Genomic DNA, 461,373 nt, shown 5'->3' on the forward strand with positions numbered 1-461,373 from the left:
GAACATGACCCCCTCCGCCTTCGGCACCTCCCCCTAAAAGGGTGAGGATCATTCCGCCTTCGGAAGGATGTCTCTTGTGGAAATAAAAGGAGTTGAACCTTTTCTCTGTTACCCGTCCCGGGATTCCTTTTCAGTATATTTTAATGAACATTCGCTCTCGTTCTAAGCGGCTGCAAATATACAACCGATTTTAAAACCTGCAAGAAAAAAATTTTATTTTTTTTCAGGGAACTCCCCGAACTTGTTTTGTCACAAAAGCGGATGCAAACTTACAACCTTTTCCCGTTACAACACAAACAAAATTTCAATCTTTTTTCAGAGAACTTGCCAACCAATCAAGGTGGGCTTTTTCGCCTTGAGACTCCTGCCCTATTGGGCTCGCAACTCCCGGTCTAAAGACCCTTTGTTGTTTCTCAAAGCGGCTGCAAATATACGCCTGTTTCTTTCTCCCACAAGTTCCTGTCCCATCTTTTTTAAGGTTTTTTTAAGCCTTTGAAATAAGGGGCTGAAAATGTGGTTTTTGGAGGGGATTTTTTTAGATTTCTTTGAAACCCTGTCAGGGATCAAAACCGCTGACAGGGTGGATAACGAACGGGCGAGAACCGGTAATTTGGTCGTATTGCGTTAGCGGGTGGAGCGGCATCTTTTAAAGCGCTTCCACATAAGGCGCTTTAAAAATACAGCGGAACACGAGACTTCTCCCGCCGGGAGGAGGGAGAAGGAACGCCCAAAATGAATTACATAAAGAAATTCCACAACATCCCGAAACGTACCGCGAAATCGCGGGCAGGATGCAATGGTGCCGCGAAATTGTTATTTCCGTTGAGAAGGGTTTCAATACGCTCCAGTTTAAAAAATATTCGCGCCGTCCTGATCTTTCCGTTAAAAAAGAAGTCTACCGCAGGAAAACCTTCCACCTCCTGCTCGTTCTGAACATAAAATTCGGCCAGAACGGGATCATAGGCGTCCATATTATAATTTGTGAAGTATTTTAAGGTAAAACCAGTTTGTAAATAGAGGGCTCTTTTAAACCAATGATCGCTGTAATAAAGTGTATTTCGCGTAAGCAGATCCGGAACGTTCAAAACCCCGTCCCCGTCCAGAACCTTTTGGTACAATACCGTGTTGTTCAACGCAAACTTTCCAAATGCGATCTCATTGCGGGCAGTGACCTTTACATAATTCACTTCCCCGCCGTGCTGCATAGGTTTTACAGATTCTTCTTCATCCAGCCCAAAATAGGTATAGTTGCCTTTGTGGGTATACTCTGCCTCCAGGTTGAGTAACTTAAGGAGCCCTAATTCAAAACCAAAGGATTGCATATTTTCATTGGAAAAAGTATTTCGCCAGTTATAGTTAATATAATCACTCTGGTACAGCAAAAAATTATAATTAGGAGCACTTTCATTGAAATGCGCCCTAAAAGCCCCGAAAATATCATTGGCCACATTATAAACCAACCTTCCTTTAAGATCATAGCCGGTAAAATCACCGGCCACGTTCAACATACCATCAGCGTCAAGTCTAAATCCGCCAATATTAGTAGCATATGATCCCCCTGCAGAAATGATATCCCCCACCAACCTGTTTGGGATCAAACCTGACTCCAGGTCCAGAACCGCATTGTACCCATAATTATAATGAGTAAAACCTCCCTTTACCCTAAGCCGCCCAAGACTGGGATTTGCGAATTCAACAAATCCTTCATTATAGGTTGATTCCAAACGGGTTTCATCGTTGATCTGTATTTGTTCAAAAGAAGGGCCGAACAAAGGATTGGCTGCTGCCTGTTGAAACTGAAATTTCTTATAGGAATAATTGAGCCTGTGCCCTATTGCCAAACGAGAAGATGTAAGGGTATCACGGGATTTGAGTAGTGCATATGAATGATCCAGGAAAAAGCGTTTTCCATATAAGGTGTTTTGCGCATTATCAAAGTTCATATCAAGGCGGGAACGATCTTCGAATTCCGGATCTTTTGAGACGTAATTTTCCAGCGACTGCGGATCGAGGCCGCCGTTCTCTTCGTTCATAAGGTCCTGAGAGACGAAATGAGCCCTGGCACGGTAGCGGTCATTGGTAGTATGGTAGTTAATCGTAGTTCTAAAATTACCATTGCTTACCAGCGCGTGCTGATATCTACCCAGGGAACGCAATCCTCTGTAGGCGATCGAAAAATTGAGGTTTTCAGAAGTATTAATGGTAAAAAAGGCATCAAGGGTCTGGCCTTGTTCGTAGACTGTTTTAAAATATAGTTCGGTAAACGGGGTGGGCACATGGTAGTAAGAAATGTCTTCTGCCTCCATGAAATTATAATGTTTTGCCCTTGCCCCAAAATGCGGCATCACCTGTTCTTCTTCGGAAAAATTATAGGCGAGACGGTTGTAGGTTTGGCCCACATTGGGAAAGGGAAGGAGCTCAAAACGATCACGTCTCAGGTAATTGAACCGGTACTCATTATATATGGTAAGACTGGTGTCTACGGAAGTGGTATCATTGTCTATGGAAATGATCTTGTACTTAGAGATGGGGGCGGGTTCAGGTTGATTTGTTGTCTTAGAATCCCGATCTCTGTCTATATTGGGATTTCTGGAACCACGAATCTGGGCAAAGGTCTCTATAGGGAGGTATATCAAAAAAAGAAAAAGGATAATTTGCTTCATACTGTTGGCTTCCTGAACAAAAGTATGATAAAAGCAGAAAACAGAATAAAAAAAAACCTGTGAGTTGCCTCACAGGTTTTAAGTAACCATTTAATTTCAAAAGAAATTATAGTGGGTTCTGATCTCCGGGACCAATTTCTTCGTTGTTGTTGATCTCAGAAATTGGAATCTGAAAGATGAATTTTGGTGATCCTGCAGCGAAGTTATGTTGACCTGCCCATCCAGCATGGTTGGTCCCATCATAATTTCTCTCCAGGGCCATATCCCATCGCTTCATATCAAAGAAGGCGAATCCTTCTCCCCAAAGCTCTATTCTTCTTTGAAGTCTTATTTCCTCTAAAAGAGCCTCACCAGTTTTTGTTGACAAAGTGTAAGAAGGATCTCTCTTAGAAATAACCTCAAATAACGCCTGAGCAGCTCCTTCATAATCACCAGACAACGCACGGGCCTCAGCCTCGATCAAAAGCATTTCCTCAACCCTCATATATAAAAGATCTCCTTCAAAGAAAGTGTCATCTACAAATTTAACGTTGGCATACTGCGGAAGACCATAAGCCTCAACCTGATCTGCACCTACGAACCAGTCTTTACGGGCATCTGAAGCAGGAATTGCTTCATACAATCTTTTGTCAATGCTTTTGTAAACACCTAGTAAACCTGCATAACCATTATTTAAGTTAGCCATGTGAGAAAAGAAAGATGCATAGATAGAAGAAGTTTCTGGAGTAATATCTGCACCCCAGATCCAGCTAGGATTGCTAATTTCATCAAAACCGTCAAATATCTGCTCTTCATTCATGACTGTACCGGCAGCTTGTGCTTGTTCAGCCATAGCGATAGCCTGAGTATAATCACCATATTCCAGATAATATCTCGCCAGTAAACCAGCAACTACATCCTGATTGATCTCTCCTTTACTAGCTCTGCTGTACCCATCTAAAGCATCGTATGCTCTTTCAAGATCACTTCCTATCTGATCTACAACCTGACTTGTTGCAGCTCTGGAAGCAATGAAAGTATCTTCTGTGTACAATGGAATACCTCTTTCCCCATCAGCATATAGTCTGATAAGATCAAAATAAGCCATACCTCTTAAAGCCAAGGCTTTACCTAAGCTACCTAATAGACCAGGATCCTGAGTATCTGCCGGGATCAATTCAATGATTCCGTTAGTATCCCTGATCACTGTATAATAGAAGTTCCATACAGTTGCAGTTCCACGAGTGTTTTGCTGCTCTCTGCCTGTGTAGTTGTGATATTCACTGAACCAGTGACTAACTCTCATTACTACATCATTAGTCATTAGGTCTGTACCTAAATGTATGGCTTTAAGACCAAAATCACTATGAGCTCCGGCTCCATAAGTACTAAAAGACCTAAGGAATGCGTTGGCACCATCATTTATCCCTTCAGTAACAACCAGAAGGGCTTCAGGAGAACTCTCCGCCAGGGCGTTAATTTGTTCCCTGGATACAAGCTCCTTGTTATCCATATCCAGATCACTAGAACATGATCCAAGAGCCAGAGAACCAAGGGCTGCTATTAATAAATACTTTTTCATAAAATGTTATGTTATAAATTAAAATTGAACATTCACTCCAACAGACACTGTTCTCAAAATAGAGTATTCATTTGCAGACACTCCCGTTAAGCTCAATCTAGGATCGTAACCTTGTCTCTCTGACCAAAGTGCTACGTTGTTAGCAAGGGCGTAAATTCTTAGGGAATTAACTCCAACTGTGTTAGTTACGTTATCTCCAAAGGTATATCCTAAACTTACATTTTGCAAACTTAAATAGCTCGCATCTGTTAAATAAAGTGTTGAAAGACCTCCATACTGGTAAATGCTTTGAGTATCGATTCTTGGAAGTGGTGCATTAGGATTTTCTACGGTCCAGGTTTGAGTAAGTGCATCTCTATGAAGGTTGTTACCCACATCTCCTGCAGCATCAAATAGTCCCCAGTAAATTTGATCATATCCATCTCCTCCAATTTGGTAAGCGAAGTCTAAACCAAGATCAAAACCATGGAATCTGAAGTCCATTCCAAATCCACCATAAACATCAGGAATAGGAGATTTGTCCAGTTTATATCGAGTAGCTTGTGCAAATTCTTCAGTCACTTCTCTTTCACCCGTTGGGTCTCCATTGTCATCAAGCACATCCATAAACCACTGAGCATTTCCGTTCTCAGGATTTACTCCAACATATTCCCTAAGGTAATAATCGTAAACCGAACCACCTACATTGTAACGGAACTGTGACGTGATAATGTCTTCTTTAGGTAATCTTGTGATTTCATTTTTATAGTGCGTTGCATTCAGGTGGAAAGTAAGACCAACGTCCTTTTTTCTGATAGCATCTGCAGTTAAAGTAACCTCTACCCCTTTATTGATCATATCTCCAACGTTCTCAGGAAGATCAGGGTTACCAGAAGATGGAGGTTGAGGCGTATTGAACAACATGTCCTGTACTTCACGAGAGAAGTATTCAGCGTTCAAAGTGAACCTGTTTTCCCATAATCCAATCTCGAAACCTGCGTTGAAGTTAGCGTTTGTTTCCCAGGTTAAATCAGGGTTACCGAGGTAAGCCAATTGAATAGCTAATTCTCCGTCATTAGGAACCACCTCAAACTGATCTCTGTAGGCATAGTAGTTTCTTCCACCATCAGGATAAAGGATAGCGTCGTTTCCTTGCTCCCCGTAACTAGCTTTCAGCTTAAGTTCAGTTAACCAAGTAGCATCAGCCAGAAAATCCTCTTGTGAGATCCTCCAGGCACCACCAACTCCAAAGAAGTTACCCCATCTGTTATCAGGGTGGAAAACAGAAGATCCATCCCTTCTAAAGCTGGCATTTACGTAATATTTGTTATCAAAGTCATAATTAATTCTTGAGAAATAACCTTCTACACCGTATTCACGCTCAAAGTTACGTGATGACTGATAAGAAGCCGCGAAATCAAGAACAGGAACATCTGGCAACAAAAAGTTGATCTTATGCAGGTTCATGAACTTTAAGGTATAATTTGAAGTTTCATGACCAACAAGGAATGCGAATTCGTGACGTCCTATTTCCTTGTTATAGTTCAACAGCTGTTGTTGGGTTAGGTTCAATGCATTAGAGAAGGAATTGGTAGCACGTCCATTCACTCCTTTAGCATCACCATATTTAGGAGTGTCGAAATTGGTTAAAGCTCTGTTTCTCACATCTACGGCAACATTATAAGTAAAATCTAAACCTTCAAGAATATTCCAGGTAGCGAAAGCTGTTCCAAAGACGTTATCGTTAACGTTATTAATAATGTCAAGCTGTGCAGTAGCCACTGGGTTCTGAAGACCACCATACGGACGTACAGGAAGACCAAAAGCCCCCGTACCATCATCGTAGATAGGGTTACCTTGACCATCAAACATTCTTTGTCCATCTGCATCATATGCAAATACAGGATAGATAGGAGCGATGTTTCTTGCCCAGGATAACGGGTTACTATAAGCAGTTGTACCGTCTCCTCCTACTGTCTTCTGAATAGTGTGGGCGTAGTTCATAGAACCCCCAATTTTCAAAAAGTCTTTAATTTTGGTCTCAGCAGATAGCCTTGCAGTATATCTTTCGAATCCGGAGTTAATCACATACCCGTCATTCTTTTCATGACCTAAAGAGAAATAAACGGAAGAATTCTCTCCACCCCCACTAACAGAAAGGTTAGACTGGGTTAACAGTTGATCTTCGAAAAGATAATCATCCCAATCTTCGGAATATCTAAGAGTTGCGTCGGAAGAAATTCTTCCGGTAGAAGGGTCAATAACCTGTCCATCTCCTACATTATAAGGATTATAATTCAAACCTAAGTCACCTAATCCGAATCCCATATCGTCAGTTTCCGTGATAAGATTAGCAGCAGCATACTGACTTGCTTCTTGCGGGGAAAGTTCTTCATGATAAATTAAACTATTCCTGTAGGCCTGGAACATCCCCTCGTAGTATTCTCCTGGATTCTCCATGATATCATACTCCTTTACAGATCTCGTGTTGATTCCCGTTCTAACGTCAAGGGTAACATTCATAGGCCTGTTAGCACCTTTCTTTGTAGTAATGATAATTACCCCGTTAGCACCTCTACTTCCGTAAAGAGCGGCTGCAGAAGCATCCTTTAGAAAAGTCACAGAGGCAATATCCTGGTTGTTTATGGTATTGATGTCTCCCTGGAAAGGAATTCCATCTACAACATAAAGAGGTGCACTGGATGCATTAATAGATCCAATACCCCTGAAACGTACGGTAGGAGCAGATCCAGGTTGTCCTGTTTCATTAATAACCTGCACCCCGGCAACTTTACCGGTCATACCTTGTACTACGTTACTGGTTTGAACCTCAGCAATCTCTTCAGCTTTAAGTTCAGAAATAGAACCGGTGATGGATTCCCTTTTCTGCACCCCATAAGCAGTTACCACTACTTCTTCCAGCTCAGCCGCATCCTCTGATAGGGTTACGTCTATTCTGGCATTTTGTGTTACCTCCATTCTGGCGGTCTCAAAACCAATATAGGAAAACACGATAGTTTCCCCTTCAGATGCAAGGATGGAATAATTACCATCAAAATCTGTTTGAACCCCCCGGTTGGTATTCTCAATGAGGACATTCACACCCGGCAAAGGAAGACCTTCCGAATCGGTGACCGTTCCGGTGACCGTTTTTTGTTGCGCAAATGCGATCTGCGCCACTAACACCAGTAAGAGTGTTAGAATTCCACTTAATCTTTGTTTCATTTTATAAATTATTTGAATTAGCCAACGTCAAAAATGCTAATAAATCCTTAATAAAACAAGCATTAAAATCCAAGCCATTTGTTAACTTTTTAACAAAAAATTAAATTTAAGATAACTTATCATTCTTTTCAAGCCTTTTGAGACCAGTACTTAGCCAAATTATATATGAGTTTGTGAGAAATATCAAAAATTGAACAAAATGTGAAAAAGTGTAAAAAACGCATTGCCCGATATAAGAACTTCTCTCCATATATAATCAATAAAAAAGGCTGTCCTTTTACAGACAGCCTTTTTCCAGCTAATTGCAGGGAATAATATAATTTATCTCCAGCCTCCTGTTGAGTAATCCTCACCAGGAACACCTGTAGTACCTCCAAAAGTATAGATTGGAATTCCTGCAGCATCAAGAGCAGACCCGGGAACAGGGAAATGTAGCGGAGTTCCTTCCTGAAGAAGATCGTTACCTCTCATTTCAAAGAATCCAAGTCCCATTCCTGTATTGATCAATTCTATCATTCTTTCGTAATGTATAGCTTCAGCAATGGCATCTTCATCTACGGCTACCGGTGGTAAACCTCCACGTTCTACACGACTACCTGCATTGATAATTGCAGCGGCTTCTGCGAGATTCCCTAACTGAAGGTGTGCCTCAGCTTTGTACAATTCATTCTCTGCTTCAAGCATCTCATAAAGATCTGTAGTGAAACCAGAAGTTAACCAATCATCATATCTTGAATGTCTGTAAGTACTCCAGTGGTAAGTACCACGGTCTGCAGGGAAATCCTGGGAGGTCTTGTATTCAAAGTCAGACTCTAACCTGTCGTCTTCACTGGAAGCAGGAGGTAATGTTGTCTCTCCGGCAGGCCAGTAACTTGGATAAGATTCATCCATTAAGCCAATGATACGCATATCGATCCTACCCCATCCCGGGTAGATTGAATACCCAATCCAGTCTGGCCACCAGTCGATCCATCCGTCCTGACCTACAGCAAAATCATAGGTAAGTCCATTCTGAGTATAGTCAAGCACCCGCTGCCAGTCAAGGTTTTCTCTTTGCTGTTTATTTCTCGCACTGTTTACCAGTATCCTTGCAGCAAGAGTATTCAAGAACTCACTCCATTCTTCACTATTAAAACTTTGTCCATGTACAAAACCATCGTTGGCATCAAATGCAAAATCTCCCCGATCTGCCGCAGCAATAGCTTCGTCCAATCTGGCAAGTGCAAACTCTACAGCCTCCATGTATCCCACAGGTTCTCCATCATTTAGAACTCCCGTTTCATCTGATATCCATACCTGATCAAAAACAAGAGCAAGGTACCCTATGGAAGCCCCCTGACCAAATCTGGCCACAGACTCATATTTATCACGATCTGAAAACTCCATTTCTCCCAGTACTCCTGTTGTGATGGCATTCGCATCTGCAAGGATGGCATAAAAAGAGTTGAAGTAGGCCTCTGTTACTACAGAGTATGAATAAGTAGAGGAATTGTTCCAGGCAATCCTTGGTTCGCTGGACATATCCCGCATACCCTGGTTACCCCAGGACATGGTTCCCTGGTCTGCCATTGTTGCCAAAACAAGTCCGGGTCCGTTATAATTATTAATAGTGTTATACCAGTTTTGGAATAACCTGTCGGCCGTCGATTCTGTCCCAAGTTGTTCCCTGGTAGGATTCTCAGCATACGGAACATCAAGATCTGTATTGAAATCGCTACAGGAAGCAAACATCAGGGCGAAGGCAGCCATGAATGTTAATTTAATTTTTTTCATGATAATTTTTTTTAGAATTTAAGTTGAACCGAAAAATTATAAGCTCTAGAGACAGGATACACTCCATAATCAACCGCATAGTAATTCTGAGTATTTGGGTCATATCTCTGGATCTCCGGATCCCATCCTGAGTAATCTGTGAAAGTTAATAAATTTCTTCCGGTAACACCTAAACGAAGAGAGTTAAAAAATCCATTGGCAATACCTGAAAGTTGTTCACTTTCAAACGTATAGAACAAAGAAGCCTCTCTTAGTTTTACGAAAGAACCGTCTTCTACCCAGTACTCAAGATCTCCGTTAGTACCATAAAGACTCTGGTAATATGCCTGAGTTTTTTTATCAGCGTCTGGTACCCCGGCCATATCCATCATTGCATGACGGTTATCCCTGGTCAACCACTGCCCCTGGCGGTTATAGATGTCTCCACCTTCTTTCCAGTCCCAAAGCATGTAGAAGTTAAATCCTTTATAACGAATGTTATTGGTAAGACCCATGTTGAAGTCAGCGTTCTGAGATCCAATTTTCCCATACCAGGTATTCCCATTTTCATCAAGACGTTTGATCGCTTTTTCATCCATAGTCCCAATTGCATCTGCACGAACAACTACTCCGTCACGGTTCACCACGAAATCATTAATTGTGGTACCTTCAGGTAATTGATCTGCCATTTGGTCAAGAGAAGTCACAAAAGCATTCCCATACATAGCTCCAAACTCTTCACCTTCCTTAATACGGAAAATAACCCCAGGAGTGTTAGTTCCTCCAGGACCCACTGTAATTGGGTCTACGTTAAGACTGGTAATTTCGTTATCTGTAGTACTGAAACGTAATCCAAGATCCCATCCAAAATCCTGCTTGTTGAAGATCTCAGTATTAAGACTTAGTTCAAGGGTGTTGAACTCTACTGTTCCAACATTTTGCCATTGTCTGTTATCACCCGCATTTGCCGGAGGGAAAATATCAACCAACATGAATTGGTCTTCTGTCTTCGCTTTTGCATAAACTCCTTCAAAGGTAAACCTGTCAAGGAATTCAATGTTAGTACCAAATTCAAGTTCGGTTGTAGTAGAAGGTTTCAAGTTCGGGTTGTCCTTGATCCTGTCTGTCGCCACATTTCCTGTGGTTAATCCTACATAATCATATTGCCAGCTGAAACCTGGACGCTGTCCTGCAGTTCCAAGAGCTGCATGAACCTTGAATTCTGAAATTCCGGGAATTTGAACATCCTGTGAGATACGGTAAGCACCGGAAACCCTGTAGTAGTCATTCCATCTCTCATTTTCTCCAAACAGGGAAGAACCATCAATACGATACATAGCATCAAGGATATACCTGTCCATGTAATCAAGACCTACGATAAAAAAGGCATTCTGCGCTCTTTCATCTGCAGCTGTTGAACTTGTTCTTGTATTGGCTGTGGTAAAGTTATCCAGAGAAATTACCCCGGGATATATGAAATCATTTCCAGAGCCATAGTAGTATTCGTAGCTGTTATCTTCTAATAAATAACTAAGCTTGGCAGCAACATTCAGTTCGCCGAAAGAATTTGCGAAGTTTAAGGTAGCCTGCGCCTTTTGAGAAAGTGTATAACTTGTTTCTTTGGAAAGGCTACCCTTGGAATATCCAAAGCCATAGTCCTCTCCCCCTAATTCTCCACCTAACTGGAAAGAAGTATAAGGATCATAATCATTATTGATCCAGGTAGTACTTTCTACCGCATATTCAGTATCAAGGTTCAACCAGTCAGTAAATTTAAAGTTAAGGTTATAGGAACCAAGGAAACGATTTCTAGTTGCCATTTCCCTGTTGGTATGAAGATCATAAATAGGGTTAATGGTAGTCGCTGCCCATGGGTCTGGTACATAATAGTATGGCTGACCGTCAGGGTTAACCGCATTCAGGTTAACATCAGGTGAAGTAAGTGCCAAATCAAATAAAACTCCGTCTGTTGTTCCACCGGGAGTTTCGTTGTTGGAACGTATGTAGTTGTTGTTGGTAGAAAGCTTCAACCAGTCGTTGATCTGGAAATCTCCGTTAAGACGAACACCATAGCGCTCATAACCTCCGGTTTCAACAAAGATCCCTTCATTTTCAGTTCTTTCAGCAGAGAAAAACAAGTTAGAGTTTTCAGATCCATTTGAGACAGAAGCATAGGTAGTGTTATCTATACCTGTTCCAAAGAAAAGATCCTGGTTATCGTAATAAACTCCGTAAGGATTATCTGCAATGTTATCTGCAGACTCAACACGGGCGCCCTCAATACCAACACTTCCTACACCAGGATAATCTGATGGATAAGTTACACCGGCAAAACGGGTGTATTGCCCCTGGTACTGTTGCCAGTCATCTGCAAGTTCAAAGTGGTGAGACTGGCTCACGTCAATCTTATTTGACAGGTCAGAAAAACCTATATCATTTCTAATGGTTACCTGCGGACCTGCATCGTTGTACCTACCTCTTTTGGTAGTGATCACGATCACCCCGTTACCGGCACGTGAACCATAAAGAGCAGATGCCGAAGCACCTTTAACAATTTCGAAAGAAGCAATATCATCTGTATTGATATCATTGATCCCTCCTTCAACCTGAACCCCGTCCACGAGGATCAAAGGCTCCTGACCACCAAAAAGGTTGGTCGCACCACGAAGCTGGATAGTTGAACCAGAACCTGGTTGCCCAAAATTGGTCACATTAACCCCGGCAACTTTACCTTGTAATGCACTGGCGGCAGAAGTAGAAGGAATAATTTCAAGATCTGCAGCATCTACTTTTGCAACCGTAACAGAAAGTTTTTTTCTGCTTGTTGCACCTGCAACCCCTGTTACAACAACTTCTTCAAGTTGTGCAGCATCCAATGTCATAGTGACATTGATCACGTCATTGCTTTCAACAACCCTTTCAACGGTTTCAAAACCAATGTAACTAAATGCCAGTACAGCACCGGTTGATGCCTGGATAGAATACTCTCCCTCAAAACCGGTTTGAGTACCGCTTGTTGATCCCTTTACCAGTACGTTCACACCTGGTAAGGGCATCCCATCACCGTCGGTAACCGTACCGGTAATGGTTCTGTCTTGTGCAAAGGTCATTTGCACTACTAACGCCAATAATAACGTTAGAAATCCTTGTAATCTTTTTTTCATTTTGGAATTTGTTTGAATTAGCCGCCGCTAAAATGTGAATATTATCTTATATCGCCAAATCATTTTGCATTTTAAATGTTAAATTATTAACTTACTAACATTTCCTATGTTTATACCGGATCATACATCAAGCCAATGACTTCAAGGCTTTAGAACATTTTTTACTCCGATTTAAGCAGGTGTCGTAGTTGATAAAAAAAAGTAAAATTCTTGTTCCTTATCTCCAATTTTTTTGTCCTGATCTTTTTACAACAAATTAAGGTTGTGTAAGTTTGCAATACCCAGGAATAATAATCTTCTCCCAAAAGGAGTTGTTAACTACAACCATGATCCCGTGTTAAAAAGACAACATTCTACTTTTCAACTGGAATGCGGCACAGATGAAGCCGGGAGAGGATGCCTGGCCGGTCCTGTCACTGCAGCGGCGGTGATTCTTCCCAAATACTTCAGGAAGGGAATGATCAATGATTCCAAGCAACTTACTGCGGAGAAACGTTGGGAACTGCGCAAGATGATCGAAAAAAAAGCCCTCTGCTTTTCTGTGCACCATATATATATGGAGGAGATCGACAGGATCAATATCCTTAATGCCTCCATTAGTGCCATGCATCACTGCATCGATAGATTAGAGAGCACTCCGCAATTCATACTGGTTGATGGTAACAGATTCCATAATTATAAGAGCATTCCGCATGAATGTATCATTGAAGGGGATGGGAAATACCTCAGTATCGCTGCCGCTTCTATCCTCGCAAAGACCTACAGGGATGAACTCATGATTCGGCTTCATGAAGAGTTCCCCATGTACAACTGGAAGCAGAACAAGGGATACGGAACTCTGGAGCACAGGGAAGCCATCAGGAAATACGGGATCACCAGGTATCACAGAAAAAGCTTTAAACTACTGCCCGAGCAGTTGGAACTTAGCCTGTAAATGCTACTTTTGTGAAAAAAGCAGGTATGCGAAATATTCTGATGGTCCTTGTCGCCTTTCTTTTGTTGGGGTGTGCAGAGGAAAGATCAGCTTCAGGGGATCTCACAGGGTTCATTCCTGAAAATTCAGTAGTCATTATTGATCTTGAAGACCCGGACCTGTTTTTCAGCAATTTAAGGAACAGTGAATTCCTGAGAGAGAACAAGTCACACTCCCTTTATAGGGAAATGGAAGAAAAACTGGCCATCCTGGATCTTATTCCCCACACTAACCCGGCCCTGCTCACTCTTTCATTTACAGGGGAAGATTCTTTTGATTTCACATTTATCAGCAGGGGAGCCGCAGAGATCCCGAACCTCGATTCAATCCCCAATAAGATGATTGAATCCTTTTCTACCGAAGATCATATTATTAAGAAATATACGATAGAAGACCAGGTAGCTTTTTCCACAGAAAAAGACAGCATCTATATCTTCAGCAACTCCAGAAGCCTGCTTGAAACAACACTTTTTGAAGAAAAGACTCTTTACGACGATCCCGATTTTCAAAAGGCGATGAAGGCAGCTTCAGGAAAGCATCCTTCGGTCTACATAAACCACAAGAAGCTCCAACCCCTCCTGAAAAAATGGTTTCCGAAGAAAGATCTTTCGTTTATACCCGGGTTCAGCAACTGGACATCTGTAGACGCAGAGATAACTCAAAACTCAATTAAGCTGAACGGGATCTCAACAGCTACAGATACGCTGCCCAACCTTATTAATGTTTTCAAAGGCACCTCCCCCTCCTCCAATCTCCTGGCGACGGTCACGCCGGTTGATGCAACAGGGTTCTACTCGGTTACCTACAATGATTTTAACAGGTTCCTGCAAAACCTTACACCCCTCCAAAAAGGTGGAACAGATAAAAACTTTCCTGATACCAAAGAACTGCTGGAGATAACTACGGAAGCAGGAACGGTCTTCCTGGAAGGCGAATCTGTTTTTATCCTCAGGACTTTTGATCCTGAAGGCGCTGATCTTCTTCTTTCTTCGGAAAGTGAAGTTCCTGAAGATTTCCGCGGAAACAGCATTTACAAGTATTCAGATAACGGAAGCTTTCGGGAGCTGCTTTATCCCCTTTTCTCTCCGGAAGGATTGCAACATTATACACGGGTGGAAGATTTCCTGATGTTTTCTTCATCTTCCGAAGCATTAAAAGATATCATTACAGCTTATCAGAATGAAAAGGTACTGGCAAAAAATGAAGCTTATATTTCAACTTTTGGAAGCCTCAGCACAGACGCCTCTGTTTTAGTGGTGTCAAATAACAGTGGTTTCAAAAATGTACTTTCAGGTATGGTTTCCGAAGCCTTTAAAAGCTCCACCAATGACCTTGATTTTGAAAATTATCCAATTACGGCCCTGCAATTCATTTACCAGGACAATTACGCCCATGTTCATGGTGTAATGATGAAAAATTCGGCACCCAAAACAAAAAATTCCACTGCCCAGATCGCCTCGGTAAAACTGGATGCCGCCCCGGCCACGAATCCCGTCTTCTTCAGAAACCACCGCAGCAAAGGAATGGACGTCGCCGTGCAGGATATTGAAAATACACTGTACCTGATCTCCCCAAGCGGAAAGATCTACTGGAAAAAGAAAATGGATTCCCGCATATTGGGAGAGATCCACTCCATTGACATCTTAAAGAACGGCAGATATCAACTGGCTTTTGCCACCCAGAACCAACTTCACGTGATTGACCGTAACGGCAATCCTGTGAAGCCTTTTCCTCATAAATTCAGGGATGCGATCACCCAGCCTCTGGCCGTTTTTGATTACGATAACAACCGGGATTACCGCTTTGTGATCGTACAGGGGAAAGAGGTTTTAATGTATGACAATAAAGGACGAAGAGTGAAAGGTTTTAAGTATAGTAAGGCTACAGACGAAGTGGTACATGCTCCCAAACATATTCGCCTGGGCCGCAAGGATTATATCCTTATCCCAGAAGCATCTGGAAAGCTCAATATTCTCAGCAGGACAGGTCAAATACGGGTGCCTGTAAAAGAGAAGATCAGTTTTTCTGAAAATAACTGGTATGAGTATAAGGGTAATTTCACCACTACCAATCAACAGGGGGAGCTGGTGCAGGTAACCGAACAGGGAAAAGTAAACGTGACTAATTATAGCCTTTCTGATACCCATCACATGACCGCCACGTCCAAAACCCTTGTTACCTTAAATGAAAATACCCTCACCATAAGGGATAAGACAATCACGCTCGATTTCGGATTATATACAGAACCGCGGATCTTCTATCTCAACAACAAGATCTACGTGAGCCTTACCGACACTCAAACTCAAAAAGTGTATCTCTTTGACAGCAACGGGGAGTTGTTATCCGGTTTCCCGGTTTATGGAAATTCTGTGGCAGATCTTGCCAACGCAACCGGCAACAGCGCCCCCGAACTGGTAGTACTGGACGAGAATGACGGGATATTGATCTATGAGGTCAAATAGCCCCTAAATCCCCTTAAGGGGATTTTTAACGGACTTAAAATATAAGGCAGGAGATAAAATCAATCTCTTATTCAGCAAGGATGGCGGTCAGATGGCTTATAAATTTTTCTTATTTTAGGTTAGGGGGGTTAGAAAGTATGAGTGATAATCTGCATAATATGTTTTATGGTGCCTCTCCCTATATCCATCAAAGGGCGAAAGAGTTACGTAAAACAGAAACCAGGGCTGAAAAAATACTTTGGAGTTTTCTTTCCAATAATAAATTGGAGGTCAAGTTTCGAAGGCAACATCCGGTGAGCCAGTTCATAGTCGATTTTTACTGTCACAAAATAAAACTTGTAATTGAGGTAGATGGAGAGATACATCTCAAAAAAGAAAAGAGGGATAAGGATCAAATGCGCACTGAACATCTACAGAATTTCAACCTGCATTTCGAAATGAAGAGATAATGCAAAATCCGGAGGCAGTAATTAAGGAAATTAAGAGAAAAATTGAGGATTTAAAAACAGATCTTGAGTGATTAATCTACTCCCCTTCAGGGGGTTGGGGGTAATCCTGAATCAGTTCCGCTTCAAAAAGATCTGAAAAATGCTTCTTTATCTTCTCCTTCACTTGAGTCACAGGAACTTCTTTTACCCCAAGCTCCACATTTAAGGAAGTAACCGCCTTTCCTTTAATTCCGCAGGGAATAATGTAATCAAAGTAGCCAAGGTCGGCATTCACGTTGAAGGCGAAACCATGCATGGTTACCCAGCGACTTGCCCTTACCCCCATGGCACATATCTTACGGGCGAAAGGTGTATTCACATCAAGCCAAACCCCTGTTTCCCCTTTACTGCGTTCAGCTTTTATTCCGTACTCGGCAAGGGTGAGAATAATGGTTTCTTCCAGTAGCCGAAGATATTTATGTATATCTGAAAAGAAATTTTCCAGGTCGAGTATAGGGTATCCCACAATTTGTCCCGGGCCGTGGTAGGTAATATCCCCACCCCTGTTTATCTTGTAATAAGACGCATTCTTCTGAATCAACTGCTCCTCATTGATAAGCAGGTTGGATTTATCTCCGCTTTTTCCCAGAGTATAGACATGCGGATGCTCCACAAAAAGCAGGTGGTTATTGGTTTCTTCGGAAGTATTCTCCCTCCGGTTCCTGATTTTCTGATCCAGAATATCCTGAAACAGCTTTTCCTGGTATTCCCACGTCTCTTTGTAATCTTTTGATCCCAATTCCCGGAATCTGACTTTCTTGTTCAACTCCTTCTGCATTTAAAACTATTTCCTGTTGTTCAAAATTATAAGTGCAGCCAACACCCCGGGGATCCATCCCAGCAGGGTAAGGATCAGGACGATGAGGATCGAACCGCAGCCGCGGTCGATCACCGCAAGGGGTGGAAACAAAACAGATAATATTACTCTCCAGACACTCATAATGGATTACAAAGATACTATTTTCTACCGCACTTAACTGACGCACTTCCTACCCTAAAAAACAATTGATTGGTTGCCCTATAGTCTGTATCTTTGCGAGTCGAAAATTCAAATACTAATCATGCATTTATCTGAACAGGAAATAATTCGCAGGGAAAAACTGGAATCACTGCGAAAATTGAATATAAATCCTTATCCCGCAGCACTTTTCCCGGTGGACCATACCTCAACCGATATCAGGGAAAACTTCGAGGAAGGAAAAAAGGTGGTGATCGCAGGAAGACTAATGTCCAGAAGGATACAGGGAAAAGCCTCTTTTGCCGAGATCCAGGATTCGAAAGGAAAAATTCAGGTCTATTTTAACCGGGATGAGATCTGCCACGGGGAAGATAAGAGCAAGTATAATGACATCTACAAGAAACTTCTGGATATAGGAGATTTCATTGGTATAGAAGGAGACCTTTTTAAAACACAGGTAGGGGAAATGACCGTTATGGTGAAGGATTTCCAGCTGCTGAGTAAATCCCTGAAGCCGCTTCCGCTGCCAAAGACCGATAAAGAGGGAAAAACTTTTGACGAATTCAATGATCCCGAACTAAGATATCGCCAGCGGTATGCAGACCTGGTTGTGAACCCCAAGGTGAAGGAGATCTTTGTGAAACGCACGAAACTTTTCAGTGCCATGCGAAACTTCTTTAATGACAAGGGTTATTTTGAGGTGGAGACCCCTATCCTGCAATCCATTCCGGGAGGTGCGGCCGCAAGGCCTTTCATTACCCATCACAATGCGCTGGATATTCCATTGTATTTGAGGATCGCCAATGAACTTTATTTGAAAAGACTGATTGTAGGTGGATTTGACGGGGTGTATGAATTCTCCAAGAATTTCAGGAATGAAGGAATGGACAGGACGCATAATCCTGAATTCACTGCTATGGAAATTTATGTGGCGTATAAGGATTATAACTGGATGATGAAGTTTACCGAAAACCTGCTGGAGCATTGTGCCATTGCTGTAAACGGTACTACCAAAGCTACTTTCGGCAAGGATGAAATCGACTTCAAGGCCCCCTATGCGAGGGTTACCATGACAGATGCTATAAAAAAATTCACCGGTTTCGACATTACAGGGAAATCTGAAAAAGAGCTTTTTGAGGCAGCAAAGAACATGGGTATTGATGTTGATGACACTATGGGTAAAGGCAAGCTTATCGATGAGATCTTTGGCGAAAAATGCGAAGGGAAGTTCATTCAACCCACTTTTATCACAGACTATCCCAAAGAGATGAGCCCCCTATGTAAGGAACACAGGGAACATCCTGAATTGACAGAACGTTTTGAGTTGATGGTCTGCGGAAAAGAGATCGCTAATGCCTATTCTGAACTTAATGATCCTATTGATCAAAGAGAACGTTTTGAAGAACAGCTTCAGCTTTCTGAAAAAGGGGATGATGAAGCCATGTTCATCGATCATGACTTCCTTAGGGCTCTTGAATACGGAATGCCTCCTACCTCAGGATTGGGAATTGGAATGGACCGTTTGATCATGTTTCTCACCAACAAACAATCTATTCAGGAAGTATTGTTCTTCCCGCAAATGAAACCGGAGAAAAAAGCCGCAGTTCCCAAGCCGGAAGATTTTATTAAAATGGGAGTACCACAGGAATGGGTAGATACTGTTATGCATGAATTTGGAAGTGTTGCCAAATTAAAAGAACAGAAACCCACCCAGGTACACCAGAAACTTAACGGACTGAGAAAAAAGAACAAATTGCCCGTGGCTGCCTTGCAGCTGGACGAAGTTGAAAAATGGTTTTAAAAATCTCTTATAGAATACTCTTTTTGTGAGGTATAGAAAACGCCGTTTCAGATGAACTGAAACGGCGTTTTTATTTTGATCTATTGGTGATCTGAAAATTAATTAAGATTACTTTTTACCGAACATACCACCCAATTTCCCTGCTGCTCCGGCAATACCGCCGCCATCGCCTTCTCCTTTAAGGTAATTATCTACCTGAGAAGCCATTGCTGGTGGCATTCTATCTTTTAAAAATTCAGCTACTGTGCTAACAGCAGTTTCGGCTTGTGCTGTTGAGATTCCTGCCTTTTCGGCTACTAAATTCACGATCTTTTCCATATCTCTTAATTTAAATTTTATCTTTCCTTAAGATAAGGACATTAGAGCCTTCCGAAGAAAAATCGATCCACTTTAACTGAAGTTTAAAGTACCAGAAGAATCCCAGGCACTCTCTTTTATTCCAAACGTTTTTTTCACTTTTTTTTATTAATTTTTAAACCTTTTGCTGTTTCGACTGTCTTATACGAAGCATATGCAACCCCTTGTTATTTAACATCTTTCTGTTAGGTACCAGATCATTGTTTTTTACATTGGGCTTTTCTTTAACTTAAATTTCACATTAATGAACAACCGATTATTGTTACGGCTTGTTGTTGTTTCCCTCCTGTCTTTTTCCTTTACCAGCTGCGCTGTATTCCAGCCAGAAAATGGGAAGAAAACTGCAGCTACAGCCAAACCCTCTGAAAAAGACAAGAACGGGATCAAACCTTATAATAAGGTTATCACCAAAGATGCAAAAACAGACAAGGGTCTGTTCACGGTGCATCAAATTGAAGATGATTATTACTATGAAATCCCCGACAGCCTTTTCAACCGGGAAATGCTAATGGTCACCCGAATCGCACAAACCGCATCGGGAATTGGGTTTGGTGGGGGAAAACAAAACGAACAGGTGCTTCGCTGGGAAAAGAGGAACAAAAATGTACTTCTAAGGGTGGTATCCCATGACGTATTTGCAGCAGATTCTCTTCCTATTCATGAAGCCGTTAGAAACTCGAATTTCGAACCCATCCTGTTTTCCTTTGATATTGCAGCTTTTCACAAAGATTCTGTGAATAACGCTACTGTGATCAAGGTGACAGATCTTTTCAAAAAGGATGTGCAGGCCATAGGTTTTCCTGAAAGGAGCCGGAAAGAATACAAGATCACCCGCCTCGATGACAGCAGATCTTATATTGATACCATAAGAAGTTATCCTGAGAATATTGAAGTACGTCACGTAAAGACATATAACGCAGGCGAACCACCATCAAATTCCAGTACCGCGTCTGTTTCGGTTAAGATGAGTAATTCCATGATCCTGCTTCCAAAAGTACCTATGGAAAGAAGATACTATGATGAGCGGGTGGGCTGGTTTACTACAGGACAGACGGATTATGGTCTTGATGTGCAAAAAAGTAAAACTGTGCGTTACCTTGACCGATGGAGACTTGAGGTGAAGGACGAAGACCTGGAAAAATTCAAGCGCGGGGAACTGGTAGAACCTAAGGAACAAATCGTTTATTATATTGATCCTGCCACTCCTAAAAAGTGGATCCCATACATTAAACAGGGAATTGAAGACTGGCAGGTAGCCTTTGAGGCTGCCGGCTTCAAAAACGCCATTATTGCAAAGGATCCTCCTTCAAAAGAAGAAGATCCTGACTGGAGTCCGGAAGATGTACGTTATTCTGTTGTTAGATACCTGGCTTCCCCGATCCCAAATGCGAATGGACCACATGTTAGTGATCCGCGTTCAGGGGAAATACTGGAATCAGACATCAACTGGTACCACAATGTGATGACTTTACTGCGTAACTGGTTCTTTGTACAGACCGCAGCCATTAACGAAGGGGCCCGCGGGGTAGAGTTCAAAGATGAGATAATGGGCCGACTCATTCGGTTCGTTTCTTCTCATGAGGTAGGTCACACCCTTGGGCTACCACACAATATGGGAAGCAGTGTTGCTTATTCTGTAGAATCTTTAAGAGATCCTGAATTCACTCAAAAATATGGAACGGCACCCTCAATAATGGATTATGCACGTTTCAATTACATAGCACAGCCTGAAGACGGAGATGTTGCACTTATGCCGAATATTGGGCCTTATGACAAGTACTCCATTATGTGGGGATATAAACCCATTCCGGAGAAATTTGGCAAAGAGGAAAAGCCTGTCCTTGATTCCTGGATCCTGGAGAAAGCGGGAGACCCTGTTTACAGGTTCGGTGGACAGCAAAGTGGCGTGATCGACCCTACTTCTCAAACAGAAGATCTTGGAGACGATGCGGTACTTGCCAGCCAATATGGAATCAAGAACCTTAAAAGGATCGTTCCAAACCTTATCGAGTGGACTTCTGAAGCAGGAAAAGACTACGAAGATCTTGAAACTATGTACGAACAGGTGCTGGGGCAATACAATCGTTATATGGGTCATGTAACTGCCAATATTGGCGGGGTGATCAAAGAAACGAAAACCTATGACCAGGAAGGAGCTGTATATTTTCATGTAACTGCTGAAAAGCAGAAAATTGCCATGAACTTTTTGCAGGATGAACTTTTCTCAACCCCGGAATGGTTGATCGATCAGGACATTTTCAATAAGATCGAATTTGACGGAAATATTGAACGCATAAGAAACACCCAGGAACGAACGCTGAACAACCTTCTTGACTTCGGAAGAATGGCGAGGCTCATTGAGAACCATGAGACAAACGGAACCGAAGCATACGGACTTCTGAATATGATGCAGGACTTAAGAACCGGGATCTGGAGCGAATTGAGAAGAGGCAGCAGCATAGACACTTACCGAAGAAATCTTCAGCGAGCGTATATTGACAGAATGGAACACCTTATGACACAGGAGCAGGAACCTATCCCTGCCAGGTACAGATCGTGGGTAACCCGTTCCAATGTAGACGTAGCTCAAAGTGATATTCGCCCTGTTGTTCGTGGAGAATTGACGAAACTTCAGAGAGATCTTAGGAACAGTATTGGCAGAAGCAGGGATACCATGACCAAGTATCACCTTCAGGACGCCCTGGAACGTGTAAACCTTATTCTTGACCCTAACAGTTAGGAAAATTCAATAGGATATTAGAGAAGACAGAAGCCGGTGGAAATTTTCCATCGGCTTTTTATTTTGATGCTGATTAGAGTGAAAAACACGTCTGTTCATTTGACATCCTTTGGAAAGGCTTAACATCAACGTTAAAGTAGATGTAAATTTTCATTTACTTCCTACAAAAAATTTCTCCTAAACATTTTATTTTCAGACTTTTAGGACACCTTGTTTTAACCAACAGGTATTTATAACTAAAAAAAAATGAATTATGGAAAGAGTAAAAGACCTTAAGAAACTAATGCTTTATGCAGGAATGTTATTTCTTGTTTTTGGATTCAACAGTTGTAGCGACGATGACGATGGAGAAGTTGTGGATCCAGATCCAACAGGAATAATAACTGTTGCTGATGACGACCAGGTAATTTCTCAAAATACTCTAGTCGTTGACCAGGTAACCGCCAATACAGATGTGTGGTTAGTTGCCCATCACAACACTGCTGCCGGGGAAATTATAGGACAGAAATTATTAACCTCTGCCACTAATACAGATGTGGAATTAAACCTGGATGGCACCAGTTTAGACGATGGAGATACTGTCGTACTTATGCTTCATGTTGACAATGGTTATAATATGGGTGATGGAACATTCAATGAAACCAACGACACCCCTATCCCCGGAGCCACAGAAACTGTGATGGTAAACACTCCTGATTTTACTATTTCTGATGCTACGGTGACAGATAACACCATCACCTTTGACAATGTGAATCTAAGCGGAACAGGTTATATTGTTCTATATGACGGAGATCCCAATAACGATGAATCTGAAATCGTAGGATATGAACTGGTCACCAATAGTCAGGATGACGTGGTCATCACCTTTGATGACGATTTCGTCTACACAGAAGGCGATCCTTTATTTGTTCGCTTACACGTAGATGATCCTGCAGATGAGGAATTTACGTTTGAAGATGATCCAACACAGGACCTTCCTGAATTCTTTGGATTTGATGTGGATAACACTATATGGGACGAGATCATTTTTGATTAATTGAAGCATAAATGAAAGTAAAGAGCCGGAAAAATTTTCCGGCTTTTTTTGTCCGGATGTTTCATTCAAATAGTTCCCCCTCCTTAAAATTTTGACATTTTATATCAGTTAATCATTTCTTCTTTGGCAGGTGCTTAACCAAATGAGTTAATCTCCTTCTAAATTCACAGTAGGCCCTACAAAAAATTATTGTGTAATCAATTTATTTTCAGAGATTTAACCACAATTTCTTGATAAACATAGGTCTACCTCTCAGTCTTTTTGACGAACAGTTCTTTCAAAATGGCATTCCCCAACATAAAAAACTGAGAAATTGAACCCCGTTAATTATATCCCCTGGCTTTAAGATCTGAACTTTTAAAAATGTGTGATATGAAAACAGTGCCAAACCTCAGGCTTTTTGCCGTACTGTACATCCTGGTAGTGGGATTTACCGGCTGTAGTGATGATGATGAGAATGAAAATCCTCTTGGAACCATTCAGGTTGCCGCAGAGCAAATTATTTCGGAGAATACATTAATTATTCCCGTGGTATCAGTAGGACAGGACAGTTGGTTGACGGCTGTTCAGGTTGGGGATGAGAATACGAACGATTTTATTGCACAACCTGTACTAGTTAAAAAAGGGACAACTGCCGATGTAAAGCTCATAATTGATGAAAGCATTTTCCCTCTCCCTGTAGAAGGCCATCAGATTGTACTAAAACTTTATGCCGATAATCTTAATGGGGGTACACCGGGCCAATGGGATCCCTCAGATGAACCTATAAAAAACAATAATGTAATGGTGACAAAAACAATTACAGTTTTTGCTGCAGGACCTGATGCTTATACCTTCGCATGGTATGACACGAACGACGACGGGGTTTTGGATAAAGAGGAAGCTTTGGAAAGCTATAACTTCGGGAACTACTTCCACAACTATTGGGACACCAACCAGGATGATTTTCTAAATAAGGACGAATTCTACCATACCTTTTTTACAAATGCTGATAATGAACATTCCAATAGTTTGTCTCAGGAAGAATGGAACACAAATTATCCTAAATTACTTAATCATTGGACAGATACTAATTTTTCTTCTGCAGATATTAATAAAGATAATGTACTGAGCAAAGAAGAATGGCTTACCATTTTTGAAGAATCGGGATGGTTTGAGTCCTACGATTCGAATGACAATTCCCTTGTTTCGTTAGAGGAATGGCATAACGGTTTATTCAAAGAATGGGATATCAATTTAACCAATTTTATAGAACAAGAGGAATTTGAAGGATATTTCCCTGTTGTTGTAAGTTGGTGGCGATGGTGATCGCCAGAGAGTCATATAATCTAAAAAATGAAGGTTCTCCCGCAGGAGAACCTTTTAGTTTCGTTTAGAAAGACTTTCTAAAATGCCATTTTTAACTAGTCAATTTTGGCGGTCCTCAACCTTAGGGCATTCGCGATCACCGAAACAGAACTAAAGCTCATGGCTAAAGCTGCAATCATGGGAGAAAGTAAGATTCCGAAGAAAGGGAATAAGACCCCTGCTGCGATAGGTACTCCCAACGTGTTATAAATAAGGGCAAAGAACAGATTTTGTTTGATGTTCTTCATCACCTTTTTACTCAGATTCTTTGCTTTTACCACCCCGTGAAGATCTCCTTTTACGAGGGTAATTTCTGCGCTTTCGATAGCCACATCGGTTCCTGTACCCATCGCGATCCCAATATCGGCTTTGGCAAGTGCCGGCGCATCGTTGATCCCGTCCCCTGCCATGGCAACCTTTTTCCCTTGTTGCTGAAGTTTTGTGACCTCTTCCATTTTATCCTGCGGCAACATTCCGGCTTTAAAACCGGACAAATGCAGTTCTTTCGCCACCGCAGAAGCGGTCACCTCATTATCCCCGGTCAACATCACTACTTCAACTCCGGAATCTATCAGATCTGATATTGCTTGTCGGCTTGTCTTTTTGATAGGATCGGTAATAGTTACATATCCCACAACTTGTGAATCGACTGCGACATAAGAAACCGTTTTCCCTTGTTGCTGCTCTTCTTTTACCTGCTGCTGAAGGTCTGAACTCACCTCAGCATTGATCTCCTGCATTAATTTATCATTCCCAATGGCTATCTTTTTCCCTTCGGAAATACCTCTAACTCCTTTTCCGGTTACCGCATCGAAGTCCTCCGCTTCTGAAAATTCCAGGTTTCTTTCCTTTGCGTAATTCACGGTAGCCGATGCCAGCGGATGCTCACTCCTGGAATTAATGGAAGCTACATATCGCAACACCTCATCTTCAGAAAGGGTTCCTGTAACCACCACTTTCTCCACCGAAGGTTTTCCTTCTGTAATGGTTCCGGTTTTGTCTATGATCAGCACATCGATCTTATCCATTTGCTCAAGGGACTGCGCATTTTTGATAAGCACTCCGTTCTGCGCCCCTTTCCCCACTCCTACCATGACGGACATGGGTGTTGCCAGTCCCAAAGCACAGGGGCACGCAATGATCAACACGGCGATAGCATTGATAAGCGCGTAGACGTAACTGGGTTCAGGGCCCCAAATAGCCCAGACGATGAACGTAATAATGGAGATCAGGACCACAATAGGCACGAAGTAAGCCGAGATCCTGTCTGCCAGCTTTTGAATGGGGGCCTGTGAACGGCTGGCATCATTGACCATCTTGATGATCTGGGCCAGGAGCGTTTCATTCCCAACTTTTTCGGCTTTCATAGTGAAACTTCGGTTTCCATTAATGGTCCCTGATGTCACTTTATCGCCCTCGGCTTTTTCCACGGGAACCGGCTCCCCGGTGATCATGGACTCGTCGATATTGGTTTGTCCCTTCTCGATAATTCCGTCTACAGGGATCTTATCTCCCGGTTTGACCCTAAGGATATCTCCTACCTGGATCTCATCTGTATGGATCTCGCGCTCTTCTCCATTTACCACAATAGTGGCAGTATTGGGTGCGAGCTTCAACAACTCTTTAATGGCGGAATTGGTTCGGCTGTGAGCCCTGGCCTCCAGCAATTGCCCCAGCAACACCAGGGTAAGGATCACGGTCGCGGCTTCAAAGTACACGTGCACCGTTCCATGTTCGGTAAGGAACTGCTGTGGAAACCAGCCAGGCACCAGCATTCCAAATACGCTGAACAGCCACGCCACCCCGGCCCCAATTCCTATGAGGGTGAACATGTTCAGGTTCCAGGTCTTTATCGACCTGTACGCTCTTTCGAAGAACATCCAGGTAGCATAGAATACCACAGGTATGGACAGACCAAACTGCACCCAGTTCCAGGCTTCCATACTCATCCAGTCATAAATGGGATTTCCCGGGATCATTTCTCCCATCGCGATAAGGAAAATGGGAACGGTAAAGGCCACGGCAATTTTGAACTTTTTGAGCAGCTTTTGATACGACTTCTCTTCCGCAGAAGCTTCGGGTGCCATAGGCACAAGATCCATCCCACATATGGGGCAATCCCCCGGCTCATCTTTTACCACTTCAGGGTGCATGGGGCAGGTGTATTTTTGCCGTTCAGCTTTGAGGCTTACCTCTTCTACCAGGTCCATACCACAGACGGGACAATCGCCGGGTTTATCATAGGTTTTATCTCCCTCGCAGTGCATAGGGCAGTAAAAAGTTCCCGTGCCTTTACCTTTTGGTTTTTCGGGTTTGGGAGGAGCGGTTATGTCCTGCCCGGGAAGGTAAATATTGTAAGTATTCCCATCTTTTCTCAGTGCTTCCTGAAGAGTGGTTACCGGAATGGGTTTTTCTGCAAAAATTACCGCCTCGGCTTTCTCCAGGTCAACAGCAACCTCCTTTACCCCTTCTATTTTCTTCAGGGTTTCCTCAACATGAGAACGACACCCGTTGCAGGTCATGCCGGTCACCTGGTACTTTTCCTTTGACCCTTCCGAATGAATGTGGTACTTACTACCATCCTTTTGCAATGCATCTTCAAAAACGCCAATCGGGATATGCTTTTCCATCCCGATCACCGCTTCAGATTTTTCCAGATCAACGGAAGCATTTTTCACCCCGTTAACCTTTTGAAGTGTTTCTTCAACATGGGAGCGGCACCCGTTACAGGTCATGCCCGAAATTTGATATCGATGCTCCATTCCGGCTCCGGGTTTTTCCGGAGATTTATCTACAGCAGCAGGTGTTTCTTCAGCTTCTTTCGTGTGACCCTTAGCTTCAGAAATATGGTAATTCCCGCCGCTCTTCTGCAGTTCTGCCTCCAGAACTTCAGTCGGGATATGTTTTGGCATTTTGATGACTGCCTCGCCTCTTTCAAGGTCTACGGAGGCATCCTTCACCCCGTCGATCTTCCGAAGTGTTTCTTCAACATGGGAGCGGCACCCGTTACAGGTCATGCCGGTAACCTTGTACGTATGGCTCATGAGGTGCTGAGGGTCTTCAGAAGAAGAACCCTGTAAAACATCATTTTTGGATGCTTTTTCAGGGTTACTATCCGGCTTTGAAATATGATATTTTCCGCCGTCTTTCTGAAGTGCAGCTTCAAATACCTCAACAGGGATATGCTGCTCCATCTCGATTTGTGCTTCAGATTGTTCAAGATCTACAGCAGCTGTTTTCACCCCGTCGACCTTGCGAAGGGTTTCTTCCACATGCGAGCGGCACCCGTTACAGGTCATGCCGGTGATCTTATAGGTGTGTTTCATAGCTTCGGAAGAAGAAGGCTCAGAAATGGCATTTTCGGATGGCTTTTCAGCAGTACTTTCGGGTACAGAAATATGATATTTCCCGCCGTCTTTCTGTAGAGCTGCTTCAAAGACCTCAACCGGGATATGCTGCTCCATCTCGATTTGTGCTTCAGCTTGTTCAAGATCTACAGCAGCTGTTTTCACCCCGTCGACCTTCCGAAGGCTGTCTTCCACATGCGAGCGGCACCCGTTACAGGTCATGCCGGTGATTTTATAGGTATGTTTCATTTCTTACACTTTTATATCCCAAAGTTCGCAGGATTTAAAGCGGAAATGTTATACAATTCTGGAAATTTGTGGTAAGATTTAAAGCTTGTCCAGAGGAATGCGTTTGTTTTCCTTTACCTGCTTAAAATGGGTGGGCGTTAAACCCGTTACTTTCTTGAACTGTTTGCTCAAATGGGAGACGCTGGAATAATTGAGTTGGTGCGCAATTTCGCTGAGGGAAAGCTCATCATACACCAGCAATTCTTTTACTTTTTCGATCTTTTGGGTGATCACGTATTGTTCAATGGTCATTCCCTGCACTTCAGAAAAGAGTTTGCTCAAAGAAGAATAATCCTGGTGGAATTTTTCTGAAAGATATTCTGAAAAGGTAATTTTTAATGGTTCTTCGGTATAATGTATCCGCTCCACGATACAGGTTTTGATGCTCTCTATAAGACGGGTTTTCCTGTCATCTATGATCTCAAAACCCAGTTCCCGGAAACGTTTGTCCAGTTGCTCTTTTTCATCTGCGGAAAGAGCCCGTGGAAGATCAACTTCCCCGAGCTGTACCGCATCAGGCTGAAGCCCGAACTTTTCCAGTTCAGACTTCACCATCATGATGCAGCGGTTACAAACCATATTTTTTATATAGAGTTTCATCTATTTAACCGTAAATGGCAGATCCAACTTCTTTTTTTCCCAGGAGAAAACGATCTCTCCAGATTTATCTCCTGTTTTGTTCACTTCATAAGTTAATACTTCCTGAACTTCTTTAAGATCCACAGGTTTCACAGTCAGCCGTAGTACATCTTCAGTTTCATTGTACTCGTCTTTACCATGCTGGTCCCACCGGAAGTTGAAAATTACCGTCCATTCCTGTTTTCCCGGAATAAGGAAAAAACCATATTTCCCTGCCGGAAGAACTTTTCCTGAGAAGACCAGATCCTTATCTGTTTGCAACCAGGTAGCATTGTGTGCCCCTGCCTGCCATACCCTGTCAAAACCCACCAAACCTCCAAAGATCACGCGATCTCTTACACCTGGTGCAGAATAGTCTATATGAACATGTGCCCCGTCTATCATCGCCATTGTCATAGTATGAGGGCTCAGGCTCTTTTTTGAAGTTTTAGCCTTCATGGTATGACTGGCATGGCCATTCGTATGTTCTACCTGACCGTTTACCGTGGTTGCCGTGATCCCAAAAAAGATCATTAGCAAAATAATTTTTTGTTTCATCGTGTGAATTTTGATCTACCGGCCCCTGGAGACCGGCAGATCTTTTTTATTTATTTAATGGTGTCCCTAACGCTACCACACTTAAGCATCTTATCGCCATAGTAGGGATTGCGGATCTCTTCAGAAGATGATAACCAATAAGCTCCTTTTCCTTCAAAAGCCATTGGGCAAAATTGTTTGTACACTTCTCCCGAAGATAATTGCCCCGAAAGCATGTTTTCCATCGCAGCAGAAAGGTCCTGGAAAGTAGTTCTTTGCACGTTGATGTCATCTGTCTGGGCGATCTTTTGAGCTGCATTCAATACCTTCTCATTTCCACCCGCACTCTGAAGTGCTTCGGTCATCATTTTGGCTCCGTTCTGAGCTTCTTCAGCATTGGTGTTTACCAAGGCAGTTTTGATGTGCACGTAATGGTTGTAAACCGCTTCCATATTCTGGTTGTTGAAGGCGATATCTCCCTGTGCACCATCGTCAAGGTTTCCTTCTTGCATGTCACCCATTTCCTGCATTTCATCTCCTTCCATATGCATTTCATTCTGCATTGGCATACTTGCCTCTTCGGTTTCATTCTCTTTTTTGGTCTCTCCACAGGAGTTCAAAGTGATCGCTCCTAAAAAGGCCATTAATAATAATCTTGCGTTTTTCATTTTTAGATACATTTATAGTTATTAATTATTTGATTTGTTCTACAATTTCGCCACACTTAAGCATGGCATCTCCGTAATAAGGATTTCTGATTTCGCTGGTTTCACTCAACCAGTACGCCCCTTTGTCAGAGTTTGCCATGGGGCAGTAGTCAACGTATACAGGGTTGCCTTTTATTCCAAATGCTGAAACGGTTTTGATAAGGGCTTCAGAAAGATATATAAAATTATTCCTGTGCTCTTCAATACCCTTTGCCTTCAAACCTACTTCTGTGTGCTGCAACAAAAATTTCTGCTTTTCTTCCCAGAAAGCTTTCGCCTCTCCTGTTAACTCTGAAGCCTGTGTATTCTGAACAGCCTCCTGGAAATTTCTTGTCAAATTTAAGCTTTCTTTCTCTTTTTCCTCTACCAGCGCGTCTTTAAGCTGAAGGTACACCGATACCACCTTTCCCAGTTGCTCCTGAAATTTTTCTGAAGCCTCCTGGCTAAAGTCATACCCGCTATTCTTAAGATACTGCCTTACATCTTCCTGCGCAGGGGCCGTAGCCGCCACGGCCGGATTCATCATGCTGGGTTTACCGGCCAACTGTGCCGCGGCATCTACAGTAAACGTACCGTTTACCACGATCTCATCTCCGTCAGAAAGTCCTTCCTGCACTACATAAGAATCCCCGAGGGATTGCCCCAATAATACTTCCCGCATTACAAAAGAAGGACTGGCAGCGGTACCTTCATTAACATAGACTACGCTGCGCTTACCTGTCCACAATACTGCCGACTTCGGCACAGTAAGGTCCTGTGCTTTTTCGGCTCCCGAAGTGGTAATAACCCCCGTCACGAACATCCCCGGTTTTAATTTGTTACCACTGTTCGATATTTCCACCCTGGCAGTTGATACCCGGGTTTGACTGTCCAGTAAAGGATCAATGAAGTCAATGGTGCCTTCAAATTTCTCTCCGGGAAGTGAAGCCACAGTAAATTCCACCTTGTCACCTTTTTCTACCAGTCCTATTGTCCTTTCATAAAGATCGAACAACACCCACATTTTTGTGAGGTCGGCGATTTGATATAATGACATTCCACGATCTACATAATCCCCCAGTTCCACGAGTTTCTCAGTCACCACACCACCTACATCGGCTGTTATGGTAAACCGGTCTGTAGCCTTTCCGCTTTCGAGGATTCGATTGATCTGGTTCTCGCCAATACGCCAGTTACGCAGCTTTTGTTTAGCGGCTTCAAAAAGTTCTGGTTGGGAATTGCGAATGGCATAAGCCTGCAACAGTTCTTCCTGGGCAGTGATGAGTTCGGGAGAATAGACCACGGCAAGGGCCTGTCCACGGCGGACTTCCTCTCCCGTAAAATTCACCTGCAATTGTTCGATCCTTCCCGGCACATGGGTAGACTGAGTGTAGGCATTGCGTTCATCTACCGTGACCTTTCCGTTTAACCTCAGCTCTCTATCGCCTGTTCCGGCACCTACCTTCTGTGTGTGCACATTAGCCAGTTTCATGGCATATTCGCTCATTTGTATCGCATCGGGATTTTCACCGGCATCACTACTTTCCAAGGGAATGAGATCCATGCCGCAGATTGGGCATTGTCCCGGTTCTGAAGAACGTATCTGAGGGTGCATGGAACAGGTCCATATTGTTTCCTGTGCAGCTTCGGCAGCACTGTGATCATGAGTTTCGGCTTCGTCGCTGCCTCCAAAAAACAGCCAGCCCATTAGCATTCCCACTACCAGGGTGCCGGCAATGATGAGTATATTTTTAGTTTTTGTTGTCATAGTCAAATGATTTTCCCGATAAATAATCGATCCTTGCCAGGGCAGTGAGATAGGCAGCTTCTGCCTCTGCTACCGCCAGCTGATATTTTAAAAGTTCCTGCCGTACGCGTAATACCTCTTCAAAACTGGAGGAAGCATTACGATAAGACGATAATAATAAATTAAGCACTTGTTCTGAGCTTTCAACCTGTCTTTCATATAATTTCAACATGGCCTGCGCTTCTCTTACCTGAAAAACTGCGGCTTCCATTTCGGCGGAAAGTTGGTTCTCCAGGCCAATTCTTCGCTGTTCATAGCTTTCTGCCATGAAAGCCGCCTGTTTCTTTGCTGCTTTATACTTTCCGCGGAAAATTGGCAGGCTTACAGAAAGCATAGGCATTATGGCATCCCGGCCACTGTCTTCTACGTCCATATCCATTCGTTCTCCAATGATCGCATAATCAATTCCCAGTCCTACGTTGGGAAGACCTTCCTTTTGTGCCAGTTTTTCCTGTGCTTTGGCTGATTCCTCCATTGTTTTCAGCTCAGCCAGACGGGGATTCCCCGACACAGGTGTGTCAAAAATGGCATTTTCGGGACCTGTTTCAATTTCCTGCGGAAGGATCACTATTTCTGTTCTGGGCCTGTTCAATAGCGCATTGAATTGTACCACCAGGGATTCCTTTTTTAGTCTAAGGATGTCCAGGCCGGTGACAGATTCGTTCCGCATCAAATCGGTCTGCAACACGTCAGAAAGGGCTCCGCTCCCGGCACGTACACGCGAAAGTGCGAGATCCTTATAATTCTGAAGGATCTCGAGATCATCCTGTTGATAGCTAAGCTGTTGCTCAAGGGCATAGAGTTCATAAAACTGCCGGCTCACTTCCAGGAACAGTTCATTCCGTTTGTTAAGGAATGCCTGGAATTTTGCTTCGGCCATTAAATTTGCCACATTTCCCCTGGTCTCCAGGGTACCCATCCACGGGAACATCTGCATCAGGGAAAAACGCGCTTCCTGCGGCCCTAGCCTGGTCTCTACCATACTCCCAAAAGCTGTCATGGTAAGAGTAGGATCAGGCAGGCTTTTTACCTGCGGCGCCTCCTGCATGGCCGCTTCAAATTCAGCGTAGGCAGCCTTTACATCGGGATTATTATCTGCAGCGATCTGCAGATAATCCTCCAGGGTTTGTGCTTTCAGGCTTCCGAAGAAGAGAAAAAGCACAGCCGCCAAAAATGATATTTTTAAAGAGTTTTTCATCCTTCAGTTATTTTATTTTCATTTCTGGTCACCACGGTTTCTCTCCAAATAGCCTGTAGCACCGGAACTACAAAAATGGTCATGATCTGTATAACCATTCCCCCTACAATAGGGATAGCCATAGGTACCATAATATCTGCTCCCTTTCCTGTGGAGGTAAGCACCGGATATAGAGCTATAATAGTTACTGCTGTGGTCATCATTGCCGGTCTCACACGTTTCTTTCCGGCCTCGAGTACGGCCGCGCGTACTGCGGGCACTGTTTGAGGATCACGTTTTTCAAAAACCTGATGTATGTAAGTTCCCATAAGCACACCGTCATCTGTTGCTATTCCGAAGAGGGCTATAAAACCAACCCATACTGCCACACTGAGATTTATGGTTCCCATTTGGAACAGGTCGCGCATATTCGTACCTGAAATATCGAAATCCATGAACCAGGGCTGCCCGTATAACCAGATCATGATGAATCCGCCGGCAAATGCCACAAAAACTCCTGAGAAGTGGATCGTAGAAGCGATCACTGTCTTGAACTGGAAGTACAGTAAAAGGAAGATAATGATCAGGGAAATTGGTATAACAATAGCCAGCCTTTTGACCGCCCGTACCTGGTTCTCATAATTCCCTGAAAATTCAAAACTCACTCCCTGGGGCACCTGCAGTTCTCCTGTATCAATCTTTTCGGCAATCAGGGCCTGGGCATCGTTCACTACATTCACCTCGGCATAATCCTGTTTCCTGTCAAATAGCACATAACCCACCAGGAAGGTGTCCTCACTCTTGATCATCTGAGGTCCCTGCACATAATTGACATCTACCAATTGTCCCAACGGAATTTGCACCCCGGTGGGTGTTGGCACCAGTATTTGCTTTATTTCCTCGGGCGAGTTACGAAGCTCCCGCGGATACCTCACCCGCACAGGATAACGCTCCCTACCTTCAACTGTGGTTGTAATTTCCATTCCGCCAATAGCGGTTTCAATGGTTTGTTGTACCTGCTCAATGCTAAGACCGTAGCGGGCGATATTCTGCCTGTTGATATCCAGCTCCAGGTAAGGTTTCCCTACGATCCTGTCGGCAAACACGGCCTCATGTTTTACCGAAGGAACCTGCTTAAGGATCTCCTCCAGCTTAAAACCAAAATTCTGGATGGTTTCAAGGTCAGGGCCGTAAACTTTAATTCCCATAGGGGCCCTCATTCCTGTTTGCAGCATCACCAGCCTGGTTTCAATTGGCTGCAGTTTTGGAGCAGAGGTGACACCAGGCAACCTGGTGGCATTAACGATCTCGTTCCATATATCATCTGGACTGTTGATGTGCTCTCTCCAGTTCCTGAAGAATTCCCCATCCTTATCGGGCACCAGGTCTTTGGCTGTAAGATTCCTTAAAATAGCTTCTTCATGAGCTAATGCTTCACCCGACTTCAGGATGAAATTTCCATCATCATCTACTCTAAAGCGCTGCATTTTGCCTTTTTCATTCAGCATATATTCAGGCTTGTAGTTGATCACATTCTCGTACATGGAAATTGGTGCAGGATCAATAGCAGTCTCTGCCCTTCCCAGTTTTCCTACGGAAACTTCCACTTCAGGAATGTTGGTCACAGCCATATCCAGCTTTTGCAGCACTTCCTTACTTCCTTCAATCCCCATGTGCGGCATAGCCGTAGGCATCAAAAGAAAACTTCCTTCATTAAGAGTAGGCATAAATTCTTTCCCCACTCCGGGAAAAGTTTCTGAAGCTGCCTTCCAGCCAGAGGAGTCCCTTATTTCCCAACCGATCTTCTCTGCACCGTCCCCTACAAATCCGAAGATCTTAGGGAATCCCTGCCAGATCAAAAAGCCAAAAAGAATAGTCACTATAGGTAGTGCCAGGAAGGTTCTTTTGTTCTCCAGGCACCAGGTCAATATGTTTTCGTAGTACTTAACTATAGCTAACAACGCCACAAGCGTGATCACCAGCAGGATGATCACGAACAGGTAGTTTTCAATAATTGAATTCCTTACGCCGAGGGGCATCCAGTGGGTAGTGAGGAAAAAGATCGTCACTGCCAGGATAATGAAAAGTGAAATTTCCCGGGAATATTTTCCAAGAAAACCCCGGCTTTTCGGTTCCAGCAATCGTAAAATACCGATCATGGTAAGAGCAAGGGGTAACCACATTCCGAAGAGAAGGGAGAGAACAATTCCCCCGGCAATGAGACCGTAATTCCAGATGCGATTCACGCTCTCCTTTTTAAGCCTGAAGGAAAAGAAATAGTACGAAAGCATAGGCAACACGATCACCCCCAGCAAAAATGCAGCTACCAGGGCAAAAGTCTTTGTGAAAGCCAGTGGTCTGAAAAGCTTTCCTTCGGCATGTTCCATAAAAAATACGGGCAGGAAACTAACTACCGTCGTTGCCAAAGCAGTGGTCACTGCAGGCCCTACTTCTATAGTGGCATTTCGTATTACCTGAAGCAGTTTTTCACCCCGGGCATTCCTGTTTTCATCAAGCTCCAGGTGCCGCAGTGTATTTTCCACAAACACGATTCCCACATCTACCATTACCCCAATAGCGATCGCAATTCCCGAAAGTGCTACTACATTGGCATCAACCCCAAAATAACGCATCGCAATAAAGGTCATAAGCACCGCAATGGGCAGCAAACTGGAAATTAAGATTGAAGCCCTCAGGTTAAGCACCAGGATGATCACCACGATGATACTGATAAGGATTTCATCGGAAAGTGCATTTTCCAAAGTTCCGAGCGTCTCCTGGATCAACTGGGTACGATCATAAAAGGGAACTATAGTGAGTTTGCTCAAAGTTCCATCCTGCAGTTCTTTAGAAGGCATCCCCGGCGCGATCTCTTTGATCTTCTCCTTTACATTGTTGATCACTGCCAGCGGATTCGATCCATAACGGGCAACCACAACCCCCCCGGCAACCTCGGCACCGGCTTTGTCGAGTACGCCACGTCTCTCGGCAGGACCCAGGGTGACAACCCCAATATCTGAAATGAGCACCGGAGTATTGTCTTTAACAGCGACTACCGTATTTTCGATATCCTCCAGAGATTCTATATAGCCTAATCCGCGAACCAGATACTCAGCCTTGTTGATCTCAATGGTCTTCGCCCCAATATCGCGGTTGGAATTTCGCACGGCCATCATCACGTCGTTTATACCAACGTTATAAGCCCGCAGGGCGTCTGGATCGACATCCACCTGGTATTCGCGCACATAACCACCTACAGAGGCAACTTCGGAAACTCCCTCTACCCCACTTAGTCCCAGTTTAACATAGTAGTCCTGCACAGATCTTATCTCATGCAGGTCCCATCCACCGGTTACATTTCCTTCGGGATCAAGTCCCTCCAGAGTGTACCAGAATACCTGGCCCAGAGCAGTTGCATCGGGACCTAAGGTAGGTTGAGCATCTTCAGGTAAAAGCCCGGAAGGAAGGGAGTTGATCTTTTCCAGGATACGGGTACGGGACCAGTAGAATTCTATATCTTCCTTGAAGATGATATTGATACTGGAAAAACCAAACATGGATGTACTTCGTATGGATTCCACGCCGGGTATTCCCAGCAGCGAAGTAGTAAGGGGATAGGTGATCTGGTCTTCAATGTCCTGTGGCGAACGTCCTGGCCATTCGGTAAAAACGATCTGCTGGTTTTCGCCAAGATCAGGGATGGCATCTACCGGCACGGGATCACGTGGCAATAAATCGAAATCCCAGTCAAAGGGTGATGTCACCACGCCCCAACCTATCATGAAGACAAGAAGCAGCATGGTAACCAACCGGTTATAAAGAAAGTAATGAATTATTTTAGAAAGCATTCTATGACTTTAAATTGATAAAAGAGTGAACAAACACAGCAACCCCGCATGCAGGGCCGAATAAAATCAATTTAAACTCAAATAAGGAAAGTCTCGTGAAGGACCTGAAAATCGATGACGAGCAAAGGCGGAGAGTAATCTGAAAAAGGAATAAATTGCGGTGGCAATTCAATAAACAACTCCACATAAGAATAGGTGAAAGAAGCAAGGAATACCTGTTGAGGAAGATCAAGATCATGAAAGGAGATCTTGAGGTCTTTCTGACCTTCCACAGAAACTTTTTGGTCCCGGCAGCCGTCTTCTTCAGTCATTCCACCTTCAACCGGATGTTCCATTCCGCAATCTTCGGCTTCAGAGAAAACAGCCTGATCTACCAGGTAACTTCCGCAGAAATGCTTGTCTACGGTAAAGGACATGGTAGAGAACAGCACTAAAAGTGCCATTAAAAAAGATCCGGATTTTTGGAAAACCTTCTTCACGCGATCAAAGATACATGTTTTTTTTAATTTACTTTAAAATTTTCATTTTCCTGCTCAATAACTATGACATTTATCATTTCTGAAAACATACCAATTTCCTATCTTAAAATGCGTGTAATATTGCCCCTCAACCAGCAAAGTACAGGTGTCTAATCTTATATAAAAACAAATATTATGCACGATGGGAACTTTTGGGGAATGCATTTCATCTGGTGGATTATTTGGCTGGTCATTTTAATCTGGCTTTTTTTTCTGCCTTATCGGTTTCCCTTCCGGAAAAATTCCAAAAACAGAGCTTTGGACATCCTAAATGAACGATTTGCCAAAGGAGAAATAACAAAGGAAGAATATGAAGAGAGACGTCGAATCTTAGAATCCTGAGACCTGATTAAGCCTCCTATGATCGTAATCATTTCATAAAGAAAATTTCTTGTTTATTTTTCTAAAAAACAGTTCGCCATGAAAAATTTCACAAACTTTCTTGCATTTTTTTCCCTGATCCTTTTTCTGTTTTCCTGTGAAACGGATGAACCAGCTCCATACCAGATCGAGGGAACCTATTACGGAACCCTTAGTACCGTGGACGGGCCTTCAAAAATATCTGCAAAAACCGAAGATGCGGTCGCAGTGATAAGAAAAACAGGGAACCAGGAGGTAGAGGTTCATTGCTACAGCAGTGAATTCGACACAATATTCAGGTTAAATTACTTTCAGCATGAAGAAGCTTTTAAAGTGTGCTTAACAGGCTCTGACTTTACTGCAATGTATCACATGCCTTATTCACAACCAATGGGAATGGGGATGGGCAGGATGCATTCCGGTTCTGAATGGATGAATCATCTTAGCACCATGCATCAGGAAGGTGACCCCCACTTCGGGGAATTCAATCCCGGTAACCACTCTTTTGAATACCATTTTCTTATGGAGCAAAGCAATTCTTCATCCAACTTAAAGTTCAGGGGATACAGAGATAAAAATTAACCTATCTCCTTTTGTTTTAATCTGTAATAATAGAACGCCGGCAACAGGATAAGCACCAGAACCGGGTGTGCAAGGAATCGCCTAACATGAAAAGCCGCCAGGTAATCATCTGGCTGTACCCTGTGCATGAGGAATATGAATATTGGGAAAAAAGCAAGAAAGAAGGCAAGGTAGATCCCTGTTGCAAATTTGATGATCCCCCTGTTGTGAAAAGCCACCTGCAGTATAAGAAGGGAAATTCCCGTGTTTAACAGGAAACGCACAAACAGGTTGAAATACATATATGACGGCACATTCAGGTCCTTTCCCGTAACAGCTATTTCAAAAAAGTACATAAAAGGATCATAAAAAAGATCATATTCATACAGTCTTATGAGTGCCAGGACACCCACCAGGAATAAAATGATCGCGACCCTGACCAGAGGTTTCATGTTTTAATTTGTTTAGAGTAAATAATGATCCATACCACCCACAATAGAAATACAGCCCCGTAAATCACCAGGGGGAAGGCTATGGTATGTAAAAAATGAGCGTATTCAGGATATTCATAGATCCCTACGGCCATTAATCCTATCCGGAAGATGTTGGTTACATAAATAATAACTGAGCCGGCAAAGGTATACAACAGGGTTGCCTTCCATTTTCCCAAAAAGGCCAGCATGAAGGAGATAAAGAGAATAATAATACTCGCAGCATTGCAACCTTCAATGATCCTGGCCACGAATTCTCCGTTCACCATTAAGTGCATGGTCGCTTCGGGAAAACCTGACCTTATCTCTACATTATATCCCATTGCAGAGACCATAGCTTCACTTTGCAGGGCGACCAGATGCGTAAGGTAATCTGGGTAATATTCATCGGAAGTAAAGTTCTGCAAGTACAAATTGTACAGCAAAGCCAGGAGCAGGTAAGTTCCTAAAAAGGTAAAAATAAATCGTATTACCGAGGAATATTTTTGGACAAGTTGCAGCAATTCAGGCAGAAGGTTTTTTCAAAAGTATTGAAATTAACAAGTACGAGCTCGAAGAATTTTTAAATACTTTTGCACAAAACAAAAATGGTATGTCTTTTAACAAGCTTAGAACAGAAGTTGAAAAAATAGTACAGGCGCAGGAAGCACCGGTAGAATTGCGTCTTAAGGAAATATGTGAACTATTAAAAGCAGAGATCCCCTATTATACCTGGGTTGGTTTCTATTTCAAGAACGGGGACAGGAACGAGCTTAAACTGGGGCCTTTTGCAGGGGAACCTACAGATCATACCATCATTCCCTTCGGAAAAGGGATCTGCGGACAGGTAGCTGTCTCCAATAAAAACTTTGTAGTGCCCGATGTTAAAGCACAGGACAATTACATAGCCTGCAGCATTCACGTAAAAGCCGAAATTGTAGTGCCATTGTTCAAGAACGGAGAAAATATTGGCCAGATAGACATCGATTCTGATACTCCCGATCCTTTTACTGAAGAAGATGAACGCTTCCTGGAATTTGTGAATGAAAGAGTAGCGGAGATTCTTTAATCCCTCTATCTCAAAACGAGTTGAGATTCAGAAATACAAAAACAAAGGGTGCCGAAAATGATATTTTTGGCGCCCTTTGTTTTACATAGAGTTGGGATATTTAATACCCGGTCCTGATCGCTTCTACAGGATCAAGTTTTGAAGCCGAGATTGCAGGAACGATACCAGCTATCAATCCAATAACAGCCGAGACAGCGGTCCCTATGAACATATTCCAGGGAGAGAGTATGAATTGAAAATCTCCTGTAAAACTTGTAGCTATAAGGGAAGCTATCCACACCAGAAATAGACCTATAAGCCCTCCTATTACTGCAAGGATCACAGCTTCAAAAAGGAACTGGAACAATATGAACCTGTTCTTGGCACCCAGGGATTTCTGTATTCCTATAAGATTGGTACGTTCTTTTACACTCACGAACATGATATTCGCTATTCCAAAACCTCCTACCAGCAGGGAAAAACCGCTTATTATAAGGCCTATCATATTCATTTGTCCGGTCATATTGTCAATGAAATCTGTAAGTCCCTGCAATTGGTTGACAAAAAAGTTATCGATATCCTCTCTTTTCAATCCACGGTAATTACGTAGCTGTTGGGTGAGCATAGCGACGAATTCGGCATTATCAACATCAGATTCGGGTTTGATCACGATCTGCGGGAAGGTTGCCCGGCTGCTGCTTCCATAAATACGGCGCACCAGGTTCACGGGAACGAAGGCGTTGCTGTCATGGCTTCCGCCGAAGATGCCTGCCCCCATTTTTTCGATGACCCCTATCACCGTAAATTTACGACCGTACAATCTAACCTCTTTCCCCAGCGGTTCACCACCCTGAAAAAGATTCTCGGCTACATCATGCCCAAGCACAATGACCGGTGCCCCTCTAACTGACTCTGCCTGGTTATAGAACCGTCCCTTAGCGATCTGCAGGGCTTCAATATCATAATATTCTGCCGAGACAGCGGCAATACCGACATTGGAAGCCGTTTTATCTGTATATTTTATGGATTCTGAGGGAACATTAAGCACATAGGAAACGGCCTCGGCATCAGCAATATTTCGGCTCAGCAATTCATACTCTTCGTAAGTAACATCTGGAAACTGTTGTCTTTTCCACTGCGGAACTTCCGTAGGGCCAAAAGAGAACCTGGTCACGATAATGGTACTGTTATCCAGGGAGCTTAAACTCCCTTTTATTTCTTTTTCCAAAGAGTCTACAGCAGCCAGAACGGCGATTATGGAAAAGATACCAATGGTCACCCCCAGCAGGGATAGCATGGTGCGCAATTTATTATTCCTCAGTGCATTGACCGCGAAATAAAAACTCTCCTTAAGCACCCTCAGGTATATCAACATAGCACAAAAAGACCTTCTTTTACCGGCCTTACCCCATAAGACGAGAAGTAGCCGATTTCGTTACAAAATTTATTTACAAATAAAGACCACAGGATTCTTATTTTATAGCTAAATAGTTACTTTTGCAACCTTACCAAAACCAACACAATGAGCAACTTAAAATCGGCAAAATCCGCATTAATTTCTGTTTTTGACAAAGAGGGCCTTGCGCCGGTCGTCAAAAAGATGGATGAACTGGGAATTACGATCTATTCAACAGGAGGAACTGAGAAATTCATAAAAGACCTTGGCATTAATGTGGTGCCCGTTGAAGATGTTACCTCATACCCTTCCATTCTTGGAGGCAGGGTGAAGACTCTTCATCCAAAGGTTTTTGGAGGGATCCTCAACCGCTCAGAAAATGAACAGGACCGGGCTGAGCTCGAACAATATGAGATCCCGCAGATTGATATTGTAATTGTTGACCTTTACCCTTTTGAAAAGACAGTAGCCTCTGGTGCTCCTGATGAGGAAATTATTGAAAAAATAGATATTGGTGGTATTTCCCTTATCAGGGCTGCAGCCAAGAATTTCAGGGATGTACTTTGTGTTTCTTCAGTTGAGGATTATTCAGAAGTTTTGGACCTGCTTAAACAAGGAAATGGGGCTACTACCCTTGCCGACCGCAAGAGGTTTGCGGCCAAGGCTTTTAATGTCTCTTCTCATTATGACACGGCCATCTTCAATTATTTTAATGAAGAGGAAACGGTATTCAAACAGAGTTTTACCACCGGCCAGGAATTGCGTTACGGGGAAAACCCGCATCAAAAAGGTTATTTCTTCGGAAATTTTGAAGCCATGTTTGATAAGCTTCATGGAAAGGAATTATCCTATAACAACCTGCTCGATGTAGATGCCGCAGTAAACCTGATGAACGAATTCAGGAATGAAGCGCCCACCTTTGCCATCCTGAAACACAATAATGCCTGCGGACTTTCCCAGAGGGAAACCATTCTTGAGGCCTACAATGATGCTTTGGCCGGAGACCCGGTTTCAGCTTTTGGTGGAATTTTGATCAGTAATTCAGAAATAGACAAACCAACAGCAGAAGAGATCCATAAATTGTTCTGTGAGGTGGTCATTGCCCCGGCTTATACCGAAGAAGCTTTGGAGCTCCTGATGGGTAAAAAGAACAGGGTATTATTGGTGCAAAAAGAATCTGCCCTGCCCAATAAACTGGTGCGCACCTGCTTGAACGGAATTTTGGTTCAGGACAAGGATTTTAAAACAGACACAAAAGAGGATTTAACCTTTGCGACCAACAATAAACCCTCTGAGAAGGAGTTAAGTGATTTGTTGTTTGCATCTAAAATTTGCAAGCACACCAAATCAAACACCATTGTCCTGGTAAAAGACCATCAATTACTTGCAAGCGGCACTGGGCAAACTTCAAGAGTAGATGCCCTACGACAAAGTATTGACAAGGCCAGATCCTTTGATTTTGACCTTAAAGGTGCGGCCATGGCCAGTGATGCTTTTTTCCCTTTTCCAGATTGTGTGGAGATCGCAGATAATGCAGGAATTACTACGGTAATTCAACCAGGTGGCTCGATCAAGGACCAGCTGAGCATTGATTATTGTAACGAGCATAATCTTGCCATGGTGATGACAGGTACAAGGCATTTTAAACATTAATTTTATTACATTTACCGAACCTCAATTTTAATTGACTTAACATGGGATTTTTCGATTTTCTCACTGAAGAAATAGCTATAGATTTAGGAACTGCAAACACGCTCATCATACATAATGACAAAGTAGTTGTTGATAGCCCTTCCATTGTTGCGAGACACCGTACAACGGGAAAGATCATCGCAGTAGGGAAGGAAGCAGCCATGATGCAGGGAAAGACCCATGAGAACATAAAGACCATTCGCCCTCTTAAAGACGGGGTTATCGCAGATTTTGATGCGAGTGAAAAAATGCTCACCATGTTCATCAAAGAGATTCCTGCACTTAAAAAGAAAATGTTCACTCCTGCTCTTCGTATGGTGATCTGCATACCTTCGGGGATTACAGAAGTGGAGATGCGGGCTGTAAAAGAGAGTGCAGAAAGGGTGAACGGTAAGGAAGTTTACCTAATCCATGAACCAATGGCCGCGGCTATTGGTATCGGCGTCGATATCATGCAACCAAAAGGTAACATGATCGTAGATATAGGTGGTGGTACTACAGAGATCGCGGTGATCGCTCTTGGAGGGATCGTTTGTGACAAATCTGTGAAAATTGCGGGGGACGTATTCACCAATGATATAGTTTATTACATGCGTACGCAGCACAACCTCTATGTAGGGGAACGCACTGCGGAAAAAATTAAAATACAGATAGGTGCGGCCACCGAAGATCTGGAGGTGCCGCCGGAAGAGATGAACGTACAGGGAAGGGATCTTTTGACCGGGAAACCAAAACAGGTCAATATCTCATACCGTGAGATCGCGAAAGCTCTTGACAAATCAATCCTTAGGATAGAAGATGCGGTGATGGAAACCCTTTCCCAAACTCCACCTGAATTGGCTGCCGACATATACAATACAGGGATTTACCTGGCCGGTGGTGGTTCAATGCTGAGAGGACTTGACAAAAGATTGTCTCAAAAGACAGATCTGCCTGTATACATTGCAGAAGATCCTTTGCGGGCTGTAGTAAGAGGAACGGGAATTTGCCTCAAGACTCTTCATCGTTACAAGAGTATCTTGATAAAGTAGGAGGAGTAACTTATGCAGCAAATAATTAATTTTCTTATTCGGAATAAGAACAATATTCTATTCCTGTTGCTGCTCTGTGTTTCCCTGTTCCTAACCATTCAGTCCCATTCTTATCAAAAAAGTAAATTCATTAGTTCAGCCAATTTCTTGAGCGGCGGCATCTACAGCTGGACCAGTAATATAAACACCTATTTCAACCTGGAACAGTATAATCTACGTTTGCTGGAAGAGAACCAGCGGCTGCGAACCCGTTTAGCTACTTTTGAAGATACTCTTGAAATAAAGGATTATACAGATTCAATTGGTAGCGGAAATTACATTTTCAGAGCTTCAGAAGTTATCAATAACAATTACGCAAAGGTTGATAATTACCTTACCATCAAAAGCGGCTCCAGGGATGGAATAGAAAGAGATATGGGGGTTATAACCAGCAAGGGAATAGTAGGGATCGTAGAGAATGTATCTCCTAATTATTCAACTGTTATCTCTATTCTGAATTCCAATTCCAAAATCAATGCGCAGTTGAAGAAATCCAACCATTTTGGGACTCTTGTGTGGAATGGGGAAGATCCTAATATGGTACAGCTCACAGATGTCCCTGCCATTGCAAAGGTATCTGAAGGGGATACGATCATCACCGGAGGCCGCTCCTTAATCTTCCCTAAAGGAATTGACATTGGAAGGGTTTCCCATTTTGAACTGGATCCCAGTGAGAGCTACTACACCATTAATATTTCCCTCTTCAATGATATGACCAATATTGGATATGTGTATATTATTGAAAATACCCAACAAGGAGAGATAAGGGAACTGCAAAATCTTACCAGGGATGAATAATGAAGTGATCTCAAATACCTTCAGGTTCATATTCCTGCTTTTACTGCAGGTTCTGCTCCTAAACAATATTAATTTTATGGGGTATATCAATCCTTACCTCTACATTTTATTTATAATCCTGTACCCTTTTAATTCAAATCAGACTCTCTTTTTATTCCTCAGCTTTCTTTTGGGGCTGGGGGTCGATATTTTTGAAGACAGCGGGGGGATCAATGCGGCAGCCTGTTTGGTGGCAGCATACATAAGGCCCGTGCTCTTAAGGTTCTCTTTTGGGGTAAGCTATGATTATCAAACGATAAAATTTTCAAGCACTCCTCCGGGATCCAGGATAAGTTATGTGACCATCCTGGTGCTGGTGCATCACTTTATTTTATTTTTGCTTGAATTTTTCAATTTTGAACATTTGTTGTTACTTCTCAAAAAAACTTTTTTTTCAGGTTTGTTCACAATAATTCTGGTGTTTCTTACGCTGGCATTATTTAACAGAAGATCGAAATGAGAAGGATATTACTGTACATAATAATTATTATCTCGGGGCTCATTTTTGTCGCACGCTTATTCTACCTGCAAATTCTGGATGATTCTTTTACCGGACTGTCAGAAAACAATGCGATCAAGGTGGTTTATGATTATCCGCAGCGAGGATTCATTTTTGATCGTAACGGAGATCTGATGGTATCCAACCAGCCTTCTTATGACGTTATGGTCATTCCACGAAATGTTAAGCCGTTTGACACTACCGAGTTTTGCAAAATACTTAGCCTTACCCCAGATCAGCTCGTAAATCGCCTGGACAAGGCAAAAATCTATTCTCCCCGCCTTCCCTCGGTAGTGGTACCTCAACTTACAAAAAGTGAGTATGCCTACCTGCAGGAAAAAATGAGGAAATATGAGGGTTTTTATATTCAAAAACGCTCCCTCAGAGATTATTACACCGAACACGGTGCCAGTTTGTTGGGTTTTATTTCTGAAGTAAATCAACGCAAGGTTAAAGAAGATCCTTATTACCTTTCCGGAGACCTTATAGGCAATACCGGCATCGAAGGATTTTACGAGGAAGAATTGCGTGGAGTTAAGGGGGTGAAATACATTCAAAAAGACCGTTTCAACAGGGATATAGGACCTTATAAAGGGGGTGTCTTTGATACTCTTCCTAGAAAAGGAAAAGACCTTACCATCACCATCGATGCAGAGTTGCAGGCTTACGGAGAAATCCTTATGAAGAACAAAAGGGGTGGTATTGTGGCCATTGAACCGGCTACAGGAGAGATCCTGGCATTGGTGACTGCACCTTTTTATGATCCTGCAGAACTGGTAGGAAGAAAAAGGTCAGCGAATTACACTGAATTATACTACGACTCTATAGCCAACCCGTTATATAACCGAAGCCTTTTGGCCGAATATCCTCCGGGATCGCCTTTTAAGACCATCAATGCCCTCATTGCCCTGCAGGAAGGGGTCGTTGACACAGAAGACCGGTTTTCCTGTCAGTTAGGTTACTTCTACGGGCGTGGGCGGAAAATGGGGTGTCACGCTCACCCAAGTCCGTTAAACATGATTCCTGGGATAGCGCAATCCTGTAACGCCTATTTCGCAAATGTTTACCGCAGAGTGATCGAAAAATATCCTACTCCTCAAAAAGGCGTGGATGCATGGGCCAATCATTTGGCCAGTTTTGGCCTGGGAAATTATTTAGGGTCTGATCTTTCCACCGGCAGACCGGGTAAGATTCCCACTTCAGAATATTATAACAAGATTTATAAGTATCCAACCTATAAGTGGTTCTCAACGGCTACACTTTCCAATGCTATTGGCCAGGGAGAGGTTTTAATGACCCCTATCCAGCTGGCTAATATGACAGCAGCCATAGCCAACAAAGGCTGGTTCTACACCCCTCACATTCTTAAGGAAATTGACGGGATGCCTATAAAAGACGAAGAATTCACCGTAAAGAAGCAAACCACCATCGACGCAAGGCATTTTGACCCTGTAATAGAAGGCATGCATCAGGTTTATAAAAGCGGTACGGCTTCGGCATTGAGGATCCCCGGGATTGAAATAGCGGGAAAAACAGGTACTGCAGAGAACTTCACGAAGATAGACGGGAAGCGGGTACAGTTGACCGACCATTCCATATTTATAGCCTTTGCCCCTGTTGAAAATCCAAAGATCGCTATGGCCGTTTTTGTGGAGAATGGATACTGGGGAGGAAGGTATGCAGGGAGAATAGCCGGTCTTATGATAGAAAAATATCTGAAAGGCGAGATCACCAGAACAGATATGGAAGACTGGATCATGAGCCACAGTCTGGAAGACGAATATGCCAAACCGCTAAGCGGAGAACCTTTTAAAATTAACCAATAGGAATGTCCAAAACCATTTCCCAATTTGATTGGCTAAGTATCCTTATCTATTTTTTATTGGTTATGATTGGCTGGGTAAATATATATTCAGCTTCTCTGGACGATACTGCCACCTCCTTCTTTGATCTGGACCAGATCTACGGGAAACAGATGCTATGGATCATGTTGAGCGTTTTTCTTATAGTCATTCTGCTTTCCATTGAAGCAAAATTCTATGAACGTTTTTCCAGTGTGATTTACCTCTTTGCCCTTATAAGTATCCTGGGCCTGTTTTTCTTCGGAAAGACCATCAACGGGGCCACCTCCTGGTATGCAATTGGGGGGTTCACCATTCAGCCTGCTGAATTTGCCAAAGTTGCCACAGCACTGGCGCTGGCCAAATTTGTGAGCGATATTCAAACCAATATTAAAAAATTGAGCGATCAGTTTAAGGCTTTTGTGATCATCGCCCTTCCAGCCCTTATTATTTTACCCCAGCCCGATGCCGGAAGCGCCATGGTCTATGCTGCCTTTTTCTTTCCGCTTTACAGGGAAGGCCTCTCCGGGGTTTATTTAATAGCCGGAACTCTGGGTATCCTTGTCTTTGTGCTTACGCTTGTATTTGGTCCATACTGGGTTTCAGGTGGTGCATTACTGGTGGTACTTCTCTTCTATTTCTTCAGGAAGAAGAAAAGACCTGGAATTATAGCATATCTGAGCATACTCCTGGTGGCCGTTGCCATTTCCTTTTCTGTGGACTATATCTTTGAGAACATTTTTGAACAGCGTCACCGTGACCGGTTCAATATTGTTTTGGGAAAAGAGGTTGACAACCGGGGTATTGGGTATAATACCAACCAAAGTGAGATAGCCGTAGGCAGTGGAAACTGGTTTGGAAAAGGCTGGACAGAAGGGACCCAGACCAAAGGAAATTTTGTTCCAGAGCAACATACAGATTACATCTTCAGTACGGTGGGTGAAGAATGGGGCTTTGTGGGAAGCACCGTAGTGCTCTTGCTTTTCATTTTTTTGATGCTGCGCATAGTTCACCTTGCCGAACGGCAGAAATCCCAGTTTAACCGGGTGTATGGTTATAGTGTTGCAGGGATCCTTTTTGTACATTTCTTTGTGAACATCGGGATGGTAATAGGGATTTTTCCCACGGTGGGAATTCCGTTGCCCTTCTTCAGCTATGGAGGTTCAGGTCTTTGGGGATTCACTATCCTGCTCTTCATATTCATCAAACTGGATGCTGAAAGACTTTCTCTCTGGTAGCGTGATATCTTAATTATATCTTTGGACAGCGCATAAAAAACCTTCCGGTTAAACAGAAGGTTTTTATTGGTTAAGTAAGGATTATTTTTTCAATGCAACCCCGCTCTTTTTAATATTGTTCATTTTCATATCTTCAAGGACATTTACTGCTTCCTCCATGTAAACATCACTGCTGAGGTTTTCATGCCATCTCATCCTCTTCTCAGCCAGCACGGTGTCTGTTTCGAATAACTCTTCTTCATAAGGAAGAGAAAGATAAGAAAGGTTTGATTCGTATTCTGAGATCTTGTTGAATCTCTTTGCCTGCTCCTCATTCCTGGACATTTCAGCCTCATATTCAACATAGCTTAACGGGAAAGAAGTGTCATTCCTTTGATCCCTTATCCATTCTGCATTTTCCTGGATGAGCTTCAAATGGTCATTTTGAGCCATTCTTTCCTTGCTACTGGAAAGAGTTTCTTCAAAATCTATATAACCATCCCAAACGGTATAACTGGCTGCTTCTATCTGATCCCATGGAAGTGGGTTCTCCTGATCTTTTTCTCCTATATCAATATAACTATATCTGTCCGGCACCACCACATCACTTTTCACTCCTTCCAATTGGGTAGAACCTCCATTCACACGGTAAAACTTCTGCGTGGTGATCTTAAGAGCTCCAAGGTCTCCAAGATCGTTATTTCTTACCCACCGGTTAAGGTCAAGTACATTCTGTACGGTCCCTTTTCCATAGGTTTGTTTACTACCAATAATAATAGCTCGTTTATAATCCTGCATTGCTGCTGCCAGTATTTCTGAAGCCGAAGCTGAAAGTTCATTTACCAGGATCACTAAAGGCCCGTCCCATAACACAGAAGGATCTGTATCCTTTAATATTTCCTGTCCCTCCAGTTTGGATTTTACCTGAACTATTGGCCCTTCTTTTATGAACAGTCCTGCAATATCAACCACTGTTTTTAAAGATCCACCACCGTTATTTCTAAGGTCGATCACCAGGCCTTCCATCCCTTGTTCTTTTAATCTAACGATTTCATTTTTAACATCTGAAGCGGCATTTCTTTCAGAATAATTTTCCATGTCGAAATAGAACTTGGGAAGGTTTATCACACCGTAGGTTCTGTCATTTTTATTTACCACGGCAGTTTTGGCGTAGGTTTCCTCAATCTCAACTACATCACGAACGATCTGGACATCCTTCAGGGTGCCGTCAACTTTTCTGAGGGTGAGGGTAACTTTCGTTCCTTTTGGCCCTTTAATAAGGCTTACTGCATCATCAAGACGCATTCCAACTACGCTTACTGCCTCTTTCTCATCTTCCTGCTTCACTTTCAGGATCTCGTCACCAACTTCTACTTCTTCACCTCTCCATGCAGGACCTCCCGAGATGATCTCCACGATCTTTACGTTATCGTTCTTTTTCTGAAGCCTTGCTCCTATACCTTCGAGCTTTCCGCTCATAGCCATATCAAAGCGATCTTTGTCCTGGGGAGCGAAATAAAAAGTATGGGGATCGAATTCTTCTACTATGGCATTCACATAAAGTGAGAACCAGTCCCTTCTTTCCAGGTCGTCATTGAAATCGAAATATTCTTCCATAGATGACTTAGTTAGTTCCCTGGCCTCTTCTTCAAGTTCGGCATCGGTCTTAATTTCGTGATCTGGATCATTCTCGAGAGCTAATTTTTGTTCTTTCTTCTTGTCGTAGAAATTTGCAATCGCAGAAAATTTAAGCTGTTTTCTCCATCGCTCCTTCATTTCTTCTTTTGACGAAGCATATGGATGCTCGTCGTAATTGGTATCAAAAGTTTCCTTTTTGGAGAAATCAAAAGGCTGAGAAAGGATCTCCTTATACAAATCCTGTGCTTCGGTCATTCTCTGGACCATTCGCTCATGGGTGATATCAAAAAAGCTGATGTCGCTGTTTTTGATCTGGTCATCTAACTTATCTTCATATTGAGAGAATTCTTCAATATCACTGGCATAAAAATATCTTTTCAAAGGATCTATCCCTTCCAGGTAATCTTTATAAACTTCTTTGGAAAAAGAGTCATTCAGGTCTTTGGCATCATAATGCCCGTTTTCAAGAACGTATGTTATCAATTCAATTAAGGTCTTATCCTTATTTGGATCATCGAATGTTTTAGTGGTAAAGCTGCATGAGGCTGCAGCAAAGAGCAAGACCAGCACCAGTAATTTATAATTCCTTCTCATTATGCTTTGTATTTTCATCATTTGTATTAAAATACATTAAAAACTATGCCAAGTTGTAACAGGGAAGAGCTAATTTGTTAAACTACGAATATAACGCTTTCCTCAGGAAATTACTTTATTTTAGCGTCCATAAAATTTTCACAAATGTCTCAGGAAAAACCTCTTATTTTAGTTACAAATGATGACGGGATCACCGCTCCCGGAATAAGAGCCCTTATAGAAGTAATGAAACAGTTAGGAGATGTGATCGTTGTGGCTCCCGACAGTCCGCAGAGCGGAATGGGACATGCCATCACCATAAGTGACACCCTTTTCTGCGACCAGATCACCGTCAAGGAAACTTATAAACATAAAGAATACAGCTGCTCAGGGACCCCTGCAGATTGTGTAAAGATCGCCACCCAGGAGATCCTGCACCGCAAACCAGATCTTTGTGTTAGCGGTATCAACCACGGCTCTAACTCCTCCATCAATGTGATCTACTCAGGTACCATGAGTGCTGCAGTAGAGGCAGGAATAGAAGGAATTCCGGCAATAGGATTTTCCCTGCTGGATTATTCTCTTAATGCCGATTTTGAACCCACGAAAAAATACGTAAAAAGGATCACTAAAAATGTTTTAAAACATGGATTGCCTAAAGGCGTGGTGCTGAACGTAAACCTTCCGAAGTTAAAAGAATCGGAGATCAAAGGGATCAGGATATGCAGACAAGCCAATGCCCGCTGGGAGGAGGAATTTGACAAAAGAACCAATCCGCAGGGCAGGGACTACTACTGGCTTTCGGGTAGATTTGTGAATGAAGATGAAGGGGAAGACAGCGACGAACATGCACTTTCCCAGGGATATGTGTCTGTGGTTCCTGTTCAGTTCGATCTTACGGCACACCAGTTCCTGCAGGAATTAAATACCTGGGAGTTCAATGATTAAAAAAGAGGTACTCTTAGGATTTATTACGGGGATAGGCACAAATTTGATTGGTATGCTCTTTTACATCCTGATCTTTTCTGAACTTTCCATAAGGGATACCCTGGTAGAGTCTGCAGAAAAAGATTTTTTGGGCACGCTGATCACAGCCGGAGCCATTCTAAATTTCCTGCCGTTCTTTATATTTCTGAAAAAGGAAAAAACATACAGGGCACGGGGAGTTTTACTGGCTTCCATACTGGCAGCCCTTGTAATTGCCATTTTAAAGATCCTGTAATATGAAATATTACATTATAGCCGGAGAAGCTTCAGGCGATCTTCACGCCTCCAATCTTATGAGATCGCTCAAGGAGATTGATCCCAATTCCTCTTTCAGGTTCTGGGGTGGTGATCTCATGCAAAAGGTGGGGGGAAAACCCGTTAAACATTACCGGGACCTGGCTTTTATGGGATTCTTTGAGGTAATCATGAACCTTAGAACCATACTGAGTAATATTTCCTTTTGTAAAGAAGATATCAAAAAATATGAACCAGATGTGATCATCTTTGTTGATTATCCCGGCTTCAACCTGCGTATTGCCAAATGGGCCCGAAAAGAGGGTTACAAGACCCATTTTTATGTTTCTCCCCAAATCTGGGCCTGGAAGGAGAACAGGATCAAGGATATTAGAAGGGATATTGATGAACTCTATGTGATCCTGCCGTTTGAAAAGGAGTTCTACGAAAAAAAGCACGACTATAAGGTGCATTTTGTGGGCCACCCATTGATCGATGCCATTGCAAACCGGCCAACGGTAGATGTCAGAAAATTCAAAAAAGATCACAACCTTGATGAACGACCGGTAATCGCCCTGTTGCCGGGTAGCCGAAAACAGGAGATCGAAAAAATGCTGGAGATCATGCTTAGCGTCACCGATGATTTCCCCGATTATCAGTTCGTGATCGCAGGAGCACCCAGCCAGGAGCCTGAATTTTACCAGCCCTTTATCAAAAAGAAGAACGTGAATTTGGTGATGAACAAGACCTATGATGTCCTGGGAATTTCTACAGCCGCACTGGTTACTTCAGGAACAGCTACGCTGGAAACCGCTCTTTTTAAAGTACCGGAAGTTGTATGCTATAAAGGCAATTTCATCTCCTATGAAATTGCGAAAAGGGTGATCAAGCTGGACCATATTTCCCTTGTAAACCTCATCATGGATCGTGAAGTGGTAAAAGAACTTATCCAGTCTGAATTTAACCGAAAGAACCTGAAAAAAGAACTGGAAAAAATACTTTCTGAAGAACACAGAAAAAAGGTGTTTTCAGATTATCACGAACTGGAGCAAAAACTGGGTGGAACCGGCGCCAGTGATAATACGGCCCGGTTGATCTATGAAAAAATATCTGCTGAGAAATAAATGCGCCCCTATAAACTTGTCATATTAGTTCTTCTAGGTGTTTCACTGGCTTCCTGTGGAGCTAAAAAGAACCTTCCGCAGGCACCGCAGTATCCCACTAATGAAATCGAGGAACGGAACTCTGAAAACCTGGAAGAAATTATCCCGGCGGAAGAAGAAATTGCTCCGGTCACAAAGATCGCAGAACACGCCATGGAATACCTGGGCACCGGTTATAAATACGGGGGAACTACTCGCGAAGGCATGGACTGCTCAGGACTGGTCTTTACTGCATTTTTAAAGGAAAATATTAACCTGCCCCGCACTTCCCGCGACATGTCTTTGCTTGGTGACAGGTTGAACCTGGAAGAAGTTATCGTTGGTGACCTTATCTTTTTCGAAACCAACAAAAAACGGCCTGTCATCAATCATGTGGGACTGGTGGTGGAGATCAAAGATGGCGGGATCTACTTCATACATTCTTCCACCTCTCGCGGAGTCATCATTTCTTCTCTTGAAGAAAAATACTGGCAGGATCATTTTGTAATGGCCCGCCGCATTTTATAATTTATTATCTTGGTGTTACCACCTTGATAATGAAACTACTAAATACCCTTTTAATAAAGTTTACCCTGGTCCTGCTTTTAGGGATCATCGCGGGATTCTATCTTGATCTTTCGGTCACCAAAGCTTTCATTCTTCTGGGGATAAGCTTATTAATTTTTAGCTTAAGTTTCCTCAGAGCGCGAAAACTCATTTTTGGTGACCCGGTTTTGGGCATAAGCACTTACCTCCTTTTCCTTATAATAGGTTTCACCACCACTACCATACATTTACCCCAAAATCAAGCTTCCCATTACATCCATTTTATTGCTTCTGAAAGCTCTTATGAGGAAAGCCAGCAACTGCGGCTGGAAGTGAGGGAGATCCTCAAACCAGATCTTTTCAGGGAGAAATATGTGGCCGAAGTAAGTCAGGTGAATGGTATCCCTGCCCACGGAAAGATCCTTTTATTGCAACCAAAAGACAGTACCGGAAAAAAAATTAAGGTTGGTGATGAATTACTACTGTCGTCAAACACCACCGCAATTCCCTCTCCCCTTAACCCGCATCAGTTCAATTATGCCCGATTTATGGAAAATCGTGGAATCTTAAGACAGGTTAATCTGGAAGCCGGGAACCATATTATGATCTCCGGAAAAAGATCAGGTATCCCGGCAATGGCAGAATTGTGGCGGAACAGGATCGTAGAAAATTTGAGAACAAACAGGATAGGCCATGAGGAACTTGCGATCGTACAGGCACTGTTACTTGGCCAGAAACAGGATATCTCAGCCGAAACCTACAATAACTATGCTTCGGCCGGTGCGATCCATATCCTGGCCGTATCGGGGCTGCACGTAGGAATACTGCTGCTCATCCTCAACAGGGTGCTCTCTCCGCTACTACGATTCAAAAAAGGGAAGATCCTTCGAACTTTCCTGGTAATACTACTCCTGTGGGGTTTCGCGATCCTGGCAGGATTATCACCTTCAGTCATTCGGGCAGTAACTATGTTCAGCTTTCTGGCTATAGGAATAGAAATGAAAAGACGCAGCAGCAGCGTAAATTCACTGTTCCTTTCCCTGTTATTTCTGATACTTATAAGACCGCAATGGATCTTTGAGGTGGGTTTCCAGTTAAGTTATGCTGCGGTACTGGCCATTCTTTTGCTTCAGCCTCTGCTCTACAATCTGTTCCCGACAAAAGGGAAATTTCAGAAATATTTTTGGGGCCTTCTCACAACCACCATTGCAGCCCAGGTAGGGGTTTTACCACTGGGCCTGTTCTATTTTCACCAATTTCCGGGACTGTTCTTTCTTTCCAACCTGGTGATCCTTCCTGTTCTGGGGTTCATTTTGAGCCTTGGTATCCTGGTAACGATACTGGCCTTACTTGGACAACTTCCCGCGTTTTTGGGTGAGGCCTTCGGCCACACCATTGCCTTACTTAATAAGTTCGTAGCAATGGTTGCAGGTCAGGAACGGTTCCTGTTTGAAGATGTTCCTTTCGGTATATCACAGGTGTGGTCATTTTATTTTTTGATCCTGACCTTGATTTTCTTCGGATATTCTCCCGGTTTTAAAAAAATGATCTTTGTACTGGCAGGAGTGATCGGGGTGCAGAGCGTTTTTCTCTTCAAAACGGTAACAGCTTCCGAGGAAAGCCTGCTAGTTTTCCATAAACACAGAAGCACTGTTCTGGCTTTACTAAAAAATGAAAAACTACTGGTGTACAATAATAACGATACAAACGTGGCTTCCTTACGACTTGTAAGGAACTATAAAGTGGGGCAGGCAGCAGAAGAGATAAGCTCAAAAGACCTTCAAAATTTCTATGCCGTGAACGATAAGCTGCTCTTCCTCCTCGATAGTACGGGAATATATTCAGGAGAAATGAAAAGACCTGATTATTTACTTCTTACGGGCTCCCCAAGGATAAATCTTGAGAGAATGATCGAAGAACTGCAACCTCAAATTGTTCTGGCAGATGGAAATAATTTTCGATCCTTCATATACCGCTGGAAACGCACCTGTATTAAAAAAGGAATCCCTTTTCATCATACGGGTGAAAAGGGAGCTTTTTATATAGAATGATCTTAGGTGTTATTCTATAAATTCGTTCTTGAAATTTTTAGAATATTCCTGAAAGGCTTCGGGGGTAGTGATTTCTTTATAATCTTCCTCCAAAAATAATTTAAGGAACAACTCGAGTTGGTGAGGGCTGCGATACCCGGCAATGGGACCAATTAGATTAGCTTCTTCATCAAAGAAAACCAGACTTGGATATCCGGTGATCTTCATTGCCCTGGCAAAATCATGTTGACTATTGCGACCCTTCCTGTTTGGATCATGGTTTGGATTTTCAAAGCTTCGGTCCTTATAGGTGATCTTTTCTGTACCCTCTGCATTGAATTTTACCGGATAATAGTTCTCATTAAGGAAACTGGCTACATCCTTATTGGAAAAAGTGTTCCTGTCAAGCAATTTACAAGGCCCGCACCACTCTGTATAGGCATCCATAAAGATCTTACGGGGTTCCTTTTTTTGAGCCTCAAGAGCTTCATTCATCGTCATCCACTTGATTTCCTGAGCATTTATACTCCCGGAAAAAACCGCCACCAATAACAAGAAAATAATTCTGTGCATATTTTTTCTTTTCCTTTCCTTTTTCCAACAACCGTTCCGAAATTAAAAAATGCGCCCTCCAAAGAAGGGCGCAACTAATTTTAAAGATACGAAAATTTTATTTTATTCCATGCATCAATCTCTTTAGTAAAGGGTTGAGGAGAGCCACTAATACCCCTGCGCCAACTGGTATAAAAGTAAAAATCAGGAAGAAAGTGGAAAGATCATATTTCTCGGTGATCTCTGTGATCATTCCTCCAAAGGAACCTGCAAGTTTGTTACCAATTGCAATGGCCAAATACCACATCCCGAACATGAAAGCGATCATTCGCGCCGGCACCAGCTTACTCACATAAGAAAGTCCAAGTGGCGACAGGCACAATTCTCCCAGTGTGTGGAAAAGATAAGCCAGGATCAACCAGATCATGCTCACTTTCGCCCCTTCGGCCAGGCCGCTTGAGCCAAACGCCAGCAATCCAAATCCGAAACCAAGCAGGATAAGGCCAAAGCTGTATTTCCATGCTGCGGAAGGATTGTATTTACTTTCCCACCATTTGGAAAAGAATGAAGCGAATACGATAATAAAGAACGAATTAAGTATACTGAACCAGGAAACGGTGATCTCGGTAACATCGGCTGAAAATTCCCTGTAAAGCATCCAAAGGACAATTCCCCAAACCCCGGAAAAACAAATGGCCAAAACCATATTTGAGCCCGGGATCTGTTTAAAGGTCTTTTTCCAAAGCAGGTATAAAACCCAGGTGATGATCATTAAAGGGACCACGGTGAGCAAGGCATTGACCGTATTGAAAACAGTTGCGCCAGTACCTATAAGTTCCCTGTCCACCGAGTCACGGGCAAAAACGATCAAAGAAGAAGCTCCCTGTTCAAAAGACATCCAGAAGAAGACGGTGAAAAAGGCAAAAATAACTACCGCTATCAGACGATCCCTTACTACTTTGGCATATCTCCGCAATCTGGAAATCACCAGGATCAGGAACAAAACCAAACCTACTATTGCCATCCCCAAGGGCCCTGAAAACGGCTCTCCCTGGAAGTCGAAAGGCATAACAACAGGCAAAAGGTTAAGATCGGCAATTCTTGACAGTGGGTCATTTATAAGATACAGAAACCCAATGGTAGAAGCTGCTACCACCAAAATTTTATCCATCAAAGTGAATGGATTGTGCTTGTGGTCTTTTACTCCTTTTCTTTCCTCTTCTTCAATTTCATGAGCCTCTTTGGCTTTATCGGGCACTCCGCCAATCTTTCCGAAGAGTGGTTTCGCCAGCCAGAACTGCAAAGTTCCTAAAAGCATGAAAATTCCCGCCAAACCAAAGCCCCAGCTCCAGCCTATTTTTTCGGCCAGGTAACCGCAGAGCATCATTCCGAAGAAAGCTCCGGCATTTACCCCCATATAAAAAATGGTGTACGCACCATCTTTTTTATCGGGTTTACCCTCATACATTTCAGAAATAATAGAGGTGATGCTTGGTTTAAAGAACCCAGTACCAATTACCAGAAGTCCAAGTCCGAAGTAAAGGGAAAATTCGGTTTCTACGGCCATGAAAGCGTGTCCCAGGGTCATAATAATAGAACCAATAATAACAGCCCATCTGTAACCGGTAAGTTTATCGGCTACAAGACCTCCAAGAATCGGAGTGAGATATAGCAGACCCGCGTATGTTCCAAAAAGAGCCCCTGCGTTTTCCATTGACCATCCCCAGCCGGGATTATCCACCCCAACGATGGCCATGGTTAAAAAGTTGACCAAAAGCACTCTCATTCCGTAGAATGAAAAGCGCTCCCACATTTCTGTGAAAAAGAGAACAAAGAGGCCGGCAGGGTGGCCTAAAACTTTGGATTTGAAAAAGTCATTCTCTGCCGTAGGAACCGTAGCTGCCATTATTTTTTCCTTTTAAGCTCCTCTCTTTCAATGATATCTTCATCACCTAATTCAAAATTCTCCTGCTGCGGAAGTTCTCTTTCCTCATCTTCCACTCCGTGAGTAAGACGTTTAAGGGGTTTCAGCATTAACAATACCAGAGTAGCAAAGGCTACGGTGAAAATGGTTATACCCATGAATATAGATTGATCTCCGGCTTCCGAAGATAATTCTCCCACGATCCCGGCAACTTTATTGCCAAGACCGGTCGCTGCAAAATAAACACCCATCATAAGAGAAGCGTATTTAACCGGTGCCAGTTTGGTGATGAATGAAAGTGCCACAGGTGAAGAACTCAGCTCCCCAATAGTGTGGAAGAGATAGGCCAATACTAACCAGTACATGGCTGAAGCTCCGTTTGTTTCAAACTGCATAGAAGCGAACACCATGAAAACGAATCCCAGTCCCATGATAATTACCCCTATAGCCATTTTAAAGATAGAAGAAGCTTCTTTGCTTTTCAGTTTTCTTTTGGCCCAGAAGTTTGCTACTATCACCCCAAAGATGATAATGAAAAGTGCATTTAAAGACTGAAACCAGGAAGCAGGCACTTCATTACCTATTAACGGCAGGCTAAAAGGCAAAGACCTGTTGGTTTTCTCAAGTGCATAAATATTCATTAATCCCCCGGCCTGTTCAAAAGCACCCCAGAATACGATCACCAGAATAAATGATAAAAGCATAACCACATACCTGTCTTTCATGACCTGGGTAGTAAGATCTTTATATACCATCAACATCATTGCGGTAACAAGGGTGAGGAAAATGAACAGGAACCCGTACGCTAAATCCTGCATAACAATCCAGTATAACGAAAATGCCATTAAAATCCCTGTAATAGTCAACTGCAGAGGAGATTTGAAAAGTTCTTTGAACATTCCCCCAAAAGAAGCTCCTTCATCACGTTCAGCTTTAGACAGTAGGTTTCCTACATTGGCAAGGTATTTTTGTCCCCATAGATAAACCAGAAGTCCAAAGGCCATGGCAATACCTGCAAGCCCAAAGCCCCAGTGCCATCCAATGTTCTCACCTACATAACCTACGATCAAACTGGAAAGGAAAGCTCCAAGGTTGATCCCGATATAAAATATAGTAAACCCTTTATCTCTCCTGATATCACCCTCTTTATAAAGGCCTCCTACCATGGTAGATATATTCGGCTTCAAAAGGCCAACCCCGGCGATGATCAATCCAAGACCGGTGTAGAATGCCCACATCTCCTCTACTGCCAGGATCCCGTGCCCGGCTACCAGGACAATACCCCCAATAAGGACTGCTTTCTTTTGTCCAAACACCTTATCTGCAAGGATACCCCCCGGAATGGAGGCTACGTAAACCAGCATGGTATACCAACCGTACAATGCAAGTGCTTCGGCATTAGTCCAACCCAGACCTGCGTTACCACCTGTAGTGGCACTTACAAGGTAAAGTACAAGGATGGCGCGCATTCCATAATATGAAAAGCGCTCCCACATTTCAGTGAAAAATAATACGTATAATCCTACCGGATGTCCAAATAGTTCTTTGTTTTTTGGAGCTACTGCCGCGTTTGCCATTACAGGGTTGATTTTGTGTTAGAATTAATTTTCAAAGTTTCTTCAATAAAATTGGTCATAAGTGTATATAGATGAAGACGGGTATTGCCTCCATAGATGCCGTGATTCTTATCTGGATAAATCGCCCAGTCAAACTGCTTATTTGCCTGCACAAGGGCTTCTATCATTCTCATGGTGTTTTGTACGTGCACATTATCGTCACCGGTACCATGTACCAGCAGATAATCCCCTTTCAGTTTTTCAACATGATTGATGGGAGAATTCTCATCATAGCCTGAGGGATTCTCCTGCGGAGTAGTCATATAACGTTCGGTATAAACCGTATCATAGAACCTCCAGCTGGTCACAGGGGCAACGGCAATAGCCATTGAAAAAGTATCATTACCCTGCAATAACGCATTAGATGACATGAAGCCTCCATAACTCCAGCCCCATATTCCGATGTTCTCTTCATCGATGTATTCTTTCTCTCCCAGCTTTCTTGCTACGGAAATTATATCCTCAACCTCAAATTTCCCAAGTTCCTTTTGGGTCACCTTTTTGAAATCTGCACCTTTGAATCCGGTACCGCGAGGATCAACTGCCACAATGATATAACCTTTACTTGCCAGAAGTTGATACCAGTAATCGTTGGTCCCGTTAAAGGTGTTGGATACGGTCTGCGATCCGGGTCCGGAATACTGCGTCATGAAAAGGGGATATTCAAGAGATGGATCGAAATGAGATGGTTTGATCATCCACATGTTAAGTTCTGCCCCATTCACTTCAATGGTGGAAAATTCTTTAGGTGAAAAACCATAATCGGCAATCTTTGCCAGCAGCTTTTTATTGTCTTTGATCTCCCTAACCAGCTTACCATTTTTGGCCAGGTGTAAGCTAAACTCATACGGAGTTTCAGCATTAGTATGGGTATTGATAAAATATGTGTAGTCTGCACTAAAATCAGCGCTGTTTTGTCCGGTTTTTTCTGTCAGCTGCTTCTTGTTCTTACCATTAATGCCAATTGAAAAAATATCGCGGTTGATACTTCCGTTTTCGGTACTTTGAAAAAATATTCTTTTTGATGAAGGATCGAATCCGTAGTAATTGGTCACCTCCCACAGTCCTTTAGTCACCTGGTTCAACAACTTCCCATTCTCATTGTAGTGGTAAATATGGTTCCAGCCGTCCTTTTCACTGGTCCAGAGAAAACTGTTATCATTTAAGAAAGTCAGGTTGTCTGTGATATCAACATAAGCAGCATCTGTCTCATTCAAAACTACCTCTGCGGAAAGATCATGGGTATCAATAAAAAGAAGGTCCAGTACATTTTGGTGACGGTTCAATACCTGTGCACTCAAAACAGCAGGATCATTGGTCCACTCAATACGAGGAATGTAGAAGTCATTATATTTCTCAAGATTTACTTCGGAAGTACTTTTTCCTGCCACATCATAAACCTGAAGTGTCACTTCAGAATTCCTCTCTCCTGCTTTTGGATATTTAAAAGTAGTTTTCGTCGGGTAGAGGTCCTGCCCGTATACGTCCATAGAAAATTCAGGAACTTCGGTCTCATCAAATCTTAAAAAAGCGATCTTATCGCCGGTCTTATTCCATTCATAGGCCTGCACAAAAGAGAATTCTTCTTCATATACCCAGTCTGCAATACCATTGATTATGCTATTGATCTCCCCGTCTGTAGTCACGGGAACAACTTCTTCTGAAGAAAGATCTTTTATATAAATATTATTTTCCTTTACAAAAGCCACTTTTGAACCGTCCGGGGACAAAGTCGGCTCCTGAATTTGGTCATCGCTTATCTTCTGAAGGGTTTTATCGGCCACGTCGTACACGTAAAAAATTCCGCGGAAAGAATGCCTGTAAATTGGCTCCCCTTCAGTCACAAGAATGATCTTACTTTCATCCTCATTGAATTCAAAGGCTCTGAAAGATTGAATTTCGTTAAGATCCGCACTGTTCAACAGTGTTCTTGTTTTCTCTCCGGTTTTATAAGAAAAAACTTCAATGGAAGAGGTCCCGGCTTTCCTGTCAAAATCCAGCACCACGTATTCCTGTCCGTTCTTAAGGGATTGCAGCGATTCCAGTCGCTCCTGGCTGAAGGTGCCATTCCAGATTTCCTCAAGTGTTATTTTTTTTTCCTGAGAAAACACCCAGGTAGCCGACATTAAGAAGAGGGCTAAAAGCCCGTTTTTCAAGTTCATTGTAGAGAATAAAAAATTTTGCTTGCCAAGTTTAGTAAAAAATCGGCTAAAAAACAGGTTTTTCAGTGTTAAATCCTAAGAAGATGTTAAAGAAATTACCCGGCTTTACTTTAGAAAAAGCCCTTACAGAACACTCCTTACAACCCAACCTACAGAAAACGCCGTATTTTATGTTAGAATTGACAGTAGTTGTATCTTTGGCAGCTCAAAATGACACTGATGACCAATCCAATTTCCGGATTTTCCAAACTCAAAAAAGAAGAGAAGATCAAATGGCTTAGCGGCACCTATTTAAAGGATTCTGAGAACGCTTCACACATACTGCAGCAGTACTGGAATCCAGATCCTGCCTTACAGCAGCTTCATGAAGAATTCACTGAAAACACCCTTTCTAATTACTATCTTCCATTTGGGGTAGCCCCTAACTTTCTCATCAATGAGTCTCTCTATGCCATCCCTATGGCGATAGAGGAAAGTTCTGTGATAGCAGCTGCCAGTAAAGCTGCCAAATTCTGGGGGAAACGTGGTGGGTTTAAGGCAGAGGTCCTGGGAACCAAAAAGATCGGTCAGGTACATTTTATGTATACGGGCGACAAAGTAAAATTGCAGGAGTTCTTTCTGCAGGTTAAGCCGGTGCTTCTGGAGGCAGTAGAGCCACTCGTAAAGAACATGAAGAAACGAGGCGGAGGTGTCCTGGATATTGAACTCAGGGATAAGACCGATCTTCTTCCCGATTATTACCAGCTTCACTGCACCTTTGAAACCAAAGATTCAATGGGAGCGAATTTCATTAATTCCTGCCTGGAACGATTTGCGGAAACTTTAAAACTTGCTGCCACTAATTATGATGATTTCAATTCAGCTGAAAAGGAGATGGAGATCGTAATGAGCATTCTCTCCAACTTCGTACCCGAATGCTTAGTAAGAGCCGAGGTTTCCTGCCCGGTGGAAGAACTTTCAGACCATGGGATGAGCGGAGAAGCTTTCGCGGCAAAATTCGTCAGGGCATTAAAAATAGCTGAAGTTGAGCCTTACAGAGCAGTGACCCACAACAAGGGTATCATGAATGGGATTGATGCGGTTGTTTTGGCTACAGGAAACGATTTTAGGGCGGTAGAAGCAGGTATCCATGCCTACGCTTCCCGGGAAGGACAATATACCAGCCTTACCCATGCCGAAGTATCAAACGATCAGTTCAGGTTCTGGATGGAGATCCCACTCGCTTTGGGAACGGTGGGCGGCCTTACAGGGCTGCATCCCCTTTCGAAGATCGCCCTGGAGATCCTTCAAAAACCTTCAGCCGAAAACTTAATGAAGATCGTTGCCGTTGCCGGACTCGCACAGAATTTTGCAGCCGTAAAATCACTTATCACCACAGGAATTCAGCAGGGACACATGAAAATGCACCTCATGAATATCCTGAACCAGCTGGAGGCGTCCCCCGAAGAAAAGGAGAGCCTGGTAAAGCATTTTAAAAAACATAACGTTTCCCATAGTGCGGTGGAAGAGGCGTTACAAAATATACGTTCTTAATGCATAAATTCTACAGTCACGGGAAACTGCTTATCACAGGGGAATATGTGGTACTTGACGGGGCCACAGCCCTGGCATTGCCTGCCAGGTTAGGACAAAGCCTCGAGGTGAAGAAGATCGAAAAGCAGGGAATCGAATGGACCAGCTACAACCATGAAGGAGAGATCTGGTTTGAGGCCAGAATATCTTCCGAAGAGATCCTGGGAAGTGAACAGCATGAGGTTAAGAATGAGGTAAGGAAAAGACTGGTTTCCCTGCTCAGGGAAGCAGCAAAGAAAAATCCGGAGAAACTTTCCTCAAAACATGGTTTTGAGATCATCACCAGAACGGAGTTTCCGTTGGACTGGGGTCTCGGGTCTTCCTCTTCCCTGGTGGCCAATATCGCTGCGTGGTTTGAAATAGATGCCTATGAGCTACAGGAAAAAATCTTTGGCGGCAGCGGATATGACATCGCCGTGGCACTGGAAAATAGTCCTGTAACTTATGAGCTTACCAAAAGTGGAAGGAGCGTTTTAACCACTTCCTTTGATCCTCCTTTTAGTGACCAACTCTTTTTTGTTCACCTTAACAGAAAACAGAACAGCCGGGAATCTATAGATCACTACAGGAAACAGCCGGGTGAGGACATCTCTGCCGCTGTAGAAAAAATAAGCATGCTTACTCACCAGGTGATCACCTGCACCAGTCTTACTGAATTTGAACTCTTAATAGAGATCCACGAGACCATAATTTCCAAACTGGTCAACTTGCCTAAAATAAAATCTGCGCTTTTTCCTGATTTTAAAGGAGCCATAAAAAGCCTTGGTGGCTGGGGAGGGGATTTCATTCTTGCTACAGGGGGAGAGGATGAAAAGAATTACTTCAGGGAAAAAGGGTACAAAACCATCCTTTCGTATTCTGAAATGATATTTTAAAATACTTTCCCCAGGTCAAAAACCAAAAAACCCTTCCGGTTATGGAAGGGTTTTTTTATAGTACTCTTTTATTTCTTAGTAGAACCTGGCTCTGTTGTCCTCTATTTCCGCAGCACTTTTCAAAGCTGAGAAAACATCTGTATTAATAGTGGTCCTTCTGGCAGCCGCTTCTCTTGAGGCATATGGACGGTAGGAGTCAAGTTTAGGAGCTTCAGTCTTCTTAAGTACTTTCACCACATAAACTCCTTTATCACCGGTCAAAGGCTTGCTTACTGCGCCTTCTTCCATGGCAAAAGCAGCACCAACAACAATTGGTTCGCTACCTACCCCGGGTAAAGTAGGGCTGTTACGGTTCACAGAACTGGCAGTGTTCACTTCCACTCCCTCTTTTTGAGCGATTGCTGATAGGTCATTACCTGAGATCCTCTTTTTGATGATCTCGGCCTTTTTCTGTTTTTGAAGGATAGGGATAACGGTTGAAGATGCAGCTTCAACAGATTTGGTTCCTTTAGGGTTAACCGCAGTAACCTGCGCCACTACGTAACCGTTGCTCACTTCAAATCTTCTAATATCACCTACCTCAGTGTCATCTTCAAATGCCCACTGGACTATGCGGCGCTGTGATCCAACCCCCGGGATGTTCTCATCCAGCTGTTGGATATCTTTTACAGGCCTTACTTCCTTATTGTTTTCTTTTGCCAACTGGACAAAGTCACCATCTCTGGCAGCAAGTTCAAATCTTGTTACCTCTGTAAAGAGATCGTTCATAGATTTTTCTGAAGCCTCAATTGGCCGGGTAATGGTGGCTAGTTTCACAGCCTTTTCTTTACCTGTTTGCTCCTGAATATCGATCACATGATAACCAAACTGGGTTTCTACCACCCCGATAGTACCTGTATTGTTTGTGAATACGAAGTCATTGAAAGCTGGCACCATGGTTCCAGGAACGAACCAGTCAAGTTCCCCAGCCTGTTCTTTGTTGGATGCATCTGCAGAAAACTCTGAAGCAAGTTCAGCGAATTTATCTTTATTGTTCCTGGCTACTGAAGCAATACTGTCTGCAAGAGCTTTAGCCTCTGTTTTTGACCTTGTTGTGCCGGCACCAACAGGAGATCCCTGCCAGGCAACCAGAATGTGACGTGCCTTTGCAGAATCAGGGATTTGGGTAACCTCAATTACTTTGGAGATCTTCCAGGAGTTGTCTTCTTTATAAGGACCGTAAGTTTCCCCTTCGGCTAAGTTGAATAATTTTTCAGCATGGTCTCCCCTAAGATCGTTACGGAACACAAATCTGTCCTGAAATTTCACATCAGAATTATTATTAACAAAATCTTCATTTTCGGTGGTGGAAGAGAATCCGGCGATGGTATCATTGGATTGGGTGACCGAATTGTATTCTACTCTGTTTTCCAGAAGGCTTTCAATCTCTGCTTTCACCTCAGCCTCATCTTCTGCCGAAGCAGTCTCGGTGTATTGAACGTACTGAATATCTCTCGCTTCTTCAGTTTTGAAAATTTCAGAATTCTTTTTTATGTAATCTTTGATCTCAGCTTTAGACACTTCAACTTCAGAATCTGGTACTGAAGTGAAAGGGATCTGTACGAACTCAAGATCAACATTGTCATTGGCATATTTATAAGCCAGTTCTCCCTCAGTCAGGGTAGCTCCCACACCTGCTTTGATCATATTGAAATAGATCTCCTCACGTGCAGATTCCCCCACTGAATTCTCATAATCCAACCATTGCTGGTATGCTTCAGGAGAAGTAGATTTTAAAGTGGCAATATATTCACGAAGTTTGTTCTCGTCAAAAACCCCGGCTTCATTAGTGAAATTAGGGTTATTCCCCATTTCCCTTCTAAGGATCTCCTTGACCTGTGCTTCTTCAACACGAATTCCAAGTTCTTCAAATTCCTGTTCAAGAACTGCACGACGCACATTTAGATCCCAAACCATATTCATGGCCTGAGCGGAAGAGGCATTAGGCCCCAGGTTGCGCTGATAGGCTTCAACCTGTCTAGCAAATTGCTCTCTTTCAATGTCTTCCCCGTTTATGGTCGCGATGGTGTTCTGCGATTTCTGGGAAACCATTCCCCCGTTTCTGATAACATCAGCCAAAACAAAAGAGAAAAGTGCCAAAGCGATAATTACGATCAGGAAAACCGAACGTTGCCTTATTTTATTTAATACTGCCATTTTATAATTGTGTTAATTCTAGAATATAGGGGGCGAAAATAACGTTTTTAAGATTATTAAAAAATTATAAATCCGCAAAATATAAGGAAAATTATTCCCGTGGAGTTATCTGTAGTTCAACCAGCTCTATCTTGGTTTTTGAGACCTCTTTTATATGGAAGGTATAATCGTCTATTTGAACAATACCATCCTTGGGCGGGATCTCCTCAGTATGATTAACGATGTAGCCGCCAAGAGTTTCATAATTTTCTCCAATAGGAATGTTGAGCCTGTAAGCTTCATTGAGGTAATCTACTTCAAGCCTTGCCGAAAACAGGAAATGACCCTCTTCCAGCTCTTCTTCTATAAGCACCACAGGATCGTGCTCATCTTCAATTTCCCCAAAAAGTTCTTCCACAATATCTTCCACGGTCATCATACCACTCGTGCCACCATATTCATCGATAACCACTGCAATACTCTTTCGTTTCTTGATAAGTATGTTGAGTACGTCTTTTACCAGCATGGTTTCAGGAACGAAGACCACCGGTAGCAAAATAGATTTTAAGGTTGGTGGTTTCTTGAATAGTTCAAAGGAATGGATGTATCCAATTATGTCATCTATATTTTCCCTGTACACCAGGATCTTTGATAAGCCTGTCTCGGTAAAGGTTTGTACGAGATCTTTAGGTTCGGTGGTCATTTCAACTGCCACGATCTCGGTACGGGGGATCATGACCTCTCTTGATTTTACTTCGGAAAATTCAAGTGCATTCTGAAAGATCTGTATTTCTGTGTCGATCTCCTGGTCACTTTCAACTTTTTCCATCTGCTCATTAATGTAGTTTCCCAGTTCTACTTTTGTAAAAGCAAGTTGTACTTCGTCGCCTTCGGTCTTGAAGAACCTCTTCAGCACGATATCTGAAATCCAGATAATAAAAGAAGAGATAAAACTGAAGAGGACGTAAAACAAATAGGCCGGAAGGGCGAAGAACTTCAGCAGAGAGTTAGCATAGATCTGGAAGAACACTTTGGGTAAAAATTCCGCAGTCAACAAGATAATAAGTGTAGAAATCACCGTTTGGGTCACCAGGCTAAGATCCATAACAATATATCTCCAGAATTCGCTCTGCAGATCCATATTTCCCAACCATGCCATTAAAAGATCACCCATAAAGAATCCATAGATCACCAGGGCTATATTATTGCCCACGAGCATGGAAGCAATGAACTTTGAAGGTTTACGGGTTAGGCGGGTGAGGATCTTGGCAAGAAAATCGTTCTGCTTCTTCTCTATTTCAACGTGGATCTTATTGGCAGATACATAGGCGATCTCCATTCCCGAGAAAAAAGCAGAAAGAATAAGGGAACAAATAATTATGACTATTTCATAGGTCATCCCGCTTAGTTCTTACGGTTACCGTACTTTTTCCTGAAATGTCTTCTAAAGAAGAACATGAAGATTCCTATGATCACAAATAGAAGAAAAAGATATGCTTTTGTCCTGTCTTCATCCCAAAAATTGATCGCTTCATAAAGAAAAAAGGCCGCAGCGGCCAGGTAGGCAAATTCAAAAAATTTGGAAAATTTCATCATTTCTTTTCTTCTTCTATAATTTGGACCCCAACGTTGGTCCTGGAGCGAAAATTACTGAATTCCTGATTACTATCAAAGCCCTGACCTTCATTAACGGCACCATTCTTAAACCTAATCGTATTCTCCCGGTCAGTAAAGACCCAATTATTGTTTTGGTCCCAGTAAAGCTGGTCTGCGGTTAACTCAGTACTGTCACTGGTGATCACCACGACATTTCCCTGCAGGTCGATCAATCCTGTTTGATCATAGATCACCCCATAATTTGCCGTAACGGTATTACTTTTCTTATTCTCGTCAAAAAATTCAACCTCCAGACCTTCCGGAAACTCCCGGTATGGGAAGCGTTTATTGGAAAAGTCTCTCATTCTGGCACTTTTCAGGGTGGCAACCACTTTTCCAGAGTCAGTGTATTTAAGATTGATACCGATTCCTATTGCCTGCGGAGCATCTTCGGGCATCTCCATCTCCCTCACTCCTTTCAGATTGCCTTCACATGAAAAAAGCATTGCCACAACAAACGTTGTGACAATGCTTCCAATTATTTTCCGGTATGTGAAATTCATATTACAAGTTAGGTACCCGTACGCTCTCACCTATCCAACATCCAATGTTGATAGTTTTACCCTGCATATCTTCCTGGAAGATATCAGCTCTCTGCGGTGCTCTACCTCTATATGCAGCTGCAGTTTCATTTGCAGTGCTGCTTATTGAAGGGTCTACCCTACCTGCTCTTGAAGCATAGTCGGCAGCCAACCAGTATACAGCTCTTTTTTCAAAAGCGGTGTTACCACAGTTGTTGGCACTTTGTGCAATCATATTCGCTATCTGAAGGTAAGCTCTACCATAAGATGGTCTTGACTGCAAAGCTTTACGGTACATAGTCCTGGCCTGAGAGAACTGACCTTTATCTTTCATGTTATTGGCGAGTCTGTAATAGATAGTCGCTCTAACAGAAGGGTCTTTTTGAAGTTCGGCAGCCTGGTTGTAATATTCCATGGCTTTAGACTGGTTACCTTTAGATTCAGCAAGCTGACCAAGGGAATAAGCTGAGCTGGCAGAAGGTTCAAGTTTGTGTAAAGCTTCAGATACTTTTACAAACAAAGGATCTTCAGTACAATCTTTAGCAGATAACCTGCTGTTTACACGCTTCAACCAATCAGTATCACCCTTTTTAGCATCAAAGTCTTTACTGTATAAAGGAATAAGGTTATCACAATCTGCACGCTGGCCTAACTTAGCATTAATACTACCTTTTACGGCACTATAGGCTTTCAGGTTGACCTCATAGGCATTCAGCCTCTTTTCTTCCTTACTTGTCAATTTCTCCCCGGCTTCCTGCTTCTCGATCAATTTTGCAAGACCCTCTGCAGTTTCGTTTTCCTGTTCCTCAAGCTTGGCAGTTACAGTATCGTAATTGTCAAAAACATCCTGAAGGGTTTTTTCCCCTGCATCCTGAAGTTCTACCAGAAGATAGAAATAGGTGTATAATGATTTCGGATTAAAAGCATCTTTATCTTCCTTAAAGGCTTTGTCAAAAGCTTCAAACTGCTCCTGAGTAGTTCCCAGTTTGTAATCATATTTGGTTTGCGCAATATCTGCCTTCACCTCACCGGCTTTGGTCTTTTCAGGAAAATGCTGAAGACGTTCCTGATATAATTTTACAAGGTCTTGAGCAAGAGCCTTTTTCTCTCCCTCAGGAGCTTTATCAAGTTTGTCTTTAAGTATTCTTTCACCATATTGATAGGTGACTACGCTATATGTTGGACAATCTTTCCTCAGGGTCTGAATTCTTGGGAAGGCAGCATCATAGTTCTTAGCCTTGGCATCACTGTATGCAAGTGATGCAGTTGTAGCACACTCTTGATTGTCCTGCGCCTGCAGGGCTCCCGTACCCAAAAGTACCCCGGAAAGAAATAATATTATTTTAGTTTTCATAGTATAGGGTTTTAAATCAATTAGTTGTGATTATTCAAATTTTCTTTTCATAAACCATCTATCGTTAAGAGAGAGGCTTATTTTGGCATTAAAAAAGTTTTCCTGAACTAGTCCAGAATCGGTCGTACCGCGCTGTCCATACTCAAATCCCAGATTCACGTTCGAGAAAAACCTTCCTGCTGGTAGTCCTACTCCAAAAGACATGCCAAACTCATCGATAGGCTCCCCCTGCAGGCTGAGTCCTGTTTCTTCCATGCGTACCCCTGCGCGATATACAATTCTGCTGAAGTAACTGGTCAAAGAATTATAATTTGGAATGAAAAAGCCACCTGCCCGATAGCTTGAGGAGCTTTCATAAGAAGCACCTTCAAGTTCAAAAGAACGGTTACTGAATGCACTTGCCTCACTTCCGGTATATTCAACACCCACAAACCATTTTCTGGGTTCCCCTATACCTGCACCAACAGAATAACTGGAAGGTAAGCTCAGGTCTGAATCAGGTATCTCTATATCGCGCTTTTCTACTCCCACATCGCGTCCTTCGGAATCAAAAATAATAGTAGCCAGCTCCCGTTGGTTTTCAGAGTTAAGATTTGTTTGAGGAGTGTAATGCGCTCCCAGCATAAACTGAAGGCTCTCGTTTAGCATACGCTCATAGGCCAGACCTATTTTATAGGTAAAGCCACTCAGGTCTGAGCGGTTAATTTCACGACTTCCATACTCCAGGCCTTCCCTTAAGAAAAGATTCCTGTTCTGAATATTTCCAAAGTTATAGTTCAGATCAACACCCACAGAAATATTGTCGGTAATGGCATACCCTCCGGAAAGAAAAACCTTGTTCAACCCACCTTTTCCCGAGAACCGGCTTGCAGCACCCGACTCATCGGCTCTTTCGATGACATTATAACCAACAGCCGTATAAGGAATAAGCCCAAAGGCAACCCCCAATTTACCTGCCGGGATACCTATTGCCAAATAATCAAATGATGTGGTATTGGTATTTCCTGTTTCCGAATCTGTTTTTAAGCTTACTGCCGAATGGCTTGCACCCAGGGTATAAGTCGTAAGGGCAAGTTTTCCATACGCAGCCGGATTTCTGAGGTTCAAGTGAATACTGTCTGAAAATATGCTAAGACCACCCATAGACTGGTTCTCTACGGTACCTTTAAATGTGTTCAACCCCACCCCATAAAAAGAATAAGGGGAAGAAGTTCGCTCCTGAGCGGTCGTAATCACTGTAAATAAGATGAATACGATTAGAATTAATCGTTTTGTCATTGACTGATATTAAATTCGAGAATGTAATTTAAGCCCTCCAACAAGAAATTGGAGTTGGCAAATATGCTATTTTTTAAGTTTATAGACAAAAAATGTGCGTCTCCACCTGTAATAATTGTCACCATTTTATCATATTGAGCGGCATATTCTTCTATTACCCCGTCAATTTCTTTTAGAATGCCGTAAACCACTCCCGAATTAATTGAGGTAATGGTACTATTTCCCGTCAATTTAAGATCTTTTTGCAGTTCAACCAAAGGGAGGTTCGCTGTGAATGCATTCAGTGCCCTGAACCTCATATGCAAACCGGGGGAAATTGCCCCTCCCAGGTACTGGTTTTCTTTGTTCTTAAAGTCATAAGTGATACAGGTACCGGCATCAATCACCAGTACGTTCCGGTCCCGGTACATTTTAGAAGCGGCCGCAGCCAGGGCAATGCGATCGTTTCCAAGGGTTTGGGGGGTTGCATACAGGTTTTCAAACGGAAGTACAATTCCAGGGGAAAGCTCAAGTATCTTTGCGTTACGCTGCAGGTGGGAAGGCCAAAGGAAATTCGCCGGTGAAACTCTGGAAACGATCACCCCGGATATCCCGGGATGGGTTTGAGAAATCTCGCTCAGTTTTTTTTCGAGGTCCCTTTTCTCCACTATTATTTTCCCGATAAGTTCAGCACCCTGAAAAACAGCAAGTTTAACAAGAGTATTTCCTACATCGATGATCAGGTTCATAGGCACGGGCTTGAAAAAGCTAAAATACGAAAGCATTTTTTTTAAAATTCCCTTGGGAGATATTAAATTTGAATCTATATTTGCACCCGCTTACTGTAACAAGGTAAGCTTGCTTTAAGTACTGGTGCCTTAGCTCAGTTGGTAGAGCAAAGGACTGAAAATCCTTGTGTCCCTGGTTCGATTCCTGGAGGCACCACCATCAAAGCAGAAGCCCCTTCTTGAAAAAGAGGGGGCTTTTTTATTTAACCACATCAGAAACAGAATTTCAGAAGAGAGTTTTTGGTGTCCCCTGGTTCCCCCGATGCTTCGGGGCTGGAGGCACCACCATCAAAGCAGAAGCCCCTTCTTGAAAAAGAGGGGGCTTTTTTATTTAACCACATCAGGAATAGAATTTCAGAAGAGAGTTTTTTGGGATCATGACCAAATGTTTTGGATTAGGCAAATATTGTTGTTAATCTAAACAGGAAGAATTCAATGTTTTTACTCCTCTAACCTGACTCCTAAAAGCCTTTATTTTTCATTACCTTTCTAGTATGCATTTCCTTTACATCATGTATAGTCCAACTGCCGATAAATATTTTGCGGGTGAAACGAATAATGTCCCTGAGAGAATTGAATCGCATAATAGCAATAAAAACTTAAAAGCCTTTACGGGAGCTGCTTCCGACTGGGAACTTAAGTTGATCTTTAACTGTAATTCCAGGGAAGAAGCAGTGTACCTACAGAAGTCTATTAATACCAAGAAAAGCAGGAAATTTGTTGAAAAGGTAATAGATCATCCTGAATTGCTCAAAGACCTACTCAGGGGTTTTAAATAACCTTCCTGCATCCCGTTTAATACCTCAAGATACACGATTTACAGGTCGAACATCACTCCAAAAGAGAACCTAAGGCCTTCCCCCCCGGTGAAAAAGTTGAATTTTCCGCTCACCGTTTCCGCACTGCTCACCCAAAATCCGCCTCCATAGCTGTCATGCCATTTATCGCTGTTCTCATTTTCTATCCACACCCGGCCTACATCATATCCTCCAAAGATCCCAATCTGGAAGGGAAGAAATCCTGTAGTGAACTTTTCAAAACTGTACCTGAGATCTGCACCGGCAGCAAAGGCTTCCTTTCCTGCAAATCGCTGGTGGCGGAATCCTCTTAATCCATTATCCCCACCCAGGGTTGCTGCGTGGTAAAACCGGAAATCATCCTGAAGATTGATCTCTGCCAGGGCACGGGAATTCAAAACCCATTTTCTGTTCCTGGTAAGGGCATGGTAAAATTCCACCGAAGGTTTTATATAAATAAAGGCGTTATGAGTATCCTGTACATCCATTTTTCCTCCAAGAGCAACCTCGAAATCCATCCCTTTAGTGGGGTTTAATACATCATCAAAACTCTCATAACCATAATTTCCCTCAAGGCCGATGTAGTATTTTCTTTCGAAAAATTCATCTTCTACAGCAAATTCCTCAGACAGATATCTGCCTTCGGTATCCTCAACCTCTACACCTTCAAAATTCACCGCATATTTAAAAAAACTTCCGTAAGGACTGTCTTTTATGATGCCTAACTCTACCCCAAGCCTGCTTATCCTTATGCGGTTATAATCTTTTGTTAGATCATCATCATAATTGACTGTCTCATTACCCAAACCAAAAAAATTGAGGGTATTTTTAGGACTGGAATAATAAGCCCCTACTCCAAGATTATACCTGCTAAAAGAATTCGCAAATTCCCCTTCATATGCCACCTCAAATCCCTGGGTTGCAAAAAAATATCCCGCACTAAATTTATGTCTTGCGGTAAATGGGTTTGTAATTAGTTTATTGATTGTATAGGCAGAGTGGACTCCCAGGATAACACCATCATCTGGATTATAACCTATTGAAGGTAAAATGCTGTTACTGTTAGATTTCTTACGGTCTTTATCAAACAGGTTCACTTCATAATTATCTGTAAAGGTGATCCTGGCCCCTTTATTCTTTTCTATCGTATTAGGTTTAGACTTGTGATCATATACCTTGATCTTTTTTCCGTTTTCAATATGGTATACATCATTGTTCTGACCTCCTATGATCCTAACCAGAATTTCATCATTCCCTTTTCCATCGACAAAGAATTGATCGTCATCATCTAGACCATATATCCAGATCTCCTCGGTCTCATCGGCGTAATAAATCTTTTCGCTTATTACATCATCCCGTTCCCCGTCTTTATTACGGGATAATGTCACCTTTGTCTTCCCCTCCCCCATACGGGTGACATCGATAAAATCATCCTTATCTGTACCGGTTATAATTGCCAGTTTTGCAAGAACCTCATAATACCTCATGGAGATATCCACCATTTTTGCACGTCTTGCCCTAACTTTTTCTTTCAACTCTTCTGTCTCCTGCCCCTGTACTTCTTCGGGTAAGCGCGCGAAAGCTTCATCAATCACCTCATCTGTAATTCTTGACTGAAGAAATTCTGCCTGTTCTTTCCATGTCTCTTTACCTGAATTTTGCAACAAAGCCCTGTCTTGTGCCGTAGCCGATTTATTGAACCATTCTATATCATCAATGTCTTCATCATATTGACCAAACTGGTTGGTGAAGCCAACCAACTTCCGAAGGGTATTGAAAAGGCTACCATCAAAATTTGAAAATACCTGATCCCGGTCCCGCGGAATTGGTAAAAAAGTGCGATTGTCATCCTCATCTTCTATTTCTGCCCAGCGCCACTGGTCACTATGCCTGTCCCAATCCCCGATTAACATATCAAAGAGCCTGGATCTAACATAGGCGGCTTCATCTAAACTGTATTTCTCATCCCTTCGAAGTCGCTCGAACATGCCTTCTGTACTCTCGAGATCATGATTGGGATTACCAAAACTGTCATACCCCAGCCAGTTTTCCTCTGGTCGCTCTTCCACCATATAAAGTGCCCCTCCATGATTGAAATTATAATCTCCCAGTTTGGGTTGTTTGGGCAGATAAAAGAGTTGAGGATTGGTATAAAGAACGTCTGCAGCCTCTGCAAGAACAGGAACCGCCAGAAAACCGTACGGATGGGAACCGGTGTAGAAATCCTCCAGCAGTTTTTCTGCAAGGGTATTCTTGAAATCTTCTGAGATTGGTTCATCCTTAAAACCTACTGCCTGGATGAACTGTACCGCATCCTTCCTCAGCATCCTGAAATTATATTCCCTGTCCAGACTGTCTTTTACTCTTAAAGAAGTGGTTTGGTGCCCTCCACCCTCGCGCATTGGTTCAAGACCTCCGTACAAAGTGTCGAGCAGGGCCACCCGTGCTTCGATTTTCCGGCTGTATAGCTCCCTGTACTTGTCTCCCCAAATAGACTTGTAAAGATCACTCTTTTGAGTCTCCTCGGGCTTATATACCGAAGCCTCTACTGTTTCAGGAAATTCCTGCGGAAGTGACTCCACATCAAATTTATCAGGCTGCCCAAAAACCTCTTTTTGGTACAGCAACTCCGGCTTACTGCCTTTACTTCCATAGAAACTAACCCGCGATGAGCCGTCTTTAAAGACATCAAATACAGCAAATCCTTGTCCTGTATAGGCAAAAAGTCCGTCAGTACCTTTTTCTGCATAGGCAGTGGTGGAACCTGCACCCGAAATTATTTGTTTTATATGTTCATTTTCCACGTACTGCAGAGAGTGATCGTGGCCCGAAGCAAATACGACGTTACCCCACTTATCGGCGATAGTCCTCAACCTGCTCACCATTTCACTGTAGCGCTCGTTTTGAAGGTCTTGTTTAGAAATGCCGCCACTGGCTCTAACGAAATTTACCACAGAACCAATTACCGGAGCCGGGATCCTCTTATGCGCCGGATCGAGGTACATGCTAAGACCTGATTTTCCTCCAAAGATCCCGTTGGAATTGAGTGGATGATGCATGGCAAACACCGTTGTCTTGTTCTGGTTCTTTTTAAGTTCGGTCTCAACCTCCAGGAACATTGCTTCCCGGGTCTTTATTTCAGGACAGTCATCATTGACAGTGGGATGGTCATCCCAGTGTTCCAGGTACCACTGCGAGTCGAGGATAATCAGGTGAGTGTCATCTGAAATATCCACGAATTGCAGGGGACATCCCGGTTTAGGAAAATATACTTCCTCACTGCCCAACATTTGTTCCAGGTATTCCTGTTGCCTTTGCAGGCCGTCAATTCCTTCCTTTTGCCAATCATGATTTCCGGGAAGAAAAACAACCTGTCCCTTAAAATTCTCAACAGCATCCAGCTGTGCATCGAGGAGATATTCCCTGCTTTCTCTTTTATCATCCTCTTTGGAAACCATGCCTCCGGGATAAAGGTTATCCCCCAGAAAGACCACAAAATCTTCAGAAGTATTTACAGAACCAAGATAAGTTTTCAAGGCCTGTAGTGCGTCAGAACTACCGCCGGGTTGGGAATATCCCGCGTCTCCGATCAGGTAAAAAGAGGTGATTTTTTCTTTATTTCCCGTGTAATTTTCAGCTGGTTCATTTTGCGATTTTTCGAAGGTGGGTTCTCCTGTTGCGCAACCCATTAGCAGGGTAAGAAACATCCAGAATAGAAGAGGGCTTTTTTTTGTCATTACTTTTCAAAAAACGGTGATAGAAAATAAAAATATCAAACAAATTTTCTAATATTCTCAATTTCCTGTTAAACCACCATCTGCCAATGACCATGGATACGGGGCTTTTACCTAAGTTTCTCTCCCATTTTTAAAGACAACTTGTTTCAAGTAATTAAAAACCAGCTACATAAAAACATTGATGAATATTCTTTCATACTATGGAAAATAGGTTCAAAAGAGTTACTACTTTAAAGACAGGAGCCTTTTTTTAAATAAATGACTAAATTTATTTTCCAGAATCCTCATTAAAAAAGGGAGTTTAAATTAAATTCAGAACTGCCTAAAGGATGAATTTAAGCTGTTATTTATCTTCGGTCCCGTGAAAGAAAAATACCACTCCTGCCATTGCTGCTGCTGCAGCCGTCTTAAGCACAAAATTTTTGCAGTTGTACTTCCATTCTGATCTAAGGCCTTTTTCAGCAAATATATTAGGAATGTGACCTTTCTTAAGGTCATCTATTATTCCTTCAACTACGCCATGCGATCGGCCAATATTAGTGGCAGCCAGTGTGCATAAGTACTTCCACTGTATTTAAAGGCTTCCCTTCTTATCATTCCACTAAGTCCCGAAGGTGGAACCGAAGTGCCAAAAACTGCAGTAATGTTTGGCCTTTCTATTAAATACAGTACTTCTATATTTACAGGTTGCTGTTCAGTACGCTCCCAGGAATAACCTTCGACCTCCTCATCTGTTCTTTTCTTTATAGGGAAAAGATCCCGGAATAAATCCGGGATCTCAAGTGATGGTTGTATCGGAAGAATTGTTTTATCCACCCGCCCTGTTCAATTCTTCCAGGTTTGTTGAGCGGGCATTCGCTTTAGATTTTGATCTGCTCAACCTGTACCGCAGGTTCACATTTATAGATCTTTCATCAAAATATTGATCGATATAAATAGTATTGCCTAGAAAAGCAGCGTTAATATCCATTCGCTTACCTTCAAAAATATCTGTAGCACTTACAGTGACGTTCAACCGGTCATTTAAAAATGATTTTTTGAGTCCGGCATCAATCCACCACTGCTGGTCTATATTATACACTCCATACGCCACCGGTCCTCTAAGAGTTCCGTTAAGCTCTAAGCTGATATCCCATGGCAGGTTTATCTGGTGGTTGGTCTGGAAAAGGTAAAAGAAGTTGTCGTTGCTTACCTTTTGATCGTCAAGCGTCAGATCAAAATACTGCTGATTCAGCACAAGGTTGTTATTTGTATTCCAAAAAGAAGCCAGTTCAACAGGTGCAACCAATGTCGCGGTAAAGCTTCTCGAGTTATCCAGGTTTCTGGTCGTGAAATTTGTTTCACCGGTTTCACTGTTGGTTGTTGGCACCTCTGCACTAAAATCCTTGACATGATCATAGCTCAACAAAAGATTATATTTTTTAAAGAAGGTTTGAGAGACTTTATAGCTGCTTGTGATCTCCGCTCTAAGGTCTGGGTTCCCCACCACATAACTATAAGGATCAAGATAGAATGCGACAGGATTGAAATAGCTGTAGTTGGGCCTGCTGATCCTTTTGCTGTAGGAGTAATTGAGTTTATAATTATCACTTACATTTTGTTCCAGCATGATGTTTGGAAAGAACTCCAGATAATCTCTACTACCAACCTCGTCAAGCCGGGCGGAATTACCTTCACCGACCGTCTGTTCTGCCCTAAGCCCCACCTGTAAATTCCAGGTATCGCTTAACCTGTTACTGTAGTTCACATAAGCCGCATAGATCTCCTCTGTATATTTGAAGCTATCACTTTTCCCGGGATCATACACATTGTCCCCTTCCTGCAACTCATAAAAATCCAGTTTGCTTTTGGAAACCACTTTACTTGTTTTCACTCCCACTTCAAAGCCGGAACTTTCTGAAAGAGGTTTTGCAAAATCGATGTTCGCGGCGTAGATATCAAAATCTGAAAAACTTTGGCTATTAAGGAATTCTGTATCCTGTTCTCCAATTTGAGAATAATCATACCTATTGGTAAAATCTGAATATTCTTCCCTGTTCAGTCTCGCAAAATCAACATTTGCAGAGATCTTTGTTCCCAATGTATCCAGTTTCCCGGTGTAGTGAACATTGAACTGTGCATTTCTATAGGTCTGGTCCAGGCCATTCTCTGCGACTATATTCAAATATTCTTCGGAAGGATTTCCAAGAACACTTTTTGTGTTCCAGTCCATTCTCCTGTCACGGTACATGATGTTAGCCATAGCACCTATGCTGTTCATTTCATCAATCTCATAATCTGTCCCCAGCTGGATCGAAGGGATAAAATCCTTTCTTTCCTGAAGGCCGGTTTGCTCATACCGGGTATATTCCACAGTTCCCGGAAAGGTCCTTATTGTATATTGATCTCTGTATACTCCACGCTCTGAAAGGTCAACGTTGACAAAAGAATTCCAGTCTCCGCTTTTATAACCAAGGTTAAGACCTCCGTTGAACAAGGTTTGATTTCTCATTTCCACTCCAGAGTAGATAGTGGCAGTGAATCCGCTCATGCTGTTCTTTTTCAGCTTAATGTTCAAAATTCCCGCAGCTCCTTCGGCATCATATTTTGCAGAAGGATTATTGATCACTTCGATCTCCTCAATATTTTCTGCCGGCATTCCGTCAAGCATGGCCTGCAGCTCTGATGGGGAAAGATAGCTCATTCTTCCATCGATCATAACCGCCACACCTTTTCTCCCGTTGATAGAAAAATTCCCACTCTGGTCAACAGACACGCCCGGAGCACGGCTAAGCATCTCGTAAGCCGTACTTCCTGCAGCAACAGCAGTTCCCTGCACCCTCATGACCATTTTACCGTTTTCGACTTTGACCCGGGGCCTCCAGGTTTTTATCATTACCTCATCCAGGGAAGTAACAGCTGTCTCCATGATCACAGTTCCGAAATTCTTTTTGAAATCGGGTGCAGAGATCCTGAAGGGGTCGGTAAAAGTAGATTGAAAACCTATGGCACTAAATCTTAGCAAATATTCCCCTTTTTGAGGAGTTTTCATTTCAAATCTTCCGTCTAACTCTGTAGTGGTTCCGGTCACCACGGTTGAATCGGGCAATTTGATGACCGCCACCGTGGCAAAAGGAATGGTCTCTTCCTTTTGATCCTGAAGGCTGCCGCTAAGGCTGCCTTCCTGGGACCAAAGAAAGGGACTTACTAAAAAGGCTAATCCAAATAAAAATTTTTGATACAACATCGCTTTTGTTTTTTAATTGATTTCTGAAGCAAATATGCTGTCAATCTGTGCCTTATAAAATCATATAATGAATCAAACCGGACAAAAGCACTATGAAATGGGATATAGACAGAATGAAACGGAAAAGAATTCTGTCCTTTTTAAAGATCTTGGACTGAAGTCATGAACCATCAATTGATAGACAATGAGAAGCAGGCAACTCAAAATTTTATATTTTTACCTTCAAGTAAAATTCAGGCAGATCAAAAAACAGATTTCAGAAAAAGATTCAGCTGAGGGAATCCAGGAACGGTCCCAGCTATCGGTAATTCTTGAAAAGATCAAGATTGCGGCTTTTTCGACTATTATCCTCTACACGATTTTCGGCTATCTCAATTTTGGGTTGAAGTTATTCACAAGAGAAGGGCTATCCGTCTTTAGCTTTTACAACCTGGTCGAAGTGGTTTTCGCTTTCTTCTTTTTTTTAACCATCTTTTGGTCGCATACCAGGATTTCTGATTTTGTTCATTCCACTGCTTTCACCAAAGCTTTCAGACATGTTAATCCCCTATGGAAACCGGTCGCAGAAGCTGTGCTGGTTTTATTCACAGCATTTATCGCTTTAAGCCTGGTAAATTTTCTCCCTTTATTTCTTTTGTACCCGGAAGTACATCCCAAACCTGAAAATCTGCGGGTAGGGTATATTTTAAGCGGAGTGATCTCTCTTTTTTTCTATTTCTATGTAGAAAAGAATCGCAATCAGAAGAAATTACAGGCAGAAATGTTACGCTCTGCCCAACTTCAAAAAGAGAATTTTGAAGCTGAATTACAGAACCTGAAGAACCAGGTAAGTCCGCATTTTCTCTTTAACAGCCTCAATGTCCTTGCCTCCCTGATACCCCTGAATCAGAAAAAAGCAGCTGAATTCACCCGTCGATTATCTGACCTTTACCGCTCACTCCTTGAAAACTCTTCACAGCAGCTAATTTCACTGCGGAAGGAGTTGGAGGTAATGAATGCCTATATATACCTATTGGAAACCAGGTTTGGCGAAGCCGTAAAATTTCATGTAGACATCCCTTCAGAAATGAAGGACCTGCACCTTCCTCCGGGCGCCATACAATTACTGCTGGAAAATGCCATTAAGCATAACGGCTCCACCCGAAAGAACCCGCTGAAAATATGGGTGTATACTGAAGAAGAAAAATTGATCGTTAGAAACAATCTGCAACCCCGAATGGATGAAATCTCTTCGACTAAAAAAGGATTGAAAAACATTAAGAGCAGATACAAATACTTTTCAGATGAAGAAATTGAGGTTATAGAAAGTGAGAGTGAATTTATAGTCAAACTGCCTTTACTTAAAAAAGCTGCACATGAAGACCTTGATTATTGAAGATGAAGCCTTGGCGGCCGATTCATTAGAAGCACAGATCAAAGACCTCAGGCCCGGTACAGAGGTATTGGGCAAAATTGGATCTGTGGAGGAAGCTGTGGAATGGTTTGGGGAAAATCTGCCCCCAGACCTGCTTTTTTGTGATATTCATCTTTCTGACGGGAGCTGTTTCGAAATCTTTAAACAGGTAGATGTAAAATGTCCCGTGATCTTCACAACTGCTTATAATGAATACGCAATCGAGGCCTTCAAGGTCAATAGTGTAGATTATCTGCTTAAACCTGTAAAGAAAGATGAGCTTGCTTTTGCGATAATGAAATATGAAGATCACAAAAGCGGAAGTCTCGATGGGGAAATGGAAAACCTGAAAGAACTCCTCAGACATTTCCCTGCTTCAACAGGGAATAAAAAGAAATCCCGGTTTATGGTCAAAAGTGGTCAGACCATAAAGGCCATAAATGGAGAGGCCGTCGCATATTTCTTAGCAGAAGAAGGGGTTGTGCTACTGGTAACTTTTGAAGGAAAAAGATATATTATTAATTACACTCTTGACCAATTGGAAGAACTGGTGGACGAGGAAATGTTCTTCAGGGTAAACCGCCAGTTAATTGCGAATATTGGTTCAATAAAAGAAGTACATCCCTATTTTAAAGGACGGCTGCACCTAACACTCGAACCCGGGGTAGCCGGGGAGCAGATCATTAGCAGCAGTAAGGCTTCTTCGTTCAAAGCGTGGCTCGACCTCTAACAAAAAAAAGCAGCTTTTTCAGCTGCTTTTTTTAATAAGTTTCATCCAGATTATCCTTGAAGTACGGCCTGCAATCTTTGTTGCAATTCAGGATCGTTCTGCAGTCCCATAGCAATCTGCTCATATCTTTCCAGGCTAAGACCTGCATCGGTAATAACTTTCTCCATTTGTTCCTGTAAAGATGCCTGCATCACTTCAAGTTTTGAAATGATCTCTTTATGCTGCGTCTTTTCTTCAGTGGTAGCCTCAACTTCTAAATTAGGGTTTAAGGTTGCTTCATGGATCTTGTTGAAACGTTCTATTTTCATTCCTCCATTTTGAACCACCTGTACCATTTCCTGCTGGCTTTGCTGACCAATTACACGAATACCCTGAAAAGCTTTTGCAAACTTATTCATTTCAGCATCTGTAACTTCCACTTTTTGCTGCTCCTGCTGTTGCGGCAACTGCGGAGTTTGAGCAAATACAGCAGTAGTACCCATCAAGGTAAGGGTTAAAAGAAAACCGGCTAATTTTTTTGATCTAAACATAATTTGAATTTTTTATTGAGTTCTTTCTCCTTTATGCAAGTAGTATGCCGCAAAACTATCTTGGGTATTGAGTCTCTTTATTCAAAGGATTAAAAGGTATCATAGACAACAATATCACAATAAAAGGTCAAGCAATCTTATCATTATTATTATGTGGTCTGTGGCAACTTATGCCCTGGATCCCCAAGGATAAGAGATAAATCTTTGTAAAATTGTATCTTCGGTTTCAAAAATCAAGCATGTCAAAAACATATTATGATCCCGCAGATCTTCGGAAATTTGGGGATATCACAGAATGGAGCGAAGAACTGGGGAATAAATTCTTTAATTACTATAATCAGGTCTTTGAAGAGGGAGCGCTTTCAGCTCGTGAAAAATCTCTTATTGCACTGGCAGTTTCTCACGTAGTACAATGTCCATATTGCATTGATGCGTACACCAAAGACGGACTGGAAAGAGGGATCGAAAAAGAGGAAATGATGGAAGCCGTACATGTGGGCGCCGCCATAAAAAGTGGAGCTACACTTGTTCACGGAGTACAGATGATGAATAAGTACAAAAAGTTATCTATGTAAGCAGATCCAGGGAAGGACGCAGTCCTGACCTAGGAGTCGCTTATCCCGAATAAAATGAGGGATCTCAGATCCAGGGAAGGACGCAGTCCTGACGTAGGAATCGCTTATCCCATAGGTAAGGACGGTCTAATAGAGCTCCCTTACTGTCTTCTATTAGCCCTCCATTAGAATCAAAAAAATGAAAAGGAAATCACTCTCGGCTCGAAAAAATGAGCTGGCCGACCCAACCAAACAACTGGAATTCCTGAGTAACGGAATCTTCGGAGATGGCGAGCTGCCACTTTTCAAGGAAAAGATAGGGCAAAGCGGAAATTTTCCGCTGAAACCAATAAAACTGGAGATCCTGCAGCTCAACCTGGGATACATGTGTAACCAGACTTGTTCCCACTGTCATGTAGATGCCGGCCCAGACCGGAAAGAGATCATGAGCCGGGAAACCATGCATCAGTGTCTGGAAGTGATAAAGACTTCCGGAGCAAAAACCCTTGACTTAACGGGAGGTGCGCCCGAAATGAACCCAAATTTCAGATGGTTCGTAGAACAGGCCTCACAGGCAGGAATAGAGGATTTCATTGTGCGGTCAAACCTCACTATAATCCTGGCCAATAAAAAGTATCACGACCTTCCGGAATTCTTTAAAAAACACAACATTCATGTGGTTTCCTCCCTGCCTTTTTACAAAAGGGAAAAAACCGACAGACAGCGTGGAAAAGGGGTTTTCACTAAATCTATCGAAGCCCTAAAAATGCTCAATGCTGTAGGGTACGGGAAAGAAGGTTCCCATCTGAAACTTGACCTGGTCTACAATCCTTCCGGAGCATTTTTGCCCACGAACCAGGAAGCCCTGGAAAAGGACTTCAAAAAGGCCCTTTTAGAAGATTTCGGCATAACTTTTAACCAACTTTTCAGTATTACTAACCTACCTATAAGTCGGTTTTTGGAATACCTTATAGCTTCAGAGAATTATGAAGATTATATGCACGAACTGGTTGGAGCTTACAATCCTTCCGCAGTGAAAAATGTGATGTGCACCAACACGCTTTCTGTTAGCTGGGACGGCTGGCTCTATGACTGTGATTTTAACCAGATGCTAAACCTGAAAGTAGCTTCAGAAGTAAAGCATATTAAAGATTTTAATGAAGAAAAGCTTGCCAATCGCGAGATCTGTATCTCCCAGCATTGCTACGGTTGTACTGCCGGAGCGGGAAGTAGCTGCCAGGGTAGCGTGGTCTAACTGAAAGAAATAGTAATGAAGAATCAAAAGGGCCTCCTAATCATTTTCACAAGAAATCCTGAACCTGGAAAAGTAAAAAAACGCCTCGCAGCAAGAATTGGGGACTCTGCAGCGCTGGAACTGTATAAATTTCTACTGAAGCACACTTTTGAAGTGACAAAGGATATGTCCTGTGACAAGGTGATATACTATTCTGAATCAATTGAAAAAGAGGATATTTGGGACCACAATATTTTTCAGAAGAAAAAACAAAGCGGTAAAGATCTCGGGGAACGAATGAAAAATGCTTTTACAGAAGGTTTTGAAGCAGGATATTCCAACATTGTGATCATTGGCAGTGATCTGTATGACCTCCAAAAAGAGGATCTTGAAAAAGCATTTTCAAGCCTTTATAATTATGACTATGCGGTGGGACCTGCACAAGACGGGGGGTACTATTTATTAGGAATGAAATCCTTAAATTCGAAGTTATTCAGAAATAAGAAATGGGGAACCGATACAGTGTTGCAGGAAACGCTACAGGACCTTAAAAATGAACAACTAAAACTGCTTGAAGAACGGAATGATATTGACACTTATGAAGATTTAATTGAGCACCCCGAACTTCATCGAATAATAAAATATCCATGATAAAGGCATTAAAGGAAACAACAGAATTTTTACAAGCCAGAGGGTTTGAGGATCCGGAAATTGGGATCATCCTGGGTACAGGCCTGGGAAAACTGGTAGATGAACTCGAAATAATCTCTGAAGTTAGTTACAACCACATTCCCGGCTTTCCAACCGCTACGGTAGAATTTCATAAAGGAAAGCTCATTTATGGGAAACTGGACGATAAAAAGGTAGTGGTTATGGAAGGTCGATTCCATATTTATGAGGGATATACGCTTTGGGATGTCACCTTCCCGGTACGGGTAATGAAAAGGCTCGGCATCAAAAAACTACTGGTATCGAACGCTGCCGGCGCCATCAATCCGGATTTTAAAACAGGAGAGATCATGCTCATTGATGACCATATAAATTTGCAGGGAGGATCTCCTTTGGCGTTCCGGGGGGTTGAGCACCTGGGAACAAGGTTCACAGATATGAGTGCTCCTTACGACCAGGAGAGCGGAAGGATAATGCAGGAGATCGCTAAGGAAAATGATATCATCCTGCGAAAAGGCGTATATGCTTCTGTTGTAGGGCCCCAACTGGAAACCCGTGCAGAATACCGCTATCTTAGGATCATTGGTGCAGATGCTGTAGGAATGAGTACAGTTCCAGAAGTGATCGTGGCCAATCACCTGGGAATTCCGGTTGCTGCTGTTTCTGTTTTGACCGATGAATGCGATCCTGATGATCTGCAGCCGGTAAATATCCAGGATATTATTGAGGCGGCCGGTAAGGCAGAGCCCCAAATGATCACCCTCTTCAGGGAATTAATTAAAAGAATTGAGCTAAAACCGGTTTCGTAATGCAGGAGCATGTGGTCATTGTTGGAAATGGAATTGCCGGCATCACTGCTGCAAGGCATATTCGTCGCCTTTCTGATAAAAAGATAACCGTTATCTCTGGGGAGAATAAATATTTCTTTTCCCGCACAGCCCTGATGTATGTCTATATGGGTCACATGAAGTGGGAACATCTTGAACCTTATGAAGACTGGTTCTGGGAAAAGAACAGGATTGAATTAAAGGAAGCTTTTGTCGAAAAAATAGAAATCCATTCCAAAACCCTGATCCTTGATGGCGGGGAGAAAATGGCTTTTGATAAATTGATCCTGGCTACAGGATCTGTTCCCCGGAAGCTGGGCTGGGAAGGTCAGGATCTTAATGGAGTGCAGGGACTGGTATCCAAACAGGACCTGGAACTGCTGGAAGAGAATACGAGAAATTGCCGGCATGCTACGATCGTGGGCGGTGGACTCATTGGGATAGAACTCGCTGAAATGCTCCACACCCGAAATATTCCCGTGACTATGTTGATCAGGGAAGATTCCTTTTGGCGCAATGTCCTTCCAAAACAGGATGCCGAATTCATTTCCAGACACATTGAGAGCCATGGAATAGAATTGCAATACAATACAGAACTGGAATCCATTTCCGGAAAGAAAAAAGTGGAGGCCGTCAAAACCAAAAATGAGGAGCAAATAAAGACCGATATTGTTGGTTTAACTATGGGAGTGCAGCCAAATATTTCAATTTTAAAGGATTCAGAAATTGAAACTGATGTGGGAATTCTGGTCGATCCTTTGTTGAAAACCAATATTCAGGATATTTTTGCCATTGGCGACTGCGCCCAGCACCGGGAACCTGCAGTCGGAAGACAACCCATTGAAGCCGTGTGGTACACCGCCAGGATGATGGGAGAAACCGTGGCCCAGACCATCTGCGGAAATCCCTTTAAATACAATCCAGGAAACTGGTTTAACAGTGCAAAATTCTTTGAGATCGAATACCAGACTTACGGCCGGGTGTCGGCAAACCCTCTTGAAAACGAACAGCATCTTCATTGGGAACACCGGGATGGAAAAAAAGCAGTTACTATTGCATTTGAAAAAGACTCAGGTAGATTTCTGGGAATTAACACCTATGGCATTCGCATGAAACACGAGGTATTTGACAGGTGGCTCACTGAAGACCGACCTATAGAATATGTTCTGAAACATTTCAGGGAAGCTAATTTTGATCCCGAATTTTACGACAGGTATCACAAGGAAATTTTAAGTAGTTTCAGGAACGAACTTTTAAAAACACAGAATTAAAAAATATGGCCGGCGTTCAACACAACATGTCCCTAACCGGGGAACCTCCCAAAGGTCTTTCTGCTATCCAAAAAATAGCTACCGGACTGGGTTGGACGGGGATTTTCTTTTTATTTCTGAGCATCCTCAATGTTCCCCTGCCTTCTTTTTTTCTCTGGCTTTCTCTTGGTTTGATCGCCGCCGGAGTGGTAATCTTTGCCAATGACCAGTACCGCGGAAAACCTGCCGGGATAAAAAATGACGGGGTTTGGTTCAAATCCATGACCTCCCGTGGCGTAATCGCCTGGGGAGCCGGGATCCTTCTCACCCTTTTTTATATTGTTCTTTACTGGTATCCTGAATATCTGGGTTATAACTCAGACGGGGAAAATACCGGAATCGTCACCCTTTTTGACCCTTTGAGTAAAATGATCAGTGGAAATCCCGCTAATCAGTGGTTCGTTTACGGGACCCTGTACACGCTGGCCATTCTGGCTTTTGGATACAAATTCCTGCTGAAGTACCGCCACAATAAGTACGAAAGATTACGGACTTTCTCGGTCATGTTCTTTCAACTAGGTTTTGCTTTTCTGATCCCCGAGATCCTGGTACGCCTTAATCAGCCTTATTACAATCCCAATGTGATCTGGCCTCTTAATTATGACCTTTTCGCCGGGTACAAGCTTAACGAATTCTTCTCGGCGGGGAATGTAGGGATGATCATGCTGGGCTTCGGGCTCGCCTCTATTTTCCTGATCACTCCCGTGCTTACCTATTTCTACGGAAAGCGATGGTACTGTTCCTGGGTTTGCGGGTGTGGCGGTCTTGCCGAAACTGCCGGGGACCCTTACCGACATCTTTCTGATAAAACCCGGAAGAGCTGGATGCTCGAAAGATGGTTGATCCACACGATCCTCGTCCTTGTTGTGATCATGACCATTGCAGTGGTCTACAGCTTCCTCAATGAGAACCCGGGTCGTTACTGGCTTACTAAAGATGTTTTTTTGATAGGGTCGGCAGGATTTCTAACGCTGCTCTTTTCAGGGATCATGATCTTTAAAAGAGAACAACTGGCCAAAGACGCGAAGTATGGTGCAGTTGGTTTTTTTGTGATCGTGCTGGCGATCATAGGGTTATATTACTCCAGTGGCTACACTTATGGAAATCTACTGCGCGAGTGGTACGGTTTCTTAATTGGCGCAGCATTTTCGGGGGTGATAGGAGTAGGTTTTTATCCCATTTTCGGGAACCGGGTCTGGTGCCGGTTCGGCTGCCCCATGGCTGCGGTTTTAGGAATGCAACAGCGGTTGTTTTCCCGGTTCAGGATAACGACCAACGGTGGCCAGTGTATCTCCTGCGGAAATTGCTCTACCTATTGTGAAATGGGAATTGACGTAAGGGCTTACGCCCAAAAAGGGGAAAATATCGTACGCTCAAGCTGCGTAGGCTGCGGAATTTGTTCTGCAGTATGCCCACGTGGAGTGCTGAAACTGGAAAACGGACCTCTGGACGGAAGGATCAATGGCGATGCAGTCCTCCTTGGAAACGATGTGGACCTGCTCGATCTCATTCAGCAGCAGAAGCGGGACGCCCGGAGAGATGCCTAATTTTAGTTGAAAATAAAACGGTGCAATAAGCACCAAATTACAAGTACTAAATTCCAATTCTTGAATTCATGGCTGGAATCTTTTCCCGCTGATTGCACAGATTTCCGCGGAAATCTTCAATTTTAAATTTTAAATCCCGATTTTTCGAACTGCTTTATTTTTCTTTGTTGAATGCCGCTTATTAAAGTAATTATTCCGGCCCATAACGAGGCCGATTCCATTGGTAAGGTCATCAAAGACATCCCACAAATCGTGAATGAGGTGATCGTTGTGAGCAATAATTCTTCCGACGAAACTGAAGAAAATGCCCGTCTAGCCGGCGCAACAGTACTTTCTGAAAGGAGAAAAGGTTATGGTTTTGCCTGCCTTAAAGGAATGGAGTACATCGCTGCACAGCAGAAAACCCCCGGAATTATCGTATTTTTAGATGGCGATTACAGCGATTATCCCGAAGAACTTGAAAAAATTGTGGAACCCATTCTAACGCGTGACATCGACATGGTAATAGGTGCCCGCGTAAAAAGGTGGCGGGAGAAAGGAGCAATGACCTTTCCGCAGATATTCGGGAATTGGCTGGCAACGACTTTAATGAAATTATTTTTTAACGCCCGTTTTACCGATCTGGGACCCTTCAGGACGATCAAATATGAAAAACTGCTGGCCCTGGAAATGGAAGACAAGACCTATGGCTGGACGGTGGAGATGCAACTAAAAGCTTTAAAGAAAAACTATTCCTATGAGGAAGTCCCGGTTCATTACCGAAACCGGATTGGGGTTTCAAAGGTTTCTGGGACAGTAAAAGGTGCTTTTATGGCCGGGGTAAAGATCCTGGGGTGGATCTTTAAATACAGTTTTAAATGATGGATACTGCGATCCTTGTCTTGTTCACCCTTCTGCTGTTCTTTATCTTTCTGTACAGCCTGGTACAGCTACAGCTGCTTTTTAACTACCGGAAAAGCCGAAAAAAACATAAGACCCCGGAAAATTTTGATTTTTCCGATCCTTCCCGGGTCCCGTTTGTCACCATTCAGTTACCTCTTTATAATGAAAAACCGGTGGTGGAACGGCTACTTAAAAATATTGCTGAAATAGATTACCCTCCGGAAAGACTCGAAATTCAGGTGCTCGATGACTCCACAGATGATTCATTAAAACTCACCGCCGGACTGGTGGCTGAAATAGAGAATCGTGGTATCGACATAATCCATCTCTGCCGTTCTAACCGTGAAGGTTTCAAGGCCGGCGCGTTAAAGGAAGGATTAAAGTCCGCAAAAGGGGAGTTTATTGCCATTTTTGATTCCGATTTTCTTCCGAAGCAAGATTGGTTGAGAAAGACAATTCAGTGGTTTCAGGATGAAAAGATCGGCGTGGTACAAACTCGGTGGGGTCACCTCAACCGAAATTATTCCCTACTCACTAAACTGCAGGCTTTTTTACTGGATTTCCATTTTATTTTGGAACAAACGGGCAGAAATTCCGGCAAACATTTTATCAACTTTAACGGAACGGCGGGTATCTGGCGTAAGACATGCATACTGGATGCAGGCAACTGGACAGGGGATACCCTCACCGAGGATCTTGACCTGAGTTACCGCGCACAGCTCAAAGGCTGGAAATTCAAATATCTGGAAGAGGTGGAAACCCCGGCAGAACTTCCCATCACCATTTCTGCTGCTCGTTCCCAGCAATTCAGATGGAACAAAGGAGCTGCAGAGAATTTTCAGAAGAACTACCGGAAGTTACTTTTTGATAACAGATTTTCTGTTAGCACAAAGATCCACAGTTTTTTTCACCTGTTGAACAGCAGTTTATTCCTCCTGGTACTGCTGCTATCGGTACTGAGCGTTCCTGTGCTTTTTATTACTACAGGGGCAGAATATGAATTTTTTACCGGGATCATGTTGTTCTTCAGCATTAGTACCGTGATCTTTTTTCTTTCCTACTGGGTGACTTTCGCAAAGATTAATGGAAGTAGTTTCAGATCATTTCTTGAATTTTCCCTCCTCTTTTTCACCTTTTTCTCTATCGCCATGGGGTTTTCTGTGCATAACTCGGGAGCGGTGCTTGAAGGACATTTTGGAAGAAGAAGTGAATTCATCAGGACCCCGAAATTCAATCTGAGCGAAAAAGAAAGATTCTTAAAAAAAGAGCCTTCGAAGATTACATTTCAGTTGCTGCTGGAGTTCTCTTTAATGTTACTGTTTGCCTTCGCGATCTTTTCAGCATTTACATTAGAAAATTACCGACTGCTCCTTTTTCACCTGATGTTATTTTTTGGGTTTTCTTACGTGGTTTTGACTTCTTTAAATATTGCGTTCTGGAGACTTGACAGGTTTTCAAAACCCGTTAGGTCTGGGGGAAAATGAAACAATTACTTACCCTTCATAAGATCCCGCTTCTTCTTTTCCTGGCGTCCTGCGCCTTTTACTGGGCATTCGCCTTCGATCTGGACCGCACAGACCTTATTAAACTCTTCGGTCTCTATGGTGCTCTTTTCTTTCTGAGCTGGAAGCTGTTGCAGCTTGAAAAGGACAATTTTAAGCTATTGTTTGGAGCAGCCATCGTTTTCCGGCTGATCTTTCTTTTTGCGATGCCCAACTTGTCGCAGGATTTCTATCGCTTCATCTGGGATGGGAAACTCATGCTGCAGGGCATCAACCCTTACCTGGTCACGCCTGATGAATTCATAACGAATCCTCCCATAGAAGGCGCGAAGACTTTGTACAATAGCATGGGAGAACTCAGTGCCGGCAACCCGACGAATTACCCACCATTGAATCAGCTCTTCTTTGCCCTGGCTGCTCTTCTGGGCGGCAACAGCATCATTGGAGCGGTGGTGAGTTTGCGCCTCTTCATCATTGCAGCAGATGTGGGTATCTATTACTTCGGAAGGAATCTGCTTAAAAAACTAAACCTGCCTGAAAACCGTATTTTCTGGTATCTTTTAAATCCCTTCATCATTATTGAACTGACCGGAAACCTGCACTTTGAAGGAGTGATGGTGTTATTCCTGCTGGCTTCCCTCTATTTCCTGCAAATGAAAAAATGGGTTTTAAGCTCAATTCTTTTTGCCTGTTCTGTTTCGGTCAAGCTGATCCCGCTTCTTTTTCTTCCGCTACTGTTCAGGTATCTGAAACTAAAAAAAGCCCTCGCGTTTTACGGACTCACTTCCTTTTTTGTTCTGCTCTTTTTTCTGCCGTTCCTTTCCGAAGCATTTTTTACAAATTACACAGCCAGTGTTGGGTTATGGTTTCAAAAATTTGAATTCAATGCAAGTATTTATTACCTCATCAGGTGGATTGGCTTCCGGCTTCAGGGTTATAACATAATACATTTAGCCGGACCTGTCCTGGGTATCATCGTATTCCTGTTTGTGATCCTTCTGTCCTTCCATCGAAGGAATAAAAGCCTTCCCGGCCTGCTAACCTCCATGTTATTCAGCATAAGTGTTTACCTTTTCCTGGCCACCACGGTGCATCCATGGTACCTGGTCACTCCCCTGCTCATTTCGATCTTTACCGGGTACAGGTTTGTGCCGGTTTGGAGCCTTCTCATCGTACTGAGTTATTCCGCCTACGCCCATCCGGCTTTTGAGGAGAACCTATGGCTGGTCGCGCTGGAATATCTTGTGGTTTTTGGATTCATGGGATATGAGGTGTTTAAAAGAACGAAAAATCCAATTTTTCAAGCACCAAATTCCAGGAAGATCTAATCTGAACCTGCGGGAAATTATTCAATCATTTATGAAAATAAAAACTCCGGAAACTTTGCAGCTTCCGGAGTCTTCAAAAAATGTTTTTATGCCTTTGCTCTACATTTCGAGCAGGTAAGCAAAAACAAGCGGCGCGACAATTGTTGCGTCACTTTCAATAATGAATTTCGGGGTTTTGATGTCCAGTTTACCCCAGGTGATCTTTTCATTAGGTACTGCCCCGGAATAACTTCCGTAGCTGGTTGTGGAATCTGAGATCTGGCAGAAATAGCTCCAGAAAGGCGTATCTGTTCTTTCCATATCCTGGTAAAGCATCGGCACTACGCAGATAGGAAAATCTCCCGCAATACCTCCTCCAATCTGGAAGAAGCCAATTCCGTTCTTGGAATTCTCAGTATACCAGTCAGCCAGGTAGGTCATGTATTCGATACCCGATTTCATGGTGCTCGCCTTTAGCTCTCCTTTCATCACATAGGACGCAAAGATATTCCCCATAGTGCTGTCTTCCCAACCGGGAACCACCATTGGCAAATTCTTTTCGGCTGCGGCATACATCCAGGAATCTTTCAGATCGATCTCATAATATTCTTCCAAAGCGCCCGAGAGAAGTAATTTATACATGAATTCATGGGGGAAATAACGTTCTCCACTGGCTTCAGCATCTTTCCAGATCTTTACGATGTGCTGCTGAATTCTTCGGAAAGCTTCTTCCTCGGGAATACAGGTATCGGTAACCCGGTTTAGTCCCTGTTCCAGAAGGTCCCATTCATCCTGAGGAGTAAGGTCTCTGTATTCAGGGATCCTTTTATAGTGAGTATGGGCTACAAGGTTCATTACATCTTCCTCCAGGTTGGCCCCGGTACAGGAAATGATATGTACTTTATCCTGCCGTATCATTTCAGCAAAGATCTTCCCAAGTTCTGCAGTACTCATGGCGCCTGCCAGAGAAACCAGCATTTTAGAACCCTTCTCTAACTGTTCCTGATATCCCTTTGAAGCATCTACAAGAGCCGCTGCATTAAAATGTTTGTAATATTTTTCAAGAAATTCTGTAATCGCTCCTTTACTCATCTTCTTCGTCTTCGTGGTTATGGTTAAGATATTTAAATTTGTAGCTCAACATCTTGTAATATAATTTTGCGGCTAAAAAGTCTGAGGACTTTTCATTCTTATTTGGATTCAATTCAACAATATCAAAACCAACCACATTCTTTTTCTTAAACATCAGCTTAAGGAATTCCAGGGTTTCATACCAGAACATTCCTCCCGGTTCGGGTGTTCCCGTTGAAGGTAAAATGGAAGGATCAAAAGCATCCAGGTCGATGGTGATAAATACATTCGGCGTCATTTGCCCTATGGCGTCATCCATCCAGTCTTCGTAAAGATCATGAGCCCAGTATACCCGGTTCTCATCCATATGATCAAGTTCAGAAACATCCATTGAGCGAATCCCTACCTGGATCAGGTTGGTCTTCTTACTGGCTTCATGAACGGCACAGGCGTGATTACAGGAAGTACCTTCATACTCCGGGCGAAGATCTGCATGAGCATCGATCTGCACTACGGTAAGGTCTTGAAAACTTTCATTGAAAGCCCTTATCGTTCCAATGGAAACAGAATGTTCTCCCCCAAAAATGGTCACGAACTTTTCCTGCTTGATGTAATTTTTAACGGTCTTATGAACCGCTTCCACCATTTTCTCGGGTGAAGAATTCTCGGACACCGGAGGAGCAAGGTAAATCCCTTTTTTATAAACTTCAGTACGGGTCTCGATATCGAAAAGTTCCATATTCTCTGAAGCTTCCAGGAAGGCTTCGGGACCTTTATCGGCACCTTTACCCCAGGTACTTGTTCCATCATAAGGTACCGGGATCAAAACTACTTTAGCATCATCTATGCGTGCATACTTATCCGGGATACCGGCGTAATTCTTTTTGTTCATGACTAACCGTAATAATTACTTATTCTTTAAAAAATGTTGATTCAGATATTTAAAAATAACAAAAATTATCTCCTATTTACTTATAGCCCAGGATCTTTAAAAAATCTTTGGGTTCCTGCTGCTCACTGAACAGACTGGTTTTGATCTCCCCCTTCTTATTTTTTGTAATAAGGATCTGCTTGGGTTGGGGGATCAAACAATGCTGTAATCCGCCAAACCCGCCAATGGTATCCTGGTAAGCTCCTGTGTTGAAAAAGCCTATATACAGAGGTTTTTCTTTTTTGTACTTAGGAAGGTAGATCGCATTGGTATTCTGCTCACTGTTGTAATAATCATCACTATCACAGGTCAAACCGCCCAAAAGCACCCTCTCATATTCATCGTTCCAGCGGTTCACGGCGAGCATTACGAATTTTTTGCTGATCGCCCAGGTATCCGGAAGAGTGGTTATAAAAGAAGAGTTGATCATATTCCACTTCTCGCGGTCATTCTGCTGCTTTTGATACAGGATCTCATAGATAGCACCTCCGCTCTCTCCTACAGTGAAAGACCCAAATTCAGTAAAGATATTTGGAACATCAACTTCAGCATCCTCGCATGCCAGCTTTATCTGGTTCACGATCTCATCAACCATATATTCATAATCATACTCAAAGTGCAGGGAATTCTTTACGGGAAACCCTCCTCCAATGTTCAGGCTGTCTAAAGTTGGACAGATCTTTTTCAGGCTGATGTATACCTTCAAACATTTTAAGAGTTCGTTCCAGTAATATGCAGTATCACGAATTCCGGTATTGATGAAAAAGTGAAGCATTTTCAGCTCTACCTGATCATTATCCTTGATCTGTTTATTGAAGAAAGGGACAATGTTCTTATACCCTATCCCCAGCCTGGAAGTGTAAAATTCAAATTTCGGTTCTTCTTCTGAAGCTATTCTTATCCCAATCTGGAATTTATCATCTATAGCCTCTGAAAGCAGGTCGATCTCTTCATAATTATCAATGATAGGAATGCAGTTCTTGTGACCGTTATTGATAAGACGGGCTATATTAGATATATATAGATCCCTTTTGAATCCGTTACAGATCACATAAGTATCATCTGTAATCTTGCCACTCTTTTTAAGGCTCTCCACAATATTGATATCTACTGCAGCCGAAGTCTCTATATGAATATCATTCTTTAATGCTTCGTTCAATACATGTTCAAAATGTGAGCTTTTAGTACAATAGCAGTAGTTGTATGATCCCTGGTAGTTGTGCTTTTCTATCGCCTCTGCAAACCACTTTTTGGCTCTATTGATATTCTCAGAGATTTTTGGCAGGTAGGTGAATTTGAGCGGCGCTCCATATTCCCTTACCAACTCCATTAGATCTATTCCGTGGAACTGCAGATCACCGTCTTCAACTTGAAATTCCTCCTGGGGAAAATAGTAGGTTTGGTCTATTAAATTGATGTACTTAGTATTCAATTTCTTTTGAATCAAATTTAAAGGTTAAAAAGTAGAAATTATCGTGCAATGCCAAAAGAATTAGGTGATAAAACTTTGTTAAGGCTACCGAAGGACCCGGGGCTGTTAAGTTTAGCAGAATATAACCGAACTATGACCGCCGGTTTAGTATTTATCATTGTTTTAGCTTAGCTAAAGCAAATGTATTAAAAAGCCGGAAAGTTGCCGCTTTTTTTTGAGCAAAGCAGCAACTTTCCGGCTTATAAAAGTCTCCGTTGTAAAAACTTATTCCTCAGCAGGTTGAACCCTTCAAAAGAGAAGGGAGTTGATCACATATTCCCAAGATTAATGAGCTCCTGTTTGGTAAGGACTCTCCAGTGACCTCTGGGCAGATCTTTTTTGGTCAATCCGCCGTATATTACACGGTCAAGTTTGACAATTTCATAGTTAAGGCTCTTAAAAATACGCTGCACAATATGACTTTTTGTACTGCGGATTTCCAGTCCTACTTCCCGCTTCGGTTTATTCTCAACATAACTGATATCAGTAACCTTGGCAGTCCCATCCTCCAGGTTTACCCCTTCTTTGATCTTTTGCAGGTCATCATAGGCAAGGTCCTTATCCAGCTCCAGATGATAGATCTGGCGGATACCATTCTTGGGATTAGCCAGCTTCTTGGCCATGGTCCCGTCATTGGTGAACAAGATTAGACCTGTAGCCTGAGTGTCGAGTTTTCCAACGGGATCCAATTTTGATTTTGAAGCATTCGCTATTAAGTCCATCACCGTACGGTTCTTTTTCTCCAGACTTCCGGTCACGAAATAACCTTTAGGTTTATTCAAAAGCACATATTCAGGTTTTTCGGGAAGGATCTTACGGCCATCAAATTTCACCTCATCAGTTAGTTTAACCTTATAACCCATTTCAGTGATCACTTTTCCGTTTACCGTCACACTTCCGGCAGATATATAAATATCGGCATCTCTTCGGGAGCAGATCCCGGAGTTGGCAATATATTTATTAAGACGCATGCCATCAGATTTTTTTTCGCTCTGCTTCGCCTTAGCAGGCGCATTCCCTTTTGACATCTCTTTAGGATCCTTTTCATTTCGGTTCACCGGGGCATTTCCGCGGGCATGGGATTTCTTACGATCTCCTCCACCTTGCCTTCCGCTGCTCGTCCTGCCGGAAGACTTGTCGCCTCTGCTCCCAGATGACCTGTCATTTCTACTCATAATACTATTTTATTTTGTGCAAAGATAAGAGTTTGTTCAACAATAAAGATTTTAAATGAATTATGCTGAAGGGCTGAAGAATAAAATGGAATTTTTCCGAAGAAAAATTTTAATACACCCTGCTAAGAAGAGCTTCAATATCGATCAAGAGAATACTGAAAACTCCGCCAACAATGATAAATTTCAACAGGTTGTGCAGTAGCAGGTATTGCCACTTCGCTTTGCTGAAGTAAAGAATTAGCAGAAAGATAAAAAGCAAAAAGAACACGCCGTAAAAGAAAATGTCCATCTTTCCAATTTCAAAGTATCTAATTAGCAGGTAAACCGGCACGAAAGATATCACAGAAAGTCCCGTAAGTAACCTCTTGCTCAGCTTTTCACCGTAAACTATTGGAATGGTGCGGTACCCCTGCACGAGATCTCCTTTCATATTTTCAAGATCTTTCACCAGTTCCCGCATCACGATAATGAGATAAAGAAAAGTAGCATGTACAAAGATTACGGTCTCAAAATTCTTGTAATAAACGAAAACGGCGAAAAAAGGAGTAATGGTAAGAACTGAGGCGACCAGATTATTGACGAAAAGTATCTTTTTAAGCCGGTGGGAATAGAACCAGATCACGAAGATATAGATCGAAAAAAACACAACGGCCCTAAAGGAAACGTAGCTGGCAAAAAAAATACCTGCCAGATTCAGGATAAAATAGACTGAAAGTTTGGTGCGCTGACTTACAAACCGGTCCAGCATAGTCTTCTGCGGACGGTTGATCAGATCTTTTTCGCTGTCGTAAAAATTATTGATAATGTACCCCGCTGCCACTACAGAGGCTGTGGATAGTACCAGGAAGAAAAGATTAGGATCGAACAAAACCTGTCCCAAAGGGTATTCGGGTGCAAGTATGAACATTGAGGTAAGATACTGGGCAATAACAAGCACAAGGATGTTATAGCCTCTTACAACCGATATAAAACTTAAGATCTTGAGTAGAAGTCGTTTTTTTGAAAGGGTGGCCATCGCTTTTTTAGAAGTTGTAGACCACTTCCAGACGATAATCCTTCAACGTTTTTCTTGCTTTATCAATGTCTTCGGTAAACCCCAATATATAACCGCCCCCGCCCGAGCCGCAAAGCTTGAGATAGTATTCATTGGTTTCGATTCCCTTCTGCCAAAGTTTGTGGAACTGGGCAGGTATCATAGGCTTAAAGTTATCGAGTACAACGTGAGACAGTTTCTTAATGTTCCCAAAAAGGGATTTCACGTCTCCTTTAAGGAAGTCATCCACACACGCATCTGTATGTTTTACGAACTGGTCTTTCAGCATTTTCCTGAAAGGCTCCTGTTTCATATTCTCCATAAAGATATTCACCATAGGTGCCGTCTCACCGACAGATCCGCTGTCAAGTAAAAATACAGCTCCCTTTCCGTTTCGGGTTTGTGAAGGGATCCCGGCAGGCTCAATATTGTCTTTCGAATTAATAAGTATCGGAATGCTTAAATAAGAGTTCAATGGGTCCAAACCAGAGGATTTTCCGTGGAAGAAAGATTCCATTTCCCCGAAAATCTCTTTGAGTTTAAGAAGTTTTTCACGGGTAAGGTTTTCAAGAACTGTGATCTTTTCCAGGGCGTACTCATCATAAATGGCCGCTACCAGGGCACCGCTGCTTCCCACTCCATATCCCTGCGGAATGCTGGAATCAAAATACATCCCTTTTTCAATATCCCTGTTAAGCTCTTCCATATTGAACTTTACAAGGGAAGGATTCCCTTCCTGCAAAGTTTGAAGGTAAGTGGCAAAACGCCTCAGACTGCTGTTGGATCTCCTGGCTTCTTCGGAAGGATCTTCGTCCACCTTCAAAGCACCGTTATAGAAGTTATAAGGTATAGATAAACCTTTGGAATCCTTGATGATTCCGTATTCTCCGAAAAGAAGGATTTTAGAATAAAATAAAGGTCCTTTCATAGCGATCTGCATTAGGCACAGTAAAGATAACAATTTTTCCTCACCAGGGGTTTCAATTAAGAATGCAAATATACAACTTCCTAATTACCAGAGATTATCAAATCAAATTTTAAGCCAATTGTTTGGCTCCTTTCCCAACCTTATCGGTAATATATTGCCCATTCTGGCAATACTGAAGCAATTCTGTTTGGATAAAATCCAGACTCTCTTTTTTCTCCTTTTCAGGGTACAATAAATGAACATTTGCTCCCGCATCAAGTGTGAAACAAAGATGCAGTCCTGTTCTCTCCCTGAAATCGAAAACTTTATTTATTATTTCAAGCGTATTTGGTTTCATTAGCAGGAAATACGGCTGACTCGTCATCATCATGGCGTGGAGGGTGAGGGCCTCACTTTCCACGGTTTTAATGAATGCGGAAAGATCCCCGGTCTCAAAGACCTCTTTCAGAAGATCAAGATTTTCATGAGCCTGTTGAAAACGTTTTTCAGCAAAGGGATGACCGTTCATAAGGTCGTGTCCCAGTGTACTGCTTACCTGTTTCTCTCCCTTGTCTACCATTAAAATGGTGTCCTGGTAATTTTTGAAGTTCTCATGGACCTGATGTGTATATTTCACACCATACAAATCACTGCTGCCCAAAATACCATTGTGTTCACCCCACGCTACCAGCTCACCTTCTATACTCCGACAGGCACTCCCCGATCCCAGTCGGGCCAGAAATGAGGCTTTTCGGGTGAAATATTCTTCAGGCATCGTTGGATCAAGTTTTTTTTCAAGGCTCATGAGGCACAGGGCCAAAGCACTCATCCCGCTAGCCGAAGACGCGATCCCGCTACTATGCGGAAAGGAATTGGAAGTTTCTATTTTGAAAGAGTAGTCTTTCAGAAAAGGCATATATTCTTCAATCCTTTCAAAGAACTTCTGGATCTTGGGCCTGAAGGATTCCTTCCTTTCCCCTTCAAAGAATAATTCGAATTCAAAACTATCTGATTTTTCCCTTTTTTGAAAGTGCAGGGTGGTGGTGGTCTGGCAGGAATCGAGTGTAAAACTGATAGAAGGATTTGCAGGTATCTGGTTTTCCTTTTTCCCCCAGTATTTTACCAGCGCAATATTACTTGGGCTCTGCCAGGTAACTTTTCCTTCCTCTACCACTGCGGAATACTCCTTCGGAATAAAATCTTTTTCGGTCATCCTTAAAGTTTGAGCAAAGATAGATTTTCTGTCTTATTCTGTCATCGCTCTGGCGGCAAGAAATCCTCCGGTCCAGGCATTCTGAAAATTGAAGCCGCCGGTAATGGCATCGATGTTCAGCACTTCTCCTGCCAGGAACAGGTTTTTACAGAGTTTGCTTTCAAAGGTTTTAAAGTTCACCTCCTTGAGCTCTACGCCCCCTGCGGTGACAAATTCTTCCTTAAAAGTACTTTTGCCGTGCACCTGAAAAATTCCGGAAGTGAGTTGTGAAGCCAGATTTTCCAGCTGTTGTTTGTTGAGATCGGCCCACTTTTCTTCTTCTGAAATGCCCGAAGCGGTCACCAGGCTCTGCCATAATCGTTTGGGAAGTCCGAATTGCGGATTTTTAAAAGGCTGCTGTTTCCTTTGTTCTTTTTTATTCTCCTGAAGGGTTTGGAAAACTTCTTCTGAAGCAAAATCCGGAATCCAGTTCACTTCGATCTCAAAATTCTTCCGGTTGCTCAATTCTCTGGCGCCCCATGCAGATAGTTTGAGAATGGCAGGCCCGCTCATTCCCCAATGAGTGATGAGAAGAGGTCCTTCAGTGGTCAGTTTTTCTTTCCTGATGTTGACACGAGCATGAGTCGCCACTCCCGGAAGGTCTTTGATCCTTTTATCGGTTATATTGAAGGTGAACAGCGAAGGAACCCCGGGAATTATGGTATGACCCAGATCTTCGAGTATCTTCCACATTTTTGGATTGCTGCCTGTGGCCACCAGCAATTTTTCTGCAGTGAATTTTTCCTGCGAAGTATTGATCTCCCAGCGACCACCTTTTCTTGTGATCTCCTGCACTGCCCGCTTGGTCAGGACTTTTATCCCCAGTCTTTGGGTTTCTTCCATAAAGAGATCGATGATGGTTTGGGAAGAGTTGGACTCGGGGAACATTCGTCCGTCCTCCTCGATCTTCAGCGGTACTCCCCTTTTTTCAAACCATTCTATGGTATCCCCGGTCATAAAGGAGTGGAAGGGTCCTCTGAGTTCTTTTTCACCCCGGGGATAGTTGCGGGTAAGTTCCTTCGGAAGGAATTCGGCATGGGTCACGTTGCACCGACCACCACCGGAGATGCGAACCTTAGTAAGCACCTCTTTTCCCCTTTCCAGAATAGTAATTCTTGCTGAAGTGTTCATTTCCGCAGCATTGATGGCCGTGAAGAATCCGGCGGCACCACCTCCTACAATAATAATATCCTGATCTATTCTCTTCTGCCCCTCCAAAAATGATGTTTTTTAATTCGGCTTCAAAGGTATTCAAAAATAGGAAAGCAGGCGCCCCCCTTAATCTTTGTAAAGACGACGCTAAATTCTTCTTAAACAGGGATTTCAAAAAGGATCACTTCAATAACTTTAAGTTTTAAAAAAGTGAATTATGGGCAAACCTAAGAACCTCCCGAAGCAGGAGCAGAAGAAACAACCGGGCAAGGAGCGAAAAATGCATCCTGAGCCTGAGGTAATACGAAAGAACTATAAGGGAAGTGGAAAATTAAAAGGTAAAATCGCCCTGATAACCGGCGGTGATAGCGGAATAGGCCGCAGTGTAGCCGTTCATTTCGCAAAAGAAGGCGCTAAAGTGGCGATCGTTTACCTCAACGAGGACGAAGATGCACTGGAGACGAAAAAGATGGTGGAAAAAGCAGGTTCAGAATGCCTCATTATTGAAGGCGACCTCAAGGAAGAGAAATTCTGCAGGAAGATCGTAAAAGATACCATTAAGAAGCTTGGAGGATTAAATATTCTTGTCAATAATGCCGCCATGCAATTCCCTAAGGAGAAACCGGAAGAGGTAACTTCCAGCCAGGTGAGAAAGACGTTCGAGACCAATATTTATCCTTATTTCTTTACGGTGAACGAAGCACTGAAACATTTGAAGGAGGAAGATACAATCATTAATACCACATCTGTAACCGCCTACCGTGGTAGTGAGCATCTACTGGATTATTCCAGCACCAAAGGGGCTATCACTTCTTTTACCCGTTCCCTTTCAAAAATGCTGGCCGAAAGGAACATCAGGGTAAATGGGGTGGCTCCGGGCCCAATCTGGACTCCGCTGATCCCCGCCTCTTTTGATGACCAACAGGTGGCCGAATTCGGGAAGAAAGTGCCCATGGGCCGGGCAGGACAACCCAGTGAAGTTGCACCGGCTTATGTTTTCCTTGCTTGTGAAGACAGCAGCTATATTACAGGACAGATCATCCACGTCAACGGTGGGGAAATAGTAGGAGCATAGATGCTGGGCTGGACAGAGATCCTGGGGCTGGTGGCCGGTATCTTTACCACGGCTGCGGTCACTCCGCAAATATGGAAAGCCTGGAAAACCAAAGAAGTGGAAGATGTTTCCATAGGAATGTATTTGGTGCTGATCACCGGACTGGCCTTGTGGCTGGTTTACGGGATCATCACCAGCGATATTCCCATCATCGCTACCAACGGAACAGCTTTCGCCCTCAATACCTTCATGTTGTACCTCATCTTCAGGTACCAAGAGAAAGATTAGCCTGAATTTTGGCGGGGTGTTAATCTTACCTAAATTTCAACTAAGGGAATCTTAAACTAATTGTTTTCAGAAGGTTCAGCCTTTATTTTTACCAAAAAGCAACAAATGCCACAAGTTAAAACCGCTGCAGATGCAGTCTCCTCCAAAGCTGATTTCAATGAATTCATACTGGGAAAAGACCATCCATGTATAATGGCCCAGACCGTCTTTAGTATGGATAAGGTGGATTTTCATGAGTACGAAGATTTCGGTTCAAGGGAAACCGCGAAGTTCATCCTGGAGGACCTCAAAAAATATATTTCCGGTTACGATTTTGAATCCAACGATTTCCTCACCTTTCTGGTTGCCTTCAAAGGTAGAAAAGATTATTCCGAAGAGGAATTTGAAAAACTTCTTTGGCAACAGCTTCAATATTTGCACGAGGAAGATGACTCCCCCTGGGATGAAGCGGTAGGCTCTGATCCCGAAAGCGGAAATTTCAGCTTTAGCCTTGGCGGACGGGCCTTCTATATGGTAGGGCTGCACCCCAACAGTTCGAGGAAGGCGAGGCAGGCACCCTACCCTGCGCTCGCTTTCAACCTGCACTGGCAATTCGAAAAGCTTCGGGAAATGGGAAGTTATGACACGGTAAGGAGCAAGATAAGGGAACGGGATATTGAACTGCAGGGAGAGATCAATCCTATGCTGGCCGATTTTGGAGAGAAATCTGAAGCCCGACAATACAGCGGCCGAAAAGTTGGAGAAGATTGGAAATGTCCTTTTCACAATAAGAAATAGTACATGTTCCAACCCGATAAATATCAGAAAAAAGACCGGCAGTATATTTTCGACTTTATCAAAGCTCATCCTTTTGCCACTTTTGTCATAAAAGGCAAGGAATTGCTCGCTACGCACATTCCCATTTTGCTTAAAGGCAATGCGGAAAATTTTATACTTTACGGACATATTGCCGAAGCCAACGAACAATACAGGCACCTCAAAAATGAGCTGGAAGGATTACTTATCTTTCACGGCGCACAGGGATATGTTTCTTCGTCCTGGTATAAAAACGTTGATATTAGTACCTGGGATTATTCGGCAGTACATGTGAATGTGAACCTGAAAATTCAGTCGCGGGAGGAACTGGTGGAATCTTTAAAGAACCTGGTACACCGGTTTGAAAAAGATCAGGACGATCCTGTTTATTATGAAGACCTTCCGGAGGAAATGATCGAAGATCACCTTCCTATGATCACGGGCTTTTGGTGTGAACCCACCAAAATTCAGGCTATTGCCAAATGGCACCAGGGGTATGACAAAGATGATATACATTCGGTTACCCGGCATCTCGAAATGCGCGGGGATCCCTTATCTTCGGAATTAAGTAAAAATATTAAAAAAGAACATGGAACAGGTAATTGAGAAGCAGACAGGCCGGGCTTTCAGGCTTCAAAAAGGACAAAAACTGAAGATTATTGATCCGCAGGGGGAACAGGTAAGCGATATGGTGCTTTTTAATGCTGAAGATCCCCGCGAGAAGATCTCCTCAGGAAAAACACTCGACTTTGAGGAATCCATCCTTATCACCAAAGGCAATTTTTTGTGGAGCAACCGCAGCCGTAGAATGATGGAGATCCTGGAGGACACGAATGGCCGAAATGATTTCTTACTGGCCCCTTGCAGTCCTGAGACCTTCCAGATCATGTACGACAATCCTGACTATCATCCCAGCTGCTTTGAAAATCTGTACACCAACCTAAAACCTTTTGGAATCGAACCAGATGACGTGCCCACGGCCTTCAATATTTTTATGAATGTGCAGTTTGATGAGAAAGGAAAATTAAGTGTGGATCCACCCCTGAGTAAAGCCGGGGACCATGTATTGTTTGAAGCGAAAATGGACCTTATTGTTGCCCTTACCGCCTGCTCTGCAGAAGACAGCAATAATGGCAGTTTTAAGCCCATTCACTATGAAATTATTGAATAGGCGAGGAAGATCAGATCTGAGAAAAAAGATATTGAAAGTATACCACGAACAGTACACAAAGGATTAAGACTGCCAAAATAACAATCTTGTTTGTTCTTGATTTCATGAACCATGGATTAATGAAATAAATGTATTGATTAAGCTATACCCTACAAGGAAATTAACAAAGGTTATAGATTTATTCCGGGAGCAAATCGATTAAATTCACTTTTTAACGACAAACAGCATCCAGGGATTCTAATTAAAGCTTTCTTCCTTAGATTTGGATCGCTTACTTCTAAACCTGATATTCAGCATTTCAATGATCAGGGAAAAGAATACAGCAAAGTAGATATAACCTTTAGGAACGTGATACTGCAAGCCTTCCATGACCAGCATGAACCCTATAAGAATAAGGAATGAAAGGGCAAGGATCTGTATGGTGGGATACCTGTTCACGAAATCGCCTATGGCTTTGGCAAAGATCATCATAACGATTATGGAAACGATAACCGCAATTACCATTAATATGATCTCATCTGTCAAACCTACTGCCGTTAGAATTGAATCAAAAGAAAAGATAAGATCGAGCATCACAATTTGCAGTATGGCATAACCAAAGGTGGTGACCTTTTTTATCTCCTGCTCATGTTCTGTTCCTTCTACTTTTGAATGTATCTCCAGAATAGATTTCACCAGCAGGAATATTCCTCCTGCGGCCAGAATGATATCCCTCCAGCTAAAATCGTAATTAAAAAGAGACATTACCGGCTGGGTCAGGCCAATGAGCCAGGTGATACTAAGGAGTAACAGAATACGCATCACCAAAGCCAGCGAAAGGCCTCCAATTCTTGCTTTTTTCTGCTGTTCTTCCGGTAGCTTTCCAGCGACAATAGAAATAAAAATGATGTTATCAATACCCAGAACGATCTCCATGAAAGTAAGGGTAAGAAGTGCGACCCAGGTGTCGACCTGCAGAAATATTTCCATATTACCGGTTGGTTTGGTAACCTGAAGGTAATATTTTAAATAAAAATCAAATTCCTTTCTTAGAAAAAATTAAGAGTAAGCTATTTTTTTAGGTCGTAGGTTCCGGCCGTTGTTCAACTTCTGCAAGCATGGGTTCGTTAACTTTCATCTGGCGAAGCTTTTTGATCTCTCTGATCATGAGAATCGAGATGAGCAGAGCCACCAACAGTAGTCCGGCAAAAAAATACAGGGTTCCGTTATAGTTGCTGGTCACCGTTCGGGCCCATGCTGCAAACAAAGGCCCTGCCATACCGGCGGCGGCCCAGGCTGTAAGGATATAACCGTGAATAGCCCCCAGTTGTTTGGTGCCGAAAACATCCCCAATATATGCCGGTACAGTGGCGAATCCTCCGCCGTAACAGGACATGATCACGAAAATAAGGACCTGGAAAAGGATTGCATTGGTTACTCCGGGAAGTAAAAAGAACGCGACGATCTGGATGGCAAAAAAGATGCTGTAAATAGCCGGCCGGCCAATCCTGTCTGATAATGATGCCCAACCTATGCGGCCTACGCCATTGAACAACCCCATTATTCCCACCATAGTGGCGGCGGCAACTACCGTAAGCCCGGCATATTCCTGGGCCATTGGGGAAGCTACAGAGATGATCGCTATTCCGCAGGAAATATTAATGAAAAGCATTAACCACAGGTACCAAAACCTCCGGGTCCTTACTGCCTCATTGGCCGTCAACTGTGACAGGTCCTGCCTAAACTTTCTCTTTCCGGAATCAATAGTAGCTTTAAAACCTTCCGGCAACCAATCCGCCAGAGGGGGAGCCAGATAAAGGGAAGAAAGAAGCATAATAATAAAATAAGCGCCTCCCATGATAAAAAACGTATTTGCTATACCTACAGTACCTATTAAATAAACGATAATCGGGCTGCTTAGCAGGGCGGCGAATCCAAAACCCATAATAGCCAGTCCGGTAGCTAACCCCCTCCTATCCGGAAACCATTTTACCAGGGTGGAGACCGGAGTAATGTAACCGAGCCCCAGGCCAATTCCTCCAAATACGCCATAAAAGAGATATAAGAGGTAAAGAGATTCCAGGTAGATGGCCAGGCCCGAGCCGGCGATCCCTATTCCGAAAAAGGTAGCTGCCAGTAATCCTGATCTTCGGGGGCCTTTTCTTTCAAGATAATGCCCTAAAAAGGCAGCCGAGATCCCGAGGAAAAAAATGGCAAGGCTAAAGGTGAACTGAGTGTCTTTAAGGTCCCAGCCAAACTGGTTAATGAGAGGTTTTGTGTATACACTCCAGGCGTAGACAGATCCTATAGAAAGGTGGATACCAACTGCAGAAGCGGCAATAAGCCAACGATTTTTTACTTTCTCCATGCCTTCAGATTTTGGCCTGTAAAGGAATGGTAAAAAGTACTATTAAAATATGACCGCAGTCACCTGTGAAAAATCAATGTGTTTTGGCAGGAGCCTTAAAAAGGTTCTTTTCCTTGATCATCGCTGTAGTCTTTGGCGGCAGCATATCTTCCCAGCCACTACGGCCCTCGGAGATCATTTCGTATACTTCCCGGGATTGAATATCAAGGATCGCGGGATCATAGTCTGTAATGTCTACCACGCGCCCGTTTTGTTTAAAGAACTTGTACAACTCTTTCATTCGTGGATGTACCTTAAGGTTCTCACTGGTAATTATTTCCCCGGTGTCAGGATCTTTAAGAGGCTGAAGATAGATCTTGAGGTCCTTAAAGAACAATTTCCCGAAGGCTTCTAGGATACCTCCGCTTAAATGCCTGTAATATTTTTCATCAAAAATATCCAGGAAGGTATTCACTCCCATGGTGAGGCCCATCCTTTCACTGGTATGTTGGGCAAAATATTCAACCACTTTATAGTATTCCTGAAAATTGGAGATCATTACCGTTTGTCCCAGGGAACCTAACAAGTCTGCACGGTCAAGGAAATCTTTTTCATCGATCTCTCCCTCTGCCCTTAAATTGGAAAGAGTGATCTCAAAGATCACCACTGCTCTCTCCTTTTCCACCTTCTTCTCTTTAAGGAACAGCTCAAGGGATTTTTCATACATGTTCATATGGACTTTGGTAACCGGCCTGAAGCTTCCCCGTAGGGTAAGGATGTTCTTTTTATAAAGTAAACTTGCCGGTAAAATATTATTCCCGTCCGGTGCGAACATTATGGCATCGGTCATGTCGTTCTTCACCAGCTGCAGACTCATTAGCCTGTTATCAACCTGCTCAAAAAGTGGCCCTTTGAAATTGATGGTATCTATTTCCAGCCTGTCTGTACTTATATGATCATAAAGACTTTTCAGAAGAAGTTTTGGATCATCATAAAAATAAAAGGCACCATAAATAAGGTTGACTCCCAAAACCCCAAGGGTCAACTGCTGATGCACTGCCGTGTTCTCGTGAAACTGAATATGGATCAGGATCTCACTGTATTCCTGCCTCGGCTCCACCTGAAACCTGATCCCTAGCCAGCCATGCCCCTTGTATTTCTTGGCAAAATCTATGGTAGCTACCGTATTGGCATAGGTAAAAAAAAGTTTATCGGGATGTTTCTCCCGGGAGATCCGTTCTTCAATAAGCTTGCTTTCAATATCAAGCATGCTCATCAATCGGGCCTCGGTTACATATCTTCCCTGGGGTTCGGGTCCATAGATCGCATCGCTAAAATCCTTGTCATAGGCACTAAGGGTTTTCGCGACCGTAGCCGAAGCATCTCCCGAACGAAAAAAATGCCGCACCGTCTCCTGTCCCGCTCCTATTTCAGCGAAGGTGCCGTAAATATTCTTGTTCAGGTTTAGTCTTAAAGCTTTGTTCTTTACCGAAGGAGGTCCTCCTTCAAACTCCTGCTCTTTTATAACCATACCAGCTGCAGATTTAAAACGATGAACTATAAAGATATACGTTTAATTACAAAGACAACGTTATGAGAATATTAAACTCCATTACGAAGCAATAAAACAATATTAGTTCAGCCTAGAGAGCATTCCGGGCACTTCAGATCAAAAGATAAATCAGCCGTAATTTCTACTTAAGCAGGCACCGCTTCGGGATAATATTTTTTCCGAAGCCAGAACGCGACTCTAACCAGTAAAATTAATGCAGGTACCTCTACCAACGGACCAATCACCCCGGCAAAAGCCTGCCCCGAATTTAACCCGAAAACAGCAATAGCTACCGCAATGGCCAGCTCGAAATTATTTCCGGCGGCAGTGAAAGCTACCGCCGCATTTTTGTCATAATCAGCCCCCATCATCTTTGTTACAAAAAATCCTATAAGGAACATAAGAGCGAAGTAAATGAGGAGTGGAATGGCTATGAGTACCACATCCATTGGTATTTCTACGATCATTTCTCCCTTTAGAGAAAACATCACGACTATTGTGAAAAGGAGCGCAATAAGCGTAAGCGGGGAAATAGCCGGAATAAAGGTTTCAGAATACCATTTTTCACCTTTGTATTTAACTACGAGCCAGCGGGTAAGGATCCCCATGAGGAAAGGGAGACCAAGATAAATGGCGACGCTTTCAGCAATTGTTGCTATAGAAATATCCACAATGGCACCTTCAAATCCGAAGTACGGGGGAAGGACGGTGATGAATAACCATGCATAGAAACTATAGGCGAAAACCTGGAAAATACTGTTAAGGGCGACAAGTCCTGCGCCGTATTCGCTGCTTCCTTCTGCCAGGTCATTCCACACCAGTACCATGGCGATACAGCGTGCAAGTCCTATAAGAATAAGACCTACCATATATTCCGGGTGATCCTGAAGGAAAGTTATGGCAAGAATGAACATCAGAACAGGACCAATGATCCAGTTTAGCACCAGGGAGATACTTAATATTTTCACATTTCTGAACACCTTTGGTAAAAGCGAATAATTCACTTTAGCCAGTGGAGGATACATCATTAGGATCAAACCGATAGCAATGGGAATATTTGTTGAGCCACTGCTCATCTCATTCAGCCTTACAGGAAAAGAAGGAACAAAGAAACCAATAGCGACTCCAACGGCCATCGCTATAAAGATCCAAAGGGTAAGATAACTGTCGAGAAAATTTAATTTTTTTTGTTTCAGTGTGCTCATTACTAATATCCGTTTCTTAGGTGTTCTGCGTAAGCATTGGGTAGTCTGCTTTCTTCCACGGCTTTTGCCGCTTTCTCTATGTCATATTCAAACCTGATAAATTGAGGTTTTATGCTGTCTTTGTCCAGTATCGAAGCGTTTTCGTTTATCTCCAGCAATACATAGCAGCCGCGGTTATCGCTGTCCTTTGGCTTTCCGATTGAACCCAGGTTGATCGCGTGCCTGTAATGCGGGTTTTCCTCTTCTCCGGAATTTAAAATTCGGTGATAAGGTTTATGCGTGTGACCAAAGCACATGATATCGGCATCAGCCTTTTCTAATATTCTTAAAAGGCATTTTTCATCCCTGTCTTCAAACAGGTATTCATTGATCTTGCGCGGACTTCCATGTACCAACAGCAGATTAAGCTTTTCCTCATTCAGCTTAAATTCTATCCTGATGTGTGCCGGAAGACTTCTGAGGTAGGCCCGGTTTTTTTCTGAGATCAAATCGTTGGTAAGGGAAATGGATATAGCCCCATTAGCTTTTTCCACATCGGTTTTGTAGGCGCAGCCACAGTCGTCGCTGTTTCTGCCAATTCCGAAATCGTAATTCCCTGCGATAGTAGGTATGTTTCTTTTTCTTATTTCTTCGCTAACTTCGTTTGGCCAGATATTATAACCCACGAGATCTCCCAGGCAATAAATTGAATCTACATCCCGCTTTTCCACATCAGTGAAAAATGCTTCCAAGGCAGGGAGGTTAGCGTGTACATCGCTGAATAGCGCAATTTTCATAAGGAAATACAAAATTGGTTAACAGCAATCCTTTGAAGAAGGATCCCTGAACTGGTTAAAGATCTTATTGAATTTTTCCTGAATTTCTGACCAACGCTTCGCATTGATACAGTAACTCACCCTCGTTCCTTCGATGGTCCCCTGTATGATCCCGATATCCTTAAGTTCCCGAAGATGCTGACTTATAGTCGCCTGGGCAAGCCCAAGTTCATTTACCAGGTCTCCATTGATACAGCTGTCAGATTTCAGCAGGAATTCAATTATCGCTACCCGTGCCGGGTGGGCCAGGGCTTTTGCGGCCAATGCCATGTCATTTTGAGAATCTGTGAAGAGGTCAGTTTTTGTTACTCCCATTTTAATTTGTTGTTACAGGTTTCTTATTATCATAAAATTCCAGCAGTGCCGGAAGTAAATTTTCTTCGGCCAGGAACGGAATGCCAAAAGTTTTCGCAGCATGTTTTTCTTTAATTATTTTTATGACGTCTCCTTCTGCCAGCGCCCGATTTTTCAAAAGCGGATCTTTAAGGTCCTTCTGCATGGATAGGCTTTGGTTCACTACCCAGGCATAGGTCCCAATCCCTGCGCGTTTCAGGTCTTCCTGTAAGGCCGCAGCTTCCCGCATGGGAGTCGTTTCAGGTAAAGAAACCAGGATCACTTTGGAAAGCGCCGAATCCTGCAGAGCCATATAGGGCGTCCTGATCTTCTCTGGGTCCATCCCGGTGGTTCGCAGCAGCTCGCGGTGATAACTGCCCGCGGTGTCCAGCAACAGGAGAGTATGTCCTGTAGGCGCAGTATCGATTACCACAAATTTTCGTTTAGCTTGTTGTATGGCCTTCGAAAAAGCGTGAAAAACCGCAACTTCTTCAGTACAGGGGGATTTGAGATCCTCCAGCAGCAACTGTTTCCCGGACTCATCGAGATCTTTTCCTTTTTGAGATAATACTTTCCTTGTATACCTCTGGGTTTCAAGTTTGGGATCAATTCGGTCTACGGTAAGATTCTTCGGAAGATCTTTAAGCTGATCCATAAAATCCTGTACATGGGCGGCAGGATCTGTAGTGGTCAAATGTACCTCAAAACCCTTTTTCGCGATCATTACAGCCAGGGCAGATGCGGTAAAGGTCTTTCCAACACCACCTTTTCCCATGGTCATGATGAGACCATTGGTTTTATCTGCGATAAGTTCCTCAACCAGTTTATCCATCCCGGCGAGAAGTTGTTCGGGTTCTTTTACATTTTGAACTTTTGCGCCCACCAGTTCCTTCTGAAGCTCGGTATTCAAAAGGGAACGTAGCTTTTCCACCCCAAGAATATTATAGGGCAGTAAAGGATAAGTTTGGAGGGGTAGCTCCTGAAGGTTTTTGGGAATTGACTTCAATTCTTTTTCCGTGAGGCTCTGCATCTTTCCCGCGAATTCATCCTGCGTGTCCAGAGCTTTAAAAAGTCCGTTTATCAGCAGTTTTTGGTTCTTCATTTCCAGTTCAGCCAGTTCATCGCTGGTCCTGGAAGCTTCTTTTAGGGAAGCTTTGTCTGCCCGGGCAACGAGGTAAAAAGTTCCCATTTCTGGATCCCGCAGACGATTTACTACCGTAGTATAGCGCTCCTGACTGCTTTTTAAGGCCGAAGTGGGGCCAAGACAGGAGGCGCCGTCGGGGTTTTCTTGAGTGAAAGAAGCCCAGGCGGCAGGTAATTCCAGTAACCGTAAGGTATGTCCCGTAGGGGCCGTGTCGAAAACCACTACATCAAATTTCCCACCTTCAGTTTCTCCCGAAATAAACCTGGAAAATTCGTCAAAAGCAGCGATCTCAGTTGTACAGGCACCCGAGAGTTCCTCATTCATTTTTTTAATGTCGGCTTCGCTTAAGATCTGCTTAAGCGGTTCTGTGACCCTGGAGCGGTATTCTTCCGCAGAAATTTCAGGATCAATATTGATCGCCCACAGCCTGTCAACCCCGTTAACAGGATTGATCTTATCATAGACCTCGCTCTGCAGGACATCCTGCAGGTTGGATGCGGGATCTGTACTTACCAGCAATACCTTTTTACCTTCGTCGGCAAGTTTTATAGCCGTAGCGCAGGAGAGGGATGTTTTCCCAACCCCGCCTTTCCCGGTGAAGAAAATGTATGGAGTTTCAGTATTTTTCATGGCCACAACGAATTAGATAATTTAGTTTGCTAACAGCAGCTGGTCCCGCCACAGCAGGAATTGTCTTGCGACTGTGCCACAGGAGCAGGATCTGTGGTCAACAAAGATTCCCATTCTGATTTTTCGGGATAGCGACCGCTCATAACAATTTTCCCGTCTTTCAGGATATAGGGAAGGGAATTAAGACCGTCCATTTTCAGTTTTTCAATGGCTTCGGGATACTGCTGAAAAGCTTCCCCGTCATTGGAAACGTTGTGCCTGGCGACCTCGACTCCCAAAGATTTCAGCCATTTCACATTGGCAGCGGTATGCACGAGACTGTCATCTACATCAGGCCCGCAGAGCCCGGTGCTGCAACATAATGCCGGATCAAGAATTGTGATTTTCATAGCTACAATGTTTTTTAATTATATATATTGCAATATTACGATAATTAAGAACATAAAAAAATGATGACTATCCTTTTAATGTAAAAAATTACTCTGGTCGTCGGAATACCAGGATTTGAGGGAGAAAAAAGGAATAAAACCAGATGAGCCCCACATGACGTGAGGCTTATCCATTTAGACCGATTTTGAGCTAGGTTCTTTCTGCAGCTTTCAAAAAATACAGCTATGGTCTATTTTTTAAACAGGAATTCCGCTTTTTTCAAATCCCGGGAATTAGGCCCTATATAGATTTCGAATTTCCCTTCTTCAGATTCCCATTTTCTGTTCGCGTTGTAAAATCTCAGCATCTTTTCAGTAATAGTAAATATTACCTCTTTTTCTTCACCGACTTCCAGCTGAATGGTCTCGAAACCTTTCAGTTCCTTCACCGGTCTGGTAGTACTGGCTACCATATCCCTTAGATAAAGCTGAACGATCTCGCTTCCCTTAAGGTCTCCGGTGTTCTTTACTTTAATTTTCACCTCCAAAGGTGCATTAGCGGTCATTTCTTCGGAAGAAATTTCTATCTCCCCAAATTCGAATGAAGTATAACTTAAACCGAAACCAAAAGGATACAAGGCATCCCTTCTTTCATCTGTATAGGCAGAATAGGTGACATGCTCTGCACTGAAAGGACGACCGGTGTTCTTCTGATTGTAATACAGAGGTTCCTGCCCGACTGCACGTGGGAAAGACACCGGAAGTTTTCCTGAAGGATTGTATTTTCCGAACAGAACATCGGCTATGGCATTCCCACTTTCGGTACCAAGCTGCCATGCTTCCACTATTGCGGGAATAGTTTCTGAAGCCCAGGATATTTCAAGAGGTCTCCCGTTTATGAGCACCAGGACAATATTTTGATTCACCTCATAGATCTTTTCAAGTAATTCCTGTTGTACCCCGGCAAGGCCAATATTGACCTGACTTCTTCCTTCTCCCGATTGAAAGGCATCTTCCCCCAGCACCATTACTACAAGGTCTGCAGAGGCTGCAGTTGAGATCGCCTTTTCAAACCCTGAAGTATCGGTTTTATTGATCTCAAGTGGCAGAAGGAAATTCCTTTCCCCCACTCCAAGGTCTGCACCTTTCGCGTAACTAATTTCTACGTTTTTCCCTACTGCATTGCGAATTCCTTCCAGGACTGAAACGGCTGAATTTGTTTCCCCCTGGGCTCTCCAGTTCCCAATGGGACTGTCCTTGTCGTCAGCAAGGGGACCAATAACAGCAATCTTTTTTCGCTCTTTATTCAGGGGAAGGGTATTATTTTCATTTTTAAGGAGAACGATAGATTTACGGGCAATATCCCTGGCAACCTCTCTATGGGCATCAAAATCTACGGTTACAGGTTTAGAGTAACGGTATGGATCTTCAAATAGCCCCAACTTGAACTTCACCCGAAGTATCCTTCTCACGGCATCATCAATGAACTCTTCTTTCACTTTCCCATCACCCACGAGTTTAACCAGACCTGCTTCGTAAGCACCACCTTCCATATCCATATCGCTACCTGCATTCATAGCGATCTGGGCTGCATGGATCTTGTCTTCGGCAAAACCATGTTCGATCATTTCAGCTATTGAACCCCAATCTGAAACAATAAATCCGTCCCAATTCCAGTCTCCTTTAAGGACATCCCTTTGAAGTACTTTATGACCTGTCGCAGGTGTCCCGTCAATATCATTAAAGGAATTCATGAAAGTCGCTACTCCGGCTTCAGCTGCGGCCTTGAAAGGCGGCAGGATGGTATTGTGCAACTCGTTCTCACCAATATGTACGGTATTGTAATCACGTCCCGCCTCCCCGAATCCGTAGCCGGCAAAGTGCTTGGCAGTAGCTGCAATGGTTTGAGCCCCTGAAAGATCATCTCCCTGGTACCCTTTTACTTTTGCCACGGCAACTTTGGAAGTCAGGTATGGATCTTCGCCTGAACCTTCCATTATTCGACCCCAACGTGCATCCCTGGAAATATCGATCATAGGGGAAAAGGTCCAGTTTATCCCTTCTGCTGAAGCCTCCACTGCGGAAATCCTTGCAGATTTTTCCATTGCCTCCAGATCCCAGCTTGCAGTTTCTGCCAAGGGTACCGGAAATATTGTTTTATAGCCGTGAATTACATCGTACCCGAACATCAAGGGTATCTTTAACCGGGAATTCTCCATTACCAGTCGCTGGGCTTCTGCAGTGGCTTCAGGAGAAAGCACATTCAGCATTGCCCCTACTCTTCCGTTCTTGAGGTTATCTTCCTTCTGTTTATTATCCATGCCCGAAGCAGGACCGGTTAGATCCCAGCTTCCGTTATACTGTACCAGCTGTCCAACTTTTTCCTCCAGGGTCATTAAACCCAGAACAGAATCAACTTTTGTCTCTACTTGCTGAACAGAGCTTTTTATTTCTGTCTTCTGTGCTGAAGCCGTAAGGCTTAAAGCAAGAAGCGCTATTATAGCGTGTATTTTTTTCATCTTTTTTATTTAAAGTTTTTCAAGTACCCTTTCAGGATAATCTGTAATTATACCATCCACCTCCAGTTTGATCATTCTTTCAATATCTTCAGGTTCATTCACCGTCCAGGGAATAAGTTTTATGTCCATATCCTGAATAGAATCCACGAATTCCCTTGATTTCACTAATCCGAGGTAAGGATTATAATAATCTGGCTTAAAATTCAGTTTATCGAGATTCTTTTTGATCCCGGTGGTGGTAACCAGGTACCCCGCTTCCACACCGGGATACGCAAGGTGAAGGTAATTAAGAACATTTACATCAAAAGACTGGATTTTGGTGTGGTCTTTTATCCTCTTTTCCTTAACCACATTCATTACAAGATCGAGAAATTCCTCAGGGTGCGGCTGGAAGGTCCCATATAACTTTTTTCCAGATTTAAGTTCGATATTATACCTGATCCTTCCCAGGTTGTATTTCTTTATAAAATTCTCGACGCTGTCGATCATTTCTCCTAATAATGGCTTATAGGTCTTTATCTTATGCTGATCGGGAAACATTTTATTGCCTTTTGAACCTGCATCAAATTTCCTGATACTGTCGTATGACATTTCATAAAAATTATATTTCCTCTGGTCTGCTTCAGCGATCGTATCTCCTTTAGGATCCAGCATGTAGAGAGAAAGCATAAAAGGTTCATGAGAAACCACAACCTTCCTGTCTCTGGATATCACTACATCTAACTCTAAAACCGACACCCCTTTTTCCAGGGCGCTGTAAAAAGAAGGCAGGGTATTTTCGGGGTAACTTCCCCGGTCCCCACGGTGACCCTGAACTTCTAATTTTTCTGGTCCAGGAGTAATTTCCTTTTTATCCATCTTTTCCCCGCAAGAAAACATTACTGTACAGGCCAGGAAAAGAATTACTACATTTTTCATTTTTTAATTATTATTTTTTTGGGAGCAGAGTATTCCGGCCTGAGGAGGTTAACAACAATGACTTCCTTCTTATTCGCTCAACACATCAAGTGGTTTGCCCGCTTTGCCATTACCGGTATACTCGAAACCAAGAATTCGGGCTACGGTTGCTGCGATTTGATTGGTATAGTATTGTCTCTCTTTTGACTGTTCTCCCTCTTTACTTATACCTTTTCCAAAAGCAACGATCCAGGTTTGACCAGAATTCTCAATCGAAGGTCCGTGATGTTTCCAGGTGCTTTTTTCGGTGGCCGACTCACCTCTCCCATGATCTGTGGTAATAATGAAAGTGGTCTGATCCTTATAAAAGGGGTCCCGTTGCACATATTCCCAAAGTTCCCTGATCATGTCATCGTTCTTTCGGGCAGATTTCAGGTAGTGGTCATAACGGCCTTCATGGGCAAAATCGTCTGTTTCCCCATAGCCTATATAAAGCAGCCGGGGTTTTTCAGTTTTAAGATATTCAAGAGCAAAATTGTGGGTGAATGTATCAAATCGTACAGTTTCCCATCTTCGGGGAGTTTCCTGCTGAATTTTCCCAAGGAGTATTTCCGCAGAGGAGGGTTCAGTTCTCAAACTATTCCGGTAACCCGCATTAATAAAAAGGGCGCTTCGTTGTTCGCTGAAGATGTAGGGAAAAATATCCCAGCTCCCGAAGAGCCCTATTTTATCTTTAAATTCCGGATCCCGGTTCAAAACCTCAGGGAGGGTTTGGTTAGGATTGTAGATCTTACTGTTATCAATAATACGCTCATCATCTGCATAACCGGTAAGGATCTCACTGTAACCTGCGTATGACATCACGACCGTATTGGTAAGGTCAACCTTACTTTTATTCCAGCGATTGCCCAGCATGATTCCCTCTTTTACTGCGACATCCCAAAAAAAGGGAAACAGGGTTTCCCTTCGTTCTTTTTTTGTGTCTTTCCAGAATTCCGCTGCAAGGCCACCAGGATTACTCACAAATTCCTTGTTCCCGATCAATAAACTGTCCGCACCCCCAAAAAGTTCCTGCCAACGCAATCCATCAATCGTTATCCATATCAATTTGCCATTCTCCTGTGAGAATCCCTGCAAAGAGAAAAATAGAAAAAGGATCAGCCATTTTAACTTCATAGGTATCGCCATTAATTCTTCTGATAAACCCTTACATAATCAATCTCGAAAGTATGGGGAAAGGCATCATTATCAATACCCTGTTGTCCTCCAAGGCCACCTCCAACCGCTAAATTCAGAAGCAGGAAAAATGGTTTATCAAAGGGCCAGGCTCCTGAGCCGCTATCCTCATTTTTATAGTTGAAGTATTCTTTCCCGTTTACATAAGAACGGATCTCATTTTCTTCCCATTCCATGGTATACACATGAAAATCTGAGGTAGCGGTGGGCAGGTGTATTTTCTCTCCTACCTGGGTACCCAGAATGTGATTGTAATCTTTTGTGTGCACGGTAGAAAATACAGTATCGGGTTCGAAACCTACATGTTCCATGATATCAATTTCCCCTCTGTCCGGCCACTTTATGGAAGCATCAGATGACAGCATCCATATCGCAGGCCAGGTGCCCCTTCCTTCCGGAAGTTTAGCCCTTACTTCAACCTTTCCGTATTTCCAGTCTCCTTTACCATTTGTAATAAGCCTGGCCGAAGTGTATTCCTTTCCTTCTTTTTCTTCTCTGACTGCGCGTATTTTAAGCGTTCCGTCATTTACATAGCTGTTAAGGCTATCTCTCTCAGTATAAAACTGGGCTTCGTTATTCCCCCAACCCCAGTCATTACCTGCGGTATCATAGCTCCATTTGCCTTCATCGGGTAAACCTTCATAGTCAAATTCATCACTCCAGACCAATTCCCACGGCTCCTTATCCTGCTCACAGGCAACCAGGCCTGTGAGCAATAAAAGAACAAGGGTTTTTCCAACTATCTTTTTGATTGTCATCTACAAAATCATTTTAGCAACCACATTTTTTTGTTGATCTCATCAAAACCGTCAAATTGGCGATCCAGAGCTGCTTCAAGGTTCTCCCTGTTATAAGTCGCCTCAGAACCCGGATATAACCATCTCAACGGAAGACCATTACGGTTGTTCTCGTTAAGACTTGTCTCAGGATTGATGGGAAATTCAGGATAATTCGTCCTGCGATACTCAAAGAAACTGGTCTGCCCGTCTACAAGGAAATTCAGAATATAACGCTGCATCCAGATCTGCTTAAGCTGCTCTTCCTCATTATCTGCAAAGGCTGCTTCACCTGTAAAATAATTATTGATATAATCCTGGTCGATAGGGTTACCATGAGCAAAATCTGCAGGAACATTCAGCATATAGCTTAAGGCCGCTTTCACTCCTTCTTCGTAATAATCTTCTGCAGTACCCTGGGTGATCCACCCTCTGATATTGGCTTCAGCAAGGATCAATTGTTGTTCAGCATAACTCAGTAATCTTCTGGGTTCACTGTTCTCAATAGTAAGGTATCTCAGATTGATCAGGGAAAACTCATCATTGCTATGCATCGCGTTCATCTGCGCATATTCCATAGAAACATCAACACCTACATAAGCAGCTTCATCAGATTCTGATTCTCCTTCTAGTAACTTAGCTCCTGCAGGTTCTGCAAAGTAAAATAACCTGTTATCATTAAGCCTCTTAAGATTATCTACAAGATGAGAGCTTAAAATAGTTTTACTCGTAAAGAGATCATTGGTGCTATACAGAGGATGTGGATTTTGAGTAGAATATTCAAGGCCCCAGTAATCGCCGGGATTTTCAAAAAGATATCCTTCATTTACTATTTCCTGAATTCTGGAGGGCACATTCAAAGCTTCAGCTTTAGGACTTAAGCTCATTAAAACTTTCACCCTTAAGGAATTGGTTGCCCTTCTCCACATATCAGGATCCCCATTGAAGGGTGTTGGATCACCCGCAAAGCTTTCACCAACGGCAAAATATTGATCTGCTTCTTCAAGCTCCTCAAGAATTCCTAAGAAGACATCCTCTTGTCGGTCATAAGCAGGTGTGTATTCTCCACTGGCTCCCTTTCCCGTTTCGCTATAAGGAATGTCTCCCATTTCCATGGTAAGATGGTAGAACATATAGGCCCTGGCAAACTTTGCCAATCCTTTATATGAATCTTCTGCCTGGCCACCTTCTGCATATTCTACCATCTTTTCAACATCGGGAAGAATGTTCATTCCTCCAAAACTTGAGCTCCCAATAGAATTATACTGGGTTCCCATCTGGCCTTCATTAGCATATCCTACATATTTGGGCAGGGCGCTGTTTGAGATAAAAGCCTTGGCATCTCCCTGAAAACGGGCAACACTAAGAATTATCTGGGTAGACAATAATGAGGCACTGGCTTGGGTGGTGGTATCGGGATTTGTATTTATCTCATCGAAATCATCGTCACATCCTGTGGCAAAAAGCAGCGAAAAAACCGCTATTCCACTGAAAAATATTTTAAATTTTTTCATCTTTTTAAAATTTTAAATTCTCTTCCTCTGTTATTTAGGTGTCCTTAAAAAGTAAGGTTCACATTCAATCCTATATAGCGTTGAGACGGATCACTGAAATTCTCAGAACCTCCATCGGGATCAGAATATTCAAAGTCCTTTGCCCAAAGCGCCAGGTTTTGTCCTATGGCTGAAACTGAGCCGGAGGAAGTGCCAATCACATTATTAAAAGAGTCTGGGAAATTGTAGGATAAGCTCATTTCCCGAAGCTTTACGAATGTAGTGCTGTAAGTCTCCAACGGTGAAGGTGGCCCCCACCATGCATTTCCTTTATGAGCTCTTTTTACCCAGTTCTCATAGGTTACCGCAACATCGTTTGGTGCAAATTCCCTCGTATCACTGGTCACGTTGCCATAGGTGTCATAAGTAACTTCTCCCGAGATCACCTTAACCCCGTCTCCAACATAATTGGCTGTACCGGTAGTTGCGTCAAGGTAACGTTCCTCTGTAACAGAATCTGGGTGGTTACCAGATTGCCACATATACATCTCTGTAGTCGTTTGAGCCAGACCGCCTACACGACCATCAACAGAAACATTCAGGGTGAAATCTTTATATCTCAAAGATGTGCCCAGCCCCCAGATCCAGTCAGGATCTGAATATCCATACAAGGAGTGGAACGGTTCATACTGCGGCAGCCCGTTCAAATGGATTATATTTCCTTCCTGATCTCTCTGGAAATCGTTCAAAGTGAAGTGATCAACACGTTCACCTTCTGCTACCCATTTTAGGTCAGGTGAAAATTCTTCATCTAACTGGGTATAGTAGCGAGCATATTTAGACCAGTTCACTGAAATGTCCCATCGCCAGTCATCTGTGCGGACCGGATTGAAACTGGCTGCAATTTCCAAACCTCTCCTGGTGATTTCCTCGTCTGTGTTCACGTAGTTCGCACTGTAACCTGATGCAGGACTTATGCTTGCAGACCTTAGAAAGTCATACATTTTTTTGGAATAGTAGGTAACATCAAATTTTGCACGATTATTAAGTACATTGAAAACGGTACCCACCTCAATTGTTGAGGAGGATTCCGGTCTTACGTCTGTACCACGTATCACGTTTGGAAAAGTGGCAGAACTCAGGTTACCCCATGCGTTGGTCGTAATGTTGTAAATGTTGTTAATCTCATAGATATTCGCAGGGGTCTTCGAAGTGGTCCAGGATCCGCGAAGTTTCCAGAAAGACAACCAGTTCATTTCCGGCAAAAGTTCAGAAACAATTAAACTGGAGGCTACAGAAGGATAAAGGTAAGATCGGGTAGACTCCGGCAAAGTAGAGCTCCAGTCGTTACGAAGGGTTCCTTCAACAAAAGCAAGATCCCTCCAGGAAGCAGAAAGTCTTCCGTAGACACTATTTACCTGTCTCTTATACAGACGGGAACTTACAGCCGGTGGATTAACAGAGGCTTTAAGGGAATAAAAGGCCGGAATGGATAGTCCCGCCTGAGTCCTTGATTCGATACCTTCATCCTGGGTATAAAAAATAGTTCCCCCGGCCAAACCATCAATGGTAAAGTCTCCAAAATCATGTTCAGCAGAAAGGATCAAATCATTATTTATACTGTATCCACGGCCAATACCCACATTGTAGGAACCTTTTTGAGATTCTCCCCAAATCTGGGTTCCGTTTTCAATTACAGTAGCAGTTCCTCCACCCTGGAAAGAACCTTTTGATATCCTTACCATCTGGCGGTTTGTATAGGTGTCATAACCAGAACGTAACGTGGCGCTTAGCCAGGGAGTAAATTCATATTGCGCAGAGATGAATCCGTTAAAGATATCTTTGTCAAGCTCATGGATTCTTTCGTACCTGTCAAAATACGGGTTATTATTAATAGAGGTGTAACTACTGTTCTGCACCTCATTTTCTACTAACCAGTAATCTTTATAATCTCTCACATCATAATCTGGTGAGGCCCAGACGAGTATGTTGTACATGGGGTCATACCCGGTATATCCACTGAAACCAATATTAGGGGAATTCTGTTTGTTGTAGGAAACCGAAGAAGAAAGGTTGAATTTATCAACTTTCATTTCCCCAGCCAGGGTATAGGTTAACTTATCGAATTGAGAGTTGGGATACTGCCCTTTATTATTAATCCAGGAGGCAGAAGATCGTAAATTTCCATTTTCTCCCTGTTGCACTACGCTAATATTGTTGTTAAGAATATGTCCCTGTTCCAGGTAGTTGCTGAAGTTATCTTTCCCCCTTGGAAGAAAAGGCATGGGCTGCATTGATTTAGTCACAGGATCCCACTGTATAACCTCCTGACCCTCCAAAGGAGGTCCCCACGACCCGTTCCCAGATCTCACATAAGTATTAGTACTGGTATTGATCTTTCTCCCGTAGGTAGACTGTGTCTCAGGAATAGCAAGGTAACCGGCAGTAAACATAGTACTACTGTTAAGGGAAACACTTAATCCTTCTCTGGAACTGCCTTTTTTGGTAGTGATCATGATCGCTCCGCTTTGCCCCCTGTAACCGTATAAGGCAGAAGCTGTAGCACCTTTAAGCACATCAATGGTCTCAATGTCATCTGAAGGGATATCCCTCAAACTCATATTCCCATAAGGAACTCCATCAATAACAAGGAGTGGTTTTTCTCCCCGTAACTGTATCTCGGGTTCTGCAGTGAACTCGGTACTGTTTTTTACTAATAAACCCGCGACCTTACCGGTTAGGGAAGTACCTACATCTACACCTTTCACGGTACTTAGTTCTTCCCCCTGTACTTTTTGAGTGGCATAACCCAAAGCTTTTTCTTCCCTTTTTATACCCAGGGCAGTGATAACCACCTCGTTAAGGGTGCTGGCGCTTTCCTGCAGGGTAATCGTTTGTGGGGTCACAGTATTGAAAACCACTTCTTGTGTCTCAAAACCTATATATGAGATGATAAGAGCAGCCTGAGACCCGGAAACTTCAATGGAGAAATTCCCATCAAAATCTGTAGTTACCCCATTTGAGGTGCCCTTTTCTATAACTGTTGCACCGGGAAGAGGCTTTCCATTCTGGTCAAGTATTGTTCCTCTAAGGGTTCCCTGCTCGTTTTGCTGAACAGGGTCCAGGGAGATGGTAATATTGTTTCCGACTCTGGAAAAAGTGTAAGCTGTTGCCGCAGAAAGTTGTTTTAAGACACCGGCCAGTTCCTCATTTTCAAACCTGAAAGAGCCCGGAAGCTGGGTTTTGGTGTCTATATTATTGGCAAAGGCAAATTTATAATCGGTTTTGTTTTCTATTTCAGCAATTATCTGGCTGAGGGTAGGATTTTGGAAAGAAACAGAGATTTCTTGCGAAATTCCCGTTAATGACCAACAAAAAAACAAGATAAAAATTAGTTTCTTCATTTCTAAATTCTTTAAATTTGGGATATAGAAAGCCCGTCGACTTTTAAGAAGTCGTTAGCTTTTTTACATTTTTTTAAAAAAGAGTTCTCTATTTGATCGTGGCGGACTCTTTTTTCTTTTTAAATAATTTTACTTTTTTCTCAGTAGGGTTCATTTCATAGTTGGTGTTGTTTATAATTGACAATACATTTAATATTTGTTCCAGAGAATCAGATTCATTGATCCTTAAGGTCACCCGTTTATTTACAGGAATGGTTTCCATATCGAATTCATACCCGTAGCGCTCTTCCAAAAAGTCAAGCACCTTATCAAGTTTCACATAATTCACGTCAATGAACTTATTGCCTGCTTCAAAGGAAAGTATGGTTTCAAACCGCTCTACAGAAGCTCGTCCTTTTTTATAAACGAAGCTTTCCCCAGGGATCAATGCCCAGGATTCTGCCCTGTCTTTTACTGATACAAGCACCCTTCCTGTAAAAAGGGTAACCTGGGTATCATCAAATCCTTCTTCTGCCTTTACATTAAATGATGTTCCCAGTACTGTAGTGGTGGTTGCTTCCGTTTTAACCTGAAATCTCCTTAGGGTGTCCCTCACCACATCAAAAAAGGCTTCCCCTGTAAGTTTCACGTCCCTGTTCCTAAAATTCTCGGGATAGGAAATGGAGGATTTATGTTTAAGAAGTACCAAAGTTCCGTCTGGCAGAATGATTTCTTTATCGGCTAATGCTTCATTATAAATGTGTGCCGTAGGATTGTACAGACTAAAGAAAAGGTACCCCGCTACTAAAGCGACGAAAACAGCGGCTGCACCATAAAATTTGTAGAGCTTTATTCTATCCTTCTTTCTGCGTTCTTGTGGCAGCTTACTTCGGAAGGTCGCCCAGGAGTCATCTATAGCTTTTTCTGAAACTTCCTTGTATTCGGAATCCCAGGCTTCTTCAATCGTTTTCGTGATTTCTTGATCAGAATTTCTCAACCTCTTAATGTAGTTATCTACTACTATAACAATTGAGAAATGGAAAGTTCCTAATGGAAAACGAAAAAAAATATTTAAACTCTTTCTTTTATAAAAACAGAGGCCAGATAAATATGGTTGGCAATAGTTTTCTTGGAGATCCCCAGGCTTTCCGAAATTTCTTCGTAGCTGAGATTATTTAGTTTGTGAAGTAGATAGACCTCTTTTCTTTTTTCCGGCAGTTGATCGATAAGGGAGGCTAATTTGTTCTTTTTCCAGTTATCTTCTTCGTTTGATCCTTCTAATGTGGATTGATCTTCCCCGGGGTAAGGCAGCACATCATCCAGATTGGAATAAGATTGCATTTTTTGCTCCCTTTTTATATGATTCAGGATGATATTTTTACATATCACATAGATCTGTTTCTCAAGAAGTATATTCTCATCCAGCAATTCTTTTTTCTCCCAGATGTTCATAAATGTTTGCTGCACAAAATCATCAGGCTCAGAAGAAGTAGATTGGAATTTACGGGCAAAGTTGAAAAGGCGGGAATAATAGGCTTTATATATTTTCTCATAAGCTGAAAGATCCCCATTCTTGAGAGCCTTGACAATAAAATATGTTGCCAGCTTATCCAATCCCGGATTCAATTAATAACCAGATTATTCACGGGGATAAACTTAAAATTTTGTTAAGCAAAAAGAAAGAAAAAGAAGTTATATTTTTTTCACCAAAGCACATTAATTTCTTAAAGTTCAGATCAAGAAGTCTATCATTTTTAAAGAGCTTCGCTGGGTGGCCTTCTCTATTATTCTGAGTGAACTGCCGGACTCAACATAAAGAAGAAGTTCACTATACCTTAAAAATTAGAACTGAAACCTAAAGGCATTAAAAAAGCCCCTCATTTCTGAAGAGCTTTTCTGTGCGGGCGAGAGGACTCGAACCTCCACACCTTGCGGCACTAGATCCTAAGTCTAGCGTGTCTACCAATTCCACCACGCCCGCCTGCGTTGGCATTTCAATATGTTTGCTTGTTGTAAGCGGATGCAAATATAAGTATAAGTTTGAATCTGCAAATGGAAAAATAAAATTTTTTCACCCAGACCGGAATAATTTTATTTTCAGAATTGAGATCTGATTGATGAGTATTGAGAAAAGTTTTCATCGGGTTCAGTCTCCATGGCCATCTTCACATTTATCCTCTGAATAGAATTACATTCTGGTCAGGTTTTCCCCTGTTACTCAATACACATTGCTCACTACTCAATAGTACATTCTAATTTTCTTACCTTTATGCAACTTCAAAAAGACCATTATGAAAGACACTAAAACATATGTAGAAGAAAATAAACAACGTTTCATTGACGAACTTATTGATCTTCTGAAGATACCTTCCATCAGCGCAAATTCCAAATACAAAAATGACATGCTGAAAACTGCTGAAGCTGTCAAAAAAAGTTTGCTCGAAGCCGGGTGTGACATGGCCGAGATCAACGAAACCCCAGGCCACCCTGTGGTTTATGGCGAAAAGATCATAGATCCTAATCTCCCTACTGTACTGGTGTACGGGCACTACGACGTGCAACCTCCAGATCCTGTCAATCTTTGGGACAGTCCGCCGTTTGAGCCGGTGATCAAGGAAACCAAAACACATCCCGATGGGGCCATTTTTGCAAGAGGGGCATGCGATGACAAAGGGCAAATGTATATGCATGTAAAGGCCCTGGAATATATGACCAAAAATGATTCCCTGCCCTGTAACGTCAAATTCATGATCGAAGGGGAAGAAGAAGTGGGAAGTGAAAATCTGGGCTGGTTCATTGAAAATAACAGGGATAAACTGAAAAATGATGTGATCCTCATCAGTGATACCGGTATGATCGCCAAGGATACCCCTTCCATTACCACCGGTCTTCGCGGACTCAGTTATATGGAAGTGGAAGTGACCGGACCAAACCGCGATCTTCACAGCGGACTCTACGGGGGTGCGGTGGCAAACCCAATAAACATCCTTTGTAAGATGATCTCTTCCCTGCAGGATGAGGATAACCGTATTACTATTCCCGGGTTTTATGATAAAGTAAAAGAATACAATGAAGACGAAAGAGCAAAAATGGCCGAGGCTCCTTTTGATCTTAAGGAATATAAAGAAAAACTGAATATTGAGGAGGTGCATGGGGAAGAAGGTTTTTCCACTTTAGAACGTGCTTCCATTCGGCCCACCCTTGATGTTAACGGGATATGGGGTGGTTATACCGGTGAAGGCGCCAAAACCGTACTTCCTTCCAAGGCCTACGCGAAGATATCGATGAGGCTGGTGTCAGATCAGGACTGGAAAGAGATCAGCGCCCTGTTCAAAGATTACTTCGAAAAGATCGCCCCAAAGAGCGTTAAGGTTAATGTGAGCACCCATCACGGCGGTCAGGCATATGTTACCCCAATAGATACCCTTGAATACCAGGCAGCCAATGATGCGTATACCGAAGCCTTTGGAAAGGCTCCAATTCCCCAGCACAGTGGGGGAAGCATTCCAATTGTTGCCCTTTTTGAGCAGGAACTAAAGAGTAAGACCATCCTGATGGGCTTCGGGTTGGATACAGATGCCATCCACTCCCCCAACGAGCACTTCGGAATATGGAACTATTTAAAAGGGATAGAGACTATACCATTGTTCTATAAGCATTTTACAAAGCTGAAGCTAGCGGAAAAAAGTGATCAGTGATCAGTAAAATTTGACTCAACCCTGTCAGCGGCTTAACCCCCTGACAGAGGCTGTCGAAAGTCAAACCTAACAGGTCTCTGAGACCTGTTAGGTTTTTTTATTTCAGCCGCCCGTGACAAATGGCAGATTCTCCCCATTTTGCATCGCACGTCATGTGCTGCCAAACCTGCAAGGTCTTTTTTGGTCCTTGCAGGTTTTTCAATTTTAGACCTACAAGGCTTTGAAAACCTTGCAGAAAAAAACATTTTTATCTTCTATGTTTGTAGAATTAAATATTTATTCTACATTTGTAGAGAACCAACTAAAGTTGTAGAACAATGCAGTTATCCAAAGCCGAAGAACAACTCATGCAGATCCTCTGGAAAAAGGATAAAGCCTTTATGAAGGACCTCATTGAGGCCTATCCAGATCCAAAGCCGGCACAAACTACGGTCGCCACGCTGCTCAAACGCATGCAGGACAAGAATTTTGTCGATTATAAACAATATGGAAGGTCACGGGAATATTTTCCGCTCGTAAGGAAGAAAGACTATTTTTCAAAACAGGTGAACGGACTCATAAAGAACTTTTTTAACGACTCAGCTTCACAGTTCGCTTCCTTTTTCACCAAGGAAGCCGACCTGAGCAAAGAGGAACTGGAGGACCTGAGGAATCTTATAGACAAGGAAATTAAAAACAAATAACCATGGAAATGTATCTCCTTAAATCGGCTGCCTGCCTTGCTTTTTTGCTGCTATTTTACAAGCTACTGCTTGAAAGGGAAAGCTTTCATGTCTTCAAAAGATACTATTTGTTAACTGCAGTAATAGTTTCAGGGTTCATTCCTTTGATCACGTTCCAGACCTATATCCAGAGTCCCATAGTTCCCATGGAAGAAAATTGGTTGATGATTTCTGAAGCTTCTTCTGAAAGTACCACGAATTGGATTTATTTGTTCCTTTTGAGCCTATATTTTTCCGGGGTAGTGCTCTTCGGGGGAAAATTCTTATGGAACCTCTCCAAAATCATCAATCGCATCAGGGAAAATAAAAAGTTCAGGACAGAGAAAGTTTCCGCAGTACTGCTTCCTGAAGATCTGCCCCCACACACGTTCTGGAACTATATATTTCTGAACAAACAGAAGTTCGAAAAAGGCCAGATTCCGAAGGAGGTTTTTGACCATGAAAAAGCACATGCAGTCCAAAAACATACCCTGGATATTCTCTTTTTGGAACTACTGCAAGTCTTCCTTTGGTTCAATCCGCTGATCTATTTACTGAAAAAATCGGTTAAACTCAACCATGAATTCCTGGCAGATCGTGCCGTTTTATCACGCGGAATCAATACTGCCTCTTACCAGGAACTCCTGCTTAGTTTTTCTTCCGGAAATCTACAAAGCAGCCTGGTCAACCCTATCAATTATTCATTAATCAAAAAAAGATTTACCGTTATGAAAACAAGAACAAGCAAGACAACCTCCGTTTTAAAGGGGTTTCTCCTTCTTCCGTTACTGGCTGGTTTACTCTATGGTTTCAGCAGTAAAGAAGTCCTGCTATTAGAAAATAATTCCGAAGAAACCAAAGACCTTCAGGAAAAAGCCACTCCAAAAATGCTTGCAGAATACAACAGGCTCGTTAAACATTATAATTCCATTCCCAGGGAAAAGCTCAGGATCAAAAAGGATGAGATAAACAGGATCATGTATATCCTCAGTCTCATGACTCCGGAACAAAAGGAAAAAGCTGAAAAAATAAAATTTGATGTACCTCCGCCGCCACCGCCTCTACCCACGATCAATAAAAACGAAAATGTACCGGCACCGCCTCCCCCACCACCGGCACCTCCAGTGACCAAAGACGGGAATATTCCGTCACCACCCCCGGCTCCACCGGTAGAAAAAGCAGGTGAAATGCAGGCTCCGCCGCCACCACCGCCACCTTCACCGGTAGAAGCCGTTCAAGGTTGGATAGAAGAAGGCGCAGAATTCTTCTATAATGGAAAGAAAATATCGGAGGAAGAAGCACTGAAGATTGTAAAGCAAAACAATGGTAAAAATCTGCGTGTGCAGGTGGAGGAAAATGAATCCGGAAAGACCGTAAGACTGTCAGAAAATAAAAGATGATTTACAAAACCTAACAGGTCTCAGAGACCTGTTAGGTTTTTGGCTTGAACCCATAGATCATCATCCTAACCAGCAAGATAGTTTTTCATCCTTGCAAACAAATTGTATAATGTCAAACCTGCAAGGTTCTTGAAAACCTTGCAGGTCATGTAAGGAGCAAAGGCGTGGATCTTCCCCGCCTTTTTTTTTATACCTTCTTCACAAACTTAGTCAGGATCACGATCTGCTGGCCATCCACCTTGCCTTCAATTTGCTCGGGGTTATCGTGAACCAGCGAAACTCTCCTTACCGAGGTTCCTCGCTTCGCCACCATGCTGGAACCCCGCACAGGAAGATCTTTAATTAGAACTACCGTGTCACCTGCCTCTATGGTTACACCATTGCTGTCTTTATGAATCACGCCACCGGCACTTTCTCCGGTAGATTGTCCGGCTTTTGCCCATGCGAGCTGGTCTTCCTCCATATACATCATATCCAGCAGATCTTGCGGCCAGCCTTCGCCACGCAGGCGGTTGAGCATTCTCCAGGCCATTACCTGCACGGCAGGCACCGGGCTCCACATACTGTCGTTTAATGAACGCCAGTGATTGGGCTCTGTTTTTTCAGGATCTTCGATCTGCTCCTTACAGGTTCCACATATGAGGATATGATGTTCTGCATCTGCAGGGGAATCTGGTACTGCATAAACCTGTAGGTCATCTTTGGATCCGCAAAGTTCACACTGGGATCCGCTTCTTTGAAATAATTCTTGCTCGAGGCTCATGGGGAGATTTTATTTGAGGGCAAATTTAACCTTTAATATCGTATTTATCCGCAGACATGTTCCACTCACCAAACCTGCAAGGTCTTTTTTTTGACCTTGTAGGTTTATTACTTATATCGAAGACCTACAAGGTTATGAAAACCTTGCAGGTCGGTCAGGTCTTAAATTATTTCCTGCTCCTTTCAATATAAGCCTCCACCCTCTTTTCCATAATGGGCAGGGTGACAGTTCCCTGTTCCAGGATGACCTCATGAAAGTCCCGAATATTAAAGTCGGCGCCAAGCGCCTCTTCCGCTTTTTTGCGAAATTCCCTGATCTTCATTTCCCCTATTTTATACGAAACAGCCTGTCCCGGCCAGGAAATATAGCGATCAACTTCAGTATTGATATTATGCAAAGACAAAGCTGTGTTGGAGCGAAGGAATTCCACCGCCTGCTCCCGGGTCCATCCCAGGGCATGGATCCCAGTATCTACCACTAATCTCCCGGCGCGCCATTGCTCATAAGTAAGCTTCCCGAAGCGTTCATAAGGAGTGGTATAAATTCCCATTTCCTCTGCTAAGGTCTCAGAATATAAACCCCAGCCTTCACCAAAAGCGGACAAATAGAATTTCCGGCGGAACTTAGGTATACTATCTCCCAGTTCCCCGTTAAGGGATATCTGCAGGTGATGACCAGGCACCGCTTCATGAGCGGTGAGCGCAGGGAGAACATATAATGGCCGGTTTGAGAGGTTGTAGGTATTCACCCAGTAATACCCGGGCTGGGTATCGTCTGAGGAGCCCACGTATCTTCCCGTGGTATATTTTGGAGCGATAGCATCGGGGACTGCCGCTACTCCATAAGGCTTTCGGGGCAGGGTCTTGAAGAATCCGGGGAGCTGCGCATCTATGCGTTTTGAAATATCCCTGGCTTCCTTCAGCAGCTCCTCTGCAGACTTTGCATAGAACTGCTCATCTGTACGAAGAAAATGGATGAAATCCTCAAAACTTCCCTCAAATTCCACTTCCTTAATGATCTTTTTCATTTCGGCATTTATCCTTGCTACCTCTTCAACGCCCATTTCGTGGATCTCTTCTGCGGAAAGGTTGAGTGTTGTATAGTAATTAAGCCGATTTTGATAGTATTCCCTTCCTCCCGGGATCTCTGAAACTCCAATGGTTTCACGTGCAACAGGAAGATATTCTTTTTCAAAAAACTGTTTAATACGTTTGAACTGTGGGATCACCTTTTCAGAAACTGCAATTTCTGCAGCTTTCAAAACTGAATCTTTTTGAGCGGCGGTCAGAGTAGCCGGCAAATCATTAAAAGGGGAATAGTAGAAACTTTCTTTCGGCTCCTCCAGGATCTGGTCATCATAGGTAGCTTCATAACCTTCAAAAATGATCTTTGGCTGCACAATCCCTTCGGAAATTCCTTTCCTCAGCAGGTCCAGGTGTTGGTCCACATAGAGTGGAACAGCGTTAAGTTTCTTCAGGTAATCTTTCACCTGTTGGTAGGTATTCAGGTCCCGCACATGATAAGGCAGACTCACATGGAAGCCGGCATCACTCAAAAGCGGATTCAAATAAGCTTTATAATCATAAAAATCTACCGTTTCCTGTAGCTTATACCTCAACAGCTCGTGGGAGATCTGGGCAGTTTCCGTAAGTTCCCTGGTATCGATCTTTTCCAGTTCCTTTAGCCGCTCCCGTGCAAATTCGGCTTCGTCATAATAATTTGCTTCGGTGAACAATCCCAGCGGAAATTCTTTGCTGTCAAAGTCCTCATGCTCATCCACTTTATGAATAACCTTCTTCAGGGCTTCGGAAGGATTCTGCGCTGAAACAACAGTCGATAAAAGGAAAAGCAACATCGGAATCAAGGAAAGGAAAGGTTTCATAAAATTTATTTTTAAGGTATAGTAAATATAAAAAAGGCCTTATCGGGTTGCACTGATGTTAATTCCCTTTGATCCTGTTCCAGAGATCTATCACGATCTTTCTGCCTTCATCAGGTACTTTCTCCACTTCTTCCGCTTTGACCGTACCATTTTCCGGAATTAGTTTATAGCTGAAAACAAAATCAGAATCCTGATCTGAAGGATTTAATTTTCCGAAGCGAAGATCATTGAAATACAGGTCGCCCTCCTTTTCAGATATGGTATACCAGCCTTTAGAGATCTTGATAAGACGCTGCACGTTTTGGTCATTTTTTAGATTCCCGAGATAATGATGGTTCTTGGGAACAGCTTCAAACCTGATCATGTCATCATCAAATAACGAATAATAACCTATAAGGTAAGCGTCCTCTGCCTCTACATTCGCCGTCCACAAAATGGTATTGAAAGGCGTAGGCCTGGTATCTATCCTTTCATAAAAGATCCCTTGCCGTTCAAGACTGTCAACGAATTTTTCGTAGGTTACAGCCTTGAGTACCAGGCTCAGGGCGAGGTAGCCGGTACTGATTATCAACCCCAGGTTATTGTAGTTACGTCGTTTCAGGGTACCCCGTTTTTGCCGCATAGCGAGGATAAGTAAGATAAGGAAGGGTAGTGTGTATAACGGGTCAATAACAAAGATGTTCTTAAAGGCCAGCCGGTTCTCCAGCGGCCAGAAAAGTTGCGTCCCCCAAGTGGTGAACGAATCAAGGATAGGATGGGTGAACAGCCCCCAGAACATGAGCAGTGACCATTCCTTCCAGGTCGCGGGTGACTTACTCTCCAGCAGGGAGATCAAATAGCCCAGAATGGGTGCGGCAAGAACAGAAAAAACAATAGAATGACTGAAGCCCCTGTGAACCTCAATAGCAGTGATGGTGTCTGTAAAATATCCGGCAAAAGCATCAAGGTCAGGAATGGTACCGGCGATGGCGCCATACATCATTGCTTTGTTGCCCACTTTCCGGCCAAGAACTGCCTCTCCTACTGCGGCGCCAAGTACTATTTGAGTTAAACTATCCATGTTGGGGGAAATTCCAATTTTTCAAATTCAAAATTCCAATTTTTTACTTCAGACCTAACAGGTTTTAAAAACCTGTTAGGTCTCTTTCGATCCTTTCCGCTGAATCAATCCACAATTTCCATCTTTTTAAGAAGGAAAGAGGCATTCATATTTTGACAGATACCGGTCTTGAAGCGGTAATCAAAGTTAAGTTCGTCGTTGATGATCTCGGCATCAAAATAATAGTTCTTTACCTGTGGAAGCTCTTTGGTTACCTCACAAAGACTGAGATCATGCGTGGCGATGATGCCGGTTGAACGGGACCCTACGAGCTTTTCGATGAACTTGCGGGAACCAATGGCTTTGTCTGTACTGTTCGTTCCTTTCAGGATCTCATCCAGGATAATGAAATATTTATCATTTTTGATCTCGTCGACTATATATTTTAAACGCTTGAGTTCTGAAAAGAAATAGGATTCATCATCTGTAAGGGAATCTGTAGTACGCATACTGGTAATGAGTTTAATGGGGGTGTACTCACAGGAAGCCGCGCAAACAGGAAGCCCTGTATTAGACATAAGGATCTGCAGACTAACCGTTCTCAAAAAGGTACTTTTTCCCGCCATGTTTGCGCCCGTTATAATAAAGAACTGCTCCTTTTCAATGGAAAAGTCGTTGGCTATCCTTTTTTCAGGATCCAGTAACGGGTGTGCCAGCTGCCTGGCTTCAGTAATGTGGGAATCATGATGCAACCCGGGAAAAACGTAGGCCGGGTGGTTAAAACTAAAATTTCCAAGGGAATTATAGGCATCCAGAAATTCAATTACTTCAAACCATTTCTCCACATTTTGACCGTTCTCTTTTATCCATTTTTCAAGTTTGTATGACTGGCGCAGGTCCCATAGCAGGAACCCATTTCCCAGTACTCCAAAGATCATGTTATTGCGCTGGTCAAGGGAATCAATGGCACGGGAGAATTTTTTCAGGATCAAGGAGGCTTTTTGCTTCTCACTATGAATCAACTCCTTCTTTGCCCTAAGTAATTCCGAAGAAAATGTGGTGGTTTCGATCAAACCAAGCAGCTGGTAGTATTGATGGAAAGTATCCTGCACCTTTCCCACACTTTCTGAAAGGAGGTTGACCCTTTTAAGGTAAATGCCGGTGATCATCAATCCTACAAAGAACCAGAGGCCCAGTTCAATTCCTCCAATGAGATCGAAAAAGAATGCCGTGATCGCAATTCCTGAAACTGCTGAAAAAGCTATGGGAAGCCATTTCATTATGGCGGGCACAAAAGGTATATACCCTTTTAGCCAGCTCAGGATGGTGCCGGTGCGGGTTTCGGTCTTGACTAATCTGGCCAGGGCAGAAAAGTTCTGACGCCAGTCGGCTTTCTCCTGAAGTTCCTTTACGGCCTCCTGCTTCAGGTCAATTTCACTTATATCGTTGCTCAGTAAGAGTTGTGCCAGTTTCCTCTGTCCTTCAGGTAATGCAGTGCGGTTTAAATATTGAAAAAAGGAACCTTTTCCGAAAAGATCCACATCCTGACTAAAGGGATGTTGAGGATCTTCGAACTCATCACCAGTAGGCAGGTGATGGAATTTCCTGTCCAACACTTCGATCTCTGACTCATTAAGTCTTATTAGCTCCCTGTACTTGTCCCTCTCATATTTCAGGTCTGAATGCCGGGATACCAGCACCACGAAAATGGTGATCCCTATGACCAGCACCGCGGTCACTGCACTGGTGTTTCCGAAGTAAAAATAAGTCAGGTATGCCGTCGCCAGAAAAACCACGAATCGTAAAAGGCTCGAAAAAGCCAGTTTTTTGGAGGCGGTATCGAGATGTGAGCGGTATTTATCTATCTGGGAGGTATAGAAGCTGCGGGGATCATGCATAGATCAGGATTCTAAATTTTTTAATTCTTGCTGTTGTCTTCCTGAAAGTCCGCTCACCACAAGATCGTAGGAATGATCAATAAGTTCTTTCACCAGCTGCGGCGGGAGGGTTTCGGGAATGATGGTATTCCAGTGTTTTTTGTTCATATGGTAGGCGCCGGTGATCCTGCCGTCAAATTCCTCCCTGAGGATCATCGACCTTTCAGGATCACATTTCAGGCTTATCTGGAAAGGAACATGCTCCAGGCCACTCAAAGCGAACATCTTTCCCATGACCTTGAACACCAGGGTTTCCTCATCAAAGGGGAATTCTTCGGTAACCCCTTTTTTGGAGAGGCAGTAATTCCTGAAAATTTCGACATTCATGCTATTGTTTTTCTTTCCTGGGTACTTTCTGCGGAAGGTTTTTTCAAAGATAGGAAGAAGTAGAAGAATTTAGCCGGGTTGGGCATTATTGGTATCCTGCTGCACACTTTGCTTCCCGATCTCTCCCGTATGGGTAAATTTAAAGCCTTTATTGTATTTCAAACCATACCCCAGGAGCCGGTCAAAGGAGGCGTGGGAGAAAAGAATGATACCTGCCAGTTGCATTTCGTCAATTCCATAGAACCTCCCCGCCAGCCAAATACCTATCGCGATGCCTTAATGATGCAGTAAGTTGTAGGTTAAAGCTCCTGCTTTATTTCCAAAAAGGTAACCCAACATCCCAAGATCGGGTGCAAAGAAAAGGACTAAAAATATCCCCCAATGAAAATCCAGTAGATTACAGGTGTAGATCCCCAGGAGTAACATTGCCAGTTCCTCAAGTTTTAAAGTTGTTTTCATCAGTTTTCGATTTGATATAGCACGGGTTTGCAGGGCGCGGCATCGTTCTCAAACGAAGCGGGCTGAAGGTTCAGGAAAAACATACCGTCCTCCACCTTTGAAGGCACGTAGACCAGTTCGGTAATGGTAGCTTCAAAGCGGGTGTTTTTAGGGTAATTCCAGAATGCTTTATGAGCCAGTAATTTTCCTTCATCTTTCTCCCTGTCTACAGAAGGCAGATCTACAAGTAAGTGGTTCACTCCGCACTCGCGAATATACAGTGCGGCAGCCTCCTCAAGGTACGGCCAGTTCGTATGGGAGTAGTGTTTACTGCGTTTGGAAAAGGTATTGGGAAGGGTGCGAATCACTAATGCTTCTGCTTCCTCTTTTTGGAATAGCTTCTGAATTTGCTCTTTTGTGATCACTTTATCTTCTCCCCGGGTCACCGGTTCCACTGAAATGAGCTTCGCCAAAAAGAAGAAATTTTTAAGACTTTCATTGATGCTGTGAAATTCGGGAGTGATGTGGCCTACACATTCGGTATGAGTAGCGTGCCCGTGCGGATTGAAATAAACATCATTAAAATTGGTGGAAGCCCCCAGGCTCACCTTGCCGACGAATTCCCCTTCCTTCACCGGTTTGATCTTTGGGGCACCCAAATACCAGGCGATGGGATTTTTATCATCGCCTCTCAAACTTAGAGAGATGTCCAGGGGTTTGGAAAGATCTGTTTTATAACTTTCATTATTATGTTGAATAGTTGCCTGCATGAAATAAGCTTTTTGATTTGAAGGTCAGATGTAAAAATAGAATCTTTTTTAAGACCAGAAATCTCTTTCCAGCTTCAAATTTTGAAATTAGTTTTAGAGAGATTTGTTTGTTCTTTAGACTCCTTTTCCGAAGAATAGGCGGCAAAACTTCGAAATCCAGGAGCACCTTTTTTGGTGCGACGCGAAGTTTTGTCCGCCGATTTTTGTGCCGCAGCAGCGGAACAAAAAATTCCCTGGAAAAGGCGTCCTTTTCTTTGCTTCGTTTCTTTTGGACGAGCAAAAGAAATGAAGGGCAAAGGGTAGAGAACAATGGTCCTGGTAATGGTGAGCAAAGAAGCATGAATTAGATTTCACTCTATCCAAAACAGCTCCGCCGCGATGCCGTCGCTAAGGAATTTGCCCTTTTTGGAAACCTGCAGTCTGCCTTCTTTCCACTCCAGCATTCCATCCCGGATCAATTTTGCAGCTTCAGCAAGCAGATAATCTTTATACTTTAATCCAAAACTCCTTTCTACCTCTTCTACAGAAACGCCCCATTTAGTGCGCAGGCGGGTCATAACCAGTTCATTGTAGCGGTCTGTAATTGAAAGCTTTTCAACCTCTGCCGGGATTTCCCCTTTTTCAAGGGACTTTATATAAAGTGTATTATTGCTAACGTTCCATTTTCTTTGAAAACCGTCAAAAGAATGTGCTGACGGACCGATCCCCAGGTACGGCTTACCAAACCAGTAAGCTGTATTGTTGCGGGAAAAATAACCCGATTTCCCGAAATTGGAAAATTCATAGTTCTCAAAACCTGCTCCTTCCAGTACTTCTATCGTGATCTCGTACTGCTCCCGTGCCGATTCTTCTTCCACGGGGGCGATCTTCCCTTTTTCGATCATGCTCTTTAGGGCTGTTCGGGGCTCAACGGTAAGGGCATAGCTGGAAATATGTGGCACCCCAAGATCGAGCGCTATTTGGAGGTTTTTCTTCCAGCGCTCATTGCTCATCCCGGGAATTCCGTAAATGAGATCAATAGAAATATTATCAAAATACTTTTTAGCAATTTGTATAGATTGCAGTGCCTCCTTCTCGTTGTGGGCCCGGTTCATGAGCTTCAGGTCCTCTTCAAAAAAGGACTGTACACCAATGCTTAGGCGGTTAACGGGAGAAGCAGCCAGCATCCTGATCTTTTCTTCGGTAAGATCATCGGGATTGGCTTCAAGGGTGACCTCTGCATCTTCGGCTATGGAGTAATTCTGCTGAATAACCTCAAAGATCTGCTGCAATTCTTCCGCAGAAAGCAAAGAAGGTGTTCCCCCACCAAAATAAATGGTTTCCACTGTCCCGGGCTCCTCATCCTTCCGAAGCAACAGCTCTTTGCAAATAGCTTCCACCATCTGTGGCTTCTTCTTTACCGAAGTCGAGAAATGGAAGTCACAGTAGTGACAGGCTTGTTTACAAAAAGGTATGTGAATGTACATCAATTAACAATTAGCAATGATCAATTATCAGTTCAGTTATCGATTACCAATAACCAATTATCAGTTTTTTACCATTAGTAATTACCGACTATCTGTTTATTTGCCCATTCTGGTCTTTTTTAAAATGCTGAACATGATCCTGGAAAGTTCATCTGCCTTACCGAACATTTCTTCAAACTCCTCAGTGGCTATATAATCAGTAGCTTCAAAAAGTCTCAACCAGAATTTTGTTTCCAGGCTTTCCTTATATGCTATAGAAACTTTTGAGGAAAAATCTGCCGTAGAAATTGCTCCATTGGCTTCGGCTACATTTGCTCCAATAGAAGTGCCCGATCTTAAAAATTGTTTTGGCAATACATATTCTTTTTCCTCCCGAACAATCTTCTTATATAATTTCACCGTTCTCACCGCAAAATCAAAAGATTTGTCATTCAATACATTCTCCTTTCTTTCCATAGCTCTCTTTTTTGTACAATTCGAACCTAAAAATTATTGATTTTAGTCAAGTGATCATTGTTTATTGATCATTGATCATTGAATTTTATTAGGATTTTGCTTTACAAACGCTTCCCAGCCTGTGTAGCTTTTTCCGGATTCTACTTTTCCGGCATTGTAGAAATGGCAAACCGCCGCTGCGAGTCCGTCTGTGGCATCGAGGTTCTTAGGTAAGGTTTTCAGGGAAAGCAGGCTTTGCAGCATTTTTGCCACCTGTTCCTTGCTGGCATTTCCGTTTCCGGTAATGGCCATTTTGATCTTTTTCGGGGAATATTCGGTTACCGGAACTTCCCTGCTCAATCCCGCTGCCATGGCTACTCCCTGTGCCCTGCCCAGCTTTAACATAGATTGCACGTTCTTTCCGAAGAAAGGGGCTTCAATAGCGATCTCATCTGGGTGCCAGGTATCGATCAATTCAATGGTTCGCTCAAAAATGAGCTTCAGTTTCACATAAGGATCTTCATATTTTTGCAGCTGCAGTTCATTGAGCTGTAAAAATGACATTTTTTTGTTCACGACCTTAATGAGACCAAATCCCATGATCGTGGTACCGGGATCAATCCCTAAAATGATTTTTTCGGTATTCAAAAGCTTCGTATTATTGCAGGGTAAATCCCTGTTACGCTAAAACCAGGAAGTAACTTCCCCCTAAAATAATTTATGCGTATTACCTCGTACAAAGCTAAACAATTCCTGTCACTAGTACTCAGGATCTTCGTGGTTACGGCTGCAGTATATTTTATATGGTACAAGCTCACCTCAGATGAACAAATGGACTTCCGGGACTTCCTGTCTGAATTGTCGCGTTACCGTGTCTTTTCAGTGACCAATATTGCGATCCTGGTGTTGCTTACTGTACTAAACTGGTATTTTGAGATCCTTAAATGGCAGACCCTGAGTAGCTATGTGCGGGATAATTCCTTTAAAAGTGCGACCAAAGAAAGCCTGGCTTCCTTTACGGCAGCTATTTTTACCCCCAGCCGAATCGGGGAGTACGGCGCCAAATGTTTGTATTATGTACGCAGTGCCTGGAGAAAAATCATTTTTCTTAACTTTATGGGGAACATGGCGCAGCTCTTCGTGACCTATTTCTTTGGAATTGCCGGACTCCTGTACCTCATCACCACCCTTGATCTGCCCCTGCCGTTGTTCAATCTTCTGCTGGTCTCAGGTTTGCTAATTTCTCCCTTTCTTATATACTGGCTCATGAAGAAGTTCAGGATACGTTTGAAAGGATACTCGGTACAACGCCTTGAAGATTCTTTCCATAATGTGCCCATAAAAATACGCTGGAAAACGCTGCTATTTTCTTCCATCAGATATCTGATTTTCACCCATCAGTTCTATTTTCTGCTACTCCTGTTCAAGGTAGATGTATCTTATCCCTTGTTGATCTCGGCCGTTTTCAGCACATTTATCCTTGCTTCTATCATTCCTACCATGATCATTTTTGATGCGCTTATTAAAGGAGGGTTCGCGGTGTGGGTATTCGGGTTTTTACAGGTTCCCCAAATCATTGTGCTGAGCGTAGTTCTGGCGGCCTGGATCCTTAATTTTGGGATACCTGCCGTAGCCGGCAGTTATTTTGTGCTTAAATACAAGAAAAATACACTTGCCACTCCATGATGCTGGTGGCGGGCATCATAACGTTCCTGTATGTTTTTGTCCTGCTTTTCCTGTTATATGGTTACCACCAGGTGCCGGAGTTCACCGGAAAAAATTCAGCTCCAAATACCCCTTTTTCAATCATCATTCCCTTTCGGGATGAAGCCGAAAACCTTCCGCAGTTACTGAAATCCCTTTCCCGCCTTCACTATCCTGCACACCTTTTCGAGATCCTCCTGGTCAATGATGCTTCTGAAGATGCTTCCGAAGAGATATGCAGCAGCTTCATCAGGGCCCACCCCCGAATGAAGATCAGATTGCTGCAGAACGAGCGCCACACCGGAAGCCCCAAAAAAGATGCGGTAAAAACCGCTATTTCTGAAGCTAATTTTGATCATATCCTTACTACAGATGCAGACTGCACCATGCCTGCCACCTGGCTTGAAGTTTTTGACAGTTTTATAGCCGAAAGTGGGGCAGATCTGGTTGCCGCTCCTGTAAGATTAAGGGAAGACACTGGTGAGAAAGGTTTCTGGAAAAGGTTCCAGGAACTCGATATTTTTAGTCTGCAAACCGCTACCGTGGGAGGTTTTGGGGTGAAAATTCCGTTTATGTGTAACGGCGCCAATCTCTGCTATTCAAAGAACGGCTTTTTAAAAGTCCAAGGATTTGAAGGAAATGAAAATATTGGGAGTGGTGACGATATCTTCCTGCTGGAGAAATTTAATCGTGAAGGATTGAAGACCCGGTTCTTAAAAAGCCAGGCAGCGGTTGTGACTACACATCCTCAGCCAGATCTGAAAAGCCTGGTTGCCCAGAGAATTCGATGGGCGGCAAAAACCTCAGCCTACAAGAGCCCCTTCGGAAAATTCGTAGGCCTCATCGTACTTTTAATGAATCTTACCCTGGTCACGGCTGTGGGAGGCTTTTTGCTGAACCAAACCGAACCCGAAACTTTGTTCCTGCTCTTTGTTTTCAAGTTCAATGCAGATTTTGCTTTGATCTATGCCAGCGCCAAACTCTTTGACAGGGAGAAGGTTTTGAAAAGTTATTTTCAGGCCAGTCTGGTCTATCCTTTCTTCAGCAGCTACGTTGCCATTCTCTCACTTTTTCGGGGCTATAACTGGAAAGGCAGACAGTTCAAAAAATAGGAGCACCTTTAATTATTTTACTATCTTTAATTTTCTACACCCAATAAAATGCAGAAATTAAAGCTACTTTTTATATTTATTTTACTCTTCGCAGGCTCCCGACTTTCAGCTCAGGAGATATACATTATTGAACAGGACACACTTGAGTTGCAAAGGGAGGTAAAAGGCCCTTTGAGCCTGTTCTGGAATGAAAAAGACCACAGCTACCGTTATTTTGTGCAGAAGGGAGACCGAATGGTTGAACTCAGGAACACCCGCGAAGGGGGTGCTTACCAGGAAGAGTACAAAGAGCAATTGAAAAATCTCACCACAGATGCTCAGGTGAAGACCGGTGATGTGCTTTTCGTTTTATACAGCCTTAAACATTTTGTGAACCGCTACAACGCCCAGGTGCAGGAAGATTATGAATATAATGCCTCTACCTCAAACATCAAGTACAGGTTAGGACTGTTTACGGGGATCTCAAACAATAAATACACAGAGAATCCTGATAACACCATAGCGCCGATACTGGGATTGGAATTCGAATTCTTTGACCCCAATCTCGCTCCGCGACATGCAGCATTTATTCAGCTGCGCCAGTCCTTCAAACGGGAAGATTACCGCTACAGCTCCACCCAGCTTTCCCTTAACTACAGGTTTCGTGCACTGTACTTCCCCGGGTTTGACCTGCACATCGACACAGAACTCGCCACGCTGTATTATTCTGAAGACAATGTGTATATAAGGAATGATGAAGGAGAGATCACGGCCATAAAAGAGGAGGACGGTTTTACCTTTACAGCGCCTTTTAGCTTTGGGGTGGGTACAGAAATAAAAATAACCGAAGCCAGCTTCATAACCCTTAGCTACAACGACATCGTTTCCATCGCGCTTGATGGTAACGGTTCTTTCCCTGTAGACTTCACGGTGGGGTATAAATTCAGGTTGTAATCCTTATTCGGCTTTAATAACTACCGGCATCTTAAAGGTGGTAATCACGGGAATCCCACGTTTCGTGGCGGGATAAATTTTCGGGAGAGAATCCACGCTCTGCCCCAGCCATGTCCTTATCTCAGGAAGTTGCTGCACAATAAGAGAATCCACTTCCATAGAATCAATGGCGGGAATGCCTTTTTCAGAGATCCTTAGGTACAAATAAAGAGTGTCATCCAGCGCTTCTGTTACCACCGGTTGTTTGGCTTCAAGCCGGGCATAGAAGTAACTGGCCACTTTATTACCAAAACAGGCCTTGGCAGCCTTTGACTCCATTACATTGCGGCACTCCTCGAAAGCGGGGTACTGGTCAACCTCATGCCAGTTAAGCTCCCGGGTTTCTTCGGAAAGGATCTCTTCTGAAGAGATCTTACGTTTTTCAAAGTAATCGCAGGAGGTGAAAGCTAAAAGACAAATGATAAGTAAAATTTTCTTCATGCAGGTACAGGCTCACTGTGAGCTTCAAAAATAGTGAATTTAAGCAGTTTACCGAAAAAATTCTACTTCGCGGCAGGGTTCATGTGAATTTCCTCCCGAAGATCCTTCACACGATATTGTGCCAGGAGGAGGAGATTGGGGCTTCCTGTTTCCCCGAATCGTTTGAGATAAGCCTGAAAATAATTCATTCTGGTTTCGAGATCCTTGAAATAGGAATCTGCAACAACGGCGCGTTCAAACATCGCCCGTTCATTGTCAGGATTTTCGGCCAGGGCTTTATTGAAGTATTCCATTGCCTTTTTGGGTTCATCTGAATATTTGTAGGTGAGCCCAAGACTGGTGAACTCTTCGTCAAGAATAACATCCTTGAGCAAAATTGCCTGCAACAAATGTCCTTCAGAATTTTTATACTCTCCCATGAGAGCATATAGTTTTCCCAGGCTGTAGTGAGTGGCGTGGTTCTCCTCTTCATAATTGAGCGCCGAATTAAAATTAGCAATGGCTTTCTCGTAATTCTCCAGATGAAAATACGCCGTGCCGATCTTAGTGTGGACGAATTCACTGCCGTGACCGAGATCTACCAGCTTTTCAAATTCAACTATGGCTTGCTTATATTCTTTTTGATAGTAATAAGCCTGGGCCAGGATAGAGAGTAAGGCAATATTTGCGGGATTGACCTCCAGCCCCTGCTTCGCAAGCCGCTCTGCCCGTGAGACCTTTCCTTTCACCAGGACATTTTTTGAAACCTTGATAAGGGCTTGTTGATGCGTCCTGTTTATTAGCACTGCAAGATTATAGTGCTTCATTGCAGTAGAATCTTTTCGCTTTTCCCTGATTAGTCCCAGCTGATAGTGAAATTCGGCATTGATGGGATATTTTTTCATGAGGTGCGTAAAGATGCTGTCGGCCATCTCGAGTTTTCCCGTAGATGACAGTAGTTTTCCATACTCTACTGTGGTAAGCACCCTGTTGGGATTTGATTCCAGGACGCCTTGGTAGTTGTGGAGAGCAGCATTTAAATTACCGTTTGCTTTCTGTGCCTGGGCGAGCTTCAGCAAAACAGCTTCAGATTTAGTCTCAGATTTTTCCAGGAGCTTAATTGCTTCTGAATAATTTCCCACGGCATAGAGACTGTCAGCAACGGCTAAAGCCGAAGTTTGAGCTTCGGCTGTAGTGGCTGCAAATAATAATAAAAGGAATATAAATTTATTCACCAACTCTAAATGTTATGGGGATAGTATACAGTACTCCAACTTCGTTTCCATTATGTTTTCCCGGAGTCATGTCGGGAATAAGGTTTACTACCCTCCTTGCTTCCTCTTCCAATTCAGGATGTGTTGCACGCACACCCATAACTTCCACAACTCCCTCTTTATTAATTTTAAACTGAACATAAACCCGGTTTATTCCGGTTAATCCCAATTGTTTTCCTAACGAGGTATCGAAATTCTGACTTACTATTTCAGTTATTTTTTCTGTCATACATTGTTTTCGACCCTCATTAGAATCCATAGATTCACATCCCGGGAAGACCGGTACTTCTTCTATGACCGCGAAAGGAACATCACCCATTCCGGAAGTTGCATTTTTCAGTTTCTGAGTCCTTACCTTATCAGATTCGTTAAGGGACTCCTCCATGTCTTCACTGCTGATGGTGCTGAGGATCTCTTTTATCTTTTCATTATCCTCTCCCGAAATAGGTGTTCCATCTTCAATGATGGCTTTGATCTGTTCAAGTTTTTCCTGAGCAGTAGCTTCCTGTTCTTCCTGAGTCGTTGCCGGTTCTTCAGAACACGAAACATACGTTAGCATCGCCAGCATAAGTGGCAGAATGATCAAAAATTTAATTTTTGAAAGATTTCCTGATTTGGTTTTTTGTAACATAACTATTCGTTTTTTGATGATTGAATGATTAAAAAATTGATTGATGAATGAAATATCTTCGGTATTAAAAGCGGTATTGAGCAGCTGTTCAAAATAGGTCCTCTTTTCCACATTTTTGACCACTCCGGCATCGGCAAGGAACTCATGACAAGCCGAAATTCTGGATTGATAGATGTAAATGAGCGGATTGAACCAGAAAACGATTCTCAGGACTTCAAAAAACAGCAGGTCAAGTGTATGTTTCTGCTTTACATGCACCAGTTCATGAGAAAGGATCTGTTCCCGTTCCTTTTCGGAAAGATCTGTTCCCAAAAAGATGGTGTTGTAGAAAGTACAGGCGAGCTTTGAACCGGGCACCTCCACGATCTTCATTTCAGCATTAATGAAAACAGGTTTGTGAGCGAACAATTGCCTGAGGTTCCTGAATTTATTAAAAAAGAAGCCCAGGCTAAAGAGGAATCCGCCGGCATAGGCAAGCAGCCACCAGTTGATGCTTTGAGCTGCTTCAGGAGCAATGGAATTTGAAGTAATGCTGTTTTGCACCTCACTGCCTCCTCCTATAAAAACTTCAGGCAGCATCACCAAGCCTTCCGCAGGAATAGCCTGTTGGAGAAACTCCAGCTTTAAAAGTGGTAAAACCATAGCAAGCACAGGCGTGATCAAAAGATAAGCACGGTTATAGGAGAAAAAGGTTTCTTTTTTGAGTAACAGCTCGTATACCAGAAGAAAGGCCAGCTGAAAAGCGATGATCTGTAAAATGTAGTGCAGCATTATTTCTCTTTTTTGTTGATCTCTTTCAGAATAGCCTCCAGGTCGGCAGAGTCCATTTTGTTCTTCTTCATAAAAAAGGACACCATACTTTTAAAAGACCCGTTGAAGTAACCGTCTATTAATTTATTCATGCTTTGGTTGGTATAAGTCTCCTTTTCCACCACAGGAAAATAGATATAGCCTTTCCCCACTTTTCGATGATCCACGAATTCTTTACTTTCCAGGATTCTCACGATAGTTGAAACGGTGTTATAGGCAGGTTTCGGCTGCGGCATCTCCTCTATGATTGAGGCCACATTGGCCTCTTTGAGGTCCCAAAGGATCTGCATAATTTCTTCTTCTGCTTTAGTGAGTTGTTTCATAACAGGTTTAAATTCTGATGCTAATATAAACTAAATATTTAGTTTAAACTAATCTTGTAGTTAAAAATAATTATTGAAGCTTTCTCTATCTTAGCCCAAAATAATTTTATGGATCTTCTTTTAATAGTTGTTGCCGCTGTTCTCATGCTCATTGGGATCCTGGGAAGTTTTCTTCCTATGCTCCCCGGCATACCGGTTAGTTGGGCAGGCCTGCTCCTTATACATTTTACCAAAGCCATTCCAATGAACTACACCTTCCTGGGAATTACCCTGGTGATCACTATAATCATCTTTGCTCTTCAATATGCCATCCCTGCCCTGGGTACCAAATACCTGGGAGGAAGCAGGCACGGGATGATTGGCGCCACCCTGGGATTGGTAGCCGGTATTTTTATTCCCATTCCATTTGCTATTCTTTTTGTTCCCTTTATTGGAGCTTTTATAGGAGAGATCATTAACAAGGCAGATTCCCGAACCGCTTTAAAAGCGGCTTCAGGTTCCTTTATAGGATTGCTCGCCTCTACTTTTATGGAATTCATTGTAACGGGGATCTTCCTGCTGCTCTTCATTTATAAAGTGTGGGAATATGCAGGAAGTCTTTTTAGTTAATCTTTGCTGCTAATTTTCTTTTTTTATCTTTAGAAGATCAAATATAAGGCAGATCCATGCCCCCGGTTCTGCAGACTTACCTACTCAGATGAAAGCAGACATTGTTATTGTAGATGACGATGCAGTGGTTTTGCTCCTGCACAAGATACTTGTGCAAAAAAGTTCCCTCACTTCTAATCCCATATGTTATGACAACGCCGTCGACACGCTTTCCTTTGTCTTAAACAGAAACCCGGCAATTCCTCTTTTGATTTTGTTAGATATCAATATGCCACAAATGAGTGGCTGGGATCTCCTTGACGAACTGAAACAACTGCCACCCTTCGAAAATGTTTTTGTTGTTATGGTGACTTCATCGATCAACGGAAGCGACCGGGATCGGGCCATACAATATGAAAAAGTGATTGATTACCGGGAAAAGCCACTTACGGATCAAGCCTGTGAGGAAATCTTCCTGAAACTCCTCCGGCTGGTCAAATCTTAAATAAGCTCCTTATTTTTAGCTATTTAAGGTATATTTTAATTTTATCTACATTAATTCCCACTGGACTTTTAGCACAGGAAGAAGAAGGTGCAGCCTATTTTCTGAAAGACACAGCTCTGGTCTTTTTTATTTCGACGGGAACATGATATACCACCAAACTCACTAACAGAAAACCTGCTATGATTTTAAATTAATCTAAAAATAATATGAAAATTACCTGATGTTTTTCCAAAAATTAAAAAATTCTTTACAAACACTGCTAAACATTTACTAAATACAGTTGTAGCAGGAAAGGTTTTCATACTTTGGTCGATTGAACCATTAAACCCAAATACTATGAGATCTGTAATAATGATCGCGTTAATTGCTATTACCAGTTTTACTTTCACTTCATGCCGGGAAACGGTTAGAGAAGAAACCGTAAGGGAAGTTGAAGTTGAAAGAAAAGAAGTCGAAATCGAAGAAGATGAAAAAGGTATCCTGGAGAGAACCGGGGAAAGGGTCGATGAAGAAGTCAACAAAGAAATTGACGAAGAGATCGATAAAATAGGAGATGACAACATCTAGTTGAGCACCTCTATTTTAGGAAAATTTTAGCAGTTAAAAGGTTAAAACCTAGATACTTTATCTAAATTTGTAAGAACTAACTTATAAAACCAACATCATGAAAAAATTAATTTTATTATTCGCCCTGCTGTTTACAGTGAGCACCTCTTTCATTTCTTGTAGAGAAACCAACGAAAGAGATTCTGATGATATCGAAGAAGGCATCGATGAAGCCGGCGATGAATTAGAAGAGGTAGGTGACGAAATGGAAGATGAAATGGATGATATGGATGACGACATGTAATGTCACCATATATCAATCTTTACCTTAGAACATAAATTATGAGAAAATATCTTTTCTTATTAATGTTCTCTTTTGCTCTTTCCACCTCTTTGGTTTCCTGCAGGGAAACTAAGAATGCGGCCGATGCCACCGGCGAAGCCATAGAAGAAGGAGTGAATGAAGCCGGCGAAAATACCGGTCTTGGAGGAGAAGACGATCTTTAAGATCTTTACTAACCAACCAAAAGTAACTTTTGATCTAGAAAACGGCCTGAAAATTCAGGCCGTTTTTTATTGTTTAAAAGTCCTGAAATCGCTTTTAAGTTCTTCCATTGACTGCTGCAGTTGCCTTAAAAGACCGCTTTCTGAAGGTGCATCAAGGTTGAAGGTAAGTTTACTGTTTACCTGCCACAACTCCTGAATGTCATTGATATTTATTTCAATAGGTAGATATTCCTCATTGAGGGAGATCAATAAAAGCTTTGAAGGATCGGGTAGCTTCTGAAGTTTCTTGACCAGGACAGAATCATATAATACCACTACATAGATCTTATTGTTACTGGCTTCCTCAATGGTTGGCACCGCCTTTCCCAGCACCCATTCCCCCGGCCTGAAGTTGGGAAGCATACTGTCTCCTTCTATCTGGAAACCACGGTGGGTGGCGTTGCGATATTCCGGAAGGGGCAGGTCAAAGGCAGGAAGCTGCTGGTACCATTCCACATCCTGCACGTTGTGCGGATAACCCGCCGCAGCCTTCACATTTACCAGCACTATATTCTCGTTTTCGGCACTGTTAAGACTAATTACTTTGGGACTAACATCCCCTTTAGTTACCTGCAGGAATTTTTGATTGCTTTCTCCAAACAACCACAGCGGATTGATCCCAAACTGGCGTAACAATTCTGCAACCACTTTCCCTGAAAGTTTGGTACGGCCCCTTTCGATATCTGCGGTGGAATTCTTTATTCCCAGCAGTTCGGCGAAAGCGGCCTGGGTGAATCCATGTTCATCCCTAACCTGTTTAAAGCGCTTTACATCTATAGACACATCTGTTCCCATACAACAAATATAGTTTTTTTGGGAAATTTTCCTCATGTTTACTAGGAAATACTCCAAAAATTATTCAAAAGAGTGAATTTGGATTCGATTTAACTTTCCCTTGTTCAGCAGCCTGCGCAAAATCCATTATTTTTATTTATCTATGAAAGACCACTACCTCATTCTGGCAGGTTTAGGGCTGGCTACTTTGGTCATGGCCTGGCTGCCTGCCTTTTCCAAAAAGCTAAGAGTAAGTTCTCCCATTCTCCTGCTTTTGGTAGGATTCCTTTTGTTCTGGGTAGATGTTCCCCTTTCCTGGCCAGACCCTTTATGGAATGATACATGGCTCATGTATTTTTCAGAAGCCATTGTCATCATTTCCCTTATGGGTGCAGGGCTTAAGATAGGTGCTAATTACAGCTGGAGCTCCTGGAAAAAGCCCCTTATGCTGGTCTTTCTCACCATGCCTCTGTGTATGATCTCTGCTTTTCTGCTAGGCCAATATTTTCTGGTGTTAAGCCTGCCCTCCAGCCTCCTTCTGGCAGCCGTTCTTGCACCTACAGATCCTGTGCTGGCTGCAGAGGTGCAGCTGGATGATCCAATGGATGAAAAAGAGTATGAGGGAAACATCAGGTTTACTCTAACTGCAGAAGCAGGTCTCAACGACGGTATCGCCTTTCCTTTCTCCTATCTTGCGGTCATGGTAGCGCAGGCCGGTACCTGGGCAGCTTTTAATTTTACCAACTGGTTTTGGGATAAGTTATTGCTCAAGATCATCATAGGGGTGGTTTTAGGGCTGTTGATAGGAAGACTTATAGGGCTGTTGATGGATAGGTTATACAAATATGCCGGTGTGGAAACCTTTGTAGGTTTTCTTGCCCTCTCCCTTACCTTCGCCACCTACGGGATCACAGAATTGCTTCATGGCTACGGATTCCTCGCGGTATTCTTTGCCGGTTTCAGTCTGCGCTATTATGAGAATGTAAGTGGTGATTACAAGAAAAAACTACACGATTTTGTGACCGAAATGGAGCATTTACTCCTGGTGGTGTGGATCATCCTCTTTGGAGGGTCTATCATGAACGGTATCCTCATGATCACCGACTGGAAAGGAATTCTTTTTGCCCTGATCTTTGTGATCGTTATAAGGCCTCTTTCCGGTCTTATCGCCCTGGCGGCGTCAAAAGAAAAGTTCAAAACAAAGCTCGCGATAAGTTTCTTCGGAATTCGGGGAATAGGATCAGTGTTTTACCTCTCATGGGCCTTTGTACAATTTGACCATTTTGCCTACAAACAAGAACTCTATTCCATCACGGCTTACATTATTCTTATTTCCATTATAATTCATGGGGTGACGGCTCCCACTGCTATTGAACACTTCCGGAGAAAAGGGTCGATAACTGAAGGGGATCGGGGATCGGCTACAGACACCTAACCCCATTATTAACAATTGTTTAGTAGCGATCTTCAGGGCGTTCGGCTGCTGTTTTTTATTTTTAAGGAAAGTCGGGCTTCCTGTTTTACTGCGGAAGCCTTGCCGGTAAATTCAAAAATCAAACTATGGCCGAAGAAATACGAATCAAAGAGATCAAAAAACCTTCGAATATTCCCTTTTCAGGATGGAAGACCATCTTTTTAAGAGTGAAGGATGAGATTGGGGAGAACAATGTCTCCATCGTTTCTGCCGGGGTGGCCTTTTACGCCTTCCTTGCAGTGTTTCCCGCCATAGGTGCAATGGTATCTATTTACGGTCTTGCTATGAATCCGCAGAGCATACAGAGCCAACTCTCCCAACTCGCTGCTGTTATGCCCCAACAAGCTTTTGAGATTATTAAGAGTCAATTGGAGAACCTGGTTTCCACATCAGGCAAGGCCCTTGGGTGGAGTATGGCCATTGGTATCCTGTTTAGTATCTGGAGTGCCAATAAAGGCACAAAATCCCTTTTTACGGGCATTGACATAGCCTATGATACAAAGAACACCCGGAATTTCTTTAAACAGAATGGCCTCACCCTGTTGTTCACTTTTGGTGCTATTGTCCTGGTGATCCTGAGCATGGCCCTTATAGTAGCCTTTCCGGCCTTTGTTGATGAACTGGGGCTGCCGGATAATATTGAAAGCCTTATTCGATGGTTGCGCTGGGTGGTACTTGCGGTGATCGTGATTTTTTTCTTAGGGATAGTCTATAAATATGCCCCCTCCAAAAGAACCCCGAAATTTTACCTTGTCCTTCCCGGCGCCTTGTTAGCCACCGTACTTTGGCTTCTTGCTTCCTGGGGTTTTTCCTTTTATGTGAGCAACTTTGGAAGCTATGGAGAGGTGTACGGTTCGATTTCTGCTGTGGTAGTACTATTGTTGTGGTTTTTCCTCACCAGTTTTATCATCCTGCTGGGAGCAGAGCTGAACTCAGAGATAGAGAAATATTTAAAGAAGAGATAGATCCCGGGGTCATTATTTTCCCACTATCAGGCCGGTAAGGCCTTCCAGGCTGAATTCACAAATCTGGGATCTCCCACGGTTTCCTGCCGTTCTATCCGGTTGATGGTGACAGAGAGGTATCCCAGTTCATTGACCACCTTGCCACGGCACAAATAAATGCCTTTGCTGTGCAGCGGAAATCTTTCTGCGGCACGGGGAAACTGCACGGTATCAAAAATATCTCCCGCAGGATCGAAGAAGGTTCCAAAGACCATGTACTCCCGGTTCACCGTAGCGGTCCGTTTGGCAGTAATGAGATTGCCATAGATCTCTATCTCCTTTCCCACAAAGTTTTGCAGGTCTGCGGCTTTTACGGCCGAGTTTTTCATCGGGTTCTTTAGCAGGCGAAAGTGGTCGTGCAGGGAAAAGCCCAGCAGCTCCATCTGGTCATAGGCATCTATGAGAAAAGAATGGGCCAGCTCCGGAAGTTCAAAATCCCGGTGCGGCGGCCTGAACAGCAGCTGTTGATCTGTCCTGGTCTTGCTTCTGCTAAGCTTGAAAAAAGCCTTCCACAGCAGGTGATGTTTGTCCACCCCGGTAAAGCGGAAGGCATCTATCTTCAGCAGGATGCTCAGCTGTTCAATGGAAACAGGTACCCGGTCAATAAAATCATCGAAAGAACTGAAAGGGCCGAAGAAATTACGGTTTTCAAGGATATGCTGCACCACCTTTATCTCTAGCTCCTTGATATAGCCCAGCCCCAGGTAAACATCTTTCCCATAGATGACAGTATGGTGATCACTTTTGTTAATACAAGGGGCATGCACGCGGCCGCCACACTTTCTTATCTCCTGGATGTAGGTTTCCACATCATAGAATCCGCCGCCGTTATTGAGACAGGCCACCATGAATTCCAGCGGAAAATAATATTTTAGGTACAGGCTCTGGTAGCTCTCTACCGCATACGAAGCCGAGTGCCCCTTGGGAAAGGCGTAGCCCGCAAACGAAAGCACCTGGTTCCACACCTCTTCCACAAGCTGTTCTGAATAACCTTTTTCCCGGCAGTTGCTCCTGAACTTGGCCTCCAACCGATCGAATTCCCCCTCGGCCAGTTTCTTTCCGCTCATCCCCCGCCGCAGTACATCAGCTTCTTCCAGGGAAAGTCCCGCGAAGAAATGCGCCACTTTGAGCACATCTTCCTGGTACACCATGATTCCGTAGGTGTCGGGCATGATCTCATACATCACGGGGTGCGCCTGCTTGCGACGCTCGGGGTCGCGATGGCGTTTGATGTACTCCTCCTTCATCCCGCCATTGGAGACCCCCGGCCGGATGATGGAACTGGCCGCTACAAGCCCCAGGTAATCCTCTGTCTGCAGCTTAATGAAAAGGCCGCGCATGGCAGGTGATTCCACGTAGAACACCCCCATGCAGTCGCCCGTGCGCAACAGATGGTTCACGTTGGGGTCGTTCTTGAAGACCGAAACATTCTCCATGTCTTCCACCACCGCACCGGGCTGATTCTGCTTAATGATCTCAATGGCATCGGTGATTTTGGAAAGTCCGCGCTGGGCCAGGATGTCAAACTTGAAGATCCCCACATCTTCGGCCACATGCATGTCAAACTGAATGGTCGCAAAACCCTTGGGCGGCAAAAAGGTAGCCGCATAATTATGTACCGGTTCCTGCAAGATCATGATCCCGCCGGCATGCACACTCAGGTAATTGGGAAAACCGGCAATAAGATAGCTGTAGCGAAAGACCAGTTTTTCCATCTCATCCAGGTCTTCGATCTTAAAGAAGCCCGCAGAGAGTTTGTCGATCTCGGCTTTAGGAAGCCCGAATACCTTTCCCAGCTCCCGTATTACCGCCCGGCGTTTAAAGGTGACATAGGTAGCCAGCAGGGCCGTATTCTCATATTTATTGAAGATGTAGGCCGTCACATCCTCCCGGTCCTTCCAGGAGAAGTCAATGTCAAAGTCGGGCGGGGAATGACGGTGGGCGTTGATAAAACGTTCAAAATACAGGTCGAGCTCAATGGGATCTACATTGGTAATGCCAATGATGTAGGCGACAACCGAGTTCGCGCCGCTGCCCCGGCCAATGAAAGGATAGTTCCTGGATCTCGCGTACTCCACGATATCGTGGTTGATGAGAAAATAGGAAACAAAGCCCAGGCTAATGATCGCTTCCAGCTCCTTGTTCACTCGTGCATAAACCGCTTCGGAAGCATTGGGATAGCGCCGCGGCAGATTCTTAATGCAAAGGGCCTTCAGGCTTTCGGCGTCTTCTTCCCTGCTGTTCCCAAAGACCTGCAAATTGCGGTTGAGACGGGCCTTTCCAAACCCAAAATACAGCTTACAGCCTGCGATCAGGTTTTGGGTGTTTTCAAGGATGTGCAGGTGATCTTCAAAAGCAGCCTCAATAGTTCCCGGCGGCAGCATTTGGTGCTCCACACAACCTTGCTCACTTTGAGACAACTTACTTAGCAGCACGTTATTGTCTATGGCCCGCAGCAGCCGGTGGGCATTGAAATCTTTTTTACTCCGGAAGCTAACCGTTTGCAGCAGCACCAGTTTTTCCCTGTACCGCAGGTAGCCCGAGAATTTGAGTTTCCGGAGGCTCTCTACAGATACCCCGATGAACTCATTCTCCCGGAAAGTGGTTTTTTTATCGGCTATCACCTTCTCCAGCGGATAGATGAGGTAACAGTCGGGTAACCCGGGGGCATCTTTTTTGAAGCTTTTTTCAGCATGCAAATGAGCCGATAAGTGGTCGTTGAGTTGTTTGAACCCTGCATTGTTCCTTGCCAGCCCCACGTACTGCTGCTGCACCCCGTTCCGGAAGTCTACCCCGGTAAGGGGCGTGAACTCATATTCCGCAGCCATTTTCAAAAAGCTAAGACAGGCCGAGGTATTATTGATATCTGTCAACGCAACGGCAGTAGCCTTATTCCGCCCCGCCAGCTCACAAAGCTCCTTCACAGAAAAGGTCCCGTAACGTAAAGAGTAGTATGTGTGGGTGTTTAGATACATGTTATGTTAGTGATAAGTTCTTTTAGCTGTTGGCTGTTGGCTGTTGACTGTTGGCTGTTGGCTCTTTTGTTTATTGATCATTGATAATTGTTAATTGAATTCCTCATCCCCCTGCTCCCTAAATCCCCCGGAAGGGGACCTTTTTTTGCTTCATTTTCAAATTCTTAAATCATCACAATTTGGAATTTGGAATTTGGTGCCTGGAATTTGGTGTTTGGTGCTTGGTGCTTGTTTATTGTTTGTGGTTCCTTTATTTGCGCGCTTTGCGGGAATCCTTTGCGCTCTCTGCGTGAAAAATAATTACCCATTCTCCTCATCCCCTAATTCCCCCTTCCCTCAAATCATCTCATTTTTAAATCATCTCATTCTCAAATTTATTTCTCGCAAAGGCCGCAGAGATTTCGCTAAGCCCGCAGAGAAATTGGATTATTGATAATTGTTAATTGATCATTGTTTATTGTTTTCAAATCCTCTCATCCTTAAATTCATTTTTGGAATTTGGAATTTGAAATTTGTTTATTGATCATTGCTAATTGATAATTGGATAATATTTCCCGCAGATCTCGCTGATCTTCACAGAATTCCTCATCCCCCTGCTCCCTAAATCCCCCGGAAGGGGACCTTTTTCTGCTCCATTTCAAATTATCTCATCCTCAAATCAATTTTGGAATTTGGAATTTGGTGCTTGGTGCTTGGTGCTTGGTGCTTGTTTGTGGTTCCTTTATTTGCGCGCTTTGCGGGAATCCTTTGCGCTCTCTGCGTGAAAAATAATTACCCATTCTCCTCATCCCCTAATTCCCCCTTCCCTCAAATCATCTCATTTTTAAATCATCTCATTCTCAAATTTATTTCTCGCAAAGGCCGCAGAGATTTCGCTAAGCCCGCAGAGAAATTGGATTATTGATCATTGTTTATTGATCATTGTTTATTGATCATTGATAATTGAAAACTAACTCTGCCTATGCGCATACAGCATTGGAGGTTCGCCGTTGAAGGGGTTCATCCTGCCGCCTATTTCGGTGCCGCCAATGGTGGAGGCGCGCATCACGCTGTTTTCCCCAAACCGGTTCCTTATCCTGTCTATAGAACTGTAAAGGCTCAGCATCTCCTCGCTGTCATCAAACAGGTTGATCTGGTAATGCCCCCCAACGAGTCCGCTGAACTTTACCCCCACCAGCCTTATGAGCAGCCGGCGGTTGTAGAGCTGACTAAAAAGCCCGGCTATTTTGGGGATAAGGATATGGTCTGCGCTGGTGTAGGGGATCTTCGCCTGTTTGGTGTAGGTGTTGAAATCTGAATACCTGATCTTCACACTTATCACCGAGGTAAGCTTGTCACCCCGCCGCAACTGGTAAGCCAGGCTTTCGGCCATGGCGGTGAGGGTGGCGTAGAGTTGTACCATGTTGATGGTATCGCGGTGAAAGGTGCGCTCTGCAGAGATCGATTTGCGTTCATGAAAGGGGATAATGGGACTGTCATCTATTCCATGCGCGCGTTTCCAGATGGTGCGCCCGTTCTTGCCCAGCACACTCTCCATCATCTCTACCGGCATCTCCTGGATGGTCTTTATCTCCCTCACCCCCAGCCCCAGCAAGGTCTGGAAGGTTTTGGACCCTATCATGGGGATCTTGCGCACAGAGAGCGGTGCCAGGAAACTTCGCTCCTGCCCGTTCTCAATGAGCAGCTGATTATTGGGCTTGGCCTCTCCCGTGGCTATCTTAGAAACGATCTTGTTCTGCGAGAGCCCAAACGAAATAGGGAGGCCGCTTTCTTTGATGATCTTCTGCCGCAGCTCACTGGCGAAACGGTAGGTGCCAAAGAACTTGTCCATCCCGGTGAGATCTGCATAGAACTCATCAATACTCGCTTTTTCAAAGGCGGGGACCGCCTGTTTGATAATCTCGGTTACCTCGTGGGAGTATTTGGTATAGGTGGAAGAATTCCCTTTTATTATCGTAGCCTGGGGGCAAAGCTGCCGCGCCACCTTCATAGACATGCCCGAATGTACCCCAAACCTGCGGGTCTCATAACTGCAGGCCGCCACTACCCCGCGGTCTCCCAGGCCACCCACCAGCAGCGGCTTGTTTGCCAGGTCTGGATGCAGCAGGCGTTCTACAGATACAAAGAAGGTATCCAGGTCCAGGTGTAAGATCGATTTACTCTTCATAAAATGGAATAATTCCGTGTTATTGGAAATATTCCAAAATTATAAAATAATTAGGTTCGGTCATGTGAGGAAGGCGTTAAATTCTGAAGAAATTTTTTCAGCAGCCGTTAAAACAAAGTCACACGCCTTCCGCAGAAAGAATTCACCCCAACAGGCAGACTTTCAGAAACTGTTAGAAATAAGTTAAAATAGCAGCATAAAAGGTAATCGCAACTTGCACAGCCTCAAAATTTTATTACATTCGTTACCCGTTTAAAATTCAAATTTTTCCGAAGTTATCAGGGTACCAGCCGGTGCCCCTTATGCAGTGTAAAAAATTGTAACAATTAAGGTAAAAATGTGTCTGTTATCAAAGAATGTTTTCGGCAAATAGAATTCCCCCCAAAATGAAGTATAACCGAAGAGTAGAACCCCAAACCCTGCCCCTTGACCAGCAGGGAATCCTCGGCCTTTCCCTTATGCTGCTCCTGGCTATCAATTTCACCATAAATTACCTGCTGTTCACCTACTATTCAGACAGTATTACCTCGGTTACCGGTACCGGGTTCTGGATGCTCATAGCCAACAATGCGCTTATGGCCGCGATCGTCTACATCAACAAACAGGAGATGAACTGGAGCTGGGAAGACCTGGGACTGGCCAAACCCACCAGCTGGTGGAAACCCCTTCTAATTACCATTGCCTTGTTCCTTACGCTCGTACTCTTTACACGCTACGTACAACCGCTTTGGGCAGATCTTATCAATACCAATGCGATTTCCATGCTTGATGACATTCAGGGAGACCTCAGCAAGCTCATCATCTCTCTCATTATACTCTGGATCACGGCCGGTTTCCTGGAAGAGCTCATCTTCAGGGCTTTTTTGATCAACGCCCTGGAACAGTTTCTGGGCAATTCTACCTGGTCTCTTTGGGGCGCGGTAGGCATAAGTTCTGTGATCTTCGGGTTGATACATGCCTACCAGGGCATAGGCGGGATCCTCACCACCACCGGACTGGGGCTTATTTTTGGAATCGCCTACGTGATCAATGGCCGCAGGATATGGCCGCTAATCTTCATTCACGGGCTTATAGATACCATTACCATGATCAACATCTATAATTCCTAAGCGAACGGCAGGTTTTACGGCAGCAGCTCCCAAATTTTTCCTTTTAATTATTTTACTATCTTCAAAAAGTAAAGCAAAGAACAGCTGTACCCCAAAACGCCCTGCTTATGGAAGAGTCTGCAAGAGAGACCGTTGCCCTTAATGAACTGGCGCCCCCAAAAAGTTTCCTGGGCCTTTCCCTTGTTTTGTTGCTCGCAGTGAGCTTCACCCTTGATTACCTTAGCTATAACTACTATTCCAATACCTTTCTTAATGTAGAAAGCATGGGCTTCTGGCTGTTGCTTTACAAAGTGGGTTTTATGGTTGCTGTTGTTTTGATCAATAAGAAGGCATCAGGCTGGTTATGGAGTGACCTTGGCTTTGCACGGCCACCCAACTGGTGGAATCCTGTTTTAACGGCTGTAGCCACCTTTACCGCTGTGATCCTGCTCTCTCTTTTCCTTAAACCCCTGCTGCTGGAAATTGGAGGGCCGCAAAACACCGCTCACCTGGCCGCTTTAAGGGGAAACCTCCCCTTACTGCTGTTCGCGCTCCTCCTGGTTTGGATCGCGGCCGCTTTTGTGCAGGAACTCGTTTTCAGGGCCTTTTTGATCAACACTTTAGACAGCATCTTTGGGAACAGCATCCGGTCTACCTGGTTTGCAGTATTGATTAGCGCCCTTCTTTTTGGGCTGGTGCATACCTGGCAGGGACTAAGCGGGATCCTGTTCACCGCCGCCATAGGCCTGGTCTTTGGGATCGTCTATATCCTTAACGGCCGCAGGATCTGGGCCCTCATTTTTGTGCACGGACTGCTGGACAGCATCACCCTGGTAAGCATCTATAACTCCTGAATCATTTTCACTCTTTTTTCTGCGGAAGGAATCTCTTCGGAAGTTTCTCTGCGGAAGGGAAGCCGAAAACCTGAATTTCTCAGGTCCTCACCCTTAATTTTTCCACGCCCGAAGTTCCACTACCGCCCCGCCTGAAGCTTCCTGAAATTGAATTTACCGGAGGACCTCCCTCCCATCACCACTTCATTTTCTATTCTCCCAGGCCGCCAACCAGAACCGGAACATTGAGCTCGGGATGTAACAGCCGTTCTCCGGATACGAAAAATGTATCAGGATCATAAGAAAAGCTTTTGAAACTGTTCCCCAGACACAATGATGAACTGTCAAAGTGAGGACAACAGGGTAATTGAGTACAGTAACTTCCTCAACCCCACATGAGCACTCCACATCAGCTTATAGGTTCTCTTTTTTGTTGGTTTTTTCAGAGAGTTTTTCGATAAGATCGGGTACCTTTTCAAAAACAGCAGCCAGGCCGGTCTTTGCACCTGTTCCTAAAAAGGAGATCTCATCCTCTTTAGTTACCAGGAATCCTATGGGCTGAATGTTCACTCCGGCGCCGGCACCGCCACCCTGTCCTTTGCCTTTTTTGGGATCCTCTCCCTCACCGCCACCAGAACCAAAACCCATCCCCACCTTAATAACAGGTACGCAGGTAAATTCTCCCAGTTTAAACTGTTGTCCAATGACAGTTTCTGTTTTCGCCTCCGATCTCATAAAATCGGTAATTCTGTCCAGTAATTCTTCAAATCTCAGTTCCATGATTAGTCTTATTTTAAAAGATTATTTGAAAAAGGCGAACAGCATCCTCATTAAGCTGTTTCCTACTCTAATGCGAATCCCGTTTCTTCCTAAAAAATTTATACCTGCCGAAGCATCCTGGAGGTTTAAAAGATAAAAGATGGGGTAAAGCAGTGCATTATGCCGGTAATTTCCGGTGTCAAGTTCCCATCTCAGCTCCCTCACCCTAAAAGATCGCAACACGTTAAAGATCCTCTCAGGCATCCGACTCATTTTTATTCCTCCTTCTTTTCTCTTCTTCCCGGGCTTCTCTTTCTTTTTTACTGATCTTCTTTCTCTAAGGGGATAAAAATTACCTTCAAAAAAAAAATTCTGTACCTCAAAAAGACCAGTTCCTCTGCATCGGGAATGAGGTTTACACCTCCCACTCCTCTATAAGTCAGGGAATACTCTGCTTTTTCAGTATCAATCACAAGAACGAGCGGTGTCAGCAATAAAAAGAACAGGAAAGTCAGCAAAAGCCCTAAAATAATGAGAAGCCAGATCATACATCCAAATTTGAGCATCTAAATCTCTGAATTAGTGACACTTAAAAGGATGACTTTTATCAGGATCGCAAGAGTTTAACAAAGAATTAAATAAATCCCTTTGGGGAATCTGCTACCTGCTGCTTGTTTATGAATACCCTAAATCTGGTAACCTTTAAACTGATGCCGCTGAATTTTTTATATTTGTACCACCGGCTCCAAAAGGGAACCGGGATTATTAACTTTTTCATGCATCAGGAATCCTTCTTTCAAGGTACCAACCGGGAGCAACACTCCACGGTGGTTTTAAGATGTGGACAGTCTGTCAAAAACAAATGGCCTCCATTATTCATTCCTGTTGTCTGGATCCAAAAGATCAGGAATCATGAGCTTTCATTTAACCGAGGGGGAAGATCAAACCGGTAAAATCGTTTTTCCCAAACACCTTTTAAAGCTGCCACTTCAGGAACATCAAACTATCATTCACGGCTTTGCCCCGGGCTTGCAGAAGATAAGCATTCACCCCGACACGTTTTTGATCTCACGTATAATGGGAGAGCGTTTAAAACTGCTGTTTGCCTTTGGCGTTCCCCTGCATCCACAGTGGATCGAGGGCACAGACCAATGTTTCACTCTTGTGTTTGAAAGCCTTCCCGAAGATTGCGAACACTTCCATTTCTCAGAAAGACCCGATGAAGCGGGAGGTTTACACATTTCAGCCATTCCCCGAAGTTTGAATGATGTGTATTGGTTGCCGTTTATATGGTGAGGTATAAAAATGGCATTTTTGGGAGGTGTTGCTGTGGAAAAGATTTTTATTCTTAATCCCTGAACTGCAGATTAGATTCTGAGTTTATTTTCCTACATTTATTTCTTCTGAAGCTGATGCTGAAGAGAACTTCCCTACTCAAAAAATCCAAGTTAATCCTTGCAATTTATTCTATGAGTATTCCAACAAATATTACACATGAACATCTTGAAAAAGCTGTCGAAAAAATAGACAAGGAAGGAATTCCTGCAAATGGTGATTCTCAGTACTATGACGCTAAATTTAATGAAAAGCTTTATCCTCCGAAGCTCCTAGTCTCTTACGCAAATTATTTTGCTAACGGAGAAGTTTTAGACCGCCGCACATTTAGAGGGGGATTAGATACTCCCTGCTTTCAACTTTTGGAAAGAAATAATTTTCAGATTATTCACAAAAATGGATCTCCTATGTCAGAGAATGATATATTTTACCCAGAGTTACTCAATTTTTTAGAACAGAGTAAAACTGGAAATTTAAAAACTAAGCATTATAGGGACCGCTTTAAAGGTCTTAAAGTGAAAGTTAGTTTTGGCCAAGGATTTCCTGCCCGCATACCCTGGATTTCTTTTCTTATGCCCCCGCATACAACTAGCGAAGGAATTTACCCGGGCCTTCTTTACTATAAGGACATAAACATGCTAATTCTCTCATATGGGATAAGTGAAACCAATGAACCTCCTATGTCCTGGCCCGAATTAGGTAGTAAAAAAACAATAAAACATTTTTTTAAGGAAAAGGGGTTAGGAGAACCAATGAGATATGGGGATTCTTATATATTTAAAGTCTACGACACAACTAATCTTCCGGATGCTGAGCAGTTTGAAAAAGATTTACAAGAAATTATCGGAATTTATAAAGATGTAAATTCAAAAAAAGAAATAATAGAAAACAATCTTTTCCAGAAGACTGAAGCAAAAGACACTTCCGCCAAAATTTATAATATACTTAAACAAGAAAAATTGAGGACCAGCAATTTTTTAGAAGACGCAAAAGCTGGAGGACTGACATTTTCCAAGAAGTTAATAGATCGTTTCGTCGCTTCACTAGTAACCAAACCATTTGTTATTCTTACAGGTCTTTCAGGCTCAGGTAAGACAAAATTAGCTCAGGCATTTGCCACTTGGATTTGCGATGACAAGGAACAGTTTTGTATAGTTCCGGTAGGTGCTGATTGGACAAATAGAGAACCGTTACTGGGATATTCTAATGCCATAGATCATGAAGAATATGTAAAGCCAGAGAATGGGATTCTGGACCTTCTAATAAAAGCTAAAGAAGAAGAAAGTAAACCTTATTTTATTATTCTGGATGAAATGAATCTTAGCCATGTAGAAAGATATTTTGCTGACTTTCTAAGTATCATGGAAAGTGGTCAAGATATTACTCTGTATGAGGATGATCAAGAGAAAAATGGAGCTCCTTCCAAGGTATCATGGCCTAAAAATGTTTTCATAGTGGGTACTGTCAACATTGATGAAACCACTTACATGTTCAGCCCAAAGGTTTTAGACAGAGCCAATACCATAGAATTCCGAATTACTGCTGAAGAAATGAAAACCTTTCTCAATAACAACAGCAAGCCAGATCTTTCAGTTCTACATGGAAAAGGAGCAAAAATGGTAGCCGATTTTCTGAGAATTTCGTCTAACACAGTTTATGAAAAGCCCAATAATTCTGTCAATGATACTTTGCTAAACTTCTTTATAGAATTAAAGAAGACTGGAGCTGAATTTGGTTATCGCAGTGGTGCAGAAATTCATCAACTACTGTACAATCTTTCTGTCATTAATATGGAGCTGCAAGAAGATGAAAAAGTAGATATCGCCATAATGCAAAAGTTACTACCAAAATTACATGGCTCCCGAAGAAAATTAGTACCCATTCTTAAAACCTTAGGTCAGTTTTGTTTAGCTTCCTCTAATGAAAATATTGAAAAAGAAGTCTTTCTGAAATCTGATTTTTCATTTATTAATAATGACTCCGTAAGATACCCGTTGACACTAGAAAAAATATCCAGAATGTACAATGGGGTTGTGGAAAATGGTTTTGCCAGTTATGCAGAAGCTTAATGGCTAAAATAGAACTTGAAATACCATTAGATTCAATTGAGAAAGGTCTCTTTTTAAAGATAAGAGCTAAAGCATCACAATCTATCTTCAAAGTTGAAGATGCAGAGGATTTTGGAGAAGCTACTTTTCAAATTAAAGAAGGTTATTTTTATCATTACCAGTTTTCAAATCCCTCATTCTATTTTGAAAACGATGAAATTATTGAAAAGGATCCCTTCGTTTCTTACCAGGGTAGAATTACACCAAATATTTATGTGGGGACCCTTAACATTCCTGTATTTCACAAGGAAACAGGTGAACAAATAGGAGCTGTTAGTCTTGAAGTTCAATCCTCCAAAACAAAATACCGGAACGACTATCGCTTCATGTTAGAGAGTATTACTGAACATTGCACAGATCTTCTAATGCAAGTCAACTCTCCTGTTTCACAAAATTTTGAACCGGATTTCACCAAAGGAAGCGAAACTCTGTATCAGAGGTTTACTTTTATAAAATCCGTCATAGACACAGAGGAGTTCAATGAAGCTGTTCACAGAATAATAACCTCACCTAATTCGGCCTGGTGCAGAATTTCTGAGGAAACTGATATTAGAAATATTGGCAAACTTAAAAATTATCATGTAAGACAGTTTTTGACCCGCTCTCAAAGAACTCATCTTGGAGAGAGTCATAGCCTCTACAGTAAGGGCCTGTCAAGTCTGCCTGCACGAATTCATTCAGACTTAAAAACAGAGACAGTAGATACTGCTGAGAACAGATTCATTAAACATGCTTTACAGAGCTTTTTGAAGTTGTGTAATGATATTAAAACTGCAGTTAAGCAAGGAACCAGAATTGATAAGGAAGTTACTGCTACCATTGAAAAACTGGAACAACATCTGCATCACACTTTTTTCGCAGAGATTTCCCGTGCTCAAATTTTAAAACTTAACAGTCCTATTCTTCAAAGAAAAGAAGGATACAGAGAAGTACTGAAAGCATGGCTAATGTTTGATCTTGCTGCCCGTCTAGTTTGGAAAGGAGGAGAAGATGTTTACTCCAGTGGTAAGAAAGACATAGCTACTCTATATGAATACTGGTTGTTTTTTACCTTATTAGATGTACTGAAGGAACTGTTCGAAATTTCTCCTAAGGACTTAGAGGATCTTATCAAACCTACCAATGATCACCTGAGTTTACAACTGGCCATGGGAGAAAAAAGATCTATTAGAGGAATATTTGATCAGGGAATAAGGAAACTTCGGGTAAATTTCTCCTTCAACAGAACCTTCTCAAATAATGGAGATCATCCAGCGCCCGGAAGCTGGACTAAATCCATGCGACCTGATTACACCCTATCATTCTGGCCAGCCGGTATATCTGAGGAAATGGCAGAAAAGGAAGAATTAATCGTCCATATCCACTTTGATGCAAAGTATAAAATTGACAATCTTGTTCAAATTATTGATCAGGATCAAGATCTTAACAAAGAAAAGAAAGAGCAAATTCAAGGCACTTACAAAAATGTCGATCTTCTAAAAATGCATGCCTATAAAGATGCTATTAGAAGAACGGGTGGAGCATACATTCTTTATCCTGGCACAGAGACTTCAGAAAGAAAAGGATTTCATGAAATTTTACCCGGTCTGGGTGCCTTTCCTGTTCGACCCTCGAGAACAAACAGTGGTATAGAAGATCTAAAAAGTTTTATTGTTCGGGTCATTGACCATTTTCTTAACAGAGCTTCACAAAGAGAACATTTAGCCTTTCGTATTTTTGACATACATAACACAGATCCAGAGGAATTAAAGGAACCATTGCCAGAGGCCTATGGAAGTAACAGATCTTTTATCCCAAGTGATATTAATGTTTTAGTTGGATACTATAAGGGAGATAATCATCTGAAATGGATAAAAAATAAGAAATACTATAACATCCGAATAGATGACCGTAAAGGAGCTATTCCTCTAACTGCCTCTGAACTCTCTGCCAAATACTTGCTTCTTCACACCAAAACTGAAGAATTATCTGGTCGGCTTTATAAAATAACCGGAAATGGACCTAAAGTCTTTTCTAAAGAAAAAATGGTTCAAGAAGGATATCCTACCAAAAACAGTTATCTCATATTTGAAGTCGAAGAAGATAACTCACCAGAATTTCAGAAAGTAAAATGGGATTTTAGAAGTCTTGAAAAATTTGAAGGGCCTAATCCGTTTACTGTCACTCTTACTGAATTAATGAACAGAGTAGTATAAAAGAAATTGTCAAAAATTCCACTTTTGAGAGGTAACCCAACTTCTTTTCATCAATTTAAAAACATAACTCACAGATTTTCATTAATTTACTTTTACAAAAGTTGAATTATGAAATCTCTTCTTCTATTAATCGCCCTCACTTTTTCTGCCTGCGCGAAGTCCCAGGAGGCAAGTCCGCAGTTGGTGGGTGGTAACTGTGAGGGTTGTGAGGCTGTGCTGGAGTATGGCGACCGGGAACTTATTGCCGTGGATACCCTTCCCGAATTTGAGTCGGCCGCAGAGAAGCTAAAGCTCAGCGGTACCATCTATGAACCCGACGGGAAAACCCCGGCAGAGGGAGTGATCCTATACATCCACCATACCAATGCAGAAGGTGTATACCCTACTAAGGGCGACGAGGAAGGCTGGGGGAAAAGGCACGGCTATTTAAGAGGTTGGGCAAAGACCGGAAAGGACGGAAAATTCACTTTTTATACACAGGTACCCAAATCATATCCCAGCCGCACCGAACCTGCCCACATCCACCCATACATTCTCGAACCTGACGGAAAATATTACTGGCTGGAAACCATCTATTTTAAGGGAGATGAACTGTTAAGCGACGACCATGTCTCTTCCAGTCCCCGCGGCGGAACCCCGGGCGTAGTGGAACTCAAAAAGCAAGATGATATTTACGTGATCAACAGGGATTTTATCCTGGGGAAGAATATTCCGGAATATTGAATATCACATTGAATAATAGAACTAACAGTTAATATAAAAAGCTGCCTCCGGGGCAGCTTTTTATATTAATACTAATTACAGGATCAATCATACCAAACCATTCCTGCCATCTCAATAATATATTCCTTGCGTTTAGAATCGTAATCCATACTGTAGGTTGTGGGATAATAGTAACCTTCCAGGGCGTGTTTTTCAGGTTGGGCGATGGGAAAAGGGGTGCCGTCTGCCTCGTTCACCAGGTAGTCAACAGTGACCATAGGTTCCATAAAGATAAAGCTGCCGTCATAACTTCCATAGATGAAGGTATGGGTAAAGGGCGGGGCTTCTGTCTCGTGCGTCCAGTGCACCCCCATATAAGGCACCAGTTGAACCGGCAGGAAGTCCGGAGGGTGTTGATAACCTTCGGGAATATATTCCGCTTCGGGATAGTTGGCCGCTTTTTCCAAATCTGTTATGCTCATCTTATACTCTTCAGAGACTGTGTAAAAATGCACATCAAAGTGAGGTACGGTAAAAAGCCCCTGTGGTTCATGCCCTTGAGGATTCCAGTCAAGGTCAATATGATCAAAGGCTAATCCTGCAGCTTTGTTGGGCAGAGTCAAGGTGAGAATAACGGGATGTTCCGGAAGCCTTTCCAGCACTTTTTCAGAAAGACGCACGCCTATAGACTCAGGAGTTCCATCCCTGTTCATGCGCACCGTGCTGCGAACCACCCCCAGGCCAAGATGTTGGGCAGGTCCGAAAAACTCGTTTAGTTTTTCAGTCTTGCCATCTACGGCCGACCTTAAGTCCAGGGTAGGATCATCAATAGAATTCACCGGTTCTTTTTCACAACCGGAAATAAAAACAAGCAGTAAAATAAGCAGTAGGTAAGGAAATCTTTGGGGCGACAGGAGAAAGTGAAATTTCTTCATGACGCTGATTTTTAAGTTAATAGATATAAAAATAAATAAAATAAAATAAAAAAGCCCCTCCAATTAAGGAAGGGCTTCTCATTTTTGGTTGGTATTTACGAATTATGAACTCATTGGTTAGAAATGCTATCCTTGTCTTTAACATCTGAGATGTTCAACACCTTCACCTGCCATTCACTGCCATCGCGCTCCCAGATAAAGGTATAGAAGCCTTTGTACTGAGTGCTGTCATTGGTATAGGTGTGGGTATAAGAGCCAACATCATAGGCCATCATGTCTCCTGTGCCCTTTTTTTGTGACTTCATGTTAAGGTCTTTCATGTACATGGAAGTTTTCTCCATCCAGCTCATGATACTGTCTTGCTGCTCAACATGCTGCCCATCCAGGATAAGTACCGCATCATCTGCGATCATATCATCTACCATCTGGGGATCGTTGCTGTTCCATGCGTCATTCCAGTCTGCGATCACCTGGTCAGGGTCGGCATATTCCTCTTCGGCCATCATGTCATCTGTTTCGGGTTCTTCCCTCTCTTTATCCTGGCATGCTCCAAAAGCGAGCAGCAGCGCCAGAAAAGGCAATAGTCTATACATTTTCATAGATTTTATTTTTAAAAATTCCTATCTAATTTATTAATAAACAGCGATATATTCATTTTTTTTAGCGGGTTTTAGATAAAATACCAATTTCAACGGTTTAAGAACGAAATACCTTCCGCAGAAAAGCTTAGCCGTTAAAAATCTGTTATTTAGCTCTGCCCCTACTGTTAATGGCCTTAAAAAATCCGATATTGTATAGGAACAAAATCAACTGAAAAATGCAGGTAAAAGACAAGGTAGCACTGGTCACCGGTGCCAGCAGCGGAATAGGACGGGCTATTGCCAAAAAGCTCTCTGAAGCGGGTTGCAGGGTAGCCCTGGCCAGCCGCAGTGTAGATAAAATGAGACAACTACAGGAAGAGCTGTCTAACGAGAGTATGGTAGTTGAAATGGATGTAAGGAACAGCGAAAGTGTGACCGAAGCCTTCAGGGATGTATGGGATAAATTCGGGCAGATAGACATCCTGGTGAATTCGGCCGGGGTGATGCCCCTCACCTATCTTAAGAACCGCCACCTCGAGGAGTGGCTGGAAACCATAGAAGTGAACGTAAAAGGCACCCTGAGGTGCATCAGCGAGGTGCTGCCCGCCATGAAGACCCAGAAGAACGGTCATATCATCAACATCGCCTCTGTAGACGGGAAAGAGGTCTTTGAAGGCGGCGCGGTGTACGGGGCTTCAAAAGCGGCGGTGATCGCACTCTCCAGGGCCATGCGCATGGAGCTCTCGCCCGAGTTCAATATAAGGGTCACTGCGATAGAACCCGGAACGGTGGCCACCAACCTTAGAGATGACATTACAGATAAGGAACTGCTGGATGATAAGGATTATGATGATGAAGATGAACCTAAACTCGACCCCATAAATATTGCCGATGCAGTGATGTATGCGATCACCCAACCCGATAAAGTAAATGTGAATGAAATCCTTATTAAGCCCACCGGAAAGGCCTGATTTTTATTAAATTTCCTCAAAATTGGTTAAAACCATGTTATTTCAAAAGTCTTTAACGCTTTGCCCGGTTATTGTTTTGCAATTTGGACAGGAATCTAAAAAACGAATCTAATGGACTTGAAGAGAAAGACTAAAGAAACAGGTGAAACAGTTGCAAAACTATGGGCTGCTAAAAAAGGCCTTCAATGGACAGGCAGTCTTCTTAAATGGGGAGCAATTGCCGGTGCAGGTTACCTGGGTTATAAATACTACCGAAATAACGAAAACACCATTAAAGAGAAACTGAACATGAGTTCGGTTCACTAAAAATTTAGTCCCCTACCCTAGGTATACCGTTCCCCCCAAGGTGTGCCGCATAATAAAAGGCTGATCAGGTTTTTCCCGATCAGTCTTCTTTATTTTAAGCCCGGATCACTTCAGGAAAGCTATCTCACACAACTTTTTCTATTCAGAATCAGATAATAATCGGATCCTTTTCAGATTCAAAATTTTCCTTTTTACCAAACATTCCGTTTATGAGTTTTATCATTCCATAATCTTATCTTCAAACTTACCTTTAGGTAAACCGAAAATACCATTAGAATCTGTAACATATGTTACATAAGGAGTGACGGGTATGTTTTAGGTTTATCGATTGGATTTTAGAGACCAGTTTCCTCTAATAATCAGGTGTAAAAGAAAAATAAATAAGCATATGAAAGACATTAGATCCCTTGCCACCCCTTTGTTTTACGCTTTTAGTGCGGTAATCGCAATGATCGTAGTCCTCTTTGCGGGGGTATATCTATATACTGTCAACCCATCGTTGTTCAGTTTCGGTAAGGATGAACCTGTAACTGCTACGGAAGAAGAAGGAGAGATCAAAGCAGAATGGGCCCCAAAAGATGTGCAGGCAGCCCTTGCTTCGGGCGAAATGGATGAGACCGTTGAATACGGGTACCGCCTGTTAGCAGAAAGTGCAAAATATATGGGTCCTAATGCTGAGGATCCTGAAATGCATTTTGCCGGCAACACCCTTTCCTGTACCAACTGTCATCTTGATTTTGGAACCCGCCCCGGTTCTGCCTCATGGGTAGGGGTGGTAGATCGTTTTCCGCAGTTCCGCGGAAGGGAGAACCGCGAAGGAACCATTGAAGACAGGATCAATGGTTGCATGGAGCGCAGTATGAACGGGAAAGCCTTACCCACAGACTCCAAAGAAATGGAAGCCATTGTAACTTATATGTCGTGGCTGGGAGAAGATCTTCCTGAAGAAAAAAAGAAGCACTACAAGGGGTTTGTATCTCTTGAGATCCCTGAGGAAGCCGTAGACCTGGAACGCGGAAAGGCGGTTTACACCAAAGATTGTATGATATGCCACGGGGAGAACGGGCAGGGAGTCGCGGCTGCAGATCCTGATAAAGGATGGCTGTACCCACCGCTTTGGGGCGATGATACATATAACGACGGGGCCGGGATGCACCGGGTGATCACTGCGGCACAGTTCATAAAAGGAAATATGCCCTTTGGTGTCGCTACCTGGGAAAACCCGCAACTCACCGATGAAGAGGCTTTCCATGTGGCAGGGTACATCAACAGTTTCTCCCGTCCCGAAAAGGCCAATAAAGAAGCCGATTTTCCCGACCTCAAGCTTAAACCCATGTCAACACCCTATGGCCCGTATGCAGACAATTTTTCGCCAGAGCAGCATAAGTACGGACCATACGGTCCCATTGCCGAATTCTACTTAAAAGAATACGGGATCAAGAAAGATAAATAATGCTGAAAAAGAGTTGCCTGTTTTTAATTTTCATACTCCCGTTTACGCTTTTCCCGCAAGACAGCCTGCAGGTGGAATCAAGAGGAGAACTTTCCGGCCAGTGGAGAAGCTATTATATGAACACCTTCAACAAAGATGAGCTGAAGGATTTTACGGCCCTGGCCACCGGGGGACATCTAAAATACAGTTACGCCTTCACCCCGAATTTTTCGGTAACAGGGGCAATGTATGTCTCGGTGAATACCTGGATACAGGACCTTAGCATTCCCGATGCCACCACCGGGAAATTAAGCAGGTATGAAGAAGGTCTTTTTAACCGGCTTGATCTTGATGAAAAATTCCTGTTCATTCCGGGGGAATTATTTGTACGCTATAAGGTGCAGGAACATGACCTGAAACTGGGAAGGATGAAGTTCGTTTCCCCGCTTATCAATCCGCAGGACGGCAGGATGATCCCTACCTTTGTACAGGGTTTACATTATTCCTGGAAGGCCCCGGAAAATGCCCTTTTTGAAGCCGGTGTTTTCAATGAGATCGCCCCCCGGTCTACCGGCGAATTCTATTCTATAGGAGAAAGTATTGGCACCTATGCGACAGGCAGGAACTGGAGTGGAGAAGCGGCCCAATATGCAGGCAACACAAAGTCTGATTTTCTCATCACAGCCCATGCAAATTTCAACCTGCATGAGCACCTCAACATTGATCTCTGGAACTATTATACAGACAATATTTTCAACACCTCATACCTGAACCCGGAGTGGAAATTCAGTAAGCAGGTATCGGTTGAACTGGAATGGCTTCACCAGCAGCGGGTAGGAGACGGCGGTAATGCCCGGGAAGAATTAAGATATTTTACGGAAAAATCATCTGATGTTCTGGGAGCACGCATCAATTATAAATGGGATCGTTCTTCCCTTGCATTCTCCTATGACCATATATTGCCGCACGGGCAGTTCATCTTCCCCAGGGAATGGGGCCGTGAGTTCCTGTTCAGCTTTCAGAAGAGGGAGCGCAGTGAGGGCTCGGGGGACAACCATGCGCTGGTGGCCTATTATAACACGGTGATCCCACTTGAAGGATTAAAGACAGAGGTGCGCAGCATATTGAGTGTGGGGCACCAGTGGAAACCTTCGGTGCTGGATCCCAGGCTCAACAAGTACGCTGTCCCCGATTACACCCAGGTAAATCTGGACCTGTTCTTCAATTTTGAGAAATGGAAGAACCTGAAACCTGAGATCCTGCTGGTAGGCAAATTCGCCTCGGGTGACTTTCCCGATAATCCTAATTTCTACTTCAACAAGACCGATCTATTCCACATAGATCTCATCCTGAACTATAACTTCTGAAAGGACGCTGAGCCTTTAAGGATTTCACTCATAAACTCTCCGGGGTATCAGCACTTGGCACAGTTTGCCTGCAAGGCAGCGCAGGAACCTTTGACCTGGAAAGCGGTAAGCTGACCGCTCTGATCCACCTCAACATGGAAACACTCGGTGATCTGATCTTTGAGCAGTTTTCTTCCGCGGTGGATGCGGGTCTTGACCGCGGTATGGCTCAGCCCCAGTTTTTCTGCCACGTCCTGCTGTTTCATGCCCCCAATGTCTGACAGCTGCAGGGGTTCAGCATATTTCTTCGGAAGCAGTTGCAACAGCGGCGCAATAAATTCGGCTGCCTCCCGGTACACCAGGTTCTCTTCATCTTCTACGATATCACTTTTTAATTCGGAGGTACGGCCGCTTTTTTTAAAGTGGTCCATACAGGTATTATAGGCGATCTGGAAGAGCCATGACCTGATATTCCTGATGGGTCTTCCCGAGCAACAGGAACTGTACACCTTCATCAGCACTTCGTGGGATAGTTCGTTAGCTGTATCCCCGTCCTTTACGATCTTATAGATATAATTCCGAAGAGCATCTTTATAACCGTCCCAGAAACCGGAGATCTGGTCATATTTTTTAAGTTCTGTCATGGCCGAAAAATTAAAATTAACGGGTTAATTTCAGAAATTTTTCAACACAAAATGAAATCTGTATAAAAATTTCCGTTCCACCTACTCCGGCTACATCTTGTAATGCAGCCATTCTTTGGTGATAGTTGGGTACGACCTGAAGAAGGCTATGACCCTTTTCTTCAGCGAGGGTTTTACATTCCCTTGTTTCGCCGCGGCAGAACATTCGCAGGTCCCTGCATTTATTGGAATACTGAAGTCTTTCATTTGTCAAGGTTTTTAAGTTGTTTAAACCAAGACTGCGTGGGGAGGAAAAGGATGCAAAAAAAATTATGGGATTGAGGGATTGGTTAATTCGCTGATTTGGGAAGCGGTGGTTTCGGGGAAGCGTTGATTAGTTGATTCGTTGATTCGAAATGTATTTAATTAATTCATTCTTAGGAAAACGTCTTTGCGATTTTGCCTGCCGGCAGGCAGGCAGTCTCCCACTTAATGAGCAGATGCTCAATCCTGGATTCAAAGAGTAAAATGCCCTCGCCGAGAGGGGGATTGCTTCAGTCGCCGAAAGGCTCCTTCGCAAAGACGGTGGCAAGGCCTGCTTAACAATGTATTCCATTCTTTTGAATACGTCTTTGCGAGCCTGCCTGCCGGCAGGCAGGGGAAGGGACAACCCGACCGCGGCCTGCCTGCCGGCAGGCAGGCAATCTCTAACTGTTTGGTACGTCTTTGCGAGCCTGCCTGACGGTAGGCAGGGGAGGGGACAACCCGACCGCGGCCTGCCTGCCGGCAGGCAGGCAATCTCCTTCTTAATTAGCAGGAAATCCCTCCAAGGTTCAAATTTGAAAACGTCTTCTCCGAGAGGGGGATTGCTTCAGTCGCCCACCAGGCTCCTTCGCAAAGACGGTGGCAAGGACGCATGAACAGGGTTAATTCATTCTTCTGGAAAACGTCTTTGCAATCTCCCACTGTTTGGTACGTCTTTGCGAGGGAGGGGACAACCCGACCGCGGCAATCTCCTTCTTCTTTAGAAAAAGTTACTCCAAGGTTCAAAGTGTAAAAAGACTGCTCCGAGAGTGGGATTGCTTCAGTCGCCCGCGCGGCTCCTTCGCAAAGACGGTAGCAAGAAAAAATTTTTTATCTTAAGATATGCTTTTTTCCTATACCTACATGATGAGCAATGTACATCACACCGTAATCTATACCGGCGTTACTTCTAATTTACTGAAAAGAGTTTATCAACACAAAACTAAGGCTTACAAAGGGTTTACTTCAAGGTACAGCTGTGACAAACTTGTTTTTTTCCAGGAATTCACCAATATTTCAGAAGCCATTGAATTTGAAAAGAAAATCAAAGCGGGCAGCAGAGCCAAAAAGGAAAAGCTTATTTCACAGCAAAATCCTGATTGGAATGATCTATCAGACGGTTGGGTGTTTACATTTTGATCCATTTTTCTAAATGTCTTTGTTAGCCTGCCGGCAGGCAGGCAATCTCCCACTTAATGAACAGATGCTCAATCCTGGATTCAAAGAGTAAAATGACCTCGCCGAGAGGGGGATTGCTTCAGTCGCCCACCGGGCTCCTTCGCAAAGACGGTGGCAGGAGAAAGATTACCCTACCACAAGACCAGCGTCAATCGCACCGATGGCTCTTCGCAAAGACGGCGGCAAAAAAAATCCTTCGCAAGGATTACTCTTTACGAAGGATAAATAAATTGAATATATCTAAAACCTACTTGGTATAAGGAATCCTCCTGGACACCTTTCTCATCAAGACATTAATAAGATCCTGCGCATCTGAACCAAGGGAACCTTTTACCTTTTTATTGTAGTTCACTACCAGTTCGTCATCTGTTACGTTGCTGATGTCCATATTCAAAGTAGCTGTACTTGTAGCGAACATCCCGCCGGTGAAGACAGCCAGCCCTATGGCAGCAGCATTAGACATTGGTTTTGAAGTTTCGAGCGTACCGGTGATCACGGCTTCCACTCCCAGGATCTTTCCGAGTTCGCTGGGCAGGTACTGGTCATAGTTATGGATATCTATGCCGTTTTGTTGCAGCAGAGCATTCGTTCTTGCCGGATTCTGCACTTCTACTAAAAGGCTACCTCTCTTCTTACGGGTTAAAAACCAGGTATACATCCCTTTTTGAACATCAAGAGCTTCATTCCTGTTCATCTCTGCTATCTGCTCAGAAGTGAAATCTTTTAATTCTTTTGGTCTCAGCTTCACCTGTACCCTTAGGGGCAGGATCGCGATAGTGGTGGTGTTCTCTACATATTCATCTGCATCGGGATGTACATAAAGCTTGGTTTGAGAAAATGCTGCCGTTGTAAAAAGGAATGACAGGACAAATACAAATGTTTTCATTCTTTGATGGTTTGATCTTCTACTCTTAAGGATTTTCGAATTACTCCCCGTTTTTTAAAGTGGGTTCTGGTCTCCACTCAAAAATGAAAGGCGATGGTCCCGGGTTAGGGTCCGGGACACGAGGGAGAATAGGTTGTAGGGAAGAGTTCTCCTCAAACGAAAATAAAACATTTTTTTTAACAAATATTTTGGAATTTTAAAAATAAATGTTAAAAAAAGGGAGGGGGTAGTTTTACAGATAAATTACGGAACCCGGGATTTCCGGATCATCATTACCCCCTGTTGGATATTTGACACCTGATGCAATAGGATACTGAAAGAATTGTCCCCCCACCTGAAATTTTTATCATTGCGGATAAACCTTTAAAACCCCGCTTTTAACCCCTGATTCCTGTATTCCAACGAAAAGATCTAATAATCAACATTTTACAAGCTACTGTTCATTATCTTTCGAATTGTACATCCTCCGGAGCAACGCTCCTGCATACCTTCCCTACATTCATTTAGCTTAAGAAATCAATAAGTAAATATATAGTTATGAAAAAGGTTCTGTTGTTTGTAGTAATGGTTTTGTTGTTTTGGATTATTCCGCAGGGATGCAGCAGCGATGATAAGGTCACTACTCCTGAGAAAGTCGTAATAGATGATGATACCGAAGATCCTGTGGAAGAAGATGAACCAAAGGCCCTTTTTAATCTGTTTATTGTGGATGCACCCGGCGACTATATATCTGTATATGTTGAGGTCTTAGGTGTTAACATAATTGTCGATAATGACACGATTCCTTTAGATCTTATCTGGGCCAATGCCGATCAACCCGGAGTTGAAAAGCTTGATCTTTTGGAATACACCGGAGGAGGGTATGATGTTCTGATAGGGGAACATGCTGTCCCGGCCGGAGAATTAAGTGAAATTATCCTCGTCCTGGGAAATGAAAACAGGGTAATAACAGCTGATGGCAGAACTAATTCCCTCACCCTGACAGACGACACCAAAAACGGAATATCGATACCTTTCAATTATTCATTTCAGGAAGGAGAACTGGCAACACTTACCATTGATTTTGATGTAGATGCTTCCCTCAGCAAGGTGGAAGGCGCATCCCGGGAGTTTATTCTGGATCCGCAAATAAGGGGATTTGACAATAATTCTACCGGGCATATCTACGGATATTTAGCCAGTGGTCTGGGGGCAAACCCGGCCAGGCTCACAGTTGAAGCAGGGGATATAACCTATTCCACCCAAACTTATGATAATGAATTCATGTTATGGGGACTTCCCCCCGGGAATCATGATCTCACCTTTTCCTTTTCTGAAGCATCGGGAATTGATGACCTGGTGGTAAATGACATTGAAGTAGTGGCCGGCGAAAATACTTCTATAGGACCGCTTGATCATTAGTAACCTTTAATGAGGGATTGGTTAATTGGTTGAATCGGGAATCGTTAATTCGTCGATTCGAAATGCGGAAGGCGGGTGCCGGGAGTCGTTGATGGGTTAATTACTTCCAAAATCCCGCTGACGGGGGACTTTTCGGCACTTTCATTTTTTAAATTTTCAAAATTTTCCCGCAGATTTCGCTGATTTTCGCAGAATCTCTTGTGCTTTGTGTGAAAAATGAACCACGAATCATTGTATAGTTCATTTTCAAATTTTCAAATCATCCCACTTTCACATCATCCCAGCTGCCTCTCTATTCTGCGGAGCAATTCGTCTACGTCAAAAGGTTTGGAAATAAAATCATCAGCGCCCTCCATGCTATTAATATCGGCGTGAGCCGACATAAGAACTACCGGAATTTTTCGGGTAGTTTCGTTATTTTTAAGTTCCCTGCATAGATCCAGTCCATTCCCGTCTGGCAACATGATATCCAATAAAAACACTGTTGCCCCTCTTCTCGCCTGACGGTTTCGTGGAGTAAGACTGTCCTTAACGTATCTAAGATTTCCTTCCTGGAATTCTGCAACGACATCAGCAGGCATAAGGGCGTCACGTTCTGCCTGTGTTAAAGTAATGTCAGCCTCCATTTGTGTTGTCTGGTCTGTCATTACTGTTTCATCTGTGCTGTCCACAGTTTCGTTCCTCTCTTCACCTTCCCCACAAGAGGACATAAGAAGTGGAAGTGATAAAATAAAGCTTAACTTAATAAGTTTTCTCATTGTCTGCATTTTTTAAAATTTCAGGCTAAATTACAGGAATAGCTAAAAATTATACATTTGAAGATTTTATAGCAGTCATAAGATTTTCTGAGCATACGGAGAGATGAATAAAGCTAATATTTTTTAGCCCATCCAAAGTTTTCATTGATAATCTTATTTTTTTCTTTTCTTAAGTAATCCAAATAGGCAATGGTAGCAGGAGAAAACTTTTTCCCTTTCATCCAGATCAATTGCCAATTGGATTTAATAGGAAATCCCCCAACAGGAATTATTTCCAGATCCCCATTTAGTAGTTCGTTTTTAATACCGATTATAGGCATAACAGAATAGCCCAAACCGGCTATTACTGCTTGTTTAACGGCCTCATTGGAAGTCAATTCCATTTCTTTAAGGATAGGGAGATTATGCTGTTTCATGAAACTTTCCATCACATGCCTGGTGCCTGACCCTGACTCCCTGTAGATCAAAGGAATTTCTTTAAAAATATCCTTGTTGTGGTATTTTAATTTTAGATCCTGGTCCCGCCCCCCAATAAGGAAGAGTTTATTTTCCATCAGCTCAATTTTTTCAATCTGCAAATGATCAGGTAGCACAGATACGAGGGCAAAATCTATTTCATTTCTTTCCAAATTTTCTATGACTGTTGTTTTATTGGTGACATCTAAAGAAAGATTTATCCCGGGGTTTTGTCGAATGAAAGCCGATAGGAAGTAAGGCATGACGTATTTACCCGTAGATACAACGGCGACATTCAAACGTCCTATCAGCTGTCCTTCATAAGCAAAAATCTTCATGTTCAATGCTTCGACTTCTTCTAAGATATTTTTGGAAGCAAGTGCTATTTCTTCGCCGAATGCGGTGAGGTGGATCCGTCTTCCTATGACCTCCAACAATGGTATTTTAAATTGCTCCTGAAAATTTTTGAGTTGAATGGAGACAGCTGGTTGAGACAAATGTAGTTCCTCTGATGCCTTTGTAACACTAAGGGTTTTAGCGACCGTAGAGAATATTTTGAGCTGATGCAGGGTGTAGTTCATAACGTTTTATTATACATTCCATCAAATATATATATAATTCTTTATAGTTGCATTTATTCATCTTTGCTGCGTCAAATTTTAAAATAATAGGTCTGATGAAAAGCATGGAAGAACTTAAACTAATTGAAGGACAATTTAGCCCGACAGATGCCAAAGAATTATTGTTGAATTTAATAGGTAGTAAAATCCAGTTTCACACAAATAAGAACTTCAGTACAGAAATTTGTACCGGTGCGCCGGACATTAAATCCCTTGAAAAAATTTTCTCTCTTCGAAGTACCAGAGAAAGATTGATCCTAATACTCAGGGAAGCTCAGAATGAAGATCTCTCAATTGAAATCAAGTCTACAGTGCAAATTTACTTTACTGACAAGGCTGGAGCCTATTAACCAAACAAGCTTAGAAGGTGAATTCAGGGCGGCTTGCAAAAAGTAGCCTCTTAATAATCAATTAACTGGTAAATAATAAAATACATGAATCTTAGTTTACTTCTGGAAAACTTAACCAGCCCGGCCTTACTCTTTTTTGCAATGGGAATTTTGGTCGTTCAATTAAAAAGTGATCTGGAAATCCCCAAAAGTTCCTCCAAATTTATTTCCCTTTATCTCCTGTTTTCTATTGGATTCAATGGGGGGCGCGAACTGGCCCATAGTGATTTTTCTGTTGAGATCATCTGGACCGTGTTATTCGGGTTAGTTAGTGCTGTTGTAATCCCTGTTTATACTTTTTTCTTTCTGAAAAAAAAGCTGAGTATTGAAAATTCAGGAGCCATAGCGGCAGCTTATGGTTCTATTAGTGCAGTGACCTTTGTAGCTGCTGTATCTTTTCTTGAAATTCAACAAATTAACTACAGCGGATATATGGTAGCCTTAATGGCCCTTATGGAAGCTCCCGCTATTGTTGTAGGGGTAACTTTGATATCCTTATATGGCAAAAAAGACGATGATTCACCAAAAATAAGCAGTTTAATTGGTCATTCATTTACTAATGGAAGTGTGCTAATGATCTTAGGAAGCCTGATCATAGGTTTATTGGCAAGTGAGAGCCAGGCACAGGGTATCGCTCCATTCACCAATGACATTTTTAAAGGTTTCCTGGCTATTTTCCTGCTGGACATGGGAATTATTAGTGGGAGAAAATTAAATGATTTTATAAAAAGCGGTTGGTTTACTACCCTTTTTGCCGTTGTGATCCCTTTAATAAATGGTTCTGCTGTAGCTTTGATAAGCACTCTTGTAACCAACAATGTTGGAGACAGGTTTATGCTGGCAATACTGGCGGCCAGTGCTTCATACATCGCAGTCCCCGCTGCGATGAAAATGGCAGTCCCTAAAGCAAATCCCGGTTTATACCTCCCAATGGCTCTGGCCGTTACTTTTCCATTTAATATAACCTTCGGCATGCCTGTTTATTTAACCATAATCGGCTCTTAAAAACTTAATCCACAAATTTTTGTTTCTGTACAATGATCATCTTTAAGTTATTGAAATTGTTTTAGAAAGAAAAAGCAAATTTGTAAAGAGAAAATTTTCTAACTTGAAATATTAAAAATAAAAATATGAAATGTCCAAATGATAATACCACATTGGTAATGACTGAACGGAGTGGGGTTGAAATTGATTATTGTCCCGAATGCCGCGGGGTTTGGCTCGACAGGGGAGAACTTGATAAGATCATTGAAAGGTCAGCACCTCAGGCTCAAAAAAATCAGGATTATCAGCCCCGTAGCGATAAGAATTATAATTCAAGAGAAGGTAGCTATCAAAAGCCCAGAAAAAAAGAATCTTTCCTTGGTGATCTTTTTGATTTCTAGTGTCATACTCAATTAAACAGGTCTCTAATCTGGTGAATAAAAAGTTGACGGTTTGCCTGAAAAAGAGAGATGGAGAAAACATGTACAAAACAAAAAAGCCCTTTTCCGAATAGAGTCGGAAAAAAGCTTCTCATTGGTTTACTTCTAAACCCAGGTAAGCCAGAGACTTACCACAAACAACACAACTAATGTTTAAGCGAAAAAAAGCTCCCCGTTTAGAGGAGCTTCTTTGCAATTTGCGGTCAATCTTGATTATAAGAGGGGTAGGTTTTATTGAAAGTTAAACAAATTTTATTTTATAATTTGACCATCACCTAAAACTATCGCTTTAATGTCAGCGACTAGCTTCACTGTATTACTATTAGCAAATATCTTTGCTGCATTATATTCATCAGACTTTTCATATCCATTACCATAAGTTAGTGCTCCGCCAACATTATGGTAGTTATACCCACCAACACTTTCTCCCATGGGCGTTGGCAATTCAAATATTGCATCTTCAAATCGAGCTAAAACTTCATCAAAAAGATTTTTTACAATAATATCATATTTTAATGCAGTGATATCTTTGAAACCACCAACCTGACTGGCTAATTTTGTACGATAGATATCTTTAATTCTGAACGAAAATATTGTGAAAGATTGATCCTCTTCCCAAATAGGACCATCTAAAGCAATTTCAACAATATCCTTTGCCTTCATTCCTTTTCGTATTGAATCCTTAATTTTTTTTAATTCTTTTTTATAATTGGTGATACTATATGTAATTGAAGCCCCTTTATAGGAGGGTATGTTACCAGTGTATTCATTGTCCTCATATTCTGGAAGATAAAATTCTATATTATAGTCCTGTTCATACCAAACATAAGTCCTATCTCTATTTTTCTGCCATTTCTCCTTTTCCTCTTCGCTCCAATCACGTTGACTATAAGCTCTTCCCCTATCAATCATTTTTTTTAAATCTTCTGGAAGTTTTGGTTTAGAAGGGTAAACAATGGTATCATATTGTCCATACCACTTCTGATAGGTGGATAGAATATGATCTCCTAATTTTTTAGACATTGGACCTGATCCTTTTAAAAAAAATGGTTGAGGACGGTAGATAGTATCTCCATATAAGTAAATCTTCAGTTGTCGAAATGTATTAACTTCAAAACCATCGGGATTAAATCTCACATCCAAGGGAACATTAATTGAATCCGTTGGTAGATTATAAGGATATTCTGAAAATTCAGTCTCCTCTCCTATTATATTATTTACTATTAAAGATTCTAATGTTTGATCTAATGGCTCATTTCTAAACTGCATAGTGCTAATAGGATCATGTGAATTCTGCGCGTATTGATTGCCACTATAAAAGGATGCAAGGGTAAAAAATAAATAGAGTAATCTTTTTTTCATTATTTGTTAGTTAAGGTTAATTATCTAAAGGAAAATAAGCAAAATTTTACTTATTAATTAAAAATAAAATTTTCATATCATATGTAGTTCGTTATTAATGATTACTTGATTTTAAAAGGTCGCTTTTAAATTGTAGGGGTCCCTTAAATGCTCCCTTTTGTAGAAGATAATTTGTATAATAAATAATGGAAGAGGAAAGAATTGTTCAGTATACTAAAAACAAAAAAGCCCTTTTCCGAATAGAATCGGAAAAAAGCTTCTCATTGGTTTACTTCTAAACCCAGGTAAGCCAGAGACTTACCACAAACAACACAACTAACGTTTAAGCGAAAAAAAGCTCCCCGTTTAGAGGAGCTTCTTTGCAATTTGCGGTCTGGACGAGACTCGAACTCGCGACCCCCTGCGTGACAGGCAGGTATTCTAACCAACTGAACTACCAGACCGTTGCTTTATTGCGAGGGCAAATATACAGCAGAATTTCACTTCCACAAACCTTTTTATAAAATAATTTTCATCTATTTTTTAGGGTCTATACAAACTTCTGCCTTTCAACCATATATGTGGTGAGAATTTTGTTGAAATTCTCATTGATATCTGCCATCACATATTTGATCCCATACTGGGCGCAGCGTAATTTTAAATTGTCGAAATATTCTGAGACCAGGCTCCTGTAGTTTTCCTTTACATTGTCTGCATACAAGTCAATTTTATCGCCTGTTTCAACATCAGTGAACCTACGCGGCTGATCCCCGAAATCAAAATTGAATTCCTTCTCCTTATCAACCACATGAAAAAGGATCAATTCATGCTTGTTATATTTTAAATGCCTGAGGGCTTCAAAAAGTTTGTCTTCCGCTACATCTGCCTGAAACATATCTGAGAATAGGAAAATGAGGGATCTCCTTTTAAGCTTCTCTGCAATTTGATGCAGGTATGTGAAGGTCTGGGTGCCCGAAGAAGGTTTAAGATCTGTAACGGCCTCTTCTAAGTGATGCAGCAACATTTGGCGATGCCTTTCACTACCTTTCTCAGGAGCATAGTATTCGTAGGAATCACTGTAGATACTTAATCCCACCGCATCCCGCTGTTTTTTGAGGATCTCCATTATACAGGCCGCGGCCAGGACAGAAAACCCTGTTTTATTTAAAGACTCCAGGCTCTGCCTCCTAATCTCGGGAAAATGCATGGAAGCTGAATTGTCAAGAATAATATGGCACCGCAAATTGGTTTCCTCTTCATAGCGTTTGGTATACAGCTTATCTGTACGGGCAAATAACTTCCAATCAATATGACGAGTACTTTCACCATTGTTGTAGACCTTGTGTTCGGCAAATTCCGCAGAAAAACCATGGAAGGGACTCTTATGAAGTCCCGAAATGAAACCTTCCACCACCTGGCTGGCCAGTAATTCAAGATTTATGAATCCCCCGGTTTTATGAACCTCCCTTTCTAATTTCATTTCTCAGTTGCGATTTCTACTCAAGTTAACAATTTCAGGTCATAAAAAAACCCGGCGTGCTGCCGGGTTTTTAATTATTGTCATTTAATATTATAACAGTTGATCTAAAGCTTCAGCATAAGTAGCCTTAGGCGCAACTCCAACTTGTCTTCCAACAACTTCTCCATTCTGGAAAATGAGGACGGTTGGGATGTTACGTACCCCGTACTTCGCAGCAAATTCCTGGTTAGCATCAACATCAAGTTTTCCAACTACTGCTTTACCTTCATATTCTTTGCTGATATCTTCAATGATAGGTCCTACCATTCTACAGGGGCCACACCATGCTGCCCAAAAATCAACCATTACCGGTTTGTCACTTTTCAATACTTTTTCTTCAAAAGTAGCGTCAGTTATCTCTAAAGCCATAATTTTATTTTTTTGTTCTTATTCTGATTTATATTGTAAAAATAGTCAATTATTCTGCCAAACCTTACAAAGTCAATATCAGAATTAATTATTCACACATTGCTATACCCTATTTCTCCCTTTTAATCCTACAAAATAATTGTAAGAAATTACTTACAAAAAAGGAATTGTCAGGATATTTCAACGAGTATAAAATTCCGTATAACGTTTTGTTAAAAAAAAGCTAATTTTTATGAAACTACTTTCCTAACTTTAACCATAAGTAATTATAAATCACAACAAATTCAAAGAATTTTACCCCCTAAAACCAATTACTATGACTGCACTAACACAACTCTGGAAAGAACAAACAACCGGATTTTCATTTGTTCAAAAAGCTATTATAGGAGTTACCCTTTCCTTCATTCTATTCACAGCATTATCAGCCCTTATTTTGGTCTATTTAGAGATCACCAAATAAGCTGAAAAATATCTTATTTTAACAAAAATTCCGGCCCACAGCCGGAATTTTTTTATTGTAACCCTTTCGCCTTCTGAAATCCCGGGACACATAATTTCAGAAACAGTTTGACCACTCCTTTAATTCAATTTATACAGTACCTGCTGTTCTTCAAGTGCGGCAAGCAACTCTTGCGAGATCCTTACTTTCTGTTTTCTGCTGGGCATGTGTAATTTGATCCTTTCCTTCATTTCATAGACCACGAAATTCAGGGTATTGCTTCCGGAATGCATTTTTATAAGGTCATGCAGCGCAGCGATCTTCTCTTCCTCCAGTTCGTCAATATTGAGTTGTATGGTTAATTTCTTAGCATAATTGTCCATCACATCATGCAGCAACTGTATACTGTTGAATTGCATACGTGGTTCACTTTTCTTACCGGTATCTTTATTGACCCAGCCTTCTTTAACGAAGACCTTTCCGTAGATAAAGGAATTAGGAACCAGGAAGTGACGGAATTTAAGGTATTCCTCCTTGAAAAGACGAAATTCATACGAATCTGTATAATCTTCCACTATAAAAGAAGCCCATCCCTGCCCGTTCTTGGACATTCTGTGTTGTACGTCGCTTATAACTCCCCCAAAGGAAAGTTCTTTATTGACCGCTTTTTCCATATCCTGGAAATCGGCAAGGACGGCATTGCAGAAACATTTAAGTTCTGTTCTGAAATCATCCAGGGGGTGCCCGGAAATGTATATCCCTACAACTTCCCTTTCACGCTTAAGTTTCTCCATGGTACCCCATTCCTCACAGGGAGGAACCACAGGTTCTGGTATCTGAACCTCACTGGCATCACCAAACAGGCTTACCTGGGCAGAATTCTCGTTTTCCTGGAACTTAGCCGCATATTTTACCACTTTCTCCAGGAAGGTAATTCCGTCTCCCTCATCGTGAAAATACTGGGCGCGGTGGGTGCTTCCAAAACTGTCAAAACCTCCTGCCAAAGCAAGATTTTCAAATGCTTTTTTATTCGCTGCTCTAAGGTCTATTCTTTTAGCCATGTCGAAAATGGACTTATAATGTCCTTTATCCTTACGACTCTCCACAATGGTTGCTACTGCGCCGGCTCCAACCCCTTTGATCGCTCCCATCCCAAACCGCACGGCATTCTCCTTATTTACCGAGAACTTGTAATAAGATTCATTGACATCCGGTCCCAGAACGTTTAATTTCATTCGCTTACACTCTTCCATAAAGAAGGTCACCTGCTTAATGTCGTTCATATTGTTTGACAATACAGCCGCCATATATTCCGCAGGGTAATGGGCTTTTAGATAGGCAGTCTGGTAAGCGATCCAGGCATAACAGGTGGAGTGCGATTTGTTGAAAGCATAAGCCGCAAAAGCTTCCCAGTCTTTCCATACTTTTTCAAGGATCTCCCTTGGATGCCCTTTCGCCTCTCCTCCATCAAGGAACTTCGGTTTTAATTCTTCCAGCAGGGAAAAGATCTTTTTACCCATCGCCTTCCGCAACACATCTGCCTCACCCTTGGTGAAGCCCGCAAGCTTCTGGGAAAGCAACATCACCTGCTCCTGGTAAACGGTTATTCCGTAGGTCTCCTTCAGGTACTCTTCCATATCCGGAAGGTCATAGGCGATCTCTTCATTCCCGTGTTTTCGCGCAATAAAACTCGGTATGTATTCCATAGGTCCCGGGCGGTAAAGGGCGTTCATGGCAATAAGATCATCAAAGACCGTAGGTTTCAGGTCTTTCATATGTTTCTGCATTCCGGGGGATTCATACTGAAAGATCCCTACTGTCTCTCCCTTTTGGAAAAGTTCATAGGTCTTCTCGTCATCAAGCGGAAAACTATCAGGGTCAAGGTCAATGTCATGTCGCCCTTTTACTATTTTAACCGTATCCTTGATCAGGGTAAGGGTCTTGAGACCCAAAAAGTCCATTTTCAGCAAGCCGGCACTTTCCACCACCGAGTTATCGAACTGGGTCACGTACAAATCTGAATCTTTGGCCACAGCCACGGGCACGAAATTGGTAATATCGCTCGGGGTAATGATCACCCCGCAGGCATGGATCCCGGTGTTCCTTACCGATCCTTCCAGGATGCGTGCCTGGTTGATCGTTTGAGCCTCCAGGTCATCCCCATCGGCTATATTCAGCAGCTCATTTATCTTATCTACTTCCTCACTCCTGAACTTGCTTTTAAGCTCCTTCTCATCCATTGCGAAGATCTTGCCCAGTTTGGCATTAGGGATCAACTTCGCGATCCTGTCAGCCTCATTCAACGGAAGGTCAAGCACCCGTGCAGTATCCCTAATGGAAGACTTGGCGGCCATGGTACCATAGGTAATGATCTGGGCTACCTGGTTGGCACCGTATTTCCTTATCACATAATCCATGACCCGGCTACGTCCTTCATCATCAAAGTCAATATCAATATCGGGCATACTCACCCTATCCGGATTCAAAAACCGCTCAAAAAGCAGATCATACTTGATAGGATCAATATTGGTGATCCCCAGGCAGTAAGCCACGGCACTTCCCGCAGCCGATCCCCGACCGGGACCTACCGATACGTCCATATTACGGGCTTCCCTGATGAAATCTTCCACGATAAGAAAATAACCGGGGTATCCGGTATTCTCAATAACCGACAGCTCAAAGTCGAGTCGTTCTTTTATTGCCGGAGAGATCTCACCGTAGCGCTTTTCAGCTCCTACAAAAGTGATGTGCTTTAAATAAGCATTCTCTCCCCTTTTTCCACCATCTACTGCATCTTCTTCAACGATGAATTTCTCAGGAATGGTAAAGGCAGGAAGCAAAACATCCCTTGCCAACTCGTAAGGTTCAATTTTATCGACAACTTCCTGCACGTTAGAAATTGCTTCCGGCAGGTCCTTGAAGAGCGCCTTCATTTCAGCACCGCTCTTAAAATAGTACTGATCATTAGGGAGACCATAGCGGTAACCCCGGCCCCGGCCTATTGGAGTAGCCTGCTTCTCCCCGTCTTTTACACACAACAGGATATCATGGGCATTAGCGTCTTCCTGTTCGCAATAATAGGTGTTATTGCTGGCCACCATCTTTACCTCATGCTTCCTGGCCAGCTCTACCAGAACAGGGTTCACCCTGTCTTCATCTTCCTGGTTATGACGCATCAATTCAACATAAAGATCTTCCCCAAACTCCTCTTTCCACCACAAAAGAGCCTCCTCTGCCTGATTCTCCCCCACATTCAGCACCTTCCCCGGCACTTCTCCATAAAGGTTCCCGGTGAGTACAATAATGTCTTCCTTATATTTTTTTATTACTTCCCTGTCTATCCGCGGCACGTAGTAAAAGCCTTCGGTATAGGCAAGAGACGACATCTTTGCCAGGTTGTGATATCCTTTTTTGTTCTTTGCCAGCAATACGATCTGGTAACCATTGTCTTTCCGCGATTTATCCTTGTGATTCTCGCATACAAAGAACTCACAGCCAATTATCGCCTTCAATTCCCGTGCTTCTGCAGGTTCATTTTTGGCCACTGCCTCAGCATTTCTGGCCTTCACTCCTTTATTATAGGCTCCCACCTCTTTCACGAAATGAAAAGCCCCCATCATGTTTGCATGATCTGTAAGAGCCACGGCAGGCATACTTTGTTTGGCTGCAGCATCTACCAGGTCTTTGATGCTAATGGTGGACTGCAGGATCGAGAACTGGCTGTGATTATGAAGATGTGAAAAGGCCACCTCATCAAGTTTCTCCAGGTTCTCTTCTATTTCTTCGGAAGAGATCCCCACCCCGCCTTGCTCCTTAGCAAGTTTTTTTCTTATTTCTTCGGAAGCTTTTTTAAGATTGATGTGTTTTAAGCCTATCAGCGCAATTGGCTGCGGATTGGCTTCGGAAAAATTACGGAAGTAATCCTCGTTCACATCAAGCTCTTCCCGCGAAAAAGCTTGTTTCCTTATCAATTCCAGAAAACAACGTGTGGTCGCTTCCACATCGGCAGTGGCGTTATGCGCTTCTGCAAAGGGTTCATGGAAGAGGAATTCATGAAGCTCTGTTAGTGTGGGAAGCTTGAACTTACCTCCTCGACCTCCGGGAATACAACAAAGTTGAGCGGTGGCCTCTGTACAGGTATCAAGTACGGGCAATTCATGCAGGGAAGTTCCCATTTCCAGACGGTGGAATTCAGCCCCCATTATGTTCAGGTCAAAACCTACATTCTGCCCTACCACAAATTTGGAGCGTGAGAGGGCGATATTGAATTTCTCAAGAACTTCCCTTAAAGTTATCCCCTGCTCCTGCGCCAGCTCTGTAGAGATCCCGTGAATCTGCTCTGCATCATACGGAATATTAAAACCCTCGGGCTGCACCAGGTAATCCTGGTGTTCAACCACCCTACCCATTTCATCATGCAATTGCCAGGCGATCTGAATACAGCGCGGCCAGTTATCTGAATCGGTTAGGGGGGCATCCCATCTCTTGGGAAGTCCGGTGGTTTCAGTATCGAAAATAAGGTACATAGATGCGGTATTTTTTTGAATTCCAGCAGGATAGTCGCTATAGAAAGAGACTTCTCAGGCAACAATGAAGGGGTAAAAATAAGGATATTTTCATGCCTTCTCCTTATTATTTTTCACGATTTATTAACCTCCTGAAATTAAAAAACTCCCGGTCAAAATTTTACCGGGAGTTCATTTATACCTGATCTTCAAAAAACCTTTCAGTCATAAATATCTTCCAGGTCTTTTACCTCTTTCAGGGTAGTTTCAATGGCATTTCGCTGTTTGATAAGGAGATTGGAAGTAGATGGAGGGAAACCGTCATCCCTGATGATCTCATTGTATTCGGCCACGGCCGCTTTCTCACCTTTTATCACTTCTTCAAGGACAGCCTCCTCCCTGTCTGTATTGAGGGCTGACTTAAGGTCCATCCAGGCCCGGTGAATACCAGATTTCATGCTGCTGCCTTTTTCAGGCTCCTCTCCAAAGGTTCTTATTTCAGCTTTAAGCTCGTGTCCAAAATTGTAACGTTGCTGGGCCTTCTCCTTGAAAAAGCTTATTAAACGTTCATTTTTTACAGCGTCAGCTGCAGTAAGAAATCCTTTTTCAGAATCGTAATTCTTTTCAAGCAGTTCATTTAGCTTTTCAGCCATTTCTTTTGTTGGTCTCATTATTTCCATTTTTATGTTCGCAATTTTTTTTTCGGATTCGATACAGCTTAAAGATAACAGACAAGCTTTAGAAAACCCTGCAGTTTAACAAGGTTTAGCACTCCTTAACTGCTTATTATAAGAGCTTTATATAACCACTTCGGGAAAATTGATCTCAAAATTTCCCCGAAATCCGGATGGAAGAAATTTTTCCGCAACCACTTAATTTACAATAAAAAAATATAGTATCTTTGCCCCCTCATTAATAACCGGGGTCGGGAACCCCACAAATTAATTTTTATGCCTGTTAAAATCAGATTACAAAGACACGGAAAAAAAGGAAAACCTTTTTTCTGGATCGTGGCTGCGGATGCACGCGCAAAGAGAGATGGTAGATTCCTTGAAAAATTAGGTATTTACAATCCAACTACTAATCCTGCAACTATTGAGCTTAATGTTGACAATTCTGTAAAATGGTTACAGAATGGGGCACAGCCTACAGAAACTGCAAGAGCTATACTTTCCTATAAAGGAGCCTTACTTAAGAATCACCTTGTTGGTGGTGTAAGAAAAGGTGCTTTGACTGAAGAACAAGCAGAGGAGAAATTCAATGCGTGGGTTGATGAAAAAGCAGGAAAAGTCGATGCTAAAAAAGAGGCTTTGACCAAAGAGCAGGAAGCTGAAAAAGCTAAAGCTCTTGAAGCTGAAAAAGAAGCTAACGCAAAACGTGAAGCTGAAGCTGCTGCCGCTGCACAGCCTGAAGTTGAAGAAACAACTGAGGTTGAAGAAACAACCACTGAGGATGCTGAAGCTGCCGCTGAAAACGAATCAGAAGACGCTTCTGCAGAAGAAGCAAAGGATGACGAAAAACAAGATCAGGCAGGATCTTAATTTTCTTACTAACGGGCAATGACAAAAGAAGAGTGTTTCTATCTTGGCAGGATCGTTAGTAAATTCAGTTTTAAGGGAGAGGTGTTGATCAAACTCGACACCGATGAACCCGAAACTTATTTGGAAATGGAATCAGTTTTTGTCGAATACGACAATAATCTGGTTCCATTTTTTATTGAAAGAAGTTCCCTGCAGAAAAGTAACCTGCTGCGGGTTAAATTTGAGGAGGTAGATTCTGAAGAAGACGCAGAAGATCTCATGAAATGTGATGTATACCTCCCGCTTACCATGCTGCCCGAACTAGACGATGACCAGTTCTATTTCCATGAAATTATAGGTTTCACGGTTGAAGACGAACTCTACGGAACCGTGGGTACTCTTACCGGTGTTAACGACACCACCACCCAGGCCCTCTTCGAGATCGAAAAGAACGGCAAACAGGTCCTTATTCCCATGAACGACCAGTTCCTTGTAAAGGTGGACAAGAAAAATAAAACCATTCACGTAAAGACCCCGGAAGGGCTTATCGATTTATATCTATAAATCGAAGCACCAACTCACAAATTCCAAATCCCAAAGGAACCTAAAATTCCAAATCCCAAAAATAACGGCCTTGCGAAAATGGTAAAACTAATTTCCAGGTACCAAGAGATCCTATTCAAAATTTAGAAGCAGGTATAGGTTTGGAATGTTTATCTTTATTTATAAAGGTTACGGAATGAAGCCATACGATTTGGAGGAAAGGACATTTGAATTTGCAAGAGATTGCAGATTATTAATTTCTAAACTCCCTAAATCTATTGCGAATAATGAAGATGGTAAGCAACTAGTTAGGTCATCGGGATCTGTTGGCGCGAATTATATTGAAGCGAATGAAAAACTCGGAGAGAAAGATTTTACATTTCGGCTGAAGATAGCCCGAAAAGAAGCAAAAGAATCTGCTTACTGGTTAAAGCTCTTGAAATCCACAAATTCCGACATGAATAAAGAAATAGAGGATAACCTACAGGAAGCCCAGGAACTTCGAAGAATCTTATCTGCAATAATCAATAAAATTTAATCCTCTCTATTGAATTTCCTTTTGTAAGATTACTTTTGCCTTCATACCTCTTACCTTAAACATCTTTGGAATTTGGTGCTTGTAATTTGGAATTAATGAATAAGCCTTTCGTATTTAAAAACTTTACAATTCACCAGGACCGAACTGCCATGAAAGTAGGCACAGACGGAGTGCTGCTGGGGGCATGGACTTCGATTGAACACCGGCCCTTTTCCATTCTCGATATTGGCACCGGTACAGGGTTGATAGCATTAATGATGGCACAGCGCAGTGCTGCGGAATTGATCGATGCTCTGGAGATCGATGAAGATGCCTATGAGCAGGCCGTAGAGAATTTCGAAAACAGCGACTGGGGAGACAGGCTGTTCTGCTACCATGCGGGTTTTGATGAATTTGTGGAAGAAATGCAGGATGAGGAAAAATATGAGCTTATAGTTTCCAACCCTCCATTCTATTCTGCCGATTATTCTTCGGGAGATGTGAAGCGGGACCAGGCGCGATTCGCGCAGGCTCTTCCGTTTGAAGAACTTTTAGAAGGGGTTTCCCTTCTGCTTTCAGAAAATGGAAAATTCAGTGCTATTATTCCGGCTTCCGAAGAGGAGCAATTCCTTAAAATTGCCAAACAGTTCAATCTTTACCCACAGCGCATCACCAGGGTAAAAGGAACTCCCGAATCTTTAGTAAAAAGAAGTCTGCTGGAAATGTCATTTTCAAATATTTCTCCCGCAGTAGATGAGCTCATAATTGAAACTGCACGGCATCAATACACGGCCGAATATATTGAGCTGGTGAAGGATTTCTATTTGAAGATGTAATATCTAAAAACTAAGCCTTTCAGGGTTTGGAACCCTTAAAGGCTTATAAGATTCGCAGACCTAACAGGTTTTGGAAACCTGGCAGATCTATTTATCCGCTCCTCATGAGAAAAACTGACTTTTAGTTTAACACACTTTGTAAAAATTGTCCTGATTCTTGGTTCTTGAAGCGAAGTGATTTTTAATCTTTTGTGACCAAACACAATCTTTTACTTCACCCCTAGTTAAATTGAATGATTTTCCCACTTGCCCCTAATTTCTGTTTGCTTAAATTTACTCTCCAGACAAATAGAAAATTACCAAACAATGAAAGATCAATTTCAAGCTCCCGATTACTATAATCTCGATGAATTACTTAGCGACGAACACAAAATGGTTCGTGATGCGGCCCGGGAATGGGTAAAAAGGGATGTCTCTCCAATAATCGAAGAAGCGGCTCAAAAAGCTGAATTTCCCAAACAATTAATAGACGGCCTTGCCGGAATAGGGGCGTTCGGTCCTTATATTCCGGAGGAATACGGCGGCGCAGGTCTTGACCAGATCTCCTACGGACTCATCATGCAGGAGATTGAACGTGGAGACAGTGGGGTTCGCTCCACTGCTTCTGTACAATCGTCTCTGGTGATGTACCCCATCTTCAAATACGGGACAGAAGAACAAAGGAAAAAATACCTTCCGAAGCTGGCCAGTGGCGAAATGATGGGCTGCTTCGGACTAACGGAACCTGATCATGGTTCGAACCCCGCCGGAATGACCACCAGTTTCAAGGATAAAGGTGATCATTACCTTCTCAACGGTGCAAAAATGTGGATCTCTAATGCCCCTTTTGCCGACATTGCCATAGTATGGGCTAAAAATGAAGAAGGAAGGATCCACGGACTCATAGTAGAAAGAGGAATGGAGGGTTTCACCACTCCCGAAACACATAATAAATGGTCACTGCGTGCCAGCGCGACCGGAGAGTTAATTTTTGACAATGTAAAAGTTCCGAAGGAAAACCTGATGCCCGAAAAAAGCGGATTAGGAGCGCCACTTGGCTGCCTCGACTCGGCCCGCTACGGGATCGCCTGGGGGGCAATTGGCGCAGCTATGGATTGTTATGATACTGCCTTGCGATATGCTAAAGAACGTACACAATTCGGAAAACCCATAGGTAGTTTCCAGCTGCAGCAAAAGAAGCTGGCAGAAATGATCACTGAGATCACCAAAGCCCAGCTTTTAGCCTGGAGACTGGGAGTAATGCGAAATGATGGAACGGCGACCTCTGCCCAGATCTCAATGGCCAAAAGGAACAACGTGGATATGGCGATCAAGATCGCCAGGGAAGCCAGGCAAATCTTAGGGGGAATGGGAATTACCGGCGAATATAGCATCATGCGACACATGATGAACCTGGAGAGTGTGATCACTTATGAGGGAACTCACGACATCCACCTTTTGATCACAGGAATGGATATTACCGGCCTACCGGCTTTTCAATAGAAAATAACGAAAGGTATAAAGAATGTCCTCCGGAAGCAGACTTAATCAGGTATACGAAAAAGCATTCCGGATCCCGTTTGATGATGAATCAAAGTTCATCATCTTTAGCGATTGTCACCGCGGCAACAACAGTTTTGCCGATGACTTTGCGAACAACCGCAACAGCTATTTTCATGCTCTTGCGCATTATTACAGAAATGGTTTCACCTACTGCGAACTGGGAGACGGGGATGAGCTGTGGGAAAACCTTACGTTTGAATCCATATTTGAAGCCCATAAGGATGTTTTCAAATTAATGCGGCTGTTCTTTACCGAAGGGAGGCTTTTTCGCATCGTGGGAAACCACGATATGGCCTACAGCGATCAGGATTATGTAGCTAAGCATCTTTATAAGTATTATGATACCGGGACAGAAAAGGAACTCCCACTCTTTCCCGGCATCACCTTTCCTGAAGCTCTTGTACTTGAACATCAAAAAACGGGTCAGGAGATCTTCATGGTCCACGGGCACCAGGTTGACTGGCTACATTATTACATGTGGAAAATTGATCGGTTCCTGGTCAGGGTGCTCTGGAGACAGTTACAGATCTTTGGTATTGGCGATCCCACAAGTCCGGCAAAGAACAATCTTGAACTGAATAAAATAGAACGAAGAACGAAGAAGTGGATCGTTGAAAACAACGATCAGTTCACAATTACGGGCCATACTCACAGACCGCGTTTTCCCAGACCGGGGGAGATCCCATACTTCAATGACGGTAGTTGTGTTCATCCACGTTCCATCACGGGACTTGAAATTGAGAATGGAGCTATCACTCTTGTGAAATGGCAAATAGCCACCACCGAAGAAGGTTTCCTGAAAGTTATAAGGATAATACTGGAGGGGCCGCAGAAACTAAGTGCTTACCAGAAGGCGAAGACTACATAAGATCAAAACAAGGGCAACGTTTACATCGCTTGCCCTTTTTATATTTCTCACAGCATTCTGTCTTTAACTCCACGGGCTTTTTGGGGATCACCCCATCCATTTGGAGATAATCCTTTGACTTATTGGAATAAAATACAATGACAGAAAATAACATAGCTTAAAACTTACACCATCTTTACAAAAACTGCTCCCATCTGCTCTCCCATCAATCTTCATTAAAGGGTGCAATCTTCACCTCCAGGCCTTCCATTTCCTTTTCAATATGGATCTGGCAACTTAGGCGGCTATTCTCTTCCACGAAAAAAGCCTGGTCAAGCATATCTTCTTCCTCATAGCTCTTCTCGGGCATGAGATGTCCTTTATTCTGAATATAGCACTGGCAGGAGGCGCACATAGCCATCCCCCCACATATCCCTATGGTACCTTCAGGAGCAAGTTCATGCAGCCTGATGACCTCCATAAGGTTCATGTTCATATCTGTTGGCGCTTCTACCACGTGTGCATGGCCTTCACGGTCAATTATGGTGATCTTGATATCTGACATGGGTATAATAAAAAGACCTCACAGCCCCGATAACTACCGCGGTTGTGAGGTCCCATCCTTTTTAATTAATACTTTTTACCACTTCTCTCTTAGCTTCCTTCCTGCTACCATCAAATCCACTCACTCCACTAACAGTAGTGTATTTCATCACATATTTTTTATCAGGGAAGATACGCTGGTAAGCGCTCTGGCACATAATGGCTGCTTCGTGGAAACCGCACAGGATAAGTTTTAGCTTTCCCGGGTAGGTGTTCACATCTCCAATAGCGTAAATACCGGGGATATTGGTTTGGTAATCGTAACTGTTGTCTACTTTGATGGCGTTCTTCTCTATCTCCAGCCCCCAATTTGCAATAGGTCCCAGTTTTGGTGAAAGTCCGAAAAGCGGTATAAAATGATCGGTTTCCCTGATCTCTTCTTCGGAAGCTTCCCCTTTATGCCGAATGACCACAGATTCCAACTTATTTTCACCCTCTAAGCCTACTACTTCAGCTTCGGTGATTAGAGTGATCTTTCCTTCTTTAGCCAGTTCAGACAATTTTTCTACGGAATCCAAAGCTCCGCGGAATTCATTCCTGCGGTGTACCAGACATACTTCCGAAGCAACTTCAGAAAGATAGATGGCCCAGTCAAGCGCCGAATCTCCGCCGCCTGCTATCACTACTTTCTTATCCCTGAAATCTTCCGGTTCCCTGATGATATAGGAAACCCCCTTATTTTCATATTTCCCAATGTTGGAAATAGGTGGCTTCCGTGGTTCAAAACTACCCAATCCTCCCGCGATCACTACCACGGGGGCATTGTGTTTTGTCCCTTCACTTGTGGTCACTACAAAAGAACCATCTTCCAGTTTCTCTATGGTCTCTGCCCTTTCTCCCAGGGTGAAACCGGGTTCAAAGGGGCTTATTTGTTCCATGAGGTTATCTACCAGGTCACCCGCAAGGATCTCCGGGAATGCCGGAATATCATAAATGGGTTTTTTAGGATAGATCTCAGAACATTGCCCACCGGGTTGCGGCAAAGCATCAATAAGGTGACATTTTAATTTTAATAATCCTGCTTCAAATACGGCAAAAAGGCCCGTAGGCCCGGCACCGATGATCAACATATCTGTTTTAATCATTACTTTCTCTTTAATACAACATCAAAAAGATCACTTTTCGATATTGAGTACTGTTTCAATTTGCGGAACGTATCTCTTAATGGTCATTTCCACCCCCGATTTCAAGGTCATAGTATTCACACTGCAACCTACACAGGCACCTTCCAACTGCACCTTCACATGGCGGTCATCTTCAATGGAGATAAGGGAAATATCCCCTCCATCACTTTTAAGGAACGGCCGGATCTCCTCCAGCGCCCTTTCCACATTAATTCTTACTTCTTCGCTTGTCATGACTACTTTTTAACTGCACTACAGCCCGCCATAGTGGTGATTTTAATTGCTTCGGTAGGAGGTAAACTGCTGTTACGTCTCACAGTTTCCTGTACCACATTTTGGGTGAGCTTTTCAAAAGCATCCGCCAGTGGGGTTCCATTCTGCAAAGCTGCAGGATGTCCTATATCTCCGGCTTCCCTTATACTCTGAACCAGCGGCAACTGCCCAAGGAAAGGAACATCAAGGTCTTCTGCCAGCATTTTCGCCCCTTCTTTTCCAAAGATATAATACTTATTATCTGGCAATTCTTCCGGAGTAAAATACGCCATATTCTCAACGATTCCCAGCACCGGTACATTGATGCTTTCCTGCTGGAACATTGCCACTCCTTTTTTCGCATCTGCAAGGGCAACATTTTGAGGTGTACTTACCACAACCGCGCCCGTAATAGGCATAGATTGCATAATGGAAAGATGGATATCACCGGTTCCCGGAGGCAGGTCTATTAAAAGGAAATCCAATTCTCCCCAGGCTGCATCAAAGATCATCTGGTTCAAAGCCTTGGCAGCCATAGGACCTCTCCAGATCACTGCCTGGTTTGGCTGGGTGAAGAATCCTATTGACAGCATTTTCACGCCGTAATTCTCTACCGGTTTCATTTTGGACTTTCCGTCGATGTTTACTGATAGTGGTTTTTCTGTTTGCACATCAAACATCATAGGCATGGAAGGTCCGTAAATATCGGCGTCCAAAAGACCGACTTTAAAACCCATTTTGGAAAGGTTAACGGCCAGGTTGGCAGTTACGGTAGATTTCCCTACTCCTCCCTTTCCGGAAGCTACAGCGATAATGTTCTTGATCCCAGGAATTGCTTTTCCTTTGATCTCCTGTTTTTCTGGTGCCTGTACTTTTATATTCACCTTAACCTTGGCTTTTTGGTAGACATGCTCATGAATGGCTTTCATAACATCAACCTCGGCTCTTTTCTTAATATGCAAAGCCGGGGTAGTTAGCAGCAGGTCTACCACCACCTCGTCACCAAAGGTCATAATATTCTGTACTGCACCACTTTCAACCATATTTTTACCCTCTCCGGAAACTGAAATAGTTTCGAGAGCATTCATTATTTCTTTTTTATCAAGTTTCATGCTGTGTCGTATGGATTTGGAATAGCTTATATAGATTCATTCTAAACGCAAATATAAGCCGAAAACCTAAGATAACGAAGTAATTACCAATTTTTGGAGCTTATATTTGAAGTATGTAAAATTCGGGCTTAAAGTTCTTCGGATGGATCCCAGAAATGCCGCTTAAAATCCACGATCTGGTCTTCTTTTACGTCCACACCTTCCTCTTCCAGCAGCTGCTGCATAACAAAGGTTCCGGGGAAATGATGTTTCCCGGTAAGAAGTCCGTTACGGTTCACCACCCGATGTGCCGGAACATCGTCAATTTTTGAAGCATTGTTCATCGCCCAGCCTACCATTCTTGAACTTCCGGTTGCACCCAGATACTTAGCAATAGCCCCATAACTGGTAACCCTTCCGGAAGGGATCATCTTTACCACTTCGTATACTTTTTCAAAAAAGCCGGTACCTTCTTTCATTATTGATAAAAGATCCTGATAAAGGTAATGACGACCAGCACGATCATAAGGCCGGCCATAAAATAATTTGAATACCTCGCAAAGAAATTCTCTTCGGCTTCGATCCTGGCAAAGAAAAGGGCGTAGAAATACAAGGTGGTAAATGTTCCCAGCGAAGCTGCCAGCACAAATACGGTATTGTTCAAAAGATGGTATTCCACATTCCCGTTCACATTAAGGGCAGCCCCCAGGGCAACGAAATAAGGAATAGGAAAGACATTAAGAGCTCCAATCATCATTCCCTTGAGAATACTGCGCACCCCGGAAGTCGGACTAACCTCAACCTCTTTACGCTTTCTGTTGGCCATAATAAAAAAATAGACTGCCATGATAATGAAGATCACAAGGCCTGCCCTTAGAAGAATATTATGGATATAAGGATTATTGAATATGTAACGGGCAAGCAGGATGGCGATAAGCGCCTGAATTAGGACAACAAAAGAGGCTCCAACAGCAACATATACCCCGTTTTTCTTCCCTCTTTTTACACAGGTCTTGGCCACGCTCATATTTACAAGTCCCGGGGGCACCACTCCAAGAAGGGCAGCAAAATAAGTAATAAGGAAAAGTTTGGTTTCCTCCAAAAGTGCTATTTTATTCTAAACTGAATGTAAGTTATTGGTTTTCCACGCTCAAGATACTGTTTTTCATAAAAAGTTTGTATCCCCACCACTTCTTTTGGAGAATATTCATTCTTATATACATCATGATTGGCCTGAAGGATCTCATGGCCTTCCCCGTGGAGCAGCCCCAGGGTGTAGCCATGCATGAATTCACTGTCTGTCTTAAGGTTAACCACCCCTTCTGGTTTCAGGACCTTTTTATATTTCTGAAGGAATTCAGAATTGGTCATTCTGTGCTTGGTGCGCTTATATTTTATTTGAGGATCGGGAAAAGTGATCCATATCTCGTCAACTTCATTCTCCGCAAAGAGCAGGTCTATGAGTTCTATCTGGCTTCTCAGGAATCCTACATTATCCAGTCCCTCTTCCAATGCGGTCTTGGCACCCCGCCAAAACCTGGCCCCTTTAATATCAATGCCTAAAAAATTCTTTTCAGGGTAGGCCTTTGCCAGGCCAACACTATACTCTCCCTTACCACATCCCAACTCCAGTACCAGCGGTTTATCATTCTTAAAGAAGTCCTTACGCCAGTTACCTTTGTAGGGGAATTCTCCTTCAACGACCTCTTCCCGTGTAGGTTGCACTACATTAGAAAAAGTTTCATTCTCTTTAAACCGCTTTAATTTATTCTTACTTCCCACCTGAAAATTTAATATTTTGGTAAAATTAAATAAATTCCAGCACAGGCCCGCCTTTTTATATTTGCAAATATGCGAAAGAAACGAATCCTTGTTGCTCCCATTAACTGGGGGCTTGGCCATGCCACCCGCTGCATTCCATTAATAAGGCAACTGGAAGGAAATGGTTTTGAACCGGTGCTGGCATCAGACGGGCCGGCTCTCTTCCTGCTGAAGAAGGAATTCCCACATCTCAGGAGTTATGAATTGCCCTCCTATAATATCACCTACACTACAAAAGGCAGTTTACTTAAATGGAAACTTTTGAGGGACACTCCTTCCATTCTTTCAAACATCAGAAAAGAAATAAAGGTAACCCGGACGATCGTGGAACAGGAAAATCTCTCCGGAATAATTTCTGACAGCCGTTTTGGGGTTAGGCACAAGCATGTGCGCTCAGCCTTCATTACCCATCAACTGAATGTCCTCTCTGGAAATACCACTTTTTTGAGCAGCAAACTTCATAGGAGGTACATAAGGAAATTTGATCAATGCTGGGTACCAGATGCGCCTGGAAAGAATAACCTCAGTGGTTTTCTGGGCCACCTCAAAAAATCACCGGCAGAAGAGATCAAATACCTGGGAATCCTCAGCAGGTTCCAAAAGAAGAATGTGCCAATTATCATCTATGACCGGATGATCTTGCTTTCGGGGCCTGAACCTCAGCGAACCCTGCTGGAAGAAAAGCTTCTTTCAGCTTTTAATGGCACCGGTGAAAAAATCATCTTTATACGCGGGGTGATGACAGAGGAACCTTTTCCTGTCACCAATCCTAACATTAAATTACATAATTATCTGTTTGGGGAGGAACTGGAAGATGCTATAAACAGCAGCAGGATGATCATCTCAAGATCTGGTTACACCACTCTTATGGACCTGGCAGTCCTTGAAAAAATGGCCTTTTTCATCCCCACCCCCGGTCAATTCGAACAGGAGTATCTTGCTAACCGCCTTATGAAACTGGGAATTACCCCTTTTTGCAAACAGGAGGAATTTGATCTCTCAAAATTGGCTACCACGGGAAAATTCTCAGGCCTGCGCGACCCTGGTTTCAGCTGTGACTCCCCCGGGCTTTTTGGCCTTTTTAAGGGTGAATGAGAATTCGCTTCCCAGGCCCGGTACACTTTCCACGAAGATCTTTTCCTTATGGGCTTCGATAAGATGTTTAACGATTGCCAAGCCAAGGCCTGAACCTCCCTCTTTGCGGGAACCGCTTTTATCGACCCTGTAAAAGCGCTCAAACAGCCGGGGAAGATGTACTTTTTCTATTCCCTCACCATTATCTGTGACCCGTACTACTACCCGCTTTTTGGAAAAGTTTTCGATGATCACCTCTGTTGTACCGTCATGCTTACCATATTTTATAGAATTGACCAGAAGATTTGTAAGGACCTGCTGTATCTTTTCCCTATCTGCTCTTACCCATACCGGTTCATAATCTGTATCAAAGATCAGGGTAATGTTCTTCTTTGCAGCCTTCATCTCCAGTAGATCGAATACATTCTGGACCACCTCTATCACGTCAAAATTCTCTTTTTTAAGCCGAAGTTCTCCCGTCTCCAGCCTGGTGATCATATCAAGGTCATTAACAATATAAATGAGTCGCTCCACTCCCTTTGCTGCCCGGGAGAGGTATTTTTTGCGCACGGTTTTATCTTTCATGGCCCCATCGAGAAGTGTGAGAATATAACCCTGTACCGTAAAGAGAGGGGTCTTTAATTCATGGGAGATATTTCCCATGAATTCTTTCCGGTAACTGTCCCTCATCTTTAAAGCTTCGATCTCCATTTTTTTACCTTCGGCGAATTTTTCAACCTCCCTGCTCAGGGTAGCCATATCTGTGGTTACCTGGCCCGGCTTGACTGAACTGGCGCTCAAAAGCCGCACATGTTCAAAGATCTTTTTGATCTTGGTATAGATAAAGACTTCGAGCCGGTACTGTATGATGAGAAAAGAGAACACGAAGCAGGAAATAGCATAGACGATCAACAAAGCCCAGGTAAAAACCCCCGCTATCAAAAGAAAACCTGCGGAAAGCACCGTCAGGAAAAGTGTTAGGTAAACCGATGTTTTTACCGCGAATTTGTATGAGCGCTTAAAGTCTTTTGCCATTAGGAAACAAACTTATATCCTACTCCTTTAATGGTCTGGAAACTTTCATCCCCTATCTTCTCCCGAAGCTTTCTTATATGTACATCAATGGTGCGCCCTCCTACTACCACATCGTTGCCCCATACTCTTTCCAGGATATCCTCACGTTTAAAGACCTTGCCGGGTTGGGAAGCCAGCAGGTATAGTAATTCGAACTCTTTTCTGGGCAGGCTGATCTCTTCCTCATCTTTAATTACCATGTATTTATCGCGGTTGATCATAAGGTCTCCTGCCTGCAAAACATCTGTATGGGGAGCAGGCTCTTCCCTGAATCTTCGAAGCAGTGCCTTCACTTTACTGGTAAGAACTTTAGGCTTAATGGGTTTAGTGATATAGTCATCTGCACCGGCATCAAATCCCGCCATTTGTGAATAATCTTCTCCCCTGGCGGTTAGGAAGGTGATCACTGTTTGATCAAGTTCAGGCTGTTTCCGCATTTGCGAACAGGTTTCGATCCCATCCATCTTTGGCATCATGACGTCAAGAATGATCAACTGTGGCTTTTCTTTTCTGGCGATCTCCAGGGCTTCCTTACCATTTTCTGCGGTTAGGATCCGGTATCCTTCCGCAGAAAGATTGTATCGAATGATCTCTATGATATCGGGTTCATCGTCAACCAATAATATACAGATGTCACTTTTTTCCATTGCTACCTATCTAAGTTAAGGTAAAAGTAAATATAATATTAATGATGGTCTTTCCTCCACCTCATTGTTAACCTTCTCATAACCTTTAATTAACTTCCCGGTAATTTTTTTGGGTGGAATCCTGATCTCCGTTTCCAGGGGAGACCGCATTAATCCTGAGAAATCCCGTGGTTGTAAAAATCAAAAAAGTGGCCCTAACGGCGTCTTTTCTTTTTTTATTGCGTGAAAAGTGATTTTAACTTATATTGAAGTTAGTTATGGTCTGATTTTTGAAATTTTATTTGTAATTTTGATAATATAGATTGCTGAAAATGAAACAACTCTACTTATTCCCCTTAATGATCATTGGCCTTTTGCTGTTCGCAAATCCGGCTCATGCACAGCTATCTACAGACACTTCAACTGTTAAGGAAGTTCCAATTGAAGACCTGTCGATATACCCCAATCCGGCCTCAGGTCAAAAGGTATATATTACCACCCGAAGCAATAAACCCAAGATTGTAGAGATCTATAATGTACTGGGCAAGAACATTCTTTCAGCTAACCTCACCGGCACAGAGTTAAATATATCCTCCTTAGAACCAGGGATTTATATCATGAAAATCCAGGAAGGAAAAAGTACGGCCACACGAAAACTGGTGGTTAGGTAAAACCACTTCCAACATTTTAGAAGCTATTCAGAAAAGTTCCTTTTCTGTACCTTTGTGCTGCTCAAAAATGATCATGCACACAAGGAACGACATCTTCAGCGTACAAGGCCCCGAAGAATTTAATGCCCTGGCATTAAAGATATTTCATTTTCAATATTCAGAGAATGAAGTATATCGCCGGTTCTGTGATCTTCTCCAAACAGATACTCAGAAGGTTGATTCCATTAAAAAAATCCCTTTCCTACCTATTGAATTCTTCAAATCTGAGAAGGTAATTAGTTCTTCGGAAGAAGCAGAGATCGTTTTCACAAGCAGCGGAACGACAGGACAGCAAAAAAGCAAGCATTTTGTTACAGATCTTGAAATTTATGTGGAAAGTTTCCGCAGAGGCTTTGAGTATTTCTACAATAATGTGGAAGACTATGCAGTCCTTGCACTACTCCCCTCCTACCTGGAGCGCGAAGGTTCTTCCCTGATCTTTATGGCAAAAGATTTGATAGAACGTAGTAGGAACCCTCACAGCGGATTCTACCTTAATGACCTGGAAGCTCTGAAGGATAAACTTCAACTTCTTGAGCAACAGCATCAAAAGGTATTGCTGATAGGAGTTTCATTTGCATTACTGGACCTGGCCGAAGGTTCCTCCTTCCATCTTAAAAATACTATTGTAATGGAAACAGGAGGTATGAAAGGCAGAAGAAAAGAGATGATCAGGGCTGAATTACATGAGGTTCTGAAAAATGGATTTGGTGTGGAAAAAATCCACAGTGAATATGGCATGACCGAACTTTTATCACAAGCCTATTCAACAGGAGATGGAGTTTTTGAATGTCCGCCGTGGATGAAGATATTAATACGTGATCCTGAAGATGCTCTAAGCCTTCTTCCACCCGGAAAAACAGGAGGATTAAATATTATCGATCTTGCCAATATTAATTCCTGTTCCTTTATCGCCACACAAGATCTTGGCAAGGACCTGGAAAACGGAAAAACAGAGATCCTGGGCCGTTTTGACAACAGTGATATCAGAGGTTGCAATCTCCTGATAATTTAAATAAAAATATTTAGGACAAAAGTGTAAGGATTTGATTTATAGACGACTTACCACTTGGTTAGATTATGTTTTCATAATTGGTTGGTTAGTTAGACGCCCCCTTAATACCTCTCGGTTGCAAGGGGGTTTCTTTATTCTACCCTAATGATATAGGTATTCCTTTTCCCTTTATTAATGATCACATATTTGTTGTTCAAAAGATCATTTTGGGTGATGATATAATCTTCTGTTACTTTTTCTTTATTAACTGAAACAGAATTTTCTTTTAAGGCCCTTCGGGCTTCCCCGTTAGACTTCAGGAAATCGGTCTTCGCCGAAAGTGCTGCGATCATGTCCAGCCCTGCTTCTACCTCTTCCCTGTCTATTTTAGCCTGTGGTACACCTTCAAAAACATCCAGGAAAGTTGCTTCATTAAGGCTCTTAAGGTCTTGTGCCGTGCTCTTTCCGAAGAGGACCTCAGAAGCCTTCACCGCATTATCGTAATCCTCTTTTGAATGGACCAGCACGGTGATCTCTTCGGCAAGCTTTCGTTGCAGTTTTCTCAAATGCGGTTCCTCCCGGTGGTCGGAAACCAGATTTTCAATTACCTCCCTGGGTAAAAAGGTGAAGATTTTAATGAATCTTTCTGCGTCTTCATCACTGGTGTTCAGCCAGTATTGATAGAATTTGTAGGGAGAAGTACGTTCAGGATCAAGCCAGATGTTTCCGGTTTCAGTCTTACCGAACTTGGTGCCGTCTGCCTTGGTAATTAAAGGACAGGTAAGAGCATAGCCTTTCCCATCCCCAATGCGACGTATCAATTCTGTACCGGTGGTGATATTACCCCACTGATCGCTACCGCCCATTTGCAGGGTACAATCCATTTCCCTGTAAAGGTGCAGGAAATCATACCCCTGGACCAGCTGATAGGTAAATTCTGTAAATGACATGCCCTCTGCAGATTCAGAAGACAAACGTTTCTTCACACTGTCTTTGGACATCATATAATTTACGGTGATGTGTTTTCCCACATCCCTGATGAATTCCAGGAAACTGAAATTTTTCATCCAGTCATAGTTATTCACCAGTACCGCAGCATTGTCAGAATCACTTCCGAAATCTAAAAATTTGGTGAGCTGTTTTTTAAGGGCATTCTGGTTGTGCAGCAAGGTTGCTTCATCAAGAAGATTGCGTTCGTCAGATTTCCCTGAAGGATCGCCTATCATTCCTGTAGCTCCACCAACCAGGGCCACCGGTTTGTGTCCGCACAACTGAAGATGTCTCAGCATCATCACCCCTACCATATGACCTATGTGCAGCGAATCTGCGGTGGGATCTATTCCTACATAGGCTGCACGCAGGCCTTCCTGCAGATGCTCCTCTGTACCGGGCATCACATCGTGCAACATTCCTCTCCACCTTAATTCTTCTACAAAATTCTTTTTCATGGTTACTCTTTTGAAATAAAAACAGCCGTAAAGATACCATAAACCTCCATTTTTCCTAAGCGGATTTACCTATATTTACGCGATGATTCTAGTTACCGGAGGCACAGGATTGGTAGGTTCACATTTGCTGCCTGATCTGATAAGATCGGGGGAAAAGGTGCGGGCCATTTACCGGAATGAAGACAAGTTAAGACAGGTTAAAAAGGTCTTTTCCTACAATTTTTCCGAAGAAGAAGCCGAAAACCTTTTTCAAAGCATTGAATGGGTTCCGGCAGATATCACAGATATCCCCTCACTCGAGAAAGTTTTTGAAGGGGTGCGGAAGGTTTACCACTGTGCAGCTTTAATTTCCTTTGATCCTTCCCGGGATTCCCAGCTTCGAAAAACCAATATTGAAGGCACTGCTAACGTGGTGAATTACTGCATCAAAAATAAGGTGGAGAAACTCGCTTTTGTAAGTTCTATCGCAACCCTTGATAAAAAACCGGAAGAAAATGTAGTTACCGAGGAGTCACACTGGAACAAGGAGAAACACCACAGCATGTATGCCATTACCAAATATGGGGCAGAAATGGAAGTTTGGCGGGCAAGCCAGGAAGGCATACCCGTAGTCATTGTCAATCCGGGTGTGATCATTGGCCCCGGATACTGGGACAGTGGGAGCGGGCAGATCTTTAAAAAGCTTCATAAAGGCCTGAAATACTATTTCCCAAAAACTACCGGGTTCGTTGGCGTGGAGGACGTGGTAAAGACCCTTCAAATTTTAATGGACTCGAAAATAGTAAATGATCAATTCATTGTAGTATCTGAAAACCTTTCGTTTCAAAAAGTACTGGGCACGGCGGCAGAGAGTATGGGAAAACCTGCTCCTAAGAAAGAGATTAAACCCTGGATGGTCAGGACCGGATGGTTTTTGCAGTCTCTTCAGAACCTGTTTACGGGAAAAGGAAAACAACTGGACAGCAAGTCGCACCGTACACTTTTTGAGAATACCTTTTACAGTAATGAAAAATTAATTTCCCGGCTAGGTTATTCTTTCTCACCTGTTAAAAGATCTGTAACATTTACAGGTAAGATTTTTAATAAGGAATTTAAAAAGTAATGTTCTCCCGGGATCTTGGCTGCGGAAGAGAACGGTCTTCCCTGGTCAGAGAATCGGGCGCAAAATTCCTTTGCCTTACCTTCTCATATTTTAGGGAATCGAGGTTAAGGGAGTCGAGTTCCAGGGAATCTTTGGGTTGAAGAGCTCTTATAGAATCCCTCTTTCTTTCCTCCCGGATTCTTATAGTATCATATTCCACTTTTAAAGCCTCGAGGCGCTCCTTCACCCTACCGTAGATATTTTGATACTGTTTGTAATTTTCAGCATAGTAGTTACTGCTTTTAAGGAACTGTAGGCTGTCAATACCGTGCTTCTCATAAATAAACTTCTCAGGCTTTATCCCTTTTTCCTCCATTAAGCTACGGTTATAACTCCTGGCCCCATGAAGCAGGGAGATATCTGTAAGAACCTCAACCATCTTATCTTCTGAAATGAGGTCCCCGGGCTTTTCAGATTTATGAATGTCCTGACAGCCGGAGAGAATAAGTAGAAATAAAAGCACAAACAAGTATCTCATTAACGCTCGAACTTTAAACGTTCTGCTTTCATGAATGGGGTAAACTGGAAATTCTTATATACCAGATTTCCATTGACGAAAGTATGGGTGACCCTTGATTTGAAAGTGACCCCTTCAAATGGGGACCATCCACATTTATAAAGGATATTCCCGGGCTGAACTGACCAGGGTGCATTCAGGTCAACCAGTACAAGATCTGCCTTATAACCTTCCCTTATAAATCCTCTTTTCTCGATCTGGAAAAGAATTGCGGGATTGTGACACATTTTCTCCACGATCTTTTCAAGGGATATCTTTCCCTGGTGATGGAATTGCAACATAGCCGGTAATGCGTGTTGCACCAATGGTCCTCCACTTGGAGCTTTCGTATAAACGTTGTTTTTCTCCTCCCTGGTGTGTGGAGCATGATCTGTAGCGATCACATCTATTTTATCATCAATGACAGCCTTTAGCAAAGCTTCCTGATCTTTCTGCGTTTTAACCGCCGGGTTCCATTTTATGAAAGTTCCTTTTCTGCCATAATCCTGATCATTGAACCACAGGTGATGGATACATACTTCTGCAGTGATCATTTTGTCTTTAAGTGGCTTCTTGTTCTCGAACAATTTTAGCTCCTTTGCTGTTGAGATATGAAAAACATGCAGTCTCGCACCTGTTTTTTTGGCAAGGGCCACAGCTTTGGAAGATGAAATATAGCAGGCTTCCTCACTTCTTATTTTTGGATGCAGTTCAATAGGAATATCATCACCATAACGTTCTACACACTCCTCCATGTTCTTGCGAATCGTGGCTTCATCCTCACAATGAGCAGCGATCAAAACGGGTGATTCCTTAAAGATCTTTTCCAGGATCTTTTCATCGTCTACCAGCATGTTACCCGTGGAGGAGCCCAGAAATAGTTTTAAGGCTGCAGTATTCTTAGGATCAATTTTTTTGATCTCTTCCAGGTTATCATTGGTGCCGCCAAACATAAAAGAATAGTTGGCGTATGAGGTTTTAGCTGCCAGACTGAACTTTTCTTCAAGCAACTCTATTGTAGTGGTCTGAGGATTGGTATTAGGCATTTCTATAAAGGAGGTGATCCCACCGGCGACAGCTGCCTTAGAGCCTGTTGCTATGGTTTCCTTATGGGTAAGTCCCGGCTCCCTGAAATGAACCTGATCATCAATAAGTCCCGGAAGCAGATAGTTCCCTTCAGCATCAATGATACTTAAGTTTGGAGATTTAGCACTGATACTTGATGCAATTTCAGTAATTATTCCGTCCTCAATAAAAACATCTCCTTCTATTATGGAGCCTTCATTTACAATACGCGCATTCTTGATTAGTACCTTCTTCATTATATCGTCATCTTATTAAACAGACTGTAAATTTTCATTTTCACTACACCAAATACGGCTTCCCATATTATTGAGCCACTCATTTTAGAAGTTCCCCGGGTCCTGTCAGTAAAGATCACCGGTACTTCCACAATATTGAATTTAGCCAGATACGCCTTAAATTTCATTTCGATCTGAAAAGCATAACCAACAAACTTGATACGATCCAGGTGGATGGTCTCCAGGACCTTTCTCCTGTAACACACGAACCCTGCCGTGGTATCCTCAACAGGCATGGCCGTTATTAACCTTACATACTTGGAGGCCAGCCATGACAGTAATACCCTGCTCATGGGCCAGTTCACAACGTTCACACCGGTTTTATAGCGGGAACCAATAGCTACATCTGCCCCCTCTCTTTTACAGGTGTTATACAACCTTATAAGATCATTGGGGTTATGGGAAAAATCTGCATCCATTTGAAAAATGAAAGTGTATTCCCTTTCAAGCACCCATTTAAATCCATGGATATAGGCAGTTCCCAGGCCTGATTTCCCTGTCCTTTTCAACAGAAAAAGTTTATCCCCATATTCTTCCTGCAACTGCTCTACAATTCCTGCAGTGCCATCTGGGGAGTTATCATCTACTACCAGGATATGAAATTTACGCTGCAGTGAAAAAACGTTCCTAACTATGCGCTCAATATTCTCCTTTTCGTTGTAGGTGGGTATTATAACAATCCCATCTGGCATAAAATTCTTTTGGACAAATGTAACTATTTTTAAGGTTTAGATTTTAGTTTTCAAGGGTCTTTTAATCGTATTAATTTTACCTTTGTAGAAAATTTTGCACTTGGAGGCACTAGAAAGATATGCAGTTTCACAAGATTGGATTACACTGCTCCTGTTACTCGTTTTTGTCATCCTGGTAATTACCAAATATGCTTTCCCTCAAAGATTCTCAGATTTCGTTATGTTGTTCGCTACAGACAAATACCTGCTTTTAAAAGGTAGGAAACCAAGTATTTTTCACCCTTTTAATCTCCTGCTGTTCGCTGTTAATGTAATCTCAGTAACCTTATTCATTTATCTAATCTACAAGACAGCGGTATCAGACACTATAAACCGGCCTAAAATCCTTTTTCTTAGACTGGCCACTGCTTACACTGCATTTGTCCTGTTCAAATTCGCGGTAGAGAAGATACTGGCTAACATCCTGAGTGTCGATAAAAAAATGAACTATTACCTCTTCTATAAATTAAGTTACCGCAATTTCATGGCCCTTATCCTGCTGCCGGTCAGCATGGCTTTTGTATATATTTGGGAACCTACTCTTACTGCTCTTTTTATCTTTCTGGGGATAACGGTGGTGATGAATTTCATAACAATTGCAAGCATCTATAAAAAAAATCAACAATATATAATAAGCCATTGGTTTTATTTTATTTTGTATCTTTGCGCTCTCGAAATTGGACCTTATTTTATTTTATATAAGCTATTTACAAACTTATAAGGTGAATAAAAGAAAACGTATATGAAAGTGAAAACAATTTTGGTTTCCCAACCAGAACCGAAGGTTGAAAATTCCCCTTATTTTGATCTTGAAGAAAAGCAAAAAGTAAAAATTGATTTCATTCCCTTTATCCATGTAGAAGGTGTATCCTCCAAAGATGTAAGACAACAAAAAGTTGATCTTTCCAAGTACACGGCTATCATCCTTACCAGTCGTAATTCGGTGGACCATTTTTTCCGCATAGCTGAAGAAATGAGATATAAGGTGCCAGATACCCTTAAGTATTTTTGCCAGAGTGAGGCGGTAGCCTATTATCTGCAGAAGTATGTAGTTTACAGAAAGAGAAAGATATATGTAGGGAAAAGGAATTTTGCTGAACTTTCCCCTCTTATCAAAAAATATAAAAATGAAAAGTTCCTGCTTCCGTCTTCAGACATGCTGAAACCAGATGTTCCGAAGACCCTTAACAAATTGGGAGTAGACTGGAAACAGGCAATATTTTACAAAACGGTGGTAAGTGACCTTTCTCACCTTAGAGAAGTATTTTATGACGTATTGGTTTTCTTTAGCCCCAGCGGAATCAAATCTCTTTTTGAGAACTTCCCTGATTTCAAACAAAATGATACAAGGATCGCTGTATTTGGAAATACCACGGTCAAGGCAGCAAAAGAGCATGGCCTAACTGTAAATATCCAGGCACCTACCCCTGAAACCCCTTCTATGACCATGGCGCTTGAAAAATATATCAAGGAACAGAACAAGAAGCATGCTTAATTATGTTCCTGTTTTAAATTAAAAAAACCGGCAATCTGAGATTGCCGGTTTTTTTATGGGTTTGTATAAAGATTATTCAGTTATAGGAGCTCCAGACATAATCTCGGAATTTGCCTGCTTCTCGAATTTTTCAAAATTCTTTTTGAAAGACTCTGCCAGAAGTTTTGCTTTCTTGTCATAGGCCTCTTTATCACTCCAGGTATTTCTCGGATTCAAAACTTCTGTAGGAACATTTTCACATTCTTTAGGCATTGCCAGTCCAAAGATTGGGTGCTGCTCAAATTCTACCTGGTCAAGTTTTCCTTCAAGAGCAGAAGAGATCATTTCACGAGTGTATCTCAGTTTCATTCTGGAACCAACCCCGTAAGGTCCTCCGGTCCATCCGGTATTTACCAGCCAAACATTCACGTCGTTCTCCTTCATTTTTGCACTTAACATTTCGGCATACTTCGTTGGGTGGAGCGGCATAAAAGGTGCTCCAAAACAAGCTGAAAAACTAGGTACAGGCTCATCTATTCCAGCTTCGGTACCCGCTACTTTGGCGGTGTAACCACTAATGAAATGGTAAGCAGCCTGTCCCGGTGTTAATTTACTGATGGGAGGCAATACCCCAAAAGCATCTGCGGTTAGGAAGAATATATTCTTTGGGTTCTCCCCAATGGAGGGAGTCTGGATATTATCAATATGGTGAATTGGATAACTTACTCTGGTGTTTTGGGTAATCACGGTATCTTCAAAATCAACCTCCCCGTTCTCATCCAGGATCACATTTTCAAGTATAGCTCCCGGTTTGATCGCTCTGAAGATATCTGGTTCGTTCTCTTCGGAAAGATTGATCACTTTTGCGTAACAGCCTCCTTCAAAATTGAAAACCTTGTTCTCTTTGGTCCAACCGTGTTCATCATCCCCAATCAATTTTCTTTCAGGATCTGCGGAAAGAGTGGTTTTTCCGGTTCCTGATAATCCGAAGAAAATAGCCGTGTCGTGGTCATCTCCCACATTGGCAGAACAGTGCATTGGCAAGGTATCCTTGTCTACTGGAAGTATAAAGTTAAGCGCGGAAAAGATGCCTTTTTTGATCTCTCCGGTATACCCGGTACCCCCAATAAGGGCGATCTTGCGGGTGAAATTCAGTATAGCGAAGTTATGCTGGCGGGTGCCGTCAATTTCAGGATCTGCTTCAAAGCCCGGTGCGTTGATAACCAACCAGTCTTCCTGAAAATTCTCAAGTTCCTCCCCGTGAGGTCTTAAGAACATGTTGTAGGCAAAAAGGTTAGACCAGGGATACTCGTTAACGACCCTTATATTCAAACGGTACTTCTCGTCAGAACAGGCATAGGAATCTCTTGCGAAAATTTCTTTACCGGAAAGGTAGTCGACCACCTTGTCATAAAGAGCATCAAATTTTTCAGGATCAAAAGGGATATTTATATCTCCCCACCACACTTTATCTTTCGTAATGTCATCTTCAACTATGAAGCGGTCCTTTGGAGAACGCCCGGTAAATTCCCCGGTATTAACCGCAAGAGCACCAGAGGCTGCTTCAACCCCCTGGCCTTTCTCAATGGTAAGAGTGTGTAACTCTTCCGGAGAAAGCTGGTAATGCACCTGTGCATCCCTAATTCCGTATTTATCTAGCGCAATCGTTTTCGTAAGTTGTTTTTTTGCCAACATAAAATATTTAGTTGTGGGTTTATCCTAGAGGACAAAAGTAGAAAATCTTATAATGATACAGTGGGAGAAACCCCTGATTTATTTCTTTTTTAACTTAATAAAACTAACCAGGAGCACTAACCAGGCCGCTATGAGCAGGGTTCCTCCAACAGGAGTGATAAGTGCTATTACCCGAAAATCAAATGAGGTGAGGGTATTTGTGGCTAAAAAATAAATTGAGCCCGAAAAAAACAGGATCCCAATAACTGTTAAATAGAAACAAATACTTTTAACTTTTTCCGAAGCAAGAGGAAGACCACCTACGATCAGCAAAAAAAGTGCACTGTACATTTGATATTTCACCCCGGTTTCAAAAGTGCTAATTGCCTCTGTGTTAAGGAGAGGCTTTAGGCCATGTGCAGCAAACGCTCCTAATATGATCCCTATAATCCCTAATAATGCTCCCGAAATAAGTATTCTTCTCTTCATTGTTGATTTTTAAAGACGCCTGCAATTAATTACATTCGTAGTCCAAACAAACAACAAAACTAATCAAAGTAATTTTTATGCGAAATATCCTGATTATTGGTGCCGGCAAATCTACTTCGGTACTCATTGAATACCTCCTGAAGAAATCTGATTCTGAAGATCTAAAAATAAAAATCGGCGACCTGGATTTAGAGAGCGCTAAAAAAATGGCCGGCACTCATCCCCGGGCAGAAGCCGTTGCCCTTGATGTTTTTAACCGCGATGAGCGGCAGGCAGCAGTAAACGAGGCAGATATTGTAATCTCCATGCTCCCCGCGAGATTCCACATAGAAGTAGCGAAAGATTGCCTGCATTTTGGTAAAAATATGGTTACTGCTTCCTATATAAGCGAAGAAATGGAGCTGCTGGACAAGGAAGTGAAGCAGAAAGGCCTGGTCTTTATGAATGAAATAGGCGTGGACCCTGGTATTGATCATATGAGTGCCATGCAGGTGATAGACCGCATACGGGATGAGGGCGGAAAATTGCTGCTTTTTGAATCATTTACCGGCGGATTGGTAGCTCCTGAAAGTGATACTAACCTCTGGAACTATAAATTCACCTGGAATCCACGAAACGTGGTAGTGGCCGGCCAGGGTGGTGTAGCCAAGTTCCTGCAGGAAGGTAAATTCAAATATATCCCTTATAACCGACTCTTCAGAAGAACGGAATTTATTGAGGTTAAAAACTATGGGAAATTTGAAGTTTACGCTAACAGGAATTCCCTTAAATACAAGAGCATCTATGGATTGGATGATGTTCTCACCCTTTACCGCGGAACCATAAGACGGGTTGGCTTCAGCAAAGCCTGGAACATGTTCGTGCAACTGGGTCTCACTGATGACAGCTACCTTATGGAAAATTCCGAAGAGATGAGCTACCGCGACTTTGTCAATTCATTTCTTCCCTACTCCCCTACCGATTCCGTAGAACTGAAATTCCGCCACAACCTGAAGATCGATCAGGATGATATCATGTGGGAAAAACTGCTCGAACTTGACATTTTCAACCCGAATAAAAAAGTGGGGCTTAAAAGGGCCACCCCCGCACAGATCCTTCAGAAGATTTTGATGGATAAATGGACCCTGGCTCCAGATGATAAGGATATGATCGTGATGTACCACAAATTTGGGTACGAACTTGACGGGGAAAGGAAACAAATAGATGCCACCATGGTAAATATAGGAAAAGACCAGACTCATACTGCGATGGCGCGAACGGTTGGACTTCCGGTTGCCATAGCGGCCCTAAAGATCCTTAACGGCAACATCTCCACCCCCGGAGTACAGCTGCCCATCACCCGGGAGGTTTATACTCCAATTCTCGAGGAACTCGCAGAGAACGGGATCCTTTTCAGGGAGGAGGAGAAGGAGTACCTTGGGTATAACCCCTTTGGAGAGGTCGGGAACTAGGACTAAACCACTTAACTTTACTGCCCCTGGTCAACCTAAGGGGCGGTATTTTTTATGAGAATAGTCATTTTTTAGTAATGTTCCTTGATATTATTTGGAACAATTCTGAATAAGGGTTACTTTTGCCCTCAATGAACCTGCTTTATAAGTCATATTATTTCGCTTCCTACCAGTGCGACAGCAACCGGTGCTTTTACCTCGACTTTGGTCATAAAAAGGTAAAACTTACCTTTTGCCAACTGCTTTCTATACGCCAGAAGGTGCAGGCCATCAATCTGGATTCTCACTTCGACAAAGATCTTAATTATAATGGCATTGAGATCCTAACGCTTTGCAATCGCGAACACCTCTTCATTCTTGACACCCTGCAGGTGATCGACCTAAAGCAGCTCATCAAAGCCACCTTCGGAATGATGGAACTCAACTCCCTCGTAACCCATTCCTGATTTACCTGATTTAGATTAATTATAAATACCATACTGCCTGCGGAAAGAAGACAGGATTTGCGTAATTTTAGGAAAAGGAAAAAATCATGAAAGACATAGTTCGACAAAAAATAGGAATAAACGTAGATATCATGGACATGCTCAATGAGCAGATCTCCAAGGAAGCACATTCTTCAGCAGCTTACCTGGCCATGGCTTCCTGGTGCGACCATAATGGTCTTACCGGAAGTGCCAGTTTCTTCTACAAACAATCTTTGGAAGAAAGGGAGCATATGATGAAGATCTTTAAGTTTATCAACGACAACGGTGGTACAGCTTATTCTCCTGAGGTCAGCAACATACTGCATGACTTCAATTCACTACAGGAGATCTTTGAAACGGCATTAGACCAGGAGATCGCGATTACCAAATCGATCAATAATATAGTTGCAAAATGCAGAAAAGTACAGGATTTTGCTTCTGAACAATTCCTGCATTGGTTCATTAATGAGCAAATGGAAGAAGAAAACCAGTTCAGGAGAATACTTGAAATGTTTGAGTTAATGGGTACAGACGGTATCGCCCTTAAACTTCTCGATGAAAGGATCAGCCATAACGGCTAATATTACAAACCTTCTAAAAAACAAAAAGGACACCAGTTGGTGTCCTTTTTGTTTAAATATACTTTTTGTCTTAGTCCCTTCCTCCAAGAAAGATACTCACGAAATAAAGCAAGGTTGCCAAAGAACCAACTGCTGCCACAACATAAGTCCGGGCTGCCCACTTCAGCGAATCTTCAGCAGCTTTGTGCTCCTGTGAGTTCAGCATGTTTCCAGTTTCCAACCACACCAGGGCACGCTTACTGGCGTCATATTCCACCGGCAGCGTAACAAAGCTGAATAAAGTACCCATTCCGTAGAGAATGATACCTATTAATAAGACCGTTTGCCCAACGCCAACAGAGACCATGGTCATAAGGATCAATCCACCAAAGATCGCCCACTGGGAGAACTTTGAGGCCACACTTACCACAGGTACCAGCTGGCTTCTCATCTGTAACCAGCTATATGCTTTTGCGTGTTGCACGGCATGCCCACATTCGTGCGCTGCAACAGCTGCTGCTGCCGCATTGCGTTGCGTATAAACCGCCTCACTTAAATTGATAGTCTTCTTTGCAGGGTTGTAATGGTCTGTTAGCATTCCCGGGGTAGAAATGACCTTTACGTCATAGATCCCGTTATCTGCCAGCATTTTTTCAGCGATCTCGCGACCACTCATCCCGTTTTGCAGGTGCACTTTTGAATAGTGCTTGAATTTACTTTTTAGTTTATTGCTCACATAAAGACTCACAACAAAAATGAGTCCCGCAATAATATAATATCCCATCATAGTTTCTAAGGTTATTTTTTTATTCTTATTATCAAATACCCAGCCAATTTACACTTTTAATTAAAACTGAAATTTTGTCTTATTCCACTGCTGCTGCGGAATCCCGAAATGATCTAACCCACAATATTGACGATCTTTCCTGGCACAACAATTACCTTTTTCGGTTCTCTGCCATTCAATTGTTGCTGAGTCTTTTCATGCTCCAGCACCGTTTTCTCGACCTCTTCTTTGCTCATATCAAGCGGAAGTTCCAGAGTAAACCTCATTTTCCCGTTAAAGGAAATTGGATACTCCTTCGTACTTTCAACAAGGAACTTTTCATTGAACACCGGATATTCCGCAGTAACTACAGAGGTGTCATGTCCTAACTTCTGCCAAAGCTCTTCGGCAATGTGTGGCGCATATGGTGCGATCAATACCGCCAAAGGTTCTAAAACCTCCCTGGAATTGCATTTTTGAGCGGTGAGTTCGTTCACGCAGATCATAAATGTGGAAACTGAAGTATTAAAACTGAAATTCTCAATATCCTCTGTCACCTTTTTGATGGTCTTGTGCAGGCTCTTTAAAGATTCTGCGGAAGCTTTTTCATCCAAAACTTCAAAGGTCTCGCCATTGTGGTACAGTTTCCATAATTTCTTCAGGAAATTGTGCACCCCGGTGATTCCCGCAGTGTTCCATGGCTTAGCCTGTTCCAGCGGACCAAGGAACATCTCGTACATTCTTAAAGTGTCGGCTCCAAAATCCTCACAAATATCATCAGGGTTCACAACGTTGTATTTGGATTTTGACATTTTTTCGACCTCTCTGTCTACTAAAAATTCTCCTTTTTCATTGGTAACAAAAGAAGCTTCTTTGTACAAATTTTCCTCCTCCTGCAGCTTGTCTGTATTCAATTTATTACCAAGCACAAATTGAACTGGAACATGAGTTTTATAGGTTCTAATAAGGAAACCGATCGGTTGAACCTTCCCCTTTAAACCATTATCTTCAATATCTTTCAAGATCTCTGTATAGAACGGGGAAAGAACTCTATCTTTCACTTCTTCCATTTTTATTTCTTCTTCACTTTCAGGGTTGGTAATGGAAACTTTAAGAAGTCCAACAATATCACTCGAAAAATATATATCCTTTACAATTTCATACTTCTCTTGAAGAATTCGGTATCTTCTCTCTTCATCCTTGCTCATCTTTTCTGAAAAGGATTTGGCAAAATTAAATCCAATCCTTTTGATAAATGCACTTTCTCCCAGGATCATTCCCTGGTTGATGAGTTTTTTGAAGGGTTCCTCAACAGTCAGCAAATCGCGGTCATAGAGGAATTTGGTCCAGAACCTGGAGTATAATAAGTGACCCGTGGCGTGTTCGCTTCCTCCAATATACAGGTCTACGTTTTCCCAGTATTTCTGAGCTTCCTTCGAAACAAACTCGGTTTCATTGCCGGCGTCCATATATCTGAACAGGTACCAGGAACTACCAGCCCACCCGGGCATAGTATTCAACTCCAGTGGAAAAACGGTTTTATGATCGATCTTTTCGTTCTTTACCACTTCGTTCTGTTTCGTGTCCCAGGCCCATTCCGTTGCGTTTCCTAAGGGAGGCTCTCCTGTTTCTGTGGGAAGGTATTTTTCAACCTCCGGAAGACGAAGCGGCAAATGCTCTTTTTCGATCATTTGCGGCATCCCGTTCACATAATAAGCCGGGAAGGGTTCCCCCCAGTATCTTTGCCGGCTAAACACTGCATCCCGCAGTCGGTAATTGGTTTTGCCTTTTCCCTGCCCTATTTTTTCAAGCTCTAAAATGGCTTTATTGAGGGCTTCTTTATATTCCAGTTCATTCAGGAAATCTGAATTAGTGATAACCGTGTCTTCTTTTCCCGAAAAAGCTTCTTCGGAAATATCCGCATCTTTAAATATGTTCCTGATTGGCAGGTCATAATGTTTTGCAAAATCATAATCCCGCTGGTCGCCACATGGAACGGCCATCACGGCACCTGTCCCGTAACCCGCTAAAACGTAATCTCCAATCCAGATAGGCACCGGCTCTTTGGTGAACGGATGCTCGGCATAAGCTCCGGTAAACACCCCGCTGATGGTCTTTACATCGGCCATTCGCTCGCGTTCACTTCTTTTGGCAGTAGCTTCAATATATGCATCTACCTCAGCTTTATGGTCTGGAGTTGTTATTTTCTGCACCAGGTCATGCTCGGGAGCCAGGGTCATAAAGGTAACTCCGTAAATGGTATCTGGTCGGGTAGTGAAAACATCAATCCAGTTTTCCTTTTCATCCTCTCCCCGGTCAGTGAGACGAGCCTGCTCCCTTCCCTCCGGGAAGGGCTGGGGATGGGATGAAGGCAATACCTTGAATTTGACAAGCGCTCCCACAGATTTCCCAATCCAGTTACGCTGACTTTCCTTCAGGCTTTCGGTCCAGTCTATTTTATTCAATCCCTGCAACAAACGTTCAGCGTAAGCAGAAATTCGCATGCTCCACTGGGTCATTTTCTTTCTGATCACCGGGTAACCGCCACGTTCTGATACGCCGTTCACGATCTCATCATTTGCCAGCACTGTACCCAATTGCGGACACCAGTTCACTTCGGTTTCAGCTAAATAGGTTAGACGATATTTTAGTAACTGCTCCTGTCTTTCTTCCGAAGAGAAATTATTCCAGTCGTTCGCGGTGAATTCCTCTACATCTTCATCACAGGCCGCGTTGACACCGGCGTTACCTTCCGCAGCAAGGATCTCCTCCAGGTCAGAAACAGGCCTGGCTTTATCTGCTTCATTGTCATACCAGGAATCAAAAAGCTGGATAAAGATCCACTGGGTCCATTTATAATAATCGGGTTCACTGGTGCGTACTTCACGGCTCCAGTCAAAAGAAAACCCAATCTGGTCCAGTTGTTCGCGGTAGCGGTTAATATTGGCCTCTGTAGTAATAGCGGGATGCTGTCCTGTTTGGATCGCATACTGCTCGGCGGGAAGACCAAAACTGTCATATCCCTGCGGATGCAGTACATTAAAGCCTTTATGCCTTTTGAAGCGGGCATAGATATCACTTGCGATGTACCCTAGCGGATGCCCCACGTGCAGCCCCGCCCCCGAAGGGTAAGGAAACATGTCTAGTACGTAATATTTAGGTTTTTCAGAATTATTTTCAGCTTTGAAGGTCTGGTTCTTTGCCCAGTACTCCTGCCACTTCTTTTCAATTTGATTGAAGTTGTACCTCATTTTTGTTCAGCATCACAATGTTAACAACGCCTGAAATCCTTCAGGAAGGGCAAAAATACGTTTAATGTACGAAAGTGAAAAGTTTGGACGTTTTAAAGAAAGGGATTGATTTACTTTCTTATTTTTACAAAAATTTACGCACCTGCTGTATGAGTTCATCTTTTGAAAGGTATCAAAAAAGGCGTCTTATTTCTTCTTATTTTTCGGTAGTCATCAGTATAGCACTCGTGCTTTTTCTGCTGGGGTTGTTGGGTCTTTTGGTATTGAATACCAAGAAAATAGCCGACCATTTCAAGGAGCAGATCGCCCTGACGATCTATCTAAAAGATACTGCTAAGGAAGTCGAGATCAACCAGCTCAACAAAAGTCTGGCACTGGCAGAGTATACCAAGACCACCACCTATGTTTCCAAAGAAGAGGCGGCTGAAGCTCACAGCAAGGAAATTGGTGAAGATTTTATGGATTTTCTGGGGTATAATCCGCTTCAAAATTCAATTGATGTTTACGTCAAGGCAGATTATATAAGCTCGGGTGAAATTGACCAGATCGCCGAAGAGATGGCGGCCAAAAGCTTTGTTGACGAAGTGGTGTATGACAGGCCCCTTATCTCCCTCCTGAACGAGAACGTTACCAAGATAAGTTTCTGGATCCTTGCCATTAGCGCGATATTTACTTTTATAGCGGTTCTCTTGATCAACAGCTCCATAAGGCTCTCGGTTTACTCCAAACGTTTTATCATCAAGACCATGCAAATGGTGGGAGCCACCAAACGGTTTATTCGGAAACCATTTATATGGAAAAGCGTAAAGCTGGGAATGATTGGAGCCGTGCTGGCACTTTTGGGAATGGGTGCCGTTTTGTATTATATGGACAGAAGTTTCCCAGAACTTGACCTTTTAGGGGATATAGGTCTTTTGGCCGCTTTATTTATCGGGGTGTTTGTATTGGGAATAATGATCACCTGGCTTAGCACGTTCTTTGCCACCCAGCGCTTCCTCAACCTAAAAACAGACGAGTTGTATTACTAAATTTTAAGGCCCTGATGCACGGATAATCCATGGAAAATCCTATTGAAAAACATTAGTGCATTTGTGGCTAAAATAAAATATAGAATCATTTAAAATGAAAAATAAAAGGCCTTTACATAAGCAAGATCTCAATTTTGTCTTTGAAAAGAAAAACTATATAGTAATGGGAATTGGCCTGGCTGTGATCGCCCTGGGCTTCCTGCTCATGGCAGGTGGAGGCAGCGATGACCCCAATGTTTTCAATGAAGAGATCTATAACTGGAGGAGAATTCGACTGGCACCTGCCCTGGTATTGTTAGGCTTTGGCATAGAAGTCTACGCTATTCTTCTTAACCCCCGAAAATAAATAATGGAAGTTGCTGATGCTGTTTTCCTGGGTATTGTCCAGGGTTTAACTGAATTTTTACCCGTTTCCTCCAGTGGTCACTTAGAAATCGCCAAGGCCATCCTTGGAGACACCAGTGTCCCCGAAGAATCCCTTATGATTACCGTGGTGCTCCACTTTGCCACGGCATTGAGTACCCTGGTTGTATTCAGAAAAGATGTGACCGAGATCTTTCGTGGGCTCTTCTCTTTCAAATGGAATGATGAATTTAAATTTTCTCTGAAAATTATCCTTTCTATGATCCCCGCAGCCGTTGTTGGGGTTCTATTTGAGGAAGAGCTGGAAGCCTTTTTCGGGGGAGCGCTTACCTTTGTAGGTTTTATGCTTCTTATCACTGCACTTCTTTTGTGGCTTGCAGACAAGGCTATAAGCACAGGAAAACCTGTGAGTTATAAAGATGCATTTGTTATTGGGGTTGCCCAGGCAATTGCCATTTTACCGGGGATATCCCGAAGCGGAGCCACCATTTCCACTTCTGTACTGTTGGGAAATGACAAGGCGAAAGCGGCACGTTTTTCCTTCTTAATGGTGGTGCCTTTGATCTTCGGAAAGATCGCAAAAGATCTCCTGAGTGGTGATCTTACGGATACAACCATAGAAGTCACGCCCCTTTTAGCCGGTTTTGTAGCCGCCTTTATAGCAGGCTATGCAGCCTGTAAATGGATGGTCGAACTTGTTAGAAAGAGTAAACTCTCTTACTTCGCGATCTATTGTTTCATTGTAGGAGTTATCGCCATCACTTATGAATATGCCTTTGCGTGATCATGACAGAAGAAGAATTTAAAGCAGGACAGGTACTTTTATTTGACAAACCGCTGGAATGGACCTCTTTTCAACTGGTCAATAAAGTACGCTGGCTCATAAGAAAGCATTACAAGATCAAAAAGATCAAAGTAGGTCATGCGGGCACACTTGATCCTCTGGCATCTGGCCTCCTCATCATTTGTACCGGCAAAGCCACAAAGACCATCGATATTCTCCAGGGGCAGGAAAAGGAATATACCGGCACCTTTACCCTCGGCGCTACCACCCCTTCCTATGACCTGGAAACTGAAGTTGATGAGACCTTTCCCGTGGGACACATTTCAGAGGAAGATATTCATAAGGCAACAGAAGCTTTTAAAGGGGATATTCAGCAGTTACCTCCAGTTTTTTCAGCTTTGAAAAAAGATGGAAAACGATTATATGAGTATGCCCGCAGCGGTGAAAATGTCGAAATTTCGGCACGAAACGTGCATATTTCTAAATTCGAAATAACCCAAATAACTTTACCGGCAGTAGAGTTTCGGGTGGTTTGTAGCAAAGGAACCTATATTAGAAGCCTGGCTCATGATTTCGGGAAAGAACTTGGGAGTGGCGCTCATTTATCTTCTCTTCGGCGCACCAGGATCGGGGAGCATGAAGTGACCAACGCACTTGATCTTGATTCCTTTGTAAATGATTATCTTTCTGCCGAAGATTGAAATGCATAAAAAATGGACTTTTACGAGGAACATAAGGCTCTTATAATTACCATTCTGCTTTTTTCTGTATTGTTCCTGGGGATGTATAACATCAACATTTTCAATTCAAATCAAAAAGTAAGGGAGACTCTTATTGAGCTTAATGACCTGCGCCCGCAGGAACCTCTTGAAAAACAGGAACAGGAAATGGAATCAGAACCTCCTTCACCCAAACCAGAACAATCAAATCTTAAAACCCATCAGGCATTCAATCAGAATCAGGAGGAGAGCAGGGAGGACATGCAGTCCCGCCTTGAGGAGATCTTCGAAAAGAACTCTGCCAGCCAGGAAGCTTCTGAAGAAGAAAATGCAACCTCAACACCCGGTGATTATAGTCTGAGCCCTAATAAGCGTGAAAAAACACGAAAAGCTTCAGAAGGTAAGAATACTTCAGAAAAGACTTCGGTTAAAGAAGGTACTTTAAAGAGCAGTTCTATTTCTTTCTCCCTTGTTGGCAGGTCTGCCATAGATATTCCAAATCCCGTCTACACCTGTGATGTTTCTGGAAAGGTGGTGGTGAATATCGTGGTGAATGCCACGGGAGAGGTGACTTCCACGTCAGTAAACAAGAATAGTTCCACCTCCACTAACGAATGTTTGATCGAGAATGCTTTGTTATATGCAGCAGGGGCACGTTTTTCCAGGCTGGCCGGCAGGAATGACCAACCCGGTACCATAACCTATAATTTCCAGGGATAAATGGAAGATATAAAGAGATGCGGCTGGTGTGTGGGCGATCCTTTGTATGAAGCCTACCACGATAACGAATGGGGAGTGCCATTATATGATGATGAGCAACTGTTCGAATTCCTCATCCTGGAGACCTTTCAGGCGGGATTAAGCTGGATCACCATACTTCGTAAAAGGGAAAATTTCAGGAAAGCTTTTGACAATTTCGATTACAGGATAGTGGCCAATTATTCCGAAGAGAAGATCCATAACCTCATGCAGGATGCAGGGATCATTAGAAATTTATTGAAAATAAAAGCCAGTGTGGCCAATGCCCGTGCCTTTATGGAAGTACAGCAGGAATTTGGATCTTTTAATGAATATATCTGGAATTTCGTGGATGGGAAACCGGTGCAAAATGAACTTCAAAGTTATAAGGAAGCACCTGCTCAAACTGAGCTTAGCGTGACCATAAGCAAAGACCTGAAGAAAAAGGGTTTTAAATTTGTTGGCCCAACCGTTATTTATGCTCATATGCAGGCAACCGGTATGGTGAATGACCATGAGGTGCACTGTTTTAGACACGGCCAGGTTAAAAAAATGAGCTAAACCATCTAATGATCCCAGAAAGGATTCTGTCTGTAGCTACCCGTATATTTTAATCATTTCAGATACTCAAGGAAAACCTCTCTCGGAATTTCCCCGGCACCCAGGCTGGCGAGGTGGTCTGTGTATATCTGGCAGTCGATCATTTGAACCCCTTCAGCGGCTAATTTTCTTACAAGATGGATAAATCCGTACTTAGAAGCATTGCTTTTTCGGGTGAACATACTTTCGCCGCAAAATACTCTCTTTTCCTGCAGATAGATACCGTACAAACCACCCACAAGTTCCTCTCCATCCCATACCTCTACGGAATGTGCGTACCCTAACCGATGCAATTCCAGGTATGCCTTTAACATTTCACCGGTGATCCAGGTTCCCTGCTGGCCTTCACGTCTTGCTTCTGCACAGTTCTTTATTACTGTCTTAAAATCTATATTATAAGTTACCCTGAAAGTTTCTTTTTTCAGAAGCTGCTGCATACTCCTTGAAACTTTCAGATTTTCAGGAAACAGGACCATTCTAGGGTCAGGACTCCACCACAAGACCGGTTGAGTACTGTCATACCAGGGAAATATACCCCGGGAATAGGCATCTATGAGCCGTTGAGGGGTCAGATCCCCGCCAAAGGCCAGTAACCCTACCTCATTGGTCATTTCAATGGGCGGAAAATCATCTTCTGGTCTTAAGAATATCAAATCCCTGATGTTTTTGTCAGTAATGCTAATTCATGAAAAATAAAAAAAAGCCCGGTACTTTTGCAGTATCGGGCTCTTACTTTTTTGAAATATTTTCCTAGAACGGAAGATCGTCAAAGTCTTCTTCGTTAAGATCATTGGCAGGTTCAAACTGGTCTGCAGGAGGCGTAGTAGCCTGCCCCTGGCCTTGCCCCGCTGCCAGATTTTCAATTCTCCATCCCTGTACAGAATTGAAGTATTTGGTTTCTCCCTGAGGATTAACCCATTCCCTTCCGCGAAGGTTAACTCCTATTTTTACCGGTTGCCCGGCCGCAAAATTATTCAACAGGTCACATTTATCCTGCACAAATTCAATTAAAATGTGCTGCGGATACTGCTCTTCTGTGGTTACAACCACCTCTCTTTTTCTAAAACCGTTGCTCCCAAACGTTTTAGTCTCTCCAATCATTTTGATCTTTCCTTGTACTTCCATATTACTTCTTTTTTGCTAGTAAGATTTTCCAGGCCTCGGCCGGTTTATTATTTTCAAGATATTCTTTCGCTTTCCGGTGGATCTTTTCCTTGCTATTTTCTTCAAATAGTTCAGCGATCTCAGGAGATTCCCTAAAAAGCTGTTTAATTTCTTCTCCCGAGGGAAATTTTTCCACATTTCCAAGTTTGCCCAGGTCATTACCGGTAAGAACATTGCTGTTCCTTACTTCCTCAGGAATGGCGTCCACACCTATCCCTCTGGTCTGCAAAGGTTTTGGCACCTCAAACATACCGGAGATCGCCCGGGTATACCAGTTACCGCCCATACGAGCTACCTGGTCAATTTTATGCTGATCAATATAACCATTTTCATCCAAAATTTCATCCTGGATATGCATTTTCAGGACCTCACAAATAACAAGGTTTCCGGCACCGCCTTCAGCACCAAGCTCTACCACCTCATTTATTCTGCACTCAAACTGAACTGGTGATTCTGCAACCCTGAAAGGTTTTACCACTTCAGAAGCCAGCATAGTAAATCCCGCTTTTTCAAATTCATTCACCCCCTCATCATATTCTGTACTGGAAAGGGATACCTGCTGTACCATTTCGTAATTTACAACGTTAATAACCACCTCCATGGTAGCTTTGCAGTTAGTATAGGTGTGTTTAACGGTATTATCACGACCCCTTCTCGCGGGAGAAAAGATCAAAACAGGCGGATTGGCACTAAATACATTGAAAAAACTAAAAGGGGACAAATTAGGTCGTCCCTCAGAATCTACGGTACTCGCAAAAGCAATTGGCCGGGGACCAACAGCTCCCAACAGCAACTGGTGCATTTGGGGAACAGGGATTTCTTTTGGATCTATACTGCGCATTTGTAAAATTTTGACAAAGGTAACGAAACCCTGCACTAATGAAAAACCGCTTGCCGCAATAATAATTTCATGAAAACACCTATATTTAAACGCATAAAAGAACTGCCTACATGAGGTTTTCAGACAAACGGAATTTTCGCCGCGGGTTCATCATTCTTACTTCTCTTATAATTGTCTCCCTCATTGTCTGGAACGCTATCGAATTTTTTCAAAGAATCAAGGAAGAGGAGAGGCGAAAAATGAATATCTGGGCCTCTGCGCAGGTTTACCTGGACCAGGTCGACACAGATACCGGGCTCGATCTTTACCTGGAGATCATCAACAGTAACTCAAGTATTCCCACCATTCTGGTAGATGACAGCGGCAACATTGTAGATGCCATGAATATTGAGGAGGAGATAAGGGAAGACGAGGAAAAACTTAAGGATTTCCTGGAATCGATAAGAGGGGAAAACCGGCCCATAAAAATGGATCTTGGAGAAGGAAGGGTAAACCAGGTGTATTATGGAAATTCCCCGTTACTCAACAGGTTGAAATATTATCCGCTGGCACTTATCCTGATCATTATCCTTTTTATCGCCGTGATATATTTCTTCTATACCACCACCAAGACAAGTGAACAAAATAAGCTGTGGGCGGGAATGGCCAAGGAAACGGCACACCAGATAGGCACCCCACTGTCTTCTCTTATTGGGTGGACAGAGATCCTCAAGGCTGAAAATGTCAATCCGGAATATCTGATTGAAATCGAAAAAGATGTGGACCGGTTAAAGACAATTACTGAAAGGTTTTCAAAAGTAGGTTCTGCCCCTACTCTTCAACCCGAAGATATCGTGGAGAAAACCAAAGATTCCTTTGATTATCTTAAAGCCAGAAGCTCCAAACTCATTGATTTTAAACTTCAACTGCCTGAAGAAAAGATCCTTGTCAATCTTAACCCTCAACTCTACAGCTGGACTATAGAAAACCTGGTAAGAAATGCCATAGATGCAATGAGAGGTAAAGGAACCCTGGAAATAAGCCTTACCCATGACTCAAAAAATGTGCACATCTTCGTAAAGGACACCGGAAAGGGTCTCTCAAAAAGTAAATTCAAACAAATATTTGAGCCCGGCTTTACTACCAAAAAAAGAGGCTGGGGATTGGGGCTTTCACTTGCCAAACGAATTATTGAGAGATATCACCGGGGCCGAATTCGGGTGTTGAAGAGTGAGATCAACAAAGGAACCACTATTGAAATAGTGCTTCACAAGGCAGATACCCGGCAGGCCGGTTAAAAAGATACTCCGTCGAGCTTTTTCTTGATATCTCCGGCTATCTGTTCGAATTCTTCATCAGAAAGAGGAATATTTCGGGAAAAATCCATGTCGCCCATTGAGTTGAGCGGAATAAGATGCACGTGTACGTGCGGAACCTCCAGGCCTACTACTGCCACACCCACTCTCTTGCAGGAAATTGCTTTTTCAAGGCCAATTGCCACCTTTCGGGAGAAAGCCATCAGTTCCATATAGGTGTCTTCGTCGAGGTCAAACAATTTGTTCACCTCTTCCTTTGGAATACAGAGAGTATGTCCTTTGGCATTGGGTCTAATGTCAAGGAAAGCAAGAAATTTATCAGTTTCGGCCACTTTATAGGCCGGGATCTCTCCGTTGATGATCTTGGTGAATATAGTTGGCATAACGTTCGAAATTTAAGTTAGACTAAAGTTAGGATATAAGACAGAGAATTTAAACTTCTTAAAACAAAAAATCCTTTCCGAAGAAAGGATTTTCATCATTGAATTCATTACTGTTACTCCCGGGTGATCTCCAGGATCTCAAATTTGAGGGTTCCGTTAGGCACTTCCACTTCGGCAATATCTCCCTCTTTTTTTCCCAGTAATCCTTTTCCTATTGGACTGTCAACAGAGATCTTGCCGGTCTTAAGGTCGGCTTCGCTCTGTGCTACCAGCTTATACTTAACTTCAGAACCATTGGTAAGGTTCTTTATTTTCACATTGGAGTGCACCAGCACTTTAGAGGTATCCAGTTGTGATTCATCAATAAGCCTTGCATTGGCATACACCTCCTCAAGTTTGGATATCTTTAGTTCAAGAAGGCCCTGGGCCTCTTTTGCAGCGTCATATTCTGCATTCTCGCTCAAATCCCCCTTATCACGGGCTTCAGCAATAGCCTGAGATGCACGTGGCCGCTCCACATCCCTCAACTGGTTGAGTTCATCTCTCAATTTTTTAAGTCCTTCTGCGGTATAATATGAAACTTTACTCATAACCTGGTCATTTATATAAATAGAAAAAATCCCATTCGGTGACGGGATTTCAAACAAATATACTAAATTAAAATCTCAGGAACAATATAATCTTGTAGCTTTGAAAAAACGTGAAATGAAGAGATCCTTATTGTGTATTGCCCTCAGCCTGATGTTCATGGGCTGCTCAGGAGATGATGAGATCAGGAATAATCCTTACCTCCCCAACCTTAATTTCACCCTAAGACTCGACCTCAGCCTACCTGAATATAATAATCTAAATTTTCCGGGAAACAGTTATACTACCTATAATTACGGCATCAATGGCATCGTGGTATATAACCTTAACAATGACCAGTATATGGCCTTTGAACTTACAGATCCCAATCATGTGATCCAGGAGTGCTCATGGCTGGAAGTAACACGTACTGAAGCGAAATGTTCCTGTAATGACGGTAATAAATATACGATCATTACGGGCCAGCGTCTGGAGGGACAAGGGGAATATTCCTTAAAACCTTACCGGGTAAGAAGAGCTGGAAACGTGCTGGAAATAACGAATTAAAAACCCGGAAAGAAGTCTTTCCGGGCATTAATATCTCCTTAAAATCTAAAATCTCAAGGTGATCCCGGCTAAAAAGTTTCGGGTTGCCTGCGGATAATATCCTGCTCCCTCATAAGTTACGTTTTCCCAGTCATAGGTATAATAGTAGCCATTTGAGACATATTCTTCATTGAAGATATTGTTTATTAAACCTGTAAAAACAATCTCTTCAAAAACCGGAGCATTTTTCCAGGTGTACTGAAGATTGAAATCATTAACGAAGTAACTTTCCAACTGTGCCGACTCATTCTCAAGATTTCTCATATACTGATCACCCACGAATTTAGACAGGAATTTTAGCTCCAGGTTTTTAACAGGCCTGTATTCCAAAATATTTCCCGCCACTATTTCCGGGGAATAAGAGATATCCGTCTTTCCGAAGTTGAGGAGTTCTCCGTCCCAGGGTGCAAACCATTCATCATTTTTGTTCCTGCTTATTGCCACATTAGGTCTCCAGCTGAATTTACTGCCCATCTGCACTACCGCATCTACTTCCAGACCAAGCCTGTAGCTGTTCCCACTGTTCCTTCTAATAGCAGCTCCTACATCATTGAGCTCTCCTGTTAGCACCAATTGGTTGCGGTAATCCATATAGTACAGGTTGGAATTTACCTGCACTCCTTTAGCTGTGAACCGCCAACCCAGCTCGTAATCATTCAACTCCTCGGGCTCGGGATTTCCATTTTCATAATCGGTACGGTTAGGTTCCCGGTGTGCCCTTGCAAATGAAAAATATAACTGGTTAGCATTAGAAAGTTCATAGGTCAAACCCGCCTTAGGATTAAAGAAGGTATGTGTATCATCAACAATAAAAGGCACCTCCTGTTCCTCCACCCCATCTACCTCATAATGTATCCTTCTAACCTGCAGGTCTGCGTACAATGATAAATTATCGGTAAGGGCAACGGTAGTTTTTGTAAAGAAATTAAGATCGCTCTTTTGAGAGTCATTGTCATAATACCGGTCAAGTGGCCCTGCAGTAGGAGCAAACCTCGCATAGATGATCTCTCCAAAATGGTCTCCCTCGTAATTATTCCAGGCTCCTCCAAAGACCAACTTCAGTCTTTCGCTCTCATAACGGGCATTGAAGGTGGTGCCGTAAAAATGGTTCACCAGCCATTTCTTTGTCACAAGATCGCTGTGCGTTACCTCTTCCCCATTGGTCGAAAATGACTCCAGGCCGTAATCTGTCAACCGTCTTTCGGCCCTGTATGATTCGTAAAATCCACGCCCGTAAGTATAATGTAGTGCCAGGTTTGAAGACCATCCGTTTCCGTAGCGTTCATTCCACAACAATTGGAAATGGTCCTGCTTGTAATTGTCAACGTGATTATCATAGAACTTTAGATTTCCCTGGTCATCTTCATAAGCTCCCGCCGGGTTGAACCTGCGGTTTTCCTGAAGGGTTTCCGAATCGATCCCGTCCCAGGCCTGGTAAGTAACCTCACTTCCCCCAAATGTCAAAGCTTTGATAAGGGTAGTACCTCCAACATAAGAACCTTGAAAAAAATAGGATTTAAGATCAGACGAGGCACGATCAATATAACCGTCACTCTTTATCACTGATGCTCTCCCTGAAAATTCCCAGTGTTTATCAAAAAGTCCGGTGCTGAATTTAACGGTATGTTTTCTGGTATTGTAAGACCCGAAACTATTGGCTATCTCTGCGGAAGGTTCTGTCTTGTACCTGTCTGTAAGGATGTTCAAACTCGCTCCAAAGGCACCTGCTCCGTTCGTAGAGGTTCCAACTCCACGCTGCAACTGAAGGTTCTCTACAGAAGAGGCAAAATCCCCCAGGTTGACCCAGAAGGTACCCTGACTTTCTGCATCGTTGTATGGCACCCCGTTGATAGTTACATTTATCCCCCGGGATTCGGTACCCCGCACCCGTATACTGCTGTAACCAATTCCGGCGCCTGCATCACTGGTGGTCACCACCCCAGGCATATATTGCATGAGACTTGGAATATCCTGTCCCAGGTTACGATCTTCTATCTCCTCATTGGAGAGGTTACTATAGGTTATTGGTGAATCTGCATCTACCCGTACTGCCGAAAGAAATACTTCTCCTAGTTCTTCCCGGGCATCACTCATATCAATATTCAGAATGATATCTTCAGAAAGATCGATCTCCACCTTTTTTTGATTTCCGTAGGAAAAAATAAGAGTATAATGCCCCTCATCAAGCAGAAGGGAATATTCTCCCCGGCTATTGGTTTGTGTACCCGTGGCAGCGCCTTCTACCCTGACAATTGCTGAATTTAATGGTTTGTCACCATCTGTTACTTTTCCCGAAACACTGAATTGCTGGGCAACTGAGGCCAGGGAGATAAAACTTAAACTGAAAAATAGAAAAAAAGTTTTCATTCGTAAAAAATTAGATCATTACGAATAAAAGGGGCGGTTATTCTTATTTTAAAAAAAAATCCTGAGAACCATTCAATAAAAATGGTTTTCAGGAGTGCGATAGTTTTGCGCTTTTAGCGCAGATCCCTTGGCAGCATTACCTGCCCAGGTTCTTTGGGTATGATCTCAGCTTTCTCCTGCACAAACAGAAGTAGGCACCCCTTTGAGATGTGGCAAATGTAATAGCTTTTTTTCGATTTAACCTAATTTTTGAGGGTTTCGAAGAAAAAGCAATTAATTTTATCGTTTTCAGGTTACTATGGCTAAAAAAAGTCCGTCCATTACTTTTACTGTCTTTGCCGGATACCTTTTACTGGCAGCACTTTCGGCCTTTGCGATCTGGTTTGTGTACGAACAGGTGGTAAGCTACACGCAGATGACTGACCGGAACAATACCGGGAACCAGAAGCTCCTTCTCGTAGGAGAGGCCGCTACCAAATTGTACGAAGCTGAAAGTCTCAGCAGGCAATTGATCCAAAGTGGCGACCTTGAAGGTCTGGAAATCTACACCGCAAAGATTGATTCTATTAAAATGACCTTGGCATCTTTACAACGGCCAGATTCAGAATATTCCCTGGAAAAAGAGGTTGACAGCATCAACATCCTTCTTTCCCAAAAATCTGAAAACCTTTCTGAACTTATAAAATTAAGGGCGCAGGGGGAAAGTGAAAGTTATTACAACAGGGTACTTAACGAACTTCGAAAAGTTGACGAAACCTTTGATATTCCAAACTATGAACAGCGGTTCAAAGACCTGGAGCCCCACCAAAGGAGCCTTTTGATAAAACTCCTGGACTATGCAAATGTTGAAAATGCAGAACCTGCAAATCTAACCGCCGATTCCCTGGTGAATGCCGTAAAATCTGTCCTTAGCGAACTGGAGATAAGGGACCGCCAATACCGCACGGAACTGAGGAACAAGGAAAATGCCCTTTTAGAGAACGAAATAGAACTCAATAGTAGGTTACGTATCCTCCTATCTACCATAGAATTTGAAGAAAGACAGAATTCCCTGCAACAGGTAGCCAACTGGCAGGATACGGTAGAAAGCACCTCCAAGACCATTGCCTTTCTTGGTGCAGTAAGTCTGCTAGTGATCCTTATTTTCGTTTTTTTGGTGACCAGGGATGTTTCGCGGAGTCAGCGCTATAGGAAACAACTTGAAAATGCCAAGATCTATGCCGAATCTTTACTGAAAAGCCGGGAGCAGTTCATGAATACCATCACGCACGACCTTCGCTCTCCTCTTAACTCGGTAGTAGGTTATACAGGATTATTGGAGAAAACAGATCTGGACAGATCACAGAACCGGTACCTGGACCAGTTAAAAAGATCTTCAGATTATTTGCTGCACCTGGTTAACGACCTGCTTGACTTGTCAAAGCTGGAGGCCGGAAAAATGTCTGTGGATGAATTGACTTTCAACCCCAAGAACCTCATCGAGGAAACCGTGGAGAATGCCATCCCTCCCGAAAAACCCGAAGAGGTAGAAGTGCTAATTGAAGTTGAGGAAGAACTCGACCGCCCGGTTATCACAGACCCATTCAGGATTAAACAAATAATCACCAATCTTGTAAGCAATGCATGTAAGTTCACCCAGGAAGGAAGTGTTGAAGTAAAGGCCTGGCTCGAAGAAAAGAAAAATAAAACGATATTGAACATCCAGGTTAAGGACACCGGCATTGGGATCTCGGCAGAGCAAAAGGAAAAGGTCTTTGAAGAATTCTCCCAGGAGGACAGTAGTATTGAAAAGCGCTATGGAGGATCAGGTCTGGGGTTGGCGATTAGTAAAAAACTTACTGACCTCCTTAAAGGAAATATTAGCCTGGAAAGCGAACCCGGGAAAGGCAGTACCTTTCTGATAGAGATTCCGGTAAAACTGGCTTCGCCGGTAACAGAAGTTGTGGAACCTTCCAAACCAACAGAAGACCTTCAGAACTATACGGTTCTTCTTGTTGATGACGAACCTGCACAACTGGGACTACTCAAAGAACTCATTCGTTTCACAGGTATGAAATTCTACACGGCCCGCAATGGAAAGGAAGCATTAAAAACATTGCAAAAAGAAAAAGCAGATCTTGTGCTTACCGATATACAAATGCCCGATATGAATGGGTTTCAACTACTCACCGAGATCAAAAAAATTTCACCCGAGCTTCAGGTTATTGCCCTCTCAGGACAGCCAAATGTGAGTCCTGCAGATTATCTCAAAAAAGGATTTAGTGGTAGCCTGTTAAAACCATACTCTTCAAAAAAGCTTTTAAAATTGATCGAGGATGTGCTCAAAATTGAGTTTGAAAAGCAAACAAAGAAAAAGGGTGTTAATGCAGGATCAAAAGGAAATTATACCCTGAATGAGATCAAAACTTTTGCAGGAGAGGATCAACAGGCATTGAATGCAATCCTTACGGCATTTATGGAAAGTACTGCAACCAATATCCAGGTACTTAAAATGGCATGGGCAAATGGTGATAGTCCCAAGGTTTCTGCTGTAGCCCACAAGATGTTGCCTATGATCAGGCAGTTAAGAGTAAAAGGTCTTGTGGTGGACCTCGAAAAATTGGAGATGGGAAAGGAAGAAGAAATCAAAAAAGTAGACGTGCCATTGCTTACCAAAAAGATCAGGTCGCTTCTGAACGAACTTCAACTGGAGATCAAAGATTGATCCCGTACTGTTTCAATTTATTATAAAGGGTTTTCCTGTCTATCGATAACAAACGTGCAGCCTTACTTTTATTCCCATGGGTTTTTTCAAGAGCATCCAGGATCAGTTCCTGCTCATTCTTATTCTTGAACAGGCTATAAGAAGCTTCGGGTTGCTCTTCCCGGCTTGACCTGCGTACTTCCTGTGGAAGAACAGCAGGGGTGATGTAATCCCCTTCAGAAAGTAAAACAGCTCTCTTAACCACATTTTTAAGTTCCCTTAAATTCCCCGGCCAGGTATAGGACTTAAAAGCTGAAACTGTTTCTTCTTCAAAACCCGCCACATCTCTCTCCAGTTCCTTATTTGCACTATCAAGAAAGTAGTTGGCAAAGATCATCAGGTCTTCCTGCCGGTCTTTTAAAGAAGGTACTTTTATCGTAAATTCATTAAGCCTGTGGTATAAATCTTCCCTGAACTCCCCTTTTTTTACCAGCTCAAAAAGGTCTTCATTAGTCGCAGCGATGACCCTGATATCAACATTGATTTCTTCATTGCTGCCCACAGGTTTTACCTTTCTTTCCTGCAAAGCACGTAACAGCTGCACTTGCAGCTCATAATTAAGGTTCCCAATTTCATCCAGGAAAAGTGTTCCCCCGTTAGCAGCTTCAAAATGCCCGGTTTTATTAGTCACCGCACCCGTAAAGGAGCCTTTAATATGGCCAAAGAACTCACTGGAGGCCAGTTCCCGCGGAATGGCACCACAATCAACGGCGACAAAAGGAGCCTGGTTCCTTTTACTTTTATCATGAATACTCCTGGCGATCTGTTCTTTTCCTGTACCACTTTCCCCCATGATAAGGACAGACATGCCGGTAGGAGCCACCAGTTCTATATAATTATTCAGTTTGGAAGAGGCCTCACTAACTCCTTTGATATAAGTATCATTGGAGAGGGGTTTTCCGGTAGGTTTGGTTTTGACGGCAGGCAGTGTTGGTTCACCGCTATTTCTATCAAGGGCGGCATTGATCGATTTTATTATTACTTCTGGATTAAAGGGTTTTGCTATGTAATCAAGAGCACCTTCTTTCATAGCGTTCACCGCCATGCTAATTTCAGCATAACTGGTCATCATGATAACACCCGTCGTCACTTTCTTCTGGTTTATCGCCCTGAGGATCTCTAAACCTTCTTTATCGGGAAGGCGAACATCAGAGATGATCACATCATAATCTTCTTTCCCAATAAGGTTAAGAGCTTCTGTTGCAGTGTATACGGCATCCACCTTGTATTCCTTTTTCAGTAAAAAGGTTTTTAACATGGTGCAGAACGCCACATCATCTTCAACTAAGAGAATTTTGACCATAGAATTGTGAATATTCACAAAATTATGATTTTAAAACCCCGAAAAACAAAAAATAAGCATAAAAAAAAGGAGCATTTTACTGCTCCTTTTTGAAAAAATTAACCTGTAAAGGTAAAATTAATCCTCCGTTTCTTCAGAATCCCTAAATAATTGTTTCCTCATCATATGTTGTCGCAGGTAGGGCTAACGACAATATCTCACGTTGTGAACAATTTCTTTTTCATGTGTGCCATTGGGAATCTGCCATCAAGAGTCGGTTTCTCTTATAACGATGGTAACACAATTACTCCTGGTCGTGATCTTTTTTAGCCTTGTCGATCCAGTTACCTTCAGCATCTGCATAAAGCTCTTTTTCTTCGCCTTCAGCAGTTGTCACTTTAAGTTTAAACTTTTGCTCACCTTCTTTTTCCTTAACGTAAGCTTCTGCGATCACAGCTCCGGCGAAATCACGCTCTACAGCCTGTTGAACTTCAGCAGGAAGATCTGCGATCTCAACCTGAGCCCAGTCAGCTTTTTGAACTGTTTGTTCAACTTGTTCTACTGCTACTTCTTCTGGTGCAGTTTCCTGAGCGGTAATTGTTTGAGCTGAAAAAAGCATTGCTGATGCAGCTACTACAGATAAAACTATCTTTTTCATAATTCAATTTTTTTTGTTGTTTCTATTTATGGTTATAACTCAATAAGCTATAAGTGTACCATCTTAGCCGGAAAGGCAAATAGCCCCCGAAAACAGGGCTTTTTGAGAGTTCTTTAGAGTAGAATATTTCTGGGGAACAGGGAATTTTCCCCAGTTTTTTGTAGAATTTTTCCCCATTTTTAACAACTTCGGGGGGAGCTACTAATCTTTTAAGGGATCCCTTCGGCCCGCTTTCTTTTCTGCCCTCATCTTCTTTTCCCGCAGTCTTTTTAATTTTGCCGCCTTGGGAGGACGGGTTTTTTTTCGGGGCTTGGGTTTTTTAAGCGACTCTTTTATCAGGGCAATAAACCGTTGGGTAACCAGCTCCTTGTTTTTGTGTTGGCTTCGGCTTTCATCGCACTGCAGTATCAACTCGTTCTCATTGGTGAGTTTAGAACTGAGTTTTACCTGGAGCCTTTCCTTCTCGGCTTCAGACAAAGCCCGTGAGTCTGGCAGGTGAAAGTGAAGTTCCACTTTTGAGGAGACCTTATTAACATTTTGGCCGCCAGCACCAGAGCTGCGTACCGCTTTATAGGTAAGTTCCTTTATTAGCTGTTCCTCGTTAGGCACTACTTGATGAGGTGAGAAGGTTTCAATAAGTCTGCGACCGTCTTTACCGGGTTGAAGGTTTCAACGGGCACCTCGACGAAAATACTTATCCAGTCAGACATTGCCCCGTTCCATAAGCCCGGAAGTTCAAGAGCTTTGAGTTCTTTCCCATCTCTGGTCTTGTTCGAAATAAAGCTGGTCTTTTCGTCCACGAATTGATGAAGATCGAATTTTTCTCCTTTAAAGTTCATAAAAGAACAAACAATATCAACGGGATTAAAATGAGTGGCCTCCTGGGCTATTTTACTTTGCTGGTAATTCTCATGATCAATTTGGGAACTCTCGACTATTTGAAGGGAGATATCCCCGTTCTCATGGGTTACCCAAAAAGGTCCCCCGCCCGGTTCACCTTCATTTCTAACCATGCCGCAAACTCTTACAGGGCGGTCCATTTTTCTTTTTAAAGCCGAAATTTTCTCCTCCTTTGATAGTTCGTCGAATTGTATGCTCAATCCCGAATTAAGTTTTTTCTGAAGAAAAGAAATCATTTCTTCCAACTCCTCTTCTGAAGGTTCTTTCTCGAGTTTCGTTAGAGATTCAAAGACCTTCGCCTGTAAGTCCAGGAGTTTCCCGGCAAGCATTTGTTTATTTTCAGCCAGTATCTTCCTGTTCTTTGGGATAACTACATTATCAATATTCTTAATAAATATAAGGTCTGCTTCCCGGTCATTCAGGTTTTCTATAAGGGCGCCGTGCCCACCGGGTCTAAAGAATATTTCGCCGTTCTCATCTCTAAACGGTTCGTTTTCTTTGGTAACCGCAATTGTATCTGTCTTAGAGTCCTGGAATGAATAGGTGATCTCAAAATCCTTTGAGCTTTCTTTCTCGACGATGGGAACGATCCTGGTAGCTTCTTCTTCAAACTTTGAAAGGTGTTCTTCTGCTACAGTAAAATGGATCCTGACCTTATTCCCTGCAACGGCGTAATCTACCGCCTCTCTTAAATGCTCTTCAAAAGCAGTGGCTAAATGGTCTTCATACTTATGAAAAGGTACCAGGCCTTTTGGATAATCCCCCAGGTTTAACCCCTCCTCTCCAAGCATCATTCTTACAAAGAGCAGCTTTTGTTCGTTTTCAGGAAGTGAATCGTAATCTCGCCCGTTCTCTTTTATCTGCTGAAGCACTGTTTCGTAAAAAGGAAGGTCTTTCATTCGGCTGAAGAACAACTCCAGTTTGGGATTATTCTTTCTTTCAATATAGTGATCCAGATCTTCTTCATTTGGATCAAATTCTTTAAGGAAGTTATAAAAGGCCTTAAACATTCTTGTAGCGGCCCCCGAGGCCGGAACGAACTTCAGAATTTTCAGATCATCTTTTCTTGAATTATATAAGGCTATGAGATCTTCTTTTTCATTTTCATCGATAGCCAGAATGCCATTTCTCAAAGTGGCCGCCTCTCGAATATTGACTGAAACATTACCCTTTTTAAAAATCGAAATTTGTTCCTCTACCTTCTGGAAACTGATCCCTTTTTTTTCAATCTGTGAAATATCTTGTGTGCTAAAGCCCAACTTCGTTCTTTTTTAAAAGTTCTTCAATCATTTTTACTGCCGTTTCAAATCGCTCCTGAAAATTTCCTTCCAAAATGTGATACGGCTTGTTGTAATCATCCAATGGTTTTTTGAATTTTTCGAACATTAGCTCCCTTTCAAAGGGCCTGTCGCGCAAATCATCTTTAACCCATGGAATGTCAATATACATTAAAAAATAAAGATCGTAATGTGCCTTTAACGCATGTTTAAGAAGTCCAGGGTCGCAGTGTCCTTCATAATAAGCCTGTGAATAAACAACAGTTTCAAGGAGATTTGTGTCACAGAAAAGTACCCGGTTAGCCTCTGCAGCTTTTTGGTTTTCGAGTTCCATTTGGCCGTGTGCAATTGGCAGAATATCTTCGGGAGCACATGCCTTTTGCTCCTCATCCCACTTTTGCTGAAGATAATCCCTTGAAAATTCGGGCACCCATTCAGTTTCAAAATGAGCCGCCAGCATTTGTGCCAGGGTAGTCTTTCCTGTAGACTCAGGCCCGTAAAAAACTACTTTCAGGATGTCACATGTCCTTTGCTCAAGCTTCTTTTCCATGTTTTGTAACCGTAATAGGCAATGATGGTAAATAATAAATATTGAAGGCTGGTAAAGGTAAGGCCTTTATAGAAATACAGGGGTACAGAGATTATATCGCCTACGATCCAGTAGATCCAGTTCTCGAGCTTTTTGCGTGCCATGAGCCACATCCCTACAAAAAATATGGCGGTGGTAATCGTATCTACATAGGCTGTCCAGCTGTTCCATTTGTCAAACCAGGTGTAGATCCCGAATGTGAACAACCAGGTCGCTATGAAGATCAAAATACTCCACAGATGTTCTTTTTTAGTGGCTTTAGTAATAGGAATATAATGAACGGCATCAACTTTACGGGTCCATACATACCAGCCGTAAATACTCATGGTAGAGTAGTAAAAATTGATCATCATGTCGCCCAGTAACCCCCATTGCCAAAGCAGGTAGACAAAAATTACCGTGCTAACGATCCCGGTTGGATAAACAAGAATATTCTCCTGTTTAGAGAACCATACCGAAAGGAAACCGAAGATAACCGCGATGATCTCTAAAACAATAAAAAGGGTTGGATAATCCTGGTACTGCTGAAAAAAGAAATCAAAAATCGGCTGCATAGTCGCTTCTGTTGCTCTTAACGAGCTTCATGGTCAATATCACATGATCAAGAGCCTGGAAAGTCTCCTTCACCTCTTCTGTCATGAATTCCATGATCTTATCATAATCCCCATATATTTGAGTGCTTAGCGGATTTTCAAGAACGGTGAATCCCGAAGTTCTTAATTTTTTAATGAATTCTTTTATCGGGGCTTCAAAGTCATCCTGAAGTGGAGTCAGGGCAAGTTCTAATGAAATTTGCATAGGTGTGGTTTTAAGGATTAAAAAAAGTCCTTCAGTCTTCGGTACAATTTCAAAATTAGGAAGAATAGTACATCCTGCCTGAATTTTCTATGATTAATTAATTTTTCAAGAGAGGAAGAAATCCTCATTTTCAAAGGCAGTACCCACCACGACCATATCTGCACCCGCAGTATAGGCTTCTGAAAGTGCTTCGGCAGAACGAATTCCCCCGCCAACAATTAGCGGCACAGAAATGGCTTTTTTCACCAGGGAAATAATTTGGGCCGAAACAGGGAATTTTGCCCCGCTACCCGCTTCCAGATATACAAGTCCCTTCCCTGAATATTCTCCGGCTAAAGCAGTGTTCACTATAGTTTCAGGGTCTTTGGGAGAGAGCGGACTGGTTTGACTTACGTGATGAACCGCACATTCCTTCCCTCCATCAACAAGGATGTACCCGGTGGGAATGATCTCCAGTTGTGTTTGTCTAATCTTATTTACAGATCTTACCTGTTGCCCGATCAGGAACTCAGGATTCCTTCCTGAAAGCAGGCTTAGGAAAAATAAGGCATCTGCTGCACCTGTTATATGGGAGTGATCACCCGGGAACAAAATTACGGGAAGTTGGGTTTCAGCTTTCAAAGCCTTAACGCAAGCCTCGGTCCTGCCATTTTCAACCCTGCTGCCTCCCACCAGGATGTGAGTAGCCTGCCGAGGTATCTTCCGAAGAAATTCTGAAGCTGAATCTGTTTTAAATTTATCGGGATCAATGAGGACGGCAAGTAATTTTTCTTCAGCCGCAGCGGACTTAAGGATATTAGTTAATACCTGGCTCATGAATTATGAAGGTTTTTCTTCCTTGGGTACCGCGAAAACACAGGTAAAACCTTCGAATTCCAGGAATTGAAAATTGAACCAGGAAGTGGAGCCATTAAAAAATACCTTCCCGGTGGTTTTCTGATCATCAAAATCAAAATCGGTGATATTAATGTGTTGCAAAAAACTCACTTTTCGTTTGGCATAGAGTTTATAAACCGCTTCTTTGGCCCCCCATACAATAGTTAGTTTCCTTATCAAAGCCTCAGCATTGGCCAAAGTACGGTATTCTTCAATAGGGGTGAATTTGTGTGCAATAAGAAGGATCTTGTCCCGCTGTTTCTCAATGTCTATCCCTACCTCCCGGTCTCCGATTATAATTGCCGAAAAGATAAAAGAATGGGTAATAGAGATGTGTTTGCCATCCCTAAGGTGCGGTTTACCTTCCTCATCATAGAAGAGATCATGATCTGTGTAGCCTTCGGCGGCCAGTAAATGCCTCACACTCATGAATCCACGCTTGTGCAGGTCGCTTTTCATCCCATCTACGCGCTCCCGGCAATGAGTGGTAAGATCAATTCCACGGTTAAGGTCCTCATAAGGCTCTTCTATCTTCCAAATGAGCACTTTAGTGCCTGGATTTATTGTTATCGTTTTGTAAAGGGGCATAAAAAACTGTTAGATATTCTGTATCTTTGCCATTCTGAAAATGCAAAATCAAATATAATAATATGTCAACGAAAACAGTACCTTATACAGCGTATAAAGTAAAAGATATTTCCCTGGCCGATTGGGGGAGAAAAGAAATAGAGCTTGCCGAAGCAGAGATGCCGGGACTAATGTCTCTCAGGGAAGAATTCAAGGATGAACAGCCATTAAAAGGCGCACGTATCGCAGGATGTCTTCACATGACCATCCAGACAGCCGTACTTATTGAAACTTTAGTGGCTTTAGGCGCAGAGGTGACCTGGAGTTCATGCAATATATTCTCTACTCAGGATCAGGCTGCAGCAGCCATCGCTGCTGCCGGGATACCGGTATATGCCTGGAAAGGAATGACCGCGGAAGAATTTGACTGGTGTATCGAACAAACCCTTTTCTTTGGGGAAGACCGTAAGCCACTTAATATGATCCTTGATGATGGAGGGGACCTTACCAATATGGTTCTGGATCAATACCCTGAGCTGGCTGAAGGTATTAAAGGTCTTTCTGAAGAAACAACCACGGGAGTACACAGACTCTATGAGCGCATGAAGAACGGAACACTTCCCATGCCTGCGATCAATGTTAATGACTCGGTTACCAAATCTAAGTTTGATAACAAGTATGGATGTAGGGAAAGTGCTGTAGACGCCATTCGTCGCGCCACAGATGTGATGCTTGCCGGTAAAAGAGTTGTGGTATGTGGGTACGGGGATGTAGGTAAAGGTACCGCCGCTTCCTTTCGAGGAGCAGGTTCAATCGTAACCGTTACCGAGATCGACCCTATTTGTGCATTGCAGGCCGCAATGGACGGATTTGAGGTGAAGAAACTGGAAACTGTTGCCCCAAAAGCAGATATAGTGATCACCACTACCGGGAACAAAGATATCGTGCGTGCTGAGCATTTCAAAGCAATGAAAGACAAAACCATTGTATGTAACATTGGTCATTTTGACAATGAGATCCAGGTATCCTGGCTAAATGACAACTTTGGAGATACTAAGGTAGAGATCAAACCACAGGTTGATAAATATACCATTGACGGGAAAGACATCATTCTTTTAGCTGAAGGTCGTTTGGTGAACCTTGGATGTGCTACCGGTCACCCAAGCTTCGTAATGAGTAACTCATTTACGAATCAGACCCTTGCTCAAATAGAATTGTGGAAGAATACAGATAAGTACAAGAATGAAGTTTATATGCTACCAAAGCATCTGGATGAAAAGGTTGCCAAGCTTCATCTTGAAAAGATAGGAGTTGAATTGACGGAACTAAATGAGGACCAGGCCAAATATATTGGCGTAACCGTAGAAGGTCCATTCAAACCTGAATATTACAGATATTAATTCTTAAGATAATTCAGGATCTCTAAACCTCCTCCTTGTTAAACAGGGAGGATTTTTTTTGACCGGTTTTAAAGGCCACTCATTATAAGGAGTGTAGTTATTATAATTACTAAAACTGCCAGCAAAAACCAGGTTCGGGTAGAGATTATGGAGGTTTTCCTACCCTGCGCTGATTTCTCCTCTATGAGACCATTCTCACGCAATATCTCCCGGGCTTCACCTTCCTGCTTTTCAGCTACCTGCACCCTTACTCCCACCAGGAAGTTAGTATTGACATTTTCATCAAAGATCTTATAATCTATTTTGTGTTGTTCAAAAAGATTCCGTAGCAGGACGAGCTCATTTTGCTGAGTGGTTTCAAGAATAGTGATGTAATTCATTGTTGGCCAGTTTTCCGGAAAATTAGTAAAATGAATTTAAAAACCATTTACAGGAAAGAAGTTGAGGCTTTTTCAAATCATGGAGCGCTCATGAACCACCATACAATAATGGCAACCACTACAAGGACAAGGGCCGCAAGGAAAAGGAACATCCACCGCTTCATGGGCCTGCGGGGTGTCCTTCTTTCGTGAGGAAATTCTTTAACAAATCCCGTTTGATGAAGCAGCTCCCTTGCTAGTTTCCGGTCTTTTTCGGCAACCATAAAACGCTTATCGCTCACGGGAGGATCTCCCATAGCAGTACCTTCATCCTCTATTCTGAAATCGATCTTTTCTTCAGCAAAAAGGTTCTTTAATACAGATACCTCACTTTTGTCCCTGGTACTATAAACGGAAATATAATTCATGGCTTGAATTTTAAAGAACGCCTATTAAAGATACAAAAAAACCCTTTCTGAAATTCAGAAAGGGTTCATATCTTAAAAGAAAAAATTGATTAAGCCTGGAACGGTTCGATAGAAACGTAAGACTTGTTGTTTTTCTTTTTAGTGAATTTTACAACACCATCAACTCTGGCATGTAAAGTATGGTCTTTTCCTGCATACACATTCTCTCCCGGATTGTGGGCAGTACCTCTTTGTCTAACGATGATATTTCCTGCTATGGCAGCTTGTCCTCCAAAGATCTTAACACCTAGGCGTTTTGATTCTGATTCCCTACCGTTCTTGGAACTACCAACTCCTTTTTTGTGAGCCATTTTGTTTCGTTTTTACTGTTAAACTTTTAGCTTAAAGCAGCTATTAATTCAGCTTTTTTCATTGAAGAGTAACCTTCAATTCCTTTTTCTTTAGCCATTTCTCTTAATTCGACAACTGTGTTTGAACTAAGGTCATTCTTTGGAGCCTCATCCTTTTTAGAAGATTTTGTCTCTTCTTTTGAAGATTTTGGTTCTTCTTTTTTAGCCGAAGCGGCTTTTTTAGAACCTGACACAGAAATTCCTTCAATAGAAATTTCAGTAAGAGATTGACGGTGACCATTCTTTACACGGTAACCTTTTCTCCTCTTCTTCTTGAAAACAATAACTTTGTCTCCTTTTAGGTGCCTGGTGATCTTAGCATCTACCAAAGCTCCTTCTATAGCTGGGGCGCCTAAAGTAATGTTATCACCGTCTCCTGTCAAAAGAATTTTGTCGAAAGAAACACTGTCTCCTTCTTCTCCTGAAAGACGATTAACAAATACTTTTTGGTCTTTTGCAACTTTAAATTGCTGCCCTGCTATCTCTACAATTGCGTACATAGCGACTTTAATTAAGGGTTTATTATACTCACCTGCTTATTTTCAGGCGGGTGCAAATATACTCCTAATTAATTAATTTGCAAAGGCATTATATTAATAGGTATGTTTTTTTCCTTCCTTGGTATTCCAGGAAGGTTTGTATCGCTGCATGATGGCCAGGGCCATTACGAAAGATGTAGCCAGCCCCATAAGAGCAACAGTAAATACCAGCATTCCCAGGTTTACAAACCAATCGGTTTCCCACATGGTTATAAGCTCCTCAGAAAAATTTGGATTGAGTTCACTGGCATAAATGGCAAAAAATCCCGTAAAAATTAAAGTGGCAATAAATCCTGTGGCTAAAGCCGTTGTAAAACCTTTCTCATAAATGAACTTCGCTCCTTTTTTGGACCGGTACTTTTTAATGGCTAAAAACATACCTATGCCGGTTATAGCAATATTGACAACACTGAAAGCCGGATTAGTATGCAGGCCGAACAGTGATAACAACAAAAAATAAGCAATTAGCCCAACGGCCACAAAGATTCCATACATCAATGAAATTGAAGATCCCTTCATAAGAGTGATTTTTTATAGCGTTTTGTATAAATTTCCAAAAATTCTCCCGAATTATGCCTTAATAGCTTGTTAATTTAGGAAACACACTTTTTTGACCCTTCTTTTCTTTCTAAAAAAAATGTAACAAACCCCCACTTTCTCCTACTTATTCATTGTTATACTTTAAAACTTAATAATAAAATGATCAACAAACTAAAATTAGCCACCTTTGCTCTATTCGTGGGTGTGACCGCGACAGCACAGGAAGTTGAATTTGAGCAGTACACGCTCGACAACGGGCTGGATGTGATTCTTCACCAAGATAATTCAGCGCCGGTTGTAACCACAGCCGTTATGTACGACGTAGGTGGAAAAGACAGAATTAATAATAAAACCGGTTTTGCCCATTTCTTTGAGCATCTTCTTTTTGAGGGCACAGAGAATATTGGTCAGGGAGATTGGTTCAAGATGGTATCGTCCAACGGAGGATCAAATAATGCCAACACTTCAAACGATCGTACTTATTACTACGAGATCTTCCCGTCCAACAATCTTGAGCTTGGATTATGGATGGAATCTGAAAGAATGTTGCACCCTGTTATAAAACAATCGGGAGTAGACACTCAGAATGAAGTTGTTAAAGAAGAAAAGAGAATGCGTTACGACAATGCTGCCTACGGGAACTGGATTAATGAGATCTCTTCCAATCTTTTCGAGAAACATCCCTACAAAGATCCCAACGTAGGTTACATGGAAGATCTTGATGCAGCAACTCTTGAAGAGTTTAAGCAGTATTTCGATATCTATTACAAGCCTAACAACGCAACTTTGGTTGTGGCAGGTGACATCGACATTGCAAAGACCAAGAAAATGATCCAGGATTATTTTGGCCCTATTCCGGCCGGAGAAGAGGTTACCAGAAACTTCCCTAAAGAAGAGCCTATTACTGAAACCATTGAGGCAACAGCTTACGATTCAAACATTCAGATCCCTGCGATAATGCTGGGTTACAGAACTCCGGGAATGACCGAGAGAGATGCCTACGTTCTTGACATGGTTTCTTCAGTTCTTTCTGACGGAAAATCTTCCCGACTTTACAAGAAACTGGTTGATGATCAAAAACAGGCACTTCAGGTTGCAGCACTCAACATTGGTCAAAAAGATTACGGTCAGTACGTTGTGCTTGCCCTTCCCCTGGGGGAAACTCCTTTGGATACTCTTGTTACTGAAATTGATGAAGAGATCCTGAAGTTGCAAACCGAACTTATCAGCCAGAGAGAATACGAAAAACTTCAGAATAAATTTGAGAACAGATTTGTAAACTCCAATAGTAGCGTTGCAGGTATTGCCAGCTCTTTAGCCACTTACCAGATGCTTTATGGAAACACTGACCTTATTAACGAGGAGATCGATATCTACCGTTCTATTACAAGGGAAGAAATTAGGGACGTAGCCAAGAAATATCTTAACCCAAATCAGCGTGTCGAACTGGAATATCTTCCGAAGAAAGATTCTGAATAACAAAATTTTAAAATGTACAAAATGAAGAATAAAATATTAGCATTAGCAGTCTTGTTCCTGACAACCACAGGAATTCATGCTCAAATTGACCGCAGCACGCCACCTGAAGCAGGACCTGCACCTGAGATCAATCTGGGCAAGCCCGAAACTTTCACCTTAAAAAACGGGCTAAAAGTACTTGTTGTTGAAAACCACAAGTTGCCAAGGGTTTCTATGACCCTTACTATGGATAACCCGCCCCATGCAGAAGGCGATAAGGCCGGAGTTCCGGCACTTATGGGATCCATACTTGGGGAAGGAACCAAGGATATTCCTAAGGAAAAATTCAATGAGGAAATTGATTACCTCGGAGCAAATGTAAATTTCTTTTCAAGTGGAGCCTCGGCTAACTCACTTTCAAAGTATTTCCCAAGGATTCTTGAACTGGTGGCCCAGGGATCATTAAACCCCAACTTTACTGAGGAGCAATTTGAAATTGAAAAAGAGCGGGCTCTTGAAAACCTTAAAGCTTCAGAAAAAGACGTGGCTTCAAACGCCCAAAGAATAGCTGCAGCTTTAAGCTACGGAAAAGACCATCCCTACGGAGAGTTCTCTACTGAAGAAACTATCAAGAACCTTACTCTGGAAGATGTAAAAAAATATTACCAGGATTTCTATGTGCCTCAAAATGCATATTTGGTAGTTGTTGGTGATGTAAAGACAAAAGAAGTAAAGAAACTTGTAGAGAAGAATTTCAAGAACTGGAAGAAAAGTGAACTTCCGGCTTTAAATCTTCCCAAAGTTGATAATGTTGCTGAAACACAGGTGAATTTTGTTGATTTCCCAAATGCTGTTCAAAGCGAAGTTCAGGTAACAAACACTATTCAGCTTAAAAAAGGAGATCCAGACTATTTTCCTCTTCTAATGGCCAACAAAATCCTTGGAGGCGGTGGAGAAGCCCGTTTGTTCCTTAACCTTCGTGAAGACAAAGGATATACTTACGGCGCTTATTCAAGCACCGGAGATGATAAATATGTTTCACGTTTTGTTGCCAGCGCAAGCGTTCGTAACGCAGTCACAGATTCTGCTGTTGTAGCATTCCTTGATGAGTTGCACAGAATAAGAAACGAGAAAGTATCTCAGGAAGAACTTGAAAACGCCAAGGCAAAATACACAGGAGATTTTGTTCTTGCACTTGAACGTCCTTCTACAATTGCACAGTACGCTTTAAACATTGAAACTGACAAACTTCCAAAAGATTTTTATCAGACTTACCTTAAGAAGATCAATGCAGTTACAGCAGAGGACATTCAAAGAGTTGCTAAAAAATACTACCTGGCAGATAATGCGAGGATTGTAGTAGTTGGTAAAGGAAGCGAAGTAATTGAGAATCTTGAAAAACTTTCTTATAACGGAAAATCCATACCGGTAAAGTATTTTGATAAAAATGCAAATCCAATTGAAAAACCTGAATTCAAAAAAGAGGTTTCCCCTGATGTTACGGTTGAAAAAGTATACAACAGCTATATAGAGGCTATAGGTGGAAAAGAAGCTGTAGATAAAGTGAACTCTGTTTATCTTACTGCTCACGCTTCAGTACAGGGTCAAAAAATGGACCTGGAAACCAAAACCACTACCGCTGGAAAATCATCTACTTCCATAGGAATGGGAGGCACGGTAATGCAGCAACAGATCTTTAATGGAGAAGAAGGTTTTGTAGTTGCCAGAGGTCAGAAAATACCTTTTACAGAAGAGCAGCTAACTGCAGCTAAGGCAGAATCTCATCCTTTCCCCGAACTAAAGGAGAAAAACGGTACTATTACAGGTATCGAACCGGTGAATGGTGAGGATGCTTATGTAATTAAAGTTGATGAAACTAAACATTACTATAGTATGGAAACCGGATTGAAACTCCAGACCATAAAAACCCTTAACCAGGGAGGGCAAACAATGACCATCCCTATCGTTTATTCAGATTACAGGGAGGTTGATGGAGTTAAATTCCCATTCTCAATTGCACAGACTATGGGCGCCATGACGCTCGATTTTGAAGTTACAGATGTAAAGATCAATGAGGGTGTAACAGATGCCGACTTTGAATGATAAGACTTTTTATCCTAACAGAAAATGCCAACCTTAAAGGGTTGGCATTTTTTATTTCCTTAAAAACGATATTTAGAGTTGAATTGCAACGGAAGCACACCTCACCCTGTCGCACCGAAAATGCTAAATTCTTTAAGATTTAACCAACAGTTGCACAGACCGGAAAGCCTACAAAAATTATAGACTTATCCAGTTCATTCTACGCTATCTCAGATGTTTGATTTTTCATATTTGACCTCGGTTCATCCTGAAGCTCAGCAAGTTCCGCCGCCGCAAACTGCCAGACCACCATTGTAAACAAAAACACGAAAAACGAAAATCCGTAAAAAATCTTTTTCTTCATATCGGGTAGGGTTTAGTTCGATACTGAAAAGTAAAGTTAATAAAAGGTTAAAAAAATAGCAAATGGATTTAAACTTTTCTTTTAGTGTTATTAACAATTAACACTCCCAGCAGGATTACCAATCCGGAAACCAGCTGAATGACAGTGAATTTTTCTCCGTCCAATGCGCCCCACCCCAAGGCCACAAGGGGCACCAGGTAAGTAACAGAGGTAGAAAACACAGGATCTGAAATCTGGATAAGTTTGTTGAACATGATTAGGGCTGCTCCTGTACCTATAACTCCTAAAACGGCAACATAGAGAAGGGAAAGAGGAACTTCAGGCGCTGAAAGTACTTCAGTTGAGAAGAATCCGGTTGTTGACAGAACGATCAATGCCGGAATAGCGATCACCATAAAATTACCTGTGGTGATGGCCAGGGCCGGAATGGTTTGCAGGTGCCTTTTGATCACATTGGCATTGAATCCGTAGAAAAGCGAAGCTAGAATGACCAGCAGCGAGTACCAGTAATTCTGATCGGGATTGACGGCTGCCCCACTTAAGATGAGAGCAGTGGTTCCGGCAAGCCCGACCATAACCCCAATAAATTTCTTTTTTATAAAAGCTGCCTCAAAAATAAAGATGCCCAGCAACATGGAGAGCAGCGGTGTGGTAGAGTTGAGAATGGAAACTATGGCGCTGTCAATTTCAGTTTCTGCAAACGAAAAGAGATAAGCAGGAAAAAAGGTCCCGAAGAAACCTGAAAAAATGATCCATTTCCATTGACCTCCCTTTATGTGCCTGAGGCTTCTAAGACCAATGATGACCATGAACAATGAAGCAAAAACCGTGCGCAGGGAACCCACTTGTAGTGCCGTGAGCCCAACCAGCCCTTTTTTTATAAGTATGAAGGAACTACCCCAAATGATGGCAAGCAGCCCCAGAAAGATCCACTTCAGATTCTTATTGGGCATTACATCAAATTAAGCCTCAAAAATGGGAATAATTTTTTAACCTAAAAGAAGTACCTGCTTTATTCAAGATTCTTCCATTGCACCGTTTCCATAAGGTGCCGCATATCCTGTTTCAAATAGGCAGCAGCAGGAAGAATGGAATCAAAGTTGGGCTGTGCCCTGAAATAAACAGAACCTGTTAGGAAATGTTCTGTACTGTCAGTTAAATAGAACTGGGCCTGGGAAGCAGCATTTCCTGAAACCTCATAGAACATTCCGTAGGTTTTGTTGTACTCATTGGTATAGATATCACCCTGAATAGCGTCTGCTTTAATGGTGTGCTGCAGAGGCAGTTTCTGCGCGTCACGTAACAGGGAATCCAGATTATTCGTAACGGGTTGATAAGTGATAAAGATCGTTCCTTTTAAATGCTCATACTCCAGGTTAAGCCAGCAATTGTTTCCTCCCTTAGGGTTTGTGGCCGTTGCCCACTTGTTCTTTTCGAATATATAAGGACATTTCTTCTCCAGCAGTTCATATTTGGGTTGAGGATATTCCATTGCCAAAAACCCCATGGGTTTTGGCTGTGGATCATCTCCACAAGAGATGGCCAGAGCAGCAAAAATTATAAGAATTACCCACTTTTTCATACTCCCGTGATACTCACCTTTATTTGTTTGATCCTTTTATTGTCTATCACCTCGATCTTAAAACTGAAACGATCAAAAAAGATCACATCATTCTTTTTGGGAAAGCTACCTGAAATTTCCAGCAGGAATCCTGCCAGGGTCTCTGCCTCTCCTTTATTATCTTCAAAAAGGGAAGGATCGTCCAACTTAAGCACGCGGTAGAAATCCTTTAAAGGGGTCTTCCCTTCAAACACATAGTTGTTTTCATCCAATTTGGAAAAGATGAGATCCTCATCATCAAATTCATCGCTAATATCCCCTACTATTTCCTCAATAATATCTTCCAGAGATATAAGCCCGCTGGTTCCGCCGTATTCGTCAACTACAATGGCAAGGTGGTTCTTTTTGGTCTTAAAATCGTTCAAAAGATCATCCAGTTTCTTATTCTCAGGTACAAAATAAGGTTCCCGCAACAATGATTTCCAGTCATAATCGTCCTGCTCCAGGTAAGGCAACAAGTCTTTCACATATAAGATCCCGGTAACAGAATCTATATTGTCTTTATAAACAGGGATTCGGGAATATCCGTTTTCTATGATCTGCGGAATGATAGTTTTATATTGTTCGGTCTCATTGAGCGCAAAAATGTCCATACGAGGGCGCATCACCTGCTTGGTGTCAGTATTCCCAAAGGAGACGATCCCCCGCAAGATCTTTTGCTCTTCTTTGGTTGTATCGTGTTTGCTGGTAAGTTCCAGGGCCTGTGACAATTGATCTACACTTAATCCTGTACGTTGATTACCCAGTCGTTCATGAATAAGAACGGTAACAGCCCGCATGGGGATACTTAAAGGAGAAAAAACCCTGTCAAGCACATTAATTGGATAAGCCATAAAATGTGAAAAAGCTACTTTGTTCCTGCTGGCGTAAACTTTGGGAAGGATCTCCCCGAATAACAGGATAAGGAAGGTCACCACTACCACCTCCATGATGAATTGGAGGTCAATTCCAAAATACACCGTCTGTATGTTCTCAAAGGCTGTATCTGTAAGAGAATCGAACAGCAGAATAATGGCAATATTTATCATATTATTAGCCACGAGAATAGTGGCCAATAATTTTTTAGGTCTGTCTAAAAGGCTGATGACGACCTGTTCTTTAGCCGTCCTCCTGGTCTGGTCTGCTTCAAAATCGGCCGGGGTGAGGGAAAAGAAAGCCACTTCTGCGCCCGAAATAAGTGCAGATGAGATCAGTAATAAAAAGGCCCCGACCACACCAAAAAGCTGCGATAGATCAACGGCAAGAATAGATGAAAACAAACTGGCAGGATCAGGATCCAAATGTGTAGTTTTAAATTAAACTTAGAACGGCAAATCGTCCTCGTCTTCCTGTTGGATTCCGGGAGCCTGATTTTGCGGCGTATTTTGCCGGGGTTGGTTCTGAGATTGGTTTGTTGACTGGGATTGGCCCTGTGAATCGCCGGGTCCACTTTCTCCTTTAGGGGTTAGAAAGGTAAAATCTGTACAATGGATCTCAGTAGAATATCTTTCATTCCCTTTGTCATCCTGCCATTTTCTGGTCTTTATCCTTCCTTCAATATAAACTTTATCCCCTTTCTTAAGGTACTTTTCACAGATCTCTGCTGCTTTGTTCCTTACCACAATATTATGCCACTCGGTATTGGTAACCCGCTCTCCGCTGGTCTTGTTGGTATAAACTTCATTAGTGGCTAAAGGGAAACGACCTAATGACCCGCCGCCTTCAAAATAGTGCATTTTTACGTCATCTCCTGTGTGGCCAATTAGCATTACTTTATTCAAAGTTCCGGTCATTTTGTTCGGGTTTATTTAAATGAATTAATTTCTAAAATAAGTAAATTTATGGTTCATTTTCAACTTCCTCTTTCTTTTTGTTCGCTTCGGAAAACCATCCGATGAAATTACAAAAAGCAGGAAGGTTAAAAGTCAAAGGTATCAATAAATTTTTCTATCAGGACCGGTACCGGAAGTTTCCCGGCTTCAGTGAAAGAGATACCCTGCTGCGGAAGCTCTTCACAGTTGACGATCCAGAATTTTGTGAAGATGTGCTGGTGTGAAAGTTTATGCACAACCGGTTCAATATTGAAGAGATCGACCTTTGAGGAAGAAGGAACAGAATAATACCCGTACGCCTCTTCCTGCACAAGATTTTCGGCTGTGGCTTCAGAATAGGTCTCCACCAGGGGGAATTCATACAATCCCTGCCAAATCCCCTTTCCTTTGCGCTGCTGTAATATGGTCTTATTCTCTTCGGAAATAAATACGAGGTAATTAAAGTGCCTTTTTCGAACCTTTTGTTTTTTTAGCTTTACCGGTAGATACGCAATTTGGATACGATTGAAGGCGACACATTCCGAAGAAAAAGGGCAATTATCACAGAGAGGGCGTCGGGGAGTACAATGCAGAGCCCCAAATTCCATGAGGCCCTGGTTAAAATCGGCCGGATTTTTCCTGTCTAACAACCGGTTTGCCTTTTCTTTAAACTGTTTTTGCCCTTCGGTACTGTTAATAGGAGTATCAATTCCAAAAATACGTGACAATACGCGGTAGACATTCCCGTCAACCACCGCAACCGGCTCCTTAAAGCAAATTGAAGCAATGGCACTCGCGGTATATTCTCCCACTCCTTTTAGCTTGATAAGATCCTTATAATTATCGGGGAATTTTCCATCCAAATCCTCAACTACAAATTGGGCAGCAGTTTGCAGGTTACGGGCACGGGAATAATATCCCAATCCCTGCCACAGCTTAAGCACTTCTTCTTCGGAAGCCTCTGCAAGATCAAACACGGTAGGAAAGGCTTCAATAAACTTATAATAATAAGGTGTTCCCTGTGCTACCCTTGTTTGCTGAAGGATTATTTCACTGAGCCATATGCGGTAAGGATCACCTGTGGAGCGCCAGGGCAGATCTCTCTTATTTTCCAAATACCACGAAATCAGATTTTTAGAAAAAAGCATTGAATAAAATTCTTTGGTGCAATGATAATTCTTTATTCTCTTACTATTTAATGGTTTAGGATTGAAAAGTTGCAGATTTAATTCATATATTTGCACCTCGAAAATTTACAAACCCCAATTTAATAAATCATACGACAATGACGAAAGCAGATATCGTAGCAAAGATCTCCGAGAAGTTAGGAATGGAAAAAGGAGACGTTCAGGCTACTGTTGAAACCTTTATGGAAGAGGTAAAAACTTCATTAGAAGCCGGCGATAATGTTTACTTAAGAGGATTTGGAAGCTTTATCATTAAGACAAGAGCAGAAAAAACCGGAAGAAACATTTCCAAGAACACAACCATTAAGATCCCCGCACATAATATTCCGGCTTTTAAACCAGCCAAGGTATTTGTTGAAGGTGTGAAAACCAATGTTGAAGTAAAATAGAACTTCTTGCCCCCGGGCTGAAACAAATAAATTAATAATTAAAAAATCACACTATGCCAAGTGGTAAAAAGAGAAAAAGACATAAGGTAGCGACGCACAAGCGTAAAAAAAGAGCAAGAGCTAACCGTCACAAGAAAAAGAAGTAGTTTTTTCAAACTACTTTTTTCAGTTAAAACGTTCTTTGAAATCGAAATTTACCCTCCGGCATATACCGGAAAGTAAATTTCACCAGGATTTTAAAAACCCTGTGAATTTTATTGTTTAATCCATCCCGAAATCCCGGGATAAAAATCGTTAAGAGTGAACAAAGAGTTAATTATTAGAACCAGTTCCTCTGCTGTCGATTTTGCCTTATTAAAAGATGGAAAACTAGTAGAACTCAACAAGGAAGAAGACGACAGTAACTTCGCCGTAGGTGATATATTTCTTGCCAAGGTAAGAAAGGCTGTCCCCGGATTAAATGCCGGCTTTGTAAATGTGGGCTACACCAAAGATGCATTCTTGCATTATCATGATTTGGGCCCACAGGTACTTTCTTTGCTGAAGTTCATAAAACGTGTAAGCACAGGTAAATTAAAGGACTATTCCCTCAAGGATTTTCCTTTAGAAAAGGATATTGATAAAGACGGCAGCATCGTTGACGTCTTAAAATCAAATCAATCGCTACTGGTACAGGTAGTAAAAGAGCCTATTTCAACCAAAGGCCCAAGGATAAGTTCTGAACTTTCCCTCCCGGGCCGGTATATTGTTCTGGTACCTTTTTCAAACCGGGTTTCTGTTTCTCAAAAAATAGAAAGCAAGGAAGAAAAAGACCGTCTCAAAAGACTGGTTAAAAGTATCAAACCAAAAGGCTTTGGAATTATCGTACGTACCGTAGCAGAAGGCAGAAAAGTAGCAGAACTGGACAACGATCTTCAAAATTTAATGAACCGTTGGACAGGTATGTGCAAAAAACTGTATAAAGCACCGCATCCTTCAAAAGTATTAGGAGAATTAAACAGAGCCTCTTCCATTTTAAGAGATGTGTTTAACGACACCTTTACTTCAATATGTGTTGATGACGAAACTTTATACACCCAATTAAAAGATTATGTGGGCGAGATTGCCCCTAAAAAAGAATCAATTGTGAAACTGTACGACTCCAACATCCCGATTTTCGAAAAGTATGGCGTTGAGAGACAGATCAAAACTACTTTCGGCCGCACCGTATCAATGAATAAAGGAGCTTATCTGGTAATTGAACACACAGAAGCCATGCACGTCATTGACGTCAATAGTGGTAACCGTTCAAACAAATCAAAAAACCAGGAAGACACTGCTCTTGAGGTAAACCTCATTAGTGCCACAGAAATTGCCCGACAGTTGCGTCTTCGCGACATGGGAGGGATAATCGTAGTGGATTTCATCGATATGAACTCGGCTGATAACCGGAAAAAGCTTTATGACCATCTAAGAGATGAGATGAGCGATGACCGGGCTAAACACAAAATTTTGCCTCCCAGCAAGTTTGGATTAGTACAAATCACAAGACAAAGGGTTCGGCCCGAAATGAATATCAAAACAAGAGAAGTAAACCCTAACAAACAGGGGGAAGAAATAGAAGCTCCTATAGTTTTGGTGAACAAGATAACTACCGAACTCGAAAAACTTATCAAAAAAGACTATAAAAAGATCACTTTAAGTACACATCCTTTTATAGCAGCCTTTCTAACCAAAGGTTTTCCATCGCCCCGCTCAAAATGGTTCTTTGACCATAAACGCTGGGTAAAAATAGTGCCTAGAGATGCTTACACGTATCTTGAATATCATTTCCACGACAAAGACGGGGAAATAATTCAATAACATTGGAACGCCTTTCATTAATTTGGGAGGCGTTTTTTTTGTTTGGTATTGAGAAGTATTTGAGTATTGAGATTTTTAAAAGACTTCTGACCGCTTCGTTGCCAGAGTCTGCCAATCAACCTAAGTTTTCATGAGCTATTATTAAATAAAAACGGTGCTGTCTGCTCCCGAAAAATTGTATTTTTAATCCTGCATTTTTAATCTTAAATCTTGAATTCCGACTCGGGAAAATCCTATACCATCAAAGAAGCCACGTTAAAGCTCATGCAGTATTGCGCCTATCGTGATCGTTCCCAAAAGGAAGTGGAGGACAAACTGCTGGAGATGCGTATGATCCCGGAAGCAAGGGAGCTGATCATAATTCAGCTGATGCGGGAGGATTTTTTGAATGAAGAGCGTTTTGCACGGAGTTTTGTTCGTGGAAAGTTCCGTATAAAAAGATGGGGCAGGATAAAAATCAAACAGGAACTCAAGTTTAAGGAGATCTCTTCACCAATCGTTAAGATCGCACTGACGGAAATCGACGAAAAAGAGTACCTGGACACCCTTCACCTCCTGGCACAGAAAAAAATCGAGCTTCTAAAAGAACCTAATAAACTGAAACGCCGGAAGAAGCTAACAGACCACCTGCTTCAAAAAGGTTATGAATCAAACCTGGTTTTCGAGGTCGTCGGTGATCTATTCAACTGATTTCGTTCTTCCTGTGGGTACGGATTATAGCTTGCTCATTTTTCTGATCTATCCACTTCTGACCCTTTATTTTTCGCATATAATTGTCAAAATGCCTCATGACAAAAAGGTTGTACACTGCCTTACCTAAGTTTTTTAAACCTCGTGGTGCAGCGCGCAGGCTCATAGAGAAACCGGGCGTTAAGTAAGTCATTTGGTGCCAGTAGCCTTCAGGCATATACAAAGTATCGCCATGTCCCAGCTCTGTGATCATTCCCTTTGCCTCTCTTAGAGCAGGGAATTTATCGTAGTCAGGGTTGAGGAAATCAATATCTTCCCTGGTTATTAAGGCATGTGGCACCTTGTACAAATACATGGTTTGAGACGGCGGAAACAGTATACAGCATTTTTTCCCGACGAAATGGAAATGGAGAATATTGGCAAGGTCAATATCATAATGCATGAAGACTTTCGAGTTCTCACCCCCAAAGAAGAGCATGGGAACCTCCTTGAATAGTTTCAGGCCAATATCAGGATATTTAAAATCCTTCTGCAAAGCGGGTACTTCCTTCAGCAGATGATAAAGAAAAATACGGTAATTTGTTGGTCCTTTTTTCAAAAGATCAATGTAATCCTTCATTTTCATCCTTTCATGAGGCTCATTGAACTTGTATTTTGCAGAAATAGGCCGATTATCAAACAATGGCACTTCTTTCTCGCCGGCCATTTCTTTTATATGATCAAGTGACCATTTCTCATAGGCCGGCCAGTCCTTGGTAAGATCTTCTATCACTACCGGCCGTTGTGGTCTCACATAGTTTTCAAGAAACTCTTTTTTGGACAGCCTCTTTACCCGTGGGATCTCTGTTAATTGCAGTTCGTCTTTCATTCTTCATCTTCTTTCTTCTCAGAAATAACTTAATTCTTTTGTTTATTCTGCGCCGCCAGGTTGCGTTCTATTTTATGTCCCGGTCTGGACCATTTTGGTTTTTCTCCGAGGTTTTGGAATTTCGAATTCTCTGCCGGCACACTTTCAGGCTGGGATTTTTTCACAAAAGGTTTCTGTGGAATAAGTCCAAGCATTTTGAACATTTCCATATCCTCATTGACGTCAGGGTTGGGAGTAGTCAATAATTTATCTCCCGCAAAAATGGAATTCGCACCTGCGAAAAAGCACATGGCCTGTCCCTCACGGGTCATTTGAGTTCTTCCCGCAGAAAGTCTCACCTGAGTTTCAGGCATTACAATTCGCGTAGTAGCCACCATTCTAACCATATCCCAGATTGGAACCTGCTGCTGTTCTGCCAGCGGTGTACCCTCCACAGGAACAAGCGCATTAATAGGCACAGATTCCGGCTGAGGATTTAATGTTGACAACGCGACCAGCATCCCTGCCCTGTCCTCAATGGTCTCTCCCATTCCAATGATCCCTCCGCTGCAAACCGTAACATTGGTTTTGCGTACATTATCAATGGTCTTTAAACGATCTTCAAATCCACGGGTGGAAATAACTTCTTTATAATATTCTTCAGATGAATCAAGGTTATGGTTATAGGCATATAACCCTGCTTCTGCAAGGCGCTGCGCCTGATTTTCGGTTAACATCCCAAGGGTACAGCAAACTTCCATTTCAAGTTTATTGATCGTTCGTACCATCTCAAGTACATTATCGAACTCTTCACCATCCTTTACGTTTCTCCATGCAGCTCCCATACATACCCTGGAACTTCCTGATTCTTTTGCACGCAGGGCCTGAGCTTTTACCTGTGGAACACTCATGAGATCATTCCCTTCCAGGTCTGTGTGATATCGGGCCGCCTGAGGGCAGTAACCGCAATCTTCAGGACATCCTCCCGTTTTGATGGACAATAAAGTTGATACCTGGACAGTATTAGGATCATGATGTTCCCTGTGTACAGATGCAGCTTCATACATCAGGTCCATGAACGGTTTATTGTAAATTTTCAGTATCTCTTCCTTCGTCCAGTTGTGCTTGATCATAAAAATTGATTTAAATTCAAAAATAAAAGAAAATCTTAGTTATCCCTTAAAGGGCAGTATGTTTTTATAGGTGCTGTTTCTTCGGAAGGCTTACCAGTAATGATACTGCATTCCCTCCAAAGCCTACTGCATTGACTAAAATATTGTGGAGTTTTCCCGGAACACTTCCCGATGAAGCGTAGGGCACCGGAATAAATTCCTGGTACTGAAGCATCATAATTGCCAGTTCAAGGCTTAAAGTACCGGAAGCGCCGAAGGTATGGCCTATTTTCCATTTATTGGAAGTTAGGGCCGGCAAGTCTTCTCCAAAAATTGATCTTATAGCATTAAATTCTGACTGGTCTCCCTTTAGGGTGCCGGGAGCATGCATCACAATGGCATCGATCTCACAGGCAGGCAAAGATCCCAAGACCATTTTCATTGATTTTTGAAATGCGGTTCCATTGGCGGAAATTGAAACGGGGTTTTTAACCCCTTCTGTAGCGTAACCCAATCCGGTGATCATTGCAAGTGCATCAGGGTGGTGACCCTTTTCCAAACAGGCAACGGCTGCCCCCTCACCCAAAACCATGGTATTCTTCTTCTTTTGAAGATCAAGTGCCCTGCAAGGATATTCTCCATCTTCAGAAGCTATGATCTTCATGGCCTGCATTTGAGCCATGGTAAAAGGTGTTAGAGCTGCTTCACTTCCTCCTGCAAGAAATTTCCCTGCCATACCTGCATTTATCCAGGCCACCCCGTTTAAAATAGCATGTAAACCGGTGGAACAGGTAACCGAGTGGGAGATATCAGGACCCGTACTCTGAAGATCCTGCGCCACCCAGGAGGAAATATTTCCTAAAGTTGTAGCGGGTGAGGAAAGGGTCGCTGCTTTTCCATTTTTCAGGAATTCACTGTGGAATTTTTCAAAGAGTCGGGTGGCCCCACGTGAGCTTCCAATATTGATCCCAACATCCTCGCCTTTTTCCCATCCTGCTCTATCCACAGCTATCCTGGCAGCCTTTACAGCATAAAGAACCGAATCATCAACCTTGCTAAGATTACCCCTTGACGACCGAAGCTCTGAGATCTCATTCTTCAGGTCTGGCGAAAGAGAAGCAGCGAAAGCCTCTTTGCCGGCAAAATCGTGAAGTTTAATGTAATGGACGGGGTCTGTATATCTCTGCCAGATCTCCTTAGCAGAAGATCCTAACGGAGAAACAGAAGCCATAGCCGTAACCGAAACCGGATTTTCCAAAAGATCAATTTTTCGGTAAAAATAAGGGCTAAGAAGAGAATTCGTGTGTAAATCTTAATTATTTTCCCGGTAATATAAATTAAGAATAGAATCCAGAGGGGCTTTTCTTCTTAGGCGGGTTCTAATCATTTCCATTGTCTCGTTTGGCACAAATCCCATTAGAGGCTGCGATACCCTTTCAAAAACCTTAAAAGCCCCCTCCAATTGCTCGTCCCATTCCTTGTGGTACTTAAGGAGATCATCGGGATAAACGGTTTTTCTTTCTGTTCCTTCATCCTGTGGTTCAAAAGGTTCTGAAATGTTCAAATATCCATAATCATCTGTTAGCTGCTCCCCGGGTTGTATGTCGCGAACCGCAAGTTCGAAATCATAGGCTGAAGAAAGACAATTAGCCTTGAAACTATGGTTCACATATTTTGCCAGATCCCAGCATAACACGAATTCCCCTTTGTTATTTCTGAAAGAATATTTATCAATAAGATTCTGAGTTTCGGGAAGCATTTTTTCGACTTGTGAAACCGAAAACATTTGGTCAAGCTCATCCTGTACCCACGTAATGGTTCCCCTGGGAATAAATTTTTTCGCCACCACTCCATAGCCAATTTCCTCATTTATAAAACGCAATTCGGTATCAGGATGCATCATGGTTTGCTGGTTTTCAAACTAAAATACAAAATAAGACAATTCCTTTACCGGAAAGAATGTGCCTCTATCTAAAATTTTTCAAGGGCAGATTCAATGCTATTGTACACCTTTTTAAGCTGCTCATCTGTGATCACATAAGGTGCGAGTATGTAGATAGTGTTGCCCAGGGGTCGCAGAAAAACTCCGGCTTCCATGAAATGGGAAAATAACCGGTTTCTAAGGTCTCCATAACGTTCCATTTCAACATCAAGCTCAAAAGCAAGTATGACACCCAATTGTCGCAGATCTCTAACTTTGGGGTGCTTCCTGATCTTTTCTGAAAACTCTTCGTGGGATCTTATAACCCGCTTAAGATCCTGCTGTATCTTTTCAGACCTTAAAAGTTCTATCCCTGCCAGGGCAGCGGTACAGGCAAGAGGATTGGCGGTATAGGTATGACCGTGAAAAAGGCCTTTTGAGATCTCATTTGAATAGAAAGCTTCATAGATCTTTTGAGTGCAGGAAGTTACAGCCATGGGTAGCAGACCGGCGGTAAGCGCTTTAGAAAGGCATATAATATCCGGTTGGGTTTTCAGGTACTGGGAGGCAAAATTCATTCCGGTCTTGCCAAAGCCGGTCATTACTTCATCTGCAATGGTCACAATTTCGTTTTCCTTACAAATTTTAAGGATCTCCTCCAGTCCTTCCGGGTCGTGCATTTTCATGGCAGCCGCACCCTGCACCAGTGGCTCATAGATGAACCCTGCGATCTTATTGGAAACTATAAGATCACGGAGTTTCTGCAGCACTTCTGCATTGTTTGGACCGGTAGGGACCGGAAGTCTAAGAACCTCCAGGAAATGGTCTTTAAAAGCCCCGTTATAGACAGATAAACCAGAAACAGACATCGCGCCAAATGTATCTCCATGAAAACCCTCTTCAAAGGCCAGCAGGACCTTGCGATCATTCCCCAGATTGTGATGGTATTGCAAGGCCATTTTAATACCCACCTCTGTCGCGGTAGAGCCATTATCGCTAAAGAATAGTTTTTCCTGATTCGGGGGCAGGATCTTAATGAGCTCTTCGGAAAGTTTTACTGCAGGCTCATGAGTAAAACCACTGAAGACTACCTGGTCCAGCTCCTGCATCTGCCGGGACACCCTGGAGGTGATCTCTTCGTTACAGTGCCCGTACATAGCCGTATACCAACTAGAGATCCCGTCTATATATTCCTTGCCGTTTTCATCATAAAGAACGGCTTCCTTAGCTCTGACAATTGCCAGCATCTCACCTGCAATTTTGTGCTGGGTAAGGGGATGCCAAAGATGTTTTTGATCACGTTGAGAAAGGCTTTGGATTTCGGTTTTTTCGGGCATTGGGTATGATTTTTCCTGAACATCAGGATCATGTGAGAAATTGTTTAAAAATTCGGGCGTAGTGGGTTATGGTCTCCTTATCAAAAAATGGTTCTTCCTCTATCCTTCCAATCATGGGCACACCGGTCATTTCCTGAATGATACTTTCAGTAGAAGGATTTAAATTTCCGCTGAAAATAATTCCGAAGCAATTAAGACCTCTGTCCCTTAAAGCTTCTATGGTCAACAGAGTATGGTTGATACTGCCCAGGTAATGCCTGGAGACGACAATCACTCTGTACTCAGGTTTTATAAGATCAAGGATAGTTTCTTTCTTATTGAGAGGCACCAGCAGTCCGCCGGCTCCTTCTATCACCAGATCATTATTGGTTTGCGGCTCTACGATCTCCTGTATAACAATCTCCACTTCGTCAAGTTCTGCAGAAGCATGCGGACTCACAGGATTTTTGAGTGCATAGCTATTTGGATGAAAAAATGAGCTCTCATTGGAGATAAGCGATTGCACCTTATGGGTATCTGAATGTTCAAGATCACCGGCCTGGATGGGTTTCCAATAATCGGCTTCCAGAGCCTCAGTAATAATAGCCGAAGCAATTGTCTTACCTACCTCTGTACCTATCCCGGTAATAAAATATCTGTTTTTTGCCATTATTGAAGACTTATCATATTTTTTGCGACCAAAGATAATACGCTTTTAATATCTACCTGGGAATTATAGCTATGGAGGCAGAACCGCAGCCTTTCCTTACCAGCAGGAACTGTAGGTGACAAAATAGGCTTAACGTCAAAACCCGTCCGCTTTAGTTGTGCGGCAAGGTTCTTTACCCGCGCATTACCGGGAATGAGGCAGCATTGAATGGCTGAGGGGCCTGTGATGAAATACTGCTGCAGTTCAAGGTCCTTTACCACCTGCAGGAAGTAATCAATATTGTTTTTAAGTTTTTCCACCTCTTTTTTTCCCTCTGTGTGCAAGTTTCGGCTAACCGCAATGATTGTCGCGACGGAATGTGGCGGTAAAGCCGTGGTATAAATGAAGCTTCGGGAGAAATTCACCAAATATTGCTTCAGATTCTCTGATCCAAGGATGGCTGCACCATGGCTGCCAAGCGCTTTTCCAAAGGTAAGGATACGGGCAAACACCTTATCCTGCAGTTGCATTCCGGCCACTATACCCCTTCCTTCTTCCCCCATAACGCCTGTTGCATGTGCCTCGTCTAAAATGAGAAAAAAACCATACTTTTCTTCCAGATCGATCAGACCTTTGATATCGGGGGAATCCCCGTCCATGGAAAAAACGCTTTCAGTAACCACAAATATTTCACCGTTTCCTGAAGATCCAATGTGTCGTATTAACTTTTTTTCCAGGTCCTCCAGATCGTTGTGAGAGAACTTTATGGAACGTGCATCACTTAACCGTATCCCGTCCCTGATGGACGCATGGGCGTGCTCGTCATAAAGGATCATATCTCCACGCTGCGGAATGCTGGAAAAGAATCCCAGGTTGGCATCATATCCCGAATTAAAGATGAGGGCCGCTTCAGATCTGAAAACCGTGCATATCTCTTTTTCGGCTATTGCAAAAAGATCATGGTTTCCCGAAAGGAGACGCGATCCTGTTGCTCCATTTAACAACTTCCCTGATTCCAGGATTCGGGCGGCTTCTTCTGAAATGTCCCTGCATGATGCAAAACCTAAATAATCATTGGAAGAAAAATCCACAAGACCGGTACTGTCGCATAATTTCCTGACCGCATCCTGCTGCTTCCTCTTCTCAAGACTTTTTTCTAACTTTATTGGAAACTTCTGCATGGAGGTAAAAATATAATTTAATCTATGGAATTACTGGAATTCACCCTGCGTATTGGAGCCGCGCTGCTCGCGGGCCTCTTTATAGGCATAGAACGGGAACTAAGGAACAAAAATGCCGGTTTGAAGACCAATGCACTTGTGGCACTTGGTGCGGCCGTATTTGTTATAATTTCCCTGCATTTTGAAGGAGATAAATACGTAGATACTACAAGGGTCCTGGGACAGGTGGTGACCGGAATTGGATTCATTGGTGCGGGGGTAATACTCCATAGAGGAACAACTGTTAGAGGATTAACCACGGCTGCCACGGTATGGTGTAGTGCAGCCGCAGGTTGCCTGGCCGCAGTAGGACAATTCATGGAACTTATCGTTCTAACGGTGGTAATAGTATTCGTAAATGTATTTTTTGGAGCACTTGACCATTATATTGACAAAAGGCTGCAGCGGGATCCTGAGCACAAAAACGAAGATTAGATCAGTCGGCCGGTTCGGATTTTTCTCCCCCGTCGAGATTACGCGGCTGCCCAATATTTTTTCCGGTTTTACGATACTTACCCTCCAGATCGTCCATTAGGGTTTTTTCCCATAATTTATTCCCTGCAATATATGATGCTCTTCCAATAAGATGGGCACCCACAGGCGCAGTAAGGAATATGAAAAGAATGATCGCCAGTACCCTGGTAGTGGTCGAAAGATCTGAAAAGAAAACCGCCGTTGCCAGCAATATAAGGCCTACACCCAAAGTTGCTGCTTTGGTGGTGACCGCCATTCTCAGATAGGTATCAGGCATTCTTAAAATCCCTACAGCTGCCAGGAGCACGAACAATGCGCCCAGAGTTGCAAGTATGGAAATTGCTATGTTAATCATCATCTTTCTCTTTTTTCTTTTTTCTCTTTTGAATATAGGAAGAATAGGCTACAGTAGCTAAAAATCCTATGAGTCCCACAATAAGGGCAATATCCAGGAAAGTGGGCTGTGCGGTGAGGATGCTGTAAACAGCAATAATTCCAATACCTGAGGTCACCAGAAGATCTACCGCCACGATCCTGTCTGAAATCGTTGGTCCTTTAAAGAACCTAAAGAACATGAGCAGGATAGAGAACGTTAGTACCGGCAGGATTATATAATATAGATAGTCGTATAAGGTCATGAAGTAATTTCAATTATTCGTTTCTCAAACCCATCTTTAATCCCCCTGATAAATTCTTCCTTGTCTTTTATATACATGGAATGTACGTACAGAACCTTTTTATCTTCAGAAATATCCAGGCTAAGGGTTCCGGGAGTAAGAGTGATAAGATTTGCCAGCATAGTGATCTCAGCATCTGATGTGATGTCAAGCGGGATACCTACTATCCCGGGTGTCATATGTAGTTTAGGGGTCGCAACTTCCCATGCGACCTGTATATTGGCTTTCAATAATTCTTTGATAAAATATAAAAAGAAAAGGATGACCTTAGGAACTAACCTGAAATATTTAGCTCGTCTCCTTCCGCGGGTAATAATATATAACAGAAAATAACTCAGGAAAAACCCAAAGATCATATTTGGGAAGGTAAAAGTCCCCGTAAGGGCCACCCAGATAAATGTGAGGATCAAGTTAGCTAAAAATCTGTTTTTCATCTTCCTGTTATTTTATGATCGCTTTAGAACTGCTTCAACGTACTCCTGATTATCCATTAGTTCAAAGGCGATCCGGGAAGCCAACTGCTGAATATTTTCGGCTCCAAACCCAATGTATAAGCTTACAAAAGCCAGCATTACGATTGGCAATATCATTTGCATCTTCTGTACAGGCTTTAGCTTTTTAAAATAAGGAAAATTTCGCAGTTCGGGCAATTTTTCGCCACTCTTCCAAAAAACCTCACCCCATAATTTTACAATCACGAACAGGGTAATGAAACTGGCAAAGAGAATGCTGGCAATAAGAAAATAATTTTCTGTCGCCCAACCTGCACTTATAAGTGATAATTTAGGCCAGAACCCTGACAATGGCGGAATACCCACCAAAGAGAACAAGGGGATCACGAACAGTAAACTCAGTTTCGGGGAATCTGCATAAAGGTCTCCCAGCTTCTTAATATTGTGATTTGCCTTTATCTTATAAATTACCCCGCTTACCATGAAAAGGTTGGTCTTTACAATGATGTCATGGATAAGATAGAAAATAGCCCCGGCAAGAGCAACTTCTGTCATCATTCCAAGACCCGCGATCATATATCCAATATGACATATTACCAGGTACGAAAATATTTTTCTAATGTTATTCTGAACGATAGCACCAATCGCACCACTGAACAAGGTCAAAGCTGCTATCACCAGAAGTACGTTCTCTATTAACCCATCTACTTCGAAAATAAGGGTAAATATCCTTATAAGGGCATACACCCCTACCTTGGTCAACAGCCCACCGAAAATGGAGGACACTGCCGAGGGCGGAGTGTGGTAGGAGGCCGGCAACCAGAAATACAGGGGGAACACAGCAGATTTTATTCCGAAGCCCACAAGGAACAGCAGAGCGTTCACCTGTACCAGCGTCCTGTTCTCTACGGCAGCAACCTTGTCAACAAGATCGGCCATATTAAGGCTCCCGGTGAGTCCGTACAGAACAGCAATCGCTGTAAGGAAAATGATCGAAGCCAGGATATTGAGGGTGAAATATTTAACAGCTCCTTCGAGCTGGGCTTTTTCTCCTCCTATGGTCAATAAAACGAAAGAAGTGATAATGATGATCTCAAACCACACATAAAGGTTAAAGATATCACCGGTGAGAAATGCACCGTACAAGCCCATAAGTAAAAAATGAAAAATAGGGAAAAATCCGAATTTTAAACGGGCAGGGATCACAGATCCCGATGAAAAACTCGAAACTGCAAGACCCGCAATAGACGTTAGCAGCACAAGGGTAGCTGCCAGGGTATCTGCCACAAAACTGATCCCGAAAGGGGGTGCCCAGTTTCCAGACTGTACGGTTTGGGTACCGTTGTCCCAAACGTCCATAAGTAACCAAACAGAGAATCCAAGGCTCAGGGTATTTCCAAGAATACTAATGGTTTTCTGCCAGCCAATCCTGTTCCAGGAGAACATGAGCACAATAGCCAGAAACATTTGAAGAAGTATAGGGTACATTAATAAATGTTCGGTCATGAGAATTCGTCTGTTGCGTTCATTTCATCCAGGTCATCTGTTTTGACAACCTTGTGGGCCCTTTTTACCAGAATAATGGCAAAAGACTGCAGCCCAAAGCTTATAACAATTGCGGTAAGGATCAAGGCCTGAGGAAGCGGATCTGTAAAGGCTTCCACAAAGACTTTAGAGTCTGCCGGAATTATAGGAGGACTTCCTTTAGTGATCCTACCTAGCAGGAATATTAGCAGATTAGCCCCGTTACCCAGTAGAATGATCCCAATGATCAATTTCACCAGGCTGCGCCGTAGGATCATATAAATACCTGCTGCATACAGAGTCCCAATCATTATTGCCAGAAGAATTTCCATAGTTTAGGTTGATTCTGAAATTGTAAATATGATGGTTAATGTTACTCCCAGCACAACGAGATAAACTCCAATATCAAAGAAAAGGGCCGACCCCAGACTTCCTATTACTTCTACGTAATTGGGATACCACAACCCTGTCATAAAGGGTTTTCCCGCAAAGAAAAGTGGAGCCATTCCACTTAAAAAAGCCAGTCCCAATCCTGCAGGCATCAGGAAGCCGGGATGGATCTTGATAAGGTCTTTAGTATTGCCCAGGCCATTAGCAAAAGCATGCAGTACGAAGGCGATAGAAGCGATAAGGCCACCTACAAATCCTCCGCCAGGTAAATAATGGCCCCGTAGCAGGATGAACACCGAAAATACCAGCAACAACGGGAGCATGTAGTTCGAGGCGGTCCTTAGTATTATAGTTTTCATCTGGTTCCTTTTTCTTTTTAATCTTTTAATTCCCTGTCATCCCTCTTAAGCCTTAATTTAAGAAGACTGAATACACCTAAAGCCGCAACCGTAAGTACAGAGATCTCAATCAAAGTATCCACCCCCCTGAAATCTACCAGGATCACATTCACTACATTCTTACCTTTCGCCAGGATGTAGGCATTATCTGCATAAAAATTACTTACCTCCTTGTTGACCGGTTGATGGAGTACCTCAAGGGCGATAAGGGTTATCAACAAACCAAAAGAAAGGGAAAGAATGCCGTCAATGACCTTCATCTTGTAATCTGAAATAGATAAATATTTTGGAAGACTCGAAAGCACCAGTACAAACAGAATAACAGTGAGGGTATCAATAGAAAACTGGGTCATTGCAAGATCTGGTGCACTGTAGATCACGAACATCAAACAAATCGCATAGCCTACAACCCCCATTGCCACCACAGCTGTTAAACGTGAACGTGCCCCTACCACAAAGAGTACCGAAAGGAACATTATTCCCATTATGATCATTTCATAGTAGGTCATTCTTGAAAATGACGAAAGATCTAATGGAAAACCACTTTTCCCGGAGAACAGTGAATAACCTACCAATACCACCAGGAACAGGACAATGGTCGAAACATAGTTTCTTAAAAAACCGTTCTGGAAGATCCTTGTCCACATGTTTGAGAAATGCCAAACTCCCGAACCAAATTTCAACGCGAGATTTTTAGGTGCAATACCTTCGAATCTTTCAGCTTTTGACTCTCTTTCTTCGGAAGGTTTTAGGAAGAAATAGAGGGCAATACCCAATGCCAGCGTTATCGCGCTCAAGGCCAGTACAAGATTAAAGCCGTGCCATAACTTTAAATAGACTTCCTGCCCGTTCATGCCCACGGAATCCAGGACGGGACGCACCAGCGGAGCATCTATAAAAGCCGGATAAATCCCTATGAGAATACCCAGAACAGCAAGGATCACCGGCGGCATCCACATAAGAAAACTGGGTAATTGTACCTGGGAATAGTCTTCCGGTAATTTTCCTGTAAAGGGTTTAATTCCGGCCAGAAATCCTGCATACAGCAACAAGACATTAGTAGCAATGGCAAGAATAGTAAGAACTATTGACCAGTCCCCCATCCCAAGAGTTGATTCATAAACGAGATCCTTCCCCACAAAACCTATTGTAGGGGGCATTCCTGCACTGGAGATGGCTGCAAGAAAACCAGCAATCGCAACAGGGAGCATCACCTTCCGCAGTCCTGAAAGGAGAGTAACATTCCGGGTACCTGTTTCGTGGTCTATAATACCGGTTATCAGGAAAAGGGTTGCTTTATAAAGGGCATGTACTAATATATAAACAGCAGCGGCGGTAAGGGCATATTGGGTACCTAAACCAATGAGAAACACCAGGAGTCCCAGCACGGAAATAGTAGAGTAGGCCAGGATCCCTTTAAGATCTGTCCTGAACAAAGTATGTACTGCCGCATAGAACATAGTGATCCCTCCAATAATTATTAGAGTGGTATTCCAGAATGTTTGATCTCCCAGAACCGGAGTAAATCGTAATAAAAGATAAATTCCGGCTTTCACCATAGTTGCAGAATGCAGGTAGGTAGAAACAGGAGTGGGTGCTTTCATCGCACCCGGCAGCCAGAAATGGAAAGGAAATTGGGCAGATTTTGTGAAAGCTGCCCCAAAAATGAACAATACGATCCATATATAATATTCGCTTCCCACGAGAACATCGCTCATACCTACCATTTCAGAAATGCTGTAAGTACCGGCAACACTTCCCAGCAGCAGTGACCCCGCCAGTAATAAGAAACCACCGGAACCTGTAATGGCAAGAGCGAGTATGGCAGACTTTCTTGATGCCTTACTGGTGTTGTTGAACCCAATTAGAAAAAAAGAACTTATACTCGTTAACTCCCAGAATACGAACATCGAAAGCAGGTTGTCACTTAAGACCAGACCTAACATGGCACCCATGAACATTCCCAGGTAGCCGTAAAACCGGTCGAGATATTCATGTCCTTTCAGGTAGGCTGCGGTATAGGCAAAAACCAGAAATCCTATCCCGGTGATCAACAGAGCGAACAAAAGGGATAACCCGTCAAGGGTGAAATTGAGGTTGAGACCAAAGGAAGGTACCCATTCGTAGCTACGGGTAATCACATTTCCTTCAGAAATTTGACCTATAAAGGATAAAAAATAGATGAATAATCCAAGAGGAACAACGGCAGAAAGTATCGCAAGTTTACCTTTTATAAATTTCCCAACGAAGACCAATAGGAGAGAAAAGATAAATCCTGAAAGTATAGCTGCCAGCATAGGGAACTTCAAAAATTCGGTTAAATGCAAATATAGCAGGAAAAAATGAGGTTTTAAACTCACCCTTTGTTTTTAGCAATCAGCTTTATTTATTCTTATATAGAGAATAAAACGATTTATTTGGTGCTAAAGAATTTAACTAAAATAATAGAAGCTACTCAAGTCTTGTCCTGCTGCAGAAGAGAATTTATCGGGTTTTTCCAGATATAAACCTTAAAGCGAAATTTCTTTCGGAAGATGGACAGGCTTGTTATATTTTTCTATTTTACCGGCCTAAAATTATTTAAAATGCGAATCCTGTTTATTTTGCTTCTAGTCCCTTTTTTAGGTTTCAGTCAAATCAATACCTACAATATCTCATTTGAGGATGCGGTACATCACGAGGCGAACATCCGGGTTACTTTTCCTGATCTGGACTCCGATAAGCTTAGTGTCAGGATGAGCCGTACTTCCCCCGGTCGCTATGCCTTGCATGAATTTGCGAAGAATGTTTACGGGGTGACGGCCACCAGCGGCAAGGGAGATACCCTGGAGATCAGCAGGCCCGATCCCTATTCGTGGGAAATCGCAGGTCATGATGGCACGGTTAACCTTGAATATACCCTTTTCGCAAATCGGGCTGACGGCACATATTCGCAAATCGATGAATCGCATGCCCATCTCAATATTCCGGCTACTTTTATGTATGCTGAAACTCTACAGGATCGTCCGGTAGAGGTCACTTTTGATACCAGACAATTTCCTAAATGGCGAGTAGCCACCCAGCTGAAACATGAGCATGGTAACACCTATTCGGCACCAAATCTATATTACTTCATGGACAGTCCTACAGAGGTGAGCGACCATGAGCTAAGGGAATTTGAACTGGACGGGCAAACCATAAATTTTTCATTACATGGTCCCACTACAAAAGAGGAATTTGACGAGTATTTCGAAAAGGTAAAAAGTATTGTAGGACAGCAAAAAGCTGTTTACGGGGAACTTCCAAAATTTGATTTTGGAGAATATATTTTCATAGCCTGTTATCTTCCTCATGCTTCCGGAGACGGAATGGAACACCGCAACAGTACAATCCTCACCAGCAGCAGGCCGCTCGGTGAAGGCGGAATGGAAAGAAATATAGGAACAGTTGCCCATGAATTCTTTCACGCCTGGAATGTAGAACGCATTCGTCCGCAGGACCTGAAGCCTTTTGATTTTACTGAAGCCAATATGAGCGGATTACTTTGGTTTGCTGAAGGCTTTACCAGCTACTACACGCCCCTCACCCTCGTACGCGGCGGGATCATCACTTCTGAAGCTTATGCAGAAGGTCTTAACGGCACTTTTAACTATGTGTGGAACTCTCCCGGCCGCGAATATTTCAACCCTATAGAAATGAGCTACCAGGCACCTTTTGTAGATGCCGCCACATCGGTAGATCCGGTTAACCGGGAAAACACCTTTATATCCTATTATTCCTACGGAAGCATGCTGGGACTGGCTCTCGATTTACAGCTGCGTCAAAAAGGGCAAAATCTGGATGATTTCATGAAGCTAATATGGAAGGAATACGGAAAACAGGAAAAGCCATATACACTGCAAAGCCTTGATTCAAGCCTTGCACAATATGCAGGAAAGGATTTTGCCAGGGAGTATTTTTCCAAATATATCTATGACAGCAAAATGCCAGATTATGAAGGGCTTTTCAAAACGGTAGGTATAAAAATAGAAAGAACCTCTGAAAATCCTTTTTTTGGAGCCACAGTTCGTAAGACTGAAGAAGGATTTGTTATCACCGGAAATCCCCGGAAGAACACTCCTGCTTATAAAGCCAGACTAGCTGAGGGCGACAAGATAATTTCAGTAAATGGGACCAATTTAGATTCTGATGACTCCTGGGAAGATGAATTTGCGAAGCATAAAGCAGGTGACATCCTGAATTTGGAGATCGAACGCTTTGGGAAAAACATGAAAAGATCTGTAAAGCTGGAGAAAGATCCGGCTTATACCATTTCTATTGATGATAATGCCGGGAAAAAGGCTGTGAAGGCGAGAAAAGAATGGTTGGAAGCAAAATAGGTTCAAGGTTCAAAATTAAACAAATTATTGTTTATCGATAATTTGCCTATATTTGGTATTGAAAAACGATAACAAATGAAACAACCGGTTCTTTTAAAAACTATTCTGGATATCTGCTTTATACTTCTTGCCCTGACATTTTTTAGTGCTCTTGTTATTTTTATAATCACACTTAGTCATGGAGAGAGTCTTTATCCTATTACCATAAATGGAAATATACTTACGGAAATTACTCCCCCTACTATATTCCTCATTTCAGCAGAATTAGTAATTGGAGGATTGATATTATATACGGTTTATATTCTGAGGAAACTGATAAGGAACTTTTTAAAAGGAAAATTATACACCAGTTTCCAGATCACGACTTTAAATCTGGTGGGACAACTCATTATACTCATTACCCTTGCCAAAGGATTCATTGATTTTTTAGGAAAAATTCTGTTTGAATCGAGAGTGGGAGTTGATTTAGGTATGGAATTATCCTTTGGTTCATTTTGGTTTATTCTGGCAATTGGCTTATTCTTTATTTATCTCAGCAAGATCTTCAGGAATGCAAAAGATTTAAAAGAAGAAAACGAATTAACCGTTTAGCTATGCCCATCATTATCAATCTGGATGTAATACTGGCTCGAAAAGAAATGAAGAGTACAGAACTCGCTGAGAAGGTAGGGATCACCACGGCAAATCTTTCCATCCTTAAAACAGGAAAAGCTAAAGCTGTACGGTTTTCAACCCTGGAGGCAATTTGTCGGGAACTGGATTGTCAACCGGGGGATATTCTTAAATATCAGAAAGAACAGGTCTAGGGGCCTCCTTGTTATTAATCCAAGAACTGGTCTGTTAACTTCGTCCACAAAAAAACCTGTTGCTTTCACAACAGGCTTTCAGTATAAATATTTTGTTCAGCTTAATCGGCCAGAACGATGACTTTATTGTCCTTCATTTCTACTACTCCGCCGGCAACAGGAAGGATGAGGATCTTACTGTCGGTCGCATCTCTTTTGAATTCCGTAGAAAGATCATCAGCACTTACGGCATGAGAATGTGTAAAAACTTTGATCTCTCCTTTTGTAAGTACCGAAACAATGGGAGCGTGATTGTTCAACATCTGAAACTGTCCCTGGATTCCCGGTACACTTACAGAATCTACTTCTGCACTTAGCAGAACGGCTTCCGGAGTAACTATTTCTAAATACATATGTTTAGTATTGAGTATTAAGTAATGAGTATTGAGTAGTTAGTTTAGAAAATCTCAATACTAACTACTCAGTACTCAATACTATTTTTAAGCTTCAGCTAACATTTTCTCACCGGCTTCGATAGCTTCTTCAATGGTACCTTTAAGGTTGAAGGCAGCTTCCGGAAGGTGATCCAACTCTCCATCCATGATCATGTTGAATCCTTTGATGGTTTCTTTAATATCAACCAACACTCCTTTAAGTCCTGTAAACTGTTCGGCTACATGGAAAGGCTGAGAAAGGAAACGTTGTACACGTCTTGCACGTGATACAGCCAGTTTATCTTCTTCGGAAAGTTCTTCCATACCAAGGATGGCGATAATATCCTGAAGTTCTTTATATCTCTGTAGTAACTCTTTTACTCTTTGCGCACAGTTATAGTGATCATCACCAAGAATATCGGCAGTAAGGATCCTGGAAGTTGAATCAAGAGGATCTACCGCAGGATAAATACCAAGCTCGGCGATCTTACGTGAAAGTACGGTTGTAGCATCAAGGTGGGCGAAAGTTGTCGCAGGCGCCGGATCTGTCAAGTCATCTGCAGGTACGTAAACCGCCTGTACAGATGTAATAGATCCATTCTTGGTAGAAGTAATACGCTCCTGCATCGCACCCATCTCTGTTGCCAAAGTTGGCTGGTAACCTACCGCAGATGGCATACGTCCAAGAAGTGCTGACACCTCAGAACCTGCCTGGGTGAATCGGAAGATATTATCTACGAAGAAAAGTACATCTTTCCCCTGGCCTTCACCTGCTCCGTCACGGAAATATTCAGCAATGGTAAGACCTGATAGCGCAACACGGGCACGTGCTCCGGGAGGTTCGTTCATCTGCCCGAATACGAAAGTAGCTTTAGAGTCTCTTAAAGCAGCTTTATCCACTTTTTGAAGATCCCATCCGCCTTCTTCCATAGAATGCATAAAATCGTCTCCGTATTTTATAATACCAGATTCAAGCATCTCTCTCAAAAGGTCATTTCCTTCACGGGTTCTTTCCCCTACTCCTGCGAATACAGAAAGACCACCGTGACCTTTTGCAATGTTGTTGATCAATTCCTGGATCAATACGGTTTTACCAACCCCTGCACCTCCAAAAAGGCCAATTTTACCTCCTTTTGCGTAAGGCTCAATAAGGTCAATTACCTTGATCCCGGTAAATAATACTTCTGTAGATACAGATAAATCTTCAAATTTTGGTGCATCCCGGTGAATGGGCAATCCGTCTTCGTTGGCTTTAGGTAAATTCCCAAGACCGTCAATAGCATCCCCAATAACGTTGAATAATCGACCGTACACGTCTTTTCCAATTGGCATTTGAATAGGTGCTCCTGTAGCAACTACTTCCACCCCTCTGCTCAGACCATCGGTTGAATCCATGGAAACGGTTCTTACCGTATCTTCTCCAATGTGAGACTGAACCTCAAGAACCAATATAGATCCATCCTGTCTGGTAATCTCCAAAGAATCAAAGATTCTCGGTAATTCAGCATTCTCTGTGTTAAACGCTACGTCAACCACAGGGCCGATAACTTGTGCAACTTTACCTGTATTTTTAGACATTATCTAATCCTTTAATGTTTTGATTTTATAAATACTTAAAAAAGAACCATTAACAGCTTTAAAATTTCTTCTGAAAGCCATTCGCTTTTTCAGGCTGCAAAGATAGTTTTTTTGTAATAAAAGCCTATAAGAGAATCAACAACTTTTTTACCTTTTCAAAAAAGCGGGATCTAAAATGACATTTTAGAGTCTCCTGTAAAAAGAAACAACCCAAAGCCGTATGACTTTGGGTTGTTATATTAATGTGTTTATAAATTTATTCTACCGTTACAGATTTTGCAAGGTTCCTTGGCTGGTCCACATTCTTTCCAAGCATTACTGCAATATGATAGGATAGCAACTGTAAAGGTATAGTGGTCACCAGGGGAGTTAGCGCTTCGATCGTATCGGGCACCTCTATTACGAAATCTGCAAGATCACGTACACTGGTGTCTCCTTCGGTCACAATCCCGATTATTTTCCCTTGTCTGGACTTTATTTCCTGAATGTTACTAACCACCTTCTCGTAATGCCCTTTTCGGGTGGCGATAACAACAACCGGCATTTCTTCATCGATCAAAGCGATAGGTCCGTGCTTCATTTCGGCAGCAGGATAACCTTCCGCATGAATATAAGAGATTTCCTTTAACTTCAATGCTCCTTCCAGAGCTACCGGGAAATTAAAACCTCTTCCCAGGTAAAGGCAGTTTCTTACATCCTTATATTTGAAAGCTATTTTTTTAATGTGCTCGTTTGAATTTAAAGCTATTTCGATTTTGCCAGGGATGGTTTCCAGTTCACGCAAATGCATGTGAAAATCTGTATTTGAAATACTTCCTTTGGCTTTGGCCAGCTTTAGAGCAATAAGTGTAAGGACCGTGATCTGGGTGGTGAATGCTTTTGTAGAAGCCACTCCAATCTCAGGACCTGCATGGGTATAAGCCCCTGCATTGGTCTCTCTTGAAATAGAAGAACCTACCACGTTACACACTCCAAACACGAAAGCTCCTTTTTCTTTTGCCAGTTTTATAGCTGCCATAGTATCGGCAGTTTCCCCACTTTGGGAAATTGCGATTACCACATCATCTGAATTGATGATAGGATTCCTGTACCTGAATTCTGAAGCATATTCCACCTCCACCGGAATTCGTGCAAGGTCCTCAAAGATATATTCAGCGACCAGTCCGGCATGCCAGGAAGTTCCGCAGGCAACAATAACAATTCGTTTTGCGTTTAGAAAACGCTCCAGGTTGTCATCAACTCCTGCCATTCTTATTATTCCGTCATCAACCAGTAAACGTCCTCTGTAAGTATCGGTAATAGCGCTTGGCTGTTCGTAGATCTCCTTCAGCATAAAATGGTCAAATCCATTCTTTTCGATCTGGTCCAGATTAAGCTGCAATTCCTGTATATAAGGATCAACCAGGGAGTCATCCTTGATCTTTCTTACCTTAACACCTTTTTCCCGTCTTACCACAGCCATCTCTCCATCTTCAAGATAGATCGCATTATTGGTGAATTCAATGAAAGGAGAAGCATCTGAAGCAATGAAATATTCTTCTTTACCCACACCTATAGCCAGAGGACTACCAAGTCTCGCAACCACGATCTCATTCGGTTTATTCTTGTCAAACACCGCGATCGCATATGCACCTACAGTTTGATTCAGAGCGATCTGTACCGCTTTTCCAAGTTTAACCTTTTCCTTCTTAATAACATCTTCAATAAGGTTTACCAGAACCTCGGTATCTGTATCTGATGTAAAGGTATAACCCCTGCTGGTAAGCTCTTTTTTAAGGGTTTCATAATTCTCAATGATCCCGTTGTGAATGATCACAAGGTTTCCTGAATTGGAAACATGAGGGTGTGAGTTCACATCATTTGGCACCCCGTGGGTAGCCCACCTGGTGTGCCCAAGTCCCAGGGTACCGGAAGTATCTATTTCATTTTCAAGTCTTGCCTGAAGGTCTGCAACCTTTCCTTTTGTCTTCGATATCTTAAGTTCTTTATCTTCATCGTTAAACAATGCGATTCCAGCACTGTCATAACCCCTGTACTCTAACCTTTTCAGGCCCTTCAAAACTATAGGATAAGCTTCCCTATAGCCAATGTATCCAACAATTCCACACATAGCTTAATTCTTTGGTTCTGTATAATAAATCTTTAACTTCAGTCGCTTTTCCTCATCCTCTGCTTCAGGGCCGTAGAGCACGGTAGCTTCCGGTGTGATCACCGAATTGGAAGGTACACGTGTTACTTCTGCCTCTCCATTACCGGATTGAAGTACCGCTGAATTAGTAACTAAATTAACGTTCTGGGAAACCACCAGTCCCAGGCGGACGTTGGTGGAATCTTTATTCAAAATATTGTTTATATGATCGGTCACCCTTATCTTATAACTTACCCCTCTGCCGTCTTCGGTTCTGGTAAGCGGTGCCAGGTGACGGTTGTTTGAAGTTGATGTCATCTCATTCACCTGCCCCGGCATATCAAGCCTATAATCTTTCAGGAAGACATTATTATTAATGTCATAAATATAAAGCCTCTCAGGCTCAGCTAAATTAGCAGTATGGTCACGGTTCACAAAGAACTCCAGGTTGGCCTCATTTATAAGCCAGTTGTTTTCCCTCAATGCCTCTAACTCATCAGAAACACCATCACCATCAGAATCGGGACCGCTAAAAAGATCTATGATAGCCATTGATCCCTCTCCTCCTTTTAAGAAAAGATTTTCTTCATTACTGAAATCGGGAACGTCCTGTTCAAAAGTATTGACTTTTGCCGGGCCCAATGGGAGCCTGTACTGACTTTGAACCTCAACCAATTCTTCTGTATCCTCATCTTCATCCTCATCACCAACATCAGGTTTTTTTGAGGTGTAGTAAAGGGTGATCCCTGCCCCTTCGTTAAAGTTAAGCAACATCATTACTCCATCATCACCCACCTGTTCGGCGTTGATGTAAATACTTCTGAAATAATTCCTGAAATTATTTACACTGGATAGTTCCGCAGACCCTGCTTTATCCAAAATTTTTGTCTGAAAAAATTGCTTAGAGAGCTGAATTTTCAATGCCGGGGGAAGATTCAAAGTATCTGCCTCTCCTTCAGCATTAGTTATATATTCAACAATCCCCTCAGAAGAGGGTAAAAAACTGTTGTTTTCGTATAACACACCGGAAGTAAGATTATTCTGGATCTGGTCTCCCAGATTTGAATAATATTTCTGGGCCTGCTGAAAATTGGTTTCAGGATCAAAAGCGTTCAGGAAAAAAATAGTCTCCTGTATGCTCAGCTTTATGGGAGAATTCCCATAAATGGAATCCAGAGCGTAAACAGTAGTTTCATTATCCTCGGTTTCCACTTCTCTTGAAAAATAAGGAATGCGTAACACCACACTGTCCAGAACCGGCTCAGTACCAAAATCCGGATCAGGTAAAGACAATGATACCTGAGAAAGGATATTCGCTGTTTGCTTTCCAAAAACGGGATCATTAAATACACCTAACAGGTTTGCAGGTAAGTTATTGGTTTGCACCGGCGGCAATTTATAGGTAGTGGCAGAGACCTCTGCTTCATCATACAGGTCTGCATTAAAACCCGGTTCCCCAATTACGCTGCCTCCAATGGTCTCAAAATCATCTTCGCATGCTAAAAAAGAAAAAACAACAGCAATAACTGTTGTTATCTTCAACATAGTGTTCTTTATATTCATTCGGTTATTTTCTTGAATTATCTGATTAAGCCAGGACTTTATTGGTGTAAAACTCCTGGTATGCCTGAGAAAATTCCTCGCGGTTCTTGTACTCAAGTACAGGTTTTTCCAATTTTGATAGATATTTTTTAAGATCATCTGGAATATTGTCACCCGCAATAATAACCGCATCAGAATTATCAATAGCGGTTTTCATGAGGTTTACGTAGGTAGGCTTTTTAATATGTTTAACCTGTTCATCTTCCAGGCCGTCAAACAATACTTTTTTATACATGTCCTTGTCTAACGTACCATCGAAGTCCTGATTGTATACAGAGGTCACTATTTTTGCAGAACTGAACAAAGGTTCATTTCCGTAGTAATTCCGCAGATACAATGGCAGCAATGAAGAAAGCCAGCCATTCACATGAATAATATCAGGTGCCCAGTTCAACTTCTTCACGGTCTCGATTACCCCTTTGGCAAAAAATATTGCCCTTTCATCATTATCGGGAAACAGATTCCCTTCTTCATCAGTAAGGGTTGCCTTACGCTTAAAGTAATCTTCATTATCTATAAAATAAACCTGCATCCTTTCCTTCGGAATAGAGGCCACTTTAATAATGAGCGGCATGTCCAGGTCATTGATGACCAGATTCATTCCAGAAAGCCTTATCACCTCATGAAGCTGATGTCTTCTCTCATTAATGTTACCGAAGCGAGGCATGAAAATACGAATCTGCCCTCCCTGGTTATTAACCATTCTGGGAGCTTCGAACGACATTGACGAGATTTCAGTTTCGGGTAAATAGGGTATAACTTCAGATGATACGTACAATATCCTCTTATCTTTCATAGGATCACTTTAAACTGTTGCGAATAAAAACCACGCAAAATTACAAAATTTTATGCAGATTGCCAGTATTATATTAAGTTTGCACGCTGTTAATTTTACAATAAGATGCAGATTTTAAAGGAGAAGCAGTCTCTAAAAAAGCAGATAAGGGCTTATAAACAACAGGGACTCACAGTGGGATTCGTTCCCACTATGGGGGCGCTTCACGAAGGCCATATCTCCCTGATAAAAAAGGCGTTATCTGCCTGTGACAAGGTAGTGGTAAGCATCTTTGTAAATCCAACTCAATTCGATAATCCCTCAGACCTGGAAAAGTATCCCAGAACCCTGGAAAAGGATGTGGCGCGTATAATGGAGGTAAGTGATAAGGTACTCATTTTCTCTCCTGCTGCCAATGAGATCTACGGAAATAACATCGTTTCAGAAAACTTCTCCTTCGACGGACTCGAACATGAGATGGAAGGTAAATTCCGTACCGGGCATTTTGACGGGGTAGGAACCATAGTGAAGAAGCTCTTTGAAATGGTTGAGCCTCATAAAGCTTACTTTGGAGAAAAAGATTACCAGCAACTGCAAATAATCAAAAAACTCGTGGAGAAACTTCAACTTCCTGTGGAAGTAGTGGGTTGTCCCATTGACAGGGAAATATCAGGACTGGCCCGTAGTTCCCGGAATGAAAGGTTAAGCAGTGAGCAACGACAGAATGCAGCGTTGATCTATAGGATCCTGCAACAGGTTCAAAATGATTTTGGCATAAAAAGTGCATCAGAGATCGCAACCTGGGTACATAACGAATTCAGGAACAACCCTGCGCTGGAACTGGAGTACTTTGAAATCGCCAATGCAGATGATCTCAAGACAGCTACAGACAAAAAGGAGGGGCAGAAATACAGGGCTTTTATTGCCGCATATTCCGGTGATATTAGGTTAATTGATAACATAGCTTTAAATTGAGCAGGAATGCAAATACACGTTGTTAAATCAAAAATTCACCGCGTAAAAGTAACCGGTGCCGATCTTAATTACATTGGGAGCATTACCATAGATGAAGATCTTATGGATGCTGCTAATATTATTGAAGGAGAGAAGGTGCAGATCGTTAACAACAATAATGGCGAACGCCTGGAGACTTATGCCATTCCCGGAACCCGTGCCAGTGGAGAGATCACCCTCAACGGTGCAGCAGCCAGAAAGGTAGCCAAGGGAGATATCCTTATCCTTATCACCTACGCGATCATGGATATTGAGGAGGCAAAAGCTTTCAAACCCGCCCTGGTATTTCCTAATGAAGACAACAACCTCTTAACATAGTGCTGAAGAAGAAAAAGCTTATACAATTTACCAAAAATATACTCCCACTCCTGTTGGGAGTTTTTTTAATTTGGTATTCCTTAAGCAGCGCCACACCTGTTGAAAGAAAAGATCTTTGGAACAATATCCTCCTGGCAGATATTAAATGGGTAATTCTTTCCCTTTTCTTCGGAATTCTTTCCCATGCCTCCCGTGCATACAGATGGAAATTCTTACTGGAACCCCTGGGATACAAGCCGCTGTTTGCCAACAGCTTTATGGCAGTTATGGGTGGCTACCTGGCCAATCTTGGTGTTCCCCGGTCGGGCGAAGTGTTACGCGGGGCAACCATTTCAACATACGAAAACATCCCTTTTGATAAAGCTTTTGGAACCATTGTTTCGGAAAGAATAGCAGATCTTTTCATGCTCCTGCTTATTGCAATTGGAGGGCTCCTGCTGCAAACAGAAGGCTTGTTGGCCTATTTCGATGACCATCAGATCAATCCTTTTATTTCTATTGGAGTACTACTAACCGCTGTGCTTGCCGGCACCTTCGTACTTAAATTGATAAAAAATTCAGAACACTCCTTCATGGTTAAGATCAGGAATTTTGCAAGGGGATTACTTGAAGGCATGAAGAGTATCCTGAAAATGAAGAGGAAAAAAGAATTCATTTTCCATACCGTATTCATCTGGTTCATGTATGTCATGATGTTCTATGTTATAAAATTTGCCCTGCCGGAAACTACATTTCTATCTATTACCGGGATCATGGCAGCTTTTATCGTAGGCACTTTCGCGATCTCTACCACTAACGGAGGCATTGGTGTTTACCCTATCGCAATGGGTGCAGTCCTGCTTTTTTTTGGGATCAACCAACAAGCCGGTGAAGCTTTCGGATGGATACTTTGGGGATCCCAGACCCTGCTGGTAATCATTCTGGGGGGTTTTTCCCTCTTATTCCTCCCCGTATTCAATCAAAGAAAATAATTATATATATTGCTTGAAGTTAAACACTTAGAGCGTATGAATAAATATTACTTTATTTACCTTTTCTTCTTCTCACAAATTATCTACTCCCAGGCAATCTACAAGACCTTTCCTTCTAAGAAATTGGGAACCGAAAGAGAGCTTAAAATTCAATTGCCGCGAAATTATGAGAACAGTGAAAACAAGACCTATCCGCTTATAATAGTTTTAGACGGGGATTACCTGTTTGAACCCATGGCAGGAAATGTTGATTACTACTCCTACTGGGATGATATTCCTGAATCTATAGTGGTAGGGGTAAACCAGTTAAGGACCAGGGATGCAGATTCCTTTTATGATGAAACAGCTCTCCCTGCCAAAGATGGAGCCAAATTTTTTGAATTTCTGGGCATGGAGCTTTTAAAACACCTCGAAACCAATTACAGAACTTCCGGTTTTGTCGCTATCGCGGGTCATGATCTCACTGCCAATTTTCTGAATTATTATCTCTTAAAGGAAAATCCTCTCTTTGATGCCTATATCAACCTTAGCCCCGATTATGCTCCGGGAGTACCCGAGTGGTTAATTGAATCCCTGAAGACCTCCTCTACTCCAAAATGGTTTTTTCTGGCTACTTCAACCAATGATATAAAAGATCTGCAAACTTCCATTAGACAATTCCACCAGGGCTTAAACTCCATAGAGAACGAGAACCTTCATTACTTTTTCGAGGATTTTGACGGGGCTACACATTATTCTCTGGTAGGTCGCGCTATTCCTTTAGCCCTGGAATCTATTTTTGAAACTTACCGCCCCATTGGTATTAAGGAATATGACCAGATAGTACTGGAAAGCTCTCCTTATGATTATCTCATAAATAAATACGAAACCATTCAGAATAATTTCGGCATGGACATGCCTATAAGATTCAATGATTTTTTCGCAGTTGGAAAAGCTCTTGAAGCCAACCAGAATTGGGATGAAATGGAAAAACTGGGTGACCTGGCCAGGAAACAATATCCTACATCTGCTTTGGGAATTTATTATCAGGCACGTTCCTACGAAGAGACCGGGCGATCAAAAAAAGCGATGAAGACCTATCAAAGTGCTTACGGGCAGGAGGAGGCGGGATTCGTCACTGTTAATTTTATGCTGGATAAAGCCGAAAAAATCAAACAAGATTTCGGTTATTAGCGGCATCAAAATTTAAGTTTCAAAAACCCTATGGCCAAAACCAAAACAACTTTTTTTTGCCAGAATTGCGGTACTCAACACTCCAAGTGGCAGGGCCAATGTACTTCCTGCAGGGAATGGAATACCCTGGTAGAGGAGGTGATAGAAAAGGAACAGAAAAAATCCTGGCAACCGGCCGGCACGACAGCTGTAAAAAAAATGGTCAAACCCCTCAAGATCTCAGAAATAGAGATCTCAAAGGAAGAAAGATTCAATACCAATAACCACGAATTAAACCGTGTGCTGGGGGGCGGACTTGTTCCCGGGTCTCTCACACTTCTGGGAGGAGAACCCGGAATAGGGAAAAGTACATTGTTGCTCCAAATATCATTGCACCTTAACTACAAAACCTTATACGTTTCAGGAGAGGAAAGCCAGCAACAGATCAAAATGAGGGCAGAAAGGATCAATCCAGCTTCAGCTAATTGTTATATCCTTACCGAAACCAGGACCCAAAATATATTTCAGCAAATAGAAAAACTGGAGCCCGAGATCGTGATCATTGATTCTATACAGACTCTACACAGCGACTATATCGAAAGCAGCCCGGGCAGCATCTCCCAGATAAGGGAATGTACGGCCGAGCTCATTAAATATGCGAAAGAGTCTGCTGTACCGGTTATCCTGATAGGTCATATCACCAAAGAAGGAAGTATAGCCGGCCCGAAAGTGCTTGAACATATGGTAGACACTGTTCTCCAGTTTGAAGGCGATCGCAACCATGTATACCGGATCCTTAGAGCCCATAAGAACAGGTTTGGTTCTACCAACGAATTGGGTATTTATGAAATGCAGGGAAATGGTTTAAGGGAGGTAAGCAATCCTTCAGAAATTTTGATCTCCAGGAATGATGAAGACCTCAGCGGAACGGCTATAGCTGCAACGTTGGAAGGGATGAGACCTTTAATGATAGAGATACAGGCTTTGGTGAGTTCTGCGGTGTATGGCACCCCACAGCGATCTGCAACGGGTTATAATGCCAAAAGGCTGAATATGCTGCTGGCAGTACTTGAAAAACGAGCAGGTTTCAGGCTTGGTGCAAAAGACGTTTTCCTCAACATTACCGGGGGGATAAGTGTGGATGATCCTGCGCTTGATCTTGCCGTTGTGGCCGCTATCCTGTCTTCTAACGAAGATATTCCCGTACCCAAAGATATCTGTTTTGCTGCGGAAGTTGGACTGGCAGGGGAAGTAAGGCCGGTAACCCGGGTGGAACAGCGTATCATTGAAGCCGAAAAACTCGGTTTCAGCAGCATAATGGTCTCTTCACAAAGTAAGATCCCAAAGAATAATTTTAGCATTAGTATTCAGAAAGTTTCAAAGATCGAGGACGTGGTGAGCTTCCTGTTCGGGTAATCTTGTGGCACAGTTTCTGCATTTTCAGGAATGTGAAAAGGAAAAGACTATTTTTTAAGATCCCATTTTTAATACTACTTCTGGCCTTAACAGGTGTGTCCTGTTCCAGGCTTACAAAGGTTAAGGACCTGGTGACCCAACCTACAGCCAGGGAAAAATATCAGCGCGACTTCGAAAAAAATTCTCCGCTGCTTTCCAGGTGGGAAGAAGAATCTGAAAAAGCACTTTTAGACAGCGTCCTCATTACCTTGCCATATTCTGAAGCAGGTTATTTCTCTCCACGCACCTATCCCGTCTATTCCTATGACATAACACTTGACCAGGGAGAGCGGTTGCAGGTAAAAACAGTTACCGACTCTTCCCATATACTGGTTTTTCTGGATCTTTTCCAACAGAAGAAAACCGATTCAACGTCTGAATATGAACTGATAAAAAGTGCTGAATATGAGTCTGTCGGTTTTCAGGAAGAAATATCTGAGGCCGGTATTTACAAGCTTTTGATACAACCGGAAATTGAAGCCGATACCCCTTTCTCAATAGAAATTTACAAAGAACCCACTTACCTTTTTCCTGTAGTCTCTGCCGGAAATTCGGCAATTCAAAGTTATTGGGGAGCAGACAGGGATGCAGGACGGCGAAGCCATGAAGGGATCGACATTTTTGCGTCGCGGGGCACCCCCGTCATAGCTGTAACTGCAGGTAGAGTATCCTCCACCGCTAACAAAGGCCTTGGAGGAAAACAGGTATGGTTAAGGGATTCTAAACGTGGCCATTCCCTGTACTATGCCCACCTTGACAGTATTATTGCAGTGAGGGGAATGAGGGTTTTTCCCGGTGATACGCTGGGATTGGTTGGTAATACCGGAAATGCGAGAACCACAGCACCCCACCTTCATTTTGGGATCTATAATGGTTACCGCGGCGCCAGGAATCCGTTGCCATTTGTTTTCCAGATCCAAAAGCCGGAAAGCATCGCTGCTTTAGAAGTTCTGAAATCAGATATCCTGATTAGTTCTGTAGCCGCAAATATGAGGAAAGGTCCTTCAACGGCTTCGCAAATTGGGGGAAAAACAAAGCCGAAGGATACCCTCAAATTATTAGGGAGAACCTCCGGCTGGTACCATGTAAGGCAAAATGAAGAGAATTTCTTTATTCATCAGAGTCTCGCCAGCCCTCTGTAATAACTATTCTATCTCCTGTAAAAGTTTATTGATCTCGTCAAGTTTTGGGGTAAGAATCACTTCGATTCTCCTGTTCTTCGCTCTTCCCTCAGCAGTATCATTACTTGCCATGGGAGCGTATTCCCCTCTTCCGGCAGCCGTCAGGTTCTGAGGATCTATCTCACGGTTCTCCCTTAAAAGCTGGACGATGGCGGTTGCCCGCTTTGTAGAAAGATCCCAGTTGTCTGTTAACTGTCCGCTTCCGGTGTAGGGTACATTATCTGTATGGCCTTCTATGAGCACGGCGATATCCTGATTTTGTGCCAGCACAGAGGCCAGCTGCTCCACTGCCTTTCTTCCCTCTGCCCCCACTGCCCAGCTACCCGAGCTGAACAAAAGTTTGTTTTCCATGGAAACGTATACTTTTCCATCCCTTTGTTCCACCGTAAGTCCTTTTCCTTCAAAGTTTGTAAGGGCTTTTGAAAGTGAATTTTTGAGGGCTTTCATTTTTGCGTCTTTTGCTGCAATCATACTTTCCAGCTCATTTACCCTTTGGGAACGGGCAGCAAGATCTTTTTCAAGCTTTTCCAGCCTTGCCTTTTCTGTAGTCAGGGCTTTTTCTTTTGCTTCCAGCTCTGTCAATAATTCCCGGTTTCTTTTTGAATTTTCGGCTAAGGCAGAGGAACTGTTGGCTTCAAGTGCATCATATGAACTTTTCAGTTTTTCATATTGCTGACTGGTTTGGGTATGTTCCTGCTGAAGTTTATCCCGCTCCGCCCTCAGGCTTTCCAATTCATTTTTTAAGCGTGCGAGTTCTGCTTCATTTTCCCGGTTGCGAACGCTCAATTCCTGAAATTCTTCAGAAAGTTCAGTGTTCTTCTGCTGGAGATCAGCATGTTTTCCTTCCAGGTCTTTATAAACTTTGGAGGAAACACAGGAGGTTAAAAACAGGCTGCTGCTTAAAAAAGCTAAAAGGAGGGTCTTTTTCATTTTATTTATTTAGAATTGAACAGGATCTAATCTTCTATCTCTACCAGTACAGGACAGTGGTCACTGTGTTTGGCTTCAGGTAATATAACGGCCCGTTTGATCTTTTCTTGTAAAGGTTCACTTACCATGCTGTAATCAATGCGCCAGCCTTTATTGTTCCCACGCGCACCGGCCCTGTAGCTCCACCAGGAATAATGATGGGGTTCCTCATTAAGATGCCTGAAAGCGTCAATAAAACCGCTGTCAATGAAATTCCCGATCCATTCGCGTTCCACCGGTAAAAATCCTGAGGTGTTTTTCAACCTTACAGGATCATGTATGTCGATCTCCTGGTGGCAAATATTATAATCACCACAGATCACCAGGTGCGGAACTTCCTCTTTAATTTCATTAATGTATTCCTGAAAATCGGCCATATACTGCAGTTTGTGATCCAGTCTGGCCAAATTGGTTCCTGAAGGTAAATACAGGCTCATAACTGACAAATCATCAAAATCTGCCCTGATATTTCGACCCTCAAAATCCATATAGTCTATACCTGTTCCAAAAGTCACATTTTTCGGTTCAGTTTTGCTCAGGATCGCGACTCCGCTATACCCCTTTTTCATGGCAGGAAACCAGGAATTGAACCTGTAGCCTATATCCTCAAAAACGCTCTGGTCAAATTGGTCTGGATTTGCTTTTATCTCCTGAAGGCAAACAACATCTGCATTTACCTGCTCAAGCCACTCTACAAAACCTTTTTTTATTGCTGCTCTTATTCCGTTTACGTTATAAGAAATTATTTTCATTTTTATGCCTTTTCAATGTGTCTCAAAAATAACATTTTCATGCAGTTTCTGAAGTTTTGAAACAGGTTTTTAAAAGATTTTTTCTTAGGAAGAAAATAAAAATTTTAAGGCATTGATGATATAAATGGGAGGTTCAGAGATTGAATTTATCTCTTAGTGCCTTCACATTTTCCGAAGATTTCCGAAGCATTAATGCACGATGATGCGCTGCACCCGGCCTTCTTCCCGTGTACCCACCCTTACCAGGTAAACCCCGGTGGCTACATAAGACATATCAAGAGTATAAGAATAGCTGCCAAGAGATTTCCTTATCATGTTTTCGACGAGTTTTCTGCCAAGCATGTCATGAACTGTAATCCAAACCGGATTCTGATAGCTGCTGGTCATATTGACCTCAAAAACGGTTCCCTGCATGGAACTTACGATCAACTCTGCGTCTCCCAGGACCGAATCTTCAATGCTGCTAACCACCACCACAGAATAATCGTGGGTAGTCCCGTATTCCATCACATCACAGGGATTATTCAGGTCACCCGCGAAAGATGTATCACCGGCACGTACCCTCAAAATGTGTTCTCCCAGAGGTGCATCCTCAGGAATTGAAAACTGGAAGGTATGAATGGTTCCGGCTGAAGGAATAACTTCTGAAGTAATAAGTCGTTCCTCCTCCTCAAAAGCCCCGTTGTCATTGAAATCTATCCACAAAGAGAACTGGTTACCACTGAAACCGGTAGAAACCCCGACCTGAAAAGTGCCTTTTGAACGATCGAGCAGCGTAGAATAACTCAAAAAGTCGTTATAACCGTTAGTGCAAAAAATATTTTCATTTCCTATGTCTTCCAGGTAAAAATCCCTTATCCCGTCCCCCAGAAAGCATTCAGAACCTTCGGGGATACAATTTAAATTGGCAATGGTCTTCTCTGTGCTGTCGTTCTCAGGATTGGAATCGTCAGGAAGATTTGTAGTTGCGAATAATTGATAAACTTTTGGTGCCGAGAGATCTACCAGTCTTCCAAAGGTATAGGAGATCTGCTCTTGTACCCCTATGGTGCCGGTAAAGGTTTCGGTCACGGTTTCCCCCTCGTCAAGCTTGTAAGAAACCGGAAAATTGCTCTGAGGTTCCCCTCCAAAATTCTCTACAGTGATCACCACTTCTTCCATTCCAAGTCTCTCACCGGTTTCAGGGGAATGAATAGCGGTCACTCCTACATCATCTGGAGGAAGATTCTTGATAATTTCCTCATAGATATCATTCTCCGTATTTTCATCTGAAGATAGATGTGTGCTCGCAACAATGGTATAGTCTTTTCCTATTTCTGAAAGATTGACATTGGTGCTAAAGGTAAAATCTGTTTGAGAGGTAGGTGCGATGGTACCGGTAAAGGTTTGGGTGACTTCCTGTCCTCCGTCTACTGAATAAGACACCTGAAAATTACTTTGAGGCAACCTTCCAAAGTTACGAATGGTCACCGTGATTTGTTCATTTGCACCAAGTGTACTGTTACTGGGAGAGGTGATATCAACCACCCCTACATCATTATCGAACTCAGGTGCGATCTTAAATACCCCTACTTTATTCCTGCGGGCACCGGGCGTAAAATATTCCCCAATGAACCAGAAGGTTTCCCCGTCTACAGGATCAATGGTCATATGGGAGTAATCGCCATACCGGTTGCTGGGATTCGCACTTGTACCTTCTGCAATAGACTCCTCCTTCAAGGTCATTATTCCCGGAGGATCTGTGGCATACCTCCCAGTATACCTTAGGGAGGGATAGATAGGATTTTCAGGATTATCATTCAAAACTGTAAAACCAAGGCCTATATTCCCATTTTTGTCTATTCCAATACTTCCACACCAGCGATCGCTGTAATCTGGCGCATAGGTACCTTCCTGAAAAACACTCCATGGCCCTCCCTGCGGATCCTGTCTTAGCTCGTACCATCTAATTCCGGCATGTTCTACCCTTGAAGGATCAACGTCTACCACGAAATTGAATACTACCGAATTATGGGTAGGAAAACGCCTGTAAGCCGTAGGATACATCACTGCTCCCTGTAACGCATCAACATCTGGCGCGTCCCCGGGCTGAGAAAGGTTCTCAAAAGACCCCCCATCAAAAGTGGAATGGAATGGGCTCACCCCTTCCTCAGGTCCCAATTCCTGAGATTCTGAAATACTGGAATTATCAACATTTTCCCAATCAACATTTACTTCCCACATCTTTAGGTGATCCTGGGTCACTCCCAGCCAGGCATCATCCTGAAAATAGATAATGGGTGCGTTCCCTTTTGGGGGCAGTTCATCACCAACGGCAAAGAAACCTGCCGGACTGTAAAAGCCATTAACTGTTATTCCCGGCAGCGGAAAACCCAGGTGTTTGGCTTCTTCTCCCTGCAGCATCTTGTCCCTTTCAAGCACGTACACCACCTCACTCAATCCATCCTCCCCATCCTGGATAGCCCTTATCTCCTCGGGGTCCTGATTGGTCGTGACATAATACCCGTCGCTCCATACAAAGAATTTAGGATAATCGGGGAGGGTTCCGGTAAGGAACCGGTAAGTATACCAGCCGTCATTCACAGGATCGGGACCCTGTGAAACAGCTACCAAAAGGCTGTTTGGAGAATCACTGAATTGGGTAATAATGAAACGATCAGCAAACTGGTCGTAAAACACAATGGGATCTCCCAGATCTTCATCTTCAAAAGTTCCGCCTATGGTCTGGAGATCAGCCGGGGGAGATAAAATATTTCCTTGTTTATCATAAATAGCGAAGGCCGAGTTCCAGGCGTTCAGGTAGTGGTTGGGACCAACCGCTCCCGTAGGATCTGTAGGTGTAGAACCAGAACTGGCTGCATCAAATACAAGTTCAGGTTTTTTGGAAGGGATCTCTCCTGCCTCCTTTTGCCACGCCGCATCCTGAGTTTTAGGATAACCTTTTCCCGGCACTACCCTGTTGGCGCTCCTGTTCTTTGGATTATAGATCTTAAATTTTCCTCCGGGAGGCAGCAGCTCTTTGTCAGCCAACGGTCCGCTGTGCAAAGCTTTGGCAGATCCTGAAAGGACCGGGCCCGCTTTCTCATTGACCTGCGAATATAAGTTAAGGTGCCCCAGTAAAATCAGGAGGAGAAAATAAAAGTATTTTTTTAGCATGAAAGGGAGCTTTTTTTAAAACCCCTAAATTTACAGATTTTAAAAAGAGTTGGAAGAAAAAAAGCGCAATTCGAATCGAATTGCGCTTTTTTAACTTAAATTTAGAAGAAAGGTCCTACTTATTTAACCAGTGCTTGAAATTCACTTCCGCTGCAATAACCTCTGCCAGTTTTGAGACATGAACACGTTTTTGTTCCATAGTATCCCGCCACCTAATGGTTACGGTCTGGTCTTCCAGCGAATCATGATCTACAGTGATACAAAGGGGAGTTCCCGCGGCATCCTGTCTGCGATATCTCCGTCCAATAGCATCTTTTTCATCATATTGAATATTGAAATCCCATTTTAGCTCATCAATTATTTCCCGGGCCAGTTCAGGCAGACCATCTTTCTTTACCAGAGGCAATACCGCCGCTTTATAAGGCGCAAGAATTGCAGGTAATTTAAGAACAGTTCTGGAACTACCGTCTTCGAGCTCCTCCTCCTTCAGGGATGCTGAAAGCACTGCCAGGAACATCCTGTCAAGCCCTATAGAGGTTTCAATAACGTAGGGTACATAATTCTCCTTAAGTTCGGGATCGTAAAACCTTAATTTTTTACCTGAATGTTCTTCATGAGCTTTAAGGTCAAAATCTGTTCTGGAATGGATCCCTTCCAGTTCCTTGAACCCAAATGGATAATTAAACTCTATATCTGCCGCTGCATTGGCATAATGAGCAAGCTTATCATGGTCATGAAAACGGTAATTCTCTTTGCCCAATCCAAGCGATAAATGCCATTTTAGCCTGATCTCTTTCCAGTGCTCATACCATTTCAATTCCTCTCCCGGCCGAACAAAATACTGCATTTCCATTTGCTCGAATTCCCTCATCCTGAAAATGAATTGTCGGGCTACGATCTCATTTCTAAATGCTTTTCCGGTTTGGGCGATCCCAAATGGAATTTTCATTCTCCCGGTCTTCTGCACATTGGAGAAATTCACAAAAATACCCTGCGCGGTTTCGGGCCTTAGGTAAAGATTGGTAGCCGTTTCGGCTGAAGCTCCCAGTTTTGTTCCAAACATAAGGTTGAATTGTCTCACCTCTGTCCAGTTCTTTGAACCGGTCTCAGGATCGGCTATCCCCAACTCTTCGATAAGGTCCTTTACATCTTTAAGATCTTCATTGGTCAAAGAACTTCCCAATCTTTCCAGGATCTCTTTTCTCTCTCCCAGGTATCTCTGCACCCTATCATTGGTCGTGACAAATTGTTCCTCATCAAAGGAATCCCCAAACCTTTTCCGGGCTTTTTCTATTTCTTTCTGTGCTTTTTGATAGATCTTTTCAGCGTAATCTTCGACCAGGACATCTGCACGATACCGCTTTTTTGAATCTTTATTATCAATAAGTGGATCGTTAAAAGCATCTACGTGACCTGAGGCCTTCCAGGTGGCGGGATGCATAAGGATAGCAGCATCTATACCCACTATTTCCTGGTGCAGCTGCACCATGCTTTTCCACCAGTACTCCCGGATATTCTTTTTTAATTCGGCACCATTTTGTCCATAATCATATACAGCACTGAGGCCATCATAGATTTCACTTGATGCGAAAATATACCCATACTCTTTGGCATGGGAAATAACATTTTTGAAAAGATCTTCTTGTTTTGCCATAGCGCAAAAATAAAAAAACCGCCCCGATTCCCATCAAGGCGGCTGTATAATTTAAAATTAGTTTTTCTAACGTAAACTAAAGGATGTTGCCCCAATTAGCTCAGGCCCGTTGTACACGTAAACCTTATATTCTCCCTCAATGAGATTTTCCTCAAGAGTATTGGCCAGTATACACACATCCAGGTCTTCATTTTCATAGAAGACTTTGGTTGCAGCACTGTAGACCATTACACCCCCTTCATGCTGTACAGCAATCTGGTCTCCCACAAGGTTATTGTTTGGATTGTAGACCTGCACGTAAAGTTCCTTATCACCGGCTTCTGCAAGTGAATTAGGCGTTATTGTGAAACAGGTTCTTATCTTGTCAACTCTTCTTGTGCGATCGTTTTCTACCAAACGTCCGCTATTCCTCTCTATGACCCCTTCACCTCGAAGTCCGCTCACTTTAAGTTGGGCAGCCCGGTCTATTTTGGTAGCCATTGCCTGGGTTTGGCTCTTTAAAGAGTCTGAGACCCTTGTCCTTTCCAAAAGGATATTGTTGGTACTGTCGATCTCTGTGATCAACCTCTGGTTCTGGTTGCTTAGACTGTCTACTACCCTAAAAAGTTGTTCCTTTTCAGCCTTTAGACTGCTTACCTCCCTTCGATAACGGGAAACAAGGGCCAAATTGGCTTCCATGTCCTGTACCGAGTCACGAAGCACCACGATCCTTTCCCTGGCAGCTACCAATTCACTGTCAAGGCCCTGGTTTTCAGCGATGGCTTCATCATATTTTACAATAAGATCATTCAATTCACTTTCAATTACTGCCTTCTCCTTCTGCAGCAATTCCTTATTTTCTTTTTCCTCATTATAGAATTTTACTGTGTAAATACCTAATGCCACTAATGCCACGGCTAGAACTGCGGTTAAGATCTTAAGGGCATTACTGCTTTTTTGTTCAGTCATAATTCCGGTGTTTTTCAGATTACTTTGTAAATTTATAGGTTTTAAGTATGGTTTTACTAATTCCTTAACAAATGTTTCACGATTTAATCGAATTATTATATCCGCGCATTTGTAACGGGTGTGAAGCCGTTTTGCTTCAGAATGAAAAAGTGCTCTGCACCCCCTGTTTACACAGCTTACCGGTTACCAATTACCATCTTGAAAAAGACAATCCCGTCGAGAAGATTTTCTTCGGAAGGATTCCTGTGGAAAATGCTACTTCCCTCTTACTTTTTGAGAAGAAAGGGATCGTACAGAAGTTGATACATAACCTCAAATACAGGGGTCAGGAGGAGATCGGCTCTTGGCTTGGCAGCTGGATGGGAACAGAGTTAAAGGAGCAGAAAAAATTTAAGAAAATCACGGCGGTTATTCCTGTACCACTTCATAAAAATAAGTTAAAGAAACGCGGGTTCAACCAGGTAGAAAAATTCGGGATTGAAATTGCCAACTCTTTAGAAGTACCTTATTACAACAATATTCTTCTAAAAAAGACCGCCTCGAAGACGCAAACCATTAAAAAACGATTCGCCCGGTGGGGAAGTATAGAGGAAACCTTTGTATTAGAAAATCCTGAAACCCTGGAGAATGCACACGTGCTGCTGGTAGATGACCTTGTCACCACCGGCGCCACCCTTGAAGCCTGTACCGCCAAACTACTTAAGGTGCCGGGAATTAAAGTTAGCATAGTAACCATGGCTGTGACTCATTAGTGCACATCAGAAATAAAAGAAATATCGTTTCTTTGTAAAAATTCTCATTTCATGAAAAGAACGGGGTTTAGGGTACTCTTAGTGATCACTTTAATTCTTACGCTCGCCAGTTGTGCAAAACGGGGAACGCCCGACGGAGGACCCGAAGATACCGACCCGCCTCAATACGTTAGGGCCCGGCCTGAGAATTTCACCACTAATTTTAAGTCAAATGAGATTAGGATCTATTTTGATGAATATATCAAGATGAACGATCCACAACGCCAAATTATCATTTCTCCTCCCATGGATCCGCGGCCGGAGATCACTCCTCTGGGTACGGCAAGCAAATCTATTCGTATACGCATCAATGATACTTTGCAGCCTAATACCACTTACACCATTAACTTCGGAAGAAGTATTACCGACAATAATGAAGGGAATCCGCTTGATTTTTTCACTTATGCTTTTTCTACGGGACCTTATATAGATTCCCTTACCGTAACCGGAAATGTTTCCGATGCACTTTTGAAAGCCCCCGATCCTTTTATTTCTGTAATGTTGTACGAGGTAGATTCCACCTATACAGATTCGGTTATCTATAACAGGACCCCCCGGTACATCACCAATACCCTAGACAGTGCGACAACCTTTCAACTTAATAACCTGAAGGAAGGAACTTATCAACTGGTTGGAATGAGAGATGTGAACAATAATTACCTTTTTGATGCGGGTACAGATAAGGTAGCTTTTGCAGATAAGTATATCAATATTCCTACAGATTCGGTTTTTGATCTGAGTCTGTTCAGGGAGATCGCTCCGTTCAGGTTTTTAAGGCCTCAGCAAAAAGCCCAACAGCATCTAATTATGGGATATGAAGGCCTTGTAATACCTGATAGCCTACAGATCAACATGATCTCTCCGGCACCCGGAGCCTTTGAATCCAGACTCACTAAGGAACCTGAAAAAGATACCTTACATTTTTGGTATAAACCTGCTACAGAAAGGGACACAATTAAATTTGTGGCTCAGATGAGGGTTTACAGCGATACTCTCATTACCCGCCTGAAAGAAATGAAGTCCGATTCCCTGCAGTTCAGTTTCGAGCCAAAATCCCCCATCAATTTTGATCAGGACCTCAGGATTCTTCCCACGATCCCACTTGCCAGCACTAATGATTCCCTAATCAGGATCACAGACAAGGATACCCTGCCGGTGGTTTTCTCTGCCGTTTATGATGAGTGGAGAAATGAGTACAAAATGTCCTTTGATAAGCAGGAAGACCAGGCATACACTATTACTGCTCTACCGGGAGCATTTACAGATTTCTTCGGAAAGAAAAATGACACCATAAGCACACGTATACGCACCCAGTCTTTTGCAGACTACGGGAATTTAAGCCTCATTTTACAGGGAGTGCAAAATTTTCCTGTGATCATACAGTTAACCGATGAAAAGGGCAAGGTACAGGCAGAAAGATACAGCTCCGGCGGCACAACAGCAGACTTCCGGAACCTTAAACCCGGGAAATACCTTCTGAGACTTATTTATGACTCTAATGAGAACAGGATATGGGACACCGGAAGTTTTCTGCAGAGAAGGCAACCCGAAAAAGTAGTTTACTTTCCTGATGTTCTGGATGTGCGGGCAAATTGGGATGTTTCCCAGCCCTTTAATGTACGGTAAAGGAATCCCGGTCTTGTAAAAATCTCAGCTGGGTCCGGGTTTGTTTAAGATGATCCTTTTCGAGGACCACTTCTTTTGTAAAAACAGTTTCAAATTGTTTGGGGGAAACCTGTTTTCCAAGGCTGTCATAAACGGCAGAATGGCCCACATAATCCAGATCTTTTCCGTCCCTGCCAACCCGGTTCACGCCAATGCAGTAGCTCATATTCTCAATAGCACGGGCTTGTAATAGAACATCCCAGGCATGCACCCTGGGCGCAGGCCAGTTGGCAACGAACAGGAGCAGGTCATAATCTTCAGTATTTCTTGACCAAACCGGGAATCGAAGATCATAACAAACCAGAGGACAGATCTTCCAGTCTTTATAGGTAACTATGAGTTTCGCACTTCCGGAGGCATACACCTCATTTTCCCCTGCCAGGGTAAAGGTGTGTCTTTTATCATATTTTTGAGAGGTGCCGTCAGGAAATACAAAATATAAACGGTTATAAAAATGACCTTTTTCAGAGGTAATGATCGAACCGGTTATAGCCGCATCTTTTTCCGAAGCCATTTTTTGCATCCACCTGAACGATGGTCCCTGGTGCTCCTCGGCCAATTTTTCCGCGTTCATGGAAAATCCGGTGGTGAACATCTCGGGGAGAATGATGAGATCTACATCTTGCGAGAGCGAATTTATCTCTTTCTGAAAATATTCCTTGTTGGCTTCAGGATCCTCCCAAACCAGTTCTGCCTGAAGCAATGCTGTCTTTAATTTTTCTGCCATACGTAAATTTATCAAAAATGAGCGAGACGCTGCTAAATACATGTTAAATGGTTGTTTCCCTGTAGCAGTTTAAATAGCTTTATTCGAGAAAAAATTGATGTTATGAACTTAAATACTTTTTTTGAAAAAGATAATTTTCCTTCTAATGCTTCCCGCGGAATTCTTGCAGGTTTCATAGGTGGCCTTGCCGGTAGCGCGTTGAAATCTACCGTTGAACGTTTTTTACAGGTGAGGAAGATCGATGAAAAATCTGCACAGATAAAAATGGTTGACCAGCTTTCAATGAAACTTACCGGTACCCCTATAAAGATCGAGAACGAAGGAATTGCAGAACAATTGGTGAACATTCCTCTTGGAGCCACCGTTGGGGCCGCTTATGGCTACGGGAAAAGGGATTCAGATGAGATAAATATCCTTGACGGGTTCATTCTGGGAGGAACCACATGGGCTTCAACCCACGAGACCAGTTTGCCCCTTATGGGTCTGGAAAAAAGTCCGGAGAAAATTCCATTGAAAACCCAGGCCCACGAATTGCTGGCTCACGTAATTTTTGGTGTTACCACCGAAATTGTCAGAGGCTTTGTAAATGACAAACTGAGACAACAGCAGGAAAACCGTTGATCAGGTTATCTTCTTAAGGATCTCTGCGGCTTTTACTAATGTTTCCTCTGTCTTTGCAAAACAGAACCTGAGTTGTTTTTGGTCGAGGCCGTTTTTGTTAAAAACCGAGACGGGAATACTCGCCAGCCCATACTGCTTTATTAGTCTTTTGGAAAAATCAACGTCCGGCTCGTCTGTGATAGAAGAATAATCCAGGAGCTGAAAGTACGTACCCTTTGCCGGAATAGCCTTAAAGGCTGTATCTTTGACCAGTTCAAGAAACCTGTCCCGCTTCTCCTGGTAGAATTTCCCCAGTTGCAGATAATGTTCAGGGTTTTTAAGGTATTCGGCAAAGGCACGCTGGGTAGGGTGATGCACGCAGAATACATTTACCTCCATCACCTTCCATATTTCCGCCATTAATTCTGAAGGCGCAACACAATAACCCATTTTCCAGCCGGTATTGTGAAAGGTTTTCCCGAAGGAGGCGCAAACTACAGCTCTTTCTGCAAGTGCCGGGAATGCCGAGGCACTGTGATGCTGCGTCTCGTCAAAAATTATATGTTCATACACCTCGTCACTTAAAAGGATGATGTTGGTTTCACGCAGCAGGTTTTCAAGTTCCTGCATATCGTTTTCGGAAAAGACCTTGCCGCTTGGATTATGAGGGGTATTGATGATGATCATACTCGTTCTGGAAGAGATCTTTTGCTTCACTTCATTCCAGTCCACTTCGTAATTCTTTCCTTTCATCTGCACCAGCACCGGTTTCCCACCATTAAGTTCTATTGCCGGTTCATAGCTGTCGTAGGCGGGTTTCAATACGATCACCTCATCACCCTGCTGCACAAAGGCAGTAATGGCAAGAAACAAGGCCTGGGTCGCTCCGTTCGTCACAGTGATTTCTTTGTTGGTATCATATTTTTTATGATGCAGGGATTCGATCTTGTTAACTATCTGTTCCCTTAACTGCGGAATACCGGCCAAAGGAGCGTACTGATTATATCCGTCTTTCATGGCCTTTGTTACCAGGTCCTTCAGGCGTTCATCGGTCTCAAAGTTTGGATATCCCTGCGACATATTCACCGCCCCGTGATCACGGGCCATTTTTCCCATGACTGAAAAGATGCTGGTTTGATGTTTCGGAAGTTTGGAGGAAATATTAGTGACTGCTGACATTGGATTTTTTATTTAAGGTGCAAAAAAAATCCCGGACTGCAAAGTCCGGGATCTGTCATTATTGATAGTTAAAAAATGTTATTTTACGCTGGCTCTCAGGTATTCCCTGTTCATTCTCGCGATATTCTCAAGAGAAATCCCTTTAGGACATTCTATTTCACAAGCTCCGGTGTTGGTACAGTTTCCAAAACCTTCTTTATCCATTTGTTCTACCATCGCAAGAACACGTCTGTCTGCCTCAATTTCCCCCTGCGGAAGCAAAGCCATCTGGCTTATTTTCGCAGAAGTAAACAACATCGCACTGGCGTTTTTACAGGCAGCCACACAGGCTCCACAACCAATACAGGTGGCCGCATCAAAAGCAGTATCTGCCTTATCTTTTGGCACAAGTATAGCATTGGCGTCCTGGGTATTTCCTGAAGTGTTCACAGAAATATAACCTCCTGCCTGCTGAATTCTTTCAAAGGAAGATCGGTCTACGATCAAATCTTTGATCACCGGGAATGCCTTGGCCCTGAATGGCTCAATAACGATAGTGTCTCCGTCGTTGAACATTCTCATGTGCAATTGACAGGTCGTAATTCCGCGATCGGGACCATGTGGCTCTCCATTGATCTGAAGGCTACAGGTTCCACAAATTCCTTCACGGCAATCATGATCAAATACCACGGGTTCTTCTCCTTTGTCTATCAAATCCTGGTTAAGAACATCCAGCATCTCAAGAAAAGACATATCAGCCTCGACCCCTCCTAATTGGTAGGTCTCGATGCCTCCTTTGGCGTTGGCATCTTTTTGACGCCATATTTTTAGTGTAAGATTCATTTTTTATAGTATTGAGTATTGAGTATGGAGTATTGAGTTGGTGACAAATATCTCACTTCTCAATACTAACTTCTCAATTCTATTTATAGCTTCTAGTTTTAACTTCAATGTTCTCGTAATTGAGCTCTTCCTTATGCAAAATCGCATTGGCGGGTTCTCCCGTAAATTCCCAGGCTGCTACATACATAAAGTTCTCATCATCCCTAAGGGCTTCCCCTTCATCGGTTTGATACTCTTCTCTAAAGTGACCCCCACAGGATTCTTCCCTGTGAAGCGCATCTTTAGCGAATAACTCACCCAATTCAAGGAAATCTGCTACTCTACCCGCTTTTTCAAGCTCAGTATTCATTGCATTCATTTCTCCGGGAACACGAACATCATTCCAGAATTCTTCCCTCAACTGCTTGATCTCAACGATCGCTTCCTTCAGGTGAACAGCGTTTCTGGACATTCCTACCTTGTTCCACATGATCTTACCTAAGCGTTTGTGGAAGTGATCAACAGATTTGGTTCCTTTGGCGTTCATCAGTTTCTCAAGTTGTCCTCGTACTTTTTGTTCTGCTTCATCAAACTCAGGACTATCTGTAGGGATAGCGCCGGTCCTGATATCTGCTGCAAGGTAATCTCCCATGGTATAAGGAAGTACGAAATAACCATCGGCAAGACCTTGCATCAATGCAGAAGCTCCAAGACGGTTAGCACCGTGATCTGAGAAGTTAGCTTCACCGGCGGCATATAATCCAGGGACAGTAGTTTGAAGGTTATAATCAACCCAAAGTCCGCCCATGGTATAGTGAACCGCAGGATATATTTTCATTGGAGTCTCATACGGGTTCTCATCAACGATCTTTTCATACATCTGGAAAAGGTTTCCGTATTTGGCTTCAACAACTTTTTGACCCAGTTTTTTGATCTGAGCTTCGGACGCATTTTCAATTTTTTGAGTGGAAACCGCTTCCTTTCCGTAGCGCATAAAAGCACTTCCGAAGTCAAGGTAAACAGCTTCCCCGGTTTTATTCACTCCATAACCGGCATCGCAACGCTCTTTTGCAGCTCTGGAGGCAACATCACGTGGTACGAGGTTACCGAATGCAGGGTATCTTCTTTCCAGGTAGTAATCCCGGTCTTCTTCAGCAAGTTCTATGGGTTTCAATTTGCCTTCACGAATTGCCTTGGCATCTTCCAGTTTCTTCGGAACCCAGATTCTACCATCATTACGTAGGGATTCAGACATCAACGTCAATTTAGACTGGTGATCTCCGGAAACCGGAATACAGGTTGGGTGAATTTGAGTAAAACATGGGTTAGCGAAAAAGGCTCCTTTTTTATGGACTTTCCAGGCTGCGGTCGCGTTACTACCCATTGCATTGGTTGAAAGATAAAAGACATTTCCATATCCTCCCGAAGCGATCACAACGGCATGTGCACTGTGTCTTTCAATTTCTCCGGTCACAAGATCCCTGGCAATGATCCCACGGGCTTTTCCGCCAACGAGAACCACATCAAGCATTTCATGACGGGTATAAGACTGGATCTTACCACGGTTGATCTGCCTGTTCATGGCAGAATAACAACCTAAAAGCAATTGCTGCCCGGTTTGACCCTTAGCGTAGAACGTACGGGAAACCAAAACCCCTCCAAAAGAGCGGTTATCAAGTTGCCCACCATAATCACGTGCAAAAGGAACTCCCTGAGCCACACACTGATCGATAATATTACCAGACACCTCGGCAAGACGGTACACGTTTCCTTCACGGGCGCGGTAGTCACCTCCTTTTACGGTATCGTAGAAAAGACGGTAATCTGAATCTCCGTCCCCCTGGTAATTCTTTGAAGCGTTGATACCTCCCTGCGCGGCAATCGAGTGCGCCCGTCGCGGAGAATCCTGGTAGCAAAAGGTCTTTACATTGTAACCAAGTTCAGCAAGAGTGGCTGCGGCACTACCGCCGGCCAAACCTGTACCCACCAGGATAATATCTATATTACGTTTGTTGGCTGGGTTAACAAGGTTAATACTGTTCTTATAATTGGTCCACTTATCTTCAAGCGGCCCTTTTGGTATTTTTGAATCTAAAACTGACATACACCTTCCCTTTTAAACTTGATTAATGTAATGATAAACGGCAATAAAAATAAACCCTAGGGGGATTAGTATTGAAAAGGCTACAGTTGCTCCTCTCATTCCCTTATAGAACTTTTTGTGCCATCCCACAGACTGAAAAGACGATGAAAAACCGTGCAGCAAGTGAAGACTTAAGAAAACAAAGGAGATAACATATAATCCTGTTCTCACAGGATCGTTAAATTTCGAAACTGTTTCAATATAATACCGCGTAGGATCTTCCGGATGTACCTGAACGTATTTGTGTACGATCTCCGGAAACCAAAAATCATAAAAATGCAGCCCTAAAAAAGCCAGTACCACAAGTCCGGTCCAGATCATGTTTCTGGACATCCACGAAGAGTTGGCACTTCCGTTAAAACGAACATAACTTTTTACTCTGGCCTTTCTGTTATTATATTCCAGAACAATACCGAGCACGAAATGTAAAATTACCCCCAGGATCAAGACCGGCTGTAACAAAAACTGCACAAAAAAATTGGTCCCCATGAAATGAGAAACTTCATTAAATGCGTCCGCACTTAAAACAGAAGTAAAATTAATAAGAAAATGCTGGAGTAAGAACAAGACTAGAAAGAGTCCTGACAATGCCATAACAAATTTTCTTGCTATGGATGATTTGAGGATTCCACTCATTGATTAGAATGTTTTAATGAATATTTAACACAAAAATACTCCCTTTCCTATCATTACCAAAGATTAATACTTTAATTCCCCGTTATTTAGAATGGGTTTAAAGTAAGCATTTTTACCGGAATTATATCCCCCTCAAACCTTTGAAATAAGGAAACATTTCAGTTATAGTTTCCGTTGGATTTTCGCCTCGATTTCCGCACTACTCGCCTTTAATTTTCTAAATTTGTGGCACACACTAAAATTTCATTCATGAAATATCATCCAATTGACAAAAATCTCTTTATAAAGAACCGTAAAAATTTCACGGCCCAAATGGAGCCTAAAAGTTTAGCAGTATTCAACTCAAACGATATTTATCCCATTGGGGCCGATAGTACCATTCCTTTTGAACAGGCTCGCGACCTCTTTTATTTGAGCGGAGTAGACCAGGAGAAAAGCATACTTGTCCTTTTTCCCGATGCCCCAAATGAAAAACACCGGGAAATGCTGTTTTTGACTGAAACCAATGACCACATAGCCGTTTGGGAAGGAGAAAAACTCACCAAGGAAAAAGCTCTTGAAGTATCGGGCATTAAAAATGTGTTTTGGCTGAAAGATTTCGAAAAAGTGTTTTTTGAAGTAATGACCCAGTGCGAGACAATTTATTTCAACACAAATGAACATTATCGCGCTAATGTAGAGACCGAAACCCGTGAAGCCAGATTCATCAAATGGTGTAAGGAACAATATCCGGCTCACAGGGCAGCAAAGAGCAATCCTATCCTGCAGCGCCTGCGTTCCATAAAAGATCCAATAGAACTGGATCTTATGCAGCAGGCCTGTGACATAACCGAAAAAGCCTTTCGAAGAGCATTAAAATTCGTACAGCCGGGTGTCTGGGAATATGAGATCGAGGCCGAGTACTGGCATGAAATGATTCGTAACCGCTCCCGTGGATTCGCCTACACACCAATAATAGCCAGCGGAAAAAATGCGAATGTATTGCACTACATTGAGAACAATCAGCAGTGTAAGGAAGGGGAATTGATCCTGCTGGATACCGGAGCGGAATATGCCAATTATTCCAGTGACCTTTCCAGGACCATTCCAGTCTCAGGAAAATACACCGAACGCCAGAAAGAAGTATACAATGCTGTAAACCGGGTGAAAAACGATGCCACTAAGATGTTGGTACCGGGAACCCTTTGGGCGGAGTATCATGTGGAAGTTGGAAAACTGATGACTTCAGAATTACTTGGACTGGGATTGCTGGATAAAGCTGATGTTCAAAATGAGAATCCTGACTGGCCGGCGTACAAAAAATATTTTATGCATGGTACCTCGCATCATATTGGATTGGATACTCATGATTACGGATTACTGTACGAACCAATGCAGGCAAATATGGTATTCACTGTTGAACCGGGAATCTATTTGCCTGATGAAGGCTTCGGAATTCGTCTTGAAGATGATGTGGTTATCCAGGAAAAAGGAGAACCTTTCAACCTGATGCGTAATATCCCCATTGAAGCAGATGAGATCGAAGATATTATGAACTCTTAAAACTACGCATTATTATAAAGAAAGCCACAGATCACTTTTCAAAAAAGGGTTTTGTGGCTTTCTTTTTTTGCTGAAGAAAAATGCCTGAAAATGAAGATCAAATTTCAAACCAAGGAAATCCACTACACTTCAGAAGGTACAGGAGAAACCCTCGTATTGCTACATGGATTTCTTGAATCCAAAGAAATCTGGACAGAATTTATCCCTGAATTTTCAAAATATGGCAGGGTCATCACCATTGATCTGCCCGGCCATGGAGTTTCTGAGGTCATCGATGAGATCCATTCTATGGAACTAATGGCAGAGAGTGTAAAGACTGTCCTGGATCACCTCAAGATCGAAAAATCCAATTTCATTGGCCATTCAATGGGAGGATATGTAACCCTTGCCTTTATGGAAAGGTATCCCGAAATGTCCGGGGAAATAATGCTGTTGAATTCCACCCCGCAGGAGGATGATGAGGAGAAGAAAACTATTCGGGAACGTTCTGTTGCTTTGGCGGAAAAAAACAAGAAAGCATATGTAAGTATGGCCATCTCCAATTTACTCCCTCCTGAAAACCAAAAGAAATACCAAAAGGAAGTTAATGTATTGAAAGAAAGAGCCTACAATTTCTCTGTAAAGGGCATTACGGCCGCATTAAAAGGTATGAAAATTCGTACAAATAAATTTGAAACATTAAAGAATTACAAGGGTGTAAAAGCTATTGTGGCGGGAGAATTAGATCCTATTATGAACTATCATGACATCAAGAAGTTAGCAAATCGCAGTAACTGTAGATTTTATGGGGTTCCGGGAGGACATTTGACCTATATGGAAGCCCGACAAGATTTCATAAATTTGTGTATTTCATCGAAAAAATAGGTATTTTATCGTTTTGTGACAAAATTTTGATACTTTTAACATACCAAACCATCGAAAAATACCTTATGGAAACCCTAAAATCCCTAATGATGTTTTTACCTGGAAAATTATTATGTCCATTTCTGGGCCACCGCCTGCAAGTATCCAAATTGATCACAGATCATATTAAGGAGTACAAATGTTGCAGATGTGGAGAGGAAATGACCGACACTGCACAAGGTCTTTTGGAAAAACTTACACCAAAGTTCCGTGAAACAAATGCCTTCCTGGCCAACTATTATGAACGCCGAAGGAACCGAAAAGTTTTTTCTGAAGCTTCTTAATCCTCCTCCTTCATTGCATTCCATCCACGTGCGATCAAAGGGACCTTTTGGTCTCCCCTGGTGATCAAGTGCATGCCCTCTCCTTCTTCGGCCATATGCCCTATTACCGTAAAATTAGGATTCGCCTTGATTTTTTCGAAATCTGCCTGAGCGATCGTGAACAAAAGTTCGTAATCCTCTCCTCCGCTTAACGCGATAGTAGTACTGTCCAGCTTGAATTCTTCACAAACAGAGATCACTGCAGGATCCAGAGGAATTTTTTCCTCGTAAAGGTATACCCCTTTTTTAGAGTTCTTACAAAGATGGATGGTTTCCGAGGAAAGTCCGTCACTAATATCGATCATAGAAGTGGGTTTGACATCAAGCGCCTTGAAAAGGGGCGGAATATCCTTTCTGGCCTCGGGTTTTAGCTGCCGCTCGATAAGATAAGTATAAGCATCAAGGTCTGGTTGAGACCGGGGATTGACCTTAAAAACCTCTTTTTCTCTTTCCAGCACCTGGAGCCCCATGTATGCAGCCCCAAGGTCTCCGGTCACCACGAGAAGGTCATTAGTCTGAGCCCCGCTTCGGTAGACGATATCCTCTTCCCTGGCTGCACCCAGAGCGGTAATGCTGATGACCAAACCCGTTTTTGAGGAACAGGTGTCCCCTCCTACCACGTCAACCTTGTAAAGTTTTGCAGCTAGTTCTATCCCTGCATAAAGCTCCTCTAAAGCCTCAACCGGGAACCGGTTAGAAACCGCGAAGGAAACAGTGATCTGAGTTGGGGTGGCGTTCATGGCATAAACGTCAGACAAATTCGCCATCACTGCTTTATATCCCAGGTGCTTTAGCGGCATATAGGAAAGGTCAAAATGAACCCCTTCCAAAAGCATATCTGTTGTAACCACTGCTTTATTGTCCTTGAAATCTAATATAGCAGCATCATCCCCTATTCCCTTTATGGTTGCCTCACTGGTAACCAAAAAATTCTTCGTAAGATGGTCTATCAATCCAAACTCTCCATATTCTGAAAGGCTTGTTCTGCTCTCCCGACTATTTTCAAACATAATCTTAAATTGTTGTGAACTGCAAAATTACAGGTAAATAATTCAAAATAAGGGCCGGGAGAGGAAAATTAAGGAAAACACCGTGCAATGGAATCTTCAGCACACTTAGCTCTCTGTAAACCAGACGCTAAAAACAACTTCACATAAAAAAAACATCCTTTTACCCCATAGCAGCAGTCGATATTAATATTCCTTTTTCTGATGCATTTTACCATGGTTAAACCTATAGTTTGTATTATATTTGCAACGTAATTTAGAATTAATCTTTATAAGCGTATGATCAAGGTAAGCGAAGGCGCCAAGAAAAGGATATCAGACCTCATGAGCGAAGACGGTTTCGACGCCCTGCAGGACTTCGTTCGTGTGGGGGTAAAGAGCGGTGGTTGTTCAGGACTTTCATATGAGCTAAAGTTCGACAAAGTGAAGGCCGATGAAGACCGCCTTATAGAAGATAACGAGATCAAGATTGTGATCGACAAGAAAAGCGTGCTCTACCTGGCCGGAACCATTTTGGAGTACTCGGGGGGCTTAAATGGCAAAGGTTTTGTATTCAATAACCCCAATGCACAAAGAACCTGCGGTTGCGGTGAGAGTTTCTCTCTGTGATCTGCTAATACCGGCAATAAGGATTCAGTCCTTTTGCCTTAAACCTTAAATTAACAACATGGCATATACTGAAGACGACTTAAAAAAGGAACTCGACAATAAAGAATATAAATACGGTTTTTACACTGATATTGAATCTGATACTTTTCCCGTCGGTCTGAACGAGGATATTGTAAGGGCGATCTCTAAGAAAAAGAACGAACCCGAGTGGATGACCAACTGGAGACTCGAGGCCTACAGAGCCTGGGAAAAAATGACCGAACCAGACTGGGCAAATGTTCGTTACGAAAAACCTAATTTTCAGAATATCTCCTATTATTCGGCTCCCAGCAAAAAACCAAAATATGACAGTCTTGATGAAGTAGATCCCGAATTACTGGACACCTTCAAGAGACTTGGTATCTCACTTGATGAGCAAAAGAAGCTGGCAGGAGTTGCGGTTGATGTGGTTATGGATTCGGTTTCGGTTACCACCACCTTTAAAAAGACCCTGGCTGAAAAAGGAATCATTTTCTGCTCAATGTCTGAAGCCATTCAGGAACATCCTGAGTTGGTCAAAAAATATCTTGGGACCGTGGTTCCTCAAAAAGATAATTTCTATGCCGCATTGAATTCAGCAGTATTCAGTGACGGATCATTCTGTTATATCCCTAAAGGCGTGAGATGTCCCATGGAACTCTCCACCTATTTCAGGATCAATCAGGCAGGTACCGGGCAATTTGAACGTACCCTGGTGGTGGCAGATGCAGGCAGTTATGTGAGTTATCTTGAAGGATGTACAGCTCCTTCGCGTGATGAAAACCAGTTACACGCGGCGGTAGTTGAACTTATTGCCCTTGATGATTCGGAGATCAAATATTCTACAGTTCAGAATTGGTATCCCGGAAATAAAGAAGGAAAAGGCGGGGTTTATAATTTTGTTACAAAACGAGGTATTTGTGAAACCGGTGCCAAGATCAGCTGGACCCAGGTAGAAACAGGATCTGCCGTGACCTGGAAATATCCTTCCTGTATATTGAAAGGGGACAATTCGGTAGGGGAATTCTATTCTATAGCCGTTACCAACAACTTTCAGCAGGCAGATACCGGAACAAAAATGATCCATATTGGGAAAAACACCAGGAGCACGATCATTTCCAAAGGTATTTCCGCAGGCGAAAGCCAGAACAGTTATCGCGGACTGGTACAGATCAACAGCAGGGCAGAAAATGCCCGTAACTTCTCCCAATGTGATTCCCTTTTAATGGGGAACAAATGTGGTGCACATACCTTCCCCTACATAGAGGCTAAAAACAAGTCGGCTAAAGTGGAACATGAAGCCACGACCAGTAAGATTGGTGAAGACCAGATCTTTTACTGTAACCAGAGGGGTATTGATACCGAAAAAGCCATCGCGTTGATCGTGAATGGGTTTAGCAAGGAAGTGCTTAACAAACTACCCATGGAATTTGCCGTAGAGGCGCAAAAATTATTGGAAATATCCCTTGAAGGGTCTGTAGGATAAAGAAATGAAAGCAAAGCTTTTAGCAATATTTATTGGAATATTCATAATGTCTTCCTGCGGAAATGACTCCCGGGAAGAAATCAATGAAGCGATCCCTGAAGTTGCGAAAGACAGCCTAACCACTATAGAAGGAGAATTCATATACCTGGCTGATGCCGCCGTTCTTAAAGGAAGAAATTTCATTTACGGGGTAGAACTTGATTCGGTAGCCCTGGATCTTGTCAAAAAGGTGGAGCCTCTAAAAAGAGACGATTTTGATATGGTGCCAATAGTGGTAAAAGCCAAGATCATTAAAAACCCCCGGCAAGAGGGGTGGGATGAGCTCGTACAGATAAGAGAAATTCTGGAGATCCCCGAACGCAAACCAGACAGTGGCAGTGTACCTGCCCTCAATAACAATTAGAAAAACCCTGCAGTGCAGGAAATTCAATAGAAACTATGCTTAAAATAAAGAATTTACACGCCAAAGTAGAAGGTCTTAAAATATTGAAAGGCATCGACCTGGAAATAAACGCAGGAGAAGTACATGCCATTATGGGGCCTAACGGTTCAGGTAAAAGTACCTTATCCTCTGTTATAGCCGGGAAGGAAGAATATGAAGTAACCCGTGGTGAGATCATTATGGAAGGGGAAGATCTTCTGGAGCTTGCTCCGGAAGAAAGAGCTCATAAAGGAGTATTCCTTTCTTTCCAGTATCCGGTTGAGATTCCAGGGGTGTCTGTTACCAACTTTATGAGAACGGTTATCAACGCAAACAGAAAGGCAAAAGGAGAGCCTGATATGCCGGCAAATGAAATGCTGAAAAAGATCCGGGAAAAATCTGAACTTTTGGAAATTGATCGCAAATTCCTTTCCCGCTCCCTTAATGAAGGTTTTTCGGGAGGAGAGAAGAAGAGAAATGAGATCTTCCAGATGGCAATGCTTGAACCTAAGCTGGCCATTCTTGATGAAACAGATTCTGGTCTTGATATAGATGCTCTGCGCATCGTGGCCAAAGGAGTTAACAAACTGAGACGCCCAGATAATGCCACTTTGGTAATTACCCATTACCAGAGACTTCTTGATCATATTGTGCCAGACTTTGTACATGTGATGTATGACGGTAGGATCGTAAAATCTGGAGGTAAAGAACTTGCCCTCGAACTTGAAGAAAAAGGTTACGACTGGATCAAGGAAGAAGTGAGCGCGCAGTAAACAGGAATTCCGTATCCCGGATTGACTGCTGTGACACCGTAAATTTCCCATTTGGGGAAAGAAAAAATTTATAAAATGGAATTAAAAGATAAATTATTATCCTCTTTTCTGGCTTTTGAAGAGAACGTCGACATGAATACAGACATTCACGAGATAAGGAGCCGCGCTATAAAAGATTTTGAAGCTTTCGGTTTTCCCTCAAAAAAACAGGAAGCCTGGAAATATACTTCCCTCAACAAGATCCTGAAGCACGATTATACTGTATTTCCGAAGAAAGAGGAGACTATTGAATACAGGGATGTTGAGAAATATTTCATCGATGATATAGACACTTATAAAATAGTGTTCATTGACGGGATCTATTCTTCCCATCTATCATCTACCACACATGAGAAGATCGATGCCTGTCTCATGTCATCGGCGATGAACAGTTCAAAATACAAGCCGGTAATTGATAATTATTTTAGTAAGGTTGCCCCTCAGGAAAGCCTTACCTCTCTTAATACTGCTTTCTCTCACGAAGGTGCTTATATCAATATCCCGAAAAACACGATGGCAGATAAACCTATCCAGATCATCAATTTTTCAACAGGAAATGAATCTGCACTTCTTGTACAACCGAGAAACCTCATTGTAGTTGGAGAGAATTCACACGTGCAGATCATAGAAAGGCACCAGAGCCTTACAGATCATCCCGTGCTTACCAATTCTGTGACAGAGGTCTTTGCCGACAAGCGTGCAATTGTGGATTACTATAAGATCCAGAATGACAATACTTCTGCATCTCTTATAGACAACACTTATATAGAACAGCAACGTGAAAGTTTTTGCTCTGTGCACACTTTTTCTTTCGGCGGAAATATTACGCGTAACAACCTTAATTTCTACCAGAAAGGAGAAAGGATCGATTCCACCCTTAAAGGGGTTACCGTGATCCAGGGGTCACAACATGTTGATCACAACACCCTGGTACACCATGCACAACCTAATTGCGAAAGTCATCAGGATTATAAAGGTGTTTTCGGGGAAAGTTCGACAGGGGTCTTCAATGGAAAGATCGTAGTTGAAAAGGAAGCTCAGAAGACCAATGCTTTCCAGTCTAACAACAACATTCTACTGGATGACAAGGCGACTATCAACTCAAAACCTCAGTTAGAGATCTTTGCAGATGATGTAAAATGTAGCCACGGTTGTACCATAGGACAGCTTGACGACGATGCACTTTTCTATCTGCAATCACGGGGAGTTCCCGCAATTGAGGCAAGAGCGCTGCTAATGTATGCCTTTGCCAATAACGTGCTGGAAAGTGTAAAGATCCCCGAACTTAAGAAAAGGATCAATAATATTATTGCTGAAAAACTCGGGGTAAACGTGGGTTTTAATATCTAATCTACCTCCCGACTCTATTTACCTTATATGAAAGTTGCTGCAAAAAGACCGCATTTTGATTTTGATGTTGAATCCATCAGGAAGGATTTTCCAATCCTGTCCCGGAAGGTCAACGGCTATCCGCTGGTGTATTTTGACAATGCTGCAACTTCCCAAACCCCGCAGCAAGTAATAGACAGTATTGTTGATTATTATTCACGTTACAATGCAAACATTCACCGTGGGGTTCACAGTCTTTCGCAAGAAGCTACAGATGCCTATGAACAGGCAAGGATAAAAATACAGAAGCATTTCAATGCAGCCCGGTCACACGAGATAATTTTTACAGCAGGGACCACTCATGCTATTAATTTAGTTGCCAATGGCTTCGCCTCCCTGCTTCAAAAGGGAGATGAGATCATTGTTTCTGCTCTTGAACACCATTCTAATATTGTGCCGTGGCAAATGATGTGCGAACGCACAGGAGCCCTCCTCAAAGTGATCCCAATGCTTGAGAACGGCACACTTGACATGCAGGCATTTTATAACTTACTTTCAGACCAAACTAAACTGGTCTTCGTCAACCATGTGTCTAACGCTTTGGGAACCGTGAATCCTGTAGAAGAGATCATTGAGAAAACCCATGAAGCAGGAGCGGCTGTTCTTTTAGACGGAGCGCAGGCCGCACCCCATATTAAGGCCGATGTACAGGCTCTGGATGTAGATTTCTATGTAGCCTCTGCTCACAAAATGTGTGGACCCACCGGGGTTGGGGTTCTCTACGGAAAGGAAGAATGGTTGAAAAAACTACCTCCGTATCAGGGAGGTGGGGAAATGATCGAGACGGTTAGCTTTGAAAAAACAACTTATGCCGGTTTGCCCCATAAATTTGAGGCAGGAACACCAAATATCTGTGGCGGAATTGCTTTTGGAGCAGCTATAGATTATATGAACAGCATCGGTTTCGAGAAGATCGCAGCTTATGAGCACGAACTGTTGGAATATGCTACCCAAAAACTTCTGGAGATAGAAGATCTTAGGATCTATGGTCTTTCCGAAGAAAAAACGGCAGTGATCTCCTTCAATATAGGCAGCATTCACCCTTATGATATTGGTTCAATAATAGACAAACTGGGTATAGCAGTTCGCACCGGTCATCATTGTGCACAACCTGTAATGGATTATTACAAGATACCGGGAACCGTACGCGCCTCTTTTTCTTTTTACAATACGAAGGAAGAGATTGATGTTTTTGTAGAGGCAGTAAAAAGGGCAAAGAATATGTTATCTTAAATCCCGGAAGCTGTAAAGAATTGCAGCCCATCCGCAGAAAAAAAGAAAAAGTGAGTACTATTAAAGAAATACAGGAAGAAATCATAGAAGAATTCGAGATCTTCGATGACTGGATGCAGCGTTACGAGCACATGATCGAACTCGGTAAATCCCTTCCACTGATTGAAGAAAAATATAAAACCGATGATAACCTTATTAAAGGCTGTCAAAGCAAGGTATGGGTTCATGCAGAAATGAAAGGTGATAAACTGGTATTTACGGCAGATAGTGATGCGATCATCACTAAAGGTATCATTGCTGTTTTGGTCAGGGTATTTTCAAATCAGCACCCAAAAGATATTATCGAAGCTGACACTAAATTCATCGACGAGATAGGTTTGAAGGAACATCTATCGCCCACCCGTGCCAACGGACTTGTTAGCATGATCAAACAATTAAAGATGTATGCTTTGGCATACCAAACACAATTAAAATAAAATGGAACACGCAAAAAACTCTGAAGTTTTAGGAGAAAAGATCGTGAGGGTCCTAAAGACCATTTACGATCCTGAAATTCCTGTTGACATATACGAATTGGGACTCATTTATGACGTAATGGTCAATACAGATGACGAGGTTAAGATCCTTATGACCCTGACCACCCCCAATTGCCCCGTAGCAGAATCCATGCCCATGGAGGTTGAGGAAAAGGTAAAATCTATGGACGAGGTTAAGGACTGCGAGGTAGAGATAACCTTTGATCCGCCATGGACGCAGGAGCTTATGAGTGAGGAAGCAAAACTGGAACTGGGAATGCTTTAATTACCATCTTCCCTCCTCACCGGAGGGATTTTTGGTTAAATCAATTTGCGAAAACCATGAAAGAGGAAATAGTAAACAGGGTAGCCAATAGCAAACTCATTACTTTTGATCTGGAGGATCTTTATCCTGAAGGAAAGAGAATTGTATTTGATATTAAGGACTGGTTACTGGAAGGACTTGTACTGAGGGAAAAAGATTTCCGGGAGACAGCCAAAGCACATGACTGGTCAGGATATGAAGACTGTTATGTTGCTCTTACCTGCTCCTCTGATGCTATTGTACCCGGGTGGGCATATATGCTGTTAAGTACCTATTTGGCCCCTGTTGCCAAAAAAGTTGTTGTGGGAGACCTGGAAATGCTTGAAACAATCCTTTATACTGAAGCACTGCTGCACCTTGACGAGACGAAGTACAGGGATTTGCCTGTTATAATTAAGGGTTGTTCGCGGAAGCCTGTTCCGAAAAATGCCTATCTTCAGGTAACAAATAAATTACAAACTGTAGCCAAAAGTATAATGTATGGAGAGGCCTGCTCCTCTGTGCCTCTTTTTAAAAGGTAAATTATGAGGAAACTTTTACTTTCTGCTTTTATTTTATTCGGTTTAATGGCTTCTGCACAGGAAGCTGAAGAAGATGCACCACCTCCGGAAGGATGGAATTCTGAAGGAAAATTCCAGCTTCTGTTCAATCAGTCTGCCTTTAACAAGGAATGGACCGGGGGAGGAACTTCAAGTATTGCCGGAAACCTCCTCCTTGATTACGATCTTCACTATCGTGAAGGTAATTTCACATGGGATAATAAATTCCTGGCGAATTACGGACTTACAAAACTAAATGGAGACGAATTCTACAGAAAGACCAGTGACCGGATGGAGATCAATTCGATTGCAGGGAAACAGCTGCCAGATTCAAACTGGTATTATTCCGTTTTTGCCAATTTCAGAACCCAATTTACAAAGGGCTATGAATATTTTGAAGATCCTGTGACAGGTGAAAAATTAAGGACCGAAACCACTCATTTCCTTTCTCCGGCATACCTCCAGTTTGGACCCGGTATGATGTGGAAAAAGAGTGATGACCTCTGGTTCAATATTGCACCTGCAACGGCACGATTCATCTTTGTCGATAAAGATTTCACCACCGTTCCGGGATATGTAGATGAAAGTTACTATGGAGTTGAAGAAGGGGAAAGTTCCAGGTTTGAACTAGGGGCTTCCTTTACTGGTTACGCAAAATTTGCGCTCATTGAAAATGTCTCTATGGAAAATTCAGTGAATCTATATTCCAATTACCTGGATAAACCGGGCAATATTGATATTGATTATCTCATGAACCTGGAGATGACCATTAATAAGTTCCTGTCTGCCAATCTTGTTTTCCAGGCAATCTATGATGACAATATCGTTGGCGCCTTCCAGATAAGAGAAGTTTTTGGAGCGGCTTTTAACGTCACCTTCTAAGTGTTTCCCGGAAAAATTATACGATATCCTTTACCTAAAACATTAGGGAATGTTTAAGATAGGGAAGCTCTAAACGGCTTAAGGTATCCCTCCCAAATGGTTAACTTTGTAGGTACACTCAAATACATTTATGTTAGAAAAGAGCAATTTAGAATACGAAAAAGTTGTGTTGATTGGGATCGTCACCCGGGAACAGAACGAGGAAAAACTCACCGAATATCTTGACGAGCTGGAGTTTCTTACCTATACTGCAGGTGGGGAGGTCGTAAAGCGATTTTCCCAAAAAATGGACATGCCAAATCCCAAGACCTTCATAGGTACAGGAAAAATGGATGAGGTAAGGCATTTTGTACAGGAAAATGAAATAGGAACTGCCATTTTTGACGATGAACTATCACCGGCTCAGCAAAAGAACATAGAGAAGATCCTCAACTGCAAGGTTCTGGACAGAACCAATCTTATCCTCGATATTTTTGCCCAGCGTGCCACTACCAGTTATGCACGTACCCAGGTTGAGCTTGCTCAATATCAATACCTGCTGCCACGCCTTGCGGGAATGTGGACCCACCTTGAAAGACAGCGTGGTGGTATAGGAATGCGCGGACCAGGGGAAACGGAGATAGAGACTGACCGTCGTATCGTACGGGATAAGATCGCTCTCCTAAAGAAAAAACTTGAAACCATTGACCGGCAAATGGAAGTGCAGCGTGGAAATCGCGGACAGCTGGTTCGGGTTGCACTTGTAGGATACACCAACGTTGGGAAGTCCACCTTGATGAACGTGATCAGTAAAAGTGAGGTCTTTGCGGAAAACAAACTTTTCGCTACACTTGACACCACAGTGAGAAAAGTGGTAATACGCAACCTGCCCTTTCTGCTTACAGATACCGTTGGATTTATAAGAAAGCTACCCACCCAGCTGGTGGAATCTTTTAAGTCTACCCTTGATGAAGTTAGGGAGGCAGACCTGCTGCTTCATGTGGTAGATATCGCTCATCCCAATTTTGAGGACCATATTGCATCGGTAAACCAGATCCTTGCAGAGATAAAAAGTGGTGACAAACCAACTCTTATGGTTTTCAATAAGATCGATGCCTATAAAGCAGAAAAGATCGAAGAGGATGACCTGATGACCGAAAAGACTACTTCGCATTATACTTTAGCCGAATGGAGGAAGACCTGGATGAACCGCCTGGGAGACAATGTGCTTTTCATTTCAGCCCTTAATAAGGAGAACCTTGAGGAATTCAAGAAAAAAGTGTACGAAGCGGTAAGAAAGATCCATATTACCAGGTTCCCCTACAACAACTTCCTTTATCCTGAATATGACGCTTATGTGGATAACGGAGAAGAAGAATAAAAAAGTATAAAAATGATATTTCTGACCCCTGAGCTTTTCAGGGGTTTTTTATTGAAAATCATTAACTTTAAAAGACACAAAATTTAAAGGACATGAAAAAGCTGTTGATTCTACCTTTGTTGTTTTTCTTCGGAATGCTTTCTGCTCAGGATCTTCAGGGATCCTGGGAAATGATTGAAAAAAATGGTGAACCGGTGACAGATCAGGAAACCGTTAAGATCTACCAGGACGGCTATTTTGCCTTCGGAACCAAAGAGACTGGCACCAATAAATTCCTCTCGGCAGGAGGCGGGGAATACTCGGCCGAAGGTTTAAATTATATAGAGGCCTTTGATTTTTATACTGCAGACCCTGAAATGGTTGGAAGAAAAAAAACCTATGTGCTTGAGCTGGAAGATGACTTATTGACCCTTAAAAAAGAGGATGAAACAGAAGTTTGGCAAAAGATCTCAGACAGCAGGAATTCCCTTTCGGGCAACTGGGTGATCACCGGAAGAAAAAGGGATGGAGAAATGAAAAGAAGTACGCCCGGCGCAAGAAGAACGATCAAGATACTTGGTGGTGATCGTTTTCAATGGGTAGCATTTAATTCTGATACCCGTGAATTTTCCGGAACCGGAGGCGGAACCTATACTGCCACAGACGGGGTCTATACCGAAAATATCGAATTCTTCTCCCGGGACGACAGCCGGGTAGGAGCAGAATTGTCTTTTGATTTTGAAGTAGTTGATGATGAATGGCACCATACAGGATCAAGTTCCAAAGGAGATCCTATTTACGAGATCTGGTCTCCCTATAACAAAGCATACACAAAAAAGTAGTTTTAGAAGCTCAGATTTTTAACCCATTGCCAGAACTGCTTTTTCCGCACACTTTTCACCATCAATTGCTGCGGAAATGATTCCCCCGGCATAACCCGCCCCTTCTCCGCAGGGATACAGCCCCTTTATCTGCACATGCTCCAGGGTGGCAGGATCACGTGGAATACGCACCGGGGAGGATGTCCTCGACTCTGTGGCGTGTACTATAGCCTCATTGGTAAAATAACCTTTCATGCTCTTCCCGAATTCCCTGAAACCTATTTGAAGGCTTCTGTAAATAAAATCAGGTAGGACATATCCCAGTTCAACAGAAGCTATTCCGGGTTTGTAAGAGGTAACCGGAAGACTGGATGAAAGTTTCCCGTTGGAGAAATCTACCAGGCGTTGTGCAGGTGCGGTTTGGGTTCTCCCACCTGCCTCCCATGCTTTTTGTTCTACTTCCTGCTGAAAATACATCGCAGCAAGAGGAGTAGTCCCGAACCTTTTATAATCTTCGGGCCGCACCTCTACGACAATCCCTGAATTAGCAGTGGGTTGATCCCGTTTACTGGGTGACCAGCCGTTGGTAACGATCTCTCCCGGCGCTGTAGCACATGGCGCGATGATACCCCCGGGGCACATACAAAAGGAATACACTCCCCGGCCCTCAACCTGTTTCACAATACTGTATGAAGAAGGCGGCAGGCATTCTCCCCTGTTTTCGGTGTGGTACTGGATCTTATCGATCAAAGCCTGCGGATGCTCCACCCTCACCCCTAATGCGAAAGGTTTTGCTTCAATCCTTATTTTCTTATTGTATAGTAAGGTGAAAATATCCCTGGCGGAATGTCCCGTAGCTAAAATGACTTTTTCTGCACCTATTCTCCGGCCATCCATTAAGGTCACTCCTTTGATTTCTTCATCCTGGACCAGAAGGTCGACAACACGGGAATTGAAAAGCACCTCACCACCATGTTCAATGATGGTTTTGGTTATATCCTGGATTATGGCCGGTAATTTATTTGTTCCAATATGGGGGTGCGCCTCTACCAGGATCTGGTCTGTGGCGCCAAAACCAACCAGGAGTTCTAGAATACGGTTAACATCACCACGTTTTTTACTTCGGGTATAAAGTTTCCCGTCAGAATATGTTCCGGCACCACCTTCCCCGAAACAGTAATTGGAATCTTCATTAACGACATGTTCAATATTCAGCCTTTTAAGGTCTCTTCTTCTTGCCCTAACATCTTTACCCCGTTCTATTACAATAGGACGCACCCCAAGCTCAATACAACGAAGGGCTGCGAACAATCCTGCAGGACCGGCCCCAATAATGATAACTTCCCGGGCGTTCGTCACGTCTTTATACTCCGGAAGTTTTACTTCTCTTTCGTGAAAATCCTCATTGATATAGATCTCCAGCTTCAGATTAATTTTGACCTTTTTCTGGCGGGCGTCAATACTCCGTTTAAGCACTTCAATATGTCTTATTTCAGCCAACGGAATTCCCTCTTCCCGGGAAATAAAGTATTTTAAAGCCTCTGCATTAACGGCAGTTTCAGGAGTAACCTGTATGGAAAGTTCACGTTGCACTGGAAATTAATTTTTTGGCAAAGATAAGTATTAAGCATTGGGAAAGCATAATCGCAGGAACTGGAAAAATATTCCCGACATTTTCATTTTTTGAGTATCTTAAAAAAAATTTTAACAGGAAGGTCCTTTAAGGATATTCTTTTTTATACTTCTTAAAATTATAATCTCATGAAGCATTTATTATACGCTGCAATTCTTGCATTTTTTGTCTCCACTCCGGCTGCATGGTCTCAAACCGAACAGTTAGAAAAGGTAACCGCATCTTCTTATCAGGAAGCGCCCGATGTGATGCAAAAAGATTCCGTTTTGACCATTCACGGCCACAGCCGTACAGATCCTTATTTCTGGATGCGTCTTACAGATGAACAAAAAATGGCGGCTGAGCCCGATGAACAAACGCAAAGGGTTCTGGATTATTTGAATGCAGAAAACGCGTATACCAAGACGGTCATGAAGGATACCGATTCCCTTCAGCAGGAACTTTATGAAGAGATCGTTGGCCGCATCAAACAAACTGATGAATCTGTTCCGTATTTTAAGAATGGTTATTGGTACTACACCCGTTATGAAGAGGGAAAAGAATATCCCATTTACGCCCGGAAAAAGGGAAAAATGGAGGCAGAGGAGGAAATAATGCTCAATGTCAATGAAATGGCAGAAGGTCATGATTATTTCTCTGTTGCAGGATTACAAGTGAGTCCTGACAACAAACTACTTGCCTTCGGAACCGACACTTTGAGCAGGAGAGTTTATCACATAAAGTTCAAGAACCTGGAAACAGGAGAAATTTTGAAGGATAAGCTGGAGAATACAACAGGAGGCGGGGCATGGGCGAATGACAATCAAACCTACTTCTACGCAACCAAGAACAAAGTTTCCCTGCTTGCAGAGAAGATACACCGTCACACCCTTGGTGAGGACACTAAACAGGATGAACTGGTGTACGAAGAGAAAGATCCTTCTTTCTATATAGGAGTTTACAAATCCAAATCTGATGATTACATAATTATCGGAATGGGCAGTACCGTGAGCAGTGATTATTATATTCTTGACGCTGATGATCCTAATGGAAACTTTCGTCAATTTGCTTCAAGGGAAAGGGACCATGAATACAGCATTGAACATTTTGAAGATAAATTTTACGTGATGACCAACTGGAATGCTCGAAATTTCAGGCTGATGGAAACTCCTAAAAATTCGACTTCCAAAGATAACTGGACAGAAGTGATCCCGCACCGGGAAGATGTCCTGCTAAGCGGAATAGAGGTTTTTAACGATCACCTGGTGGTGAGCGAAAGAAGCAATGCCCTAACGCACCTGCGAATAATGAATCAGAAAAATGAGGAGGAACATTATCTGGAATTCGAAGAACCTGCCTATGTTGCCTACACCTCCTATAACCCGGAATTCAACACTACCAAGCTCAGGTACATCTACTCTTCACTAACTACCCCAATGTCTACCATTGAATATGATATGGAGACAAAATCTCGAAAGGTTTTAAAGCAACAGGAGGTAGTTGGCGGTCACAACTCTGACGATTATATCACAGAAAGGATCTTTGCAGAAGCACGTGACGGGGTGAAAATCCCGGTTACGCTGGTTTACCGGAAAACAACGAAAAAATCTGCAGATACACCAATGCTGCTGTATGCCTACGGTTCTTATGGATCTTCTACAGATCCCTGGTTCAGTTCAGAACGCTTAAGTTTACTCGACCGTGGTTTTGTCTATGCCATAGCTCATATTCGGGGAGGACAGGAAATGGGACGTAAGTGGTATGACGAAGGAAAAATGTTCAAGAAGATCAACACTTTTACCGATTTTATAGACTCTGCGGAATACCTTATTGAGAAGCAATACACCTCTGAAGATCACCTGTATGCGAAAGGTGGCAGTGCCGGAGGGTTACTTATGGGTGCAATTGTGAACATGGCTCCTGAAAAATTCAACGGTATTATCGCAGGTGTACCTTTTGTCGATGTTGTCTCCACTATGCTTGATGAGACCATCCCGCTTACGACAAATGAATTTGATGAATGGGGGAATCCCAAGAACAAGGATAGCTATGATTACATGTTGTCTTATTCCCCTTATGATAATGTGACCGAACAGGATTATCCTCATATGCTGGTCACAACCGGACTCTTCGATTCCCAGGTGCAATACTGGGAACCGGCCAAATGGGTAGCCAAATTGAGGGATAAAAAGACAGATGACAATCTACTCCTATTGCACACCAATATGGAAGCAGGTCATGGAGGAGCGTCTGGAAGATTTGAACGCTATAAAGTAACTGCCCTGGAATTCGCCTTTCTTTTAAAGTTGGAAGGTATGCTGGAAGATGAATTTTAATCTGCCCCGATAATAATATCATCCAGTTCGTAAACTCCGTTGTAGTTGGCGAGATCACTTCCGGTGTATCTAAAGGCGATATGGCCCTCTCCTTCCACACAGGAGAGATCGACATATCCCGAGGAGATCCAGTCCCCGAAGTAGTCTGAGTTTTGTGCAAGATAAGCAGCAGAAAGGATCTTCCAGGAGGCCAGACGGAAGTTTTCTTCATTGCCATCCCAATTGGTAGAGATCAAAACGTCCAGCAGGCTTCCATTGGCAAAACTGGTGGAGGACTTAAAATTTAAAAATTCTCCGGTATTTTTCGCAAAATTGATTTTTGGAGAGATAAGCCAGCTAACGCTTTTATAATCTCCGGATCCTCCTGGCCGCATTCTGGCCGATCTTCCCAGAGACGCATTGGCTCCTGTTGCCGTAAATGCTTCCCAGGGTTTGGAACCTTCCTCTATATAATTCGTCCAACCATTCCCTTTTACCGGTTTATTATTGGTTTGGGAAGTAAAATCTTCAGAAAAAAGAATTTTCGAACCCACGGTTTCCGCTATACCGCAATTTAGGATTGCTGGATCACACCTTTTATTATTGGAAAAATCAAGATCGTCTGGGGAATTTAAATAGATGGTATAGAATTCGTCATAATAATCACGCGTAAGCACTCCCTGTATGGACCCGCTTCCCGATGGAAGGGGAAATCCTTTAAAATCGGCATAGGTACTGGTGCTGAGCACAAAAGGAAAATCTCCGTTACAACTTTCTATCAGCCGTTCTCCATCAAACTCGTCATTGCCGGCACTGGCGTAGGTGAAGGGCTCCTGAGGGTTCACTAAAAATGAGGAAAACTGAACATTTTCCACCTTCACAAAGAGGTTTTCAAGCCTGTCGCTAAATTCAAGTGCCTCCACCGTTAAAGGAACTATTTCTGCTACTTCTCCAGATCGCACAACATGATCTGTGATCTTTGACTGCGGAATATTGTCAATTTTTCTTCCATTGGCAATTCCCATGGTAGGCACTCCATTCATATTGGTAATACTCAGGCCTTTTGCTTTAATGTATACCTTTCTTCCGAAGTTGAAATACTGAAAATAGGAATTCATATTGAGCTTAATGTTTATTCCTGCCACAGGGTTCTGCGGTCTATCCTGGATGACCAACTCCTTATAAAAATTGCCGGCTTCATCACTGGAAACCACATAGGCCTCAAAAATGTAATCTTGCTCTATGGTTACCAGCCCATCAGGGTTTTGATAAAAAGCTCCCAAAATCGCATTTAAGGAAGTATTTGTTTCAGGAACAACTGTATCCTCTGCCGCAGGCAGTCCAAATTCTTCATCGGGAACGCAGGAAAGGAATAAAAGGGTGAACCCCAAAAGGAAGGTACTTGTTCTTTTCATCTAAAAACGGAAATAAACGTGAGTATAATAAGTGGTACCGGGACCGAACCAGTATTTAGGACCAAAAATTGGTTGTTCCCGCTCCTTGTCGGTTTTAAGCAAATGATAGTTAACATTCCGGGATTGTTCGAATCCTCCTGTTCGATAATCGGCATTCAGGATATTATTGAGGCTGGCAAAAATTCCGAAGAACTTATTCCTGATCTTCCAGGACTTTCCACCCACGATATTGACAAGGGTATAGCCTTCCAGTTCTTCCTGTTTTAGCACCTCTTTCGCCACGTCTTCATCATAACCAACAATAGGGAGTCCGTCAGAATCTGTGAAAAAATTCTTCGACCGGCTTAGAGGAGCAAAATCTACGAAAGCTTTGGAAAAGAAGTTAGCCGTCGCAGAAAACCACCAGAAGTCGGGGTCCCGATATTCGAACCCAATCTGTGCTGCCTGCTGAGGTCCTCCGGGCAACCTGTAATTTTTAATATAAGATCTTCCCATATCAAGGGAATTGGTGAAATCATCTGAAGTGAGATACAGATGAGGATTATTACTGTATAGATACTCCCCGAAAGCACCTGCTGCTTTTAATTTAATGGTGGCAGTAACCTTCACCTCCACCCCGGCTTCCAATCCCAGATGTTTTTTGTTGATGCCGGTAAGGACCTCCTGCACGAAGGCAGTAGTGGAATTCCTGCCCAGGCCAGAAAGACCATCCGCATAGTAGAAGGAAATCTCTGTGCCATTTAGAAACTGGCCATAGAAACCGGTGATCCTACCTGTGATTACAGGAGATCTCAGGATGTAACCTACATCTGCCGTAAATATACTCTCGTTATTTAAACCCCTCACCGTCTCATTGTTCTGCCGGGAATTGGAAAAGGAATTGCGGAGAGTGGGAGGTTTTGTGAAGTGTGAAAGATTGGCATTGAAGAGATGCCTCCCTGAATATTTGTAGGTAACACCTCCTTTGAAACCATAATTCTGAAACTGCAGATGATCACTCTTCCCTAAAGAATTATTCGGGAAATTTCCATTTTTGAAATATCCCGTTCTTTGATAACCAGTCGAGGAAAGATCAACGGCGGCATAAAGATCGAACTTTGGAAGGAAAGCCTGCATCTGAGCAAATCCTGAAACAGTTGAGGCATCCATATCAAAATCATATTTGAATGCATCCCCCTTCGCAACCAGGCGATTGGGGTTCAAAAGGTCATTTTGTGCTTCTTCTCCTTCAGAGAAGGAATCGACATCAAGAAAACTATTTCCGCCTAAAAGATCCAGGACTGCAGCATAATTATGGCTTGTTAAATTCCGGAAATTAAGTGCAGCGTTAAGCGTTAGCCTGTCAGATAAGGCTTTTCGCAATATGGTATTGGCTGAAATCTGCTTGTCATCATTCCGGTCGTCATAAAGAACATAAAGGGAATTACCCCCCATCGAAGTGGCAGTCTCATTGGCAAGATACATCGCCGGCCAGTCGATCTGACCGTCATTCTCAAATTCCTCTCTTGCCAGGTAGGCAGCACGATAATCCGGTACATCTTCAAAGCGCAGAAAGTAAGAAGGCATTTTTTGATAATAGGAAGGATCAGGGTTACTCCCGCCCCCAATAAAGATCTCTTCCCCATTTGGACCTGTAACCAGCCTGCTGCCGCCATAATCGATCCGGCTATTGCCCACTTTACCAAACTGGTAGGCAACATTGGTGTTAAGCTCTGTCTTTTCTGAAAGATCCCAGTAATGATTCAGCATAAATACAGGTTCCTGAATAATACGCTCACGTGAATTCCTAATTTCCCCGTCCTGATATCCCCAATATGAATTATAACGGTTACCCCTAAGATCATAAACTTCGCTCGTGTTGGGAGAATTTTTCCCTCTGCGGTTAGGAGTATAAAAAGTGGTGAAATTAAGACTGTGTTGTTCGTTTATTTTTTTCTCTACGGAAGTAAAAAAAGAGTTGGCATCATAGATCGAACCATCGATATAACTTTCTTCAGCAAAACGACGGGAAAGGGAAACGGAAAAAGCCCAACCCTCCTCAGTGAGTCCTGAATGGTAACTGCCCATGAGCCTTCCGGTATAGGTTCTGTTTGCAAGGGCATATGAGAATCTTCCTCCCCTGGTATATTTCGAAGCTCTCATGCTAATATTGGTAGTGCCGGCAAGACTCCCGAAGGAAACATCTGAAGGACCTGATCCCATAGAAAAATCCTGATCTCTTTGCACATCATTAAGACCACCCCAGTTGCTCCATTGCGGCCTGCCGTTAAAGAATTTGTTCATTTCCACCCCGTTGATGAGGAGCTTCCCGAATTCACTGTCGTATCCACGAGGCCGGAAAAAGGTCTGGCTGAAATCAAAGGCAGCGGCATTAAGAAAAACGTCTTTAGTAGCCTGCAGTAGTCCCGAAATATTGGCGTAGCCACCATCTTCTTCATCAAGTTCACTTTCAGACAAGCTAATAGTTCCGGTTTGCTGCCTGTCACCAATATCGGGTCTTAAATATATGATCTCAAGATCGATAGGATTTCCGGAAAGCATTATTGGAAAACGCTTTTCCAAAAAAACATTTTTGGAGAATATTAGAATATGTTCTCCCGGTAAAGAAACATCAGGAAACACGAAATCCCCTTCCTCGTTTGTTTCCTCCTTAAAAGACGTTCCGGAGAGAGTCACGGTTACTCCGGGAAGAGGCCGGGAGGTAATTTCATCTACCACCTTTCCTTTGATCAAAGTTTTTTGTGCAGCCACAGAATAGGAGCAAAACGATAATACCAGTAGTATTTTTCTACTACGGGAGTAAATTTTTTTCATAAAATGTTCAGGGGGAGGCAATTAGGGAGCAATATTACATTTTTATTTTTATCTTTGACGCGCTCCCTCACAAATTTAACATATTAATATTCAGAACGTTATACCCTATGAGGAGCATAACTATAACAGGATTTTTTCTGTTTCTTTTTTATCTATCCCTCCCTATATCAGCCCAGGAAAAAAAGGATTATAAAATCCTGAGTGTGGCCTTTTATAACCTGGAAAATCTTTTCGATATACATGACGATCCTGCCACATTTGACAATGAACGTACTCCTCATGGAAAAGATCGCTGGACAGAAGCAGTTTACAATGATAAGGTGAAGAAGATGGCTGAGGCCATAAGTACTATCGGGAGAAAGGAAACAGGGACACCCCCGGCGCTAATAGGAGTCTGCGAAATTGAGAACCAGAGCGTCCTCGAAGATGTGGTCTCCCATAATTTATTGGAATCTGCCAATTACGGGATCATTCATTACGACTCTCCAGATCAAAGAGGAATAGATGTAGGTCTGTTGTACAATAAAAACTTATTTTACCCGGAACATTCCTACAGTCATGAACTTGTTCTTTATGACAGGAAGTACCCCGGGAAAAGGGTCTTCACCAGAGACCAACTCGTTGTCACAGGTTTACTGGAAGGGGAAAGAATAAATATTATAGTGAACCATTGGCCATCCAGAAGCGGTGGGGAGAAGGCCAGTAGTTACAAACGTGAGAATGCAGCCCTTTTGAATAAAAAGATCATTGATTCCCTTCACCGCATCGATCCTTATGCCAGGATCATCGTAATGGGAGATTTCAATGATGATCCACACGACAAGAGCCTTAGAAACATCCTGGGAGCAAAAACAGAAAGATCAGATACAGGGTTCAGGGAACTTTATAATCCAATGGCCGGTCTCTTCAAAAAAGGCATTGGCAGCTCTGCCTACAGAGACGGGTGGAACCTCTTTGACCAGATACTACTATCGCAGCCATTCCTGGAGCAGGAGCATTCAGGTTACAAATATTTCAGGGCAATGATCTTTAACGAACCTTTCCTGGTGACCCAGGTTGGGCAATATAAAGGATACCCCTTCCGCAGCTTTGGCAGCAGTGGTTACATAGGGGGTTACAGTGATCACTTCCCGGTATATGTGCTATTGATTAAGGAAGCACCCTAAAACCAGGCGCTCCACGGGATCCTTGACAAAAGGAATACCAGCCCAAGGGTATAAAAAATAGCGAGGGACTTGAATTTAGGATGAGAAGTAAGTTTCTTTTTATGCCTGGAATATCCTATGGTCACGAAAACAACCGCCAGGATCATCATAAGAGGGTGCTCAACAAGATATAACCTCAAAGTGGAGTCTTTCATTATCTCCCCCATTCCAAGGTTAGAAAAGGCGCTAAAATATTTAGCATTCTGTAAAATTCCAACAATATATAGCACAATACCTATGAGTAATTGTATATGCGAAACAATTAAGGTGAATAATGAAATTCTGAAGTCGTTGGCCCCATATTCCTTTTTGGTAAAGAAACCAATAAGGGAATTAACGGCTGCGATCACTAAAATAAGAAGCACTAAATACGCCCACCAGGAGTGGATAAAAAATAAAGTTGAGTACATATAGTTAAGTTTTACGGGTAAAGGTAACTTTTTTGCATAAAAAAACCGCCACTTTTTCAAGTGGCGGCCTTTTCATCATTTATTGTTCATCGAACAAAGAAAGTGGATTAGTTTCTAACCCAAACTCCTCCTTGTTTAATAAGGCTCAATTGTTCGGTTCCTGCCGTACCGTTATAGATAGCGAAAACCATAACGTATTTCTGACCTTCTTCTGCGTTTGGAGCAACTTTCTCATTTAAAAGAATGTTCATTGCTTCAACCAGCATATCATCACTCCAGTAGTTAGGGTTTCCAAACCTTCTGTCGAAGTTGTTGTAGTTACCTGCACTCCAGGCCGGATCATCATAGGTATCACCCAATTCATCACTGATAAAAGTGAAATCTGCAGGTCCTAAAATGTAAACCACAGTATTGTCTGGTTCCCAGGCAGTACCGTCATGTCCAAACTGAAGGGTAGTTTCAACTACAGATCCCGGAGAACCCCATGCAGCACCGTCATAAGTAAAGATCTCAACCTGCTTTACGGTTTTACCACCTCCAATATGAAGGGCATAAATTACTGCTTTGGTATCCTCAGCTTCCGCATAAGGATATTCTAACTTTAAGAAAGTAGAAAGATCTTCAATAGCATCATTCCTGCTTGAGAAGTTAGGGTAAGATTCACCCATAGCAGTATAATCTGCTCTTTCCAAAGTCACTGCTTCTTCCCAGGCACCGTTCATAAAAACGTAAGTTGTTGTTCTGGTACTGGTACTTCCTGCATAATATTCGTAAGTTAACTCAACTGCATCTCCTGTTTTAGCTTCAGGATATTTGTGGTTAAGGAACTTGATCATATCATCTGCACTGTCAAAGTTTCCATATTTGAAACCAAGTTCTTTGTACTCCTCCTCTGTTACTTCATAAGAAACAAAGCTTCCAACTTTAACAGCCGGGTTGTACACGTCAAAAGTAACTGTGGCTAAGGAACCTTTACCCCAAACCGGATATTTATTCTTTAAAAGCCGTGGAATAGAATCTCCTGCCTGTTCGGGTGAATCAAAATTTCCGTAATCGCGGTTAAGGAATTCATAATCTTCATCTGTAAGAGTGAATTCTGCTGTTCCTACTGTTGGTCTTGCGTCCAATTCAGCATCAACTTCATCATGGATGTCATCCAAAGGTTCGCAGCTGGTAAATACCAGGCCGGCAAACATCATTAATAAATAGATTGACTTCTTCATCTTAGTATTTTTTTAAAAATTAATTTTTGCTCCAACAGTATACGTTCTTCCGAAGCCGTAGTATACGGTAGCGGTGCGGGCACTTGACATTCCTCCATCACGGGCATCTGCAATATACTCTGTTCCTAATATGTTATTTACGTTACCCAGGAACATTGCATCAAAACCACCGATAGTGAAATCGTGAGTTAAACCAAAATCAAGGATCCCGTAAGCAGGAACTTCCCATGCCTGTCCAACACCTTCAGTATTTCTGAAGTTAGGATCGAAATCTGCGAACAAGTTATCAAAATAATTGAAATCAAGACGCACATTTGTTCCTTCAAATGCTTCATAATCTGCACCTAAGGCAAAAGTTGTCTGTGCAGCATCACCAACTTTCAGGTCAGCGATGAAAAGGTCAATTGTTCTTATCAATTGCTGCTCTTCGTTGAAGATCTGTACATCTGTCACATCATTAACCCAGGTCCAATCTCCTATAGAAGCCATACCTGTAAGGGTAAGTTTGTCAAAGGGACGGTAGTTAAGGTCTACTTCAATACCCTGGTGAAGTGCATTAACCCCAAGAATGTTCGCAGATCCAAAAGTACCGTCAGCATTTCTAAAACTCTGGGTTAAGGTTCTGTCATTCCACTCTGTACGGTAAATATTCACATTAGCCCTGAAATTAGCGCTACGGTATCCATATCCAAGTTCTGCACTAAAGATCTTCTGGTTTTCAGCGTCATCATTGATGTCATTCTGGTAGTTAAGGAAAACCGCATCAAATCCAGGAGCTTTTTCAAAGTAACCTATGTTTGCAAAGATATTGTTGTTAGCATCAAGGTTGAAGTTTGCCCCACCTTTTGCGCTATACCCGAAGAAATGCTGGTAATCTGTCTCTCTTAAAGGGTTGTTATCTTTATAGTTGAAGTAATCCTTTCTCTTATAAGAAGTATTGGAGGCAGCTACAGAGATGAAAGCAGAAAGTTCATTTCTTGAGTACTCGGCCTGGGCGAATGCACCTTCCCAAAGTACAAATCCTTCATCATAATAATCGATCTTATCCCCTACCTGAACCTGCTTTAATTTGTTGTTCTCATCATCTGTATCCAAAAGGTATTGTCCACCTAACAAATTGGTAAGCTCAGTAAAATGTTCTCCTTTATAGTAACGAAGGTCAACACCACCCATGAACTCAATATCTTCAGTAACCTCTGTTGAAAGTGTAGATAGAACCCCATACCAGTTGTGGTTATTTCTTGAAGCACGAAGGTAGGTTTCAGCACCTAAAGCTCCACGCTCAATATTCTCGTCCACGATCTTGTCAAGGTTCAAAGGCTGCAGATAACCGTTACGGTATGGAGAAGGAGCGCTCTCAGTTCCAAGTCCGAACTTGTTAACTCCACCGTATCCTCCACCACCACCGGTTCCAAAGGAAGCGTAAGCAGCTGTAGAAAGGTTTGTAGCGTCTGAAATATTCCAGTAGTGGTTAAGGGACATTTGAGGCTTGTGGTAGAAGTTATCTTCAACGTGCGTTACCTCTCCGTTCAAATAACCCCAGTCACGGTTGAATTTAATACCTCTGTCGCTTTCTCTGAAAGTCTCGATCAATTCAGAATTCTGACGTTGACCGTGCCATTGCGGTGCACCAAAAGCGGTAAAGGAAAGCTGGTGGTCTTCACCAAATTCCTTTGCAAGGTTTATAAAGTAGGAATACCCTTCGAATTCAGTACCGTCTACAAAACCGTTACCGGTAGTTCTTGAAGCTGCAATAGTAGCTGCAAACCCATTATCGAATTTTCCTGTAGAAAGAGTGAATCCGAATTTTTGATACCCGTCATTTCCGGTTCTCATCATTACGTTACCACCTTCTTCCATATCTGTGGTCTTGGTCACAATATTCACAGTACCTCCAATAGATGGCACTGCAACTTTAGAAGCTCCAAGTCCTCTCTGTACCTGCATTGAACGGGTAACATCAGAAAGTCCGGCCCAGTTAGACCAGTATACCCGACCATTTTCCATGTCATTTACAGGAATACCGTTGATCATAACGGCGATATTTTCAGAGTTAAAACCTCTAAGCCTTAACTCAGCGTCTCCAAATCCTCCTCCATTTTTAGTAGCGTATACCCCAGGTGTTGATTTCAGGATCTCAGGAAATTCCTGGCTTCCAAGTTTAGTTTCAATATCTCTTGCCTGAATGGTTGAAACAGCGACAGGAGTTTTCCTGTCTATGGCTAAAGAAAAGCTGGTAACTACAACTTCATCCAAACCAAAAGCACTTGGTTCCATGGAGAGAGTTCCAAGATCTGCAGAACCGGTAAAAGGTACCTCAATAGAGGTGAACCCTACGTAGGAAAGAACAAGCACTCCCTGAGTTCTTGCTGTTTCAATAGTGAAATTACCATCAAAATCTGTCACCGTCCCCACGGTGGTTTGTTTAATACCAATGTTTACACCCGGTATTGGAGTGTTTGTTTCTGCTTCTACTACCTTACCTGTTAAAGTAGTCTGAGCAAAAATAGTAGCGGACGTTAAGAAAAACGCTAATGCTAAAAATTTCCTCATTGTGTAATTTGTTTGTTGTTTAAATTGATGGTGCAAAAGAAAGCATTTTCTAAAATATATCCTTTAACTTAAGGTTAAGAATTTTTCACAAAAACGATAACGTTTTCAACAATGGCAAAATGAAACAACCTCTTGGAATACAAGAGGTTGTAAAAAAAGGTTAATGAAAAGCTAATTTGCTGTTATTCTTGTAGATAAAATTTTAACAGTTTTGAAGTCGAGGAATCATGACCACGAACGTCATTTTCCTCAATTTCAGACAAAATATTGTCCGCTAGCTGTTTTCCTAATTCCACTCCCCATTGGTCATAACTGTATACATTCCAGATGATTCCCTGCACAAAGATCTGGTGCTCGTAGAGAGCTATGAGTTTCCCGAGGCTTGCGGGAGTTAGTTTCTCAATAAGGATAGTAGTAGTGGGCCTGTTGCCGGGAAAAGTCTTGAAGGGAAGCAATTTTTCAAGTTCTTCTTCACTAAGACCTTTCGAAGTAAGTTCCTTTCTAACTTCTTCGGAATTTTTTCCTGCCAGCAAAGCTTCGGTCTGGGCAAAGAAATTGGCCATTAGCTTGTTATGATGAGCTTTGTCATCGAAAAGGGATTTTTTGAATCCGATGAAATCTGCAGGAATGAGTTTTGTACCCTGGTGAATAAGCTGAAAGAACGCATGCTGGGAATTTGTTCCCGGCTCCCCCCAGATAATATTTCCGGTTTGATAAGTCACCTCTTTTCCTGAACGATCTACCCCTTTCCCATTGCTTTCCATGATCGCCTGCTGAAGATAAGCAGAAAATCTGTGCAGGTATTGAGTATAGGGAATGATAGCCTGGGTTTCGGCTTGATGGAAATTATTATACCATACCGTCAACAATGCCAATTGAACAGGAATGTTCTTTTCAAACGGGGTCTCCCTGAAGTGTTGGTCCATAGCGTATGCCCCGTCAAGTAGTTTCTCGAAGCTATTAGGTCCTATCGATAAAGCAATAGAAAGGCCAACGGCACTCCAAAGGGAGAAACGGCCGCCCACCCAGTCCCACATAGGGAAAATGTTTTCGGCTTCAATTCCAAATTCCTTTACTGCCTTAACATTGCTGGAAACGGCGACAAAGTGTTTGGCAACAGCTTCTGCAGGCGCTCTTTTGGTAAACCACTTTCTGATGGTGGTTGAATTTGCAAGTGTCTCCTGGGTTGAAAAGGATTTGGAAACGATTACAAACAATGTGGTTTCGGGGTCAAGGTCCTGAATGGTTTCATGAACATGATCCCCGTCTACGTTAGAAACAAAATGTACTTTAAGATGATTTGTATAGTTCTTCAGGGCTTCTGTAACCATTACCGGACCCAGATCAGAACCACCTATCCCGATATTTACAATATCTGAAAAAGGTTTGCCTGTAAATCCTTTTCGGGAACCATCAATGACAGAGTTACTAAAACTGCGTATTTTTTCTTTTACCTTGAAAACTTCAGGGATCACATTTTCCCCATCCACCTCAACTTCAGTAGTATTTTTTTCCCGCAATGCGGTGTGCAAAACGGCGCGACCTTCTGTCCTGTTAATACGCCCGCCACCAAAATAATCGAAAATGGCCTCTTCCAGGCCAACTTCCTCTGCCAATTCTATCAACAGGTCCCGGGTTTCTTTTGTGATAAGATTTTTACTGTAATCTACATAGAAATCCTCCCACCGCAGGGTAAATTCATCTGCCCTACCGGGATGGGATTCAAATTCACTTTTTAGCTTCAGGTCCTTAACAGCTTTAAAATGGTCTTCTAATTTTTTCCAGGCCTTGGTTTGGGTTGGGTTAGTGCTTTTCATTGTCAATTAGATCTCTTTAAATTCAATATTCCCTAATTCGGCCTTTAAGGGTTCAATCGCTGCAAAATAGGACGGAATATATTTTTCTTCAATAGGCTCAGCGGAAGGTAAATTTTGCCGGAAGGGATCCACCTGCACCCCGTTCTTCCAGAAACGATAGCACACGTGTGGCCCTGTGGCAAGACCTGTACTGCCCACATATCCTATGATATCCCCCTGCTTCACTCTTTGCCCCTGCTTCACTGCTCGTTTGGACATATGCAGGTATTGGGTAGTGTAGGTATCATTGTGTTTCACTTTCACGTAATTCCCGTTTCCTGCGGTGTAGGAAGAAGCGATGATCACGCCATTGGCAGTACTCTTGATCGGCGTCCCATGGGCAGCGGCATAATCTGTTCCTTTATGGGCTTTCCAGCGTTTTTGCACGGGATGGAACCTGTTAGGACTAAAGCGGGATGAAATCCTAAAAAAATCTAATGGTGCTTTTAGGAAAAAACTCTGTAAAGGACGGGCCTTCTCATCATAGTAATCCCGGCCTCCGGCAACCGAATCTACCATAAAATTAAAGGCGTAATATGGTTTATCCTGGTGATAAAAAACAGCAGCTTCAATACTCTCTATACCTGCATAAATACTGTCATTAATATATCTTTCGTGGTAAACCAGCTTAAACCTGTCCCCTTTCTGAAGCCTGAAAAAATCAATACTCCATTGATATATATTGCTCATTTCAAGAGCCAGTAAGTTACTAAGCCCTTCTTCCTGCATGGTTTCAGAGAGATTGGAATTGATCACTCCGGCTACAGTTCTCTTGGAGATAGTTACAGGTTTCTTTGCAGTGTAGGCATTGATAGTGTCCTTGATATCGACCACAGTATAGTTTACCAGATCATTTTCGTAAATAAAAGCTTTCGGGGTTTTAGCAGAATCCCTGTCCTTCAGGATCACGTATGGTTTTCCTGTTCGCATCTTTCGGGGATTAAAAGTATCCCTGGATTTTTCTACGATTTCAAAGATCTTTCCGGGGTCTACTCCGTGGGTCCCAAGAATGATCCCAAAAGTATCTCCAGATCTTATGGTGTCACGCACCACTTCATAATCGTTAAAAATAAACCCATACTCCTCCACTACCGGAGCGGCAGGTTCTTTAACAGTGTTATCGGCTATTTCCTCATTTTTGTGTTGGTCATTACAGGCCGTCAAGACCATCATCAACATTAGCAGGTAACTTAATCTTTTCAATTCGAATGCATTTTTTTGTTAAACGTTTCATCTACCCATTCCTTGCCCCATTCTTTCATCTCCTCCTCATTCCAAAGTTCAGGAAAAAAGGAAATGCGTTGGAAACTCGGTGGAAGAAAATCCTTCCAGTTCGTGCCTCCGGTAGCCGCAACAGCACCTTTCTTGCTCATTAGATAACGATGAGCAGCTCCAATATGCATTAGCAGCCAGTTAACGTTGACTGTTACGTCCAATGTACGCAACGCCTCAATTAAATTTTTATTGTTTTTTTCTTCGGAAGAAAGTTGCTGATATATCTGATAGAGGGTTTTACTTTTTACCCTGTTGGCGAGTGCCAGGAATTTAGGATCATATTCTTCCTCGAACTGTTTAAGGGTGAGGGTTTTTTCTCCCGAAGAAAGGTCGGTAGCACCCCTTTTCCAATAAATATTTTCATAAAGGTCTTCTATGGAAGCCTCTGGCGGCATGTTCTTCCGAATCTCCATGTGCACCAGGTTTTCCAGAGGAGTGGAGTATATTTCAATCATCCTGAATTGCCCTGATTGGAAACCACTGGCAGGTAAAAGGGCCATCCTGAACTTCAGGAACTGCTCCCTCTCCATACCGCGAATCATGATATCAAAAGAACCCGTAAGCACTCTGAAATACCGAATAATTCGATTCAATTTTTCAGTAAAGAAAGGAACCGTAAGGTTTTCAGCTTCTACTATTTGTTTCTGTTCATGAATGATCAGCTTAAAGAAAAGCTCGGTGATCTGGTGGTACCCAATGAAGATCTCCTCATCAGGAAAATGTGTTTTTGTTTTCTGAAGGCTTAAAAGCGTATCCAGACTTATGTAATCCCAATAGGTTAAGTAGCGGTCGTGAAGAAGGCCATCGAGATAGGAACCAAGGTCCTGACCGGAATTTTTAAATTTCTCTTCCAGTTGCCGGACTTTTTGGGCAATCTCGGGTGTAATTTCTTCCATTTTATTTCATTATAATTTTCAACGGATGTTTTAAGCCTTTAAAAGCATCCAAACTGGCATCCAGAGAACCTACTGCCAGATCTGCTTTTATTTTTACCGGCATCCTGTTACCATCATCGCTTACCCAAATAGTCAGGCTTTCTTTTTCCTTGAAAACCCTGCCTGCCAGCACATAAGGTTTGAACTTAAGCGCAGCAATATTACCCATTTTTGTTTTTACGACCTCCCTTCCGAGGAATTTTAACTTAAAATCGTGGTTCTCATTGTCGAAAAACATATTGAGTGTCATCATCTCTCCAGGGGAAATATCGTCTACATTGAGATTGTTCCGAAGATAATAGAAGGAGGATAACATATCATGCACATTCTCCTGTACCGTAAAGGATTCATGTGTGTTATGCTTACGGTTAAAAACATGAGCCGTGTTGGAGCTATGGTCAAAATCTATCTGGATATCTTTGGTGTGGCCACCTTCATCAATTTGCCTGATGAACCTTAGGGGAGATCCCGTATTTTTATCTACAAAGGTCTCATAATTATCATCAACCTTAAAAAATAAATGTAGAAGGCCTGTAGATTTGCCTTTTCCCACCACATGATAAACAGGTTTATTTTTAAAAGTGGTTTCCTTTACTTCAAGGGTTGCAAAACTCGCATTGAAGACCCCGTAATGGATCCTGAACCTAAACCATTCACCATCAGCGAATGCCTGATGGGATTGGGCTGTCACATTTAAGACAACCAGGGAAATTATAATCGTAAATATCTTTTTCATGTAGGTATAGCTTAGTTTTCTTTATTTGGGTTACAATTACAATTTCTATTCCAAATGTATTAAAACAAAAAAACCCCGTCAAGGATGACGGGGTTTTAATCTTCTTTAACCAACTAAAACTTAAATTATGAAAAAAATATTATTTTTTTCCAATTCTGGTAACCACTCCAAAATTGCGGTGCAAAAGTCCTTTAAATTTACATTAATCGCAATAGCAAAATGAACTTTAACTCAGAAGCTTATAAAAAGTGATATTTTTAAGTTTTATATTGGTTTGTATTTATAAATAACAATAAAATTACAGAGTTCCCCTCAAAGTTTGCTCCCTCTCGATAGCTTCAAAAAGAGCTTTAAAATTACCTTTCCCGAAAGATTGGGCTCCTTTTCGCTGAATGATCTCAAAGAACATGGTTGGCCTGTCCAAAACCGGCTTTGTAAAGATCTGAAGTAAATAACCTTCATCATCACGGTCAATTAAGACTCCGAGTTCCTTTAAAGGGGCAAGATCTTCATCGATCTCTCCCACTCTGTCCAAAACATCGTCATAATATGCCTCAGGAACATAAAGGAATTCAACTCCGCGGTCCCTTAATTGGGTAACAGTCTCGATAATATTATCTGTAGCAACAGCGATATGCTGTACTCCGGCTCCGTTATAGAAATCAATATATTCTTCGATCTGTGATTTTTTCTTTCCTTCTGCTGGTTCATTAATAGGAAACTTTATCCTACCATTACCGTTACTCATTACCTTACTCATTAAAGCGGTATATTCTGTAGAAATATCTTTATCATCAAAAGATACCAGCTGTGCGAATCCCATAACCTTGGCATAGAATTCACACCACTTGTTCATTTCGTTCCACCCAACATTACCCACCATGTGGTCAATATATTTAAGGCCTACTTCATCTGCCTTAAAATGGGGTTTGTATGGTTTGTACCCGGGCAGGAATGGTCCCGAATAATTCTTTCTCTCCACAAAAAGGTGAACAGTTTCTCCATAGGTATGGATTCCGGAGATCACAACATGACCATTATCGTCCTTTAGTTCATATGGCTCCTTATATGACTTTGCGCCACGCTTTGTGGTTTCTTCGTAACTTTTACGTGCATCATCCACCCACAGGGCAACTACTTTTACTCCATCCCCATGTTTATTGATATGTTCATTGATCTCCCCTCCGGGTTTAATTGGAGAAGTCAACACTAACCTTATCTTGTCTTGTTGAAGAACATAAGATACCTGATCTTTGTTGCCGGTTTCAAGCCCTGAATATGCGACGGGTTGAAACCCCCATGCCTGCTGGTAATAGAATGCAGCCTGCTTGGCGTTTCCAACATAAAGTTCAACGAAGTCTGTACCTAACAACGGGAGGAAATCCTCTGCCTGGGGTACTGTTTTTTTTATTTCTGCTGTGTTCTCTGTAGCCATAATATTTTTTTTAAGGTTTTAAAAAAACCATACTTAATTTTCTGTTTCTAATTTTCCTGCCCAAACTTAAGAAAGATATGGGAAGTGGGTTCGGGTTAATGATCCAGCCAGGATTTGTGGTAACTATCATCTGCAATTTCCATTGCGTCCTCAGTAATTTGCAGGGGTTTGAAAGTATCAACCATTACCGCCAGTTCCTCTGTCTCTGTCTGCCCAATGCTGCGCTCAACCGCTCCCGGGTGCGGGCCATGTGGAATCCCTGCAGGATGTAGGGAGATATGCCCTTTTTCAATATCATTCCTGCTCATAAAATCTCCGTCTACGTAATAGAGTACCTCATCACTGTCAATATTACTGTGGTTGTAAGGCGCCGGAATACTATCGGGATGGTAATCATACAACCTCGGCACAAAGGAACACACCACAAAAGCATCTGTCTCGAAAGTTTGGTGTACCGGTGGGGGTTGGTGTATCCTACCTGTTATAGGTTCGAAATCATGAATAGAAAAGGCATAAGGGTAATTGTAACCGTCATATCCAACTACATCAAAAGGATGTGAAGCATAGATCATGTCATAGATCTGTCCCTGTTTTTTGACCTTCATAAGAAATTCCCCATTCTCGTCGTTTGTTTCCAGTTCGTAAGGTTGACGAAGGTCACGCTCGCAGAAGGGAGAATGCTCCAGCAGCTGCCCGAAATAGTTCCGGTAACGCTTTGGAGTATAAATAGGTCTTCTGGATTCCACGATGAACAACCTGTTAACCTCATCATCAAAATCTATTTTATAGATAGTCCCACGGGGGATGACCAGGTAATCTCCATATTTGAAATCGAGGTTACCCAGATGGGTCCTGAGTTTTCCGGTACCCTGATGTATGAACAAAAGTTCGTCTGAATCTGAGTTTTTATAAAAATAATCCTTTGTAGATTGTTGCGGGGATGCCAGTACAATATCGACATCTGAATTGGTGAGTACGGTCTTTCTGCTCTGCAGATAATCTGGTTCAGGTTTTATATGGAATCCCTTAAATCTATAGGATTTGATATTGTGCTCTGCTGCTATTTTAGGTCTGGCATTGTAGCTGCCTTTTATTTCTTTCACCTGTGTAGGCCGCTGCTCATGGTACATATTTGTTGACATTCCGTCGAAACCAATAGTACCGAACAATTGTTCATAATAAAGGCTGCCATCCGGTTTTTTGAACACCGTATGCCTTTTATGAGGTATTTTTCCGAGTTTATGATAAAATGGCATGTTCTGAAATTTTAATTAAGAAAACGTTTGCGACAGCCAATAATATCAGCAAGTGTCACAAAAAATTCGATTAATTACAAATATCTGAAATATTTACGGGAATTCCAGTTAAAGGAGGTTTAAAACCAAAAGCCGAGATTAAAAAACCAATGACTCTCTTTCAATTCAGGGGAAATGGAATATTTGATCTCTATAGGGCCAATAAAGGTGTCAAGGCTGTAACCCAAAGCATACCCCGAAAACTCCGGTGAGCTGAACCATTCCCCGGTCCCGTAGAGTTCATTTCCAACATTGGCATAGTTTGCACTAAAGATCAAATGGTGCTTCCGGTAAAACTCATAATCCAGTTCAACCAGACCTTTAATATAACTGTCTCCCGAAAGTCCAATAAAATCATACCCATAGAAAGGAACGAAATTGTTGATGAAATCATTTCCGTAGCCACCAAGGAAGAAGTCAAAAATATTATTCCTGCTACTTCCTACCCGAAAGCCTGCTTCAGAAAAAATGCGGGTGGTAAAATCAGGTAGCGGAGTGAGGGCAAAACCCGTCGTTCCTTTAATTACAGAAAAGGAGGAAAAATTACCCAGGTAATCTGAGGAAAAAAGGTACCAATGGATATCCCCGTCAAAATACAAACCCCGGGTGGGGAAATATTTATTGTCAAAACTGTCCAGCTTTAAATATCCAAAACCACTGTAATAATTAGATTTGTCAAAAACACCCCTGTTCTCCTCTTCAGGAGTACTAACCCCAAGTGTCTTGGACTCAATATCCAGGAATTTATGTTCGGCACCCAGTCCAAATGAAAATATCTGACCAAAGAGGGTCTCGGCATATAGTTGGTTCGTGTAATCCTCGTAATCAACCTGTAGTTGATTTATCCCGCTTCCATCCAGCCTGGCATTTTCTTTCGCGAAATCAAATGACACCCCTTTGCTGAAGCTGTTGTAACGACTTCTAAGTCCTACACTCCAATAATAACCTTTATCGAGATAGTAATGGAAATTGTACCTGAAATTATCTCCCAGCACCACATCAAGCGAAGTTACATCATTGGTTGCTAAAAGACTCTTTTGTGTAAGATTTACTAAAGCCCCGCTTTTATACAGTTGATCATAATGAACAGCCAGACGCAGAAGGGTCTTGCCCATGTTTTCCTCAAGCTGAAGGACCAGGACATAACTTTCATTAAGAGGTACCAGTTGATAATTCACACGATTGAAGTTCCTCGTGGCAGAAAGGTTGTTTATCCCCAATCTAAGTTCTTTATAGGAAACGGTAGAGGGATATTTTAATTTCAGTTTACCCAGTATGTAATCCCTGGGATAAGAAGAATTTCCCTCAATCCGAACATCTGAGATCCGAAGTGTCTCCACCGCCGGGATGGGTGCACGAACTTCTCTGGTACGGGTTTGCAAAGCAGCAATAGCTTTAAGTTCCTCCATATGAACAGCTGCGGCGTCCTCTCCTGCTTTTATGATCTCTTTCCCCTTATCAAAAGACATAACACTGAAAGGCAAAATATCAGGATCTATATAAACATCTGTCTTTTTGATCTTTTCTTTCATGTCCTGAATAGTCCTGAAATTACTGATCTGGGTAAGTATGGAGAAGACAGATTTCATTTCATCCCGCGTGGCAAGGGTATCCTGCACATCAACACCAATAATAATTTCAGCCCCTCTTTTGAGAAGTTCTTCAACCGGGTAATTATTGACTACGCCCCCGTCTGTCAACACCCTGCCATCTATCATCACAGGGCTAAAAAGCGTGGGAATTGAGGCACTCGCCGAAACCGCCTGAGGTAAATGGCCTTTATCCAGTATAACTTCCTCTCCGGTCTCAACATCTGTCGCTACACAAAAGAAGGGGATAGGCAGCTTACTGAAATCCTTTTTATCCTGCAGGTGAAGGGTAAGCTTGGAAATGAGGTTATACACGTTCTGCCCTTTGGAATATGCCGCGGGAAAAGAAACATTAAAATTGTCAAAAGGCAGGGTAATGGCATATTTTTCGGCATCCTTTTTCTCGTAGAAGGTCATGGCACTTCGCGGCAGCTCATCCTGGATAAGAATATTGAAATTGGTCTCCCTGATGATGCTGTCCAGTTGGGTCGCCGAATATCCCGAAGAATATAATGCACCAATGATAGCCCCCATACTTGTTCCGCCAATATAATCGATCTTCACCCCTGCTTCTTCGATAACCTTCAGCACTCCAATATGAGCAAGCCCTTTTGCTCCGCCACCACTCAGGACAAGACCCACTTTTGGATCTTCTTCCTGCGCATAGCCTGTGAGACAGACTGAAAAGAGTAACAGCAAAAGGATTTTTTTCATTTATCAGGTATGATAGTGTTTGTAAATAATGGAAGCCTTTGATTTCCCGATAACCCCTGCAAGAGTTTCTTCGGAAGCTTCTTTGACCCGTTTCAGGGAACGAAAGTGTTTTAATAGTTCAACCACCGTCTTTTCCCCTATTCCCGCTATATTATCCAACTCGGTATTTAATGCCACACTGCTGCGTTTGTTCCTGTGAAAGGTAATTCCGAAGCGGTGGGCTTCATTTCTTAGCTGCTGAATGATCTTCAGGGTTTCAGACTTTTTGTCCAGGTACAACGGTATCGAATCTCCGGGATAGAATAATTCCTCAAGTCTTTTAGCGATACCAATGATCGCTATTTTCCCCCTCAAACCCAGAGTGTCCAGAGCCTTTACCCCTGAAGATAACTGGCCTTTTCCTCCATCAACTATCACAAGTTGAGGCAACGATTCTCCCTCTTCCAACAAGCGCCTGTACCTTCTGAAAACCACTTCTTCCATGGATGCGAAATCGTTAGGACCTTCTACCGTTTTAATATTGAATTTCCGGTAATCCTTTTTGCTCGGTTTTCCATCTTTAAATACCACACAGGCAGCCACAGGATTGCTTCCCTGGATGTTTGAGTTATCAAAGCATTCGATGTGTCGAGGTTCTTCCTTAAGCCGCAGATCCTGTTTCATTTGCGCCATGATCCTGTTCACATGCCTGTCAGGGTCCACGATCATCATTTGCTTGAACCTTTCCTGCCTGAAATATTTCGCATTCCGTGTAGACAACTCCACGATCTGTTTTTTATCTCCCAATTGGGGAACGGTAACTTTGATCTCCTCACCCACATCTACTTTGAAAGGCACATATATTTCGCGGGTCTCTGAGTTAAAACGCTGGCGTATCTCGGTTATTCCCAACTCTAGCAATTCCTTATCTGTCTCTTCCAGCTTCTTCTTTAGTTCAATGGTATGGGAGCGAATAATTGCCCCGTGAGACAACTGCAGGAAATTCACATACCCGTACCCCTCATCGCTTACAATGGAGAAAACATCAACATTGTTGATCCTGGGATTAACCACGGTAGACCTCGCCTGATAATTTTCAAGCACTTCTATTTTGGTTTTTATCCTTTGTGCCTCTTCAAATTCCATTTTATCGGCATGGGTTTTCATTTGTTGTTTGAACTCCTGCAGGGAGTCTTTGAAATTCCCCTTTAAGATTTGTCTTATAGCCTCAATTTTCTTAAGGTATTCTGCTTCACTTTCAAGGGCCTCACATGGTCCTTTGCAGTTCCCCAGGTGATATTCCAGACAAACTTTATATTTGCCGTTCCTTATCTTTTCCTCGGAAAGATCATAGTTACAGGTGCGAAGCTGGAAAACACCTTTTATGAGGTCAAGCAGAGTATTCACTGTCCTGAAACTAGTATAGGGACCATAATATTCGCTGCCGTCCTTTACCAATTTTCGCGTAGGGAAAACTCTTGAAAATCGTTCATTTTTGATGCAGATCCAGGGATAGGTCTTATCATCCTTCAACATCACATTGAAGCGAGGCTGGTGTTTTTTGATAAGATTGTTCTCCAGTAAAAGGGCATCTGTTTCCGAAGAAACCACGATATGCCTTATTTCGTGGATCTTTTTCACCATCACCCGAATGCGGTGGCTGTCATTATTCCTGGTAAAATAAGAGGCAACCCGCTTCTTCAGGTTTTTCGCCTTGCCAACATATAATATCCTTCCGTTCTTATCGTAATACTGATAGACGCCGGGGCTTTCTGGAAGGGTTTTTATCTGTAGTTCGACCGTATTCTTCTCCATTGTTCCAAAGGTAAAATATTAACACACGGAAGAGCGGCGCAGCACCCCTGTAATCTGTTAAATTTTTCCTAATTGCATCTCCCCTAATTTGTTATCTGCTCTGGAGAGGTCGAAGTTTTTAATTTAGAAAATATCCCATAAGGCTTTGCAGCAGCAGCAGGTTGGTTTGACCAAGTTGCATAAGAAGACAGGGTATAATCCGGAAAAATGGAATTTCAGAATTTGTTAAGAATAGACAATTCATCTTTTAGTACCTTGCATTCATGGAAAAAATTACCATCGGGCGGTTTGACAAAGCAGATTTTCCCGATCTGCACCTGGAAAATATTTCGGTGAAAGTAGATACGGGTGCCTACACCTCCTCGATTCACTGCGATAACATAGTTGAGGAAAAAGGCATCCTTAGATGTACCTTCCTGGACGAAGAACATCCCCTTTACAATGGAAAGGAATTTCGCTTTTCAGATTATGACATAGTGTTCGTAAAGAGCAGTAACGGCATTGTACAGAAGCGATACCAGATACAAACCACCATCACTTTATTCGGAAAAACACACCGAATTTCTCTTTCATTAACCGCACGGCAGGAAATGAGATTTCCCGTACTTTTGGGCCGGAAGTTCATCACCAAGAAATTTGTAGTGGACACTGAATTTTTCGACCTATCTTACAATAAGAAACAAAAATGAACATAAAGATCTTATCCAGGAATAGCAATTTGTATTCCACCCAACGCTTAGTGGAGGCCGCTAAAAAGCGAAATCATAATGTAGAGGTAATAGACCCCCTTAAGTGTGACCTTATAATAGAGAAGAAACACCCAAGTATCTATTACAGAGGCCGCCACATAGAAGATGCAGATGCGGTGATTCCGAGAATTGGAGCTTCGGTAACTTTCTACGGTACTGCGGTAGTACGACAGTTTGAAATGATGGGCGTTTTTACCACCACCGAATCTCAGTCACTTGTAAGAAGCCGCGACAAATTGCGAAGCCTTCAGGTACTTTCAAGAGCCAGGCTGGGTCTTCCAAAAACAGTTTTCACTAACTATTCAAAAGACGTGGGAGAAGTGATCGACCATGTGGGGGGAGCGCCATTGATCATCAAATTACTGGAAGGTACCCAGGGTCTTGGAGTGGTTCTCGCCGAGACCAAAAATGCGGCCGAATCGGTCATTGAAGCCTTCAACGGATTGCAGGCAAGGGTGATCGTACAGGAATTCATTAAAGAAGCCGGCGGAGCCGATATCAGGGCGCTGGTTGTTGACGGCCACGTGGTAGGAGCTATGAAAAGACAGGGAAAGGAAGGGGAATTCAGGTCTAACCTTCACAGGGGTGGATCCGCTTCTGTTATTCAGCTTTCCGATGAGGAAGAGATCGCAGCCATTAAGGCGGCTAAGGCAATGGGTCTTGGAGTAGCGGGGGTTGATATGCTGCAAAGTTCCCGCGGGCCACTTATCCTCGAAGTTAACTCCTCGCCGGGCCTTGAAGGAATTGAACATGCCACAGGCAAAGACATTGCCAAAACTATAATACGGTATATTGAAAGAAATCTGTAGTTCATGGCTTATATAGACGAGCACAATGTTCTGGATATCTTAGGTAAGAAAATACACCCGGGTAAAAGCGCGACCATTAACTTTAATATGGCCAAGCTTTATACAACCACTTCGGTCGATGTTCCAATCATTATTGAGCGTTCCAAAAAACCGGGACCGGTCATTTTAATAACCGCAGGTATTCATGGAGATGAGATAAACGGGGTGGAGGTTGTGAGACAGATCATTGTAAAAGAAATCAACAAACCGGCTAAAGGAACCGTTATCTGTATTCCAATTATCAATGTTTTCGGGTTCCTGAACATGGCGCGAGAATTCCCTGATGGACGGGACCTTAACAGGGTTTTCCCCGGAACAAAGAACGGTTCGCTAGCCAGCAGGTTCGCTTATCAATTCGTACAGAAAATTCTTCCTGTAGCCGATTTTTGTATGGATTTCCATACCGGAGGGGCAAGCCGATTCAATGCTCCTCAAATTAGGATCAAAAAAGGAGAAGATATGGCTATGCACTACGCCCGTATCTTCAATGCTCCTTTTACGATTATTTCAAAGACCATTGTAAAATCGTACCGCGAGACCTGTGCGAAACGAGGTATCCCCGTATTGCTTTTTGAAGGGGGAAAGTCCAGGGACAGCAACAAGACTGTGGCAAAACATGGAGTGGAAGGGATCATGAGGATCCTGGCCCACTTTGAGATGCTGAAACCAAAATTTGAAGTCCCCGATCCATCAGGAGAGACGATTTTTATTGAGTACAGTAGCTGGATGCGGGCTAAATACAGTGGACTCCTCCATATAAAGATCCCTTTTGGAAAGCATGTCGAAAAAGGAGAATATATTGCGACCATCACAGACCCATACGGGAAACTCCGCCATAAGGTTAAAGCCCCTAATACCGGTTATATCATTAATGTGAATGAATCCCCCATTGTATATCAGGGAGATGCCATTTTTCATATTTCAGTTTCCAAAGAGACTTATGAACAAGAACCAGCTTCGCAACAAATATAGAGATCTGCGGGAAACCCTTTCTTCCGAAGAGGTAGAAAAACGAAGCCTTAAGATCGCAAACCAGCTTCTTGAGCTTCCGGTATGGGAGCTATCTTTCTACCACATTTTCCTGAGTATTAAGGAAAAAAAAGAAGTCGATACAGAAGCTATTCTTCATGTATTGCAGGGGAAGGATAAAAATGTGGTGCTCTCAAAAGCTGATTTCAAAACCGGTTCCCTCACAAATTATCTGCTCACAGATAACACAAAGATCAACGTGAATTCCTGGGGGATACCTGAACCCGAAGGCGGCATAGAAATTAAGCCGGAACAAATTGAAGTGGTTTTCGTTCCATTACTTGCTTTTGACCAAAAAGGTAGCCGTGTGGGCTACGGAAAGGGCTTTTATGACCGTTTCCTTTCCCATTGCTCAATAGATGTGATCAAAATAGGGCTTTCCCTTTTTGAGGTTGAAGAGGAGATCTCAGATGTTACCAAAAACGATGTTCCCCTGGATTATTGTGTGACTCCCGAAAAAATATATAATTTCAAAAATTTGTAAAGCTTTAGGTTTTCAGTTACTTTTAAACCAACCAATTAGGAAATCTTAATGCTCAACGACCTCCAGTTAAACAGTATTCTGGAAGATTTTGATGTCGCTTACTGGAAAATCAACCTTTTGACAAAAGAGATTTCCTGGTCTGAACATTTCACCCATTTAACCGGTAATCCAGATCCCGGGGGAGACAAGTTCGGGTACTTCTTAAATCATATTCTTCACAAGGACTACCGCTACGACTTCAGGCAGCATTTCGAAGATTTCACTTCCCTCCAAAAACCTTTCAATATTGAGTTGCGGCTAAAACTTGGAAACGGAAAGTACCGTTGGTTTGAATGCAGGAACCTTAATAGAAGGGACAAAGGCCTGGCAGATACTGCTGTTCTTCTTTTCGTCAACATCCATCAGGCAAAACGTGACCAGTACACCATAGAAGAGAACTTTTTCTATTATAGGGAGACTGCAGAAATGACCTCTACGGGCGGCTGGTACCTGGATGTCAAGACCAATGCAGTTTATTGGGACAACGTCACCAAAAAGATCCTGGACTGCCCTATGGACTATGAACCCAATCCCGATGACAAACTAAGGTTCTATGCTCCCGAAAATCATGAGAAGGTAGCAGCGATGTTCAAAAAATGCTCCCACTACGGCATTCCCTTTAAAGTAGAGATCAAAATGCGCACCCTGCACAACAGGGAGTTCTGGGTGAGAACCACAGGAAAACCCGTATATAACAATGAGCAGGAGATCATAGGGATCCGCGGGGTATACCAGGATATTGATGAACAAAAGACCAATGAACTCAACCTTCAGAATTCTCTGGACATAATAGCCTCCCAGAATTCCAAACTCTTTAATTTCGCCCATATAGTTTCCCACCAATTGCGTTCCCACAGCAGCAACCTTAGTCTTATTAGTCAGTTGCTCAGAGAAGCCCGAAGCAGCCAGGATAAACTCGATCTGCTAGCCAACGTAGAGGACATTTCAGAGAACCTGGAACTGGCAATAAAAGATCTTAATGAGATAGTTACACGTCAAAACACTTTAAAAAAAGAACCCCAGGTAGTAAAGTTCAAAGACTCCCTTGAAGTGGTTATCGCCTCAACTTCTTCTCTGATCAAAAGGGAAAATGCGGAGATCATCGCCGATTTCGATAAGTTGAACGAAATAAATTACATTTCTGAGTATCTGGAGAGTATTTTACTAAATTTGATTACAAACGCCATTAAATACAAGCAAAAATCCAGAAAACCCATCATTTACATTCAGACTTACAGAGAAAAAGGAGAATGTTTCCTGGAAGTAAGTGACAATGGGATGGGAATTGATCTGGATGAGCATGGAGACAAAATGTTTGGCATGTATAAAACCTTCCACAGGCACCCTGAAGCAAACGGTATTGGGCTGTTCATAACCAAGAACCAGGTGGAAGCAATGGGAGGAAGTATTTCTGTCACCAGTACGGTAAACATTGGCACCACATTTAAAATCAAATTTTAGAAGATATGGAACACCCAATAGAGCTTGCCTGCATCATTGATGACGATAAGATCTATGTGAATTTGGTTAAGAAGATCATTGAGATCAAAAAACTATCCCGCAACCTTATCATTTTTAAGAACGGTAAAGAAGCCCTTGACTATTTCAGGCCTATCCTGGAAAATCTGAGCGAAGACCATTTGCCCGACATCATCTTTTTGGATCTTAACATGCCCGTTATGGATGGTTGGGAATTTCTGAGTGAATTTATTAAGATCAAGAACAATTTCAATAAGAAGATAACGCTGTACGTGGTTAGTTCCTCCATTGATCCCCGTGATCTCGAAAGAGCCAAGTCCTTCAATATGGTTACAGATTATCTCATTAAACCTATTGAGCTTAAAAGATTCGAAAAAATCTTTGACAGGAGTGTGGCCTAATATACCGCTTCGGTTTTCTTTTTTCCGCTCTCTTTCTCCTCCTGGGGAAAAGCTTTTTTATTAAAGAGAAGCAGTAGGAAGACCCCGGTAGTTATAGCCGAATCTGCTATATTGAAAACCGGTTCAAAAAAGGTGAAATACTGTCCGCCCCAGAAAGGGATCCACTCCGGAAGGTATCCAGACCATAAAGGAAAATAAAGCATATCTACCACCTTCCCGTGCAGTAAAGTCCCATATCCTCCCTCCTCGGGAAGAAATGTTGCAACCTGGTTGTAACTGTGATTAAAGATCTCTCCATAAAAAACAGAATCAATGATATTACCGAAAGCTCCTGCAAAGATCATTGATATAGCAACGATCAATATTTTAGATCCATTTTTACGCACCGAATCCCAAAGCCAGTAAGCGATCCCTACAATAGCCACCAGCCTGAAACTTGTAAGCAACAATTTTCCGTATTCGCCGGGTATTTTAGCTCCCCAGGCCATGCCTTCGTTCTCCACGAATAAGATCCTGAACCATTCAAATACCTTTATCTCATCTCCCAGGGCAAAATTGGTCTTAATATAGAATTTAGAGATCTGATCGATTAACAGGATCAAAATGATAATAAGGGAAGCTTTCTTTAACGACATCGATTTTTTTTTGGATCGCTCAAAAATACTAATATTATTTAGTTTCCTGAACCTTAATGTTCCCATTGATACTATTAAGGAATATCCTGTGAATTTCCCGTCATTTCATGAGGCAACAGCAATTTTCCATGTCGGGATTTGGCCTCTATGATCGCATTTGAGGTAAAGACCTCAATATTGCCGTCATAGGTATTCACAACCGCATTCCCGCTGAAATCACTCATATAACAGGAACCCGATTTTAACTGAATCAGCACCTCCTCATAACCTCCTTCCATATAAACTGATGCAAGATTGGAAAGTATTTCCACCTTCATGCCGGGAGGGGTCTCAAGCTCAACCTCCATAGCGAATACCTTATGGGCGCTTAATTTATCAAAACCTCCCTGGAAACTTTTTCTGTAGCGGGAATTAAGGTACAGGGTTCCCTGTCTTACTTCTGAGTCAAGGCTGATATCATTGAAGTATTCCCCGTCAGATTTAGATTTGACAGAAATAAACTCTCCAGGTTTAGTGGTAATATGTATCCTGAAGATCTCATCACTTGACAAGACCAGCTTGTTAATACCTCGCGCATCAATTACTCCTGAAGTTTCCTTCTGGGCAAAAACGACAGAATTCAGCAAAAGAATAAATAGCAGTAAGATGCTTCTCATGATTTATACAAAACAAAAAGCGCTCCAAACCAGTGAAGGTTGGGAGCGCTTCATTACAATTAAAAGTATTTATTTCTGCATATTTTTTGCTTCAATGCTTAGGGTGGCATGAGGAACAAGTTTAAGCCGTTCTTTTGCAATCAATTTACCTGTCACACGGCAGATACCGTATGTTTTACTTTCAATTCGCACCAGCGCATTTTTCAGGTCACGAATGAACTTCTCCTGGCGAATAGCTAATTGTGAATTAGCTTCTTTGCTCATGGTTTCACTTCCTTCTTCAAAAGCTTTGAATGTAGGTGAGGTATCATCTGTACCGTTGTTCCCGTCATTCATGTAAGCACTTTTGTAAAGCTCCAGCTGCTCCTTCGCCTTTTCGATCTTGGCGAGGATCAACGTCTTAAATTCTGCCAGCTCTGCATCACTGTAGCGTTCTTTTACTTCTGTTGACATAGTTCTAATGTTTTTTAATAAACAGCCTGGTGACTACCTCATCGAACGAGATCTCCATTCCGTTGTTAACTTCTTCTGCAAGGTCGAGATTTGCAGTTAAAGTCTCCGTTTTTATATATTCAATATTTTGTTGAACGGCCTCCTCGACAGTACCGTCCTTTTGTAGGGTCACATCAATTTTGTCTGTCACTTCAAAACCGGAATCTTTACGAATATTCTGGATCCTGTTCACCAGTTCTCTCGCAATTCCTTCTTTTTTCAGATCTTCGGAAATGGTAATATCCAAAGCCACTGTGATATTCCCTGAGTTGGCTACCAGCCAACCTTCAATATCCTGTGAAGTGATCTCGACATCTTCAGATTCTAATGTAAGCAATTTCCCATTAACCTCAACTTCGATTTTTCCTTCCCGCTCAATTTTTTGAATATCGTTTGCAGAAAAACCACTGATAGCCTGGGTTACAGCCTTCATATCCTTTCCAAACCGGGGTCCAAGAACCTTGAAATTCGGTTTGATTTGTTTAACAAGAATGCCCGAAGCATCATCTATTAATTCCAGCTCCTTTACATTCACTTCAGACTTGATAAGTTCGGCCACTGCTTCAATCTCCTTGCGTTGCTGCTCATGGAGCACAGGGATCATGATCCTTTGTAAAGGCTGTCTTACCTTGATCATTTCTTTCTTTCTCAATGAAAGCACTAAGGACGACACCGTTTGTGCCTTTTCCATCTGTCTTTCAAGCACTTTGTCGATAAAATCTGTCTGGGCTTTCGGAAATTCTGACAAATGTACAGATTCAAAGTCTTCTTTTCCGGTTCCTGTATTGAGGTCTTTGTATAGCCGATCCATAAAGAACGGTGCAACGGGAGCCCCCAATTTGGCCACAGTTTCAAGACAGGTATAGAGAGTTTGGTAGGCAGAGATCTTGTCTTGTCCGTATTCTCCCTTCCAGAATCTCCTTCTGCAGAGTCTCACATACCAGTTACTCAGGTTTTCCTGGACAAATTCTGAAATCGCCCTGGTGGCCTTGGTAGGTTCATATTCTGAATAGAAACCGTCTACTTTTGCTATTAATGTATGTAATTCTGATAATATCCACCTGTCTATTTCGGGTCGCTTTGCCAGGGGAACATTAGGTTCAGAATAAACGAAATTATCAATGTTGGCATATAACGAAAAGAAGGAATAAGTGTTGTAGAGTGTACCAAAAAATTTACGTCGTACCTCTGAAATTCCTTCAATATCAAATTTCAAATTATCCCATGGATTGGCGTTGGAGATCATGTACCAACGGGTAGCATCGGGACCGAAAGCGGCAAGGGTTTCAAAAGGATCTACAGCATTCCCCAAACGTTTGGACATTTTCTGTCCGTTTTTGTCCAGAACGAGTCCGTTCGAAACTACATTCTTATAGGCCACATCATCAAAGACCATGGTGGCAATGGCATGCAGCGTATAGAACCAGCCACGGGTCTGGTCAACACCCTCGGCTATAAAATCGGCTTTTCGCCATGTTTTTTCTACTTTTTCGGCATTTTCCATTGGGTAGTGCCACTGGGCGTAGGGCATGGAACCGGAATCAAACCAAACATCGATAAGGTCTGCTTCCCGTTTCATTGGTTTCCCTGAATCTGAGACCAAGGTGATCTTATCAACAACATTTTTATGAAGATCTACCTTGTCATAATTTTCATCGCTCAGGTTCCCTGTTTCAAATTCGGCAAAAAGGTCTTTTTTCATCAAGCCGGCTGCCACCGCCTTGTTCATTTCAACTTTCAATTCTTCAATAGTGCCAATGATGATCTCTTCTTTCCCGTCTTCTGTCCGCCAGATAGGTAATGGAATTCCCCAATATCTTGACCTTGATAGGTTCCAGTCGTTGGCATTGGCCAGCCAGTTACCAAATCTTCCTTCCCCGGTAGATTTTGGTTTCCAGTTTATTTGCTGATTTAGTTCATACATCCTGTCCTTAAAATCTGTCACCTTAATGAACCAGGAATCCAGCGGATAATACAAAATAGGTTTATCTGTTCTCCAGCAGTTAGGATAGCTGTGAACATATTTTTCAACTTTAAATGCGCGGTTCTCTTCCTTTAGCTTAATTGCCAGTTCAACATCCACAGATTTTTCAGGAGCCTCACCCTCATCGTAGTATTCGCTCTTCACATACTTCCCGGCAAATTCCCCCATTTCTTCACGGAATTTACCCTGCAGGTCCACCAGCGGTACAAGATTATCATTCTCATCTTTCACGAGAAGCGGCGGCACTTCCGGAGTAGCTTGTTTCGCTACCATAGCATCATCTGCACCAAAGGTAGGAGCGGTATGAACAATACCAGTACCATCTTCGGTGGTAACAAAATCCCCGGAAATTATTCTGAAAGCATTTTCAGGATTCTCATATGGTTTCGCATAAGGCAGTAACTGCTCATATCTTATTTCCAAAAGGTCTTTTCCGGTGAAGCTTTCTTCAATAAAGAAAGGAATTTTATCTCCCTGTTTGAAAGGATGCAAAGCCTCTTCATTTTCAACTTTTCTAAACTTCTTATCAAACTGCTTTTCTGCAAGGTTTTTGGCGACTATGATCGTTATGGGCTGAAAGGTATACTGGTTGTAAGTCCTCACCGTCACATATTCGATCGCAGGACCTACAGTTAAGGCTGTATTTGAAGGAAGGGTCCATGGGGTGGTGGTCCAGGCTATAAAAAATAGCTCTCCTTCTTTTTCTGCAAGAAAATCGGGCAGAGTTTCCTTTTTAGCCTTGAACATGGCCGTCACGGTGGTATCAGTCACGTCCCTGTAAGTCCCTGGCTGGTTTAGTTCATGAGAACTTAAACCCGTACCGGCTTTGGGGGAATACGGCTGAATAGTGTAACCCTTGTAAATTAGGCCTTTGTTATATATCTGGGAAAGCAGCCACCAGACCGTTTCCATGTATTTTGATTTATAGGTGACATAAGGATCATCCATATCCACCCAGTAACCCATTTTTTCGGTTAGGTCATTCCATACATCTGTATAGCGCATTACCGCGCTTTTACAGGCTTCATTATACTCTTCAACACTAATTTTTGTACCAATATCCTCTTTGGTAATTCCCAGCTCCTTTTCCACTCCAAGTTCTATAGGGAGACCATGTGTGTCCCACCCGGCTTTACGTTTCACCTGGTAACCTTTCTGGGTCTTGAAACGGCAAAAAATATCTTTAATGGCACGGGCCATAACATGATGGATTCCCGGCAATCCGTTAGCTGAAGGAGGTCCTTCAAAAAACACGAAGGGCTCATTACCTTCACGGGAGGATATACTTTTTTCAAAAACATCATTCTCCTTCCAAAAATCCAGAATTTCTTCTGCGACTTTCGGTAAGTCAAGTCCTTTATATTCAGGGAACTGTACGCTCATTAGTTCGTTCTTTCAAATAGTTGCGCGAAAATAACGAATTTTGATAAATAGACGGGGTTAATTTGGGAAAACCTGTTGAGGAACAACTAATTTGGCCTGCTGCCGCACCAGCAGGTATTTTTTAAAAGGAATATTGCAGGGCGAGGATAAGATTTCTACCTGCTGCCGCAATTCCGGAAGAATAGGTCCTGTAACGTTGATCGGTAATATTTTCAAGTGTGACGGTTGCCAACCAACTTTTGCCCAGTTGGTACTGGGAAGTGAAATTAAGGGTGTACCATTCAGGGGAATATGGATCTCCGTTGAGATCGATGGCATAGAGATAAGGTTTGTCCTGTTCTGTTGGAGCAAGTTCATCAAAGCTGAATTCGCCGTTATACTCGGCAAAAATATCAAATCTTAGATTATCATTTTCCCATATCAGGTGTAAATTTCCGAAGAACGGAGCGGCATGCCTTAAGGGAGCTTCGGTACCGTCCTCCTGCTCTTCCTCACCTTTGGTAAGGCTTACCTGAGAAGTCACCTTAAGTTTTTCAGATAATTTTACCTTTCCTCCGGCTTCGAAACCATATACATACGCACTGGCAGCGTTCATAATGGCCTGTACCCTGCTGGGCTCCCCCTGGTAATCAATGGTCTTCTGACCGTTAAGATCAAAATCCCGCCGCACCATCGCATCATCCAGATAGGTATAATATCCCGAGACCTCCAGCTGTACGATCCGGTTAAAATTAAGCCGCATTCCTAGCTCAGCATTATAAGCAGTTTCAGGTTTTAATCCGGGATTGGGGACCACTACAGATCCAGGTTCAGAATCAAAGATCTTCCCTACATCGTCAATGTTTGGTGCGCGAAAAGCGGTCGAAAAATTAAGCTGCCAACCCAGAACCTTGCTCTGTTGCCAGTTCAACCCTGCACTTCCGGTGAGGGCCCCGGTATTTATGTTTGCTTCGGAAAAAGGAAAATCATAAATCTTATTCTCAAAAGTAGCATCCAAAAGAAGGTGGTTATAACGGACTCCACTTTGTAGCGTAAGATCCCTGTTTATCTTCCAGAGAAAGCTTGTATAGGCAGCCAAAGATTGCCAGGAAGAATCATCGGGATACCTTGAAGATCCGGGAACCGAATTGCCGGCCACTATGTTCCTAACCTTACCGGAAGAACTTACATTGTTCAACACATATTCCAGCCCATAGAATAATGAACTGCCAAAGAATTCTTTTTCAAAATCGAGATTTGCAGACCAGGCATCCACCCGCTCATCATTCTCATATAACAACTCTTTCCCAAAGTCACGGTCATTACGGCCTTCTTCAAAAATTTGGTAAGCAGCTGTGAATTTTGCCTCATCATAAATGATCCCATTCCCAACTTTTTTGATATTAAAATTTGTCTGCAGCCATCGCTGAGGGCCATAATACCATTCTGCTGCCCTTAATTGCCCATCCTTTTTGCGATAGAGCCGGTCGTAACGAGGATAATCTGAGGTAGTGGAATAGATGACCCCCAGATTAAAATCCCAGTCATGGCTGGGCCTGTATCGTACCTTTTGAAGAAAACTTATTTGGTCGTAGCCCGTTGGCACCTGCACTTCGGGATCGTCGTTGGGAACAACCACATCCCGGCCGTCTACCCTTTTTACATATTCGTGACGCAGGTATTCCGGTGGCCCATAGCTTCCCATCCTCATATCACCGAAATCTGAATAGCTTACACTGGTCAATAATGCCCACTTCTCCCTTCCGAAGGAGAGATCGACGTGACCCGTTTTTTCCTCATTAGCCGTTGCATAGCGGGCGTAAGATTTGCCTGAGAAAGATCCTCCCTTGGCCACCGAAAATCCGGGAGAAAGCGTTGAAAAGTTCATGACCCCGCCTATTGCATCACTCCCATAGATCACAGATCCCGGCCCAAGAATCACTTCTGTTCGCTCTACTGCCAGAGGATCCATAGAAACCACGTTCTGTACGTTCCCGCCGCGAAAAATTGCGGTATTCATCCTTACCCCGTCTACGGTGATCAAAAGGCGGTTCGTTGAGAAGCCTCTTATCATGGGACTTCCACCGCCCAACTGGCTTTTTTGGACAAAAACCTGGCCCGAACTCTCCAAAAGATCTGCGGCCGTTTGAGGACTCGCTGCTATTATATCCTTTTGATTCAAGCTCACCACCCGCTGAGGAACGTCCCTCTTACGCTGGTCAAATTTCGAGGCGGAGATAACGACCTCTTCAAGTTGATTCTGGTTTGGTTCCATTACTACCCTGTTCCCCCGCTGAATGATCTGGCGCCGGGTAGTATGATATTCCATGTGAGAGACATGCCTGAAGAAAATGATCTCAGATGGAGAGAATTTGGAAAGGTCTGCCTTGCCGTCAAAGTCAGTTAATGAGTTCTTGGATTTGTCTTTATTGAAAATAGCTACATTAAAGATGGGCTCCCCGGTAACTTTGTCGATCACGGTCACCTCCTGTGACCAGGAACACACAAAGAACAAAAAGAAGGCAAAACTTATAAAGAACCGCATTAACTGTATATCTCATTAAGGACCGCCAGGGATTTCGGTCTTCTGAAACCCTGCAGATGTATTTCGTAATAATTGAGCAGTAAAAACAAAAATCCCGTACGGGATATCTGGTTCATTTTCACGTTCGATAGAGTATCAAAGTCTGTGCCCAACAGCTGCCTTAAAACAGGAACATTTTCATCGGTTACACATTCATTGTTAGTCTTGATGGTTTGAAAAGTGCCGTCTATTAGATTAAAAACAGGCTCATCCCCCTGACTTTCATCAGGATAGAAACCAAGATAACTGGTAAGCTTCAGTAGAAAAAGTAAGTGAAAATTAGCCGCACTTCCTGTTGCATCAAACCACCCGAGGCTGTTTTCAAGAAAACCATATAATGGCAAGTTAGGTTCTTCCTCTTTGATAGTATTCCGCAGTACTTCTGCAAGAAACATCACTACGGTAGATTTAAGAATATCTGTATGAAGACTTTGATAAGGTGTCAAAAGTTTTGCCTCCCGCATGTATTCCAGGGTTCCCTTGTCTTTATGGTTGGCCACTAATTCCACTTGGGTCAAAGGCTGAAAAAGAGAGGCTTTAATTTTCCCTTTTCGAGACTTTAGCACCCCCCTGACCAGATAGGTCTTTAAACCACTTTTTTCTGTGAAGCATTTCACGATAAGATCGGCTTCACCATATTTCAGGGAACTCAGAACGATACCTTTAGTTGTGATCAGCATTTAAAAGATGTATTTCCGGGGTCTTCCGCCAGTTCTATTTTCGATTTCTACTGAAGGAATTTGGGAACGATCAAAAATAACAATAAATCTTCAGAAGCATTAAAAAAGAAAAAGCCGCAAATGCGGCTTTTTCAGTAGTTTATTTAAGAATATTACACTGCTCCCTGAGCAAGCATAGCATCTGCAACTTTTACGAATCCGGCAATGTTGGCTCCTTTAACGTAGTCCACATATCCTTCTTCTTCAGTACCATATTTCACACATTGAGCGTGAATATCATTCATGATCTGCTTAAGTTTAGTATCAACCTCTTCGGAGGTCCAGTTAAACCTTAGAGAGTTTTGAGACATTTCCAAACCTGAAGTGGCAACACCTCCTGCGTTTGAAGCTTTCCCCGGAGAGAAAAGGATCTTCGCATCCTGGAAAACAGCGATTGCTTCAGGAGTACAAGGCATGTTCGCGCCCTCTCCTACACAGATAGTACCATTACCAACAAGGGTTTTGGCATCTTTCTCGTGAAGTTCGTTCTGAGTGGCACATGGCAAAGCAATATCACATTTGATACCCCATGGAGTCTCACCCTCAAAGTATTTTGCTTTTGGATACTGGTCAACATATTCTTTGATCCTTCCACGCTTCACGTTCTTAAGGTCCATGATAAAAGCAAGTTTTTCTGCATAGATACCTTCTTCATCATAGATATATCCTGAAGAATCTGACATGGTTACTACTTTCCCGCCAAGTTGGGTAGCTTTTTCTGCCGCAAATTGAGCAACATTTCCAGAGCCTGAAACCACAATGGTCTTTCCTTTAATAGAATCTCCTTTGGTCTTCAACATATTTTCAGTGAAGTAGACATTCCCGTAACCTGTAGCTTCAGGACGAATTAAAGATCCGCCGTAAGAAAGGCCTTTTCCGGTCAATACTCCGGTGAATTCATTTCTAAGTCTCTTGTACTGCCCAAAAAGATATCCTACTTCCCGGCCTCCAACTCCAATGTCACCCGCAGGCACATCTGTATTGGCACCAATATGACGTTGAAGTTCGGTCATAAAGCTCTGGCAGAATTTCATAACTTCGTTATCAGATTTACCTTTTGGGTCAAAATCTGAACCTCCTTTTCCTCCACCCATTGGTAAGGTGGTAAGACTATTCTTGAATACCTGCTCAAATGCAAGGAATTTAAGTATGCTCAGGTTTACTGAAGGGTGAAAACGAAGTCCTCCCTTATAAGGCCCAATGGCAGAGTTCATCTGTATCCTGAACCCTCTGTTCACCTGGATATTTCCTTGGTCATCTGTCCATGGCACACGAAACATGATCACCCGTTCAGGTTCCACCATACGCTCCAACAACATTTTGTTCTGGTATTTTTTATTCTTTTCAATGAACGGAATAACTGTTTCTGCTACTTCATGAACGGCTTGTAAAAACTCCGGTTCATTACTATTTCTCTTAGATACGATATCTAGAAAATCTTGTACATTTTTTTCCATAGTTTAGGCTAAATTATCATTAACGAAAACGTTTTTTACGATTCCGTGCAAATATACATTTTCTTCAAAAAACTGGCTTTATAATTTTGATATTCCTGATGAATATCATCTATTTCTGAAGCCCTAATAATTCCTGCTTTCTTTGCACATAATTTATATATTTGCTTAGACGCGATATTTTCTTATGATCAACATTTCCAAATCCTTACTTCTGGGTTTCCTTCTTTTTTTCTTCGGAAAAGCAGGCGCACTCGCACAGGTTGGGATCCTGGGACAGGAAATAGGGATCGTCGCCGGACCGGTCGCCTATTATACAGATTATGGATTAAGGTATAATATGGAAACCAATACCTCCAATACCGGAATTGGGGTTGGCCTGGTCTATTACCTCAATTTTGCCTATCGTGCCGATTGTGATTGCTATACCAGGGACACGTATTTCAACGATCACTTCAGAATAAGGGCAGAGATCGACTATCATGAGGGAGAATTGCACCATTTTGGGGAAACTGCCAGAAGGGATAATCCGGGAGGCAGGCAACTACGCGCTATGATAGGGAACACCAAGGTGTTTGAAATGGGGGCACACCTGGAATACTTTCCTTTCAGCATTAGGGACTATACCGCGTTCGCCTATCCCATTGCACCCTTCATAAGTCTTGGATTCAACTTTGTAAGTTATGATCCTTACACCTATTCTGAACTGGGACCACTTGAAGATAACCTTTTTCACACTTTCCAGGGCTACGTGCAGCAGGAACCGGGAAGTACCTGGGGGATAACCGCCGGTGCAGGTATGCGGTATAAACTAAATGTGGTAAGTGATCTGGTTATGAACATGCAGGTGCGGTATTACGACACTGACTGGATCGACGGCCTTGATCATGACAATCCGCAGAACAAGTTCAACGACATGATGTTCTGGCTGAATGTGGGCTATATCTACTACCTCAACTTCTAGGATCTTTGAAAATGAAAAAGCCGCCTCGATAATGAAGCGGCTCTAAAAATGCTTTTTGAAGGATTATCCTAAAGCCTGTTTAAGGTCATTGATAAGGTCTTCTTCATCCTCAATACCTACACTCAACCTGATCAAAGAATCTACTACTCCAGTTTTCGCTCTTTCTTCCTGCGGAATAGAAGCATGGGTCATACTTGCAGGATGTCCTGCCAAAGATTCTACTCCTCCCAGGGACTCTGCAAGGGTGAAAACCTTAAGATTCTCAACCACTTTTACGGCGCTCTTCAAAGTTCCGTCTGAAGTTGTAAAGGAGATCATACCCCCAAAACCTTTCATTTGTTCTTTGGCTATCTCATGGTTAGGATGATCTTCAAACCCGGGCCAGTATACCTTGTCAACTTTTGGATGTGACTTCAGGAATTTGGCTATTGCAGCACCGTTCTCACAGTGGCGTTGCATTCTAATGTGCAGGGTCTTGATACCTCTTAAGACCAGGAAGCTATCCATTGGTCCGCAGACCGCACCGCTGGCATTTTGAATGAAGTATAATTTCTCTGCCAGTTTCTGGTCATTCACTACCAGGCTACCCAACACCACATCACTGTGACCGCCCAGGTACTTTGTTGCACTGTGCATAACGATATCGGCACCCAAATCAAGAGGCTGCTGCAAGTAGGCGGTAGCAAAAGTGTTATCTACTGCTAAAAGAAGATCGTGCTTTTTTGCTATTTTAGAGACTGCTGCAATATCAATGATGTTCATCATTGGATTGGTTGGGGTCTCCACCCAAATAAGTCTTGTATTTTCATTAATATGGTCCTCGATCCTTGCAGCATCATGCATTCCAATGAAATGGAATTTGATCCCAAGGTTTTCAAATATCTTAGTGAACAATCTGTAGGAACCACCATAAAGATCACTGGTTGAAATGATCTCATCGCCGGGTTTGAACAATTTGATGACCGCGTCAATTGCAGCGAGACCAGATCCAAATGCAAGCCCGTATTTCCCGTTCTCGATGCTTGCGAGAGCATTCTCCAGGGCGGTACGGGTAGGATTCCCGCTTCGCGAATACTCAAAGCCCTTATGCCCTCCGGGAGTTGTTTGCTTGTAGGTACTGGTTTGATATATAGGCGGCATAACAGAGCCGTATGCGGGATCTGTGTTCTCCTGACCACCGTGTATGGTTTTAGTATTGAATTTCATAAATTAGAATATATTTAAGAGACAAATGTAGCATTCGCTTTGGGCATTCCCAAAATAGCCCGTACCTTTCAAATCAGTTTAACATTCAACTTCCATGAACCATAAATTTTTCGGGATCCTGGGGATAATTCTCCTTTTATCTGCATGTCAGGACGAAAAAGAAACTCCGGAAAAACCTTTGAGATTTGATCAGGAAACTATCGTAAAGAAAGCCGGGGAAAACTGCGATACCGCCGATTATGACTGTGCCGTGATCTCCCTTGAGATCCTGAAAGCCAAAGGACCGGAAGAAATTGCATCCAGGATCAATAATTCTCTTGAGGCACATGTGATAAAACTTATCTCTTCCGAAGAAAATCCGCTGGCTAAAGACCTGAAAGAGCTAACCAATACTTTTATTTCAGACTACCAGAAGGCAGCCGAAAGTTTTTCGGAAGAACCACCCTGGGAAGCCTATGTCAATCAAAGCATTTACCTTCAGGACCACAAGATGATCTCCATTGGGATCACCACCGAGATCTTTAGCGGTGGAGCCCATGGATATAAGAACCTCACTTTTCTGAACTTTGATCCTTCTTCCGGGAAAACCTATTCCTGGAGAAATATCTTTAAACCCGAATTCAAAGATCTGGTAGAGGAGAAATTCCGGGGTAAACAGGGAATTCCTCCTGAAGATAACATAAACAGCACCGGATTCTGGTTTGAAAATGATGTTTTTCACCTGCCGGTAAATATTGGATTTTCAGATGATAAGGTTATTCTTATCTATAATTCCTATGAAATCGCGCCGTATGCTTCGGGGGATTTTCTTCTGGAATTATCCCGGGATGAGGTGGAGCCATTCTTAAAGATTCAATAGTTTTGTGAAAAAACTCATGAAGAAGATCTACCATCTATCCAGCTGTGATACCTGCAGAAGGATCCTAAAAGAACTTGATGCGCCCGCTTCCTTTTCGCTGCAGGACATAAAAACCGAACCTTTGACAGAAGAGCAATTGGATGACCTGAAACTTCTTTCAGGGAATTATGAAGCCCTCTTCAACAAAAGGGCGAGGCTGTACAAAGAAAGGGACCTGAAGAATAAACAACTTTCTGAAGATGATTACAGGGAGCTGTTACTCGACCATTATACATTCCTAAAAAGGCCGGTTATCATCAACGGGAACAAGACCTTTATTGGGAATTCAAAAAAAACCGTAGAGGAAGCAAAAGAATCGCTCCATGAATAAACGGCTGCCGGCAATCCTGGCAGCGATAGGGGCGAGTACTATTTACGGTATAAATCATACCGTAGCCAAAGACCTAATGCCCGAGTTCATACAACCGTACGGTTTCATTTTTTTAAGGGTGACGGGGGCTGCGATCCTCTTCTGGCTCATTAGTTTCTGGGGACCAAAGGAAAAGGTTGCCACCGGCGACTGGCCCCGCATAATTACCTGTACGGTGTTGGGAATGGTGATCAACATGTTGCTGTTCTTCAAAGGTCTTAGCCTTACCACTCCAATCAACAGTTCGGTCATCACCACCATTACCCCCATCATGGTGTTAATACTCGCATCGATCCTCATTAAGGAAAAGATCACCCTGCTGAAAACGGCCGGGATCTTTACCGGGCTCGCAGGAGCAGTGATGTTGATCTTCTTTAGTGCTGGCTCAACAGTCAACGCCCCAAATATTCCTTTGGGAAACCTGTTTGTCATCATTAATGCCCTTTCATACGGCCTTTACCTTATTATGGTAAAACCGCTAACTGCCAAATACCACCCTTTTACCCTCATGAAGTGGTTGTTCCTGTTTGCGGTGTTCATTAACCTGCCTCTTACCATCCATGAATTCCTGGAGGTGCAATGGACCTCCCTGCCCTCACACGCGATCATTAAAATGTCTTTTGTCGTAGTGGGAACCACTTTCCTCACCTATTTACTAAATGTTTATGCTCTAAAGCAACTCAGTGCCTCCACAATAAGCGCATTTGTGTACCTGCAGCCTTTGATCGCTATCATATATGCGGTAAGTATGGGCGCAGACAGCCTGAACCTTATTAAGGTAGTAGCTGCAATACTGGTCTTTAGCGGAGTTTATATGGTGACCAAAAAAAAGACTGAAACAAGAAGTTAAAGTTATAACTGGTGCGGTTCGATATGCCTTGGATGTTTTCCGAATTTGCGGGTATCTTCTTTTGTTAAGATCCTGAAATCTTCGGTATGGGAAAGGCTGTCGAGCTTTTTAAAAAGCTCAGGAGGTAAGCCTGTTAGTTTTCTTTCCTTAAGATCAATCCAGCCTCCCATCATTTCGCAGGCCGCAAAGTTTCGGCCTTTATGATCAAAGAAATCATGTACGAATTCAAAATACATTCCGTCTTTAGAAAGTCCTTTTAACTTAAGGGTTACTGTTACAGGTTTACCTGCAAAGACTTCCTTGAAATAATAAATATGTTCATAGAAGACCACGGGTCCAAGACCGAAACGGGCCATTTCCTTTTGACCGAACCCATTGTCCATCAAAAATCCCATGCGTGTATGGCTCATAAAATTTACGTAGGCCGTATTCGCCAGGTGACGGTTCGCATCAATGTCACTCCATCTTATCTCGAACTCTTTCTTGTACATATTGTAATTTTGGGATAAAATTACATAAATTTTATTATGCACGCATAATTGTTTTTTGTTCATTAGCCCCTAAGACTAAATAAGTTACAAAAAATGCCTGTGATAGAAAGTAGTTATCGGCCACCCGCGGTTTTCAGGAATTACCACATCTCCACGATCTATGCGGCCACCTTGCGATCAATTGAAGTGGAGCAGGAAAGGGAAAGGATCGAACTGTTGGACGATGATTTTCTGGATATAGACTGGAGCTTTTCAGCAAAAGGAAGTGCAGATAAAGTACTGGTGGTAATGCACGGCCTGGAAGGAAGTTCCAAGAGGCCCTATATGAAAGGGCTTGCAAAGCATTTTTCCAGGAACGGCTGGGATGTCGCAGCAGTTAACCTTCGAGGTTGTAGCGGCGAACTCAACAGGAAATTCAAGTCCTACCATGCAGGCGCAACCGAAGACCTGGAACAGGTTATTAACCACCTCCTTTCCAAAAATAAGTACAACAGCATCTGTCTTAAAGGATACAGTCTTGGGGGAAATCTCGTATTGAAATATTTAGGGGAAGAACGGGAAATTCCTTTCCAAATAAAGGCCGCAGTAGTAGTTTCAGTACCATGCGATCTATATGGATCACTTAAAAAGCTTCAGGAGACCAGAAATATTCTCTATGCCAGGCGCTTCTTAGGAAAGTTGAAAACCCATTTACTGGCGAGAGCAGATAAATTCCCCCAGCAGATCTCGAGGGAAGAAATAACCGCCTGTAAATCCCTTCTCGATATTGACGATCTGTACACCAGTAAAGCTCATGAATTTGAAAACGCGCTCACCTATTATCGGGAGAACAGTTCCCGACAGTTCCTTACTAATATTAAGCACCCCACCCTTATCATCAACGCGAAGAATGACGGTTTCCTTTCGGTTAATTCCTATCCAATAAAGATCGCAGAGGAAATGGAAAATCTATTCCTGGAGATGCCATCTTATGGAGGGCATGTAGGATTCCTCCAAAATAAGGAGGTGACCTATAACGAAGCCCGCGCACTGGAGTTTTTGGAATCTCGATTAAAACTCTAACTCATATTTAAAAAGCTAAATACAGGTTAAAAATCTCTTTCTGCTTCTCAAGTAGATCAATTTCAATTTAAATTAGTAGAAAAATTTCATGAATCTTGATCCTGATAAGGGACATGTAGCCAAAATAAGATCTGCCGGCTTCTTTACCAAGGGTATGGTCTATGTGCTCATTGGCAGCCTTACTTTAATGGCGACCTTCCAACTCGGTGGGGACATAACCAGCACAGACGGGGTGGTGAAATTCCTGCTCACCCTTCCCTTCGGAAAAGTAATTGGAGCAGTCGTAGCTCTGGGTTTGACCGCCTATATTTTATGGCGTTTGTACCAAATGCTCTTTCTCCCGGGCACCTACGGGCCCAAGAATGTAAAAAACACTTTTAAGAGGTTCAGGTTCCTCTATTCAGGGATCTTTTACGGAATTATCGCCTATTCATTTGCAGAACCCTTGCTCACCGAGTTCTCGGATTTAGGCAGTACCGGCAGTAGCTCCTCCTCGAATGAAGAAAAGGCTGCTCTTTGGGAACTGCTTTCAACAGACTGGGGAAAGATCGCTCTTTGGCTTCTGGCTGCCGTTGTCGCAGGACAGGCCCTTTGGCAATTCCAGCTGGCCCGTAGCGGAAAATTCATGAAGAAGATCGACAACTATCCGGACATTCGACATGAATACGACTTTATTAAAAAAACGGGGAAATTAGGATATTCGGCCAGGGGAGTGGTGTTTGGAATTATTTCATTTTTCCTGGTAAGGGTGATCCTGGAACATAATGCCAGTATTTACAAAGGTACCGAAGCAGCCCTGCAGTACCTGCTCAGCTTTTCCTACGGCTCTTACCTGTTGGGAGCTACTGCGCTGGGTTTGATAGCCTATGGCATCTTCAATGTCATGGTGGCCCGTCATGCAGATCTTACTACCATCAATTAGATCCCAGAAGTTCTATGCCGCATAAACACAATTGAAGGCTCCTGACTTTGCACTGCTACATAATTCATTATCTTTGCGCAATCATTAAAAACCAAGCATGATTCAGTCAATGACAGGCTTTGGAAAGAGCATTCTGCAACTGCCTTCCAAAAAGATCACCGTAGAGATCAAATCTCTTAACAGCAAGAACATGGACCTCAACGCACGTATTCCTTCGCAATACCGCGAAAAGGAATTACAACTGCGCAACAGGATCTCCCGTGAACTTACCCGCGGAAAAGTGGATTTTTCGGTCTTCGTTGAAGTAAGCGGGGAAGAAACTACGGCAGCCGTTAACCCTGCGGTAGTAAGAAAATATATGGACCAGCTAAGATCTATTGTTCCCGGAGACGATACTGAATTGCTTAAAATGGCCGTTCGTATGCCCGATGCTCTTAAGACGGAAAGGGAAGAGATCAATGAAGAAGAGTTCAAAGCCATCGAAAAAGCTGTAATAGAGGCATTGAAAGAGATCAATGACTTTCGCTCTGCCGAAGGAAAAGCCCTGGAAGATGAACTTTTTCAACGAGCAAAGAATATTCAGGACCTGCTTTCGCGTGTGATGTCTATGGACCCCGAAAGAATAGCATCGGTAAGGGAACGTCTTCATAAAGGAGTAGCCGAACTCAAAGAAGAGGTTGATGAGAACCGTTTTGAACAGGAATTAGTCTACTACATCGAAAAATTTGATATCACCGAAGAAAAAGTGCGACTGGAAAACCATATGAACTATTTCCTCGAAACGCTGAATTCAACAGATTCGAATGGGAAAAAACTCGCTTTCATTTCCCAGGAGATGGGTCGGGAGATCAATACCATTGGCAGCAAGTCCAATTACGCACCTATGCAACAACTGGTCGTACAAATGAAGGATGAGCTCGAAAAGATCAAGGAACAACTATTAAACGTATTGTAATGTCAGACGGAAAACTGATCGTATTTTCGGCACCTTCAGGATCGGGGAAGACCACTATCGTACGTTACCTGCTGGCACAGGAGGAACTCGATCTCGAATTCTCCATCTCAGCTACTTCCAGAGAACCCAGGGGTCATGAAGTTGATGGTAAGGATTACTATTTTTTGAACCTTAAGGAATTCAAGAATAAGATCAAGAATGACGAATTCCTGGAATGGGAGGAAGTTTACCGGGACAATTTCTACGGCACCTTAAAGAGCGAAGTTGAACGTATTTGGTCTCATGGTAAAAATGTCATTTTTGACATCGATGTGGTGGGCGGTCTGGACATTAAGAATATTTATCCAGAAAAAACCCTGGCTGTTTTTGTAAAACCTCCCAGTATAGAAGAGCTCAAAATACGGCTTAAAAAGAGACAGACAGAGTCACCAGATAAGATCAATATGCGCATAGCGAAGGCTTCCATTGAATTAGCCACCGCACCTCAATTTGATCATATTATTATCAACAACGACCTTAGTACTGCGCTGGAAGAAGCTTACACCCTCGTATCTGAATTTGTGGGAGCTGAAAAAAAGATCAAAAAGTGAAAAAGAAAGTCGGGCTTTTCTTCGGAACTTTTAATCCTGTACACATAGGCCATCTTATTCTTGCCAATCACCTTTTGCAGTATTCAGACCTGGATGAACTTTGGCTGGTGGTCACTCCCCATAATCCCTTAAAGAAGAAAAACAGTCTCCTAAATAATCACCACCGTTATGAAATGGTTTGGCGTCTCTGTGAAGATTATCCCGGACTAAAACCAAGTGACGTGGAATTCAACCTTCCGCAGCCAAACTACACAGTCTTTACCCTTGCCCACCTGGAAGAGAAATATCCTGAAATAGATTTTTCCCTGATCATGGGAGAAGACAACCTGAAGAGTTTTCCGAAGTGGAAAAACTACGAGGTCATACTGGAGCGTTATAATGTGATAGTTTATCCGCGTTTTTCAGAAGGTGCTATTGATCCCGTTTTTGAAGACCATCCAAAGATCACAAGGATCAAAGCCCCAAGAATGGAAATATCTTCGACTTTCATTAGAAAAGCAATTAAAGAAGGCAAGGATGTAAGGCCGTTGCTGCCAAACGTGGTGTGGAAGTATATTGAAGAAATGAACTTTTACAGATAAAAAAAATTGCCCCCGGGTTTTGGACCACGACGGCAATTCTTCACTAACTAACCAACCAAAAAAGATTAAACTCTTCTAAAAAATAATCTTTCTAATGGTATAACGTACATTTATTTTCTATCGTACATATTTTTATTGTTTTGAGTGTTAAAGTTTTAGACTGTTTGTTTTACTTTTAATTTTATCTTCAGAAGCAGCTTTCATCAAAGCCTTTTTATTTTCCTTATTTTTGGGGGCAGAAAAAAAAACCTTTATGGAGTCATCACCAAAATTTGCCGTTTTAGGTGGAGGGAGCTGGGCCACAGCCATAGTTAAAATGTTATGTGAGAATCTGGATGAGGTGAGTTGGTATATGCGTAGCGTATATGCCATAGAACACATCAAGAAGCAGGAACACAACCCAAATTACCTTAGTTCTGTTGAGTTTGATATCAACCAGCTTCACCTCAGCAATGACATCAACAAGATCGTAAAGGAGGCAGATGTACTGATTTTCGCAATCCCTTCAGCTTTTCTAAAAAGGGAGCTTGATAATCTTACCGAATCCCTTGACGGGAAGATCATTTTCTCTGCCATTAAAGGTATAGTCCCCGAGACCAGCCTTATCGTAGGAGAACATTTCCACAAAACCTATAACATCCCTTATGACAACATTGGGGTGATCACGGGACCTTGCCATGCAGAAGAGGTAGCCCTTGAACGTTTGTCTTATCTAACCATTGCTTGCGCAGATGAGGAGAAGGCAAAACTGGTAGCCAAAAACCTTAGCAGCGACTATATTACCTGTAAGACCAGTGATGACATCATAGGAACTGAATATGCCGCGATGCTGAAGAATATTTATGCTATTGCAGCGGGAATCGCTCACGGGCTGGGCTATGGTGATAATTTCCAGAGTGTCCTAATGAGCAATGCTATCAGGGAGATGAAGAAATTCATTAAGAAGGTGCATAAGATGAAGCGAAATATCAATGATTCGGCTTATTTGGGTGACCTTTTAGTGACGGGGTATTCTGTCTTTAGCAGGAACAGGATGTTCGGAAACATGATTGGGAAAGGTTATACCGTGAAAAGTGCGCAAATGGAAATGAGTATGGTGGCAGAAGGTTACTATGCAACAGATAGCGCGTTCAAGATCGCAACAGACACGGGCGCAAAAACTCCTATTATCAAGGCTGTTTACGCTATTCTTTACGAAGGGAAAGAACCTAAAAAGGTGTTCGCAAAGCTGGCAGAAAAACTGGATTAATCAGTGCTTCGGAAAGGCAGTATCACCAAAAATATTTATCTTTTCAGAAGAAGTTTAATATCAGCGACATGCAGTCCTCAGCACAAACTCCTGAAGAATATCTCCATTCCCTTCCTGCGGAAAGAAAAGAGGCTGTAATAAGAATACGCACAGAATTACTGAATAATTTACCGGAAGGATTCGAAGAAGGCATAAATTACGGTATGCTCAGCTATCATGTACCGCACTCCCTTTACCCTTCAGGGTATCACGCAGCTCCTGAAAAACCACTTCCGTTCATCAATCTTGCCAACCAAAAGAATTTTATCGCCCTGTATCATATGGGGCTGTATTCAGATCCCAAATTGCTGCAGTGGTTTAAAGAAGAATTCGTGGAACATTCTTCAAAAGAGCTTGATATGGGAAAAAGCTGTATCAGGTTCAAAAGTATGAAAGACATCCCCTTCGAACTCATTGGAGAACTGGCTTCAAAAATAACTCCCAAAGAGTGGATGGACACCTATAATAAGGTGATAAAAAGATAGACTTACTTTAGCAGTACACCTCTTTTCTTCATCACCGGGAGGTCTCTTAAAGCCTTTTCGTTGACTGTATTCTTTCTGAAAATGTATTTTTTGTGGTACATCTTTCCTTCAGCAAAAAACGAGACCGAGAATTCATTGTTCAGTTTTAAAACTTCCTCCTGCAAAAATTCAATTTTCGCATAAGATTTTGGAGGCAAATTATCCAGGCTATGGCGCATGGTTGAAGTCTGATGGTCCCCGTCAAAGCCTTTGCTTACGATCAACACCCCCTCAACTGCGTGGTCCCGGTCATTGATAAGATAAGCGTTCCAGTCCATGCTGCCATATTCTTCATGCTTTTCACGCACGGCGGCAACATAAAGGTTTGTTACCTCTGGAATGTCGATGTCTGTTTTCACTAATCGGTGACTTTGCCTTTAATCCATTTATAAAGTCCCCATAAGATTAGTGCGGCAACTCCCAGAAGGATAGCCCCTATAGTGAATTCAATGATCTCGATGGCTACTAAAAGAATAATAACCCCTAGAGCAATAATTCCGAATATTATAAGGCCTGCTGTTTTCATATAGATGATTTAAACTGTTCCAGAAATCTCATGTCATTCTCATAGAACATGCGAATATCTCCTATCTGGTAAAGCAGCATGGCAATTCTTTCTATCCCCATTCCAAAAGCAAAACCTGAATATTCTGCTGGATCTATGTTACAGTTGCGAAGTACGTTTGGATCTACCATTCCGCAGCCCATGATCTCAAGCCAGCCGGTACCTTTTGTGATACGGTAATCTGTCTCGGTTTCAAGGCCCCAGTAAATATCTACTTCTGCACTTGGCTCGGTGAACGGAAAATAAGATGGACGTAAACGTATCTTGGATTTTCCGAACAACTGCTTTGTAAAATACAATAAAGTTTGCTTCAAATCTGCGAAAGAGACATTTTTATCAATGTACAGGCCTTCTACCTGGTGAAAGATACAATGCGAACGTGCTGAAATAGCTTCATTCCTGAAAACTCTCCCCGGGGAGATTGTCCTGATAGGTGGCTGATTGTTCTCCATGTACCGCACTTGTACAGATGAGGTGTGGGTACGCAGCAAGACATCAGGGTTAGTTTGGATAAAAAAGGTATCCTGCATATCACGGGCAGGATGATATTCGGGTAAATTAAGCGCTGTAAAGTTATGCCAGTCATCTTCAATTTCAGGACCTTCAGAAACATTGAAACCTATATTAGTGAAGATCTCGATGATCTGGTTCTTTACAATGGAGATAGGATGCCGGGCTCCAATTTCAATGGGTTCTCCTGGACGGGAAAGGTCTCCGTAGATACCTTTTTCCTCCTCCTTGCTTTCCAGTTCATCTTTTAATTGCTGAACTTTATCCTGCGCAGCATTCTTAAGGTTATTGACCGCCTGCCCAAATTCCTTTTTTTGCTCGTTAGGAACATTTTTGAACTCGGCAAAATAGTGGTTCAAAATGCCTTTTTTTCCAAGGTATTTTATACGGAAATCTTCTACTTCCTGTTTGGTAGAAGCTTTGAAGGCCTCAATTTCAGAAATATAGTCCTGAATTTTATCTGTCATAATCCCTTTATTTAGGAAGCGCAAATTTAAAAAAATAATACGGTATTCTCTCCCGATCTCCGTTGTGTTTTGGAGCAGGAGGTAAGATTGCCCTCAGGGCTGAGCAAAAGTTATTTTATATAATCCTTTTCCATGAAATACTGCACAATGGCTTCTTTCATAAGAACGCTTTGTTCCCCCGCCTTTAGAACGGGAAGTTCCTCCAGTACTTTATAGTGCGGCCAGCCGTCATCATCGAAGAATTCAAATTCATAATACCCATATGGCTCCAGCAAACGGCAAATTGCTATATGCATAAGATCCAGCTTATGGTCCTTTTTGAATTTTCTGTGCACCTGGCCCAGCTCCTGAAGACCTATAAGGTATATAATAGCATCCAGCTCAAGCTTTTCCCCATCAGCGAATTGCGAAGAAAGCTTCTCTTCCACCTGGGTCCAGCGTTGTTTTAATTGTTCATCTCTTGACATATTGCAAAGGTAATTACTAGGAACGGGATTTTACTATCTTTGAGAACATGAATATAATTGATATTATTCTCAGCATCCTTCTTCTGTTAGGAATTGTAAGAGGACTGTACAAAGGATTTCTGGCAGAACTTGCCGGACTCATTGCCTTAATTGCGGGTATTTATGCAGCTATACATTTTTCGGGTTTTACCTACGCCTTCTTCTCAGGTTTTCTTGACTGGGATGAAAAATTCCTCATCATTCTTGCATTTGCCACCACCTTTTTCGTAGTTGCAATATTGATTACCCTTGCCGGGGGAATACTCACCCGTATGGCCAATCTACTGATGTTGGGAATTTTAAACCGACTCCTGGGAGCTGTTTTCGGATTTATTAAAATGGCATTTCTGGCCAGCCTCTTCTTTATGTTCGTTGATTACTTCGATGTTTTTGAAGTGGAAGAGGAAACCAAAGAAACCTCTGTGCTTTATGCACCCGTAAGGAAAATTGCCCCGTTATTACTACCTACACTTATTGAAGAAATAAAGGAAGGTGAGCTTTTTGAGAGCCCGTCAAATGAAGAAGGAACTGAGAACGAAAGCAAGTGCCTAAAAGTTTAGCTGGTAGATCTCATCAAGCTGTGAATCATTGCTCACGTTCACATTAAGGTCTTTGATGATACCCGAACTTACCCCGTAAACCCAACCATGCAGATTGAGGTCCTGTTCGTTCTTCCATGCATTCTGAACAATTGAAGTCTTGGCCAGGTCAAAAACCTGTTCCACAACATTTAGTTCCACGAATCTGTCGAACCTTTGGCCTTCATCTTCGATCTTATCGAGTTCAGGTTTATGCAGCCGGTAGATATTTTTAATATGTCTTATCCAGTTATCAATGAGCCCTATAGACTGGTTACCCATAGCTGCCTGTACCCCGCCACAACCATAATGGCCACATACAATAACATGTTTCACCTTTAAAACATTGACCGCGTAATCAAGGACACTCAACATGTTCATATCTGTGTGCACCACCATATTGGCAATATTTCGGTGAACAAAGACCTCCCCCGGTTGGGCTCCAATGATCTGGTTTGCGGGTACCCTGCTGTCTGCACAACCAATCCATAATAAGGGTGGCTGCTGCCCGTGGGCAAGATTTTCGAAATATTTTGGATCGGCCCTAAGATTTTCCTCAACCCACTCTTTGTTATTCTGGATGATCTTTTTATAGAAATCGTTCATAGCAATGGTTTTTTATTGATCGGGCAGCAATTTACAATCTTTTTACATCTTCGCGAAGTAACCAACCCTGGCTTCCGTTGGGGAGTTCTATCTCAAACCAATCCTGGTAATCTTCGGTGATCTTTACTTTAGCGCCCTCATGCAATACAAAAACTTCTGAACTTCTTGAGTTGGGCTCACCTTTTACTTCTACTTCTTCGGAAAAAACAATAGCATAGGTACTGCTTTCCACGGCACTTTGTTTAATGAGACCTATTCCTGCGGAAAACACCGAGAATAACAGAAAGAACATTCCTGCAATGAAAAATATCCTTTTGAACAGCGATCTTCTGCTGAAGTAGTATGCAAGGAAAAAAGATACAAATACCATCATACCTATAATGGCCAACCAGCCCCAGCCTGATGGGGAAAGAGCCGAAGTAGCCGAATTAAAGAAACCTGAAAAACCTTCCTCAGCAGGTTCTTCTATGGCATCAAGGGCCATATTCTTTGCAAAGGTCAGGTTATTCTTTACATCCTCATCTTTGGGCTTCAGCAGTAAGGCCTTTTCATAGTGATAGATACTGGGAGCTATGTGATTGAGTTTATAATGAGCGTTCCCGAGATTATAATGCACAGCCACCGAGGTTTCCCCATTCTGTAAGATCTGGTCATAAGCTTCAATAGCTTCTTCATACCTTCCGTCTGCATAGGCAGAATTGGCATTTTCAAACAATTCCTGATTTTGACCGTTGCCGGCCATGCCCATCAAAAAGAAAACTATATAAAAAACCTTTTTCATACCTGTTTGTCTATTTCTGAAATTACCTCAACTGCCTTGTCATAGTCCTGGCGCATGGCCACACTAGATGAAGGGGTATATCGGGCAAATTCACAGCTTTCAAGCAATTTAATAAAATCTGTCACCGTACCTGCGGCCACCCCTCTGCTCGTCAACAGATCCCTGATATGTTCCTTGCTCATTTCACTGGTCTGTATGTGCAGTTTAGCCTTCAGGTAATTGTGAAGTGCCCTTTCCAGGGAGTCATAGAATTTTTTCTGGTCACCCAGGTTTCTTTTTGCTTCAGAAAGGTATTTACGTGCAAGCCGGTCAGCTTTTCTCACCCTGTTCCCCCGGAGGTCACCTGCCTTTGCCTCACGCCTTTTCCCGAAGAAAATGGCCAGAGGAATTAATACCAGGGGAAGTGCGAAAAGGCTCCAGAATAGTGGAGACCCAATAAAAGCGCTTTCTCCTATGGGTTTTAGGTTTGCATTTAATTTAATATACCTGAACTGGCTACCAGTTACCGGAGCCTGTTGCGCCACACTACCTGAAACTGAGGAAGCTCGTCCTGCAGGAGCACTTCCCACGTCAATAAGTATTTCGTCTGATGTAAGGGTCCTGTATGACTCTGAGTCCAGGTCAAAATAGGAAAAAGAGAGTGGCGGGATGGGATATTTCCCCTTTGCCTGCGGCACCAAGGTATAGGTGTTGAAGATGCTTCCATACATTCCGCTAAGGTTTGTATTCACATGCTCCACATACTCAGGTTCATATTGCTCCATAGTTGCAGGAACATTTAAGGGAGGCAGGTCAAACAGCTTCATATTTCCCTGGCCGGTAACCTGGACTTTTGCCTGCAGCGATTCGGTTGCCCGCAGTTCATTTTTATCGACCGTGACCTTTAACTTCAGGTTCTTTCCAACTGCACCCGTAAATCCCGGGGGTTTTCCTTCTTCAGGAAGCGGTTTCACCTCAATGGTACGGTTTCCGGCAGCAATGGTTTTATCCACAGTTTCATAAAAACGGTTTCCAAAGATGTCCCTTCGGTCACCGGGTACTTCAACAGAAACTGAAAGGGTAAGGGGCTCAATGTTAAGTTTTCCCGTTTTTTGTGGATATAAGACGGTCTTCCGCAGTATCACATAACGATAGGGTTCCCCCTGGTACTCGCCATTTTCCACCTGGAGGCGCTGCATATCTATATTCTGGCTCCAGAAGTCACTAAATTTTGGATTATCAATTTGTCTCCAGTCGCTTACATTGATACGAGGGCTAACATACAACTTGTATACTACGGTAATGGCCTCATTAAGATAGGGATTGGTATTGGAGATCTCTGCTACCAAATGAAGATTTTCTGAAGCAATATAGGTTGAATTATTACCATCTGTAGGCTCATCAACCGCTGCGGTCACCTCGACCTCAAAGGGCAGTGTTTTATAAACCTCTCCCTCTATAGTGATCTCTGCCTGCCCTATCCTGAATTTCCCGGTTTTTTTAGGAGCAAGGAAATAGCTGTAGGTTTTGGAATAGCTCCTTTTCCCATTGATCCAACTGTTGCTCACAGCCTGGTTTGGCCCACCTACTACCGTAAAATCTGAAAAAGAAGGCGGTTCAAAATTATCCCCGTCTTCATTCATGATAAAATCAACACGCAAACGTTCATTCACTCCCAGCTTCTTCTTACTGGGCTTGGCATCGAACTGCACCTGCGCCATTGCAAATCCCGAAACCAAAAAAACCACTATAAAAAGGATCCTGTTCTTCATTTTTCTTACCAGTCTTTTTCAGTTTTTGTTTTAGCGCCTTTTACTTTTTCCGCATTCACTTTTTCCTGTACTTTTTTCTCTTCGTTGCCCATAGCTTCCAAAAGGTTTTTCACCTGTTGAGGAGATAGCTGGCCGGGTCTGGGCTGAGGCTGTTTTTGCTGCTCCTCTTCAGAGCCTTCCTGCGGCTGCTGTTTATCCTGGTCCTGCGGTTTGCCTTCATCATCTTTCTTATCTTCTCCTTCTTTCTTGTCCTGCTTATCTTCTTCTCCTCCCTCACTATCATCCTGAGGCTTCCCTTCATCGTTCTTTTCTTTTTCGCCCTCGTCACCCTGCTGGTCTTTTTGATCCTGCTTTTGCTCCTGGTCCTGATCCTGCTGATCTTTGTCCTGCTGGTTGTCATCCTCGCCGCCGCCTTTCTTTTCTTCCTCGAGCATTTTCTTCGCCAGTGCATAATTGTACCTGGTCTCTTCATCCCCGGGATCGTTGCGCAAAGCATTTTTATAGGCTTCCACGGCTTCCTTGTATTTCTTTTGCTTCATGAACGCGTTCCCCTGGTTATGAAAGGAATTGTGCTTAAGAGGTTTTTCTTCGGCTACTTTAGCCGACTGGGAATGCCTTTGTACGGCTTCACCGGTAATTTCGTTGTTGTAGTAAAGGTTTCCGAGATTGTAACGGGCCTCAGCATTTTCGGGGTCTTTGGCAATTGCCTGCCTGTAATATGCCTCGGCAGTCGCCATATCATTCTCAGCAAGGGCGGCTTCTGCCTCCTGCATGTACTTTTTGGCTGCTTTTGCTGCTTTTTCAGGATCTTCCTGAGCAGAAAGTGATATTTGAAGCATCGGGAAGATGCTCAAAAAAGTGAATAGGAAAAGAACTGTTCTTTTTTTCATCGTCATCGTCTATTCCTCATTAAACAAATTTAATCTTTTTAACCATGAAGTCCGGCGTTCCAAAAGAAGGATATCCAGCAACAGAAATAGAACTCCTAAAGCAAGGAACCATTGGAACTGGCTCTTATATTCGGCTACCTGTCTTGCCTCGAACTCCTTTTTATCCAGATTCTGAAGAACCTCAGTTACCTCATTCACCACCTCATTTGTAACCCTGCCGTCAACATAAATTCCGTTAGCTGCAGCGGCGATATTCTTCAGAGTCTCTTCGTTCAATCTGGTGATCACGGTTTCCCCATTACTATCCTTTTTATAACTCTGAACAACCCCCCTGTGTTTTTCAGGAATAGGTCCCCCTTTAAGGGTACCCACCCCAATGGTCACAATTCTAATGCCCTTTTTGGCAGCTTCCTGCGCGATCTTGTCTATCTCCCCTTCATGATCTTCCCCATCACTAATGAGAAAGAGCACACGACTGGTTTGATCTGCATCATTAAAATAAGTAGTTGCCAGCTCAATAGCTTCTTTAATTGCAGTTCCCTGAGATGAGACCATATCTGTATTCATGGACTGCAGGAACATCTTGGCAGCTGAATAATCTGTGGTTATGGGCAACTGCGGAAAAGCACTTCCTGCATAAGCAATTATTCCCACCCTGTCACTCGCCAGATTGTTGATGATCTGAGTAACCAGTTGTTTTGATTTTTCCAGCCTGTTTGGAGCGATGTCTTCAGCCAGCATACTTTTAGAAACATCAATAGCAAAAACAAGATCAACACCTTCCCTTTTAACGGTTTCCAGTTTTGTGCCAAACTGGGGATTCACCAGTGCGATCACGAAACTCAGAAAAGCAAAGGATAATACCACCACCTTTAATATAGATTTCCCTAAAGACCGCTCCGGAGCCAGTTTTTTAAGCAGTTCCTTATCTGCGAATTTATTCTGGGTACGTCGCTGCCAAAAGATCACCACGGCAAATGCAAGCAGGATCACCGGGATTACCAAAAGGTACCAGAAATATGTCTTTTCTTCGAACAGGAACACTTCAAACATAATTATACAAAGCTTCTAAAAACGGTGAACTTCAGCAAGAGCTCGAAAAGAAGTAAACCTATGGCCAGCAAGACCAGGGGACGGAACTTCTCTTCGTAGTTGTAAAATTTCAATTCATCGATCTCTGTCTTTTCAAGAGCATCAATCTCCTCATAAATAGCCTCCAATTTTTCATTATTGGTCGCCCTGAAGTACTTTCCGCCGGTGGCATCGGCGATCTCTTTTAACAGCTGCTCATCGATCTCTACCGGGACCCGCCCGTACTGAAAAGAGCCATCGGGACGAATTGCCACGGGAGACATGGCAGTTCCGTTACTTCCCACACCTATGGTATAAGTCTTTATCCCAAATTCCACAGCCAGTTCACTGGCGATCTTGGGGTCAATAAAGCCCGCATTATTTACTCCGTCGGTCAACAGAATGATCACCTTACTCTCGGCCTTACTGTCTTTTAACCTGTTAACGGCAGTCGCAAGTCCCATTCCAATGGCTGTTCCGTTTTCAAGGACATTATTATAAGAAACATCTTCAAGAGCAGCAAGGACAATGTTCTTATCACTGGTTATAGGTGTTTTGGTGAAACTCTCCCCGGCATAAACCACCAACCCAATCCTGTCTCCCGGACGGTTCCTTATAAATTCTGCAGCCACTTCTTTTGTCGCATCCAGGCGGTTTGGCTCGAGGTCTCGTGCCAGCATACTGGCGGAAACATCAATTGCCATCACGATGTCAATTCCCAGGGTGGAACTGCTCCTTGTAGATACATCTACAGAGCGTGGCCTGGCAAGGGCCGTGATCACCAGGGTGAGGACCAGTAACCGCAATATAAAAAGCACCGGTTTTAGTTTACTGAGAATTCCTGGTTTGTTTTCAAAAGCTTTGGTACTTGAGATCCTGAGTTCTGCAGTTTGCTGTTTTCGCTTCCAGACATACCAGCCCAGGGCCAGCGGCAAAAGCAACAGTAACCAGAAAAATTGCGGATTTTCAAAGTTGAAATTGTCAAACATCAATTTTCGGGATTTCTTAGTTCAACAGAAGTGGTGATACGCTGTGCGATCTCTTCGGCGTAAGTATCACCTGCATTAAAGATCACTACGATTTGCTGGTAACCTCCGCCTTCCCCAAAATTAAGGATGGTGTACTCTTTTTGGAGTGGTTTATCGTCCTCTTCAGGCTGCATGACCAGACTTCCGAAGATCTTTATTCCCTCAGCCCCATTAAGAGTAGTGATCTTTTCATCTTTGGTAATGATATTGCGGGCTCCTCTTTTCTCGAGATAGGTGTAAACTTCTTCCACCGCCGAATTCAGATCAAATTCCTGGCCTGCAGGCCTGGTGTTGAGCTCTACAAATAAGATTCCTTCAGGATCACCTTTCCTGAAAGTCTCTTTGTCACCTGCCCTTTCCAATGAATCTGCAACCACACGTTTAAGAACATCTAGAGTGGTTATACTTACCGGCGGGGTTCCATATTCACTTTGAATCCATTCCCCTTCCAGCAAATCTTTGCTCTGATTCCCCAGATAAGTGTCCCTGTAAAATTCGAAACCTTTGGTCGAAATGATGTAGGCGGTTATTCCGCTGAAAACTATTGCAAAAAGAAGTATCCCTACAAGTAACTTCCTGATCTTCTTTTTTCTTTCGAGTTTCTCACGATATTCGATATCACGCAGAAGATCTTCCTCGCTAGGTTGCGGAATGGAGGCCTTGGTATCTTTTATCACATGTTCTACGCTGTTCCTGTCCTCTTTCGCAGTGATCACATCGGGCCGGGAATTTGCGAATTTTGCCAAATCTGCCCTTTCAAGGATCTGCCTTAGACGCTGAATGGTACTTTCCTCCAGCTTCAATTTCCCTTTGGCACGCTCAGCTTCAAGATAGAGAATAAGTTCTCCTGTAGTACTTTCAAGAGCATGATCATAGATCTCCCCATCAAGATACCTTCGCACAGCTGCTGAAAGCTGGGAATAATATTCCTTAATTTCCCGTTGTTCCAGCAGATGTGAATTATCAAGCTGCTGCAGTTCAAAAATTGCCTGTTCATATGGCGGCAACTTTTTTGCAGCTTCTTCTTTCTTTCTTTTTCTGCGGAAGAATAGATAGACTAGAATTCCACCCACCACTAATATGCCCAACAACCACCAAAACCAGTCAGGTACGGTAAATCCTGAAGAAACCTCAACGGAAGGTTTTATGGGAAACATTTTTTGTTTGGTAGTATCTACCACGACATCTGCCACTACCACTGTCATGGAATCTGTATAGTAGGGCCGGTCATTGATCAATACCTGTTGTCGAGGAATGGTATAGCTTCCCGAATCCCACTGGGTAAGTGTATATTCTTTAATAAGCATGAAACGATCACTTATTTTGTTGGTATCGGCGGTAAAGGATTCCACCATCTCAAGCGGTGAAAAAGTTTGCCCTTCAGGAAATACTACAAGATCTGTTGAATCTGTCTCTACCTGAATGTTATACAGGATCTGTTCCCCCAATTTAATGGAAGCGGTGTCAATTGAAGCCGATACCTCCTGTGCTTCCCCGGATAAAGAAAAAAGAAAGATGATCATTAAAATAAAAGATCGGCATACCATGATCTCACCATCTTTAAATTTTATCATTTTCAATTTCCTGTTATTCATCACTTTACCGCTAAGCATTTTTCTAAGCCCTCATTTTAAAGTAGCCCAGTAATTTTTTTACGTAACTTTCATCAACCCGGGTACTGATGACACCGGCGCCGCTTTTTCTAAAACTTTCCCTAAAATACTCCACTTTATCACGGTTATACTTCGCGTAATTGTTCCTGACACTTTTAGAAGAGGTGTCTGTTAGGATCCTCCTTCCTGTTTCCTCATCGAGTAGGTGGATCACCCCGAGATCCGGGATTTCTTCTTCTTTGGCATCAAACACCCTTATACCGGTTACATCATGCCTGCCACTCGTAATCTTAAGTGTTCGCTGATAATCTTCAGCAATAAAATCAGACAAGACAAAAACGATCGCCTTTTTCTTCATTACCCTCGAAAGGTAGCTTAAGGCATTTGAAATATCAGTTTTTTGACTCTTTGGGTGAAACTCCAGCAATTCCCTGATGATCCTCAAAACATGGGAGCGTCCTTTTTTTGGAGGAATATAAAGTTCTATGATATCTGTGAACAGGATCAGTCCTATTTTGTCATTGTTCTGGGTGGCCGAAAATGCGAGGGTTGCTGCAATTTCCGTAATAATATCCTTTTTAAAGCTGTTGCGGGTACCAAATAATCCTGAGCCGGAAACATCTACCACCAGCATCATGGTAAGTTCCCTTTCCTCCTCGAAAACCTTTACAAAAGGTTCAGAATAGCGGGCAGTGACATTCCAGTCTATATTCCTTACATCATCACCAAACTGGTACTGTCGCACCTCACTAAAGGTCATTCCCCGTCCCTTAAAAGTAGAATGGTATTCCCCGCCAAAAATGTGATCACTCAAACGGCGGGTCTTGATCTCTATTTTCCGGACTTTTTTGAGTAGTTCCTTAGTATCCATTTCTTCAATTAGCAATGATCATTAAACAATTTACAAGGAACAATTACCATTTTTCAAGTTCATCCAAAACCTGATCATTGATAATTGTCAATTGCTCATTGATTAAGGTACTTCGATCTCGTTAACGATCTTGTTGATGATATCTTCGGAAGTAACATTTTCGGCTTCGGCTTCATAGGTGATTCCTATTCTGTGGCGAAGTACGTCGTGTACCACTGCCCTTACATCTTCAGGCACTACATAACCCCTGCGCCTAATAAAGGCATAGCATTTTGCGGCAGTGGCAAGATTGATACTTCCACGGGGAGAAGCTCCAAAATTGATGAGAGGTTTAAGATTTTCCAGATTGTACTTTTCGGGAAAACGGGTGGCAAAAACAATGTCCAGAATATACTTTTCGATCTTCTCATCCATATAAACCTCCCTAACCGCCTGCTGTGCGCGGGCGATCTGTTCCAGTGACACCACCGGATTCACCTGCTCAAAACTTCCTTTAAGATTGGATCTTATGATCAACTGTTCCTCGCTCATTTCGGGATACTTGATCACCGTCTTCAACATGAAACGGTCAACCTGGGCTTCGGGTAAAGGATAAGTTCCTTCCTGCTCCACGGGGTTTTGGGTTGCCATTACCAGGAAAGGTCTGTCAAGACGAAAGGTTTCTTCACCAATGGTCACCTGCTTTTCCTGCATGGCTTCGAGTAAAGCAGACTGAACCTTGGCGGGCGCCCGGTTGATCTCATCTGCCAATACAAAATTCGCGAAAATAGGACCTTTCTTGATACTGAAATCGTTCAGTTTCATATTGTAGATAAGGGTTCCCACAACATCTGCCGGTAAAAGATCGGGGGTAAATTGAATTCTACTAAAGCTTCCATGTACTGCCTGGGAAAGGGTATTTATGGCGAGGGTCTTTGCCAGCCCCGGCACCCCTTCAAGTAAAATATGGCCCTGACCCAATAAACCTATTAAAAGTCGTTCGACCATGTGCTTTTGGCCTACAATGACTTTCTTCATTTCGGAGGTCAAAATATCCACAAAGGCACTTTCTCTTTCTATCTTTTCATTGATACTGGCTATGTCTATTGCGCTGTTGTTTTCCTGCATTTAAGATAATTTTTTGAATGGTGAAGATAATCACATATGCTGAACGGCACAAGTGACACAAATATTCAACCAATTTTTCTTAAAATTTTGTTAAAACAAAAAAGCAGCGGAGTTATCGCTGCTTTTTTCCAATATAATTAATTTAGTTCTTCGGGGCTTATTCGCCATCCAGGTATAAAGGATCAAGGTTCACAGAGGATCCTTGTTCTACCTTTACGTTGTTAACAACGACAGGATTAAGACCCACACCTGCCGCAGGAGTGGCTGTCACTTTGTACGTTCCTGCCGACAGCCCGTGTACCATGAAATTCCCTTCTGCATTGGTATAGGCAGAAGCTGAAGTATTGGCATTTTCAACGGTAATCAATACCTGCTCTGTAGTTGGATGAACAGATCCTACAATTGCACCTGAATTTTCTTCCACAGATACCCGAATTACCGGTTTAAGGTTAAAACCTCCAGCACCGGTAGTCACAATAGATTTATCAACATCAAAATCCATGATGAAGGTATACTCTGCATCTGCTTCAAGTTCCTGGTTCACCTGTAATTTAAGACCAGATTCCTGGCCGCTTGGGATCTTCAGAAGTAGTGGTTGCTCTGTACCGTTAAGCACAACAGAGTTTTTATCTCCAAGAACCAGCCTTATCTGGTGCAGGTAACCTGCAGGAATTTCGGTATCTACCAATAATTCGGTCATACCGCCCGTCAAGGTAAGTAGATCGTATTCTCCGGTCCTTACCCCTTCCAGACTTTCCCATCCTTCTTCATCAGTACCCTCGGTTGAAGTCTTGATCATTACGTCCTCAACTTCAACATACACATGGGCATAATCTCCGGGAGCATCGGTAAGCTCAATCCTTACTCTGGCATTCCCTTCCGCAGATTCTGAAGAATCGTCATCTGAACTACAACTAACAAAACCTATTGCAAGAGCAAACAGGAATAAAAATAAATGGTACTTTTTCATAAATAGGTTTTTTAGATTTAGACATTGTTAACGGGGGAAAAGCTGGAATAATCTGTCACCGGTCTCACTTTAACTTTTTTTAACTTTACCCCGGCTTGCTTTAACAACCGGTCTTCGGCTTAAAAAGTAATAGTTTACTACATTTAAAAAATGAGGCAAAGAAATTCATATTCCCGTATAATTCAGGACATCACAGACTGGGAGCAGGCACCAAAAGGTGAAATAATCAGGCTGTACCATCATTGTGTTGAAAAGAACATCACTTCGTTTATGATCACCGGCTCCAACAGGCAGATTCCCAAAACAGAATTGCCGGGAATAGCCCTCAGTGAAAGTGGTCTGAGCAGGGATGAGATACAGCTTTTAGGTGGTATGAGCAGAATCCCGGGGGATTCTGATGAGCTGGTGCTCCAGGTGGAGAATTTACTCCTAAAACTGGACACAGATTACCTGGATCTTTTCTTTCTGGACCTTAACACTCCCACAGAAGTAATTATGCCTGCAATAGAACGATTATTTTCCCAGGGAAAGATCGTGGAGACCGGGGTTTATGATCTTCACCGGCCGGGTAGTAATTTCACCCCCCATAAAAACACAGTTAAGGCAAATATTTCGAAATGGGATTTTACTCCTGCCGCTGTTAAAAGCCTTTTATTGAAAGAACCTTTTTCAGAAGAGATCGAAGAAATGCTCTGGATACATATAAGTGACCCAAATAATTTAAAACCTTTGGAACAAATGGCCCAAAAATATAGCCTTTCAGAACAAGAGCTTCTGTTTGCATGGCTATTACACCATGAGGTACCCTTTCACCTGGTCCTGGGCGGCAGGGATAAAGAACTTATCAATTCGGCATCAAAAGCCCTGCATACAACATTGATCCAGGAAGACTGGCAAAACCTTCCGAAGAAATTATAGAATAAAAACAATTTATAAAAAATGAGTAGGATAGCATTGATCACAGGAGCCAGCAGCGGAATTGGAAAAGCCACCGCAATGGCCCTGGCAGAAGAAGGTTATGACCTGATCATCTGCGGAAGGCGAAAAGACGCCCTCAAAGAACTTCAGGACAGGCTGCACAAACAGGTAAAGGTACATGTACTGCGATTTGATGTACGCGACAAGAAAGAAGTCAAGGAAGCCATTCACAGCCTTCCGGAAGATCTTAAAAAGATCGATATCCTGGTTAATAATGCCGGGAACGCTCACGGCATGGACCCCATTCACTCGGGAAGTCTGGAAGACTGGGACGCCATGATCGACATAAATATAAAAGGACTGCTATATGTTAGTAAAGCGATCATTCCGCAGATGACCGAAAGAAGGCATGGCCATATTATCAATATTGGTTCTATTGCCGGAAAAGAAGTTTATCCTAACGGCAATGTGTACAGCGCGACCAAACATGCCGTAGATGCGATAAATAAAGGAATGCGCATGGATCTTAATGATTATGGGATTAAGGTTGGTGCTATAAATCCGGGGCTGGTAGAGACCGGTTTCAGTGAAGTACGCTTTAAAGGAGATTCAGAAAGGGCACGTTCTGTTTACGAGGGATATCAACCTTTAAAAGCTGAAGATATCGCTGAAATCATCAGGTTCATGGTCACCCGCCCGCCGCACGTCAATATTGCCGATTTAATGGTATTACCTACTGCCCAGGCCAGTTCCACTATTCTGAAAAAAGACTAAAAAGGATCAATCCCCATGATCAACAAACGCCTGCTTATTAAAAACCTGCTGGCTCACAATAGTGAGAACAGTTTCTACGATAAGAAACGGCAGATCAATCTTGGGGGAAAAGAAGGCAAGGCGAAATTCCTGAAACACATCTGCGCCCTGGCCAATTCAAATCCACAGAACAATTCCTACATGGTAATTGGGGTAGAAGATGAAGATAACAGGATTCAGGGAGTAGATTTCTTTGATGACAGTAAGATCCAGAATTTAATCAATGCTTATCTAAATAATCCTCCTCTGGTCTCTTATGAAAATATCCCTTTTCCACACCTACAGGATGACCTGGTGGTAGGGCTGGTGACTATAAGAACCAATAAGAAAGAATTTTGTTCCCTGCGGAAAAATATATGGAAATATAAAGCGGGAATGGCTTTTTACAGGGAAGGCAGTATAAGTATGCCCGCCGGGCCTGCAGGAATTCCCATAACCGACAACCGGGATATTGTAGCTTCCATTGAATTACATTCACAGAACAACATCGAACTGACCCTGGGAGGGGTTTTCGATTTTTACAGGAAACATGAAGACCTGGATCCAACTTACCGGGTATTCAAGGAATATTTCGTGATTTGCTGGAGCGGTAAAAAAAATTTGGTTAAAGATAAAGTCTTTTACTCCCGTCTGGACATAGAACTAATAAATGAACAGGTAAAGCTTTTTTATTCTGAACTTGATGAAGTAAGCATAACCATCACTGCAAATCATTTTACGATCCTGGAATTCGTAAGACTGGGGCTCAATGAGCAATTTCACTATTATCCTTTGGAAGAAGTAGGAATACATTTTAAGGATAATGCTACCTACGAGATTACCACTAAACTTCTTTTTGAACCTCCGCAGTTTGAAAAAAAGAACCTTTACCACATTTATAACACCAACAATGCTTTGATCAAAAAGCTTAAAAACAGGAGAGTATTGAGCCCCCATGAAGAAAAAGATTTGCAGAACCTGCCGGCCACTTATCTTATTTGTTACTTTAACGGCTTTTTAGACGCCATCGAAAGGATGGAAGACGCCAGGGAAGAATTGAAAAACTATAGTCACAAGGTCTATCAGCAATATAAAGACAGTATAAGGATATTGCGAAAAGTCAAATACAATTAGAAAATGAACCGCACCCTGGTAATAGGAGATATACATGGAGGGCTTAAAGCCCTCGTTCAGCTTTTGGAACGCGCTAAAGTTACTCCCGACGATGAACTGATCTTTCTGGGAGATTATGTAGACGGCTGGAGCGATTCTGCCAATGTGGTAAGTTATCTTATAGAACTAGCCAAACAAAACACTTGTATCTTCCTGCGCGGGAATCACGATGATCTTACCCATAAATGGTTGAAAGACGGTGAACTTAACGACCAATGGCTGCAACATGGAGGCCAAACAAGTATTGATGCCTACAGGAAGTTTTCCAAGGAAGAGAAGGAAAAGCATACCGCGTTTTTTGAAGAAATGGTGAACTATTATATTATCAAGGAGGAAAAATTGTTTGTGCATGCGGGCTTCACCAATCAAAAAGGACCTACCCAGGAATATACCCCAATACCCTTCTATTGGGACCGAACCCTCTGGGAAATGGCATTATGTATCGATCCTGCGCTACAGCCCGGTGATATAGGTTATCCTAAAAGACTTGAACTTTTCAAAGAGATCTTCATTGGTCACACTCCTGTTACACGAGTTGGACGGGATAAACCATTTAAGGCTGCAAATGTTTACAACCTCGATACAGGCGCCGCATTTAAAGGGAAATTATCATTGATGGATGTGAACAGTAAAGAAGTTTATCAAAGTGATGAAGTCTGGACCCTTTACCCTGAGGAGAACGGCAGAAATTAAGAAGATTTTTAATTTTACCCTTTTCAAACTTCTTACCTTTGTAGATTACCATAACAAAAAGTGGTTTGATTCTTGAACTAAAGAATAATATTAATACAGAAGTATGGCCTTAGAGAATATTAGACTTGAAGTAATGAAGACAGTAGAGAAGTCAATTGACGCCTACGTGGATAAATATCTTATTCCTGTAGAAGAAATATGGCAACCTACAGATCTTCTCCCCAATTCTCAGGATGAGGGATTCTTCGAAGAAGTCAGGCAAATTAGAGAGGAAGCAACAGAATTAGGTTACGATTTCTGGGTGGTGCTTGTGGCCGATATGGTTACTGAGGAAGCACTGCCTACCTATGAATCGTGGTTAATGGATATGGAAGGGGTTGAGCAGCACGGCCAGCAAAAAGGATTGCAGAACGGTTGGGCAAAATGGATACGCCACTGGACGGGAGAAGAGAACCGTCATGGGGATACCCTCAATAAATACTTATACCTCTCCGGAAGGGTGAATATGAAAGAGGTCGAAAAAACCACCCAATACCTCATCAACGACGGCTTTGACATTGGTACCGGAAGAGACCCGTACCGTAACTTCGTCTACACTAGTTTTCAGGAACTGGCGACCAATATTTCGCATAAACGTGTTGGGCAATTGGCTAAGAAGAAAGGAAACAAGATGCTTGCAAAGATGTGTAACATCATTGCCGGTGATGAAATGCGTCACCACCTTGCTTACAGGGAATTCGTGAAGACCATTTTTGAATATGATCCAAGTGAAATGATGCTTGCTTTTGAGGACATGATGAAGAAAAAGATCGTGATGCCTGCACAGTTCATCAGGGAATCAGGTCAGGGAATTGGGGAAGCTTTCGAAAATTTCTCCAATGCCGCGCAACGTCTTGGAGTATATACCACGCAGGATTATATTGAAATCCTTCAGAAGCTAAATGAATACTGGGAAATCGATAAGATGACCTCTTTAACTGATCAAGCTGAAAAAGCACGCGACTACTTAATGAAACTTCCGGACAGGATGACAAGGATCGCCGAAAGGATCAAAGTGCCGCAAGACCCGCATCAATTTGCCTGGGTGGCACCTAACGGAACACTATAATATTTGAAAACCCGCTAAAAAGCGGGTTTTTTGTTACTCTTTATTTTTATCCCCATTTTAATTTATCCTTCTAGGGGTTGGGCTTTTTGAACTCACCTGCCAACGTTCTCCATACACAGATTCATATTCTACAACAAATTCAAGACTGTCATTGTAAATAAGCCCGTGAAGCTTTTCAAGGCCCGACCTGCTGGTATTGGGCTCGAGAACTACCAGGTCAATCCCTTCTTTTTCAGAAATCAAATTCCCTTTCCTAATGTTAGTGATATTAAAGTATGCAGTGTCCCCGCTAACCAGGTTTTCTTCAAGATACATTCCCAAATCAAGATCATAGGTTTTTCCTTTTATTACTATGTTCCTGGAGGTAATTAAAGCCGGTCCAATTCCTTTGTTCTTTAACACCAGCTTGTAATTTGGTGAGAGGACGGAATGGTTCTGAAACTCCAGATAAGGAAAAACAGACATATACTGCTGCTTCCTGACAAGGTTCGTTTGATAGACAAAAACCAAAAGGGTTCCAATACTGATTAAAACTGCAGTTATACTTAAGAGTTTCTGATTTTCCCAAAATGAAGTTTTTTCCCGCCGCCTTACCTTGTTCCTAGCCATTTTTTAGGATTTATGTTTCACCTCTTCTGCATGTTCATATGAAAAAACAAGTAAAAATATGCCTGTGGAACTTTTTTTAACTATCTAAATTTAAGCTATTTATAAACACGAAAAACAAAAAAATCAAAGTTCTTCTTACCTGAATTCCTCTAATTTCAAATTTAAGTTTTTTATATCAGGAAGAATTATTCCCACTTTAGCCGTAATGCCTGTTTCTCACTAATAACTGCTGTACCCAGTTTTCCACCTTCTCTGTTCAGAACCCTTTGAAGCCATAAGACATCCCTTTCATTAGCCTGGCGCAACCTGAACTTTTTGATCTGCATTGGTACCATTTTCAACTTTACCACCCGGCCGGTAGCCATATCAATTTCGGGGAAATACATCAGACTAAGGTAGGGGCGATATTCCTCATGGCCACTAATGCCTTCATAGTCATTCATGAAATCCCCGGCGCCGTATATGATCAGTTTTTCTTTGTAAACTTCAATTCCTATGGGATGATGAGAAGAATGACCAAATACCAGGTCAACACCGGCTTCATCTATAAGTTTATGGGCAAAGACCTTATGCCTTTCGGGAATTTCATACCCCCAGTTACCGCCCCAGTGTATTGAAAAAATGACCAGGTCCCCCTCCTTTTTTACCGCATCTATACTATGAGTGATCTCCCGGACCTCTTTTTTACCGAGCCCGGTTAAAAGATTTACTCCTGAAATATCTTTTCCGGCTTCCCAGGACCTGGGAATACCGCTGGTTCGGGCTCCATAGGAAAAGACAAGTATTCTACCTGCTTCCGTGGTAATTACGGCTGGTTTTATGGCAGCCTGGGTATCCTTTCCCGCTCCCGAGTATTGTATTCCTGCTTTTTTCAGTGTTTTTAAGGTCTCTTTCAATCCTTCCCTGCTCCAGTCCATCACATGATTGTTCGCAAGACTTACATGATCTATCCTTGCAGCAGTCAAAACTTGTACATTTTTTGGATGCATCCGGTATTGGATACCTTTTCCCGGCCAGGGTTCGTTATGTGTGGTAACGCTGGTTTCCAGGTTGATCAGCTTCAGGTGGGGCTCCTCCAGTTTCCAAATCTTAAGCGCATCGCCCCAGATGTAGCTGTAGCTTACCGGAACTTCAATTCTTCCATTCTCTTTTTCCGCTAGTTGAAGATATCCGCGGGCATCCTTTACATAAGATTCATAAATAACGGGATCTACAGAAACAGGCAATGCCTGATCGATCCCACGTCCTGTCATTACATCCCCGCCAAGAAATAATTTGATCCTTTGTTCTTCCATGGGTTTATCCTTTCCCTGTGCACCTGCATTGAACCAAAAACCAATGAATATAGCCAGCAAAATAATTATTCTCCATTTCGGCATGCCACTCGTTTTAGACCACCATATAAGTTATAAAAAATTTACAAGTGATTTAATCCTTCTTCTCAGATTAGAGGAAGTTTTATTCCTAATTTTACTGCTTCTAAAAAGCTGAATTAATGATCCAGGCCCGGAGTCCTTTATTGATCATCATGGCCTTTTTTGCCATTTATGTGATCTGGGGTTCAACTTATGTACTGAATAAAATCGCGGTAACCGAATTGCCTCCGTTTATGCTGGCAGCTATCAGGTTTAGTACCGCCGGCATCCTGATCTTTATTATCGCTAAGTTTTCAGGTAAAAGCCTTCGCATTACCCGAAAACAATTTATAAATACGGTCATCGCCGGATTCCTGTTCCTTAGTTTCGGAAACGGGGTGGTAGTTTGGGCCCTTAGGTTTGTAGACAGCGGATTCGCTGCCCTGGTGATTTCTGCGCAACCTTTGATGGTACTGCTTTTAATGCTTATCCTGGATGGTAAAAGGATCCAACCCATGTCAATGGTAGGAGTTTTTCTGGGCCTGTTGGGAATATACTTATTGGTTAGTCAGAAGCAGGTGACTTCCCAGGAGAATTCACTTTTAGGTATCTCCATGATATTCGCATGTCTTATAAGCTGGTCCTACGGAAGTCTTTTTGTAAGTAAGGCCAATTTACCCACCAATCATTTTGTCAATACCGGTTATCAAATGTTTACTGCCGGAATTCTCCTGATGCTGGCGAGTTACCTTTTTCAGGAAGAGTGGAGCTATCCCACCACCTGGAGCACACCCACCCAATTTTCAATGCTGCTCCTCATTTTCTTCGGAAGTATTGTGGCCTTCACAGCCTTCAACTACCTTTTAAAGGTAGTCTCACCAGAAAAGGTAGCTACCTCAACTTATGTCAATCCCATTATTGCAATGATCCTTGGATGGTATTTCCTGAATGAGCAAATCACTGCCCAGTCTGGTATGGCGGCAGCTGTTCTGCTCACCGGTGTTTACTTCATCAACACAAAGAAAAAGCTGGTGATGTTTTCAAGGTTTACCAGTAAACTTCCCGAGAAAATTAATAAGGAATAAGAGTTTCTAATATCAATCCTATTTAAAAATATGGATAGAGGTAGCTTTCTCAATGCACAAATTTTATTTAATGGAATCTTTTTTAACCACTATTTCCAGCACATTTGCATTGACCACATTTAAGATGGGAGTCCTGTCGTAGTAGGTATAAAACCTGTCGATAAGGCTGTCTTCTGTATAATGAACGGCTACATTTGTCCTTACCTGGGCCGGTTGCCCGTTATAGATCATTTCATTTGAAAAATAAGAGATCACGATCACTCCTGTAAGACCCGAGTAATTCAGTTTTTGATTCGCTTTTATGGGAATATGGACACGATCTGTGAATTTCATGGTGTCAATCCCGGTAGACTCTTTCCAGTTCTTCCACCAGTTTATCACTTCTTTTTTGCCTTTCAGGATGGTTCTGGTTTCTGCATCTCCGTCGGGAAAATAATATTCCACATTATCTGCCAATAATTCCCCCCAGGAGTCAAAATCAAGACTTGACATACGATCTAATGCTTCATCATTCAGATCTGAGAATTTATCTGAAGCGACCTGGTAATTAGATTGATCTCCAGATGTACCGGTATCCTCTGCTTCTTTTTCACGGTCCTTACATGAAAACAGGACCAGGAACAAGGCTGCAAAAAACAATATGTTCTTTTTCATGGTTCTTCAATTTTAGTTAATCATTTATCGACCGGAACACTATTAAAGATACTGCTTAAATTTCTAAAAGTAAAATTAAGTTACTGACAATCAATTTTTTAAAAAAATTATTCTCACAAACCTAATTCTCGATTTTAACTTTTGTTACCTACTGTCATAATCTATTAGATTTGTATTTTCACAGCCGGCTTCAACCTCAATTTTATAATCGTGTACGCTGAGATCTTAAACCATATATCAAACGACATCGACCTGACTTCATCAGAAAAAGAGGAGTTCACAGGATTATTATCTGTTGAAAGAATTCCAAAAGGTATGTATTTAGTGAAACCGGGAGATATTGTCACTTCTGAATATTATGTGGTAAAGGGATGTCTTAGGGCATTTTACCTGGACGAAGCCGGGCAGGAACACATCATTCAATTTGCAATTGAAGACTGGTGGATAAGTGATTTTGAAGCATTTTTCAGCGAAAGTGTGGCTGAACTTCATGTTGAAGCTATTGAAGATTCTGTATTGTTGGGTTTGGATAAAACCGCACTGGAAGCACTGTATCAAAGGATTCCAAAGTTCGAACGCTTTTTCAGAATTAAAACCACCGGGGCTTTTGTCGCCCTTAGGTCCAGGGTACTTTCTTCTCTGCAGAAAACAGGAAAACAGCGATACCTTGAATTTTGCGCAACATACCCTAAAATTGAAAAAAGGATCGCTAATTATCATATAGCAAACTACCTGGGATTGAAACCTGAAAGTTTGAGCAGAATTCGGAAAGAAATACCATAGTTTAACCCTTTTTAACCCTTTTACTTAACATAGATCAAGGAAACTTAGCAGGCTTCTTCCTTAAGTTTGCCATGTTAAATCTTGAGGTGACAGTTAGAAGATTAATACTAATAAAAAGGAAAAAATGAGCAATAAGCAAGCATTATTAAAACCATATAAGAAAGGAAATTTAATCCTGTCCAACCGTGTAGCCATGGCCCCTATGACTCGTAGCAGGGCGAATAACCCAGAGAATAAAGCTACGGGGGAACTACAGGGAGAATATTACCAACAAAGAGCCAGCGCAGGCCTGATCATTACAGAAGGATCTCAGATCTCCAGGCAAGCCGTAGGTTATATCAATACCCCCGGAATTTATTCAAAAGAACAGGTTCAAGGATGGAAAGAGGTTACCCAAAAAGTACATGAGGCCAATGGAAAAATTTTCATTCAATTATGGCATGTTGGCAGAATGTCTCACCCAGATTTTCACAACGGGGAATTACCGGTGGCGCCTTCTGCTATAAATCCCAATGAAAAGTCTTATACCCCTGAAGGTTTTAAAGATACGGTAACCCCAAGGGAAATGAGCCTGAAAGAGATCAAACAAACGATTGAAGATTATAAAAACGCTGCCAAAAATTCTATGGAAGCAGGTTTTGACGGAGTGGAGATTCATTCATCCAATGGATATCTTTTACATCAATTCTTCAATGGCACCTCCAATCACCGAACCGATGAATATGGCGGAAGCATCGAAAACCGGGCTAAGATACTTTTTGAAATAATAGATGCCATTAAAGAGGTTATGCCCGAGCAGAAAATAGGACTTCGCCTGAATCCTTCCTTAAACGGTATTTTCGGAATGACCATGGACGAAGAAACTATCCCTACTTTTGATTATATCATCAAAAAACTGAACGGGTATGATCTGGCCTATCTGCATCTTTCAGAGCCATTCAATGACGTTTCAGATATTCCTTATGCCGAAACCGAAATCGCAAAAAGATACAGACCCATCTACAACGGCACCTTGATAATTAATGCCGGATTTGATCAGGAAACTGGAAATAAGGTTCTGGAAGAAGGAAATGCTGACCTTGTAGCCTTTGGAAAACCTTTTATTTCCAATCCAGACCTGGTAGTACGTTTTGAACAAGATGTTCCTTTAACTAAGTGGGATCAGGACACATTTTACACTCCCGGAAAAGAAGGATATCTTGATTATGAAATCAAAACTGAAAGATCTGAAGTTCTTCAGAGTTAATTTTCACAAACAACCTTGAAAGTCCATCACCCTACTGGTGGGCTTTTTTTATAAAAAAACCCGCTTCTCCTGAAGCGGGTTTTTCATTTTCTATATTAACTACTCAATATTACAAATCAAACTTGATCCCCTGTGCCAAGGGCAACTCGGTTGTATAGTTTATAGTATTTGTTTGTCGGCGCATATAGATCTTCCAGGCATCAGAACCTGATTCTCTACCGCCACCGGTCTCTTTTTCGCCTCCAAAGGCTCCGCCTATCTCAGCTCCTGAAGTTCCTATATTCACATTGGCGATCCCACAATCAGACCCTTCTACAGAAAGGAATCTCTCTGCTTCCCGCAGGTTGTTCGTCATAATGGCCGAAGAAAGCCCTTGCACTACTCCGTTCTGAAGTTCAAGAGCATCCATTACGTCCCCGGAATATTTCATGACGTAAAGTACAGGTGCAAAAGTCTCGTGCTGTACGATCTCGTAATGATTTTTCGCTTCAGCAATGGCCGGCTTCACATAACAGCCGCTTTCATAACCTTCGCCTTCAAGTACCCCGCCTTCCACCAGGATATTACCGCCTTCTTCCACTACCTTAGTAAGCGCGTTCTGGTAATTCTTTACGGCATCTTTGTCAATAAGTGGCCCTACATGATTATTTTCATCAAGAGGATTCCCAATCCTTAATTGCTTATAGGCATCAACGATGGCATCTCTCACCTGATCGTATATAGATTCGTGAATAATCAGTCTCCTGGTCGAGGTACAACGCTGTCCGCAGGTTCCCACAGCACCAAAAACTGCCCCTATAACTGTATTTTTAATATCTGCATCTGGAGTTACGATGATCGCATTGTTCCCACCAAGTTCCAACAAAGATTTTCCAAGTCGTGCCGCCACAGCCTGGGCAACTATTTTACCCATTTTGATAGATCCCGTGGCAGAGATCAAAGGTACCCGTTTGTCATTGGTGAGCATTTCACCTACTCTGTAATCCCCGGTGATCAAACAGGAAATTCCTTCCGGAAGACCGTTTTCTGAGAATACCCGGGCAGCAATATTCTGGCAGGCAACAGAGGTTAGCGGCGTTTTTTCTGAACCTTTCCACACGGTCACATCTCCGCAAACCCAGGCAAGGGCAGTATTCCATGACCAAACAGCAACAGGAAAGTTAAATGCAGAGATCACTCCCACGATGCCCAGTGGGTGGTACTGTTCGTACATTCTGTGCCCGGGTCGTTCTGAGTGCATGGTGAGACCGTGCAATTGTCTTGAAAGACCTACTGCAAAGTCACAGATATCGATCATTTCCTGCACTTCCCCAAGTCCTTCCTGGTAAGATTTACCCATTTCATAGGAAACCAATTTTCCAAGTGGCTCCTTCAATCTTCTCAACTCATCATTGAACTTTCTAACGATCTCCCCACGTTGTGGTGAAGGCATTGTTCTCCAGGTCTTAAATGCTTTTGAAGCTGTCTCTATTACTTTTTCATAATCTTCTTTTGTGGTGGCCTTTACTTTACCAATAAACGCACCGTCTACCGGAGAATAAGATTCGATCTCTTCTCCCGAAGAAAACCAGTCCTTCCCGGTGGAGGTTCCATTATTTACTTCATTTACGCCCAATTCCTTAAGCGCTTTATCAATTCCGAATTTTTCAGCTACTGAATTCATTTGTTGTTGTTGTTTTAATATGTATTTGTTTGGATGTTTGCGAATATAAAAAATTAAACACGGAAAGCCTTCCGAACCTGGCCTGAATCCCTGTAAGGGTGGAATCCCCTATTTCTTCTCCATCACCGTACCGCATTTATCGCAGGTTCGGAGTTCTTCACTGTTATAAAAATGGTCAAAATGCTTTTGGAAATCATTCTCGATATCATTCAGTGAAAAATAGACCTCATAAAGCTTGTTGTTGCAGTTGTCGCAGAACCACAAGAGCCCATCCTTAGCATCCAGGTCTGTTCTTTTTCGTTCTACCACGATGCCTATTGATCCTGCAGTTCTTTCAGGAGAATGAGGAATTTTTCCCGGGTGAAGGTACATATCCCCCGGCCCCAGTTCCATGGTCTTTTTTTCCCCCTCAACCTGGACATGGATTTTTATGTTCCCCTCCAACTGATAGAATAGTTCTTCGGTCTCATTGTAATGATAATCCTTGCGGTCATTGGGACCCCCTACGACCATAACTATGTAATCTTCGGCTTCAGGATAAAGGCTTTTGTTGCTTACCGGGGGTTTAAGCAGGTCCCGGTTTTGTTCGATCCATTTATTCAGGTTGAACGGTTTTGGTATCGGCATTTTTCAGTTTTTAAAAGCTTAAATTTACGGAATCTTTTTACTTCCCCCACGGTTTCCTTTCTGAAAGAACTTCTGCAGAAAATCTTAACTCATTTTTTTTCCTAACTTTCGAAGCTAAACCCTTAAACCATGAAAAAATTACTATTCCTTATATCCGTTTTTTGCCTTATTGGGTGCAACAACAAACCGGATGAGCAATCCACTGAAACAACTGAAACCTCAACTGTTTCCGAAGAAAAAGATACCATCCCCAACTTTGGGATCGTGATACATGGTGGCGCCGGTACTATTCTCAAGGAGAACATGTCAGATTCCCTTGAACAGGAATATCGTGCAAAAATGGAAGAAGCAATCCGCACCGGGCACCAGATCCTGGCCAACGGGGGCACTGCCCTGGAAGCTGTGCAAAGGACCATAAATATAATGGAAGATTCTCCGCTTTTCAATGCCGGGAAAGGTGCTGTTTTTACTAATGCAGGCACCAATGAACTTGATGCATCAATTATGGATGGAGAAACTCTTAACGCAGGTGCCGTTGCCGGGGTAACTACTATCAAAAACCCAATAAATCTTGCCTACGAGGTGATGGTGAATTCTGAACACGTGATGTTGGGAGGTAAAGGCGCTGAGGAATTTGGACAACAACAAGGAATAGAAACAGTAGATCCACAGTATTTCTTTACAGAGAACCGGTACAAAAGCCTGCAACGCATCAGGGATAAAGAAAAAACTGAATTGGATCATGACGGAAAAACCGCTTTTGCAGACCCCTTTATCAAGGACTCAAAATTTGGTACTGTAGGATGTGCCGCACTTGATAAAAACGGAAACCTTGCCGCTGGAACTTCAACAGGCGGAATGACCAACAAAAGATGGGGCCGAATTGGTGATGCTCCTATCATTGGCGCGGGCACCTATGCCAATAATGCGACCTGCGCGGTCTCCAGTACCGGTTGGGGGGAATTCTTTATCCGCGGAATGGTGGCGCATGATATTTCAGCTTTAATGGAATACAAAGGCCTTAGCCTGCAAGAGGCAGCAAGAGTGGTCATTCAGGAAAAGATCCCGGCGCTTGGCGGAGACGGTGGAATTGTAGCGATAGACCACGAAGGAAATGTCGCGATGGAATTTAATACTGCGGGGATGTACCGTGCAAAAATGAATAAAAACGGAGAACTTGAAATAGGGATCTACGGAGAGTAAACTCTTAATTCCACTTTATAAATGATCTTCAAAAAACAGCTTTTTCGGAAGCTGTTTTTTTGTTGCATAAAATTTAAGTTTGGAAGGTTCGGTTACATCCGAACTAATTATGTAAATTTGCAGTTCAATTTTTCAGAAGAATGAAGGAAGAAGAACTGAATAAAGAGAAAAACCGGTTAACGGAACAGTTGGGGGTGATCATGGAAAAGAAATACAAACTGGCGCCAATAGCTGCCCGTATTCTTTCCACTTTAATACTTAGCGGAAAGCAGGGTCTAACCTTTGATGAGCTGGTACAGCAATTGAATGCAAGCAAAAGCACCGTTTCGACCAACCTGGAAATTCTTCAAAACCACCGACGGATAGAATATTTCACAAAACCCGGGGATCGAAAAAGGTATTTTACCCTCAATGCGAATTTCACGCTTGAAGTCTTTGATGAAATGATCAATTCCTGGGAAGCAGAAAAGAATGTTCACAAGGAGATCCTTCAGTATAAAGAAAAAAGAAACTCGTATAACGAGGATCATGACCTGCCGCTCTTTGATCTCGAATTCCAAAAGAATTTACTTGTTTTCCTGGAGGAGACAACGGCAGGCATTAAAAAACTAAAATCGAACTTTATCAATAAAAAAGGCTTATAAGCCACGAGACCGTATGAAAAAGATCAGTTTCATAACTATTGTACTGGGAATTCTCCTTTTGGTTTCCTGCAAAAATGAAGAGCAACAGGCCCAGCAACAGGGTGCAATGCCCCTTCCCGTAGTTGAAGTACCGGTGAGAACTGTAACAGGATTCACTTCTTACCCGGTGAGCATTGAAGGGACTGTCAACAGTGCAGTAAGGGCAAAGGTTCCCGGCTACATTACCGATGTACTTGTTGATGCCGGGGAAAAGGTAAGTAAGGGCCAGGTACTGTTTAAACTGGAAACCGAGGCCTTGTCTCAGGATGCGGGGGCAGCCCGTGCAAACGTCAGTGCTGCACAGGTTGAAGTAGATAAACTAAAACCCCTGGTGGAAAAAGGGATCATAAGCAATGTACAGCTGGAGACGGCAAAGGCGAGGCTGGAGCAGGCTAAAGCCAATTACAATAGCGTTGCTGCCAGTATTGGTTATGCCCAGATCAAAAGTCCGGTGGATGGTTACGTAAGTTCCATTAATTACAGGGAAGGAGCATTGGTAAGTCCGGGGGATCCTAACCCCCTGACCAGAGTATCAGATATCGAGGAAGTATATGCTTTTTTCTCTATGAATGAGAGGGAATATCTCAATTTCGTTCAGAATACCCCGGGGTCGAACCTGGTAGAAAAAATAGAGAACTTTCCGCCGGTCTCCCTGGAACTGGTGAATGGACAGATCTATGATCATGAAGGAAAAATGGAAACGGTTACGGGACAGATCGACCCCTCCACGGGTACGGTAACTTTCCGCGCAATCTTCCCAAACCCCAACGAGATCCTTACCAGTGGGAACAGCGGAAAAATACTAATCCCCCGAACCTATGAGAACGTACCGGTGGTACCGGAATCTGCATCTTACGAGCAGCAGGGAAGAGTTTACGTTTATAGGGTACAGGGAGATTCAATGGCAGTATCTACGATCATTGAAGTACGGGACAGGGTTGAAGGCGTTATTGTGGTTGGCGCAGGAGTTGCAGAGGGTGACTGGATCGTGGCGCAGGGTGTTGGAAAATTACGCAATAATACTCCTATAACTCCGCAACCCATTCCTTTTGACAGTATTGCCGGTTCCTTAAAACCAATTTTTAAATAAGTCCAGAAGATGCTGAAAGTTTTTATAGAGAGGCCGGTATTATCTACAGTGGTTTCCATAGTAATTGTAATGTTGGGGATTCTCGCCATCACCACCCTCCCGGTGACACAGTATCCTGATATCGCTCCGCCTACGGTGCAGGTATCGGCAAATTATCCCGGAGCCAATGCGGCGACAGTACTCGAAAGTGTGATCATTCCTATTGAAGAACAGATCAACGGAGTGGAGGGAATGGATTATATTACCTCTACCGCCAGTAACAACGGGAGCGCCAGCATCCAGGTATTCTTCAAACAGGGAATTGATCCCGATATAGCTTCGGTGAACGTGCAGAACAGGGTAGCCCGGGCCACACCCCTGTTGCCCAGGGAAGTTACCCAGAGCGGGGTCACCACGCAAAAGCAGCAAACCAGTGCATTGATGTTCTTTACCGTACTCTCTGAAAATGATGAGTACGACGCAACATTTATTCAGAACTACCTCAACATCAACGTGATCCCGGAACTTAAGAGGGTCAATGGCGTGGGTGATGTGAATGTATTTGGAGCAAAGACCTATGCCATGCGTATCTGGTTAAAGCCTGAAAAACTGGCGGCATATAATCTTATTCCTACAGATATTATAGGTGCTATCAATGAACAAAGTCAGGAAGCTGCCGCAGGATCTTTGGGACAGAATAATGCCGAAGCATTCGAATACGTGATTCGTTACAGCGGGCGCTACAGCAAAGAGTCTGAATACCGGAATATCGTGATCAAAGCCCTGGATAACGGCCGATTTTTAAAATTAGAGGATGTTGCCGAAGTAGAACTTGACGCCCAGGGTTATAATGTTATTTCGTTCACGAACGGAAAACCCGGGGTAAGTATGGGTGTTTATCAAACTCCGGGTTCAAATGCGCAGGAGATCATCGAAGAAGTCCACGAGAAACTAGACCAACTAGAAAGCAATTTCCCCACCGGACTCTCGGTAAGGGTTAATTTTGATACCAACGAATTCCTAAACGCCTCCATCAATAAAGTGGTTATGACCATTTTGGAGGCTTTTCTCCTGGTATTCCTGGTAGTATTCATTTTCCTTCAGGATTTCAAATCAACACTTATCCCTGCTATAGCAGTACCGGTTTCTATCATTGGTACTTTCTTCTTCCTGAATCTCTTCGGCTATTCAATTAATCTCTTAACCCTGTTCGCGTTGGTTCTTGCAATAGGGATCGTAGTAGATGATGCCATTGTGGTAGTGGAGGCAGTTCATGCCAAGCTGGAACAGGGAGCAGAAAGTGCTAAAAAAGCTACCCATGCAGCTATGGAGGAAATAGCCGGGGCAATTGTATCCATTACCCTTGTCATGGGTGCGGTATTCATTCCTGTGACCTTTATCACCGGCCCCACCGGGGTTTTCTACGAACAATTTGGGGTTACCCTTATGGTGGCCATAGCCATCTCAGCAGTGAACGCTTTAACGCTGAGCCCAGCCCTATGCGCGCTGTTCCTGAAACCTCAACATGAAAAAGAAGGAAAACGAAAAGGCTTTTTAAAGAGGTTCTTTGCCGCCTTTAACGTTGCTTTCGATGCCAGCACGAGAAAATATGTGCATTCGGTTTCATACCTGTACAAACACAAATGGATCACCGGGGTGATCATCCTTGCAGCCATAGGTGCGATTTTCTGGGCATCTTCCAATACTCCTACAGGTTTTGTTCCTGATGAGGACCGGGGAATGATCTTCGCCAATATTGAACTGCCGGCCGGCGCTTCTCTGGATAGAACAGTGGAAGTTACTGCGGAACTCAACCGAAGGATCCAAAAGATCCCCGGAATCAACACGGCCTCCCTCGTTAACGGTTTCAGCTTCATGGGAGGTGCAGGAAGTAACTATGGCCTTGGGTTTATTAAACTCGATCCCTGGGATGAACGTACAGAAGAAGGGACTTCTTCCGAAGACATCATTGGGAAGCTCTTCCAGGTAACAGCCGGGATAAGCGATGCAAATATTTTGTTCTTCCAACCACCCAGTGTCCCCGGTTTTGGAGCCTCTTCAGGATTTGAAATGAAGATCCTTGACCGCACCGGCGGAAGTTTTGAAGATCTTGATATGGCCACCCGGGAATATCTTGCAGATCTTTCCCAACAGCCGGAGATCCTGTATGCAAGGAGTTCTTTTAACACTAATTACCCCCAGTATGAGATCGATCTCAATGTTCCAAGAGCCAAAGAAGCAGGGGTGGATATTGGAAGTATTTTCAGTACCCTTCAATCCTATATAGGAAGTGTCTATGCCGCCGATTTTGCCCGGTTTGGAAAACAATACAGGGTCTTCGTTCAGGCCTTACCCGAGGATAGAGCTACAGTAGATGACCTTAATTCTCTTTTTGTGCGCAACGCCCAGGGGGAGATGACACCCATCACTGAATTCGTATCCCTTAGCAGGGTATACGGACCACAGTCGGTTACCAGGTTCAACCTGTTCAACTCGGCCAGTGTGAACGGTGCAGCCGCACCAGGGTATTCTTCGGGAGATGCGATAGCAGCTGTTCAAAAGGTTGGAACAGGATCGTTGCCGCAAGGTTTTGATATTGGATTTTCAGGATTAACAAGAGAAGAGATCTCCGCAGGAAATCAAACTACCTTTATCTTCCTGCTGAGTATTCTGTTCGTGTTCTTTATCCTGGCGGCGCAATATGAAAGTTATTTACTGCCGCTGGCCGTATTGTTCTCACTACCTGTTGGAGTAATGGGTGCGTATGTCACCACCAGCCTTACCGGACTAGAGAATAATATCTATTTCCAGATCGCACTTATCATGCTACTGGGTCTACTGGCCAAAAATGCCATTTTGATCGTCGAATTTGCCATACAGCGGCGTAATGCGGGAATGACCATAGTAGATGCTGCACTTGATGCCGCAAAAGCCCGTTTAAGGCCTATTCTCATGACCTCCTTCGCCTTTATCATTGGATTACTGCCACTGGTGTTCTCAAGCGGAATTGGTGCAGTAGGAAATCGTTCAATTGGTACGGGAGCAGTGGGTGGATTACTCATAGGGACCATTTTAGGAGTTTTCATCATTCCTATCCTGTTCATCCTCTTCCAGTGGTTACACGAAAAATTTGCGGGCAGGCCTGAAGTTTTATCTGAAAGTGAAGAAATTTAATATGAAAAGATCCATTTTATATAAGGTAGTTCTTGTCCCCGCCATTATGGTATCCTTCCAGTCATGTTTTGTGGCCCGGGATTATGAACGTCCTGCAGAGGTCCTTGAAGAAGCAAACTTCAGGACAGATAATTTGCCCCAGGACACCACAACTATGGCCGGGGTATCCTGGAGGGAATTATTCACAGACCCTTACCTGACAGGACATATTGAAGAAGCGCTGCAAAACAATATTGATATACGAATAGCCCTGCAGCAGATAAATGCTGCGCAGGCCTATCTTAGGCAGGGAAAGGCATCTTATTTTCCCTCGGTAAGTGCGGGAGTAGGCGTTGTACACCAGGAACTCGCCGGAAATAACCAATCTCTCTACGGAAGGAGCTCCATTGACCAGTTCGACCTCTCTGCAGACCTGTCCTGGGAAGCAGACATCTGGGGGAAAATAAGGAGCAATGAGTTGGCCATGCAGGCATCATACCTCCAATCTGTAGCTGCCCATAAAGCCGTAAAAACAGAGTTGATCTCCAATATTGCTTCCCTTTACTACCAGTTACTCGCCCTTGATGACCAACTTTCGATTACACGTGAAACCATCGGGAATCGCGAGCGAAGCCTGGAGACCATGAGAGCATTAAAAGACGCCGGCAACGTGACCGAAGTTGGAGTACAACAAACCGAAGCCCAGTTATACCGTGCACAGGCCGTAATGATCGATCTTAAAAATGATATAAGACTTTTGGAAAATACCTTTTCGATCTTACTGGGGGATGCTCCACACAAGATCGAAAGAAGTGATCTTGAGCAACAAATCATTAATACTCCCTTACGAACGGGAGTACCTTTACAGCTTCTGCGAAACCGTCCTGATGTGGTCGCCGCGGAATATAATCTGGTCAATGCTTTTCAACTGACCAATGTGGCCCGCAGTATGTTTTATCCTTCTCTTCGTATCAACGCCACCGCAGGCTTTCAAAGCCTGAACCTTAGCCATCTTCTGGATGCCAATTCTTTCTTTTCAAGCATAGCAGGTTCTTTGACGCAGCCAATCTTTAACCGGCGGCAGATTCGAACCGAATTTGAGGTAGCCGAAGCACGGCAGGAAATTGCTTTCCTGACTTTCAGGGAAACTTTGCTTATCGCCACCCGCGAAGTTTCTGATGCGCTTTATAATTATCAGGCGGCAGAAGAGAAAATGGAAGTAAAATTAAAAGAATCTGAAGCATATGATCTTGCCACCTTCTATTCCGAAGAACTACTCAATAACGGGTTTGCAAATTACCTGGAGGTTCTAACGGCAAGGGAAAATTATCTGAACGCGCAGCTTGAACTGGTGAATATACGCTTCAACGAACTTAACGCAATAGTAAACCTGTACCAGGCGCTGGGGGGCGGCTGGCAATAGAGATTTGCATAACCGGTTAAATGTGGAAAGGCTACCTGACGTATAAGGCAGCCTTTTTCTTTACTTAAGGGATCCGGCTTTTTCTGCCCACCAGGGATGGATCTCCACTTCAAGCCTACCTGCTTTGACCATAGGATCAAGATTAGCCAGGCTATCGGCCATTTTTTGGGTAGGAGTATTATAAACCGCAATTCCCCGTATCTCTCCGTCATCACCGAAGGGTCCGGCGAGACTTAAATAACCTTCCTTTGCCATACGGTTCAAATGTGCGAGGTGCTGTTTTTGAAGTGCAGCGGCTTCAGTGGAATCCTGGCTCCTGTTAGAACCTCTTTTCAGAAAAACCATGTAATATTGCTGCATCAGGTATTTTTGTCCTTCCTCCTCATAGAAGAAAGTTTCATAACCCTTACTCTGCAGATCCTTTGCCTGCTGTTCCACATCGGGGATAGTGTCAGGTTTTTTTGCTTCTACCTGCTCAGGTCCGGGGATTCCTCTGGGGTTATTCTTCTGGTTACACCCTATTAACAATAATAGAGCAAAGAGGGTTAAAATCGTTTTTTTCATAGGTTATAATTTTGCCAGGCCTTATATGGAAACTTACTAAGATAGGAATTATAGTACATTTTGTTCCCGGTTACTTCCTCCCCCAGCCACTCCGGTCTTTCATAGATCTCATCTTCTGAAGTAAGTTCTACTTCAGCCATTACCAGACCAGCATTTTCACCGAAGAATTCATCCACCTCAAAAAGATGATTTCCTACCTTAATTTCATATCGGTCTTTCTCAATAGTTCCCGGCTCACAAATTTTGAGCAGGTCTCCAGCTTCAGCAGCAGAAATCTCCTTTTCCCATTCAAACCTGCTTAGACCGCTGTGGTTGGATATTCCTTTAATGGTCAAAAATCCCTTTTCCCCTCTTAATCGCACCCGCACGGTTCTTTCGGGAGCCGAGTTTAAATATCCCTGTACGATCCTGGTCACTTTCGAGGCATTTTTCTTGAATCCTTCTATTGATGACACCAGGAATTTACGTTCTATTTCCTGCATTGAATTATTTTAATTATTCCCGAACGATCTTTTTGATCTTATGCGATTCGATCCTTTTCTTTTTATAGCCTTTATTGGCAACTTTGATCATTGCCGCGGCAATGGTTTTAGGATGTATACTCCTGTATTTCCTGAACTTTCCTATCAGTAAATGATTCCCTAACTTCATTACTTTCTTCCAGAGTGCTTCGAAAGTACGTTTTTCCTCCCTGTGGCCGCCAATTAATGAAGGCTGAAATATATAAGTTTCGGGGATATCCTGTTCCAGCACCTCCCTTTCCATTTCTCCTTTGATCCTGTTGTAGAAAAATTTGCTTTCAGGATCTGCTCCCAGGGCAGAGATCACCAGGAACTTTTCAATATCATTCTTTTTTGCCAGTCGGGCAGCTGTCACAGGAATTCCATAGTCAACCTTTTTATAGACCTCTTCATTGGGAGTCTTCTTTTTTGTAGTTCCAATACAAACGAAAACCTCGTCTCCCGTAAACATTTCAGCGTATTTCTCCAGTTCAAAAAGGTCAATAAGGTGTTCTTCCAACTTTGGGTGCTGAAATCCTACAGACCGTCTGGAGAATAATTTGATCCTGGAGTATCTGACATCGCGCAGCAACCGGTCAAGCAATATACTTCCCGTTAGGCCGGTCGCACCAAGAATTATGGCTGTCTTCATCTTTTTATAATTGTAATGTTAAATTAATCGTTTTAGAGAAGAAAACAAATGATTTTCCCGTCTGGTTCTTCGGAAGGTCAAAAGGAAGGATTCACTAAATTTGCCAGATGGAAAAGGGGAAACAGCGCAAGATCATACACGTAGACATGGATGCCTTCTATGCCTCTGTAGAGCAGCTGGATAATCCTGAACTGCAGGGAAAAGCCCTTGCTGTGGGCGGAAGTTCTCAAAGGGGTGTTGTGGCGGCAGCCAGTTATGAAGCCCGGAAATTTGGTGTGAAGAGCGCCATGAGCAGTGTTATCGCTAAGCGCAACTGCCCGCACCTCATCTTTGTTAAACCCCGGTTTGACCGGTATAAGGAGCTCTCAAACCGCATAAGAAATATATTTTTTGAATTTACAGATTTGGTTGAACCCTTATCTTTAGATGAGGCCTATCTCGACGTGACCGAAAATAAAAAAGGAAACCCCAGCGCCTCTTTGATCGCCAGGGAGATAAGGCAGAAGATCTTCGAAAAAACCGGTTTAACAGCTTCTGCAGGTATCTCTGTAAACAAATTCATAGCTAAAGTTGCCAGCGATTATAATAAACCCAACGGACAAAAAACCGTAAATCCCGAGGAGGTAGAGAATTTTCTGGAGCAGCTGGAGATCAGGAAATTCCATGGAGTTGGTAAAGTAACCGCCGACAAAATGTATCGCCTGGGTATTTTTACGGGGAAAGACCTGAAAGAAAAGACGCTTGACTTTCTTAACGAACATTTCGGGAAGAGTGGAAAATATTATTATCAGGTGGTACGGGGAGTTCACCACAGCGAGGTAAAACCATCACGCATCAGGAAATCCCTGGGAGCAGAGCGCACTTTTGAAGAGAATATCTCTTCTGAAGTATTCATGCACGACCGGCTTCAAAATATTTCCGAAGAAATAGAAAAAAGGCTCACAAGGAGCAAGGTAGCCGGCAGGACTATAACCCTGAAGATAAAGTACAGTGATTTTACCCTGCAAACGCGCAGTAAGACCCTGCAGTATTATATTTCGTCGCAGGAATTGATCCTGGAAGCAGCAAAGGAACTTCTCTACCAGGAAAAAATGAAGGAATCTGTAAGGCTGTTGGGAATCTCTCTTTCAAACCTCAATACAGATAATGAGGAGGAAAAAGAAGTAAAAAAGGAGGTCGCAGTGCAACTGAAGTTCGATTTCTAGAAAAAGAAAAGCCACCCTAACCGGGTGGCTTATTATAGATAGAAATTAAGTTTTTAGACTATTTCTGAAACCCTTAAAGTGTTTACCATCCCTTTTTCACTAATTGGCATTGCGGCAAGATTGATAATGAAATCCCCCAGTTCTGCATAATTAGATTCATAAGCGATACGGTTCACGTCTTCAATGGTCTCATCTGTACTCACCATTTTATCATAATAGAATGCCCGCACACCCCATAACAGACTCAGTTGGTTCACGATCCTTTTGTTGGAGGTAAATACCAGGATATGGGATTCAGGTCTCCAGGCAGAGATCTGGAAGGCGGTATAACCACTGTTGGTAAGGGTGCAAATAGCCTGTGCTTTGATCTCGTTGGCCATGTGAGCCGCGTGAAAACAAATCGCTTTAGTGATATAGCGTTTGGTCCTTACATGAGGCGGATCATGGGGTACTTTTATAAGTGGAGAATTCTCCACGCTAAAAATTATCTGTGACATTTTTTCGATCACCTGCACTGGATAATTCCCTACCGAGGTTTCTCCACTTAACATTACCGCGTCTGCACCATCCATTACAGAATTGGCCACATCATTCACCTCTGCCCGTGTTGGGGTAAGGCTGGTGATCATGGTTTCCATCATTTGAGTCGCAATAATTACCGGGATTCTTGCTTTTTTGGCCTTTAACACCAGTTGCTTCTGAATAAGAGGCACCTCATGCGCAGGGATCTCAACGCCCAGGTCGCCCCGTGCTACCATCAATCCGTCACAATAAGCTACGATCTTATCTATATTTTCTACGCCTTCAGGCTTTTCGATCTTGGCAATGATGGGGATCTTGTGATCTGTATGTTCTTTGATGAGGTTTTGCAGCTCAATGAGGTCTTCGCTGTGGCGAACAAAAGACAGTGCGATCCAGTCAACTTCCTGACCTACTGCAAAAATGGCATCTTCTACATCTTTTTCGGTAAGGGCGGGTAATGAAATACTCGTATTCGGAAGGTTAACTCCCTTCTTGGATCTAAGGGGTCCTCCCTGAATAACCCTGGTTAAAACCTCATCTTCTCTGTTGGTTTCCACAACTTCAAAAATCAGTTTCCCGTCATCAAGAAGAATTCGTTCCCCTGGATTAACATCCTTTGGGAACTGGTCATAATTCATGAAGACCCTTTTTGCGGTACCTTCAAATTCCTGACCGGTAGCAAAGATAATTTCGTCCCCCGTTGAAACCACTACCTCTTCCTTCATCTTACCCACTCTTAGCTTGGGCCCTTGAAGGTCCCCCAGGATAGCTGCAGAAAAACCTTCTTCCTCATTCAGCTCCCGAATCATCTTGATACGTTCTCTTACATCATCATAGTTAGCATGAGAGAAGTTGATCCTGAAGACATTCACTCCCGCTTTCAACATATTTCTAAGTACATCCTTACTACTGGTGGCGGGGCCGAGAGTGGCTACTATTTTCGTTTTCTTTGTTTTCGGCATCTAGTCAAAAATTAAATTTTCCTTTGATTTTATTTGATGAATATCTATAAAATATGCAGTGGATACCTGCGGGATCTCTTTGATCTTGTCCACAAGTAATTTTTCTGAAACTTCATTTCCTTCTTCTTCTATTTTCAGAAAAAAATCCACCTGCCTGAACTCGGGTAAAAGATGAGTTTTCTTTACGGTCATTTCTGTCTCCCCGAAAAGGGAATTTTCGCCCGGTGTTGTTCTGTACTCTCCTTTGGAAAAATTGCTGACCAGGTAGAAGTTGCAATACTTCTGTTGATCTTCGAAGGTGTATAGGGCAAAAAGCACTCTGGAAGCCCTAATCTGAAAATCAATATCTCTGCGTGATCTGGACAGCCTTAGGTCTAAATGTTTATTTAAAAGGAAAGCCAGCTTGTATTCCTCTACAGAACAATGTATGGCTACAAGCTTGAAAGACTCGTCAATTACCTCATCTAAAACCAGTTTATGGGCCGGCATATCTTATTTTCATCGAAGGTTAAAGGTAAAAATTGTAAAGAAGATAATTAAGCTTTTGGGAATGAATCTTCAGAAGTTTCTACGAAAACGTTGTAGTTTCTGATTATTCTTCTAAACAAGATCGATCCTGTTTTGTAATGCGTAATAAGCCCTTTTTGATGCCTTTTCTTCTGCTTTTTTCTTGGAAGTTGCCCTGGCCTTTGCAACAACCCGGTCTTCAATTCTAAGTTTGACCGCAAAATGTTTCAGCTCATCTATACCGGTATCCTCATAAACCTCAAAACTGAATTCCTTTTTCTCTTTTTGACACCATTCGATCAAAAGCCCTTTATAACTTATCACCTGCCCTTCCAACTGTTCAATGTCTACATAAGGATCAATAACTCTTTCATAAATGAACTTTCTGCAGTAGCGATATCCCCGGTCCAGATAGATCGCCCCTATTAAAGCTTCAAAAAGGTTTCCGTGAATGTTGGTGCCAAATTGATCTGTGGAGATATTAGTCTGTATGTACTTTATAAGATTAAGGTCTTTTCCAAGTTCATTCAGGTGCTTTCTGCTCACGATCTTTGACCGCATTTTGGTAAGATAACCTTCATTGCCCGAGGGAACTTCCCTGAACAGATGAGATGCAATAACCGCACTTAGCATAGCGTCGCCCAGGAACTCCATGCGTTCAAAATTGATGGCATTACCCAGTTCGTCCTTTTTATTAAGGGAGCGGTGGGTGAAAGCCTTCTTGTAATAACCTATATTACGTGGTTTGAACCCCATGATCTTGGTGAGCTCCATAAAAAAATTCCCGCCTCTGAAAGAACGGGAATTTAATATGTTTCTAATAACACTCATGGAAAGATCCTATTCCTCCAAATTCTTGAACAGTACGCAGGCGTTGTGTCCTCCAAATCCAAAGGTGTTGCTCATTGCGACCTTGACATCCCGATTTTGGGCCTTGTTCAGAGTCAGGTTTAATTCTGGGTCAATATTCTCGTCTGGTGTTTCATGGTTGATGGTAGGTGGTACAATTCCATGCTTCATGGCAAGTATTGAGGCAATGGCCTCAATAGCTCCTGCAGCTCCCAGAAGGTGACCTGTCATTGATTTAGTCGAATTGATGTTGATATTTTTCGCATGTTCCCCAAAAACCTTTTTAATAGCCTTCAGTTCGGCTACATCTCCTAACGGGGTAGAAGTACCATGGGTATTGATTGCATCAACATCCTCGGGCTTCATTCCGGCGTTTTTAAGACAATTCTCCATCACGGCAACCACACCTATTCCTTCAGGGTGAGGGGCTGTCATGTGATAAGCGTCTGAAGATAATCCTCCTCCAACAACTTCTGCATAGATCTTGGCACCACGTGCTTTTGCATGTTCATATTCTTCAAGAATAAGGGCTCCTGCTCCTTCTCCCAAAACAAATCCGTCGCGGGTAGCATCGAAAGGCCTTGAAGCGGTTTCGGGGCTCTCATTACGGGTAGAAAGGGCATGCATTGCATTAAAACCTCCCATTCCTGCAGGGGCAACTGCTGCTTCAGATCCTCCCGTCACGATCACGTCACTTAATCCTAAGCGAATGGTGTTAAGGGAATCAATAATAGCATTGGCTGCCGATGCACAGGCGGAAACAGTGGTGTAGTTTGGACCCATGAAACCGTGGCGGATAGAAATATGCCCGGGGGCAATATCAGCGATCATCTTTGGGATAAAAAAAGGATTGAAACGAGGCGTTCCGTCTCCTTTTCCGAAAGCGAGGACCTCATCCTGGAAAGTTTCCAGACCTCCAATCCCTGCTCCCCAGATCACTCCAACCCTAAGTTTATCAACAGAATCAAGATCAATCCCCGAGTCTTTAATAGCTTCATCTGAAGCTACAATGGCATACTGCGCGAATTTATCAAGTTTCCTGGCCTCTTTACGGTCAAAGAAGTCTTCAACCTTAAAGTCTTTGAGTTCACAAGCGAATTTAGTTTTGAACTTTTCAGTATCGAAATAAGTAATAGGTGCAGACCCACTTTTACCGCTTTTTAAGCCTTCCCAATATTCTTCAATATTGTTTCCAATGGGGGTAAGTGCACCTAATCCAGTTACTACAACTCGCTTTAACTCCATAAGGGTCTTTTACTTTTTATTTCTTTGCGTCTTCAATGTAGGAAATTGCCTGACCAACAGTAGCAATATTCTCTGCCTGATCGTCTGGGATTTGAATGTCGAATTCTTTTTCAAATTCCATGATCAATTCTACTGTGTCTAATGAATCAGCGCCCAAGTCGTTGGTGAAGCTAGCTTCGTTTACTACTTCGTTCTCGTCAACGCCTAATTTGTCAACGATAATCGCTTTTACTCGTGATGCAATGTCTGACATAACTTGTGTTTTTAATTTTAAATTAAGTGGCAAAAATAAAAAACTTTATTTTAAAACCTGTTTTTACTTTAAAAATGTGACGGGAAATTACGTAATTTTCAGGTAAAGCAATTATTTTTACCTCCTAATAATTGTTAAGACTTCACTATTGCTGAGCTCCGGAAAAATACCAAAAAAGAAAATCGTCATCTTCGCTTCCGGAAACGGGTCGAATGCTGAAAACATAATCAGGTACTTTAATAAAACCGATAATGCAGAAGTATTGGCGGTTTTTTCAAACAAAAGATCAGCCAAAGTATTAAAAAGGGCACACGAACTGAAGGTCAAGGCCCTGCATTTTGACCGGGAAGCGCTTTATGAAACAAACGAGGTGCTCAACGTGCTGAAAGATCTTGAACCCGATCTCATAGTTCTGGCAGGTTTCTTATGGGTTTTTCCCGCCAAGATCCTCAAAAATTTCCCGAACCGGGTGATCAACCTTCATCCGGCACTGCTTCCGAAGTTTGGAGGCAAGGGAATGTATGGCATGAACGTCCATCGGGCTGTCATAGAACAAAAAGAACTGGAAACAGGTATCAGTATTCATTATGTGAATGAGAAATACGACGAGGGTGAAATAATATTTCAGGCCACCACCCCCGTCAAACCAGGAGATTCTGCCGAAGATATTGCTGAAAAGATACATGAGCTGGAATACGAACATTTTCCGCAGGTGATCGAAAAATTATTATTCCCTTCAAAAAATGACTAAACCACAGGTACATATCTTCACAGACGGAGCAGCAAGAGGAAACCCCGGTCCCGGTGGCTACGGAATAGTGATGGAATGGGTGGGGAAACCTTACCGGAAAGAATTTTCCAAAGGTTACAAACACACTACCAATAACCGTATGGAACTGCTGGCAGTGATCGAGGCTCTAAAAAAGCTCAAAAATCCCGAAACTACTGCCGTAGTATTCACAGATTCCAAATATGTGGCAGACGCAGTCGAAAAAGGCTGGGTATTCAATTGGGAGAAAAAAGGATTTAAGGACCGAAAAAATGTAGACCTCTGGATCGAATTCCTGAAAGAATACCGAAAGCATAAAGTGAAGTTCAAATGGATAAGGGGACACAATGACCACCCCCAGAATGAGCGTTGCGACCAGCTGGCGGTAGAAGCCTCCAAAGCATCCCGTCTGCTAATTGATTCAGGTTTTGAAGGAGCATCGAACGGTCTTTTTTAAGTACCTTTTTTTGCTGCGCATCCTTTATGGCTTGAAAAACAAAAACGTATATTTGCACCTCATTCTTAAAAAATTCTATGAGTAAGTTATTAATAGTGGGTACAGTAGCTTTTGACGCCATTGAAACCCCTTTTGGTAAAACAGATAAGATACTTGGTGGTGCAGCAACCTACATAGGCCTTTCTGCAGCACAATTTGATATAGACAGCGCCATCGTTTCTGTAGTGGGAGAAGACTTTCCACAGGAGTACCTGGATCTGTTAAAAGAACGAAATATAGATATCACCGGGACCGAGATAGTAAAAGGTGGAAAAACCTTCTTTTGGAGTGGGAAATATCACAATGACCTTAACTCCAGAGATACTTTGGACACCCAGCTTAATGTGCTGGCAAACTTCCAACCGGTCGTTCCCGAGGATTTCAAGTCACCCGATATAGTAATGCTTGGCAACCTGCATCCGCTGGTTCAGCTTAGTGTGCTGGAGCAACTGGAGCGCCCAAAACTGGTGGTGCTTGACACCATGAACTTCTGGATGGACAATACATGGGATGATCTCATGACGGTCATAGGTAAAGTTGACGCTCTTACTATTAATGATGAAGAAGCCAGACAGCTTACAGACGAATATTCTTTAGTGAAAGCAGCCCGTAAGATCGCAGAAATGGGTCCTAAATATGTAGTTATTAAGAAAGGGGAACACGGAGCCCTATTATTCCATGACGAACAGATCTTTTTTGCACCGGCCTTACCGCTTGAGGAAGTTTTTGACCCAACGGGAGCAGGGGACACTTTTGCCGGAGGTTTTACCGGATATCTGGCCCACACCGGCGACATCTCTTTTAAAAATATGAAGAATGCCGTAATTTACGGTTCCAACCTCGCATCCTTCTGCGTCGAAAAATTCGGAACAGAACGAATGCAAGATCTAAAGAAAGAAGAAGTGCATCAACGGCTGGAAGAGTTTAAGGCTTTAACCCAGTTCCAGATCAATTTAACCTGATAATATAACGCCCTGTAATTTCAGGGCTTTTTTTGTGACTAATTTTTTTCACGGGAGATCCCAACTTAAGGAAGTTTTTTATGAGTGACGCTTTAAAACATGAATGTGGAATTGCCCAGATAAGGCTGCTGAAACCTCTCGAATACTATAAAGAGAAATATGGCACTGCTTTTTACGGGGTGAACAAGATGTACCTGATGATGGAGAAACAGCACAACCGCGGCCAGGACGGCGCCGGTTTTGCCAGTATAAAGCTCAATACTCAGCCCGGAGACCGCTACATTAGCAGAATACGCTCCAATGCCGCTCAACCTATTCAGGATATTTTTGACCAGATCAACCAACGCATAAATAACGCGATAAAGGAGAACCCTGACTATGCCGATGATGTGGCCCTTCAGAAAAAACATATCCCCTACATTGGGGAACTCTTCCTGGGGCATGTTAGATATGGAACCTTCGGAAAAAATGACGTGGAAAGCGTTCATCCGTTCCTGCGGCAAAATAACTGGATGCACAGAAATTTAATAGTTGCAGGAAACTTCAACATGACCAATGTTCATCAGCTTTTCAATAATCTTGTGGAGCTAGGCCAGCACCCCAAAGAAAAAGCTGATACCGTTACAGTTATGGAGAAGATTGGTCACTTCCTGGATGATGAAGTGCGCAAATTGTACAAAAAATTAAAGAAAGAAGGCTACAGCAAAGTTGAAGCCTCTCCAATTATTGCCGAACAACTTAACATAACCAAGATCCTGAGAAAATCTTCCAAGAACTGGGATGGAGGTTATGCTATGGCAGGTTTACTGGGTCACGGGGATTCTTTTGTACTTCGTGATCCTGCGGGGATCAGACCGGCGTATTATTACCAGGATGAGGAAGTGGTTGTAGTTGCTTCGGAAAGGCCTGTAATTCAAACAGTATTCAACGTCGATTTTGAGAACGTTAAAGAATTACCACCGGGTCATGCCATTATCACCAAAAAAAGCGGTGAGGTACGCATCAAACAGATCCTGGAACCGCTCGAAAGAAAAGCTTGTTCATTTGAGCGAATTTATTTTTCCCGCGGAAGTGATGCCGAAATATATAACGAGCGAAAAATGCTGGGAAAACTGCTGATGCCTGAGGTGCTGAAGGCAATAGATCATGACACGGTCAATACAGTTTTCTCATTTATTCCCAATACCGCTGAAACCTCTTTCTACGGAATGGTAGAAGCAGCGCAGGATGAGCTGAACAAACAAAAGAACGAGGCTATTCTTTCTGAAAGAGAAACTCTTACAGATGCACGCCTTGAGGAGATCCTTGCCCACCGGTTGAGGACAGAAAAGATCGCCATCAAAGATGCCAAACTACGTACTTTTATCACCGAGGACAGTAGTCGGGATGACCTTGTAGCCCACGTTTACGATGTCACTTACGGAGTGGTTAAGCCCGAAGATAATCTGGTTATCATTGATGACAGTATCGTACGCGGTACTACCTTAAAGAAAAGTATCATTAAGATGATGGACCGTCTTAATCCTAAAAAGATAATTGTGGTCTCCTCTGCCCCGCAGATCCGCTATCCAGACTGTTACGGGATAGATATGGCAAGGCTCGAGAACCTGGTAGCTTTCCAGGCTGCTCTTGAGTTACTGAAAGAGACCGGAAAATATGATATCGTTGAGGAGGTTTATGAAAAATGCAGAAAACAGGTCGATCTTGAAGACAGTGAAGTCCGCAATTTTGTGAAAGAGATCTATGATCCTTTTACAAATGAGGAGATCTCAGATAAGATCTCAGAGCTCTTAAGCGAAGAGAGCGTTAAAGCTGAAGTAAAGATCATTTATCAAACCGTGGAAAACCTTCACCAGGCTTGTCCTCTCAATCTGGGCGACTGGTATTTTACGGGTAATTATCCCACCCACGGAGGTAACAGGGTGGTTAACAGGGCATTTATGAACTTTTACGAAGGAAATACAGACCGCGCCTATTGATATAACACTGATTTTCTGACAGTTATATTTGGCTGCGTGTATTATAACTAATATTTAGGTAGTTCATCTAAAAATATCGTAGAAGACACACAATATGTCTTATCTTAGCAGAGCCATAACATAAGTAGGTTAAGTTCATGGTAGATTTGGGGCAAAAAAGGTGGAGCTATCCACCTTTTTTATTTTGTATAAACCCATAAAAATCTCAGCAATTCACTTTTACTTCTTTAGAAAGTAATTCCCGAAAAGGCATTTTAAAAGACCACCTTTGAAGCCATGGCTTGCATGAGCAGATGGTTTGATGGATCACTTTTATTACCTTCCTGTTGAACCACCCTTGCAATACCGTACAGGCAGAAATCCCCGGCACCTGTTAACAGGTTCTAAGACTCAGGATCCTTCCACTCTTTAAGCAGTAGTTCTTTCCCGTCATAAACCCCGTAAGTATAAAAATTGATCCAGTCTCCCAGATTCATATAGGTGGAATCCTCCTGTAATTTGATATCTAGTGGAAGATGCCTGTGTCCGAAGATAAAGTAGTCGTAATGTTGGGTCTCCAGCTTTTTGCGGCAGTATTGGATAAGCCATTCATTTTCTTCTCCCAGGAATTTCACATCTTCATCTCCCGAGATCATTTTGTTCTTTACAGAAAAATATTGTGCCAGGGGAACACCCAGGTCGGGGTGCAACCAGCGGTAGAGCCATTTGGCGAAAGGATTGGTAAATACCTTTTTCATCCTTTTAAAGCCTTTATCTCCCGGTCCCAGGCCATCACCGTGACCTATCAGGAATTTTTTATTATTGAAGTTGAATTCCTTCGGTTTATGAAATACAGGAATACCAAGCTCCTTTTCAAAATAATCATCCATCCACAGATCATGATTCCCAACAAAGAAGTAAACAGGAGTGCCACTGTCCCTTATCTCTGCAAGTTTCCCCAGCACCCGCACAAATCCCTTTGGGACCACATATTTATATTCAAACCAAAAATCGAAAAGATCTCCCAGCAAAAAGATCGCTGCAGCGTCTTCGCTCACCTTTTCGAGCCATGCCACGAATTTCTCTTCACGGCGACGACTTTCTTCCGCAGTAGGTGCTCCAAGATGGTTATCACTTGAAAAATAGATCTTTTTACCTGTGGGGATTTCCATTTAAAATATTTTCAGTTGTAAATATATAGTTAAAAACTGCTAAGATAAAAGCAAAAGCAGAAATCGGCTTCCTTGCAACATCCCCCTTCTTTGTTTTTCAGGTAAAGAATATTAACTTTAGGAAAAACAGGCCATGAAGAAAAACATCACCGGGATCCACCACGTCACCGCCCTCGCCGGAGATCCGCAGCGTAACCTCGACTTCTATACAGGTATCCTGGGTTTGAGAATGGTGAAAAAGACGGTGAATTTTGATGCACCCGATGTTTACCATTTTTACTACGGCAATGAAACCGGGGAGCCGGGAACGATAATGACGTTCTTTCCTTATGAAGGAATTCAAAAAGGCAGGCATGGGAAAGGGATGCTGAATGTTACCACTTTTTCGGTTCCCACCACCTCCATGAGCTTTTGGGAAAACAGGTTCAAACAATACAATGTTAAGTTCACACCGGCACAGGACAGGTTTGAAGGGGAGGCTACCATTTACTTTGAAGACCCCGATGGTCTTGGTCTTGAACTGGTCTTCAATGACAAAGATTCCCGGCCTGGATTCACCTACGGAAACATTCCCTCAGAATATGCTGTCAAAGGTTTCCATAATGTAGAGATATGGCAGGAAGGTTATGAGCGCACTGCAGGATTACTGACTGGAGTTTTGGACCATAAGCTTATTGCCGAAAAGGGTAACAGGTTCAGGTTTGCTGCAACAGATGCACCGGGAAATTATGTTGATATCCTCTGTTCGCCTGATAGTCTTCGCGGACTAGGAGGTGGGGGGACCGTTCACCACCTCGCCTTTTCTACAGCCAATAAGGAAAGTCAGCTCCTCACCAGGGAGAAACTTTTGAATGCAGGATTTAACCCTACTCCCGTTCTTGACCGGCAGTATTTTGAATCTATTTACTTCCGGGAGCCGGGTGGGGTCCTGTTTGAAGTCGCTACAGCTGAACCCGGATTTGCCATAGATGAAACTCTCGAAAATCTGGGGGAAGGGCTAATGCTTCCGCAGCAGTATGAATCCAAAAGAGCCATAATTGAAAAGGCGATAAAACCCGTCAAACCAGATCCAAAAAAATTCAAATAATGTTACACAAGAAAGATTTTAAATACAGCGGAACACCCATAGAAAATGCAAAAAAAGTACTGGTAATGATCCACGGTCGGGGAGGCACGGCCGAAGATATCATGGAGGTAGCCACTCATTTGAAAATAGAGAACTTTGCCATTGTGGCTCCACAGGCTTATAACAACAGCTGGTACCCGCTCTCATTCATGGCTCCCGTAGAACAAAATCAGCCCTGGCTGGATTCAGCCCTGGAGTTGCTCGGGGAACTGGAAATTGAACTCAATTCAAAAGGGATCCCTTCTGAAAACATCTACTTCTTCGGATTTTCTCAAGGGGCTTGTCTTACCCTGGAATATGTCACCAGGAACGCAAAGAAATACGGTGGCGTAATTGCCATAATAGGCGGACTTATAGGAAAGAACATCAACACCGGGGATTACCTCACCAATTTTGAGCAAACACCGGTTTATTTAGCTACAAGTGATCCGGATGCCCATGTTCCTGTTGAGAGAGTTAACAGAACAGCAGAGATACTTGAAAATAAAAATGCCAGGGTGAAACTGGCGATATATAAAGATGGTGGCCATGCAATTCTCCCTGAAGAATTAGGGGTAGCAAATAATTTTATTTTCGGATATCCCGGGCCGTCGTAACAGGATCAGGCATTATCTGAAGCATACCATTCTGCATAAGAAGTCTCTGTCTCCTGAAGGCGCAGAGAGAACAACTTGATATGGTGGGGAAGACGGGATTTGATCTTTGTGGCGAAATCCTGTATCATATTTTCGCTGGTAGGCTGATAATCCACAAGGATCACATTATGGTCCCTTTCTTCCAGTTCTTTCGCCAGCTCTACATGCGGAGTGTTTTGGTTGAAAACGGTCGCATGGTCAAAAACATCGACCACCTCCTGCTTAACGATCTTTTTAAGGTCGCCAAAATCAATCACCATCCCCAGTTTTACGTTCTTTGTATCCCGAATAGGCTCTCCAATAACAGTCACCGCCAGTTTATAACTGTGCCCGTGAACGTTCTTGCATTTGCCGTCGTAACCATAAAGCGCGTGTCCTGTTTCAAATGAGAACTGTTTTGTGATCCTTATCAAACCCATGAAAATATTTTTTGCAAAGATAATGCTTTTTTACCGCCCCTATATCGACTCGAATTTAAGCTTACTCCCTTAGAATATATTTTCAAAAATGTTTTTCTGCTGGATATTATATTTACAAATACCTTTGCAGGCCCAAAAATTTAAGCAATGCAGATAATAGAAGAAAATCCGCTTTACGAAAAGATAATTTCAGACCTCCTGGAACAGAAATATTCTATTATTGAAAACTTCTTTGATCCTGTCCAGGTGGAACAGCTAAGGAATTCTCTGATGGAGAAATATGAAGAGGATAATTTCAAGAAGGCTGCAATAGGGAACAGAACGAATGAAGTGATCGCAAGGTCTATTCGGGGTGATTTTATTCTTTGGCTAAATGAGGCTAAGGCAGAGGAGGCAGAAAAGATATTTTTCAGTAAGATCAACAATTTTGTTGAATACCTGAATAAGACCTGTTACCTTGGGATCCTCCACAAGGAATTCCACTATGCCCTTTATCCTGAAGGAACTTTCTACAAAAGACATCTGGATACTTTTCAGAATGATGACAGGAGGAAGCTTTCCCTGGTATGTTATTTAAATGAGCAGGACTGGAAACCCGAATATGGCGGGGAATTAGTGATCTATCTTAATGACCACGGAAAAGAGATCGAGAAGATTATCTACCCGTTTCCGGGAAGAGTGGTGATCTTTGAAAGCCAGATTCTGGAGCATGAGGTGAAACCCGTAAAAACAGAGCGCCTCAGTATTACCGGATGGTTAAAGACGCGGTAACCTACTTTTTCTTCTTCAACTTTTTATAAAGCACTACCCCAATAAGGGCCAGGGCAATAAGGAGCCAAAAACCGGTTCCGCTTAAAAAGGTTAAGATGTCAAAGGTTTCCTCGTTAACGGGAACATCATTTTGATCCATTTTCATGTCGTTTACGCCAGCTGTACCGGGCATAATAAAATATGCCCAGCAAAAAAATAATTGCCAGCAGATAGAGCCAGTTGTCCTCCAGGAACGTCTCTACAGAAAATCCCCATTCCTGGTCTTCAGTTGCGGGTTTGTCCTTAGGTAAATGTTCTTGCTGAATATTCATATTTTAAGGATTTAATGGAAAATCACACGCGGGTTTTCCTGTTCTTTTTGCTGCGGAAAAAAGAAAAATATACCACAGTCGCAATAATTAAAACCAGTGCTGTAATTGTTTCGAAAAGATGACTTCCAACTAAATGGCCTATGGTATAACCTATTTGGTAAGGAATGCTTTTTGAAGTCTCTTCTGCGGCCTGGATTAATAAGGAGCTCATATTCATTTTTTAAATTTTGAAAGTGCATTTCTGGTAAATTCTGAAAGGACCAATTCGCCCGAAATAGCAGCCCTCTCAGGTAGCAACGAATCCCACTTGGAAGTTCCATCCCACAACACCTGCTTCATTTCATTTAGAGCTGCCGGATTATATCCTGCGAGTCTTTCAGTGAAGAATTCAAGTTCTTTATCCATTTCAGGAATTGATTCAAAAACCCTTGCATACAACCCCTTTTCTTTCGCCCAATAAGCATTTTTCCACTCATGTGCAGCCAGGGAAAGTTCTGCCAGGGCAGCGATTCCCATTTTGCGTTCTATAGCAGGTGCGATCACAAAAGGACCAATTCCTATACTTAGTTCAGACAACTTAATAGCCGCCTGTTCAGTAGCAAAACAATAGTCACAGGCTGCCGCAAGACCAACGCCACCTCCCACTGTCTTACCGTGTATCCTTCCAATAACAAGTTTTTTACATGTCCTCATCGCGTTGATCACATTTGCAAAGCCGGAAAAAAAGATCTTCCCCTGCTGCATATTTTCAACTGCCATAAGCTCGTCAAAAGATGCCCCCGCACAAAAAGCCTTTTCTCCCTCAGACCTGAGTACAATAAGCTTTACCTGCTCATCATCTGACAATTCTTTAAAAGCTTTCTCCAGTCTTTCAAGTAATTCTGAAGGAAAGGAATTACCCGCCGGGTGACCGAATTCTATAGTGGCGATCCCGTGGGTAATATGGGTATAGAGGCTTCCGTTCTCTCGGTTGGTGGTCATAGAAATTCTGCTTTACCTGTAAAGGTACACTTTACGAAATAAAATCAAAGAGCAGATGTTGGGCTAAGCCTCCTTTTTAAGATATTTCCTGCGAAATTTTATCACGAGTGCACTGCTTCGGATAATCATCCACACAAAAAAGGCGAACCAGATGGCGTACAGTTTCATTCCGAAGTAGTCGCCGAGTAAAAGCACAGGAGTGAATCCCAGGAAAGTGGCAAAAAGAAGTACATTCCGTAGATATTTCGCTTCCCCCAGGCCTTTAAAGATACCGTCGAACATGAAAGCCACAGCATTGACGGGCTGCATGAATAAGACCATCCAAAAGACCGATGAGAATAATACCAGCACAGATTCCTCTTTGGTGAACAGTCTGCCAATCTCGTCGTAAAACAGGCTACAGATCCCAATAAGGGTTATGGCAATAATTATGGAGTATTTACTTATGTCTATACTCAGGTTCCAAAGTCGCTTATAATCTTTCGCTCCCAATAACCTTCCCGAAATGGCATTTCCGGCATTGGCATACCCATCAATGAAAAAACTAAAGAATAACCAGATGTTCATCAGGATACTCTGCGCAGCAATGTAGTTCTTCCCGTATCCTGTGGCGTATGCATTCGCCAGATAAATGGCGAAATTAAGAGCAGCGGTACGAACAAACAGGTTGGCACTCATAAGCAGCAGGCCCCGCATCTGCGGATTGATCCTGGTACTTAGCCGCAGCCCGAATGGAGTTTTGCTGAAAAAGAAGTATAAGGCCATGACAAGCATCACCGCCTGTGAGATCACACTGGCTATTGCCGCACCCTGCAGGTGCATAGCAGGGAGGTAACCGTCTATTCCGTAAACCAGTAAATAATCCAATCCAACATTCAGAAAGGCTCCTGTAAGACTACATTTCATAGCCCATAGTGTATTCTGCAAACCCCTGAACACCCCAAAAAGTGCAAAGGTCACAAGGGTGAGTGGATATCCCAGTGCCCTTATCTGGTAATAGTCGGCCGCATAATTCAATACCAGGCCTTGCGCGTTGTATGCCCTGAAAATGGCACCTGCAAAATAAGCGGTTACCACATAGATAAATAGACTTAGCAGGAAGTTGAAAAAGATAGCCTGCGGCACCAGGGTCTTGACCGCATGCAGGCGGTTTGCCCCAAGGTGCTGAGATACGAGGGCAGAAATCGAGGTTTTGGTCTGGGCTACGATCCAAATGATCGCTGAAAGAAAGGAACCTACTAAACCCGCGGCGGCAAGCGCTTCTACAGGGTCGCGATCCACATTTCCTATTATGGCTATGTCTGTAAGGGAGATCAGTGGTTCAGCGATCCCGGCAATTATGGCCGGTATAGCAAGTCGGTTTATTTCCTTGAAGGAGACCCTACTCATTATTCCAGGATCTTTTCATAGCAGAAAAACGGATCATCACTTTGTTCCGGAAAGAAAACATTTTCCAATCTTATATATCCCCTGCTCTCATAAAATTTCTGATTTCGCTTGTTTCTGCTGAAGGTATCCAGCCTTACCGACAGGTATCCTTCTTCCAGAGCCGTTTTTTCAGCAAATTCCATCAGTTTTTGCCCGTACCCGGCTCCCCAAACCGAAGGGTGCGTTGCCAAACGGTGTACATAAAGGTTCTTCCCATTTGGGGTAAGCCATTTTACAGGAATATATTCTTCGTCCATAACGGGAGTCAAAGCGATGATCCCAAGGATCCTCCCTTTCTCCTCCAGGACAAAAAGTTCCTCCCGATCGATGTCTTTTCCCAGTATAGCCCTGGACGGGTAATGATCATTCCACTGAAAAATTCCATTTTTCTGCATGACCTGGGCACAAGACCCGGTCAAAGTTTTTACGGTGTTGAGATCAGAAAGTGTAGCTTTTCGTATCATGAAATTATATCAGGAATCACAAAAATAATTTTTATCATAAAGAAATAAACCCTTTACTCGTATAAATAATTTAATTACATTTGCCCTCAATATTAGTCGGGGGATTAGCTCAGCTGGCTAGAGCGTTTGGCTGGCAGCCAAAAGGTCATCGGTTCGACTCCGATATTCTCCACCAAAAACCACTGTGAAAGCAGTGGTTTTTTTGTTTCCCCTTATTTCTCTTCAAAAAGGCCATAGGTTCCCCCGAAGCATCGGGGCGGTATTTTAGAGCTGCCTCAGGTTAGTTTTCTTCCACAAACCCTGCTACCTTTTCGACGATCTTTTTCATAGCGTCTGAAAGGTGACTTTGATTCCAGGGGTGGGAAGACTCAAAAACATGATCACTCCCTTCCAGAAGGAACATTTCTGAACCCCTTATCCAATTATGGAGTTGATTAGCATCCTTAAGTTCCACCGTGGGATCTGCGGTACCGTGAATGATTAACACCGGGATCTGCAGTTCTTTTGCAGCACGGGAGATGGTTAACCTTTCTTCGTTTTTAATGAAATCTTCATAGAACTCAAACAGGTGAGGCATTTGCTGTTTAGTGCGGGTATTTTCAATATAGGCGATTCCTTTTTGTTCCCAGGCCCTCAATTCTTCCCCTTGAGGAAACCGGTCGCCAAAATCACTCACTGCAGCCAGGGTGATTAGTTTCTTGATCCTTCTATCTTCGGCGGCTTTTATGACCACAACCCCTCCTCCCCGGGAGTGTCCCATTAAAGTAATATCTGAGGTATTCGCCATTTCAGGATAAGGAAATTCGGGGCTACACAACCAGTCTAGGAGCACTTCCAGGTCATCCAGTTCCTTGGTGTAGGTATTCTCTCCAAATGCATCCAGATCGGGGAAATCAATGGGTTGCTCCAGCGTACCGCCATTGAAAGCAAAATTGAATTTAATGAACATATTGCCTTTTTTTGCAAATTCTTCTGCCATCAAGTTCCAGGCTCCCCAATCTTTAAATCCTTTATATCCATGACAAAAGATCACCACCGGTTTATTTCCGCCTTCTTCGGTGAAAAATAGATCAGTAATGACCGGCCGGCCATGTTTTCCCTGAAGTGCGATATTTTTATGCTTTTTGATTACCATGATTTTTGTTTTATTTCTTTTTCAGTAAAAGGAATATTAGGATCGCAGATCTCAAGGATCAGTTTTTCCAGTTGCTCTTTAAAGGCGCTGAGGGTTTCCCGAGTAATATCCTGATCTTTTACCGCTCCCCGGCCATTCTTGTCTTTTTTGGAGAATTTCAGGAATCCGTTCTGCAGGTTCTTGAAGGAAATGATCCCTGCCTCCACCGATTCTGTGATGGGATTTTGAGCATCCAGCAGACAAGCATACATTAAGATCTGAAAAGGTTTTGAATATTTATCGTAGTCACTGCTTATGTCCTCCCAGTCTACAATTTCCACCTTATTCTGATCTACTTTCCCGGTCTTATAATCAATGATCCTCAGCTTCCCGTTAAATTCATCCACCCGGTCAACAGTTCCCTTCAGGTTCACCGGGAAATCAAGTGCCGCGATGGAAAAACCTGAATTAAGCTTGTTTTCCACCTGCATGATCTTTATGCTGTTCCCTTCTTTTAAAGTTTTTATTTCACTCTTCAGAAAATTAATTACATAGCGTTTGGCTACCTCGAAAATAAGAAGGTTCTTCCCCCGGTTTAAAGGACCTGAACTGTAGTGTTCCCTAAACTGTTTCTCGATCTCCTGCGGAGTTGCTTTTATAGCTGCTTCGAGTTTGTCCACCGTTAGTTCCCGGTTTTCCCAGGCCATGTAAAATTCCTCCAGTGTATCGTGAACTACGGTTCCCAGGGTGTTAAAGGCTACGGTCTCTTCTACTTCCTCTCTTTCTCTAATGTTAAGAATGTATTGTTTATAAAAATCCAGGGGATTCCTAATATAGGTTGTAAGAGCAGATGGAGAAAAACCTCTTTGGGCGAGCTCCCTGATCCTGTTCATTATATCCTTATTCTTCTTAACGATTTTAAGGTCGTTTTGAATGGCTGGCACTTCGGGGGCAACTGTGTAGGCTGAGATCCTGTGATTTACCAGGGGCTCAATCTCCAGCTGTAGCAGGAACCTGCTTTTTTCCCCTGCGTTTAGTCCGTCAGTTTCTGTATTATACAACAGTCTCAGGTTTTCTGCCCTTTGCATTAAATGGTAAAAATGATAAGCATATACTGCATCTTTCTCCTTGTAGGTGGGTAGGTTGTAAGCGCATTTCAGGTCATAGGGAATAAAGGAATTACTGCTTTTTCCGGCGGGAAGCACCCCCTCATTGACCGAAAGAAGGATGACATTCTTGAAGTCGAGCACCCGTGACTCCAGCATTCCCATAACTTGCAGTCCTGTAAAGGGTTTTCCACGGAAATCCACGCTCTGACCTGAAACAAGATCTTTGTAGATCGAAAAAAGGGTTTTTAAAGAGGTAATGTGGGTGTATTCCAGCAGCAGGTTATTAAGCTTATTGATTAGTATATGGAATTGATACAGGAATTCTAATGTAAGTTTATCCTTTCCGGGATCCAACCCTTGCTTTATCTCATAAATGAGTTGCCTAATCCTGGTAATTGCTTCCCCGGGTTTCTCTCCCCATGAGGTAAAACACAATTCATGAATTTTCCGGCTTTTTTCGGGAGCAAGGTTGAGAATAAAGTCTGAGGATACATAGACCAGGTTCTGTTTCCTGATCTCTTCGGAAAGCAGTCCCGAAGCGCCACCGGTTATCCTTAAAAGAAGAGGGTGATTACTAATAGACAACAGGTCCTTATAATACCAGTCGTCCTTCCCGGTGGAATGCATTTTCAACAGGTCTTCAAAAAGAAAAGCTACAGGTGCATTCTTCAAAGAGAATCCCATCGTAACATTTACCTCAACTATATTAGGAGGAAGGGAATTCAATACCGGAAGCAACAGGCTTTCATCTCCCAACACCACGGCAGTATTCCTTACTTCTTCCGGAGGTAATTTTGCAAGGATCTCCCCCACGAATTTTGCCTGACCAATATTTTTGGGAATCCCAATGATCTCGATCTCTTTTTTCTTGCTAAAATCTAAGGAAACCGTTCTGAATTCTTTATCCCGGTAAAAAGGCCAGTTCTTGAGGTACTGCCTCATAAACAGCGAAACGTCATGTTGTTCGTCCTTAAGAAATACCTCATCTATATCCCAAAATACTTCTGCGGCCCCGGCCCTGAGCATTTGTTGAAAGATTTCCTGTTCAGCATTATTCAGGGCGTTGAACCCGGCAAAAATATGCAGGGAAGTATTGTTTTGAATATATTCATCGATCTTTTCGGAAGCTCTCCTGTAAACCATGCCCTGGTAGGCCATATCCTTTTCCTGAAGCTGCTTTTTTAACTGTTGATAATACACCGGTAATTTATTCCAGAAGGAAAGATAGTTCTCCATTAGTGGAGTTCGTTCCTCCTGCAGATACCAGTGGCTCATTTCCTGAATGTTCGCCAGGTACCCAAAAAAAGGATCGGGATCAATAAGGTAGCGGTCTATCTCATTGAAGTCATATAATAAAGTTTGTGCCCAGGAGGAAAAGGTGTCGAAGTTCTCCACTTCCTCTTTAGGGGTACACGTCACATATGCACTGTAAAATTCAAAAAGCGCAGTAATATTATCTACAGATTTAAGTCCCGCCACTTCCTGGGCAAAATCTTCAATACTCAGGATTTTAGGAGAAAAAACGGGTGCCCCGGTGAGGTTTCCTAACTCATGGACCAAATAGGATCCCGCCCTTTTGCCCGGTAAGATGAAGGTATATTCAGAAATGGGAATGTCTCGTGAAAGTAGCTCTTTCAGGGTTTGAGTAAGGAATGGAATCATGCCTAAAAATAAAAAAACGCCCCGATTAAATCGAGGCGTTTTTCAAAAGAATTTTTATTTCTTACTATTCTCCATCAGTATCAGTTGTATCCTGCTCCTGACCTTCAGCAGGTTCTTTCATCTGTCTTTCTTTGTCAAGAGAGATCTCTACCCTTCTGTTTTCCTGTCTTCCTTTAGCTGTATTGTTGGAAGCGATAGGCTGGCTTTCACCGTAACCTTCAGAAGTCATTCTGCTTTCAGGTATACCGGCTCCAATCAGGAATTGTCTAACAGAAGCAGCTCTTTCTCTTGATAGCTTCTCATTATAAGATTCACTACCTGTACTATCTGTATGTCCTTCAATGTGGAAGATAGTTTGTGGGTATTCTTTCATTATATCTGCGATAGACTGTAAAGTCTCTTCAGATTCAGAACGAATAGAAGACTTATTAAGGTCGAACAAGATCGTTCTTGAATATTCATTAAGTTCCTCGATAACTTCTACCGTTGGCTCAGGACATCCGTTGTTTTCAACAGTTCCGGCCACTTCAGGACATTCATCATCTTTGTCTAGAACTCCGTCGTTATCTTTATCTTCCCAAGGACAACCGTTGTTTTCAGCAGGACCGGCCTCATTTGGACACTCATCGTCGCTGTCTTTTATTCCGTCACCATCAGCATCAGGACAACCGTTCATTTCGGCAAGACCTGCAACAGTAGGACATTCATCCTTGTTATCAGAGATACCATCCCCGTCTGTATCAGGACATCCATTGAATTCAGCAGTACCTGCCTCCATAGGACATTCGTCATTACGGTCTTCAATCCCATCCCCGTCAGAATCAGGACATCCATTGAATTCAGCAAGACCGGGCTCCTCAGGACATTCGTCATCCTTGTCATAAACACCGTCGCCATCAGTATCTTTTCCACCCATAGCGAATTTGATACCGGCAGCATGTTGCCAGTGTGAATTGTAATCATCATCAAAGGCGTGCTTGTACATGGTTTGTACGGTAAGTGCAAAGAAATCTGAGAACCAGAAATTAATTCCACCGGTTCCGTCAAAAGTAGCATGACCATTGTCATCTACCCAGGTATAACCTGCACCGGCACCTAATACCGGATCAAACCAGCCGTCTTCACCACGGAAGCTGTAGTTAAATGTTCCATCTAAAGCATAATAAGTAAGATCATCCCATCTGTCATCTCCAAATTTAGTTAATTGGTTCACAGAACCGGCAGCTTCAAAATAGAAACCTGCTCCAATGTTTCTCGCTACAGAAAGTCTAGAGATCCCGGGAAGAACGTTCCAGTGGTCTCCTGTATTGAAAAATTCGTCAAAATACTCACCCAAGGGTGCATCTTCACCGGTGGGATAGAAATCCACCGCATTAATACCCAAACCTACGGCCCAGGGATTATTTTCATTCTGAGCCTGCATAGCGCCAAAACTCAAAATGCATAATGAAGCCAATAAAAATCTACTTAGATGTTTCATATTGAAGAGTTTAATTTTTTATTAGTTAGTTAAAACAAAAGTAGGCTGATTAACATTATTAACAAAGCCCGATATAATAAAGTTTTCTTAATAAACCCTTGAATACTGGTGTTCTGGCGGATTTTATCCGAATAAAATTTAGCGATTTATCTAAATTTTTGATAAAAACTTACAAAAACCCAGAACCTCATAAAGGTGAAAAAGAAGGGGTTAGCCCTTGGCTTCCTCTGCTGCTCTATGTTCTTAAAAGAGGAAATTTCCTCTCAATTTTTTTAACTAATAAGCCTCTTCAAAGTGAAGAGGCTTATATCATGAGTCGGGAACATCAGATCACTTTGAGTTCATTACCCACCTTTTTAAAGGCTGAAATAGCTTTATCGAGGTGTTCCCGGGTGTGTGCCGCCGAAAGTTGAACCCTTATCCTGGCTTTTCCTTTGGGTACTACGGGGTAAAAGAATCCAATTACATAGATGCCTTCTTCCAGCAGTTTGTCTGCCATGGTTTGAGATAATTTGGCATCATACAACATAACAGGAACAATGGCTGCCTCTCCGTCAATAATATCAAATCCCGCATCCACTATTCCTTTTTTGAAGTAAGCTGTATTTTCTTTTACTTTATTCCGAAGGGAGTCATCTTTCGAGAGCATATCAAAAACTTTGATCGATGCTCCTACAATTGCCGGGGCAAGTGAGTTCGAGAAAAGATAGGGCCGTGATCTTTGGCGCAGCATTTCTATGATCTCCTTTTTTCCTGTAGTATATCCCCCCATGGCGCCTCCCAGGGCTTTTCCAAGGGTTCCGGTAATAATATCGATGCGGTCCAGTACTCCTTTCTCCTCCAGTGTTCCAATACCATGATCACCTATAAAACCTGCGGCATGTGCCTCGTCAATCATCACCAGGGCGTCATATTTCTCTGCCAGGTCACAAATTTTGTCAAGAGGTGCAACCAATCCGTCCATCGAGAAAACCCCATCTGTTACCACGATCTTAAAGCGGGCACCATCTTCATTGGCCTGCTTCAGCTGAGTCTCCAGATCTTCCATGTTGCTGTTTTCATACCTGTACCTCGCAGCTTTACACAGTCTCACCCCGTCTATAATAGACGCGTGGTTCAGGGAATCTGAAATGATGGCATCCTCCTTTGAGAACAAAGGTTCAAAAACACCACCGTTGGCATCAAAAGCAGCTGCATAGAGAATGGTGTCCTCGGTTTTATAGAAATCGGCGATCTTTTTTTCAAGTTCTTTATGTATATCCTGGGTTCCGCAAATGAACCTTACACTTGACATTCCAAATCCGTGGGTGTCCATGGTATCTTTTGCAGCCTGGATAACTTCAGGATGAGAAGACAGACCAAGGTAATTGTTTGCGCAAAAATTGATCACTTGTTTACCACCTTCAATGGTGATTTCAGCTCCCTGGGGAGAGGTAATGATCCTTTCTTTTTTGAACAGACCTTCTTCCTTTATCTGTTCTAATTCGTCCTTTAAGTAGTCCTTTAAACCTCCGTACATATGATTATTTTTTACAAAATTACATTTCTTTTTAAACAACAGTCACCGCAGCCCCTTCATTTAAGTAGACCAGCAGTTTTTTATCAATTTGGTATCCCATTTCCTCCAGGACCTCAGCATATGAATTTATCTGATAACGGTGCTTATGGTCTTCTGCGCCTGTTTTATAGTCAATGATACTCACCAATTTTCCTGAAAAATTCAGCCTGTCCGGCCGCAGGATCTCACCTCTTCCGGTAACTATATCCCTTTCATTATAATTCTGGCTGCTTTCAGAATAATACTCCTTCAGTTGCGGATGATGCACCACCTGAAAGATGGTGTTCTTCACCTCTCCTTCATCCTGATCAATAAAAATCCCTTCTTCCCTGGCATTGAGCAGTACCCTGTCAATGTCTTTTTCAGAATTGATACGTGCGAAAAGATCATGAATGAGTTTACCTTTTTCAATGGCAGCTTCCTGGCGGGAATCCCATAACATTCCTGCTCTGGTGACAATTGATAGTCCATTACTTTCTGTAGGCGACGAATAAAAGAACTCCTGCTTTACAGATCTGCACGGTTCTTTCTCCCCGACAATTTCTTCATCAGGTTTGCCGAATTCATATTCAAGGCCTCCATCCCACTTCCCAATTTCCCGGAGATAAGAAATGAACAGACCCGAGAACTTATTGAGATTCTCATTGCCTTTCCTATCGATCTCCATTTTCGAGATCACATACAGCTGTTGTTCTGGCCGGGTGAGCGCTACATAAAGCACATTCAGGGCATCCAGCTGACTGTTAAAACAAAGCTCCTCATACAGTCTGCAGGCGTCATCACCCCAGTTCTTCATTTTTTCTGAAGCTCCTAAATAAGCTATGCCAATTTCATTCCCCAGCTTCTCCGGAAGGTTCATCCACACTGATTCCCTTGCCGTATCCTTTATTTGAGTGTTGGCAAAAGGGTATATCACCACAGGAAATTCGAGACCTTTTGCTTTATGTATGGTCAGGATCTGTACAGCAGCCTCGCCTTTAGGCACCACTATGCTCAGGGTGTCTTTTTTGCGCTCCCATTGTTCCAGAAATCCAAAAATTCCTGCTCCGGAAGAATGTGCGGTCTCATATACAAAATCCAGGTAAAACTGCAGGTAGGCATTGGTTTTCCCGGCGAGTTTAAAGCTCCTTATAATATACTCCACACCTTCATAGACTGAAAGGGAATCAAGGGTATCCAGTGAGAAATGGATATCAAAGGGTTTCAGTGCATCAAAGAAGGACTGCCCCTCCATGTTAAGTTTGCTCATGAGGAACAAAAATTCGTTTTCCACAGATACGGAATGCTTCAGCAAGAAATCCAGAATCCTCGATTTCAGGTCCCTGTCACGGGTATCCAGACTGAAATTAAGAATATCATTCACGAACATTACTTCAGGAGACCTTGATAGTAAAAGACTTTCCGCAGAAATAACGGGGATCCCGTGCTCACTCAGGAAATTGGCGATAACTATACTTTCTTTTCTTCTCCTGGTAAGAATGCACACGCTGCTTTTAGGCACTTGTCTTGCCTCCAGGTCTTGCAGGATCTCAAGCACCCGCTTCGGATAGGCTTCCATTTCTGCCTCGGCATTCTCTGCTTCCACGAAGGATATATTCAGGTAACCTTCCTGTGAACTCACTGGTTCCTGTGCGCTTGCCGTAAAAAGGTCCCGATGCTCCCCTTTCTCAAAACATGCCGCAGAAAAATTAAAGAACTCATTATTGAACTTTACAATGTTTTTTGCACTCCTGTAATTCTTTGGCAGCACCACCACTTTTTTGTGTTCCAGGCTAAACGGGTTCTTGTCACCGCACAACTCCATGAATTGCTCGGCCTTCCCGCCCCGCCATCTGTAGATTGATTGTTTGGCATCTCCTACCAGGGTAAGGCTCCCATGCTGGTTAAGAGTATGCTCCATAGTAAGAGTATGGTCAACCAGCGGAATAAGGTTCTCCCATTGCAACTGGGAAGTGTCCTGGAATTCATCAATGAAATAGTGCCGGTAACGTTCTCCCAGACGTTCATAAATAAAAGGAGCCGGCTGATCTTTGACAGCTTTACCAATAGTTGCATTGAACTCAGAGATCAATACCACCGCATTTTCTTTTTTGATAGCCTCGATCTCTTGCTGAATAGCACTGAGCAAGGAAATTGGCACCAGGTTTTTTTCTACCGCCTCCAGTAGTTGTAAGGTAGTGATCCTACTTTGGGCCTTTTTATAAATTTCAACTATCTGAGGCTGGATTTCATCCAGGATCTCCTTTTTTCCATCTGACAACTTATTGGCGTAAAGTGGCTTTTCGGCAAGATTCAATTGCCACGTAGCAGTAAAATTTACGTTAAGATCCCCTTTTTGAAGCTTCAGAAAAAATTTAGGGCAATATCCGCCGCTAAAATCTGTCATCTCAACCGCATTATTACTCAACAGTTCAAAAAAGGAATTAGCCAGATCATTTATAGCGAGTTGCAAATCCTTTTGCTGTTGTTTGATCGTCTTCCGAAGCTTTTCAAAATCTGAAATACTCTTGGTTTTCAACACCTCAAGGAAATCCCTGCTGGTTTCCTGGGTAAGGAGTCGAGCAATTTTTAAAAGATCCCGGGAGATATCCCAGCTTTTATCATCATCGGTCTTTCCTAAAACAAAATTAACCAGAATACGGGTGAGGGCAGAATCCTCTCCTGCCTTGCTTACCAGCCTGTCAACAGCCTCACTCAATACTTCTTCGGTATTGAGTTCCACCTCAAAATTAAGCGGCAGGTCCAGATCTCTTGCGAAGGTACGCAGAACCCGGTGGGTAAAGCCGTCAATGGTTGAAACCTCAAATGCGGCATAATTATTAATAATACTTTTGAGAAGTTGATAGCTTCTTTTCCCAATTTCTTCGGAAGATAGTCCGGTCTCTTCACACAGAAGTTTAATAAGGTTCTCCCCGCCGGAACTTCTCTCTGCCGCCGATAGGGAAAAAAGACTTTCGATGATCCTGCTTTTCATTTCTGCAACGGCCTTATTGGTAAAGGTTATCGCGAGAATGTTCCTGTAACTGTCACGCTGTCCTGATGTTAACAGTAAGACCAGGTATTCTTTTACCAGGGTAAAGGTCTTCCCTGAGCCTGCTGAAGCATTGTAAATAGTGAATGAATTGGGTGCTTTCAAAAATTTTTTTACTAAAGTATAAAATGCATTTCAGAATCCTGAGATCCAAATCCCCGGAACTTGGAAATTACTTAATTTTCAATGACTTCTGGTTTTATTAATTAATCAATGATAAAAAATACTAAAACTGCCAAAGCTTTAAGGATATTATAACGTTTTATAATTCGGTTTAAAATCCCTAATTCTTAAATTTGGGGTTGATCAGATTAATAACAATTAAAACAGAAATAATTATGGCTTTTGAGTTACCAAAATTAAAATATGCATTTGATGCACTGGAGCCTCACATTGACGCCAGAACAATGGAGATCCACCACGACAAACACCATGCCGGCTATACCAGCAAATTGAATGCTGCTATCGAAGGAACAGACCATGAAGGGAAGACCATCGAGAATATTTTAAATAATCTCGACATGGAAAACAAGGCGGTGCGTAATAACGGAGGTGGTTACTACAATCACAATCTTTACTGGGAGATTATGTCTCCTGATGGTGGCGGAAAACCGGAAGGTGATCTGGCAGCAGCTATTGAAAAGACCTACGGTTCATTTGACGCCTTCAAGGAAGAATTTTCAAAAGCCGGGGCAGGTCAATTTGGTTCCGGATGGGCATGGTTATGCGTGAAGGAAGGTGGAAATCTTGAGATCTGCTCAACTGCAAACCAGGATAATCCCTTAATGCCCGGGATAGGTTGTGGAGGAACTCCCATCCTTGGAATGGACGTATGGGAACATGCTTATTATCTTAAATATCAAAATCAGCGTCCCGCCTATATCGATGCCTTCTTCAATGTGATCAACTGGGAAGAGGTATCAAGAAGATATGCCCAGCAAAAATAATTAGTTAGTTAATTAAGTTGGACACTGCCGGGAAGAAATTTTCCGGCAGTTTTTTTGCTGAACCGGGAAGTATTAAAATAAAAAAAGGTGGAAAGATCCACCTTTTTTTGCCCCAAATCTACCATGAACTTAACCTACTTATGTTATGGCTCTGCTAAGATATGTAAACCCCTGATTATCAAAAACTTTTTTAGATAAACTACAGGGAAATTAGTTGAAGAACCTCAGCAAAATTTTAGTGTAAGAAATAGAAAACAGATATTAGCTAAAAGGTGAAAAATTACCCCCGTATCAATCGGGATTTATATCCTTTATTTTCAATTGGATACTTATATTCCCGTTGAACTCATTTTCTTCTATAGCATAAACCGCTTTTACTTTTGCTCCATCAGTCAATAATTCGCATTTTTCACCAATTCCGAAGCCAATCCCATCGAAACTTACAGGAGATGTTCCCTGTTTCAACCTGCATTTAAGGTGAGAAGCATCTGCTCCTACGCATTTTGCAAAACCGGTGTCTTTTAGACCACGCGTCATAAATACCGGACTCATATTGCCCGGGCCAAAAGGAGCGAACTGTTTGAGGATGCGATAGAATTTCGGGGTAATCTCCTTCAGGTCAAGCTCTGCATCTATAGCTATTTCAGGGATCAAAAGGTTCCTGTCAATGCTTGCAGCAACTACTTCTTCAAACTTCCTTTTAAAATTTTCATACTGTTCAGACAGCATAGTTAGCCCGGCAGCATATTTATGTCCTCCAAATTGTTCTATGTATTCACTGCAGCTTTCAAGTGCATCATATACATCAAAGCCTTTCACAGATCTTGCTGATGCCGCCAGTCTATCACCGCTACGAGTAAAAACCAGCGTTGGCCGGTAATAGGTTTCGGTAAGTCTTGAGGCGACGATCCCTATCACTCCTTTATGCCAGTTGTCGCGGTAAACTACAGTTGTGAGTCGTTCCTGCTCCTTTAGCTCGTCAATTTGCGCAAGTGCCTCCACGGTAATTGTCTTATCTGTTTCCCGGCGGTGCTGATTATAAGTTTCAATTTCGGCGGCAAAGATCCCGGCCCGGTCTTCATCTTGTTCGGTAAGCAGGTTCACAGCGTGCAGCCCGTGTTTCATTCGTCCGGCCGCATTGATACGCGGGGCAATGATGAAAACAACATCTGTTATGGTGAGCTGCTGCTTTTTCACCTGTTCCAGGATGGCCTGAAAACCTGCCCGCGGGGCGGTATTTATAACATTTAATCCGTGGTAAGCCAGGATCCTGTTTTCCCCGGTAATCGGCACGATGTCTGCTCCAATGGCTGTGGCCACAAGATCAAGGTAAGGGATAAGAAGTTCAAAAGGCTCCCCCCGTTTTTCATTCAGAGCCTGTAGAAGCTTGAATCCAACCCCGCAGCCACATAATTCTTTATAGGGGTACTCACAATCTTCCCTTTTTGGATCAAGGACCGCAACAGCATCAGGGATCTGCTTTCCGGGGCGGTGATGGTCACATATAATGAAATCAATTTTCTTCTCTGAAGCATACGCCACCTTTTCGATTGCCTTAATTCCGCAGTCGAGAGCAATAATGAGCGAAATATCGTTATCTGCCGCGAAATCAATTCCCTTATATGAAACCCCATATCCTTCGTCGTAACGGTCTGGTATATACGTTGCTACATTTGGATAGAAACTTTTTAGATAAGAAGAAACGAGGGCGACGCTGGTTGTCCCGTCAACATCATAATCTCCGTAAACCATGATATTTTCGCCGTTTGAAATTGCCTGCAGTATTCGCATAACAGCCGGTTCCATATCCTTCATCAGGAAAGGGTCGTGAAGGTCCTCAAGCGAAGGCCTGAAGAATTTCCTTGCTTCCTCATAGGTATTTATTCCCCGCTGAACCAACAGTGATGCTATAGGTTTACCCACCCCCAGTTCTTTGGTTAGTCGAATTACCGTCTCCGGGTCAGGTTTAGGTTTAAGGGTCCAGCGCATGTATTATTTTTTTCAAAAGTACAGATTGTTTCAATTTATACGTTCTTACAATGTTCTCAAAAAGGTAAGAAATGAAGAAAATTCTTTCTGTAAGATGTGCTAAAATGAATTTTTCACAAGCTTCTTATTTTTTTATAAATTAGTGTCAAATTATTTCAGAATGAGAAGATTAAGCTTAATAGCAATTGCAGTTTTTTTCTATGCTTGCAATAATCTGCAGACTCTGGGGAAGTAGTTTCTATTTCAAATACTGAGACCATGGAATTTTTTCTTGCCAGCGCCAGGCCTGTTGAAGGCAGATTCAGCATCACAACTCAGGCAGAACATTTTACTGTTAGTGAGATCCAGCATCGGGATCAGGGTGTCTGTTACGTTTATAAACCTGAAGAAGGATATACTGGCGCCGATCTTGTAGAGATAAAAAGAGCTGATTCAGACGGAGCAAATATCTATTCGGAAACGATCACCACCTTCACTATTAAAGTGACTAATTGATTTATTTCCTTCCTCCTACAATAACCACAATTTCCCCTTTAGGTGGCTTTTGCTCGTAATGCTTTAATACTTCCTCAGCAGTGCCTCGTATGGTCTCCTCATGCAGTTTGGTGATCTCACGGGAAACCGATACCGGTCTCTCTGCCCCAAAATATTCCACAAATTGTGATAGGGTCTTCAGGAGTTTATGCGGGGATTCATAGAGAATGATGGTGCGGGTCTCTTCGGCCAGAACCTGTAGCCGTGTCTGGCGACCTTTCTTAACAGGTAGAAAACCTTCAAAAACAAATTTATCATTGGGCAGGCCGCTGTTTACCAAAGCCGGTACAAAGGCTGTGGCTCCCGGCAGGCAATCAACTTCTATTCCTGCCTCCACACAGGCACGGGTTAACAAGAATCCGGGGTCACTTATTGCCGGGGTACCGGCATCACTTATAAGGGCAACGGTTTTCCCGTTTTGTATTTGTCTTACCACGTTCTCCACGGTCTTATGCTCGTTGTGCATATGATGGCTCTGCATGGGGGTATTGATGTCATAATGCTTGAGAAGTTTCCCGCTGGTACGGGTATCTTCGGCGAGAATAAGATCAACTTCCTTGAGTACCCTGAGGGCTCTCAGTGTAATATCCTCCAGATTTCCTATAGGAGTAGGTACCAGAAAAAGTTTAGACATAATTTACCTTTTCCCGCTTATTCAAATCTGCTTTCAATGATGGTAAGGAAACGGGTCTCGTAATCCTCTTTGCCTTCCCAGTTGTTATAATCGGGTTTCACCATATTGGCAACAAAGTTAAGGGCTTCCTCTTTGGATTTTATGGTATTCAACTGTGACAGAACACGGTTATAATCTGTTGTGCTACCATCAAAAAGATGCCTTACGAACGCGTGCCTGTCGTTCACCCCAATATTGATCCCTTTTTTAAGGCGTTCGTTAAGTGACCTTGGTTTTTCAGACGGCGATTGCCCCGTGCCTACCGGTTCAAACTTTGGCAGGTTATCGTAGTGTACCCCGCCAATGTCTTCCATATCGTTCTTTTGGTATTTCCTGGGTTGGATGCTTTCAAAAAGATCATCCAGGTCCTGGGTTTCGGCGGGCATCTGGGCCACAATATCCTTTATCTTTTCGGTATTAGGTTCGGTGATGGCTTCAGAGTCATTAAATTCAAGGCCCGAGGGGGCATATTCCTCATCTGAAGCAGTGAATAAGTCCTCCTCCTGTTCAGAAGGAGCCTTAACCGATTGGGCCGTTTTTACAACTCCGGAAGTTTCCTCTTTCTTTTTGGCAGGAGCCTTAACTTCCTGTGAGGTCTTTACAATTTCAGCTTTCTCTTCCTTCTTCTCTTCAGAAGCAAAAAGGTTGGATTGGGTGAAATCAAGCACCGTCAATTTCTCGTAAAGCTGCCTGGTAAGTTCCTTCAAATGAGCTGTAGAGATATCCTCGCGTTTACTCCTGGAAATTATTTTTTCGGCTAAAGTTACCAGTTCCTCTTGCAATTGCTTCTTCATAACTTTCCTCCTTATGAATTAAATACGGTTGTATTTTTAATAAATTTGTATCACCTTTATAAAAAAGCGAAGTTCGTTTTTTGGACTTGAAAAATACAAAATGTTTCTCGAAAATACAGTAAATCACAAGGAGCAATTTGGGTGGATTGAAGTAATATGCGGTTCAATGTTCTCGGGGAAGACAGAAGAGCTGATTCGCAGGCTCAAGCGCGCAAAATTTGCCAAACAAAAAGTGGAGATCTTTAAACCGGCAATAGACACCCGTTACAATGAAGAAATGGTAGTGTCACATGATTCCAATGAAATAAGATCTACCCCGGTTCCGGCTGCAGCAAACATTCGTTTGCTGGCAGATGACTGCGATGTGGTAGGGATCGATGAGGCCCAGTTCTTTGATGATGAGATCGTTTCAGTGTGTAATGACCTTGCCAACAAAGGGATAAGGGTGATCGTGGCAGGGCTGGACATGGATTTTAAAGGCAATCCTTTTGGGCCTATGCCCAATCTTATGGCTACTGCAGAATATGTCACCAAAGTACACGCTGTATGCACCCGCACCGGTAATCTGGCTCAATACAGTTATAGAAAAACGGCCAATGAAGACCTGGTGATGCTGGGGGAGACCCAGGAATATGAACCTCTAAGCCGTGCCGCATATTATAAAGCCCGCTTACAGGAAAAATTGAAGAACTTTGAGGTACACGACCCTGAAGAAGTGAACGACAACAAAAGAAGTGAACATGCCGAAAGCCAGGGAGACCGTACTTGAGATAGATCTGAATGCCCTTGAACATAATTACCGCTATTTACGGTCTAAAGTAGACCAGACCGTTAAAATGATGGCTGTGGTAAAAGCTTTTGGCTACGGAAGTGATGTGGTGGCAATTGCAAAAAAACTTACCGGTCTTGGAGTAGATTATCTGGCTGTAGCTTATACCTCTGAAGGGGTTTCCCTCCGAAAAGCCGGGATCGAGCTGCCCATTATGGTGCTACACCCACAGTCCTATAATTTTGAGGAGATCATAAACAACTGTCTGGAACCAAGCCTTTACAGCGAATTTGTGCTAAAGGAGTTCATCGCTACCGCCAAAAAACTCAAACAAAAACATTATCCCGTTCATATCAAGTTCAATACCGGACTTAACCGACTGGGCTTTTCAGAAAAAGAAACCGGGACCCTGAAGGAACTCCTTACCGGCACAGATGCGGTAAAAGCAGCATCCTTTTTTTCTCATCTGGCTGCAAGTGAGGACTGGAAAGAAAGGGAATTTACTTTGGAACAGATCTATACCTTTAAAAGGATCGCCTCCCAATTGGTGGATGCGTTGGGATACCGACCCCTTCTCCATATTTGTAATACCTCAGGGATCCTCAACTATCCCGAAGCTGCTTTTGATATGGTGCGAACCGGAATTGGTTTGTACGGCTTCGGAAATGAACAGCAGGAAGACCAGAGACTACAACCTATCGGGACACTTAAAACCATCATTTCCCAGATCCATGAGCTCCAAAAAGGCGATTCTGTGGGCTATAACCGTGCCTTTATTGCTTCTAAACCCACAAAGACAGCTACCTTGCCCATTGGTCACGCAGACGGGATCAACAGGCAGTACGGCAACGGCCGGGCCGGGGTAATTGTGAACGGGAATTATGCTCCCATCATTGGAAATGTCTGCATGGATATGCTCATGATAGACATTACAGGAATTGAATGTGAAGAAGGGGATGAAGTGATCATCTTTGGGGGACCTCAACATGCAACCGCTTTTGCAGAAAAAGGGAATACTATTTCCTATGAACTCATTACCGGCATTTCCCAAAGGGTTAAGCGTGTTATAGTTGAAAAATAATTCCTACATTTAAGGAACCAACCAATCTTTAATCCAATGCCGTTTTTAAAAGATTTCAAGGCTTTCCTCCTGAAAGGGGATATCATTGCCCTTGCTACTGCAGTAGTTATAGGCGCAGCATTTAACAAGATCGTTTCTTCTGCCGTAGAAGATATCATTATGCCAGTCATAGGGGTGATGACCGGAGGGGTAGATTTCTCTGCACAATTCATTTCCCTGGACGGGAACAATTATGAATCGCTTGAAGCAGCCCGGGAAGTTGAAGCCGCTGTCATTACCTATGGCAATGTGATACAGGCCGTCATTTATTTCGTGATCGTCGCTTTTTTCATCTTTCTTGTACTTAGAGCATATGAACGTACTAAAACTAAAAAAGAAGCCCCAAAGGTAACAGAACCCAAAGGGCCTTCTCAGGAGGAATTGCTTACCGAGATCAGGGACGAACTGAGAAAGAAGAATAGTTGAAAAACCTGATCCTTCACCATATTCCCACTCTTCTCACGAGGTCATGAAATTTAATTTTCGGGAGGTGGTATTGCTACCACTGAGTGGGGTACAGGTGTTTCGGGAGGAAATGGAAGAAAATATTTTTAAAACCAATACCCAGAGAACCTCTGGGTCCTAATTTAAATAGATAAAATGAATAGGTTAATTGTTTATGTTATTATGGTTTTTAGTCTGATTTCCTGTGAAAAGGAGGAGCCTGAAACTTTTTCCACTCATTTGGAAGGAGATCTAAGGATTCAATCGAGTGCAGATTTAGATGATCCTCAAATACGATCATATGAGACCATCACCGGGAATCTTGTCATAGTAGATACCTATGACACTGATGATTTAAAAAAACTTCAGAAATTAAAAGAGGTGAACGGAATAATTATTAAAGACAATCAAAGCCTGAAAACATTAGAAGGTCTGGAGCAAATTGAAAGTCTGGAATTTTTAGAAATTGAAAATAACCCAGCTCTAAGATCTTTATCGGGGCTGGAAAATTTACAGGAAATTTCGGAATCTTTAAGGATAGTAAATAATGATTCCCTGGAAGGTTTGGGAAGTCTAAAAAAATTAACTACAATTGGGAATCAATTTTTTCTCTACGACAATTTTTCTTTAACGAATCTGAATGGTTTGGAAAGTTTAGAGGGAGTTACCCAGCTCCTTATTTTAAATAATATTAATTTGATCAATATTAATTCATTGGAAAATTTGTCTTCCTCTTTAGATGTAAGAATTGATTCCAATGATTCATTAAACAATTTCTGCGGAATTCTGAATTTAATGCAGGCTGATAATCCGGCTATGTATTTCATTGCCAGAAATAATCTTTATAATCCCAGCCTGGAAGATCTAAAGAATGGGGATTGCCAGTTATAACTTAGGAGAACAATGAAAAACCTCATCCTTCACCTTTTTGCAATTTTCACCCCTGCCGTCCTTCTGGCAGTAACATGGAAATTAATGATCCCCGAAGTAGCCCTGGCTCTGTTGTTTGCCTATGTATTTGTTTACCGGACATGGCTTGATGGCTCCAGGTTGTACCAAAAAGGACTGATCCCCAAAAGAGACATCTGGAAAATTGTTTACAACGGGGACCGTGCAAATCATTTTAAAGAATTATATTTACGTAAGTAGAAGAAAGCTCGTAGTAACCGCTACACTGCATATATTTAAAACCCTAAACCACGCCCGTAAAGCGTGGTTCTTTTTTGAAACAACTTTCATATTTAACTATTTGTGAAAAGTGGTTATAAAAATTTGTTTTTTAGCTTTTTATGGCCTCAGGATTCTTTTAATAATCAGGAGTGCAATATCTTTGCCGCCAAACAGAGAGATAATATTTCCCTCTTCTTTCTTCGGAAGAAAAAGAGGATAAAATAAAGAACACATTAATATGAAAGTAGCAGTAATAGGCGCCACCGGGATGGTGGGTCAGGTTATGTTAAAAGTGCTTGCAGAAAGGGATTTCCCGGTCACTGAATTACTTCCGGTCGCTTCAGAAAGATCGATAGGTTCAAAAATCAATTTCCGCGGGAAAGAAGTTGAAGTAATAGGTCTGGAAGAAGCCGTAAATCAAAAACCGGATCTCGCTTTATTTTCGGCAGGTGGCGAAACTTCCCTGGAATGGGCTCCAAAATTTGCAGCCGCCGGCACCACAGTGATCGACAATTCTTCTGCATGGAGAATGAATCCGAAGCACAAACTTATCGTTCCCGAGATCAATGCTTCAGAATTGACTAAAGAAGACAAGATCATTGCAAACCCTAATTGCTCCACCATTCAACTGGTAATGGCTCTGGCTCCGCTTCATAAAAAATACACCATTAAAAGAGTAGTGGTTTCCACTTACCAGTCCATTACCGGGACAGGTGTCAAGGCTGTGCAGCAACTGGAGAATGAATATAAAGGAGAACAGGGGGAAATGGCCTATCCATACCCTATTCACCGCAATGCCATACCACAGTGTGATGTTTTTGAAGAGAATGGATACACCAAGGAAGAAATGAAGCTTACCAATGAGACCAAAAAGATCCTTCAGGATGATACTGTTGCGGTTACCGCTACCGCAATCAGGATCCCTGTAGTGGGAGGTCACAGTGAGTCGGTGAACATCACTTTTGAAAAGGACTTTGAGGTGAACGAGGTGCGGCGTGACCTGAAAGAATTTCCGGGGATCACAGTGCAGGACAACCTTGATGTAAACACCTACCCTATGCCTATCTATGCCGAAGGTAAAGATGATGTGTTCGTGGGCAGGATACGCAGGGACCTTTCGCAGCCAAATTCACTCAACCTTTGGATCGTTGCAGATAACCTACGGAAAGGAGCTGCCACCAACGCCATACAGATCGCAGAATACCTGGTTGCCATTCAATTAGTCTAGTCTTTAAAAAGGATATTCCAGACATAATTTTAAGGCCTTCCGGTTAACCTGGAGGGCCTTATAATTTTTTGGGTGCAGGCAGAATTGAAGGAAATTAATTACTTTAGACTTTCCAAATATTTTAAAAGATGAAAAAAGTTATAATGAGCGTTTTTGCAGCGGGTTTACTCCTCTCCTGCGGAACGACCAAACAGGAAACTCCTGTTATCCAGGAACAAGAACCCGAACAAACTGAAACTAAAATTGTATTGAATTATCCAGAGACTAAAAAAGTCGACACCGTTTCCACTTACTTCGGAACAGAGGTAAAAGACCCTTACAGATGGCTGGAGGATGATCGTAGTCCTGAAACCGAAGCCTGGGTAGAAGCCCAGAACAAGGTCACTTTCGGATATCTCGACCAGATCCCTTTTAGAGAGAACCTTAAAAACCGTCTTTCTGAACTATGGAACTATGAAAAGATAGGCGCTCCTTTCAAGGAAGGAGATTACATCTATTTTGCCAAAAATGACGGACTCCAGGACCAATATGTGATCTATCGCAAAAAAAGCGAGAACGATGCCGCTGAAGTTTTTCTTGATCCAAACAAATTCAGTGAGGATGGAACTACTTCCCTGGGAGGAATGAATTTCTCCGAGGACGGAAAAATCCTGGCCTACAGTATTTCTGAAGGCGGTAGCGACTGGAGAAAGATCATCGTAATGGATGCCGAGACCAGGGAAATTAAAGAAGATACCCTGAAAAATGTAAAATTCAGCGGGGTTTCCTGGAAAGGAAATGAAGGCTTCTACTACTCCAGCTACGACAAACCTGAAGGGAGCGAACTTTCAGCAAAAACAGATCAGCATAAACTGTATTACCACAAACTGGGTACCAGCCAGGAGAACGATAAATTGATCTTTGGTGGAACCGAAGATCAAAAGCACCGTTATGTAGGCGGTAGTGTGACAGAGGATAATAAATACCTCTTCATCTCTGCAAGGAATTCTACTTCCGGCGGAAAAATGTTCATGATGGACCTTTCCGAAGAAAACCCTGAACTGGTGACGGTAATTGGTAATGAAGAAACAGACAGTTACGTGATCGAGAATATGGGCAGTAAACTTTATATCGTTACCAACCTAGAAGCTCCCAACAGAAGGATCGTAACCGTTGACGCTTCTCACCCCACCCCCGAACACTGGGAAGATTTCATCCCCGAGACAGAGAATGTGCTCAGCCCTTCTACTGCCGGTGGATATTTCTTCACAGAGTATATGCAGGACGCCGTTTCTAACGTAAAACAATACGATTATGAGGGTAACCTGGTAAGAGAGGTCGAATTACCCGGAGTAGGTTCAGCGGGCGGATTCAATGCCAAGAAAGAGGAAAAGGTATTGTATTACAGCTTTACCAATTACGTGACCCCGGGAAGTATCTACAAGTATGATATCGAGGCGGGTACTTCAGAACTGTACAACAAACCTGATATTGACTTCAATCCAGATGATTTCACCAGCGAACAGGTGTTCTATACTTCAAAGGACGGAACAAAAATCCCAATGATCATTACCTATAAAAAAGGACTTGAAAGAAACGGAAAAAACCCTACTATCCTTTACGGTTACGGTGGTTTCAACATCAGTCTCACCCCTTCTTTCAGTATCGCAAATGCGGTTTGGATGGAACAGGGAGGTATCTATGCGGTTCCCAACCTTCGTGGAGGGGGTGAATACGGGAGAAGCTGGCATGATGCCGGAACTAAACTTCAGAAACAAAACGTTTTTGACGATTTCATCGCAGCAGCCGAATATCTAATTGACAACAACTATACTTCCAGCGATTACCTCGCCATAAGAGGTGGATCTAACGGAGGATTGCTTGTGGGAGCAACCATGACCCAAAGACCAGACCTTGTAAAGGTTGCACTTCCTGCAGTTGGTGTACTTGATATGTTACGTTACCATACCTTCACTGCCGGTGCGGGTTGGGCCTATGACTACGGAACTTCTGAAGAAAGTGAAGAAATGTTCAGGTATCTTAAGGGATATTCTCCCGTACATAATGTGAAGAAAGGAGTATCTTATCCTGCTACCATGATCACTACCGGTGACCATGATGACCGGGTTGTACCTGCCCATTCTTTTAAGTTTGCGGCAGAATTACAGGAAAAGCATGCAGGTGAAGCTCCCGTTCTTATTCGCATTGAAACTAACGCAGGTCACGGTGCCGGTACTCCGGTGAGCAAGACCATTGAGCAGTATGCAGACATCTTTGGATTCACGCTTTACAACATGGGGTTTAAGGAACTTCCGACTCCGGTTAAGTAGCGTTTAAAAAACTTCAGATCTTATTGCTAAAAAGCCTTCTTCGGAAGGCTTTTTCATTTTGCAAAAGCGTAATTTTGTAGGAGAAAATCACCTACGTATGTTACGGGTCAGGAACCTCTCCTTCGGGTATACGAATAAACCCTTTTTAAAGAATCTCAGCTTTAATATTGACAGGGGTGAAAATGTATCGGTCATTGGGGCGAGTGGCTGCGGAAAAAGTACACTTCTCCAATCAATATACGGACTCCATCACGTGGATGGGAAGATTTTCTGGGAGGACAAACAACTCCTGGGACCCAACTTCAATATCGTTCCCGGCGAAGATTTCATGAAGTACCTTACACAGGATTTTGACCTTATGCCCTCTCTTAGCGCAGCTGATAATGTGGGAAAATTTTTGTCCAATATGTATCCCCGAAAGAAACAGCAGCGGGTGAACGAACTTCTGGAGCTTGTAGAAATGAAAGAATTCGGTCGTGTAAAGGCCAAACATCTGAGTGGCGGCCAACAACAAAGGGTTGCCCTGGCTCGTGTCCTGGCGAAACCTCCCGAAGTTTTGTTGCTTGATGAACCTTTCAGCCATATTGATCATTTCAGGAAGAATAGGCTGCGAAGGAACCTTTTTTCCCATTTAAAAAAGAACAATATCACGGTAATGGTGGCGACCCATGACAGTACAGATGCCCTGTCTTTTGCAGATTCTACCCTGGTAATGAAAGCCGGAAGAATCATTGCAAAAGGAAGTCCTGAGGAGCTGTACCAGGATCCTAAAAATGCCTATGTGGGTTCTCTTTTCGGGGAGATAAACGAATTACCGGCAGAAATTTTCCTTCCGAAGCAAACCAAAAGGAAAAAAATAGTGTTGTATCCACATGAGATCAGGTTGACCACAGAGGAAGGTTATAAAGCAATCGTGAAAAATACCTTTTTCAAAGGCAGTCATTTCCTTACAGAGGTAGCCCTACCGGGCGATATAAGGGTTTTCCTGGAAACCAGTATAAAATTACCCCGGGAGAGTACTGTACACCTGGAAATTTCGGAAAAACTGCTTCAGAAACGACTTAGGTAAATCAAATTGTTAGAATTTGTAACCTATTGAGAACTGCAGGGTTTGGGTCCAGGCTTTAATACCACTTATCATATATCCCATTCCGGAATCTATACGGAAGTCTTTGTCAATGATACTGGTGATTCCCTGAACAAACCGGGTATCAAACATAAAACCTCCGGGTGTTTCGTAACCCAGTCCCACAAGACCTGAAAAGTTAAGGTTATTAAGACCGGTGGTTCCGCCTTCGGCATCGACTACAATCCCAAGTTGGGGGCCGGCATTCAGATGAATACCTTCGGCAAAATACCATTTCAGGGCAACGGGGATGTTCAGAAAATCTATGCTGCCATCCCTTATTCCTTCACGGGAGTAACTCAACTCAGGCTGCAAAGAAAACCTTTCAGAAAGATAGAAATCAACGACAGATCCAAAGAAAAGGCCCGGTCTGCCTTCAGGATTAGCATCCCGGATATTATAATCTGCCCGGGCAATATTCAGCCCGGCCTTTATGCCAAAATCAACCTGGGAATAGGCAATTGAACCAAGACTCAGAAAAAACAGGAGAAGTAATTTTTTAATCATTTTAAAGGGGCTCAAATTATTTGCCCTATAAGTAGCTCCTTCCCGTTAAATGTTACAGCTTCACCTTCCTTTTTGCCTGAGAGGGCACGCGCAATAGGCGCATTTGTTCCTACGGCATAATATTTTTCCTTCTCAACCATAAGTTCACCTGCAGGGATGGAGATAAAATAACTCCCTGCATTCGTTTTTATAATCGCACCAAAACCTGCTTGTTGCGCAGTCTGTGCCGGGTGGATCATGCTCAAGGTTTTACGGAGTTTTCTAAGCTCCTCATGTTGTCCCGCAAGCTTTTCAAACTCAAGATGAAGCATTGCCCTTCCTGTTTCATATTTGTCCCCCATGGAACATTTGGTTTCCAGTTTCAGGGCAGCCTCTAGGTCCTTAACGGCCAAATCGACCCTGCTAATCCTTTCCTCTACATACTTACTGCAGGCGGTTACCAGCTTCTGTTTTAAGGCACTTTCCATGGTTTTAAAAGGTAATGGATTCAATATTGTACATCTGTCGTACGATCCAATTCTTCCGTTGCTGGATAAAATTACTGGCAGGGTTGGCATTATACCTCCGGGGATTGGGAAGAATTGCTGCAATGGCTGCAGCTTCAGAGGCAGTAAGATCTGCTGCGCTTTTCCCAAACCAGGCCTGTGCAGCAGCCTCTGCGCCATAAATGCCTTTGCCCATCTCGATGCTGTTAAGGTAGACTTCCAGAATACGTTCCTTGCTCCACACCAGTTCGATCATGAAAGTAAAATATACCTCCAGACCTTTCCTGAACCAGGTGCTTTGCGGCCAAAGAAAAACATTTTTTGCGGTTTGCTGCGATATAGTACTTGCACCCCGGGCACGTTTTCGGGTCTTATTTTCTTCAATGGCCTTTTGGATGGCCTGGTAATCAAAGCCACTATGATTGATGAAATTCTGGTCTTCGCTGGCAATGACCGCCATTTGAAGATTAGGGGAGATCTTTTCCCGGGGCACCCATTCATGGTGAATATCTTCTGCCGGATTTTCAAAATACCTTATAGCCATTAGCGGTGTAAAAGGCACCGGCACCCATTTGAACAGCACCACGAAGAAAATACTCAGCAGGAATAAACCGGCTATAACTTTGAGTAGAAATCGAAAAAATCTTTTCATTTAATTTATTTAATTAATTCTGCCAGCTCCTTGCCTACCAGGCTACCAATGGCAACTCCCATTCCACCAAGGCGCACCCCGCAAAATACATTTTCAGAGACTTGTTTTACCACGGGTTTTTTCTTGTCTCCCACGCCCATTACCCCGCTCCACCGCCTTTCTATTTCGAAAGCTTTCCCAGGCAGGATGGTGTTCTTCAGAAGTTCTTCAAGTCGGTTCTGGATAAGGGCTGTCTGGACCATTTCTGTTGTCTCTTCCCCTTTAAGATCAAGATTTCTTCCCCCTCCAAAAAGAATGCGGTCTCTCACGTTTCGGAAATAATAATACCCCCTGTCCAGATGAAAAGTACCTTTCAAATTAAGGTTTTTGATGGGTTTGGTGATCAAAACCTGTGCCCTTGCCGGTCTAACTTCTGAAAGACCCAACTGCGAGGCAAAGCCGTTAGTTGCAATGAATAATTTACGGGTTTTGAAGCTGAAGTTCTCAGTCACTACTTCCACGGAAGCAGGTCCTCCTTCAAAACTCTTAACGGGAAGGTTATTGAGTACCTTCACTCCTGCCGCCTGCACTTTATGAAGCAGGCTTGTCATCATCCTGCCGGTATCCAGCTGTCCTTCATATTTATTGTAAACCAGGCGTGGGTTTATATTTTTGAAACCATGGTTGTTATCTTCAATGGTGAAGATATTTTCACCAAAAACAGGTTTTAAAAGCCGGTTAATTTCGGGCATTTTTGAGGCGCAATTTTCAAATAGTTCCTTATCCTCAGCTGTGAACAGTTCATAACCACCGTGGGCTTCGTAACCAATATTTTCATCCCCGAGATTCTTCCGCAGCAATTCGAGACCACTGACCCGTTTCTTTATGAGCTCTACCACCTCATCTTCAGTATGAGTATTCAGATCATCAAGGATCTCACTAAGGCTTCCGAAGCAGGCAAAACCGGCATTCCTGGTACTGGCCCCATAGGGAAGCAGTCCTCGTTCCACGACCAGGATCCTGGCATTGGGGTACTGCTGCCTTAGGTTCAAAGCACAGTTAAGACCGGTGATCCCACTGCCAACGACCGTGAAATCTATATAAGAAAACCAGGAATCATATTCCCAAAAGGAAAAATTCATGAGAAGCTGTTTTGGTGGTTAATTTGATTTATTCCCCGCTTACTTTCAGGATCCAGATAGTAATATCTTCCAAAACTTCAGGAGAAATGGTTTGTTCAATACCTGCGTATTCCTTGGGTGAACCGGTTTCACTTTCCTGGAACAAGTGGTTGAGCCCCGGATATTCTTTGATCGTCACCTTTTGGTTTCCGCCTTTCGTCAGCGCCCGTTCTATGGCCTCCAGATTTTCCTTTGAAGCAACCTGCAGGTCATTTTCTCCATTGATGGCCAGCACAGGAACCTTTACCTTTTGTAGAGTTTCAGCAGGATCATGGGTAATAAAAAACCTGAACCAGGGTGTAAGTAAACTCTCCACCTGCTTTTCCAGAATTTTCTCTTTATCCATACCTTCAGGAAAATCAGTTATGATCTCTTTATCCATTTGTTGTTCAAGGTATTCCCTGAAGTTTGCCTCGAGCTCCTGGGGAGGGGAGTTGCGTATAATATCGAAAGCACCCTGCGAAGTCGCGATCGTTTCCCTGATCTTCTCTTCACTTTCCCCGCTTTCTGTATAGATCAATTCCTGCTGCAATAAAAGCACCTTATCCCCTCTTAAGCCGGGACCTGCCAGAAGCACCAGAAAGGAAACATCTTCATTCTCTGCAGCTACAATTGGTGCAATAAGACCGCCTTCACTATGGCCAACCAAACCTATATCATCATGGTCAATTTCTTTTCTTGATTTAAGGTATTCTATGCCCGCCTTCACATCTTCAGCAAAATCCTCACTGGTAGCACTTGAAAAATCGCCGGTTGACTTTGCTACCCCCCGGTCATCATACCTAAGCACAGCGATCCCGTTACGAGTCAAATGGTCTGCTATGACCAGAAAGGGTTTATGATTGAGGATGGCTTCATTTCTATCTTGTGGGCCACTGCCGCTGATAAGGATCACTGCCGGATATTTTCCTTCCTGCTTCGGAAGTGTTAAGGTTCCGGAAAGGCTTACAGAATCTTTCATATTATGGAAGATCACCTCTTCTTCCAGGTAGGGATATGGTTTTTTTGGTTCCTGGGGCCTGACGATCTTCTTCTCTTCCCATTTCTCCTTCGAAAGTTCAAGGGGCAACTGCATGCCCCCCTGTGAGAAAATCCCGGAAACCAATGTATCCTTCAACGTTCCTTGATATTGCAGCCCTAACTGCGGTGCTTTTAGCTGAAGAACATTTTCTTTAAATTGGGTATCAGAAATTGGAATTCCGAAAGCATTTTGCTGCGGACTATCCATAGTGGCCGTATATCCCTCCTCAGTTTCAGAAATGTGAAAAGCGACCTTTAGTTCCATCCCTTGTACATTGAGGATGCCATACCAATCACCGGTAATTCCCTGGGCAGTTGCCGCCGTGGTCATGAATAGAAAAATCAGGAGTGGGGTCAAAAATTTCATCTCTACAGGCGTTTAGGAGGGAAAATTAAATAATCCTTGCGTATTTCTCATAGTTATTAAGAAGAAATACTGAAGATAACTCCATGGGATGAAACATTCGGAATATATAATTATTTGAAGCAACAAAAAAGCCCCTTAAAAGGGGCCTTTAGTAGTCGCTTGGATCTTATTGTTCGATAGGTTTCATTTTGAAATCTTCCATGAACTTGGTAGTGTAATTACCCGCTACATAATCGGGTTCTTCCATCAACTGCCTGTGGAATGGAATGGTGGTTTTGACCCCTTCTATCACGAATTCGTCAAGTGCCCGCTTCATTTTACTAATGGCTTCCTCACGGGTTTGAGCCGTGGTGATCAACTTAGCGATCATGGAATCATAGTTAGGCGGAATCACATATCCGCTGTACACGTGGGTGTCTATACGCACCCCATGTCCTCCCGGAGCATGAAGGTTGGTGATCTTTCCAGGCGACGGCCTGAAGTCGTTGTAGGGATCTTCGGCATTGATTCGGCACTCTATAGAATGCAACTGCGGGAAATAGTTCTTTCCTGAAATTGGAATTCCTGCAGCTACCAGGATTTGTTCCCTGATAAGGTCGTAGTCAATAACCTGCTCGGTAATTGGGTGCTCCACCTGGATACGGGTATTCATTTCCATGAAATAGAAATTCCTGTGTTTGTCTACAAGGAATTCTACGGTTCCGGCACCTTCGTATTTTATGTATTCGGCTGCTTTAACGGCAGCGTCTCCCATTTGTTTCCGAAGTTTATCGGTCATAAAAGGAGATGGGGTTTCTTCAGTTAATTTTTGGTGACGACGTTGCACAGAGCAGTCCCTTTCTGAAAGGTGACATGCTTTTCCTGAGCTGTCTCCCACTATCTGGATCTCGATATGGCGCGGCTCTTCGATAAGCTTCTCCATGTACATACCATCGTTCCCGAAGGCAGCAGCTGCTTCCTGACGGGCAGAATCCCAGGCAGCGCGAAGGTTTTCCTTTTTCCAAACGGCACGCATTCCTTTTCCTCCACCCCCGGCGGTTGCCTTCAGCATTACAGGGAAGCCCATGTCTACCGCTATTCTTTCTGCTTCCTCATAAGATTCAAGGATACCTTCAGACCCCGGAACACAAGGCACTCCTGCTTCTTTCATGGTAGCCTTGGCAGTTGCCTTATCTCCCATTTTGTCGATCATATCAGGACTGGCACCAATGAACTTGATGTCGTGTTCAGCACAGATCTTGGAAAACTTAGCATTTTCTGCCAGGAAACCGTAACCGGGATGAATAGCATCTGCATTGGTGATCTCTGCAGCTGCAATGATATTTGATATTTTAAGGTAAGAAAGGTTGCTGGGAGGGGGGCCAATACACACTGCTTCATCAGCAAAGCGTACGTGCAGACTTTCAGCGTCGGCTGTAGAATACACAGCGACTGTCTTTATGCCCATTTCCTTACAGGTGCGAATAACGCGCAAGGCGATCTCTCCCCTGTTGGCAATTAATATTTTTTTAAACATACCTGTATAGTTTTGGCTGCAGGGTACAAATACTTACAGCAGATGGGTATTTTATTAAGATGGATCTACGATGAATAAAGGCTGATCAAACTCTACAGGAGAAGAATCATCTACCAGTACTTTTACGATCTTTCCTGAAACCTCACTCTCAATCTCGTTGAAAAGCTTCATGGCTTCGATCACACAAAGTACGTCACCTTCCTTAATGGAATCCCCTATCTCTACGAAAGGACCTTTATCTGGTGAAGGTTTTCTGTAGAAGGTACCAATGATGGGCGATTTTACAGTGATATATTTCGAGTCTTCCTGAGCAGGTGCAGTTTCCCCTCCTGAGGCCGGGGTTTCCGGTTGTGCTGCAGGTGCAGGTTGTTGCTGTTGCTGGTGCATTGGTGGTTGCGCCTGCATTCCTCCCATAGGAACCTGTTGTACGATCGTGGTTTCCCTGTCTTCAGATCCTGTTTTAATAGTGATCTTTACGTCATCCATTTCCAGTTTAACCTCACTGGCTCCGGACTTGGCCACGAATTTAATTAGATTCTGAATTTCTTTTAAATCCATAATATTTAGTGTTGGGTGTTATTAAGAATTATATGCCCATTTCAGATAGACAGAGCCCCACGTGAACCCTCCTCCGAAAGAGGCGAATATTAGATTATCTCCTTTCTTGAGTTGTTTTTCGAAATCACTCAACAACAACGGTAAGGTAGCCGATGTGGTGTTACCATACCTCTGAATGTTCATTAGTACTTTTTTATCCTCCAATCCCATTCGGCTGGAGGTCGCATCAATAATTCGTCTGTTGGCCTGGTGTGGCACCAGCCAGTCTACATCTTCATTGGTAAGCTTGTTGCGTTCCATGATCTGTGCACTTACGTCGGCCATATTGGTAACGGCAAATTTAAACACCGTTTTCCCGTCCTGAAATACATAATGTTGTTTATTCTCCACTGTCTGTGCGGTAGCCGGTAATACAGAGCCACCGGCAGTGATTTTAAGGAATTCACGCCCGTTACCGTCACTTCTGAGGATCTCATCCTGTAGCCCAAGCCCTTCTTCATTGGGCTCAAACAAAACAGCTCCGGCACCATCTCCAAAGATGATACAGGTTGTCCTGTCTGTATAGTCAATTATTGAGGACATTTTATCGGCTCCTATCACCAGAACTTTTTTATATCTCCCTGATTCTATATAAGCTGCTGCGGTAGACATTCCGTAGAGAAAGCCCGAGCAGGCTGCCTGCAGGTCATAAGCAAAAGCATTTACGGCTCCTATTTTTGTAGCTACATAAACTCCCGTGGCTGCCACCGGAAGGTCTGGTGTGGCGGTAGCGAGGATAACAAGATCGATCTCTGAGGGATCGATCCCCGATTTTTCAATAAGGTTTTCAGCAGCTTTTATGGCGAGGTAGGAAGTTCCTTTTTCAGGGTCTTTAAGAATGCGGCGCTCTTTGATCCCTGTTCTTGAGGTGATCCATTCGTCATTGGTATCGACCATGGTCTCCAGGATCTTATTGGTCAATACAAATTCAGGTACATATGCGCCCACAGCGGTAATCGCTGCTGTTGTTTTACTCATAAAATGTTTTTTATGCACTTGGTAATCAAAAGCTTAGACCACCCTCAGAACAGGAATGTACTAAAACTTCATTTTACAGCGGTGCAAATTAAGGTGTTTTTAGCACTTATTCAACATAAAACAAAAAACTCTCACAATGTGAGAGTTTTGTATAATTTTCAAAGCTCTTTAATGATTAAGCTTCTACTTCTTCAGTATTGTCAATTAATACCTGGCCACGGTAATAAAGTTTACCTTCATGCCAGTGAGCTCTGTGATACAAATGTGCTTCTCCTGTTGTAGGATCTGTAGCAATTTGAGGAACAGTTGCTTTATAATGCGTTCTTCTTTTATCTCTTCTCGTTTTCGAGATCTTTCTCTTAGGATGTGCCATGGCTGCGTATTATTTATCGTTTAATAAATTCTTCAATTTGTTCCAACGAGGATCAATGTCCTCTTCTTTTGTGACTTCTTTTTCTCCCGGACTCAGTTCGTCAAGTTTTTCAAGTACTTCAGACCTTAGGGAGCCATCAAGCACCCCGGGGTGAACTCTTTTTGACGGAACGGCCAATACAATAAGCTCATAAATATACTGCTGTACATTGACTTCATACTCCCCATGCGGAAGTATTAAAAGGTCTTCATTGTCGTCATTGTATTCTGCACCAAATTTTACAACCAGTAACAGCTCGCTGTCAATGGGTTGGTCATAAGGTTCATTGGTAAGATCACAATAAACGTTTACCGTTCCCGATGCTTTAAAAGTGAGTTCCATCATGGTTGTTTTCTTCTCTAAAAGAAGATCAACCTTAACGTCTGCACCGTTAAATTCATCGTATTCAAAATGTTCAAAGAACTTGTTGTCAATATTGAACTCAAACCGGTGTTGTCCTAGTTTTAATCCAACAAAAGGGATCGTAAACTCTTTCAATTTCCTCATTTCATCATCAGTTTCGAGTGCCTTTCCCTTGGGATAAGGCGGGTGCAAAGATATAAAAATTAATGAATTGCAACTTCTTTATAAACAAATTTTTGTTTATATCTTTTTGCTTTGTTTTTTGAGCACATTCGAGGTAAGTTCTTTATATTCTTCACGGTTCCTGAAGATATCAATAGCCTTAAAAACAGCTTCTTTAAAAGAGTGATGATCTGCTTCGTTCTTACCGGCAATCTCATAGGCAGTACCATGATCTGGCGAGGTTCTTACCTTTTCAAGCCCTGCAGTAAAGTTCACTCCACTTCCGAAGGATAAGGTCTTAAAAGGGATCAATCCCTGGTCGTGGTATGCAGCTATAATGGCGTCAAAATTCTTGTAATTCCCGCTTCCGAAGAAACTGTCGGCCGAGTACGGTCCGAAAACCATTTTCCCGTTATTCCTCATCTTTTCCAGGGTAGGTTTCATGATGTCCTCATCTTCCTTTCCTATAACCCCGCCGTCACCACTGTGCGGATTAATACCCAACACGGCTATTTTTGGTTCCTGAATTCTGAAATCCTGTTTAAGGGTCTTATAAATTATATTTACCTTTTTCTCAATAAGCTGGGGTGTTATAGCGGCAGCCACATCCTTGACCGGTACGTGATCTGTCAATAATCCAACTTTTAAGGTGTCTGTGACCATCAACATTAAACTTTCCCCGTTAAACTCTTTCGCGAGATAATCTGTATGTCCTGGAAACTGAAAGTTCTCGCTCTGTATGGTATGTTTATTAATGGGAGCCGTGACCAGCACATCTACCAAACCTTCTTTTAGGGCTTTGGTGGCAGCTTCAAGGGAGCGAAAGGCAAACTCCCCTATCTTAGGATCTTCTTCCCCAAAGTTGACAGAGACATTCTCCTTCCAAACGTTCACCACATTGAACTTCCCATCTATAGCCTCGGAAGCATTATCAACTCCCTGGATAGAGATCTCAGAATTGTATTTCTTTTTCAGGAAAGAAATGGTCTTGGCTGAAGCAAAGATCACCGGGGTACAAAGCTCCAGCATCCTTTGATCTTCAAAGGTCTTCAGCACGATCTCGCTTCCAATCCCGTTCAGATCCCCAATACTGATCCCTACTTTTATATTTTCGGCTGACTTCATAAGTGTTCCCCGTTTTTTGTTTTAATTTTATCCCCGCAAAGGTAACCAATATATAGTAAAATGTTTACAGGGATCATAGAAGAACTGGGAGAAATAAAAGGCCTTGAGAAAAAGGAGGGGAACCTCAATATAAAGGTTAAAGCCCGAATGACACCCGAGCTAAAGATCGATCAGAGCGTGGCCCATAACGGGGTATGTCTCACCGTAGTAGAAATTGAAGATGACACCTATACGGTTACCGCCATTCAGGAGACCCTGTCCAAAACCAACCTGAAAGATCTAAAGACAGGAGACCTGGTTAACCTGGAACGCGGAATGAAACTTGGAGCGAGGCTTGACGGGCATATCGTACAAGGCCATGTAGATCAAACTGCAGTGTGCACGGGTGTGACCAATATGAACGGAAGCCGGGAATACAATTTTGAATACGACCCTTCCCCAGAAAATATTACTATAGAAAAAGGTTCGATTACAGTAAATGGGGTAAGCCTTACCGTGGTGAACTCAAAAAAGAATCAGTTTAGTGTGGCTATCATTCCCTATACTTTTGAGCACACCAACTTCAAAAACCTGCAGGCAGGAATGACAGTGAACCTGGAATTTGATGTGATAGGTAAATACGTGAAACGGTTAACAGAGTATAAGAACCTATAGATCGATCTCCCTTGGCAGGTATTTTTTCTGCTTTATGAAGACCTTATCCACCCAATGCCACTACCGCAAAGTACAGGTGGGCTGAGTAATCCATAACAGGATGGGTGTATCCTCTCTAGAGAACCGGCCGCATCCGGTTATTGCAAACATGAAAAAACAGGCACAGGATAAACTGCTTCATTCTCTCTTTAATGGGGACGTTGGAACGATAAAATTTGTCTTTTATCGTTAATCTTTCAGAAAGAAAGTCAGCTGGAGCTTCATTGATCAACTGCCTTTTGTATCCTCCAAACCTTATAACTACCAAACACGATCCCGGCCAGGAATAACGGCAGCAGGTAATCATTGATGGGCAGGCAAAGTCCTACCGGGGGAGGCACCCCTTTACCGTTACTACCTCCATTTCCTACCCCACATGGCGGTCTTCCAGCTCCCTGAGTAGCCTCTAAAGTGGGCTCGGGAGGTCCCTGTCCCATCTGGGCATAGGTAGATAATGGCAGCCCAAAAAAGGCAACGAATAATAGAATAAATGTAATTTTTCGCCCCATTGGAAATGTAACCTATTTATTGAAGTGTCTTAAATTCAGTCCTTCATCCCTGTTGGAGAGCAGGCCTTCACCTATAATATCTTGTATACCAAAAATATAAAATAAAAATAGCATTATTAAGAACTTTTATATTTTCTAGGAAATAACCTACAAATATTCTGAATAAGGACATTGGTTTGTGTTAAGATTTCCTCAAAGTTTTAATTTTATAAGCAGTTCAAATACAAACACTAAGAGGATTCCCGGAGGCAACAGTAATCAAAAATGCGTATAAATTCCCGAAAGCCATAAAGCCGGGTAAGGTATAAAAATCGTGCGAAGCTAAGCGAACCACAGAATAGACATTTCGGAAATTTCCATTGAAATAAATATAACACATACCTTCCCTGTAACAATATTATTGTGAATGCGACAGATACCTAGTATATTACGTTTTTATTAAGAAATTTTTTAACTAAACTCATTTTATGAAAAAAATCAAATTCCGGCTAATGGTACTCTTTATGCCATTGGTCATGATTGCTTTTGTTTCCTGTGAATCAATGACAGGAAAAGACATCGGGGAGACAGACCAGGACGGCCTGTCGATCGATTTCGAAAAATACGAATTGGAGAATGGCCTTAACGTCGTACTCCATCAGGACAGTTCAGACCCTATAGTTTCCGTAGCCATTCAATACGGAGTGGGTTCAAACCGGGAGAAAAAAGGTCGTACAGGATTCGCCCACCTTTTTGAACACATGTTATTCCAGGAATCTGAGAACGTTGGGCAGGACCAGTTCTTCAAAAAGATCCAGGATGCCGGTGGTACCCTTAACGGTGGTACCTGGCAAGACGGAACCATATACTATGAAGTAGTTCCTAAAAATGCACTTGAAATGGTAATGTGGCTGGAGTCTGACCGTATGGGTTACCTTATTAATACGGTAACCGAATCTGCTTTTGCAAACCAGCAGGAGGTAGTACAGAACGAAAAGCGCCAGCGCGTAGATAACAACCCTTACGGACATACCAACTGGGTGATCGACAAGCACCTTTACCCTGACGGACATCCATATAGCTGGCAGGTAATTGGGGAGCTTGAAGACCTTCAGAACGCCACCGTAGAAGATGTAAAGGAATTTTATGACAAATACTACGGTCCCAACAACGCCACTTTAGTACTTGCCGGAGATTTTGATAAAGATGAGGCCAAAGAATTGATCGAAAAATACTTCGGAGAGATCAAAAAACGCCAGGAAGTAGAGCCTCTTGAAGTGCAGACCGTAACTCTTGATGAGACCAAGCGACTGTACCACGAAGACAATTTCGCTACTGCTCCGCAACTAAACATGGTTTGGCCTACAGTAGAACAATACACCAAAGATGCTTACGCTCTTGATTTCCTTGGGGAGATACTTTCCGACGGAAAAACAGCCCCGCTTTACAAAGTGCTGGTAGAAGAGAAGAAAGTGACCTCTCAACCTTACGCCTTCAACGGTGCAGCCCAGATTGCCGGAAAATTCCGCATCATGGTAACCGCAAATGCAGGAGTAGATCTTGATAGTCTAGAAGCCGGGATCAACGAAGCTTTCACCCTTTTTGAAAAAGAAGGAGTGACAGAGAAAGACATGGAGCGCATAAAAGCCGGACTGGAAACAGATTTTTATAACGGCATAAGCAGTGTTCTTGGAAAATCTTTCAACCTGGCCCAGTATGATGTTTTCGCGGGAGATCCCGGATATATAGAAAAGGATATCGCCAATATCAAAGCGGTGACCAAAGAAGATGTGATGCGGGTGTATGAAACATACATTAAAGGCAAGCCTTATGTAATGACCAGCTTTGTTCCTAAAGGACAGGTAGAGCTTATTACTGAAAATTCTGAAAAGGCCGAAGTGGTCGAAGAAGAGATCACTGAAAATGTAGAGACCGAAGTAGCCGAAACCGAACAGGAGGAGATCCAGAAGACCCCTTCTTCTTTTGACCGCTCTGTGCAGCCTGAAATGGGAACTGCACCAGGTCTTAATGTACCGGATTCATGGATCGTTGAAATGGATAACCAACTTGAAGCCTACGGAATTGAGCAAAATGAAATTCCGTTAGTGACTTTCAGCCTCGTAATAGAAGGCGGACATTTACTGGATGACCTCAATAAAAACGGGGTGGCTAACCTCATGTCTGACATTCTGATGGAAGGTACTGCCAACAAGACTCCGGCAGAACTTGAGGAGGCAATTGACCTGTTAGGTGCCAATATCAACATGTACACCACCAATGAATCTATCGTCTTACGAGGGAATACGTTGAAACGTAATTTCGATGAGACCATGGCGCTGGTACAGGAGATCCTTCTTGAACCACGTTGGGATGAGAAAGAGCTGGAGCGTATCAAGACCAGCACCATCAACAGCATCAAGAGAAATCAGGCCAACCCTGAAAGAATAGCCAGCGAGGTTTACAATAAGATATTGTATGGGGAAGGACATCCCTTCGCTTATCCAACCCTGGGTACAGAGGAATCTGTAGAGGCGATTACCATGCAGGACCTTAAGGATTATTATAACAAGTACTTCTCCCCATCTGTAAGCCGTTTCCATGTGGTAGGTGACGTTTCAAAAGATGAAGCCCTTGCAGCCATTGAAGGCCTGGAAGAGAAATGGGAAGCTAAAGAAGTATCTATTCCTGAGTTTGAGATCACCAACACCCGCGACAAAGCATCCCTTTATTTTGTAGATGTGCCCAACGCAAAACAGTCGGTCATCAACATAGGATACATTGCACTGCCTCGCACCAGCGAAGACTTCTTCCCTGCCGAGGTGATGAACTACAAGTTGGGAGGTTCTTTCTCCGGAAATGTGAACCTTATTCTTCGTGAAGAAAAAGGTTATACCTACGGGGCACGTTCTGGCTTTAGCGGATCAAAGATCCCGGGAACCTTTACGGCTTCTTCCAGTGTGCGTACCAACACCACCGGGGAATCTGTAGGTATCTTCAGGGATGAGATCGCCAAATACAAAGAAGGCATTACTCCTGAAGACCTCGAATTCACCAAAAATGCCCTGATCAAATCTAATTCCCGCAGGTTTGAGACCCAGAATTCCTTATTGGGAATGCTGCAGGAAATGAGCGCCTATGATCTTGATCCAAAATATATTGAGAAAGAAGAGGAAGTAATTGGTGCCCTTACCCTTGAACAGCACAAAGAACTGGCTAACAAATACCTTGATGAGTCAAAAATGGCTTATCTCGTGGTAGGTGATGCCGCTACTCAATTTGAGCAGTTCAAAGAAATGGGCTTTGATGAAGTGAAGTTACTCAACAAACAGGGAGAAGAAATTGAGCTTGAAGATGTGAAAATGTAAATATTTCTTTCTTTTAAACTGAAGAACCCGCCAAATTTGGCGGGTTTTTTATTTGTCTAAAACACCCGGGTGTCTATAAAGGTCTCGAGAAATTTTTTGAGCTGTTCCTGGATCGTACGGTCCATTCCTTTTACAGCTTCACAATAATCCCTGATAAGATCGGGCCGGGAGAAATTTCGGGTTATATGTTCGGTTTTATAACCATCCAGAGATCCCTTGACAACATCCTGGCCCAACACCTGAATAATACTGGTATGCCGGGTGTCTTTCATAACTCCTGAAAATAATTCGAGCACTTTAGCCTTCTCCCCCTCCAGCACCTGGAAAAAATTTCCGACAGAGAAAAGCAGGATCCCTTTGATATCGAGATCGCTGTTTTTCTGCTTCCATTTTGCCATTAGGCCTGCGATCTCAGTATCATTAAAATCTGAAGAAGCCGTGCTTATATAACAAATGGCATGTAGCATAGGTTGTAGGATTAAATCTTCCTCAAGGTATTACATGGAGTTCCTAAAGCCTGCCAAGGTTCTCACAATTGTTTTCCGGGAATGGGTATTGAATTTTGGCTTCGATTTAACTTAACGTGGAGGGTTTTTTACCTGGTCTTAGATCGAAATCATTGAAAAGATCATTCTCTGATAGCAGAGTTTCGGGGAAAAGAAACCCTTACCTTCTCCAGCAGGAAAACCGACAGTGCTCCCAAAGAATAAAGTAGCATATCTAGCCATTCAAAATGGTTACCAAGTACGGTCACTGCAATTGAATTTCCCTCCAAACCCATAATTTTTGCGAGTTCAAGATACTGCAGCCCCTCTATAAAAAAGGCAAATAGAAGCACCCCAAAAAGGGCTTTTTTGACGGGTATTCTAAAGAAGCTCTTGAGCAGGCAATACAGGAAGAACACCACCAGAAAATCCCCGCCATAAGGCCTTAGAAAAGTATCGCGGACAAAAACAGCAATAAAAACCTCTGTAAAGAAAAGGATTACTGCCACCAGGAAATATTTTTGATTAAATATCACCTTTCGAAGTTACAAAAGATGCTGCGCTTCAGAATAAAAAATTGACAGAAGTATGATTTTGATAAGGCCTGGAGTTTAGACATATAAATAAGGTACTTCCTGAAAAATTCTGTTTTTGATACATTTTATTAAATTTTGTCAAAAAAAAACCTGAATAACTGAAACAACTTCGTTTTTTTGTAGTCTTTATTATTAAAGTCATCAATGAAATCAATCTTTACAGCCCTTTTCCTGGTCTTAAGCATTTCAGCTCTCGCTCAGGAAACAGACAGCATTCAACGGAAACAAATACACATAAAACGCATCGTGGAATCCCCGAAGATCGACGGAAAGTTGGATGATGCCGCATGGAAGAACGCCTCAGTTGCCACAAATTTTGTGGAACGCCTGCCAAATAACGGGAGACCCATCCCCGACAGCCTGGCAACCACCGTTAAAATAGTATACGATGACCTGGGGGTATATTTTGGGGCAGAGATGCTCGACCCCAATCCTTCAGAAATAAGAAAAGAACTTACCGAGCGTGACGACATTGGTAATGACGATTTCTTTTTTGTCCTGCTAAACGGCTATAACGACCGTCAACAGAGCATGCAGTTCATAGTTACGGCTGCCGGTGTTCAGTATGACGCCAAGATGACCAACGGTTCTGAAGACTCTTCCTGGAATGCCATTTGGTACAGTGGGGTAGATTTTAATGACCGCGGGTGGACCGCCGAGATCTTTATTCCTTATTCTGAACTGAGGTTTCCCGAAAAAGCCGTCCAGGAGTGGGGCTTGCAAATGGAAAGGGAATTCAAACGCGCAGGAACCCGATACAGCTGGAGCCCAATCAATACTGCCAAAGGTTCTTATTCAATTTACGACGGCGAGATCCACGGGATCGAGAATGTCCAAACCCCTACCCGACTTTCAGTGCAGCCGTATATTTCCACTTACCTCAATAATTACGACGGGGAAACCACTACGAACGTTAACGGCGGAATGGACCTCAAATACGGCATTAATGACGCTTTTACGCTGGATATGATCCTGGTGCCCGATTTTGGCCAGACCAAATTTGATGAATCTGTGCTGAATCTTTCAGCTTTTGAGGTGCAGTATGATGAGCAACGGCCTTTTTTTACGGAAGGAACCGAATTATTCACGAAAGGCAACCTCTTCTATTCCCGAAGGGTAGGCGGGGCACCGTTTGGAAGAGTAGCTCTTTCCGAAGAAGAGGAGATCGTCAACTTTCCCACTTCCGTAGATCTCATAAATGCTTTAAAGGTTTCAGGGCGTACAGATGGCGGCCTGGGAATAGGTTTTTTTAATGCCATTACCGAAAAGACTTACGTGACGGTAGAAAACAGGGAAACCGGAGATACGCGCCGGGAACTTATCGAACCTTTTACCAATTATAACATCCTGGTGCTGGATCAACGCTACGGCGATAATTCTTCTGTTGCGCTGGTCAATACCAACACCACGCGCGAAGGCCATTTCAGGGACGCGAATGCAACGGGGCTTTACCTCAACCACACCAATAAGAACAACACCTACAGCTACTTTACGGGACTGGAAGGCAGCTGGGTCATGGAAGATGAAACAAAAGCCGGACTGGAGGCGGCGGCCGGGCTTTCCAAAATAAGCGGAAAGAACAGGGCCGATCTTAATTTCCAGTTGCGCACCAAAGATTATGACATCAATGACCTGGGTTATTCCAGCGCCACGAATTATGCGCGGTACCAGGGTCTGTACCAGCGCCGGTTATTACAACCCAAAGGTTTTCTCAACAACATGTACCTCAATTTTGTGACGGTTCACGAGCGTCGCCTGGAGCCCGATCTTCACAGCAAATTGATACTCAACTTCAACTCCAGCTTCACCACCAAAGAATTTTTCAATTTTGGTGGTGGTTTTGAGACCACTCCCATTGGCACCAACGACATATACGAACCCAGGGTGGACGGACTTTATTTTAAAATTCCTGCCTACTACGACCAGTGGCTGTGGTTCAATACAGATTTCAGGAAGAAATTTGTGGTACAGGCGACGGCCGACTGGTATAAATATGATGAACGCGGCCGCGGAGATCTTATCTTTGATTTTAATCCGAGGTACCGGTTTTCAGATAAGTTCAAGCTACAACTGTCAACCAATGTAAGACTTTCTGATAAGGAAGAAGGTTTTGTTGATTTCCTGGAAGACGATATTTTGTTTGGGCAACGGGATCGTAACACCATAGTGAATTCCGTGGGGGCGAATTATATCTTCAATAATAAAATGGGACTCAACCTTGCTTTCAGGCATTATTATTCCGAAGTGTTCTATACGGAATTCTACACCTTGCAGGAGGACGGCGAACTCAGCTACTACGGCCCGAGAAACGACGATTTCAATACCACCTACAACAGCTGGAATTTAGACCTGCGCTTCTCCTGGTGGTTCGCCCCGGGAAGCCAGATGACGCTCCTGTACCGCAATGCCACAGACAGTTACCTGGGCCGCTCCCACATCAACATAGGCGATAACTTCAGGAATCTCTTTGAGCAGCCGCAGGTGAACAGTCTCTCCCTTCGAATTTCCTATTACCTGGATTACAACCGGGTAAAAAGCTGGTTCAAACCATCGGGAAATCCTGCCGGGGATTCTGATGGTATGAGTTATCTGGATTCAAAAAAGAGGTTTTATAGATGAGTTTTTTGAGTCTTAAATCAAACTGCAGGCTCTCTTTGAATTCGAAACAAAAAAAGTGGGAGCCCAAAAAGAGCTCCCACCTTGCCTAACTGCTGTACCGGGTACAGTAGTTTGGATTTCTAGTTTAATAAAGAATTAATCTTCATCTGTACCACATACTTCTGCGTGTACTATGATATGAGGTGTATCACCTACAGTGAAAGAATCGGTTCCCATGTCAAACTGTCCCGGCGCATCACTTGCAGGCCAGTCAGATCCTACATAGATATGTGATTCATTAAGAGTTACACCATCATTCAGATCGAAATCTACATCAAGATTTTCTCCGTCAAGAGTGATCACGATATAACCGGCTTCCCAACCTTTTGAGGTATCATTTTGTCCGGCTCCTGCATAGAATGGGAATCTCCAAACTCCGTCACCTTCATAATACTCATCATCAAAGGCATCTTCGTCAAGAACAAGTCCCCAACCCCAGTTACCTCCGGTATAGAGTCCAAGATCGTTAAGTTCATTGTCCCCAAACATGTAAGCGGTATCACAATTTTCGGCTACTTCACCGTTGTCTTCACCGTCTTCATCTTCGTCACCATCTTCATTACCATCATTATCGTTACCGTCATTATCGCCGGTTCCGTTGTCTTCTTCTTCACAGGCGTTACCTATACCGTCGTTGTCAGCATCTTCCTGACCCGGGTTGTAGGTATTTGGACAGTTGTCCTCATCATCTGCCACCCCGTCATCATCGCTGTCATTTGCCGGTACTTCACCGTCACAACCAAATCTAAGGTGCTCATAGTCCACATTGTCAGATCCGTCAAAGTTAGCTTTGATCTCGTTTCTGCTAAGGCTTCCGGTGATCACCATATTTTCAGGAGCATCATATACTCCTTCAGAATCAAGAAGGGTAACCGTATAGTCAATATACTCTTCATCATCTGCGAATCTGGATAGATCAGGTAGTGCAAAACAAATAGGGCTTGCATAATTGTCTCCGAATTCGTTCACACCTGTATCATTGATGTTCTCTTCGGCTTCATAGATCACATTTCCGTCAACTGAGAATTCAACCGAATATCTCGCAGGGTAGTGTCTTCCATCAGGGGCACAGTAATTTGCAAAGAAGCAAAATTCAAGTGCTTTGGTAGTGTTGAACTCGAAGAATTGGTATCCGTATTCATTCACATCCCTGTCATCATAACAAAGAACAGATACATCAACATACTTCTTAACTCCGGCACCAAGGTCGATAGTCAAAGGAAGGGGAGCGTCAACAAATTCTTTCAGGACCCCGCCTTTTGGAGCGATCCAGATAAGTTCTCCTTCGGCATCATAGGAAGCGAAATGTTCTAAGGTATACTGACCCGGCTCAAGTTCCAGGGCTGCATCTTCTTTAGTGAAAATCTGCCCTTCGGCAAGATCAACTCTATAAGGAGCGTCTTCACCAATGATGTATTCATCACCCTGCATCAAAACGATCTCCACGTAGGAAGCAGCGGCATCAGAACATTGGGGCAAATCGCCGACGTCAGATTGTTTGTTGGTAGAGTTGTTAGCCAGATCGGCTACAATAGCCCCAAATGAAAGGGTAGCTTTTTCTGTGTTGGATTCCATCCCTGTCTCATCTTTGCTACAGGAGGTAAAGATCAGCGCGAATACTGCAAGAAACGCGAGGTAGATTTTGGAGTTTTTCATAGGTTTTTGTTTAATTAAATTAGAATGGTTAATAAATACTGTGTTAAAATTCCACGGCCGACTTTGTGACTTTCACAAAACACCGGGTTTTTACAGGTGTAAAGGTAAGAGGCCTGTTCTATAAGAAAACCTAAAATTCTGTCGTATTAATCTGACTTATAAAAGGTTAAAGTCGAATATTTCCTACAAATTATCCTTCTTTTAACAGAATAAAGGGCTCTCAGGGCTCCTTTAATATAGTTTTTGACAGAAAAATTTTATGATTTGAAAGGAGATCGGGATTAAAAAAGTGTAGGAAATCTTTTAGGTTAAAAAAACTTGGAAATCCATTAAAACAAATTACTGCTGAGGGCAATAATATGGTAATTCATTGAGAACAAGGATTTTCAGAAGTAAGTGATTATTATCGAACTGAACTCCTTGAAATATTAAAGAGACTTAATTCGTCCCCTGCAAAAAAAAAGCCCCACAAACGTACTGTTTATAGGGCTTTGCAAGCATTAAAAGTGGTCCCACCTGGGCTCGAACCAGGGACCACCTGATTATGAGTCAGGTGCTCTAACCAGCTGAGCTATAGGACCGGCTCATTGGTGTTATGAGGGTGCAAATTTAGATAATTGCTTCTTACCTAACAAGCATTTCAAAAATATATTTTTAGTCAGGCATCCCATACCTCATCCCCTTCGGGAATGCGTTCGGGCTCTTCCACGATCTCCTGGCATAACTCTACCAGCACGCCATTTGCTGACTTCGGGTGAAGAAAAGCTACCAGCTTATTGTCGGCTCCTTTTTTAGGTTCCTCATTCAGCAGCACATACCCCTCACCTTTAAGGCGTTCCATTTCGGCTTTAATATCATCTACGGCAAAGGCGATATGGTGGATGCCCTCCCCTTTCTTCTCCAGGAACTTTGCTATGGGACTTTCCTTGGTGGTGGCTCCCAGCAATTCGATCTTGCTCTCCCCTACCTGGTAAAAAGCGGTTTCGACGCCTTCACTTTTTACTTTTTCGGTCTTGTAACAGTCGGTGTTCAGCAGAGTCTCATAGATCTTCCCGGCAGCTTCCAGATCTTTTACGGCGATCCCTATGTGTTCTATCTTTTTCATTTGGTTTTTTGTTTTCGGTTCTCGGTTGTCAGTTCTCAGTTGTCAGATGTCAGTTCTCAGTTGACGGTTGTCGGTTGTGGGTTGTCCATTTAAAAAGTAATTTTTATTTGTGAAAAACAGACAAAGGCTAATAGCGAATGGCTAACAGCCAATAGCTATGTGTAGACGAATTTAAGAATAATCACATTTAAAAATGTTATTTTTGCGTTATGGAAACGAACAGACAGAAAAAAATTGGCGGAGTATTGCAGGAGGACCTGGCAGAAATACTGCAGGCACACCTGAGGGATGCGGGGAAGACGGGAATATTGATCTCTGTTTCTAAAGTGAAAGTAACTACAGATCTTTCTCAGGCTAAAGCCTATCTGAGTATTTTTCCGGCCAAGAACGCCCCGGAGCTGCTCAAGGACCTGAATATCCTTAAGCCCCAGATAAAACATGAACTGGCGCAGCGCACCAGGAATCAACTGCGACGTATGCCTAACCTGGAATTCTTCATCGACGACTCACTGGATTATATTGAGAACATTGAGAAATCTATTAAAGGTGATGAAAACCCTATTGAAGACCGGGACCTGCTTTCCAGAAGGAAAAAATCCTAACACTTGAATTTCCCCTTTTACATAGCCCGGCGCTACCTGTTTTCCAAAAGCAGCAATAACGCCATCAATATTATCACTTTTATTGCGGCTATTGGGGTTTTCGCGGGGGCTTTCTCCCTGTTCATCGTACTTTCAGGTTTTGCAGGATTAAAAGATTTCAGCCTTTCCTTCTCCAATCAATACGACCCTGATTTAAAAATACTTCCGGAAACGGGGAAAACCTTTTTACTTTCTTCCGAAGAAAAACAACGACTCCAGAATATCGAGGGGATCTCCCAATTTTCAGAAGTTATTGAAGAACGGGTATTTCTGGACTTTAAATCGAAGAATAAAACAGCCTACATCAAGGGAGTAGACGAGAATTACCTGAGGGTGAACAGGCTGGACAGCGCGGTAGTCTTTGGGGCCTGGTTTGCTAAGGGAGAAGCACAGGTGGTGGTTGGCAACAACATTTCCAGGGAACTATCTTTGGGGCCGTTCGATTATTCGGGCCTGCTGGAGATCCTTGTCCCACGTCCGGGAACGGGCCAGATCACTGATCCTACCAACGCGTTTAACTCCATGAACGCAATAGCTTCGGGTATTTACAGCATCAACGAGGAGCTGGACGATAAATACCTTTTTTCATCCATCTCTTTTGCAAGGGAACTCCTGGAGCTGAAACCCGATGAGATAAGTGCCCTGGAAGTAAAGCTTACCCCTGCAGCCAGCCCGGAAACCGTAAAGAAACAGATCGCCGCCGTACTTAACCAGCAAGTGCAGATCAAGAACCGGGCGCAGCTGAACGACGCTCTCTATAAAATGCTGAATACCGAAAATCTCGCGGTTTACCTAATTTTCACCCTGGTGTTGATCATCGCGCTTTTCAATGTGGTGGGCTCTATCATCATGGTGATCCTGGATAAACGGGATAATATTAAAACCTTGCACAGCCTTGGGGCTACCCCGAATCAAATCCGGAATATCTTTTTTGCGCAGGGGGTATTTATGACCCTTCTGGGTGGCATTATTGGCCTGCTGAGTTCCATTGGACTTATCTTTCTGCAGCTGAAATACAACCTGGTCATGATCACCCCAAGTTTACCTTATCCCGTAAGTATTACTTGGGAAAATATTATGATCGTGCTCGTTACTATTACCGGTCTGGGTATGGCGGCTTCTTATATTGCCGCCAGCCGGAGTAAGAAAGCCCTGGTTTAGACGGTGGACAGTGGACAACCAAAAATCAAATAACATTTTCCTTTTTTTCACACAAAGCAAAATAAGCTGAAATTGAGAGCACTAAGAGATGCGGTGTTTAACCAATCCCCGATTAACTATTCTCCAATTAACCATTATGGAATTTGGTGCCTGGAATTTGGAATTTTAGATACTTTTCCCGCAGATTTCGCTGATGACCGCAGATAAAATTTACCGATTGACGAATCCTGAATTTACACTACATTTTTCCGTAGAATTTTTCCGGCTCCCCTGCCTATCGGCAGGCAGGTTTTTAGGGCCGAGCAAAACGGAAAAATTTAAGTGCACTTTTTGGAATCTGGTGCTTGGAATCTGGTGCTTGGAATTTGGTGCTTGAAATTTGGTGCTTGAGATTTGGAATTTTTCGCTTAAGCGAATTCGTAACCGGCAAAATCTCTTTCCACCTCATCAAAGGCAGCAAACACATCTGCAGCATCGTCACTGGTAGCCATTTTTTGTCGGTATTCCTTGAAATGCGGAATGCCCTTGAAGTAATTGGTATAATGCCTTCGGGTCTCGAAAACCCCCAGCTTCTCCCCTTTCCAGTCGATTGCCATTTGCAGGTGCCTGCGGGCAGCATCTATACGCTCCTCAAGGCTTGGCGGGGCTAAGTGTTTCCCTGTCTCAAAAAAGTGCTTCACTTCCCTAAAGAACCATGGATACCCAATGCTGGCACGACCAATCATCGCGCCGTCGAGTCCAAACTTGTCGCGCATCTCCATCGCCTTCTCGGGGGTG

429 protein-coding genes, 5 tRNA genes, 1 pseudogene and 1 riboswitch (1 of these 436 only partly in view) are annotated in these 461,373 nt (G+C 42.8%); of the genes and pseudogenes, 185 read left to right on the forward strand and 250 right to left on the reverse strand.

From position 1 onward, the window contains the following. Positions 1 to 737 precede the first annotated feature (737 nt). The 5 genes from ACFSTG_RS03295 to ACFSTG_RS03315 form a co-directional block, all read right to left on the reverse strand. Entirely contained in the window at positions 738 to 2,663 is a 1,926-nt protein-coding gene (locus ACFSTG_RS03295; protein ID WP_380748445.1) for a putative porin, read from the reverse strand. A 106-nt stretch (positions 2,664 to 2,769) separates the two neighbouring features. Further along, positions 2,770 to 4,224, reverse strand: a complete 1,455-nt coding sequence (locus ACFSTG_RS03300) for a RagB/SusD family nutrient uptake outer membrane protein (protein ID WP_380748447.1) — start codon at positions 4,222 to 4,224, stop codon at positions 2,770 to 2,772. Between the two features lie 18 nt (positions 4,225 to 4,242). Further along, positions 4,243 to 7,428: a SusC/RagA family TonB-linked outer membrane protein gene (locus tag ACFSTG_RS03305; RefSeq protein ID WP_380748449.1), complete on the reverse strand. Its 3,186-nt coding sequence runs from the start codon at positions 7,426 to 7,428 to the stop codon at positions 4,243 to 4,245. Between the two features lie 321 nt (positions 7,429 to 7,749). After that, positions 7,750 to 9,201: a RagB/SusD family nutrient uptake outer membrane protein gene (locus tag ACFSTG_RS03310; protein WP_380748451.1), complete on the reverse strand. Its 1,452-nt coding sequence runs from the start codon at positions 9,199 to 9,201 to the stop codon at positions 7,750 to 7,752. A gap of 11 nt (positions 9,202 to 9,212) precedes the next feature. Then, positions 9,213 to 12,344 (reverse strand): SusC/RagA family TonB-linked outer membrane protein, encoded by a 3,132-nt coding sequence (locus tag ACFSTG_RS03315; RefSeq protein WP_380748454.1) that lies wholly within the window; start codon positions 12,342 to 12,344, stop codon positions 9,213 to 9,215. 334 nt (positions 12,345 to 12,678) lie between these two features. Here ACFSTG_RS03315 and ACFSTG_RS03320 point away from each other — a divergent pair, with 334 nt between their 5' ends. The 3 genes from ACFSTG_RS03320 to ACFSTG_RS03330 all read left to right on the forward strand — a co-directional run bounded on the left by ACFSTG_RS03320 (position 12,679) and on the right by ACFSTG_RS03330 (position 16,228). Beyond that, complete coding sequence (locus ACFSTG_RS03320; RefSeq protein WP_380750779.1) at positions 12,679 to 13,278, forward strand: ribonuclease HII; 600 nt, start codon at positions 12,679 to 12,681, stop codon at positions 13,276 to 13,278. A 26-nt stretch (positions 13,279 to 13,304) separates the two neighbouring features. Continuing rightward, on the forward strand, positions 13,305 to 15,779 hold the full coding sequence (locus ACFSTG_RS03325) for a hypothetical protein (protein WP_380748456.1): 2,475 nt from the start codon (positions 13,305 to 13,307) through the stop codon (positions 15,777 to 15,779). A 137-nt stretch (positions 15,780 to 15,916) separates the two neighbouring features. Then, entirely contained in the window at positions 15,917 to 16,228 is a 312-nt protein-coding gene (locus tag ACFSTG_RS03330) for an endonuclease domain-containing protein (RefSeq protein WP_380748458.1), read from the forward strand. Between the two features lie 76 nt (positions 16,229 to 16,304). Here the strand turns inward: ACFSTG_RS03330 and lipB are convergent, their stop codons facing one another. Continuing rightward, the gene (lipB, locus tag ACFSTG_RS03335; RefSeq protein ID WP_380748460.1) at positions 16,305 to 17,045 is read right to left on the reverse strand and encodes a lipoyl(octanoyl) transferase LipB; all 741 of its coding nucleotides are present in this window, start codon (positions 17,043 to 17,045) and stop codon (positions 16,305 to 16,307) included. 6 nt (positions 17,046 to 17,051) lie between these two features. Next, positions 17,052 to 17,207 (reverse strand): YqaE/Pmp3 family membrane protein, encoded by a 156-nt coding sequence (locus tag ACFSTG_RS03340; RefSeq protein WP_380748462.1) that lies wholly within the window; start codon positions 17,205 to 17,207, stop codon positions 17,052 to 17,054. A gap of 121 nt (positions 17,208 to 17,328) precedes the next feature. Between ACFSTG_RS03340 and lysS the strand changes: the two genes are divergently transcribed. Next, a complete protein-coding gene (gene lysS, locus ACFSTG_RS03345) occupies positions 17,329 to 19,026 on the forward strand; it encodes a lysine--tRNA ligase (RefSeq protein ID WP_380748464.1) in 1,698 nt (565 codons plus the stop codon). Positions 19,027 to 19,134: 108 nt separating this feature from the next. Here lysS and ACFSTG_RS03350 read toward each other — a convergent pair whose 3' ends face one another. Then, positions 19,135 to 19,344, reverse strand: a complete 210-nt coding sequence (locus ACFSTG_RS03350) for a hypothetical protein (RefSeq protein WP_380748466.1) — start codon at positions 19,342 to 19,344, stop codon at positions 19,135 to 19,137. A 283-nt stretch (positions 19,345 to 19,627) separates the two neighbouring features. On the opposite strand from ACFSTG_RS03350, the gene ACFSTG_RS03355 reads away from it, so the two are divergent. The 3 genes from ACFSTG_RS03355 (at position 19,628) to ACFSTG_RS03365 (ending at position 24,467) form a co-directional block, all read left to right on the forward strand. Next, entirely contained in the window at positions 19,628 to 22,123 is a 2,496-nt protein-coding gene (locus ACFSTG_RS03355; RefSeq protein WP_380748468.1) for a zinc-dependent metalloprotease, read from the forward strand. Between the two features lie 253 nt (positions 22,124 to 22,376). Next, positions 22,377 to 23,159: a DUF7282 domain-containing protein gene (locus tag ACFSTG_RS03360; RefSeq protein ID WP_380748470.1), complete on the forward strand. Its 783-nt coding sequence runs from the start codon at positions 22,377 to 22,379 to the stop codon at positions 23,157 to 23,159. 372 nt (positions 23,160 to 23,531) lie between these two features. Further along, positions 23,532 to 24,467: an EF-hand domain-containing protein gene (locus tag ACFSTG_RS03365; protein WP_380748472.1), complete on the forward strand. Its 936-nt coding sequence runs from the start codon at positions 23,532 to 23,534 to the stop codon at positions 24,465 to 24,467. Positions 24,468 to 24,562: 95 nt separating this feature from the next. Here ACFSTG_RS03365 and ACFSTG_RS03370 read toward each other — a convergent pair whose 3' ends face one another. From ACFSTG_RS03370 to ACFSTG_RS03410, 8 genes are all read right to left on the reverse strand, one after another. After that, positions 24,563 to 28,102: a heavy metal translocating P-type ATPase gene (locus ACFSTG_RS03370; RefSeq protein ID WP_449329202.1), complete on the reverse strand. Its 3,540-nt coding sequence runs from the start codon at positions 28,100 to 28,102 to the stop codon at positions 24,563 to 24,565. 78 nt (positions 28,103 to 28,180) lie between these two features. Beyond that, entirely contained in the window at positions 28,181 to 28,741 is a 561-nt protein-coding gene (locus ACFSTG_RS03380) for a helix-turn-helix domain-containing protein (protein WP_380748474.1), read from the reverse strand. Beyond that, positions 28,742 to 29,317: a DUF2911 domain-containing protein gene (locus ACFSTG_RS03385; RefSeq protein WP_380748476.1), complete on the reverse strand. Its 576-nt coding sequence runs from the start codon at positions 29,315 to 29,317 to the stop codon at positions 28,742 to 28,744. A 50-nt stretch (positions 29,318 to 29,367) separates the two neighbouring features. Next, positions 29,368 to 29,964, reverse strand: coding sequence for a DUF3347 domain-containing protein (locus ACFSTG_RS03390; protein WP_380748478.1), 597 nt, complete (start codon positions 29,962 to 29,964; stop codon positions 29,368 to 29,370). 25 nt (positions 29,965 to 29,989) lie between these two features. Continuing rightward, the gene (locus ACFSTG_RS03395) at positions 29,990 to 31,750 is read right to left on the reverse strand and encodes an efflux RND transporter periplasmic adaptor subunit (RefSeq protein WP_380748480.1); all 1,761 of its coding nucleotides are present in this window, start codon (positions 31,748 to 31,750) and stop codon (positions 29,990 to 29,992) included. Then, the gene (locus tag ACFSTG_RS03400) at positions 31,734 to 32,987 is read right to left on the reverse strand and encodes a TolC family protein (RefSeq protein WP_380748482.1); all 1,254 of its coding nucleotides are present in this window, start codon (positions 32,985 to 32,987) and stop codon (positions 31,734 to 31,736) included. Before ACFSTG_RS03400 ends, ACFSTG_RS03395 begins: the two co-directional genes overlap by 17 nt. Further along, complete coding sequence (locus tag ACFSTG_RS03405; protein ID WP_380748484.1) at positions 32,984 to 36,814, reverse strand: efflux RND transporter permease subunit; 3,831 nt, start codon at positions 36,812 to 36,814, stop codon at positions 32,984 to 32,986. The genes ACFSTG_RS03400 and ACFSTG_RS03405 overlap by 4 nt, the downstream gene beginning before the upstream one ends. A 77-nt stretch (positions 36,815 to 36,891) precedes the next feature. After that, entirely contained in the window at positions 36,892 to 37,293 is a 402-nt protein-coding gene (locus ACFSTG_RS03410; RefSeq protein ID WP_449329203.1) for an HYC_CC_PP family protein, read from the reverse strand. A 198-nt stretch (positions 37,294 to 37,491) separates the two neighbouring features. Here ACFSTG_RS03410 and ACFSTG_RS03415 point away from each other — a divergent pair, with 198 nt between their 5' ends. After that, positions 37,492 to 37,674: an SHOCT domain-containing protein gene (locus ACFSTG_RS03415; protein ID WP_380750785.1), complete on the forward strand. Its 183-nt coding sequence runs from the start codon at positions 37,492 to 37,494 to the stop codon at positions 37,672 to 37,674. A gap of 78 nt (positions 37,675 to 37,752) precedes the next feature. Next, a complete protein-coding gene (locus ACFSTG_RS03420; RefSeq protein ID WP_380748488.1) occupies positions 37,753 to 38,274 on the forward strand; it encodes a hypothetical protein in 522 nt (173 codons plus the stop codon). Here the strand turns inward: ACFSTG_RS03420 and ACFSTG_RS03425 are convergent. Both ACFSTG_RS03425 and xrtF read right to left on the reverse strand, forming a co-directional pair. Continuing rightward, positions 38,271 to 38,705 (reverse strand): exosortase F system-associated membrane protein, encoded by a 435-nt coding sequence (locus ACFSTG_RS03425; RefSeq protein WP_380748490.1) that lies wholly within the window; start codon positions 38,703 to 38,705, stop codon positions 38,271 to 38,273. The genes ACFSTG_RS03420 and ACFSTG_RS03425 overlap by 4 nt on opposite strands. After that, positions 38,702 to 39,247 carry an exosortase family protein XrtF gene (xrtF, locus tag ACFSTG_RS03430; RefSeq protein ID WP_380748492.1) on the reverse strand — a complete coding sequence of 182 codons (546 nt, stop codon included), beginning with the start codon at positions 39,245 to 39,247 and terminating at the stop codon, positions 38,702 to 38,704. Before xrtF ends, ACFSTG_RS03425 begins: the two co-directional genes overlap by 4 nt. A gap of 89 nt (positions 39,248 to 39,336) precedes the next feature. Between xrtF and ACFSTG_RS03435 the strand changes: the two genes are divergently transcribed. Continuing rightward, positions 39,337 to 39,792: a GAF domain-containing protein gene (locus tag ACFSTG_RS03435; RefSeq protein WP_380748494.1), complete on the forward strand. Its 456-nt coding sequence runs from the start codon at positions 39,337 to 39,339 to the stop codon at positions 39,790 to 39,792. A 100-nt stretch (positions 39,793 to 39,892) separates the two neighbouring features. Here the strand turns inward: ACFSTG_RS03435 and ACFSTG_RS03440 are convergent, their stop codons facing one another. Beyond that, positions 39,893 to 41,146, reverse strand: coding sequence for an ABC transporter permease (locus tag ACFSTG_RS03440; protein WP_380748496.1), 1,254 nt, complete (start codon positions 41,144 to 41,146; stop codon positions 39,893 to 39,895). A 147-nt stretch (positions 41,147 to 41,293) separates the two neighbouring features. Here ACFSTG_RS03440 and purH point away from each other — a divergent pair, with 147 nt between their 5' ends. From purH to rodA, 6 genes are read left to right on the forward strand one after another with little or no spacing between them, the layout of a single operon-like run. Continuing rightward, positions 41,294 to 42,820, forward strand: a complete 1,527-nt coding sequence (gene purH, locus ACFSTG_RS03445) for a bifunctional phosphoribosylaminoimidazolecarboxamide formyltransferase/IMP cyclohydrolase (RefSeq protein ID WP_380748498.1) — start codon at positions 41,294 to 41,296, stop codon at positions 42,818 to 42,820. A 41-nt stretch (positions 42,821 to 42,861) separates the two neighbouring features. After that, entirely contained in the window at positions 42,862 to 43,890 is a 1,029-nt protein-coding gene (locus ACFSTG_RS03450; protein ID WP_380748500.1) for a rod shape-determining protein, read from the forward strand. 12 nt (positions 43,891 to 43,902) lie between these two features. Beyond that, positions 43,903 to 44,727 carry a rod shape-determining protein MreC gene (gene mreC / locus ACFSTG_RS03455; RefSeq protein WP_380748502.1) on the forward strand — a complete coding sequence of 275 codons (825 nt, stop codon included), beginning with the start codon at positions 43,903 to 43,905 and terminating at the stop codon, positions 44,725 to 44,727. Then, positions 44,720 to 45,226 carry a rod shape-determining protein MreD gene (locus ACFSTG_RS03460; RefSeq protein ID WP_380748504.1) on the forward strand — a complete coding sequence of 169 codons (507 nt, stop codon included), beginning with the start codon at positions 44,720 to 44,722 and terminating at the stop codon, positions 45,224 to 45,226. Before mreC ends, ACFSTG_RS03460 begins: the two co-directional genes overlap by 8 nt. After that, on the forward strand, positions 45,223 to 47,091 hold the full coding sequence (gene mrdA, locus ACFSTG_RS03465) for a penicillin-binding protein 2 (protein ID WP_380748506.1): 1,869 nt from the start codon (positions 45,223 to 45,225) through the stop codon (positions 47,089 to 47,091). Before ACFSTG_RS03460 ends, mrdA begins: the two co-directional genes overlap by 4 nt. Before the next feature lie 2 nt (positions 47,092 to 47,093). Beyond that, on the forward strand, positions 47,094 to 48,344 hold the full coding sequence (gene rodA, locus ACFSTG_RS03470) for a rod shape-determining protein RodA (RefSeq protein WP_380748508.1): 1,251 nt from the start codon (positions 47,094 to 47,096) through the stop codon (positions 48,342 to 48,344). 81 nt (positions 48,345 to 48,425) lie between these two features. Here the strand turns inward: rodA and ACFSTG_RS03475 are convergent, their stop codons facing one another. Further along, on the reverse strand, positions 48,426 to 50,555 hold the full coding sequence (locus ACFSTG_RS03475; RefSeq protein ID WP_380748510.1) for a carboxy terminal-processing peptidase: 2,130 nt from the start codon (positions 50,553 to 50,555) through the stop codon (positions 48,426 to 48,428). Between the two features lie 144 nt (positions 50,556 to 50,699). Here ACFSTG_RS03475 and surE point away from each other — a divergent pair, with 144 nt between their 5' ends. From surE to ACFSTG_RS03500, 5 genes are read left to right on the forward strand one after another with little or no spacing between them, the layout of a single operon-like run. Continuing rightward, complete coding sequence (gene surE / locus ACFSTG_RS03480; RefSeq protein WP_380748512.1) at positions 50,700 to 51,482, forward strand: 5'/3'-nucleotidase SurE; 783 nt, start codon at positions 50,700 to 50,702, stop codon at positions 51,480 to 51,482. 52 nt (positions 51,483 to 51,534) lie between these two features. Continuing rightward, positions 51,535 to 51,756, forward strand: a complete 222-nt coding sequence (locus tag ACFSTG_RS03485) for a hypothetical protein (RefSeq protein WP_380748514.1) — start codon at positions 51,535 to 51,537, stop codon at positions 51,754 to 51,756. A 1-nt stretch (position 51,757) separates the two neighbouring features. Continuing rightward, the gene (lpxB, locus tag ACFSTG_RS03490) at positions 51,758 to 52,879 is read left to right on the forward strand and encodes a lipid-A-disaccharide synthase (RefSeq protein WP_380748516.1); all 1,122 of its coding nucleotides are present in this window, start codon (positions 51,758 to 51,760) and stop codon (positions 52,877 to 52,879) included. Then, positions 52,880 to 53,425, forward strand: a complete 546-nt coding sequence (locus tag ACFSTG_RS03495) for a C40 family peptidase (RefSeq protein ID WP_380748518.1) — start codon at positions 52,880 to 52,882, stop codon at positions 53,423 to 53,425. Between the two features lie 29 nt (positions 53,426 to 53,454). Then, positions 53,455 to 55,494, forward strand: a complete 2,040-nt coding sequence (locus ACFSTG_RS03500) for a ComEC/Rec2 family competence protein (RefSeq protein WP_380748520.1) — start codon at positions 53,455 to 53,457, stop codon at positions 55,492 to 55,494. Between the two features lie 9 nt (positions 55,495 to 55,503). Here the strand turns inward: ACFSTG_RS03500 and ACFSTG_RS03505 are convergent, their stop codons facing one another. From ACFSTG_RS03505 to ACFSTG_RS03520, 4 genes are all read right to left on the reverse strand, one after another. After that, positions 55,504 to 56,046, reverse strand: a complete 543-nt coding sequence (locus ACFSTG_RS03505) for a thioredoxin family protein (RefSeq protein WP_380748522.1) — start codon at positions 56,044 to 56,046, stop codon at positions 55,504 to 55,506. 97 nt (positions 56,047 to 56,143) lie between these two features. Then, on the reverse strand, positions 56,144 to 57,931 hold the full coding sequence (locus ACFSTG_RS03510; RefSeq protein WP_380748524.1) for a peptide MFS transporter: 1,788 nt from the start codon (positions 57,929 to 57,931) through the stop codon (positions 56,144 to 56,146). Continuing rightward, positions 57,931 to 59,526 (reverse strand): peptide MFS transporter, encoded by a 1,596-nt coding sequence (locus ACFSTG_RS03515; RefSeq protein WP_380748526.1) that lies wholly within the window; start codon positions 59,524 to 59,526, stop codon positions 57,931 to 57,933. Before ACFSTG_RS03515 ends, ACFSTG_RS03510 begins: the two co-directional genes overlap by 1 nt. Then, positions 59,526 to 61,727, reverse strand: a complete 2,202-nt coding sequence (locus tag ACFSTG_RS03520; RefSeq protein WP_380748528.1) for a S9 family peptidase — start codon at positions 61,725 to 61,727, stop codon at positions 59,526 to 59,528. Before ACFSTG_RS03520 ends, ACFSTG_RS03515 begins: the two co-directional genes overlap by 1 nt. Positions 61,728 to 61,946: 219 nt before the next feature. Between ACFSTG_RS03520 and ACFSTG_RS03525 the strand changes: the two genes are divergently transcribed. Then, positions 61,947 to 63,260, forward strand: coding sequence for a hydroxymethylglutaryl-CoA reductase, degradative (locus ACFSTG_RS03525; protein WP_380748530.1), 1,314 nt, complete (start codon positions 61,947 to 61,949; stop codon positions 63,258 to 63,260). Next, positions 63,260 to 64,174, forward strand: coding sequence for a GYDIA family GHMP kinase (locus ACFSTG_RS03530; protein WP_380748532.1), 915 nt, complete (start codon positions 63,260 to 63,262; stop codon positions 64,172 to 64,174). Before ACFSTG_RS03525 ends, ACFSTG_RS03530 begins: the two co-directional genes overlap by 1 nt. 75 nt (positions 64,175 to 64,249) lie before the next feature. Here ACFSTG_RS03530 and ACFSTG_RS03535 read toward each other — a convergent pair whose 3' ends face one another. The 7 genes from ACFSTG_RS03535 to ACFSTG_RS03565 all read right to left on the reverse strand — a co-directional run bounded on the left by ACFSTG_RS03535 (position 64,250) and on the right by ACFSTG_RS03565 (position 71,886). Next, the gene (locus ACFSTG_RS03535) at positions 64,250 to 66,370 is read right to left on the reverse strand and encodes a peptidylprolyl isomerase (protein WP_380748534.1); all 2,121 of its coding nucleotides are present in this window, start codon (positions 66,368 to 66,370) and stop codon (positions 64,250 to 64,252) included. Between the two features lie 91 nt (positions 66,371 to 66,461). After that, positions 66,462 to 67,748, reverse strand: a complete 1,287-nt coding sequence (locus ACFSTG_RS03540) for a hemolysin family protein (RefSeq protein ID WP_380748536.1) — start codon at positions 67,746 to 67,748, stop codon at positions 66,462 to 66,464. Positions 67,749 to 67,753: 5 nt separating this feature from the next. Continuing rightward, positions 67,754 to 67,945 (reverse strand): hypothetical protein, encoded by a 192-nt coding sequence (locus ACFSTG_RS03545; protein ID WP_380748538.1) that lies wholly within the window; start codon positions 67,943 to 67,945, stop codon positions 67,754 to 67,756. Then, entirely contained in the window at positions 67,942 to 68,508 is a 567-nt protein-coding gene (gene lptC / locus ACFSTG_RS03550; protein WP_380748540.1) for an LPS export ABC transporter periplasmic protein LptC, read from the reverse strand. Before lptC ends, ACFSTG_RS03545 begins: the two co-directional genes overlap by 4 nt. A gap of 1 nt (position 68,509) precedes the next feature. Beyond that, entirely contained in the window at positions 68,510 to 69,880 is a 1,371-nt protein-coding gene (locus tag ACFSTG_RS03555) for a hypothetical protein (RefSeq protein WP_380748542.1), read from the reverse strand. A gap of 30 nt (positions 69,881 to 69,910) precedes the next feature. After that, positions 69,911 to 71,158, reverse strand: coding sequence for a hypothetical protein (locus tag ACFSTG_RS03560; protein ID WP_380748544.1), 1,248 nt, complete (start codon positions 71,156 to 71,158; stop codon positions 69,911 to 69,913). Then, positions 71,155 to 71,886 carry a type III pantothenate kinase gene (locus tag ACFSTG_RS03565; RefSeq protein ID WP_380748546.1) on the reverse strand — a complete coding sequence of 244 codons (732 nt, stop codon included), beginning with the start codon at positions 71,884 to 71,886 and terminating at the stop codon, positions 71,155 to 71,157. Before ACFSTG_RS03565 ends, ACFSTG_RS03560 begins: the two co-directional genes overlap by 4 nt. A gap of 123 nt (positions 71,887 to 72,009) precedes the next feature. Here ACFSTG_RS03565 and ACFSTG_RS03570 point away from each other — a divergent pair. Both ACFSTG_RS03570 and ACFSTG_RS03575 read left to right on the forward strand, forming a co-directional pair. After that, positions 72,010 to 72,085: transfer RNA gene (locus tag ACFSTG_RS03570), tRNA-Phe, on the forward strand. Between the two features lie 334 nt (positions 72,086 to 72,419). Next, positions 72,420 to 72,704 (forward strand): GIY-YIG nuclease family protein, encoded by a 285-nt coding sequence (locus ACFSTG_RS03575; RefSeq protein ID WP_380748548.1) that lies wholly within the window; start codon positions 72,420 to 72,422, stop codon positions 72,702 to 72,704. Positions 72,705 to 72,742: 38 nt separating this feature from the next. Here ACFSTG_RS03575 and ACFSTG_RS03580 read toward each other — a convergent pair whose 3' ends face one another. The 3 genes from ACFSTG_RS03580 to ACFSTG_RS03590 all read right to left on the reverse strand — a co-directional run bounded on the left by ACFSTG_RS03580 (position 72,743) and on the right by ACFSTG_RS03590 (position 79,685). Next, positions 72,743 to 76,459: a BamA/TamA family outer membrane protein gene (locus ACFSTG_RS03580; RefSeq protein ID WP_380748550.1), complete on the reverse strand. Its 3,717-nt coding sequence runs from the start codon at positions 76,457 to 76,459 to the stop codon at positions 72,743 to 72,745. A gap of 513 nt (positions 76,460 to 76,972) precedes the next feature. Further along, a complete protein-coding gene (locus tag ACFSTG_RS03585) occupies positions 76,973 to 77,275 on the reverse strand; it encodes a hypothetical protein (RefSeq protein WP_380748552.1) in 303 nt (100 codons plus the stop codon). Next, positions 77,268 to 79,685: an outer membrane beta-barrel protein gene (locus ACFSTG_RS03590; RefSeq protein ID WP_380748554.1), complete on the reverse strand. Its 2,418-nt coding sequence runs from the start codon at positions 79,683 to 79,685 to the stop codon at positions 77,268 to 77,270. Before ACFSTG_RS03590 ends, ACFSTG_RS03585 begins: the two co-directional genes overlap by 8 nt. Positions 79,686 to 79,869: 184 nt before the next feature. On the opposite strand from ACFSTG_RS03590, the gene ACFSTG_RS03595 reads away from it, so the two are divergent. Both ACFSTG_RS03595 and ACFSTG_RS03600 read left to right on the forward strand, forming a co-directional pair. Continuing rightward, on the forward strand, positions 79,870 to 81,060 hold the full coding sequence (locus ACFSTG_RS03595) for a sensor histidine kinase (RefSeq protein ID WP_380748556.1): 1,191 nt from the start codon (positions 79,870 to 79,872) through the stop codon (positions 81,058 to 81,060). Beyond that, positions 81,041 to 81,808, forward strand: a complete 768-nt coding sequence (locus ACFSTG_RS03600; protein WP_380748558.1) for a LytR/AlgR family response regulator transcription factor — start codon at positions 81,041 to 81,043, stop codon at positions 81,806 to 81,808. The genes ACFSTG_RS03595 and ACFSTG_RS03600 overlap by 20 nt, the downstream gene beginning before the upstream one ends. Before the next feature lie 50 nt (positions 81,809 to 81,858). Here the strand turns inward: ACFSTG_RS03600 and ACFSTG_RS03605 are convergent, their stop codons facing one another. Further along, complete coding sequence (locus ACFSTG_RS03605) at positions 81,859 to 82,338, reverse strand: DUF4168 domain-containing protein (RefSeq protein ID WP_380748560.1); 480 nt, start codon at positions 82,336 to 82,338, stop codon at positions 81,859 to 81,861. Between the two features lie 239 nt (positions 82,339 to 82,577). Here ACFSTG_RS03605 and ACFSTG_RS03610 point away from each other — a divergent pair, with 239 nt between their 5' ends. The 9 genes from ACFSTG_RS03610 to mptB all read left to right on the forward strand — a co-directional run bounded on the left by ACFSTG_RS03610 (position 82,578) and on the right by mptB (position 92,191). After that, positions 82,578 to 82,913, forward strand: coding sequence for an arsenosugar biosynthesis-associated peroxidase-like protein (locus ACFSTG_RS03610; protein ID WP_380748562.1), 336 nt, complete (start codon positions 82,578 to 82,580; stop codon positions 82,911 to 82,913). A 178-nt stretch (positions 82,914 to 83,091) separates the two neighbouring features. Further along, entirely contained in the window at positions 83,092 to 84,147 is a 1,056-nt protein-coding gene (gene arsS / locus ACFSTG_RS03615) for an arsenosugar biosynthesis radical SAM (seleno)protein ArsS (RefSeq protein WP_380748564.1), read from the forward strand. A 15-nt stretch (positions 84,148 to 84,162) separates the two neighbouring features. Further along, a complete protein-coding gene (locus tag ACFSTG_RS03620; protein ID WP_380748566.1) occupies positions 84,163 to 84,777 on the forward strand; it encodes a TIGR04282 family arsenosugar biosynthesis glycosyltransferase in 615 nt (204 codons plus the stop codon). Next, positions 84,774 to 85,604: a purine-nucleoside phosphorylase gene (locus ACFSTG_RS03625; RefSeq protein WP_380748568.1), complete on the forward strand. Its 831-nt coding sequence runs from the start codon at positions 84,774 to 84,776 to the stop codon at positions 85,602 to 85,604. Before ACFSTG_RS03620 ends, ACFSTG_RS03625 begins: the two co-directional genes overlap by 4 nt. Beyond that, on the forward strand, positions 85,604 to 86,893 hold the full coding sequence (locus ACFSTG_RS03630) for an NAD(P)/FAD-dependent oxidoreductase (RefSeq protein ID WP_380748570.1): 1,290 nt from the start codon (positions 85,604 to 85,606) through the stop codon (positions 86,891 to 86,893). The genes ACFSTG_RS03625 and ACFSTG_RS03630 overlap by 1 nt, the downstream gene beginning before the upstream one ends. A gap of 5 nt (positions 86,894 to 86,898) precedes the next feature. After that, positions 86,899 to 88,479 carry a 4Fe-4S binding protein gene (locus ACFSTG_RS03635; protein ID WP_380748572.1) on the forward strand — a complete coding sequence of 527 codons (1,581 nt, stop codon included), beginning with the start codon at positions 86,899 to 86,901 and terminating at the stop codon, positions 88,477 to 88,479. A gap of 171 nt (positions 88,480 to 88,650) precedes the next feature. Continuing rightward, the gene (locus tag ACFSTG_RS03640) at positions 88,651 to 89,340 is read left to right on the forward strand and encodes a glycosyltransferase family 2 protein (RefSeq protein WP_380748574.1); all 690 of its coding nucleotides are present in this window, start codon (positions 88,651 to 88,653) and stop codon (positions 89,338 to 89,340) included. Continuing rightward, positions 89,340 to 90,845, forward strand: coding sequence for a cellulose synthase family protein (locus ACFSTG_RS03645; RefSeq protein ID WP_380750788.1), 1,506 nt, complete (start codon positions 89,340 to 89,342; stop codon positions 90,843 to 90,845). Before ACFSTG_RS03640 ends, ACFSTG_RS03645 begins: the two co-directional genes overlap by 1 nt. Then, complete coding sequence (mptB, locus tag ACFSTG_RS03650) at positions 90,842 to 92,191, forward strand: polyprenol phosphomannose-dependent alpha 1,6 mannosyltransferase MptB (protein ID WP_380748576.1); 1,350 nt, start codon at positions 90,842 to 90,844, stop codon at positions 92,189 to 92,191. The genes ACFSTG_RS03645 and mptB overlap by 4 nt, the downstream gene beginning before the upstream one ends. A 99-nt stretch (positions 92,192 to 92,290) precedes the next feature. On the opposite strand, the gene ACFSTG_RS03655 is transcribed toward mptB, so the two are convergent. The 8 genes from ACFSTG_RS03655 to ACFSTG_RS03690 all read right to left on the reverse strand — a co-directional run bounded on the left by ACFSTG_RS03655 (position 92,291) and on the right by ACFSTG_RS03690 (position 101,228). Continuing rightward, positions 92,291 to 93,262, reverse strand: a complete 972-nt coding sequence (locus ACFSTG_RS03655) for a deoxyhypusine synthase family protein (RefSeq protein WP_380748578.1) — start codon at positions 93,260 to 93,262, stop codon at positions 92,291 to 92,293. Continuing rightward, entirely contained in the window at positions 93,255 to 94,133 is an 879-nt protein-coding gene (speB, locus tag ACFSTG_RS03660; protein WP_380748580.1) for an agmatinase, read from the reverse strand. The genes ACFSTG_RS03655 and speB overlap by 8 nt, the downstream gene beginning before the upstream one ends. A gap of 76 nt (positions 94,134 to 94,209) precedes the next feature. Beyond that, positions 94,210 to 95,604, reverse strand: a complete 1,395-nt coding sequence (locus ACFSTG_RS03665; RefSeq protein ID WP_380748582.1) for an arginine decarboxylase — start codon at positions 95,602 to 95,604, stop codon at positions 94,210 to 94,212. A gap of 308 nt (positions 95,605 to 95,912) precedes the next feature. Further along, positions 95,913 to 96,818, reverse strand: coding sequence for a pseudouridine synthase (locus tag ACFSTG_RS03670; RefSeq protein ID WP_380748584.1), 906 nt, complete (start codon positions 96,816 to 96,818; stop codon positions 95,913 to 95,915). 109 nt (positions 96,819 to 96,927) lie between these two features. Next, entirely contained in the window at positions 96,928 to 97,833 is a 906-nt protein-coding gene (locus ACFSTG_RS03675) for a geranylgeranylglycerol-phosphate geranylgeranyltransferase (RefSeq protein ID WP_380748586.1), read from the reverse strand. A gap of 7 nt (positions 97,834 to 97,840) precedes the next feature. Next, positions 97,841 to 98,779, reverse strand: coding sequence for a mevalonate kinase family protein (locus ACFSTG_RS03680; RefSeq protein ID WP_380748588.1), 939 nt, complete (start codon positions 98,777 to 98,779; stop codon positions 97,841 to 97,843). A 109-nt stretch (positions 98,780 to 98,888) separates the two neighbouring features. Beyond that, positions 98,889 to 99,971 (reverse strand): diphosphomevalonate/mevalonate 3,5-bisphosphate decarboxylase family protein, encoded by a 1,083-nt coding sequence (locus ACFSTG_RS03685; RefSeq protein WP_380748590.1) that lies wholly within the window; start codon positions 99,969 to 99,971, stop codon positions 98,889 to 98,891. A 33-nt stretch (positions 99,972 to 100,004) separates the two neighbouring features. Beyond that, a complete protein-coding gene (locus ACFSTG_RS03690; RefSeq protein ID WP_380748592.1) occupies positions 100,005 to 101,228 on the reverse strand; it encodes a BaiN/RdsA family NAD(P)/FAD-dependent oxidoreductase in 1,224 nt (407 codons plus the stop codon). A 151-nt stretch (positions 101,229 to 101,379) separates the two neighbouring features. Between ACFSTG_RS03690 and ACFSTG_RS03695 the strand changes: the two genes are divergently transcribed. From ACFSTG_RS03695 to ACFSTG_RS03715, 5 genes are all read left to right on the forward strand, one after another. Next, complete coding sequence (locus ACFSTG_RS03695; protein ID WP_380748594.1) at positions 101,380 to 102,237, forward strand: SDR family oxidoreductase; 858 nt, start codon at positions 101,380 to 101,382, stop codon at positions 102,235 to 102,237. After that, positions 102,238 to 102,504, forward strand: coding sequence for a SemiSWEET family sugar transporter (locus tag ACFSTG_RS03700; protein ID WP_380748596.1), 267 nt, complete (start codon positions 102,238 to 102,240; stop codon positions 102,502 to 102,504). Positions 102,505 to 102,609: 105 nt separating this feature from the next. Next, positions 102,610 to 103,281: a guanitoxin biosynthesis heme-dependent pre-guanitoxin N-hydroxylase GntA gene (gene gntA, locus ACFSTG_RS03705; protein WP_380748598.1), complete on the forward strand. Its 672-nt coding sequence runs from the start codon at positions 102,610 to 102,612 to the stop codon at positions 103,279 to 103,281. Positions 103,282 to 103,284: 3 nt separating this feature from the next. Next, positions 103,285 to 103,905: an FMN-binding negative transcriptional regulator gene (locus ACFSTG_RS03710; protein WP_380748600.1), complete on the forward strand. Its 621-nt coding sequence runs from the start codon at positions 103,285 to 103,287 to the stop codon at positions 103,903 to 103,905. After that, entirely contained in the window at positions 103,889 to 104,470 is a 582-nt protein-coding gene (locus ACFSTG_RS03715) for a DUF1989 domain-containing protein (protein WP_380748602.1), read from the forward strand. The genes ACFSTG_RS03710 and ACFSTG_RS03715 overlap by 17 nt, the downstream gene beginning before the upstream one ends. A gap of 237 nt (positions 104,471 to 104,707) precedes the next feature. Here ACFSTG_RS03715 and ACFSTG_RS03720 read toward each other — a convergent pair whose 3' ends face one another. From ACFSTG_RS03720 to ACFSTG_RS03800, 17 genes are all read right to left on the reverse strand, one after another. Next, positions 104,708 to 105,439 carry a TerC family protein gene (locus ACFSTG_RS03720; protein WP_380748604.1) on the reverse strand — a complete coding sequence of 244 codons (732 nt, stop codon included), beginning with the start codon at positions 105,437 to 105,439 and terminating at the stop codon, positions 104,708 to 104,710. Between the two features lie 88 nt (positions 105,440 to 105,527). After that, entirely contained in the window at positions 105,528 to 106,817 is a 1,290-nt protein-coding gene (locus ACFSTG_RS03725) for an L-lactate MFS transporter (RefSeq protein ID WP_380748607.1), read from the reverse strand. A gap of 73 nt (positions 106,818 to 106,890) precedes the next feature. Beyond that, entirely contained in the window at positions 106,891 to 108,327 is a 1,437-nt protein-coding gene (locus tag ACFSTG_RS03730) for a TonB-dependent receptor (RefSeq protein ID WP_380748609.1), read from the reverse strand. 167 nt (positions 108,328 to 108,494) lie between these two features. Continuing rightward, positions 108,495 to 109,553, reverse strand: coding sequence for an ACR3 family arsenite efflux transporter (gene arsB / locus ACFSTG_RS03735; RefSeq protein WP_380748611.1), 1,059 nt, complete (start codon positions 109,551 to 109,553; stop codon positions 108,495 to 108,497). 2 nt (positions 109,554 to 109,555) lie between these two features. Beyond that, the gene (locus tag ACFSTG_RS03740) at positions 109,556 to 110,329 is read right to left on the reverse strand and encodes a metallophosphoesterase family protein (protein WP_380748613.1); all 774 of its coding nucleotides are present in this window, start codon (positions 110,327 to 110,329) and stop codon (positions 109,556 to 109,558) included. 18 nt (positions 110,330 to 110,347) lie between these two features. Then, positions 110,348 to 110,683 carry an ArsR/SmtB family transcription factor gene (locus ACFSTG_RS03745; protein ID WP_380748615.1) on the reverse strand — a complete coding sequence of 112 codons (336 nt, stop codon included), beginning with the start codon at positions 110,681 to 110,683 and terminating at the stop codon, positions 110,348 to 110,350. Between the two features lies 1 nt (position 110,684). Further along, positions 110,685 to 112,475, reverse strand: a complete 1,791-nt coding sequence (gene arsA / locus ACFSTG_RS03750) for an arsenical pump-driving ATPase (RefSeq protein WP_380748617.1) — start codon at positions 112,473 to 112,475, stop codon at positions 110,685 to 110,687. Between the two features lie 29 nt (positions 112,476 to 112,504). Beyond that, positions 112,505 to 112,864: an arsenite efflux transporter metallochaperone ArsD gene (gene arsD, locus ACFSTG_RS03755; RefSeq protein ID WP_380748619.1), complete on the reverse strand. Its 360-nt coding sequence runs from the start codon at positions 112,862 to 112,864 to the stop codon at positions 112,505 to 112,507. A 230-nt stretch (positions 112,865 to 113,094) separates the two neighbouring features. After that, positions 113,095 to 115,362, reverse strand: a complete 2,268-nt coding sequence (gene bglX, locus ACFSTG_RS03760; RefSeq protein ID WP_380748621.1) for a beta-glucosidase BglX — start codon at positions 115,360 to 115,362, stop codon at positions 113,095 to 113,097. A gap of 9 nt (positions 115,363 to 115,371) precedes the next feature. Further along, positions 115,372 to 116,280, reverse strand: a complete 909-nt coding sequence (locus tag ACFSTG_RS03765; protein WP_380748623.1) for a glycerophosphodiester phosphodiesterase family protein — start codon at positions 116,278 to 116,280, stop codon at positions 115,372 to 115,374. Between the two features lie 69 nt (positions 116,281 to 116,349). Next, the gene (locus ACFSTG_RS03770) at positions 116,350 to 117,435 is read right to left on the reverse strand and encodes an alkaline phosphatase family protein (protein ID WP_380748625.1); all 1,086 of its coding nucleotides are present in this window, start codon (positions 117,433 to 117,435) and stop codon (positions 116,350 to 116,352) included. A gap of 11 nt (positions 117,436 to 117,446) precedes the next feature. Beyond that, a complete protein-coding gene (locus tag ACFSTG_RS03775) occupies positions 117,447 to 118,253 on the reverse strand; it encodes a glycoside hydrolase family 16 protein (protein WP_380748627.1) in 807 nt (268 codons plus the stop codon). An 8-nt stretch (positions 118,254 to 118,261) separates the two neighbouring features. Then, positions 118,262 to 119,785 carry a SusD/RagB family nutrient-binding outer membrane lipoprotein gene (locus tag ACFSTG_RS03780; protein ID WP_380748629.1) on the reverse strand — a complete coding sequence of 508 codons (1,524 nt, stop codon included), beginning with the start codon at positions 119,783 to 119,785 and terminating at the stop codon, positions 118,262 to 118,264. A gap of 44 nt (positions 119,786 to 119,829) precedes the next feature. Next, complete coding sequence (locus ACFSTG_RS03785; RefSeq protein ID WP_380748631.1) at positions 119,830 to 123,168, reverse strand: SusC/RagA family TonB-linked outer membrane protein; 3,339 nt, start codon at positions 123,166 to 123,168, stop codon at positions 119,830 to 119,832. Between the two features lie 88 nt (positions 123,169 to 123,256). Beyond that, complete coding sequence (locus ACFSTG_RS03790) at positions 123,257 to 124,144, reverse strand: FecR family protein (protein ID WP_380748633.1); 888 nt, start codon at positions 124,142 to 124,144, stop codon at positions 123,257 to 123,259. Between the two features lie 74 nt (positions 124,145 to 124,218). Beyond that, positions 124,219 to 124,773, reverse strand: a complete 555-nt coding sequence (locus tag ACFSTG_RS03795; RefSeq protein ID WP_380748635.1) for an RNA polymerase sigma factor — start codon at positions 124,771 to 124,773, stop codon at positions 124,219 to 124,221. Between the two features lie 273 nt (positions 124,774 to 125,046). Then, positions 125,047 to 125,128 (reverse strand) — tRNA-Leu (locus ACFSTG_RS03800). A 310-nt stretch (positions 125,129 to 125,438) separates the two neighbouring features. On the opposite strand from ACFSTG_RS03800, the gene ACFSTG_RS03805 reads away from it, so the two are divergent. From ACFSTG_RS03805 to ACFSTG_RS03815, 3 genes are all read left to right on the forward strand, one after another. Next, entirely contained in the window at positions 125,439 to 126,845 is a 1,407-nt protein-coding gene (locus tag ACFSTG_RS03805; protein WP_380748637.1) for a dipeptidase, read from the forward strand. Positions 126,846 to 127,162: 317 nt separating this feature from the next. Next, positions 127,163 to 127,528, forward strand: a complete 366-nt coding sequence (locus ACFSTG_RS03810) for a BlaI/MecI/CopY family transcriptional regulator (RefSeq protein WP_380748639.1) — start codon at positions 127,163 to 127,165, stop codon at positions 127,526 to 127,528. Between the two features lie 2 nt (positions 127,529 to 127,530). Beyond that, positions 127,531 to 128,946 carry a M56 family metallopeptidase gene (locus ACFSTG_RS03815; RefSeq protein ID WP_380748641.1) on the forward strand — a complete coding sequence of 472 codons (1,416 nt, stop codon included), beginning with the start codon at positions 127,531 to 127,533 and terminating at the stop codon, positions 128,944 to 128,946. Positions 128,947 to 129,133: 187 nt separating this feature from the next. Here ACFSTG_RS03815 and ACFSTG_RS03820 read toward each other — a convergent pair whose 3' ends face one another. The 10 genes and pseudogenes from ACFSTG_RS03820 to ruvC all read right to left on the reverse strand — a co-directional run bounded on the left by ACFSTG_RS03820 (position 129,134) and on the right by ruvC (position 138,651). Continuing rightward, positions 129,134 to 129,709 (reverse strand): PhnA domain-containing protein, encoded by a 576-nt coding sequence (locus tag ACFSTG_RS03820; RefSeq protein WP_380748643.1) that lies wholly within the window; start codon positions 129,707 to 129,709, stop codon positions 129,134 to 129,136. A 166-nt stretch (positions 129,710 to 129,875) separates the two neighbouring features. Further along, positions 129,876 to 131,591 carry a DUF885 domain-containing protein gene (locus tag ACFSTG_RS03825; RefSeq protein ID WP_380748645.1) on the reverse strand — a complete coding sequence of 572 codons (1,716 nt, stop codon included), beginning with the start codon at positions 131,589 to 131,591 and terminating at the stop codon, positions 129,876 to 129,878. A 58-nt stretch (positions 131,592 to 131,649) separates the two neighbouring features. Next, positions 131,650 to 132,651, reverse strand: coding sequence for a metal-dependent hydrolase (locus tag ACFSTG_RS03830; protein ID WP_380748647.1), 1,002 nt, complete (start codon positions 132,649 to 132,651; stop codon positions 131,650 to 131,652). A 104-nt stretch (positions 132,652 to 132,755) separates the two neighbouring features. Further along, positions 132,756 to 134,528 (reverse strand): MutS-related protein, encoded by a 1,773-nt coding sequence (locus ACFSTG_RS03835; RefSeq protein WP_380748649.1) that lies wholly within the window; start codon positions 134,526 to 134,528, stop codon positions 132,756 to 132,758. A 3-nt stretch (positions 134,529 to 134,531) separates the two neighbouring features. Continuing rightward, a complete protein-coding gene (locus ACFSTG_RS03840; RefSeq protein ID WP_380748651.1) occupies positions 134,532 to 134,894 on the reverse strand; it encodes an MmcQ/YjbR family DNA-binding protein in 363 nt (120 codons plus the stop codon). A gap of 69 nt (positions 134,895 to 134,963) precedes the next feature. Beyond that, positions 134,964 to 135,353 (reverse strand): annotated as a pseudogene (locus ACFSTG_RS03845) (DUF4260 domain-containing protein). Continuing rightward, positions 135,353 to 136,102 (reverse strand): cyclase family protein, encoded by a 750-nt coding sequence (locus ACFSTG_RS03850; RefSeq protein WP_380748653.1) that lies wholly within the window; start codon positions 136,100 to 136,102, stop codon positions 135,353 to 135,355. Before ACFSTG_RS03850 ends, ACFSTG_RS03845 begins: the two are co-directional and overlap by 1 nt. Positions 136,103 to 136,452: 350 nt before the next feature. Beyond that, on the reverse strand, positions 136,453 to 137,568 hold the full coding sequence (gene hemW / locus ACFSTG_RS03855) for a radical SAM family heme chaperone HemW (RefSeq protein ID WP_380748655.1): 1,116 nt from the start codon (positions 137,566 to 137,568) through the stop codon (positions 136,453 to 136,455). A 96-nt stretch (positions 137,569 to 137,664) separates the two neighbouring features. Next, entirely contained in the window at positions 137,665 to 138,024 is a 360-nt protein-coding gene (locus ACFSTG_RS03860) for a four helix bundle protein (protein ID WP_380748657.1), read from the reverse strand. Between the two features lie 75 nt (positions 138,025 to 138,099). Then, complete coding sequence (gene ruvC / locus ACFSTG_RS03865) at positions 138,100 to 138,651, reverse strand: crossover junction endodeoxyribonuclease RuvC (RefSeq protein WP_380748659.1); 552 nt, start codon at positions 138,649 to 138,651, stop codon at positions 138,100 to 138,102. Positions 138,652 to 138,723: 72 nt separating this feature from the next. Here ruvC and ACFSTG_RS03870 point away from each other — a divergent pair, with 72 nt between their 5' ends. The 3 genes from ACFSTG_RS03870 to ACFSTG_RS03880 are packed head-to-tail and all read left to right on the forward strand — an operon-like array spanning position 138,724 to position 141,752. Then, positions 138,724 to 139,689 (forward strand): hypothetical protein, encoded by a 966-nt coding sequence (locus ACFSTG_RS03870; protein ID WP_380748661.1) that lies wholly within the window; start codon positions 138,724 to 138,726, stop codon positions 139,687 to 139,689. Continuing rightward, positions 139,686 to 140,819: a glycosyltransferase family 2 protein gene (locus ACFSTG_RS03875; RefSeq protein ID WP_380748663.1), complete on the forward strand. Its 1,134-nt coding sequence runs from the start codon at positions 139,686 to 139,688 to the stop codon at positions 140,817 to 140,819. Before ACFSTG_RS03870 ends, ACFSTG_RS03875 begins: the two co-directional genes overlap by 4 nt. Positions 140,820 to 140,867: 48 nt before the next feature. Beyond that, entirely contained in the window at positions 140,868 to 141,752 is an 885-nt protein-coding gene (locus ACFSTG_RS03880; protein ID WP_380748665.1) for a hypothetical protein, read from the forward strand. Positions 141,753 to 141,755: 3 nt separating this feature from the next. Here the strand turns inward: ACFSTG_RS03880 and ACFSTG_RS03885 are convergent, their stop codons facing one another. From ACFSTG_RS03885 to ACFSTG_RS03900, 4 genes are all read right to left on the reverse strand, one after another. Further along, positions 141,756 to 142,232, reverse strand: a complete 477-nt coding sequence (locus ACFSTG_RS03885; protein ID WP_380748667.1) for a hypothetical protein — start codon at positions 142,230 to 142,232, stop codon at positions 141,756 to 141,758. A 62-nt stretch (positions 142,233 to 142,294) separates the two neighbouring features. Then, positions 142,295 to 143,446: a tetratricopeptide repeat protein gene (locus ACFSTG_RS03890; RefSeq protein ID WP_380748669.1), complete on the reverse strand. Its 1,152-nt coding sequence runs from the start codon at positions 143,444 to 143,446 to the stop codon at positions 142,295 to 142,297. Then, positions 143,439 to 144,887, reverse strand: coding sequence for a M56 family metallopeptidase (locus ACFSTG_RS03895; protein WP_380748671.1), 1,449 nt, complete (start codon positions 144,885 to 144,887; stop codon positions 143,439 to 143,441). The genes ACFSTG_RS03890 and ACFSTG_RS03895 overlap by 8 nt, the downstream gene beginning before the upstream one ends. Next, positions 144,887 to 145,249, reverse strand: coding sequence for a BlaI/MecI/CopY family transcriptional regulator (locus tag ACFSTG_RS03900; protein ID WP_380748673.1), 363 nt, complete (start codon positions 145,247 to 145,249; stop codon positions 144,887 to 144,889). The genes ACFSTG_RS03895 and ACFSTG_RS03900 overlap by 1 nt, the downstream gene beginning before the upstream one ends. A gap of 108 nt (positions 145,250 to 145,357) precedes the next feature. Here ACFSTG_RS03900 and ACFSTG_RS03905 point away from each other — a divergent pair, with 108 nt between their 5' ends. The 5 genes from ACFSTG_RS03905 (at position 145,358) to ACFSTG_RS03925 (ending at position 147,395) form a co-directional block, all read left to right on the forward strand. After that, positions 145,358 to 145,858, forward strand: coding sequence for a DUF456 domain-containing protein (locus ACFSTG_RS03905; protein WP_380748675.1), 501 nt, complete (start codon positions 145,358 to 145,360; stop codon positions 145,856 to 145,858). Positions 145,859 to 145,946: 88 nt separating this feature from the next. Beyond that, a complete protein-coding gene (locus tag ACFSTG_RS03910) occupies positions 145,947 to 146,342 on the forward strand; it encodes a response regulator (RefSeq protein WP_380748677.1) in 396 nt (131 codons plus the stop codon). Positions 146,343 to 146,678: 336 nt separating this feature from the next. Next, positions 146,679 to 146,909 (forward strand): hypothetical protein, encoded by a 231-nt coding sequence (locus tag ACFSTG_RS03915; protein WP_380748679.1) that lies wholly within the window; start codon positions 146,679 to 146,681, stop codon positions 146,907 to 146,909. Between the two features lie 97 nt (positions 146,910 to 147,006). Continuing rightward, positions 147,007 to 147,192 (forward strand): hypothetical protein, encoded by a 186-nt coding sequence (locus ACFSTG_RS03920; protein ID WP_380748681.1) that lies wholly within the window; start codon positions 147,007 to 147,009, stop codon positions 147,190 to 147,192. Positions 147,193 to 147,230: 38 nt separating this feature from the next. Further along, entirely contained in the window at positions 147,231 to 147,395 is a 165-nt protein-coding gene (locus ACFSTG_RS03925) for a hypothetical protein (RefSeq protein ID WP_380748683.1), read from the forward strand. A 66-nt stretch (positions 147,396 to 147,461) separates the two neighbouring features. On the opposite strand, the gene ACFSTG_RS03930 is transcribed toward ACFSTG_RS03925, so the two are convergent. Continuing rightward, the gene (locus ACFSTG_RS03930; protein ID WP_380748685.1) at positions 147,462 to 148,229 is read right to left on the reverse strand and encodes an XRE family transcriptional regulator; all 768 of its coding nucleotides are present in this window, start codon (positions 148,227 to 148,229) and stop codon (positions 147,462 to 147,464) included. A gap of 142 nt (positions 148,230 to 148,371) precedes the next feature. Between ACFSTG_RS03930 and ACFSTG_RS03935 the strand changes: the two genes are divergently transcribed. Both ACFSTG_RS03935 and ACFSTG_RS03940 read left to right on the forward strand, forming a co-directional pair. Then, positions 148,372 to 149,643 (forward strand): cation:proton antiporter, encoded by a 1,272-nt coding sequence (locus tag ACFSTG_RS03935; protein WP_380748687.1) that lies wholly within the window; start codon positions 148,372 to 148,374, stop codon positions 149,641 to 149,643. A gap of 125 nt (positions 149,644 to 149,768) precedes the next feature. Then, the gene (locus tag ACFSTG_RS03940) at positions 149,769 to 150,647 is read left to right on the forward strand and encodes a YihY/virulence factor BrkB family protein (protein WP_380748689.1); all 879 of its coding nucleotides are present in this window, start codon (positions 149,769 to 149,771) and stop codon (positions 150,645 to 150,647) included. Positions 150,648 to 150,673: 26 nt separating this feature from the next. Here ACFSTG_RS03940 and ACFSTG_RS03945 read toward each other — a convergent pair whose 3' ends face one another. Both ACFSTG_RS03945 and dinB (ACFSTG_RS03950) read right to left on the reverse strand, forming a co-directional pair. After that, the gene (locus ACFSTG_RS03945; protein WP_380748691.1) at positions 150,674 to 153,661 is read right to left on the reverse strand and encodes a DNA polymerase III subunit alpha; all 2,988 of its coding nucleotides are present in this window, start codon (positions 153,659 to 153,661) and stop codon (positions 150,674 to 150,676) included. Positions 153,662 to 154,610: 949 nt separating this feature from the next. Further along, positions 154,611 to 155,828: a DNA polymerase IV gene (gene dinB, locus ACFSTG_RS03950; protein ID WP_380748693.1), complete on the reverse strand. Its 1,218-nt coding sequence runs from the start codon at positions 155,826 to 155,828 to the stop codon at positions 154,611 to 154,613. A gap of 386 nt (positions 155,829 to 156,214) precedes the next feature. Here dinB (ACFSTG_RS03950) and ACFSTG_RS03955 point away from each other — a divergent pair, with 386 nt between their 5' ends. Both ACFSTG_RS03955 and ACFSTG_RS03960 read left to right on the forward strand, forming a co-directional pair. Then, the gene (locus tag ACFSTG_RS03955; protein WP_380748695.1) at positions 156,215 to 156,937 is read left to right on the forward strand and encodes a CPBP family intramembrane glutamic endopeptidase; all 723 of its coding nucleotides are present in this window, start codon (positions 156,215 to 156,217) and stop codon (positions 156,935 to 156,937) included. Between the two features lie 107 nt (positions 156,938 to 157,044). Then, positions 157,045 to 157,770, forward strand: a complete 726-nt coding sequence (locus tag ACFSTG_RS03960) for a CPBP family intramembrane glutamic endopeptidase (protein ID WP_380748697.1) — start codon at positions 157,045 to 157,047, stop codon at positions 157,768 to 157,770. Between the two features lie 393 nt (positions 157,771 to 158,163). Here the strand turns inward: ACFSTG_RS03960 and ACFSTG_RS03965 are convergent, their stop codons facing one another. From ACFSTG_RS03965 to ACFSTG_RS03975, 3 genes are read right to left on the reverse strand one after another with little or no spacing between them, the layout of a single operon-like run. Beyond that, positions 158,164 to 158,529: a GerW family sporulation protein gene (locus tag ACFSTG_RS03965; protein WP_380748699.1), complete on the reverse strand. Its 366-nt coding sequence runs from the start codon at positions 158,527 to 158,529 to the stop codon at positions 158,164 to 158,166. 21 nt (positions 158,530 to 158,550) lie between these two features. Further along, positions 158,551 to 158,772, reverse strand: a complete 222-nt coding sequence (locus tag ACFSTG_RS03970) for a hypothetical protein (protein ID WP_380748700.1) — start codon at positions 158,770 to 158,772, stop codon at positions 158,551 to 158,553. 56 nt (positions 158,773 to 158,828) lie between these two features. After that, on the reverse strand, positions 158,829 to 159,056 hold the full coding sequence (locus ACFSTG_RS03975) for a hypothetical protein (RefSeq protein WP_380748701.1): 228 nt from the start codon (positions 159,054 to 159,056) through the stop codon (positions 158,829 to 158,831). 225 nt (positions 159,057 to 159,281) lie between these two features. Next, positions 159,282 to 159,378: riboswitch (SAM-I-IV-variant riboswitch) on the forward strand. A 42-nt stretch (positions 159,379 to 159,420) separates the two neighbouring features. Here ACFSTG_RS03975 and ACFSTG_RS03980 point away from each other — a divergent pair. The 4 genes from ACFSTG_RS03980 to ACFSTG_RS03995 all read left to right on the forward strand — a co-directional run bounded on the left by ACFSTG_RS03980 (position 159,421) and on the right by ACFSTG_RS03995 (position 164,869). Continuing rightward, positions 159,421 to 159,804: a hypothetical protein gene (locus tag ACFSTG_RS03980; RefSeq protein WP_380748702.1), complete on the forward strand. Its 384-nt coding sequence runs from the start codon at positions 159,421 to 159,423 to the stop codon at positions 159,802 to 159,804. A gap of 173 nt (positions 159,805 to 159,977) precedes the next feature. After that, positions 159,978 to 161,912 (forward strand): MrcB family domain-containing protein, encoded by a 1,935-nt coding sequence (locus ACFSTG_RS03985; protein ID WP_380748703.1) that lies wholly within the window; start codon positions 159,978 to 159,980, stop codon positions 161,910 to 161,912. Continuing rightward, the gene (locus ACFSTG_RS03990; RefSeq protein ID WP_380748705.1) at positions 161,912 to 164,146 is read left to right on the forward strand and encodes a DUF2357 domain-containing protein; all 2,235 of its coding nucleotides are present in this window, start codon (positions 161,912 to 161,914) and stop codon (positions 164,144 to 164,146) included. Before ACFSTG_RS03985 ends, ACFSTG_RS03990 begins: the two co-directional genes overlap by 1 nt. A 108-nt stretch (positions 164,147 to 164,254) precedes the next feature. Further along, the gene (locus tag ACFSTG_RS03995) at positions 164,255 to 164,869 is read left to right on the forward strand and encodes a dioxygenase family protein (protein WP_380748707.1); all 615 of its coding nucleotides are present in this window, start codon (positions 164,255 to 164,257) and stop codon (positions 164,867 to 164,869) included. 83 nt (positions 164,870 to 164,952) lie between these two features. On the opposite strand, the gene ACFSTG_RS04000 is transcribed toward ACFSTG_RS03995, so the two are convergent. Beyond that, entirely contained in the window at positions 164,953 to 165,783 is an 831-nt protein-coding gene (locus tag ACFSTG_RS04000; protein ID WP_380748709.1) for a DUF5602 domain-containing protein, read from the reverse strand. Positions 165,784 to 165,893: 110 nt separating this feature from the next. Further along, entirely contained in the window at positions 165,894 to 166,376 is a 483-nt protein-coding gene (locus tag ACFSTG_RS04005; protein WP_380748711.1) for a DUF4440 domain-containing protein, read from the reverse strand. A gap of 224 nt (positions 166,377 to 166,600) precedes the next feature. Here ACFSTG_RS04005 and ACFSTG_RS04010 point away from each other — a divergent pair, with 224 nt between their 5' ends. The 4 genes from ACFSTG_RS04010 (at position 166,601) to ACFSTG_RS04025 (ending at position 170,440) form a co-directional block, all read left to right on the forward strand. Further along, positions 166,601 to 167,335, forward strand: coding sequence for an SDR family oxidoreductase (locus ACFSTG_RS04010; RefSeq protein ID WP_380748713.1), 735 nt, complete (start codon positions 166,601 to 166,603; stop codon positions 167,333 to 167,335). A 111-nt stretch (positions 167,336 to 167,446) separates the two neighbouring features. Next, positions 167,447 to 167,641 (forward strand): hypothetical protein, encoded by a 195-nt coding sequence (locus ACFSTG_RS04015; protein ID WP_380748715.1) that lies wholly within the window; start codon positions 167,447 to 167,449, stop codon positions 167,639 to 167,641. A 388-nt stretch (positions 167,642 to 168,029) separates the two neighbouring features. Next, entirely contained in the window at positions 168,030 to 169,094 is a 1,065-nt protein-coding gene (locus ACFSTG_RS04020; RefSeq protein ID WP_380748717.1) for a c-type cytochrome, read from the forward strand. Next, entirely contained in the window at positions 169,094 to 170,440 is a 1,347-nt protein-coding gene (locus tag ACFSTG_RS04025; RefSeq protein WP_380748719.1) for an OprD family outer membrane porin, read from the forward strand. Before ACFSTG_RS04020 ends, ACFSTG_RS04025 begins: the two co-directional genes overlap by 1 nt. Before the next feature lie 47 nt (positions 170,441 to 170,487). Here the strand turns inward: ACFSTG_RS04025 and ACFSTG_RS04030 are convergent, their stop codons facing one another. Both ACFSTG_RS04030 and ACFSTG_RS04035 read right to left on the reverse strand, forming a co-directional pair. After that, positions 170,488 to 171,063 carry a sigma-70 family RNA polymerase sigma factor gene (locus tag ACFSTG_RS04030; RefSeq protein WP_380748721.1) on the reverse strand — a complete coding sequence of 192 codons (576 nt, stop codon included), beginning with the start codon at positions 171,061 to 171,063 and terminating at the stop codon, positions 170,488 to 170,490. 90 nt (positions 171,064 to 171,153) lie between these two features. Continuing rightward, complete coding sequence (locus tag ACFSTG_RS04035; protein WP_380748723.1) at positions 171,154 to 171,309, reverse strand: hypothetical protein; 156 nt, start codon at positions 171,307 to 171,309, stop codon at positions 171,154 to 171,156. 879 nt (positions 171,310 to 172,188) lie between these two features. Between ACFSTG_RS04035 and ACFSTG_RS04040 the strand changes: the two genes are divergently transcribed. After that, a complete protein-coding gene (locus ACFSTG_RS04040) occupies positions 172,189 to 172,485 on the forward strand; it encodes a GIY-YIG nuclease family protein (RefSeq protein ID WP_380748725.1) in 297 nt (98 codons plus the stop codon). Positions 172,486 to 172,771: 286 nt separating this feature from the next. On the opposite strand, the gene ACFSTG_RS04045 is transcribed toward ACFSTG_RS04040, so the two are convergent. After that, positions 172,772 to 173,410, reverse strand: a complete 639-nt coding sequence (locus ACFSTG_RS04045) for a hypothetical protein (RefSeq protein WP_380748727.1) — start codon at positions 173,408 to 173,410, stop codon at positions 172,772 to 172,774. Between the two features lie 537 nt (positions 173,411 to 173,947). On the opposite strand from ACFSTG_RS04045, the gene ACFSTG_RS04050 reads away from it, so the two are divergent. Continuing rightward, the gene (locus tag ACFSTG_RS04050; protein ID WP_380748729.1) at positions 173,948 to 174,811 is read left to right on the forward strand and encodes a DUF4382 domain-containing protein; all 864 of its coding nucleotides are present in this window, start codon (positions 173,948 to 173,950) and stop codon (positions 174,809 to 174,811) included. Positions 174,812 to 175,086: 275 nt separating this feature from the next. Here ACFSTG_RS04050 and ACFSTG_RS04055 read toward each other — a convergent pair whose 3' ends face one another. Both ACFSTG_RS04055 and ACFSTG_RS04060 read right to left on the reverse strand, forming a co-directional pair. Then, positions 175,087 to 175,569, reverse strand: coding sequence for a response regulator (locus ACFSTG_RS04055; protein ID WP_380748731.1), 483 nt, complete (start codon positions 175,567 to 175,569; stop codon positions 175,087 to 175,089). A 113-nt stretch (positions 175,570 to 175,682) separates the two neighbouring features. After that, positions 175,683 to 176,606 carry a LysR family transcriptional regulator gene (locus ACFSTG_RS04060; protein ID WP_380748733.1) on the reverse strand — a complete coding sequence of 308 codons (924 nt, stop codon included), beginning with the start codon at positions 176,604 to 176,606 and terminating at the stop codon, positions 175,683 to 175,685. Between the two features lie 104 nt (positions 176,607 to 176,710). Here ACFSTG_RS04060 and ACFSTG_RS04065 point away from each other — a divergent pair, with 104 nt between their 5' ends. The 3 genes from ACFSTG_RS04065 (at position 176,711) to ACFSTG_RS04075 (ending at position 178,419) form a co-directional block, all read left to right on the forward strand. Next, positions 176,711 to 176,995 carry a hypothetical protein gene (locus ACFSTG_RS04065; protein WP_380748735.1) on the forward strand — a complete coding sequence of 95 codons (285 nt, stop codon included), beginning with the start codon at positions 176,711 to 176,713 and terminating at the stop codon, positions 176,993 to 176,995. A gap of 84 nt (positions 176,996 to 177,079) precedes the next feature. Next, on the forward strand, positions 177,080 to 178,039 hold the full coding sequence (locus ACFSTG_RS04070; protein ID WP_380748737.1) for a sodium-dependent bicarbonate transport family permease: 960 nt from the start codon (positions 177,080 to 177,082) through the stop codon (positions 178,037 to 178,039). Between the two features lie 125 nt (positions 178,040 to 178,164). Further along, complete coding sequence (locus ACFSTG_RS04075; protein WP_380748738.1) at positions 178,165 to 178,419, forward strand: TFIIB-type zinc ribbon-containing protein; 255 nt, start codon at positions 178,165 to 178,167, stop codon at positions 178,417 to 178,419. Positions 178,420 to 178,710: 291 nt separating this feature from the next. Here ACFSTG_RS04075 and ACFSTG_RS04080 read toward each other — a convergent pair whose 3' ends face one another. From ACFSTG_RS04080 to trxA, 4 genes are all read right to left on the reverse strand, one after another. Next, a complete protein-coding gene (locus ACFSTG_RS04080; RefSeq protein ID WP_380748740.1) occupies positions 178,711 to 179,820 on the reverse strand; it encodes a hypothetical protein in 1,110 nt (369 codons plus the stop codon). Between the two features lie 369 nt (positions 179,821 to 180,189). Then, positions 180,190 to 180,263 (reverse strand) — tRNA-Asp (locus ACFSTG_RS04085). Between the two features lie 86 nt (positions 180,264 to 180,349). Beyond that, complete coding sequence (locus ACFSTG_RS04090) at positions 180,350 to 181,279, reverse strand: DUF58 domain-containing protein (RefSeq protein WP_380748742.1); 930 nt, start codon at positions 181,277 to 181,279, stop codon at positions 180,350 to 180,352. Positions 181,280 to 181,369: 90 nt separating this feature from the next. Continuing rightward, a complete protein-coding gene (trxA, locus tag ACFSTG_RS04095) occupies positions 181,370 to 181,687 on the reverse strand; it encodes a thioredoxin (protein WP_380748744.1) in 318 nt (105 codons plus the stop codon). A gap of 316 nt (positions 181,688 to 182,003) precedes the next feature. On the opposite strand from trxA, the gene ACFSTG_RS04100 reads away from it, so the two are divergent. Further along, positions 182,004 to 182,147 carry a hypothetical protein gene (locus ACFSTG_RS04100; protein ID WP_380748746.1) on the forward strand — a complete coding sequence of 48 codons (144 nt, stop codon included), beginning with the start codon at positions 182,004 to 182,006 and terminating at the stop codon, positions 182,145 to 182,147. Positions 182,148 to 182,266: 119 nt separating this feature from the next. Here ACFSTG_RS04100 and dnaE read toward each other — a convergent pair whose 3' ends face one another. Beyond that, positions 182,267 to 186,652, reverse strand: coding sequence for a DNA polymerase III subunit alpha (gene dnaE, locus ACFSTG_RS04105; protein WP_380748748.1), 4,386 nt, complete (start codon positions 186,650 to 186,652; stop codon positions 182,267 to 182,269). A gap of 200 nt (positions 186,653 to 186,852) precedes the next feature. Continuing rightward, entirely contained in the window at positions 186,853 to 187,302 is a 450-nt protein-coding gene (locus ACFSTG_RS04110; protein WP_380748750.1) for a ferritin-like domain-containing protein, read from the reverse strand. A 279-nt stretch (positions 187,303 to 187,581) separates the two neighbouring features. On the opposite strand from ACFSTG_RS04110, the gene ACFSTG_RS04115 reads away from it, so the two are divergent. The 6 genes from ACFSTG_RS04115 (at position 187,582) to ACFSTG_RS04140 (ending at position 192,457) form a co-directional block, all read left to right on the forward strand. Continuing rightward, positions 187,582 to 188,172 carry a 30S ribosomal protein S16 gene (locus ACFSTG_RS04115; protein ID WP_380748752.1) on the forward strand — a complete coding sequence of 197 codons (591 nt, stop codon included), beginning with the start codon at positions 187,582 to 187,584 and terminating at the stop codon, positions 188,170 to 188,172. 18 nt (positions 188,173 to 188,190) lie between these two features. Next, positions 188,191 to 188,715 (forward strand): ribosome maturation factor RimM, encoded by a 525-nt coding sequence (gene rimM, locus ACFSTG_RS04120; RefSeq protein WP_380748754.1) that lies wholly within the window; start codon positions 188,191 to 188,193, stop codon positions 188,713 to 188,715. A 175-nt stretch (positions 188,716 to 188,890) separates the two neighbouring features. After that, entirely contained in the window at positions 188,891 to 189,232 is a 342-nt protein-coding gene (locus ACFSTG_RS04125; protein WP_380748756.1) for a four helix bundle protein, read from the forward strand. Between the two features lie 95 nt (positions 189,233 to 189,327). Then, positions 189,328 to 190,047, forward strand: coding sequence for a tRNA1(Val) (adenine(37)-N6)-methyltransferase (locus ACFSTG_RS04130; RefSeq protein ID WP_380748758.1), 720 nt, complete (start codon positions 189,328 to 189,330; stop codon positions 190,045 to 190,047). Positions 190,048 to 190,353: 306 nt separating this feature from the next. Continuing rightward, positions 190,354 to 191,529 (forward strand): acyl-CoA dehydrogenase family protein, encoded by a 1,176-nt coding sequence (locus tag ACFSTG_RS04135; RefSeq protein ID WP_380748760.1) that lies wholly within the window; start codon positions 190,354 to 190,356, stop codon positions 191,527 to 191,529. Between the two features lie 22 nt (positions 191,530 to 191,551). After that, positions 191,552 to 192,457 (forward strand): serine/threonine protein phosphatase, encoded by a 906-nt coding sequence (locus tag ACFSTG_RS04140; protein WP_380748762.1) that lies wholly within the window; start codon positions 191,552 to 191,554, stop codon positions 192,455 to 192,457. A gap of 205 nt (positions 192,458 to 192,662) precedes the next feature. On the opposite strand, the gene ACFSTG_RS04145 is transcribed toward ACFSTG_RS04140, so the two are convergent. From ACFSTG_RS04145 to trmB, 7 genes are all read right to left on the reverse strand, one after another. Then, positions 192,663 to 193,001 carry a 2Fe-2S iron-sulfur cluster-binding protein gene (locus ACFSTG_RS04145; protein WP_380748764.1) on the reverse strand — a complete coding sequence of 113 codons (339 nt, stop codon included), beginning with the start codon at positions 192,999 to 193,001 and terminating at the stop codon, positions 192,663 to 192,665. A gap of 61 nt (positions 193,002 to 193,062) precedes the next feature. After that, positions 193,063 to 194,124: an NAD(P)/FAD-dependent oxidoreductase gene (locus ACFSTG_RS04150; RefSeq protein WP_380748765.1), complete on the reverse strand. Its 1,062-nt coding sequence runs from the start codon at positions 194,122 to 194,124 to the stop codon at positions 193,063 to 193,065. Positions 194,125 to 194,154: 30 nt separating this feature from the next. Further along, positions 194,155 to 194,397 carry a NifU family protein gene (locus ACFSTG_RS04155; protein WP_380748767.1) on the reverse strand — a complete coding sequence of 81 codons (243 nt, stop codon included), beginning with the start codon at positions 194,395 to 194,397 and terminating at the stop codon, positions 194,155 to 194,157. 2 nt (positions 194,398 to 194,399) lie between these two features. Continuing rightward, positions 194,400 to 195,527 (reverse strand): Mrp/NBP35 family ATP-binding protein, encoded by a 1,128-nt coding sequence (locus tag ACFSTG_RS04160; protein WP_380748768.1) that lies wholly within the window; start codon positions 195,525 to 195,527, stop codon positions 194,400 to 194,402. Positions 195,528 to 195,655: 128 nt separating this feature from the next. Continuing rightward, positions 195,656 to 195,985 carry an MGMT family protein gene (locus tag ACFSTG_RS04165; protein WP_380748770.1) on the reverse strand — a complete coding sequence of 110 codons (330 nt, stop codon included), beginning with the start codon at positions 195,983 to 195,985 and terminating at the stop codon, positions 195,656 to 195,658. Beyond that, a complete protein-coding gene (locus ACFSTG_RS04170) occupies positions 195,985 to 196,608 on the reverse strand; it encodes a LysE family translocator (protein WP_380748771.1) in 624 nt (207 codons plus the stop codon). The genes ACFSTG_RS04165 and ACFSTG_RS04170 overlap by 1 nt, the downstream gene beginning before the upstream one ends. A 5-nt stretch (positions 196,609 to 196,613) precedes the next feature. Continuing rightward, the gene (gene trmB / locus ACFSTG_RS04175; RefSeq protein ID WP_380748773.1) at positions 196,614 to 197,288 is read right to left on the reverse strand and encodes a tRNA (guanosine(46)-N7)-methyltransferase TrmB; all 675 of its coding nucleotides are present in this window, start codon (positions 197,286 to 197,288) and stop codon (positions 196,614 to 196,616) included. Between the two features lie 69 nt (positions 197,289 to 197,357). Between trmB and ACFSTG_RS04180 the strand changes: the two genes are divergently transcribed. Then, positions 197,358 to 198,422, forward strand: coding sequence for a glycosyltransferase (locus tag ACFSTG_RS04180; RefSeq protein WP_380748774.1), 1,065 nt, complete (start codon positions 197,358 to 197,360; stop codon positions 198,420 to 198,422). On the opposite strand, the gene ACFSTG_RS04185 is transcribed toward ACFSTG_RS04180, so the two are convergent. Beyond that, positions 198,354 to 199,436 (reverse strand): sensor histidine kinase, encoded by a 1,083-nt coding sequence (locus ACFSTG_RS04185; RefSeq protein ID WP_380748776.1) that lies wholly within the window; start codon positions 199,434 to 199,436, stop codon positions 198,354 to 198,356. The two genes, ACFSTG_RS04180 and ACFSTG_RS04185, sit on opposite strands and share 69 nt — an antisense overlap. Next, complete coding sequence (locus ACFSTG_RS04190; protein ID WP_380748777.1) at positions 199,436 to 200,122, reverse strand: response regulator transcription factor; 687 nt, start codon at positions 200,120 to 200,122, stop codon at positions 199,436 to 199,438. Before ACFSTG_RS04190 ends, ACFSTG_RS04185 begins: the two co-directional genes overlap by 1 nt. A 311-nt stretch (positions 200,123 to 200,433) precedes the next feature. Here ACFSTG_RS04190 and ACFSTG_RS04195 point away from each other — a divergent pair, with 311 nt between their 5' ends. Next, positions 200,434 to 200,772 (forward strand): T9SS type A sorting domain-containing protein, encoded by a 339-nt coding sequence (locus ACFSTG_RS04195; RefSeq protein ID WP_380748778.1) that lies wholly within the window; start codon positions 200,434 to 200,436, stop codon positions 200,770 to 200,772. Between the two features lie 73 nt (positions 200,773 to 200,845). Next, positions 200,846 to 201,826, forward strand: a complete 981-nt coding sequence (locus ACFSTG_RS04200) for a LuxE/PaaK family acyltransferase (RefSeq protein ID WP_380748780.1) — start codon at positions 200,846 to 200,848, stop codon at positions 201,824 to 201,826. 131 nt (positions 201,827 to 201,957) lie between these two features. On the opposite strand, the gene tyrS is transcribed toward ACFSTG_RS04200, so the two are convergent. Continuing rightward, positions 201,958 to 203,253, reverse strand: coding sequence for a tyrosine--tRNA ligase (tyrS, locus tag ACFSTG_RS04205; RefSeq protein WP_380748781.1), 1,296 nt, complete (start codon positions 203,251 to 203,253; stop codon positions 201,958 to 201,960). Between the two features lie 82 nt (positions 203,254 to 203,335). Here tyrS and ACFSTG_RS04210 point away from each other — a divergent pair, with 82 nt between their 5' ends. After that, positions 203,336 to 204,355, forward strand: a complete 1,020-nt coding sequence (locus tag ACFSTG_RS04210; protein ID WP_380748783.1) for an NAD-dependent epimerase/dehydratase family protein — start codon at positions 203,336 to 203,338, stop codon at positions 204,353 to 204,355. On the opposite strand, the gene ACFSTG_RS04215 is transcribed toward ACFSTG_RS04210, so the two are convergent. The 3 genes from ACFSTG_RS04215 to ACFSTG_RS04225 are packed head-to-tail and all read right to left on the reverse strand — an operon-like array spanning position 204,345 to position 206,943. Continuing rightward, the gene (locus ACFSTG_RS04215; protein WP_380748784.1) at positions 204,345 to 204,872 is read right to left on the reverse strand and encodes a DUF4296 domain-containing protein; all 528 of its coding nucleotides are present in this window, start codon (positions 204,870 to 204,872) and stop codon (positions 204,345 to 204,347) included. The two genes, ACFSTG_RS04210 and ACFSTG_RS04215, sit on opposite strands and share 11 nt — an antisense overlap. Then, a complete protein-coding gene (locus tag ACFSTG_RS04220) occupies positions 204,872 to 206,212 on the reverse strand; it encodes a dihydroorotase (RefSeq protein WP_380748785.1) in 1,341 nt (446 codons plus the stop codon). The genes ACFSTG_RS04215 and ACFSTG_RS04220 overlap by 1 nt, the downstream gene beginning before the upstream one ends. Then, entirely contained in the window at positions 206,212 to 206,943 is a 732-nt protein-coding gene (locus tag ACFSTG_RS04225) for a polyprenol monophosphomannose synthase (RefSeq protein WP_380748787.1), read from the reverse strand. Before ACFSTG_RS04225 ends, ACFSTG_RS04220 begins: the two co-directional genes overlap by 1 nt. Positions 206,944 to 207,043: 100 nt before the next feature. On the opposite strand from ACFSTG_RS04225, the gene ACFSTG_RS04230 reads away from it, so the two are divergent. Further along, positions 207,044 to 207,703 (forward strand): DUF4271 domain-containing protein, encoded by a 660-nt coding sequence (locus tag ACFSTG_RS04230; protein WP_380748789.1) that lies wholly within the window; start codon positions 207,044 to 207,046, stop codon positions 207,701 to 207,703. A gap of 21 nt (positions 207,704 to 207,724) precedes the next feature. Next, complete coding sequence (locus ACFSTG_RS04235) at positions 207,725 to 208,477, forward strand: uroporphyrinogen-III synthase (RefSeq protein WP_380748791.1); 753 nt, start codon at positions 207,725 to 207,727, stop codon at positions 208,475 to 208,477. A 72-nt stretch (positions 208,478 to 208,549) separates the two neighbouring features. Here the strand turns inward: ACFSTG_RS04235 and pckA are convergent, their stop codons facing one another. Next, the gene (pckA, locus tag ACFSTG_RS04240; RefSeq protein WP_380748793.1) at positions 208,550 to 210,151 is read right to left on the reverse strand and encodes a phosphoenolpyruvate carboxykinase (ATP); all 1,602 of its coding nucleotides are present in this window, start codon (positions 210,149 to 210,151) and stop codon (positions 208,550 to 208,552) included. Positions 210,152 to 210,229: 78 nt separating this feature from the next. Further along, positions 210,230 to 210,619: a DUF423 domain-containing protein gene (locus ACFSTG_RS04245; RefSeq protein WP_380748795.1), complete on the reverse strand. Its 390-nt coding sequence runs from the start codon at positions 210,617 to 210,619 to the stop codon at positions 210,230 to 210,232. Positions 210,620 to 210,696: 77 nt separating this feature from the next. On the opposite strand from ACFSTG_RS04245, the gene ACFSTG_RS04250 reads away from it, so the two are divergent. The 3 genes from ACFSTG_RS04250 to ACFSTG_RS04260 all read left to right on the forward strand — a co-directional run bounded on the left by ACFSTG_RS04250 (position 210,697) and on the right by ACFSTG_RS04260 (position 213,118). Then, a complete protein-coding gene (locus ACFSTG_RS04250; protein ID WP_380748797.1) occupies positions 210,697 to 212,070 on the forward strand; it encodes a saccharopine dehydrogenase family protein in 1,374 nt (457 codons plus the stop codon). 131 nt (positions 212,071 to 212,201) lie between these two features. Further along, entirely contained in the window at positions 212,202 to 212,516 is a 315-nt protein-coding gene (locus tag ACFSTG_RS04255) for a hypothetical protein (RefSeq protein WP_380748799.1), read from the forward strand. A gap of 86 nt (positions 212,517 to 212,602) precedes the next feature. Next, entirely contained in the window at positions 212,603 to 213,118 is a 516-nt protein-coding gene (locus ACFSTG_RS04260; RefSeq protein ID WP_380748801.1) for a ferritin, read from the forward strand. Positions 213,119 to 213,188: 70 nt separating this feature from the next. Here the strand turns inward: ACFSTG_RS04260 and ACFSTG_RS04265 are convergent, their stop codons facing one another. After that, positions 213,189 to 213,884, reverse strand: a complete 696-nt coding sequence (locus ACFSTG_RS04265) for a zinc metallopeptidase (RefSeq protein ID WP_380748803.1) — start codon at positions 213,882 to 213,884, stop codon at positions 213,189 to 213,191. A 113-nt stretch (positions 213,885 to 213,997) separates the two neighbouring features. Next, positions 213,998 to 217,114: a leucine--tRNA ligase gene (locus ACFSTG_RS04270; protein WP_380748805.1), complete on the reverse strand. Its 3,117-nt coding sequence runs from the start codon at positions 217,112 to 217,114 to the stop codon at positions 213,998 to 214,000. A gap of 149 nt (positions 217,115 to 217,263) precedes the next feature. Between ACFSTG_RS04270 and ACFSTG_RS04275 the strand changes: the two genes are divergently transcribed. From ACFSTG_RS04275 to ACFSTG_RS04300, 6 genes are all read left to right on the forward strand, one after another. Next, positions 217,264 to 218,142: a cell division protein FtsX gene (locus ACFSTG_RS04275; protein WP_380748807.1), complete on the forward strand. Its 879-nt coding sequence runs from the start codon at positions 217,264 to 217,266 to the stop codon at positions 218,140 to 218,142. Between the two features lie 94 nt (positions 218,143 to 218,236). Continuing rightward, positions 218,237 to 218,488 (forward strand): DUF3098 domain-containing protein, encoded by a 252-nt coding sequence (locus tag ACFSTG_RS04280; protein ID WP_380748808.1) that lies wholly within the window; start codon positions 218,237 to 218,239, stop codon positions 218,486 to 218,488. Positions 218,489 to 218,491: 3 nt separating this feature from the next. Then, complete coding sequence (locus tag ACFSTG_RS04285) at positions 218,492 to 219,289, forward strand: undecaprenyl-diphosphate phosphatase (RefSeq protein WP_380748810.1); 798 nt, start codon at positions 218,492 to 218,494, stop codon at positions 219,287 to 219,289. Positions 219,290 to 219,291: 2 nt separating this feature from the next. Then, positions 219,292 to 219,990: a tRNA pseudouridine(55) synthase TruB gene (gene truB, locus ACFSTG_RS04290; RefSeq protein WP_380748812.1), complete on the forward strand. Its 699-nt coding sequence runs from the start codon at positions 219,292 to 219,294 to the stop codon at positions 219,988 to 219,990. A 12-nt stretch (positions 219,991 to 220,002) separates the two neighbouring features. Next, a complete protein-coding gene (locus ACFSTG_RS04295) occupies positions 220,003 to 220,728 on the forward strand; it encodes an energy transducer TonB family protein (RefSeq protein ID WP_380748814.1) in 726 nt (241 codons plus the stop codon). Continuing rightward, positions 220,729 to 221,307 carry a DNA-3-methyladenine glycosylase I gene (locus ACFSTG_RS04300; protein ID WP_380748816.1) on the forward strand — a complete coding sequence of 193 codons (579 nt, stop codon included), beginning with the start codon at positions 220,729 to 220,731 and terminating at the stop codon, positions 221,305 to 221,307. Positions 221,308 to 221,360: 53 nt separating this feature from the next. On the opposite strand, the gene aat is transcribed toward ACFSTG_RS04300, so the two are convergent. The 3 genes from aat to ACFSTG_RS04315 all read right to left on the reverse strand — a co-directional run bounded on the left by aat (position 221,361) and on the right by ACFSTG_RS04315 (position 223,351). Continuing rightward, positions 221,361 to 221,999: a leucyl/phenylalanyl-tRNA--protein transferase gene (aat, locus tag ACFSTG_RS04305; protein WP_380748818.1), complete on the reverse strand. Its 639-nt coding sequence runs from the start codon at positions 221,997 to 221,999 to the stop codon at positions 221,361 to 221,363. 97 nt (positions 222,000 to 222,096) lie between these two features. Further along, positions 222,097 to 222,471: a DUF3127 domain-containing protein gene (locus ACFSTG_RS04310; protein WP_380748820.1), complete on the reverse strand. Its 375-nt coding sequence runs from the start codon at positions 222,469 to 222,471 to the stop codon at positions 222,097 to 222,099. Between the two features lies 1 nt (position 222,472). Next, positions 222,473 to 223,351 (reverse strand): flavin reductase family protein, encoded by an 879-nt coding sequence (locus ACFSTG_RS04315; RefSeq protein WP_380748822.1) that lies wholly within the window; start codon positions 223,349 to 223,351, stop codon positions 222,473 to 222,475. 110 nt (positions 223,352 to 223,461) lie between these two features. Between ACFSTG_RS04315 and ACFSTG_RS04320 the strand changes: the two genes are divergently transcribed. Then, the gene (locus ACFSTG_RS04320) at positions 223,462 to 224,628 is read left to right on the forward strand and encodes a sensor histidine kinase (protein WP_380748824.1); all 1,167 of its coding nucleotides are present in this window, start codon (positions 223,462 to 223,464) and stop codon (positions 224,626 to 224,628) included. Here the strand turns inward: ACFSTG_RS04320 and ACFSTG_RS04325 are convergent. Continuing rightward, the gene (locus tag ACFSTG_RS04325) at positions 224,625 to 225,029 is read right to left on the reverse strand and encodes an HIT family protein (protein ID WP_380748826.1); all 405 of its coding nucleotides are present in this window, start codon (positions 225,027 to 225,029) and stop codon (positions 224,625 to 224,627) included. The genes ACFSTG_RS04320 and ACFSTG_RS04325 overlap by 4 nt on opposite strands. A 113-nt stretch (positions 225,030 to 225,142) precedes the next feature. Then, complete coding sequence (greA, locus tag ACFSTG_RS04330; protein ID WP_380748828.1) at positions 225,143 to 225,619, reverse strand: transcription elongation factor GreA; 477 nt, start codon at positions 225,617 to 225,619, stop codon at positions 225,143 to 225,145. Between the two features lie 115 nt (positions 225,620 to 225,734). On the opposite strand from greA, the gene ACFSTG_RS04335 reads away from it, so the two are divergent. Further along, the gene (locus tag ACFSTG_RS04335) at positions 225,735 to 226,163 is read left to right on the forward strand and encodes a hypothetical protein (protein WP_380748830.1); all 429 of its coding nucleotides are present in this window, start codon (positions 225,735 to 225,737) and stop codon (positions 226,161 to 226,163) included. A gap of 45 nt (positions 226,164 to 226,208) precedes the next feature. Here ACFSTG_RS04335 and ACFSTG_RS04340 read toward each other — a convergent pair whose 3' ends face one another. Beyond that, positions 226,209 to 228,569 (reverse strand): TonB-dependent receptor, encoded by a 2,361-nt coding sequence (locus ACFSTG_RS04340; protein WP_380748831.1) that lies wholly within the window; start codon positions 228,567 to 228,569, stop codon positions 226,209 to 226,211. 298 nt (positions 228,570 to 228,867) lie between these two features. Here ACFSTG_RS04340 and ACFSTG_RS04345 point away from each other — a divergent pair, with 298 nt between their 5' ends. After that, positions 228,868 to 231,273, forward strand: coding sequence for a hybrid sensor histidine kinase/response regulator (locus ACFSTG_RS04345; RefSeq protein ID WP_380748832.1), 2,406 nt, complete (start codon positions 228,868 to 228,870; stop codon positions 231,271 to 231,273). On the opposite strand, the gene ACFSTG_RS04350 is transcribed toward ACFSTG_RS04345, so the two are convergent. From ACFSTG_RS04350 to ACFSTG_RS04390, 9 genes are all read right to left on the reverse strand, one after another. Then, a complete protein-coding gene (locus tag ACFSTG_RS04350) occupies positions 231,263 to 232,615 on the reverse strand; it encodes a sigma-54-dependent transcriptional regulator (protein ID WP_380750791.1) in 1,353 nt (450 codons plus the stop codon). The two genes, ACFSTG_RS04345 and ACFSTG_RS04350, sit on opposite strands and share 11 nt — an antisense overlap. A gap of 283 nt (positions 232,616 to 232,898) precedes the next feature. Beyond that, positions 232,899 to 233,252, reverse strand: coding sequence for a hypothetical protein (locus ACFSTG_RS04355; RefSeq protein ID WP_380748834.1), 354 nt, complete (start codon positions 233,250 to 233,252; stop codon positions 232,899 to 232,901). Positions 233,253 to 233,453: 201 nt separating this feature from the next. Beyond that, entirely contained in the window at positions 233,454 to 233,861 is a 408-nt protein-coding gene (arfB, locus tag ACFSTG_RS04360; RefSeq protein ID WP_380748836.1) for an alternative ribosome rescue aminoacyl-tRNA hydrolase ArfB, read from the reverse strand. Beyond that, positions 233,861 to 235,411 carry a DUF4301 family protein gene (locus ACFSTG_RS04365; protein ID WP_380748838.1) on the reverse strand — a complete coding sequence of 517 codons (1,551 nt, stop codon included), beginning with the start codon at positions 235,409 to 235,411 and terminating at the stop codon, positions 233,861 to 233,863. The genes arfB and ACFSTG_RS04365 overlap by 1 nt, the downstream gene beginning before the upstream one ends. Then, entirely contained in the window at positions 235,401 to 235,979 is a 579-nt protein-coding gene (locus ACFSTG_RS04370; RefSeq protein WP_380748840.1) for an AAA family ATPase, read from the reverse strand. The genes ACFSTG_RS04365 and ACFSTG_RS04370 overlap by 11 nt, the downstream gene beginning before the upstream one ends. Continuing rightward, positions 235,940 to 236,572, reverse strand: a complete 633-nt coding sequence (pnuC, locus tag ACFSTG_RS04375) for a nicotinamide riboside transporter PnuC (protein WP_380748842.1) — start codon at positions 236,570 to 236,572, stop codon at positions 235,940 to 235,942. The genes ACFSTG_RS04370 and pnuC overlap by 40 nt, the downstream gene beginning before the upstream one ends. Then, positions 236,556 to 236,816: a YkoF family thiamine/hydroxymethylpyrimidine-binding protein gene (locus tag ACFSTG_RS04380; protein WP_380748844.1), complete on the reverse strand. Its 261-nt coding sequence runs from the start codon at positions 236,814 to 236,816 to the stop codon at positions 236,556 to 236,558. Before ACFSTG_RS04380 ends, pnuC begins: the two co-directional genes overlap by 17 nt. A gap of 105 nt (positions 236,817 to 236,921) precedes the next feature. Further along, entirely contained in the window at positions 236,922 to 237,632 is a 711-nt protein-coding gene (locus ACFSTG_RS04385; protein WP_380748845.1) for a geranylgeranylglyceryl/heptaprenylglyceryl phosphate synthase, read from the reverse strand. Positions 237,633 to 237,635: 3 nt separating this feature from the next. Then, the gene (locus ACFSTG_RS04390; RefSeq protein ID WP_380748847.1) at positions 237,636 to 238,280 is read right to left on the reverse strand and encodes a 4'-phosphopantetheinyl transferase family protein; all 645 of its coding nucleotides are present in this window, start codon (positions 238,278 to 238,280) and stop codon (positions 237,636 to 237,638) included. Positions 238,281 to 238,342: 62 nt separating this feature from the next. On the opposite strand from ACFSTG_RS04390, the gene ahcY reads away from it, so the two are divergent. Beyond that, entirely contained in the window at positions 238,343 to 239,659 is a 1,317-nt protein-coding gene (ahcY, locus tag ACFSTG_RS04395; RefSeq protein WP_380748848.1) for an adenosylhomocysteinase, read from the forward strand. Positions 239,660 to 239,727: 68 nt separating this feature from the next. On the opposite strand, the gene ACFSTG_RS04400 is transcribed toward ahcY, so the two are convergent. The 5 genes from ACFSTG_RS04400 to ACFSTG_RS04420 all read right to left on the reverse strand — a co-directional run bounded on the left by ACFSTG_RS04400 (position 239,728) and on the right by ACFSTG_RS04420 (position 241,893). Then, positions 239,728 to 240,039 (reverse strand): putative signal transducing protein, encoded by a 312-nt coding sequence (locus ACFSTG_RS04400; protein WP_380748849.1) that lies wholly within the window; start codon positions 240,037 to 240,039, stop codon positions 239,728 to 239,730. A 77-nt stretch (positions 240,040 to 240,116) separates the two neighbouring features. Then, positions 240,117 to 240,446 (reverse strand): putative signal transducing protein, encoded by a 330-nt coding sequence (locus ACFSTG_RS04405; protein ID WP_380748851.1) that lies wholly within the window; start codon positions 240,444 to 240,446, stop codon positions 240,117 to 240,119. A gap of 89 nt (positions 240,447 to 240,535) precedes the next feature. Continuing rightward, entirely contained in the window at positions 240,536 to 240,796 is a 261-nt protein-coding gene (gene rpmA, locus ACFSTG_RS04410) for a 50S ribosomal protein L27 (RefSeq protein WP_380748853.1), read from the reverse strand. Between the two features lie 26 nt (positions 240,797 to 240,822). Next, positions 240,823 to 241,335, reverse strand: coding sequence for a 50S ribosomal protein L21 (rplU, locus tag ACFSTG_RS04415; protein ID WP_380748855.1), 513 nt, complete (start codon positions 241,333 to 241,335; stop codon positions 240,823 to 240,825). 93 nt (positions 241,336 to 241,428) lie between these two features. After that, entirely contained in the window at positions 241,429 to 241,893 is a 465-nt protein-coding gene (locus ACFSTG_RS04420; protein WP_380748857.1) for a DUF4199 domain-containing protein, read from the reverse strand. A gap of 180 nt (positions 241,894 to 242,073) precedes the next feature. Between ACFSTG_RS04420 and ACFSTG_RS04425 the strand changes: the two genes are divergently transcribed. Together ACFSTG_RS04425 and ACFSTG_RS04430 are read left to right on the forward strand one after the other, a co-directional pair. After that, a complete protein-coding gene (locus ACFSTG_RS04425; RefSeq protein ID WP_380748859.1) occupies positions 242,074 to 243,393 on the forward strand; it encodes a M16 family metallopeptidase in 1,320 nt (439 codons plus the stop codon). A 21-nt stretch (positions 243,394 to 243,414) separates the two neighbouring features. Further along, the gene (locus ACFSTG_RS04430; protein ID WP_380748861.1) at positions 243,415 to 245,475 is read left to right on the forward strand and encodes an insulinase family protein; all 2,061 of its coding nucleotides are present in this window, start codon (positions 243,415 to 243,417) and stop codon (positions 245,473 to 245,475) included. A gap of 199 nt (positions 245,476 to 245,674) precedes the next feature. Here ACFSTG_RS04430 and ACFSTG_RS04435 read toward each other — a convergent pair whose 3' ends face one another. The 6 genes from ACFSTG_RS04435 to mutY form a co-directional block, all read right to left on the reverse strand. Continuing rightward, positions 245,675 to 245,818, reverse strand: coding sequence for a hypothetical protein (locus ACFSTG_RS04435; protein ID WP_380748863.1), 144 nt, complete (start codon positions 245,816 to 245,818; stop codon positions 245,675 to 245,677). A gap of 68 nt (positions 245,819 to 245,886) precedes the next feature. Then, complete coding sequence (locus tag ACFSTG_RS04440) at positions 245,887 to 246,771, reverse strand: DMT family transporter (RefSeq protein WP_380748865.1); 885 nt, start codon at positions 246,769 to 246,771, stop codon at positions 245,887 to 245,889. 59 nt (positions 246,772 to 246,830) lie between these two features. Next, positions 246,831 to 247,400, reverse strand: coding sequence for a gliding motility lipoprotein GldD (gene gldD, locus ACFSTG_RS04445; RefSeq protein ID WP_380748867.1), 570 nt, complete (start codon positions 247,398 to 247,400; stop codon positions 246,831 to 246,833). Beyond that, positions 247,397 to 248,719, reverse strand: coding sequence for a gliding motility-associated protein GldE (locus ACFSTG_RS04450; RefSeq protein WP_380748869.1), 1,323 nt, complete (start codon positions 248,717 to 248,719; stop codon positions 247,397 to 247,399). Before ACFSTG_RS04450 ends, gldD begins: the two co-directional genes overlap by 4 nt. A 21-nt stretch (positions 248,720 to 248,740) precedes the next feature. Next, positions 248,741 to 249,211, reverse strand: coding sequence for a single-stranded DNA-binding protein (locus ACFSTG_RS04455; RefSeq protein WP_380748871.1), 471 nt, complete (start codon positions 249,209 to 249,211; stop codon positions 248,741 to 248,743). 125 nt (positions 249,212 to 249,336) lie between these two features. Next, a complete protein-coding gene (mutY, locus tag ACFSTG_RS04460; protein WP_380748873.1) occupies positions 249,337 to 250,377 on the reverse strand; it encodes an A/G-specific adenine glycosylase in 1,041 nt (346 codons plus the stop codon). Between the two features lie 122 nt (positions 250,378 to 250,499). On the opposite strand from mutY, the gene ACFSTG_RS04465 reads away from it, so the two are divergent. The 3 genes from ACFSTG_RS04465 (at position 250,500) to ACFSTG_RS04475 (ending at position 253,337) form a co-directional block, all read left to right on the forward strand. Beyond that, positions 250,500 to 250,805: an HU family DNA-binding protein gene (locus tag ACFSTG_RS04465; RefSeq protein ID WP_256325185.1), complete on the forward strand. Its 306-nt coding sequence runs from the start codon at positions 250,500 to 250,502 to the stop codon at positions 250,803 to 250,805. Positions 250,806 to 251,105: 300 nt separating this feature from the next. After that, a complete protein-coding gene (locus ACFSTG_RS04470) occupies positions 251,106 to 252,647 on the forward strand; it encodes an Rne/Rng family ribonuclease (protein WP_380748875.1) in 1,542 nt (513 codons plus the stop codon). A gap of 210 nt (positions 252,648 to 252,857) precedes the next feature. Next, positions 252,858 to 253,337 (forward strand): regulatory protein RecX, encoded by a 480-nt coding sequence (locus ACFSTG_RS04475; RefSeq protein ID WP_380748877.1) that lies wholly within the window; start codon positions 252,858 to 252,860, stop codon positions 253,335 to 253,337. Here the strand turns inward: ACFSTG_RS04475 and ACFSTG_RS04480 are convergent. The 7 genes from ACFSTG_RS04480 to ACFSTG_RS04510 all read right to left on the reverse strand — a co-directional run bounded on the left by ACFSTG_RS04480 (position 253,330) and on the right by ACFSTG_RS04510 (position 260,363). Continuing rightward, positions 253,330 to 254,205: a cupin-like domain-containing protein gene (locus ACFSTG_RS04480; RefSeq protein WP_380748879.1), complete on the reverse strand. Its 876-nt coding sequence runs from the start codon at positions 254,203 to 254,205 to the stop codon at positions 253,330 to 253,332. The two genes, ACFSTG_RS04475 and ACFSTG_RS04480, sit on opposite strands and share 8 nt — an antisense overlap. A gap of 29 nt (positions 254,206 to 254,234) precedes the next feature. After that, entirely contained in the window at positions 254,235 to 255,317 is a 1,083-nt protein-coding gene (gene bioB / locus ACFSTG_RS04485; RefSeq protein ID WP_380748881.1) for a biotin synthase BioB, read from the reverse strand. Positions 255,318 to 255,381: 64 nt separating this feature from the next. Then, positions 255,382 to 256,554, reverse strand: a complete 1,173-nt coding sequence (locus tag ACFSTG_RS04490) for a beta-ketoacyl synthase N-terminal-like domain-containing protein (protein ID WP_380748883.1) — start codon at positions 256,552 to 256,554, stop codon at positions 255,382 to 255,384. A 54-nt stretch (positions 256,555 to 256,608) separates the two neighbouring features. Further along, positions 256,609 to 257,199 (reverse strand): SET domain-containing protein, encoded by a 591-nt coding sequence (locus ACFSTG_RS04495; protein ID WP_380748885.1) that lies wholly within the window; start codon positions 257,197 to 257,199, stop codon positions 256,609 to 256,611. Positions 257,200 to 257,267: 68 nt separating this feature from the next. Further along, positions 257,268 to 258,554, reverse strand: coding sequence for an adenosylmethionine--8-amino-7-oxononanoate transaminase (bioA, locus tag ACFSTG_RS04500; protein ID WP_380748887.1), 1,287 nt, complete (start codon positions 258,552 to 258,554; stop codon positions 257,268 to 257,270). Between the two features lie 28 nt (positions 258,555 to 258,582). After that, the gene (gene bioD / locus ACFSTG_RS04505; RefSeq protein ID WP_380748889.1) at positions 258,583 to 259,203 is read right to left on the reverse strand and encodes a dethiobiotin synthase; all 621 of its coding nucleotides are present in this window, start codon (positions 259,201 to 259,203) and stop codon (positions 258,583 to 258,585) included. Next, a complete protein-coding gene (locus ACFSTG_RS04510; RefSeq protein ID WP_380748891.1) occupies positions 259,203 to 260,363 on the reverse strand; it encodes an aminotransferase class I/II-fold pyridoxal phosphate-dependent enzyme in 1,161 nt (386 codons plus the stop codon). The genes bioD and ACFSTG_RS04510 overlap by 1 nt, the downstream gene beginning before the upstream one ends. Positions 260,364 to 260,387: 24 nt before the next feature. Here ACFSTG_RS04510 and ACFSTG_RS04515 point away from each other — a divergent pair, with 24 nt between their 5' ends. Further along, positions 260,388 to 260,837, forward strand: coding sequence for an MgtC/SapB family protein (locus tag ACFSTG_RS04515; protein ID WP_380748893.1), 450 nt, complete (start codon positions 260,388 to 260,390; stop codon positions 260,835 to 260,837). Between the two features lies 1 nt (position 260,838). Here the strand turns inward: ACFSTG_RS04515 and mnhG are convergent, their stop codons facing one another. The 7 genes from mnhG to ACFSTG_RS04550 are packed head-to-tail and all read right to left on the reverse strand — an operon-like array spanning position 260,839 to position 266,614. Then, positions 260,839 to 261,234, reverse strand: coding sequence for a monovalent cation/H(+) antiporter subunit G (gene mnhG, locus ACFSTG_RS04520; protein WP_380748895.1), 396 nt, complete (start codon positions 261,232 to 261,234; stop codon positions 260,839 to 260,841). Next, positions 261,224 to 261,514: a monovalent cation/H+ antiporter complex subunit F gene (locus ACFSTG_RS04525; RefSeq protein ID WP_380748897.1), complete on the reverse strand. Its 291-nt coding sequence runs from the start codon at positions 261,512 to 261,514 to the stop codon at positions 261,224 to 261,226. The genes mnhG and ACFSTG_RS04525 overlap by 11 nt, the downstream gene beginning before the upstream one ends. Then, on the reverse strand, positions 261,511 to 261,987 hold the full coding sequence (locus ACFSTG_RS04530; protein WP_380748898.1) for a Na+/H+ antiporter subunit E: 477 nt from the start codon (positions 261,985 to 261,987) through the stop codon (positions 261,511 to 261,513). Before ACFSTG_RS04530 ends, ACFSTG_RS04525 begins: the two co-directional genes overlap by 4 nt. A gap of 12 nt (positions 261,988 to 261,999) precedes the next feature. Then, positions 262,000 to 263,511 (reverse strand): proton-conducting transporter transmembrane domain-containing protein, encoded by a 1,512-nt coding sequence (locus ACFSTG_RS04535; RefSeq protein WP_380748900.1) that lies wholly within the window; start codon positions 263,509 to 263,511, stop codon positions 262,000 to 262,002. Beyond that, complete coding sequence (locus ACFSTG_RS04540) at positions 263,508 to 263,861, reverse strand: Na+/H+ antiporter subunit C (protein ID WP_380748901.1); 354 nt, start codon at positions 263,859 to 263,861, stop codon at positions 263,508 to 263,510. Before ACFSTG_RS04540 ends, ACFSTG_RS04535 begins: the two co-directional genes overlap by 4 nt. Before the next feature lie 3 nt (positions 263,862 to 263,864). Next, positions 263,865 to 264,278: a Na+/H+ antiporter subunit B gene (locus tag ACFSTG_RS04545; RefSeq protein ID WP_380748902.1), complete on the reverse strand. Its 414-nt coding sequence runs from the start codon at positions 264,276 to 264,278 to the stop codon at positions 263,865 to 263,867. Positions 264,279 to 264,295: 17 nt separating this feature from the next. Next, entirely contained in the window at positions 264,296 to 266,614 is a 2,319-nt protein-coding gene (locus ACFSTG_RS04550) for a putative monovalent cation/H+ antiporter subunit A (RefSeq protein ID WP_380750795.1), read from the reverse strand. A gap of 288 nt (positions 266,615 to 266,902) precedes the next feature. Between ACFSTG_RS04550 and ACFSTG_RS04555 the strand changes: the two genes are divergently transcribed. The 3 genes from ACFSTG_RS04555 to ACFSTG_RS04565 all read left to right on the forward strand — a co-directional run bounded on the left by ACFSTG_RS04555 (position 266,903) and on the right by ACFSTG_RS04565 (position 269,481). After that, positions 266,903 to 268,675 carry a M61 family metallopeptidase gene (locus ACFSTG_RS04555; protein ID WP_380748903.1) on the forward strand — a complete coding sequence of 591 codons (1,773 nt, stop codon included), beginning with the start codon at positions 266,903 to 266,905 and terminating at the stop codon, positions 268,673 to 268,675. Positions 268,676 to 268,750: 75 nt separating this feature from the next. Further along, positions 268,751 to 269,266, forward strand: a complete 516-nt coding sequence (locus ACFSTG_RS04560; RefSeq protein WP_380748905.1) for a DUF2975 domain-containing protein — start codon at positions 268,751 to 268,753, stop codon at positions 269,264 to 269,266. Positions 269,267 to 269,268: 2 nt separating this feature from the next. Continuing rightward, a complete protein-coding gene (locus ACFSTG_RS04565) occupies positions 269,269 to 269,481 on the forward strand; it encodes a helix-turn-helix domain-containing protein (protein ID WP_380748906.1) in 213 nt (70 codons plus the stop codon). Between the two features lie 101 nt (positions 269,482 to 269,582). Here the strand turns inward: ACFSTG_RS04565 and ACFSTG_RS04570 are convergent, their stop codons facing one another. From ACFSTG_RS04570 to ACFSTG_RS04590, 5 genes are all read right to left on the reverse strand, one after another. Continuing rightward, positions 269,583 to 269,873 carry a FoF1 ATP synthase subunit delta/epsilon gene (locus tag ACFSTG_RS04570; protein WP_380748908.1) on the reverse strand — a complete coding sequence of 97 codons (291 nt, stop codon included), beginning with the start codon at positions 269,871 to 269,873 and terminating at the stop codon, positions 269,583 to 269,585. A gap of 87 nt (positions 269,874 to 269,960) precedes the next feature. Beyond that, a complete protein-coding gene (gene atpD / locus ACFSTG_RS04575) occupies positions 269,961 to 271,472 on the reverse strand; it encodes a F0F1 ATP synthase subunit beta (protein WP_380748910.1) in 1,512 nt (503 codons plus the stop codon). Between the two features lie 256 nt (positions 271,473 to 271,728). Then, entirely contained in the window at positions 271,729 to 273,582 is a 1,854-nt protein-coding gene (gene glmS / locus ACFSTG_RS04580; RefSeq protein ID WP_380748912.1) for a glutamine--fructose-6-phosphate transaminase (isomerizing), read from the reverse strand. A gap of 3 nt (positions 273,583 to 273,585) precedes the next feature. Next, positions 273,586 to 275,163, reverse strand: coding sequence for a DUF4270 domain-containing protein (locus tag ACFSTG_RS04585; protein ID WP_380748914.1), 1,578 nt, complete (start codon positions 275,161 to 275,163; stop codon positions 273,586 to 273,588). 25 nt (positions 275,164 to 275,188) lie between these two features. Further along, the gene (locus ACFSTG_RS04590) at positions 275,189 to 275,998 is read right to left on the reverse strand and encodes a glycogen/starch synthase (RefSeq protein ID WP_380748916.1); all 810 of its coding nucleotides are present in this window, start codon (positions 275,996 to 275,998) and stop codon (positions 275,189 to 275,191) included. Between the two features lie 105 nt (positions 275,999 to 276,103). Here ACFSTG_RS04590 and panC point away from each other — a divergent pair, with 105 nt between their 5' ends. Genes panC through ACFSTG_RS04620 form a run of 6 tightly spaced genes read left to right on the forward strand, consistent with a single transcriptional unit; the run spans position 276,104 to position 282,029 of the window. After that, the gene (panC, locus tag ACFSTG_RS04595) at positions 276,104 to 276,952 is read left to right on the forward strand and encodes a pantoate--beta-alanine ligase (protein WP_380748918.1); all 849 of its coding nucleotides are present in this window, start codon (positions 276,104 to 276,106) and stop codon (positions 276,950 to 276,952) included. Between the two features lie 6 nt (positions 276,953 to 276,958). After that, positions 276,959 to 277,309 (forward strand): aspartate 1-decarboxylase, encoded by a 351-nt coding sequence (gene panD / locus ACFSTG_RS04600; RefSeq protein ID WP_380748920.1) that lies wholly within the window; start codon positions 276,959 to 276,961, stop codon positions 277,307 to 277,309. Further along, positions 277,309 to 278,280 (forward strand): lysylphosphatidylglycerol synthase transmembrane domain-containing protein, encoded by a 972-nt coding sequence (locus tag ACFSTG_RS04605; protein ID WP_380748922.1) that lies wholly within the window; start codon positions 277,309 to 277,311, stop codon positions 278,278 to 278,280. The genes panD and ACFSTG_RS04605 overlap by 1 nt, the downstream gene beginning before the upstream one ends. A gap of 36 nt (positions 278,281 to 278,316) precedes the next feature. Next, positions 278,317 to 279,453 carry an alpha/beta hydrolase gene (locus ACFSTG_RS04610; protein ID WP_380748924.1) on the forward strand — a complete coding sequence of 379 codons (1,137 nt, stop codon included), beginning with the start codon at positions 278,317 to 278,319 and terminating at the stop codon, positions 279,451 to 279,453. Between the two features lie 30 nt (positions 279,454 to 279,483). Further along, complete coding sequence (gene radA / locus ACFSTG_RS04615; RefSeq protein WP_380748926.1) at positions 279,484 to 280,848, forward strand: DNA repair protein RadA; 1,365 nt, start codon at positions 279,484 to 279,486, stop codon at positions 280,846 to 280,848. 32 nt (positions 280,849 to 280,880) lie between these two features. Next, positions 280,881 to 282,029 carry a peptidoglycan DD-metalloendopeptidase family protein gene (locus ACFSTG_RS04620; RefSeq protein WP_380748928.1) on the forward strand — a complete coding sequence of 383 codons (1,149 nt, stop codon included), beginning with the start codon at positions 280,881 to 280,883 and terminating at the stop codon, positions 282,027 to 282,029. A 3-nt stretch (positions 282,030 to 282,032) separates the two neighbouring features. Here the strand turns inward: ACFSTG_RS04620 and ACFSTG_RS04625 are convergent, their stop codons facing one another. From ACFSTG_RS04625 to ACFSTG_RS04645, 5 genes are all read right to left on the reverse strand, one after another. After that, positions 282,033 to 282,998: an OmpA/MotB family protein gene (locus ACFSTG_RS04625; protein WP_380748930.1), complete on the reverse strand. Its 966-nt coding sequence runs from the start codon at positions 282,996 to 282,998 to the stop codon at positions 282,033 to 282,035. Positions 282,999 to 283,024: 26 nt separating this feature from the next. Further along, positions 283,025 to 283,789, reverse strand: coding sequence for an exodeoxyribonuclease III (locus tag ACFSTG_RS04630; RefSeq protein ID WP_380748932.1), 765 nt, complete (start codon positions 283,787 to 283,789; stop codon positions 283,025 to 283,027). 189 nt (positions 283,790 to 283,978) lie between these two features. Further along, positions 283,979 to 286,945: a GEVED domain-containing protein gene (locus tag ACFSTG_RS04635; RefSeq protein WP_380748934.1), complete on the reverse strand. Its 2,967-nt coding sequence runs from the start codon at positions 286,943 to 286,945 to the stop codon at positions 283,979 to 283,981. Between the two features lie 115 nt (positions 286,946 to 287,060). Beyond that, positions 287,061 to 288,599 carry a glycine--tRNA ligase gene (locus ACFSTG_RS04640; RefSeq protein ID WP_380748936.1) on the reverse strand — a complete coding sequence of 513 codons (1,539 nt, stop codon included), beginning with the start codon at positions 288,597 to 288,599 and terminating at the stop codon, positions 287,061 to 287,063. Positions 288,600 to 288,665: 66 nt separating this feature from the next. Then, the gene (locus ACFSTG_RS04645; RefSeq protein WP_380748938.1) at positions 288,666 to 289,547 is read right to left on the reverse strand and encodes a hypothetical protein; all 882 of its coding nucleotides are present in this window, start codon (positions 289,545 to 289,547) and stop codon (positions 288,666 to 288,668) included. Positions 289,548 to 289,618: 71 nt separating this feature from the next. On the opposite strand from ACFSTG_RS04645, the gene ACFSTG_RS04650 reads away from it, so the two are divergent. Together ACFSTG_RS04650 and ACFSTG_RS04655 are read left to right on the forward strand one after the other, a co-directional pair. Beyond that, positions 289,619 to 290,299, forward strand: coding sequence for a ComF family protein (locus ACFSTG_RS04650; RefSeq protein ID WP_380748940.1), 681 nt, complete (start codon positions 289,619 to 289,621; stop codon positions 290,297 to 290,299). Between the two features lie 51 nt (positions 290,300 to 290,350). Beyond that, complete coding sequence (locus ACFSTG_RS04655) at positions 290,351 to 291,964, forward strand: Ig-like domain-containing protein (RefSeq protein ID WP_380748942.1); 1,614 nt, start codon at positions 290,351 to 290,353, stop codon at positions 291,962 to 291,964. Here the strand turns inward: ACFSTG_RS04655 and ACFSTG_RS04660 are convergent. Beyond that, positions 291,951 to 292,730: an amidohydrolase gene (locus tag ACFSTG_RS04660; RefSeq protein ID WP_380748944.1), complete on the reverse strand. Its 780-nt coding sequence runs from the start codon at positions 292,728 to 292,730 to the stop codon at positions 291,951 to 291,953. The two genes, ACFSTG_RS04655 and ACFSTG_RS04660, sit on opposite strands and share 14 nt — an antisense overlap. A gap of 102 nt (positions 292,731 to 292,832) precedes the next feature. Here ACFSTG_RS04660 and ACFSTG_RS04665 point away from each other — a divergent pair, with 102 nt between their 5' ends. Beyond that, a complete protein-coding gene (locus ACFSTG_RS04665) occupies positions 292,833 to 293,351 on the forward strand; it encodes a DUF1440 domain-containing protein (RefSeq protein WP_380748946.1) in 519 nt (172 codons plus the stop codon). On the opposite strand, the gene ACFSTG_RS04670 is transcribed toward ACFSTG_RS04665, so the two are convergent. From ACFSTG_RS04670 to ACFSTG_RS04685, 4 genes are all read right to left on the reverse strand, one after another. After that, complete coding sequence (locus ACFSTG_RS04670) at positions 293,352 to 294,509, reverse strand: methionine aminotransferase (protein WP_380748948.1); 1,158 nt, start codon at positions 294,507 to 294,509, stop codon at positions 293,352 to 293,354. Between the two features lie 78 nt (positions 294,510 to 294,587). Beyond that, positions 294,588 to 295,331 carry a succinate dehydrogenase/fumarate reductase iron-sulfur subunit gene (locus ACFSTG_RS04675; protein WP_380748950.1) on the reverse strand — a complete coding sequence of 248 codons (744 nt, stop codon included), beginning with the start codon at positions 295,329 to 295,331 and terminating at the stop codon, positions 294,588 to 294,590. Positions 295,332 to 295,410: 79 nt separating this feature from the next. Next, on the reverse strand, positions 295,411 to 297,414 hold the full coding sequence (locus ACFSTG_RS04680; RefSeq protein ID WP_380748952.1) for a fumarate reductase/succinate dehydrogenase flavoprotein subunit: 2,004 nt from the start codon (positions 297,412 to 297,414) through the stop codon (positions 295,411 to 295,413). 12 nt (positions 297,415 to 297,426) lie between these two features. Next, positions 297,427 to 298,089, reverse strand: a complete 663-nt coding sequence (locus ACFSTG_RS04685) for a succinate dehydrogenase cytochrome b subunit (RefSeq protein ID WP_380748954.1) — start codon at positions 298,087 to 298,089, stop codon at positions 297,427 to 297,429. Between the two features lie 249 nt (positions 298,090 to 298,338). Between ACFSTG_RS04685 and ACFSTG_RS04690 the strand changes: the two genes are divergently transcribed. From ACFSTG_RS04690 to ACFSTG_RS04700, 3 genes are all read left to right on the forward strand, one after another. Then, positions 298,339 to 299,631 (forward strand): aminopeptidase P N-terminal domain-containing protein, encoded by a 1,293-nt coding sequence (locus tag ACFSTG_RS04690; protein WP_380748956.1) that lies wholly within the window; start codon positions 298,339 to 298,341, stop codon positions 299,629 to 299,631. Between the two features lie 90 nt (positions 299,632 to 299,721). After that, positions 299,722 to 300,495, forward strand: coding sequence for an alpha/beta fold hydrolase (locus tag ACFSTG_RS04695; protein ID WP_380748958.1), 774 nt, complete (start codon positions 299,722 to 299,724; stop codon positions 300,493 to 300,495). Positions 300,496 to 300,521: 26 nt separating this feature from the next. Next, entirely contained in the window at positions 300,522 to 300,818 is a 297-nt protein-coding gene (locus tag ACFSTG_RS04700) for a hypothetical protein (protein ID WP_380748960.1), read from the forward strand. On the opposite strand, the gene thiL is transcribed toward ACFSTG_RS04700, so the two are convergent. Next, a complete protein-coding gene (gene thiL / locus ACFSTG_RS04705) occupies positions 300,815 to 301,867 on the reverse strand; it encodes a thiamine-phosphate kinase (protein ID WP_380748962.1) in 1,053 nt (350 codons plus the stop codon). The two genes, ACFSTG_RS04700 and thiL, sit on opposite strands and share 4 nt — an antisense overlap. Positions 301,868 to 302,143: 276 nt before the next feature. Here thiL and ACFSTG_RS04710 point away from each other — a divergent pair, with 276 nt between their 5' ends. The 12 genes from ACFSTG_RS04710 to ACFSTG_RS04765 all read left to right on the forward strand — a co-directional run bounded on the left by ACFSTG_RS04710 (position 302,144) and on the right by ACFSTG_RS04765 (position 312,274). Continuing rightward, on the forward strand, positions 302,144 to 302,473 hold the full coding sequence (locus tag ACFSTG_RS04710) for a HesB/IscA family protein (protein WP_380748964.1): 330 nt from the start codon (positions 302,144 to 302,146) through the stop codon (positions 302,471 to 302,473). Between the two features lie 58 nt (positions 302,474 to 302,531). Further along, a complete protein-coding gene (gene sufB, locus ACFSTG_RS04715) occupies positions 302,532 to 303,977 on the forward strand; it encodes a Fe-S cluster assembly protein SufB (protein ID WP_380748966.1) in 1,446 nt (481 codons plus the stop codon). Between the two features lie 4 nt (positions 303,978 to 303,981). Then, complete coding sequence (locus ACFSTG_RS04720) at positions 303,982 to 304,380, forward strand: hypothetical protein (protein WP_380748968.1); 399 nt, start codon at positions 303,982 to 303,984, stop codon at positions 304,378 to 304,380. A 35-nt stretch (positions 304,381 to 304,415) separates the two neighbouring features. Next, on the forward strand, positions 304,416 to 305,171 hold the full coding sequence (sufC, locus tag ACFSTG_RS04725; protein ID WP_380748970.1) for a Fe-S cluster assembly ATPase SufC: 756 nt from the start codon (positions 304,416 to 304,418) through the stop codon (positions 305,169 to 305,171). Positions 305,172 to 305,246: 75 nt separating this feature from the next. Beyond that, positions 305,247 to 306,560, forward strand: coding sequence for a Fe-S cluster assembly protein SufD (gene sufD, locus ACFSTG_RS04730; protein WP_380748972.1), 1,314 nt, complete (start codon positions 305,247 to 305,249; stop codon positions 306,558 to 306,560). A 27-nt stretch (positions 306,561 to 306,587) separates the two neighbouring features. Next, complete coding sequence (locus tag ACFSTG_RS04735) at positions 306,588 to 307,832, forward strand: aminotransferase class V-fold PLP-dependent enzyme (protein WP_380748974.1); 1,245 nt, start codon at positions 306,588 to 306,590, stop codon at positions 307,830 to 307,832. Between the two features lie 50 nt (positions 307,833 to 307,882). After that, a complete protein-coding gene (locus ACFSTG_RS04740; protein ID WP_380748976.1) occupies positions 307,883 to 308,308 on the forward strand; it encodes a SufE family protein in 426 nt (141 codons plus the stop codon). A 1-nt stretch (position 308,309) separates the two neighbouring features. Next, positions 308,310 to 308,633, forward strand: coding sequence for an SUF system Fe-S cluster assembly protein (locus ACFSTG_RS04745; RefSeq protein WP_380748977.1), 324 nt, complete (start codon positions 308,310 to 308,312; stop codon positions 308,631 to 308,633). Positions 308,634 to 308,689: 56 nt separating this feature from the next. Beyond that, positions 308,690 to 309,193 (forward strand): DUF2480 family protein, encoded by a 504-nt coding sequence (locus ACFSTG_RS04750; RefSeq protein WP_380748979.1) that lies wholly within the window; start codon positions 308,690 to 308,692, stop codon positions 309,191 to 309,193. Positions 309,194 to 309,196: 3 nt separating this feature from the next. After that, on the forward strand, positions 309,197 to 310,093 hold the full coding sequence (locus ACFSTG_RS04755) for a DUF3078 domain-containing protein (protein WP_380748981.1): 897 nt from the start codon (positions 309,197 to 309,199) through the stop codon (positions 310,091 to 310,093). Between the two features lie 130 nt (positions 310,094 to 310,223). Then, positions 310,224 to 311,453: a GTPase HflX gene (gene hflX / locus ACFSTG_RS04760; protein WP_380748983.1), complete on the forward strand. Its 1,230-nt coding sequence runs from the start codon at positions 310,224 to 310,226 to the stop codon at positions 311,451 to 311,453. 92 nt (positions 311,454 to 311,545) lie between these two features. After that, positions 311,546 to 312,274: a hypothetical protein gene (locus ACFSTG_RS04765; protein ID WP_380748985.1), complete on the forward strand. Its 729-nt coding sequence runs from the start codon at positions 311,546 to 311,548 to the stop codon at positions 312,272 to 312,274. A gap of 18 nt (positions 312,275 to 312,292) precedes the next feature. Here the strand turns inward: ACFSTG_RS04765 and ACFSTG_RS04770 are convergent, their stop codons facing one another. Beyond that, a complete protein-coding gene (locus tag ACFSTG_RS04770) occupies positions 312,293 to 313,846 on the reverse strand; it encodes an NAD(P)/FAD-dependent oxidoreductase (RefSeq protein WP_380748987.1) in 1,554 nt (517 codons plus the stop codon). 168 nt (positions 313,847 to 314,014) lie between these two features. On the opposite strand from ACFSTG_RS04770, the gene ACFSTG_RS04775 reads away from it, so the two are divergent. After that, positions 314,015 to 316,201, forward strand: coding sequence for a S9 family peptidase (locus ACFSTG_RS04775; RefSeq protein WP_380748989.1), 2,187 nt, complete (start codon positions 314,015 to 314,017; stop codon positions 316,199 to 316,201). On the opposite strand, the gene ACFSTG_RS04780 is transcribed toward ACFSTG_RS04775, so the two are convergent. Together ACFSTG_RS04780 and ACFSTG_RS04785 are read right to left on the reverse strand one after the other, a co-directional pair. Beyond that, positions 316,198 to 317,595, reverse strand: a complete 1,398-nt coding sequence (locus tag ACFSTG_RS04780; protein ID WP_380748991.1) for a DUF5689 domain-containing protein — start codon at positions 317,593 to 317,595, stop codon at positions 316,198 to 316,200. The two genes, ACFSTG_RS04775 and ACFSTG_RS04780, sit on opposite strands and share 4 nt — an antisense overlap. Further along, positions 317,596 to 320,409 (reverse strand): carboxypeptidase-like regulatory domain-containing protein, encoded by a 2,814-nt coding sequence (locus ACFSTG_RS04785; RefSeq protein ID WP_380748993.1) that lies wholly within the window; start codon positions 320,407 to 320,409, stop codon positions 317,596 to 317,598. 107 nt (positions 320,410 to 320,516) lie between these two features. Between ACFSTG_RS04785 and ACFSTG_RS04790 the strand changes: the two genes are divergently transcribed. After that, positions 320,517 to 321,575 carry an endonuclease/exonuclease/phosphatase family protein gene (locus ACFSTG_RS04790; RefSeq protein ID WP_380748995.1) on the forward strand — a complete coding sequence of 353 codons (1,059 nt, stop codon included), beginning with the start codon at positions 320,517 to 320,519 and terminating at the stop codon, positions 321,573 to 321,575. Here ACFSTG_RS04790 and ACFSTG_RS04795 read toward each other — a convergent pair. From ACFSTG_RS04795 to uvrC, 11 genes are all read right to left on the reverse strand, one after another. After that, positions 321,572 to 322,024, reverse strand: a complete 453-nt coding sequence (locus tag ACFSTG_RS04795; protein ID WP_380748997.1) for a hypothetical protein — start codon at positions 322,022 to 322,024, stop codon at positions 321,572 to 321,574. The two genes, ACFSTG_RS04790 and ACFSTG_RS04795, sit on opposite strands and share 4 nt — an antisense overlap. Positions 322,025 to 322,131: 107 nt before the next feature. Then, the gene (locus tag ACFSTG_RS04800; RefSeq protein ID WP_380748999.1) at positions 322,132 to 323,247 is read right to left on the reverse strand and encodes a hypothetical protein; all 1,116 of its coding nucleotides are present in this window, start codon (positions 323,245 to 323,247) and stop codon (positions 322,132 to 322,134) included. A gap of 12 nt (positions 323,248 to 323,259) precedes the next feature. Further along, positions 323,260 to 325,800 (reverse strand): TonB-dependent receptor, encoded by a 2,541-nt coding sequence (locus ACFSTG_RS04805; RefSeq protein WP_380749001.1) that lies wholly within the window; start codon positions 325,798 to 325,800, stop codon positions 323,260 to 323,262. Positions 325,801 to 325,982: 182 nt separating this feature from the next. Next, on the reverse strand, positions 325,983 to 327,617 hold the full coding sequence (pgi, locus tag ACFSTG_RS04810; RefSeq protein ID WP_380749003.1) for a glucose-6-phosphate isomerase: 1,635 nt from the start codon (positions 327,615 to 327,617) through the stop codon (positions 325,983 to 325,985). Positions 327,618 to 327,623: 6 nt separating this feature from the next. Next, a complete protein-coding gene (locus ACFSTG_RS04815; RefSeq protein ID WP_380749005.1) occupies positions 327,624 to 328,859 on the reverse strand; it encodes a M23 family metallopeptidase in 1,236 nt (411 codons plus the stop codon). Continuing rightward, positions 328,856 to 329,827, reverse strand: coding sequence for a tryptophan 2,3-dioxygenase family protein (locus ACFSTG_RS04820; protein ID WP_380749007.1), 972 nt, complete (start codon positions 329,825 to 329,827; stop codon positions 328,856 to 328,858). The genes ACFSTG_RS04815 and ACFSTG_RS04820 overlap by 4 nt, the downstream gene beginning before the upstream one ends. Position 329,828: 1 nt before the next feature. Further along, entirely contained in the window at positions 329,829 to 330,602 is a 774-nt protein-coding gene (locus ACFSTG_RS04825; protein ID WP_380749009.1) for a DUF3108 domain-containing protein, read from the reverse strand. A gap of 298 nt (positions 330,603 to 330,900) precedes the next feature. Beyond that, entirely contained in the window at positions 330,901 to 332,037 is a 1,137-nt protein-coding gene (gene hppD, locus ACFSTG_RS04830) for a 4-hydroxyphenylpyruvate dioxygenase (protein WP_380749011.1), read from the reverse strand. A gap of 95 nt (positions 332,038 to 332,132) precedes the next feature. Further along, positions 332,133 to 333,293, reverse strand: a complete 1,161-nt coding sequence (locus ACFSTG_RS04835) for a homogentisate 1,2-dioxygenase (protein ID WP_380749013.1) — start codon at positions 333,291 to 333,293, stop codon at positions 332,133 to 332,135. A 119-nt stretch (positions 333,294 to 333,412) separates the two neighbouring features. Next, entirely contained in the window at positions 333,413 to 335,635 is a 2,223-nt protein-coding gene (locus ACFSTG_RS04840; RefSeq protein ID WP_380749015.1) for a patatin-like phospholipase family protein, read from the reverse strand. A gap of 3 nt (positions 335,636 to 335,638) precedes the next feature. Then, positions 335,639 to 337,429 (reverse strand): excinuclease ABC subunit UvrC, encoded by a 1,791-nt coding sequence (gene uvrC / locus ACFSTG_RS04845; protein WP_380749017.1) that lies wholly within the window; start codon positions 337,427 to 337,429, stop codon positions 335,639 to 335,641. 263 nt (positions 337,430 to 337,692) lie between these two features. Here uvrC and ACFSTG_RS04850 point away from each other — a divergent pair, with 263 nt between their 5' ends. Genes ACFSTG_RS04850 through ACFSTG_RS04875 form a run of 6 tightly spaced genes read left to right on the forward strand, consistent with a single transcriptional unit; the run spans position 337,693 to position 342,458 of the window. Beyond that, the gene (locus ACFSTG_RS04850; protein ID WP_380749019.1) at positions 337,693 to 338,118 is read left to right on the forward strand and encodes an ATP-dependent zinc protease family protein; all 426 of its coding nucleotides are present in this window, start codon (positions 337,693 to 337,695) and stop codon (positions 338,116 to 338,118) included. Then, positions 338,115 to 338,987: a 30S ribosomal protein S6--L-glutamate ligase gene (rimK, locus tag ACFSTG_RS04855; protein ID WP_380749021.1), complete on the forward strand. Its 873-nt coding sequence runs from the start codon at positions 338,115 to 338,117 to the stop codon at positions 338,985 to 338,987. The genes ACFSTG_RS04850 and rimK overlap by 4 nt, the downstream gene beginning before the upstream one ends. Positions 338,988 to 338,990: 3 nt before the next feature. Then, positions 338,991 to 339,998 carry a succinylglutamate desuccinylase/aspartoacylase family protein gene (locus ACFSTG_RS04860; protein ID WP_380749023.1) on the forward strand — a complete coding sequence of 336 codons (1,008 nt, stop codon included), beginning with the start codon at positions 338,991 to 338,993 and terminating at the stop codon, positions 339,996 to 339,998. After that, positions 339,967 to 340,539, forward strand: coding sequence for a 5-formyltetrahydrofolate cyclo-ligase (locus ACFSTG_RS04865; protein ID WP_380749025.1), 573 nt, complete (start codon positions 339,967 to 339,969; stop codon positions 340,537 to 340,539). Before ACFSTG_RS04860 ends, ACFSTG_RS04865 begins: the two co-directional genes overlap by 32 nt. 48 nt (positions 340,540 to 340,587) lie before the next feature. After that, positions 340,588 to 342,039, forward strand: a complete 1,452-nt coding sequence (locus tag ACFSTG_RS04870; protein ID WP_380749027.1) for a PAS domain-containing sensor histidine kinase — start codon at positions 340,588 to 340,590, stop codon at positions 342,037 to 342,039. Between the two features lie 5 nt (positions 342,040 to 342,044). Next, positions 342,045 to 342,458, forward strand: a complete 414-nt coding sequence (locus ACFSTG_RS04875; RefSeq protein ID WP_380749028.1) for a response regulator — start codon at positions 342,045 to 342,047, stop codon at positions 342,456 to 342,458. Here ACFSTG_RS04875 and ACFSTG_RS04880 read toward each other — a convergent pair. The 7 genes from ACFSTG_RS04880 to gdhA form a co-directional block, all read right to left on the reverse strand. Continuing rightward, the gene (locus ACFSTG_RS04880; RefSeq protein ID WP_380749029.1) at positions 342,455 to 343,093 is read right to left on the reverse strand and encodes a lipoprotein signal peptidase; all 639 of its coding nucleotides are present in this window, start codon (positions 343,091 to 343,093) and stop codon (positions 342,455 to 342,457) included. The genes ACFSTG_RS04875 and ACFSTG_RS04880 overlap by 4 nt on opposite strands. A 74-nt stretch (positions 343,094 to 343,167) precedes the next feature. Further along, a complete protein-coding gene (locus ACFSTG_RS04885; RefSeq protein WP_380749032.1) occupies positions 343,168 to 343,749 on the reverse strand; it encodes a hypothetical protein in 582 nt (193 codons plus the stop codon). A 69-nt stretch (positions 343,750 to 343,818) separates the two neighbouring features. After that, positions 343,819 to 344,202 carry a TraR/DksA family transcriptional regulator gene (locus ACFSTG_RS04890; protein WP_380749033.1) on the reverse strand — a complete coding sequence of 128 codons (384 nt, stop codon included), beginning with the start codon at positions 344,200 to 344,202 and terminating at the stop codon, positions 343,819 to 343,821. Positions 344,203 to 344,206: 4 nt separating this feature from the next. Beyond that, complete coding sequence (ileS, locus tag ACFSTG_RS04895; protein ID WP_380749035.1) at positions 344,207 to 347,608, reverse strand: isoleucine--tRNA ligase; 3,402 nt, start codon at positions 347,606 to 347,608, stop codon at positions 344,207 to 344,209. A 121-nt stretch (positions 347,609 to 347,729) separates the two neighbouring features. After that, positions 347,730 to 350,132 carry a TonB-dependent receptor gene (locus ACFSTG_RS04900; RefSeq protein ID WP_380749037.1) on the reverse strand — a complete coding sequence of 801 codons (2,403 nt, stop codon included), beginning with the start codon at positions 350,130 to 350,132 and terminating at the stop codon, positions 347,730 to 347,732. Next, a complete protein-coding gene (recO, locus tag ACFSTG_RS04905; RefSeq protein ID WP_380749039.1) occupies positions 350,132 to 350,851 on the reverse strand; it encodes a DNA repair protein RecO in 720 nt (239 codons plus the stop codon). Before recO ends, ACFSTG_RS04900 begins: the two co-directional genes overlap by 1 nt. Positions 350,852 to 351,003: 152 nt before the next feature. Then, on the reverse strand, positions 351,004 to 352,347 hold the full coding sequence (gene gdhA / locus ACFSTG_RS04910) for an NADP-specific glutamate dehydrogenase (protein WP_380749041.1): 1,344 nt from the start codon (positions 352,345 to 352,347) through the stop codon (positions 351,004 to 351,006). A 184-nt stretch (positions 352,348 to 352,531) separates the two neighbouring features. Between gdhA and ACFSTG_RS04915 the strand changes: the two genes are divergently transcribed. Next, complete coding sequence (locus tag ACFSTG_RS04915) at positions 352,532 to 353,308, forward strand: THC0290_0291 family protein (RefSeq protein ID WP_380749043.1); 777 nt, start codon at positions 352,532 to 352,534, stop codon at positions 353,306 to 353,308. Between the two features lie 63 nt (positions 353,309 to 353,371). Here the strand turns inward: ACFSTG_RS04915 and ACFSTG_RS04920 are convergent, their stop codons facing one another. Then, complete coding sequence (locus tag ACFSTG_RS04920; RefSeq protein ID WP_380749045.1) at positions 353,372 to 354,514, reverse strand: cystathionine gamma-synthase; 1,143 nt, start codon at positions 354,512 to 354,514, stop codon at positions 353,372 to 353,374. A gap of 94 nt (positions 354,515 to 354,608) precedes the next feature. On the opposite strand from ACFSTG_RS04920, the gene ACFSTG_RS04925 reads away from it, so the two are divergent. From ACFSTG_RS04925 to ACFSTG_RS04935, 3 genes are read left to right on the forward strand one after another with little or no spacing between them, the layout of a single operon-like run. After that, entirely contained in the window at positions 354,609 to 355,373 is a 765-nt protein-coding gene (locus tag ACFSTG_RS04925; RefSeq protein WP_380749047.1) for a DUF3298 and DUF4163 domain-containing protein, read from the forward strand. A gap of 16 nt (positions 355,374 to 355,389) precedes the next feature. Beyond that, positions 355,390 to 355,743 (forward strand): arsenate reductase family protein, encoded by a 354-nt coding sequence (locus tag ACFSTG_RS04930; RefSeq protein WP_380749049.1) that lies wholly within the window; start codon positions 355,390 to 355,392, stop codon positions 355,741 to 355,743. Further along, positions 355,736 to 356,632 carry a DMT family transporter gene (locus tag ACFSTG_RS04935; RefSeq protein WP_380749051.1) on the forward strand — a complete coding sequence of 299 codons (897 nt, stop codon included), beginning with the start codon at positions 355,736 to 355,738 and terminating at the stop codon, positions 356,630 to 356,632. The genes ACFSTG_RS04930 and ACFSTG_RS04935 overlap by 8 nt, the downstream gene beginning before the upstream one ends. A gap of 2 nt (positions 356,633 to 356,634) precedes the next feature. Here ACFSTG_RS04935 and ACFSTG_RS04940 read toward each other — a convergent pair whose 3' ends face one another. Continuing rightward, positions 356,635 to 357,123, reverse strand: a complete 489-nt coding sequence (locus ACFSTG_RS04940; RefSeq protein WP_380749053.1) for an acyl-CoA thioesterase — start codon at positions 357,121 to 357,123, stop codon at positions 356,635 to 356,637. A gap of 93 nt (positions 357,124 to 357,216) precedes the next feature. On the opposite strand from ACFSTG_RS04940, the gene ACFSTG_RS04945 reads away from it, so the two are divergent. From ACFSTG_RS04945 to ACFSTG_RS04975, 7 genes are all read left to right on the forward strand, one after another. Continuing rightward, positions 357,217 to 358,185 (forward strand): YheT family hydrolase, encoded by a 969-nt coding sequence (locus tag ACFSTG_RS04945; RefSeq protein ID WP_380749055.1) that lies wholly within the window; start codon positions 357,217 to 357,219, stop codon positions 358,183 to 358,185. Between the two features lie 88 nt (positions 358,186 to 358,273). Further along, entirely contained in the window at positions 358,274 to 359,107 is an 834-nt protein-coding gene (locus ACFSTG_RS04950) for a DUF1206 domain-containing protein (RefSeq protein WP_380749057.1), read from the forward strand. Between the two features lie 97 nt (positions 359,108 to 359,204). Beyond that, positions 359,205 to 360,062 carry a YicC/YloC family endoribonuclease gene (locus ACFSTG_RS04955; RefSeq protein WP_380749059.1) on the forward strand — a complete coding sequence of 286 codons (858 nt, stop codon included), beginning with the start codon at positions 359,205 to 359,207 and terminating at the stop codon, positions 360,060 to 360,062. Beyond that, positions 360,062 to 360,652: a guanylate kinase gene (gene gmk / locus ACFSTG_RS04960; protein ID WP_380749061.1), complete on the forward strand. Its 591-nt coding sequence runs from the start codon at positions 360,062 to 360,064 to the stop codon at positions 360,650 to 360,652. Before ACFSTG_RS04955 ends, gmk begins: the two co-directional genes overlap by 1 nt. After that, entirely contained in the window at positions 360,649 to 361,233 is a 585-nt protein-coding gene (nadD, locus tag ACFSTG_RS04965; RefSeq protein ID WP_380749063.1) for a nicotinate (nicotinamide) nucleotide adenylyltransferase, read from the forward strand. Before gmk ends, nadD begins: the two co-directional genes overlap by 4 nt. 253 nt (positions 361,234 to 361,486) lie before the next feature. Then, positions 361,487 to 362,482 carry an NAD(P)H-dependent glycerol-3-phosphate dehydrogenase gene (locus ACFSTG_RS04970; protein WP_380749065.1) on the forward strand — a complete coding sequence of 332 codons (996 nt, stop codon included), beginning with the start codon at positions 361,487 to 361,489 and terminating at the stop codon, positions 362,480 to 362,482. A gap of 68 nt (positions 362,483 to 362,550) precedes the next feature. After that, on the forward strand, positions 362,551 to 363,006 hold the full coding sequence (locus ACFSTG_RS04975; RefSeq protein WP_380749067.1) for a DUF1801 domain-containing protein: 456 nt from the start codon (positions 362,551 to 362,553) through the stop codon (positions 363,004 to 363,006). A gap of 2 nt (positions 363,007 to 363,008) precedes the next feature. On the opposite strand, the gene ACFSTG_RS04980 is transcribed toward ACFSTG_RS04975, so the two are convergent. From ACFSTG_RS04980 to ACFSTG_RS04995, 4 genes are all read right to left on the reverse strand, one after another. Beyond that, entirely contained in the window at positions 363,009 to 363,404 is a 396-nt protein-coding gene (locus ACFSTG_RS04980; protein ID WP_380749069.1) for a hypothetical protein, read from the reverse strand. After that, positions 363,404 to 363,571, reverse strand: coding sequence for a hypothetical protein (locus ACFSTG_RS04985; RefSeq protein ID WP_380749071.1), 168 nt, complete (start codon positions 363,569 to 363,571; stop codon positions 363,404 to 363,406). The genes ACFSTG_RS04980 and ACFSTG_RS04985 overlap by 1 nt, the downstream gene beginning before the upstream one ends. Then, positions 363,568 to 364,587, reverse strand: a complete 1,020-nt coding sequence (gene pheS, locus ACFSTG_RS04990; protein WP_380749073.1) for a phenylalanine--tRNA ligase subunit alpha — start codon at positions 364,585 to 364,587, stop codon at positions 363,568 to 363,570. Before pheS ends, ACFSTG_RS04985 begins: the two co-directional genes overlap by 4 nt. A 110-nt stretch (positions 364,588 to 364,697) precedes the next feature. Further along, positions 364,698 to 365,054 carry a hypothetical protein gene (locus tag ACFSTG_RS04995; RefSeq protein ID WP_380749075.1) on the reverse strand — a complete coding sequence of 119 codons (357 nt, stop codon included), beginning with the start codon at positions 365,052 to 365,054 and terminating at the stop codon, positions 364,698 to 364,700. 47 nt (positions 365,055 to 365,101) lie between these two features. Between ACFSTG_RS04995 and ACFSTG_RS05000 the strand changes: the two genes are divergently transcribed. Continuing rightward, complete coding sequence (locus tag ACFSTG_RS05000) at positions 365,102 to 365,653, forward strand: CvpA family protein (RefSeq protein ID WP_380749077.1); 552 nt, start codon at positions 365,102 to 365,104, stop codon at positions 365,651 to 365,653. Here the strand turns inward: ACFSTG_RS05000 and can are convergent. The 10 genes from can to ACFSTG_RS05050 form a co-directional block, all read right to left on the reverse strand. Next, positions 365,642 to 366,277 (reverse strand): carbonate dehydratase, encoded by a 636-nt coding sequence (gene can, locus ACFSTG_RS05005; RefSeq protein WP_380749079.1) that lies wholly within the window; start codon positions 366,275 to 366,277, stop codon positions 365,642 to 365,644. The two genes, ACFSTG_RS05000 and can, sit on opposite strands and share 12 nt — an antisense overlap. Before the next feature lie 31 nt (positions 366,278 to 366,308). After that, the gene (locus ACFSTG_RS05010; RefSeq protein WP_380749081.1) at positions 366,309 to 367,058 is read right to left on the reverse strand and encodes an SH3 domain-containing protein; all 750 of its coding nucleotides are present in this window, start codon (positions 367,056 to 367,058) and stop codon (positions 366,309 to 366,311) included. Further along, positions 367,055 to 368,809, reverse strand: a complete 1,755-nt coding sequence (locus tag ACFSTG_RS05015; RefSeq protein ID WP_380749083.1) for a BatD family protein — start codon at positions 368,807 to 368,809, stop codon at positions 367,055 to 367,057. Before ACFSTG_RS05015 ends, ACFSTG_RS05010 begins: the two co-directional genes overlap by 4 nt. 5 nt (positions 368,810 to 368,814) lie before the next feature. Then, positions 368,815 to 369,699, reverse strand: a complete 885-nt coding sequence (locus ACFSTG_RS05020) for a tetratricopeptide repeat protein (protein WP_380749085.1) — start codon at positions 369,697 to 369,699, stop codon at positions 368,815 to 368,817. Positions 369,700 to 369,708: 9 nt separating this feature from the next. After that, positions 369,709 to 370,743 carry a VWA domain-containing protein gene (locus tag ACFSTG_RS05025; RefSeq protein WP_380750798.1) on the reverse strand — a complete coding sequence of 345 codons (1,035 nt, stop codon included), beginning with the start codon at positions 370,741 to 370,743 and terminating at the stop codon, positions 369,709 to 369,711. A gap of 11 nt (positions 370,744 to 370,754) precedes the next feature. Beyond that, complete coding sequence (locus ACFSTG_RS05030) at positions 370,755 to 371,759, reverse strand: vWA domain-containing protein (protein WP_380749087.1); 1,005 nt, start codon at positions 371,757 to 371,759, stop codon at positions 370,755 to 370,757. After that, positions 371,759 to 373,372: a DUF4381 domain-containing protein gene (locus ACFSTG_RS05035; RefSeq protein WP_380749089.1), complete on the reverse strand. Its 1,614-nt coding sequence runs from the start codon at positions 373,370 to 373,372 to the stop codon at positions 371,759 to 371,761. Before ACFSTG_RS05035 ends, ACFSTG_RS05030 begins: the two co-directional genes overlap by 1 nt. Before the next feature lie 43 nt (positions 373,373 to 373,415). Continuing rightward, a complete protein-coding gene (locus tag ACFSTG_RS05040) occupies positions 373,416 to 374,282 on the reverse strand; it encodes a DUF58 domain-containing protein (RefSeq protein WP_380749091.1) in 867 nt (288 codons plus the stop codon). A 102-nt stretch (positions 374,283 to 374,384) separates the two neighbouring features. Further along, positions 374,385 to 375,389, reverse strand: a complete 1,005-nt coding sequence (locus tag ACFSTG_RS05045; RefSeq protein WP_380749093.1) for an AAA family ATPase — start codon at positions 375,387 to 375,389, stop codon at positions 374,385 to 374,387. A 157-nt stretch (positions 375,390 to 375,546) separates the two neighbouring features. Beyond that, positions 375,547 to 376,359 carry a DUF4382 domain-containing protein gene (locus tag ACFSTG_RS05050; RefSeq protein WP_380749095.1) on the reverse strand — a complete coding sequence of 271 codons (813 nt, stop codon included), beginning with the start codon at positions 376,357 to 376,359 and terminating at the stop codon, positions 375,547 to 375,549. 150 nt (positions 376,360 to 376,509) lie between these two features. Here ACFSTG_RS05050 and ACFSTG_RS05055 point away from each other — a divergent pair, with 150 nt between their 5' ends. The 5 genes from ACFSTG_RS05055 (at position 376,510) to ACFSTG_RS05075 (ending at position 381,043) form a co-directional block, all read left to right on the forward strand. Continuing rightward, positions 376,510 to 377,277: a hypothetical protein gene (locus ACFSTG_RS05055; protein ID WP_380749097.1), complete on the forward strand. Its 768-nt coding sequence runs from the start codon at positions 376,510 to 376,512 to the stop codon at positions 377,275 to 377,277. A 21-nt stretch (positions 377,278 to 377,298) separates the two neighbouring features. Next, positions 377,299 to 378,051 (forward strand): SDR family NAD(P)-dependent oxidoreductase, encoded by a 753-nt coding sequence (locus ACFSTG_RS05060; RefSeq protein WP_380749099.1) that lies wholly within the window; start codon positions 377,299 to 377,301, stop codon positions 378,049 to 378,051. A gap of 15 nt (positions 378,052 to 378,066) precedes the next feature. Continuing rightward, positions 378,067 to 379,203 (forward strand): ATP-binding protein, encoded by a 1,137-nt coding sequence (locus ACFSTG_RS05065; protein ID WP_380749101.1) that lies wholly within the window; start codon positions 378,067 to 378,069, stop codon positions 379,201 to 379,203. A gap of 3 nt (positions 379,204 to 379,206) precedes the next feature. Then, complete coding sequence (locus tag ACFSTG_RS05070; protein ID WP_380749103.1) at positions 379,207 to 379,935, forward strand: metallophosphoesterase family protein; 729 nt, start codon at positions 379,207 to 379,209, stop codon at positions 379,933 to 379,935. A gap of 103 nt (positions 379,936 to 380,038) precedes the next feature. Then, complete coding sequence (locus ACFSTG_RS05075; RefSeq protein WP_380749105.1) at positions 380,039 to 381,043, forward strand: acyl-ACP desaturase; 1,005 nt, start codon at positions 380,039 to 380,041, stop codon at positions 381,041 to 381,043. Positions 381,044 to 381,100: 57 nt separating this feature from the next. Here the strand turns inward: ACFSTG_RS05075 and ACFSTG_RS05080 are convergent, their stop codons facing one another. Both ACFSTG_RS05080 and ACFSTG_RS05085 read right to left on the reverse strand, forming a co-directional pair. Next, positions 381,101 to 381,652: a hypothetical protein gene (locus ACFSTG_RS05080; protein ID WP_380749107.1), complete on the reverse strand. Its 552-nt coding sequence runs from the start codon at positions 381,650 to 381,652 to the stop codon at positions 381,101 to 381,103. Positions 381,653 to 381,837: 185 nt separating this feature from the next. Further along, positions 381,838 to 383,031 (reverse strand): CapA family protein, encoded by a 1,194-nt coding sequence (locus ACFSTG_RS05085; RefSeq protein ID WP_380749109.1) that lies wholly within the window; start codon positions 383,029 to 383,031, stop codon positions 381,838 to 381,840. A 116-nt stretch (positions 383,032 to 383,147) separates the two neighbouring features. Between ACFSTG_RS05085 and ACFSTG_RS05090 the strand changes: the two genes are divergently transcribed. Next, positions 383,148 to 384,092 carry an EamA family transporter gene (locus tag ACFSTG_RS05090; protein WP_380749111.1) on the forward strand — a complete coding sequence of 315 codons (945 nt, stop codon included), beginning with the start codon at positions 383,148 to 383,150 and terminating at the stop codon, positions 384,090 to 384,092. A gap of 63 nt (positions 384,093 to 384,155) precedes the next feature. Here the strand turns inward: ACFSTG_RS05090 and ACFSTG_RS05095 are convergent, their stop codons facing one another. Then, a complete protein-coding gene (locus tag ACFSTG_RS05095; protein WP_380749113.1) occupies positions 384,156 to 384,746 on the reverse strand; it encodes a nuclear transport factor 2 family protein in 591 nt (196 codons plus the stop codon). 210 nt (positions 384,747 to 384,956) lie between these two features. Between ACFSTG_RS05095 and ACFSTG_RS05100 the strand changes: the two genes are divergently transcribed. Continuing rightward, entirely contained in the window at positions 384,957 to 385,529 is a 573-nt protein-coding gene (locus ACFSTG_RS05100; protein WP_380749115.1) for a Crp/Fnr family transcriptional regulator, read from the forward strand. Positions 385,530 to 385,653: 124 nt separating this feature from the next. Continuing rightward, positions 385,654 to 386,775, forward strand: coding sequence for an alkene reductase (locus ACFSTG_RS05105; RefSeq protein WP_380749117.1), 1,122 nt, complete (start codon positions 385,654 to 385,656; stop codon positions 386,773 to 386,775). Positions 386,776 to 386,884: 109 nt separating this feature from the next. Here ACFSTG_RS05105 and amaB read toward each other — a convergent pair whose 3' ends face one another. Next, positions 386,885 to 388,438 carry an L-piperidine-6-carboxylate dehydrogenase gene (gene amaB, locus ACFSTG_RS05110; protein ID WP_380749119.1) on the reverse strand — a complete coding sequence of 518 codons (1,554 nt, stop codon included), beginning with the start codon at positions 388,436 to 388,438 and terminating at the stop codon, positions 386,885 to 386,887. Positions 388,439 to 388,546: 108 nt separating this feature from the next. Beyond that, positions 388,547 to 389,065, reverse strand: coding sequence for a 3-hydroxyanthranilate 3,4-dioxygenase (locus ACFSTG_RS05115; RefSeq protein ID WP_380749121.1), 519 nt, complete (start codon positions 389,063 to 389,065; stop codon positions 388,547 to 388,549). Positions 389,066 to 389,194: 129 nt separating this feature from the next. Between ACFSTG_RS05115 and ACFSTG_RS05120 the strand changes: the two genes are divergently transcribed. The 5 genes from ACFSTG_RS05120 to ACFSTG_RS05140 all read left to right on the forward strand — a co-directional run bounded on the left by ACFSTG_RS05120 (position 389,195) and on the right by ACFSTG_RS05140 (position 396,596). Beyond that, on the forward strand, positions 389,195 to 390,268 hold the full coding sequence (locus ACFSTG_RS05120; protein ID WP_380749123.1) for an isoaspartyl peptidase/L-asparaginase family protein: 1,074 nt from the start codon (positions 389,195 to 389,197) through the stop codon (positions 390,266 to 390,268). A gap of 140 nt (positions 390,269 to 390,408) precedes the next feature. Continuing rightward, a complete protein-coding gene (locus ACFSTG_RS05125) occupies positions 390,409 to 390,912 on the forward strand; it encodes a GbsR/MarR family transcriptional regulator (protein ID WP_380749125.1) in 504 nt (167 codons plus the stop codon). Positions 390,913 to 390,925: 13 nt separating this feature from the next. Continuing rightward, positions 390,926 to 392,041 carry an efflux RND transporter periplasmic adaptor subunit gene (locus ACFSTG_RS05130; RefSeq protein ID WP_380749127.1) on the forward strand — a complete coding sequence of 372 codons (1,116 nt, stop codon included), beginning with the start codon at positions 390,926 to 390,928 and terminating at the stop codon, positions 392,039 to 392,041. Between the two features lie 9 nt (positions 392,042 to 392,050). Next, positions 392,051 to 395,194, forward strand: coding sequence for an efflux RND transporter permease subunit (locus ACFSTG_RS05135; protein ID WP_380749129.1), 3,144 nt, complete (start codon positions 392,051 to 392,053; stop codon positions 395,192 to 395,194). Between the two features lies 1 nt (position 395,195). Further along, positions 395,196 to 396,596 carry an efflux transporter outer membrane subunit gene (locus ACFSTG_RS05140; RefSeq protein ID WP_380749131.1) on the forward strand — a complete coding sequence of 467 codons (1,401 nt, stop codon included), beginning with the start codon at positions 395,196 to 395,198 and terminating at the stop codon, positions 396,594 to 396,596. Positions 396,597 to 396,656: 60 nt separating this feature from the next. Here ACFSTG_RS05140 and ACFSTG_RS05145 read toward each other — a convergent pair whose 3' ends face one another. From ACFSTG_RS05145 to ACFSTG_RS05155, 3 genes are read right to left on the reverse strand one after another with little or no spacing between them, the layout of a single operon-like run. Continuing rightward, entirely contained in the window at positions 396,657 to 397,160 is a 504-nt protein-coding gene (locus ACFSTG_RS05145; protein ID WP_380749133.1) for a YciI family protein, read from the reverse strand. Beyond that, positions 397,157 to 397,642 (reverse strand): CYTH domain-containing protein, encoded by a 486-nt coding sequence (locus tag ACFSTG_RS05150; protein WP_380749135.1) that lies wholly within the window; start codon positions 397,640 to 397,642, stop codon positions 397,157 to 397,159. Before ACFSTG_RS05150 ends, ACFSTG_RS05145 begins: the two co-directional genes overlap by 4 nt. A 13-nt stretch (positions 397,643 to 397,655) precedes the next feature. After that, positions 397,656 to 398,312 (reverse strand): NAD(P)H-binding protein, encoded by a 657-nt coding sequence (locus ACFSTG_RS05155; protein WP_380749138.1) that lies wholly within the window; start codon positions 398,310 to 398,312, stop codon positions 397,656 to 397,658. 107 nt (positions 398,313 to 398,419) lie between these two features. Between ACFSTG_RS05155 and dinB (ACFSTG_RS05160) the strand changes: the two genes are divergently transcribed. Further along, positions 398,420 to 399,517: a DNA polymerase IV gene (dinB, locus tag ACFSTG_RS05160; protein ID WP_380749141.1), complete on the forward strand. Its 1,098-nt coding sequence runs from the start codon at positions 398,420 to 398,422 to the stop codon at positions 399,515 to 399,517. A gap of 53 nt (positions 399,518 to 399,570) precedes the next feature. Here the strand turns inward: dinB (ACFSTG_RS05160) and pyk are convergent, their stop codons facing one another. The 5 genes from pyk to ACFSTG_RS05185 all read right to left on the reverse strand — a co-directional run bounded on the left by pyk (position 399,571) and on the right by ACFSTG_RS05185 (position 403,855). Then, positions 399,571 to 401,001 carry a pyruvate kinase gene (gene pyk / locus ACFSTG_RS05165; RefSeq protein WP_380749144.1) on the reverse strand — a complete coding sequence of 477 codons (1,431 nt, stop codon included), beginning with the start codon at positions 400,999 to 401,001 and terminating at the stop codon, positions 399,571 to 399,573. After that, entirely contained in the window at positions 401,002 to 401,490 is a 489-nt protein-coding gene (locus tag ACFSTG_RS05170) for an IPExxxVDY family protein (RefSeq protein ID WP_380749147.1), read from the reverse strand. Between the two features lie 111 nt (positions 401,491 to 401,601). Continuing rightward, positions 401,602 to 402,339, reverse strand: a complete 738-nt coding sequence (gene rnc / locus ACFSTG_RS05175; RefSeq protein ID WP_380749150.1) for a ribonuclease III — start codon at positions 402,337 to 402,339, stop codon at positions 401,602 to 401,604. A gap of 9 nt (positions 402,340 to 402,348) precedes the next feature. Next, complete coding sequence (fabF, locus tag ACFSTG_RS05180; RefSeq protein ID WP_380749153.1) at positions 402,349 to 403,602, reverse strand: beta-ketoacyl-ACP synthase II; 1,254 nt, start codon at positions 403,600 to 403,602, stop codon at positions 402,349 to 402,351. Between the two features lie 16 nt (positions 403,603 to 403,618). Beyond that, on the reverse strand, positions 403,619 to 403,855 hold the full coding sequence (locus tag ACFSTG_RS05185; RefSeq protein ID WP_013069791.1) for an acyl carrier protein: 237 nt from the start codon (positions 403,853 to 403,855) through the stop codon (positions 403,619 to 403,621). A 148-nt stretch (positions 403,856 to 404,003) separates the two neighbouring features. Between ACFSTG_RS05185 and purN the strand changes: the two genes are divergently transcribed. From purN to ACFSTG_RS05205, 4 genes are all read left to right on the forward strand, one after another. Continuing rightward, positions 404,004 to 404,606 (forward strand): phosphoribosylglycinamide formyltransferase, encoded by a 603-nt coding sequence (purN, locus tag ACFSTG_RS05190; protein WP_380749156.1) that lies wholly within the window; start codon positions 404,004 to 404,006, stop codon positions 404,604 to 404,606. Then, positions 404,599 to 405,081, forward strand: coding sequence for a ribonuclease HI (gene rnhA / locus ACFSTG_RS05195; protein WP_380749159.1), 483 nt, complete (start codon positions 404,599 to 404,601; stop codon positions 405,079 to 405,081). The genes purN and rnhA overlap by 8 nt, the downstream gene beginning before the upstream one ends. 77 nt (positions 405,082 to 405,158) lie before the next feature. Beyond that, the gene (locus tag ACFSTG_RS05200) at positions 405,159 to 406,082 is read left to right on the forward strand and encodes a PfkB family carbohydrate kinase (protein ID WP_380749162.1); all 924 of its coding nucleotides are present in this window, start codon (positions 405,159 to 405,161) and stop codon (positions 406,080 to 406,082) included. 80 nt (positions 406,083 to 406,162) lie between these two features. Further along, the gene (locus ACFSTG_RS05205) at positions 406,163 to 408,061 is read left to right on the forward strand and encodes an amidophosphoribosyltransferase (RefSeq protein WP_380749165.1); all 1,899 of its coding nucleotides are present in this window, start codon (positions 406,163 to 406,165) and stop codon (positions 408,059 to 408,061) included. A 383-nt stretch (positions 408,062 to 408,444) separates the two neighbouring features. On the opposite strand, the gene ACFSTG_RS05210 is transcribed toward ACFSTG_RS05205, so the two are convergent. Continuing rightward, positions 408,445 to 409,212 carry a UDP-2,3-diacylglucosamine diphosphatase gene (locus tag ACFSTG_RS05210; protein ID WP_380749168.1) on the reverse strand — a complete coding sequence of 256 codons (768 nt, stop codon included), beginning with the start codon at positions 409,210 to 409,212 and terminating at the stop codon, positions 408,445 to 408,447. Between the two features lie 133 nt (positions 409,213 to 409,345). Here ACFSTG_RS05210 and ACFSTG_RS05215 point away from each other — a divergent pair, with 133 nt between their 5' ends. Continuing rightward, the gene (locus ACFSTG_RS05215) at positions 409,346 to 410,299 is read left to right on the forward strand and encodes a VOC family protein (protein WP_380749171.1); all 954 of its coding nucleotides are present in this window, start codon (positions 409,346 to 409,348) and stop codon (positions 410,297 to 410,299) included. Next, on the forward strand, positions 410,299 to 410,934 hold the full coding sequence (locus tag ACFSTG_RS05220) for an alpha/beta hydrolase (RefSeq protein ID WP_380749174.1): 636 nt from the start codon (positions 410,299 to 410,301) through the stop codon (positions 410,932 to 410,934). The genes ACFSTG_RS05215 and ACFSTG_RS05220 overlap by 1 nt, the downstream gene beginning before the upstream one ends. A gap of 5 nt (positions 410,935 to 410,939) precedes the next feature. Here ACFSTG_RS05220 and ACFSTG_RS05225 read toward each other — a convergent pair whose 3' ends face one another. After that, positions 410,940 to 411,392 carry a 6-pyruvoyl trahydropterin synthase family protein gene (locus tag ACFSTG_RS05225; RefSeq protein WP_380749177.1) on the reverse strand — a complete coding sequence of 151 codons (453 nt, stop codon included), beginning with the start codon at positions 411,390 to 411,392 and terminating at the stop codon, positions 410,940 to 410,942. Between the two features lie 147 nt (positions 411,393 to 411,539). On the opposite strand from ACFSTG_RS05225, the gene ACFSTG_RS05230 reads away from it, so the two are divergent. Further along, positions 411,540 to 412,163 (forward strand): 2OG-Fe(II) oxygenase, encoded by a 624-nt coding sequence (locus tag ACFSTG_RS05230; protein ID WP_380749181.1) that lies wholly within the window; start codon positions 411,540 to 411,542, stop codon positions 412,161 to 412,163. Between the two features lies 1 nt (position 412,164). Here the strand turns inward: ACFSTG_RS05230 and ACFSTG_RS05235 are convergent, their stop codons facing one another. The 6 genes from ACFSTG_RS05235 to ACFSTG_RS05260 all read right to left on the reverse strand — a co-directional run bounded on the left by ACFSTG_RS05235 (position 412,165) and on the right by ACFSTG_RS05260 (position 415,347). Beyond that, on the reverse strand, positions 412,165 to 412,302 hold the full coding sequence (locus ACFSTG_RS05235; protein WP_380749184.1) for a hypothetical protein: 138 nt from the start codon (positions 412,300 to 412,302) through the stop codon (positions 412,165 to 412,167). Then, positions 412,289 to 412,474: a hypothetical protein gene (locus ACFSTG_RS05240; protein ID WP_380749187.1), complete on the reverse strand. Its 186-nt coding sequence runs from the start codon at positions 412,472 to 412,474 to the stop codon at positions 412,289 to 412,291. The genes ACFSTG_RS05235 and ACFSTG_RS05240 overlap by 14 nt, the downstream gene beginning before the upstream one ends. 22 nt (positions 412,475 to 412,496) lie before the next feature. Then, positions 412,497 to 412,685, reverse strand: a complete 189-nt coding sequence (locus tag ACFSTG_RS05245) for a hypothetical protein (RefSeq protein ID WP_380749190.1) — start codon at positions 412,683 to 412,685, stop codon at positions 412,497 to 412,499. 2 nt (positions 412,686 to 412,687) lie between these two features. Then, entirely contained in the window at positions 412,688 to 413,455 is a 768-nt protein-coding gene (locus ACFSTG_RS05250; RefSeq protein ID WP_380749193.1) for an enoyl-CoA hydratase/isomerase family protein, read from the reverse strand. Between the two features lie 63 nt (positions 413,456 to 413,518). Further along, complete coding sequence (locus ACFSTG_RS05255; protein WP_380749196.1) at positions 413,519 to 414,844, reverse strand: MATE family efflux transporter; 1,326 nt, start codon at positions 414,842 to 414,844, stop codon at positions 413,519 to 413,521. Beyond that, entirely contained in the window at positions 414,844 to 415,347 is a 504-nt protein-coding gene (locus ACFSTG_RS05260) for a GNAT family N-acetyltransferase (protein WP_380749199.1), read from the reverse strand. Before ACFSTG_RS05260 ends, ACFSTG_RS05255 begins: the two co-directional genes overlap by 1 nt. A 98-nt stretch (positions 415,348 to 415,445) precedes the next feature. On the opposite strand from ACFSTG_RS05260, the gene ACFSTG_RS05265 reads away from it, so the two are divergent. Next, positions 415,446 to 415,522: transfer RNA gene (locus tag ACFSTG_RS05265), tRNA-Ala, on the forward strand. Positions 415,523 to 415,627: 105 nt separating this feature from the next. On the opposite strand, the gene ACFSTG_RS05270 is transcribed toward ACFSTG_RS05265, so the two are convergent. The 5 genes from ACFSTG_RS05270 to ACFSTG_RS05290 all read right to left on the reverse strand — a co-directional run bounded on the left by ACFSTG_RS05270 (position 415,628) and on the right by ACFSTG_RS05290 (position 425,406). Next, complete coding sequence (locus tag ACFSTG_RS05270; protein WP_380749202.1) at positions 415,628 to 416,482, reverse strand: alpha/beta hydrolase family protein; 855 nt, start codon at positions 416,480 to 416,482, stop codon at positions 415,628 to 415,630. Then, positions 416,476 to 419,232, reverse strand: coding sequence for a PD-(D/E)XK nuclease family protein (locus ACFSTG_RS05275; protein WP_380749205.1), 2,757 nt, complete (start codon positions 419,230 to 419,232; stop codon positions 416,476 to 416,478). The genes ACFSTG_RS05270 and ACFSTG_RS05275 overlap by 7 nt, the downstream gene beginning before the upstream one ends. A gap of 64 nt (positions 419,233 to 419,296) precedes the next feature. After that, positions 419,297 to 420,712 (reverse strand): OmpA family protein, encoded by a 1,416-nt coding sequence (locus ACFSTG_RS05280; protein WP_380749208.1) that lies wholly within the window; start codon positions 420,710 to 420,712, stop codon positions 419,297 to 419,299. 325 nt (positions 420,713 to 421,037) lie between these two features. After that, entirely contained in the window at positions 421,038 to 422,231 is a 1,194-nt protein-coding gene (gene kbl / locus ACFSTG_RS05285; RefSeq protein ID WP_380749211.1) for a glycine C-acetyltransferase, read from the reverse strand. Between the two features lie 31 nt (positions 422,232 to 422,262). After that, positions 422,263 to 425,406 carry a UvrD-helicase domain-containing protein gene (locus ACFSTG_RS05290; protein ID WP_380749214.1) on the reverse strand — a complete coding sequence of 1,048 codons (3,144 nt, stop codon included), beginning with the start codon at positions 425,404 to 425,406 and terminating at the stop codon, positions 422,263 to 422,265. A 233-nt stretch (positions 425,407 to 425,639) separates the two neighbouring features. Here ACFSTG_RS05290 and ACFSTG_RS05295 point away from each other — a divergent pair, with 233 nt between their 5' ends. Continuing rightward, the gene (locus ACFSTG_RS05295) at positions 425,640 to 426,248 is read left to right on the forward strand and encodes a superoxide dismutase (RefSeq protein ID WP_380749217.1); all 609 of its coding nucleotides are present in this window, start codon (positions 425,640 to 425,642) and stop codon (positions 426,246 to 426,248) included. Between the two features lie 291 nt (positions 426,249 to 426,539). Here ACFSTG_RS05295 and recJ read toward each other — a convergent pair whose 3' ends face one another. Continuing rightward, positions 426,540 to 428,237, reverse strand: coding sequence for a single-stranded-DNA-specific exonuclease RecJ (gene recJ / locus ACFSTG_RS05300; RefSeq protein ID WP_380749220.1), 1,698 nt, complete (start codon positions 428,235 to 428,237; stop codon positions 426,540 to 426,542). A gap of 258 nt (positions 428,238 to 428,495) precedes the next feature. On the opposite strand from recJ, the gene ACFSTG_RS05305 reads away from it, so the two are divergent. Continuing rightward, a complete protein-coding gene (locus ACFSTG_RS05305) occupies positions 428,496 to 428,732 on the forward strand; it encodes a hypothetical protein (protein WP_380749223.1) in 237 nt (78 codons plus the stop codon). Position 428,733: 1 nt separating this feature from the next. Here the strand turns inward: ACFSTG_RS05305 and rsmI are convergent, their stop codons facing one another. Together rsmI and ACFSTG_RS05315 are read right to left on the reverse strand one after the other, a co-directional pair. Beyond that, positions 428,734 to 429,405 carry a 16S rRNA (cytidine(1402)-2'-O)-methyltransferase gene (rsmI, locus tag ACFSTG_RS05310; protein ID WP_380749226.1) on the reverse strand — a complete coding sequence of 224 codons (672 nt, stop codon included), beginning with the start codon at positions 429,403 to 429,405 and terminating at the stop codon, positions 428,734 to 428,736. A 17-nt stretch (positions 429,406 to 429,422) separates the two neighbouring features. Continuing rightward, positions 429,423 to 430,238 (reverse strand): hypothetical protein, encoded by an 816-nt coding sequence (locus ACFSTG_RS05315; RefSeq protein ID WP_380749229.1) that lies wholly within the window; start codon positions 430,236 to 430,238, stop codon positions 429,423 to 429,425. Positions 430,239 to 430,338: 100 nt separating this feature from the next. On the opposite strand from ACFSTG_RS05315, the gene ACFSTG_RS05320 reads away from it, so the two are divergent. The 8 genes from ACFSTG_RS05320 (at position 430,339) to ACFSTG_RS05355 (ending at position 438,347) form a co-directional block, all read left to right on the forward strand. Further along, positions 430,339 to 431,007, forward strand: a complete 669-nt coding sequence (locus tag ACFSTG_RS05320) for a thymidine kinase (protein WP_380749232.1) — start codon at positions 430,339 to 430,341, stop codon at positions 431,005 to 431,007. Beyond that, positions 430,979 to 432,088, forward strand: a complete 1,110-nt coding sequence (alr, locus tag ACFSTG_RS05325; protein WP_380749235.1) for an alanine racemase — start codon at positions 430,979 to 430,981, stop codon at positions 432,086 to 432,088. Before ACFSTG_RS05320 ends, alr begins: the two co-directional genes overlap by 29 nt. Positions 432,089 to 432,124: 36 nt before the next feature. Further along, positions 432,125 to 432,553: a large-conductance mechanosensitive channel protein MscL gene (mscL, locus tag ACFSTG_RS05330; protein ID WP_380749238.1), complete on the forward strand. Its 429-nt coding sequence runs from the start codon at positions 432,125 to 432,127 to the stop codon at positions 432,551 to 432,553. Between the two features lie 174 nt (positions 432,554 to 432,727). Continuing rightward, positions 432,728 to 433,462 (forward strand): hypothetical protein, encoded by a 735-nt coding sequence (locus tag ACFSTG_RS05335; protein ID WP_380749241.1) that lies wholly within the window; start codon positions 432,728 to 432,730, stop codon positions 433,460 to 433,462. Positions 433,463 to 433,474: 12 nt separating this feature from the next. Then, a complete protein-coding gene (locus ACFSTG_RS05340; protein ID WP_380749244.1) occupies positions 433,475 to 433,720 on the forward strand; it encodes a hypothetical protein in 246 nt (81 codons plus the stop codon). Positions 433,721 to 433,979: 259 nt separating this feature from the next. Then, entirely contained in the window at positions 433,980 to 434,969 is a 990-nt protein-coding gene (locus tag ACFSTG_RS05345; RefSeq protein WP_380749247.1) for an aspartate-semialdehyde dehydrogenase, read from the forward strand. Between the two features lie 128 nt (positions 434,970 to 435,097). Continuing rightward, complete coding sequence (locus ACFSTG_RS05350) at positions 435,098 to 437,278, forward strand: prolyl oligopeptidase family serine peptidase (protein WP_380749251.1); 2,181 nt, start codon at positions 435,098 to 435,100, stop codon at positions 437,276 to 437,278. Between the two features lie 97 nt (positions 437,279 to 437,375). Beyond that, the gene (locus ACFSTG_RS05355) at positions 437,376 to 438,347 is read left to right on the forward strand and encodes an ABC transporter ATP-binding protein (RefSeq protein ID WP_380749254.1); all 972 of its coding nucleotides are present in this window, start codon (positions 437,376 to 437,378) and stop codon (positions 438,345 to 438,347) included. A gap of 9 nt (positions 438,348 to 438,356) precedes the next feature. Here the strand turns inward: ACFSTG_RS05355 and ACFSTG_RS05360 are convergent, their stop codons facing one another. The 11 genes from ACFSTG_RS05360 to pdxA all read right to left on the reverse strand — a co-directional run bounded on the left by ACFSTG_RS05360 (position 438,357) and on the right by pdxA (position 447,748). Then, positions 438,357 to 438,911, reverse strand: coding sequence for a porin family protein (locus ACFSTG_RS05360; RefSeq protein ID WP_380749257.1), 555 nt, complete (start codon positions 438,909 to 438,911; stop codon positions 438,357 to 438,359). Between the two features lie 11 nt (positions 438,912 to 438,922). Further along, entirely contained in the window at positions 438,923 to 439,378 is a 456-nt protein-coding gene (locus ACFSTG_RS05365; protein ID WP_380749260.1) for a transcription elongation factor, read from the reverse strand. Between the two features lie 4 nt (positions 439,379 to 439,382). After that, complete coding sequence (gene mtgA, locus ACFSTG_RS05370; protein ID WP_380749263.1) at positions 439,383 to 440,048, reverse strand: monofunctional biosynthetic peptidoglycan transglycosylase; 666 nt, start codon at positions 440,046 to 440,048, stop codon at positions 439,383 to 439,385. A 5-nt stretch (positions 440,049 to 440,053) separates the two neighbouring features. Beyond that, positions 440,054 to 441,169, reverse strand: coding sequence for an NAD(P)/FAD-dependent oxidoreductase (locus ACFSTG_RS05375; RefSeq protein WP_380749266.1), 1,116 nt, complete (start codon positions 441,167 to 441,169; stop codon positions 440,054 to 440,056). A 28-nt stretch (positions 441,170 to 441,197) separates the two neighbouring features. Beyond that, entirely contained in the window at positions 441,198 to 442,595 is a 1,398-nt protein-coding gene (locus tag ACFSTG_RS05380) for an alpha/beta hydrolase family protein (protein ID WP_380749269.1), read from the reverse strand. Between the two features lie 166 nt (positions 442,596 to 442,761). Further along, positions 442,762 to 444,111: an acetyl-CoA carboxylase biotin carboxylase subunit gene (gene accC, locus ACFSTG_RS05385; protein ID WP_380749272.1), complete on the reverse strand. Its 1,350-nt coding sequence runs from the start codon at positions 444,109 to 444,111 to the stop codon at positions 442,762 to 442,764. A gap of 54 nt (positions 444,112 to 444,165) precedes the next feature. Continuing rightward, on the reverse strand, positions 444,166 to 444,669 hold the full coding sequence (gene accB, locus ACFSTG_RS05390) for an acetyl-CoA carboxylase biotin carboxyl carrier protein (protein ID WP_380749275.1): 504 nt from the start codon (positions 444,667 to 444,669) through the stop codon (positions 444,166 to 444,168). A 21-nt stretch (positions 444,670 to 444,690) separates the two neighbouring features. Next, positions 444,691 to 445,686, reverse strand: a complete 996-nt coding sequence (locus ACFSTG_RS05395) for a beta-ketoacyl-ACP synthase III (protein WP_380749279.1) — start codon at positions 445,684 to 445,686, stop codon at positions 444,691 to 444,693. 175 nt (positions 445,687 to 445,861) lie between these two features. Next, the gene (rpmF, locus tag ACFSTG_RS05400) at positions 445,862 to 446,059 is read right to left on the reverse strand and encodes a 50S ribosomal protein L32 (protein WP_343766486.1); all 198 of its coding nucleotides are present in this window, start codon (positions 446,057 to 446,059) and stop codon (positions 445,862 to 445,864) included. Positions 446,060 to 446,068: 9 nt separating this feature from the next. After that, complete coding sequence (locus ACFSTG_RS05405; RefSeq protein WP_380749284.1) at positions 446,069 to 446,605, reverse strand: YceD family protein; 537 nt, start codon at positions 446,603 to 446,605, stop codon at positions 446,069 to 446,071. A gap of 96 nt (positions 446,606 to 446,701) precedes the next feature. After that, positions 446,702 to 447,748: a 4-hydroxythreonine-4-phosphate dehydrogenase PdxA gene (gene pdxA / locus ACFSTG_RS05410; RefSeq protein WP_380749287.1), complete on the reverse strand. Its 1,047-nt coding sequence runs from the start codon at positions 447,746 to 447,748 to the stop codon at positions 446,702 to 446,704. Between the two features lie 60 nt (positions 447,749 to 447,808). On the opposite strand from pdxA, the gene ACFSTG_RS05415 reads away from it, so the two are divergent. Further along, positions 447,809 to 448,402: a riboflavin synthase gene (locus tag ACFSTG_RS05415; protein ID WP_380749290.1), complete on the forward strand. Its 594-nt coding sequence runs from the start codon at positions 447,809 to 447,811 to the stop codon at positions 448,400 to 448,402. A 260-nt stretch (positions 448,403 to 448,662) separates the two neighbouring features. Here ACFSTG_RS05415 and ACFSTG_RS05420 read toward each other — a convergent pair whose 3' ends face one another. Further along, positions 448,663 to 448,950, reverse strand: coding sequence for a hypothetical protein (locus ACFSTG_RS05420; RefSeq protein ID WP_380749293.1), 288 nt, complete (start codon positions 448,948 to 448,950; stop codon positions 448,663 to 448,665). A gap of 467 nt (positions 448,951 to 449,417) precedes the next feature. Here ACFSTG_RS05420 and ACFSTG_RS05425 point away from each other — a divergent pair, with 467 nt between their 5' ends. Then, on the forward strand, positions 449,418 to 452,294 hold the full coding sequence (locus ACFSTG_RS05425; RefSeq protein WP_380749296.1) for a M16 family metallopeptidase: 2,877 nt from the start codon (positions 449,418 to 449,420) through the stop codon (positions 452,292 to 452,294). Between the two features lie 56 nt (positions 452,295 to 452,350). Here ACFSTG_RS05425 and ACFSTG_RS05430 read toward each other — a convergent pair whose 3' ends face one another. Both ACFSTG_RS05430 and ACFSTG_RS05435 read right to left on the reverse strand, forming a co-directional pair. Continuing rightward, positions 452,351 to 452,761, reverse strand: a complete 411-nt coding sequence (locus tag ACFSTG_RS05430; RefSeq protein ID WP_380749299.1) for a BLUF domain-containing protein — start codon at positions 452,759 to 452,761, stop codon at positions 452,351 to 452,353. A gap of 161 nt (positions 452,762 to 452,922) precedes the next feature. Continuing rightward, positions 452,923 to 453,288 (reverse strand): ribosomal maturation YjgA family protein, encoded by a 366-nt coding sequence (locus ACFSTG_RS05435; RefSeq protein ID WP_380749301.1) that lies wholly within the window; start codon positions 453,286 to 453,288, stop codon positions 452,923 to 452,925. A 231-nt stretch (positions 453,289 to 453,519) separates the two neighbouring features. Here ACFSTG_RS05435 and ACFSTG_RS05440 point away from each other — a divergent pair, with 231 nt between their 5' ends. After that, positions 453,520 to 455,994, forward strand: a complete 2,475-nt coding sequence (locus tag ACFSTG_RS05440; protein ID WP_380749303.1) for a DUF5916 domain-containing protein — start codon at positions 453,520 to 453,522, stop codon at positions 455,992 to 455,994. 135 nt (positions 455,995 to 456,129) lie between these two features. Here the strand turns inward: ACFSTG_RS05440 and ACFSTG_RS05445 are convergent, their stop codons facing one another. The 3 genes from ACFSTG_RS05445 to mce all read right to left on the reverse strand — a co-directional run bounded on the left by ACFSTG_RS05445 (position 456,130) and on the right by mce (position 458,794). After that, a complete protein-coding gene (locus ACFSTG_RS05445) occupies positions 456,130 to 457,689 on the reverse strand; it encodes a hypothetical protein (RefSeq protein ID WP_380749306.1) in 1,560 nt (519 codons plus the stop codon). Positions 457,690 to 458,196: 507 nt separating this feature from the next. Then, a tRNA-Ile gene (locus tag ACFSTG_RS05450) sits at positions 458,197 to 458,270 on the reverse strand. A 77-nt stretch (positions 458,271 to 458,347) separates the two neighbouring features. Beyond that, entirely contained in the window at positions 458,348 to 458,794 is a 447-nt protein-coding gene (mce, locus tag ACFSTG_RS05455) for a methylmalonyl-CoA epimerase (protein ID WP_380749309.1), read from the reverse strand. Positions 458,795 to 459,003: 209 nt separating this feature from the next. Between mce and rbfA the strand changes: the two genes are divergently transcribed. Both rbfA and ACFSTG_RS05465 read left to right on the forward strand, forming a co-directional pair. Continuing rightward, positions 459,004 to 459,396 (forward strand): 30S ribosome-binding factor RbfA, encoded by a 393-nt coding sequence (gene rbfA, locus ACFSTG_RS05460; RefSeq protein WP_380749313.1) that lies wholly within the window; start codon positions 459,004 to 459,006, stop codon positions 459,394 to 459,396. 3 nt (positions 459,397 to 459,399) lie between these two features. Continuing rightward, the gene (locus ACFSTG_RS05465) at positions 459,400 to 460,596 is read left to right on the forward strand and encodes an ABC transporter permease (protein WP_380749316.1); all 1,197 of its coding nucleotides are present in this window, start codon (positions 459,400 to 459,402) and stop codon (positions 460,594 to 460,596) included. Between the two features lie 407 nt (positions 460,597 to 461,003). Here the strand turns inward: ACFSTG_RS05465 and dusB are convergent, their stop codons facing one another. Next, a protein-coding gene (gene dusB / locus ACFSTG_RS05470; protein ID WP_380749319.1) for a tRNA dihydrouridine synthase DusB crosses the window boundary here: on the reverse strand, positions 461,004 to 461,373 show its final stretch. It continues 623 nt past the right edge of the window; only the last 370 of its 993 coding nucleotides appear in the window; its start codon lies beyond the right edge, outside the window — the gene reads right to left on this strand; the stop codon is at positions 461,004 to 461,006.

Source organism: Salinimicrobium flavum (genome assembly GCF_042684505.1).
Lineage (GTDB): Bacteria > Bacteroidota > Bacteroidia > Flavobacteriales > Flavobacteriaceae > Salinimicrobium > Salinimicrobium flavum.

Coding starts and splice junctions, on each gene's coding strand:
- ACFSTG_RS03295 (WP_380748445.1), bottom strand. CDS start 2,663: ATGAAGCAAATTATCCTTTTTCTTTTTTTGATATACCTCCCTATAGAG.
- ACFSTG_RS03300 (WP_380748447.1), bottom strand. CDS start 4,224: ATGAAAAAGTATTTATTAATAGCAGCCCTTGGTTCTCTGGCTCTTGGA.
- ACFSTG_RS03305 (WP_380748449.1), bottom strand. CDS start 7,428: ATGAAACAAAGATTAAGTGGAATTCTAACACTCTTACTGGTGTTAGTG.
- ACFSTG_RS03310 (WP_380748451.1), bottom strand. CDS start 9,201: ATGAAAAAAATTAAATTAACATTCATGGCTGCCTTCGCCCTGATGTTT.
- ACFSTG_RS03315 (WP_380748454.1), bottom strand. CDS start 12,344: ATGAAAAAAAGATTACAAGGATTTCTAACGTTATTATTGGCGTTAGTA.
- ACFSTG_RS03325 (WP_380748456.1), top strand. CDS start 13,305: ATGCGAAATATTCTGATGGTCCTTGTCGCCTTTCTTTTGTTGGGGTGT.
- ACFSTG_RS03330 (WP_380748458.1), top strand. CDS start 15,917: ATGAGTGATAATCTGCATAATATGTTTTATGGTGCCTCTCCCTATATC.
- lipB (WP_380748460.1), bottom strand. CDS start 17,045: ATGCAGAAGGAGTTGAACAAGAAAGTCAGATTCCGGGAATTGGGATCA.
- ACFSTG_RS03340 (WP_380748462.1), bottom strand. CDS start 17,207: ATGAGTGTCTGGAGAGTAATATTATCTGTTTTGTTTCCACCCCTTGCG.
- lysS (WP_380748464.1), top strand. CDS start 17,329: ATGCATTTATCTGAACAGGAAATAATTCGCAGGGAAAAACTGGAATCA.
- ACFSTG_RS03350 (WP_380748466.1), bottom strand. CDS start 19,344: ATGGAAAAGATCGTGAATTTAGTAGCCGAAAAGGCAGGAATCTCAACA.
- ACFSTG_RS03355 (WP_380748468.1), top strand. CDS start 19,628: ATGAACAACCGATTATTGTTACGGCTTGTTGTTGTTTCCCTCCTGTCT.
- ACFSTG_RS03360 (WP_380748470.1), top strand. CDS start 22,377: ATGGAAAGAGTAAAAGACCTTAAGAAACTAATGCTTTATGCAGGAATG.
- ACFSTG_RS03365 (WP_380748472.1), top strand. CDS start 23,532: ATGAAAACAGTGCCAAACCTCAGGCTTTTTGCCGTACTGTACATCCTG.
- ACFSTG_RS03370 (WP_449329202.1), bottom strand. CDS start 28,102: ATGAAACATACCTATAAAATCACCGGCATGACCTGTAACGGGTGCCGC.
- ACFSTG_RS03380 (WP_380748474.1), bottom strand. CDS start 28,741: ATGAAACTCTATATAAAAAATATGGTTTGTAACCGCTGCATCATGATG.
- ACFSTG_RS03385 (WP_380748476.1), bottom strand. CDS start 29,317: ATGAAACAAAAAATTATTTTGCTAATGATCTTTTTTGGGATCACGGCA.
- ACFSTG_RS03390 (WP_380748478.1), bottom strand. CDS start 29,964: ATGAAAAACGCAAGATTATTATTAATGGCCTTTTTAGGAGCGATCACT.
- ACFSTG_RS03395 (WP_380748480.1), bottom strand. CDS start 31,750: ATGACAACAAAAACTAAAAATATACTCATCATTGCCGGCACCCTGGTA.
- ACFSTG_RS03400 (WP_380748482.1), bottom strand. CDS start 32,987: ATGAAAAACTCTTTAAAAATATCATTTTTGGCGGCTGTGCTTTTTCTC.
- ACFSTG_RS03405 (WP_380748484.1), bottom strand. CDS start 36,814: ATGCTTTCTAAAATAATTCATTACTTTCTTTATAACCGGTTGGTTACC.
- ACFSTG_RS03415 (WP_380750785.1), top strand. CDS start 37,492: ATGCATTTCATCTGGTGGATTATTTGGCTGGTCATTTTAATCTGGCTT.
- ACFSTG_RS03420 (WP_380748488.1), top strand. CDS start 37,753: ATGAAAAATTTCACAAACTTTCTTGCATTTTTTTCCCTGATCCTTTTT.
- ACFSTG_RS03425 (WP_380748490.1), bottom strand. CDS start 38,705: ATGAAACCTCTGGTCAGGGTCGCGATCATTTTATTCCTGGTGGGTGTC.
- ACFSTG_RS03435 (WP_380748494.1), top strand. CDS start 39,337: ATGTCTTTTAACAAGCTTAGAACAGAAGTTGAAAAAATAGTACAGGCG.
- ACFSTG_RS03440 (WP_380748496.1), bottom strand. CDS start 41,146: ATGTTGATATACCTGAGGGTGCTTAAGGAGAGTTTTTATTTCGCGGTC.
- purH (WP_380748498.1), top strand. CDS start 41,294: ATGAGCAACTTAAAATCGGCAAAATCCGCATTAATTTCTGTTTTTGAC.
- ACFSTG_RS03450 (WP_380748500.1), top strand. CDS start 42,862: ATGGGATTTTTCGATTTTCTCACTGAAGAAATAGCTATAGATTTAGGA.
- mreC (WP_380748502.1), top strand. CDS start 43,903: ATGCAGCAAATAATTAATTTTCTTATTCGGAATAAGAACAATATTCTA.
- ACFSTG_RS03460 (WP_380748504.1), top strand. CDS start 44,720: ATGAATAATGAAGTGATCTCAAATACCTTCAGGTTCATATTCCTGCTT.
- mrdA (WP_380748506.1), top strand. CDS start 45,223: ATGAGAAGGATATTACTGTACATAATAATTATTATCTCGGGGCTCATT.
- rodA (WP_380748508.1), top strand. CDS start 47,094: ATGTCCAAAACCATTTCCCAATTTGATTGGCTAAGTATCCTTATCTAT.
- ACFSTG_RS03475 (WP_380748510.1), bottom strand. CDS start 50,555: ATGAGAAGGAATTATAAATTACTGGTGCTGGTCTTGCTCTTTGCTGCA.
- surE (WP_380748512.1), top strand. CDS start 50,700: ATGTCTCAGGAAAAACCTCTTATTTTAGTTACAAATGATGACGGGATC.
- ACFSTG_RS03485 (WP_380748514.1), top strand. CDS start 51,535: ATGCTCTTTTACATCCTGATCTTTTCTGAACTTTCCATAAGGGATACC.
- lpxB (WP_380748516.1), top strand. CDS start 51,758: ATGAAATATTACATTATAGCCGGAGAAGCTTCAGGCGATCTTCACGCC.
- ACFSTG_RS03495 (WP_380748518.1), top strand. CDS start 52,880: ATGCGCCCCTATAAACTTGTCATATTAGTTCTTCTAGGTGTTTCACTG.
- ACFSTG_RS03500 (WP_380748520.1), top strand. CDS start 53,455: ATGAAACTACTAAATACCCTTTTAATAAAGTTTACCCTGGTCCTGCTT.
- ACFSTG_RS03505 (WP_380748522.1), bottom strand. CDS start 56,046: ATGCACAGAATTATTTTCTTGTTATTGGTGGCGGTTTTTTCCGGGAGT.
- ACFSTG_RS03510 (WP_380748524.1), bottom strand. CDS start 57,931: ATGGCAGCTACGGTTCCTACGGCAGAGAATGACTTTTTCAAATCCAAA.
- ACFSTG_RS03515 (WP_380748526.1), bottom strand. CDS start 59,526: ATGGCAAACGCGGCAGTAGCTCCAAAAAACAAAGAACTATTTGGACAT.
- ACFSTG_RS03520 (WP_380748528.1), bottom strand. CDS start 61,727: ATGAACTTGAAAAACGGGCTTTTAGCCCTCTTCTTAATGTCGGCTACC.
- ACFSTG_RS03525 (WP_380748530.1), top strand. CDS start 61,947: ATGACCAATCCAATTTCCGGATTTTCCAAACTCAAAAAAGAAGAGAAG.
- ACFSTG_RS03530 (WP_380748532.1), top strand. CDS start 63,260: ATGCATAAATTCTACAGTCACGGGAAACTGCTTATCACAGGGGAATAT.
- ACFSTG_RS03535 (WP_380748534.1), bottom strand. CDS start 66,370: ATGGCAGTATTAAATAAAATAAGGCAACGTTCGGTTTTCCTGATCGTA.
- ACFSTG_RS03540 (WP_380748536.1), bottom strand. CDS start 67,748: ATGACCTATGAAATAGTCATAATTATTTGTTCCCTTATTCTTTCTGCT.
- ACFSTG_RS03545 (WP_380748538.1), bottom strand. CDS start 67,945: ATGATGAAATTTTCCAAATTTTTTGAATTTGCCTACCTGGCCGCTGCG.
- lptC (WP_380748540.1), bottom strand. CDS start 68,508: ATGAATTTCACATACCGGAAAATAATTGGAAGCATTGTCACAACGTTT.
- ACFSTG_RS03555 (WP_380748542.1), bottom strand. CDS start 69,880: ATGAAAACTAAAATAATATTATTTCTTTCCGGGGTACTTTTGGGTACG.
- ACFSTG_RS03560 (WP_380748544.1), bottom strand. CDS start 71,158: ATGACAAAACGATTAATTCTAATCGTATTCATCTTATTTACAGTGATT.
- ACFSTG_RS03565 (WP_380748546.1), bottom strand. CDS start 71,886: ATGAACCTGATCATCGATGTAGGAAATACTCTTGTTAAACTTGCTGTT.
- ACFSTG_RS03575 (WP_380748548.1), top strand. CDS start 72,420: ATGCATTTCCTTTACATCATGTATAGTCCAACTGCCGATAAATATTTT.
- ACFSTG_RS03580 (WP_380748550.1), bottom strand. CDS start 76,459: ATGACAAAAAAAAGCCCTCTTCTATTCTGGATGTTTCTTACCCTGCTA.
- ACFSTG_RS03590 (WP_380748554.1), bottom strand. CDS start 79,685: ATGTTGTATCAAAAATTTTTATTTGGATTAGCCTTTTTAGTAAGTCCC.
- ACFSTG_RS03595 (WP_380748556.1), top strand. CDS start 79,870: ATGAGAAGCAGGCAACTCAAAATTTTATATTTTTACCTTCAAGTAAAA.
- ACFSTG_RS03600 (WP_380748558.1), top strand. CDS start 81,041: ATGAAGACCTTGATTATTGAAGATGAAGCCTTGGCGGCCGATTCATTA.
- ACFSTG_RS03605 (WP_380748560.1), bottom strand. CDS start 82,338: ATGTTTAGATCAAAAAAATTAGCCGGTTTTCTTTTAACCCTTACCTTG.
- ACFSTG_RS03610 (WP_380748562.1), top strand. CDS start 82,578: ATGTCAAAAACATATTATGATCCCGCAGATCTTCGGAAATTTGGGGAT.
- arsS (WP_380748564.1), top strand. CDS start 83,092: ATGAAAAGGAAATCACTCTCGGCTCGAAAAAATGAGCTGGCCGACCCA.
- ACFSTG_RS03620 (WP_380748566.1), top strand. CDS start 84,163: ATGAAGAATCAAAAGGGCCTCCTAATCATTTTCACAAGAAATCCTGAA.
- ACFSTG_RS03625 (WP_380748568.1), top strand. CDS start 84,774: ATGATAAAGGCATTAAAGGAAACAACAGAATTTTTACAAGCCAGAGGG.
- ACFSTG_RS03630 (WP_380748570.1), top strand. CDS start 85,604: ATGCAGGAGCATGTGGTCATTGTTGGAAATGGAATTGCCGGCATCACT.
- ACFSTG_RS03635 (WP_380748572.1), top strand. CDS start 86,899: ATGGCCGGCGTTCAACACAACATGTCCCTAACCGGGGAACCTCCCAAA.
- ACFSTG_RS03640 (WP_380748574.1), top strand. CDS start 88,651: ATGCCGCTTATTAAAGTAATTATTCCGGCCCATAACGAGGCCGATTCC.
- ACFSTG_RS03645 (WP_380750788.1), top strand. CDS start 89,340: ATGGATACTGCGATCCTTGTCTTGTTCACCCTTCTGCTGTTCTTTATC.
- mptB (WP_380748576.1), top strand. CDS start 90,842: ATGAAACAATTACTTACCCTTCATAAGATCCCGCTTCTTCTTTTCCTG.
- ACFSTG_RS03655 (WP_380748578.1), bottom strand. CDS start 93,262: ATGAGTAAAGGAGCGATTACAGAATTTCTTGAAAAATATTACAAACAT.
- speB (WP_380748580.1), bottom strand. CDS start 94,133: ATGAACAAAAAGAATTACGCCGGTATCCCGGATAAGTATGCACGCATA.
- ACFSTG_RS03670 (WP_380748584.1), bottom strand. CDS start 96,818: ATGAGTAGAAATGACAGGTCATCTGGGAGCAGAGGCGACAAGTCTTCC.
- ACFSTG_RS03675 (WP_380748586.1), bottom strand. CDS start 97,833: ATGGCCACCCTTTCAAAAAAACGACTTCTACTCAAGATCTTAAGTTTT.
- ACFSTG_RS03680 (WP_380748588.1), bottom strand. CDS start 98,779: ATGAAAGGACCTTTATTTTATTCTAAAATCCTTCTTTTCGGAGAATAC.
- ACFSTG_RS03685 (WP_380748590.1), bottom strand. CDS start 99,971: ATGACCGAAAAAGATTTTATTCCGAAGGAGTATTCCGCAGTGGTAGAG.
- ACFSTG_RS03695 (WP_380748594.1), top strand. CDS start 101,380: ATGGGCAAACCTAAGAACCTCCCGAAGCAGGAGCAGAAGAAACAACCG.
- ACFSTG_RS03700 (WP_380748596.1), top strand. CDS start 102,238: ATGCTGGGCTGGACAGAGATCCTGGGGCTGGTGGCCGGTATCTTTACC.
- gntA (WP_380748598.1), top strand. CDS start 102,610: ATGCCACAAGTTAAAACCGCTGCAGATGCAGTCTCCTCCAAAGCTGAT.
- ACFSTG_RS03710 (WP_380748600.1), top strand. CDS start 103,285: ATGTTCCAACCCGATAAATATCAGAAAAAAGACCGGCAGTATATTTTC.
- ACFSTG_RS03715 (WP_380748602.1), top strand. CDS start 103,889: ATGGAACAGGTAATTGAGAAGCAGACAGGCCGGGCTTTCAGGCTTCAA.
- ACFSTG_RS03720 (WP_380748604.1), bottom strand. CDS start 105,439: ATGGAAATATTTCTGCAGGTCGACACCTGGGTCGCACTTCTTACCCTT.
- ACFSTG_RS03725 (WP_380748607.1), bottom strand. CDS start 106,817: ATGGAGAAAGTAAAAAATCGTTGGCTTATTGCCGCTTCTGCAGTTGGT.
- ACFSTG_RS03730 (WP_380748609.1), bottom strand. CDS start 108,327: ATGGTTATAAAAGAGCAGGAGTTTGAAGGAGGACCTCCTTCGGTAAAG.
- arsB (WP_380748611.1), bottom strand. CDS start 109,553: ATGAGCACACTGAAACAAAAAAAATTAAATTTTCTCGACAGTTATCTT.
- ACFSTG_RS03740 (WP_380748613.1), bottom strand. CDS start 110,329: ATGAAAATTGCGCTATTCAGCGATGTACACGCTAACCTCCCTGCCTTG.
- ACFSTG_RS03745 (WP_380748615.1), bottom strand. CDS start 110,683: ATGGGAGTAACAAAAACTGACCTCTTCACAGATTCTCAAAATGACATG.
- arsA (WP_380748617.1), bottom strand. CDS start 112,475: ATGAAAAATACTGAAACTCCATACATTTTCTTCACCGGGAAAGGCGGG.
- arsD (WP_380748619.1), bottom strand. CDS start 112,864: ATGAAAATCACAATTCTTGATCCGGCATTATGTTGCAGCACCGGGCTC.
- bglX (WP_380748621.1), bottom strand. CDS start 115,362: ATGAAAAAAATACACGCTATAATAGCGCTTCTTGCTTTAAGCCTTACG.
- ACFSTG_RS03765 (WP_380748623.1), bottom strand. CDS start 116,280: ATGAAAAATGTAGTAATTCTTTTCCTGGCCTGTACAGTAATGTTTTCT.
- ACFSTG_RS03770 (WP_380748625.1), bottom strand. CDS start 117,435: ATGAAGTTAAAATGGCTGATCCTTTTTCTATTTTTCTCTTTGCAGGGA.
- ACFSTG_RS03775 (WP_380748627.1), bottom strand. CDS start 118,253: ATGACAATCAAAAAGATAGTTGGAAAAACCCTTGTTCTTTTATTGCTC.
- ACFSTG_RS03780 (WP_380748629.1), bottom strand. CDS start 119,785: ATGAAAAAATTTAAAATATTTTTCAGTGGAATAGCGGTTTTTTCGCTG.
- ACFSTG_RS03785 (WP_380748631.1), bottom strand. CDS start 123,168: ATGAAGAAACTAATTTTTATCTTGTTTTTTTGTTGGTCATTAACGGGA.
- ACFSTG_RS03805 (WP_380748637.1), top strand. CDS start 125,439: ATGAAAGACACTAAAACATATGTAGAAGAAAATAAACAACGTTTCATT.
- ACFSTG_RS03810 (WP_380748639.1), top strand. CDS start 127,163: ATGCAGTTATCCAAAGCCGAAGAACAACTCATGCAGATCCTCTGGAAA.
- ACFSTG_RS03815 (WP_380748641.1), top strand. CDS start 127,531: ATGGAAATGTATCTCCTTAAATCGGCTGCCTGCCTTGCTTTTTTGCTG.
- ACFSTG_RS03820 (WP_380748643.1), bottom strand. CDS start 129,709: ATGAGCCTCGAGCAAGAATTATTTCAAAGAAGCGGATCCCAGTGTGAA.
- ACFSTG_RS03825 (WP_380748645.1), bottom strand. CDS start 131,591: ATGAAACCTTTCCTTTCCTTGATTCCGATGTTGCTTTTCCTTTTATCG.
- ACFSTG_RS03830 (WP_380748647.1), bottom strand. CDS start 132,651: ATGGATAGTTTAACTCAAATAGTACTTGGCGCCGCAGTAGGAGAGGCA.
- ACFSTG_RS03835 (WP_380748649.1), bottom strand. CDS start 134,528: ATGCATGATCCCCGCAGCTTCTATACCTCCCAGATAGATAAATACCGC.
- ACFSTG_RS03840 (WP_380748651.1), bottom strand. CDS start 134,894: ATGAATGTCGAAATTTTCAGGAATTACTGCCTCTCCAAAAAAGGGGTT.
- ACFSTG_RS03850 (WP_380748653.1), bottom strand. CDS start 136,102: ATGCAGGCAACTATTCAACATAATAATGAAAGTTATAAAACAGATCTT.
- hemW (WP_380748655.1), bottom strand. CDS start 137,568: ATGTACATTCACATACCTTTTTGTAAACAAGCCTGTCACTACTGTGAC.
- ACFSTG_RS03860 (WP_380748657.1), bottom strand. CDS start 138,024: ATGGAAAGAAAGGAGAATGTATTGAATGACAAATCTTTTGATTTTGCG.
- ACFSTG_RS03870 (WP_380748661.1), top strand. CDS start 138,724: ATGCGTATTACCTCGTACAAAGCTAAACAATTCCTGTCACTAGTACTC.
- ACFSTG_RS03875 (WP_380748663.1), top strand. CDS start 139,686: ATGATGCTGGTGGCGGGCATCATAACGTTCCTGTATGTTTTTGTCCTG.
- ACFSTG_RS03880 (WP_380748665.1), top strand. CDS start 140,868: ATGCAGAAATTAAAGCTACTTTTTATATTTATTTTACTCTTCGCAGGC.
- ACFSTG_RS03885 (WP_380748667.1), bottom strand. CDS start 142,232: ATGAAGAAAATTTTACTTATCATTTGTCTTTTAGCTTTCACCTCCTGC.
- ACFSTG_RS03895 (WP_380748671.1), bottom strand. CDS start 144,887: ATGCTGCACTACATTTTACAGATCATCGCTTTTCAGCTGGCCTTTCTT.
- ACFSTG_RS03900 (WP_380748673.1), bottom strand. CDS start 145,249: ATGAAACAACTCACTAAAGCAGAAGAAGAAATTATGCAGATCCTTTGG.
- ACFSTG_RS03905 (WP_380748675.1), top strand. CDS start 145,358: ATGGATCTTCTTTTAATAGTTGTTGCCGCTGTTCTCATGCTCATTGGG.
- ACFSTG_RS03910 (WP_380748677.1), top strand. CDS start 145,947: ATGAAAGCAGACATTGTTATTGTAGATGACGATGCAGTGGTTTTGCTC.
- ACFSTG_RS03915 (WP_380748679.1), top strand. CDS start 146,679: ATGAGATCTGTAATAATGATCGCGTTAATTGCTATTACCAGTTTTACT.
- ACFSTG_RS03920 (WP_380748681.1), top strand. CDS start 147,007: ATGAAAAAATTAATTTTATTATTCGCCCTGCTGTTTACAGTGAGCACC.
- ACFSTG_RS03925 (WP_380748683.1), top strand. CDS start 147,231: ATGAGAAAATATCTTTTCTTATTAATGTTCTCTTTTGCTCTTTCCACC.
- ACFSTG_RS03930 (WP_380748685.1), bottom strand. CDS start 148,229: ATGGGAACAGATGTGTCTATAGATGTAAAGCGCTTTAAACAGGTTAGG.
- ACFSTG_RS03935 (WP_380748687.1), top strand. CDS start 148,372: ATGAAAGACCACTACCTCATTCTGGCAGGTTTAGGGCTGGCTACTTTG.
- ACFSTG_RS03940 (WP_380748689.1), top strand. CDS start 149,769: ATGGCCGAAGAAATACGAATCAAAGAGATCAAAAAACCTTCGAATATT.
- ACFSTG_RS03945 (WP_380748691.1), bottom strand. CDS start 153,661: ATGTATCTAAACACCCACACATACTACTCTTTACGTTACGGGACCTTT.
- dinB (WP_380748693.1), bottom strand. CDS start 155,828: ATGAAGAGTAAATCGATCTTACACCTGGACCTGGATACCTTCTTTGTA.
- ACFSTG_RS03955 (WP_380748695.1), top strand. CDS start 156,215: ATGAAGTATAACCGAAGAGTAGAACCCCAAACCCTGCCCCTTGACCAG.
- ACFSTG_RS03960 (WP_380748697.1), top strand. CDS start 157,045: ATGGAAGAGTCTGCAAGAGAGACCGTTGCCCTTAATGAACTGGCGCCC.
- ACFSTG_RS03965 (WP_380748699.1), bottom strand. CDS start 158,529: ATGGAACTGAGATTTGAAGAATTACTGGACAGAATTACCGATTTTATG.
- ACFSTG_RS03970 (WP_380748700.1), bottom strand. CDS start 158,772: ATGCCTGAGAGGATCTTTAACGTGTTGCGATCTTTTAGGGTGAGGGAG.
- ACFSTG_RS03975 (WP_380748701.1), bottom strand. CDS start 159,056: ATGATCTGGCTTCTCATTATTTTAGGGCTTTTGCTGACTTTCCTGTTC.
- ACFSTG_RS03980 (WP_380748702.1), top strand. CDS start 159,421: ATGAGCTTTCATTTAACCGAGGGGGAAGATCAAACCGGTAAAATCGTT.
- ACFSTG_RS03985 (WP_380748703.1), top strand. CDS start 159,978: ATGAGTATTCCAACAAATATTACACATGAACATCTTGAAAAAGCTGTC.
- ACFSTG_RS03990 (WP_380748705.1), top strand. CDS start 161,912: ATGGCTAAAATAGAACTTGAAATACCATTAGATTCAATTGAGAAAGGT.
- ACFSTG_RS03995 (WP_380748707.1), top strand. CDS start 164,255: ATGAAATCTCTTCTTCTATTAATCGCCCTCACTTTTTCTGCCTGCGCG.
- ACFSTG_RS04000 (WP_380748709.1), bottom strand. CDS start 165,783: ATGAAGAAATTTCACTTTCTCCTGTCGCCCCAAAGATTTCCTTACCTA.
- ACFSTG_RS04005 (WP_380748711.1), bottom strand. CDS start 166,376: ATGTATAGACTATTGCCTTTTCTGGCGCTGCTGCTCGCTTTTGGAGCA.
- ACFSTG_RS04010 (WP_380748713.1), top strand. CDS start 166,601: ATGCAGGTAAAAGACAAGGTAGCACTGGTCACCGGTGCCAGCAGCGGA.
- ACFSTG_RS04015 (WP_380748715.1), top strand. CDS start 167,447: ATGGACTTGAAGAGAAAGACTAAAGAAACAGGTGAAACAGTTGCAAAA.
- ACFSTG_RS04020 (WP_380748717.1), top strand. CDS start 168,030: ATGAAAGACATTAGATCCCTTGCCACCCCTTTGTTTTACGCTTTTAGT.
- ACFSTG_RS04025 (WP_380748719.1), top strand. CDS start 169,094: ATGCTGAAAAAGAGTTGCCTGTTTTTAATTTTCATACTCCCGTTTACG.
- ACFSTG_RS04030 (WP_380748721.1), bottom strand. CDS start 171,063: ATGACAGAACTTAAAAAATATGACCAGATCTCCGGTTTCTGGGACGGT.
- ACFSTG_RS04035 (WP_380748723.1), bottom strand. CDS start 171,309: ATGAAAGACTTCAGTATTCCAATAAATGCAGGGACCTGCGAATGTTCT.
- ACFSTG_RS04040 (WP_380748725.1), top strand. CDS start 172,189: ATGCTTTTTTCCTATACCTACATGATGAGCAATGTACATCACACCGTA.
- ACFSTG_RS04045 (WP_380748727.1), bottom strand. CDS start 173,410: ATGAAAACATTTGTATTTGTCCTGTCATTCCTTTTTACAACGGCAGCA.
- ACFSTG_RS04050 (WP_380748729.1), top strand. CDS start 173,948: ATGAAAAAGGTTCTGTTGTTTGTAGTAATGGTTTTGTTGTTTTGGATT.
- ACFSTG_RS04055 (WP_380748731.1), bottom strand. CDS start 175,569: ATGAGAAAACTTATTAAGTTAAGCTTTATTTTATCACTTCCACTTCTT.
- ACFSTG_RS04060 (WP_380748733.1), bottom strand. CDS start 176,606: ATGAACTACACCCTGCATCAGCTCAAAATATTCTCTACGGTCGCTAAA.
- ACFSTG_RS04065 (WP_380748735.1), top strand. CDS start 176,711: ATGGAAGAACTTAAACTAATTGAAGGACAATTTAGCCCGACAGATGCC.
- ACFSTG_RS04070 (WP_380748737.1), top strand. CDS start 177,080: ATGAATCTTAGTTTACTTCTGGAAAACTTAACCAGCCCGGCCTTACTC.
- ACFSTG_RS04075 (WP_380748738.1), top strand. CDS start 178,165: ATGAAATGTCCAAATGATAATACCACATTGGTAATGACTGAACGGAGT.
- ACFSTG_RS04080 (WP_380748740.1), bottom strand. CDS start 179,820: ATGAAAAAAAGATTACTCTATTTATTTTTTACCCTTGCATCCTTTTAT.
- ACFSTG_RS04090 (WP_380748742.1), bottom strand. CDS start 181,279: ATGAAATTAGAAAGGGAGGTTCATAAAACCGGGGGATTCATAAATCTT.
- trxA (WP_380748744.1), bottom strand. CDS start 181,687: ATGGCTTTAGAGATAACTGACGCTACTTTTGAAGAAAAAGTATTGAAA.
- ACFSTG_RS04100 (WP_380748746.1), top strand. CDS start 182,004: ATGACTGCACTAACACAACTCTGGAAAGAACAAACAACCGGATTTTCA.
- dnaE (WP_380748748.1), bottom strand. CDS start 186,652: ATGTACCTTATTTTCGATACTGAAACCACCGGACTTCCCAAGAGATGG.
- ACFSTG_RS04110 (WP_380748750.1), bottom strand. CDS start 187,302: ATGAGACCAACAAAAGAAATGGCTGAAAAGCTAAATGAACTGCTTGAA.
- ACFSTG_RS04115 (WP_380748752.1), top strand. CDS start 187,582: ATGCCTGTTAAAATCAGATTACAAAGACACGGAAAAAAAGGAAAACCT.
- rimM (WP_380748754.1), top strand. CDS start 188,191: ATGACAAAAGAAGAGTGTTTCTATCTTGGCAGGATCGTTAGTAAATTC.
- ACFSTG_RS04125 (WP_380748756.1), top strand. CDS start 188,891: ATGAAGCCATACGATTTGGAGGAAAGGACATTTGAATTTGCAAGAGAT.
- ACFSTG_RS04130 (WP_380748758.1), top strand. CDS start 189,328: ATGAATAAGCCTTTCGTATTTAAAAACTTTACAATTCACCAGGACCGA.
- ACFSTG_RS04135 (WP_380748760.1), top strand. CDS start 190,354: ATGAAAGATCAATTTCAAGCTCCCGATTACTATAATCTCGATGAATTA.
- ACFSTG_RS04140 (WP_380748762.1), top strand. CDS start 191,552: ATGTCCTCCGGAAGCAGACTTAATCAGGTATACGAAAAAGCATTCCGG.
- ACFSTG_RS04145 (WP_380748764.1), bottom strand. CDS start 193,001: ATGTCAGATATCAAGATCACCATAATTGACCGTGAAGGCCATGCACAC.
- ACFSTG_RS04150 (WP_380748765.1), bottom strand. CDS start 194,124: ATGATTAAAACAGATATGTTGATCATCGGTGCCGGGCCTACGGGCCTT.
- ACFSTG_RS04155 (WP_380748767.1), bottom strand. CDS start 194,397: ATGACAAGCGAAGAAGTAAGAATTAATGTGGAAAGGGCGCTGGAGGAG.
- ACFSTG_RS04160 (WP_380748768.1), bottom strand. CDS start 195,527: ATGAAACTTGATAAAAAAGAAATAATGAATGCTCTCGAAACTATTTCA.
- ACFSTG_RS04165 (WP_380748770.1), bottom strand. CDS start 195,985: ATGAAAGAAGGTACCGGCTTTTTTGAAAAAGTATACGAAGTGGTAAAG.
- ACFSTG_RS04180 (WP_380748774.1), top strand. CDS start 197,358: ATGCGAAAGAAACGAATCCTTGTTGCTCCCATTAACTGGGGGCTTGGC.
- ACFSTG_RS04185 (WP_380748776.1), bottom strand. CDS start 199,436: ATGGCAAAAGACTTTAAGCGCTCATACAAATTCGCGGTAAAAACATCG.
- ACFSTG_RS04190 (WP_380748777.1), bottom strand. CDS start 200,122: ATGGAAAAAAGTGACATCTGTATATTATTGGTTGACGATGAACCCGAT.
- ACFSTG_RS04195 (WP_380748778.1), top strand. CDS start 200,434: ATGAAACAACTCTACTTATTCCCCTTAATGATCATTGGCCTTTTGCTG.
- ACFSTG_RS04200 (WP_380748780.1), top strand. CDS start 200,846: ATGCACACAAGGAACGACATCTTCAGCGTACAAGGCCCCGAAGAATTT.
- tyrS (WP_380748781.1), bottom strand. CDS start 203,253: ATGAAAAAGAATTTTGTAGAAGAATTAAGGTGGAGAGGAATGTTGCAC.
- ACFSTG_RS04210 (WP_380748783.1), top strand. CDS start 203,336: ATGATTCTAGTTACCGGAGGCACAGGATTGGTAGGTTCACATTTGCTG.
- ACFSTG_RS04215 (WP_380748784.1), bottom strand. CDS start 204,872: ATGAGATACTTGTTTGTGCTTTTATTTCTACTTATTCTCTCCGGCTGT.
- ACFSTG_RS04220 (WP_380748785.1), bottom strand. CDS start 206,212: ATGAAGAAGGTACTAATCAAGAATGCGCGTATTGTAAATGAAGGCTCC.
- ACFSTG_RS04225 (WP_380748787.1), bottom strand. CDS start 206,943: ATGCCAGATGGGATTGTTATAATACCCACCTACAACGAAAAGGAGAAT.
- ACFSTG_RS04235 (WP_380748791.1), top strand. CDS start 207,725: ATGAAAGTGAAAACAATTTTGGTTTCCCAACCAGAACCGAAGGTTGAA.
- pckA (WP_380748793.1), bottom strand. CDS start 210,151: ATGTTGGCAAAAAAACAACTTACGAAAACGATTGCGCTAGATAAATAC.
- ACFSTG_RS04245 (WP_380748795.1), bottom strand. CDS start 210,619: ATGAAGAGAAGAATACTTATTTCGGGAGCATTATTAGGGATTATAGGG.
- ACFSTG_RS04250 (WP_380748797.1), top strand. CDS start 210,697: ATGCGAAATATCCTGATTATTGGTGCCGGCAAATCTACTTCGGTACTC.
- ACFSTG_RS04255 (WP_380748799.1), top strand. CDS start 212,202: ATGAACCTGCTTTATAAGTCATATTATTTCGCTTCCTACCAGTGCGAC.
- ACFSTG_RS04260 (WP_380748801.1), top strand. CDS start 212,603: ATGAAAGACATAGTTCGACAAAAAATAGGAATAAACGTAGATATCATG.
- ACFSTG_RS04265 (WP_380748803.1), bottom strand. CDS start 213,884: ATGATGGGATATTATATTATTGCGGGACTCATTTTTGTTGTGAGTCTT.
- ACFSTG_RS04270 (WP_380748805.1), bottom strand. CDS start 217,114: ATGAGGTACAACTTCAATCAAATTGAAAAGAAGTGGCAGGAGTACTGG.
- ACFSTG_RS04275 (WP_380748807.1), top strand. CDS start 217,264: ATGAGTTCATCTTTTGAAAGGTATCAAAAAAGGCGTCTTATTTCTTCT.
- ACFSTG_RS04280 (WP_380748808.1), top strand. CDS start 218,237: ATGAAAAATAAAAGGCCTTTACATAAGCAAGATCTCAATTTTGTCTTT.
- ACFSTG_RS04285 (WP_380748810.1), top strand. CDS start 218,492: ATGGAAGTTGCTGATGCTGTTTTCCTGGGTATTGTCCAGGGTTTAACT.
- truB (WP_380748812.1), top strand. CDS start 219,292: ATGACAGAAGAAGAATTTAAAGCAGGACAGGTACTTTTATTTGACAAA.
- ACFSTG_RS04295 (WP_380748814.1), top strand. CDS start 220,003: ATGGACTTTTACGAGGAACATAAGGCTCTTATAATTACCATTCTGCTT.
- ACFSTG_RS04300 (WP_380748816.1), top strand. CDS start 220,729: ATGGAAGATATAAAGAGATGCGGCTGGTGTGTGGGCGATCCTTTGTAT.
- ACFSTG_RS04310 (WP_380748820.1), bottom strand. CDS start 222,471: ATGGAAGTACAAGGAAAGATCAAAATGATTGGAGAGACTAAAACGTTT.
- ACFSTG_RS04315 (WP_380748822.1), bottom strand. CDS start 223,351: ATGCGCAGTATAGATCCAAAAGAAATCCCTGTTCCCCAAATGCACCAG.
- ACFSTG_RS04320 (WP_380748824.1), top strand. CDS start 223,462: ATGAGGTTTTCAGACAAACGGAATTTTCGCCGCGGGTTCATCATTCTT.
- ACFSTG_RS04325 (WP_380748826.1), bottom strand. CDS start 225,029: ATGCCAACTATATTCACCAAGATCATCAACGGAGAGATCCCGGCCTAT.
- greA (WP_380748828.1), bottom strand. CDS start 225,619: ATGAGTAAAGTTTCATATTATACCGCAGAAGGACTTAAAAAATTGAGA.
- ACFSTG_RS04335 (WP_380748830.1), top strand. CDS start 225,735: ATGAAGAGATCCTTATTGTGTATTGCCCTCAGCCTGATGTTCATGGGC.
- ACFSTG_RS04340 (WP_380748831.1), bottom strand. CDS start 228,569: ATGAAAACTTTTTTTCTATTTTTCAGTTTAAGTTTTATCTCCCTGGCC.
- ACFSTG_RS04345 (WP_380748832.1), top strand. CDS start 228,868: ATGGCTAAAAAAAGTCCGTCCATTACTTTTACTGTCTTTGCCGGATAC.
- ACFSTG_RS04350 (WP_380750791.1), bottom strand. CDS start 232,615: ATGGTCAAAATTCTCTTAGTTGAAGATGATGTGGCGTTCTGCACCATG.
- ACFSTG_RS04355 (WP_380748834.1), bottom strand. CDS start 233,252: ATGAAAAAGATAGTTTTATCTGTAGTAGCTGCATCAGCAATGCTTTTT.
- ACFSTG_RS04370 (WP_380748840.1), bottom strand. CDS start 235,979: ATGGAAAAGAAGCTTGAGCAAAGGACATGTGACATCCTGAAAGTAGTT.
- pnuC (WP_380748842.1), bottom strand. CDS start 236,572: ATGCAGCCGATTTTTGATTTCTTTTTTCAGCAGTACCAGGATTATCCA.
- ACFSTG_RS04380 (WP_380748844.1), bottom strand. CDS start 236,816: ATGCAAATTTCATTAGAACTTGCCCTGACTCCACTTCAGGATGACTTT.
- ACFSTG_RS04385 (WP_380748845.1), bottom strand. CDS start 237,632: ATGAGCCAGGTATTAACTAATATCCTTAAGTCCGCTGCGGCTGAAGAA.
- ACFSTG_RS04390 (WP_380748847.1), bottom strand. CDS start 238,280: ATGCCCCTTTACAAAACGATAACAATAAATCCAGGCACTAAAGTGCTC.
- ahcY (WP_380748848.1), top strand. CDS start 238,343: ATGTCAACGAAAACAGTACCTTATACAGCGTATAAAGTAAAAGATATT.
- ACFSTG_RS04400 (WP_380748849.1), bottom strand. CDS start 240,039: ATGAATTACATCACTATTCTTGAAACCACTCAGCAAAATGAGCTCGTC.
- ACFSTG_RS04405 (WP_380748851.1), bottom strand. CDS start 240,446: ATGAATTATATTTCCGTTTATAGTACCAGGGACAAAAGTGAGGTATCT.
- rpmA (WP_380748853.1), bottom strand. CDS start 240,796: ATGGCTCACAAAAAAGGAGTTGGTAGTTCCAAGAACGGTAGGGAATCA.
- rplU (WP_380748855.1), bottom strand. CDS start 241,335: ATGTACGCAATTGTAGAGATAGCAGGGCAGCAATTTAAAGTTGCAAAA.
- ACFSTG_RS04420 (WP_380748857.1), bottom strand. CDS start 241,893: ATGAAGGGATCTTCAATTTCATTGATGTATGGAATCTTTGTGGCCGTT.
- ACFSTG_RS04425 (WP_380748859.1), top strand. CDS start 242,074: ATGATCAACAAACTAAAATTAGCCACCTTTGCTCTATTCGTGGGTGTG.
- ACFSTG_RS04430 (WP_380748861.1), top strand. CDS start 243,415: ATGAAGAATAAAATATTAGCATTAGCAGTCTTGTTCCTGACAACCACA.
- ACFSTG_RS04435 (WP_380748863.1), bottom strand. CDS start 245,818: ATGAAGAAAAAGATTTTTTACGGATTTTCGTTTTTCGTGTTTTTGTTT.
- ACFSTG_RS04440 (WP_380748865.1), bottom strand. CDS start 246,771: ATGCCCAATAAGAATCTGAAGTGGATCTTTCTGGGGCTGCTTGCCATC.
- gldD (WP_380748867.1), bottom strand. CDS start 247,400: ATGAAAAAGTGGGTAATTCTTATAATTTTTGCTGCTCTGGCCATCTCT.
- ACFSTG_RS04455 (WP_380748871.1), bottom strand. CDS start 249,211: ATGACCGGAACTTTGAATAAAGTAATGCTAATTGGCCACACAGGAGAT.
- mutY (WP_380748873.1), bottom strand. CDS start 250,377: ATGCTTTTTTCTAAAAATCTGATTTCGTGGTATTTGGAAAATAAGAGA.
- ACFSTG_RS04480 (WP_380748879.1), bottom strand. CDS start 254,205: ATGAAAGACGAACTGCAATTAACAGAGATCCCACGGGTAAAGAGGCTG.
- bioB (WP_380748881.1), bottom strand. CDS start 255,317: ATGATCAAGCACAACTGGACGAAGGAAGAGATACTGAAAATTTACAAT.
- ACFSTG_RS04495 (WP_380748885.1), bottom strand. CDS start 257,199: ATGATGCATCCTGATACCGAATTGCGTTTTATAAATGAGGAAATTGGC.
- bioA (WP_380748887.1), bottom strand. CDS start 258,554: ATGCCCGAAAAAACCGAAATCCAAAGCCTTTCTCAACGTGATCAAAAA.
- bioD (WP_380748889.1), bottom strand. CDS start 259,203: ATGGCAAAAAACAGATATTTTATTACCGGGATAGGTACAGAGGTAGGT.
- ACFSTG_RS04510 (WP_380748891.1), bottom strand. CDS start 260,363: ATGCAGAAGTTTCCAATAAAGTTAGAAAAAAGTCTTGAGAAGAGGAAG.
- ACFSTG_RS04515 (WP_380748893.1), top strand. CDS start 260,388: ATGGAATTACTGGAATTCACCCTGCGTATTGGAGCCGCGCTGCTCGCG.
- mnhG (WP_380748895.1), bottom strand. CDS start 261,234: ATGATGATTAACATAGCAATTTCCATACTTGCAACTCTGGGCGCATTG.
- ACFSTG_RS04525 (WP_380748897.1), bottom strand. CDS start 261,514: ATGACCTTATACGACTATCTATATTATATAATCCTGCCGGTACTAACG.
- ACFSTG_RS04530 (WP_380748898.1), bottom strand. CDS start 261,987: ATGAAAAACAGATTTTTAGCTAACTTGATCCTCACATTTATCTGGGTG.
- ACFSTG_RS04535 (WP_380748900.1), bottom strand. CDS start 263,511: ATGACCGAACATTTATTAATGTACCCTATACTTCTTCAAATGTTTCTG.
- ACFSTG_RS04540 (WP_380748901.1), bottom strand. CDS start 263,861: ATGGAAATTCTTCTGGCAATAATGATTGGGACTCTGTATGCAGCAGGT.
- ACFSTG_RS04545 (WP_380748902.1), bottom strand. CDS start 264,278: ATGAAAACTATAATACTAAGGACCGCCTCGAACTACATGCTCCCGTTG.
- ACFSTG_RS04550 (WP_380750795.1), bottom strand. CDS start 266,614: ATGCTGGCAGCTATACTTTCAGGATTTATCTTTTCTCTCCTATTGGTC.
- ACFSTG_RS04555 (WP_380748903.1), top strand. CDS start 266,903: ATGCGAATCCTGTTTATTTTGCTTCTAGTCCCTTTTTTAGGTTTCAGT.
- ACFSTG_RS04560 (WP_380748905.1), top strand. CDS start 268,751: ATGAAACAACCGGTTCTTTTAAAAACTATTCTGGATATCTGCTTTATA.
- ACFSTG_RS04565 (WP_380748906.1), top strand. CDS start 269,269: ATGCCCATCATTATCAATCTGGATGTAATACTGGCTCGAAAAGAAATG.
- ACFSTG_RS04570 (WP_380748908.1), bottom strand. CDS start 269,873: ATGTATTTAGAAATAGTTACTCCGGAAGCCGTTCTGCTAAGTGCAGAA.
- atpD (WP_380748910.1), bottom strand. CDS start 271,472: ATGTCTAAAAATACAGGTAAAGTTGCACAAGTTATCGGCCCTGTGGTT.
- glmS (WP_380748912.1), bottom strand. CDS start 273,582: ATGTGTGGAATTGTTGGATACATTGGCTATAGGGAAGCTTATCCTATA.
- ACFSTG_RS04585 (WP_380748914.1), bottom strand. CDS start 275,163: ATGAATATAAAGAACACTATGTTGAAGATAACAACAGTTATTGCTGTT.
- ACFSTG_RS04590 (WP_380748916.1), bottom strand. CDS start 275,998: ATGAAAGATAAGAGGATATTGTACGTATCATCTGAAGTTATACCCTAT.
- panC (WP_380748918.1), top strand. CDS start 276,104: ATGCAGATTTTAAAGGAGAAGCAGTCTCTAAAAAAGCAGATAAGGGCT.
- panD (WP_380748920.1), top strand. CDS start 276,959: ATGCAAATACACGTTGTTAAATCAAAAATTCACCGCGTAAAAGTAACC.
- ACFSTG_RS04610 (WP_380748924.1), top strand. CDS start 278,317: ATGAATAAATATTACTTTATTTACCTTTTCTTCTTCTCACAAATTATC.
- radA (WP_380748926.1), top strand. CDS start 279,484: ATGGCCAAAACCAAAACAACTTTTTTTTGCCAGAATTGCGGTACTCAA.
- ACFSTG_RS04625 (WP_380748930.1), bottom strand. CDS start 282,998: ATGAAAAAGACCCTCCTTTTAGCTTTTTTAAGCAGCAGCCTGTTTTTA.
- ACFSTG_RS04630 (WP_380748932.1), bottom strand. CDS start 283,789: ATGAAAATAATTTCTTATAACGTAAACGGAATAAGAGCAGCAATAAAA.
- ACFSTG_RS04635 (WP_380748934.1), bottom strand. CDS start 286,945: ATGCTAAAAAAATACTTTTATTTTCTCCTCCTGATTTTACTGGGGCAC.
- ACFSTG_RS04640 (WP_380748936.1), bottom strand. CDS start 288,599: ATGGCAAAACAAGAAGATCTTTTCAAAAATGTTATTTCCCATGCCAAA.
- ACFSTG_RS04645 (WP_380748938.1), bottom strand. CDS start 289,547: ATGACTGAACAAAAAAGCAGTAATGCCCTTAAGATCTTAACCGCAGTT.
- ACFSTG_RS04650 (WP_380748940.1), top strand. CDS start 289,619: ATGTTTCACGATTTAATCGAATTATTATATCCGCGCATTTGTAACGGG.
- ACFSTG_RS04655 (WP_380748942.1), top strand. CDS start 290,351: ATGAAAAGAACGGGGTTTAGGGTACTCTTAGTGATCACTTTAATTCTT.
- ACFSTG_RS04660 (WP_380748944.1), bottom strand. CDS start 292,730: ATGGCAGAAAAATTAAAGACAGCATTGCTTCAGGCAGAACTGGTTTGG.
- ACFSTG_RS04665 (WP_380748946.1), top strand. CDS start 292,833: ATGAACTTAAATACTTTTTTTGAAAAAGATAATTTTCCTTCTAATGCT.
- ACFSTG_RS04670 (WP_380748948.1), bottom strand. CDS start 294,509: ATGTCAGCAGTCACTAATATTTCCTCCAAACTTCCGAAACATCAAACC.
- ACFSTG_RS04675 (WP_380748950.1), bottom strand. CDS start 295,331: ATGAATCTTACACTAAAAATATGGCGTCAAAAAGATGCCAACGCCAAA.
- ACFSTG_RS04680 (WP_380748952.1), bottom strand. CDS start 297,414: ATGTCAGTTTTAGATTCAAAAATACCAAAAGGGCCGCTTGAAGATAAG.
- ACFSTG_RS04685 (WP_380748954.1), bottom strand. CDS start 298,089: ATGAGTGGAATCCTCAAATCATCCATAGCAAGAAAATTTGTTATGGCA.
- ACFSTG_RS04690 (WP_380748956.1), top strand. CDS start 298,339: ATGAAATATCATCCAATTGACAAAAATCTCTTTATAAAGAACCGTAAA.
- ACFSTG_RS04695 (WP_380748958.1), top strand. CDS start 299,722: ATGAAGATCAAATTTCAAACCAAGGAAATCCACTACACTTCAGAAGGT.
- thiL (WP_380748962.1), bottom strand. CDS start 301,867: ATGTTTGAAAATAGTCGGGAGAGCAGAACAAGCCTTTCAGAATATGGA.
- ACFSTG_RS04710 (WP_380748964.1), top strand. CDS start 302,144: ATGATCAAGGTAAGCGAAGGCGCCAAGAAAAGGATATCAGACCTCATG.
- sufB (WP_380748966.1), top strand. CDS start 302,532: ATGGCATATACTGAAGACGACTTAAAAAAGGAACTCGACAATAAAGAA.
- ACFSTG_RS04720 (WP_380748968.1), top strand. CDS start 303,982: ATGAAAGCAAAGCTTTTAGCAATATTTATTGGAATATTCATAATGTCT.
- sufC (WP_380748970.1), top strand. CDS start 304,416: ATGCTTAAAATAAAGAATTTACACGCCAAAGTAGAAGGTCTTAAAATA.
- sufD (WP_380748972.1), top strand. CDS start 305,247: ATGGAATTAAAAGATAAATTATTATCCTCTTTTCTGGCTTTTGAAGAG.
- ACFSTG_RS04735 (WP_380748974.1), top strand. CDS start 306,588: ATGAAAGTTGCTGCAAAAAGACCGCATTTTGATTTTGATGTTGAATCC.
- ACFSTG_RS04745 (WP_380748977.1), top strand. CDS start 308,310: ATGGAACACGCAAAAAACTCTGAAGTTTTAGGAGAAAAGATCGTGAGG.
- ACFSTG_RS04750 (WP_380748979.1), top strand. CDS start 308,690: ATGAAAGAGGAAATAGTAAACAGGGTAGCCAATAGCAAACTCATTACT.
- ACFSTG_RS04755 (WP_380748981.1), top strand. CDS start 309,197: ATGAGGAAACTTTTACTTTCTGCTTTTATTTTATTCGGTTTAATGGCT.
- hflX (WP_380748983.1), top strand. CDS start 310,224: ATGTTAGAAAAGAGCAATTTAGAATACGAAAAAGTTGTGTTGATTGGG.
- ACFSTG_RS04765 (WP_380748985.1), top strand. CDS start 311,546: ATGAAAAAGCTGTTGATTCTACCTTTGTTGTTTTTCTTCGGAATGCTT.
- ACFSTG_RS04775 (WP_380748989.1), top strand. CDS start 314,015: ATGAAGCATTTATTATACGCTGCAATTCTTGCATTTTTTGTCTCCACT.
- ACFSTG_RS04780 (WP_380748991.1), bottom strand. CDS start 317,595: ATGAAAAGAACAAGTACCTTCCTTTTGGGGTTCACCCTTTTATTCCTT.
- ACFSTG_RS04785 (WP_380748993.1), bottom strand. CDS start 320,409: ATGAAAAAAATTTACTCCCGTAGTAGAAAAATACTACTGGTATTATCG.
- ACFSTG_RS04790 (WP_380748995.1), top strand. CDS start 320,517: ATGAGGAGCATAACTATAACAGGATTTTTTCTGTTTCTTTTTTATCTA.
- ACFSTG_RS04795 (WP_380748997.1), bottom strand. CDS start 322,024: ATGTACTCAACTTTATTTTTTATCCACTCCTGGTGGGCGTATTTAGTG.
- ACFSTG_RS04800 (WP_380748999.1), bottom strand. CDS start 323,247: ATGAAGAAGTCAATCTATTTATTAATGATGTTTGCCGGCCTGGTATTT.
- ACFSTG_RS04805 (WP_380749001.1), bottom strand. CDS start 325,800: ATGAGGAAATTTTTAGCATTAGCGTTTTTCTTAACGTCCGCTACTATT.
- pgi (WP_380749003.1), bottom strand. CDS start 327,617: ATGAAAAGCACTAACCCAACCCAAACCAAGGCCTGGAAAAAATTAGAA.
- ACFSTG_RS04820 (WP_380749007.1), bottom strand. CDS start 329,827: ATGGAAGAAATTACACCCGAGATTGCCCAAAAAGTCCGGCAACTGGAA.
- ACFSTG_RS04825 (WP_380749009.1), bottom strand. CDS start 330,602: ATGAAAAAGATATTTACGATTATAATTTCCCTGGTTGTCTTAAATGTG.
- hppD (WP_380749011.1), bottom strand. CDS start 332,037: ATGGCTACAGAGAACACAGCAGAAATAAAAAAAACAGTACCCCAGGCA.
- ACFSTG_RS04835 (WP_380749013.1), bottom strand. CDS start 333,293: ATGCCATTTTATCATAAACTCGGAAAAATACCTCATAAAAGGCATACG.
- ACFSTG_RS04840 (WP_380749015.1), bottom strand. CDS start 335,635: ATGAAAAAAATCCTTTTGCTGTTACTCTTTTCAGTCTGTCTCACAGGC.
- uvrC (WP_380749017.1), bottom strand. CDS start 337,429: ATGGAGAAGAATACGGTCGAACTACAGATAAAAACCCTTCCAGAAAGC.
- ACFSTG_RS04850 (WP_380749019.1), top strand. CDS start 337,693: ATGGAAAAAATTACCATCGGGCGGTTTGACAAAGCAGATTTTCCCGAT.
- rimK (WP_380749021.1), top strand. CDS start 338,115: ATGAACATAAAGATCTTATCCAGGAATAGCAATTTGTATTCCACCCAA.
- ACFSTG_RS04860 (WP_380749023.1), top strand. CDS start 338,991: ATGGCTTATATAGACGAGCACAATGTTCTGGATATCTTAGGTAAGAAA.
- ACFSTG_RS04865 (WP_380749025.1), top strand. CDS start 339,967: ATGAACAAGAACCAGCTTCGCAACAAATATAGAGATCTGCGGGAAACC.
- ACFSTG_RS04870 (WP_380749027.1), top strand. CDS start 340,588: ATGCTCAACGACCTCCAGTTAAACAGTATTCTGGAAGATTTTGATGTC.
- ACFSTG_RS04875 (WP_380749028.1), top strand. CDS start 342,045: ATGGAACACCCAATAGAGCTTGCCTGCATCATTGATGACGATAAGATC.
- ACFSTG_RS04880 (WP_380749029.1), bottom strand. CDS start 343,093: ATGTCGTTAAAGAAAGCTTCCCTTATTATCATTTTGATCCTGTTAATC.
- ACFSTG_RS04885 (WP_380749032.1), bottom strand. CDS start 343,749: ATGAGAAGCATCTTACTGCTATTTATTCTTTTGCTGAATTCTGTCGTT.
- ACFSTG_RS04890 (WP_380749033.1), bottom strand. CDS start 344,202: ATGTCAACAGAAGTAAAAGAACGCTACAGTGATGCAGAGCTGGCAGAA.
- ileS (WP_380749035.1), bottom strand. CDS start 347,608: ATGAGCGTACAGTTCCCTGAATATAAAGGACTTGACTTACCGAAAGTC.
- ACFSTG_RS04900 (WP_380749037.1), bottom strand. CDS start 350,132: ATGCGGTTCTTTATAAGTTTTGCCTTCTTTTTGTTCTTTGTGTGTTCC.
- recO (WP_380749039.1), bottom strand. CDS start 350,851: ATGCTGATCACAACTAAAGGTATCGTTCTGAGTTCCCTGAAATATGGT.
- gdhA (WP_380749041.1), bottom strand. CDS start 352,347: ATGGAAAAAAATGTACAAGATTTTCTAGATATCGTATCTAAGAGAAAT.
- ACFSTG_RS04915 (WP_380749043.1), top strand. CDS start 352,532: ATGATCAACATTTCCAAATCCTTACTTCTGGGTTTCCTTCTTTTTTTC.
- ACFSTG_RS04920 (WP_380749045.1), bottom strand. CDS start 354,514: ATGAAATTCAATACTAAAACCATACACGGTGGTCAGGAGAACACAGAT.
- ACFSTG_RS04925 (WP_380749047.1), top strand. CDS start 354,609: ATGAACCATAAATTTTTCGGGATCCTGGGGATAATTCTCCTTTTATCT.
- ACFSTG_RS04930 (WP_380749049.1), top strand. CDS start 355,390: ATGAAGAAGATCTACCATCTATCCAGCTGTGATACCTGCAGAAGGATC.
- ACFSTG_RS04935 (WP_380749051.1), top strand. CDS start 355,736: ATGAATAAACGGCTGCCGGCAATCCTGGCAGCGATAGGGGCGAGTACT.
- ACFSTG_RS04940 (WP_380749053.1), bottom strand. CDS start 357,123: ATGTACAAGAAAGAGTTCGAGATAAGATGGAGTGACATTGATGCGAAC.
- ACFSTG_RS04945 (WP_380749055.1), top strand. CDS start 357,217: ATGCCTGTGATAGAAAGTAGTTATCGGCCACCCGCGGTTTTCAGGAAT.
- ACFSTG_RS04950 (WP_380749057.1), top strand. CDS start 358,274: ATGAATCTTGATCCTGATAAGGGACATGTAGCCAAAATAAGATCTGCC.
- ACFSTG_RS04955 (WP_380749059.1), top strand. CDS start 359,205: ATGATTCAGTCAATGACAGGCTTTGGAAAGAGCATTCTGCAACTGCCT.
- gmk (WP_380749061.1), top strand. CDS start 360,062: ATGTCAGACGGAAAACTGATCGTATTTTCGGCACCTTCAGGATCGGGG.
- ACFSTG_RS04970 (WP_380749065.1), top strand. CDS start 361,487: ATGGAGTCATCACCAAAATTTGCCGTTTTAGGTGGAGGGAGCTGGGCC.
- ACFSTG_RS04975 (WP_380749067.1), top strand. CDS start 362,551: ATGCAGTCCTCAGCACAAACTCCTGAAGAATATCTCCATTCCCTTCCT.
- ACFSTG_RS04985 (WP_380749071.1), bottom strand. CDS start 363,571: ATGAAAACAGCAGGCCTTATAATATTCGGAATTATTGCTCTAGGGGTT.
- pheS (WP_380749073.1), bottom strand. CDS start 364,587: ATGACAGATAAAATTCAGGACTATATTTCTGAAATTGAGGCCTTCAAA.
- ACFSTG_RS04995 (WP_380749075.1), bottom strand. CDS start 365,054: ATGTCAAGAGATGAACAATTAAAACAACGCTGGACCCAGGTGGAAGAG.
- ACFSTG_RS05000 (WP_380749077.1), top strand. CDS start 365,102: ATGAATATAATTGATATTATTCTCAGCATCCTTCTTCTGTTAGGAATT.
- can (WP_380749079.1), bottom strand. CDS start 366,277: ATGAACGATTTCTATAAAAAGATCATCCAGAATAACAAAGAGTGGGTT.
- ACFSTG_RS05010 (WP_380749081.1), bottom strand. CDS start 367,058: ATGAAAAAGGTTTTTTATATAGTTTTCTTTTTGATGGGCATGGCCGGC.
- ACFSTG_RS05015 (WP_380749083.1), bottom strand. CDS start 368,809: ATGAAGAACAGGATCCTTTTTATAGTGGTTTTTTTGGTTTCGGGATTT.
- ACFSTG_RS05020 (WP_380749085.1), bottom strand. CDS start 369,699: ATGAAAAAAAGAACAGTTCTTTTCCTATTCACTTTTTTGAGCATCTTC.
- ACFSTG_RS05030 (WP_380749087.1), bottom strand. CDS start 371,759: ATGTTTGACAATTTCAACTTTGAAAATCCGCAATTTTTCTGGTTACTG.
- ACFSTG_RS05035 (WP_380749089.1), bottom strand. CDS start 373,372: ATGATAAAATTTAAAGATGGTGAGATCATGGTATGCCGATCTTTTATT.
- ACFSTG_RS05040 (WP_380749091.1), bottom strand. CDS start 374,282: ATGGATACTAAGGAACTACTCAAAAAAGTCCGGAAAATAGAGATCAAG.
- ACFSTG_RS05045 (WP_380749093.1), bottom strand. CDS start 375,389: ATGCAGGAAAACAACAGCGCAATAGACATAGCCAGTATCAATGAAAAG.
- ACFSTG_RS05050 (WP_380749095.1), bottom strand. CDS start 376,359: ATGAAAAAGTACCATTTATTTTTATTCCTGTTTGCTCTTGCAATAGGT.
- ACFSTG_RS05055 (WP_380749097.1), top strand. CDS start 376,510: ATGAGGCAAAGAAATTCATATTCCCGTATAATTCAGGACATCACAGAC.
- ACFSTG_RS05060 (WP_380749099.1), top strand. CDS start 377,299: ATGAGTAGGATAGCATTGATCACAGGAGCCAGCAGCGGAATTGGAAAA.
- ACFSTG_RS05065 (WP_380749101.1), top strand. CDS start 378,067: ATGATCAACAAACGCCTGCTTATTAAAAACCTGCTGGCTCACAATAGT.
- ACFSTG_RS05070 (WP_380749103.1), top strand. CDS start 379,207: ATGAACCGCACCCTGGTAATAGGAGATATACATGGAGGGCTTAAAGCC.
- ACFSTG_RS05075 (WP_380749105.1), top strand. CDS start 380,039: ATGGCCTTAGAGAATATTAGACTTGAAGTAATGAAGACAGTAGAGAAG.
- ACFSTG_RS05080 (WP_380749107.1), bottom strand. CDS start 381,652: ATGGCTAGGAACAAGGTAAGGCGGCGGGAAAAAACTTCATTTTGGGAA.
- ACFSTG_RS05085 (WP_380749109.1), bottom strand. CDS start 383,031: ATGCCGAAATGGAGAATAATTATTTTGCTGGCTATATTCATTGGTTTT.
- ACFSTG_RS05090 (WP_380749111.1), top strand. CDS start 383,148: ATGATCCAGGCCCGGAGTCCTTTATTGATCATCATGGCCTTTTTTGCC.
- ACFSTG_RS05095 (WP_380749113.1), bottom strand. CDS start 384,746: ATGAAAAAGAACATATTGTTTTTTGCAGCCTTGTTCCTGGTCCTGTTT.
- ACFSTG_RS05105 (WP_380749117.1), top strand. CDS start 385,654: ATGAGCAATAAGCAAGCATTATTAAAACCATATAAGAAAGGAAATTTA.
- amaB (WP_380749119.1), bottom strand. CDS start 388,438: ATGAATTCAGTAGCTGAAAAATTCGGAATTGATAAAGCGCTTAAGGAA.
- ACFSTG_RS05115 (WP_380749121.1), bottom strand. CDS start 389,065: ATGCCGATACCAAAACCGTTCAACCTGAATAAATGGATCGAACAAAAC.
- ACFSTG_RS05120 (WP_380749123.1), top strand. CDS start 389,195: ATGAAAAAATTACTATTCCTTATATCCGTTTTTTGCCTTATTGGGTGC.
- ACFSTG_RS05125 (WP_380749125.1), top strand. CDS start 390,409: ATGAAGGAAGAAGAACTGAATAAAGAGAAAAACCGGTTAACGGAACAG.
- ACFSTG_RS05130 (WP_380749127.1), top strand. CDS start 390,926: ATGAAAAAGATCAGTTTCATAACTATTGTACTGGGAATTCTCCTTTTG.
- ACFSTG_RS05135 (WP_380749129.1), top strand. CDS start 392,051: ATGCTGAAAGTTTTTATAGAGAGGCCGGTATTATCTACAGTGGTTTCC.
- ACFSTG_RS05140 (WP_380749131.1), top strand. CDS start 395,196: ATGAAAAGATCCATTTTATATAAGGTAGTTCTTGTCCCCGCCATTATG.
- ACFSTG_RS05145 (WP_380749133.1), bottom strand. CDS start 397,160: ATGAAAAAAACGATTTTAACCCTCTTTGCTCTATTATTGTTAATAGGG.
- ACFSTG_RS05150 (WP_380749135.1), bottom strand. CDS start 397,642: ATGCAGGAAATAGAACGTAAATTCCTGGTGTCATCAATAGAAGGATTC.
- ACFSTG_RS05155 (WP_380749138.1), bottom strand. CDS start 398,312: ATGAAGACAGCCATAATTCTTGGTGCGACCGGCCTAACGGGAAGTATA.
- dinB (WP_380749141.1), top strand. CDS start 398,420: ATGGAAAAGGGGAAACAGCGCAAGATCATACACGTAGACATGGATGCC.
- pyk (WP_380749144.1), bottom strand. CDS start 401,001: ATGCCGAAAACAAAGAAAACGAAAATAGTAGCCACTCTCGGCCCCGCC.
- ACFSTG_RS05170 (WP_380749147.1), bottom strand. CDS start 401,490: ATGCCGGCCCATAAACTGGTTTTAGATGAGGTAATTGACGAGTCTTTC.
- rnc (WP_380749150.1), bottom strand. CDS start 402,339: ATGAGTGTTATTAGAAACATATTAAATTCCCGTTCTTTCAGAGGCGGG.
- fabF (WP_380749153.1), bottom strand. CDS start 403,602: ATGGAGTTAAAGCGAGTTGTAGTAACTGGATTAGGTGCACTTACCCCC.
- ACFSTG_RS05185 (WP_013069791.1), bottom strand. CDS start 403,855: ATGTCAGACATTGCATCACGAGTAAAAGCGATTATCGTTGACAAATTA.
- rnhA (WP_380749159.1), top strand. CDS start 404,599: ATGACTAAACCACAGGTACATATCTTCACAGACGGAGCAGCAAGAGGA.
- ACFSTG_RS05200 (WP_380749162.1), top strand. CDS start 405,159: ATGAGTAAGTTATTAATAGTGGGTACAGTAGCTTTTGACGCCATTGAA.
- ACFSTG_RS05205 (WP_380749165.1), top strand. CDS start 406,163: ATGAGTGACGCTTTAAAACATGAATGTGGAATTGCCCAGATAAGGCTG.
- ACFSTG_RS05210 (WP_380749168.1), bottom strand. CDS start 409,212: ATGGAAATCCCCACAGGTAAAAAGATCTATTTTTCAAGTGATAACCAT.
- ACFSTG_RS05215 (WP_380749171.1), top strand. CDS start 409,346: ATGAAGAAAAACATCACCGGGATCCACCACGTCACCGCCCTCGCCGGA.
- ACFSTG_RS05220 (WP_380749174.1), top strand. CDS start 410,299: ATGTTACACAAGAAAGATTTTAAATACAGCGGAACACCCATAGAAAAT.
- ACFSTG_RS05225 (WP_380749177.1), bottom strand. CDS start 411,392: ATGGGTTTGATAAGGATCACAAAACAGTTCTCATTTGAAACAGGACAC.
- ACFSTG_RS05230 (WP_380749181.1), top strand. CDS start 411,540: ATGCAGATAATAGAAGAAAATCCGCTTTACGAAAAGATAATTTCAGAC.
- ACFSTG_RS05235 (WP_380749184.1), bottom strand. CDS start 412,302: ATGGATCAAAATGATGTTCCCGTTAACGAGGAAACCTTTGACATCTTA.
- ACFSTG_RS05240 (WP_380749187.1), bottom strand. CDS start 412,474: ATGAATATTCAGCAAGAACATTTACCTAAGGACAAACCCGCAACTGAA.
- ACFSTG_RS05245 (WP_380749190.1), bottom strand. CDS start 412,685: ATGAGCTCCTTATTAATCCAGGCCGCAGAAGAGACTTCAAAAAGCATT.
- ACFSTG_RS05250 (WP_380749193.1), bottom strand. CDS start 413,455: ATGACCACCAACCGAGAGAACGGAAGCCTCTATACCCATATTACCCAC.
- ACFSTG_RS05255 (WP_380749196.1), bottom strand. CDS start 414,844: ATGAGTAGGGTCTCCTTCAAGGAAATAAACCGACTTGCTATACCGGCC.
- ACFSTG_RS05260 (WP_380749199.1), bottom strand. CDS start 415,347: ATGATACGAAAAGCTACACTTTCTGATCTCAACACCGTAAAAACTTTG.
- ACFSTG_RS05270 (WP_380749202.1), bottom strand. CDS start 416,482: ATGGTAATCAAAAAGCATAAAAATATCGCACTTCAGGGAAAACATGGC.
- ACFSTG_RS05275 (WP_380749205.1), bottom strand. CDS start 419,232: ATGATTCCATTCCTTACTCAAACCCTGAAAGAGCTACTTTCACGAGAC.
- ACFSTG_RS05280 (WP_380749208.1), bottom strand. CDS start 420,712: ATGAAACATCTAAGTAGATTTTTATTGGCTTCATTATGCATTTTGAGT.
- kbl (WP_380749211.1), bottom strand. CDS start 422,231: ATGTACGGAGGTTTAAAGGACTACTTAAAGGACGAATTAGAACAGATA.
- ACFSTG_RS05295 (WP_380749217.1), top strand. CDS start 425,640: ATGGCTTTTGAGTTACCAAAATTAAAATATGCATTTGATGCACTGGAG.
- recJ (WP_380749220.1), bottom strand. CDS start 428,237: ATGCGCTGGACCCTTAAACCTAAACCTGACCCGGAGACGGTAATTCGA.
- ACFSTG_RS05305 (WP_380749223.1), top strand. CDS start 428,496: ATGGAATTTTTTCTTGCCAGCGCCAGGCCTGTTGAAGGCAGATTCAGC.
- rsmI (WP_380749226.1), bottom strand. CDS start 429,405: ATGTCTAAACTTTTTCTGGTACCTACTCCTATAGGAAATCTGGAGGAT.
- ACFSTG_RS05315 (WP_380749229.1), bottom strand. CDS start 430,238: ATGAAGAAGCAATTGCAAGAGGAACTGGTAACTTTAGCCGAAAAAATA.
- ACFSTG_RS05320 (WP_380749232.1), top strand. CDS start 430,339: ATGTTTCTCGAAAATACAGTAAATCACAAGGAGCAATTTGGGTGGATT.
- alr (WP_380749235.1), top strand. CDS start 430,979: ATGCCGAAAGCCAGGGAGACCGTACTTGAGATAGATCTGAATGCCCTT.
- mscL (WP_380749238.1), top strand. CDS start 432,125: ATGCCGTTTTTAAAAGATTTCAAGGCTTTCCTCCTGAAAGGGGATATC.
- ACFSTG_RS05335 (WP_380749241.1), top strand. CDS start 432,728: ATGAATAGGTTAATTGTTTATGTTATTATGGTTTTTAGTCTGATTTCC.
- ACFSTG_RS05340 (WP_380749244.1), top strand. CDS start 433,475: ATGAAAAACCTCATCCTTCACCTTTTTGCAATTTTCACCCCTGCCGTC.
- ACFSTG_RS05345 (WP_380749247.1), top strand. CDS start 433,980: ATGAAAGTAGCAGTAATAGGCGCCACCGGGATGGTGGGTCAGGTTATG.
- ACFSTG_RS05350 (WP_380749251.1), top strand. CDS start 435,098: ATGAAAAAAGTTATAATGAGCGTTTTTGCAGCGGGTTTACTCCTCTCC.
- ACFSTG_RS05355 (WP_380749254.1), top strand. CDS start 437,376: ATGTTACGGGTCAGGAACCTCTCCTTCGGGTATACGAATAAACCCTTT.
- ACFSTG_RS05360 (WP_380749257.1), bottom strand. CDS start 438,911: ATGATTAAAAAATTACTTCTCCTGTTTTTTCTGAGTCTTGGTTCAATT.
- ACFSTG_RS05365 (WP_380749260.1), bottom strand. CDS start 439,378: ATGGAAAGTGCCTTAAAACAGAAGCTGGTAACCGCCTGCAGTAAGTAT.
- mtgA (WP_380749263.1), bottom strand. CDS start 440,048: ATGAAAAGATTTTTTCGATTTCTACTCAAAGTTATAGCCGGTTTATTC.
- ACFSTG_RS05375 (WP_380749266.1), bottom strand. CDS start 441,169: ATGAATTTTTCCTTTTGGGAATATGATTCCTGGTTTTCTTATATAGAT.
- ACFSTG_RS05380 (WP_380749269.1), bottom strand. CDS start 442,595: ATGAAATTTTTGACCCCACTCCTGATTTTTCTATTCATGACCACGGCG.
- accC (WP_380749272.1), bottom strand. CDS start 444,111: ATGTTTAAAAAAATATTAATTGCCAACAGGGGAGAGATCGCCTTGCGC.
- accB (WP_380749275.1), bottom strand. CDS start 444,669: ATGGATTTAAAAGAAATTCAGAATCTAATTAAATTCGTGGCCAAGTCC.
- ACFSTG_RS05395 (WP_380749279.1), bottom strand. CDS start 445,686: ATGAGTAAAACAACAGCAGCGATTACCGCTGTGGGCGCATATGTACCT.
- rpmF (WP_343766486.1), bottom strand. CDS start 446,059: ATGGCACATCCTAAGAGAAAGATCTCGAAAACGAGAAGAGATAAAAGA.
- ACFSTG_RS05405 (WP_380749284.1), bottom strand. CDS start 446,605: ATGAGGAAATTGAAAGAGTTTACGATCCCTTTTGTTGGATTAAAACTA.
- pdxA (WP_380749287.1), bottom strand. CDS start 447,748: ATGAAGTCAGCCGAAAATATAAAAGTAGGGATCAGTATTGGGGATCTG.
- ACFSTG_RS05415 (WP_380749290.1), top strand. CDS start 447,809: ATGTTTACAGGGATCATAGAAGAACTGGGAGAAATAAAAGGCCTTGAG.
- ACFSTG_RS05420 (WP_380749293.1), bottom strand. CDS start 448,950: ATGGGGCGAAAAATTACATTTATTCTATTATTCGTTGCCTTTTTTGGG.
- ACFSTG_RS05425 (WP_380749296.1), top strand. CDS start 449,418: ATGAAAAAAATCAAATTCCGGCTAATGGTACTCTTTATGCCATTGGTC.
- ACFSTG_RS05430 (WP_380749299.1), bottom strand. CDS start 452,761: ATGCTACATGCCATTTGTTATATAAGCACGGCTTCTTCAGATTTTAAT.
- ACFSTG_RS05440 (WP_380749303.1), top strand. CDS start 453,520: ATGAAATCAATCTTTACAGCCCTTTTCCTGGTCTTAAGCATTTCAGCT.
- ACFSTG_RS05445 (WP_380749306.1), bottom strand. CDS start 457,689: ATGAAAAACTCCAAAATCTACCTCGCGTTTCTTGCAGTATTCGCGCTG.
- mce (WP_380749309.1), bottom strand. CDS start 458,794: ATGAAAAAGATAGAACACATAGGGATCGCCGTAAAAGATCTGGAAGCT.
- rbfA (WP_380749313.1), top strand. CDS start 459,004: ATGGAAACGAACAGACAGAAAAAAATTGGCGGAGTATTGCAGGAGGAC.